Source organism: Roseivivax sp. THAF30, from assembly GCF_009363575.1.
Classification (GTDB): domain Bacteria; phylum Pseudomonadota; class Alphaproteobacteria; order Rhodobacterales; family Rhodobacteraceae; genus Roseivivax; species Roseivivax halotolerans.
In genome coordinates, this window is the sequence record NZ_CP045389.1 from 2,643,354 (window position 1) to 3,082,952 (window position 439,599).

At 65.0% G+C, this 439,599-nt stretch carries 452 protein-coding genes, 6 tRNA genes, 1 pseudogene and 1 riboswitch (2 of these 460 running past the window's edge); of the genes and pseudogenes, 200 read left to right on the top strand and 259 right to left on the bottom strand.

All coding sequences use genetic code 11. From position 1 onward, the window contains the following. The 6 genes from murF to mraZ form a co-directional block, all read right to left on the bottom strand. A protein-coding gene (murF, locus tag FIU91_RS12745) for a UDP-N-acetylmuramoyl-tripeptide--D-alanyl-D-alanine ligase (protein WP_152462744.1) crosses the window boundary here: on the bottom strand, nt 1-1,334 show its 5' portion. Its footprint begins 97 nt before the window's first position; 1,334 of the gene's 1,431 nt are visible here — the first part of the coding sequence; its start codon is at nt 1,332-1,334; its stop codon lies off the left edge, out of view. Continuing rightward, entirely contained in the window at nt 1,331-2,815 is a 1,485-nt protein-coding gene (locus tag FIU91_RS12750) for a UDP-N-acetylmuramoyl-L-alanyl-D-glutamate--2,6-diaminopimelate ligase (RefSeq protein WP_152462745.1), read from the bottom strand. The genes murF and FIU91_RS12750 overlap by 4 nt, the downstream gene beginning before the upstream one ends. Nucleotides 2,816-2,918: 103 nt before the next feature. Continuing rightward, nucleotides 2,919-4,700, bottom strand: coding sequence for a penicillin-binding protein 2 (locus FIU91_RS12755; protein WP_152462746.1), 1,782 nt, complete (start codon nt 4,698-4,700; stop codon nt 2,919-2,921). Continuing rightward, the gene (locus FIU91_RS12760; RefSeq protein ID WP_093010755.1) at nt 4,697-5,044 is read right to left on the bottom strand and encodes a cell division protein FtsL; all 348 of its coding nucleotides are present in this window, start codon (nt 5,042-5,044) and stop codon (nt 4,697-4,699) included. Before FIU91_RS12760 ends, FIU91_RS12755 begins: the two co-directional genes overlap by 4 nt. Continuing rightward, nucleotides 5,044-6,039, bottom strand: coding sequence for a 16S rRNA (cytosine(1402)-N(4))-methyltransferase RsmH (rsmH, locus tag FIU91_RS12765; RefSeq protein ID WP_152462747.1), 996 nt, complete (start codon nt 6,037-6,039; stop codon nt 5,044-5,046). The genes FIU91_RS12760 and rsmH overlap by 1 nt, the downstream gene beginning before the upstream one ends. A 3-nt stretch (nt 6,040-6,042) precedes the next feature. After that, nucleotides 6,043-6,522, bottom strand: coding sequence for a division/cell wall cluster transcriptional repressor MraZ (gene mraZ / locus FIU91_RS12770; protein ID WP_245760221.1), 480 nt, complete (start codon nt 6,520-6,522; stop codon nt 6,043-6,045). A gap of 1,035 nt (nt 6,523-7,557) precedes the next feature. Between mraZ and FIU91_RS12775 the strand changes: the two genes are divergently transcribed. The 5 genes from FIU91_RS12775 (at nt 7,558) to FIU91_RS12795 (ending at nt 15,118) form a co-directional block, all read left to right on the top strand. Then, complete coding sequence (locus FIU91_RS12775; protein ID WP_093010749.1) at nt 7,558-7,767, top strand: DUF1127 domain-containing protein; 210 nt, start codon at nt 7,558-7,560, stop codon at nt 7,765-7,767. A 630-nt stretch (nt 7,768-8,397) separates the two neighbouring features. Then, the gene (locus FIU91_RS12780; RefSeq protein WP_152462748.1) at nt 8,398-11,478 is read left to right on the top strand and encodes a valine--tRNA ligase; all 3,081 of its coding nucleotides are present in this window, start codon (nt 8,398-8,400) and stop codon (nt 11,476-11,478) included. A 294-nt stretch (nt 11,479-11,772) separates the two neighbouring features. Next, nucleotides 11,773-12,168 carry a hypothetical protein gene (locus FIU91_RS12785; protein ID WP_152462749.1) on the top strand — a complete coding sequence of 132 codons (396 nt, stop codon included), beginning with the start codon at nt 11,773-11,775 and terminating at the stop codon, nt 12,166-12,168. After that, nucleotides 12,168-14,735, top strand: a complete 2,568-nt coding sequence (locus FIU91_RS12790; RefSeq protein ID WP_152462750.1) for an HWE histidine kinase domain-containing protein — start codon at nt 12,168-12,170, stop codon at nt 14,733-14,735. The genes FIU91_RS12785 and FIU91_RS12790 overlap by 1 nt, the downstream gene beginning before the upstream one ends. 80 nt (nt 14,736-14,815) lie before the next feature. After that, a complete protein-coding gene (locus FIU91_RS12795; RefSeq protein ID WP_152462751.1) occupies nt 14,816-15,118 on the top strand; it encodes an SH3 domain-containing protein in 303 nt (100 codons plus the stop codon). A 48-nt stretch (nt 15,119-15,166) separates the two neighbouring features. Here the strand turns inward: FIU91_RS12795 and FIU91_RS12800 are convergent, their stop codons facing one another. From FIU91_RS12800 to FIU91_RS12825, 6 genes are all read right to left on the bottom strand, one after another. Next, complete coding sequence (locus FIU91_RS12800) at nt 15,167-15,901, bottom strand: GNAT family N-acetyltransferase (RefSeq protein ID WP_152462752.1); 735 nt, start codon at nt 15,899-15,901, stop codon at nt 15,167-15,169. A 150-nt stretch (nt 15,902-16,051) separates the two neighbouring features. Then, a tRNA-Thr gene (locus FIU91_RS12805) sits at nt 16,052-16,127 on the bottom strand. A gap of 45 nt (nt 16,128-16,172) precedes the next feature. Further along, entirely contained in the window at nt 16,173-17,903 is a 1,731-nt protein-coding gene (locus FIU91_RS12810) for a SulP family inorganic anion transporter (RefSeq protein WP_152462753.1), read from the bottom strand. A 74-nt stretch (nt 17,904-17,977) separates the two neighbouring features. Next, nucleotides 17,978-18,862, bottom strand: a complete 885-nt coding sequence (locus tag FIU91_RS12815) for an MBL fold metallo-hydrolase (protein WP_152462754.1) — start codon at nt 18,860-18,862, stop codon at nt 17,978-17,980. A gap of 26 nt (nt 18,863-18,888) precedes the next feature. Further along, nucleotides 18,889-19,098, bottom strand: coding sequence for a DUF2892 domain-containing protein (locus FIU91_RS12820; protein WP_093010735.1), 210 nt, complete (start codon nt 19,096-19,098; stop codon nt 18,889-18,891). 66 nt (nt 19,099-19,164) lie between these two features. Continuing rightward, on the bottom strand, nt 19,165-19,863 hold the full coding sequence (locus FIU91_RS12825) for a Crp/Fnr family transcriptional regulator (protein ID WP_152462755.1): 699 nt from the start codon (nt 19,861-19,863) through the stop codon (nt 19,165-19,167). Between the two features lie 186 nt (nt 19,864-20,049). Between FIU91_RS12825 and FIU91_RS12830 the strand changes: the two genes are divergently transcribed. The 3 genes from FIU91_RS12830 (at nt 20,050) to FIU91_RS12840 (ending at nt 22,340) form a co-directional block, all read left to right on the top strand. Next, complete coding sequence (locus tag FIU91_RS12830) at nt 20,050-20,601, top strand: hypothetical protein (RefSeq protein WP_152462756.1); 552 nt, start codon at nt 20,050-20,052, stop codon at nt 20,599-20,601. A gap of 234 nt (nt 20,602-20,835) precedes the next feature. Further along, a tRNA-Ser gene (locus FIU91_RS12835) sits at nt 20,836-20,925 on the top strand. Nucleotides 20,926-21,068: 143 nt separating this feature from the next. Next, nucleotides 21,069-22,340, top strand: a complete 1,272-nt coding sequence (locus tag FIU91_RS12840) for a tyrosine-type recombinase/integrase (RefSeq protein WP_152462757.1) — start codon at nt 21,069-21,071, stop codon at nt 22,338-22,340. Here FIU91_RS12840 and FIU91_RS19455 read toward each other — a convergent pair. The 7 genes from FIU91_RS19455 to FIU91_RS12870 form a co-directional block, all read right to left on the bottom strand. Next, a complete protein-coding gene (locus FIU91_RS19455) occupies nt 22,322-22,492 on the bottom strand; it encodes a hypothetical protein (RefSeq protein ID WP_172975006.1) in 171 nt (56 codons plus the stop codon). The two genes, FIU91_RS12840 and FIU91_RS19455, sit on opposite strands and share 19 nt — an antisense overlap. A 120-nt stretch (nt 22,493-22,612) precedes the next feature. Continuing rightward, a complete protein-coding gene (locus FIU91_RS12845; protein ID WP_152462758.1) occupies nt 22,613-22,942 on the bottom strand; it encodes a DUF2190 family protein in 330 nt (109 codons plus the stop codon). A gap of 1 nt (nt 22,943) precedes the next feature. Continuing rightward, nucleotides 22,944-23,165 (bottom strand): phage head-tail joining protein, encoded by a 222-nt coding sequence (locus FIU91_RS12850; protein WP_005978338.1) that lies wholly within the window; start codon nt 23,163-23,165, stop codon nt 22,944-22,946. Continuing rightward, nucleotides 23,165-24,928 carry a prohead protease/major capsid protein fusion protein gene (locus FIU91_RS12855; RefSeq protein ID WP_152462759.1) on the bottom strand — a complete coding sequence of 588 codons (1,764 nt, stop codon included), beginning with the start codon at nt 24,926-24,928 and terminating at the stop codon, nt 23,165-23,167. The genes FIU91_RS12850 and FIU91_RS12855 overlap by 1 nt, the downstream gene beginning before the upstream one ends. Next, nucleotides 24,915-25,100 carry a hypothetical protein gene (locus FIU91_RS12860; protein ID WP_152462760.1) on the bottom strand — a complete coding sequence of 62 codons (186 nt, stop codon included), beginning with the start codon at nt 25,098-25,100 and terminating at the stop codon, nt 24,915-24,917. Before FIU91_RS12860 ends, FIU91_RS12855 begins: the two co-directional genes overlap by 14 nt. Then, nucleotides 25,090-26,466: a phage portal protein gene (locus tag FIU91_RS12865; protein ID WP_152462761.1), complete on the bottom strand. Its 1,377-nt coding sequence runs from the start codon at nt 26,464-26,466 to the stop codon at nt 25,090-25,092. Before FIU91_RS12865 ends, FIU91_RS12860 begins: the two co-directional genes overlap by 11 nt. A gap of 3 nt (nt 26,467-26,469) precedes the next feature. Then, nucleotides 26,470-27,024, bottom strand: a complete 555-nt coding sequence (locus tag FIU91_RS12870) for a hypothetical protein (RefSeq protein ID WP_152462762.1) — start codon at nt 27,022-27,024, stop codon at nt 26,470-26,472. 828 nt (nt 27,025-27,852) lie between these two features. Here FIU91_RS12870 and FIU91_RS19460 point away from each other — a divergent pair. Then, nucleotides 27,853-28,014: a hypothetical protein gene (locus tag FIU91_RS19460; protein ID WP_172975007.1), complete on the top strand. Its 162-nt coding sequence runs from the start codon at nt 27,853-27,855 to the stop codon at nt 28,012-28,014. On the opposite strand, the gene FIU91_RS12875 is transcribed toward FIU91_RS19460, so the two are convergent. From FIU91_RS12875 to FIU91_RS12885, 3 genes are read right to left on the bottom strand one after another with little or no spacing between them, the layout of a single operon-like run. Then, entirely contained in the window at nt 28,011-28,541 is a 531-nt protein-coding gene (locus FIU91_RS12875; RefSeq protein WP_152462763.1) for a hypothetical protein, read from the bottom strand. The genes FIU91_RS19460 and FIU91_RS12875 overlap by 4 nt on opposite strands. Next, nucleotides 28,541-30,313 carry a phage terminase large subunit family protein gene (locus tag FIU91_RS12880; RefSeq protein WP_152462764.1) on the bottom strand — a complete coding sequence of 591 codons (1,773 nt, stop codon included), beginning with the start codon at nt 30,311-30,313 and terminating at the stop codon, nt 28,541-28,543. The genes FIU91_RS12875 and FIU91_RS12880 overlap by 1 nt, the downstream gene beginning before the upstream one ends. Next, nucleotides 30,306-30,806 (bottom strand): hypothetical protein, encoded by a 501-nt coding sequence (locus FIU91_RS12885; RefSeq protein WP_152462765.1) that lies wholly within the window; start codon nt 30,804-30,806, stop codon nt 30,306-30,308. The genes FIU91_RS12880 and FIU91_RS12885 overlap by 8 nt, the downstream gene beginning before the upstream one ends. A 207-nt stretch (nt 30,807-31,013) precedes the next feature. On the opposite strand from FIU91_RS12885, the gene FIU91_RS12890 reads away from it, so the two are divergent. Continuing rightward, entirely contained in the window at nt 31,014-31,484 is a 471-nt protein-coding gene (locus FIU91_RS12890) for a DpnI domain-containing protein (protein ID WP_152462766.1), read from the top strand. A 118-nt stretch (nt 31,485-31,602) separates the two neighbouring features. Here FIU91_RS12890 and FIU91_RS12895 read toward each other — a convergent pair whose 3' ends face one another. Beyond that, a complete protein-coding gene (locus FIU91_RS12895) occupies nt 31,603-33,585 on the bottom strand; it encodes an AAA family ATPase (protein ID WP_152462767.1) in 1,983 nt (660 codons plus the stop codon). A 502-nt stretch (nt 33,586-34,087) separates the two neighbouring features. Here FIU91_RS12895 and FIU91_RS12900 point away from each other — a divergent pair. The 10 genes from FIU91_RS12900 to FIU91_RS12945 all read left to right on the top strand — a co-directional run bounded on the left by FIU91_RS12900 (nt 34,088) and on the right by FIU91_RS12945 (nt 44,495). Continuing rightward, nucleotides 34,088-34,684, top strand: a complete 597-nt coding sequence (locus FIU91_RS12900) for a TetR/AcrR family transcriptional regulator (protein WP_152462768.1) — start codon at nt 34,088-34,090, stop codon at nt 34,682-34,684. After that, the gene (locus FIU91_RS12905) at nt 34,681-35,766 is read left to right on the top strand and encodes an efflux RND transporter periplasmic adaptor subunit (protein ID WP_152462769.1); all 1,086 of its coding nucleotides are present in this window, start codon (nt 34,681-34,683) and stop codon (nt 35,764-35,766) included. Before FIU91_RS12900 ends, FIU91_RS12905 begins: the two co-directional genes overlap by 4 nt. A 5-nt stretch (nt 35,767-35,771) precedes the next feature. Continuing rightward, nucleotides 35,772-38,825 (top strand): efflux RND transporter permease subunit, encoded by a 3,054-nt coding sequence (locus FIU91_RS12910; RefSeq protein WP_152462770.1) that lies wholly within the window; start codon nt 35,772-35,774, stop codon nt 38,823-38,825. 131 nt (nt 38,826-38,956) lie between these two features. Further along, nucleotides 38,957-39,664 (top strand): ABC transporter permease, encoded by a 708-nt coding sequence (locus FIU91_RS12915; RefSeq protein WP_152462771.1) that lies wholly within the window; start codon nt 38,957-38,959, stop codon nt 39,662-39,664. Beyond that, entirely contained in the window at nt 39,657-40,418 is a 762-nt protein-coding gene (locus tag FIU91_RS12920) for an ATP-binding cassette domain-containing protein (RefSeq protein ID WP_152462772.1), read from the top strand. The genes FIU91_RS12915 and FIU91_RS12920 overlap by 8 nt, the downstream gene beginning before the upstream one ends. Nucleotides 40,419-40,445: 27 nt before the next feature. Then, nucleotides 40,446-41,264, top strand: coding sequence for a substrate-binding domain-containing protein (locus FIU91_RS12925; protein ID WP_152462773.1), 819 nt, complete (start codon nt 40,446-40,448; stop codon nt 41,262-41,264). A 78-nt stretch (nt 41,265-41,342) separates the two neighbouring features. Beyond that, nucleotides 41,343-41,792, top strand: a complete 450-nt coding sequence (gene paaI / locus FIU91_RS12930; RefSeq protein ID WP_152462774.1) for a hydroxyphenylacetyl-CoA thioesterase PaaI — start codon at nt 41,343-41,345, stop codon at nt 41,790-41,792. 154 nt (nt 41,793-41,946) lie between these two features. Then, nucleotides 41,947-43,359: a cytochrome ubiquinol oxidase subunit I gene (locus FIU91_RS12935; RefSeq protein ID WP_093010715.1), complete on the top strand. Its 1,413-nt coding sequence runs from the start codon at nt 41,947-41,949 to the stop codon at nt 43,357-43,359. A gap of 12 nt (nt 43,360-43,371) precedes the next feature. Then, a complete protein-coding gene (cydB, locus tag FIU91_RS12940; protein WP_152462775.1) occupies nt 43,372-44,379 on the top strand; it encodes a cytochrome d ubiquinol oxidase subunit II in 1,008 nt (335 codons plus the stop codon). Further along, on the top strand, nt 44,379-44,495 hold the full coding sequence (locus FIU91_RS12945; RefSeq protein WP_152462776.1) for a DUF2474 family protein: 117 nt from the start codon (nt 44,379-44,381) through the stop codon (nt 44,493-44,495). The genes cydB and FIU91_RS12945 overlap by 1 nt, the downstream gene beginning before the upstream one ends. A gap of 7 nt (nt 44,496-44,502) precedes the next feature. On the opposite strand, the gene FIU91_RS12950 is transcribed toward FIU91_RS12945, so the two are convergent. Beyond that, nucleotides 44,503-45,102 (bottom strand): gamma-glutamyl kinase, encoded by a 600-nt coding sequence (locus FIU91_RS12950; protein WP_152462777.1) that lies wholly within the window; start codon nt 45,100-45,102, stop codon nt 44,503-44,505. Nucleotides 45,103-45,284: 182 nt separating this feature from the next. Between FIU91_RS12950 and recA the strand changes: the two genes are divergently transcribed. The 3 genes from recA (at nt 45,285) to FIU91_RS12965 (ending at nt 49,476) form a co-directional block, all read left to right on the top strand. Then, nucleotides 45,285-46,349: a recombinase RecA gene (gene recA / locus FIU91_RS12955; protein ID WP_093010707.1), complete on the top strand. Its 1,065-nt coding sequence runs from the start codon at nt 45,285-45,287 to the stop codon at nt 46,347-46,349. A 165-nt stretch (nt 46,350-46,514) separates the two neighbouring features. Further along, nucleotides 46,515-49,169 carry an alanine--tRNA ligase gene (gene alaS, locus FIU91_RS12960; protein ID WP_152462778.1) on the top strand — a complete coding sequence of 885 codons (2,655 nt, stop codon included), beginning with the start codon at nt 46,515-46,517 and terminating at the stop codon, nt 49,167-49,169. 1 nt (nt 49,170) lies between these two features. After that, nucleotides 49,171-49,476 carry a DUF1330 domain-containing protein gene (locus FIU91_RS12965; protein WP_093010703.1) on the top strand — a complete coding sequence of 102 codons (306 nt, stop codon included), beginning with the start codon at nt 49,171-49,173 and terminating at the stop codon, nt 49,474-49,476. Nucleotides 49,477-49,480: 4 nt separating this feature from the next. Here FIU91_RS12965 and FIU91_RS12970 read toward each other — a convergent pair whose 3' ends face one another. From FIU91_RS12970 to FIU91_RS13010, 9 genes are all read right to left on the bottom strand, one after another. After that, entirely contained in the window at nt 49,481-49,801 is a 321-nt protein-coding gene (locus FIU91_RS12970) for a cupin domain-containing protein (RefSeq protein ID WP_093010701.1), read from the bottom strand. Then, nucleotides 49,798-51,615 (bottom strand): translational GTPase TypA, encoded by a 1,818-nt coding sequence (gene typA / locus FIU91_RS12975; protein WP_152462779.1) that lies wholly within the window; start codon nt 51,613-51,615, stop codon nt 49,798-49,800. Before typA ends, FIU91_RS12970 begins: the two co-directional genes overlap by 4 nt. A 137-nt stretch (nt 51,616-51,752) precedes the next feature. Continuing rightward, nucleotides 51,753-53,198, bottom strand: a complete 1,446-nt coding sequence (locus FIU91_RS12980; RefSeq protein WP_152462780.1) for a UdgX family uracil-DNA binding protein — start codon at nt 53,196-53,198, stop codon at nt 51,753-51,755. After that, a complete protein-coding gene (locus FIU91_RS12985; RefSeq protein WP_152462781.1) occupies nt 53,198-54,430 on the bottom strand; it encodes a putative DNA modification/repair radical SAM protein in 1,233 nt (410 codons plus the stop codon). Before FIU91_RS12985 ends, FIU91_RS12980 begins: the two co-directional genes overlap by 1 nt. 63 nt (nt 54,431-54,493) lie before the next feature. Continuing rightward, nucleotides 54,494-55,159, bottom strand: coding sequence for a DUF1045 domain-containing protein (locus FIU91_RS12990; protein WP_152462782.1), 666 nt, complete (start codon nt 55,157-55,159; stop codon nt 54,494-54,496). An 85-nt stretch (nt 55,160-55,244) separates the two neighbouring features. After that, the gene (locus FIU91_RS12995) at nt 55,245-56,078 is read right to left on the bottom strand and encodes a metal ABC transporter permease (protein WP_152462783.1); all 834 of its coding nucleotides are present in this window, start codon (nt 56,076-56,078) and stop codon (nt 55,245-55,247) included. Beyond that, nucleotides 56,075-56,938, bottom strand: coding sequence for a metal ABC transporter permease (locus tag FIU91_RS13000; RefSeq protein WP_305793828.1), 864 nt, complete (start codon nt 56,936-56,938; stop codon nt 56,075-56,077). Before FIU91_RS13000 ends, FIU91_RS12995 begins: the two co-directional genes overlap by 4 nt. Beyond that, nucleotides 56,935-57,828, bottom strand: coding sequence for a manganese/iron ABC transporter ATP-binding protein (locus tag FIU91_RS13005; RefSeq protein ID WP_093010689.1), 894 nt, complete (start codon nt 57,826-57,828; stop codon nt 56,935-56,937). Before FIU91_RS13005 ends, FIU91_RS13000 begins: the two co-directional genes overlap by 4 nt. Nucleotides 57,829-57,883: 55 nt before the next feature. Then, nucleotides 57,884-58,774: a metal ABC transporter substrate-binding protein gene (locus tag FIU91_RS13010; RefSeq protein WP_152462784.1), complete on the bottom strand. Its 891-nt coding sequence runs from the start codon at nt 58,772-58,774 to the stop codon at nt 57,884-57,886. Nucleotides 58,775-58,904: 130 nt separating this feature from the next. Between FIU91_RS13010 and FIU91_RS13015 the strand changes: the two genes are divergently transcribed. Next, on the top strand, nt 58,905-59,330 hold the full coding sequence (locus FIU91_RS13015; protein WP_152462785.1) for a Fur family transcriptional regulator: 426 nt from the start codon (nt 58,905-58,907) through the stop codon (nt 59,328-59,330). Here FIU91_RS13015 and FIU91_RS13020 read toward each other — a convergent pair. From FIU91_RS13020 to FIU91_RS13060, 9 genes are all read right to left on the bottom strand, one after another. After that, entirely contained in the window at nt 59,327-60,652 is a 1,326-nt protein-coding gene (locus tag FIU91_RS13020) for an aspartate aminotransferase family protein (protein WP_152462786.1), read from the bottom strand. The genes FIU91_RS13015 and FIU91_RS13020 overlap by 4 nt on opposite strands. Before the next feature lie 2 nt (nt 60,653-60,654). Beyond that, entirely contained in the window at nt 60,655-61,083 is a 429-nt protein-coding gene (locus FIU91_RS13025) for a universal stress protein (RefSeq protein ID WP_093010682.1), read from the bottom strand. 11 nt (nt 61,084-61,094) lie between these two features. Next, complete coding sequence (locus FIU91_RS13030; protein ID WP_152462787.1) at nt 61,095-63,731, bottom strand: TRAP transporter permease; 2,637 nt, start codon at nt 63,729-63,731, stop codon at nt 61,095-61,097. Nucleotides 63,732-63,855: 124 nt separating this feature from the next. After that, nucleotides 63,856-64,827, bottom strand: coding sequence for a TAXI family TRAP transporter solute-binding subunit (locus tag FIU91_RS13035; protein ID WP_093010678.1), 972 nt, complete (start codon nt 64,825-64,827; stop codon nt 63,856-63,858). Nucleotides 64,828-65,025: 198 nt separating this feature from the next. Further along, nucleotides 65,026-65,955, bottom strand: coding sequence for a hypothetical protein (locus FIU91_RS13040; RefSeq protein WP_152462788.1), 930 nt, complete (start codon nt 65,953-65,955; stop codon nt 65,026-65,028). Between the two features lie 2 nt (nt 65,956-65,957). After that, nucleotides 65,958-66,485 carry a winged helix DNA-binding protein gene (locus FIU91_RS13045; protein ID WP_093010675.1) on the bottom strand — a complete coding sequence of 176 codons (528 nt, stop codon included), beginning with the start codon at nt 66,483-66,485 and terminating at the stop codon, nt 65,958-65,960. Beyond that, the gene (locus FIU91_RS13050; RefSeq protein WP_152462789.1) at nt 66,482-67,786 is read right to left on the bottom strand and encodes a TRAP transporter large permease; all 1,305 of its coding nucleotides are present in this window, start codon (nt 67,784-67,786) and stop codon (nt 66,482-66,484) included. Before FIU91_RS13050 ends, FIU91_RS13045 begins: the two co-directional genes overlap by 4 nt. Further along, entirely contained in the window at nt 67,786-68,337 is a 552-nt protein-coding gene (locus FIU91_RS13055; protein ID WP_152462790.1) for a TRAP transporter small permease, read from the bottom strand. The genes FIU91_RS13050 and FIU91_RS13055 overlap by 1 nt, the downstream gene beginning before the upstream one ends. 67 nt (nt 68,338-68,404) lie before the next feature. Further along, nucleotides 68,405-69,388, bottom strand: coding sequence for a TRAP transporter substrate-binding protein (locus FIU91_RS13060; RefSeq protein WP_254701958.1), 984 nt, complete (start codon nt 69,386-69,388; stop codon nt 68,405-68,407). A gap of 140 nt (nt 69,389-69,528) precedes the next feature. Between FIU91_RS13060 and FIU91_RS13065 the strand changes: the two genes are divergently transcribed. Further along, complete coding sequence (locus FIU91_RS13065) at nt 69,529-73,155, top strand: hydantoinase B/oxoprolinase family protein (protein WP_152462791.1); 3,627 nt, start codon at nt 69,529-69,531, stop codon at nt 73,153-73,155. On the opposite strand, the gene FIU91_RS13070 is transcribed toward FIU91_RS13065, so the two are convergent. From FIU91_RS13070 to FIU91_RS13105, 8 genes are all read right to left on the bottom strand, one after another. Then, nucleotides 73,152-74,198, bottom strand: a complete 1,047-nt coding sequence (locus tag FIU91_RS13070; protein WP_152462792.1) for a glycosyltransferase family 4 protein — start codon at nt 74,196-74,198, stop codon at nt 73,152-73,154. The genes FIU91_RS13065 and FIU91_RS13070 overlap by 4 nt on opposite strands. Then, complete coding sequence (locus tag FIU91_RS13075) at nt 74,195-75,778, bottom strand: ABC transporter permease (RefSeq protein ID WP_152462793.1); 1,584 nt, start codon at nt 75,776-75,778, stop codon at nt 74,195-74,197. The genes FIU91_RS13070 and FIU91_RS13075 overlap by 4 nt, the downstream gene beginning before the upstream one ends. A 2-nt stretch (nt 75,779-75,780) precedes the next feature. Next, on the bottom strand, nt 75,781-76,578 hold the full coding sequence (locus tag FIU91_RS13080; protein ID WP_152462794.1) for an ABC transporter ATP-binding protein: 798 nt from the start codon (nt 76,576-76,578) through the stop codon (nt 75,781-75,783). Continuing rightward, nucleotides 76,568-77,563: an ABC transporter substrate-binding protein gene (locus tag FIU91_RS13085; RefSeq protein ID WP_152462795.1), complete on the bottom strand. Its 996-nt coding sequence runs from the start codon at nt 77,561-77,563 to the stop codon at nt 76,568-76,570. Before FIU91_RS13085 ends, FIU91_RS13080 begins: the two co-directional genes overlap by 11 nt. Beyond that, a complete protein-coding gene (locus FIU91_RS13090) occupies nt 77,560-78,603 on the bottom strand; it encodes a lysylphosphatidylglycerol synthase transmembrane domain-containing protein (protein ID WP_254701959.1) in 1,044 nt (347 codons plus the stop codon). Before FIU91_RS13090 ends, FIU91_RS13085 begins: the two co-directional genes overlap by 4 nt. Next, nucleotides 78,600-80,228 (bottom strand): sulfatase-like hydrolase/transferase, encoded by a 1,629-nt coding sequence (locus tag FIU91_RS13095; protein WP_254701960.1) that lies wholly within the window; start codon nt 80,226-80,228, stop codon nt 78,600-78,602. Before FIU91_RS13095 ends, FIU91_RS13090 begins: the two co-directional genes overlap by 4 nt. Continuing rightward, nucleotides 80,225-80,962 (bottom strand): CDP-alcohol phosphatidyltransferase family protein, encoded by a 738-nt coding sequence (locus FIU91_RS13100; RefSeq protein ID WP_152462796.1) that lies wholly within the window; start codon nt 80,960-80,962, stop codon nt 80,225-80,227. The genes FIU91_RS13095 and FIU91_RS13100 overlap by 4 nt, the downstream gene beginning before the upstream one ends. A 107-nt stretch (nt 80,963-81,069) precedes the next feature. Then, on the bottom strand, nt 81,070-81,825 hold the full coding sequence (locus tag FIU91_RS13105; protein WP_254701961.1) for an endonuclease/exonuclease/phosphatase family protein: 756 nt from the start codon (nt 81,823-81,825) through the stop codon (nt 81,070-81,072). A gap of 225 nt (nt 81,826-82,050) precedes the next feature. Between FIU91_RS13105 and FIU91_RS13110 the strand changes: the two genes are divergently transcribed. Beyond that, the gene (locus FIU91_RS13110) at nt 82,051-83,106 is read left to right on the top strand and encodes an efflux RND transporter periplasmic adaptor subunit (protein ID WP_172975008.1); all 1,056 of its coding nucleotides are present in this window, start codon (nt 82,051-82,053) and stop codon (nt 83,104-83,106) included. Continuing rightward, the gene (locus FIU91_RS13115; RefSeq protein ID WP_152462798.1) at nt 83,103-86,192 is read left to right on the top strand and encodes an efflux RND transporter permease subunit; all 3,090 of its coding nucleotides are present in this window, start codon (nt 83,103-83,105) and stop codon (nt 86,190-86,192) included. The genes FIU91_RS13110 and FIU91_RS13115 overlap by 4 nt, the downstream gene beginning before the upstream one ends. Nucleotides 86,193-86,266: 74 nt before the next feature. On the opposite strand, the gene FIU91_RS13120 is transcribed toward FIU91_RS13115, so the two are convergent. Genes FIU91_RS13120 through FIU91_RS13145 form a run of 6 tightly spaced genes read right to left on the bottom strand, consistent with a single transcriptional unit; the run spans nt 86,267 to nt 93,408 of the window. Beyond that, nucleotides 86,267-87,631 carry an FAD-dependent oxidoreductase gene (locus FIU91_RS13120; RefSeq protein ID WP_152462799.1) on the bottom strand — a complete coding sequence of 455 codons (1,365 nt, stop codon included), beginning with the start codon at nt 87,629-87,631 and terminating at the stop codon, nt 86,267-86,269. Beyond that, nucleotides 87,624-88,490 carry an oxaloacetate decarboxylase gene (locus FIU91_RS13125; protein ID WP_152462800.1) on the bottom strand — a complete coding sequence of 289 codons (867 nt, stop codon included), beginning with the start codon at nt 88,488-88,490 and terminating at the stop codon, nt 87,624-87,626. Before FIU91_RS13125 ends, FIU91_RS13120 begins: the two co-directional genes overlap by 8 nt. Then, nucleotides 88,487-89,104, bottom strand: coding sequence for a cysteine hydrolase family protein (locus FIU91_RS13130; protein ID WP_152462801.1), 618 nt, complete (start codon nt 89,102-89,104; stop codon nt 88,487-88,489). Before FIU91_RS13130 ends, FIU91_RS13125 begins: the two co-directional genes overlap by 4 nt. Further along, entirely contained in the window at nt 89,097-91,166 is a 2,070-nt protein-coding gene (locus FIU91_RS13135) for a hydantoinase/oxoprolinase family protein (protein WP_152462802.1), read from the bottom strand. Before FIU91_RS13135 ends, FIU91_RS13130 begins: the two co-directional genes overlap by 8 nt. Then, a complete protein-coding gene (locus FIU91_RS13140) occupies nt 91,163-92,854 on the bottom strand; it encodes a hydantoinase B/oxoprolinase family protein (protein WP_152462803.1) in 1,692 nt (563 codons plus the stop codon). Before FIU91_RS13140 ends, FIU91_RS13135 begins: the two co-directional genes overlap by 4 nt. Then, entirely contained in the window at nt 92,851-93,408 is a 558-nt protein-coding gene (locus FIU91_RS13145; RefSeq protein WP_152462804.1) for a nuclear transport factor 2 family protein, read from the bottom strand. The genes FIU91_RS13140 and FIU91_RS13145 overlap by 4 nt, the downstream gene beginning before the upstream one ends. Nucleotides 93,409-93,532: 124 nt before the next feature. Between FIU91_RS13145 and FIU91_RS13150 the strand changes: the two genes are divergently transcribed. From FIU91_RS13150 to FIU91_RS13175, 6 genes are all read left to right on the top strand, one after another. After that, nucleotides 93,533-94,333 carry a GntR family transcriptional regulator gene (locus tag FIU91_RS13150; RefSeq protein WP_152462805.1) on the top strand — a complete coding sequence of 267 codons (801 nt, stop codon included), beginning with the start codon at nt 93,533-93,535 and terminating at the stop codon, nt 94,331-94,333. Continuing rightward, entirely contained in the window at nt 94,330-95,727 is a 1,398-nt protein-coding gene (leuC, locus tag FIU91_RS13155) for a 3-isopropylmalate dehydratase large subunit (RefSeq protein ID WP_152462806.1), read from the top strand. The genes FIU91_RS13150 and leuC overlap by 4 nt, the downstream gene beginning before the upstream one ends. Then, nucleotides 95,727-96,335: a 3-isopropylmalate dehydratase small subunit gene (leuD, locus tag FIU91_RS13160; RefSeq protein ID WP_152462807.1), complete on the top strand. Its 609-nt coding sequence runs from the start codon at nt 95,727-95,729 to the stop codon at nt 96,333-96,335. The genes leuC and leuD overlap by 1 nt, the downstream gene beginning before the upstream one ends. 76 nt (nt 96,336-96,411) lie before the next feature. Continuing rightward, nucleotides 96,412-97,425 carry a TRAP transporter substrate-binding protein DctP gene (gene dctP / locus FIU91_RS13165; protein WP_152462808.1) on the top strand — a complete coding sequence of 338 codons (1,014 nt, stop codon included), beginning with the start codon at nt 96,412-96,414 and terminating at the stop codon, nt 97,423-97,425. A gap of 63 nt (nt 97,426-97,488) precedes the next feature. Next, nucleotides 97,489-97,995 (top strand): TRAP transporter small permease, encoded by a 507-nt coding sequence (locus tag FIU91_RS13170; RefSeq protein ID WP_093011069.1) that lies wholly within the window; start codon nt 97,489-97,491, stop codon nt 97,993-97,995. Then, the gene (locus FIU91_RS13175; protein ID WP_152462809.1) at nt 97,995-99,302 is read left to right on the top strand and encodes a TRAP transporter large permease subunit; all 1,308 of its coding nucleotides are present in this window, start codon (nt 97,995-97,997) and stop codon (nt 99,300-99,302) included. Before FIU91_RS13170 ends, FIU91_RS13175 begins: the two co-directional genes overlap by 1 nt. Before the next feature lie 15 nt (nt 99,303-99,317). Here the strand turns inward: FIU91_RS13175 and ychF are convergent, their stop codons facing one another. The 4 genes from ychF to FIU91_RS13195 form a co-directional block, all read right to left on the bottom strand. Beyond that, on the bottom strand, nt 99,318-100,415 hold the full coding sequence (gene ychF, locus FIU91_RS13180) for a redox-regulated ATPase YchF (RefSeq protein WP_152462810.1): 1,098 nt from the start codon (nt 100,413-100,415) through the stop codon (nt 99,318-99,320). Between the two features lie 39 nt (nt 100,416-100,454). Further along, nucleotides 100,455-101,849, bottom strand: a complete 1,395-nt coding sequence (locus FIU91_RS13185; RefSeq protein ID WP_152462811.1) for an MATE family efflux transporter — start codon at nt 101,847-101,849, stop codon at nt 100,455-100,457. A 78-nt stretch (nt 101,850-101,927) separates the two neighbouring features. Beyond that, on the bottom strand, nt 101,928-102,830 hold the full coding sequence (ppk2, locus tag FIU91_RS13190; protein WP_093010627.1) for a polyphosphate kinase 2: 903 nt from the start codon (nt 102,828-102,830) through the stop codon (nt 101,928-101,930). Between the two features lie 62 nt (nt 102,831-102,892). Then, nucleotides 102,893-103,783, bottom strand: a complete 891-nt coding sequence (locus FIU91_RS13195) for an NAD(P)-dependent oxidoreductase (protein WP_152462812.1) — start codon at nt 103,781-103,783, stop codon at nt 102,893-102,895. Between the two features lie 122 nt (nt 103,784-103,905). On the opposite strand from FIU91_RS13195, the gene trpA reads away from it, so the two are divergent. From trpA to FIU91_RS13225, 6 genes are all read left to right on the top strand, one after another. Next, the gene (trpA, locus tag FIU91_RS13200) at nt 103,906-104,697 is read left to right on the top strand and encodes a tryptophan synthase subunit alpha (RefSeq protein WP_152462813.1); all 792 of its coding nucleotides are present in this window, start codon (nt 103,906-103,908) and stop codon (nt 104,695-104,697) included. 99 nt (nt 104,698-104,796) lie between these two features. Continuing rightward, nucleotides 104,797-106,107 (top strand): NAD(P)/FAD-dependent oxidoreductase, encoded by a 1,311-nt coding sequence (locus FIU91_RS13205; protein ID WP_152462814.1) that lies wholly within the window; start codon nt 104,797-104,799, stop codon nt 106,105-106,107. Between the two features lie 70 nt (nt 106,108-106,177). Beyond that, nucleotides 106,178-107,398, top strand: coding sequence for a tryptophan synthase subunit beta (gene trpB / locus FIU91_RS13210; RefSeq protein WP_093010619.1), 1,221 nt, complete (start codon nt 106,178-106,180; stop codon nt 107,396-107,398). 136 nt (nt 107,399-107,534) lie between these two features. Then, the gene (locus FIU91_RS13215) at nt 107,535-108,023 is read left to right on the top strand and encodes a PepSY domain-containing protein (protein ID WP_152462815.1); all 489 of its coding nucleotides are present in this window, start codon (nt 107,535-107,537) and stop codon (nt 108,021-108,023) included. A gap of 54 nt (nt 108,024-108,077) precedes the next feature. Beyond that, the gene (locus FIU91_RS19465; RefSeq protein WP_216651609.1) at nt 108,078-108,461 is read left to right on the top strand and encodes a hypothetical protein; all 384 of its coding nucleotides are present in this window, start codon (nt 108,078-108,080) and stop codon (nt 108,459-108,461) included. Nucleotides 108,462-108,485: 24 nt separating this feature from the next. Then, nucleotides 108,486-109,061: a LuxR C-terminal-related transcriptional regulator gene (locus FIU91_RS13225; protein WP_152462817.1), complete on the top strand. Its 576-nt coding sequence runs from the start codon at nt 108,486-108,488 to the stop codon at nt 109,059-109,061. Here the strand turns inward: FIU91_RS13225 and FIU91_RS13230 are convergent. The 3 genes from FIU91_RS13230 to FIU91_RS13240 form a co-directional block, all read right to left on the bottom strand. Next, the gene (locus FIU91_RS13230) at nt 109,055-109,432 is read right to left on the bottom strand and encodes a DUF2237 family protein (RefSeq protein WP_093010613.1); all 378 of its coding nucleotides are present in this window, start codon (nt 109,430-109,432) and stop codon (nt 109,055-109,057) included. The two genes, FIU91_RS13225 and FIU91_RS13230, sit on opposite strands and share 7 nt — an antisense overlap. 18 nt (nt 109,433-109,450) lie before the next feature. Further along, on the bottom strand, nt 109,451-110,155 hold the full coding sequence (pth, locus tag FIU91_RS13235) for an aminoacyl-tRNA hydrolase (protein WP_152462818.1): 705 nt from the start codon (nt 110,153-110,155) through the stop codon (nt 109,451-109,453). 121 nt (nt 110,156-110,276) lie between these two features. Beyond that, nucleotides 110,277-110,954, bottom strand: coding sequence for a 50S ribosomal protein L25/general stress protein Ctc (locus FIU91_RS13240; protein ID WP_093010609.1), 678 nt, complete (start codon nt 110,952-110,954; stop codon nt 110,277-110,279). Nucleotides 110,955-111,127: 173 nt separating this feature from the next. Here FIU91_RS13240 and FIU91_RS13245 point away from each other — a divergent pair, with 173 nt between their 5' ends. Next, nucleotides 111,128-112,294, top strand: coding sequence for an MFS transporter (locus tag FIU91_RS13245; RefSeq protein ID WP_093010606.1), 1,167 nt, complete (start codon nt 111,128-111,130; stop codon nt 112,292-112,294). On the opposite strand, the gene FIU91_RS13250 is transcribed toward FIU91_RS13245, so the two are convergent. Further along, nucleotides 112,257-113,438: an alpha-hydroxy acid oxidase gene (locus FIU91_RS13250; RefSeq protein WP_152462819.1), complete on the bottom strand. Its 1,182-nt coding sequence runs from the start codon at nt 113,436-113,438 to the stop codon at nt 112,257-112,259. The two genes, FIU91_RS13245 and FIU91_RS13250, sit on opposite strands and share 38 nt — an antisense overlap. A 164-nt stretch (nt 113,439-113,602) precedes the next feature. On the opposite strand from FIU91_RS13250, the gene pcaD reads away from it, so the two are divergent. Genes pcaD through FIU91_RS13275 form a run of 5 tightly spaced genes read left to right on the top strand, consistent with a single transcriptional unit; the run spans nt 113,603 to nt 118,707 of the window. Further along, nucleotides 113,603-114,388, top strand: coding sequence for a 3-oxoadipate enol-lactonase (gene pcaD / locus FIU91_RS13255; protein ID WP_152462820.1), 786 nt, complete (start codon nt 113,603-113,605; stop codon nt 114,386-114,388). A gap of 1 nt (nt 114,389) precedes the next feature. Then, complete coding sequence (locus FIU91_RS13260; protein ID WP_152462821.1) at nt 114,390-115,100, top strand: alpha/beta fold hydrolase; 711 nt, start codon at nt 114,390-114,392, stop codon at nt 115,098-115,100. Further along, a complete protein-coding gene (locus tag FIU91_RS13265; protein ID WP_152462822.1) occupies nt 115,097-116,413 on the top strand; it encodes a lyase family protein in 1,317 nt (438 codons plus the stop codon). Before FIU91_RS13260 ends, FIU91_RS13265 begins: the two co-directional genes overlap by 4 nt. Before the next feature lie 6 nt (nt 116,414-116,419). Beyond that, nucleotides 116,420-117,631 (top strand): MFS transporter, encoded by a 1,212-nt coding sequence (locus FIU91_RS13270; protein WP_093010596.1) that lies wholly within the window; start codon nt 116,420-116,422, stop codon nt 117,629-117,631. Next, nucleotides 117,628-118,707, top strand: coding sequence for an alcohol dehydrogenase catalytic domain-containing protein (locus FIU91_RS13275; RefSeq protein WP_152462823.1), 1,080 nt, complete (start codon nt 117,628-117,630; stop codon nt 118,705-118,707). Before FIU91_RS13270 ends, FIU91_RS13275 begins: the two co-directional genes overlap by 4 nt. Before the next feature lie 90 nt (nt 118,708-118,797). Here the strand turns inward: FIU91_RS13275 and FIU91_RS13280 are convergent, their stop codons facing one another. Together FIU91_RS13280 and FIU91_RS13285 are read right to left on the bottom strand one after the other, a co-directional pair. Then, nucleotides 118,798-120,699: an acyl-CoA synthetase gene (locus FIU91_RS13280; RefSeq protein WP_152462824.1), complete on the bottom strand. Its 1,902-nt coding sequence runs from the start codon at nt 120,697-120,699 to the stop codon at nt 118,798-118,800. A gap of 110 nt (nt 120,700-120,809) precedes the next feature. Continuing rightward, nucleotides 120,810-122,795, bottom strand: a complete 1,986-nt coding sequence (locus FIU91_RS13285; RefSeq protein ID WP_152462825.1) for an enoyl-CoA hydratase-related protein — start codon at nt 122,793-122,795, stop codon at nt 120,810-120,812. 201 nt (nt 122,796-122,996) lie between these two features. On the opposite strand from FIU91_RS13285, the gene FIU91_RS13290 reads away from it, so the two are divergent. The 3 genes from FIU91_RS13290 to FIU91_RS13300 are packed head-to-tail and all read left to right on the top strand — an operon-like array spanning nt 122,997 to nt 124,294. Then, the gene (locus tag FIU91_RS13290; RefSeq protein WP_152462826.1) at nt 122,997-123,422 is read left to right on the top strand and encodes a YeeE/YedE family protein; all 426 of its coding nucleotides are present in this window, start codon (nt 122,997-122,999) and stop codon (nt 123,420-123,422) included. Then, on the top strand, nt 123,422-123,856 hold the full coding sequence (locus FIU91_RS13295) for a DUF6691 family protein (RefSeq protein ID WP_152462827.1): 435 nt from the start codon (nt 123,422-123,424) through the stop codon (nt 123,854-123,856). Before FIU91_RS13290 ends, FIU91_RS13295 begins: the two co-directional genes overlap by 1 nt. Before the next feature lie 9 nt (nt 123,857-123,865). Further along, nucleotides 123,866-124,294, top strand: coding sequence for a TIGR01244 family sulfur transferase (locus FIU91_RS13300; protein ID WP_152462828.1), 429 nt, complete (start codon nt 123,866-123,868; stop codon nt 124,292-124,294). A 13-nt stretch (nt 124,295-124,307) separates the two neighbouring features. Here FIU91_RS13300 and FIU91_RS13305 read toward each other — a convergent pair whose 3' ends face one another. The 5 genes from FIU91_RS13305 to FIU91_RS13325 form a co-directional block, all read right to left on the bottom strand. Continuing rightward, complete coding sequence (locus FIU91_RS13305; RefSeq protein ID WP_152462829.1) at nt 124,308-125,342, bottom strand: FliM/FliN family flagellar motor C-terminal domain-containing protein; 1,035 nt, start codon at nt 125,340-125,342, stop codon at nt 124,308-124,310. A 71-nt stretch (nt 125,343-125,413) separates the two neighbouring features. Further along, complete coding sequence (locus FIU91_RS13310) at nt 125,414-128,104, bottom strand: ATP-binding protein (protein WP_152462830.1); 2,691 nt, start codon at nt 128,102-128,104, stop codon at nt 125,414-125,416. After that, nucleotides 128,101-128,391: a hypothetical protein gene (locus tag FIU91_RS13315; protein WP_093010578.1), complete on the bottom strand. Its 291-nt coding sequence runs from the start codon at nt 128,389-128,391 to the stop codon at nt 128,101-128,103. Before FIU91_RS13315 ends, FIU91_RS13310 begins: the two co-directional genes overlap by 4 nt. Then, the gene (locus tag FIU91_RS13320) at nt 128,388-128,759 is read right to left on the bottom strand and encodes a response regulator transcription factor (RefSeq protein ID WP_152462831.1); all 372 of its coding nucleotides are present in this window, start codon (nt 128,757-128,759) and stop codon (nt 128,388-128,390) included. Before FIU91_RS13320 ends, FIU91_RS13315 begins: the two co-directional genes overlap by 4 nt. 89 nt (nt 128,760-128,848) lie before the next feature. Then, the gene (locus FIU91_RS13325; RefSeq protein ID WP_152462832.1) at nt 128,849-130,162 is read right to left on the bottom strand and encodes a helix-turn-helix transcriptional regulator; all 1,314 of its coding nucleotides are present in this window, start codon (nt 130,160-130,162) and stop codon (nt 128,849-128,851) included. A 223-nt stretch (nt 130,163-130,385) separates the two neighbouring features. Between FIU91_RS13325 and FIU91_RS13330 the strand changes: the two genes are divergently transcribed. From FIU91_RS13330 to aat, 10 genes are all read left to right on the top strand, one after another. Beyond that, entirely contained in the window at nt 130,386-131,747 is a 1,362-nt protein-coding gene (locus FIU91_RS13330; RefSeq protein WP_152462833.1) for a substrate-binding protein, read from the top strand. Nucleotides 131,748-131,871: 124 nt separating this feature from the next. Further along, nucleotides 131,872-132,903 carry a branched-chain amino acid ABC transporter permease gene (locus FIU91_RS13335; protein ID WP_093010570.1) on the top strand — a complete coding sequence of 344 codons (1,032 nt, stop codon included), beginning with the start codon at nt 131,872-131,874 and terminating at the stop codon, nt 132,901-132,903. A 4-nt stretch (nt 132,904-132,907) separates the two neighbouring features. Continuing rightward, nucleotides 132,908-134,104 (top strand): branched-chain amino acid ABC transporter permease, encoded by a 1,197-nt coding sequence (locus FIU91_RS13340; RefSeq protein WP_152462834.1) that lies wholly within the window; start codon nt 132,908-132,910, stop codon nt 134,102-134,104. 12 nt (nt 134,105-134,116) lie between these two features. Continuing rightward, nucleotides 134,117-134,872: an ABC transporter ATP-binding protein gene (locus FIU91_RS13345; protein ID WP_093010566.1), complete on the top strand. Its 756-nt coding sequence runs from the start codon at nt 134,117-134,119 to the stop codon at nt 134,870-134,872. A gap of 14 nt (nt 134,873-134,886) precedes the next feature. Continuing rightward, nucleotides 134,887-135,642: an ABC transporter ATP-binding protein gene (locus tag FIU91_RS13350; RefSeq protein WP_093010564.1), complete on the top strand. Its 756-nt coding sequence runs from the start codon at nt 134,887-134,889 to the stop codon at nt 135,640-135,642. 143 nt (nt 135,643-135,785) lie between these two features. Beyond that, nucleotides 135,786-137,735: an acetate--CoA ligase gene (gene acs, locus FIU91_RS13355; protein WP_152462835.1), complete on the top strand. Its 1,950-nt coding sequence runs from the start codon at nt 135,786-135,788 to the stop codon at nt 137,733-137,735. Between the two features lie 137 nt (nt 137,736-137,872). Then, nucleotides 137,873-138,187 (top strand): hypothetical protein, encoded by a 315-nt coding sequence (locus FIU91_RS13360; protein WP_152462836.1) that lies wholly within the window; start codon nt 137,873-137,875, stop codon nt 138,185-138,187. A 182-nt stretch (nt 138,188-138,369) separates the two neighbouring features. Continuing rightward, nucleotides 138,370-138,867 (top strand): acetyl-CoA carboxylase biotin carboxyl carrier protein, encoded by a 498-nt coding sequence (gene accB / locus FIU91_RS13365; protein WP_093009296.1) that lies wholly within the window; start codon nt 138,370-138,372, stop codon nt 138,865-138,867. 10 nt (nt 138,868-138,877) lie between these two features. Next, a complete protein-coding gene (gene accC / locus FIU91_RS13370; RefSeq protein ID WP_093009297.1) occupies nt 138,878-140,230 on the top strand; it encodes an acetyl-CoA carboxylase biotin carboxylase subunit in 1,353 nt (450 codons plus the stop codon). Further along, nucleotides 140,227-140,862: a leucyl/phenylalanyl-tRNA--protein transferase gene (gene aat, locus FIU91_RS13375; protein ID WP_216651610.1), complete on the top strand. Its 636-nt coding sequence runs from the start codon at nt 140,227-140,229 to the stop codon at nt 140,860-140,862. The genes accC and aat overlap by 4 nt, the downstream gene beginning before the upstream one ends. Here aat and FIU91_RS13380 read toward each other — a convergent pair. Then, nucleotides 140,826-141,188 carry a DUF2155 domain-containing protein gene (locus tag FIU91_RS13380; RefSeq protein ID WP_254701962.1) on the bottom strand — a complete coding sequence of 121 codons (363 nt, stop codon included), beginning with the start codon at nt 141,186-141,188 and terminating at the stop codon, nt 140,826-140,828. The two genes, aat and FIU91_RS13380, sit on opposite strands and share 37 nt — an antisense overlap. Beyond that, entirely contained in the window at nt 141,185-141,568 is a 384-nt protein-coding gene (locus FIU91_RS13385; protein WP_152462838.1) for an NADH:ubiquinone oxidoreductase subunit NDUFA12, read from the bottom strand. The genes FIU91_RS13380 and FIU91_RS13385 overlap by 4 nt, the downstream gene beginning before the upstream one ends. Before the next feature lie 203 nt (nt 141,569-141,771). Here FIU91_RS13385 and FIU91_RS13390 point away from each other — a divergent pair, with 203 nt between their 5' ends. Next, entirely contained in the window at nt 141,772-142,458 is a 687-nt protein-coding gene (locus tag FIU91_RS13390; protein ID WP_254701963.1) for an FkbM family methyltransferase, read from the top strand. Nucleotide 142,459: 1 nt separating this feature from the next. Beyond that, nucleotides 142,460-143,545: a DUF563 domain-containing protein gene (locus FIU91_RS13395; RefSeq protein WP_254701964.1), complete on the top strand. Its 1,086-nt coding sequence runs from the start codon at nt 142,460-142,462 to the stop codon at nt 143,543-143,545. Between the two features lie 68 nt (nt 143,546-143,613). On the opposite strand, the gene clpX is transcribed toward FIU91_RS13395, so the two are convergent. Next, nucleotides 143,614-144,879, bottom strand: coding sequence for an ATP-dependent Clp protease ATP-binding subunit ClpX (clpX, locus tag FIU91_RS13400; protein WP_093009302.1), 1,266 nt, complete (start codon nt 144,877-144,879; stop codon nt 143,614-143,616). Nucleotides 144,880-145,040: 161 nt separating this feature from the next. Continuing rightward, nucleotides 145,041-145,673, bottom strand: a complete 633-nt coding sequence (locus tag FIU91_RS13405; RefSeq protein ID WP_152462841.1) for an ATP-dependent Clp protease proteolytic subunit — start codon at nt 145,671-145,673, stop codon at nt 145,041-145,043. A gap of 182 nt (nt 145,674-145,855) precedes the next feature. On the opposite strand from FIU91_RS13405, the gene FIU91_RS13410 reads away from it, so the two are divergent. The 3 genes from FIU91_RS13410 to FIU91_RS13420 all read left to right on the top strand — a co-directional run bounded on the left by FIU91_RS13410 (nt 145,856) and on the right by FIU91_RS13420 (nt 148,860). After that, a complete protein-coding gene (locus FIU91_RS13410) occupies nt 145,856-147,076 on the top strand; it encodes an FAD-binding domain-containing protein (protein WP_152462842.1) in 1,221 nt (406 codons plus the stop codon). Nucleotides 147,077-147,299: 223 nt separating this feature from the next. Then, nucleotides 147,300-147,617: a metalloregulator ArsR/SmtB family transcription factor gene (locus FIU91_RS13415; protein ID WP_152463736.1), complete on the top strand. Its 318-nt coding sequence runs from the start codon at nt 147,300-147,302 to the stop codon at nt 147,615-147,617. A 76-nt stretch (nt 147,618-147,693) separates the two neighbouring features. Next, a complete protein-coding gene (locus FIU91_RS13420; RefSeq protein WP_152462843.1) occupies nt 147,694-148,860 on the top strand; it encodes an MFS transporter in 1,167 nt (388 codons plus the stop codon). Here FIU91_RS13420 and FIU91_RS13425 read toward each other — a convergent pair. After that, nucleotides 148,830-149,417, bottom strand: a complete 588-nt coding sequence (locus FIU91_RS13425) for a riboflavin synthase (protein ID WP_093009307.1) — start codon at nt 149,415-149,417, stop codon at nt 148,830-148,832. The two genes, FIU91_RS13420 and FIU91_RS13425, sit on opposite strands and share 31 nt — an antisense overlap. A 117-nt stretch (nt 149,418-149,534) precedes the next feature. On the opposite strand from FIU91_RS13425, the gene FIU91_RS13430 reads away from it, so the two are divergent. From FIU91_RS13430 to FIU91_RS13440, 3 genes are all read left to right on the top strand, one after another. Further along, nucleotides 149,535-150,827: a capsule biosynthesis protein gene (locus tag FIU91_RS13430; RefSeq protein WP_254701966.1), complete on the top strand. Its 1,293-nt coding sequence runs from the start codon at nt 149,535-149,537 to the stop codon at nt 150,825-150,827. 98 nt (nt 150,828-150,925) lie between these two features. Beyond that, nucleotides 150,926-152,086: a polysaccharide biosynthesis/export family protein gene (locus FIU91_RS13435; RefSeq protein ID WP_093009308.1), complete on the top strand. Its 1,161-nt coding sequence runs from the start codon at nt 150,926-150,928 to the stop codon at nt 152,084-152,086. A 5-nt stretch (nt 152,087-152,091) separates the two neighbouring features. Next, on the top strand, nt 152,092-154,125 hold the full coding sequence (locus FIU91_RS13440) for a capsular polysaccharide biosynthesis protein (protein WP_152462845.1): 2,034 nt from the start codon (nt 152,092-152,094) through the stop codon (nt 154,123-154,125). 45 nt (nt 154,126-154,170) lie between these two features. Here FIU91_RS13440 and ribD read toward each other — a convergent pair whose 3' ends face one another. From ribD to FIU91_RS13460, 4 genes are all read right to left on the bottom strand, one after another. Then, a complete protein-coding gene (gene ribD, locus FIU91_RS13445) occupies nt 154,171-155,241 on the bottom strand; it encodes a bifunctional diaminohydroxyphosphoribosylaminopyrimidine deaminase/5-amino-6-(5-phosphoribosylamino)uracil reductase RibD (RefSeq protein WP_152462846.1) in 1,071 nt (356 codons plus the stop codon). A 20-nt stretch (nt 155,242-155,261) separates the two neighbouring features. After that, nucleotides 155,262-155,720, bottom strand: a complete 459-nt coding sequence (nrdR, locus tag FIU91_RS13450) for a transcriptional regulator NrdR (protein WP_093009311.1) — start codon at nt 155,718-155,720, stop codon at nt 155,262-155,264. Nucleotides 155,721-155,828: 108 nt separating this feature from the next. Beyond that, nucleotides 155,829-156,251: a secondary thiamine-phosphate synthase enzyme YjbQ gene (locus tag FIU91_RS13455; RefSeq protein WP_152462848.1), complete on the bottom strand. Its 423-nt coding sequence runs from the start codon at nt 156,249-156,251 to the stop codon at nt 155,829-155,831. A 35-nt stretch (nt 156,252-156,286) separates the two neighbouring features. Further along, nucleotides 156,287-156,544: a hypothetical protein gene (locus FIU91_RS13460; protein ID WP_093009312.1), complete on the bottom strand. Its 258-nt coding sequence runs from the start codon at nt 156,542-156,544 to the stop codon at nt 156,287-156,289. A gap of 177 nt (nt 156,545-156,721) precedes the next feature. Here FIU91_RS13460 and FIU91_RS13465 point away from each other — a divergent pair, with 177 nt between their 5' ends. Beyond that, nucleotides 156,722-157,396, top strand: coding sequence for an SDR family oxidoreductase (locus tag FIU91_RS13465; protein WP_093009313.1), 675 nt, complete (start codon nt 156,722-156,724; stop codon nt 157,394-157,396). A gap of 40 nt (nt 157,397-157,436) precedes the next feature. On the opposite strand, the gene FIU91_RS19470 is transcribed toward FIU91_RS13465, so the two are convergent. The 6 genes from FIU91_RS19470 to FIU91_RS13490 all read right to left on the bottom strand — a co-directional run bounded on the left by FIU91_RS19470 (nt 157,437) and on the right by FIU91_RS13490 (nt 163,980). Next, a complete protein-coding gene (locus FIU91_RS19470; protein ID WP_172975010.1) occupies nt 157,437-157,595 on the bottom strand; it encodes a hypothetical protein in 159 nt (52 codons plus the stop codon). A gap of 98 nt (nt 157,596-157,693) precedes the next feature. Then, nucleotides 157,694-157,987 (bottom strand): HlyU family transcriptional regulator, encoded by a 294-nt coding sequence (locus FIU91_RS13470; protein WP_152462850.1) that lies wholly within the window; start codon nt 157,985-157,987, stop codon nt 157,694-157,696. Between the two features lie 10 nt (nt 157,988-157,997). Continuing rightward, the gene (rpoD, locus tag FIU91_RS13475) at nt 157,998-160,025 is read right to left on the bottom strand and encodes an RNA polymerase sigma factor RpoD (RefSeq protein ID WP_152462852.1); all 2,028 of its coding nucleotides are present in this window, start codon (nt 160,023-160,025) and stop codon (nt 157,998-158,000) included. A 119-nt stretch (nt 160,026-160,144) separates the two neighbouring features. Further along, nucleotides 160,145-162,097, bottom strand: coding sequence for a DNA primase (dnaG, locus tag FIU91_RS13480; protein WP_152462853.1), 1,953 nt, complete (start codon nt 162,095-162,097; stop codon nt 160,145-160,147). A 78-nt stretch (nt 162,098-162,175) separates the two neighbouring features. Further along, nucleotides 162,176-162,472 carry a hypothetical protein gene (locus FIU91_RS13485; RefSeq protein ID WP_152462855.1) on the bottom strand — a complete coding sequence of 99 codons (297 nt, stop codon included), beginning with the start codon at nt 162,470-162,472 and terminating at the stop codon, nt 162,176-162,178. Nucleotides 162,473-162,594: 122 nt separating this feature from the next. Continuing rightward, nucleotides 162,595-163,980, bottom strand: coding sequence for a Glu/Leu/Phe/Val dehydrogenase (locus FIU91_RS13490; protein ID WP_152463738.1), 1,386 nt, complete (start codon nt 163,978-163,980; stop codon nt 162,595-162,597). A 510-nt stretch (nt 163,981-164,490) separates the two neighbouring features. Here FIU91_RS13490 and FIU91_RS13495 point away from each other — a divergent pair. The 3 genes from FIU91_RS13495 to FIU91_RS13505 are packed head-to-tail and all read left to right on the top strand — an operon-like array spanning nt 164,491 to nt 167,132. After that, entirely contained in the window at nt 164,491-165,834 is a 1,344-nt protein-coding gene (locus FIU91_RS13495) for a Tad domain-containing protein (RefSeq protein WP_254701967.1), read from the top strand. Continuing rightward, nucleotides 165,831-166,388 carry a TadE/TadG family type IV pilus assembly protein gene (locus FIU91_RS13500; RefSeq protein ID WP_152462859.1) on the top strand — a complete coding sequence of 186 codons (558 nt, stop codon included), beginning with the start codon at nt 165,831-165,833 and terminating at the stop codon, nt 166,386-166,388. Before FIU91_RS13495 ends, FIU91_RS13500 begins: the two co-directional genes overlap by 4 nt. Nucleotides 166,389-166,397: 9 nt before the next feature. Then, a complete protein-coding gene (locus tag FIU91_RS13505; protein WP_152462860.1) occupies nt 166,398-167,132 on the top strand; it encodes a TadE/TadG family type IV pilus assembly protein in 735 nt (244 codons plus the stop codon). 3 nt (nt 167,133-167,135) lie between these two features. On the opposite strand, the gene FIU91_RS13510 is transcribed toward FIU91_RS13505, so the two are convergent. Continuing rightward, nucleotides 167,136-167,612 (bottom strand): hypothetical protein, encoded by a 477-nt coding sequence (locus FIU91_RS13510; protein ID WP_152462862.1) that lies wholly within the window; start codon nt 167,610-167,612, stop codon nt 167,136-167,138. Between the two features lie 123 nt (nt 167,613-167,735). Here FIU91_RS13510 and FIU91_RS13515 point away from each other — a divergent pair, with 123 nt between their 5' ends. Genes FIU91_RS13515 through FIU91_RS13525 form a run of 3 tightly spaced genes read left to right on the top strand, consistent with a single transcriptional unit; the run spans nt 167,736 to nt 170,220 of the window. Next, nucleotides 167,736-168,419 (top strand): haloacid dehalogenase type II, encoded by a 684-nt coding sequence (locus FIU91_RS13515; RefSeq protein ID WP_152462863.1) that lies wholly within the window; start codon nt 167,736-167,738, stop codon nt 168,417-168,419. Beyond that, nucleotides 168,419-169,240, top strand: a complete 822-nt coding sequence (locus FIU91_RS13520) for an alpha/beta fold hydrolase (RefSeq protein ID WP_152462865.1) — start codon at nt 168,419-168,421, stop codon at nt 169,238-169,240. The genes FIU91_RS13515 and FIU91_RS13520 overlap by 1 nt, the downstream gene beginning before the upstream one ends. Next, on the top strand, nt 169,240-170,220 hold the full coding sequence (locus tag FIU91_RS13525; RefSeq protein ID WP_152462866.1) for a threonine/serine dehydratase: 981 nt from the start codon (nt 169,240-169,242) through the stop codon (nt 170,218-170,220). The genes FIU91_RS13520 and FIU91_RS13525 overlap by 1 nt, the downstream gene beginning before the upstream one ends. On the opposite strand, the gene FIU91_RS13530 is transcribed toward FIU91_RS13525, so the two are convergent. From FIU91_RS13530 to FIU91_RS13540, 3 genes are read right to left on the bottom strand one after another with little or no spacing between them, the layout of a single operon-like run. After that, nucleotides 170,187-171,524 carry an MATE family efflux transporter gene (locus FIU91_RS13530; protein ID WP_152462868.1) on the bottom strand — a complete coding sequence of 446 codons (1,338 nt, stop codon included), beginning with the start codon at nt 171,522-171,524 and terminating at the stop codon, nt 170,187-170,189. The genes FIU91_RS13525 and FIU91_RS13530 overlap by 34 nt on opposite strands. Next, a complete protein-coding gene (locus FIU91_RS13535) occupies nt 171,517-172,032 on the bottom strand; it encodes a PaaI family thioesterase (protein ID WP_371418175.1) in 516 nt (171 codons plus the stop codon). Before FIU91_RS13535 ends, FIU91_RS13530 begins: the two co-directional genes overlap by 8 nt. Beyond that, nucleotides 172,029-172,391: a PaaI family thioesterase gene (locus tag FIU91_RS13540; RefSeq protein WP_093009712.1), complete on the bottom strand. Its 363-nt coding sequence runs from the start codon at nt 172,389-172,391 to the stop codon at nt 172,029-172,031. The genes FIU91_RS13535 and FIU91_RS13540 overlap by 4 nt, the downstream gene beginning before the upstream one ends. A 226-nt stretch (nt 172,392-172,617) precedes the next feature. Here FIU91_RS13540 and FIU91_RS13545 point away from each other — a divergent pair, with 226 nt between their 5' ends. The 8 genes from FIU91_RS13545 (at nt 172,618) to FIU91_RS13580 (ending at nt 180,391) form a co-directional block, all read left to right on the top strand. After that, nucleotides 172,618-172,992, top strand: coding sequence for a MerR family DNA-binding transcriptional regulator (locus FIU91_RS13545; protein WP_093009327.1), 375 nt, complete (start codon nt 172,618-172,620; stop codon nt 172,990-172,992). Between the two features lie 207 nt (nt 172,993-173,199). Next, nucleotides 173,200-173,604 carry a MerR family DNA-binding transcriptional regulator gene (locus tag FIU91_RS13550; protein WP_152462869.1) on the top strand — a complete coding sequence of 135 codons (405 nt, stop codon included), beginning with the start codon at nt 173,200-173,202 and terminating at the stop codon, nt 173,602-173,604. Between the two features lie 26 nt (nt 173,605-173,630). Beyond that, complete coding sequence (locus FIU91_RS13555) at nt 173,631-175,409, top strand: acyl-CoA dehydrogenase (RefSeq protein WP_152462871.1); 1,779 nt, start codon at nt 173,631-173,633, stop codon at nt 175,407-175,409. Nucleotides 175,410-175,456: 47 nt separating this feature from the next. Continuing rightward, the gene (locus FIU91_RS13560) at nt 175,457-175,669 is read left to right on the top strand and encodes a hypothetical protein (RefSeq protein WP_093009329.1); all 213 of its coding nucleotides are present in this window, start codon (nt 175,457-175,459) and stop codon (nt 175,667-175,669) included. Between the two features lie 34 nt (nt 175,670-175,703). Next, nucleotides 175,704-176,339, top strand: a complete 636-nt coding sequence (locus FIU91_RS13565; RefSeq protein WP_152462873.1) for a glutathione S-transferase family protein — start codon at nt 175,704-175,706, stop codon at nt 176,337-176,339. 14 nt (nt 176,340-176,353) lie between these two features. Continuing rightward, nucleotides 176,354-177,565: an acetyl-CoA C-acetyltransferase gene (locus FIU91_RS13570; RefSeq protein ID WP_093009331.1), complete on the top strand. Its 1,212-nt coding sequence runs from the start codon at nt 176,354-176,356 to the stop codon at nt 177,563-177,565. Nucleotides 177,566-177,569: 4 nt separating this feature from the next. After that, nucleotides 177,570-178,049 (top strand): hypothetical protein, encoded by a 480-nt coding sequence (locus tag FIU91_RS13575; RefSeq protein WP_152462874.1) that lies wholly within the window; start codon nt 177,570-177,572, stop codon nt 178,047-178,049. 140 nt (nt 178,050-178,189) lie between these two features. Further along, nucleotides 178,190-180,391, top strand: a complete 2,202-nt coding sequence (locus FIU91_RS13580) for a 3-hydroxyacyl-CoA dehydrogenase NAD-binding domain-containing protein (protein WP_152462876.1) — start codon at nt 178,190-178,192, stop codon at nt 180,389-180,391. A 21-nt stretch (nt 180,392-180,412) separates the two neighbouring features. Here FIU91_RS13580 and xseA read toward each other — a convergent pair whose 3' ends face one another. After that, nucleotides 180,413-181,966 (bottom strand): exodeoxyribonuclease VII large subunit, encoded by a 1,554-nt coding sequence (gene xseA / locus FIU91_RS13585; protein WP_152462878.1) that lies wholly within the window; start codon nt 181,964-181,966, stop codon nt 180,413-180,415. A 79-nt stretch (nt 181,967-182,045) separates the two neighbouring features. Here xseA and purD point away from each other — a divergent pair, with 79 nt between their 5' ends. After that, nucleotides 182,046-183,308, top strand: coding sequence for a phosphoribosylamine--glycine ligase (gene purD / locus FIU91_RS13590; RefSeq protein WP_152462880.1), 1,263 nt, complete (start codon nt 182,046-182,048; stop codon nt 183,306-183,308). A 17-nt stretch (nt 183,309-183,325) separates the two neighbouring features. On the opposite strand, the gene FIU91_RS13595 is transcribed toward purD, so the two are convergent. Genes FIU91_RS13595 through FIU91_RS13605 form a run of 3 tightly spaced genes read right to left on the bottom strand, consistent with a single transcriptional unit; the run spans nt 183,326 to nt 185,953 of the window. After that, complete coding sequence (locus FIU91_RS13595) at nt 183,326-184,300, bottom strand: quinone oxidoreductase (protein ID WP_152462881.1); 975 nt, start codon at nt 184,298-184,300, stop codon at nt 183,326-183,328. An 11-nt stretch (nt 184,301-184,311) separates the two neighbouring features. Then, nucleotides 184,312-184,965, bottom strand: a complete 654-nt coding sequence (locus FIU91_RS13600; protein WP_172975011.1) for a class I SAM-dependent methyltransferase — start codon at nt 184,963-184,965, stop codon at nt 184,312-184,314. Nucleotide 184,966: 1 nt separating this feature from the next. Further along, nucleotides 184,967-185,953 carry an NAD(P)H-quinone oxidoreductase gene (locus FIU91_RS13605; RefSeq protein WP_152462885.1) on the bottom strand — a complete coding sequence of 329 codons (987 nt, stop codon included), beginning with the start codon at nt 185,951-185,953 and terminating at the stop codon, nt 184,967-184,969. Between the two features lie 97 nt (nt 185,954-186,050). Here FIU91_RS13605 and FIU91_RS13610 point away from each other — a divergent pair, with 97 nt between their 5' ends. After that, nucleotides 186,051-186,383: a hypothetical protein gene (locus FIU91_RS13610; RefSeq protein WP_152462886.1), complete on the top strand. Its 333-nt coding sequence runs from the start codon at nt 186,051-186,053 to the stop codon at nt 186,381-186,383. Here the strand turns inward: FIU91_RS13610 and FIU91_RS13615 are convergent. Further along, nucleotides 186,374-187,057 carry a COQ9 family protein gene (locus FIU91_RS13615; RefSeq protein WP_093009340.1) on the bottom strand — a complete coding sequence of 228 codons (684 nt, stop codon included), beginning with the start codon at nt 187,055-187,057 and terminating at the stop codon, nt 186,374-186,376. The genes FIU91_RS13610 and FIU91_RS13615 overlap by 10 nt on opposite strands. A gap of 115 nt (nt 187,058-187,172) precedes the next feature. Here FIU91_RS13615 and rpsU point away from each other — a divergent pair, with 115 nt between their 5' ends. Then, complete coding sequence (gene rpsU, locus FIU91_RS13620) at nt 187,173-187,379, top strand: 30S ribosomal protein S21 (protein ID WP_036556662.1); 207 nt, start codon at nt 187,173-187,175, stop codon at nt 187,377-187,379. 119 nt (nt 187,380-187,498) lie between these two features. Here the strand turns inward: rpsU and FIU91_RS13625 are convergent, their stop codons facing one another. Next, nucleotides 187,499-189,091, bottom strand: coding sequence for a GMC family oxidoreductase (locus FIU91_RS13625; RefSeq protein ID WP_152463739.1), 1,593 nt, complete (start codon nt 189,089-189,091; stop codon nt 187,499-187,501). A 58-nt stretch (nt 189,092-189,149) separates the two neighbouring features. Beyond that, on the bottom strand, nt 189,150-189,608 hold the full coding sequence (locus tag FIU91_RS13630) for an Lrp/AsnC family transcriptional regulator (protein ID WP_152462888.1): 459 nt from the start codon (nt 189,606-189,608) through the stop codon (nt 189,150-189,152). Nucleotides 189,609-189,745: 137 nt separating this feature from the next. On the opposite strand from FIU91_RS13630, the gene ald reads away from it, so the two are divergent. Further along, nucleotides 189,746-190,870 (top strand): alanine dehydrogenase, encoded by a 1,125-nt coding sequence (gene ald / locus FIU91_RS13635; protein ID WP_152462890.1) that lies wholly within the window; start codon nt 189,746-189,748, stop codon nt 190,868-190,870. Nucleotides 190,871-190,933: 63 nt separating this feature from the next. On the opposite strand, the gene FIU91_RS13640 is transcribed toward ald, so the two are convergent. From FIU91_RS13640 to FIU91_RS13650, 3 genes are read right to left on the bottom strand one after another with little or no spacing between them, the layout of a single operon-like run. Beyond that, the gene (locus FIU91_RS13640; RefSeq protein ID WP_152462891.1) at nt 190,934-191,332 is read right to left on the bottom strand and encodes a hypothetical protein; all 399 of its coding nucleotides are present in this window, start codon (nt 191,330-191,332) and stop codon (nt 190,934-190,936) included. Then, nucleotides 191,329-191,964, bottom strand: coding sequence for a DUF5671 domain-containing protein (locus tag FIU91_RS13645; protein WP_152462892.1), 636 nt, complete (start codon nt 191,962-191,964; stop codon nt 191,329-191,331). The genes FIU91_RS13640 and FIU91_RS13645 overlap by 4 nt, the downstream gene beginning before the upstream one ends. A gap of 6 nt (nt 191,965-191,970) precedes the next feature. Then, nucleotides 191,971-192,285 carry a DUF1244 domain-containing protein gene (locus tag FIU91_RS13650; protein ID WP_152462893.1) on the bottom strand — a complete coding sequence of 105 codons (315 nt, stop codon included), beginning with the start codon at nt 192,283-192,285 and terminating at the stop codon, nt 191,971-191,973. A 224-nt stretch (nt 192,286-192,509) separates the two neighbouring features. Between FIU91_RS13650 and pyk the strand changes: the two genes are divergently transcribed. The 4 genes from pyk (at nt 192,510) to rplT (ending at nt 194,925) form a co-directional block, all read left to right on the top strand. Next, a complete protein-coding gene (pyk, locus tag FIU91_RS13655; protein ID WP_093009346.1) occupies nt 192,510-193,955 on the top strand; it encodes a pyruvate kinase in 1,446 nt (481 codons plus the stop codon). A 32-nt stretch (nt 193,956-193,987) separates the two neighbouring features. Next, nucleotides 193,988-194,209 carry a hypothetical protein gene (locus FIU91_RS13660; RefSeq protein ID WP_152462894.1) on the top strand — a complete coding sequence of 74 codons (222 nt, stop codon included), beginning with the start codon at nt 193,988-193,990 and terminating at the stop codon, nt 194,207-194,209. Nucleotides 194,210-194,330: 121 nt separating this feature from the next. Then, nucleotides 194,331-194,531 carry a 50S ribosomal protein L35 gene (rpmI, locus tag FIU91_RS13665; RefSeq protein ID WP_093009715.1) on the top strand — a complete coding sequence of 67 codons (201 nt, stop codon included), beginning with the start codon at nt 194,331-194,333 and terminating at the stop codon, nt 194,529-194,531. Between the two features lie 28 nt (nt 194,532-194,559). After that, a complete protein-coding gene (gene rplT, locus FIU91_RS13670; RefSeq protein WP_093009348.1) occupies nt 194,560-194,925 on the top strand; it encodes a 50S ribosomal protein L20 in 366 nt (121 codons plus the stop codon). Between the two features lie 72 nt (nt 194,926-194,997). Here the strand turns inward: rplT and FIU91_RS13675 are convergent, their stop codons facing one another. Both FIU91_RS13675 and FIU91_RS13680 read right to left on the bottom strand, forming a co-directional pair. Next, entirely contained in the window at nt 194,998-195,672 is a 675-nt protein-coding gene (locus FIU91_RS13675; protein WP_152462895.1) for an SGNH/GDSL hydrolase family protein, read from the bottom strand. 138 nt (nt 195,673-195,810) lie between these two features. Beyond that, nucleotides 195,811-196,650, bottom strand: a complete 840-nt coding sequence (locus tag FIU91_RS13680) for a DUF4394 domain-containing protein (protein ID WP_152462896.1) — start codon at nt 196,648-196,650, stop codon at nt 195,811-195,813. Nucleotides 196,651-196,839: 189 nt separating this feature from the next. On the opposite strand from FIU91_RS13680, the gene pheS reads away from it, so the two are divergent. The 6 genes from pheS (at nt 196,840) to FIU91_RS13710 (ending at nt 202,895) form a co-directional block, all read left to right on the top strand. Continuing rightward, on the top strand, nt 196,840-197,913 hold the full coding sequence (pheS, locus tag FIU91_RS13685; RefSeq protein WP_152462897.1) for a phenylalanine--tRNA ligase subunit alpha: 1,074 nt from the start codon (nt 196,840-196,842) through the stop codon (nt 197,911-197,913). A gap of 178 nt (nt 197,914-198,091) precedes the next feature. Continuing rightward, complete coding sequence (locus tag FIU91_RS13690) at nt 198,092-198,376, top strand: YrhK family protein (protein ID WP_093009352.1); 285 nt, start codon at nt 198,092-198,094, stop codon at nt 198,374-198,376. 69 nt (nt 198,377-198,445) lie between these two features. Further along, nucleotides 198,446-200,842, top strand: coding sequence for a phenylalanine--tRNA ligase subunit beta (gene pheT, locus FIU91_RS13695; protein WP_152462898.1), 2,397 nt, complete (start codon nt 198,446-198,448; stop codon nt 200,840-200,842). A 65-nt stretch (nt 200,843-200,907) separates the two neighbouring features. After that, nucleotides 200,908-201,357 (top strand): YtoQ family protein, encoded by a 450-nt coding sequence (locus FIU91_RS13700; protein ID WP_093009354.1) that lies wholly within the window; start codon nt 200,908-200,910, stop codon nt 201,355-201,357. 107 nt (nt 201,358-201,464) lie between these two features. Beyond that, entirely contained in the window at nt 201,465-201,887 is a 423-nt protein-coding gene (mscL, locus tag FIU91_RS13705) for a large conductance mechanosensitive channel protein MscL (protein WP_093009411.1), read from the top strand. Between the two features lie 120 nt (nt 201,888-202,007). Beyond that, nucleotides 202,008-202,895: a cation diffusion facilitator family transporter gene (locus tag FIU91_RS13710; protein WP_152462899.1), complete on the top strand. Its 888-nt coding sequence runs from the start codon at nt 202,008-202,010 to the stop codon at nt 202,893-202,895. A gap of 2 nt (nt 202,896-202,897) precedes the next feature. Here FIU91_RS13710 and FIU91_RS13715 read toward each other — a convergent pair whose 3' ends face one another. Together FIU91_RS13715 and FIU91_RS13720 are read right to left on the bottom strand one after the other, a co-directional pair. Beyond that, complete coding sequence (locus tag FIU91_RS13715) at nt 202,898-203,620, bottom strand: VCBS repeat-containing protein (RefSeq protein WP_152462900.1); 723 nt, start codon at nt 203,618-203,620, stop codon at nt 202,898-202,900. Continuing rightward, entirely contained in the window at nt 203,620-203,943 is a 324-nt protein-coding gene (locus FIU91_RS13720; protein ID WP_093009413.1) for a 2Fe-2S iron-sulfur cluster-binding protein, read from the bottom strand. The genes FIU91_RS13715 and FIU91_RS13720 overlap by 1 nt, the downstream gene beginning before the upstream one ends. 112 nt (nt 203,944-204,055) lie before the next feature. Between FIU91_RS13720 and FIU91_RS13725 the strand changes: the two genes are divergently transcribed. Together FIU91_RS13725 and FIU91_RS13730 are read left to right on the top strand one after the other, a co-directional pair. Further along, nucleotides 204,056-204,445: an OB-fold nucleic acid binding domain-containing protein gene (locus FIU91_RS13725; RefSeq protein WP_093009414.1), complete on the top strand. Its 390-nt coding sequence runs from the start codon at nt 204,056-204,058 to the stop codon at nt 204,443-204,445. Nucleotides 204,446-204,484: 39 nt separating this feature from the next. After that, the gene (locus tag FIU91_RS13730) at nt 204,485-205,030 is read left to right on the top strand and encodes a peptidoglycan-binding domain-containing protein (protein WP_254701968.1); all 546 of its coding nucleotides are present in this window, start codon (nt 204,485-204,487) and stop codon (nt 205,028-205,030) included. A gap of 61 nt (nt 205,031-205,091) precedes the next feature. Here FIU91_RS13730 and FIU91_RS13735 read toward each other — a convergent pair whose 3' ends face one another. The 6 genes from FIU91_RS13735 to rpiA form a co-directional block, all read right to left on the bottom strand. Next, nucleotides 205,092-206,495: a Do family serine endopeptidase gene (locus FIU91_RS13735; protein ID WP_254702112.1), complete on the bottom strand. Its 1,404-nt coding sequence runs from the start codon at nt 206,493-206,495 to the stop codon at nt 205,092-205,094. Between the two features lie 224 nt (nt 206,496-206,719). Next, the gene (locus FIU91_RS13740) at nt 206,720-206,908 is read right to left on the bottom strand and encodes a DUF2065 domain-containing protein (RefSeq protein WP_152462902.1); all 189 of its coding nucleotides are present in this window, start codon (nt 206,906-206,908) and stop codon (nt 206,720-206,722) included. A gap of 10 nt (nt 206,909-206,918) precedes the next feature. Further along, nucleotides 206,919-208,064 (bottom strand): protease modulator HflC, encoded by a 1,146-nt coding sequence (hflC, locus tag FIU91_RS13745; RefSeq protein ID WP_152462903.1) that lies wholly within the window; start codon nt 208,062-208,064, stop codon nt 206,919-206,921. Beyond that, complete coding sequence (gene hflK, locus FIU91_RS13750; RefSeq protein ID WP_152462904.1) at nt 208,064-209,227, bottom strand: FtsH protease activity modulator HflK; 1,164 nt, start codon at nt 209,225-209,227, stop codon at nt 208,064-208,066. The genes hflC and hflK overlap by 1 nt, the downstream gene beginning before the upstream one ends. A gap of 63 nt (nt 209,228-209,290) precedes the next feature. Beyond that, nucleotides 209,291-210,772, bottom strand: coding sequence for an FAD-dependent oxidoreductase (locus FIU91_RS13755; protein ID WP_152462905.1), 1,482 nt, complete (start codon nt 210,770-210,772; stop codon nt 209,291-209,293). Between the two features lie 193 nt (nt 210,773-210,965). Beyond that, nucleotides 210,966-211,754, bottom strand: a complete 789-nt coding sequence (rpiA, locus tag FIU91_RS13760) for a ribose-5-phosphate isomerase RpiA (RefSeq protein ID WP_093009420.1) — start codon at nt 211,752-211,754, stop codon at nt 210,966-210,968. Nucleotides 211,755-211,937: 183 nt separating this feature from the next. Between rpiA and FIU91_RS13765 the strand changes: the two genes are divergently transcribed. From FIU91_RS13765 to FIU91_RS19800, 5 genes are read left to right on the top strand one after another with little or no spacing between them, the layout of a single operon-like run. Beyond that, complete coding sequence (locus FIU91_RS13765; protein WP_152462906.1) at nt 211,938-213,311, top strand: L-serine ammonia-lyase; 1,374 nt, start codon at nt 211,938-211,940, stop codon at nt 213,309-213,311. Nucleotides 213,312-213,371: 60 nt separating this feature from the next. Beyond that, complete coding sequence (locus tag FIU91_RS13770) at nt 213,372-214,328, top strand: thiamine pyrophosphate-dependent enzyme (RefSeq protein WP_152462907.1); 957 nt, start codon at nt 213,372-213,374, stop codon at nt 214,326-214,328. Then, on the top strand, nt 214,318-215,610 hold the full coding sequence (locus tag FIU91_RS13775) for a pyruvate dehydrogenase complex E1 component subunit beta (RefSeq protein ID WP_152462908.1): 1,293 nt from the start codon (nt 214,318-214,320) through the stop codon (nt 215,608-215,610). The genes FIU91_RS13770 and FIU91_RS13775 overlap by 11 nt, the downstream gene beginning before the upstream one ends. Continuing rightward, the gene (locus FIU91_RS13780) at nt 215,607-215,861 is read left to right on the top strand and encodes a hypothetical protein (RefSeq protein WP_093009718.1); all 255 of its coding nucleotides are present in this window, start codon (nt 215,607-215,609) and stop codon (nt 215,859-215,861) included. Before FIU91_RS13775 ends, FIU91_RS13780 begins: the two co-directional genes overlap by 4 nt. Further along, nucleotides 215,858-216,352: an E3 binding domain-containing protein gene (locus tag FIU91_RS19800; protein WP_371418178.1), complete on the top strand. Its 495-nt coding sequence runs from the start codon at nt 215,858-215,860 to the stop codon at nt 216,350-216,352. The genes FIU91_RS13780 and FIU91_RS19800 overlap by 4 nt, the downstream gene beginning before the upstream one ends. Before the next feature lie 69 nt (nt 216,353-216,421). On the opposite strand, the gene FIU91_RS13790 is transcribed toward FIU91_RS19800, so the two are convergent. Together FIU91_RS13790 and cysE are read right to left on the bottom strand one after the other, a co-directional pair. Further along, complete coding sequence (locus tag FIU91_RS13790; protein WP_172975012.1) at nt 216,422-217,579, bottom strand: DcaP family trimeric outer membrane transporter; 1,158 nt, start codon at nt 217,577-217,579, stop codon at nt 216,422-216,424. Between the two features lie 101 nt (nt 217,580-217,680). After that, nucleotides 217,681-218,499 (bottom strand): serine O-acetyltransferase, encoded by an 819-nt coding sequence (cysE, locus tag FIU91_RS13795; RefSeq protein ID WP_152462911.1) that lies wholly within the window; start codon nt 218,497-218,499, stop codon nt 217,681-217,683. 81 nt (nt 218,500-218,580) lie between these two features. Between cysE and FIU91_RS13800 the strand changes: the two genes are divergently transcribed. Continuing rightward, a complete protein-coding gene (locus FIU91_RS13800) occupies nt 218,581-218,916 on the top strand; it encodes a TraR/DksA C4-type zinc finger protein (RefSeq protein WP_152462912.1) in 336 nt (111 codons plus the stop codon). Here the strand turns inward: FIU91_RS13800 and FIU91_RS19805 are convergent. The 20 genes and pseudogenes from FIU91_RS19805 to FIU91_RS13895 all read right to left on the bottom strand — a co-directional run bounded on the left by FIU91_RS19805 (nt 218,913) and on the right by FIU91_RS13895 (nt 237,172). Beyond that, nucleotides 218,913-220,676 (bottom strand): phage tail protein, encoded by a 1,764-nt coding sequence (locus FIU91_RS19805; protein WP_371418289.1) that lies wholly within the window; start codon nt 220,674-220,676, stop codon nt 218,913-218,915. The two genes, FIU91_RS13800 and FIU91_RS19805, sit on opposite strands and share 4 nt — an antisense overlap. Continuing rightward, a pseudogene (locus tag FIU91_RS19810) lies at nt 220,674-222,818 on the bottom strand (glycoside hydrolase TIM-barrel-like domain-containing protein); the annotation flags it as partial. The gene FIU91_RS19805 and the pseudogene FIU91_RS19810, both read right to left, overlap by 3 nt. Continuing rightward, complete coding sequence (locus tag FIU91_RS13810) at nt 222,818-223,285, bottom strand: NlpC/P60 family protein (protein WP_152462913.1); 468 nt, start codon at nt 223,283-223,285, stop codon at nt 222,818-222,820. The gene FIU91_RS13810 and the pseudogene FIU91_RS19810, both read right to left, overlap by 1 nt. Further along, entirely contained in the window at nt 223,282-224,169 is an 888-nt protein-coding gene (locus FIU91_RS13815) for a DUF2163 domain-containing protein (protein ID WP_152462914.1), read from the bottom strand. Before FIU91_RS13815 ends, FIU91_RS13810 begins: the two co-directional genes overlap by 4 nt. Then, complete coding sequence (locus tag FIU91_RS13820; protein WP_152462915.1) at nt 224,166-224,798, bottom strand: DUF2460 domain-containing protein; 633 nt, start codon at nt 224,796-224,798, stop codon at nt 224,166-224,168. The genes FIU91_RS13815 and FIU91_RS13820 overlap by 4 nt, the downstream gene beginning before the upstream one ends. A gap of 10 nt (nt 224,799-224,808) precedes the next feature. Beyond that, nucleotides 224,809-225,462 (bottom strand): phage tail tape measure protein, encoded by a 654-nt coding sequence (locus FIU91_RS13825; RefSeq protein ID WP_152462916.1) that lies wholly within the window; start codon nt 225,460-225,462, stop codon nt 224,809-224,811. Next, nucleotides 225,459-225,653: a rcc01693 family protein gene (locus FIU91_RS13830; protein ID WP_152462917.1), complete on the bottom strand. Its 195-nt coding sequence runs from the start codon at nt 225,651-225,653 to the stop codon at nt 225,459-225,461. Before FIU91_RS13830 ends, FIU91_RS13825 begins: the two co-directional genes overlap by 4 nt. Beyond that, nucleotides 225,643-225,972, bottom strand: coding sequence for a gene transfer agent family protein (locus tag FIU91_RS13835; RefSeq protein WP_152462918.1), 330 nt, complete (start codon nt 225,970-225,972; stop codon nt 225,643-225,645). Before FIU91_RS13835 ends, FIU91_RS13830 begins: the two co-directional genes overlap by 11 nt. A gap of 3 nt (nt 225,973-225,975) precedes the next feature. Then, a complete protein-coding gene (locus tag FIU91_RS13840; RefSeq protein WP_093009435.1) occupies nt 225,976-226,395 on the bottom strand; it encodes a phage major tail protein, TP901-1 family in 420 nt (139 codons plus the stop codon). 14 nt (nt 226,396-226,409) lie between these two features. After that, nucleotides 226,410-226,826, bottom strand: coding sequence for a DUF3168 domain-containing protein (locus FIU91_RS13845; protein ID WP_152462919.1), 417 nt, complete (start codon nt 226,824-226,826; stop codon nt 226,410-226,412). Then, nucleotides 226,823-227,161, bottom strand: a complete 339-nt coding sequence (locus FIU91_RS13850) for a head-tail adaptor protein (RefSeq protein ID WP_152462920.1) — start codon at nt 227,159-227,161, stop codon at nt 226,823-226,825. Before FIU91_RS13850 ends, FIU91_RS13845 begins: the two co-directional genes overlap by 4 nt. Next, the gene (locus FIU91_RS13855; protein ID WP_152462921.1) at nt 227,158-227,751 is read right to left on the bottom strand and encodes a head-tail connector protein; all 594 of its coding nucleotides are present in this window, start codon (nt 227,749-227,751) and stop codon (nt 227,158-227,160) included. The genes FIU91_RS13850 and FIU91_RS13855 overlap by 4 nt, the downstream gene beginning before the upstream one ends. A 79-nt stretch (nt 227,752-227,830) precedes the next feature. Further along, nucleotides 227,831-229,015, bottom strand: coding sequence for a phage major capsid protein (locus tag FIU91_RS13860; protein WP_152462922.1), 1,185 nt, complete (start codon nt 229,013-229,015; stop codon nt 227,831-227,833). 29 nt (nt 229,016-229,044) lie between these two features. Next, entirely contained in the window at nt 229,045-229,590 is a 546-nt protein-coding gene (locus tag FIU91_RS13865; protein WP_152462923.1) for an HK97 family phage prohead protease, read from the bottom strand. Nucleotides 229,591-229,613: 23 nt separating this feature from the next. Beyond that, nucleotides 229,614-229,841, bottom strand: coding sequence for a hypothetical protein (locus FIU91_RS13870; RefSeq protein WP_152462924.1), 228 nt, complete (start codon nt 229,839-229,841; stop codon nt 229,614-229,616). Beyond that, complete coding sequence (locus FIU91_RS13875; RefSeq protein WP_152462925.1) at nt 229,834-231,018, bottom strand: phage portal protein; 1,185 nt, start codon at nt 231,016-231,018, stop codon at nt 229,834-229,836. The genes FIU91_RS13870 and FIU91_RS13875 overlap by 8 nt, the downstream gene beginning before the upstream one ends. A 150-nt stretch (nt 231,019-231,168) precedes the next feature. Further along, complete coding sequence (locus tag FIU91_RS13880) at nt 231,169-232,410, bottom strand: DNA-packaging protein (RefSeq protein WP_152463741.1); 1,242 nt, start codon at nt 232,408-232,410, stop codon at nt 231,169-231,171. 22 nt (nt 232,411-232,432) lie between these two features. Further along, complete coding sequence (locus FIU91_RS13885) at nt 232,433-232,777, bottom strand: hypothetical protein (RefSeq protein WP_152462926.1); 345 nt, start codon at nt 232,775-232,777, stop codon at nt 232,433-232,435. Between the two features lie 139 nt (nt 232,778-232,916). Beyond that, complete coding sequence (locus FIU91_RS13890; protein ID WP_152462927.1) at nt 232,917-234,701, bottom strand: SLC13 family permease; 1,785 nt, start codon at nt 234,699-234,701, stop codon at nt 232,917-232,919. Between the two features lie 92 nt (nt 234,702-234,793). Beyond that, nucleotides 234,794-237,172, bottom strand: a complete 2,379-nt coding sequence (locus FIU91_RS13895; protein ID WP_152462928.1) for an ATP-dependent helicase — start codon at nt 237,170-237,172, stop codon at nt 234,794-234,796. A gap of 193 nt (nt 237,173-237,365) precedes the next feature. On the opposite strand from FIU91_RS13895, the gene FIU91_RS13900 reads away from it, so the two are divergent. The 6 genes from FIU91_RS13900 to FIU91_RS13925 all read left to right on the top strand — a co-directional run bounded on the left by FIU91_RS13900 (nt 237,366) and on the right by FIU91_RS13925 (nt 243,107). After that, nucleotides 237,366-238,514, top strand: a complete 1,149-nt coding sequence (locus FIU91_RS13900) for an alpha-hydroxy acid oxidase (RefSeq protein ID WP_172975013.1) — start codon at nt 237,366-237,368, stop codon at nt 238,512-238,514. Nucleotides 238,515-238,572: 58 nt separating this feature from the next. Continuing rightward, nucleotides 238,573-242,016, top strand: a complete 3,444-nt coding sequence (locus tag FIU91_RS13905; RefSeq protein WP_152462930.1) for a pyruvate carboxylase — start codon at nt 238,573-238,575, stop codon at nt 242,014-242,016. A 32-nt stretch (nt 242,017-242,048) separates the two neighbouring features. Continuing rightward, a complete protein-coding gene (locus FIU91_RS13910; RefSeq protein ID WP_152462931.1) occupies nt 242,049-242,453 on the top strand; it encodes a rhodanese-like domain-containing protein in 405 nt (134 codons plus the stop codon). Further along, nucleotides 242,450-242,839: an MAPEG family protein gene (locus FIU91_RS13915; RefSeq protein ID WP_152462932.1), complete on the top strand. Its 390-nt coding sequence runs from the start codon at nt 242,450-242,452 to the stop codon at nt 242,837-242,839. Before FIU91_RS13910 ends, FIU91_RS13915 begins: the two co-directional genes overlap by 4 nt. Before the next feature lie 96 nt (nt 242,840-242,935). After that, a tRNA-Gly gene (locus FIU91_RS13920) sits at nt 242,936-243,010 on the top strand. 22 nt (nt 243,011-243,032) lie between these two features. Then, nucleotides 243,033-243,107 (top strand) — tRNA-Gly (locus FIU91_RS13925). Nucleotides 243,108-243,154: 47 nt separating this feature from the next. Here FIU91_RS13925 and FIU91_RS13930 read toward each other — a convergent pair. After that, entirely contained in the window at nt 243,155-243,394 is a 240-nt protein-coding gene (locus tag FIU91_RS13930) for an Lrp/AsnC ligand binding domain-containing protein (protein ID WP_093009449.1), read from the bottom strand. A gap of 139 nt (nt 243,395-243,533) precedes the next feature. On the opposite strand from FIU91_RS13930, the gene hisB reads away from it, so the two are divergent. Further along, nucleotides 243,534-244,121 carry an imidazoleglycerol-phosphate dehydratase HisB gene (gene hisB, locus FIU91_RS13935; RefSeq protein WP_093009450.1) on the top strand — a complete coding sequence of 196 codons (588 nt, stop codon included), beginning with the start codon at nt 243,534-243,536 and terminating at the stop codon, nt 244,119-244,121. A 2-nt stretch (nt 244,122-244,123) separates the two neighbouring features. Continuing rightward, a complete protein-coding gene (gene hisH, locus FIU91_RS13940) occupies nt 244,124-244,762 on the top strand; it encodes an imidazole glycerol phosphate synthase subunit HisH (RefSeq protein ID WP_093009451.1) in 639 nt (212 codons plus the stop codon). Nucleotides 244,763-244,820: 58 nt separating this feature from the next. Here the strand turns inward: hisH and FIU91_RS13945 are convergent, their stop codons facing one another. Further along, a complete protein-coding gene (locus tag FIU91_RS13945; protein WP_093009452.1) occupies nt 244,821-245,210 on the bottom strand; it encodes a DUF2147 domain-containing protein in 390 nt (129 codons plus the stop codon). A gap of 137 nt (nt 245,211-245,347) precedes the next feature. Here FIU91_RS13945 and hisA point away from each other — a divergent pair, with 137 nt between their 5' ends. Then, complete coding sequence (gene hisA, locus FIU91_RS13950; protein ID WP_152462933.1) at nt 245,348-246,067, top strand: 1-(5-phosphoribosyl)-5-[(5-phosphoribosylamino)methylideneamino]imidazole-4-carboxamide isomerase; 720 nt, start codon at nt 245,348-245,350, stop codon at nt 246,065-246,067. Nucleotides 246,068-246,071: 4 nt separating this feature from the next. On the opposite strand, the gene FIU91_RS13955 is transcribed toward hisA, so the two are convergent. Then, nucleotides 246,072-246,536, bottom strand: a complete 465-nt coding sequence (locus FIU91_RS13955; RefSeq protein ID WP_152462934.1) for a DUF302 domain-containing protein — start codon at nt 246,534-246,536, stop codon at nt 246,072-246,074. Between the two features lie 125 nt (nt 246,537-246,661). Here FIU91_RS13955 and hisF point away from each other — a divergent pair, with 125 nt between their 5' ends. Then, nucleotides 246,662-247,420: an imidazole glycerol phosphate synthase subunit HisF gene (gene hisF, locus FIU91_RS13960; protein WP_093009455.1), complete on the top strand. Its 759-nt coding sequence runs from the start codon at nt 246,662-246,664 to the stop codon at nt 247,418-247,420. Beyond that, entirely contained in the window at nt 247,417-247,728 is a 312-nt protein-coding gene (locus tag FIU91_RS13965; RefSeq protein WP_152462935.1) for a phosphoribosyl-ATP diphosphatase, read from the top strand. The genes hisF and FIU91_RS13965 overlap by 4 nt, the downstream gene beginning before the upstream one ends. Nucleotides 247,729-247,802: 74 nt before the next feature. Here FIU91_RS13965 and FIU91_RS13970 read toward each other — a convergent pair whose 3' ends face one another. Together FIU91_RS13970 and FIU91_RS13975 are read right to left on the bottom strand one after the other, a co-directional pair. Then, nucleotides 247,803-248,426 (bottom strand): SOS response-associated peptidase, encoded by a 624-nt coding sequence (locus tag FIU91_RS13970; protein WP_152462936.1) that lies wholly within the window; start codon nt 248,424-248,426, stop codon nt 247,803-247,805. Then, a complete protein-coding gene (locus tag FIU91_RS13975) occupies nt 248,426-249,631 on the bottom strand; it encodes a bifunctional 2-polyprenyl-6-hydroxyphenol methylase/3-demethylubiquinol 3-O-methyltransferase UbiG (RefSeq protein ID WP_152462937.1) in 1,206 nt (401 codons plus the stop codon). The genes FIU91_RS13970 and FIU91_RS13975 overlap by 1 nt, the downstream gene beginning before the upstream one ends. Nucleotides 249,632-249,781: 150 nt before the next feature. Between FIU91_RS13975 and FIU91_RS13980 the strand changes: the two genes are divergently transcribed. Beyond that, on the top strand, nt 249,782-250,117 hold the full coding sequence (locus tag FIU91_RS13980; protein WP_152462938.1) for a DUF952 domain-containing protein: 336 nt from the start codon (nt 249,782-249,784) through the stop codon (nt 250,115-250,117). Beyond that, nucleotides 250,114-251,172, top strand: coding sequence for a quinone-dependent dihydroorotate dehydrogenase (locus FIU91_RS13985; RefSeq protein WP_152462939.1), 1,059 nt, complete (start codon nt 250,114-250,116; stop codon nt 251,170-251,172). The genes FIU91_RS13980 and FIU91_RS13985 overlap by 4 nt, the downstream gene beginning before the upstream one ends. Here FIU91_RS13985 and FIU91_RS13990 read toward each other — a convergent pair. The 38 genes from FIU91_RS13990 to FIU91_RS14175 all read right to left on the bottom strand — a co-directional run bounded on the left by FIU91_RS13990 (nt 251,169) and on the right by FIU91_RS14175 (nt 286,188). Next, the gene (locus FIU91_RS13990; protein WP_152462940.1) at nt 251,169-251,831 is read right to left on the bottom strand and encodes a phosphoribosylanthranilate isomerase; all 663 of its coding nucleotides are present in this window, start codon (nt 251,829-251,831) and stop codon (nt 251,169-251,171) included. The genes FIU91_RS13985 and FIU91_RS13990 overlap by 4 nt on opposite strands. Before the next feature lie 47 nt (nt 251,832-251,878). After that, a complete protein-coding gene (locus FIU91_RS13995; protein WP_245760176.1) occupies nt 251,879-252,232 on the bottom strand; it encodes a LapA family protein in 354 nt (117 codons plus the stop codon). Between the two features lie 4 nt (nt 252,233-252,236). After that, nucleotides 252,237-252,521, bottom strand: a complete 285-nt coding sequence (gene ihfB / locus FIU91_RS14000) for an integration host factor subunit beta (protein ID WP_093009462.1) — start codon at nt 252,519-252,521, stop codon at nt 252,237-252,239. Nucleotides 252,522-252,777: 256 nt separating this feature from the next. Next, a complete protein-coding gene (gene rpsA, locus FIU91_RS14005) occupies nt 252,778-254,460 on the bottom strand; it encodes a 30S ribosomal protein S1 (protein WP_093009463.1) in 1,683 nt (560 codons plus the stop codon). A 196-nt stretch (nt 254,461-254,656) separates the two neighbouring features. Then, on the bottom strand, nt 254,657-255,037 hold the full coding sequence (locus FIU91_RS14010) for a DUF4168 domain-containing protein (RefSeq protein WP_152462941.1): 381 nt from the start codon (nt 255,035-255,037) through the stop codon (nt 254,657-254,659). A gap of 70 nt (nt 255,038-255,107) precedes the next feature. After that, on the bottom strand, nt 255,108-256,184 hold the full coding sequence (locus tag FIU91_RS14015; RefSeq protein ID WP_152462942.1) for a hypothetical protein: 1,077 nt from the start codon (nt 256,182-256,184) through the stop codon (nt 255,108-255,110). Continuing rightward, nucleotides 256,184-256,804 carry a d(CMP) kinase gene (locus FIU91_RS14020; RefSeq protein WP_152462943.1) on the bottom strand — a complete coding sequence of 207 codons (621 nt, stop codon included), beginning with the start codon at nt 256,802-256,804 and terminating at the stop codon, nt 256,184-256,186. The genes FIU91_RS14015 and FIU91_RS14020 overlap by 1 nt, the downstream gene beginning before the upstream one ends. A gap of 9 nt (nt 256,805-256,813) precedes the next feature. Further along, nucleotides 256,814-257,227 carry a GFA family protein gene (locus FIU91_RS14025; RefSeq protein ID WP_152462944.1) on the bottom strand — a complete coding sequence of 138 codons (414 nt, stop codon included), beginning with the start codon at nt 257,225-257,227 and terminating at the stop codon, nt 256,814-256,816. After that, nucleotides 257,224-258,573 carry a 3-phosphoshikimate 1-carboxyvinyltransferase gene (aroA, locus tag FIU91_RS14030; protein WP_152462945.1) on the bottom strand — a complete coding sequence of 450 codons (1,350 nt, stop codon included), beginning with the start codon at nt 258,571-258,573 and terminating at the stop codon, nt 257,224-257,226. Before aroA ends, FIU91_RS14025 begins: the two co-directional genes overlap by 4 nt. Nucleotides 258,574-258,733: 160 nt before the next feature. Next, complete coding sequence (gene nuoN, locus FIU91_RS14035; RefSeq protein ID WP_152462946.1) at nt 258,734-260,176, bottom strand: NADH-quinone oxidoreductase subunit NuoN; 1,443 nt, start codon at nt 260,174-260,176, stop codon at nt 258,734-258,736. 10 nt (nt 260,177-260,186) lie between these two features. Then, nucleotides 260,187-261,734, bottom strand: coding sequence for an NADH-quinone oxidoreductase subunit M (locus tag FIU91_RS14040; RefSeq protein WP_152462947.1), 1,548 nt, complete (start codon nt 261,732-261,734; stop codon nt 260,187-260,189). Between the two features lies 1 nt (nt 261,735). After that, nucleotides 261,736-263,808 (bottom strand): NADH-quinone oxidoreductase subunit L, encoded by a 2,073-nt coding sequence (nuoL, locus tag FIU91_RS14045; RefSeq protein WP_152462948.1) that lies wholly within the window; start codon nt 263,806-263,808, stop codon nt 261,736-261,738. Nucleotides 263,809-263,812: 4 nt separating this feature from the next. Continuing rightward, the gene (gene nuoK, locus FIU91_RS14050; RefSeq protein ID WP_048532290.1) at nt 263,813-264,118 is read right to left on the bottom strand and encodes an NADH-quinone oxidoreductase subunit NuoK; all 306 of its coding nucleotides are present in this window, start codon (nt 264,116-264,118) and stop codon (nt 263,813-263,815) included. 172 nt (nt 264,119-264,290) lie between these two features. Then, the gene (locus FIU91_RS14055; protein ID WP_093009472.1) at nt 264,291-264,893 is read right to left on the bottom strand and encodes an NADH-quinone oxidoreductase subunit J; all 603 of its coding nucleotides are present in this window, start codon (nt 264,891-264,893) and stop codon (nt 264,291-264,293) included. Beyond that, nucleotides 264,890-265,300 carry a carboxymuconolactone decarboxylase family protein gene (locus FIU91_RS14060; RefSeq protein WP_093009473.1) on the bottom strand — a complete coding sequence of 137 codons (411 nt, stop codon included), beginning with the start codon at nt 265,298-265,300 and terminating at the stop codon, nt 264,890-264,892. The genes FIU91_RS14055 and FIU91_RS14060 overlap by 4 nt, the downstream gene beginning before the upstream one ends. Then, nucleotides 265,297-265,791, bottom strand: a complete 495-nt coding sequence (gene nuoI, locus FIU91_RS14065) for an NADH-quinone oxidoreductase subunit NuoI (protein ID WP_093009474.1) — start codon at nt 265,789-265,791, stop codon at nt 265,297-265,299. Before nuoI ends, FIU91_RS14060 begins: the two co-directional genes overlap by 4 nt. A gap of 31 nt (nt 265,792-265,822) precedes the next feature. Next, nucleotides 265,823-266,860 (bottom strand): NADH-quinone oxidoreductase subunit NuoH, encoded by a 1,038-nt coding sequence (gene nuoH / locus FIU91_RS14070; protein ID WP_093009475.1) that lies wholly within the window; start codon nt 266,858-266,860, stop codon nt 265,823-265,825. A 7-nt stretch (nt 266,861-266,867) separates the two neighbouring features. Next, nucleotides 266,868-267,266 carry a hypothetical protein gene (locus FIU91_RS14075; RefSeq protein WP_172975014.1) on the bottom strand — a complete coding sequence of 133 codons (399 nt, stop codon included), beginning with the start codon at nt 267,264-267,266 and terminating at the stop codon, nt 266,868-266,870. A 5-nt stretch (nt 267,267-267,271) separates the two neighbouring features. After that, nucleotides 267,272-269,302, bottom strand: coding sequence for an NADH-quinone oxidoreductase subunit NuoG (gene nuoG, locus FIU91_RS14080; protein WP_152462949.1), 2,031 nt, complete (start codon nt 269,300-269,302; stop codon nt 267,272-267,274). Nucleotides 269,303-269,311: 9 nt separating this feature from the next. Further along, nucleotides 269,312-269,722, bottom strand: a complete 411-nt coding sequence (locus tag FIU91_RS14085; RefSeq protein ID WP_152462950.1) for a DUF5333 domain-containing protein — start codon at nt 269,720-269,722, stop codon at nt 269,312-269,314. Between the two features lie 126 nt (nt 269,723-269,848). Beyond that, nucleotides 269,849-270,175: a hypothetical protein gene (locus FIU91_RS14090; RefSeq protein ID WP_152462951.1), complete on the bottom strand. Its 327-nt coding sequence runs from the start codon at nt 270,173-270,175 to the stop codon at nt 269,849-269,851. A gap of 29 nt (nt 270,176-270,204) precedes the next feature. Next, complete coding sequence (gene nuoF / locus FIU91_RS14095; RefSeq protein ID WP_093009479.1) at nt 270,205-271,506, bottom strand: NADH-quinone oxidoreductase subunit NuoF; 1,302 nt, start codon at nt 271,504-271,506, stop codon at nt 270,205-270,207. 3 nt (nt 271,507-271,509) lie between these two features. Beyond that, complete coding sequence (locus tag FIU91_RS14100; protein ID WP_093009480.1) at nt 271,510-271,725, bottom strand: DUF5337 domain-containing protein; 216 nt, start codon at nt 271,723-271,725, stop codon at nt 271,510-271,512. Between the two features lie 17 nt (nt 271,726-271,742). Beyond that, nucleotides 271,743-272,630 (bottom strand): endonuclease, encoded by an 888-nt coding sequence (locus tag FIU91_RS14105; RefSeq protein WP_152462952.1) that lies wholly within the window; start codon nt 272,628-272,630, stop codon nt 271,743-271,745. Between the two features lie 71 nt (nt 272,631-272,701). Then, complete coding sequence (locus tag FIU91_RS14110) at nt 272,702-273,826, bottom strand: NADH-quinone oxidoreductase subunit E (RefSeq protein ID WP_152462953.1); 1,125 nt, start codon at nt 273,824-273,826, stop codon at nt 272,702-272,704. A 45-nt stretch (nt 273,827-273,871) separates the two neighbouring features. After that, the gene (locus tag FIU91_RS14115; RefSeq protein WP_152462954.1) at nt 273,872-274,192 is read right to left on the bottom strand and encodes a hypothetical protein; all 321 of its coding nucleotides are present in this window, start codon (nt 274,190-274,192) and stop codon (nt 273,872-273,874) included. A 37-nt stretch (nt 274,193-274,229) separates the two neighbouring features. Continuing rightward, a complete protein-coding gene (locus tag FIU91_RS14120; protein ID WP_093009722.1) occupies nt 274,230-275,450 on the bottom strand; it encodes an NADH-quinone oxidoreductase subunit D in 1,221 nt (406 codons plus the stop codon). Further along, a complete protein-coding gene (locus FIU91_RS14125; protein ID WP_093009484.1) occupies nt 275,450-276,061 on the bottom strand; it encodes an NADH-quinone oxidoreductase subunit C in 612 nt (203 codons plus the stop codon). Before FIU91_RS14125 ends, FIU91_RS14120 begins: the two co-directional genes overlap by 1 nt. Nucleotides 276,062-276,074: 13 nt before the next feature. After that, the gene (locus FIU91_RS14130) at nt 276,075-276,608 is read right to left on the bottom strand and encodes an NADH-quinone oxidoreductase subunit B family protein (protein WP_172975015.1); all 534 of its coding nucleotides are present in this window, start codon (nt 276,606-276,608) and stop codon (nt 276,075-276,077) included. Further along, complete coding sequence (locus FIU91_RS14135; protein ID WP_093009485.1) at nt 276,599-276,964, bottom strand: NADH-quinone oxidoreductase subunit A; 366 nt, start codon at nt 276,962-276,964, stop codon at nt 276,599-276,601. The genes FIU91_RS14130 and FIU91_RS14135 overlap by 10 nt, the downstream gene beginning before the upstream one ends. Nucleotides 276,965-277,160: 196 nt before the next feature. Continuing rightward, nucleotides 277,161-277,946 (bottom strand): crotonase/enoyl-CoA hydratase family protein, encoded by a 786-nt coding sequence (locus FIU91_RS14140; protein WP_152462955.1) that lies wholly within the window; start codon nt 277,944-277,946, stop codon nt 277,161-277,163. Then, nucleotides 277,939-278,808 (bottom strand): hydroxymethylglutaryl-CoA lyase, encoded by an 870-nt coding sequence (locus FIU91_RS14145; protein WP_152462956.1) that lies wholly within the window; start codon nt 278,806-278,808, stop codon nt 277,939-277,941. The genes FIU91_RS14140 and FIU91_RS14145 overlap by 8 nt, the downstream gene beginning before the upstream one ends. Then, complete coding sequence (locus tag FIU91_RS14150) at nt 278,805-279,467, bottom strand: glutathione S-transferase family protein (protein WP_152462957.1); 663 nt, start codon at nt 279,465-279,467, stop codon at nt 278,805-278,807. Before FIU91_RS14150 ends, FIU91_RS14145 begins: the two co-directional genes overlap by 4 nt. Continuing rightward, nucleotides 279,464-281,404, bottom strand: a complete 1,941-nt coding sequence (locus FIU91_RS14155) for an acetyl/propionyl/methylcrotonyl-CoA carboxylase subunit alpha (protein ID WP_152462958.1) — start codon at nt 281,402-281,404, stop codon at nt 279,464-279,466. Before FIU91_RS14155 ends, FIU91_RS14150 begins: the two co-directional genes overlap by 4 nt. Nucleotides 281,405-281,539: 135 nt before the next feature. Continuing rightward, nucleotides 281,540-283,144, bottom strand: coding sequence for a carboxyl transferase domain-containing protein (locus tag FIU91_RS14160; protein WP_152462959.1), 1,605 nt, complete (start codon nt 283,142-283,144; stop codon nt 281,540-281,542). Continuing rightward, entirely contained in the window at nt 283,141-284,700 is a 1,560-nt protein-coding gene (locus FIU91_RS14165) for an AMP-binding protein (RefSeq protein WP_152462960.1), read from the bottom strand. Before FIU91_RS14165 ends, FIU91_RS14160 begins: the two co-directional genes overlap by 4 nt. A 4-nt stretch (nt 284,701-284,704) precedes the next feature. Then, nucleotides 284,705-285,025, bottom strand: coding sequence for a hypothetical protein (locus tag FIU91_RS14170; RefSeq protein ID WP_152462961.1), 321 nt, complete (start codon nt 285,023-285,025; stop codon nt 284,705-284,707). Then, nucleotides 285,025-286,188, bottom strand: a complete 1,164-nt coding sequence (locus tag FIU91_RS14175; RefSeq protein WP_152462962.1) for an isovaleryl-CoA dehydrogenase — start codon at nt 286,186-286,188, stop codon at nt 285,025-285,027. The genes FIU91_RS14170 and FIU91_RS14175 overlap by 1 nt, the downstream gene beginning before the upstream one ends. Before the next feature lie 138 nt (nt 286,189-286,326). Here FIU91_RS14175 and FIU91_RS14180 point away from each other — a divergent pair, with 138 nt between their 5' ends. Continuing rightward, complete coding sequence (locus FIU91_RS14180) at nt 286,327-286,797, top strand: pyridoxamine 5'-phosphate oxidase family protein (RefSeq protein ID WP_093009493.1); 471 nt, start codon at nt 286,327-286,329, stop codon at nt 286,795-286,797. A gap of 14 nt (nt 286,798-286,811) precedes the next feature. Further along, the gene (locus FIU91_RS14185) at nt 286,812-287,264 is read left to right on the top strand and encodes a CreA family protein (RefSeq protein ID WP_152462963.1); all 453 of its coding nucleotides are present in this window, start codon (nt 286,812-286,814) and stop codon (nt 287,262-287,264) included. 9 nt (nt 287,265-287,273) lie between these two features. Here FIU91_RS14185 and FIU91_RS14190 read toward each other — a convergent pair whose 3' ends face one another. Together FIU91_RS14190 and FIU91_RS14195 are read right to left on the bottom strand one after the other, a co-directional pair. Continuing rightward, a complete protein-coding gene (locus FIU91_RS14190) occupies nt 287,274-288,470 on the bottom strand; it encodes a DegT/DnrJ/EryC1/StrS aminotransferase family protein (protein ID WP_152462964.1) in 1,197 nt (398 codons plus the stop codon). 32 nt (nt 288,471-288,502) lie between these two features. Continuing rightward, the gene (locus FIU91_RS14195; protein ID WP_152462965.1) at nt 288,503-289,168 is read right to left on the bottom strand and encodes an HAD-IA family hydrolase; all 666 of its coding nucleotides are present in this window, start codon (nt 289,166-289,168) and stop codon (nt 288,503-288,505) included. 106 nt (nt 289,169-289,274) lie between these two features. Between FIU91_RS14195 and glmU the strand changes: the two genes are divergently transcribed. Beyond that, the gene (gene glmU / locus FIU91_RS14200) at nt 289,275-290,630 is read left to right on the top strand and encodes a bifunctional UDP-N-acetylglucosamine diphosphorylase/glucosamine-1-phosphate N-acetyltransferase GlmU (protein WP_152462966.1); all 1,356 of its coding nucleotides are present in this window, start codon (nt 289,275-289,277) and stop codon (nt 290,628-290,630) included. Further along, on the top strand, nt 290,630-292,447 hold the full coding sequence (gene glmS, locus FIU91_RS14205; RefSeq protein WP_152462967.1) for a glutamine--fructose-6-phosphate transaminase (isomerizing): 1,818 nt from the start codon (nt 290,630-290,632) through the stop codon (nt 292,445-292,447). The genes glmU and glmS overlap by 1 nt, the downstream gene beginning before the upstream one ends. A gap of 9 nt (nt 292,448-292,456) precedes the next feature. Here the strand turns inward: glmS and FIU91_RS14210 are convergent, their stop codons facing one another. The 14 genes from FIU91_RS14210 to tldD all read right to left on the bottom strand — a co-directional run bounded on the left by FIU91_RS14210 (nt 292,457) and on the right by tldD (nt 305,305). Next, the gene (locus FIU91_RS14210) at nt 292,457-293,704 is read right to left on the bottom strand and encodes an aminotransferase class V-fold PLP-dependent enzyme (protein ID WP_254702113.1); all 1,248 of its coding nucleotides are present in this window, start codon (nt 293,702-293,704) and stop codon (nt 292,457-292,459) included. After that, nucleotides 293,704-293,904, bottom strand: a complete 201-nt coding sequence (locus tag FIU91_RS14215) for a DNA gyrase inhibitor YacG (protein WP_093009500.1) — start codon at nt 293,902-293,904, stop codon at nt 293,704-293,706. Before FIU91_RS14215 ends, FIU91_RS14210 begins: the two co-directional genes overlap by 1 nt. Further along, nucleotides 293,901-294,923 (bottom strand): ribonuclease E/G, encoded by a 1,023-nt coding sequence (locus FIU91_RS14220; RefSeq protein WP_152462969.1) that lies wholly within the window; start codon nt 294,921-294,923, stop codon nt 293,901-293,903. The genes FIU91_RS14215 and FIU91_RS14220 overlap by 4 nt, the downstream gene beginning before the upstream one ends. Beyond that, entirely contained in the window at nt 294,920-295,501 is a 582-nt protein-coding gene (locus FIU91_RS14225) for a nucleoside triphosphate pyrophosphatase (protein WP_152462970.1), read from the bottom strand. Before FIU91_RS14225 ends, FIU91_RS14220 begins: the two co-directional genes overlap by 4 nt. A gap of 62 nt (nt 295,502-295,563) precedes the next feature. Further along, entirely contained in the window at nt 295,564-295,782 is a 219-nt protein-coding gene (gene infA, locus FIU91_RS14230; RefSeq protein ID WP_005978431.1) for a translation initiation factor IF-1, read from the bottom strand. 84 nt (nt 295,783-295,866) lie between these two features. Continuing rightward, on the bottom strand, nt 295,867-296,769 hold the full coding sequence (locus FIU91_RS14235; protein ID WP_152462971.1) for a carbon-nitrogen hydrolase family protein: 903 nt from the start codon (nt 296,767-296,769) through the stop codon (nt 295,867-295,869). 4 nt (nt 296,770-296,773) lie between these two features. Beyond that, entirely contained in the window at nt 296,774-297,067 is a 294-nt protein-coding gene (locus tag FIU91_RS14240) for a GNAT family N-acetyltransferase (protein WP_254701969.1), read from the bottom strand. After that, nucleotides 297,057-297,686, bottom strand: a complete 630-nt coding sequence (locus FIU91_RS14245; RefSeq protein ID WP_093009505.1) for a 3-oxoacid CoA-transferase subunit B — start codon at nt 297,684-297,686, stop codon at nt 297,057-297,059. The genes FIU91_RS14240 and FIU91_RS14245 overlap by 11 nt, the downstream gene beginning before the upstream one ends. Nucleotides 297,687-297,689: 3 nt before the next feature. Further along, nucleotides 297,690-298,748 (bottom strand): PAS domain-containing protein, encoded by a 1,059-nt coding sequence (locus FIU91_RS14250; protein WP_245760178.1) that lies wholly within the window; start codon nt 298,746-298,748, stop codon nt 297,690-297,692. Between the two features lie 4 nt (nt 298,749-298,752). Continuing rightward, complete coding sequence (locus tag FIU91_RS14255) at nt 298,753-299,451, bottom strand: CoA transferase subunit A (protein ID WP_093009506.1); 699 nt, start codon at nt 299,449-299,451, stop codon at nt 298,753-298,755. Between the two features lie 147 nt (nt 299,452-299,598). Continuing rightward, nucleotides 299,599-302,169 carry a type I DNA topoisomerase gene (topA, locus tag FIU91_RS14260; RefSeq protein WP_152462973.1) on the bottom strand — a complete coding sequence of 857 codons (2,571 nt, stop codon included), beginning with the start codon at nt 302,167-302,169 and terminating at the stop codon, nt 299,599-299,601. A 199-nt stretch (nt 302,170-302,368) separates the two neighbouring features. Next, on the bottom strand, nt 302,369-302,542 hold the full coding sequence (locus tag FIU91_RS19475; protein WP_172975016.1) for a hypothetical protein: 174 nt from the start codon (nt 302,540-302,542) through the stop codon (nt 302,369-302,371). 120 nt (nt 302,543-302,662) lie between these two features. Further along, nucleotides 302,663-303,817, bottom strand: coding sequence for a DNA-processing protein DprA (gene dprA / locus FIU91_RS14265; protein WP_152462974.1), 1,155 nt, complete (start codon nt 303,815-303,817; stop codon nt 302,663-302,665). 66 nt (nt 303,818-303,883) lie between these two features. Further along, entirely contained in the window at nt 303,884-305,305 is a 1,422-nt protein-coding gene (gene tldD, locus FIU91_RS14270; RefSeq protein ID WP_152462975.1) for a metalloprotease TldD, read from the bottom strand. 183 nt (nt 305,306-305,488) lie between these two features. Between tldD and coxB the strand changes: the two genes are divergently transcribed. The 11 genes from coxB to FIU91_RS14325 all read left to right on the top strand — a co-directional run bounded on the left by coxB (nt 305,489) and on the right by FIU91_RS14325 (nt 315,610). Then, complete coding sequence (gene coxB, locus FIU91_RS14275) at nt 305,489-306,376, top strand: cytochrome c oxidase subunit II (RefSeq protein WP_152462976.1); 888 nt, start codon at nt 305,489-305,491, stop codon at nt 306,374-306,376. 66 nt (nt 306,377-306,442) lie between these two features. Then, entirely contained in the window at nt 306,443-307,387 is a 945-nt protein-coding gene (gene cyoE / locus FIU91_RS14280) for a heme o synthase (protein WP_152462977.1), read from the top strand. Next, entirely contained in the window at nt 307,384-307,563 is a 180-nt protein-coding gene (locus FIU91_RS14285; RefSeq protein ID WP_093009513.1) for a hypothetical protein, read from the top strand. The genes cyoE and FIU91_RS14285 overlap by 4 nt, the downstream gene beginning before the upstream one ends. Next, nucleotides 307,563-308,147: a cytochrome c oxidase assembly protein gene (locus FIU91_RS14290; protein WP_152462978.1), complete on the top strand. Its 585-nt coding sequence runs from the start codon at nt 307,563-307,565 to the stop codon at nt 308,145-308,147. Before FIU91_RS14285 ends, FIU91_RS14290 begins: the two co-directional genes overlap by 1 nt. 24 nt (nt 308,148-308,171) lie before the next feature. Further along, nucleotides 308,172-308,972, top strand: coding sequence for a cytochrome c oxidase subunit 3 (locus FIU91_RS14295; RefSeq protein WP_093009515.1), 801 nt, complete (start codon nt 308,172-308,174; stop codon nt 308,970-308,972). Nucleotides 308,973-309,216: 244 nt separating this feature from the next. Continuing rightward, a complete protein-coding gene (locus FIU91_RS14300) occupies nt 309,217-309,903 on the top strand; it encodes an SURF1 family protein (protein ID WP_152462979.1) in 687 nt (228 codons plus the stop codon). Beyond that, the gene (thrC, locus tag FIU91_RS14305; protein WP_152462980.1) at nt 309,900-311,288 is read left to right on the top strand and encodes a threonine synthase; all 1,389 of its coding nucleotides are present in this window, start codon (nt 309,900-309,902) and stop codon (nt 311,286-311,288) included. The genes FIU91_RS14300 and thrC overlap by 4 nt, the downstream gene beginning before the upstream one ends. After that, nucleotides 311,285-312,547 (top strand): pitrilysin family protein, encoded by a 1,263-nt coding sequence (locus FIU91_RS14310; protein WP_152462981.1) that lies wholly within the window; start codon nt 311,285-311,287, stop codon nt 312,545-312,547. Before thrC ends, FIU91_RS14310 begins: the two co-directional genes overlap by 4 nt. Further along, a complete protein-coding gene (locus FIU91_RS14315; protein WP_093009518.1) occupies nt 312,547-313,131 on the top strand; it encodes a GNAT family N-acetyltransferase in 585 nt (194 codons plus the stop codon). The genes FIU91_RS14310 and FIU91_RS14315 overlap by 1 nt, the downstream gene beginning before the upstream one ends. Nucleotides 313,132-313,282: 151 nt before the next feature. Beyond that, nucleotides 313,283-314,122: an MBL fold metallo-hydrolase gene (locus FIU91_RS14320; protein WP_152462982.1), complete on the top strand. Its 840-nt coding sequence runs from the start codon at nt 313,283-313,285 to the stop codon at nt 314,120-314,122. 63 nt (nt 314,123-314,185) lie between these two features. Continuing rightward, nucleotides 314,186-315,610 (top strand): FAD-binding oxidoreductase, encoded by a 1,425-nt coding sequence (locus FIU91_RS14325; protein WP_152462983.1) that lies wholly within the window; start codon nt 314,186-314,188, stop codon nt 315,608-315,610. Here the strand turns inward: FIU91_RS14325 and FIU91_RS14330 are convergent. Beyond that, entirely contained in the window at nt 315,594-316,442 is an 849-nt protein-coding gene (locus FIU91_RS14330) for a lytic transglycosylase domain-containing protein (protein WP_152462984.1), read from the bottom strand. The two genes, FIU91_RS14325 and FIU91_RS14330, sit on opposite strands and share 17 nt — an antisense overlap. A 340-nt stretch (nt 316,443-316,782) precedes the next feature. Between FIU91_RS14330 and FIU91_RS14335 the strand changes: the two genes are divergently transcribed. From FIU91_RS14335 to FIU91_RS14400, 14 genes are all read left to right on the top strand, one after another. Further along, nucleotides 316,783-316,977 (top strand): Flp family type IVb pilin, encoded by a 195-nt coding sequence (locus FIU91_RS14335; RefSeq protein ID WP_152462985.1) that lies wholly within the window; start codon nt 316,783-316,785, stop codon nt 316,975-316,977. A gap of 169 nt (nt 316,978-317,146) precedes the next feature. Beyond that, complete coding sequence (locus tag FIU91_RS14340) at nt 317,147-317,326, top strand: hypothetical protein (protein WP_152462986.1); 180 nt, start codon at nt 317,147-317,149, stop codon at nt 317,324-317,326. Between the two features lie 70 nt (nt 317,327-317,396). Further along, nucleotides 317,397-318,257 (top strand): Flp pilus assembly protein CpaB, encoded by an 861-nt coding sequence (cpaB, locus tag FIU91_RS14345; protein WP_152462987.1) that lies wholly within the window; start codon nt 317,397-317,399, stop codon nt 318,255-318,257. 205 nt (nt 318,258-318,462) lie between these two features. Next, a complete protein-coding gene (locus FIU91_RS14350) occupies nt 318,463-319,878 on the top strand; it encodes a type II and III secretion system protein family protein (protein ID WP_172975017.1) in 1,416 nt (471 codons plus the stop codon). Nucleotides 319,879-319,888: 10 nt separating this feature from the next. Continuing rightward, the gene (locus FIU91_RS14355) at nt 319,889-320,599 is read left to right on the top strand and encodes an OmpA family protein (protein ID WP_172975018.1); all 711 of its coding nucleotides are present in this window, start codon (nt 319,889-319,891) and stop codon (nt 320,597-320,599) included. 196 nt (nt 320,600-320,795) lie between these two features. Then, the gene (locus FIU91_RS14360; protein WP_152462989.1) at nt 320,796-322,058 is read left to right on the top strand and encodes an AAA family ATPase; all 1,263 of its coding nucleotides are present in this window, start codon (nt 320,796-320,798) and stop codon (nt 322,056-322,058) included. Between the two features lie 13 nt (nt 322,059-322,071). After that, nucleotides 322,072-323,505 carry a CpaF family protein gene (locus tag FIU91_RS14365; protein WP_152462990.1) on the top strand — a complete coding sequence of 478 codons (1,434 nt, stop codon included), beginning with the start codon at nt 322,072-322,074 and terminating at the stop codon, nt 323,503-323,505. Nucleotides 323,506-323,511: 6 nt separating this feature from the next. Continuing rightward, nucleotides 323,512-324,477: a type II secretion system F family protein gene (locus FIU91_RS14370; RefSeq protein ID WP_093009528.1), complete on the top strand. Its 966-nt coding sequence runs from the start codon at nt 323,512-323,514 to the stop codon at nt 324,475-324,477. Nucleotides 324,478-324,487: 10 nt separating this feature from the next. Next, a complete protein-coding gene (locus FIU91_RS14375) occupies nt 324,488-325,453 on the top strand; it encodes a type II secretion system F family protein (protein ID WP_093009529.1) in 966 nt (321 codons plus the stop codon). A gap of 3 nt (nt 325,454-325,456) precedes the next feature. Then, a complete protein-coding gene (locus FIU91_RS14380; RefSeq protein WP_152462991.1) occupies nt 325,457-326,023 on the top strand; it encodes a tetratricopeptide repeat protein in 567 nt (188 codons plus the stop codon). Nucleotides 326,024-326,050: 27 nt separating this feature from the next. Next, nucleotides 326,051-326,899, top strand: coding sequence for a lipopolysaccharide assembly protein LapB (locus tag FIU91_RS14385; RefSeq protein ID WP_093009531.1), 849 nt, complete (start codon nt 326,051-326,053; stop codon nt 326,897-326,899). A gap of 18 nt (nt 326,900-326,917) precedes the next feature. Next, nucleotides 326,918-327,412 carry a prepilin peptidase gene (locus FIU91_RS14390; protein ID WP_152462992.1) on the top strand — a complete coding sequence of 165 codons (495 nt, stop codon included), beginning with the start codon at nt 326,918-326,920 and terminating at the stop codon, nt 327,410-327,412. Nucleotides 327,413-327,508: 96 nt separating this feature from the next. Next, on the top strand, nt 327,509-328,816 hold the full coding sequence (locus FIU91_RS14395; protein WP_093009533.1) for an ATPase: 1,308 nt from the start codon (nt 327,509-327,511) through the stop codon (nt 328,814-328,816). 78 nt (nt 328,817-328,894) lie between these two features. After that, nucleotides 328,895-328,971 (top strand) — tRNA-Met (locus FIU91_RS14400). On the opposite strand, the gene FIU91_RS19815 is transcribed toward FIU91_RS14400, so the two are convergent. Next, on the bottom strand, nt 328,928-329,677 hold the full coding sequence (locus tag FIU91_RS19815) for a zinc ribbon domain-containing protein (RefSeq protein WP_152463743.1): 750 nt from the start codon (nt 329,675-329,677) through the stop codon (nt 328,928-328,930). The two genes, FIU91_RS14400 and FIU91_RS19815, sit on opposite strands and share 44 nt — an antisense overlap. Before the next feature lie 46 nt (nt 329,678-329,723). Further along, nucleotides 329,724-330,865, bottom strand: a protein-coding gene (locus FIU91_RS14410) for an IS3 family transposase (RefSeq protein ID WP_172974915.1) whose coding sequence is annotated in 2 segments (ribosomal slippage) — nt 329,724-330,625 and nt 330,625-330,865 — 1,143 coding nt in all. Because the reading frame shifts where the segments join, the coding sequence is not laid out codon by codon here. 535 nt (nt 330,866-331,400) lie between these two features. On the opposite strand from FIU91_RS14410, the gene FIU91_RS14415 reads away from it, so the two are divergent. From FIU91_RS14415 to FIU91_RS14435, 5 genes are all read left to right on the top strand, one after another. Beyond that, complete coding sequence (locus FIU91_RS14415; RefSeq protein WP_152462993.1) at nt 331,401-332,000, top strand: hypothetical protein; 600 nt, start codon at nt 331,401-331,403, stop codon at nt 331,998-332,000. Between the two features lie 348 nt (nt 332,001-332,348). After that, nucleotides 332,349-333,629, top strand: coding sequence for a glycosyltransferase family 4 protein (locus tag FIU91_RS14420; RefSeq protein WP_152462994.1), 1,281 nt, complete (start codon nt 332,349-332,351; stop codon nt 333,627-333,629). Between the two features lie 450 nt (nt 333,630-334,079). After that, a complete protein-coding gene (locus FIU91_RS14425) occupies nt 334,080-334,598 on the top strand; it encodes a hypothetical protein (protein ID WP_152462995.1) in 519 nt (172 codons plus the stop codon). Nucleotides 334,599-334,746: 148 nt separating this feature from the next. After that, on the top strand, nt 334,747-336,297 hold the full coding sequence (murJ, locus tag FIU91_RS14430) for a murein biosynthesis integral membrane protein MurJ (protein ID WP_152462996.1): 1,551 nt from the start codon (nt 334,747-334,749) through the stop codon (nt 336,295-336,297). Nucleotides 336,298-336,300: 3 nt separating this feature from the next. After that, on the top strand, nt 336,301-337,788 hold the full coding sequence (locus tag FIU91_RS14435) for a phosphatidylserine/phosphatidylglycerophosphate/cardiolipin synthase family protein (protein WP_152462997.1): 1,488 nt from the start codon (nt 336,301-336,303) through the stop codon (nt 337,786-337,788). Between the two features lie 3 nt (nt 337,789-337,791). Here the strand turns inward: FIU91_RS14435 and FIU91_RS14440 are convergent, their stop codons facing one another. After that, nucleotides 337,792-338,475, bottom strand: a complete 684-nt coding sequence (locus FIU91_RS14440) for a rhomboid family intramembrane serine protease (RefSeq protein WP_152462998.1) — start codon at nt 338,473-338,475, stop codon at nt 337,792-337,794. An 80-nt stretch (nt 338,476-338,555) separates the two neighbouring features. Here FIU91_RS14440 and trpS point away from each other — a divergent pair, with 80 nt between their 5' ends. The 5 genes from trpS (at nt 338,556) to FIU91_RS14465 (ending at nt 342,974) form a co-directional block, all read left to right on the top strand. After that, nucleotides 338,556-339,587: a tryptophan--tRNA ligase gene (gene trpS, locus FIU91_RS14445; RefSeq protein ID WP_152462999.1), complete on the top strand. Its 1,032-nt coding sequence runs from the start codon at nt 338,556-338,558 to the stop codon at nt 339,585-339,587. A gap of 42 nt (nt 339,588-339,629) precedes the next feature. Then, a complete protein-coding gene (locus FIU91_RS14450; protein WP_152463000.1) occupies nt 339,630-340,976 on the top strand; it encodes an AarF/ABC1/UbiB kinase family protein in 1,347 nt (448 codons plus the stop codon). A gap of 62 nt (nt 340,977-341,038) precedes the next feature. Beyond that, nucleotides 341,039-341,521: a VOC family protein gene (locus FIU91_RS14455; protein ID WP_152463001.1), complete on the top strand. Its 483-nt coding sequence runs from the start codon at nt 341,039-341,041 to the stop codon at nt 341,519-341,521. Between the two features lie 72 nt (nt 341,522-341,593). Then, the gene (locus FIU91_RS14460; RefSeq protein WP_152463002.1) at nt 341,594-342,463 is read left to right on the top strand and encodes a branched-chain amino acid aminotransferase; all 870 of its coding nucleotides are present in this window, start codon (nt 341,594-341,596) and stop codon (nt 342,461-342,463) included. 55 nt (nt 342,464-342,518) lie between these two features. Next, nucleotides 342,519-342,974 carry a universal stress protein gene (locus tag FIU91_RS14465; RefSeq protein WP_093009542.1) on the top strand — a complete coding sequence of 152 codons (456 nt, stop codon included), beginning with the start codon at nt 342,519-342,521 and terminating at the stop codon, nt 342,972-342,974. Nucleotides 342,975-342,977: 3 nt separating this feature from the next. On the opposite strand, the gene gdhA is transcribed toward FIU91_RS14465, so the two are convergent. Beyond that, the gene (gene gdhA / locus FIU91_RS14470; RefSeq protein WP_152463003.1) at nt 342,978-344,324 is read right to left on the bottom strand and encodes an NADP-specific glutamate dehydrogenase; all 1,347 of its coding nucleotides are present in this window, start codon (nt 344,322-344,324) and stop codon (nt 342,978-342,980) included. 157 nt (nt 344,325-344,481) lie between these two features. Between gdhA and FIU91_RS14475 the strand changes: the two genes are divergently transcribed. The 11 genes from FIU91_RS14475 (at nt 344,482) to FIU91_RS14525 (ending at nt 353,503) form a co-directional block, all read left to right on the top strand. After that, a complete protein-coding gene (locus tag FIU91_RS14475; RefSeq protein ID WP_093009544.1) occupies nt 344,482-345,048 on the top strand; it encodes a NifU family protein in 567 nt (188 codons plus the stop codon). Continuing rightward, nucleotides 345,038-345,607, top strand: a complete 570-nt coding sequence (tsaB, locus tag FIU91_RS14480) for a tRNA (adenosine(37)-N6)-threonylcarbamoyltransferase complex dimerization subunit type 1 TsaB (RefSeq protein WP_152463004.1) — start codon at nt 345,038-345,040, stop codon at nt 345,605-345,607. Before FIU91_RS14475 ends, tsaB begins: the two co-directional genes overlap by 11 nt. After that, complete coding sequence (locus tag FIU91_RS14485; protein WP_152463005.1) at nt 345,604-346,023, top strand: GNAT family N-acetyltransferase; 420 nt, start codon at nt 345,604-345,606, stop codon at nt 346,021-346,023. The genes tsaB and FIU91_RS14485 overlap by 4 nt, the downstream gene beginning before the upstream one ends. Before the next feature lie 154 nt (nt 346,024-346,177). Next, the gene (locus FIU91_RS14490; protein WP_152463006.1) at nt 346,178-347,182 is read left to right on the top strand and encodes a BMP family protein; all 1,005 of its coding nucleotides are present in this window, start codon (nt 346,178-346,180) and stop codon (nt 347,180-347,182) included. Nucleotides 347,183-347,287: 105 nt separating this feature from the next. Beyond that, nucleotides 347,288-348,886, top strand: coding sequence for an ABC transporter ATP-binding protein (locus tag FIU91_RS14495; protein ID WP_152463007.1), 1,599 nt, complete (start codon nt 347,288-347,290; stop codon nt 348,884-348,886). Between the two features lie 82 nt (nt 348,887-348,968). Beyond that, nucleotides 348,969-349,154, top strand: coding sequence for a hypothetical protein (locus FIU91_RS14500; RefSeq protein ID WP_152463008.1), 186 nt, complete (start codon nt 348,969-348,971; stop codon nt 349,152-349,154). A gap of 24 nt (nt 349,155-349,178) precedes the next feature. Further along, nucleotides 349,179-350,273: an ABC transporter permease gene (locus FIU91_RS14505; RefSeq protein ID WP_152463009.1), complete on the top strand. Its 1,095-nt coding sequence runs from the start codon at nt 349,179-349,181 to the stop codon at nt 350,271-350,273. Continuing rightward, nucleotides 350,273-351,238, top strand: coding sequence for an ABC transporter permease (locus FIU91_RS14510; RefSeq protein ID WP_152463010.1), 966 nt, complete (start codon nt 350,273-350,275; stop codon nt 351,236-351,238). The genes FIU91_RS14505 and FIU91_RS14510 overlap by 1 nt, the downstream gene beginning before the upstream one ends. Nucleotides 351,239-351,396: 158 nt before the next feature. Then, entirely contained in the window at nt 351,397-352,305 is a 909-nt protein-coding gene (locus FIU91_RS14515; protein ID WP_093009551.1) for a sulfite exporter TauE/SafE family protein, read from the top strand. Further along, nucleotides 352,302-353,069, top strand: coding sequence for a TIGR02186 family protein (locus FIU91_RS14520; protein WP_093009552.1), 768 nt, complete (start codon nt 352,302-352,304; stop codon nt 353,067-353,069). The genes FIU91_RS14515 and FIU91_RS14520 overlap by 4 nt, the downstream gene beginning before the upstream one ends. Beyond that, a complete protein-coding gene (locus tag FIU91_RS14525; protein ID WP_152463011.1) occupies nt 353,069-353,503 on the top strand; it encodes a thioesterase family protein in 435 nt (144 codons plus the stop codon). The genes FIU91_RS14520 and FIU91_RS14525 overlap by 1 nt, the downstream gene beginning before the upstream one ends. Nucleotides 353,504-353,643: 140 nt before the next feature. On the opposite strand, the gene uvrC is transcribed toward FIU91_RS14525, so the two are convergent. The 8 genes from uvrC to petA all read right to left on the bottom strand — a co-directional run bounded on the left by uvrC (nt 353,644) and on the right by petA (nt 361,446). Then, nucleotides 353,644-355,518, bottom strand: a complete 1,875-nt coding sequence (gene uvrC, locus FIU91_RS14530) for an excinuclease ABC subunit UvrC (protein WP_152463012.1) — start codon at nt 355,516-355,518, stop codon at nt 353,644-353,646. Between the two features lie 319 nt (nt 355,519-355,837). Then, nucleotides 355,838-356,626, bottom strand: coding sequence for an SDR family oxidoreductase (locus FIU91_RS14535; RefSeq protein ID WP_152463013.1), 789 nt, complete (start codon nt 356,624-356,626; stop codon nt 355,838-355,840). A gap of 16 nt (nt 356,627-356,642) precedes the next feature. Further along, nucleotides 356,643-357,590 carry a calcium/sodium antiporter gene (locus FIU91_RS14540; RefSeq protein WP_093009557.1) on the bottom strand — a complete coding sequence of 316 codons (948 nt, stop codon included), beginning with the start codon at nt 357,588-357,590 and terminating at the stop codon, nt 356,643-356,645. A 3-nt stretch (nt 357,591-357,593) separates the two neighbouring features. After that, nucleotides 357,594-357,764: a hypothetical protein gene (locus tag FIU91_RS14545; protein ID WP_172975019.1), complete on the bottom strand. Its 171-nt coding sequence runs from the start codon at nt 357,762-357,764 to the stop codon at nt 357,594-357,596. 1 nt (nt 357,765) lies between these two features. Then, nucleotides 357,766-358,560 carry a S49 family peptidase gene (locus FIU91_RS14550; RefSeq protein WP_152463015.1) on the bottom strand — a complete coding sequence of 265 codons (795 nt, stop codon included), beginning with the start codon at nt 358,558-358,560 and terminating at the stop codon, nt 357,766-357,768. Between the two features lie 150 nt (nt 358,561-358,710). Beyond that, nucleotides 358,711-359,505, bottom strand: coding sequence for a cytochrome c1 (locus FIU91_RS14555; protein WP_093009559.1), 795 nt, complete (start codon nt 359,503-359,505; stop codon nt 358,711-358,713). A 19-nt stretch (nt 359,506-359,524) separates the two neighbouring features. Further along, nucleotides 359,525-360,871, bottom strand: a complete 1,347-nt coding sequence (gene petB / locus FIU91_RS14560; protein WP_093009560.1) for a cytochrome b — start codon at nt 360,869-360,871, stop codon at nt 359,525-359,527. 11 nt (nt 360,872-360,882) lie between these two features. Next, on the bottom strand, nt 360,883-361,446 hold the full coding sequence (gene petA / locus FIU91_RS14565) for a ubiquinol-cytochrome c reductase iron-sulfur subunit (protein ID WP_093009561.1): 564 nt from the start codon (nt 361,444-361,446) through the stop codon (nt 360,883-360,885). Nucleotides 361,447-361,710: 264 nt separating this feature from the next. On the opposite strand from petA, the gene FIU91_RS14570 reads away from it, so the two are divergent. Further along, a complete protein-coding gene (locus FIU91_RS14570; protein ID WP_254701970.1) occupies nt 361,711-362,319 on the top strand; it encodes an outer membrane protein in 609 nt (202 codons plus the stop codon). Here FIU91_RS14570 and pssA read toward each other — a convergent pair. From pssA to FIU91_RS14610, 8 genes are all read right to left on the bottom strand, one after another. Further along, nucleotides 362,309-363,064, bottom strand: a complete 756-nt coding sequence (gene pssA / locus FIU91_RS14575; RefSeq protein ID WP_152463017.1) for a CDP-diacylglycerol--serine O-phosphatidyltransferase — start codon at nt 363,062-363,064, stop codon at nt 362,309-362,311. The genes FIU91_RS14570 and pssA overlap by 11 nt on opposite strands. Next, nucleotides 363,061-363,732 (bottom strand): phosphatidylserine decarboxylase, encoded by a 672-nt coding sequence (locus FIU91_RS14580; protein ID WP_152463018.1) that lies wholly within the window; start codon nt 363,730-363,732, stop codon nt 363,061-363,063. Before FIU91_RS14580 ends, pssA begins: the two co-directional genes overlap by 4 nt. 80 nt (nt 363,733-363,812) lie before the next feature. Beyond that, the gene (locus FIU91_RS14585) at nt 363,813-364,418 is read right to left on the bottom strand and encodes a glutathione S-transferase (protein WP_152463019.1); all 606 of its coding nucleotides are present in this window, start codon (nt 364,416-364,418) and stop codon (nt 363,813-363,815) included. 59 nt (nt 364,419-364,477) lie between these two features. After that, nucleotides 364,478-365,404 (bottom strand): tyrosine recombinase XerC, encoded by a 927-nt coding sequence (locus FIU91_RS14590; protein ID WP_152463020.1) that lies wholly within the window; start codon nt 365,402-365,404, stop codon nt 364,478-364,480. Then, entirely contained in the window at nt 365,401-366,111 is a 711-nt protein-coding gene (locus FIU91_RS14595; RefSeq protein ID WP_093009567.1) for a DUF484 family protein, read from the bottom strand. Before FIU91_RS14595 ends, FIU91_RS14590 begins: the two co-directional genes overlap by 4 nt. A gap of 126 nt (nt 366,112-366,237) precedes the next feature. Next, entirely contained in the window at nt 366,238-366,939 is a 702-nt protein-coding gene (locus tag FIU91_RS14600; protein ID WP_152463021.1) for an ATP-binding cassette domain-containing protein, read from the bottom strand. Beyond that, a complete protein-coding gene (locus tag FIU91_RS14605; RefSeq protein ID WP_152463022.1) occupies nt 366,932-368,443 on the bottom strand; it encodes a thiamine/thiamine pyrophosphate ABC transporter permease ThiP in 1,512 nt (503 codons plus the stop codon). Before FIU91_RS14605 ends, FIU91_RS14600 begins: the two co-directional genes overlap by 8 nt. Continuing rightward, entirely contained in the window at nt 368,419-369,402 is a 984-nt protein-coding gene (locus FIU91_RS14610) for a thiamine ABC transporter substrate binding subunit (RefSeq protein WP_152463023.1), read from the bottom strand. Before FIU91_RS14610 ends, FIU91_RS14605 begins: the two co-directional genes overlap by 25 nt. A 43-nt stretch (nt 369,403-369,445) precedes the next feature. Continuing rightward, nucleotides 369,446-369,547: riboswitch (TPP riboswitch) on the bottom strand. A gap of 100 nt (nt 369,548-369,647) precedes the next feature. Between FIU91_RS14610 and aroC the strand changes: the two genes are divergently transcribed. Continuing rightward, nucleotides 369,648-370,751, top strand: coding sequence for a chorismate synthase (gene aroC, locus FIU91_RS14615; RefSeq protein WP_152463024.1), 1,104 nt, complete (start codon nt 369,648-369,650; stop codon nt 370,749-370,751). 157 nt (nt 370,752-370,908) lie between these two features. Here aroC and ureG read toward each other — a convergent pair whose 3' ends face one another. The 13 genes from ureG to tsaA form a co-directional block, all read right to left on the bottom strand. After that, the gene (ureG, locus tag FIU91_RS14620) at nt 370,909-371,544 is read right to left on the bottom strand and encodes an urease accessory protein UreG (RefSeq protein ID WP_152463025.1); all 636 of its coding nucleotides are present in this window, start codon (nt 371,542-371,544) and stop codon (nt 370,909-370,911) included. A gap of 14 nt (nt 371,545-371,558) precedes the next feature. Next, entirely contained in the window at nt 371,559-372,191 is a 633-nt protein-coding gene (locus tag FIU91_RS14625) for an urease accessory protein UreF (protein WP_254701971.1), read from the bottom strand. Then, the gene (locus tag FIU91_RS14630; protein ID WP_152463027.1) at nt 372,184-372,663 is read right to left on the bottom strand and encodes an urease accessory protein UreE; all 480 of its coding nucleotides are present in this window, start codon (nt 372,661-372,663) and stop codon (nt 372,184-372,186) included. Before FIU91_RS14630 ends, FIU91_RS14625 begins: the two co-directional genes overlap by 8 nt. A gap of 3 nt (nt 372,664-372,666) precedes the next feature. Beyond that, nucleotides 372,667-374,406, bottom strand: a complete 1,740-nt coding sequence (gene ureC / locus FIU91_RS14635; RefSeq protein ID WP_152463028.1) for an urease subunit alpha — start codon at nt 374,404-374,406, stop codon at nt 372,667-372,669. Between the two features lie 152 nt (nt 374,407-374,558). After that, nucleotides 374,559-374,957, bottom strand: a complete 399-nt coding sequence (locus FIU91_RS14640; protein WP_152463029.1) for a carboxymuconolactone decarboxylase family protein — start codon at nt 374,955-374,957, stop codon at nt 374,559-374,561. Then, a complete protein-coding gene (locus FIU91_RS14645; RefSeq protein WP_152463030.1) occupies nt 374,957-375,778 on the bottom strand; it encodes a cyclase family protein in 822 nt (273 codons plus the stop codon). Before FIU91_RS14645 ends, FIU91_RS14640 begins: the two co-directional genes overlap by 1 nt. An 87-nt stretch (nt 375,779-375,865) precedes the next feature. Next, complete coding sequence (locus FIU91_RS14650; RefSeq protein ID WP_093009578.1) at nt 375,866-376,171, bottom strand: hypothetical protein; 306 nt, start codon at nt 376,169-376,171, stop codon at nt 375,866-375,868. Nucleotides 376,172-376,259: 88 nt separating this feature from the next. Beyond that, nucleotides 376,260-376,655 (bottom strand): lysozyme inhibitor LprI family protein, encoded by a 396-nt coding sequence (locus tag FIU91_RS14655; RefSeq protein WP_152463031.1) that lies wholly within the window; start codon nt 376,653-376,655, stop codon nt 376,260-376,262. Further along, a complete protein-coding gene (locus tag FIU91_RS14660) occupies nt 376,655-376,960 on the bottom strand; it encodes an urease subunit beta (protein WP_152463032.1) in 306 nt (101 codons plus the stop codon). Before FIU91_RS14660 ends, FIU91_RS14655 begins: the two co-directional genes overlap by 1 nt. Then, a complete protein-coding gene (locus FIU91_RS14665) occupies nt 376,957-377,142 on the bottom strand; it encodes a hypothetical protein (RefSeq protein ID WP_152463033.1) in 186 nt (61 codons plus the stop codon). Before FIU91_RS14665 ends, FIU91_RS14660 begins: the two co-directional genes overlap by 4 nt. 9 nt (nt 377,143-377,151) lie before the next feature. After that, nucleotides 377,152-377,454, bottom strand: coding sequence for an urease subunit gamma (locus tag FIU91_RS14670; protein ID WP_093009582.1), 303 nt, complete (start codon nt 377,452-377,454; stop codon nt 377,152-377,154). Continuing rightward, nucleotides 377,454-378,311, bottom strand: a complete 858-nt coding sequence (locus tag FIU91_RS14675; RefSeq protein WP_152463034.1) for an urease accessory protein UreD — start codon at nt 378,309-378,311, stop codon at nt 377,454-377,456. The genes FIU91_RS14670 and FIU91_RS14675 overlap by 1 nt, the downstream gene beginning before the upstream one ends. Before the next feature lie 132 nt (nt 378,312-378,443). Then, a complete protein-coding gene (gene tsaA / locus FIU91_RS14680) occupies nt 378,444-378,920 on the bottom strand; it encodes a tRNA (N6-threonylcarbamoyladenosine(37)-N6)-methyltransferase TrmO (protein WP_152463035.1) in 477 nt (158 codons plus the stop codon). 134 nt (nt 378,921-379,054) lie between these two features. On the opposite strand from tsaA, the gene FIU91_RS14685 reads away from it, so the two are divergent. Then, a complete protein-coding gene (locus FIU91_RS14685) occupies nt 379,055-379,921 on the top strand; it encodes a helix-turn-helix transcriptional regulator (RefSeq protein WP_152463036.1) in 867 nt (288 codons plus the stop codon). 102 nt (nt 379,922-380,023) lie between these two features. Here the strand turns inward: FIU91_RS14685 and FIU91_RS14690 are convergent, their stop codons facing one another. Together FIU91_RS14690 and FIU91_RS14695 are read right to left on the bottom strand one after the other, a co-directional pair. Next, nucleotides 380,024-380,416 carry a hypothetical protein gene (locus FIU91_RS14690; protein ID WP_152463037.1) on the bottom strand — a complete coding sequence of 131 codons (393 nt, stop codon included), beginning with the start codon at nt 380,414-380,416 and terminating at the stop codon, nt 380,024-380,026. Between the two features lie 5 nt (nt 380,417-380,421). After that, nucleotides 380,422-381,465: an alkane 1-monooxygenase gene (locus FIU91_RS14695; RefSeq protein WP_152463038.1), complete on the bottom strand. Its 1,044-nt coding sequence runs from the start codon at nt 381,463-381,465 to the stop codon at nt 380,422-380,424. A gap of 184 nt (nt 381,466-381,649) precedes the next feature. Here FIU91_RS14695 and FIU91_RS14700 point away from each other — a divergent pair, with 184 nt between their 5' ends. Beyond that, nucleotides 381,650-383,335 carry an NAD(P)H-dependent oxidoreductase subunit E gene (locus FIU91_RS14700; RefSeq protein ID WP_152463039.1) on the top strand — a complete coding sequence of 562 codons (1,686 nt, stop codon included), beginning with the start codon at nt 381,650-381,652 and terminating at the stop codon, nt 383,333-383,335. A gap of 120 nt (nt 383,336-383,455) precedes the next feature. On the opposite strand, the gene FIU91_RS14705 is transcribed toward FIU91_RS14700, so the two are convergent. Together FIU91_RS14705 and FIU91_RS14710 are read right to left on the bottom strand one after the other, a co-directional pair. Next, nucleotides 383,456-385,735, bottom strand: a complete 2,280-nt coding sequence (locus FIU91_RS14705; protein WP_152463040.1) for an NADP-dependent malic enzyme — start codon at nt 385,733-385,735, stop codon at nt 383,456-383,458. Between the two features lie 69 nt (nt 385,736-385,804). Further along, nucleotides 385,805-385,993 carry a DUF3072 domain-containing protein gene (locus FIU91_RS14710; protein WP_093009590.1) on the bottom strand — a complete coding sequence of 63 codons (189 nt, stop codon included), beginning with the start codon at nt 385,991-385,993 and terminating at the stop codon, nt 385,805-385,807. A gap of 112 nt (nt 385,994-386,105) precedes the next feature. Between FIU91_RS14710 and FIU91_RS14715 the strand changes: the two genes are divergently transcribed. From FIU91_RS14715 to FIU91_RS14740, 6 genes are all read left to right on the top strand, one after another. Beyond that, nucleotides 386,106-386,498: a cytidine deaminase gene (locus tag FIU91_RS14715; RefSeq protein WP_093009591.1), complete on the top strand. Its 393-nt coding sequence runs from the start codon at nt 386,106-386,108 to the stop codon at nt 386,496-386,498. Next, entirely contained in the window at nt 386,498-387,808 is a 1,311-nt protein-coding gene (locus FIU91_RS14720; protein WP_152463041.1) for a thymidine phosphorylase, read from the top strand. The genes FIU91_RS14715 and FIU91_RS14720 overlap by 1 nt, the downstream gene beginning before the upstream one ends. 72 nt (nt 387,809-387,880) lie before the next feature. Further along, nucleotides 387,881-389,092: a phosphopentomutase gene (locus FIU91_RS14725; protein WP_152463042.1), complete on the top strand. Its 1,212-nt coding sequence runs from the start codon at nt 387,881-387,883 to the stop codon at nt 389,090-389,092. Beyond that, the gene (locus FIU91_RS14730) at nt 389,092-390,114 is read left to right on the top strand and encodes an adenosine deaminase (RefSeq protein ID WP_152463744.1); all 1,023 of its coding nucleotides are present in this window, start codon (nt 389,092-389,094) and stop codon (nt 390,112-390,114) included. The genes FIU91_RS14725 and FIU91_RS14730 overlap by 1 nt, the downstream gene beginning before the upstream one ends. Continuing rightward, nucleotides 390,111-390,746 (top strand): uracil phosphoribosyltransferase, encoded by a 636-nt coding sequence (gene upp, locus FIU91_RS14735; protein ID WP_093009594.1) that lies wholly within the window; start codon nt 390,111-390,113, stop codon nt 390,744-390,746. Before FIU91_RS14730 ends, upp begins: the two co-directional genes overlap by 4 nt. Before the next feature lie 72 nt (nt 390,747-390,818). Then, nucleotides 390,819-391,799 (top strand): hypothetical protein, encoded by a 981-nt coding sequence (locus FIU91_RS14740; RefSeq protein WP_152463043.1) that lies wholly within the window; start codon nt 390,819-390,821, stop codon nt 391,797-391,799. A gap of 13 nt (nt 391,800-391,812) precedes the next feature. On the opposite strand, the gene FIU91_RS14745 is transcribed toward FIU91_RS14740, so the two are convergent. Together FIU91_RS14745 and FIU91_RS14750 are read right to left on the bottom strand one after the other, a co-directional pair. After that, nucleotides 391,813-392,841 carry a hypothetical protein gene (locus FIU91_RS14745; protein WP_152463044.1) on the bottom strand — a complete coding sequence of 343 codons (1,029 nt, stop codon included), beginning with the start codon at nt 392,839-392,841 and terminating at the stop codon, nt 391,813-391,815. An 85-nt stretch (nt 392,842-392,926) separates the two neighbouring features. Next, nucleotides 392,927-394,552, bottom strand: coding sequence for an AMP-binding protein (locus FIU91_RS14750; RefSeq protein ID WP_152463045.1), 1,626 nt, complete (start codon nt 394,550-394,552; stop codon nt 392,927-392,929). Nucleotides 394,553-394,837: 285 nt separating this feature from the next. On the opposite strand from FIU91_RS14750, the gene FIU91_RS14755 reads away from it, so the two are divergent. Together FIU91_RS14755 and FIU91_RS14760 are read left to right on the top strand one after the other, a co-directional pair. Continuing rightward, nucleotides 394,838-395,494, top strand: a complete 657-nt coding sequence (locus tag FIU91_RS14755; RefSeq protein WP_152463046.1) for a sulfotransferase family 2 domain-containing protein — start codon at nt 394,838-394,840, stop codon at nt 395,492-395,494. Nucleotides 395,495-395,710: 216 nt separating this feature from the next. Next, nucleotides 395,711-397,603, top strand: coding sequence for a propionyl-CoA synthetase (locus FIU91_RS14760; protein WP_152463047.1), 1,893 nt, complete (start codon nt 395,711-395,713; stop codon nt 397,601-397,603). Nucleotides 397,604-397,624: 21 nt separating this feature from the next. On the opposite strand, the gene FIU91_RS14765 is transcribed toward FIU91_RS14760, so the two are convergent. After that, the gene (locus tag FIU91_RS14765; protein WP_152463048.1) at nt 397,625-398,152 is read right to left on the bottom strand and encodes a DUF421 domain-containing protein; all 528 of its coding nucleotides are present in this window, start codon (nt 398,150-398,152) and stop codon (nt 397,625-397,627) included. A 78-nt stretch (nt 398,153-398,230) separates the two neighbouring features. Then, nucleotides 398,231-398,887, bottom strand: coding sequence for a DUF4396 domain-containing protein (locus tag FIU91_RS14770; RefSeq protein WP_152463049.1), 657 nt, complete (start codon nt 398,885-398,887; stop codon nt 398,231-398,233). A 472-nt stretch (nt 398,888-399,359) separates the two neighbouring features. On the opposite strand from FIU91_RS14770, the gene FIU91_RS14775 reads away from it, so the two are divergent. Continuing rightward, complete coding sequence (locus tag FIU91_RS14775) at nt 399,360-399,863, top strand: serine O-acetyltransferase (RefSeq protein WP_152463050.1); 504 nt, start codon at nt 399,360-399,362, stop codon at nt 399,861-399,863. Nucleotides 399,864-399,952: 89 nt separating this feature from the next. Here the strand turns inward: FIU91_RS14775 and FIU91_RS14780 are convergent, their stop codons facing one another. After that, entirely contained in the window at nt 399,953-400,453 is a 501-nt protein-coding gene (locus FIU91_RS14780) for a hypothetical protein (protein WP_254701972.1), read from the bottom strand. A gap of 77 nt (nt 400,454-400,530) precedes the next feature. Between FIU91_RS14780 and moaA the strand changes: the two genes are divergently transcribed. Further along, on the top strand, nt 400,531-401,538 hold the full coding sequence (moaA, locus tag FIU91_RS14785) for a GTP 3',8-cyclase MoaA (protein ID WP_152463051.1): 1,008 nt from the start codon (nt 400,531-400,533) through the stop codon (nt 401,536-401,538). Nucleotides 401,539-401,653: 115 nt separating this feature from the next. On the opposite strand, the gene FIU91_RS14790 is transcribed toward moaA, so the two are convergent. The 6 genes from FIU91_RS14790 to FIU91_RS14815 all read right to left on the bottom strand — a co-directional run bounded on the left by FIU91_RS14790 (nt 401,654) and on the right by FIU91_RS14815 (nt 409,174). After that, entirely contained in the window at nt 401,654-402,901 is a 1,248-nt protein-coding gene (locus FIU91_RS14790) for a saccharopine dehydrogenase family protein (protein ID WP_152463052.1), read from the bottom strand. A gap of 38 nt (nt 402,902-402,939) precedes the next feature. Next, nucleotides 402,940-404,034: a carboxynorspermidine decarboxylase gene (locus FIU91_RS14795; RefSeq protein ID WP_152463053.1), complete on the bottom strand. Its 1,095-nt coding sequence runs from the start codon at nt 404,032-404,034 to the stop codon at nt 402,940-402,942. Nucleotides 404,035-404,272: 238 nt separating this feature from the next. Further along, nucleotides 404,273-405,436 (bottom strand): M20 aminoacylase family protein, encoded by a 1,164-nt coding sequence (locus FIU91_RS14800; RefSeq protein ID WP_152463054.1) that lies wholly within the window; start codon nt 405,434-405,436, stop codon nt 404,273-404,275. Nucleotides 405,437-405,520: 84 nt separating this feature from the next. Continuing rightward, entirely contained in the window at nt 405,521-406,864 is a 1,344-nt protein-coding gene (locus FIU91_RS14805) for an FAD-binding oxidoreductase (protein ID WP_152463055.1), read from the bottom strand. Beyond that, on the bottom strand, nt 406,861-408,024 hold the full coding sequence (gene argE / locus FIU91_RS14810) for an acetylornithine deacetylase (protein WP_152463056.1): 1,164 nt from the start codon (nt 408,022-408,024) through the stop codon (nt 406,861-406,863). Before argE ends, FIU91_RS14805 begins: the two co-directional genes overlap by 4 nt. 85 nt (nt 408,025-408,109) lie before the next feature. Next, nucleotides 408,110-409,174, bottom strand: coding sequence for an anhydro-N-acetylmuramic acid kinase (locus tag FIU91_RS14815; RefSeq protein WP_152463746.1), 1,065 nt, complete (start codon nt 409,172-409,174; stop codon nt 408,110-408,112). Between the two features lie 118 nt (nt 409,175-409,292). Here FIU91_RS14815 and tyrS point away from each other — a divergent pair, with 118 nt between their 5' ends. Next, on the top strand, nt 409,293-410,546 hold the full coding sequence (tyrS, locus tag FIU91_RS14820) for a tyrosine--tRNA ligase (protein WP_093009610.1): 1,254 nt from the start codon (nt 409,293-409,295) through the stop codon (nt 410,544-410,546). A 35-nt stretch (nt 410,547-410,581) separates the two neighbouring features. Further along, nucleotides 410,582-411,430 (top strand): GNAT family N-acetyltransferase, encoded by an 849-nt coding sequence (locus tag FIU91_RS14825; protein ID WP_172975020.1) that lies wholly within the window; start codon nt 410,582-410,584, stop codon nt 411,428-411,430. A gap of 118 nt (nt 411,431-411,548) precedes the next feature. Here the strand turns inward: FIU91_RS14825 and FIU91_RS14830 are convergent, their stop codons facing one another. Both FIU91_RS14830 and FIU91_RS14835 read right to left on the bottom strand, forming a co-directional pair. After that, on the bottom strand, nt 411,549-412,100 hold the full coding sequence (locus FIU91_RS14830) for a peptidylprolyl isomerase (protein WP_152463058.1): 552 nt from the start codon (nt 412,098-412,100) through the stop codon (nt 411,549-411,551). Next, complete coding sequence (locus FIU91_RS14835) at nt 412,093-412,599, bottom strand: peptidylprolyl isomerase (protein WP_152463059.1); 507 nt, start codon at nt 412,597-412,599, stop codon at nt 412,093-412,095. Before FIU91_RS14835 ends, FIU91_RS14830 begins: the two co-directional genes overlap by 8 nt. A gap of 128 nt (nt 412,600-412,727) precedes the next feature. Between FIU91_RS14835 and pgk the strand changes: the two genes are divergently transcribed. The 4 genes from pgk (at nt 412,728) to FIU91_RS14855 (ending at nt 416,025) form a co-directional block, all read left to right on the top strand. After that, nucleotides 412,728-413,915 carry a phosphoglycerate kinase gene (gene pgk, locus FIU91_RS14840; protein ID WP_152463060.1) on the top strand — a complete coding sequence of 396 codons (1,188 nt, stop codon included), beginning with the start codon at nt 412,728-412,730 and terminating at the stop codon, nt 413,913-413,915. 90 nt (nt 413,916-414,005) lie between these two features. Next, entirely contained in the window at nt 414,006-414,305 is a 300-nt protein-coding gene (locus FIU91_RS14845) for a septum formation initiator family protein (protein ID WP_093009615.1), read from the top strand. A gap of 95 nt (nt 414,306-414,400) precedes the next feature. Beyond that, nucleotides 414,401-415,282 (top strand): hypothetical protein, encoded by an 882-nt coding sequence (locus FIU91_RS14850; RefSeq protein WP_093009616.1) that lies wholly within the window; start codon nt 414,401-414,403, stop codon nt 415,280-415,282. Beyond that, nucleotides 415,279-416,025, top strand: coding sequence for a YkgJ family cysteine cluster protein (locus FIU91_RS14855; protein ID WP_172975021.1), 747 nt, complete (start codon nt 415,279-415,281; stop codon nt 416,023-416,025). The genes FIU91_RS14850 and FIU91_RS14855 overlap by 4 nt, the downstream gene beginning before the upstream one ends. A gap of 2 nt (nt 416,026-416,027) precedes the next feature. Here the strand turns inward: FIU91_RS14855 and FIU91_RS14860 are convergent, their stop codons facing one another. Together FIU91_RS14860 and FIU91_RS14865 are read right to left on the bottom strand one after the other, a co-directional pair. Next, the gene (locus FIU91_RS14860) at nt 416,028-416,402 is read right to left on the bottom strand and encodes an META domain-containing protein (protein WP_216651611.1); all 375 of its coding nucleotides are present in this window, start codon (nt 416,400-416,402) and stop codon (nt 416,028-416,030) included. Nucleotides 416,403-416,424: 22 nt separating this feature from the next. Beyond that, nucleotides 416,425-416,685, bottom strand: coding sequence for a DUF2312 domain-containing protein (locus FIU91_RS14865; protein WP_093009619.1), 261 nt, complete (start codon nt 416,683-416,685; stop codon nt 416,425-416,427). A 122-nt stretch (nt 416,686-416,807) separates the two neighbouring features. Between FIU91_RS14865 and FIU91_RS14870 the strand changes: the two genes are divergently transcribed. Then, complete coding sequence (locus FIU91_RS14870; protein WP_093009620.1) at nt 416,808-417,023, top strand: hypothetical protein; 216 nt, start codon at nt 416,808-416,810, stop codon at nt 417,021-417,023. A gap of 93 nt (nt 417,024-417,116) precedes the next feature. On the opposite strand, the gene FIU91_RS14875 is transcribed toward FIU91_RS14870, so the two are convergent. Next, nucleotides 417,117-418,916 carry an ABC transporter transmembrane domain-containing protein gene (locus FIU91_RS14875; protein ID WP_152463063.1) on the bottom strand — a complete coding sequence of 600 codons (1,800 nt, stop codon included), beginning with the start codon at nt 418,914-418,916 and terminating at the stop codon, nt 417,117-417,119. 102 nt (nt 418,917-419,018) lie between these two features. After that, nucleotides 419,019-419,092: transfer RNA gene (locus FIU91_RS14880), tRNA-Gly, on the bottom strand. A 201-nt stretch (nt 419,093-419,293) separates the two neighbouring features. Between FIU91_RS14880 and FIU91_RS14885 the strand changes: the two genes are divergently transcribed. Then, a complete protein-coding gene (locus tag FIU91_RS14885) occupies nt 419,294-420,370 on the top strand; it encodes a hypothetical protein (protein ID WP_152463064.1) in 1,077 nt (358 codons plus the stop codon). A 116-nt stretch (nt 420,371-420,486) separates the two neighbouring features. Further along, on the top strand, nt 420,487-421,098 hold the full coding sequence (locus tag FIU91_RS14890) for a hypothetical protein (protein WP_152463065.1): 612 nt from the start codon (nt 420,487-420,489) through the stop codon (nt 421,096-421,098). Between the two features lie 153 nt (nt 421,099-421,251). Here FIU91_RS14890 and FIU91_RS14895 read toward each other — a convergent pair whose 3' ends face one another. Then, nucleotides 421,252-422,007: an NAD kinase gene (locus tag FIU91_RS14895; protein WP_093009624.1), complete on the bottom strand. Its 756-nt coding sequence runs from the start codon at nt 422,005-422,007 to the stop codon at nt 421,252-421,254. A 197-nt stretch (nt 422,008-422,204) separates the two neighbouring features. Here FIU91_RS14895 and glyA point away from each other — a divergent pair, with 197 nt between their 5' ends. Together glyA and FIU91_RS14905 are read left to right on the top strand one after the other, a co-directional pair. After that, nucleotides 422,205-423,500 carry a serine hydroxymethyltransferase gene (gene glyA / locus FIU91_RS14900; RefSeq protein WP_093009625.1) on the top strand — a complete coding sequence of 432 codons (1,296 nt, stop codon included), beginning with the start codon at nt 422,205-422,207 and terminating at the stop codon, nt 423,498-423,500. A gap of 113 nt (nt 423,501-423,613) precedes the next feature. Further along, on the top strand, nt 423,614-424,021 hold the full coding sequence (locus FIU91_RS14905; RefSeq protein ID WP_152463066.1) for a cupin domain-containing protein: 408 nt from the start codon (nt 423,614-423,616) through the stop codon (nt 424,019-424,021). On the opposite strand, the gene FIU91_RS14910 is transcribed toward FIU91_RS14905, so the two are convergent. Then, nucleotides 424,018-424,392 carry a hypothetical protein gene (locus tag FIU91_RS14910; RefSeq protein WP_152463067.1) on the bottom strand — a complete coding sequence of 125 codons (375 nt, stop codon included), beginning with the start codon at nt 424,390-424,392 and terminating at the stop codon, nt 424,018-424,020. The genes FIU91_RS14905 and FIU91_RS14910 overlap by 4 nt on opposite strands. Before the next feature lie 77 nt (nt 424,393-424,469). Between FIU91_RS14910 and FIU91_RS14915 the strand changes: the two genes are divergently transcribed. Then, nucleotides 424,470-425,234 (top strand): alpha/beta fold hydrolase, encoded by a 765-nt coding sequence (locus FIU91_RS14915; protein ID WP_093009628.1) that lies wholly within the window; start codon nt 424,470-424,472, stop codon nt 425,232-425,234. On the opposite strand, the gene FIU91_RS14920 is transcribed toward FIU91_RS14915, so the two are convergent. Together FIU91_RS14920 and FIU91_RS14925 are read right to left on the bottom strand one after the other, a co-directional pair. After that, entirely contained in the window at nt 425,231-425,554 is a 324-nt protein-coding gene (locus FIU91_RS14920; protein ID WP_245760181.1) for a hypothetical protein, read from the bottom strand. The two genes, FIU91_RS14915 and FIU91_RS14920, sit on opposite strands and share 4 nt — an antisense overlap. 129 nt (nt 425,555-425,683) lie before the next feature. Continuing rightward, a complete protein-coding gene (locus FIU91_RS14925; protein ID WP_152463068.1) occupies nt 425,684-425,959 on the bottom strand; it encodes an acylphosphatase in 276 nt (91 codons plus the stop codon). 159 nt (nt 425,960-426,118) lie between these two features. On the opposite strand from FIU91_RS14925, the gene FIU91_RS14930 reads away from it, so the two are divergent. The 5 genes from FIU91_RS14930 (at nt 426,119) to FIU91_RS14950 (ending at nt 432,606) form a co-directional block, all read left to right on the top strand. Then, nucleotides 426,119-426,622: a (2Fe-2S)-binding protein gene (locus FIU91_RS14930; protein WP_152463069.1), complete on the top strand. Its 504-nt coding sequence runs from the start codon at nt 426,119-426,121 to the stop codon at nt 426,620-426,622. Further along, a complete protein-coding gene (locus FIU91_RS14935; protein ID WP_152463070.1) occupies nt 426,619-427,623 on the top strand; it encodes a xanthine dehydrogenase family protein subunit M in 1,005 nt (334 codons plus the stop codon). Before FIU91_RS14930 ends, FIU91_RS14935 begins: the two co-directional genes overlap by 4 nt. Then, a complete protein-coding gene (locus FIU91_RS14940) occupies nt 427,620-429,803 on the top strand; it encodes a xanthine dehydrogenase family protein molybdopterin-binding subunit (RefSeq protein ID WP_152463071.1) in 2,184 nt (727 codons plus the stop codon). Before FIU91_RS14935 ends, FIU91_RS14940 begins: the two co-directional genes overlap by 4 nt. A gap of 156 nt (nt 429,804-429,959) precedes the next feature. After that, nucleotides 429,960-431,765 (top strand): translation elongation factor 4, encoded by a 1,806-nt coding sequence (gene lepA / locus FIU91_RS14945; RefSeq protein WP_093009634.1) that lies wholly within the window; start codon nt 429,960-429,962, stop codon nt 431,763-431,765. 235 nt (nt 431,766-432,000) lie between these two features. After that, the gene (locus FIU91_RS14950; RefSeq protein WP_152463072.1) at nt 432,001-432,606 is read left to right on the top strand and encodes a hypothetical protein; all 606 of its coding nucleotides are present in this window, start codon (nt 432,001-432,003) and stop codon (nt 432,604-432,606) included. Here FIU91_RS14950 and FIU91_RS19480 read toward each other — a convergent pair. Further along, nucleotides 432,591-432,890 (bottom strand): hypothetical protein, encoded by a 300-nt coding sequence (locus FIU91_RS19480; RefSeq protein ID WP_172975022.1) that lies wholly within the window; start codon nt 432,888-432,890, stop codon nt 432,591-432,593. The two genes, FIU91_RS14950 and FIU91_RS19480, sit on opposite strands and share 16 nt — an antisense overlap. A 192-nt stretch (nt 432,891-433,082) precedes the next feature. Between FIU91_RS19480 and FIU91_RS14955 the strand changes: the two genes are divergently transcribed. Beyond that, a complete protein-coding gene (locus tag FIU91_RS14955) occupies nt 433,083-433,418 on the top strand; it encodes a hypothetical protein (RefSeq protein ID WP_152463073.1) in 336 nt (111 codons plus the stop codon). Here FIU91_RS14955 and FIU91_RS14960 read toward each other — a convergent pair. Then, nucleotides 433,408-433,875, bottom strand: a complete 468-nt coding sequence (locus tag FIU91_RS14960; protein ID WP_152463074.1) for a low molecular weight protein-tyrosine-phosphatase — start codon at nt 433,873-433,875, stop codon at nt 433,408-433,410. The two genes, FIU91_RS14955 and FIU91_RS14960, sit on opposite strands and share 11 nt — an antisense overlap. Before the next feature lie 55 nt (nt 433,876-433,930). Between FIU91_RS14960 and FIU91_RS14965 the strand changes: the two genes are divergently transcribed. Then, on the top strand, nt 433,931-434,620 hold the full coding sequence (locus tag FIU91_RS14965; protein ID WP_152463075.1) for an NAD-dependent deacylase: 690 nt from the start codon (nt 433,931-433,933) through the stop codon (nt 434,618-434,620). Nucleotides 434,621-434,629: 9 nt separating this feature from the next. Here FIU91_RS14965 and FIU91_RS14970 read toward each other — a convergent pair whose 3' ends face one another. Both FIU91_RS14970 and FIU91_RS14975 read right to left on the bottom strand, forming a co-directional pair. Then, the gene (locus FIU91_RS14970) at nt 434,630-435,133 is read right to left on the bottom strand and encodes a copper chaperone PCu(A)C (RefSeq protein ID WP_152463076.1); all 504 of its coding nucleotides are present in this window, start codon (nt 435,131-435,133) and stop codon (nt 434,630-434,632) included. 48 nt (nt 435,134-435,181) lie between these two features. Then, nucleotides 435,182-435,526, bottom strand: a complete 345-nt coding sequence (locus FIU91_RS14975; protein WP_152463077.1) for a hypothetical protein — start codon at nt 435,524-435,526, stop codon at nt 435,182-435,184. Between the two features lie 123 nt (nt 435,527-435,649). On the opposite strand from FIU91_RS14975, the gene FIU91_RS14980 reads away from it, so the two are divergent. Next, on the top strand, nt 435,650-436,423 hold the full coding sequence (locus tag FIU91_RS14980; RefSeq protein WP_152463078.1) for a DUF2189 domain-containing protein: 774 nt from the start codon (nt 435,650-435,652) through the stop codon (nt 436,421-436,423). A 62-nt stretch (nt 436,424-436,485) separates the two neighbouring features. On the opposite strand, the gene rpmB is transcribed toward FIU91_RS14980, so the two are convergent. The 5 genes from rpmB to coaBC form a co-directional block, all read right to left on the bottom strand. Continuing rightward, a complete protein-coding gene (rpmB, locus tag FIU91_RS14985) occupies nt 436,486-436,779 on the bottom strand; it encodes a 50S ribosomal protein L28 (RefSeq protein WP_093009640.1) in 294 nt (97 codons plus the stop codon). A 124-nt stretch (nt 436,780-436,903) separates the two neighbouring features. Further along, entirely contained in the window at nt 436,904-437,902 is a 999-nt protein-coding gene (gene meaB / locus FIU91_RS14990; RefSeq protein ID WP_152463079.1) for a methylmalonyl Co-A mutase-associated GTPase MeaB, read from the bottom strand. Between the two features lie 36 nt (nt 437,903-437,938). Next, nucleotides 437,939-439,000, bottom strand: a complete 1,062-nt coding sequence (locus tag FIU91_RS14995; RefSeq protein WP_152463080.1) for a molybdopterin-synthase adenylyltransferase MoeB — start codon at nt 438,998-439,000, stop codon at nt 437,939-437,941. Further along, entirely contained in the window at nt 439,000-439,461 is a 462-nt protein-coding gene (gene dut / locus FIU91_RS15000; RefSeq protein WP_172975023.1) for a dUTP diphosphatase, read from the bottom strand. The genes FIU91_RS14995 and dut overlap by 1 nt, the downstream gene beginning before the upstream one ends. A 38-nt stretch (nt 439,462-439,499) precedes the next feature. Beyond that, nucleotides 439,500-439,599: the final stretch of a bifunctional phosphopantothenoylcysteine decarboxylase/phosphopantothenate--cysteine ligase CoaBC gene (coaBC, locus tag FIU91_RS15005; RefSeq protein ID WP_152463081.1), read on the bottom strand. The gene runs 1,100 nt beyond the window's last position; the window shows 100 of its 1,200 coding nt (coding positions 1,101-1,200); its start codon lies off the right edge, out of view; its stop codon occupies nt 439,500-439,502.

The window sequence follows — 439,599 nt, forward strand, 5'->3', positions numbered from 1 at the left end:
GCGTCGAGATCGCGGGCGAGCCGCGCTTGCATCGACTGCACGTCCTCGGCCCAATGTCCCTGTTTTTCCCGCGGCAACGCTTTCCAGAGCGCGTGCATGAGAGGCCCGACGCAATGAACGCGGTCGATCCGCGCCATCGCGGGCAGATCCGCCAGCCCGGCATGGAGCGCCTGCGCCGTGGGTCCGAGCTCTTTCATGTCGCCAAGATAGGCGATCCGGCGCCCCTTCCCGACACGGCCGACGTCATGGCGCGGCTCGGCCCCGGCCAGAACTTCGAGCGCCGCCCCCATCGAGGCGGGGTTGGCGTTGTAGCTGTCGTCGATCAGCTCGATCCAGGCATCGGTCTGCGCGATATCGAGCGAGATCCGCTCGCGGTGGCCGCGGCCTGCGCCGGGGGACCAGGCTCCAAGATCGCAGAGCGCCCGGGCGCGGTCGAGACCAAGTGCCCAAACCGTGGCCAACACCGCCGCGGCATTGACCGCGAAGTGCCGGCCCGGCACGGCGACCTTGTAAAGGACAGGCTGCCGCCAGGCACGCAGATGCGCGACGGTCGCAGCATCCTTGACCTGAACGTCGGTGACGCGGTGATGGTTTGGCGCCGCTTCGCCGAAACTGATGCTGCGCTTTGCGTAGCGCGCCGCTGTCTCGGAGAGGATCGGAGAGGTCGGAAGATCGCCGTTGTAGATCGCGGTCCCGCGCGGCTCCAGCCCCTCGAAGATCGACGCTTTTTCGCGCGCGATGCCCTCGATGCTCTCGAACGCCTCGAGGTGGGCGGGGGCGACGATGGTGACCATCGCTACATGCGGGCGCGCCATGCGGGCCAGGGGCGCGATCTCTCCGGGATGGTTCATGCCGATCTCGATCACCGCGAAATCGGCATCTCGCGGCATCCGCGCCAGCGTCAGCGGCACACCCCAATGGTTGTTGTAGGAGGCCTCGGCTGCATGGGTCTTGCCTTGTCCGCCCAGGACCTGGCGCAGCATTTCCTTGGTGGAGGTCTTACCGACCGAGCCCGTGACCGCGACGACCTTGGCTTTCGTGCGCGCCCGTCCCGCATGCCCCAGCGCCTCGAGGCCCGCCTGCACATCCTCGACGATCAGGAGCGGCGCATCTTCGGGCAGGCCCTCGGGCACCCGGCTCACGAGCGCCGCCGCTGCTCCCTTTGCCAATGCATCTGCTACAAAATCATGCCCGTCGCGCGCCGCCTGCAAGGCGACGAAAAGGTCGCCGGACTTCAGCGTCCGAGTATCGATGGAGACGCCGCGTGCCTCCCAGTTCGCAGTGGTCCGCCCGCCTGTGGCGACCACCGCTTCGGCGCTCGTCCAGAGGCTCACGGCTGCCCTCCGTCAAGCGCGGTCACGGCGACGCTCGCCTGCTCGGCGTCATCGAAGGGGTAGACGGTGTCGCCGACGATCTGGCCCGTCTCGTGGCCCTTGCCGCAGATCAGAAGCGCATCACCCGGCGCGAGCGCATCAACGCCGCGCAGGATCGCCTCGGCCCTGTCGCCGATCTCGATCGCCTCGGGCGCGCCGGCCATCACGGCAGCGCGGATCGCCGCCGGATCTTCGGAGCGCGGGTTGTCATCTGTTACGATCACGAGATCCGCGTGATCCGCCGCCGCCTGCCCCATCAGCGGCCGCTTCCCGGCGTCGCGATCCCCGCCCGCGCCGACAATAGCGACGAGCCGGCCCATCACGTGCGGGCGCAGCGCCTGGATCGCGGTTTCAACAGCGCCTGGCGTATGGGCGTAATCGACGAAGACCGCCGCGCCGTTCTCGCGCTTGGCCGCAAGCTGCATCCGCCCGCGCACCGTCGAGAGGCGCGGCAAGGTATCCAGAACCGCCTCGGCATCCTCTCCGCAGGCGATGACGAGACCGGCGGCGACAAGCGCATTCTCTGCCTGGAAGCCGCCGATGAGACTGAGTTCGAGCTGCTTGATCGCGCCGCGATAGCGCAGGCGCACATCCTGTCCGGTGGCGTTGAACCGCTGCGCCATCATGCACAGATCGGCGCCCTCGGCGCGACCGACCGTGATAAGATCCTGACCGCGCGCATGGGCGATGGCCGCCATGTCGACCCCGCGCGCATCTTCGATGTTTATGACGGCCGTTCCTTCTTCGGGCAGAACACGGGCGAAAAGCCCCGCCTTGGCCGCGAAGTAATCGTCGAAGCTCTTGTGATAATCGAGGTGGTCCTGGCTGAAATTGGTGAAGCCTGCCGCGCGCAGCTGCACGCCGTCGAGCCGGCGCTGCTCGAGCCCGTGCGAGGAGGCTTCCATCGCCGCGAAATCGACGCCGGAGGCCGCGGCCTCGGCGAGCGCGCGATGCAGCGTGATGGGTTCGGGCGTCGTGTGCTTGAGCGGCGCATGCCAGTCGCCCTCGACCCCGGTCGTGCCGAGATTGATCGCGCGGTGCCCGAGCTCTTGCCAGATCATCCGGGTGAACGCCGCGACCGAAGTCTTGCCATTGGTCCCGGTCACCGCGACCATCGTCTCGGGCTGCGCGCCGAACCAGAGCGCTGCACTGTAGGACAGCGCTTGGCGAGGATCGGCGGCGACGACGAGCGCGGCATCTGAGGCTGACAGCTCCGTGCTCGCGATCTCCGCACCCTCGGCATCGGTCAGGATCGCACCCGCGCCCTGCCTCAGGGCGTATTGGATGAAGTCCGCGCCATGCACCCGCGTGCCGGGGAGTGCCGCGAAAAGGTAGCCGTCGCGCACGTCGCGGCTGTCCACCGCCAGCCCGGTGATTTTCGCATCGCGCCCCGACCGGGCCGTCAGCCCGAGCTCGCCGAGCGTCTTGGTGGTCTCGCTCACGGACAAATCTCCCTCCTGCGGACGCGATGGCCGATACAAGGGGCTGTTGCCCCCGCGATGTTGTTGGCCCGGAACGCCGCCCCTGTTCAAGGGGCCGCTTACGTCAGTTGGCCGTCAATTGCAGCAGATCCGGCTCATCGTAGTCGGGCCGAAGCCCGAGAAGCGGCGCAATCCTGCCGATCATCTCGGCGGCGACCGGCACGGCGGTCCAGCCAGCGGTGCGCCGAGGTTTTTCGCCCATCGTCTCCACCGGCTCGTCGAGCGTCACGATCAGCACGTATTCGGGCGCATGGGCCGGGAACATCGTCGCAAACGTCGCGATGACCTTGTCATCATAGTAGCCGCCCCCGCGCTCCTTCGGCTTGTCGGCCGTGCCCGTTTTGCCGCCGACGTGATAGCCTGGCACTTCGCCGAAGCTTGCCGTGCCTTCGGTCACGACAGCGCGGAGCATGGCGCGCGAGCGCTCGGCCGAGCGGTCCGACATGACGCGCGGCCCGTATTTGGGGCCCGTTTGCTTCAGCAGCGTCGGCTTCACGGCAAATCCGCCATTCGCGATGGCCGAGTAACCGGCAGCCAGATGCAACGGCGAGGCCGATAGGCCATGGCCATAGGAAATCGTCACGCTCGAAAGATCGGTCCATTTCGACGGCAGGAGCGGTTTGCCGCCCTCCGCCTCCGCGATCTCAAGCGGCGCCGGATCGAAGAAACCGAGCGACTTCAGGAACTCCTGCTGGCGATCGATGCCGATCTGCAGCGCCATCTTCGCGGTGCCCCGGTTGGAGCTTTTCACGATGACGTCCGAAACCGTCAGATCGCCGTAATTCTTGCCCTGGAATTCGCCAATCCGGTGACCGCCGACCCGCATGGGCGGCTTGGTATCGATCACCGTGTCCGGCGCGACGAGGCCAAGCTCCATCGCCTGCGCCGCCGCGAAAATCTTGAAGGTCGAGCCAAGCTCGTAGACCCCCTGCACGGAGCGGTTGAAGAGCGGGCTGTCCGCCGGGGAGCCCTGCGTCGGCGGCATCGGCCGGTCGTTCGGATCGAAGCTCGGAAGCGAGGCGATGGAGACCACTTCGCCGGTATGTACATCCATCAGCACCGCCGCCGCGCCCTTGGCGTTCATCAGCATCATGCCGCCCGACAGAACGCGCTCCATCGCGGCCTGAACGGTCAGGTCGATCGACAGCTCCAGAGGCGCGCCCTTGCGCGCGGGATCGCGGAGTTCCTTGTCGAAGAAGCGCTCGATCCCTGCCGTTCCCACGACCTCGGCGGAATGCACCCCTTCCTGCCCGAAGCGCGCGCCGCCCAGGACATGCGCGGCAAGCGTGCCGTTGGGATAAAGCCGCATCTCGCGCGGGCCGAAGAGAAGGCCGGGCTCGCCGATGTCATGCACCGCCTGCTTCTGCTCGGGGCTGAGCTTCTTGCGGACCCAGACGAATTTCCGCTTACCGGTGAAGTCCTTGAGAAGACGCTCTTCTTTGAGCTCGGGGAAGATAGCGGCCAGCTCCTTGGCAGCGCGCTCGGGCTCGATCATCTGCTGCGGATGCGCGTAGAGCGAATGCGTCTCCATGTTGGTCGCGAGGATCCGTCCGCGCCGGTCGACGATGTCCGCGCGCTGCGAGACGATCGAGGCCCCTTGCGTATAGGCGCGCGGCTCTGCCGGCTCGGAGGCGGCCAGCATCGCCATGCGCGCACCAGTGACGGCAAAGACGCAGAAGAAGGCGACGCCGAGGACAAGCAGGCGCCCCTCGGCGCGGGTGCGGGCCTGGTCGCGCATCTGCTCGTGGCGGATACGCAGGTTCTCCCGCTCGATGGCATCGGGATTCTCGCCTTTCTGGCGGGCTTCGAGAATGCGGGCGAGCGGGCGCAGGGGCGTGCGGATCATGGCTCTTGCCCTCCATCGCTGGACAGCTCCACCGGATCGCTCAGCTCCATGATCGGCGGCGCGGGATAGACGATCTGGTCGACGCGGCCGAACTGCTCGGGACGAAACTCCAGAAGGCCGAGGCGTTCGAAATTGACCTGGGCGAGATCGGCAAGCCGGTCTGGCCGGTTGAGATAGGCCCATTCGGCCTTCAGGACCGAGAGCCGTTCCCGGTTGGCCCCGATGGCGCCGCGCAGCTGTTGCACCTCGGACAGCGCTTCCTGCGTGCGGTAATTCTCGCGATAGGCCCAGAAGGCGAGCCCGATCACGGACATGAAGGTCAGAATATAGAGAAACGTGCGCATCAGCGTCCGCCTTTCCTGAGTTCCGGCATGGCCAGGGATTTCGCGTCTATCTCGCCCGATGGGGCTTCGGTGCGGCGCGCAAGGCGCAGCTTGGCCGAGCGCGCCCGCGGGTTGGCCTCGAGCTCTGCCGCATCGGGGCCGATGGCCTTCTTGGAGACAAGTGTGAATTGCGGATCGGGCTCTTCGACAAGCGGCTGGAAGCGGTTGGCACGGCCGGTTTGTCCCGCCCGCATCTGCAGGAACCGCTTCACCATCCGGTCTTCCACCGAGTGGAACGTGACGACCGCCAGAAGACCGCCCGGCGCGAGCGCGCGCTCGGCGGCCATGAGCCCCTCGTAAAGCGCCTCATATTCGTTGTTCACCGCGATCCGAAGCGCCTGGAAAGAGCGTGTCGCGGGATGGGACTGGCCGGGCTTGGCGCGCGGCAGGCAGCCTTCGACAATGCCGGCGAGCCGGCCGGTCGTGGTGATCGGCTCTTCGGCGCGCTCGCGCAGGATCGCCCGCGCGATGCGGCGCGAGGCGCGCTCTTCGCCAAAGACAAAAAGGATCTCGGCGAGTTCCGCCTCGCCCGCCTCGTTGACGATATCGGCGGCTGAAGGCCCATCCTGCGACATCCGCATGTCGAGCGGCCCGTCCTTCATGAAGGAAAAGCCGCGCTCGGCGCGATCGAGCTGCATGGACGAAACGCCAAGATCCAGAACGACCCCGTCGACATCCCGCGCGACCTCGTCCATCTGAGCGAAATTCGCGCGCTCCAGCCGGATTTTACCCTTGTAATCAGGCACCCAGCTTTCGGCGAGCTCATGGGCGAGAGGATCGCGATCGATCCCGATGACCTCATCCGCGCCAGCCGCGACGAGCCCCTTGGCATAGCCACCCGCGCCGAAGGTTCCATCGATCCAACGGCCCGATACGGGCGCGGCAGCCTTGAGAATAGGCGCAAGCAGAACCGGAACATGCGGGCTTTCAGGCGTGGCAGCATCGCCCTGGCTCATCGCTTATTCCTCCCGCTTTCGCTTTTCGGGCAAGAGGGTCAGCGGATCGACATCGGCGGGCAGCGCGTCGAGATATTCGTCGACACGGGCGCGCTCGACCTCGTTGTAGGTCTCGGGATTCCAGACCTGGAACGTGTCGCCGGAGGCGATGAAGAATGCCTCGGAATCAAGCGGCACGCCGATCTTGTCGCGCAAAAGCTGCGTCAGGACGATGCGCCCCGTCTCGTCAACCGTCGCGGTCACGCTCAGGCCGGTGAAGATGTTCTCGAGGATGCGACGCTCGGGCGAGCCGCGCGGCATGTCATCGATCTGGTCCTCGACCTCCTCGATCGCGACCATCGTGTAACATTCGAGAAAATTGCGCCGGTGATCGCCGTAAACGATGACGAATTCGGGGTTCTGGCCGGGCTCCCAGGCGGGATCGCCCGCCTCGAGGACACGGCGAAAAGAGGCCGGGATAGACACCCGCCCCTTCTTGTCCACCTTCTGGTGGCCCGATCCTCTGAACCTCAGCCTGCGGCCCACTGCCCGGCCCTTTCACTGTCCGACCCCCGAAAAGAGAAACGGCGAGTTGATCCGCTGCCATCGATCAACCCGCCGCCCTTGTCCCGCTTGGGCGGGAGGATCCCGATCGCGCGCGCCACCTGGGGGGGGGATGTCTGCTCGCCCGCACGCCGGAATTCCGTTTTGGTCGACGAGAGCGAGGTGCCTGTATGAAACCCGCTCTGTTTTGTTTTTTCGGGGAAGTGTGTCGCGGTTGATTTTTTTATCCGCTGTCTTCCTGCCCTCGTCGATGAACAATGGATTACATGGGATTTTATGGAACGCAATAACTTTTTTCGCATTGCAGTACCGAATATTGTCCACAGCCCCTGTGGAAAACTAAATGTAGTGGCGCAGAATCACGAAAATTTTAGCTTATATCGGCGAAACTGCGCCCAAAGTAACTACATGTAGCGCCTCAAGCGGCACGCTCGATGCGCCCCACGAAATCCCAAAAATGTTCTGCACGCAGCCCGAAATCTCGAAAATCCCGCACGGTGCGTCTCGGCTGCCATTCCGAAATGCGAGGAATCGCCCGGAAAGACTGCCCGAGATACGCCTGACTCGCCTCTCGCCGCCTCGCGCCCATGCTTTCCCACGTGGGCGCCCATGAAATCCCAAGACTGCGCGCGAGGACGTCCGGCCGCTCCAAACCGGGCACATATTAATACGGACCACGTACGCCCTCGCGCGCGTGAAAGCGCGCCGCGAGCGCTCATCGAACACCCACACGCCAATGCCGCGCCGCAGCACAATCTGGGGCGTCCGAAGGTATGTTAGCGCTCCCGATTAAGTAGATCGGACGTGTGGTAAAGGGGATGGAACCAAAATGACAATCAGGTAAGCTGCTGTTTATAGGCCCCTTTATCCATGCGAAAGATGCATAGCAGCGTTGCCGATAAGTCCATTGTGCAACTGCAGCATCGAGGCCATCTTGAGGTCAACAACGCACTCAAGCCGATGGAAAGCTAAGCCATGGCCTACACGAACACACAGACGCAGAGCCGCTTCTCCGGCCTCCTCGCAACGATCTCCGAAGATCTCCGTGCTCGCATGGAGCGGCGCCGGGTCTTCAACCAGACGGTGTCCGAGCTGTCGCAGCTCAGCAACCGCGAACTGGCCGATCTCGGGCTGAACCGCTCGATGATCCGCACGATCGCCTGGCAGGCCGCGCAGGAGCGCTGACGCCCTGGCATCGGACGCAAACCCGGTGCCGGCACGCAACACACGTCAGTCCGTGACTAGACTGGCGGAACCAATACGGGGGGCGCTCGTTCCCCGGAAGCTTTGAGGGCCTTCCTCCTCCCTTTAGGGCCCTCATTCGACCGCGGCGACACCCTCCTCCTCCCTGGTGTCGCCGCACGATATACCGGAGATCGGGCCAAGCGCCCCCTCTCCAACCGAGCTGAAGGTCCTTCTCCTCCTCCCTTGGGGCCTTCGGATCAGGCGGCGGCTCTCTTCTCCTCCTCCCTAGGGGGTCGTCGCCACCGAAATTCGCGGACCGGCCCAAGCGCCACGTCCGCACCCGAGCTGAAGGCCCTTCTCCTCCTCCCTTGGGGTCTTCGGATCAGGCGGTGATCCTCCTCTCCTCCTCCCTGGGGGATCGCCGCCACCGACATTCCGGGCCAACAGGCCCGAACGGAACACAAAGGTCTCTCCTCCTCCCTGACCTTTGTGATAAGCGGCGGTGTCCCTCTCCTCCTCCCTGGGGCACCGCCGCATTTCATTGCACAGCCGGAATTCCCAGCTTCGCGCTTTTCCTCCCCGCCTGCCCGCGCTACAGCGGCAGCGCACGACGAAGGAGCCGCGAGACCGATGGCGATGGACAAGACGTTCGACGCGAAATCCGCTGAAACCCGTATTTACGACGCCTGGGAGACCTCGGGCGCGTTCCGCGCAGGCGCGAATGCCAAACCTAATGCAGAGTCCTTCTCGGTCGTGATCCCGCCGCCGAACGTCACCGGTTCCCTGCATATGGGGCATGCCTTCAATAACACGCTGCAGGACATCCTCGTGCGCTGGCACCGGATGCGCGGGCACGACACGCTCTGGCAGCCCGGCACCGATCATGCGGGCATCGCAACCCAGATGGTTACGGAGCGCGAAATGGCCGCCAATGGCGAGCCGTCGCGCCGCGATATGGGCCGCGACGCCTTCCTCGAGCGCGTCTGGCAACAGAAGATCAAGTCGCGCGGCACGATCATCGGACAGCTCAAGCGCCTGGGTGCTTCCTGCGACTGGTCGCGCGAGGCCTTCACCATGTCGGGCGCCCCGAACGCCCCCGAGGGCGAGGACGGCAACTTCCACGACGCGGTCATCCGAGTCTTCGTCGACATGTACGACAAGGGCCTGATCTACCGCGGCAAGCGTCTGGTGAACTGGGATCCGAATTTCGAGACCGCGATCTCCGATCTCGAGGTCGAGAACGTCGAGACGAACGGCCATATGTGGCACTTCAAGTATCCGCTCGCGGGCGGACGCACCTATACCTATGTCGAGAAGGACGAGGACGGAAACGTGCTCTTCGAGGAAGAGCGCGACTACATCTCCATCGCGACCACTCGCCCCGAGACCATGCTCGGCGACGGCGCGGTCGCGGTGCACCCCTCGGATGAGCGCTATGCGCCCATCGTCGGCGCGCTCTGCGAGATCCCGGTCGGCCCGAAAGAGCATCGCCGCTTGATCCCCATCATCACCGACGAATATCCCGATCCCGATTTCGGCTCGGGCGCGGTGAAGATTACCGGCGCCCATGATTTCAACGACTACGCGGTCGCCAAGCGAGGCGGCATCCCCTGCTACAGGCTGATGGACACGTCCGCCCGGATGCGCGGGGATGGCGCCCCTTACGCGGAGGCCGCCGAGATCGCCATGGCCGTCGCACGCGGCGAGCGCACGCTGGACGAGGCCGAAACCGACGCGGTCAACCTTGTCCCCGACGATCTGCGCGGGATGGACCGCTTCGAGGCACGGCGCGCCGTTGTCGATCAGATCACCGAGGAAGGCCTCGCGGTCATGGTTCCCGGCCACGATCCGCGCCTCGGCACGAAAGCGGCCAAGCCCGTCGCGCCCGAGGAAGGTGGCGAGGCCCGCGCCGAAGAGCTGGTCCCGCTCGTCGAGGAAAAGCTCATCATGCAGCCTTTCGGCGACCGCTCGAAGGTCGTGATCGAGCCCATGCTCACAGACCAGTGGTTCGTCGATGCCGAGGCCGTGGTTGGCCCGGCGCTCGACGCGGTGAGAGACGGCACGGTCCAGATCCTGCCGGAGCGTGACAAGAAGGTGTATTTCCACTGGCTCGAGAATATCGAGCCCTGGTGTATCTCGCGCCAACTCTGGTGGGGCCACCAGATCCCAGTCTGGTATGCGCCGAATCCGGCCGGCGGGACCGACTGGCATCATGTCTGCGCCGCGACCGAGGCCGAGGCGCTCGAGAAGCTGCGCGTCCTTTGGGGCGATGACGCCGAATTCCGAGTGCTTCAGGACGAGCAAGCCGCGCTGGAGCATTTCCGTGTCTATCTCGACAACTGGACCGACGAAGGCGCGATCCGGCAGGCGCAGGGCCCGAAGACGATCCCGGTCTTCCGCGATCCCGACGTGCTCGACACCTGGTTCTCCTCGGGGCTCTGGCCGATCGGCACGCTCGGCTGGCCCGAGGAAACGGAAGAGCTGAAGCGCTACTTCCCGACCTCTGTCCTGATCACCGGCTTCGACATCATTTTCTTCTGGGTCGCCCGAATGATGATGATGCAATACGCCGTTGTCGGCGAGCGTCCCTTCGACACTGTCTATGTCCATGCGCTGGTGCGCGACGAGAAGGGCAAGAAGATGTCGAAATCGCTCGGCAACGTGCTCGACCCGCTCGATCTGATCGAGGAATACGGCGCGGACGCGGTGCGTTTCACGCTGTCTTCGATGGCGGCAATGGGGCGCGATCTGAAGCTCTCGAAGGACCGGATCGCGGGCTACCGCAATTTCGGCACCAAGCTCTGGAATGCCTGCCGCTTCGCCGAGATGAACGGCGTCTTCGAGAACCGCACCGCGACGGCCACCCCGCCCGAGGCGACCGAGACCGTCAACCGCTGGATCATCGGAGAGACCGCCCGCATCCGCGAGACCGTGGACGAGGCCCTTGCAGCCTACCGCTTCGACGATGCCGCGAACGCGCTTTACCGCTTCGTCTGGGGCGTGGTCTGCGACTGGTATGTCGAATTCTCTAAACCGCTATTTGACAAGGACGAGGCGATCGTCGCTGAGACCCGCGCCACGATGGGCTGGGTGCTCGATCAATGCATGGTGCTGCTGCATCCGTTCATGCCCTTCGTCACCGAAGAGCTTTGGGACCTGTCAGCCAAGCGTGACGGCATGCTTGTCCACGCGGACTGGCCGGAATACCGCGCCGAGATGCTTGTCGACACCGCCGCTGAGCAGGAAATGCGCTGGGTCATCGCGGTGATCGAGGGCACGCGGTCCGCGCGCGCGCAGATGCGCGTGCCGGTCGGGCTCTATGCGCCGATGCTCGTAACCGGCTTCGGACCGGACGAGCAGGCCGCATGGGACCGCAACGCCGACCTCATCAAACGCCTTGCCCGAATCGAGAGCCTTGAGGAAACCGAGAGTTTCCCGCGCGGCACAATCACGATTCCCGTCGGCACATCGACATTCGGCCTCCCGCTTGAGGGACTTGTCGATATCGCCGAGGAGATCGCGCGTCTCGAGAAGGCGCTCGGCAAGCTCGAGAAAGAGGCTGGCGGTCTGCGCGGACGTCTCGGCAATCCCAAATTCGCCGAAAGCGCTCCCGAAGACGTGGTCGAGGAGACCAAGAGCAACCTTGTTGCCCGTGAAGAGGATATCGCCGCGATCAAGGCTGCGCTCGCCCGATTGCGAGAACTCGGTTAATGTAAAGTCGGCTTTGCTGAGAGCCTGATTGCGTCAAAAGATATATTCGCGTTACATCGTTCTGTATTCTTGGTCTGACATACGACCTGTCACGGAAGGACGTCACGCTTGATGCAATCTGGCCGCCTCGCTGAGTGCGGGCGCTCGCAAACCATCCCTGCGAGCATGCACTTGCGTTATGCGACCGCGGCAGCCCACGCAGAAGTCGAAACCGCCTTCGCCGCCTTCATGGCGGCCCCCGCACGGCACTTGACCGAATTCTTGAGCGCCCAACACGCTGCCGCATGCGCCTTGATGAGGGCGCGCTCGGGGCCTGTGCTGCCCGAAGAGGGTGATCTGCTTGAAGAATTTGCACGTGAGCTTGAGGCGGAGATCCCGGCAGGCCGCATATTAACTGTGACAAGTCCTCGCCCGCTCTGCGCCGAGGCGACCGCCTATCTCGCACTCGGGTCGCGTCTTGGCGCCGAGGTTATCAAACGCCGGCTCGCGGAGGCGGGCCTTCCCTGCCCACGCGCCTTCGAGCCGACGCCGCCCTCGCTCGAATGGCGTGCCTTTCGAGCGCGAATCGATCGGCTCGACCCCGATAGCCGTGCCTTCCATCGCATCGTGCGTGATGCGAATGCCGGTTTCAGTGTTTTCGCGACGGCCGCACATGCTGCGTTCCGCGCCCCGATGAAGGAGGCCGTGTGATGGCCCAATCGCAGACAGATCCCCGCGTCAGCTCCGACAATGTCGACCTGACCAATTGCGACCGTGAGGCGATCCATCTTCTCGGGCGGGTGCAATCCTACGGCGCGCTCGTCGCCGTGTCGGCCGATTGGATCGTGCAGCATGCCTCGGAGAACCTTGTCGAGGTGCTTGGCACTTCGGCGCGCGATGCGCTCGGTCAGCCGCTCACCGAGCTTCTGGACGACGACGCGCTTCAGCTCATCCGCCGACGGCTGCGTGGGCTGGAGACCGGGCCGGTCTCTACGCGGATCTTCGCGCTGCGCCTGCAAGAGCGAGCCTTCGACGTGTCCGTTCACCAAAGCGGGCGGCATCTCATCTTCGAATTCGAGCCAAGCGAGACACGGCCGCAAGGCGACGCTCTGTCCCGGACCTATCCGATGATCCAGCAGGTGCGCGACGCGGCCAGCTTCGACAACATGTGCCAGGAAGCCGCACGCGCGGTTCAGGCCTTGTCGGGCTTCGACTCGGTGATGGTCTATCGCTTCGCCGCCGATCATTCGGGAGAGGTGGTCGCCGAGGCGAAGGTGGATGCCGGCCCGAGTTATCTCGGGCTGCGCTTCCCGGCCTCCGACATCCCCAAACAGGCCCGCGCGCTCTACAAGCGCTCACTGCTGCGGCTGATCGCAGACGTCGCGGACGAAGGCAGCCCCATCGTGCCCGACCATTCGCCCGAGGGAGAGCCGCTCGACCTTTCGCTCGCGGTGACGCGCGCTGTCTCGCCGATCCATATCGAGTATCTCAAGAACATGGGCGTTAAGGCGTCGATGTCCGTCTCGATCATCAAGGATGGTGAGCTCTGGGGCATGTTCGCCTGCCACAACCCGACGCCGCGCTACGTCTCTTTCGAGACACGCACCACGATAGAGCTCTTCGCGCATCTGTTTTCCTACGAGCTTGTGCGCGTGACCGAGCAGGCTCGCACCAAAGCGCAGAAGCGCACGCAGGATTTGCACAGCAAACTCCTGATGAAGATGGCGAACGGCACCGAGCTGTCGCAAAGCCTAAAGGTGCTTTCGGACGAGCTTGAGAACGTCATCGACCACGACGGCGTCGCACTCATCAGTGACGGAAACGTCGATGCCTGGGGCATGACGCCCTCCGAAGAAGAGCTTGAGGATCTCGCGCGCTATCTCAACACGACCGACGTCACGCAGATCTTCGCGACACGCGAGTTGGGCGCGAGTTTCTCCGACGCGCGAGATTACGCGCAGCGCTGCGCTGGTATCATGGCCATCCCGATCTCCCGCACGCCCCGCGACTACCTGATTTTCTGCCGCCGCGAAGTGCTGCGGACGGTCAGCTGGGCCGGAAACCCCGAGAAACCCGCGACGCTCGGCCCGAACGGCGTTCGGTTGACGCCTCGAAAAAGCTTTGAGGCATGGCGGAAGACGATGCATGGCCAATCGGCGGCCTGGACCCCCGACGATCTTCGCACCGCCGACCATCTGCGGACCCTCCTGCTCGAGATATTCCTGCGGCTCAGCGATCAGACCGCCGCAGAGCGCGAACGTGCTCATGAACGCCAAGAGCTCCTGATCGCGGAACTGAACCACCGCGTCCGAAATATCCTGAACCTGATGCGCGGCCTCGTTTCGCAATCGAGCCAGGACGACCTCAGCGTTGCCGACTTCGCCAAGAGCCTCGATGCGCGCATCCACTCTCTTGCGCGGGCCCATGACCAGCTGACGCGGCAGGATTGGGCACCAGTCGCCCTCTCGGAGCTTCTGAGCCACGAATTCGCAGCCTATCTCGGCGATCAGTCCGAGCGGGTGCGGATCGCCGGCCCGGACGTCCTCTTGGCATCGGAAGCCTATACCGGCCTTGCGCTGGTGGTCCACGAGATGGTGACCAACTCGGTGAAATACGGCGCGCTGTCGGGCAAGACGGGTCTTGTCGACGTAAAGCTGGCGCGCTCGGCCTCGGGGGCCCTGACGATCGACTGGCTGGAAAGTGGCGGTCCCGCCGTGCAGCCACCCGAACGGCGCGGCTTCGGCTCCGCGATCATCGAGCGCTCGATCCCGTTCGAACTCGGCGGCGAGGCGGAGATCGACTACCCGGAGACTGGCGTCGTCGCGCGGTTCATGATCCCGGAACGTCATCTGACCGATCCCGGCAGCGTTGTGTCGCTGCAATCGCACCGCGCACCGACCGAAAGCGCCGCGCCCGGCCTTTCCGGCCGCGCCCTTGTCGTCGAGGATTCGATGATCGTCGCGATGGATGCGAGCGACATCCTGTCCGATTTCGGGGCGACCGAGGTCGAGGTCGCCGGAAACGTGAAGCAGGCGCTCGATCTTCTCGATCGCGAAAGCTTCGAAACCGTGTTGCTCGACGTCAATCTCGGCAAGGAGCAGTCGATCCCGGTGGCTGCGCGGCTGGCCGAGCTCGGTATCCCCTTCGTTCTGACCACCGGCTACAGCGAAAGCGGGCGTCTGCGCGAAGACTACCCTGATTGCGTGATCGTACAGAAGCCGTTTTCCAACGAGACGATCGGGGCCGCCCTTGTCGAACTGGGGCTGACCCGCGACTGACACGCTTCCCTCACGGACGGCGTTTTCTTTGCCGCCGCTCCCGGCTAGCCTGCTCCTGAGGCAGATAACAGGAGAAGCTCATGCGCGGTGCACTTCCGCTCACGCTGGTATTCGGCGTTCTGGCAGGCTGCGGTGGCCCGGTGACCGAGGCTGTCGATTTTCGGGAAAGGTTCGAAGTCTACGGCGTCGAAGAGGACGACATGCTGAAGCTGCGCGGCGGTCCCGGCATCGGCTTCGATGTCTATGCGGGTCTTCCGAACGGCACGATCCTGCGTGTCGACAGCTGCCAGCAAACCGGCGGCACGCGCTGGTGCAAGGTCGCGCTCGATCGCGCGCCGGGGCTGACCGGCCATGTCTCGGCGGCGTATCTGCGAGAGTTGTAGATCGGGCGACGACCGCCATGCGCCACGGCGATCGGAACCGGGCGAGGCTCAACTGTCGTCTCGCACCTTTCGCAGAAGCGTCCAGCCCGGCCTTTGATCCGGCCGCTCGATCACGAAGCCCGCCTTGCCCAGGACACGCAAGGACGCCGTATTTTCGTCCTTCGCACGGGCAATCAGGGATGTAAGGCCGGGATGATCCTTCAGGCACCGCGCCGCGAACGAGGGCACCGCGACGCTGGCCAAACCCTGCTTCCAGTAGTCCCGGCCGATCCAGTAGCTGATTTCGGCGGTCTGCGGATCATCCGGGTCGACCTCGAAGAGCACCCTGAGTTGCCCGACGGGTCTCCCGTCCTTCAGAAGCGCGAACACCCTATGATGGTTGCTGCTGTTCGAGACCTCGATCAGAGCCGATGCCATCTCTTCCGTGAGCGGGTCCGGGTAGGGTTCGGTCATGTTCTCCCAGATCAGCGGATCGTCAAGAAGCTCCCGGTAGCGGGGGAGATCGGTTTGCGACCAGCTTCGGAGTTGCAGACGATCCGCGACACTCGGCTTGCTCCCGGCACGGATGTCGTTTTGCAGAACGGGTTTCGCGACGTGAAGATCGTCCTCGACACCGGCGGGAACCCATCCGCCCTGAAGCGGGTCAAAGGCCATTGCCGCGCCTTCATGTTTGCACAGCGCGACATCTTCGAAGGTCAGAATTCCGTCCGACCGGCGTCGGTCGAGCCGTACGCCCGTACCATCGGAACGCGCAATCCAGCTTCGATCTGCTGATCGTGTCATCGGTCTGAACCCAACTCCTTTTACCGGTGAGCAAACGGTAAACCGATTTTCAGGGCTGCCAATCAAACAATCTGGTTATCTCGGCGTGAGCAATCGGCGCTCCGTCAGGGCGCGACAAGGCAACCTTGGATTTTCGGGAAAAGCGAGTCCTGGTGCCGGCAGAGGGACTCGAACCCCCGACCCACTGATTACAAATCAGTTGCTCTACCAGCTGAGCTATGCCGGCACCGTGGCGGCGGTTTAACCGCCGCCGGTTGCGCGCGCAATAGGGCTATTGGGCTGCGCGCGGTGGCTTTTGGCGGGTCAGCGCGTCCCAGGCATCGTGCTGCGACAGGAACACCTCGCCGTTCAACTCCGCGAGGAAGTGCGTGGCTTTCAAACGATCCATGACCGGCCCCTTCACCTCGGAGAGGTGCAAGCCGATTCCGAGCGCCAGCAGCATCTCGTTGATCGCCTCTAGGCTTTCGAGCGCCGAGTAATCCACATTGTTCACCGCCGAGAACATCAAAATCACGTCGCGGACGCTCTCATCGGCCACAACCCGGTCTTGGATCAGGTCTTCGAGAAAACGGGCGTTCACGAAATAAAGGCTCTCGTCGATACGCAGCGTGACGACGCGGGCATCGGTCTCGACGTTGTGGCGGTTGATGTTGCGGAAATGCTGGGTGCCCGGCACCCGGCCCACCTCGGCGACGTGCGGCTTCGCGGTGTTGTAGAGGTGGAGCGCGATGGACAGCAGAACGCCCGAGGCGACCCCGATCTCCACCCCGAGCCCGAGCGTCAGCACGATGGTCGTGGCGACGGCGGCGAAATCGCGGGGCGAATAGCCCCAGGTGCGTTGGAGAATCGATAGATCGACAAGGCTGAGCACCGCGACGATGATCGTCGCCGCAAGCGTCGCTTTCGGCAGGAAGAACACGAGGGGCGTGAGGGCAAGCGCGGCGATGGCGAGGCCAATTGCGGTGAAGGCGCCTGCGGCGGGGGTCGCCGCGCCAGCGTCGAAATTCACGACAGAGCGCGCGAAACCACCCGTCACCGGATAGCCGCCGGTAAAGGCCGCGCCGATGTTCGCCGCGCCGAGGCCGATCAGCTCTTGGTCGGGCTGGATGCGCTGCCGACGCTTGGCCGCGAGCGTCTGCGCGACCGACACGGATTCCACAAAGCCGATGATCGAGATCAGGATAGCCGGCACGGCGAGGTCGCGCAGCAGCGCGGGCGAGAGGTCGGGCATGGTCAGCGGCGGCAGGCTTTGCGGCACTTCGCCGACGATGGCGACACCGCGATCCGCGAGACCGAGCGCCCAGACCGCGAAGGTCGTCGCCACCACCGCAAGAACAGGACCGGCCTTGGTCGCTATGTCAGCAGCTCGGTTCGGCACGCCGAGGCCCCGCAACGCTGGTTTCAGACCGCGCCGCACCCAGAAAAGAAAGCCCGTCGCCGCCACGCCGATGACGAGCGTCGCCAGATGCGTGTCGCCGAGATTGGCCCAGAGCGATCCCAGCATTTCCGGCAGCGTATGCCCTTGACCTTCAATCCCAAGAATGTGCCTGAGCTGGCTCGTCGCGATCAGAATGCCCGACGCAGTGATGAAGCCCGCGATCACCGGATGGCTCAGGAAGTTGGCGAAAAAGCCAAGCTTGAACACTCCCATGAGAAGCAGGAACCCGCCCGAGAGAAGCGCGAGCGTCAATGCCGCTGCGACGTATCCTGCAGTGCCTGCCTCGGCCACCTGCCCCACCGCCGACGCCGTCAGCAAAGAGACGACCGCGACAGGCCCCACCGCCAGCGCGTTCGACGTGCCGAAAAGCGCGTAAAGCAGGATTGGAGCAATCGACGCATAGATCCCTGCTTCGGGCGGCAATCCCGCCAGAAGCGCATAGGCCAGCGATTGCGGGATCAGCATGATCGTGACGATCACCGCCGCGATCATATCGTTCGACAGCGCATCGCGATCGTAGCGGCGGCCCCAATCCAGGATCGGCAGGTATCTCGACAGGCGCATTCCGCCCCCTCAATTCAGTTTATTGGGCGGGCGGACCGAAGCCCACCCGCCATACATAGCTCAAAGAACCCGCATCAAAGCGTGTTGATCGGCACCTTCAGGAACCGCTTGCCGTCCGCATCTGCGGGAGGCAGCTCGCCGGCACGCATGTTGACCTGCAGCGACGGGATGATGAGCTTCGGCATCTCGAGCCCTGCATCCCGTTCGGTGCGGAATTTGACGAACTCCTCTTTCGTCTTGCCGCCGCCGACATGGATGTTGTGCGCCTTCTCCTCGGCGACACTCGTCTCCCACAGGATCTCGCGACCGCCCGGCCCGTAATCGTGACACATGAAGAGCCGCGTCTCGTCCGGCAGGGCCAGAACCTTCTGGATCGAATCGAAAAGCTCGCCAGCATCGCCACCGGGAAAGTCCGCCCGTGCCGAGCCTCCATCGGGCATGAAAAGCGTATCCCCGACAAAGGCGGCATCGCCCATGACGTGGGTCATGCAGGCTGGCGTATGGCCGGGCGTGTGGATCGCGCGGCAGGTCATCCCGCCGACCTCGTAGGTGTCTCCATCCTCGAAGAGCCGGTCGAATTGCGAGCCGTCGCGCTGGAACTCCGTGCCTTCATTGAAGACTTTGCCGAAGGTGTCTTGCACGACCGTGATCTTTGCCCCGATCCCGAGTTTGCCGCCGAGCTGCGCCTGGATATAGGGCGCGGCAGACAGGTGATCGGCGTGAACATGCGTCTCGATCAGCCAGTCGACCGACAGATCGTTCTGCCGCACAAAGGCGATGATCTCGTCGGCATGGTCATAGCTGATCCGGCCCGCCGCGTAGTCGATATCCATAACGGAATCGACGATGGCGCAGGCATTCGAGCCGGGATCCTTCACGACATAGGAAATCGTGTTCGTCGCCGGATCGAAAAAGCCGGTCACCTCGGGGTGCAGCAGAGTGTCGGTCTGGTCCTTCATATCGTTCTCCATACTTTCACACAGCTTCAGCAATCGCGGCAGGTCTTGATGCCGACGAGGCTGTAGAGCGGACAATTCCCGACAAGCGTCGTCAGCACGAATACGGCCGCGACGCCGATCGCGAGCCAATGCAGGAGGCCGGTCGCCGCGAAGGACGTGCCGAACGCAACGTAGAGAAGAATAAGCGCCACGACGATACGCGCGGCCCGGTCGAAAGTGCCCATGTTCTTGGTCATCTTGGTCTCCTTGGACTCACCATGACCCCTGATTGCACGGAACGCGTCCGCGCGACGGTGACTTCGTCACAGACCCGACACGGAGGCATGGTCGGAGCGGGCAAGCCGGCTCAGCGCTGATCTGTCCCGAAGCTGCACCTTGCCCCTCGCCTGCTCGATCCAGCCGCGACGATGAAATTCACCCAGAGTGCGCGAGATCACCTCACGTGCAGTGCCCAGCTCGGTTGCGAGAACCTGGTGCGTGGCGTGGATCGCGCCTTGCGCGTCGGCAAGCTCCAGAAGTCGCGCGGCAAGGCGCACGTCCATCCGCTGGAAGACGATGTCGTCGATCAGCGCGAAAAGATCGGTGATCCGCCGCGAATAGGCGGTGAAGACGAACTCGCGAAAGACCGGCGAGCGTGCCACGAGATCGTCGAAGGTCGCGCGCGGAATGGCGACGGCGGTCACATCGGTCTCGGCGACACCATCGGCGGCGTAATCCTCGAAGGCCAGCATGCAAGCCGTCGTCAGAACGCAGCTCTCGCCGGCATGAACGCGGTAAAGAAACACCTCGCGGCCCGTCTCCGAGGCTTGCGAGACACGCACCGTTCCTTCGAGCAAAAGCAAAAGGTTGTCCGCTGACTGGCCCGGCCCGAAAACCGCGGCTCCGCTCGGCAGGGTCACGATGGCACTGCCCGAGGCGAGCGTCTGGCGCAGATCGGGAGGCAGACGCCGCAACCCGTCGAAACGGTCGATCCAAGTTGTCTCGGCAGCGGGGGTGTTCATCTTCGGGCCTTTCGAGTCACGGCGACATATTCATGTTTTCAAATACGATTTGCAATTGGCCGATCGACGCACCGTCGGACTTCCGTGACGCGTCGCCTCAAACCGCATCCGGCTTATATCGGCTCGACAAAGCCGTGCCATGCAGGCACCAATTCCCGGACGCGGGATTGCGACAAGGAACGGTCGATGCGACGATTTCTGACAGGGCTTCTTTGGCTTGCCGGTCTTCTGGCACTCACCGCCTGCGCGGGCACGCCGACGACAGAACCTGCCGATACCCGTGCCTTGGCGGCCGAGATCGCGGCGCTTGGACCCGATGTCGACCCTGCCGAAGCCGCGCGTGCGGCCGAGATCGCCTCCTCCTACGCATTGCAACTCGCCGCCGAATGGCAAGTGACCGACCCGCCGCTCGTCCATAACGCGAAAGTGCTGCACGGTCTGCGTGACAAGGGGCTCTGCAACGATTGGGCCGAAGCGATGATCACGCGTCTGCGGCAAGAGCGCTTCGAGACGTTGGAGATGCATTGGGCGACCTCACCGCCCGAAGGCTTCCGGGTCATCCATCATTCGGCGGTCATCAGCGCCCGCGGCGCAGAGCTCGACGACGGTGTGTTGCTGGACCCCTGGCGCGGCGGCGGGACGCTTTTCTGGGCCCCGCCCCCGGAAGACACTCGTTACGATTGGTATCCGCGCATGGAGGTTCGTGCCGCCCGCGAGGCTGCGCGCGCCTCGCGCTGACGGTAAAGGGTGACCGATCTCTCAGGACGTCGCACGACCCGGCGACGGAAAAACGCGTCCCTCGCCCGAAAGCACGTGGGCCGCGACGATATCTGACAAGATCCTCTCCATTTTCGCTCACCCGCCCTTTCCTTTCCGCGCTATTTCAAGGGCTTGGCAGTGTCCGGGACCAGTCCTCCAAAGATTGAAGTTTTGCCTTGTAAATCCAACGCTTGGACCGCTATACGCGTCGGCGGAGACGTGGCCGAGTGGTCGAAGGCGCTCCCCTGCTAAGGGAGTAGGCGGGAAACCGTCTCGAGGGTTCGAATCCCTTCGTCTCCGCCACCAAAACCCGCCTTGTTTTGGATATTTACCCAATAAAAACAAGATGTTAACCCTCCACGCCCTGCGCGCGGTCCGTCGTTTTGCCTTGTTTTGCAACACCTTTCGCCGCACAATCCGCGCACACTACCAGCGGGGAAACGGCCATGACCATCATGAAGCGGGGCAGCACTTACCACCTGCGCAAGCGCGTGCCGCGCCGCTATGAGGGCGTGGAAGAGCGCAAGAGTATTTGGGTCAGTCTGCACACGGACTCCCTTACCGTCGCGCAACAGAAAGCCCCTATCGCGTGGCAGCACATTGTCGAAGGCTGGGAAGCCCGGCTTGCCGGTGACACCAGCGACGCGGAAAAGCGTTTTGAGGCGGCCAAGAATCTCGCCGCCGTTCGAGGTTTCCGCTACCTGCCCGTTGCGCGCGTGGCCGAGCTGCCCCGCAAAGAGCTGGTGCAGCGCATGGAAGCCGTGATCGGCAAAGACGGCGAACCGGACATGCGCGAAGCGGCTGCCCTTCTGGGCGGCGTGAGCGAACCGCCGATCACTGTGACTCGGGCGCTGGAACTCTATTGGGGCTTGGTCGCGGACAAGACGCTTGGCAAAAGCCCCGACCAGCTCCGCCGCTGGGAAAACCCACGCAAGAAAGCCGTGAAGAACTTCGTGGACGTGGTAGGCGACAAGGCCATTGGCGAGATTACCGGCGACGATATGCTGGAATTTCGCGACTGGTGGTTTGATCGGATGCGCGAACAAGGACTCACGCCCAACTCTGGCAACAAAGACCTTATCCACCTTGGCGACGTGCTGAAGACCGTGAACCGCATGAAGCGGCTCGGGCTGGTGCTGCCCCTCTCCGATCTCAGCTTCAAGGAAGGTGAGGCACAGCAGCGCCCGCCCTTCTCCGAAAGCTGGATACGCGACAAGCTCTTGGCCGCCGGGGCGCTGGACGGGCTCAACAAAGAAGCCCGCTGCATCCTTCTGGCAATGGTCAACACAGGGGCGCGGCCGAGCGAGCTGGCGGCCCTCACAAGCGATCAGATCCGGCTTGGCGCGGCCACACCGCACATTTCGATTGAGCCCGTCGGACGCCAACTCAAGACGCGTAACGCGCGCCGCGTCATCCCCCTGACAGGCGTGAGTCTCAAGGCTATGGCGCAATGCCCCGACGGCTTCCCCAAATATCGCACCAGCTCCGCCAGCCTCTCGGCCACGGTCAACAAGTATCTCCGGGCCAACAGGCTCTTGGAGACGCCGGGACATTCTCTTTACGGATTGAGGCATAGCTTTGAAGATCGAATGTTGGCGGCGGGGATTGATGAACGGATCAGGCGTGACCTTTTCGGCCACGCCCTTGACCGCGAACGGTATGGCAAGGGGGCGTCCCTTGCAGACTTGCAGAGGTTGATTCAGCGCGTCGCGCTTTGAATGAGGGCGCGTGCCCGGGCCACCACGTCATTGGCGGCGATAGCTTCCAGCTCGGCAATGTCGGACTCTATGCGCTCGAAGATCGGGGCATAGACAGGATCGGCCACCACCAGCTTTGCAGCGACTTCACGAAGCCGCTTCAGTTCTTCCAACTCCATCTGTTGATACCAAGGGCAAGCGCATTGCGTGGAGAGTAGACGCGCCGCACATGGCTGGCGGGATGGTCAGTCCCGCGTTGAGAGGCCGAGCGGTCCCAACACCCGGCCCCTTGCTCAGAACGTGCCGTTGAGGCGGACGCGGACGGTCCCGGACGGGTTGCCCGCTGCCGAGACGGCCACGCCGATCTTGGTGTTGCCGCTGGCGGTGCTGGTCACAGCCCCGTCGGACGTGCGGAAATAGACCGCATCGCCCACCGCCAGTTCGTCGGTGGAGACCTTGGGCATCTCGAAGACGCCTTCCGTCACCAGCACCAGCGGCTCGCCAATGGCGGCGTCCCCCGATGCAATGCCGAAGAGATTGCCGAGCTTCACGCCATCGCCAGAGCTGGCGGCGGCCACGGCGGTGACGGTCAGGTTGTCACCGGGTTGCACAAAGTTGCGCATTTCAGGTTCCTTTCGAGGTTCGGAAATGAAGGGTGGTCGGCGTCCGACGCCCGGCCAGCTCGGCAATTTGCCGGTCCAGCGATGCAAGAGCGGCGGCCATCTGGGCGTCGGACTTGTATTCGACTTCCTCGCCATTCTGGTCGCGGAAGCGCCGCACGCCGCCCGCACGCGCCGTCAGAAGCGCGTCACGGGCTTGCGTGAGCTGGTCGAGCGTCAGGGCCATCAGGAAGTCGCCACGCGCTGTGCGCCGCGCCAGTCGAGCCAGCCCGCGCCGAAGTCGAGGAAGCCCCGGAAGGACAGCCCCAGCGTGTCCCAGCTTTCGCGGCGCTGGACTTGCACGCCCTCGGCCCCACTCAGGTAGGCGTAGCGCAGGCAGGCCAGACGGGCCGGGTCCGCGAAAAGATACCACGTGCCCGTCGGTAGACGCGGTTCCACCAGCAGCTTCAGCTTGCCCGCGAAGGGGTTCACGTCCGCCGTGGTGCCGGGCTGGATCGCGGCAAGGATTTCCTCGGCCTCGGTTTCCAGATCGGCGGGCACCAGCAGGTAGCGCGGCGGCGCGTCGATGATGGTCTTGCCATCGGTGCCGGTGCGCAGGCGCATGGCTTCGCGGTTCTCGGTCAAGGTCGCTTTGGACGGCAGCCCGGCGGTGTCCGCGATGTTGCCCCGGCTGGCGTCGAAGACGGGCGTGCCGTCGCGCATGTCCGGGTTGCCGGTCAGCATCGCCACCACGATCGCCGCTTCCGTCTGGGCAGCCGCTTCGCCAAAGGCGCGCACGGTGTCAGACAGAAGATTCAGGTCATCATTGATGATGAGGTTGCGGGTCAGGTCGATCCGGCGGCCAAAGGTCTTGAGGTTGATGGACTCGCCCTCTTCGGCCCGGCTGGTGGCGGTGAACTCGCCATTCTCGGCCATCTCTTCCAGTTCGCCCATTTCGCCAAGGCGGATTGCCGTGCTGGTCTTGAAGTCCCGGAGCGTCTGCTTGCGGCAAAGCGCCTTCAAGTGGCTTTCGGCGGCTCGGTAGGACGCCATCGCGGTCTTGCCCGTCGCGTCCATGACGGTCAGGGCGAAGTCGCTGGTGCCGTGCGCGGCGGCGCGGTGCAGCACTTCGTCCCGGCTCATGCCGCGCGTGCTGGTGCCCATGCGCTCCACGGCTTCGCGGGCCATGTCCATCAGGCTCACGTCGGCATAGGTGCGCGATGCCTCGGGCAGCTCTTCCAGCCCGCCCATGCGATAGGCCAGCGCCTCGGCCTGCCGGGTGCGGATGGTGGCCGGGTCTTCGTTCGAGCCATGCACGCGGACCACGGGGGCCGAGCGACGGGTTTGCTGGGCGTCGAAGACGGCAGCCTTGGCGGCGGTCATGTCGGCTTCGTCGTCAATGAGCTGGTCGGCCAGCTCCGGGCCAAGCCCGGCAGCGCGGACAAGCCCCCGGATGTCGCTCCGGCGTTGCGCTTCCGCCTCTTGCGGCGAAAGGGTTTCGATAGTCTCGGGCATGGGTTCCTCTTTCTGCCGTAGACGGGCGGACGGGTCCGCCGGGTTGGAGGTCAACGTGACCTCAGTGAGACGCCACCCGGTCGGGCTCTTCACCCGGCCTTGCGGCGTATTCCGTTCGGTCCAGCCCGAGACGCGGTAGCCGATACTGACTCCGCTCACGGTGCCGTCCGCGATCCGCTGGACCACGGGGGCCGCGTCTTCGGCGCTGGTGATTTCGAGCACGGCCACCACGGCGTCGCCTTCCACGGCGATGGACCGGACGCGGCCAAGCTGGTCGCGGACAGAGGCGGTGCGGTGCGAGTCCAGGACGGGCAGCCCGTCAGCGCCCGACAGGTCCAGCGTGTCAGCGGTCAGCACTTCCAGAAACGGCCCCCGGGCGTCGCGCCGGATCACGGGCGACGGCGTGGCGATCACGGCGGACACGGTGCGCGTCTCCGGGTCATAGCTGTTGGGGCGGGTCGTGGTGCCCCGCGTCAGGGCGTTATCGAGGGGCAAGGCGGGCCTCCGTGCGTTTGAAGGTGTCGGTGTCGCGGGTCATGAGCTTGCCCGAGCGGGGGCAGCGCACGGCACTGGCGCGGGCGAGGTTCATGGTCAGCTTCGGGCCGTAGCGGTCAGTGCGCGCGCCGGTCTCAGTCACCAGCTTTCGCCACGTGAGGTCATTGGTCACTGGCTGCCCCCTTGGTGCTGAAGGACAGGCCAAGGTCGGCTTCCCGGGCGCGGTCAGTCGCAATTTCCCGGTCCAGCGCGGCGGCGTCCCAACCAAGTTCGTTGACCGCTTGCGAGCGGCTGGTGAGCCCAAGGCGCAATGCGGTTTCGACAGCCTCCAAGTCCTTTGCTGGATCAACCCACGGCTGGCGAGGCATTATCCATTCGGCCCGAAGGTCGGCGGGGACGTCCAATCGCCCCGCGACCACTTCGCCCACCAGCCAGCGCCGCCAGATCGGGCGCAAGAGCTGGGGCGCGAGGGTGGCATATTGCACCTGTTCAACGCGCTGGCGGAACGTCACAAGCGCAGCGCGCAGGCTCGAATAGTTGGCGTTCGACACGTCACCGCTCACAAGGTGCTCGGGCAGCCCGAGCGCAGCGGATAGCGCCAAGAGATATTGCCGAGTGAACGCCGGGGCGTCTTTCATTGCTTCCGGGCTAGTAAAGCGTATGTCCGTGCCCCCCGGCAGGACGCGGACAGTCCCCGGCTCAAGGGAAATATCGCCCCCGGAGTCGGGGAAGGCTTCGCCCGCACCACCCATGTTCGTGGTGTCAGTAACGAAGCCCGCAAAGAGCGCGGAAACCTTGGCAGAGACCAGTTGCGCGTCGGTAAGCTGGTCCAGTTCGGAAGCGGTCAACACTGCGGGGGCAAGCCAGCTCAGGCCCCGCACCTGTCCAGCAGCATCAGGTTGGAAGACGTGCATCACATCGGCAGCGTCCACGCGGACGGAAGGGGTGTAGGCCGCAAAGTCGCCCGACGGGCGGTCGGGCAGTATCCAATAGGCGAGCCGCCGCCCGTCGGCGTCCATCTCCACGCCCTGATAGATTTCCCGGCCATCGCTCAAGCGGACCGATTTTGCGCGATCCAGATGCGCCGGGGGCACCACTTGCAGGCGCAGGCCGTCTGCTTCGTCGCGCAACAGGACCAGTGCTTCGCCATCAACGACAAGATGCCGGACAATCCCACGTTGCAGGCCCCAGAGGTCTGTCCGCCCCGCGTGGTCGGCTTCATCTGCCCACGCCTCAAAACTGGCAGCGACGCGCGCGTTTTCATCGGCATCTTCGGAAACAGGAGTCGGGCGGATACCTGTTCCCACCAATGCCGTGACCCAATTGGATACGCCATTCGCGCACCACGGGTTATTCGAGGCTAGGTAGTTGGCGCGGCGCGCGGTGATCTCGCCCCCCGCGCCCACTTCCAAATTGATCGGCCCCATTTGCCCCATACCAGAGGCACGACGCGGCGAGCCAGTTGCAGCGTCAAGCGACCGGACGGCCACCGAAGCGGCTTCGCGCTTGAAGGGATTGAGGCGGGACAGCAGGGACATGGCTTAGTGCGCCTTCCCCATGCGGTCGATACGCGCCGCCAGCTCCGGGAAGAGCGGATCGACGGCTACCAGAAGACTCGCCAGCGGGACAGCATCGGCGGCAAGGGTCATGCCCTCGCCAAGCTCGCCGTGGTCGCCATGCGAAAGCGCGGCGCGGCAATTGACGGTGCCGGAGGGCTTCTGTTGCCAAGCCACGTGCAAGGTGAAGCCGGGCGGCGTCTGAGGGGCCGTCGCGTATTCGCTCCACATCCATTCGGCGGGGCTCTCCGGCGGGTTCTCGCCCTCGCCCGGACGCCACGTCTGAAGGCGCGTCGCAGCGGCCTGCATGGCCTCTTTGGAAAGGCCGCCAAGGTCCACCATGCGGGACAGGACAGCGGCGGTCACAGCGTCGCCAGTCGAGAAAAGCAGCGTGCCCCGGCCATCGCTATCGGAGCGGTGGCGGGTGACGATGTAGCCCTTGGCGACAAAATTCTTGATGCGCAGGCGGGCGGAGTCAGGAGACAGGGCTTCGCTTGCGATGAGTTGCCCGAGCTGGGCGGCGGTAAAAGTCTGGGTCACGGAAACCTCCATAGGTTGCCCCGCGACCATGCTGCCGAGTCGTTCGGAAGTCAAGGATTCGGTTTTTTTGGAATCTGATATTGTGGAATCAGTCTTTGCCCGCTATTGTTAGGGCGTCAGTTATTCGAGTGGCTGACAATCGAGAGCCGTAGTGCCCGGGCGGGGGCTCATCCTCACCCGTCCGGGCACGCAAGGAATTTGCCGGACCTCGCCCGTGGTCTGGCAGATACGGGGGGCGCGGTAGTCCCATGCTAGTCAAGCGCCCCCCACTTTCACAGAGAGAGAGCCGATGCACACGAAGCGCCAAAAAGAAGAAGCGGTGACTCTTCGGGATGTTTATCGCGCAACCCCGAGCGCACGAGCGCGACTAGTTGGGAAGATGTATGAAGACGGGTGCGACGTTGCCGAGTTTCGCGAGGCTCTGGAGTTGATACTCGGACAATCGAAAGATTACCTAAGCGCGATAGAAGTTGCAGGTGGTTTCCCGGGCTTAGTGCTGTGGTGCCTTTACGCAGAATTTCCGACTGCGCACCTTCCAGAGGAACCCACGATATATCGTGGCGGGCGTTGCTCAGCCGAAGAGCTGCAAGACGGCCTCTCTTGGACGACGCGCTTCGATTGCGCTGCATGGTTCGCCATGAGGAAGACCGGAATTGATCGAGCTCCGACTGTAATCTCTATGACTGTCTTTCGAGAAGATATAATCGCCGTCTTGGATGGGCGTGGCGAACATGAAGTAATCCCACAAAACATTTACGATGTTCGGCTTGCTGCTCTGCGAGAAATAGAAATAGGTGCCATGCGTTGGCAAAATCGCGAGTAGAGCATATGCCCACAAAGCGCCAAAAAGAGAAAGCCGAACGGAACGCCCAGCGTTTCATTCGGCTTGTCCTTCGCGGCTGGCGGGTGGAGACAATCGAGGAATTGCCCGAAGCCGCCCGCAAGTCGCTCATGCAGCAAGTGGAGTGGAAGCGGAATCGCTTCGATTAGTGCATGGCAAACCCGAATTTAGAAAAGCCGTGACCATCGCCCGGGCGATGTTGAAGCCATTCCATGACCTGACCAAAGATCAGTTCGTGGACTTTCTCGATTTCTGGGCAGTTCTTCCCGTCAAAAGTCGCGTCCAGAGTTTTGCCCGAAACGTCGATATTCACCTTTTCCCCGCGCCGCTTGCATTCAACATGCAAAATCAGATTGTGCTTCGGGAACGCCCCTTCGGACCTTTCCAGAATAACGCCAAAGGCAAACTTGAATGAGCCGTCTGATAGGTGCGACAGCGCGTCCATGAAAAACTTCTCTTCCTCGGTATTGCCGTCTTCATCCACGCTGAAGAACGGGGTGTAGGACTGGCTATAGGTCGTGTTGCCCTCTTTCCGGGAGAAGCTCTTCGGCATTTCCAGATAGTCGCGCAAGCCATTCACAATAAGGAGCGCGAGCGCCTGATTTTCTTCTACATATTTCCGCTCCGCTTCTTTGTAGGTCGAAAACGCGGCGCGCAGTTCGTCGTATTTGCTCATTAGTTCGCCTCAAGCCATTTACTTTTTGCCACGGTAGCGCGGCGCTTGGGCATTGTCACCGCCTGAACCTCTTCGGCGCGGCGGTCCACGCTGGCGTTGACCAGATTGCGCACGGCCATTGCGTAGATGACGCAATCGAGGGATTCAGCCCGGCGGCCCGGGGTGCGTTCCCATTGCCGGATCGGTGCGCCTTTCCGGTAGTGGACCACCAGCCGTTCGGACGCCAGCTCTTCATAGAAGCGCCCTTCCAGCGTGTCAGAGAAGCGGACAGAGCGGCCACGGGTCAGCCGGTTGATTAGCTGCCCCTTGAGCCCGTCCACGCCCACAATGAAGAGCCGCGCGCCCCGGGTGTCGCTGGCCTTGATCGCCTGCCGGTCGCCCGATGCGCCCTTCACGGCATAGATGCGGCGGGCCATGCGGGGGCGGCAGAAGTCAAGCACGCGGGTCATCGTCAGGCCGTCCCCTGCGTCAATTCCCGTGGCGTCCACGCGCAGGAAGCCGCCCTTGGGGTGTTTCCAAACGGTGCGCAGGGCGTCGTCCAGCTCGGCCCACACGTCGTCCCCAAACGGGTCGCCATAGATCACGTCTTGCGCCAAGATGAAGACTTCATCCCGGCCCCAGCCCACGAAGACCATTTCCAGCCGGTCGCGCTGCACGTCCACGCCACAGGTGACAAAGAGCACGTCCCCCGGGATCGCGTCGGGCAGACCGAAAGGCTCGGCCCGGGCGGCCAATGCCGCGTCGTCGATCTCTTCGGCGGCCTCACGCCAGCCTTGGCCCATGAGGGTGTTGGTCCAGACTTGCAGCTTGTCGGGATGCGCCTTCGATTCAAGGAACTCTTGGGCGATCTTGCCCCAAGAGGCGTTCGCTAGCGTGGACACAAGCGCGTTGAGCCGGAAACCGGCGTGGCCCTCCACCTCGGGCCGCGTGATCCGCCAGCGCCCGGCGGCCACCATCGCGGGCTTGTGCCGCTCTTCGGTCACGGCCCCGCAGCTCGGGCAGACATAGGCGGCCTTCAGGGGCTCGCCCTCGGGCCATTGAATGTCCGCCCACATGATTTCGTGGAAGTCGCCGCAGTGCGGGCACGGGCACTCATAGACGCGGGAGTCGCTGTTGGCGTAGCTCCGCAGCACGTTGGACGTGGCCTCAAGCGTCGGGGTGCTGCCCAGCACGATCTTGCGATTAGGGAAGCTCAGTGTGCGGCGCTCGGCCAGCGTGAGGGGCGAGCCCTCGGCCCCCGGCTCCATAGCATCGGCCTCGTCGATCGCCAGAATCCTAATATTGTGCCTTCTAAGATTCCGGGGGCTCTTGGCTGCCACCACCTTGAGGCTGCCACCGGGGAAGCGGCGGGACAGCAGCGTGTTGCGCCCGGCTTCGTCGGTCTCGGCAGACATAAGCCCCTTCAGCTCCGGCGTGGCCGAGAAGATCGGTTCCAGATCGCTCACAACGTAGTCGCGGGCGTCCGCCTCGGTCGGCTGCAAGACCATGATCGGCGCGGGCTCATTGGCGATGTATGCGGCCACGGTGCCCGAAAGCAGCGTGGTCAGCCCGACGCGCACCGGCTTCACCACGGTCACGCGCTCAATGAGCGGGTCGGAAATGGCTTCCGCGATGCCCCGTTGATAAGGCCAGAGCGTGACACGCCCGGGGGTGGCCGAGACGCCTTCAGGCAGCCGCATGGTGCCTTCGATCCAATCGGGCAGGCTCAGGCGCGGCGGCGGCTTCAGCGCGGCCATAGCGTTGCGGCGGGTTCGGGTCAGGGTGTCACTCATGTTCGGCCAGCTCCATCAGCACGTCGCGGACTTCGGCGTCCAGCGCGGCAAGGTCATGCGGGGTCAGGTGGCCGAGCTTGCCAGCGGCCCGGCTCGGCAGGGCGAGGAAGGCGGCGCGCACGTCCCGCAGCACGCCAGCCCATTCGCGTTCCACCTCGGCGGCGGCGATCAGCTCGCCACGGGCTCGGGCGTTCTGGAAGGCGAGCTTGTCCGCGTTCTCTTTCGCCAGCCGGAGCTTTTCGGCGGCCAGCTCGGCGTCGGCCCGGCGGCCCGTAGCCCCCGCTCTGGTGTGGTCACAGTATGCGCGGATCGCGGCCCGGAGCGGGAACCGCTTGTCGGCGTCCCGGGGGATCACGCCTTCCCGGGCGAGGGCCGAAACGCGGTTCCCGGTAAGGCCGACCCATTCCGCCAGCTCGCCAGCGGTGACGGTTTCCGGGTCGGGTGCGAAAACCAGCGCGTCAATCTCGGCCAGCTCAGTTGCGGTAATCGTCATTGCTCAGGGCCTCTCGGTAACGCCGGTAATCTCGGGAACGGCGGGAACGCCGGTAAACTCGGGAATCGGGTTTCCCGTGTGAAATTTTTTCTGAAGAGGGAAACGCCGGGGCTCCGCGTCACCCGCGCTGCGCACCATCAGGAAAGGACCCGTGCCGGAAGTAGGATTATGGTGTAGAGCAGCAGGACAACTGATGAAGGATGAGACATGGCGACAGCACGTCAGCAGCTCGGCACATGGGGAGAAAAACTCGTCGCCAAGGCGTGCGCTTGCCCATCTTGCAAAAAGTCTGGAACGCTTAAGCAGTTGCCGACCAACTTCAAGTGCGCCGATCTCATATGCGACTTTTGTGGTTACCTTGCCCGAGTTAAATCGGCCAACGCAGCAGATGAAACCAGTCTGCCCAAATCGATCTTGGGCGCTGCTTGGGGGCCGCAATCCGAGAGGATGAAGGCGGGGATTTACTTCCCCCTTTTTGTCGTCTTGAGGCGCAAGGGGACGCAAGACTGGGCGATCTACTTCTTGTCGGCTGACCTGCAAATCCCTGAAATGTTCGCGCCACGGAAGCCGCTTTCTCCAAACGCCCGGCGCGCTGGGTGGCAAGGCTACCTGATTGATTGCCATGTCATTCGGGATCGTTTTGTAGTGCTGCATCGTTCTTCGCTGTCCGGGGCGTGAACGGACCGGACACCCGGACACCCCTAAGGGGGTGTGTCCGTGTCTGTCCGGCCTCGCGCCCATTTCTGCCCGGCGGACAAGTCTGGACATGTCCGGAAATGTCCGAGTCTGTCCGGCCCTATACATCGTCAAAGTCCTCGGTGAATTGTTCGTTGTCGCTTTTCCGCTCCACGAATCTGCCGTCTGCGAAAATGACCACTCCTTCCCGGGTCAGGCTTTCTACGGCCCGCTTGAAGGCTTTGCGTCGCGAATCCACATTGTCAGAAGCAGATACTTCGCGCCCGCCAATGCAGGCGTCCCGCCAAGACTCTTCCGGCACGCGCATTGTGCCTCTTCCCAGATCGCGAAGAACGGAAAGAGCCGCGCGGGCACTGGCGGTAAGTTGCGGACTACGAGCACGGCTGGCATTGTCTGCCTCTTCACAGATCGCCGCCGTGATCGCGTCCCCGTCTTCATCGGTGCCGATTTCCCGGACACCCACGGTAAAGGCCAGCTCTTGCTCGGTCGTGCCGTTGCGGTTCTTGGACGGCTTCACGCTCACCACGCCGTGTTCCCGCTTCAGGTAAAGCGCCACGTCCAGCGCGCCGTTCAAGAGGCTATGTCCACGGGGCAGCCCGTCGCCCGCTTTGGTGTCGTGGTGAATCAGCACGACAGCCGCGCCCCACTTGGTCAGGGATCGGGCAGCCGCCACGACTTGCCCCATGCCTTTTGCGTCGTTTTCTTCCAGCCCCGGGAACGCCACGGCCAATGTGTCGATCACGACAAGTGCGGGGCGCCGCTCCTTGACCGCCCGTTGCAGGGCCTTGAGCTGGCCTTGCTTGCTCAGAAGATCGGAGACGTTCGGGATCACTGCGAAATCGGGGGCGTCGCCATGCTCTGCCCTCAATGCGGTCACACGGCCCTGCATCCCGTGTCCGTCTTCCGCTGCCACGTAGAAGACGCCACCAGCCGTCACACGCCGCCCGAAGACTTTGCGCCCCTGCGCGACGGCATAGCAGAGATAAGGGATTAAGAGGCTTTTGCCCGCGCCCGGTGCGCCTACAGCGGCCACCACGTCACCTTGAGCGATGAGTCCCTTTATGATGTAGGCACGGGCGGGGGTGGCGGCACAATCGCCCGGACTAAGGAACACCAAACTATCGCCGCTCTCTGCCCCCGCCCCGGGCACGGGCAGGTCGTCGAAGTCGTCAGCAATCTGCAAAGCATTGAAGGCTTCGCTGTTCCACCCATTGCGCTGCGCCACCCGGATCAGCCCCATGACGCTAGCCTTGGCCCCGGTGTGCGTATCGGGGCGAATCCACTTGCCTTCGGTCTCTTCAAAGCTGTAGCCGCCCCAGCCTTCAGAAAACTTATGGGCCAGCTCGCGCCCGTCTTCACTGCCTCCGGTTTCATCGTGAATCGCACGAATGGCGGCGAACCATGCGCCCTCCGTGCCGTAGAGCTGTTCACGCACCTTTCTAGGGATGGACAGCACGGCGTCGGAGAGGATTTCAAAGGGGATGCCCACCGGCTCGAAGGCGGTCCCCTCGGGTCGCGTCTGAGGCTCAAGCCCTTCGGGCCATTTTGGCGCGAAGCCGATGTTCTGAAGTGTGGCCCACAGGTCCACGTCGCCCGAAACGAAGCGATAGCCATCCGAGCCCGGCGCAGCTGCCCAGCCGCTATTTGCGCGCACGTCCACACCGTCCAGAAGGTCTTGGGCGCTGCATTGTCCCGGCACGTGGGCGCACCAGTGATGCAAGCCGCCGGTGCTGGTCTCTACCACGACGGGAGAGTCCACTTTGATGCCAGCGGCGTCGCAAGCCGCCACGCCGTCTTTCCCATGCTTCCGGTCTAGGTCCACTACGTCGATGCCCGAACGCTCGCCCGTGACAAAGCCAACTTGAGCGTCGGGCCACTTGGTGAACCAGCGTTCAATTCTCCGGGCGTCAGTCGTCGCCTTGTTCGGCCAGTCAGTGATGCGTGGCACCTTCTGCCGCTTCCCGCCCCGATCCACCCAATGCCAAGGCAGAACGGGGATACCTTTCGCGGCCAGATCAAGGGCGGCCTGAAGGTTGTCGTAGACTTGGCGCTTGGGGGCTTTCGGGTTATATTCTTTGTGCATCGTTCAGCCTTTCTTAGATGCCACGGCGCGGGGGCTTGCAGGCCCTGCACGCCAAATTTCAGGTAGCCCGTCCCTTTCGCAGAGGGGGCGGGTTACTCATTTCAGGATAGCGGGAAAGCGGGTTACGTGTCATCGTGACACGGAAGGTGACAATCAGATTTTGCAACACACACTGCAACACATTTTGGGGCGCGCTAGTTTTGCAAGTATTTGATTTTAAACCGTTATTTTCGAAAGCATCAGGATCAGAGCGGACTTCGTATCCGCCATCACGCTTTTCAGCCCGTTTGTATCAGGCGCAACACCGCTCCGAAGGGTCGGGCATGGTGCGTGAAGTCGATGATTTGCTCCAATTCTAGAGTGAGAAAAGCAGCGATGTCCGAGTGGCTCAAAGATCTCTTCACCACCCCCTGACGCGATCCGGACGGGCGCACAGCGGCTGTGCGTTGTTCCGAACGATCCCTTTCTTGACGTCTGTCAAAAAAAGGCAAAGTCATGGCCTATGGATCCCCGACGACACCGCACCCGACTGCGCCTCGAAGCCGCCTTGCGTACGCTCCTTGCAGAGAAGCCGCTCGCCGAAATCTCGGTGGAGGAGCTTTCGCGGCGCGCCGGCACCACGCGGCAGACCTTCTACGGTCATTTCGTCGGGCTTCCCGACATGCTGGAAGCTTATCTCGATGCCCTTCTGGCCGAGATCGAGCGACGCAACGCTGAAATCAGATGCGCGCCCGCGGACGAGGCCGATTTGCAGGAGCTTCACCGGCGGAAGTTCGAGCGTGTCTTTCGCGACCTGCCTCGGGACGATCCGCGCCTGCGCGCGCTTCTTGACGGAGTGCCCGGGCTCGCTCCCGAGGACCGCTTCGCCGAACTTGTCGAGAAGCTGATCGGCGCAACGCCGGAAAACCCTTATTCCTCCGACCCATTGATGCGCCGCATCGCCGCGCGTTTCTATACCGGCGCCTTCGTCTCGGTCGTGCGCCACTGGATCGGCTCGGCCGATCCCCTTCCGCCCGAAGCGATGGCACGGGCCTTCACTACCCTTATCTTTCGCGGCTGGCCCGACATGGCCGGCGCTCACGAACGGACAACCGCATGACACACCTCGTATCCGCCCGGCCCGCCCTTCTTGCTCTCGCCTTGATCCTCGCCCCCGTCCTCGCCCTGGCACAGTCCGAGGAGACAGGCGCCGAACCGCCCGCGATCCGGCCCGCCAAGATGATGACGCTCACGACGGGTGACGTGGCGCTTGAACGCGAATTCTTCGGGCGGGTCGCCGCGAAGGAAACGGTGGACCTCGCTTTCCAGGTCGGCGGTCAGATCGCCGAGTTGCCGGTCAGCGAAGGCACGACCTATCCGGCCGGAACGCTTCTGGCCGAGCTCGATCTCGATCCGTTCGAGCGCAGCGTCCGGCAAGCCGAGGTGCAGCTCAACAAGGCCGAGCGCGATCTGCAGCGCCTCGAGAACCTCTCCAGCGCGACCGTCTCGGAGGTGCAGATCGAGGATGCGCGCACGCAGCGCGACCTTGCGCGGATCGAGCTCGAGAACGCGCAGGAGCGGCTCGACGATGCCACGCTCGAGGCGCCTTATGACGCGCTGGTGGTGCGCCGCGTGGCGGGGCTCTTCTCGACAGTCTCGGCCGGACAGGCCGTGCTGCGCGTATCCGATATGTCCGAGATCCGTGTGAACATCGACGTGCCGGAGATCCTGTTCCGCCGCGCGCAGGATCGCTCCGACGTGGAATTCACCGCCACCCTGCCCGGCCGCGATCAGCGCTTCACGCTCGCACCACGCGAATTCGAGGCCGAGACCGCCGAGGTGGGCCAGACCTACCGCACCACCCTCGCCTTCACCGAGGATCCAGGCGATTACGTCCTGCCCGGCTCTTCGGTGACCGTGACGGCGCGGGCCGCGATGGGCGATCAGAGCCAGATCTCCATTCCCGAGACCGCGCTCGTCTACACGCCCGATCGAACTCCGACCGTCATGGTGTTCACCCCTTCCGAGGAGGACGAAAACCGCGGTCAGGTTCGGCAAGTCACGGTCGAGATCGAGATCGCCGATGACGGCACGGTCGTGATGACCGACGGGCCCGAGCCCGGCACCGAGATCGTCGTGGCCGGGGCGTCAATGATCGAGGACGGCCAGACCGTCCGCCGCTTCACCGCTGTCGGGGAGTGAAGTCCATGTCCATCGCTCGCGGAGCTATCGACCGCTCACTTCTGACATGGATGCTGATGATCGGCTGCATTCTGGGCGGCCTCTGGGGCTTTGCCACGATGGGCCGGCTCGAGGATCCGGCCTTCACGATCAAGTCGGCGGTGGTCTTCACGCAATATCCCGGCGCATCGGCCGATCAGGTCGCGACAGAGGTCAGCGAACCTCTGGAATCGGCAATCCAGCAGATGTCCGAGATCGACTACATCACCTCTTCCAACAAGCCGGGCACAAGCCGGATCACGGTGCAGATCCAGTCGACCTATGACGGCTCGGAATTGCCGCAGATCTGGGACAAGCTGCGAAAGGAGGTCTCTGACGCCCAGAACCAGTTGCCCTCGGGCGCGGGTCCGAGCCAGGTCAACGACAGTTTCGGAGACGTCTACGGCATCTTCTACGCGGTGACCGCGCCCGGATTTTCCGATGCCGAGATACACGAGCTTGGCGAATATCTCAGGCGCGAGCTGCTAACGGTCGAGGGCGTTGCCGATGTCGCGCTGGACGGGCTGCCCGAAGAGCGCATCTTCGTGGAGCCCGACAAGGCTCTCATCAAGAACCTGGGCATCTCTCCCGGCGCCATCGCGCAGGCCATCTCCAATTCGAACGCGGTGTCGGATGCAGGCTCAGTCAGCCAATCGGGCCAGGAAATCCGTATCGACGCGCCAGAAGGCTCGGGCACGGTGGATGACATCCGCGGCCTCACGATAGGCGTTCAGGGCGAGGTGATCGAGATCACGGATTTCGCGCGCGTCTACCGCGAGCGCGTCGCAGATCCGTCGACGATCATTCGCTTCGATGGAGAGGAAGCCTTCACGCTTGGCGTCTCCGGCCGGCAGGGCGAGAACATCGTCGACGTGGGGCGCGCCGTCGATGCCCAGCTCGATGCGTTGCAGCCGGACATCCCCCTCGGCGTCGAGCTGCATCCGATCTACCAGCAGCATGTCGTGGTCGATGAGGCCTCGACGAGCTTCCTCATCAACCTTGCCATGTCCGTCGGCATCGTGGTGCTGGTGCTCGCGGTCTTCATGGGCTGGCGATCTGCCGTGGTGGTTGGATCGACATTGCTTCTGACCGTCGTCGGCACGCTCTTCTTCATGGCGCTCGGCGATCTGCAGATGCAACGGATCTCGCTCGGCGCGCTCATCATCGCGATGGGGATGCTGGTGGATAACGCCATCGTTGTCGCCGAGGGGATGCAGGGCGACATGGACCAGGGCAAATCCTCACGCGAGGCGGCGGAGGACGTCGCGGGCAAGACCCAGATCCCCCTTCTTGGCGCGACGGTGATCGGCATCATGGCCTTCGCGGGGATCGGCCTCTCGCCCGATGCGACGGGCGAGTTCCTCTTCTCGCTATTTGCCGTCATCGGCATCTCGCTTCTGTTGTCCTGGGTGCTCGCGATTACCGCGACACCGCTTCTGGCGCATTACGTCTTCCGCCAGGGATCGGGTGAGGCAGGTGATCCTTATGGCGGGCCAGTGTTCCGGGCCTACGGCGCGGTCCTGCGCGGCGCGCTGCGCGTGCGCTGGCTCGTGATCGCGGCGCTGCTCGCCCTGACGGTGGTCTGCTATTGGGGCTTCGGCCAGGTGAAGCAGCAATTCTTCCCGGACAGCAACACGCCGATCTTCTACGTCCATTACAAGCTGCCCCAGGGTGCCAGCATCAATGCCACCGCCGAGGATATGGCGCTCGTGGAGGACTGGCTTTCGGAGCGCGACGAGATCGTCTCGGTGGCGACCTTCGTCGGCGGCGGCGCCACGCGCTTCATGCTCACCTACTCGCCCGAGGAAGCACTTCCGACCTACGGGCATCTGGTGATCCGCACCGAAACGCTGGAGGACATCCCGCCCCTTCGCGACGATCTGGAGCGCTTCGGACGCACGCAGCTGCCAGAAGGCGAGTTTCGCACCGAACGTCTGGCCTTCGGGCCGGGCGGCGGTTCTCCGATCGCGGTGCGGTTTTCGGGCTCGGACGCCGATGTCCTTCGCGCGCTCGCCAAGGAAGCGGCCGACCGGATGCAGGCCGCGACGGACGACGTACAGGATCTGCGGACCGATTGGCGCGAGCGCGAGCTTGTCCTCAAGCCCGATTATGCCGATGAGCGCGCGCAGACCGCGGGCGTCGCCCGCGAGGATCTGGCCAACGCGCTCCTGACCGCGACGGACGGTGCGCGCGCCGGGGTCTATCGCGAGAATGACCGGCTCATCCCGATCCTCGTTCGGATGCCCGGCGCGACCAAGCCGGGCGCGGCGCACCTGATCGACCAGGTCGTCTATTCCGATGCCGCGCAGGCGTTCATTCCCGTGGAGCAGATCATCAACGGGTTCGATTTCGGCATCGAGGACACCCTGATCCAGCGCCGTGACCGCGTATCGACGATCACCGTCGAAGCGGGCATTCCGGCAGACATGAACGCCTCTGCCGTGTTCAACACGCTCCGCGCCGATATCGAGGCGATGGAACTGCCGGACGGCTATACGATGGAATGGGGCGGCGAATACGAAAGCTCGACCGAAGCGCAGGAGAGCCTCGGAAAGCAGCTTCCCCTGTCGCTCATCATCATGGTGGTGATCTCGGTCCTGCTCTTCGGGCGACTGCGCCAACCGCTGATCGTCTGGCTGCTCGTGCCAATGGCGGTGAACGGCGTGGCGATCGGCCTTCTGGGCACCGGGCTGCCGTTCAGCTTCACCGCGCTCCTGGGCCTGCTGTCGCTGTCGGGGATGCTGATCAAGAACGGCATCGTGCTGGTCGAGGAGATCGACCTCACCCGCGCCGAGGGCGTCGCCTTCAGGGAGGCCATCGTGCGCGCCTCCACCTCGCGTCTGCGGCCGGTCGTGCTGGCAGCGGTGACGACGATCCTCGGGATGATCCCGCTGCTGTGGGATGCGTTCTTCGCGTCGATGGCGGTGACGATCATGGGAGGGCTCGGATTTGCCTCGATCCTGACGTTGATCGCGGCGCCGGTCTTTTACTCGCTCATGTTCCCGAAAGCCGATCGGGAAGCCCGCGAAGCCGCCGCCTGAGGGCGGCGGCGAGAGGCGCTGCCTCTCGCGCTCTCCGCGGTATTTGCCCCAACCCAAAGACAGGGCCGCTGCTTGACGGCAGGCGTCTTCGCACATAGCGTCGCTGCATAGATTCCGTGGGGCCGGAAATTATGCAAAACATGACAGAGGCAACGTGGCTCGCGCTGCAGCTCGTTCTGAGCGGGGATGCCGATCTACTGGAGATCGTCGCGCTGTCGTTGCAGGTCAGCCTCAGCGCGACCTTTCTTGCCTGCCTGATCGGTCTGCCGCTGGGCGCGCTCGTCGCCATCAGCCGCTTTCCGGGACGGGGCGCAGTGCTCGTCGTAATGAATGCGCTGATGGGCCTGCCGCCGGTCGTCGTGGGGCTGATCGTCTACCTCCACCTGTCGCGCTCTGGCCCCTTGGGCTTTCTCGGCCTTCTCTACACCCCGACCGCGATGATCATCGCGCAGACGATCCTGATCGCGCCCATCGTCGCGGCTCTGTCACGCCAGGTGCTCGAGGACATGCATGCCGAATATGCCGAGCAATTCCGCTCCCTGTGTCTCGGACGCTGGCAAGCGATGCAGGCGCTGATCTGGGATGCCCGCTACGCGCTGCTGACCGTGGGTCTTGCAGGGTTCGGCCGTGCGGTCGCCGAGGTCGGCGCAGTCATCATCGTCGGCGGCAATATCGACCACCTCACGCGCGTGATGACGACAGCCATCGCGCTCGAGACATCGAAGGGGGCCTTGTCGCTCGCCCTGGCGCTCGGCATCGTGCTTCTGGTGATCGCGCTCGGCGTGAATGCCGCGGTTCAGGGCGTGCGGATGAGCGCCGCACGGCACGCCTATGTCTGACGCTGCCTTCCCTTTCGCCGTCCGGGCAAGTGCCCGCGAGACCTCAAGCCGCGCGCCGCTATTCCCGCTGCGCGCCGCCGATGTGCGGCTGACCCTTGGCGGGACGGCCGCGATCGACGGGCTGAACCTGACGCTCTCGGGCGACGGCATCACCACGGTGATCGGCCCGAACGGCGCCGGAAAGAGCCTTCTTCTCAAGATGTTGCATGGTTTGATCCGCCCCGATGCGGGCGAGGTGACCTGGGGCGGCGCACCGGCGGAGAGCGTGACGCAGTGGCAGGCGCTCGTGTTCCAGACACCGGTCCTCCTCAGACGGTCCGTCGCGGCGAACCTCGAGTTCGTGCTGAAGAACCGGGGCGGCGATCCGGCGCGGCGCGATGCGCTCCTGACCCATGTCGGTCTTGCCCACAAGGCGCGTCAGCCTGCGCGGCGACTTTCCGGCGGCGAGGCGCAGCGCCTCGCCCTCGCCCGTGCGCTCGCGACCGACCCGGAGGTGCTGTTCCTCGACGAGCCGACCGCGAGCCTCGATCCCGCATCAACCCTCGCCATCGAGGAAATCGTCCGCGAGGCGCGCGATGCCGGCATGCGGATCGTCTTCGTGACGCACGATATCGGCCAGGCGCGGCGGCTGGCCGACGAGGTCGTGTTCCTCCACCAGGGGCGCGTTCTCGAACAGACACAAGCGGACGCGTTTTTCGACGGACCCGCAACCGACGCTGCGCGCGCTTTCATAAGCGGTCGCATCGTCGTCTGATTTTCAACCAGGAAAGGAAGCTCCCACATGTTCCAGCGCACTCTCTATGTCTCCTTCGCGGCGATTGTCGCGGCCAGCGCCCTGCCCGCGCAGGAGCAGTCGATCATCGTGCAATCCACGACATCGACAGCGAATTCGGGACTTTACGATCACCTCCTGCCGATCTTCGAGGAAGAGACCGGTATCGAGGTCAACGTCGTGGCCGTCGGCACGGGCCAGGCCATCACCAATGCCGAGAATTGCGATGGCGATCTCCTGCTCGTGCACGCCAAGCCCGCCGAGGAAGCCTTCGTCGAAGCCGGCTACGGCACAAGCCGCACCGACCTGATGTACAACGATTTCGTCATCGTCGGCCCGGATGGCGATCCGGCCGGCGTGGGCGGCATGAGCGATGTCGAGGCGGCCCTGTCCCAGATCGCCGAGAGCGGAAGCCTGTTCGCCTCGCGCGGCGATGACAGCGGCACCCACAAGAAGGAATTGTCGCTCTGGGAGGCAAGCGGCGTCGATCCGTCCACCGGGTCGGGCGAATGGTACCGCGAAACGGGCTCCGGCATGGGCGCCACGTTGAATGCCGGGATCGGCATGGGCGCCTACGTGATGACCGACCGCGCGACCTGGATCAGCTTCGAGAACAAGCAGGATTACGAGATCGCGGTCGAGGGCGACGAGGATCTCTTCAATCAGTACGGCGTCATCCCCGTGAGCCCCGATCATTGCCCGAGCGTGAATGCCGAGGCCGCGCAGAGCTTTGCCGACTGGCTCCTGTCTGAAGAAGGCCAGACGGCGATCGGTGACTACGCGGTCAACGGGCAGCAGCTCTTTTTCCCGAACGCGCCGGAAAGCTGAGACGAACGGGCATTGAGGCCCGGACCCTAGCTCCTGTAGCCTTCCCTCGCCGGGTTTGACCGGCTTGGGGAGGCGATCATGCCGAACAGCGATGCGGATATTCTGGCGTGGGCCTGCGCCGAGGCGATGTGGGCCGAGGATCACGCGAGCCGGGGCCTTGGCATGGAGCTTCTCGACGTCGCGCCGGGCCAAGCGAGGCTTGCGATGACGATCCGGCACGAGATGGTGAACGGACACGGGATCGCGCATGGCGGCTTAATCTTTACACTGGCCGACAGCGCCTTCGCCTTTGCCTGCAACACCTATGATGTCGTGACCGTCGCCCAATCGAACAGCATTACCTACCTCGCGCCCGGCAAGCTTGGCGACCGGCTGATCGCAGAGGCGCGCGAGATCGCCCGCCCAGGGCGCTCGGGACTTTATGACGTCACGGTTTCGCGCGAGGCGGACGGCACGCATATCGCGGAATTCCGCGGCCAATCGCGCAGCACCGGAAAGCCGCTCCGTTCCGCATCCGGGCAAAGCTGACAGGCGCGCTTGAAACGCAAGATGCCGCATCTCAGGGGTCTTGGCACCACCTTGGATTGCAAGATGTCGCACCGCAAAGCTGGCGCACCACGCTTTCCTTGACCGATCACCTGCCTAGTTCTGACCTATAAGTGCTACGAAACGGGAAGAACATATGCTCGAAAGCTTCAGCGCAGAGACTTTGGCGCGGATCCAGTTCGCCTTTACCGTCTCGTTTCACATCATCTTCCCGGCTTTCTCTATCGGCCTTGCGAGCTTTCTCGCCGTCCTGAACGGGCTTTGGCTCTGGAAGCGAAACCCGGTCTATATCAACCTCTTCAACTACTGGAAAAAGATCTTCGCGGTTGCCTTCGGCATGGGCGTCGTCTCGGGCATCGTGATGTCCTACCAGTTCGGCACCAACTGGTCGGTCTTCTCTGACCGGACCGGCCCGATCCTGGGCCCGCTCATGGCCTACGAGGTGCTGTCGGCTTTCTTTCTCGAGGCAGGCTTTCTCGGGATCATGCTCTTTGGACGCGAGAAGGTGGGCGAGAAGCTGCATTTCTTCGCAACGCTCATGGTCGCCTTCGGCACGCTGATGTCGGCCACCTGGATCCTCTCTGTGAATTCGTGGATGCAGACACCCGCCGGCTTCTCGATCGCCGAGAACGGGCAATTCGTGCCTGAAAGCTGGCTCGAGATCGTCTTCAATCCCTCCTTCCCCTACCGGCTGACGCACATGGTTCTCGCCGCCTACCTGACCACGGCTTTCGTCGTCGGCGGTACGGGCGCGCTGCATCTTCTGCGCGAGAAGACCGACCCCGAAGCGCGCAAGATGTTCTCGATGGCGATGTGGATGGCGGTCTGCGTGACCCCGATTCAGATCGTCGCTGGCGATTTCCATGGCCTGAACACGCTCGAGCATCAGCCGCAGAAGGTCATGGCGATGGAAGGGCATTACGACAGCCATCCAGACGGCGCGCCGCTGATCCTCTTCGGGATCGTCAACGCGGAAGAGAAAAGGATCGACTACTCGATCGAGATCCCGCAGCTCTCCTCGCTCGTGCTGAAGCACGAATGGGGCGCGCCGATGGACGGGCTCGACACGATTCCAGACGATCAGGAGCCGCCGGTCGCGATCGTCTTCTATTCCTTCCGCGTCATGGTCGGCATCGGCTTCCTTATGCTCGGCGTCGGGCTTTGGAGCCTTCTCAGCCGGTACCGGGGCAAGCTCTACGATGACCGGGCTCTACAACGGGTGATGACGGTGATGGCGCCTTCGGGCTTTGTCGCGGTGCTGGCAGGCTGGATCACGACGGAAGTCGGACGTCAGCCCTACACTGTCTACGGCCTCATGCGAACCTCGGACAGCCTCTCGCCGGTCGAGGCCCCCGCGGTGGCCACATCCCTCATCGCGTTCATCGTGGTCTATTTCTTCGTCTTCGGGGCGGGCACGTTCTACCTGCTCCGCTTGATGAGCAAGGAGGTGAAGGACACCGCGCCAGAGATCGACGACGGTCCGATCCGGACCGCGGGCATCACTCCGGCCAACCAGCTCAAGCCCGATGCCTGGGTTCCGGGCGAGTAAAGGAGGCGGCACATGGAATTCTTCGATCTCGCCTTCATCTGGGCTGGCCTCATCGCCTTCGCGGTGCTCGTCTATGTGATCCTCGACGGCTTCGATCTGGGTATCGGGATCCTGTTCCCTCTCGCCAAATCCGAGAAGGAACGGGACATCATGATGAACTCGGTCGCGCCCGTCTGGGACGGCAACGAGACCTGGCTGATCCTCGGCGGCGGCGGGCTCTTCGCCGTCTTCCCGCTCGCCTATGCCGTCGTGATGCCGGCCCTCTACATGCCGATCACCCTGATGCTGCTTGCCCTCGTCTTTCGCGGCGTGGCCTTCGAGTACCGTTGGAAGACCAAGCGCTGGAAAGGCTTCTGGTCGGCCGCTTTCTTCGGCGGATCGCTCGTCGCCACCTTCTGCCAGGGGATCGCGCTTGGCGCGCTGGTCCAAGGGATCGAGATCGAGCAGCGCTCCTATGCGGGGGGCTGGTTCGACTGGCTGACCTTGTTCTCGCTCTTTTGCGGCGCGGCGCTGGTCGTCGGTTACGCGCTGTTGGGCGCGACATGGATCAACATGAAGACCGAAGGTCCGCTACAGGAGCGCAATCGCAAGCTCGCAGGGCCGCTCGGTGTCGCGACGCTTGCCCTGATCGGCGTCGTCTCGACGCTGACCCCGTTTCAGGATCCGGTCTATTACGAGCGCTGGTTCACCCTGCCGGCAGCGTTCTGGAGCTATCTCGTCCCGGTCTTCCTGATCCTCATAAGCTACTTCCTTTTTTCGGGCTTGGCCAAGAACAAGGATTATCAGCCTTTCTTCATGGCCAACGCGCTCTTCATCGTCTGCTTTGTCGGTATCGGGATCAGCTTCTACCCCCATATCGTGCCGCCCTCCTTGACGATCGACGCGGCCGCCGCTCCGGATTCGAGCCTCCTGTTCGCCTTGGTTGGCGCGGGGATCCTGATCCCGATCATCCTGATCTACACCGCCTATGCCTATTGGGTGTTCCGCGGAAAAATCGACGAGAATGCAGGGTATCATTGATGGCTCAAGACCCGCGCCCGACCAAGGTCAAGCTTGCCTGGTTCGTCGTGATCTGGGCGGCATCAATCACCACGCTCGGCATCGTGGCCTGGCTCATCCGGCTGGTCGCGGTCTAGACGAGACTCATTCCGCGCCGACCCCTTCCCAGAGCGCAAACTCGGCAGCACATTTGCGGCGGAGCTTTGCCTCGATCTCGGGGCTGAGCGTCAGATCGCGGCGGGGCGAGACGTTCTCTCGCGGCAGGTCGATCTCGACGCCGAGCCGCTCTTCCAGGAAGGACACGATCCGCCCCTGATCCTCGTAGCGGAAGAAATGCGTGACCTCCGTGCCGTTCGGCCGGGGTTCGACGAATTTCGACTGGTCGCCGATATTGGCGAAAGGCGGACGATCGCCCCGGCAATAGGCGTCGACGAAGGCGTCGAAGGACAGATCCTTCGTGGAGACCCGCTTGCCGTCGAGAAACGGCCGCTGGCGATACCTGTACCATGAGCCGAGCCAGGAAATCGGCTCGCGGATGACGGCCATCACATCCATCTCCTCGGCGCCCATTTTCTCGAACATCGGGCGGAAGAAGCGGTTGTAACGATAGACCGGCGCGTGCTTCAGTTCCGGTGGGTCGTTCACCACCATCCCCGCATGCGGCGCGAGTGCCTTGGCGTAAGCCGATGTGCCCGTCTTCGGCACCGCCAGCATGACCAGCCGCGCCTTCCAGAATACCAGCATGCCCGCCCCTCTCTGCCTCGCGCTTCGTAACTACTTGTTTACGCTCCTCGCGCAAAGATCGCTTGGTTGATTTCTCTTGAAATGTTCCCCTTTTGCCCTCATACATCACGAGAACAAGAGGTGAACGACGCAGTCATTGCCGCGTGCTTTGCGGTATGGAATAAGGACGGAAAGGCAAGCAGATGGCAGACCTACTCTCCATGGACAGCAAGCGTACGGCAGACAAGCAGAAGGCGTTGGATTCGGCTCTGGCGCAGATCGAACGGCAGTTCGGCAAGGGCTCCATCATGAAGATGGGCGGCGACAACGCGATGCGGGATATCGAGGCGACCTCGACCGGCTCGCTCGGGCTCGACATCGCGCTCGGGATCGGCGGGCTGCCGATGGGCCGCATCGTGGAGATTTACGGCCCCGAATCCTCGGGCAAGACGACGCTCACGCTGCATTGCGTGGCCGAGCAGCAGAAAAAGGGCGGCGTCTGCGCCTTCGTCGACGCCGAACACGCGCTCGACCCCCAATATGCCAAGAAACTGGGCGTCGATCTGGACGAGCTTCTGATCTCGCAGCCTGACACCGGCGAGCAGGCGCTCGAGATCACCGACACGCTGGTGCGGTCGGGCGCGGTGAACATGGTCGTGGTCGATTCGGTCGCGGCGCTGACGCCCAAGGCCGAGCTCGAAGGCGACATGGGCGATTCAAGCGTCGGTGTGCAGGCCCGCCTGATGTCGCAGGCGATGCGTAAGCTCACCGGCTCGATTAGCCGCTCCAACTGCATGGTCGTCTTCATCAACCAGATCCGGATGAAGATCGGCGTCATGTTCGGCTCGCCCGAGACGACGACGGGCGGCAATGCGCTGAAGTTCTACTCTTCCGTCCGGCTCGACATCCGCCGCATCGGCGCGGTCAAGGATCGCGACGAGGTCGTCGGCAACGCCACCCGCGTGAAGGTCGTGAAGAACAAGGTCGCCCCGCCGTTCAAGCAGGTCGAGTTCGACATCATGTATGGCGAGGGCATCTCCAAGACGGGAGAGCTGATCGACCTCGGCGTCAAAGCCGGCGTGGTGGAGAAATCGGGCGCCTGGTATTCCTACGGGGATGAGCGCATCGGTCAGGGCCGCGAGAACGCCAAGACCTTCCTCAAGGAAAACACCGCCGTCGCGCTCGAGATCGAGGACAAGATCCGCGCGGCGCACGGGCTCGAATTCGACATGGGCCAAGAAGAACAGGACGACGTGGTCGAGGGCTGAGCCCCGGCGCGCAGCTTTAACGCCCTGATAAGCCCGTCATCGCCCCGGCCCGAGTGGCCGGGGCGTTCGCATTTGCGCCCTGCCCCCTCTGCCGCCCGTGGACACCCGGCGCGCCCGGCGCTACACCTCCGATCGATCAGATCCACGGACAGACAAGAGCCGAGAATGCCCAGCCTCAACGACATCCGCTCCACCTTCCTCGGCTATTTCGAGAAGCAGGGACACGAGGTCGTGCCCTCCTCCCCGCTCGTGCCTCGGAACGACCCCACGCTCATGTTCGCAAATTCCGGCATGGTGCAGTTCAAGAATCTCTTCACCGGGCTCGAACACCGCGACTATACACGCGCCACCACTTCGCAGAAATGCGTGCGCGCCGGCGGCAAGCACAACGATCTCGACAATGTGGGCTACACCGCCCGGCACCACACCTTCTTCGAGATGCTCGGCAATTTCTCCTTCGGCGACTATTTCAAGCCCGAGGCGATCCCCTTCGCCTACGAGCTCATCACCCGCGAATTCGGCATCGATCCGACCCGGCTTCTGGCTACCGTCTATCACACCGATGACGACGCCGCCGCGATCTGGAAGAAGGTGGGCATCCCCGAAGACCGGATCATCCGCATCGCGACCTCGGACAATTTCTGGCAGATGGGCTCCACCGGCCCCTGCGGGCCCTGCACCGAGATCTTCTACGATCATGGCGATCACATCTGGGGCGGCCCGCCGGGATCGCCCGAAGAGGATGGCGACCGGTTCATCGAGATCTGGAACATCGTCTTCATGCAGAACGAGCTCTTCGAGGATGGCTCGATGCGCGAGCTCGACATGCAGTCGATCGACACCGGCATGGGGCTGGAGCGGATCGGCGCGCTCTTGCAGGGCAAACACGACAATTACGACACCGACCTGATGCGGAGCCTGATCGTGGCATCCGCCGAGGCCACATCGACCGATCCCGACGGACCCGGCAATGTGCATCACAGGGTGATCGCGGACCATTTGCGCTCCACCTCCTTCCTGATCGCGGACGGCGTCATGCCGTCGAATGATGGGCGGGGCTATGTCCTGCGGCGGATCATGCGCCGTGCGATGCGCCACGCGCATCTTCTGGGCGCGAAAGATCCGCTGATGCACCGGCTCGTGCCCGCGCTCGTGCGCCAGATGGGCGCGGCCTATCCCGAGCTTCCCCGCGCGCAGGCGCTGATCGAGGAGACGCTCAAGCTCGAGGAGACGCGGTTCCAGCAAACGCTGGATCGCGGTCTCAAGCTGCTCGACGACGAGCTCGGCAAGCTGCCCGAAGGCGCGGAGTTGCCCGGCGAGGCGGCGTTCAAGCTCTACGACACCTACGGCTTTCCGCTCGACCTCACGCAGGATGCGCTTCGCGAAAAGGATCGCACGGTCGATACCGAAGGCTTCGACGCCGCAATGGCCGAGCAGAAGGCCAAGGCGCGTGCCGCATGGTCGGGCTCGGGGGAAGCCGCCGATGCTGCGATCTGGTACGATCTGGCGGACACGCATGGGGCGACCGACTTCCTCGGCTACGACACCGAAACCGCCGAAGCGATCGTGCTCGACATCGTCGAGGATGGTGCCGCGACCGGATCCGCCGCGAAGGGCGCGAAGGTACAATTCGTGCTCAACCAGACCCCCTTCTACGCGGAAGCTGGCGGCCAAGTTGGCGATACCGGCGAGATCGCGACCGATCAGGGCCGCGCGAAGATCACCGACACGCGCAAAGTGGCGGGCGTCTTCATACATTTCGGCGAGGTGACGGACGGTACGATCACGAAGGGCGAGGCCGCGCGGCTCGAGGTCGACCAAGATCGCCGCCGCAAGATCCGCGCCAACCACTCCGCCACGCACCTTCTCAACGAGGCGCTGCGGCGGACACTCGGCGATCACGTCGCGCAGCGCGGCTCGCTCAATGCACCCGACCGCCTGCGCTTCGACTTCAGCCACGCCAAGGGTCTGTCGCTGACCGAGATCGAGACCATCGAACGCGAGGTCAACGACTACATCCGCCAAAACGCGGCGGTCGAGACCCGGATCATGACGCCGGACGATGCCCGCGCGATGGGCGCACAGGCGCTCTTCGGCGAGAAATACGGTGATGAAGTGCGCGTTGTCTCGATGGGCCAGCAGCCGGGCTCTGGCAAAGGTACGGACGGGACGACCTATTCCATCGAGCTGTGCGGCGGCACTCATGTGACCCGTACCGGCGAGATCGGTCTTTTCGTGACGCTTGGCGACAGTGCATCCTCCTCCGGTGTGCGCCGGATCGAGGCGCTGACGGGCCAGGCGGCGCTCGACTATCTGCGCGGCCAGGATCACCTCGTCGCGAACCTCGCACTCGATCTGAAGACGTCTCCCGCCGACCTGCCCGGTCGCGTCCGCGCGCTGATGGATGAGCGCCGCGCGCTGCAAAACGAGGTCGCGCAGCTCAAGCGCGAGATCGCAATGGGCGGTGGCGATGCCGGCGGCGCGGAGCCCAAGGATATCGGAGGCACACCCTTCCTCGCGCAGACGCTTTCCGGCGTCTCGGGCAAGGATTTGCGCCCGCTTCTCGATGAGCACAAACGCCGTATCGGCTCTGGTGTGATCCTTCTGGTCGCCGAGGCGGACGGCAAGGCCGCCGTCGCGGCGGGGGTGACCGACGATCTTACGAACAAGGTCTCTGCGGTCGATATCGTGAAAGCGGCGGTCGAGGCGCTCGGCGGCAAGGGCGGCGGTGGCCGCCCCGACATGGCACAAGGCGGCGCAGCCTCGGCCGAGAACGCGGAACACGCCATCAAGGCGGCGGAAGCCGTGATCGGAGGATAACATGCCCGCACTTTGGATCGCCCACGTCCATGTCACCGACGCGGACGCCTATGGCGAGTATGCCAAGCTCGCCGGGCCGGCGATTGCCGCGCATGGCGGCGAATTCGTCGCCCGCGGCGGCCGCTATGTCGTGCTTGAAGGAAACAAGACCGCGACCGGAAACGAGCGCGAGCGCCACGTCGTCGCGCGCTTCCCGTCGGTCGAGGATGCGGAGGCCTGCTACCGCTCGGACGCCTACCAGGAGGCCCTGAGCCATGCGACCGGCGCGTCGGAGCGGGATCTTCTGATCGTCGAGACGACCGAGTAACGGTCTATTCGAGGTCCGTCTGGATCCATTCGGGCGCAAGATGGAGGTCTTGCGCCTCGTACGGAACCTCGAGCACCTCGAACTTGTGCGGCACTTCAGCGGGCCCCCGGATGACGTCGCCGGGGCCGCCTTCGATCACCTCGTCCCCGACGAAGAACCGCGCCCGGCCCCGCCGGATCACGAAAAGCTCGTCATAGGGGTGCCAGTGTAGCTTCGGCCCGCTGCCCACTGTGTCGGACGTCACGAAAAGCACCGTCACGCCGACGCCGAGATCGGCGCCGGTGACATGGCCCTTCAGGCCCGGAGAGCGCTTCAGCTCGCTCACGAGGCTTTGGACATCCGCTTGCGCTCATGCGGATCAAGATAGCGCTTACGCAGACGGATCGCGTTCGGTGTGACCTCGACGAGTTCGTCGTCGTTGATATAGGCGATGGCCTCTTCCAGCGACATGATCGTCGGCGGTGTCAGGCGCACAGCGTCATCCGTGCCGGAGGCGCGCACGTTGGTCAGCTTCTTGCCCTTGAGCGGATTGACCTCAAGGTCGTTCTCGCGGCTGTGCTCGCCGATGATCATGCCCTCGTAGACTTTCGCCTGCGGACCGATGAACATCCGGCCGCGCTCTTCGAGGTTCCACAGCGCGAAGGCGACGGACTCGCCCGATTCCATCGAGATCAGCACGCCTGCGCGCCGCCCCTCGATCTTGCCCTTGTAGGGGGCCCAGCCGTGGAAGACGCGGTTCATCACGCCGGTGCCGCGGGTATCCGTCAGGAACTCGCCCTGGTAGCCGATGAGGCCCCGCGCCGGAACGTGCGCGATGATACGCGTCTTGCCGGTGCCAGCGGGTTTCATCTCGACGAGCTCACCCTTCCGCACGCCAGTCAGCTTCTCGATCACGGCGCCGGAATAATCGTCATCGACATCGATGGTGACTTCCTCGATCGGCTCCTCGCGGCCGGTCTCGCCGTCGCGCATGATGACCTGCGGGCGCGCGATGGACAGCTCGAAGCCCTCGCGGCGCATGTTCTCGATCAGAACGCCCATCTGCAACTCGCCCCGGCCCGAGACCTCGAAGGCATCGCCGCTCGGCGTCTCGGCGATCTTGATGGCGATGTTGGACTCGCCCTCCTTCATCAGCCGGTCTCGGATCACGCGCGACTGCACCTTCTTGCCGTCACGGCCCGCAAGCGGGCTGTCGTTGATCCCGAAGGTCACGGTGATCGTCGGCGGATCGATCGGCTGGGCGTCGAGCGGCTCATCGACGGCGAGCGCGCAGATCGTGTCCGCGACGGTCGCCTTCTGCATTCCCGCAAGCGTGACGATGTCACCCGCCCGCGCTTCCTCGATGTCCTGGTAGGAGAGACCCCGGAACGCCTGAATGCGGCTGACGCGGAATTGCTCGATCTTCTGGCCGATGCGGCTGAGCGCCTGCACCGTCGCGCCGACCTTGAGCTTGCCCGACTCGACCCGGCCCGTGAGGATCCGGCCGAGGAACGGGTCCGAGGAGAGCGTCGTCGCGAGCATCCGGAAGTCTTCGTCTTCGCGCTTCACCTGCTTCGGCGCGGGCACGTGATCGACGATCAGCTTGAAAAGCGCCGAGAGATCCTTGCGCGGGCCGTCAAGCTCGTGATCGGCCCAGCCCGACCGGCCCGAGGCATACATGTGCGGAAAGTCGAGCTGATCCTCGTCCGCGCCGAGATTGGCGAAGAGGTCGAAGCATTCGTCGAGCGCGCGGTCGGGCTCGGCATCGGGCTTGTCGACCTTGTTCAGAACGACGATGGGGCGCAGGCCAAGCGCGAGCGCCTTCGAGGTCACGAACTTCGTCTGGGGCATCGGCCCCTCGGCGGCATCCACGAGCAGAACGACACCGTCTACCATCGACAGGATGCGCTCCACCTCGCCGCCGAAATCGGCGTGGCCCGGCGTGTCGACGATGTTGATCCGCGTCGACTTCCACTCGACCGAGGTCGCCTTGGCGAGAATGGTGATCCCCCGCTCGCGTTCGAGGTCGTTGGAATCCATCGCCCGCTCGGCCACCTGCTGGTTTTCGCGGAACGCGCCCGATTGCTTCAGCAATTCGTCCACCAGCGTCGTTTTGCCGTGGTCCACGTGAGCGATGATTGCGACGTTGCGCAGGTCCATGAGGGAATCTTTCTCGATGTCTTGGGTCGCGGGCGGGGTATCGCCGGAACGGCGAAAAGGCCAGCCCTAAACGGGGTGAGAGGCTTTTGGGCACATCCTGGCGCAGTTTGCCGCCTCCAGAGATAGCACCAAACGCGCTAGCGCCCCGCCTCGGAGAGCGACCGGGCGAGCGCAAGGTCGGACACCAGCTCCGCCTCGGCGCGCGCCTGCGCCGCCTCGTCCTGAAGGCGCAGGATATAGGACGGATGCCAAGTCAGGAGCATCTCGGTCCCATCCTCGAGCAGCTCAGCGCGCCCGCGCCGGCGCGCAATGTTCTTGCCCGAGCCCGTCAGCGCCTCCGCCGCCGTTGCCCCCATCGCGAGGATGACGCGGGGCTTCACCAATTCGCGCTCGAGATCGAGCCACCAACGGCACGCTTCCACCTCGCCGGCATCGGGGCGCTGGTGAATTCGGCGACGGCCGCGCGCCGAAAACTTGAAGTGTTTCACGGCGTTGGTCACGAAAGCCGCGCTCCGTTCAACGCCCGCCAAGGTAGCGGCGCGGTCGAAGACTTGCCCTGCCGGCCCGACGAAGGGGCGCCCCTTGAGATCCTCGTGGTCGCCCGGCTGCTCTCCGACGATCATCAGCGCGGCCTCTTTCGGCCCCTCGCCCGGTACGACCTGCGTCGCATGGCGGCAGAGATCGCAGCGCGTGCAGCCCTGCAGATCTGCGGCCAGCGCCGCGACCGGCCCATCCGCGCCAGGTTTCGCAAGCACCCGCGCGGCGTGATCGCGCAAGGCCAGCGCGCGGCGGTCCGGCACCATCGCGGGCTGTGCTTCGGCCATTGCACGCACCCGCGCCTCCGCCCCGTCGATGAGCGAGGGGATCAGTTCTGCCTCGGGCAGGTTCTTCCAGTACTTCCGCGGCATCTCGGCGCACATCGCCTTCACCATGACCCGCGCGGGATTGAAGATGGAGGCGTAATAGGTCCGCCAAAGCTCCTCGGTCGCGTCTTCAGGCGGACGCTCGGGCGCTTTCGTCTCCTCGAAACGAAGCGTGCCGTCCGTGAACCGTGCCGTCAGATCCGGGGTGGCGATGACCCAATCCATATCGCCGAAGCGTTTGGCGAAGAACGGCGCGCCGCGCTCGAGGCAGGGGTGATCGTGCTCGAACCATGCCGCGAAGGCGCGGCGCTCGCCTTCGCCCTCGACCTCGCGGAACCGCACGAAAGCATGCATCTTGTGGATGTCGCGGCCGACGGCCTTGGCGTGTTCCAGTAGCGTGCGAACATCGCGATCCGCGCGGTCGCCCCACATCACCTCGCGGGCCGAAAGCCGCAGGATCAGCCGGTAGGCGCGCGCGAAACGTTCGGGATCGGAATGGAAGAGCGCGGTCTCGATGGTCTGGATCGCGGCTTTCGGCAGGGACAGGCGGCGAGCCTCGCGCGGCGCAGCCACCGGCTCGGCCCCGGCGAACAAATCCTGCGCGCCCTCCCCGCGCGACCAGAGCACCGCCTCTGCGGGCACGCCGTCCTGCGCGAGCGCACGCGCCTCGCGCCGCCAGGCGGCCACCGTGCCCACGCGCGGCAGCACCACCTCCCGCATCAGAAGAGTGCCATCTGCTCGGGTGGCGGCGCGAACCTCGCGCGCAGATGTTCGGTCTCGAGCATACCGCGCGGGCTCCACCCGCCTGCCACGATGAAGGGCTGCGCGTTCTTCATGACCGCGCCCATCGCCTTGAGATGCTCATAGCGCACAAGGCCACGCCGCCGCGCCGCGATGAGCCGGCCTACAGTCTTCGTCCCGAAGCCCGGCACGCGCAGCAATGCCTCGCGCGGCGCGCGGTTCACATCGACCGGAAAGAATTCCCGATGCTCCAGCGCCCAGGCAGTCTTGGGATCGACATCGAGATCGAGCATCCCGCTCGTGCCGCCAATCTCCTCGACCCCGAAATCGTAGAATCGCAAGAGCCAGTCGGCCTGATAAAGCCGATGCTCCCGCTTGAGAGGCGCGGGCTTCAACGGCAGCGCGCGCGCGGGGTCCGGGATCGGCGAGAAGGCCGAGTAATAGACGCGGCTCAGCCCGTAGCTCGCATACAGATCGGAGCTTTGCGTGAGAATCGTCCGGTCATTGGCCGTGTCCGCCCCGACGATCACCTGCGTCGATTGCCCGGCAGGCGCAAACCGCGCGGGCCGTTTGCCTCGCCAGCTTTTGCCGGTGCGGCTCTCCTCTCGCCTCAGGCGAACATCGGCCATCGACTTGCGGATACCCACCACGTTCTTTTCTGGCGCAAGTTCTTTCAGCGACGTCTCCGTCGGCATCTCGATATTGATCGACAACCGGTCGGCATATTTGCCCGCCTCGTCGATCAGCTCCTGGCTCGCGTCGGGAATGGTCTTGAGGTGAATGTAGCCGCGAAAGCCTTCCTCTTGCCGCAGCTTCCTGGCGATCCGCACCATGTCGGCCATCGTATCGTCTGGTGAGCGGATGATGCCCGAGGACAGGAACAGCCCTTCGATATAGTTGCGGCGATAGAACTCCACCGTCAGGTGCACGACCTCCTCGACCGAGAAACGCGCCCGCTCCACCCGGCTCGAGGCGCGGTTGATGCAATAGGCGCAATCGTAGATGCAGAAGTTCGTCATCAGGATCTTCAGAAGGCTGATGCAACGGCCATCCGGCGCATAGGCGTGGCAGATGCCCGAGCCCCCCGAAGAGCCAAGCCCCTTGCCGTCGCGGGAATCCCGCCGCTCCCCGCCCGACGAGGCGCAGGAGGCATCGTATTTCGCCGCATCCGACAGGATCGCGAGCTTTTCAGAGAGAGTTCGCTTGGCCATATGTTCTTATATTGTTCTTGCCCACCCCCTGGCAAGAACAGCCTGCTCACGAGAGCGATAGCGTCAGCAGGCTTTGGACATCCGTGCCCGAGAAAGCGTGAAGCTTTCGATCGCATGAAACCGCCCGAGGGCATCCTCGCCCATCAGCGTCACGTCCTGCATCACCATCGGCCGGTCGAGAACCGGGGCGAAAAAGGACCGGGCCTGTGCCTCGACATCCTCGGGCACCCGCGCATCGCTGAGCGTCAGATGCGGATGGAATTCCGACAGCACATAGGGATACCCCCAGGTTTTCAGGTTCTCTTCCTGCACAGTCGTCAGGCCCCGGCCACGCCGCCGCGCCAATTCCACCTCATCGGGCGGCGCGCGGAAGGCATCGAGCTCCCGCACGAGCCGTCCCGCGATCTCCGAAATGCCGGAGGTGTCGCTCGGCGCCATGACCCAGATCTTCCCCATCTGCCGCAGCTCCAATCGGCCGAGCGACTGCGGCTCTGCACCGGCGGCGATGTCGGCCAGCGCCTGCGACAACGCCGCCTCGCTGCACCCTTCGGCAAGCGCGAAGGGAGGCTTAAGCGTTGCGTGAAAACCGTAGCGCCGCGCTTTCGGTGCTTCGATCTCGGGCGTGGCGATCCTGCGGGCATTGTGGATGTCCCAGCCCAGCCACGATGCCCCGAGTTCGCCCAGGTGCCCCTCGGGTGCCCAATATACCGCGTAGCGTGTCCAGCTCATCGCGCATCCCCCTGCATTAACCACTCGCGAGTCGCGCCGACGTTAACACCATTCGGGCGAAACGCGTCACGCCTCTCCTTGAGCCTTACGCCGCACCGGTTATCCGCCGCGTGACGATTTGGCGATAGATGAATGCGAGAATGAAGAAGACCGTCAGGATCAGAACGACCGTGGGCGCTGGCGCACTATCGAGAAAGAAGCTCGCATAAGCGCCCGCGAGCATTGAGACAACGTTGACGATTACGGCCACGGCGAGCATCGCCCGGAAGGTCCTCACCAGAAGGAACGCGATAGCGCCGGGCGCGATCAGAAGACCGATCGCGAGGATGAGTCCCGCCGCCGAAAGCGTCGCGACAATGGTCAAGGACAAGGCAGCCAGAAGTCCGTAATGCAGAAAATCGACCGGAAGGCCCGAAGCACGCGCCTGCGCCGGATCGAAGGCGTGCAGGACGAGATCCTTCCAGCGCAAGAGAAGCGCGGCCGAGACGATTGCCGAGATGATCGCAGCGGTCCAGAGCTCCGAGGGCTCCACCCCGAGCATGTTGCCGAACAGGATGTGATCGAGATGCATGTTCGTGTCGACAGCGACGTACAGCACGATCCCGAGCCCGAACATGCCCGAGAAGACCACGCCCATCACCGTGTCTTCCTTCACCCGGCTGTTGCCCGAGAGGTACCCGGTGGCCAGCGCGCAGATCATGCCCGCGACGAATGCACCGAGGATGAGCGGCGCGCCGATCATGTAGGCCAGCACGATGCCCGGCAGGATAGCGTGACTGACCGCATCGCCCATCAGTGCCCAGCCCTTGAGCACGAGGAAACAGGACAGGAGCGCCGTGGGCACGGCGACGAGCGCCCCGATCAAGAACGCGTTCTGCATGAACGGAAATTGCAAAGGCAGCAGAAGCTCATCGATCATGCCTCCACCTCCTGCAGGGCCGCGCGCGCCTTCGCCCGCGCCGCGAGCCGGCCATGTTTCGGCGCGAAGACGAACGCGGTCAGGAAAATGAGCGTCTGCAGGACGACGATGATGCCGCCCGTCGCCCCGTCGAGGAAATAACTGGCATAGGCGCCGAGAAAGCTTGTCACCGTGCCGATTGCGACCGAAGTCGCGATGAGCCGCGGAAAGCGGTCGCAGAGAAGGTAAGCGGTTGCCCCCGGCGTGACGACGAGCGCGATGACGAGGAACGCGCCGACCGTCTGCATCGCCGCCACGACCGATGCCGCGAGAAGCGCGAAGAACACGACCTTGAGCGCGCGCGTCGGCAGCCCGATCGTCCGGGCATGCGTCTCATCGAAAAAGGTCACGAGCAGGTCTTTCCACTTGGCCAGAAGGATCGCCAGCGTGACGATCCCGATCAGTGCCAGCTGCACCGTGTCCGACGGCGTGATGGCAAGGATATTGCCCATCGTGATGGTCTGCACCGAGACCGAGACCGGGTTGATCGACACCATGAAGAGGCCGAGCCCGAAAAAGGAGGTGAAGATCAGCCCGATGATGACATCGACCTTGAGGCCCGAGCGATCCGAGAGAAACAGCATCGCGCCCGCCGCAAGACCGCCCGCGATGAACGCGCCGAGCGCGAAAGGCAGCCCCAGCATGTAAGCCCCGGCAACTCCCGGCACCACCGAATGGGACAGCGCGTCGCCGATCAACGACCAGCCTTTCAGCATCAGGAAGGAGGACAGGAAGGCGCAGACCGCGCCAACGAGCGCCGAGACCCACATCGCGTTGGTCATGTACCCGTAGGAAAACGGCTCGGCGAGGGTCGCGATCATTCTCGCGGCTCCGCCGTGTGCGTGCGCTCGCCGTATTGCACGAGCGGACGTTCGTCGTCGGTGAAGATGCTGACGCTGCGCGCGTCCTCGTCGTCATGCAGCGTATCGCCGCCGAGCGTGAAGTGGCGCAAAACGCCGCCGAACGCCGCCTCAAGGTTCTCGTGCGTGAAGACATCCTCGGTCAGCCCGTAGGCAAGGACCGTGCCCTTCACCAAAACGGTGCGGTCGCAGAATTCCGGGACAGAGCCGAGATTGTGCGTCGAGACCAGCATCACCCGGCCCTCGTCCCGAAGATCCCGCAAGAGCGCAACGATCTGTTCTTCGGTCTTGACGTCGACCCCGGTGAACGGCTCGTCGAGGAGGATCACCTGACCTTCCTGTGCCAGCGCACGCGCCAGGAAGACACGTTTGCGCTGACCGCCAGACAGCTCCCCGATCTGGCGATGGCGCAGGTCTGTCAGGTTCACGCGGGCAAGCGCGTCGTCCACCGCCTGTCGGTCGGCAGCACGCGGGCGGCGCAGGAAGCCCATATGCCCGTAGCGGCCCATCATCACGACATCCTCGACGAGGACCGGAAAGCTCCAATCCACCTCTTCTGCCTGCGGGACATATGCGACGAGGTTGCGTTTCAAAGCCTCGCGCACGTTCCGGCCCAGCACGCTGATCTCGCCTGCCGAGGCAGGCACGAAGCCCATGATCGCCTTGAAGAGCGTAGATTTCCCCGCACCGTTCACGCCGACAAGCGCCGCGATGGTGCCGCGCGGGATGTCGAAGCTCGCATCGCGGAGCGCGGTATGGCCGTTCCGATAGGTGACGGTCGCACCCGATACGCGCAGCCCCTCTTCTGGCTGCGCTGCGGTCGTCGTTTCGATCTCGGTCGCGTCTCGCATCAAAGCTCGCCTTTCCGGCATCGATCTAGATTGCCAGAGCGTTCCGGCGACTGCCTCATTCCGATGCCCCGGTCAGCCCGTCCACGATCGTGCGCGACGTCACTTCCAGAAGGTCGAGATAGGTCGGCACCGGACCGTCCGCCTCGGAGAGCGAGTCCACGTAGAGGACGCCCCCGAACTCCGCGCCCGTCTCGCGCGCCACCTGCTCCGCGGGCCGTGTGCTGACGGTGCTCTCGCAAAAGACGACCGGAATATCGTTCTCTCGGACACCGTCGATCACGGCCCGGACCTGCTGCGGCGTGCCGACCTGGTCGGCGTTCATCGGCCAGAGATAAAGCTCCTGAAGACCGAAATCCCTTGCGAGGTAGCTGAACGCGCCCTCGCAGGTGACGAGCCAGCGATCGTCCTCTGGCAGATCGGCGAGCGCGTCGCGCAAGGGCCCTATCCGGTCCCGCAGCTCGGCCTTGTAGGCGTCGGCATTGGCGGCATAGGTCTCGGCGTTGTCCGGATCCTGCTCCGACAGCGCCTCGCGGATGTTGTCGATATAGACCATCGCGTTATCGAGCCCCATCCAGGCATGCGGATTGGACTGACCCTCATACGACCCACTGGCAATCGGAATGGGGTCGATGCCTTCGGACAAGGTCACGGACGGCACATCGCCGAGATTGCGCAGGAATTGCTCGAACCAGAGCTCGAGGTTGAGGCCATTCCACAGCAGAAGATCCGCATCGGAGGCCCGCACGATATCCTGCGGTGTCGGCTCGTAGCCGTGTATCTCCGCGCCGGGTTTCGTGACCGACACGACCTCCGCCGCATCGCCCGCGACGTTCCGGGCCATGTCCGCCAGCACCGTGAATGTCGTCGCTACCTTGAGCCGCTCCTGTGCGGCAGCCGCCTGGGCAAGCCCCAGAGCGAGAGCGGATAAGAGCAGCGTCCTACGCATGTTGCACCTTTCAGAAATCCAAAAGTCCGATTGCCTCTCAGTTGATGCAAATGGTTCGCAAAGTCAAATTAATTGCGAACCGTTCGCATAAAATCTTGAGCCGGATCGCAGCTTGGGTCATGGTCCGGGCATGGCAGGTGATTTCTACAGCAGTGAGGGCGACGCGGTCCTCCGCGAAGCCGGGCTCCGGGTGACGCGCCAGCGGCAAGCCATCGTGCGCGTGCTCTTCGAGGCCGAAGATCACCCGGATGCCGAGCAGGTTCTCTCCCGCGCGCGCGACAAGGACGCAAGCGTGAGCCAGGCGACCGCCTACCGGACCCTCGGCGCGCTGGCCGACAAGGGGCTTTTGCATCGCCACATGTTCGACGGCGGCGTGACCCGGTTCGAGCTTGCCACGCGGCCGCACCACGATCATCTGATCGACGTGGAAAGCGGCGAAGTCATGGAGTTCGTCTCGGACGAGATCGAGCGTCTGCAACGCCGGATCGCGGCGGAATATGGCTACGACATCGTCGCGCACCGGCTGGAGCTTTATTGCAAGAAGCGTCGTTCCTAGGCGGCGAGCGCCGCGTCGATCGCGCGCGACAGCTTGTCAGTCAACTCGCCGATCTGGTCTTCGGAGATGATGAAAGGCGGGGCGAGCAGAATGTGATCGCCATGCTTGCCGTCGATCGTGCCGCCCGCGGGATAGCAGATCAGCCCTTCGGCGAGCGCGGCCTTCTTGACCTTGGCGTGAAGCTTCAGCTCAGGGTCGAAGGGCGCTTTCGTGCCGCGATCCGCGACAAGCTCGACCCCCCGAAAGAGGCCCCTCCCCCTGATGTCGCCGACATGCGGGTGCTGGCCGAAGGTGGCTTGCAACCGATCCGTCAACGCCTGGCCCCGGTGCCTGACCTGAGGCAAGAGCTCCCGCCCAAGGATCGCGGAAAGAACTGCGTGCCCGGCCGCCGCCGCCAGCGGGTGCCCGTGATAGGTATGCCCATGCTGAAAGCTGCCCGAGCCGCCCTCGATAGCACCGAAGATCCGGCCCGAGCAAAGCATTGCGCCGATTGGCATGTAACCGGCTCCGAGTCCCTTGGCGACGGTCACGATATCGGGTGAGATCCCGTCCTGTTCGCAGGCAAAGAGCGTGCCCGTGCGCCCCATCCCGCACATGACCTCGTCGAGGATCAGCAGGATGCCGTGGCGGTCGCAGATCTCGCGGATGCGCTTGAAATAGCCCCGCACGGCGGGCACCGCGCCCGCGGTCGCACCCACGACTGGCTCCGCGATGAAGGCCATGACCGTCTCCGGGCCGAGCCGCGCGATCTCGTCCTCAAGCTCGTTGGCGGCGCGCAAGCCATAGTCCTCGGCGCTCTCGCCGTCCTCGCGCAAACGGTATTCGTAGCAAGGCGCGATATGCGAGGTCTCGACCAGAAGCGGCGCGTATTTCTCGCGCCTCCAGGCATTGCCGCCTGCTGCAAGCGCGCCAAGCGTGTTGCCGTGATAGCTTTGCCTTCTTGCGATCACGCGGTGACGCTCTGGCTCTCCCGTTTCCAGAAAATACTGGCGCGCAAGCTTGATCGCGGCTTCGACCGCCTCTGACCCGCCGGACAGAAGGTAGACCTTTTCGATCCCCTCGGGCGCGTTGGCGATCAGCAGATCGGCAAGTCCCTCGGCCGCTTCGGACGTGAAGAAGCCGGTATGCGCGAAGGCGATCCGGTCGAGCTGGTCATGGATCGCCGCACGCACATCCTGGTCGGAATGCCCAAGGCAGGACACGGCCGCACCGCCCGATCCGTCGAGATAGCTCCGTCCCTCGGCATCCCGGATGTAGCACCCTTCGCCCGAGACAGCCGTCGGCATCGCCGCGGAAGACCGTCCGAAAACATGACCGGCCATGCTCAGCTTCCCCTGACCACGTAGACCGACCGTTTTGCGTGCCGCACGACCCGGGCGGTGTTCGGCCCGAGAAGGTAATCTGCGACATCCGGCGTCTGCGCGGCCATGACGATATCGCTCACGTCGAGCCGCTCGGAGGCGCGCAGGATCTCGTCGTAGACCCGACCATGCGTGACATGCGGATGCACCTCGATCTCGGGCGGGATGTTCGTGTTCACCCAGAGCGTGAGTTTCTCGCCGACCTCGTGCAGGGCGCGCTTTTCGAACTCGGCGTCGAAGAAGCCGCCGACCACGGACATACCGAAATCGGGGATTACCGTCAGGACATGCAGAACCATGTCCGGCCCGCCGAGATGCAGCGCGGCTGGCAAGGCGCGGGCCCAACTGGCTTCGGTGGATAGGTCGATGGGCAGAAGAACGGATTGGGACATGGGCGCGCTCCTCAGAAAGCCGGCTTGGTCTGGCGGCGGCGCTGCATCAGGATCACGAGACCCAAAAGCAGAAGCGCCGGGATGTAGAACACCTGCGCCGGGATGCGGTCGCGCGGGATCTGCACCTGGGCCAGTCGCACCGGATCTTCGGCGTAGAAGTCGAAGCTCGACAGTTTCTCTGCCGTCGCGGTGCCGAACATCGGCTCGTCGAGCCGGACGCTGTCGCCTTCGGGGAAAAGGAGCAGACCGGAATTCTGGATCCGTTCCTGCGCGCTCGCGCCTTCGGCGTTCATCACGAGCGTCGTTTCTGCGGTGTCACCCGTGTTGAAATCAGGGCCCTCGACGCGCAGTCGCATCCGCGTGCCCTCCTCGACCTCGCCGAGCACCTCCTCGAACTGCGCGGGCGGGATTTCGCGGAACGGGCTCTGCACCATGTCCAGCCAGACATTGGGGACAAAGAGCGTGAAAGCCACGAGCAGGAGCGCCGCGCTTTCGTAGATCCGGCTGCGCGCAAGGAAATAGCCCTGCGTCGCCGCCGCGAAAAGCAGCATCGCGAACGTCGCGATCACGAAGACGAAGACCGCTTGGAAGATCCCCGGCCACGTCCCCAGATCGACCCCGTAGAGGATGAGCGTCGGATTGAAGATGAAAAGGAACGGCAGCGCGACGGTCCTGAGGGAATAGAAGAACGCCGTGAAACCCGTTCGTATCGGATCCCCTCCCGACACCGCCGCCGCGGCAAAGGACGCAAGGCCCACAGGAGGCGTCACGTCCGCCATGATCCCGAAATAGAAGACGAAGAGGTGCGCTGCGATCAGCGGCACGATCAACCCCTCCTGCGCGCCGAGCGAGACGACGACCGACGCCATCAGCGATGAGACGACGATATAGTTCGCCGTCGTCGGCAGCCCCATCCCGAGAATCAGAGAGAACAGACCGACCAGCACCAGCATGATGATGAGCACCCCGCCCGAGAGCTGTTCGACAAGCGCCGCAAGCTCGGTGCCGATCGGCGTTTTCGTAACCGTGGCGACGATGATGCCCGCCGCCGCCGTGGCGACGCCGATGCCGATCATGTTGCGCGCGCCCGCGATCAGACCCTCGCGAAGATCGCCGAGCCCGGCCTTGAACTGGGCGGCAAGCTCGCCCCCCTGCCCCCGGAACATCGCCTTCAGCGGCCGCTGCGTCACGATGATCGCGAGCATCAGCGAGGTCGCGTAGAAGGCCGATTTCGCGGGGCTCTGCCGCTCCACCATAAGGAACCAGACGAGCACGATGATCGGCAGCACGTAGTGCAGACCGGTCGCGTAGACCTCGCCCACCGTGGGCAGCTTGATCTCGGGATCGTTGGGATCGTCCTCCTTGAGATCGGGCTGCCGCGCGGCGATGGCGACGAGACCCAGATAGACCAGGCCGAGCACGGTCATCATGATCGGCCCGGTCAGCCCCGGCAGGACCGAACGCAGCCCGCCCACGAGATAGATAAGCGCGGTGAAGGCGACGCCAGCGATGGCGAAGCCCACGAAGAACTTGACCAGCATCCCGACAAAGGACTTCGCCTCTCCGAGGGCCGGCATGTCCTTCTTCAGCGCCTCGAGATGCACGATGTAAATCAGCGCGATGTAGGAGATCACCGCCGGGATGAAGGCGTGCTTGATGACCTCGACATAGGAAATGCCGATGAACTCCACCATCAGGAAGGCCGCGGCCCCCATGACGGGCGGCATGATCTGCCCGTTGACCGACGAGGCGACCTCGACCGAACCGGCTTGTTCATTGGTGAAACCGACCCGCTTCATCAGCGGAATGGTGAACGTGCCTGTCGTCACGACGTTGGCGATGGAGGAGCCCGAGATGAGACCCGTCATCGCCGATCCGACGACCGCCGCCTTGGCGGGCCCGCCGCGCAGATGCCCGAGCCCGGCAAAGGCAAGCTTGATGAAATAATTGCCCGCGCCCGCCTTATCGAGGAGCGAGCCGAACAGCACGAACAGGAACACGAATGCCGTAGAGACCCCGAGCGGGATACCGAAGACACCGGCCGTATCGAGCCATTGCGCGTTGATGAGCGCGGTGAAGCTGAGGCCCTCATGCTCGATGAGATCCGGGATCAGCCAGCCCGTGCCCATATAGGCGTAGAGCAGGAACAGCGACCCCACGATCGTCAGAGCCGGCCCAAGCGCCCGGCGCGAGGCTTCGAGAAGCACAAGAAGGCCGGTCGCACCGATCACGACCTGCGTGGTCGTTGGCAGACCCGACCGCGCGGTGGTCGCCAGATGGTCCGAGAAGAGGAAGATGTAGAAGGCGCAGAAGCCGCCGATCGCGGCGAGCAGCCAGTCTGCCAAGGGTATGTGCCCGCGCGGCGAGGACTTGAAGGCGGGATAGGCCAGGAAGGCCAGCACGATGGCGAAGGTCAGGTGGATGGGCCGCGTCTCGGACGAATTGAAGACCGGGGCATATTGCGCGAACCAAAGCATAGGCTGCGCGATCCAGAGCTGGAACAGCGACCAGGCCAGCGCCAGACCGGAAATCAGCAACGCCACGTTCCGGTTGGTCGGCGCACGCGCCCCGCTGTCGGAGCTGGCGACGAGATCCTGAAGCTCTTCGTCGCTGAACTGGCGGTTTCCGCCCTGATCCTTGTCGGCCATTTGCGTTTCCCTGTCCCGAAGGCGCATCCAGCCATCGCACGGGCCGGTTTTGCGAGAATATCCCGGGCCGAACATACGGCCCGGGATCTTGTGCAGAGCGCGCCCTAGACGGCGCGCGCCGGGATCATTCCATCAGGCCGGCTTCCTGGAAATACCGCTCCGCGCCAGCATGCAGCGGTGCCGACAGACCGTCATTGGCCATTTCTGCCGGATCGAGGTTGGCGAAAGCCGGATGCAGACCCTTGAACTGGTCGATATTCTCGAAGACCGCCTTCACGACCTCGTAGACGACATCCTCGGAGACGTCCGACGAGGTGACGAAGGTCGCGCCGACACCGAAGGTCGTGACGTCCTCGTCGGTGCCGCGATACATACCGCCCGGAATAGTGGCCTGACGGTAATAGGGATTCTCTTCGATCAGCGCTGCGGTCGCGTCGTTGTTGACGTTCACGAGGACCGAGTCGCAGGCCGTCGTCGCTTCCTGGATGGAGCCGGACGGGTGGCCGACCGTGTAGACCATCGCGTCGATGTTGTTGTCGCAAAGCGCCTGGGACTGCTCTGCCGCCTGCAGTTCGGAGGCGACGGCGAAATCGTCCATCGACCAGCCCATCTCTTCCATCAGCACTTCCATCGTGCCGCGCTGGCCGGAGCCGGGGTTGCCGACATTCACGCGCTTGCCCTGCAGATCCTCGAACGAGGTGATCCCGGCATCGGCACGCGCCACGACGGTGAAGGGCTCGGGATGGACCGAGAACACCGCGCGCAGGTTCTCCATCGCGCCCTGCTCTTCGAACTGCGAGGAGCCGTTATAGGCATGGAACTGCCAGTCCGACTGCGCGACGCCGAATTCCAGTTCGCCCGAACGGATCGCGTTGATGTTGTAGACCGAACCGCCCGTGGATTCGACGCCGCAGCGGATGCCATGCTCGGCGCGGTTGCGGTTCACCAGCCGGCAGATCGCGCCACCGGTCGGGTAATACACGCCGGTCACGCCGCCGGTCCCGATCGAGATGAACGTCTCTTCCTGCGCCATCGCGCCCGAGGCTCCGAGCGCAGTGGACACGGCGAATGCGGCGCAAATGATTGATTTCGACATGGATCTTTCTCCCAGATGGTTTTCGAACACGTGCGTCGTGATCGCTTGGCGAGGTGCGATGCCTCGCTCTTCAGCAAGTCTAGCGCTGCGAAAACAAAAAGCGCAACTCGATGGCGGCTTAAATAATCGCGAATTTGCGGCCGCACGAAACGATGCGTTGATCGCTAACACTACCGAACATGCGGTCGTCAACCCGGTTCAGGCGCGCGCGGCGCGGCCGTCTGTCAGCCACGGCAGCGCGAGTGGGGTCAGGTACATCGGGATCTGGTAGCACCCGATGAACACCATCAGCGGAAGCGTAGTCTCTGCGGGCACCGCTGCGAGGAAGAGCGCGAGGTTGCGATTGCCCCCGGCAATCGCGATGGCGCGGGATTTCTCGGCGGTCAGCCCCGACCGACGCGCACAGCTCCACGCGATGCGGACCTGGACCGCGTAGATCACGAGCGCGGCAGTCAGGCTGGCGATCAGCACTCCGGGCGTCTCGCGCGCCGCGGGAAGCAGCGCCGACATGAGCGCCACGACGATGACTGCCATCGCCAAGGCCATCGCGCCGTCGAACGCCGTCCGGTGATGAGGCGCGCGCAGGCGCGGGAACAGGCGGCGCAAGAGGACGGCGAGCGCAACGGCAGCCGCAATCACCACCAGAAGCCGCAGTGCCCCGGCCGCAACGGCGACAGGTCCGGGAAAGCTCGGCAACAGCGCGAAAACCGGCGCGGCCGTTAGCGGCAAGAGCGCCGTTCCAAGCGTCAGAAGCCGCAGCGCCAGCCCCGCATCCGCGCCAGACATCACCGCAAGACCCGGCGCGCCCGTGATCGGCGAGGCCGCGAGCACCAGGACCAGCGCCACGCCGAGCGGCGTCTCGAGACCGCCCAGCGCCCAAAGCAAAGCGCCCGCGACAAGCGGCGGCGCGGCCTGCAGCGCGAGCGTCAGAAGCACGGCCCGCCGCCCCGTGCCCGCACCCGGCAGAAGCGCGCGAGGCCCTTCGCGCAGAACGGCAAGGCAGAGCAGCACACCCAGAAGCGGAACGATCAGTGGCTCGGCGGCGCGGGCGAACCCCGGCAGCGCGATCCCGACGAGAAGTCCCGAGACCAGCAACCACCTTGCATGCCGCGCGCAGAAAAGGAGCATCCTCACAACGTGGTGGCCGCCCGCGCGGCATGATCGTAGCTGCCTGAAATCGCGCGCAGAAGCGCCGCAAGCCGAGACATGTCTTCCGGCGGAAAGCCCATCTCCCGCGCAAGCTCGATCAAGAGCCCCTCGCGGACCTTGGCGTACCGCGTGCAAAGCGCCGCCCCCGCCTCCGTGATGGTGACGGATTTCTCCTTGCCCTTGCGCGCGGTCGTGACGAACCCCGCCTCGGTCAGCTTGCGCACGGCGTAGCTGACCAGATGCGCGTCCTCGACATGCAGGACGAGCCGGATATCCCCCAGGGTCTTCGGCCGGTCACGATGGTTGACGAGATGCAGGATCAACACCTCGAGCGGGGCCATCCCCGGCGCCCCTGCCGCATCCATGCAGCGCACGATCCAGCGGTGAAACGCGTTGTTCGCCATCGTGAGGGCGTATTCGACCTCGGAGAGCTCCGGCAGCCCCGACGCGGCCAGATGCGCGGAGCTGACGACCGGGCCGATGCCGGTTTTTTCGGGCCGATCACTCATCGCGACAACATCGTTCCGGGAAGCCAGAGCGCGAGCTCGGGGAAAACCGACAGGATCGCGACCGCCAGGACCAGAAGCCCGAAGAACGGCGCGGCGTAGCGCGCGACGGTGAACATGTCACGCCCGGTGATGGTCTGGATCACGAAGAGGTTGAAGCCGACGGGCGGCGTGATCTGGCTCATCTCCACCACGAGGACGAGGAAAATGCCGAACCAGATCGGATCGATACCCGCCGCCGTGACCATCGGCAGGATGATCGAGACGGTCAGGACGACGATGGAGATCCCGTCGAGAAACATGCCCATGATGATGAAGAACACCGTCAGCATAGCCAGAAGCGCATAGGGCGAGAGGCCCATCTCGCCGAGGAGCCGCGCAAGATCACGCGGAATGCCGGTATAGCCCATTGCCACGGTCAGGAACGACGCGCCCGCGAGGATAAACGCGATCATGCAGGTCGTGACGGTGGCGGCGCGCAACGAGTCGAAGAGGCCCGCGAGGCCGAGCGCACCCGTCATCTGCGCCAGCACCAGCGCGCCGATCACCCCGATCACGGCCGCCTCTGTCGGGCTCGCGATGCCAAGGTAGATCGAGCCGATCACGGCGACGATCAGACCGACGACCGGCAGAAGCCGCGCCGCCGCCGACATCGCTTCGCCCCGGCTCACCCGAGGCTCAGCCTCCGGCATCCGGTCTCGATGCATGAGCGACCAGAGCATGATGTAGCCGCCGAACAGCATCGCCAGCATCAGCCCCGGTATCACGCCCGCCAGAAACAGCCGCGCAATGGATTGCTCGGTCGCCGCGCCATAGACGATGAGGATGATCGAGGGCGGAATGAGAAAGCCGAACGTGCCCGACCCGGCCAGCGTGCCGATCGCCATGCGGTCGTCGTAGCCGCGCGATTTCAGCTCCGGCAGGGACATCCGGCCTATCGTCGCCGTCGTTGCCGCCGATGAGCCCGACACCGCCGCGAAAAGCGCGCAGCCGAGGACGTTCACGTGCAAAAGCCGCCCCGGCAGCCGCGCGGTGAATGGCGCGAGGCCCGAGAACATGTCCGAGGATAGGCGAGAGCGGACCAGCACTTCCCCCATCCAGATGAACATCGGCAGCGCGGTCAGGTCCCAGACCGACATGCCGCCCCAGACCTTGGTGGCGAAGACGAGCTCGGGCGGCGCAGGAGCTGCGGCATACATCGCGACCATGCCGACCGCGATCAGAGCGAAGCCGACCCAGAGGCCAAGCGCCAGCGCACCGAACAGGACGACCACGAGAAGCGGAGCAAGGGTCGCGATCTCCATCAGTTGGCCTCCTCGGTGGCGGCTTCCGCCGCGAGATGGCCGGGCGTGCCGCCGCGTGCCAGGGTCACCGCCGCATCGACCAGCGCAACCGCGAAGAGCGCCAGGCCCAGCGTCATGACGCCTTGCGGTATGGCGAGCGGAATCGGGATGACGCCGTAGCTGACGGAATCGAATTGGTAGCTGTCGAGGGCCTGCAGCGCGCTCGACCAGGTGGCGAAAACCGCCAGCGCCGCGGCCGCGAGGGCCACGAGCGCGCCAAGCCAGCGCGCCACGCGCTCGGGCAGCGCTTGCGTGACAAGCTTGACGCGCACATGGCCCCCCGCCTGAAGCGTGCCCGCGAGGCCGAGAAACACCGCGGCGGCGAAGAAGAACGCGCCGAATTCGGCAAGCGAGGGGATCGTCAGTCCCGGCGGGGACAGCGAGAGCGCCAGCGCCGCGCGATCAAGCAGACGGCCCGCGATCTGCAAGGCGACGAGCACGGCGATGAGCCCGAAAGTGATCGCACTCAGCCAGAGGCCGGCATCGTAGAGACGGTCGAGAAAACGGCGCATCGGCGCACTCCGGGATCTGAGTTGGAAAATGGGTGGCGGGGCCGCGCGGGCCCCGCCTGGGGCAGGCTCAGGTGCCCGAGTTCCGGTAGGCGTCGATCACGGCCTGACCCGCGTCGCCGGCCTCTTCGAGCCATTCTTGCGTCATGGTCTCGCCGATTTCCGACATCTCGTTCGACAGCGTCTCGGAGGGCTGCGAGATCGTCATGCCATTCTCCTCGAGGGTCGCGATCCCGCTCTCGGTCTCGGCTTCGGACATTTCCCAGCCGCGGGTCTCGGCGGCCTCGGCGGCGTCCATGATGGCGGTCTGCTGCTCTTCGGGCAGCCCCTCGAAGGCCTTGGTGTTCACCATGACCATGTTCTTGGGCAGCCAAGCCTGCGTGTCGGTATAATGCGAGGTGAAGTCCCACGCCTGGCTCGACACTCCGGTCGAGGGCGAGGTGATCATCGCATCGACACGACCCGTCGCGAAGGCAGTCGGAATGTCACCCGTCTCGATCTGCGTCGGCACCGCGCCCATGAGCTGTGCGAGCCGCTCGGTTGCGGCATTGTAGGCACGGAAGGATGCCCCTTCGAGATCGGCAGCGCTTTCCACGGGTTCCTGCGTGTAAAGGCTCTGCCCCGGCCACGGCACCGCGAACAGAAGCGTCAGACCCTGCTCGGCCAGTTTTTCTTCGACGGCGGATCGCGAAGCTTCCCAGAGTGCGCGGCCTTCATCGTAGCTCGAGGCAAGGAACGGGATCGAATCGACGCCGAAGACCGGATCTTCGTTCGCGAGACGCGACATCAGCACCTCGCCGATGGGCGCAAGGCCCCGGCGCACCGAATCCTTGATCTCGGGATGCGCGAAGAGCGAGCCAGCAGAATGCACGGTGATCTCGACACCGCCATCGGTGGCCGAGGAGACATCTTCGGCGAATTGCATGATGTTCTGCGTATGGAACACGCTGTCGCCATAGGGCGTCGGCATATCCCATTCGGCGGCGAAAGCGGGCAGCGCGAGGCCGGCGGAGAGCACCGCGGCCGAAACGCTTCTCAGAAGTGTGCTGGTCATGTGTATCATCCCTGTTGTCTCGGCACGGCTTTGTTCGAGCGGCCGGATCGCCGCACCTGGATCCGGATATGTCGAGGTTGACCAGACAGTGATAATTTGTCAACGATTTGTCACTGAACTGGAGATGAGAGGGATCGGCCATGCCGTCGGATGCAGCAAACAGATGGGATTTCTGGATCGACCGGGGTGGCACCTTCACCGATGTGATCGGGCGCGCGCCCTCGGGAGAGCTTTCCGCGCTGAAGCTGCTGTCCGAGAACCCAGAGGCCTACGAGGATGCCGCGATCGAGGGGATTCGGCGCTTCCTCGACGTGGCCCCGGGCCAGATCCCTCCTGAGCGTGTCGGCACCGTCCGCATGGGCACGACGGTCGCGACCAACGCCCTTCTGGAGCGTAAAGGCGACCGGACGCTCCTTCTCATCACCAAGGGCTTTCGCGACGCGCTCCGCATTGCCTACCAGGACCGGCCCGACATCTTCGCGAAAGAGATCGTTCTGCCCGAGATGCTCTACGACCGCGTTGTCGAGGTCGAGGAGCGCGTGCGCGCGGACGGTACGGTCGAGACGGAACTCGATCTCGATGGCGCAAAAGACGCGCTCGCGGCTGCCAAGGCTGACGGTATCGACGCGGTGGCCATCGCGCTGATGCATGCCTGGACCGCACCTCAGCACGAAGAGCAGCTCGCCGAGGCCGCGCGCGAGGCCGGCATGGGCCAGGTCTCGGTCAGCCACGAGGTCTCTCCGCTCATCAAGCTGGTGGGGCGCGGCGACACGACTGTCGTCGACGCCTACCTCACCCCGATCCTGTCCCGCTACGTGGAGCAGGTGGCGAACGCGCTCGGCGCGACACCGCCTGACGAGGACGGCCCGACCCTGCAATTCATGATGTCCTCGGGCGGATTGACCGCTGCCGACCGGTTCAAGGGACGCGATGCGATCCTGTCCGGCCCGGCGGGCGGCGTCGTCGGCATGGCGCGCACCGGGCAGATCGCGGGCGAGGAGCGGGTGATCGGGTTCGATATGGGCGGCACGTCAACCGATGTCGCGCATTTCGACGGCTCGTTCGAACGCACCTTCGAGACGCAGGTCGCGGGCGTCCGAATGCGCGCGCCGATGCTGCGCGTCCATACCGTCGCGGCGGGCGGCGGATCCATTCTTCATGCCGATCCGGGCCGCTTCCGCGTCGGCCCCGACAGCGCGGGCGCCGACCCCGGCCCCGCCTGCTACCGCCGCGGCGGTCCGCTCACCGTGACCGACGCGAATGTCATGCTGGGCAAGCTCAATCCCGACTTCTTCCCGGCGATTTTCGGCGAGGGGCAGGACCAGACGCTCGACCGCGACGCCGTCGCCGCGAAATTCGCAGAGATCGCGGAGGCCGAGGGCAAGTCCAGCGAAGAGGTCGCCGAAGGCTTCCTGCGCATCGCCGTCGAGAACATGGCCAACGCGATCAAGAAGATCTCGGTCCAGCGCGGCTACGACGTGACGCGCTATCTGCTCAATGCCTTCGGCGGCGCCGGCGGGCAACATGCCTGTCTCGTGGCCGATGCGCTTGGAATGACGAAGGTTCTGGTGCATCCGCTCTCGGGGCTCCTGTCGGCCTACGGAATTGGCCTCGCCCGCGTCACCGAACAACGCCAACGCGCGCTCGAGGTCGATCTTGGCGCAGACGCGGCCGGCCGGATCGCCGACACGCTTGGCGGGCTCGAGCGGGAAGTCAGGGACGAGCTTGCCCAGCAGGGCGTGCCGGACGAGGGGCTTACCCTGACGCCGCGCCTGCATCTGCGCTACGCTGGCACGGACACGGCGATCCCGATTGCCTGGGATGGCGACATGACCCGCGCGCGCCAGGCGTTCGAGGCCGCACACGAGGCCGAGTTCGGCTTCACCGACCCCGATGCGACTCTCGTGGTCGAGGCCGCCGAGATCGAAGGCCAGGCCGCAGAGCCTGCCGCCGATCCCGAACCCTCGGACACGCCGGACCCCGGCGAAGCGGAATCCGAAACCGAGGTTCCAGTCTATTCGGGCGGCACCACCCACGATGCCCGCATCGTCCGCCGCGAGGCCCTCACGCCGGGCCGGCATGTCGATGGCCCTGCCCTCATCATCGAGCCGAACCAGACCATCGTCGTGGAGCCTGGCTGGCGCGCCGAGGTGACCGCGCGCGATCACGTGATAATGACGCGCCGGGAGAAAGCCAATCGCGCGGACGCCATCGGCACCGAGGCCGATCCGGTGCTGCTCGAGGTCTTCAACAACCTCTTCATGAACATCGCCGAACAGATGGGCGTCGCGCTGCAAAAGACCTCGCGATCGGTCAACATCAAGGAACGGCTCGACTTTTCCTGCGCGGTCTTCGACGCCTCGGGGGCGCTCGTCGCCAATGCGCCGCACATGCCGGTGCATCTGGGCTCGATGGACCGCTCGGTCGAGACGGTCATTCGCCTCAACGAAGGCAAGGTACGGCCGGGCGACGTCTTCGCGCTCAACGCGCCCTATAACGGCGGCACGCACCTCCCGGACATCACTGTCGTCACACCGGTCTTCGACGAGGCCGGGGAGCGCATCCAGTTCTGGGTCGCCTCGCGCGGGCACCACGCCGATGTCGGCGGCGTCGCACCCGGCTCGATGACGCCGCTGGCGACCAGCGTCGACGAGGAAGGCGTCCTGATCGACAATTTCCGGCTCGTGGAAGCCGGGCGCTTCCGCGATGCGGAGATCCGCGAGGTGCTGACCTCCCATGCCTACCCCGCGCGCAACCCCGATCAGAACGTCGCCGATCTCAAGGCGCAGGTCGCGGCCAATGCCCGTGGCGCGGCAGAGCTGCGCGCGATGATCGACCAGTTCGGGCTCGACGTGGTCGAGGCCTATATGGGTCACGTCCAGGACAACGCCGCGGCGGAAGTCGCCCGCGTGATCGGGCGTCTGTCCGACGGGGAATACGAATACCCCACCGATACCGGCCAGGTGATCCGCGTGAAGATCAGCGTCGATCGCGACAAGGGCGAAGCGACAGTCGATTTCACCGGCACGTCCGAGGCGCGAAAGAACAACTTCAACGCGCCCGAGCCGGTCACACGGGCGGCGGTCCTCTACGTCTTCCGGGTGATGGTCGAGAGCCCCATCCCGATGAATGCGGGCTGCCTGCGGCCGGTGAAGATCGTGATCCCCGAGGGCTGCATGCTCTCCCCCGCCTACCCCGCCGCGGTCGTCGCGGGCAACGTGGAGACGAGCCAGCATGTCACCAACGCGCTCTTCGGTGCGCTTGGCGCGATGTCCAACTCCGAAGGCACGATGAACAACCTCACCTTCGGCAATGACCGGCACCAGTATTACGAAACCCTCTGTTCGGGCAGCCCGGCGGGTCGGCGCAACGACGGCACCGGCTTTCACGGGACGAGCGGTGTGCATGTCCACATGACCAATTCGCGTCTGACCGATCCCGAGATTCTCGAGCTGCGCTATCCCGTTCTGCTGGAAGAATTCCGGATCGACGAAGGCTCGGGCGGCAAGGGAGAGTTCAATGCGGGCGACGGCACGACGCGTCGCATCCGGTTCCTCGAGGATATGGAGCTCGCCATCCTGTCGTCTCACCGGGAGCGCCCGCCGCAGGGAATCGCGGGCGGCCAGCCGGGACGCGTGGGGCGGACGGAGATCCACCGCGCGGATGGCCGCGTCGAGACGCTGCGCGCCGCCGATCAGACCGAAGTATCGGAAGGAGATGCGGTGGTCGTCGTGACCCCCACGGCGGGCGGCTACGGCGCGGCCTAGATTGCAAGACCGTCGAGAACGCGTGACGCGATCCGGCAGGTCTCGGTCCAGTCGGGCAGTGCAGCGCCGTACCGTCGGGCGGCGGCGGCACGAGCTTCGCGTTCGGCCGCATCGGTGAGAAGCGCGCGCAGCGCCGTGGCGAATGCTTCGGAATTGTCGGGCGGCACGAGGCGTCCGGCCTCGGACGGCACGGTGTCCGGCACTGCCCCCGTGTCGCAGCTGACAATGGGCAGGCCATGGGCCAGCGCCTCGTCGAAGACGATGCCGTAGCCCTCGTAGCGCGTGGCGAGCGCGAAAATCGACGCCTGCGCGTAGAGCCGGGTCAAAGGCTCCTGCTCCACCCGTCCGGCAAGGCGCACGCGTCCACCGAGGCCCAGATCTCGGTGAAGCTGCGCGAGGTATTCGGCATGGGCCGGATCATGCGCGCCGCCCACGATCACGGCCTGCCAGTCGAGATCCGTCACCTCGGCCAGTGCCCGCAGCAGGATGTCGTTCCCCTTGCGCGCATGCTGGATGCCCACCGACAGGATCAGTGGCGGAAAGACGGGTGCAGCGGGGTGCCTCGGCGGCTCGGTCCCGGGCCGCGCGATGGTAATGCGCTCGGGCGGGACGACATATTCCTCGATCAGGATGCGCCTCGTATGAGGGCTCGGGACGAGCACATGCGCCGCCAGCGCGAGGTTGTCCCGCTCGGTTCGGAAGAGATGATCCCGCCGCGCCGGCTCGAGCCCACTCTCGTGAGCGAGCGGATGATGAATCATCCCGACAATCGGCGCGCGCACCCGCGCCAACCCCTCCGTCGCAATGGAGCCGTAGACAAGTCCGTCGAGGATCAGCGGGCATTCGGACGACAGGCCGCATAGCTGCGCGATCGCGTCATCCATGTCCTGCGCGCTCGGATCGGGGAAGGATGCGCCAAGCTCGATATGCGTGACGTCGCGGCCGAGCGCGCGCAGCCCCTCGAGAAGGCGGCGCTCGTAGATGTAGCCGCCCGTCAGCGTGGTGATGTCGCCCGGAATGGCAAAAGCTGCGGGTGCGCTCATGCCAGTTGCTCCGGCGCATAGATCCCGAGGATGCGCCGCTCCACCGCACCGACAGCGGCATATCCGAGCGCGGACAGGACAGAGACCAGCACCACCGAAGACCAGAGCATGTCGTAATCCGACAGCGAGGCCGAGATCGCCATGAGCGAGCCGATTCCGTTGCCCGTGGCAAGCCATTCGACCACGGTCACGGCAAGGACCGATGCAGGGACCGCCATGCGCGCGGCGGCGAAGAAGGCCGGCAGCATGGCCGGGATACGCACCCGCAAAAGCCGCGTCACCGGCCCCGCCGCATAGCTGTCGAACACGTCCATGATCTGCCCCGGCGCTTGTCTCAGCCCATGCAGCGAGGCAACGAACGTGGGAAAAAAGACCATCACCGCGACCAGAACGATGGTCCCGACCGCGCCCCGTCCGAGAAGCAGCACGACAAGCGGCGCGGTGGTGACGATGGGCACGGAGCGGAGCGCGATCGCCAGCGGCATGGCGGAGCTTGCGATCATCGGCACGAGGATCAGAAGAACCGCGAGGCCCGCCCCAGCCAAGAGACCCGCGAGGTATCCCGGGATGAGGAACAGCGCGGTCTCGCCCAGCGCGGCGGCAAGTGCCGTGCGCGTCTCCGCCGCGTCATCGTCGAGGAAGAGCGCGGCAAAGACATCGTCCGGCCCCTTGGCGAAGAACGGGTTGAGCCCGAAGGCCCAGAGCGCAAGCCACCATGCACCCAAGGCAATGAGCGTGACGAGACCCGCATCGACCCAAGCGGCAAGACGGCCACGGCTCGCGCCTGCCGGGGCCGCCAGGATCACCGGCGGCGCGTCGAGTAGAACCCGCCGTCCAAGCGCTCCGATCGCGATATAGGCGAGGATCGACACCGCCGTCGCGACGGTGGCAAGTCCCCAGGTCATCTCCACGTCGAGCGCGCGGATCGCCTGGACGGTCAGCACGCCCATGCCCCGCTCGGCGCCCGTGAATTCCCCCACCATCGCACCGAGGAATGCGGCCGGGGCGGCGATCTGCAGACCGGCGAAGAAGTAGGGCAAGGACGCCATCGCGCGGACATGCACCAGCGTCGCGAACCGCCCGCGCCCGTAACTGCGAACGAGATCGAACCAGCTTGACGGCGCGGCCCGCAACCCCACGAGAAGCGGGATCAGCGTCGTGTAATAGACCGCAAGCGCGGCGAGCGTGACCTGCGGCCCCGCGCCCGGCCCGTAGAGCACACGCAGGATGGGGCCGGTGGCCACGAGCGGCAGGCAGAAGACCAGCAGGGCAAGGCCGGTTACCACCCGTTCCGCGCGGGGCCAGGCGAGTGCGACAGCGGCGAGCGCGATTGCCGCGACATTGCCGATGACAAACCCGAACGCGGCATTGGTCAGCGTCTCGCCAAGCGCGCGGGCCATGAGCGCGCGATCCTCGACGAGGTAGGCCAGAACCTCGGTCGGCCCCGCGAGAACGAAAGCGTCGGTCAAAAGCCGGGCGGCAAGTTCCCAACCGATCAAGAGGACCACAAGCCCCGGCAAGGCGCGCGCGCGGCTCGCCTGTATCCGCCAAAGGCTCGTGCCCGTCCAGCTTGCCGCCATGCTCATTGCGCCGCGATGCCCCGGTCCGGCAGCGCCATCCCTTCGCTGAGTGCCGCGACGACCCGGTCGATCAGCGCCGCCGCGTCGGGGGCACGCAGCCCGTCGGGATCGCGCGGGCGCGGCAGGTCGATGGCGATGTCGGCAACGATCTCGGCAGGTCGCGGCGTGAGCACGATCACCCGGTCCGATAACAGCACCGCCTCACTCACCGAATGGGTGACGAGGAGGGTGGTCGTGCCCCGCGCCTCCCAGAGCTTCGGCAGATCGCGCGCAAGCTGCTGCCGGGTCAGCTCGTCCACCGCGCCGAAGGGCTCGTCGAGGAGCAGAAGACCCGGCCGCGTCGCCAGGGCCCGCGCGATCGCCGCGCGTTGGCGCATACCACCGGAGAGCGCTGCCGGACGCGCCTCGGCAAACCCGCCAAGGCCCACGAGATCGATGAGGTCCTCAACCTCGCGATCCGCCGCTTTCTGACGCGCGAGCTGGAGCGCCAGCTCGATATTGCCGCGCACGCTGCGCCACGGAAGCAGCGAGGGATCCTGGAAGGCCACGGAAAGCCCGGCATGGCGCAAGGTCTCGGATGGCGGCGCACCCGCGATGTCGATCCGGCCCGAGGTCGGCGTCTCAAGCCCCGCGATCATGCGCAGAAGCGTCGACTTCCCGCAGCCCGACGGCCCGACAAGCGCGGTCGTGCGACCCGGCTCGAAAGTCAGATTCACGTCGCGCACGGCTTCCGTGCCGCCTGCGAAGATCTTCGTCACACCCTCGCAGGCAATGCGGGGTGGCGGCGTCTCAGGAGCCATGAACCTCTTCGAGAATGGAGCGATCCCAAAGATCGGGTGACACGTCACGTCCCAAAAGCGCCAGTGTCTCGATATTCGCGGCCACGGTCTCATCGGTCCACCAGCCGAAGCCGTTGGCTTCCGTAAGCTCCGAGAACATCAGCGGCACCTGTCGTTCGGCCTGCATCCGCTGCGCCTCGATATCGAGCCCGGCATCGGGATATATCTCGAGGGTCAGCTCGGCCGCCGCGTCGGTATCGGCGCGGTAGGCGTCCCAGCCCATCACCTCGCCGCGCATGAGCGCGACCAGCTCTTCGCGGCGATTGGCAAGGCTGTCCTCTGTCGCGATGTAGGTCTGCGAGTGCACGGCATATCCGTAATCGGCGAGCAGCATGGTGATGCTCTCGACGCCCTCTACAGCCATTGCGACAGGCAGATCGGTCTCCCAGCAAAGAAGGCAATCGACCTCTCCCGCTAGAAGCGGCTGGGCGGAATATTGCGTCGGCACGATCTCGATATCGTTGATGTCGACGTCGTTGAGCGTGCAGAGCGCCTCGAGGATCGGGGTATTGGCCAGCGCCATGCCGATCCGCTTGCCGACGAGATCGGCCGGCTTGTTCACGGGATTCTCGGGGAGCGAGGCGACGACGAACGGATTCTTCTGCATCGCGACGCCGAGGATCTTGAAGGGCGCGCCCTCCTCGACGGCGGCTGCGGTGTAGTCCGCCGCCGAAATCCCGACGAGCGCCGTGCCCGAAACGACCGGCGGCTCCACCGGTGCGTTGGGGCCCCCCGGCAGGAGCGAGACCTCGAGCCCGTTATCCGACCAGAATCCCCGGTTCTGCGCGATGTAACTGCCGCCGAACTGCACCGAATGCAGCCAGGACAGTTGCAGGCTCACCGCCGATTGCGCCCAGAGGCGCGAGGGTGCGAAGACGGATGCTGCCCCGAGTGCAGCCGCGCCGGTGCCGAGAAGACGTCTTCGTGTCAGAGGAAATGAGGTCATGATACTCTCTCCGTTGGTGACCCGAGCCTAGGCCGGGAGCCGCGTCTGGCAAGACCCGAAGCTGCGTGCCTTGGTCCTGTCTCTGCCTCGGCGGGCGCTTGGCCGGTCCGCGAGGGGCTGAGCCACAGCACGGCGAGACCCGGCAACGCGGTCGCGATGAAGACAAGACCAAAGGCGACGGAGGCGGCGAGCGCGGCGCTTGTCGCAACGCCCGCAAGCGGCAGAAGCACCGCGGCCGTGCCTTCGCGAACGCCCCAGCCGCTCACGGACAGCGGGATCAACATCGACAGAAGGATCAGCGGCACCAGCGCCGCGACCGCTCCGAGGCCGAGCGTGATACCGACCGCCTTCGCCGCAAAGGCGAAGCCGGCGAGATTGAATAGCGCCGTTCCCAGACTGAGGCCGATCTGGGCCGGCAGGATGTCGCGGTCCAGCAGCGCCCTGTGCACCGAGCCGGCGAAAACGCGCGCGCCCTGCCCCGCCGAGCCGGGCAACCGGCGCGCGCCCAAAAGCGCCAGCGGCGAAAGCAAGGCGAGCGCCAACGCCGTCAGCGTCGGCCAGAGGAGCCATGCCGGCCAGTCGAGACCACCCGGAATGGCAAGCGTTGCCAGAACGCCCGGCGCCAGAAAGAAGACCATCGCGACCTGCCCGGCGAGCCGTTCGAAGATCACCGCCTGGCCCGACGCCCAAAGTCCGGCCTGTCCTCGCGCGCGCACTGCCCGGCCGGCATCGCCGATCATGCCGCCCGGCAGCGACTGGTTCACAAGCTGCGCCATGTAATATTCGCCAAGCGCATGCAGCCGTCCCAGCCGTATCCCCAGTTGCGCGGCGGTCAGGCGCCAGCGCAGGGCCGACAGGATGGTCTGAACCGAGAGCGCGGCGAAAGCGGCGATCAGCCAGACCGGATCAGCCCCGGCAAGGCTTTCCAGTGCCGCGCGCCCATCGGCAGCTTGCCAAAGAAGCACCAGCAGCGCGCCGCCTATCGCGATCTGCATCGCGCGCGGCAGCCAAGACGGCATTTTTTCGGTCACGCGCCTCATGAGCCCGTCCCTGCATCCGCACCGTTGGTGAAGGCTTCGAGGATCAGATTACGCATCTCGCCCATCGGCCGTACGGGCAACGCGGCATCGGGAACGAGGCCATCCGAAAAGCCCCAGCTCTCAATCCGCGCGACAAGCTCCGGCGGGCCGACGACGTGCATCGGCACGTCGTAGCTTTCGTCGAGCGCGACAAACCCCGCCGCCTGATGGTCCCCGATCACGAAGATCAGCGGCGGATCATCGGCATGGAGGGCGGCATAGTCGAAGGTGACACGCAGCGCATAGTCGATTGCCTTGCGGTACTGATCGCGCACGCGGTCCCGGTCGAGCCAGACCTCTTTCGGCGTATCGCCGGATAAGGCCATCTCGTTGAAAACCTGTCCGTCCCCGACCTCGTCCCAGCCGATGAGATCCGGGATCGGCACCCAGGGCGCATGGGATGTGCCGGTCGCGAACTGTGCGAAGACCGGACGGTCGGACGTATCGTTCCGCAGCATCCGGTCGAGCGCGGAGTACGTATACTGGTCGGGCATCGTCACCCAATTGAAGGGTAGACCCTTATAGCCAAGATCGGACGAGGCCAGCACGGTCTCGAAGCCCATGCGCGAGGATTCGGGCCAATCGAGCGTGATCTGCGGCATGACGGCGGCGGTGTGGAATCCCGACCGCCCGGCGATGTGAAAGAGCGTCTCGCGCGGGCTCGCCAGCATCGCACGGTAGCTGATCTGGTCGGCGACGCGCAAACCGTTGGCGAAGGTCGCATGCGAAAGCCAGCTCTGCCCGCCACGCGTCGGCGCCTCGAGCCAGCCTGAACGCATCGCCAGCCCTTCTTGCCCCAGCGTCTCCTGCGCGGCCCGAAGCGTGGGAACATGCGTTTCGGCATAGAGTTCGGTGTCGAAACTCGCCCGGCCGTAGCTTTCGACGAAAACGATCAAGACGTCGCGGTCGATGGCATCGAGAAGTCCTTGCCGGTCGGCGAAAGCATCCTCGGCGGCCAGCCGCGCAAACCCGCGCAATTCGCGGATCGTGCGGCTCGCGAGTTCCGTCTGCTTGACCGCGAATTCCGCGTTCCGCATGGAGGAGCCGGGCAACTGCCACGGAAGGCTCCACCTGCCGAGTGCTTGACCGGCATCCGCCACGATCAGCGCCGCACCGACAATCGACAGGCAGGCCGCGCCAAGCGTTACGGGGCGTTTCGCCTTGATCCGGGACCAGACCCCGCTTGCCCACCAAAGACCCATCGCGGCGAGGATCATGGCGACGAACGCCCCAAATGCGCTGAGTGTCGCGAGAATGGGACCGATCGCTCCAACCAAGAGCCGGAACCCCGCTTCAATCAGCGGGAAGTCCGCGACGAGATTGAAGCCGCGCCCCAAGGCTGAAACCATTGCGATATTGCCGATCTTGAGGAGCACGAGCAGCGTCAAGGCGAGAACGATCGCACCGCGCAAAGCCCATGCTGCCCGACCGGGCGGAACGAAGAGGAGCGCCGCCAGGATGACCGGAAGTTCGAGCGGCGCGCGCAACAGCGTGACCCAGCTCAGCCCGGCAGGATGGCTCGGCAGGATCAGCGCAAGGTGAATGAGGAGCGCCGCGAGCCCCGCGCGCATAATCCGTCCGCTCACCGTTGCGTCCGCCAGAGCCAGATGATGTCGCGACCGAAGGACAGTGCCAGCGCCAAGAGCGCAAAGCCGACCAGCGGCGCGGCAAGCACATCCGGCAGGATCGGAGCCTGCAACGCGATGAGCGCGCCGAGTTGCAGAACGCAGACGGCTTTGCGGCTGAACCGGTCAGGCAGATCGCGCATCAGCCAAGGGTAGAAATAGCCTGCGATGAGGAAGGCATATCTTGGAAGGCCGAGGATGATCGCCGCAGCAGGACCGGTCATCGCCGCGTTGAGCGCGAGCACCAGCCCCAGCGCGGAATCGACCTCCATGTCGAACCGCGCGCCGAAAGCTGAACTCAGGCCCTGACGCCGTGCGGCCCAGCCATCCACGCCGTCGAGCGCCAGCGCGACGCAGGCGGTGGCAAACAGCGTCCAAGAGATCGCGCCACCCGCCAGGACGACCGAAACCAGCGCGGCAACGAGCACCAGACGGACGAGCGTCACGAAGTTGCAGATCCCGAGTTGCGAGTGAGGATAACTCCGCATCAATGCGCGAAAGACGATCGCGGCCGCGAGGAGGTAGGCCAGAATGGCCGCGCCCGACGCGGCGGAACCCGAGTCCAGAACGAAGCTTGACACCGCAGCGACGCCGCCCGCGCCAAGAAGCGCGGTGGCGATAAACGCGGCAACCGGTCCGCTCGGTGCGCGAAGCGGCCTCGGGTCTTGTGTAACAGTCTGATGAACGTCGACCATGTTGGCATGAATTAGTGCATCAGTACTTGCGTCAAGCGGGATGCGTGCCAGCTGCCACCTTCGCCGCGCAAGTCTGCGTGATTGTGCATGAAAAGCCGCTCCGGCCGTCAGCCGCCGATGACGACCTGTCCCAGCAGGGGGCGGTGATCGGAGGCGATGCGAATGCCGGGCCCGTCGAGCGCCCGCGCGTCCGCCACCCGCGCACCCTCGCCCGCAAGAATTCGATCAAGCGGCAGGATCGGCCAGCCGACCGGAAAAGTCCGGACCGCAGGTCCGCGGAGCGAAAGTCCCAATACCTTATGCGAAAACGCCATCCCGCCCCAGGGCCGCCACTCGTTCAGATCCCCGCACACAATGAGAGGCCGGCTCTGCCGTCGCGCGAGATGCTGCCCAAGCGTTCGCATCTGAACGATCCGCAACGGCTGGGACAGCGACAGATGCGTTCCGACAAGACGCAGTGCCACGCCGCCGCGCCTTGCATCGACGATCACCGCGCCGCGATGACACTGCCCCGGCAGATCGAGAAGCGTCACCTCTTCGACCTCGAAATCCGGGGTCATCAGGACAATCACACCTAGAAACCCGTGACTTTCCCCGCTCCAGCGCCGCACAGGCAAGGTGTGCACGCTCCGAAGGCCCGTTTCCTGTTCCAGCCGGGCCATGTCGAGAATGCCGCGATGCGGCCGCGCCTCTTCATCGGCTTCTTCCAGCACGAGAATGTCCGGGCGTTGCGCGCAGACCTCGTCGCACAAGACACGCAAGCATCGCTCGGGATCGACCACGCGATCCTGACCGCGACCGCGATGGATATTCCATCCAGCGACACGAAGCTCGGACGTTCGGATGTCGTGCGTCTGTTTCATAGTCACCACGAGAGAAATCGGGCGCGCGGGGAGGTGCAATACCGCAAGGCGCGTAAAAGTTCCCTCTCCGGGCGGCCTCCTCACGTTTACGCCAGATCAAGGCCAATCGTTTGATCGGACACGCCCTCGCCTCACCTTACACGATCAACGCGGCGGATTTCCGCCTGAACAAATCAAGGAGGCCGGATCGTGAAACGGCTGTTCAAGATAATCGGAGGTTTGTGCGTGGCAGGCCTATGCGCCGCGGCGGGTATCTTCGGAACGGAATATTTCCTGTCCTCGCAGAGCTCCGCCAGCCAGTCTTCTCAGCAAGGCGGCCAGAGCGCGACACCGGTCGGCGTCGCGCAGCCCGAGCGGCGCGAGCTTGAAACGGCGGTCTCTGCGGTTGGCACGATCATGCCGCTGCGTGACGTCGAGCTGACCCCAGCTGCCGCGGGACGCGTGACGGAAGTCGCCGCCGGCTCGGGCGCGCAGCTCCAGGAAGGGGATCTGGTTCTGCAACTCGATGATCGCGCCCAACAGGCCGCGGTCAGCAGCGCCGAGGCAACCTTCGACGAGGCCAGTCAGAACCTCGCCCGCGTCGAGGAGCTGGCAGAAGCCAATACCGCCGCCGAACGGCAGCTCGAACAGGCGCGCGCCACGTTCGCCCGCGCCGAGGGCGAGCTCATGTCGGCCCGTGCCGCGCTCGAGGATCGCCGTATCACCGCGCCGTTCTCGGGAACGCTCGGCCTCATGGATGTGGATGAGGGCGCATACCTGTCGACCTCGTCGGTCGTCGCGCGGCTTTCGGACCTGTCGGTCGTTCAGGTCGATATCTCTCTTCCCGAACGGTATTTCGAGCGCGTCGCGCCGGGCCAGATGATCGAGGCGACGGTTCCCGCCTATCCCGATTCCGTCTTTGAGGGCGAGGTCGTGGTGCGCGACAGCACCGTGCAGCCCGGCTCGCGCAGCTTCGATGTGCGCGCCGAGATCACGAATACAGACCGCCGGCTCGTAGGTGGCATGTTCGCCGAGACCCGGCTCGTTTTCGACACCTACGAGGGTCTCGCCTTGCCCGACGATGCGATCATCAGCGAGGGATCGTCCACATACGTCTTCACCGTCGCGGACGGCACCGCAACGCGCACCGATATCTCGCTCGGAGGTTCGGTCGGCTCACTCACCGAAGTGACCGACGGCATCGAGGAAAACGACCAGGTCGTGGTGGCCGGCTGGGGCAACCTGCGCGACGGGGCCTCGGTGACCATCTCTGAGGACGTACCCGAGGAGGCGCTCGAATGACGCTGCCCGATCTTTGCCTGCGCCGTCCCGTGCTCGCCACGGTGATGTCGATCCTCATCATCGTTCTGGGCATCGCGGGCCTGACGCGGATGCCTGTCCGCGAATTGCCGGACACGTCCACCGCGCAGGTCACGGTCAGCGTGCAATATACCGGCGCGAGTCCCGGCGTTGTCGATTCCGAGATCACCTCGGTCGTCGAAGGCGCGATCTCGACGGTCGCGGGGATCGACCGGATCTCCACCAACGCCGAACTCGGCGGCTCGCGCACGGTCATTACCTTCCGCCAAGGCCGCGACATCGACCAGGCGGCATCGGATGTTCGGGCGGCTGTGCAAGCGGTGTCCGGCGATCTGCCGGAAGAGGCCAACGAACCCGAGATCGAGAAGAATGATAGCCAGGGCGATCCGATCATCTGGATGACGATGACGTCGGACCGGATGGATGCGACGGAGCTGACCGATTACGCGGACCGCTTCATCACCGACCGGCTGGAGACATTGTCGGGCGTCGCTGCCGTCAACATCTACGGCGATCGCCCTTACGCGATGCGCGTCTGGCTCGATCCCAACGGCATGGCTGCGCGCGGCATCACCGTGAACGAGATCAGCGAGGCCCTTCGGAACAACAATCTCGAATTGCCTGCGGGGCAGATCGAAAGCGCCTCACGGACCTATCTTCTCCGCACTCAGACGCGCCTCGCGAGCGTCGAGGACTTCGAGGATCTCATTGTGCGCGAGACGGAGGGCTTCCAGACCCGGCTCGGCGACGTGGCCCGCGTCGAGATCGGCACGGAGAGCGACGATTCCTACTTCCGCGCGAACGGCGAGACGGCCATCGGCCTCGGCGTTCTGCGGCAATCCTCGGCCAATACGCTCTCGATCTCGCAGGCGATCAACGCAGAGGTCGAGGCGATCCAGCCCGACCTTCCGAACGGCACATCGCTCGAGATCTCGAGCGACGATGCGGATTTCATCAACAACTCGATCCGGCAGGTTCTCTCGACGCTCGCCATCGCGGTCGGTGTCGTGGTCGCTGTGATCTACGTCTTCCTGACCTCCATCCGCGCGACCATCGTGCCGGCCGTAACCATCCCGATCGCGCTTTTGGGCGCTTGCGCGGGCATCGCCATCGCCGGGTTCTCGATCAACATCCTGACGCTCTTCGCGCTCATCCTCGCCATCGGGCTCGTCGTCGACGACGCCATCGTCGTGCTCGAGAATATCGAGCGCCGCGTCGAGGAAGGCGATCCGCCCGGAGAGGCGGCGCGGGAAGGCGCAAACCAGGTCTTCTTCGCAGTCGTCTCGACCTCCGCCACGCTGATCGCCGTTTTCGTGCCTCTGTCCTTCCTGCAGGGCGAAATCGGCAAGCTCTTCTCCGAGTTCGGGATCACCCTCGCCATCGCGGTGGCGGTGTCGTCTTTCGTGGCGCTCTCACTGTGTCCTGTGATCGCGGAGCGCGTTCTGAAACCGGGGATGAACAAGAGCCGCTTCGCCCGGATCGTCCACTCGGCGAACACGCGCCTCTCGAACGGGTACAAAAGTCTGCTGACCCGCGCGATCCGCGCGCCACTCGTCATCATCGGCATTGCCGCGGTGATGACCGGCGCGTCCTGGACGCTCTATCAGAACCTTCCCTCGCAGCTTACGCCGGAAGAGGATCGTGGCATCTTCTTCGTGAGCATCTCGGCTCCCGCAGGCTCCGCGCTCGGGTTGACCGACGAGGCGGTGCGACAGGTGGAGGATCTGATCGCTCCCTATCGTGAGGAGGGCATTGTCGAGGATTCGATCTCGATCGTCGGCCAATACGGCGAGACGGGCCGGGCTTTCGTCGTCGCGACGATGGCCCCGTGGGGCGAGCGCGACATGGGGCCGCGCGACGTCGTCAACGAGCTCCGTCCGAAGTTCGGCGAGATCACCCTGGCCAGCGTCCGCTCTTTCGCGCCCTCCGGGCTTAGCGCCGGATCCGGCTCGGGCCTCGAAGTCATCGTGACCGCACCGAGCTTCGAGCAGGCGGCGGAATATTCCGCGCAGCTGGAACAGGCGATGCGCGAGGATGGCGACATCGTCGGCGTGCGCCGCGCCTACGAGGTCAACACGCCCGGGTTCGACATCCGCGTGAACCGCGAACTGGCCCGCTCCATCGGGGTCGATGCGCGCACCATCTCGGATTCGGTCCGGACCTTTTTCGCCTCGGCGGACGTGACCGAGTACATCCAGCAGGACAGGCAATACCCCGTCATCCTGCAAGCTCCCGAAGAACTGCGCGCGACAACCGACAACCTGCGCGGGCTCAACATCCGCACCGCTGCGGGCGACCTTGTGCCTCTCGACGGCCTCGTGGAGCTTGAACGCCGCGCCTCGGTGGCGGCCTTCAACCGCTTCAACCGCCAGCCTTCGGTGGAAATCAGTGCCTCGCTCGCGGAAGGCGTCGATCTTGGCGCGGCTGTCTCGAAGGTCGAGGCAATGGCGGAAGAGCTTCCGTCGCAGATGTCCATCGCCTTCTCCGGTCAGGCCGAACAATTCCAGGAAACCTCGGGCGGCGTCCTCGTCACCTTCGCGCTGGCATTGCTGGTGGTCTTCCTCGTTCTCTCGGCCCAGTTCGAGAGCTTCGTGCAGCCGGTTATCATTCTACTGTCCGTGCCGCTCGCGGTCGCCGGGGCACTGACGACGCTCTTCGTGCTTGGCGAAGCAATAAACATCTACAGCCAGGTCGGGATGATCATGCTGATCGGCCTCATGGCCAAGAACGGCATCCTGATCGTCGAGTTCGCCAATCAGCTGCGGGAACAAGGCCGATCCGTGCGCGACGCGGTGATCGAAGCCTCCGCCGTGCGCCTGCGCCCGATCCTCATGACCGTGCTGTCCACGGTCCTGGGCGCGGTGCCGCTCGTCTTCTCGTCCGGGGCGGGGGCGGAGAGCCGGTTCTCCATCGGTATCGTCATCATCGGCGGCTTCGCCGTCGCCTCCGCGCTGACGTTGTTCCTGACGCCGGTTCTCTATGATCTTCTTCAGTCAGACCGGCAGAAGGAGCGCGACACGATAGAGAGCGACACGACGGAGAGCGGCGCGGCGCAGCCGGCGGAGTGATGCGCGCGCGACATCGAGAAGCTTGGCGATGCTTGTCGCGAAGCTATTTGCTCGCCCGGACCTCCTACCCGCGCTCAGGTCGGCGCCTGCCCCGCCGCGCGGCCGAGCACCACGGCGGCCAGAAGCCCGTTGCCCGAAAGGTATCCGCTGTCGCCTGAGCCCGAGACGCCGCAAGCCGCGCCACCGGCTGCAAAGAGGTTCGGGAATACGCTGCCGTCTTCGGCCAGCACGCGCCCCGCGCCATCTGTCGCGAGCCCGCCTTGCGTATGGAACAGCGCGCCCGTCACGCGCACACCGCAGAATGGAGCCTTGAGCCGTTGACCGGACCACATGCGCCCGAACGCGTCCTCACCCGTCTCGGGAATACCGGCGAGTTCGGTCTCGAGCGCTCCCTCGGGCAGATCGAGAATCGCGGCAAGCTCTGAAAGGCTACCTGCAGATTTCACAGCACCCTGTGCCTCGGCATTGCGGAAATCCTCGAACTGCCGCGCGATTGCCGCGATCCGCTCATCGAAAATGGTGAATGCTTCGCCGTTCGGCTGGGCCAATACGGCCCGTGCCGCCTCCGAATAACCCTGCGCCTCGTTCCAGAAGCGCCGTCCCTCCCGGTTGACCTGCACGCCGCCTTCGCCAATCACTGCCCAGGTGATGAGGATTCCGTGCGGATGCGCGACATTGCCGTGACCCTGATAGGCTGCGAGATGCCGGGTCGCCGCGCCGAGCGCCTCGCCCCAGATCACGGCCTCGCCGCGATTGCCGTCATGCCCGAACCAGAGCGCATCGCCGATGGCGGGCATGTGCGCGGCGACCATCTCACGGTTGCCGCCAAACCCGTTACAGGCAAGGATCAGCTTCCGGCAGCCGACCGTTTCCCGGCCCCCGTCAGGGCGTTCCATCGCAAGTCCTGCGATGCGTCGGCCTTCGTGAAAGATCGTGATGGCGCGGCGATCGCAGATCACGTCGATCCCCTCCGCCTCCACCGTGGCGCGCAGCCGGTCGATCAGCTCGCGCCCGGCCCGCGAGGGCAAACCGTGCATCCGGCGGCGCGAATGGCCCGGATAGTCGAAATCCGTCACCACCGAGAACGGCAGATCGAAGCGGTCGGCCAGCCACTCGATCGCCGGAGCGGAGCCGTCCGCCAAGGCGCCGACGAGCGCCTCGTCGTTCTCGCCCTTGGCTTTGCGCTGGATGTCGGCTGCGAACCGCGCGGCATCGTCCTCGATCTCGGCCTCTCGCTGAAACCGCGTTCCCGCCGCCGGTATCAGACCCGCCGACAGGGAGGTCGAGCCTTGCGGCACCGGATCGGCTTCGATGACCAGAACCTCCTGCCCCGCCTCGGCGGCCGAGAGCGCGGCGATCATGCCGCAGGCACCGCCGCCGACGATCAGCGTTTCGACCTCGAAGTCGAACGCCTCGGGCACGGGGGCGATGTCAGCCATCGCCGCCTTCCCAGCGCTGCCCTTCGCGCAGCATCGCCTCGGTGCCGATCACGTCGTTGAGCCCGCCGAAGTCGAACATCCGCTCCCCGAATGGGCGGTTCGAGCCATGCGCGGCGAGGCTCGCGTAATAGTCCTGCGCGGTCTTGGCGAGCGCGCGGACGATGCCGCCTGGGAAGATCACGATGGAAAAGCCCATTGCCTCGAGATCGGACGCCGAGGAGATCGGTGTCGCGCCCCCTTCGACCATGTTGGCAAGAAGCGGGATGCGCGCACCAAAGGTCTTTGCGACACGCGTAAGCTCGTCGCCAGAGCGCGGTGCCTCGATGAAGAGCGCGTCCGCCCCGGCGGCGAGATACGCCTCGGCCCGGTCGAACGCGGCCTCGACCCCCTCGACCCCGATCGCATCGGTTCGCGCGATGATGAGCGTTTCGTCACTGGCCCGCGTATCGGCCATCGCCGCGATCTTCCCAGCCATCTCGGCCTTCGGGATCAATGACTTGTCCGAGAGGTGCCCGCACCGCTTGGGATAGCTCTGATCCTCCACCTGGAGCGCCGCCGCGCCTGCGCGTTCGTACATCCGCATCGTGCGCTGCGCGTTAAGCGCGTTGCCGAAACCGGTATCGGCATCGACGATGACCGGGAGGCCGACGCGATCCGCGATAAGCGCCATCGTGTCCGCCATTTCCGTCGCGGAGGTCAGCCCGATATCCGGTCGTCCGAGCCGCGTATAAGCCACGGCCGCGCCCGACAGATACAACGCCTCGAACCCTGCCTCGGCGGCGAGCGCGGCGGTCAGCCCGTCATAGACCCCGGGCGCGACGAGGATCGGATCGGCCGCGAGCCGTGCGCGCAGGCTCATCTGGCCGCCTCCTCTGCGACCGCGATCGCCCCGGCGCAGGTCATCTGCGTGCCGAGCGAGCCAAGCGACGTGAGTGTCGCCTCGTGCACCTCCGGTTTGAAAGCCGCGCTGCCGTCCGACAGAAGAACCGTGTCGATGTCGCGCAGGTGTGCATCCCGCACGGTGGAGGCGACGCCACCATTCGTCACGATTCCGCCGATGACCAGCGTATCGATGCCGAGCTTGCGAAGGATGAATTCGAGCCGCGTCTGGTAGAAGGCGGAGTAGGCGACTTTCTCGACCGTGTAATCGGCGGGCGCGAGCGTCTCGACAAGGTCGTGCCCGAACGCGCCCGGCGCGAAATCACCCGTGCCTAGAAAGGGGCGCAGTTTCTTCAGATGCGGCGCGATCAAGGGCTCGCCGCCCGGGCCGGGCACCAGGGTGAATTGCGCCGAGATATAGGTGCCGCCCGCCGCACGCATCGCGTCGCGCAACGGAGCGATACGCTCTGGCAAAGCCTTGATACTGTCAGCGCCCTGCCCCGCGCGGCCATAGGCGCCTTCAGGGTGCAGGAAGTCATTCTGCAGATCGATGGTCAGCAGCGCCGTGCGCCGGGGATCGAATGTCTCAGCCATGATCGGAGCTCCGCGTGATGAGGGTATTGCCATAAGGATCGACCTCGGCCCTGAGATCGGGCTCCACGAGGACGGTCGTATCCGCCTGTTCCAGGATCGCCGGGCCGTCGATCACCGCACCAACCGGCAAGGCCAGGCGGTCGTAGATCGCGGTGTCGTGCCACTCGCTTCCGAAATGCACCCGCCTTGTGCCTTTCCGCGCGGCCTCTACGCTGCCGCCTTTCGGCGCGAGCGTCGAGAGATCGAATTTGGGACGCTTGCCGATCACCGCCGAGCGCAGGTTCATCACTCGCCGCGTGCCGGTCTTCAGAAGCCGTCCATACGCCGCGTGATAGGCCGTATCGAACGCCTCGCGCACCGCGTCATGCGTCGGCGGCGTCACGCGGCCGCTCTCGACCGTGACCGGGATCGGGACGGAGACCGTGTGGGTCTGGCCGACATAGGCCATGTCGAGCTCGAATACTGTTTCGCGCGCCTCGAACCGCGTCTCAGTGGCGTCGAGCATGGCAAGCCCTGCATCCACATGCTCTTGCATGAACCGGCCCAGCGCGGCCGTGTCCAGCGCGTCGACCGCAGCGTTGATCGTCTGCACGAAATCCTGCCGCATATCCGCGATCACGCAGCCCATCGCCGAGGTGACGCCCGGATAGCGCGGCACGATGGCCCGCCCGATCCCGACCTCGGCCAGCATCGCGCCGGTATGCAGCGCGCCGCCCCCGCCGAAGGGCATGAAGGCGAAGCGTTTGGGATCAAAGCCGCGCTCGATGGAAACGAGCCGGATCGCTCCGGCCATGCGGCTGTTGGCGACCCGCAGGATGGCCTCGGCAGCTTCCGTGACGGACAGACCGAGCTTGTCTCCGACATGGGCGTCTATAGCAGCCTCGGCCGCCGCTACGTCGAGCTGGTCGAGCTTGCCGCCGATCGGGTTCTCCGCGTCGATCCGGCCCAGCACCACGTTGGCATCCGTCACCGTTGGACGGTCATTTCCCTGCCCATAAGCCACCGGCCCCGGTGTCGACCCCGCGCTCTCGGGGCCGATATTCAGAAGACCGCCCTTGTCGACCCAGGCGATCGAGCCGCCGCCGGCGCCGATCGTGGTGATCTCGATCATCGGCGTTCTGACGACCATTCCGAAATCGATTGAGGTCTGGGGGCTCAGCATCGACTGCCCGCCCGAGACCAGCGAGACATCGAAGCTCGTTCCGCCCATATCGCCGGTGATAACATCCGGGTATCCCGCCTCGCCCGCGATATAGGCCGCGGCGATCACGCCAGCCGCGGGGCCCGAGAGCGCCGTACGCACGGGCAGACGGCAGGCCGTCTCCACGGCCATCACCCCGCCATTCGACTGCACGATCATGAACTCCGACCCGAAGCCGCCGTCGCGCAGCGCCGCGTCGAGCCGGTTCAGGTAGCCCGAGACCTCAGGCTGGAGGTAGGCATTGAGCGCGGTGGTCGAGAACCGCTCGAACTCGCGGATCTCGGGCAGGATCTCGGAGGAGGCGGAGACATGCGCGTTCGGCCACATCTCTCGCAGGGCCGCGACGGCTTGGGCCTCGTTCTCGGGGTTGGCATAGGCGTTGGCGAACAGGACCGCGACCGCCTCGCAGCCGGCACCGAGGAGCGCCTGTCCCGCCGCCCTGACCGCGCCGAGATCGACGGGCGTTCGGATCGTACCGTCCGCGAGCGTGCGCTCCGGCACCTCGAGGCGCAGATCCCGCGGCACGACCGGCTCGAAATCACCGCGCAGCCCCCAGGTCCGGGGCCGGTCGCGACGGCGCATCTCCAGAACGTCGCGCAGACCTTCGGTCGTGATGACCCCGATCCGCGCGCCCTTGCGTTCCAGAAGCGCGTTGGTGCCGGCCGTCGTGCCGTGAATGACCGCCGAGATCCCCGAAAGATCCTCGGCCTCGGCGCGGATGCCTGCCAGAAAGCCACCCGACTGGTCGGGACGCGTCGTCGGCACCTTTGCGACGCGCGCCGTGCCCGCCGCTTCGTCGAGAAAGAAGACATCCGTGAAGGTGCCGCCGACATCGACGCCGATCATCCGCTTGCCGCTCATGAGCGCGTCTCCTGCCAGCCGTAGTCGCGGGCCGCGTCGTTCTGCGAGACCAATCCGCGCGATATGTCCCGTGCGATGGCCTCGCGGGCTCGGTCCCCGGGTGCGCCGTAGCCGCCCCCGCCCGGCGTCTCGAGCCGCACCGCCTGCCCTTGAGCCAGCGTGATGCCCCGCATCTTGGAGACCATCGGCGGACGGGCCCATCCCTCGCCGGTTTCATAAGTGAACACGTTCCGCGCGCCTTCACCGCCGCCGTTCACGCCTTTGGGGGCGTGCTTGCCGCGCTCGCCGAAGAGGAACACCTCGGCTCCGTTCTCCTCCAGCACCTCGATCTCGTAGATCGCGCCCATGCCGCCGCGATGCGCGCCCGCGCCGCCCGATCCCGGCCGCAGCGCCCAGCTGCGGAACATCACCGGGTACGCGGCTTCGAGGATCTCCATCGGCGGGATCGTCGCGGTCGAGATCGGTGCGCTTCCGTGGCTGAGCCCGTCCGAGGTGGAGGAGCCCCCATGCCCGCCGCCATAGAAGGAGAACATCACCCAGGGGCTGCCGTCAGACTTGCGCCCCGCGATGGAAAGCGCGTTGATCGTCCCATAGGCATTCGCGACCACCATGCCGGGCGCGGCCTGCGCGGCGGCGGCGAAGATGACGTCGGTCATCCGCAGGATCGTCTCGGTGTAGCCGCCCACCGGCGCGGGGAACTCCGCTGCCAGGAGCGAGCCCTCCGGGATCTTTACCTCGATGGGCCGCATCACGCCGGCATTGGCGGGCAGCATCGGAAAGATGTGCTTGATCGCGACATAGGCTGTCGCGACGGCGGTCGGCAGGGCGATGTTCACCGGCCCGGCGCAACGCGGCGCGGTGCCCTCGAAATCCAGCACCGCCGTGTCGCCCCGGATCTCGAGCGCGACGCGGATCGGCAGGTCGACATCGGTGATGCCGTCATTGTCGAGGAAATCCTCAGCCTCCCAACGCCCGTCCGGCAGCGCCTCGAGTTCGGCGCGCATCAGCGTCTCGGCCCGTCCGCTCAGCGCATCGAGCGCCGCACCGACCGTTTCCGCCCCGTATTCGTCAAACAGGGCCGCCATCCGTTTCTGCCCAAGATCGAGCGCGCCGAGCTGTCCGTTGAGATCCCCTTCCGCCGATTGCGGCAGGCGCGTGTTGCGAAGGATGATGTCGATCACGCCCTGGTCGATCTCGCCCGCGCGGGCGAGCTTCACGGGCGGCAGAACGAAGGCCTCCTGGAAGACATCCTTTGCCGCCGGATTGTAATTGCCCGGCGCCCCGCCGCCGAGATCGTGCCAATGGCCCACCGAGGCGAGCCAGCAGAAGAGCGCGCCGTCGCGGAAACAGGGCGTCACGAGGCGCATGTCATTCAGATGCGTGCCGCCGAGATGGGCATCGTTGAAGATCCAGATGTCGCCCGACTGCGGTGTCTCACCACGCTCGCGCACCTTGTCGATCACCGCGCGCACGGCGAAGGACATCACGCCCACGAAGATCGGCAGACCCGACTTGCCCTGCACGAGCGTGTCGCCGGTCTCCGCGTGGTAGAGCCCGTGGCTCGCGTCGTGCGCCTCGGCGATGATCGGATTGAAGGCCGATCGGAAGAGCGTTGCGTCCATCTCATCCGCGATCTGCTCCATCCGGGCGGCAAGGACAGCCAGGGTAATCGGGTCGATCTCGCTCATGGGCGCACCTCCGCAATGTCGTTCCAGACGTCCTGCCGGACGATGAGACCGCCCGCGACTTCGAACCTGTCGATGAAGCGGATGCCCTCGAAGGGCGTGCCGTCCGGCCATTCGCCCGAAAGCGTGCCGCGCGTATAAACGATTGCCGGGCCGGGCGTGGCGCAGGTGTCCATGCCTTCGTAGCTTTTGCGGACGAACCGGTAGCGCGGCTTGGCCCAGTCGATGAGCTCCTGCAGCCGGTGCATCGGGGCGGCACCGGGAAAGGTCATCGCAAACCCATCGGCCAGATACGCCTCTGCCGCCGCGAGGTCGCGCGCCTCCATCGCATCGAGATAGGCTCGCACGACCGAGGCCGGATCGGGCAGCGCTGCCGCGCCCTGGCGATGGCGACGGCCGCGCATGTACTGCGTCGGCTGGCGCTCATGGATCATGACCGTGACCGCGTCGGGCTCCGCGGGCACCACGAGCCGGACCGCGTCGGTCAGCGCCTCGCCCATGCGGGTCCGGGCCGCGTCATCATAGCCCTCCAGCAGATGCACTTCGATGATCGGCACGACATCTCCGCCCAGCTCTTAGCAACCTGTATCTTTGGTAATACAGATTTTACGGTTTAGAAAGTACAATTATCTTGCATTTCAACGCGCGGCCTGTAGCGTCGGAGCTCGAAAGGGGTGGTCCATGCGCGAACATGTGCGGACAAGTCTGCCGGAAGGGGGAAAGGCCCGCAGGGTCTATCTGCTTCTGCGCGACGACATCCTGTCCGGCCTCCGCGCGCCCGGCGACCGCCTGCCCGGCGAGAACCGCCTCGCAGAAGAATTCGACGTCAGCCGCGTCACCATTCGCCGCGCGCTCGACGCGCTCGAGGCGAACGGCCTGATCGAACGACGCGCCGGTCACGGCACGCGTATCGTCGAAGGGGCCCAGACCCGGACGATGGCCGCGGATGTCGCCTCCCTGATCCCGCAGATCGTCGAATTGGGCCGTCACTCGGCGCGGCTCCTGTCCTTCTCATACGAAGTACCCCCGGCCCCTGTCGCAAAGGCGATGGCGCTGCCAGAGACTGCCAGGGTCCAGACGGCGGTTCGCGTGCGCCTCGCAGACGGAGAGCCTTTCTCGCACCTGACGACCCATGTGCCCGAGGATATCGCACGGCATTATTCCGAAGCCGATCTCGCGAGCACGCCGCTGTATCAGCTTCTCGAACGCTCCGGCGTGACGATCACCTCCGCGCACCAGGAAGTCAGCGCGACCCTCGCTTCCCCGGACGTGGCCGAGGCGCTGGACGTGTCGACCGGCACCGCCCTGATGGCCCTCAGGCGCATCGTTCGGGACGAAAGCGATCGAGCGGTCGAATACCTCTCCGCGCTCTACCGGCCCGACCGTTTCAAGCTGGAAATGTCGCTGACCCGCGTCGGAACAGGCGGCGCGCGTCACTGGGAGCCGGTGGTCGGCGACACCACGCCCGAGGAAAGCCCATGAGCCGCACGCTTCTGGACAAGCTCTGGGACGCGCACGAGGTCCGCCGCGATCCCGACGGAACCTCGCTTCTCTGGGTGGACAGGCATCTCGTCCACGAAGGCTCGCACCATGCCTTCGCAAAGCTCGCCGAACGTGGGCTGGATGTCGCCGAACCGGGCCTCACCTTCGGCGTCGCCGATCACTACGCTCCGACCCGGCGGCGCGACAGGATCGAGGATCCCGCCATTGCAAAGATGCTGGAGCGGCTCGAGACGAATACGGCGCGGCATGGGATTCGGCTCTTCGGCCTGAACGACCCCCGCCAGGGCATCGTGCACGTGCTCGGCCCAGAACAGGGGCTGACCCTGCCGGGCCTCTCGATCAATTGCGGCGACAGCCACACCTCGACGCACGGCGCGTTCGGCGCGCTCGCCTTCGGGATCGGCGCGACGGAAGTGGCCCACGTGCTGGCGACACAGACGGTGCGCGCGCAGAAGCCGAAATCCATGCGAATCCGCGTGAAAGGAGCGCTCGGCGCAGGGGTGAGCGCCAAGGACATCGCGCTGCACTGGATCGCCGAGCTTGGCACCTCCGGGGCGACGGGACATGCGGTCGAATATGCGGGCGACGCGATCGAAGCTCTGTCGATGGAAGGGCGGATGACCCTCTGCAATCTCTCTATCGAAGGCGGCGCGCGGTTCGGCATGGTCGCGCCCGACGACACGACGCTGGCCTACGTGAAAGGGCGACCCTTCGCCCCGAAAGGCGCGGCGTGGGATCGCGCGGTCGAGGCGTGGCGCGCGCTGCCGAGCGATCCCGATGCCACCTTCGACAAGGAGGTGACGATCGACGTCGCGAGGATCGCTCCGACCGTCACATGGGGCACGACTCCCGAACAAGCCGCACCGATCACGGGGACGGTGCCCGATCCGGACGCGCTGCCCGGCGGCAAGGCCGAGGCGGCCCGCTCCGCCCTCGACTACATGGGCCTGACAGCGGGCCAGCCGCTTCAGGACGTGGCCATCGATCAGGTCTTTCTTGGCTCCTGCACCAATGCGCGGATCGAGGATCTGCGCGCGGCCGCCACCATCCTGCGCGGACGCCGCGCGCGGGTGCCGGGCGTCGTCTCTCCGGGCTCGATGCTGGTCCGCGCCGCGGCAGAGGCCGAAGGGCTCGACCGGGTCTTCACCGAGGCCGGGCTCGACTGGGTCGGCGCGGGCTGCTCGATGTGCGTCGGAATGAATGGCGACATCGTCGCGCCGGGCAAGCGCTGCGCCTCCTCGACCAACCGCAACTTCCGGGGGCGCCAGGGGAAGGGCGCGCGCACGCATCTGATGTCGCCCGTCATGGTCGCCGCCGCGGCCGTCACGGGCCGGCTGACCGATGCGCGCGAGCTGATGGAGGCAAAAGCCTGATGGCGGGATGGAGCGTAAATGAAGGCCGTGCCGTCGCCCTGCCCCGGCGAGATGTCGATACCGACCAGATCATCCCCGCGCGCTTCATGTCGGCGAGCCGGGCGGACGGCTACGGGCAATACCTCTTTGCCGATCTGCGCGAAGGCGACGACGGCTTCCCGCTGGACAGGCACAGGGGGGCGAGCGTGCTGATCGCGGGCGCGAATTTCGGCTGCGGCTCCTCGCGGGAAGCCGCGGTCTATGCGCTGGTCGATGCCGGCATCCGGGCGGTCATCGCACCGAGCTTTGCCGATATCTTCGCGGGCAACGCGGTGAATAACGGGCTCTTGCCCGCGGCGCTGCCGGACGCAGAGGCGCTGATGGACGAGCTGGGCGCGAACGCGGCGGAGGCCAGGATCGACCTCGAAACCGCGACGCTGACGATTGCGGGGCAAAGCCACGAGTTCCGCCTGCCGGATGTCTGGCGGCACAAGCTTACGAACGGATGGGACGATATCGACCTCACTCGCGCGCATCTGGATGAAATCGCGGCCTTCCGCGAGGCGCGACACGCAAACGCCCCCTGGGTCTGGGCCGAACAGGATGACGAGCAGGCCACGGCGGGCTGAACCCGCCGGGCGACACGGGAAAACCAAGGTGAACGACCGTGCGGAACACGCATGGCGCATGACAAGGAGAGAGAAGATGAAGATGACGACCTACGGAGGCGCCTTCGCGAGCCTCCTCGCCCTCGCAGGAACGGCGCAGGCGCAAGACACGCTGACAGCGGTTCATGCCTTCCCCGAGACCCTGATCTACACGCAGAGCTTCCTCGAATTCGTCGACAAGGTGAACGCGCGCGGCGAAGGCGTGATCCAGATCGAAGTGCGCGGCGGCCCCGAGGCCATCGGCATGTTCCAGCAGCCCGACGCCGTGCGCAACGGCGTGGTGGACATGGTCTATACACCCGGCTCCTTCTACGCGGGCGCCCTGCCCGAGAAGGATGCGCTCGTCGCGTCCAACCTCACCGCCGTCGAGACCCGCGAGAATGGCGGGATCGAGCTCATCGACCAGATCCACCAGGAAAAGATGGGCGTGAAATATCTCGGCTGGTTCGACAGCGGCGTTTGCTACAACCTCTGGACACGGAATGAGCCGGAGCTTGACGAGGACGGCAATCTCGACGTCTCGGGCCTCAAGTTGCGCGGCAACGCCGTCTACAACGCCTTCTTCACCGAATATCTCGGCGCGCAGGTGATCGATCTGCCGACGACCGACGTCTATTCCGCGCTCGAGCGCGGCGTCGTGGACGCAACCGGCTGGACGCAGATCGGCCTCATCGACCTCAAATGGAACGAGTTCCTGAACTACCGAATCGAGCCGTGCTTCTTCTCGACCGACCTTGGCGTGATCGTGAACCAGGACAGCTGGGAGGGTCTTTCCGAAGAGGCGCAGACGATCCTGCAGGACGTCGCGATCGAGCACGAGGCAAGCTCTGCGGCCGCGCTAGAGGAAAAGCGTGACGAGGATTTCGCAGCGCTCGAGGAAGACGGCATGCAGGTCGTCACGCTCGAAGGGCAGGCCGCGGCCGACTACCTTGCCGCCGCGCGCGAGAAAACCTGGGAGCGGATGCGCGGTCTCATGGAAGAGCAAGGCGGCACCGAGAATTACGACCGCCTGATCGAGCTCTTCTACGATGAAAGCGCCGATCCGCAGTAATGGCACCCCGGGGGCGGCGCGGACCCCGCGCCGCCCTTCCCTATCTCCGAGCAGGCAAGCAACATGCAGAGCGTCAGGCGCATCTATGACGGATTTCTCACGCTGATGGCGGTGATCGCGGGCGCGATGCTGCTCTGGCTCATGATCTCCGTCGTGGTCTCGGTCACGATGCGGAATCTCGGCATCCAGCCCTTCGCCTGGCTCTTCACCTCCTCCGAATACGCCCTTCTCTACATGACGATGCTCGGCGCGCCCTGGCTCGTGCGGGAGAAGGGGCATGTGCATATCGAGCTTCTGACCGCCACCCTGCCCGAGCGCGGACAGGCCGTCATGAGCCGCTTCGTCGCGGCGCTCTGCGTGATCGTGTCGGTCATCCTGGCCTGGAAAGGCGGCGAGTTGTTCCTGACCAATATCGAGCGCGGCGACTACGACGTGCGCGCCTATTTCACCCCGAAATGGATCCTGACCATCGCCTTTCCGATCAGCTTCACGCTGATGGCGGTGGAATTCGCGCGCTTCGTTTTCGGGCCGGAGCTGATGCATTCCGGCGAGGCGGGGTTGCACGAGTGATGGAATGGTACGGAGCACTCGGCGTCCTGCTGGGCGCGATCATGTTTCTCATGGCGCTCGGAATGCCCGTGGCGCTTGCCTTCCTGGCCGCGAACATCGTCGGTGCCTGGATCTTCATGGGCGGCCCGGCAGGCATCACCCAGCTTCTCAACAATGGCTTCGGCGCGTTGACGAGCTTCGCGCTCGTGCCGATCCCGCTCTTTCTTCTGATGGGAGAGCTTTTCTTCTTCACCGGCCTTGGCAGCCGGATGTTCACGGCCATCGACAAGCTGCTCGGCCGGGTGCCCGGGCGGCTCTCCTATGTCACGGTGATCGGCGGGACGGGGTTTTCGACGCTGTCGGGCTCGTCGATGGGATCGACGGCACTTCTCGGCGCGCTGATGGTGCCCGAGATGAATGCGCGCGGCTACAAGAAGCACATGTCCATCGGACCGATCCTTGGCACCGGAGGCCTTGCGATCATCATCCCGCCCTCGGCGCTGGCCGTGCTTCTGGCGACGCTCGCGCGGATCGACGTGGGCGCGCTCCTGATCGCGGGCGTCATTCCGGGCCTCATTCTCGCGGGTCTCTATATCGCGACGATCTGGCTGCAGGTGAAGATCGACCCCGAGGCCGCGCCCGCCTACGACGTGCCCCCCATGTCGGCGGGAGAGAAAGCCTGGCTGCTCCTGCGCGACGTGGTGCCGATGATCGCTGTGATGGTGCTGACCGTCGCGGGCATGATCGGCGGGCTGTTCACCCCGTCCGAGGCGGCGGCCTTCGGCGCGCTTGGCGTCCTGATCCTCGCGATCCTCTATCGCGGACTGACCTGGAGCACCCTCAAGGCCTCTATCGTCGGCGCGCTGAAGGTGACACTGATGGCCTACCTGATCGTCTTCGGCTCCGCGACGTTCAGCCAGCTTCTGGCCTTCTCGGGCGCATCGAGCGGGCTGATCGACTGGGCAACGGGGTTCGATCTCGCGCCGCTCGTCATGCTTCTGGTGATGTTCGGCGTGCTGCTGCTTCTGGGCATGTTCATGGAGCAGATCTCCATCATGCTGCTGACCGTTCCGATCTTCTTCCCGCTGGCGCAGACCCTCGGTTTCGAGCCGGTCTGGTTCGCGCTGGTGATGTTGCTGGCGCTCGAGATCAGCTTCACGACGCCGCCGTTCGGACTTCTGCTCTTCGTAATGAAAGGCGTGGCGCCTGCGGGCACGACCATGCGCGACATCTACACGGCGGCATTCCCCTTTATCGGATGCTCGCTGCTGCTGGTCGTGCTTCTGATCCTGTTCCCGGATCTGGCGCTATGGCTGCCGAGACGATAGCGCCCCGGACCAACCTTAATTGTTGAACAGGAAATGCATCACGTCGCCATCCTTGACGACGTAGCCCTTGCCTTCGGCACGCATCTTGCCGGCATCCTTGGCCGCCTGCTCCCCTCCGAGGCCGACGAAATCGTCGTAGGCGATGGTCTCGGCGCGGATGAAGCCCTTCTCGAAATCACCGTGAATGATGCCCGCGGCTTTTGGCGCGGAGGTGCCCACGGGAATCGTCCAGGCGCGCGCCTCTTTCGGACCGACGGTGAAATAGGTCTCGAGCTTCAGAAGGTTGTAGCCCGCCTTGATGAGCCGATCGAGCCCCGCCTCGTCGAGCCCCATCTCGGAAAGGAACATCTCGGCTTCCTCGGCGTCGAGCTGGCTGATCTCCTCCTCGATCCGGGCGGAGATGACCACATGCGCGTTGCCCTGCTCGGCGGCCATTTTCGCCACGGCCTCGGAATGGGCGTTGCCGGTCGCCGCTTCGTCCTCGGCGACGTTGCAGACGTAGAGCACGGGCTTCGAGGTCAGAAGCTGGAGCATCCGCCAGGCCTTGAGATCATCTTCGGCGACCTCGACGACGCGGGCCGGCTTGCCCTCGTTCAGCGCTTCGAGCGCCATCTTCATCAGGCGCTCTTGCTGGATCGCCTCCTTGTCGCCGCCGCGCACCTTGCGGACGATGTTCTGGAGCCGCTTCTCGAGGCTTTCCATGTCCGAGATGATGAGCTCGGTCTCGATGGTCTCCGCGTCGGATACCGGGTCGACCCGGCCATCGACATGCACCACGTCCCCGTCCTCGAAGCAACGCAGCACATGGGCGATGGCGTCCACCTCGCGGATATTGGCGAGGAACTGGTTGCCGAGGCCCTCGCCCTTGGACGCGCCCTTCACGAGCCCCGCAATGTCCACGAAGGTCATGCGCGTCGGAATGATCTGCTTGGACTTGGCGATGTCCGCGAGCGCGTAGAGACGCGGATCGGGCACGGCGACCTCACCGACATTCGGCTCGATCGTGCAGAAGGGAAAATTCTCCGCCTGTGCCGAAGCGGTCCGCGTCAGCGCGTTGAAAAGGGTAGATTTACCGACATTCGGCAGACCGACGATACCCATGCGAAAGCCCATGTGAGACCTGTTCCCGTCCTTGGATTACGAGCGCGGTGTCTAGTGAGATGCGGGCGCGGGCGCAAGGCTTTGCCCGGTCGCCTCGAAGGTCGGCAGTGCCCGTGCCCAGAACCGGAAGAGAAGCATGATCGCCGCCGCGCCGAGCCCCGTCACGAGACCAAGCCAGACGCCGACGCCGCCCCAGCCCAGGACAAACCCGCCGATCCAGGCCGCCGGGAGGCCGAGCGCCCAATAGGCGACCGCCGCCATCCACATCGGCACGCGCGTGTCCTGCACGCCGCGCAACAGGCCGAGCGTGATGACCTGAGCCCCGTCGACAAGCTGAAACAGCGCCGCGGTGATGAGTAGCCCGGTACCCGCCACGATGATCGCCGCCCGGTCGGGTTCCGCGGGGTCGAGAAAGAGCGAGATCAAGGGCTCGGGTGCTGCCACCATCACCACCATCGCAACGAGCGAGACCGCCGCTGACAGGCCAAGCGCCGCCACGGCCCCGCGTGCGAGTCGCAACGGATCGCCCGCGCCGAACGCATTGCCCGCGCGCACCGTGGCCGCGTTCGACAGACCCAAGTGGATCATGAAGGCGGCGGTCGCCAGTTGCAGCGCGATGCCGTGCGCTGCGAGAGGCACCGTGCCGAGCCAGCCCATGAAGATCGAGGAGACCGCGAAAAGGCCGACCTCGGAGAGATTGGTCACGCCGATGGGCCACCCGAGGCGGAAGACCTCGCGCAGGCTCTCGGGATCGGAAACCCAGAATCGGCCGAAAAGGTCATGCTGCGGCAGCTTGCGGTCCGAGAAGACCATCGCCCCCGCGAGCGCCACGCAATGGGTCAGCACCGACGCGATGGCCGCGCCCGCGATGCCAAGCTCTGGAAAGCCGAAATTGCCGAAGATCAGCACGTAGTTGAACGGCACGTTCAGAAGCGCCGCGAGCGCCGTCAGCAGGAAGACCGCCCGCGTCTCCTCCAATGCGGCGAGATAGCTCTTGAGCACCATCACCCCAAGTGCGGGCAGCATGCCGAGCCCCGCGATCCTGAGATAGGTCTGCGCCATTGCCGCAAGCTCTGCATCCTGGCCAAGCGCGCGCAAGATCGGGCCGGAAAACCAGAAGACCGGCATCGACAGCGCGAAAAAGCCGATGGAGAGCCAGAGCCCCATCCGGGTTACCCGGCGGATGCGCGTCTCATCGCCCTGCGCGGCGTAGCTCGCCACCATCGGCATCACGGCAAAGGCAAAGCCCGAGCCGAAAAGGAAGAAGACCATGAAGACCGTATGAGCGAGCGTCAGCGCCGCGAGTTCCGCCACCCCGTACCAGCCGACCATGACCGTGTCGGTGAGCCCGATGGCAAACTGCGCCAGATGCCCTCCGACAAGCGGCAGGCCAAGCACGAACACCGCGTGCAGATGCTGGGGATATGAAAGCGGAGCCGATGCCATGACCCCGCTCTAGGCCGCTCCGTTCAGGCAGGCAAGAGGCGCAGCCCCCGCATCACGGCAGGGGCGTTATTGCACGGACTAAGCGTCACCCTTGCGGGTGTCGGGATGCAGCGCCGCCCCCAGGATATGGTCGGCCCGATGGATCACATGGCCCGCATGGCCGACGATCAGCGGATCGGGCGCCTTGGCAACACGGCGGTCCTTGCCCGGATAATCGAGCGTCGACAGGAAATGGCGCATGCAGTCGAGCCGCGCGCGCTTTTTGTCGTCGGACTTGATGACCGTCCACGGCGCATCTGCGGTATCGGTGTAGAAGAACATCGCTTCCTTCGCCTCGGTGTAGTCGGACCAGCGGTCGAGACTCGCCTTGTCGATGGGCGAGAGCTTCCATTGCTTCAGAGGATCGGTGGCGCGGCTTGCGAACCGGGTCTTCTGTTCATCCTGCGTGACCGAAAACCAGTACTTGTAGAGCCGTATCCCCGAGCGCACGAGCATTCGCTCCAGCTCGGGCGTCTGACGCATGAATTCGAGATACTCGTTCGGCGCACAGAACCCCATCACCCGCTCGACACCGGCGCGGTTGTACCAGGACCGGTCATAGAGGACGATCTCGCCCGAGGTCGGCAGATGCTCGACATATCGCTGGAAATACCATTGCCCGCGCTCCTCTTCGGTCGGCTTGTTGAGCGCGACGACCCGCGCGCCGCGCGGATTGAGATGCTCTGTGAAGCGCTTGATCGTGCCGCCCTTCCCGGCCGCGTCGCGACCTTCGAAGAGCAGCACGAATTTCTGCCCGGTTTCCTGCGCCCAAAGCTGCACCTTGAGAAGTTCGGCCTGGAGCCGCGCTTTCTCGCGCTCGTAGCTTCGGCGCGAGAGCCGCACCTGATACGGGTATGTCCCGGTCTCGAAGCCGCGCACCGGATCGGGCACGGCCGGCGCGATTTCGGTGGCGGATCCGGCAAGCGGCGTCTGGTCGTTCATGATCGTCCCTCCGTCAGTCGAGGAACGCTACCGCGCCGCGCGGAGACGCGCCTTGACCAAGGTCAAGACGTGCCGATTTCGTCCCGCCACCGCTCCGGCGGCTCGAAGCCCAGAAGTCGGCGCGCCTTCTCGATCGAGTAGAACGTCTCGTATTCGCCCATCTCGCCGCGCATCTCGACGCCCGGATAGAAGCGCTCGGCGACCTTTGCCGAAGGCAGATCGACCGAGGTGTCGGGGTTCGCGACATTGAAGACCTCGTATCCGAGCCCGTCCGTCTGCAAGCAGCGTTCGACCATCAGCCCCAGATCGCGCGCGTCGATATAGGCAAAGATATTCCGGCGGCGCAGATCGGGGTTCTTCACGAAGGCGGAGAAAAGCTCCACGTATTCATGCGGCTCGATCACGTTGTTGATCCTGAGGCCGTAGATGTCGAGCCCCGAGCGCACCTGGAAGCTGCGTGCCGTGACCTCGTTCGCGACCTTGGCCATCGCGTAGCTGTCATGCGGCACGGTCGGATGATCCTCGTCCACCGGCACATAGTCCGGCAGCACCTCGCCTTGCGCGAAGCAGATGCCGTAGGTCGTCTCGGACGAGGCGAAGAGGATCTTCGGAATGCCGAGCTTCACCGCCGCCTCGATCACGTTGTAGGTCGAGATCACGTTGTTCTCGAAGGTCACGTTATCTGCGGTCAGCCCGATCCGGGGCACGGCGGCGAAATGCACGACCGCGTCCGGGCGGCCTGGCGCGGTGCCGTCGAGCTCGGACAGATCGAAGATTTGCGTCATCGCGTTCCAGACCTGCCCACTGTCGGTCAGATCGACGTCGAGATCGTTGATGCCCTCGGCTCCGAGGGGCACCCGATCGAGATTGAGGATCTCGTGCCCCTGGTCCCTGAGAAAGGGCAGCACATGCCGTCCGGCCTTGCCGCTGCCTCCGGTAAAGACGATCCGCATCCGCTCTCTCCTCTGTCACGCTCTTCTTGAGCTCTTGCCGTGCAAGGCCCGGAACGCGGGCCATTGATTTTCTCGATGCCTTCCGGCACTTCACGCCGGACCATATCAGGGGAAGGTGTAGGATGACACGGATCGACGCCAAGTTCAGCGCGCTGAAGGATGACGGCAAGAAGGCCTTCGTCGCCTATATCATGGCCGGCGATCCCTCGGTTGAAACCTCGCTGGAGCTGATGAAGGGCCTGCCGGGCGCAGGCGTCGACGTGATCGAGCTGGGCCTGCCCTTCACCGACCCGATGGCGGACGGACCGACCATCCAGGAAGCCGGGCAGCGGGCGCTCGCGGGCGGCATGACGCTCGACAAGACGCTGGATATGGTGCGCGAGTTCCGCAAGGACGACGCCGAAACGCCGATCGTGCTCATGGGCTATTACAACCCGATCTATTCGCGCGGCGTCTCCCGGTTCCTCAACGAAGCCAGGGAGGCCGGGATCGACGGGCTCATCATCGTCGATCTGCCCCCTGAGGAAGATGACGAGCTCTGCATCCCCGCGCAGAAAGCTGGGCTGAACTTCATACGGCTCGCCACCCCCACGACCGACGACAAGCGCCTGCCCAAGGTGCTCGAGAACACGTCCGGCTTCGTGTATTACGTCTCGATCACCGGCATCACCGGCGCGGCGGCCGCCGAGGCGCAGGAGGTCGCGCCCGAGGTCAAGCGGATCAAGTCGCAGACCGATCTGCCGGTCATCGTCGGCTTCGGCATCCGCACGCCCGAAAGCGCTGAAAGCATCGCGGGCATCGCCGATGGCTGCGTCGTCGGCTCGGCGATCGTGGGCGAGCTGGCCTCGGGCCGGAAGGTCGAGGATGTGCTGGCCTTCGTGAAGACGCTGTCGGACGGTGCCCACAGGGCTTGAGACCCGCGCTCCGGGCCGCCGGCCCGCCGCGAAAGCTTGCCTCGCGCGCGTTCCGCCCGACATTGTGATCCGAGTTCAACGCAACGAACCGGAACCGATATGTCAGAACGCAAGACGCAGATCGTCGTCGTCGGAGGCGGCGCGGCGGGGCTCGAACTCGTCCGCAAGCTCGGTGCGAAATACGGACGCGAGAAGCACGACATCATCCTTGTCGACCGCGACCGCACCCATGTCTGGAAGCCGCTCCTGCACGAGGTCGCGGCAGGCTCGCTCGATCCCAACATGGACGAGGTCGGCTATGGCGGGCACGCTGCGCGCTGGGGTTATCGCTTCTTCAACGGCGCGCTCGAACGGATCGACCGCGAGCGGCAGAAGATCATCACGGCACCGCTTCTCGACGAGGATGGCGAGGTCATCATCGACCGTCACGAGATCCGCTACGACTACCTCGTTCTCGCCTTCGGCGGCGTGTCGAACGATTTCGGCATCCCGGGCGTGCGCGAGCACGCGCTCTTTCTCGAACATCGCCGGCAGGCCGACGATTTCCGCAAGCGGCTCCTCAATGCCTGCCTGCGCGTGAACGAACGTCGCCAGCGGGGCGAAGAGGCACAGCTCGACATCTGCATCGTCGGCGGCGGCGCGACGGGTGTGGAACTCGCAGCGGAGCTTTTCAACGCCGCCAAGGGTCTGCGCGATTACGGTCTTGAGGTCTTCGACGAGGCCGCCCTGAACGTGACGCTTCTCGAGGCGGGTCCGCGCATCCTGCCCGCGCTGCGCGAGGATCTCTCTGACACCGCGCTCCAGGAGCTGCGCGCGCTCGGCATTCGGGTCGAGACCGGCGCGATGGTGTCCAGTATCGAGACGGGCCATGTCCATGTGAAGGAGGGCGAGACGATCCATGCCGACATGATCCTTTGGGCCGCCGGCGTGCGCGGCGATCATGGCGTCGCGGAGATGAGCGATCTCGAGCTCGACAAGATCGACCGCATCGTTGTGCGCCCCACCCTGCAGACAACGACCGACGAAAGAATCTTCGCGATCGGCGATTGCGCGCATTGCGAATTGCCCGGCCGCGACGGGCCGGTTCCGCCTCGCGCTCAAGCCGCACACCAGATGGCGACCTGCACCTTCCACAATCTCGGGCGGCTGATGGACGGCCAGGCACCCAGGGATTTCGTCTATCAGGACCACGGAGCGCTGGTGAATCTGAGCCGCTTCGACACGATCGGATCGCTTATGGGCAACCTGATGGGCGGCTCGATGGCGGTCGAGGGCCGGATCGCGCGGTTCGCTTACAATTCCCTCTACCGGATGCACCTTCTGGCCGTGCATGGATGGCTGCAGGGCACGTTCATGATTGCGGCCGGACGCGTCAACAAGGTGCTGCGTCCGAAGCTGAAACTGCACTGATTCCGCTGGTATCGCGCGCGGCGGTCTTTTAGGACATGCGGCCAGACCCCGCGCCAAGAGGAGCCGCAAGATGAACGAACTGGTCAATTCCTTCATGACCGGCCCCGACGAGAAGGGCCGTTTCGGCGATTTCGGCGGGCGTTTCGTCTCCGAGACGCTAATGCCGCTGATCCTCGAACTCGAGGAGCAATACGAGCACGCCAAGACCGACCAGAGCTTCTGGGACGAGATGGACTTTCTCTGGAAGCATTATGTCGGCCGCCCCTCCCCGCTCTACTTCGCCGAACGGCTGACCGAGCGGCTGGGCGGCGCCAAGGTCTACATGAAGCGCGACGAGCTGAACCATACCGGCGCGCACAAGATCAACAACGTGCTCGGCCAGATCATCCTCGCCCGCCGCATGGGCAAGTCCCGCATCATCGCCGAGACGGGCGCGGGCCAGCACGGCGTGGCCACCGCGACCGTCTGCGCCAAGTTCGGGCTTAAATGCGTCGTCTACATGGGCGCGCATGACGTGGAGCGTCAGCAGCCCAACGTCTTCCGCATGAAGCTTTTGGGCGCGGAAGTCGTCCCCGTCACCTCCGGGCGCGGCACGCTCAAGGACGCGATGAACGACGCGCTGCGGGATTGGGTGACCAATGTGCGCGATACGTTCTATTGCATCGGCACCGTGGCGGGCCCGCACCCCTACCCGGCGATGGTGCGCGACTTCCAGTCGATCATCGGCAAGGAAGTGCGCGAGCAGATGCACGAGGCCGAAGGACGGCTGCCGGATACGATCATCGCGGCCATCGGCGGCGGCTCGAACGCAATGGGCCTCTTCTATCCGTTTCTCGACGACAAGGAGGTCGCGATCATCGGCGTCGAGGCCGGCGGCAAGGGCGTGAACGCGAAGATGGAGCATTGCGCCTCCCTCACAGGCGGCCGTCCGGGCGTCCTGCACGGTAATCGCACCTATCTGCTCCAGGACGATGACGGGCAGATCCTCGAGGGCTTCTCGATCTCGGCCGGGCTCGACTATCCCGGCATCGGGCCCGAGCATTCCTGGCTGCACGATGTCGGGCGCGCGCAATATGTCTCGATCACCGACAAGGAGGCCCTGGAGGCGTTCCAGCTCTGCTGTGAGACCGAAGGCATCATTCCCGCGCTCGAGCCGAGCCACGCGCTGGCCCATGTCACCAAGATCGCGCCTGACCTGCCGGAAGATCACATCATCTGCATGAACATGTGCGGACGGGGCGACAAGGATATCTTCACCGTCGCCAAGGCTCTGGGCCGCGATATCTCATAAACTTGGGTTTATACGCATAGAACCGGGGATTATGCCGCTTGCCATAAACCCCGGTTGAATGGCGGAATGGCTAAGATCCCTTCCTTGATCGAGGCGAGGCCCACCGGGTCTCGCAATCGAAAAAAGGAGACTTGCCATGACCATTCGCACCATCTTGCTCGGAACCGTGGGCGCGCTCGCGCTGAGCGCCGCGTCCGCGCAGGCGCAATCCGCGACCGACCAGATCATTGCAGACCTGCAATCGCAGGGCTTCACCGCCATCGAGATCAAGACCGGCCCCAGCCAGATCAAGGCCGAGGCCGTGCGTGGCGACACGAAGCTTGAAGTTGTCTATGACAGCGCGACCGGCCAGATCCTCAAGCAGGAAACCGAAAGCGCAGCGGGCGAACGGATCTCGCAAGGCGTCAGCATCGACACCGAGGATGACGACTTCGTCGACGGGCGCTACGACGACGATGACGATTATGATGACGACGACGATGACCGGTATGATGATAGCGACGACCGGGATGATGACCGCGATGACGACAGAGACGACCGCGACGATGATCGGGACGATGACAGAGATGATCGGGACGACGACAGGGATGATGACCGGGACGACGACCGCGATGACGACGACTGACGCGTTGCGTCCACATGCGGCCTCGACGCTACGGCGTCGGGGCAATGGACGGCCATGATGCGCCGTCGTAGCTTTCTGCTATCCGCAGGGGCGATGGTGCTCTTTCCGAGCCTTACCCGCGCCCAAACCGCACGCGACCAGGTGATCGATCAGCTCAGACGTCAGGGCTACCGCCGCTTCAGGGTCAACGAAACCTGGCTCGGACGGCTTAGGATCGTTGCGGAAGGTCCTGCCGGAACACGAGAAATCATCCTCAATCCGTCAAACGGCGTGATCCTGCGCGACTATATCGACCGTGATGACGACGATGACGATCGCGATGACGACCGGGACGACCGGGACGATGATCGGGATGACCGCGATGACGACCGGGACGATGATCGGGACGACCGAGATGACGACCGGGACGATGACGATGATGACGATGACGACGACTGACCGTCCGGGACAGCCTGCGCGCTGATGCGGCTGCGTACGCGCATATCCCTCGCCCTGCTTTTGGGCTTTCAGCTCGTCACGGCGATCTTTTTCCAGTGGGAACTCCTCGGCTCGGTCTTTGGCTTCAGCCAGCAACCGATCGCCTGGGCGCTGTACGAACTGATCGAGGTTGCCGCTGCGCTCGGACTTGTGGCGGGGGTCTGCGTCACGGCTATCCTGCTGTACCGAAGTCAAAAAGCCCGCGCCGCGGCTGAGGCGAACCTGCGTCTTGCCTCGGGCGCTTTTCATAAGGTGCTCGAAGAGCGCTTCGATGAATGGAAGCTGACGCCTGCGGAGAGGGATGTCGCTCTGTTCTCGATCAAGGGCCTCACGACCGCCGAGATGGCGGCGCTGCGTGGCGCGTCGGAAGGCACGATCAAGGCACAGACGAACGCCATCTATCGCAAGGCACAGGTGTCCGGGCGAAGTCAGCTCATGTCGCTCTTTATCGATGAGTTGATGGGCGATGGGCTTCCCGGCGTCGTAGCGGTATCACCTCCGCCAAAATTGATCGAAAATAGCAATCCAGACACCCCAGACAGGCATATTCCAGCTCAATGATGTTCGATTTTGCATAGTTCCAGAACATCCATCGGCACGATCTCAAGCGCCTTTTGATGCGTCGCGGCGAGCGAAACCTTGGGCGCGCAGCCCTCCTGATGGGCCTGCAGGAAGCGGCTGGCACAGAGGCACCACTTGTCGCCCGGCTTGAGACCGGGGAAGTGAAACTCCGGGCGGGGCGTCGAGAGGTCGTTGCCGACATACTTGGAGAACGCCAGGAATTCGTCGGTCATCACCGCGCAGACCGTGTGGCTGCCCCGGTCCTCGGCGCATGTATTGCACGAGCCATCCCGGAAGAACCCGGTCAAGGGATCGTTCGAGCACGGTTGAAGATCTTCTCCGAGTACATTGATTTCAGGATCTTTCTGCATCTCGCGGGCTCCCTTCGATCAGCGGAATCTGTCCACCAGTTTCTGTAGTGGCGAACGGTCGTCCTCGACGGCTTGTTCCGGCTCGGGCCGTTCGGTCTTTGCTGGTTCCGGCGCGGGTTTAGCATTGGTTCCCTCGCTGCCCCCGCCGCTTCGCGGTGGATTAAGACGCAGCGCGACCTTGTTCATGAACGCGGCCTTGTCGCCTTCGGCCAGTGCCGGCGCGCCGTCGGCGATCCCGCGCATCATGTCGTCGAGCCAGTCCTGATCGGCCTTGGCGAAATCGTGCAGCACGTAATGCGAGACCAGGTCCTTGTGGCCAGGATGCCCGATACCGAGGCGCACGCGGCGGTAGGCCTCACCGATATGTCCGTGGATCGAACGCAGCCCGTTATGGCCCGCATGCCCGCCGCCATCCTTGACCTTGAGCTTGCCCGGCGCGAGGTCGAGCTCATCGTGGAAGACGATCACGTCGGCAGGCTCCAGCTTGTAGAAACGCAAAGCGTCACCAACGGCTTGGCCGGATCTGTTCATGTAGGTTCCGGGCTTTAGCAGAAGCACTTTCTCGCTGCCGAGACGCCCCTCCGCGGCCTCGCCCTGGAACTTCTGTTTCCACGGGCCGAGCCCGTGATCGGCAGCGATCGCATCGAGCGCCATGAACCCGATATTGTGCCGGTGACCCGCATAATCGCGGCCGGGATTTCCAAGACCGACGAAGAGTTTCATGCCGCGGCTCCTTCGCACTTTCTGTCGTTCGAGAGATAGACCAGCCTCGCGCACCTTACAAACCCGCAGACGAAAACGGCCCCGCCCGAAGGCGAGGCCGCTTTGCGACACGAGCCAAAGATCACTCTTCGGCGTGTTCCTTCTCGCCTTCGACGGTCTCGGCGTTCTGCTCGATGACCTCGGTCTCTTCGACCTCGTCGCCGTCCATCTCGTCTTCCGCGGAAGCCAGAGCCGAGGGTGCGGAGATCGAGCAGATCGCGAAATCGCGGTCGATGGTCGGCTTGGCGCCGGCGGGCAGCGTCACGTCCGAGATGGATACGCCTTCGCCGATGTCGAGCTTCGACAGATCGACGGTGACCTTCTCGGGGATATCGCCCGCGGTCACGATCAGTTCGATCTCGGGGCGGATCACGGTCAGAACGCCGCCGCGATCAAGGCCGGGGGAGTCTTCCTCACCGACGAATTCGACGGGGATGAAGATGTTGATCTTCGACGTGCGGCGCAGACGCATCAGGTCGAAATGGGTCGGCAGATCCTTCACGACATCGCGCTGAACGTCGCGGCAGATGACCCGGACATCGTCGTGGCCGTCAACCTTGAGGTTGAACAGCGTCGACTTGAACCGGCCCTTGTGCAGGCGCTTCAGCAGATCGTTGAACTTGATCTGGATCGGCAGCGGATCGACGTCGCCACCAAAAACGATACCCGGAACCATGCCATCGCGGCGTGCCTGACGAGCGGCGCCCTTGCCTGTCCCCGTCCGTTCCTGGGCGTGAAGATCAGGAATTTCTCCAGCCATGTCTCTCATACTCCAAAGTGTGAACGGGGATCCTCCAAGGCTGTATCCCCGCATGAAGCGTGGCCGTTACAAGGGATACCCCGCTTTGACAAGGGCAAAGCCGCGCGGGCAGCGTGGAAATACGCGCACGTCGGCATCTGGCCTTTTCTCCGCGGCCATGATTGGTCGGCGTCATGGGATTTCTCGCCGATCTTCGCATCGCCCGCGCGCCCGCGGCATCGTTCATGGCGCTCGGCCTGTTCTGGGGCTCCTTCGCGGCCTCCGTTCCGGACGTCAAGGCGACGGCCGGGCTGACGGATGCCGGTCTGGGGCTGGCGCTGCTTTGTGCGACGCTGGGCGCGGTCGCGGCGATGTGGCTTGCGCCGGTGCTGGAGCGGCGTCTCGGCGCGAAGGCGCTTGGCGTCATCACCGGGATCGCCGCCCTCGGCGCGCTATTGCCGGGGCTTGCGGGCTCGCCGCTCGCCTTCACCGCGGCGATGGTCGCGGCCTGCGCGGGCTACGGGCTTCTGGATGTCGCGATGAATGCACGGGTCAGCGCGCTCGAGGCCGATGCGGACCGCTCGCTGATGAACCTCGCCCATGCGAGCTATTCGCTGATCTATGCCTGCGCGGCCATTGCGGCAGGGATCGCGCGGCAGGCCGGGGCCGAGCCCTTCGCGATCTTCGCCACCGTCGCGGTGCTGACCCTTCTTGCCGCGATCTATGTCACGCGTCAGCCGGCGCCCGCACCGGCTGAAGACACCGGCGAGACCGGCAATGAAAGCGCGCTGCCCCTGCCCCTCATCCTCACGGGCGGCGCGATCATCTGCCTTGCGTTCCTGGCCGAGCAAGGCACTGAAGGCTGGTCCGCCCTGCATCTTGAGCGCAGCCACGGCGCAGGTGCGGCCGCGGGCGCGCTTGGCCCCGCGCTTCTCGGGTTGACGATGGGGATCGGGCGGCTCTTCGGGCAGGCGGCGACGCGCTTTGTCCGCGAGGCTGTCCTCATTCGCGCCGCCGCCATTCTCGCGGCCCTGGGCGCGGCTCTCGCTGCGAACGCGCCGAGCCTTGCGCTCTCTTATGTCGGCTTCACCGCGATGGGGCTTGGCCTGTCGCTTATCGTGCCGACCGTCTTCGCCTGGGCAGGGCGGCGCATCCGGGCGCGCGACCGGGCACTCATGGTCTCGCGCCTGTCGGTCGTCGGCTATGCCGGGTTCTTTGCGGGTCCGCCGCTCATGGGGTTCCTGGCGCAAGCCTACGGGCTGCAAGTCTCCTTCAGCGCGCTGGCGCTTCTGATCCTTGCGATCCCGCTCGTGCTCCTTCCGGTCATGCGGCGGGCGGCTCCTGATCCCATCCGTCGCTGAAGCCCTTGGGCACCATCAGGATGTCGCGGTCCACGCCCTTGATGTCGCGGTGTCCGCAGAGCGCCATCGACATGTCGAGTTCCTTCTCGATCACCTGAAGCGAGCGGGTCACGCCCTCCTGCCCCATCGCGCCCAGGCCGTAGACATAGGCGCGACCGATATAGGTGCCCTTCGCCCCAAGGGCGAGCGCCTTCAGCACGTCCTGACCCGACCGGATGCCACTGTCGAAATGCACCTCGATCTTGTCGCCCACCGCCTCCACGATGGGTTCGAGCGCGCGGATCGCCGAAAGCGCCCCGTCGAGCTGCCGCCCGCCGTGGTTCGACACGACGATGGCATCCGCGCCGACGTTCAGCGCCTGCCGCGCATCGCGCGGATCCATGATCCCCTTGATGATGAGCGGGCCGTCCCACATCTTGCGGAACTCGCGAATCCGGTCCCAGTCGAGCGACTGATCGAAGGCCTGCGCCGTCCAGGTCGAAAGCGAGGACGGGTCGGAGACGCCCTTCGCATGACCGACGATATTGCCGAAGAAGCGTCGCTTCGTGGACAGCATTCCCATGCCCCACTGCACCTTCGTCATCATGTTGGCGACCGATTTCGGAGTAAGCTTCGGCGGCGCGGAGAGCCCGTTCTTCAAATCGCGGTGCCGCTGGCCCAGAAGCTGCAGATCGACGGTAATGATCGCAGCCGAACACTTGGCCTCCTTCGCGCGATCGAAGAGCCGCTGCATGAAATCGTCGTCCTTGAGCGTGTAGACCTGCATCCAGAACGGCTTCGAGGTGTTGGCCGCCACATCCTCGATGGAGCAGATCGACATGGTCGAAAGGCTGTAGGGCACACCGAATTTTTCCGCCGCCTTGGCCGCTTTGATCTCTCCGTCCCAATGCTGCATCCCCGTCAGTCCGACAGGCGCGAGCGCGACCGGCATGGAGACATCCTGCCCGATCATCTGCGAGTTCAGCGACCGATCCGCCATGTCCACGGCCACGCGCTGGCGGAAGTAGAGATCGTCGAAATCCGAGGAGTTCTCGCGGAAGGTCTGCTCGGTCCAGCTGCCCGACTCGGTATAGTCGTAGAACATCTTGGGGACGCGGCGGCGGTAGATGCGGCGCAGATCCTCGATCTCGGTGATGACGGGCATGGGCTCCTCCTCGGCCTGAAGCTGTTCTGAACTACCAAGACCGCCATCCGCCCACAATGTCCGAGCCAAATCAATGGCAAGAGGTCGCACTTGGCTGTGGCCGGGGCGTTCCCATTCGGCGCGCGCCGCGCTAGGCTCCAGCCAAACGGCCTTCGGAGGGGCAAATGAAGATCGCAGAGCTCGACGGCATCCGGCTGCATTACCGCGAAGACGGCGATCCGGGCGGCGTGCCGGTCGTCTTCGGCAATTCGCTCGGCACCGACCTGAGGCTCTGGGATCAGGTTCTGCCGCTCCTGCCTGCCGGTTTTCGCTACATCCGCTATGACAAGCGCGGACACGGCCTGTCGCAATGCACCAAGCCGCCTTACCCGATGGGCACGCTGGTGCGGGACGCGGAAATGCTGATCGACCACCTGGAACTCACCGGCGTGATCTTCGTCGGTCTCTCCATCGGCGGCCTCATAGCGCAAGGTCTCGCCGCGAAACGGCCCGAGCTTCTGCGCGGGATCGTGCTGTCCAATACCGGCGCGAAGATCGGCACGCGCGAGATGTGGGATGAGCGGATCGCGGGCGTCGAGGCGGACGGCATCGAAGCGCTCGCCGATGCCACGATGCAGCGTTGGTTCTCTGAGACCTTCCGGCAGACGCCGCCTTTCCTCGCCTGGCGCAACATGCTCGTCCGCCAGCCGCAGGACGGCTATGTCGGCTGTTCGGCAGCCATCGCGGGCACGGATTTCTACACGACGACCGCGGCGATCACGCTGCCCACGCTCGGGATCGCGGGCTCCGAGGACGGTTCCACCCCGCCCGATCTCGTGCGAGAGACGGCGGATCTGATCGCGGGCTCCAAGTTCAAGCTGATCCGCGGTGCGGGTCATCTGCCTTGCGTCGAGAAGCCGGAGGAATACGCCGCCATCCTGTCGGAATTCCTGCACGAGGTCCGGGGCTGACATGGCGCATTTCCTGCTCGTTCACGGCTCCTGTCACGGGGCCTGGTGCTGGCGCGATGTCGTGCCCGCGCTTGCCGCGAAGGGCCATACCGCCACGGCCATCGATCTGCCCTCGCACGGGATCGACCCGACCGCGCCCGAAGATGTCACGCTCGACGGCTACGCCGCCGCGATCCACACCGCGCTCGACCGGCCCTCCTTCGTTGTCGGCCATTCGATGGGCGGCTATCCGATCAGCCGCGCTGCCGACCTTGATCCGGCGAACATCGAGCGGCTCGTCTATCTCTGCGCCTACGTGCCCTGGGACGATCATTCGCTCGTGGACATGCGCCTGCGCGCTCCCCGCCAGCCGATCATGAAGGCAATTGCCAAGGCTGAGGATGGCGTGACCTTCTCGGTGATCCCCGAGCACGCGCGGGAGGTTTTCTACCATGACTGCCCTGACGAGGCCGTGGACTTCGCGCTCGAGAATCTCTGCCCCCAGGCGATCCTGCCGCAAGCGACGAAAGTGACGCTGGGGGAACGCTATCGCTCGGTGCCGCGCTCCTACATCCTTTGCCAACAGGACAGCGCCATTCCGCCAGAATTCCAGGAGGAGATGGCCGCCGATTTCCCGCCCGAGGACGTCATCCGCATGAACACATCCCATTCACCCTTCTTCTCGGAGCCCGAGGGGCTCGCCCGTCATCTGGACAGGATCGCGGCGGCATGAGCGCGACCCTGTTCGGCAGCCAGCTCTACGGCAAGCTCGTCCCCACCGGGGAAGTCGCGCGGCTTTTCACGGATAGCGCCGAGATCCGCGCCATGCTGATCGTGCTCGGTGCTCTGGCAAAGGCGGAGGGCGCGGCAGGGATCATCCCCGAGATCAGCGCCAAGGCGATCCACCGCGCGTCACTGGAGCTGCAGGTCGATCCTGGCGGCCTCGCGGAGGCGACGGGCGCGAACGGCGTACCGGTCCCGGCCCTCGTCGCGGCCTTCCGCGATCTGATGCAGGCGCCCGAACACGCGCAATATATCCATTGGGGTGCGACGTCGCAGGACATCATGGACACCGGCCTGATGCTGCGGCTGCGGCAGGTGCTGAGCCATTACGAGGCCGGTCTCGACCGCGTTCTGACGCGGCTTGCCGATCTGGCCGAGGTCCATGCAGAGCTTCCGATGGCCGCGCGCACCTACGGTCAGCAGGCAACGCCGACGAGCTTCGGAGCGGTTGTCGCGAGCTGGGGCTGGCCGCTTCTGGACCTGCGCGCCGAGACGGCCGGCTTGCGCGACCGCCTCTGCGTGTCGCTCTCGGGTGCGGCGGGCACGGCCTCGATGCTGGGGCCCGATCCAGAGGCCCTCCGGGCCGAGCTTGCCGAGGCGCTCGGCCTCGTTGACCCCAAGCGGAGCTGGCACACCGACCGCGCCCCCGTGACGAAGCTTGCCGGCTGGGTCGCGCGGCTCGTGACGGCAATTGGCAAGATCGGCGAGGATCTGACCGCGCTCGCCGCGACCGAGGTCGCCGAGGTCACGCTTGGGGAAGCGGGCGCCTCCTCGACCATGCCGCAGAAGCAGAACCCGGTCGCACCCTCGGTCCTGTCGATGCTGGCCCATCACGGCACGGGGCTTCAGACGACGCTGATGCAGGCCGCGCGTCACCGCCACCAGCGCGACGGCGCGACCTGGTTCACCGAATGGATGGTGCTGCCGCAACTCTGCCTGACCGGGGCCGCCGCGATAGAGACATGCGCGCCGCTTCTGGACGGCCTCGCCCCCCGTCCCGAAGCGATGGCGCGAAACATGAGCGGTGCGCTTGCCGCTGAAGCGCTGTCCTTCGCGCTCGCCCGCGAGATGCCGCGCCCAGAGGCGCAAGCCGCAATGAAAGCGCTCGCCCGCGAAAGCGCCGAGACTGGCTCCGATCTCATCGCGCTGGCCGCCGAGCGGCATCCGTCGATTGCACCCGTCGACTTTGCTCCATCGCGGCTTCTGGGCACGGCCCCGGCCGAAGCCCGCGACTTCGCGCGCGCCGTCCGGATGCAGGCCTGAGCCGCGATGCGCGCGGCCAAGCTCTTTCTGGTCTCGACCGTGGTGATCGACGCGATGGGCATCGGGCTCATCATGCCGGTGATGCCGGACCTTCTGCGCGAGATCACCGGCAGCGATATTGGCAACGCGGCGCTCTGGGGCGGGCTCCTGGCGACCGCCTTCGCGTTGATGCAGTTCCTCTGCGCGCCGGCGCTCGGCGCGTTGTCGGACCGCTTCGGGCGGCGCCCGGTCCTTTTCGGCGCGCTCGGCGGGATGGCGGTCGACTACGTGGTCATGGGCTTTGCGGGTACGATCTGGCTTCTGCTTCTTGGCCGCATCGTCGCCGGAATCACGGCGGCGACGCAGGCGGTCGCCTCGGCGGCGATGTCCGACCTCTCGCGTCCCGAAGAGAAGGCGCAGAATTTCGGACTGATCGGCGCGGGTTTCGGCATCGGCTTCGTGATCGGCCCGCTTCTGGGCGGTCTCCTGGGCGAATTCGGCACCCGCGCACCTTTCTTCGCTGCCGCCGCGCTTGCCGCGCTGAACCTCCTGATCGGCTATCTCGCCCTGCCCGAGACCGTCACCGAGGAGCGCCGCCGCCCCGTGGATGTCCGCCGCCTCGACCCGCTTGGCGCGTTCCGTGCGTTGCGGCGCATTCCCGGAACGTCGCGGGCGCTGGCGGTGTTCTTCCTCCTGCAGATGGCCTTCTTCGTCTATCCCTCGATCTGGTCCTATTACGGCGTCGCCCGCTTCGGCTGGGACCCCGGCTTGATCGGCTTTTCACTCGGCATATTCGGCATCACCGCCGCGATCATGCAGGGCGGTCTCATCCGGGTCTTCCTGCGCCATCTCGGCGAGCGCGGTACGGTGATCTATGGCCTCACGATGAATTCGCTCGTCTTCATCCTTCTGGCCTTCCTGCAATCGGGCACGCTGGTGCTGATCCTCGTGCCGCTTGCGGGCTTTGCCGCGGTCACGAGCCCGGCGATCCAGGGTCTTGTCGCCCGCGTGGTCCCGGATGACGAACAAGGCGCGCTGCAGGGTCTCTTCAGCGCGACCGGCGCGATGGCGGCGATCCTGTCGCCGCCCGTGATGACGACCACGTTTTTCTGGTTCACCCGAGGCGAAGACGGCTTTGCCGGTGCGCCGTTTCTGCTCTCCGTCGGCCTCCTCGGCATTGCGCTTGCGCTGATGCTCGGACCGGGCGGCGTGGGAAAACCATCAAGGAGCCTCGCATGAGTGCCATTACCGCCGCCGTACTGACCGAATTCGGCCAGCCGATGCAGATCGAAACGCTGAAGATCTTGGAGCCCCGCTCAGGCGAGATCGCTGTCGAGGTGGAGGCCGTCGCGGTCTGCCATTCGGACATCGCCTATGCCGATGGCGGGTTCGGCGGCAAGGTGCCGCTGGTGCTGGGCCACGAAGCGGCCGGCCGCGTGACGGCGCTCGGGTCGGGCGTTGCGGATCTCGAGATCGGGCAGCGCGTGGTGATGACGCTGATCCGGTCCTGCGGCGCCTGCGCCACGTGCACGGGCGGCAAGCCGACGCTGTGCCAGTCGCGACCCGTGCATCCGACCCCGCTGGCGCGCGCCGACGGCACGCCGGTCTCCGCCGAGATGGATTGCGGCGCCTTCGCAAGCCAGGTGGTGATCCAGCGCAATCAATGCGTGGCGGTGCCGGAAGCGATGCCTGGGGAGGTCGCGGCGCTTCTGGGCTGCGGGGTCATCACCGGGGTCGGCGGCGTGGTCAATGCAGGCGCGCTTCGCCCCGGTGAGGATGTTGTGGTGATCGGCGCGGGCGGCGTCGGCCTCAACGCGATCCAAGGCGCGCGGCTTGCAGGCGCCCGGCGGATCGTGGCGGTCGACATGAACGAGGAAAAGCTCGAGATCGCCCGGGAATTCGGCGCGACGGACGGGGTGCTCGCCTCGGGCGGCAAGCCCTGGCGCGAGGCGATGCGCACGCTCGGCAAGGGTGCCGACCTCGTCGCCGTCGCGGTCGGAGCCGCGGCCGCTTACGAGGCCGCGCCGAGATATCTCGGCTGGGGCGGGCGGATCGTCATGCTGGGCTTGCCGCATGTGGGCCAGAGCGCCAGCTACGAGCCGTTCAAGACCGCCTATACCGGCCAGAGCTTCCTCGGCTCCAAGATGGGAGACGTGGTGATCGCGCGGGACATCCCCTGGATGGCGGATCTCTGGGCGCAGGGACGGCTGAAGCTCGAGGAGCTGATCTCGGGCCGGTGGGAGCTCGGTCAGATCAACGAGGCGATCACCGACACGCGCAGCGGCGCGGCGCGGCGCAACGTCATCGTGATGTAAAAAAGCGCCGCGCCCCTTGAGGGGGCGCGGCGGCGAGGGCTCTGCCCTCGCGCTCCCGCGGTATTTTCGCCAACCCAAAAGAGGGAGCGATCACTCTGCGGCGACGCTGGCTTCCTCGGTCCATTCCCAGGGGCGCGTGAAAGCGGCAAGCGCGCTGTTCACATCCGCCTCGGACGCGCCGTTGGCGGTGACCTGCGCGACGAGGCCGCGCTTCTTGTCGTCGATCACCGATGTCACGCGCGCCGGCACGCCCTTTTCCTCGAGCGCGGCATTGTAGACGCGGGTGATCGCGCGCTTGCGCAGATCCGGCTTGAAGACCTTGCCGACCGCGGTCTTCGGCAGCTCGTCGAGGATGCCGAGATACTTGGGCTGCGCGGCGCGTTCATGCACATGCGTCTTGCAATGCTCGATGAGCGCGTCCTCGGTTACCTCGCCGCCATCGACGAGTTCGACATAGGCGCAAGGCACCTCGCCCGAATGCGCGTCGGGCTGACCGATCGCGCCGGCGAACGCCACGGCGGGATGGGTGAGCAGCGCCTCCTCGATATCGGCGGGGTCGATATTGTGGCCGCCGCGAATGATGAGATCCTTGGCACGGCCGGTGATCCAGAGATAGCCGTCCGCGTCGATCCGGCCGAGATCGCCGGTACGCAGGTACCGGCCCTCGTGGAAGAGATCGCGGTTCTTGTCTTCCTCGGTATAGGTCGAGCCGGCATAGACGCCGGGGCTGGAGATGCAGATCTCGCCGATCTCGTCGGTGGCGCATTGCGTCGGCCCGTCGCCAGTCTGCTTGACGATCTTCACTTCTGTATACGGGAAGGGAATGCCGATCGAGCCGACCTTCTTCTCGCCGTCGGGCGGATTGCAGGAGACGAGGCAGGTCGCCTCGGTCAACCCGTAGCCTTCGACGACGGTCACGCCAGAGGCCGCTTCGAACCGCTTGAACAATTCCAGCGGCATCGGCGCCGAGCCCGAGAAGGCGGTTTTCACGGTGGAGACATCCGCATCGACCTTGCGCTGCATCAGTGCTGAGACGGCGGTCGGCACGGTGATGACGAAGGAGATCTTCCAGCGCTCCACCAGCTTCCAGAAATTGTCGAAGACGCCTTCGCCGCGATAGCCCTGCGGCGTCGGGAAGACCACATGCGCGCCCGAGGCCACCGCCGCCATAAGGATCACGTGACAGGCGAAAACGTGGAACAAGGGCAGCGGGCAGATGATGTTGTCCTCCTCGGTGAAGAGGAGCCGGTGCCCAAGCCAGCCGTTATAGATCATGCCCGAATAAAGGTGCTGCGCGACTTTCGGCATGCCGGTCGTGCCGCCGGTGTGGAAATAGGCCGCCACGCGGTCGCCATCGCTGTCCTTGAAGGTCAGCTCGGTCGATTGCTTGGCCATCTCCTTGGTGAAGCTTTTGACATCCGCATGGCTCTTGCCCGCCAGTTTCGGGCGCACGAGCGGGACGATCCAGCTCTTGGGCGGCGTGAGGTAGCGGTTGAGGTCGACCTCGAGCACCGTGGAGACCTTGGGCGCATGGCGCACCGCTTCTTGCACCTTCTGGGCGACATCGGTCTTGGGGAAGGGCTTCAGCGTGACGACGACCTTGGCGCCTGTCTCGCGGAGGATCGCGGCGATCTGCTCGGGCTCGAGCAAGGGATTGATCGGGTTGACGATCCCGGTCACCGCCCCGCCGAGCAGCGCATAGATCGTCTCGTTCGCATTGGGCAGAATGTAGGCGACGACATCGTTCTCGCCGACACCGAGCGAGCGGAAGAGGTTCGCCGATTGCGCCGTCTTCTCGCGAAGCTCGCGCCAGCCGACGGTTTCCGCCTTGTCGGTCGGGCCCGAAAAGATCTGGTAGCTGACCGCCGGACGATCCGGGAACTTCCCCGCGGTGCGCGACAGAAGTCCGTACAGCGTCTCCGGCAGATCCCGGTCTGCCCACGGCATCTCGTTTTCTATCGCATCGCGATCCGCAAAGGATGCAAAGGTCATGGTCGTCCTCCCAATTCTCCCGTTGCGAAGTGTGTTTGGCTTTCCGCGCCCATGCAAGCGTCCGGACGCAGCGGCACGAGGTGGATGACGCGACGTCCTGCCGCCGCGGCTCAGCCGTTCAGATCTGCGAAACGCCGGCCGTTCTTGACTAGATCCGCCCAAAGGGGATCAGGCGTCCAGAAAGCGCGGTCGGGATGGTCGGCCGCATCCAGCGCCTGCTTCAGCCGGAAAAGGCCCGCCGTATCGGCGGCCTGCATCGGGCCTCCGAGAGCGCGCGGGAAAGCCTGTCCGAGGACCAGCGCGACATCGATCGCTTCGGGACGCGCGACCATGCCCTCTTGCAGCATCCGTGCGCCCTCGTTGGCGAGGGCCGCCAGCAGCAGCACACGAAGCTTCTCGGCATCGCGCGGCGGATCGGCGCGGGGCCTGTGATCGTCGATGAGGGCGGTGACGGCGGCGTCGGGCCGAGGCCCGCTTGTGCCATGAAGGTAGAAGCCGCGCCCGCAATTGCGCCCGGTCCGTCCCGACTGGACCAGCGCCGCCGACCAGTTGCGCGCGCCATCGCCGCGCTCGGCACCCGCGAATTCGGCAAGCCCGCGCACGTCGCGCAGCTCGAATGGCGGGCGTGGCCAACCCCAGTCGCGGATCGCGGCATCGATGTCGAACGGATCCTCTCCCATATCGACGAGCGCATCGGCCGCGCGGTGCAGCGCCGCCATGATCCGGCCACCGACGCTCGGCCCGGTCGAGCTCGCACGCAGGAACCGTTTCCCCATACGGCGCAGAAGCGCGGCAGCGCGGGCGACATCGCCGGGTCCGGCGGCCGGTCCCGTGAGGATCTCCGCAAGCGGCGAGGTCGAGAGCGGCGCGCCGAAGCGTATGCCGAGCCCGTCGACGGCGTCGGGAAAGACCTTGACGCGCGGCACGCCGTCCGGGAGCTCGATCGCGCCCTGCCCGCGCGCGGCGATGAGCGCGATGTCCACGCTCAGCGCCATCGCCCTGCTCTCACCGAGATCGAGCTTGTCGAGCCTTTGTGTCAGCGTCGCCTCGTCGAGGCGCAGCCGTTCCTTGGCGGCGCGCATGAGACGCGTGACCTCCCCCATCCCGTCGCGGAGCATGCCCGGATCGCGCGTACCCCAATTGACTCCCATGTTGCGCTCCAGAAGTGCGACGACGAGCTGCGTGGCAAGCGGGCCGCCGCCCAGAACCGCGACGCGGTTGATCTCGGCGGGCTGAGCGCGTTCCTCGGGCGTCAGGCGGCCGACACGGCGCTCGGCATTGTAGAGATGCCGAAGCGCGCGCGAGCGATCGGAGGCGGCAAGCTCGGCAAAGGCGTCGCCCTCGCGCGCGATCCCGGCCTCGAAGGGCAAGAGCTGCGCCGCCTCGACACAGGCGATGATCTCCTCCGCAGCCGGGTCAGGCCCCGCGCGGGTCTCGCTCCGGGCCTTGGCGATGGCGGCCTGGTAGGCCATGGGATCTCGGAAGCCTTGGGTCATGGCGGCGGTCGCGCGCGGCTGCGGGGTATCGCCAAGCTCGCTCGCGAGAACCAAGGCCGCGCGCGGCAGATCGCCGTCGACGATCCGGTCCGCCACGCCGCGCAGACGCGGATCGGAAAAGGATACCGGCCGCCCCGACAAGAGCAGCTCGAGCGCCGGGCCTGCCCCGACGAGACGCGGCAGACGCTGGGTCGCGCCGCCACGCGGCACGAGACCGAGCTGGATTTCCGGGAAGGCGAGCCGTGCCTCGGCATGGGCAACGCGGTGATGGGCGGCGAGCGCGATCTCTGCCCCTCCAGCCAGAACCAACCCGTGCAGGGCGGCGATGACTGGCTTGGGGCTGTCCTCGATCCGCGCCGCGAGACCGGCTAGAGGCAGGCCGGCATCCTTGCCCTCGATTTCCGTCAGGTCCATGCCGCCGCAGAACATCTGTCCGCGCCCCGCGATCACGATCTTCGCCACGGCGGGATCGGCGATCGCGGCATCGAGCGCCGCCGCGAGGGCAAGGCGAACCGGCCCTGTCAACGCGTTGACCGGAGGATGCGCGATCTGCAGAATCGCGACGTCTTCGCGTTGGCTGCGCTCGACGAGGTCCGCCATGACGACTTCCTTTGACAGCGCCGAGGTCGTTCCTCGCGCAAGGGCCTGAAATCCTGTCTGAAGCAGGACTTATCCACAATATGGCGGAAAGCCCCCGCCCCCTGCAAGCAGCGCACCGGACAGCAGGTCGCAGCGAGTCCCCCTTGCAATACATTCGAAAATACGCATGTGTCTTTCTGAAACGGGCAGAGCGAGGGCGACATGCCAACAGACTGGATCATGGGACTGATCGGCGGGCTGCTGATCGGCACGGGCGGGGCGGTGTTCCTGCTTGGAAACGGACGGATCATGGGCGCATCCGGCCTGATCGGAGGGCTTGTCGACGGCACCGGCCGTGGCAATGCCGGAGAGCGGATCGCGTTCCTCGCCGGGACAGCGCTGCTGCCGCTGCTTTTGGTCCTGACCCTCGGGCCTGTGGACAATCACCTGACAGGGAACCTGGTTCTGCTGGTCGCCGGCGGGCTTCTCGTCGGGATTGGCACGCGGATCGCAAACGGCTGCACCTCCGGGCACGGCGTCTGCGGGATCTCGCGGCTGTCGCTGCGCGGGATCGTGGCGACCTGTTTCTACATCCTGGCAGGCGGTCTGACGATCACGCTGTTCCGGCACGTTCTGGGGGTGGTGTGATGCGTAACGCTCTGGCTTTCCTCGCAGGCGCGCTGTTCGGCGGCGGCCTTTACCTTTCGGGCATGACGGACACGGCGAAAGTCCAAGGGTGGCTCGATGTCTTCGGCGACTGGGATCCGACCCTTGCCTTCGTGATGGGCGGTGCGATGATCCCGATGGCCATCGCCTGGCAGGTCAGCGCGCGCCGAGCGGCCCCGCTTGCGGGCGGCAGCTTTCCCGTTCCGCCCAAAGCCGAAGTCGGGCGCAAGCTCGTGATCGGGTCGGTCCTTTTCGGGATGGGCTGGGGTCTTGTCGGGCTCTGCCCCGGGCCGGTTATCGCCTCGTTGGGCTATGGCGATCCGGGAGTGTGGATCTTCGCGGCGGCGATGCTGGCCGGCATGGGCGCGGCCCCTGTCCTATCGCGCCGTCTGGACAGCGCCGTTCCTGCGGAGTAAGGCCGGGACATGGACGCAAGACGCATCACCGACCGCTATTTCGTCTCTCCGCAGATCGATCCGGAGGACTTGCCGGGTATCGCGGAGGCTGGCTTCACCCGCGTGATCTGCAATCGCCCAGACGCCGAAGTGCCGCCGTCGCACCAGGCGGTGTCTATCGCCGAGGCGGCCAAGGCGGCGGGTGTCGACTTCGAGGTGCTGCCGCTGACGCATCAGACGATGACGCCGGAGAACGTTGCGCGGCAAGCGACCCTCGTGGAAGATGGCGGCGAGAAAGTCCTGGCCTATTGCGCCTCGGGCACGCGCTGCACGGTGGTCTGGGCCCTGTCCCGCGCAGGCCAAGAGCCGGTCGGCGACATCCTGTCCCGCGCTGCCGAGGCGGGATACGATCTCGGCGGGCTCGCCCCGACGCTCGAAGCGCTCGCCGCCCAGCGCTGACGCGCGCCACGTCTCACGACAGGTTCGGCAATTCCGCCATCGCCGCTCCGAAATCCAGCGGCGGTAACTCCGCGAGAGGATCAGCGCGACCCGGATCTCCCGGCGCTGGAAGCTCGGTATCTTCGACACGCTCGGGCTGGCTGGCCACTGGCGCCTCAGCGGATGCGCGGTTCCCCGGCTCGTCCGATCCGCCGACCCGAAAGGCGCGTTGACCATTGAGGCGGCCAAGATTCCCGCGGGCCACCAGCGCCCCGCCCGGACTACGCAGCTCCGCCGCGCCAAGCGCCGTGACCGGCAGTGGCAAGGAATCGCCGGGTTTGAGGCTCTGAAGAGACGCAAGCGAGATATTCAACCTGCAGAGCACCGCCTCGAGCGGCGCGTGCAGCAGATGCGCGTGCGCCCCGAGAGGCCCTTTCATAGCCAGATCTGGCGCTGAGGCCGCCGCGCCATTCGCGGCTTCAGGAAGAATGAGTGCGAGCCGGCCAATGCGTCGCCCGCCGGCCAGTTCCACCTGCGCGCGCAGCACCACGTAGCTCTCCGCATCGAGAAGCGTGCCCGCGATGCGCGCCGTCTCGATCCGCGCGGCGTATCGGAATCCGCGCAGCGCCGCACCCATCTTCTGCCCTTCCAGCATTGCTTCCATCCGCATCATGGCGGGGTCGAGAAGCGCCGCCGTCATGGCCGCGTCGGTATCTGTAAAGGCCCGCTCTTCGGGCGATTGGGGCGTGACGATCCCGAACGTCTGAATCTCCGTCAGGCCCGCGACAAGGGCGCGGTCGAACAATGCGAAACCGAGCTCGCCCTCGGGCGCGTCCATCCCGAGAATGAGCCCGCCCTCCTCCATAAGTGCTTCCGCCCCGGCCTGATCAAGCCGCACCTTCCGCACGTCCCGGCAGACGAGCGCGAGGTTCCATTGCGTCTCGGCCGCGCGGGCAAAGGCGCGCGCCAGCGCCTTTTCAGGCGGCATGCCTGCAGAGGCGGCGGCGCGGCGTCCGGCCTCTACCTTGCGTCTGAGTACATCGCTGTTCGCCGCATTCTGCGCGTTCATTCCGTTCCCCGGGGCCCGCACCTCTCGAACGGGTATGAAAGGCGATGGTTACAATTCCGTTGAGGCGCAGACTATTCGGCCGCGAGCGCCGCCTTGCGGGGCAAGAGAACGCGGAAGCCCGCGCCACCTTGTCCTGGCAGGTAGGTGATCGTGCCGCCCAGTCGCTCCATCACCTGCCGGCAGATCGCCAGCCCGAGCCCTGCGCCCCCGGCGCGCTGGTCCGAGATCCGGGCGAATTTCTCGAAGATCACATCACGGGAGTCGCGCGGAATACCCTGTCCGTTGTCGATGAAGTCGATGGCGAGCGCCCTGTTCTGATCCTGGACACGAATGGTCAGGCGCGGTTTGGCGGTCTCGCAATATTTCCGCGCGTTCGAGATGATGTTGATGAACACCTGCGAAAGCCGGTCGAGATCGGTGTAGAGGACAATGTCCTCCGTCGAGCGGTCGCGCCGCACCTCGAGCGAGACCTCGTCGCTCTCTCCGACCGATCCGGCCGCGACCGCGCGGTCGAGCACATCGCAGAGCCGACCCTCCCGCATGTTCAACGAGACGCGCCCGTTCTCCATCACCGACAAGTCGAGGATATCGTCGAGAAGCCGGGTCAGGCGGATCGTCTCATCATGGATGATAGAGGCGAATTTCGACTGCTCTTCGGCAGAAAGTCCGCCCGAATCGCGCAGGATTTCCGAGAAGGCGCGGATCGACGACATCGGCGTCCGAAGCTCATGGCTGATCTGGCTGAGAAAGGCGTCCTTCTGCACCGAGAGGCGCGTGAGCTTGTCATTGGCCTCGCGAAGCTGCCGCGCGGTGCTGGACAGCTCCGCCGATTGCGCTTCGAGACGGGCGGAATATTCCATGAGCTGCGCCGATTCGTCGGCGACCGCGATGAGATCCTGCACGGAGACGGACGTGCCGCCCACGATCTGTCCGACCATTGCATGGGCGGTGGCCGCACCGACCGAGCCTGCCAGCTCACGCTCTAGCGTTTCGAGGAAGTCCGGGCGCGGCTCGGGAAGATCGCCGCGGACGCCCTGCCGCTCGGCCTCGCGCCGGAAGAGCGCGATCGCCTCTCCCGGCCCGAGAATCCGCTGCGCCATGATGAGCAGATCCTCGGTCTGAGCGACGCCCGACGACCAGCTGCGCGGCCCGCCCGAATGCTGGAAGATGTTGACGAACTGTGCGCCTTGCAGCCGCTCCACCGGAGTGGGGAAGCTCAGGACCGAGCCGCCGAAGAATGCCAGCGCGTTGAGCGCCAGCGACCACAGAAGCGCATGCAAAAACGGATCAAGCCCCGCGATGCCAAAGAGCGCTTGCGGGCGCAGCCATCCAAGGCCCCACGGTCCTTCGGCCAGCGTCCGCTCCGAGAAGACCTCGATCCCGATAGAGGGCAGGAAGAACGTGTAGAGCCAGATCACGGAGCCGATCACCAACCCCGCGACAGCGCCCGTGCGGGTCGCGCCGCGCCAGAAGATGCCACCGATCATGGATGGCAGAACCTGCACAACCCCGACGAAGGAAATAAGCCCGATCGCCGCGAGCGCCGAGCCGCCCCCCGAGACCGCGTAGTACATGTAGCCAAGCAGCACGATGGAGACGATGGATACCCGGCGCGCCGTCAGCACCACGTTACGCACATCGCCCGAGATCGTTGCGCGCCCGCCCGCGAGCCGCAGCCAGATCGGCATGACGATATGGTTCGACACCATCGTCGAAAGCGCGATCGCCGCCACGATCACCATCGAGGTCGCCGAGGAGAAGCCGCCGAGGAACGACAGGACCGCAACGCCCTCGGCCCCTTGCGACAAGGGCAGCGTCAGCACGAAGAGGTCGGGATTGGCGTCGGACGGCAGAACCGCGAGGCCGACCGCCGCGATCGGCACGACGAAGATCGACATCGCCATCAGGTAGGCCGGAAAGGCCCAGCTCGCCGTGCGAAGGTGATCCTCGTCCGCCGCTTCGACCACCAGAACCTGGAACATGCGCGGCAGACAAAGAAAGGCCGCGCCCGAGATGAAGATGAGCCCCGCCCAGCGCCCGCCATGCACTTGCCACTGGCCGAGCTCGCTGGCCTCGATGACCTCGAGCGTCTGCGACACCCCGCCGGCAAGCCCCCAGACGACGAAGATGCCCACGGCCAGAAGCGCAGTCAGCTTGACCACCGCCTCCACCGCGATGGCCATGACGACACCGTGGTGGCGCTCGTTTGCATCGAGGTTCCGCGTGCCGAAAATGACGGTGAAGATCGCCAGACCGATCGCGACCCAGAAGGCGGTATTTCGTCCGACAACCTCGCCGGTATCGGTGTCGCCACCATTGGCGAAGACTTCGAAGGAGACCGTCACGGATTGCAGCTGGAGAGCGATGTAAGGCGTCGCTGCGATGACCGACAGGATCGTGACGAGCACCGCCAGAAGGTTCGACTTACCGAAGCGCGAGGAGATGAGGTCCGCCACGGAGGTGATGCGTTGTGAGCGGCCGATGCGGACGAGTTTTCGCAATAGCCACCACCAGCCGAACATCACGAGGCTCGGTCCGAGATAGATCGTGATGTATTCGAGCCCGCTTCGCGCCGCGGAGCCGACCGCGCCGTAGAACGTCCAGGCCGTCGCATAGATCGACAGGGACAGGGTATAGACGATGGGAGAGCGCAGCCACCGGCTGTGCCCCTTCCGCGCGAAGCGGTCGGCGGTGAAGGCCACCGCGAAGAGCATGGCGACATAGGCCAGGCAGATCACGACGAGCCCGTTGAAGGAGATCATTCCTCCGCGCTCCGGACCGGCTCGGGCGGCTCGCGCCGGCCAAGCCGCTGCGACAGGATCGCGCCGATGAGAGCCAGCACGATCCACACGCCGAAGATGTAGATCAGTGCATTGCCCATGCCCGGCGCCTCCGGGCCCTGACGCGGCCAGAGGAGCGGCACCAGCCAGGCAAAGGCCCCTATCACGGGCAGGAGCCGCGCCGCATCCTCGAGCCGCCGCCGCCGGTAAGTCTGCCTCTCGAGAAAGTAGACCGGCGGCCCGCTATGCGTCTCGCGCGGCTCGCTCATGTGGCGGGCACCAGGGCACGCACGGCCTCCAGAACCTCGGTATTGGAGAACGGCTTGGTCATGAACAGATCCGCGCCGGCCCGTTCGGCCAATTCGCGATCCTTGGTCTGGCCGCGCGCGGTCAGCATGAGCACGGGGATCTTTGCGAGCGACGGGTCGTCGCGAATGTCGCGAAGCACCTCGTAGCCGCTGCGGCCCGGCAGCATGACATCGAGGATCACCACATCCGGCGGCTCGGCACGCAGCCGCTCCATCGCAGTGGTGCCCGAAGAGTGCGAGGCCACGTGCCAGCCATCGCGCGACAGGATAAAACTGATCGCCTCGATGATGTTGGGCTCATCTTCGATCAGCAGAAGTCGTTTGGACATGCAAGGCGGCCTCCCCTCCCCCGTTGCACCGGAACCCCGCATCGAATTCTCTGGCGGCTCGTACTGTATGAAGAAGCGCAGGCCGCCTGTCAAAACGCCGCAGACACATCATGTCCGAGAATGCTGGGCTCGCGTCTGCCCGGACACGCCTCGCGCGGACAGATCCGGCAGTTGACGCCCACCTCGAGCGCCGGACCGCCATCGTCGTCGCGCCCCGGCACGATGAGCATCGTCGCCTCGCAGAGAGCCGGCCGGTCGAGGCGCGGCGGCTCGATCGGTTCGGCGATGGCGAAGGCCCGCACCGGGTGCGGCGGCCGCCCCGGCTGCACGATCCGCGCGGAGATCGGCTCTCCGGGACGGGTCAGCGCGGCATAGAGCGGCCAGAGCGGACAGCCCGAGCCGAACCGCGGCAAGGGGAAGACCGGGACTGGCTGTCGGCAGGTCAGCACCCCCGAAGCATCGCAGATCGCAAGACCGAGCCCGCTGCTCGCCTCCGTCCCGAGCGCCGCGATCCGGCGCATCGTGCGCGCCACGGGCTGACCGATCGCGGCAGCCACCGAGACAGGGTCCGGTCCCTTTTCGGACAAAACGGGCGCGAGATCGCGCATCGGCAAAGCGGCGGCATCCTCGGCGTAACGCACAAGATATTCAGTCAGCATGGTTCGCGCGGTGGCCGAGATATCCCCGCCGAGCCGATCCGCCATCTCTTCAGGGCTCGCATGGCCGAGGTCGAGCGCCGGAAAGGCGTAGTTTTCCGCCTCCAGCACCTTGTCGAGCTCCTCCTGGGGCGCGGTCGCCTGGGCGGCCGAATGCGCGTCGGCCGCTTCGAGATAAGCGACAAGCCCGCGCGAGGTCTCGGCAAGCTGGCCGCTATCCTCGTAGATATTCCGGTGAAAGCGCCCCTGCCATTCCGGAGAAATCTCACCGGGCTCGGCGAGGATCGACGCCGCGGAGCGGATCGCCGTCACCCGGCTCAGCATTTCGTGCAGGGAGGCGGCGAGTTGAGGGTCATGCGTGACGCGGTCCGACAACGTGTCTACCGCCTGCTCGAGCGCCGCGATCCGCCGCTGCATTGCCGCCAGAAGCCCGGCCCAGCCCGGAAAGCGGCCGGCGAATTCGTCCACCCGATCAAGCTCCGCCCCGGAGCCGGAAACCCCCGTCGCAGCCTCGCGCAAGGTCTGTATCAGCGTCGCCTCCGCGCCTTCGCTCAGGAGCGCGGGCTCGACTTCGAGGATGCGCGCAATCTCTAGAAGAAGCTTTCCGCCGATTCTGCGGCGATTATGCTCGATCAGGTTGAGATAGGATGGCGAGATACCCGACGCCTTGGCGAGCTCGGCCTGTTTCATGCCCGCGATAATGCGCCTTTCGCGGATGCGGCTGCCAGTCAACGTGTCTCGTGCCATCGCGAATTATCCTGCCAAGCCAACGCCTTTCTGCGGCGCAACATAAATCAATTTACAGATCGAAGCATCATCTAGTTGATTAATTCACAAATAAAGCGTTGCAGCGAAAGGATTTGTTGAACACTTTTCCGATCCCTCCCCATACTGCGTTTGCACGCAAGGGTACCTTTGCGCGTCCGGCAGGAGGAGTGCCGGCCTGAACGAACCATAAAGGGAGGAATTGATGTCCAGATTCAATCTGACACGTCGCGGCCTGATCAAGACCAGCGCCGGCGCGGCCGCCGGCCTGTCGCTGCCGACATATCTGCGCGCGCAGGACAGCGGGTTCACCAACGCGCCCACGGGCGACACGGTGACGCTCGGCTTCAACGTGCCGCAATCGGGGCCTTACGCCGATGAGGGCGCAGACGAGCTGCGCGCATTCGAACTCGCCGTCGAGCACCTGAACGGCGAAGGCGATGGCGGCATGCTGCAGACCTTCTCGAGCCAGGCGCTCGAGGGCAACGGCATCCTCGGCAAGCGCGTCGAGTTCGTGACCGGCGACACCCAGACCAAGTCCGACGCGGCTCGTGCCTCCGCCCGCTCGATGATCGAGAAGGACGGCGCGATCATGGTCTCCGGCGGTTCGTCCTCCGGCGTGGCCGTGGCTGTGCAGGCGCTCTGCCAGGAGGCGGGCATCATCTTCATGGCCGGCCTGACCCACTCCAACGACACGACGGGCAAGGACCGGAAAGCCAACGGTTTCCGTCACTTCTTCAACTCGTACATGTCGGGTGCCGCACTCGCGCCGATCCTCATCGATCAATATGGCGCTGACCGCAAAGCCTATCACCTGACCGCCGACTACAACTGGGGCTACACGACCGAGGAGGCGATGGTGTCCTCGACCGAGGCGCTTGGCTGGGAGACCGTCAACTCGGTCAAGACCCCGCTCACCCAGACCGACTTCTCGTCCTATATCGCGCCGGTCCTGAACTCGGGCGCAGACGTGCTCGTGCTCAACCACTACGGCGGCAACATGGTCAACTCGCTGACCAACGCCGTTCAGTTCGGACTGCGCGAGGCGGAAGCCAACGGCAAGCAGTTCGAGATCGTCGTGCCGCTCTACTCCGAGCTGATGGCACGCGGTGCGGGCGAGAACATCGCCGGCATCCTCGGCTCGCAGAACTGGGACTGGAAACTCGAGAACCAGCTCGGTGAGCGCTACATCGGCACGAACGCCTTCGTTCAGTCCTTCGGTGAGAAATACGGCTTCCCGCCGAGCCAGGCGGCGCATACCTGCTACGTGCAGACGCTGCTCTATGCGGATGCGGTCGCGCGCGCCGGCTCGTTCCAGCCCTGCGCCGTGGTCGAAGCCCTCGAAGGCTTCGAGTTCGACGGTCTGGGCAACGGCCCGACCCTCTACCGCGCCGAAGACCACCAGTGCTTCAAGGACGTCGTGGTCGTGCGTGGCAAGGAAAACCCCGAGAACGAGTTCGATCTCGTGGAGATCGTCGAGGTCACGCCGACCGACCAGGTCACCTACGAGCCCGATCACCCGCAATTCGCGGGCGGCTCGCTCGGTTCCTGCAACAACGGCGCATAAGCGTCTCGCGGCGGGGCGGCTCCAAGAGCCGCCCCGGACAACCGGCCCCGCCCCTCCGGCCCGTCCGGCACGCCGAGGCGCCTGCCGCTGAAGCCCCCGCTTTCCAAAGAAGGTCGCACTCGCCATGGACCAGGTAATCGTTCAAATTCTCAACGGGCTCGACAAGGGATCCGCCTATGCGCTGATCGCCCTCGGCCTGACCCTGATCTTCGGCACGCTGGGCGTTGTGAACTTCGCCCACGGCGCGCTGTTCATGATCGGCGCGTTCTGTGCGGTGACGTTGCAGCGCATCCTGACGCTCAGCTCCGTCACCGAAGACCCCACCCGCACCGACTTCCTCGGCAATCCGATGAAGATCGAGACACCTTACGTGGAATCCTGGTTCGGCGAAGCCATAGGCGCGGGGATCATCGACTGGTCGGTGCCGCTCGCGATCTTCTTCGCCATCCCGATCATGATGCTGGTGGGCTACCTGATGGAGCACGGTCTCATCCGGCACTTCTACAAGCGCCCCCATGCGGACCAGATCCTCGTGACGTTCGGCCTCGCCATCGTGCTGCAGGAGATCGTCAAGTATTTCTACGGCGCTAACCCGATCCAGACGCCGGCGCCCGATGCGTTCACCGGCAGCTTCGACTTCGGCGTCCTTCTGGGCTTCGATCCCTTGACGATCATGTATCCCTATTGGCGCCTCGTCTATTTCGCCTTCGCAGCCCTCGTGATCGGCGCGGTCTTCGCCTTCCTGCAATTCACGACCTTCGGGATGGTGGTGCGCGCAGGCATGGCCGACCGCGAAACGGTGGGCCTTCTCGGCATCGATATCGACAAGCGCTTCACGCTGATGTTCGCACTGGCGGCCTGCGTCGCGGGCGTGGCCGGCGTGATGTACGCGCCGATCGTCGCGCCGAACTACCACATGGGCATGGACTTCCTTGTCCTCAGTTTCGTTGTCGTGGTGGTCGGCGGCATGGGCAGCCTGCCCGGTGCGGTCTTCGCGGGCTTCCTTCTGGGAATCCTCGAGAGCTTCGCCTCGATGCCGTTCATGGTCGACGCCATTCCGGGCATCAACCAGATCATCATCTACCTCGTCGCCATCATCATTCTGCTGACCCGTCCGCGTGGCCTCATGGGCCGCAAGGGCGTCATGGAGGAATAATCCTATGCTCGGTCTTCGCAAAAAGGACGCTGGCCTCCTGCTTCTCGTGACGGTGCTGACAGTCATGGCGCCGGTCCTTCTGAACCCCTTCCCCGTCGACAGCGCCATGGCGCAGTTCAACGCGGGCTATCCCGACCTGATGCAGCGTTTCGTGATCTTCGGGATCTTCGCCATCGGCTTCAACATCCTGTTCGGCCTGACCGGGTATCTCTCTTTCGGTCACGCGGCCTTCCTCGGTGTCGGATCCTATGCCGCGATCTGGATGATGAAGCTGCTGACGCTGAACATCCTGCCGGGCATCTTCATGGCGATCGTCTTCGCCGCGCTCTTCGCGGTGATGGTGGGCTACATCTCGCTCCGCCGCTCGGGCATCTACTTCTCGATCCTGACGCTGGCTTTCGCGCAGATGTCCTACGCGCTGGCCTATTCGGTGCTGACGCCGATCACCGGCGGTGAGACCGGCCTGCAGATCAAACCCACCGACACTCCGCTCCTGGCAAATCTCGAACCCGGAGAGATCGGCCGCGCCAGCCTCTTCGGCCTCGAGATGAGCCAGAGCTCGATCATCCGCATGGGCGGCTGGGAATTCACGCTGAACGTCGGCTACTACGTCTGCGCCGTGGCGATGATCCTGGCCTTCTACATGGCGATCCGCATCTTCCGCTCGCCGTTCGGCATGATGCTGCGGGCGGTGAAGTCGAACCAGAACCGCATGTATTACACCGGCCTCAACGCGCGCCCCTACACGCTGGCGGCCTTCGTGATCTCTGGCATGTATGCCGGTCTTGCCGGCGGCCTCATGGTCGCGATGGACACCCAGGTCGGCCCGGAGCGGATGTTCTGGACCGCCTCGGGCGAGGTCGTGCTGATGACGATCCTCGGCGGGGCGGGCACGCTGATCGGACCGGTCCTCGGCGCCGGCATGATCAAGTACATGGAAAACATCGTCTCCAAGATCAACGATCAGATCCTGCACACCTGGTTCGCCTTCCTGCCCGACGGGCTCGAGGATGCCGTAGTCGCGATGATCTATCCCTTCGTCGGCAAGGGCTGGCACCTCACGCTGGGGCTCATGTTCATGGCCGTCGTGATCTTCCTGCCCGGCGGGCTTCTCGAAGGCGGCGACCGTATCCGGAACGCCTTCCGCCGCAAGCGGACCGGCAAGGAAGACACCGCCAAGCAACGAACCCCCGCCGAATAAGGAGAGCGCGTCATGGGAATTCTTGAAGTCAAGGACGTGAACAAGCGCTTCGGCGGACTGCAGGCGCTTGGCGACGTGAACCTCTCGGTCAAGGAGAACACGGTTCATGCGATCATCGGGCCGAACGGCGCCGGCAAGTCCACGCTCCTAAATTGTCTTGTCGGCAAGCTGATGCCCGATACCGGCTCGGTGATGTTCGCAGGTCAGTCGGTCCTGGGACGCAAGCCCTACGAGATCAACCAGATGGGCATCTCCCGCGTGTTCCAGACGCCTGAGATCTTCGGCGATCTCACGGTCATGGAAAACATGATGATCCCGCTCCTGGCCAAGCGCGACGGCTCCTTCCGGATGCATGCCTATGAATCCGTCGAGGATGAAAAGGACCTTCGCGGCGAGGCGGAGACCATGCTGACCGAGGTCAAGCTGCTCGACAAGCAGGACATGCTCGGCTCCTCGATGTCGCGCGGCGACAAGCGGCGGCTCGAGATGGCAATGTGCCTGATCCAGCGTCCCAAGCTCCTCTTGCTCGATGAGCCGACCGCCGGCATGGCCCGGGCGGACACCAACAACACGATCGACCTTCTGAAAGAGATCAAGGAAAAGCGCGACATCACCATGTGCATCATCGAGCACGATATGCATGTCGTCTTCTCCCTCGCCGACCGGATCACCGTTCTCGCGCAGGGCACGCCCCTCGTCGAGGACACGCCCGAGAACATCAAGGGCCATCCGAAGGTGAAGGAAGCCTATCTCGGCGAAGCGGCGTAAAGGAGAGCCGACCCATGAACGTCCGTCCCGATTTTTCCAAGAACGCCAACCAGGCGGAGACGGCTCCGGCCTTCCTGTCGGTCTGGGACATGCACGCCTATTACGGCGAGAGCTACATCGTGCAGGGCATCTCCTTCAACGTGCATGAAGGCGAGATCCTGGCCCTTCTCGGCCGCAACGGCGCGGGCAAGACGACGACGCTGCGCTCGATCGCGCGGCTCGGCAGTCCGCAGGTTCATAAGGGCGAGATCTGGCTCGACCATCAGCCGCTGCACCGGATGGCCTCGCACGAGGCGGCGGTGGCGGGGCTGGGGCTCGTGCCCGAGGACCGGCGCATCATCCCTGGCCTCACCGTCGAGGAAAACCTGGAGCTGGCGCAGATCCAGCCGCCGATCGGCTGGTCGCTGGAGCGGCTCTACGAGCTCTTTCCGCGCCTCGGCGAGCGCCGCAAACAGGAGGGCGTGACCCTGTCGGGCGGCGAGCAGCAGATGCTTTCCATTGCCCGGGCGCTTGCGCGCGACATCAAGGTGCTGCTTCTGGACGAGCCCTACGAGGGTCTCGCCCCGGTGATCGTCGACGAGATCGAGAAGACGCTCCGCCACGTCAAGGAGCAGGGCATGACCACGATCCTCGTGGAGCAGAACGCGGTCCGCGCGTTGCAACTGGCCGACCGGGCGATCATCCTCGACACTGGCTCCATCGTTTATGACGGCTCCGCCGCCGAGGTCCTCGAGAACGAGGAGCTGCGTCACGAATATCTCGCGATCTGAGCCCCGGCGCATACTGCAATTGGCACCCGCGAAGTGCCGGAAGGTCGGGGCTGTCTGCACCCGGCCTTTTTCCTACCCATGAATTCGGCGGAACGCAGCCAAGGGGTCGCGGCGTTTCGGTAAGACACGCAGGAGGAGGCGATATGAGTGATGTGAAGATCTACGCGCCGAGCGACGAGATGGTGTCGAAGGCGCATGTGGATGCGGCGCGGTACCGGGAGATGTATGCGCGCTCGATCGAGGATCCCGAGGGGTTCTGGGGCGAGCAGGCAAAGCGGCTCGACTGGGCCAAGGCGCCGACGAAGATCAAGGATGTGAATTTCGACTACGGCTCGGTCTCGATCAAGTGGTACGAGGACGGCAAGCTGAACGTCGCCGAGAACTGCATCGACCGGCATCTGGAGACCCGCGGCGACCGGACCGCGATCATCTGGGAGCCGGACGAGCCCGGCGAGGACGCCCAGCACATCACCTACCGCCAGCTCCACGAGCAGGTCTGCCGCATGGCGAACGTGCTCAAGGACCAGGGCGTCGGGCGCGGCGACCGGGTGGTGCTCTACCTGCCGATGATCCCCGAGGCGGCCTACGCGATGCTCGCCTGCGCGCGGATCGGCGCGATCCATTCGGTGGTCTTCGCGGGCTTCTCGCCCGATGCGCTCGGCCAGCGGGTCAATGGCTGCGATGCCAAGGTGGTGATCACCGCCGACGAGGCCCCGCGCGGCGGACGCAAGACCGCGCTCAAGTCGAACGCGGACAAGGCGCTTCTGCATTGCAAGGACAGCGTCAAATGCCTCGTCGTGAAGCGCACCGGCGGGCAGACCACCTGGACCGAGGGGCGCGATGTCGACCTCAGCGCGGCGATGGCCGAGGCGGGCACCGACTGCCCGGCCGAAGAGATGGGGGCCGAGGATCCGCTCTTCATCCTCTACACGAGCGGCTCGACCGGCCAGCCCAAGGGCGTCGTGCACACCACCGGCGGCTATCTCGTCTTCGCCAGCCTCACCCACGAGGTCACCTTCGACTACCATGACGGCGACATCTACTGGTGCACCGCCGATGTCGGCTGGGTGACGGGGCACAGCTACATCGTCTACGGGCCCCTCGCCAACGGCGCGACGACGCTGATGTTCGAGGGCGTGCCGACCTATCCCGATGCGGGCCGCTTCTGGCAGGTCTGCGAGAAGCACGGGGTGAACCAGTTCTACACCGCGCCGACGGCGATCCGCGCGCTGATGGGCCAGGGCGAGGAGCACGTGACGGGCTCGGACCTGTCGTCCCTGCGCATCCTCGGCACGGTCGGCGAGCCGATCAACCCCGAGGCCTGGGACTGGTATCACCGCGTCGTCGGCCAGGAGCGCTGCCCGATCGTCGACACCTGGTGGCAGACCGAGACGGGCGGCCACCTGATGACCCCCCTGCCCGGCGCCCATGCGACCAAGCCCGGCGCGGCGATGAAGCCGTTCTTCGGCGTGAAGCCCGTCGTGCTCGAGACCGAATCGGGCAAGGTGATCGAGGACAGCCCCGCCGAGGGAGTTCTGGCCATCGCGGATAGCTGGCCCGGCCAGATGCGCACGGTCTGGGGCGATCACGAGCGCTTCGAGAACACCTATTTCCAGCAATACAAGGGCTATTACTTCTCGGGCGACGGCTGCCGGCGCGACGCGGACGGCGATTACTGGATCACCGGCCGGGTCGACGACGTGATCAACGTCTCCGGTCACCGGATGGGCACGGCAGAGGTCGAGTCGGCGCTCGTCGCGCACGAGAAGGTCGCCGAGGCCGCGGTCGTCGGCTACCCGCATGACGTCAAGGGCCAGGGGATCTACTGCTACGTGACGCTGATGAAGGGTCAGGAGCCCTCGGACGATCTCAAGAAGGAGCTCAGGAACTGGGTCCGCCAGGAGATCGGCCCCATCGCCTCGCCGGACCTCATCCAATGGGCCCCCGGCCTGCCCAAGACCCGCTCGGGCAAGATCATGCGCCGCATCCTGCGCAAGATCGCAGAGAACGACTACGGATCCCTCGGCGACACCTCCACCCTCGCCGAACCCGAAGTCGTCGACGACCTCATCGAGAACAGGATGAATCGCTAGCGGCGGCAGCGCGCCCGGTCTTCCGCCGGGCGCGCGTCTTTACCCGACCTTAACCAGGTCGACAGAATTCGGCCTGGACCCTGAATTATCAATGGTACTCTTCGGCGCTTCTTAATGTTCTTGCCGGAGCGCTCACCATGTATCTGCCCGTCATGCCCTATCACCTCGCCCCGATCGCAACAGGCCATCCGCTGAGCCCGCCGCCCGACCGCTGCCCGCCAATGATCGCCCCGCGCGCCCCCGACGAAAGCGGCGCATCCGGTCTTGGCGACCGCCGCGGACAGCCGCCCAGCCTTCCGACCGATCCCGAGGCCCTTCTCGACAATCCCGAAGACATCGTCGCGCCGCCTTCCCTGATGCAGCTGCGGATCATGTCGCTTCTGGATGCGGGCGCGGGATTGCGTCCAGGCGGCGACACACCAGAGGACACCGCGCAAAGACCCGCCGGCTGACCGGCCGCCCGGACGCGACAAGACGGCTTGTTCCTCGGCGCGGCGCGCTCTATCTGCCCTGTGCAATTCGCCCGGAACCCTCCGGGCCGCGTCGCTTTTCTCTTGAGTCCGCTTGGCCTATAAGCGACGCAGCGTTACAGGACATACTGCCGCAGGCGGCAGGAGCATGCGTTGAGGACGGTATGAGCAAGAACACCCACGATTCCGACGTCGCCTTCATTCAGGCGCTGGCAGAGCTTCTGCGCGAGAACGACCTGACCGAATTGCAGGTCAAACGGGAATACGCGGATAATGACAGCCTGAACGTGCGTGTGAGCCGCATGCAGCCGCAGGCGCAACCTCAGCAAATGCACGTGCCCGCCGCTCCGGCCCCTGCCGCCGCATCCGCCCCGGCGCAAGGCTCCGCTCCTGCCGCGCAAGAAGCGCCGGAAGATCCCGCCGCGCATCCCGGCGCCGTGCTCTCGCCCATGGTCGGCACGGTCTACCTGCAGCCCGAGCCCGGCGCGGGCGCCTTCATCAAGGTGGGCGATGCGGTCTCCGAAGGCGACACGCTCCTCATCGTCGAGGCGATGAAGACCATGAACCATATCCCCGCGCCCGCCTCGGGCACCGTCAAGCGCATCCTCGTCGAGGATGGCGCGCCCGTGGAATACGGCGCTCCGCTCGTTATCGTCGAGTGAGAGGCATCCCATGTTCGACAAGATCCTGATCGCCAACAGAGGCGAGATCGCGCTTCGCGTCATCCGCGCCTGCCGCGAGATGGGCATCGCATCGGTCGCCGTGCATTCGACCGCCGATGCGGACGCGATGCATGTCCGCATGGCCGACGAGACCATCTGCATCGGCCCGGCCTCCTCGACCGACAGCTACCTGTCCTTCCCGGCGATCATCTCGGCCTGTGAGGTCACCGGCGCACAGGCGATCCATCCCGGCTACGGCTTCCTGTCGGAGAATGCGCGTTTCGTGCAGATCGTGGAGGATCACGGGCTGACCTTCATCGGCCCGAAGGCCGAGCATATCCGCGTCATGGGCGACAAGATCACCGCCAAGGAGACGATGAAGAACCTCGGCGTGCCTTGCGTTCCCGGCTCCGAAGGCGGCGTGCCCGATCTCGAAACCGCGCAGAAGCTCGGCGAGGAGATGGGCTATCCAGTCATCATCAAGGCCACCGCCGGCGGCGGCGGGCGCGGCATGAAGGTCGCCAATTCGGCCGCCGAGATGGAGCGCGCTTTCCAGACCGCGCGGTCCGAGGGCAAGGCCGCTTTCGGCAACGACGAAGTCTATATCGAGAAATATCTGACCACCCCGCGCCATATCGAGATCCAGGTCTTCGGTGACGGCAAGGGCAACGCGGTGCATCTCGGAGAGCGGGATTGCTCGCTCCAGCGGCGCCATCAGAAGGTGCTCGAAGAGGCGCCCGGCCCAATCATCACCGAGGAAGAGCGCGCGCGGATCGGCAAGATCTGCGCCGATGCGGTGGCCGAGATCGGCTATGCCGGCGCGGGCACGATCGAGTTCCTTTATGAGAACGGCGAGTTCTACTTCATCGAGATGAACACCCGTTTGCAGGTGGAACACCCGGTGACCGAGGCGATCTTCGGCGTGGACCTCGTGCGCGAACAGATTCGCGTCGCCGCGGGCCAGCCCTTGTCCTTCTCTCAGGACGACCTGACCATCCAGGGTCACGCCATCGAAGCGCGGATCAACGCCGAGAAGCTGCCGAATTTCGCGCCCTCGCCCGGCAAGATCACGCAGTATCACGCGCCTGGCGGCCTCGGGGTGCGGATGGATAGCGCGCTCTATCAGGGCTACAAGATCCCGCCCTATTACGACAGCCTGATCGGCAAGCTCATCGTGCATGGCCGCGACCGCGAGGAAGCGCTCGCGCGTCTCGACCGGGCGCTCGGCGAGCTGATCGTGGACGGTGTCGATACGACGATCCCGCTCTTCCGGATGCTGCTCGAGAACGAGGACGTTCGGCGCGGCGATTACAACATTCACTGGCTCGAACACTGGCTCGAAGCCACGTTCGGGCAGGCGTGAGTGTCTCCCCTGAGCTGATTCTACAGGCGTACCGCGTCGGGGTATTCCCGATGGCGGAAAGTCGGGACGACCCCGATATCTTCTGGGTCGATCCCAAGCTTCGCGGCATCTTCCCGCTGGACGGTTTCCACATCTCGCGGAGCCTCCGCCGGGTCATCCGGCAGGACCGGTTCGACGTGACCCTTGACCGTGACTTTTCGGGGGTCATGACCGGCTGTGCCGATCGCGACGAGACCTGGATCAACGAGGAGATCACGCGGGTCTACGAGGCGCTGCATTCTTCTGGCGATGCCCATTCCCTCGAGGTCTGGCGCGGTGACGCGCTGGTGGGCGGGGTCTACGGCGTCGTGATCGGGGGGGCATTCTGCGGCGAGAGCATGTTCTCGCGCCAGCGTGACGCGTCGAAAGTGGCGCTGGCCTGGCTGGTCGATCACTTGCGGCGGACGGGCTTCGTGCTCTTTGACACGCAATTTCTGACCCATCACCTCGCCTCGCTCGGCGCGGTGGAGATTCCCCGCGCCGAGTATCACAAGCGGCTGCGCGCGGCTTTGCAGCTAAATCCCGATTTCCTTTCCCTGCCGCTGGCAGGCTCGGGTCACGAGGTGGTGCAGCGCAGCACCCAGACGTCGTAGCGCGGATGATCCATCGGATTGAGAGCCGGGGCAGAGGCGATCATCCAGCCTGAAAACACCGGATCCGCCACACCGACCTCACGAACCGTCAGGTAGGCATAGGCATCGCGCGCCGGATCACCGGCAGGATAGCGGCAATCCTCAAGCACGACCTCGATCCGCCCAGACGCCTGGGTCGCGCCCGCGGATACCGTGATGTCCTCGGTTGTGCCGTTCAGCTTGTCGAGCGTTCGGAGCACCGCCCCGCTCCCGGATTGCGCCTCTTGCCCAAGCGCGGGTGCCGCGGCGAGGATGAGCGCGGCCGCGAGCCTCAATTGCCGCGTCACTCCGGGCTCCACGCCTCGTAATCAGAGCGTTCGGCCGGTTGGGCCTGACGGATCGAGCCTTTCGGGGCATAGGCCAGCGCCGTGCCCGTCAGGTTTTCGATATGCGGCTTCTCCCACGATTTATGCGGCAACGGATTGTCGGTGGGCGGCTCCTTGTACGTGTGGTGGAGCCAGCCGTGCCAGTTCGGGTCGATGCGGGTGGCTTCGGCCTCACCGTTGTAGATCACCCAACGCCGCTTGCCGTCGCGGGTCCGGTAGAACACGTTGCCCTGCGCGTCCTCGCCCACCTTCACGCCGTGACGCCAGGTCCAGAGCTGGGTGTTGAGAGTTTGGCCGTTCCACCAGGTCACGGCGCGCAGAAGGGTATTCATGATCCCCATGGAAGGAACCTCATTGCATGGCTTCGTGGCCGGGTATGCACCATCCCCCGCCATGCGTCCAGTGATCGGCTGACGCAGGTCACGACAATGCGCGGCAAAAGGCCCGCAGGAGCCTGAAAAACGACAAGGGCTCGCCCTCGAATGACTATGGCGACAGCTTGCGCTCTGCTATCGTGGCGCAAAACGAGGCCATGAGCAGAGCCATGAAAGATATCGCGATCGCCACAACCTGCCTCGGCGTGCAGGTGCCGCATTCCCCATTTCTGAACGAAACCCGGATCGAGCGGATCGCCGCCGCGCGCTACGAGGGCGATGAGATCAAGGGAGCGCTGCACGTGGTGCGGCCCGAGGATCGCATCGTCGAAATGGGTGCCGGGATCGGGGTCGTAGGCGCGGTCGCCGCGCATCAGGGCAAGCCGGAACGCATCGTCTCTTTCGAGGCGAACCCTGCCCTCATCGAGCATATCGAGGCGCTCTATGCGCTGAACGGGCTCGAAGATCGGATCTGCGTGCGCAATTGCGTCGTGCTGTCCGATCCCGACGCACCCGAAACCGTCACCTTCCACGTTCACGCCTCCTATCTCGGCTCGTCGCTGATCGAACCCGAAGCACGCCGCTCCACGGCGGTGGAAGTGCCTTCGACCAGCTGGGACAGCGTCCGCGAAGAGATCGCGCCGACGATCCTGATCTGCGATATCGAGGGCGGCGAGCTCGACTTCTTGCGCCATGCCGACCTTTCGGGCCTGCGGGCCGTCGTCATGGAGTTTCATCCCGGTGTCTATGGCCGCGAGGGCATGCGCGAATGCAAGCGCATCCTCGAGGCGGCGGGCTTTGCCAAGGTTCAAGAGGTATCGACCCGGCTCGTCTGGACCGCGACCCGCGAGGTCTGAGATGGACGGAACGGGCATCACGCAGGAAAAGCCGCGGCCCGATGGCGGCTGGTCGCACGAGATCGAAGAAGTGCCGGGCGCATTGGTCGTGCCGCCCACCGAGAGCGCCTTCCGGCAGGCGGCGGGTGTTTTGCGTGCCGACGGATCCCATTGCGAGACAGGTGCGTTCTGGCGGAACCACCGCTCGCTGACACTGACGCCCGACGCGCCCGCCGGTGAGGTGGAGACGCTTGAGGGGCGCTGGCTCTGGGCCGGCGTGCTCTGGGTGCATTTCGGCCATTTCCTCGTGGAAAGCACCGGTCGCCTCTGGGGTCTCGACGCGGCACACCAGGAATTCGACGGCATCCTCTACATCCCGAAGCGCCCCGCCCGCGGCGAAGAGATCGCCGGCTGGCAGCGCGCTTTCTGGGAGCTTGCGGGGATCGATCTGCCCGTCCATGTCGCGACCGCCCCGACGCGGGTCGAAACCCTCGTCGTGCCCGGCCAGGGCTTCGGGCTCGGCGAGATCATCAGCGGCACGCCAGCCTTCCGATCCTTCATGACGCGTTTTGCCGAGGATGTCGCGCCCGACGGTCCGGAGCGGCTGTATATCTCGCGCTCGAAGCTCGGGCTCTCCAAGGGCGGGCTTATCGGCGAGGAGCGCCTCGAACACGAGCTTGCCGCGCAGGGCTACGAGATCTTCCATCCGCAGGATCACGACCTGCCGACGCAGATCGCGCGTTACAAGGCCGCGAAGCAGATCCTGGCGGCGGAAGGCTCGGCCTTGCATCTTTTCGGCTTTGTGGGCCGCTCCGATCAGAAAGTTGCCATGGTCCTGCGCCGCCAATCGGGCGCGACGGACATGATCGCCGAGCATCTGCGCAGCTTCTGCGGGATCGAGACGGTTCAGATCGAGACATTGCAGCGCATCTTGAAGAAGAAGGGCGGCTACAAGAAGCGCCACGACCTTGGCGTGATTCATATGGAGCAGCTGCGCCAAGCGCTCGTCGCCAACGGTTTCATCGAGGACAGAGCGCCATGGAAAACGCTCCGGTGGGGCGATGTGCGGCGCGTGATCGGCGACAAATACGAGCCGAGAAAGCGCTAGAGCCGCTCAGGCGAACAAAAAAGGCGGCCCCATCGGGCCGCCTTTTCCTTATCTGATCTCTGGCTTGCTCAGCTCGCCGAGGTGGCTTCCTTCTTCTGATCGGCGTAGATCATCAGGGGTTTCGCCTCGGAGGTCACGGCCTCCTCGTTGACGACGACCTCGACCACCTCGTCCATGCCCGGCAATTCGAACATCGTGTCCAGCAGGATGTCCTCGAGAATGGAGCGCAGGCCGCGCGCACCCGTCTTGCGGGCGATGGCTTTCAGCGCGATGGCCTTCAGCGCATCGTCGGTGAAGGTCAGGACCGTGTCCTCGATCTCGAACAGGCGCTGGTACTGCTTCACGAGCGCGTTCTTCGGCTGCGTCAGGATCGTGACCAGCGCGTCCTCGTCGAGATCCTCGAGCGTCGCCAGAACCGGAAGCCGGCCGACGAATTCCGGGATCAGCCCGAATTTCAGAAGGTCCTCTGGTTCGAGATCCTGGAAGATCTCGCCGACATTGCGATCCTCGACACCGCGGACATCCGCACCGAAGCCCATGGCCGAGCCCTTGCCGCGCTGCGCGATGATCTTGTCGAGCCCGGCGAACGCACCACCGCAGATGAACAGGATGTTGGTGGTGTCCACCTGCAGGAATTCCTGCTGCGGATGCTTGCGCCCGCCCTGCGGCGGAACCGAGGCGACAGTGCCTTCCATCAGCTTCAGAAGCGCCTGCTGCACGCCCTCGCCCGACACGTCGCGCGTGATCGACGGGTTCTCGGACTTACGGGTGATCTTGTCGACCTCGTCGATATAGACGATGCCGCGCTGCGCCCGCTCCACGTTGTATTCGGAGGATTGCAGCAGCTTGAGGATGATGTTCTCCACATCCTCGCCCACGTATCCGGCTTCGGTCAGCGTTGTGGCATCGGCCATCGTGAAGGGCACATCGAGAATGCGCGCCAGCGTCTGCGCGAGCAGCGTCTTGCCGCAGCCCGTGGGGCCGATCAGCAGGATGTTCGACTTGTTCAACTCGATATCCGAGCTCTTGGCCGAATGATTCAGACGCTTGTAGTGGTTGTGCACCGCCACCGAGAGAACGCGCTTGGCCTTGATCTGGCCGATCACGTAATCGTCGAGGATCTGGCAGATCTCCATCGGGGTGGGCACGCCATCCGTGGATTTCAGGCCGGTGCCTTTCGTCTCTTCGCGGATGATGTCCATGCACAGCTCGACGCATTCGTCGCAGATGAACACCGTCGGACCGGCGATGAGCTTGCGAACCTCGTGCTGGCTCTTGCCGCAGAAGCTGCAATAGAGGGTATTCTTGCTGTCGCCGCCGTTATTCGTCGCCATCACAAACCTTTCTCGGCCGTTTTGAGCTTGGGGCGGTGGCGCTTGGGCCTCTCGGCCACCCCGTTTCGCCAAGTCCCGGAAGATTAGGATAGCCTTGCCGGGCCTACAATCGCAAATTCGTCGCGGGGGGCCCAGGATAGCCCCCCGCCGTTAAGCGGAGGTTAAGACTTGGCGTCTTCCAGCGCCGCGCGGCTCTGAACGATCTCGTCGATCAGGCCCCATTCCTTCGCGGATTCGGGCGACATGAAATTGTCGCGCTCGAGCGCCTTTTCCACCGTCTCGTAATCCTGGCCGGTATGGTGGACGTAGATCTCGTTCAGCCGCTTTTTCAGCTTCAGCGTCTCTTCGGCGTGGATCATGATATCCGTCGCCTGGCCCTGGTAGCCGCCTGACGGCTGGTGCACCATGACGCGGCTGTTGGGCAGCGAGAAGCGCATGTCCTTCTCACCTGCGGTCAGCAGGAGCGAGCCCATCGAGGCCGCCTGGCCGATCACCAGAGTGGACACCGCCGGCTTGATGTACTGCATCGTGTCGTAGATCGACAGCCCCGAGGTCACGACCCCGCCCGGGCTGTTGATATACATGGAGATTTCCTTGTTCGGGTTCTCCGCCTCGAGGTGCAGAAGCTGCGCCACGATCAGGCTCGACATACCGTCATGCACTGGCCCCGAGAGGAAGATGATCCGTTCCTTCAGAAGGCGAGAGAAGATGTCATAGGCTCGCTCCCCGCGGCTGGTCTGTTCGACCACCATGGGAACGAGTGTGTTCATGTATGTCTCGAAAGGATCGGTCATCGCGCCTGCCTCGGTCGGTGTTGGGAAATCCGGTCGGAAAACCTTGGTCGCAAGAGTCTTAGTGGTCGCCTCGGGGGGCTGCAAGGGGACGGCTTTGTCGAATTGTCGATGTCGCAGCCTTGGCGCGTTGAAGCGTCCCGCCCCGCCCCTACCCTTCCCGGCAGACAAGCCAGGAGCCAGAAATGACGACGCAGACGGCACTCGCCGCCTTCCCGCCGAGCCGCGAGGATGGCCTCGCACGCCTGAAAGACTTCGTGCCGCAGGCAGGCCGCGACTATGCGACACGGCGGAACTTCGATCTCGGGCAAGGCGCGCATGACAACGTCTCCTGCCTCTCGCCCTACTTGCGACACCGGCTCGTGACCGAGGAAGAAGTCCTGAACGCCGTCCTTTCGAAGCATTCGCGCAGCGAAGCCGAAAAGTTCATTCAGGAGGTTTTCTGGCGCACCTATTTCAAGGGTTGGCTCGAGATGCGACCGCCGGTCTGGGGTGGATACTGGTCGGAACTGACCTTTGCCTGGGATCAGGTGCAGACGCAGTCGGGCCTGCGCCGCGCCTGGGAAGAGGCCTGCCGCGGCGAGACGGGCATCGAGTGTTTCGACGCCTGGGCGCATGAGCTTGTCGAGACCGGCTACCTGCACAATCACGCCCGGATGTGGTTCGCCTCGATCTGGATCTTCACGCTGAAACTGCCCTGGGCCCTGGGCGCGGATTTCTTCCTGCGCCATCTCTGCGACGGCGATCCGGCGTCCAATACGCTCGGCTGGCGCTGGGTCGCGGGGCTGCAGACGCCGGGCAAGACCTATCTTGCCCGTGCCTCCAACATTCGCAAATACACCGAAGACCGCTTTCATCCCAAATGGCAGCTGGCCGGTGAGGCTCCCGCGGTCAGCGGCTCGGAGAACCCGCCGCCGATGGCCGCGCCAGATGGTGACAGGCTCGATCCCGCAGGCCCTTGCGTCTTCCTTTTGCACGAGGACGACCTCTCGCCCGGCTGGCTGTTCGATCTCGGCCTTGAGCCGGAGGCCAGCGCGACGCTCGATACGACCGGGCGAATGAGCATCCTGACCCCCGCCGAACATGTGAGCGCGTTCAAGAGCCGCGCCATCGCTGATGCCGTCGCGCGACACGACGATCGGCTCGGCCCGGTGACATCTGGCCTTTCGGACGCAAAAGCGATCGTCGACTGGGCCCGCGACCACGGCGCGTCGCGCATCGTGACGTCCTATGCGCCGGTCGGCCCGACAGCCGATCTCTTGCGCGAGATCGAAGGCATCGAGGTTGTCCGCCCGCTCCGCGCTTTCGATGCCCGCGCATGGCCTTACGCTACGAAGGGGTTCTTCAAGTTCAAGGACAAGATCCCGGAACTCTTGGGCGAGTTGCGGGGGCTGCGCGTCGCCTGAGTGCGCCGTTTGGCAACGGTTTCCGGCTGGAACACCTCCAGCTTCCCGACTGCGCCCAAAAAAGATGTCTTCTATCTAAATGTATTACCGATGCGGTCCGGCTCGAAATCGGTTATACTCTTGGCGCGGCGCACGGCGTACCTTAGGTCACCTTCGGGCGATGCGCCCGAGGCAAGGCCGGCAGAGGCCAAGGATTGCGACGATGGAACCCGAACAAGACGTGATGGACGTAAGCGATGGCGACATCGCCCAGATGCGCGAAAGCGCGGGCGAAGCGGCACGTTTTCTCAAGGCGATCGGCCATGAAGGGCGGCTCATGCTGCTCTGTCATCTCGTCGAGGGCGAGAAAAGCGTGACCGAGCTCGAACATCTTCTCGGCTCGCGGCAGGCGGCGGTGAGCCAGCAGCTTGCGCGGCTGCGCGCGGAGAACCTCGTTGCGCCGCGCCGCGACGGGAAGACGATCTATTACCGGCTCGCGGACCGCAAGGTGCAGACCATGCTGGACTGCGTGCACGGGCTGTTCTGCAAGACGCATACCTGACGCCCCGGCCGCTTCGGCCTTTTCATCCGAGCCGCCCTGAGGCAGAGCGGGCGCGCAGCCGATACGGATCCGTCCCATGCGCGTCACTCTCGTCATCTTCACGATCTGGCTCGCCGGCCTCGGCGGCGCGGGGCAATATGCCAAGCTCGCGGCAGGGTTCGGTGCGCTGAGCGAGGCTTATCCCGGCGCGGGTGCGGCACTCGGTTTCGCAGTGTCGCTGCTGAGTTTCCTCGGACTTCTCTTCGGCCTCTATGCCGGGCGGCTCGTGGCACGGTTCGGAGCCAAGCGCGCCCTGATCGGAGGTCTTGTCCTCGGCGCGGCCATGTCGGGGATCGAGGCGCTTTCGCCGGCATTGCCGATCTTCCTTGCCGCACGCCTGATCGAAGGACTGTCGCACCTCGCGATCGTTGTCGCCGCGCCGACCCTGATCGCGGAGACCGCGCCCGAGCGGATGCGTCCGGCGGCGATGACGCTCTGGAGCACGTTTTTCAGCGTCGCTTTCGCGCTCGCGGCCTTCGCTGGACCTGCCGTCATCGAGGCATACGGGCTGAGCGGCCTTCTTTTCGGTCATGCCGCCTATCTTCTGGCGATGGCGGCTATCCTCGCGCCGGTTCTGCCCCGCCCCGAAAGATCCGAGCCCGCAGGCGAAAGCGATGGCATCATCCGGCGTCACGTCCGGCTCTATGGCAATCCGTGGCTTTCGGCTCCGGGCTGGGGATGGCTGTTCTACACCTTCACCTTCGTCGCGGTGCTGACGCTGCTGCCCGAGGTCGCGCCGGGCGCGCCGCTTTGGCTTGCCACCGCGCTGCCGCTCGCCGCGATCATGACGTCGCTCACTCTGGGCGTCGTGCTGCTGTCGCGCTTCAGCGCGGTGCAGATCTCAGTCGCCGGGTTCGGATTGTCGGCCATTCTGACGCTTGCCCTGCTCGCCACCGGCGGGGCGACCTGGGCACTGCTGGGTCTGTTCCTCTGCCTCGGGCTGGTGCAGGCGGCAGGCTTTGCGGCGGTGCCGCAGCTGGCCCATACGGCAAGTGACAGGGCGATGGCCAACGGCGCGATCGCGCAGATGGGGAACCTTGGAAACCTGACCGGCACACCGGTCCTGCTGGCACTGCTGTCGGTCGCGGGGCGCGACGCGGCGCTCCTGACGCTGGTGGCCTGCTACGTTGCAGGGGCGGGCGCCCATGCTGTCCTTGGAGCGCGCCGCGCGGCTCAGGAGGCCTCGGCCAGCCGCGCCACGTAACGCGCCAGCGTGTCGATCTCGAGATTGACGCGGTCGCCAAGCTCGGTCGCACCCCAGGTGGTCGCCTCTTTGGTATGCGGAATGAAATTCACCCAGAAATCGCGCCCGTCGACATCGTTCACGGTCAGCGACGTGCCGTTGAGCGCAACCGATCCTTTCGGCGCGATGAAGCGCGCCAGATGTTCAGGTGCGCGGAAGGTGATGCGCGTGCTGTCGCCGTCGTTTTCCATCTTCACGACCTCGGCGACACCGTCGACATGGCCCGAGACGATATGCCCGCCAAGCTCATCGCCGACGCGGAGCGCGCGCTCGAGGTTCACGCGGTAGCCCACGGACCACGCGCCGATATTGGTCTTGGAGACGCTTTCGGCGCTGATCTCCACGTCGAACCAATCGGCCCCGACCGCGATGGCCGTCAGGCACACCCCGTCGCAGGCGATGGAGGCGCCGATCTCGATTGTGCTGGTGTCGTAGCCGGTGGTGAGCCGTGCGCGCAGGTCGCCGCGCTGCTCGAGCTCGCGCACCTCTCCGACATCGGTGATCAATCCGGTGAACATGGCTTTGCGTCCCTTCGCCTTGGCGGCCCAAGCGGACAGGTGCCGCAAGGGGCCATATTTTCGCCCATCTCAAGGGGTAGTAAGGTGCGTCGACACGGCTGGAGATAAACTGCCCCAATGCCTTACGCAACCGGAGACAAACGGGTCTTCCTCTTTCTGCAGGGCCCGCACGGACCGTTCTTCCATCGCCTCGGCGCGATGCTGCGAAAGACCGGCGCCGAGGTCTGGCGCGTGGGCTTCAATGCGGGCGACCGCGCCTTCTGGTTCCACCCCCGGAGCTACCTGCCCTATCGCGGAACCGCAGAGGATTGGCCGGCCGAGTTCATCGCTCTCGTCGAGGAAAAAGGCGTCACCGACATCGTGCTTTACGGCGATGTCCGCAGCATTCACGCCAATGCCGTCGAGGAGGCGCGGGCGCGCGGCCTGACCGTCCACGTCTTCGAGGAAGGCTACATGCGGCCCTATTGGGTCACTTACGAGCGCGGCGGATCGAACGGACATTCGCGGCTGATGCAGATGTCGGTCGAGGACATGCAGGCGGCGCTCGCCCTGTCGGACATGGAAGCGCCGCTGCCGCCCGCCCATTGGGGCGACATGCGCCAGCACATTTTCTACGGCGCGCTCTACCATTGGTTCGTGATGTTCCGGAACGGCGATTATCGCAGCTTCCGCCCGCACCGGTCGCTTCCCGTGACCAAGGAGTTCCAGCTCTACCTCAAGCGGCTTCTCCTGATGCCGTTCGGATGGGCCGAGCGTGTGCTCGAGACCGCGCGCATCCGCTATGGCGGCTTTCCCTATCACCTTGTCCTGCTGCAACTCGAACACGATTCCAGTTTCCAGCAGCACTCGCCATTCGACACGATGCCGGACTTCCTCAAACTGGTGATCGAAGGCTTCGTCAAGGGCGCGGCGGGGCACCACCACCTCGTCTTCAAAGCGCACCCCCTCGAGGATGGCCGCGTGCCGGTGCGCCGCACGATCCGGGATCTGGCTCGCGCCCACGGCGTGTCGGACCGCGTGCATTACGTGCGCGGCGGCAAGCTCGCGCAGCTTCTGAACGATGCGCGCACGGCGGTGACGGTGAACTCGACCGCGGCGCAGCAGGTGCTATGGCGCGGCATACCTCTCAAGGTCTTCGGCGAGGCAGTCTATGCCAAGCCGGAATTCGTCTCCACCCAGCCCTTGCCTGAATTCTTCGCGCAGCCCACCCGGCCCGACAACCGCGCCTACAAGGATTACCGGCGATATCTGCTCGAGACGAGCCAGCTTCCGGGCGGCTTTTACTCGGCGCGCGGGCGCCGCCAGCTTCTGCGGCAGGTGGTCGACATGATGCTCTCGCCCGACGACCCCTATGAAGCGCTCTCGCGCGGCACCGCGGCCCCACGGCAACAGTTGCGCGCGGTGACCTGAGGCCCGGAACGCTCAACGCTTTCTTTTCCCGACCTTTCTGGCTACGGTTTTTCAAAAAAGCACCGAGGCAGAGAAAAACAGGTCGAGGAGACCGAGCAGTGGCAGCCGTAAAATCCCGGTGGGCGCGGGGCGTCGCCCTTTTAGTCGCGACGTCTATCCTGGCGTCCTGCGGCCTACCTCGCGTGGGCCCGAACAAACGTGAAATCTACGCAGGCTCCGTTCAGCGCGAAGGCGACGCCTTCATCGTGTCGGTCAACGACCGCGTGACGCGGGCAACCGCCCTGGTCCCCTCCTTCGGCTTTACAGAACAATTCCAGAATGCCGGCGTTCTTGGCTCCGACGTGATCTCACCGGGCGACATCCTTGGCCTGACGATCTGGGAGAACGTCGATGATGGCCTTCTCGCGGGGGAAGGCGTGAACGCCACCGCGCTCGAAGAGGTGCAGGTCGACGGCGCGGGCTTCATCTTCGTGCCGTATGCAGGACGGATCCGCGCGGCGGGCAACACGCCGGAGGCCGTCCGCCAGATCATCACCGACCGTCTCTCCGACCAGACCCCGGACCCGCAGGTGCAGGTACGCCGCGTGGCGGGCGACGGCTCCACGGTGACGGTCATCAGCGAAGCGGGCACGTCAGGTGTCTTCGCCATCGAGCGTCCGACGCGGACCTTGTCGGCGATGCTGGCCCAGGCCGGCGGGATCGCCATTCCTCCAGAGATCGCGCAGATCACAGTGCAGCGCGGCGGCCATACCGGGAAGATCTGGTTCCAGGATCTCTATGAGAACCCGCACATGGACATTGCGCTCCGCGGCGGCGACAAGATCCTGATTTCCGAAGATACCCGCGCCTTTACCGCGCTCGGCGCGACGGGCAGCCAGGCGCGCGTGCCCTTCGAGACGCAGACCCTGTCGGCAGTCGAGGCGCTGGCGACCGTGGGCGGCCTTGTTGCGACCGCGTCCGATCCGACCGGCGTCTTCATCTTCCGCAACGAGCCTGCCGAGATCGCAAACCAGGTGCTCGGACGCACGGATCTGCAAGGCGCGCAGCGGATGGTTTACGTGCTCGACCTGACGCAGCCGAACGGAATGTTCACCGCGCGCGACTTCGTGGTGAGGGACGACGATACGCTCTATGTCACCGAAGCCCCGTTCGTACAGTGGGACAAGACGATCTCCGCCCTGACCGGCTCGCTGGGCTCGGTCACCGCGATCGGCGATCTTGCGACATCGGTCGACGACCTCGCTACGGGCGGGCTCTGACAGGCATGACCGGCACAGGGCCGGAACCGAACGCCGGGGGCGAAGGCCCCCGGCGTCTTTGCGTCTATACGCGGAAACTCCGTTTCGATTCCCGGCTGGTCCGCATCCTGATGCTCGCGGGTTGGCAGGTCTCGCTCGGCACGCCCCGCGACGGCGATGCTGTCGGCGTATGGGGTGCCTCCCCCCTGGCCCGTCGCGGCGAACGCGTGGCCGAGGCGAAGGACGCGCCGCTCGTCCGGATCGAAGACGCCTTCCTGCGATCGCTCTTTCCCGGCCGTGCGGGTGAGCCGCCGCTCGGCCTTCTGATCGATACCAGCGGAGCGCATTTCGATCCCTCGACACCATCCGATCTGGAGCGATTGCTGGCGGAACATCCGATCGACGACGCGCAGCTTCTGGCGCGAGCCCGCGCAGCGATCGCCCGCCTTCGCGCGAGCCATCTGACGAAATACGCTGCGACGCGCACCGATCTCGCCCCGCCAGAGCCAGGCTACGTTCTTGTCATCGACCAGACCCGTGGCGATGCCTCGGTGACGGCCTCGGGCGGCGACCGGATGCGGTTTCTCGAAATGCTCTTTCACGCGCGGGAGGCCCATCCCGGCGCCCGCATCCTCATCCGCACTCATCCCGAGACGACAGCAGGCCACAGGCCCGGCCATTTCGAGGAAAGCGACCTTGGGCAAGGACTCGCCTTTCACGACGGGAATATCTCGCCCTGGATGCTCCTCGACGGGGCAGTCGCGGTCTACACCGTGTCGTCGCAGCTGGGCTTCGAGGCGATCCTCGCGGGGCACCGCCCGCATGTCTTCGGCCAGCCCTTCTATGCTGGCTGGGGCCTGACCGAGGACGCCTTTCCAATCGACCGCCGCCAGCGCAAGCTCACCCGCGCACAGCTCTTCGCGGCGGCGATGATCCTCTATCCAGTCTGGTACGACCCCTATCGCGACCGCCGCGCCGACCTCGAAGACGTGATCGCGACGCTCGAGGCCGAGGCGCGTGCCTGGCGCGAGGACTGCACAGGCTGGGTCGCTCGCGGCATGCGGCTCTGGAAGCGAAGCGCGCTGCAAGATTTCTTTGGCGGCACCAAGCGGCTGATCTTCGAGGACAACAGCTCCAAGGCGAGGCAGCGCGCCGAAGCGGATGGACGCCGCCTCATGGCATGGGCTGGCAAGACCGAGCCGGACGAAGACATCGTCCGCGTGGAGGACGGGTTTCTGCGTTCGCGCGGGCTTGGCGCGGAGCTGATCCCGCCGCTGTCGCTCGCCCTTGACGATTTGGGGATCTACTACGATCCGCAGCGTCCCTCGCGCCTCGAAACGCTGATTGCCGAGAGCCCGTCCCTGCCCGCCGATGCGCTCGACCGCGCGCGGCGGCTGATCCGGTTTCTCACGCGCGAGGGGCTGTCGAAATACAATCTCGCGGGGGACCTGCCGAAATTGCCGCCGGGCTATCGCATCCTCGTGCCCGGCCAGGTGGAAGACGACGCCTCGATCCTGAGGGGCGCGGACGAGGTCGGCACCAACGCGGAGCTCTTGCGGCGCGCGCGCGCGAGCAATCCGGGCGCAAAGATCCTTTGGAAGCCGCACCCGGACGTCCTGGCGGGCTTGCGGACCGGAGAGGTCAAGAACCCCGAAGCCTATGCGGACCTGACGCTTGGCGGTGTCGATATCGGCGAGGCGCTGAACGCTGTGGACGAGGTCTGGACCATCACATCCCTCACCGGCTTCGAGGCACTCATTCGGGGCTGCCGCGTCGTGACGCTCGGCACGCCTTTCTATGCAGGATGGGGTCTGACGCGCGATCTCGGGCGCGTGCCGGCGCGGCGGCGGGGTGGGCCGGAGATCTCGCTCGAGGGCTTGGTGCACGCAACGCTCATTGCCTATCCGCGCTACCGCGATCCGGTCACAGGCCGCCCCTGCCCGGTCGAAGTCGTGGCGGAGCGGCTCGCGGCGGGCGATCTGCCCAAGATAGGGCCGTTTCATCGCGGGCTGTCGAAACTGCAAGGGTTGTTCGCGAGCCAATCGCGGCTCTGGCGCTAGGAAACCGCGGAAACGCGCGGTTTTCCCGGCGCGGAAACAACCCGGTCAGACCGGCCGCCAGACATGCAGGACATCCGCGCCCACCGCACGGCTCTCGATCAGCTCGAAACGCGGCGCATCCGCGAGCCGTCCGACGCCAAGCGCGCCGAGCCCCGGACGCCCCTCTGCGCCAAGCACAACGCCTGCGGTGAAGCCGACCAATTCGTCGACGAGCCCCGCACCGAGTAGCGTCGCGGCAAGAGCCCCGCCGCCTTCGCAGAATACGCGGGTCAAGCCGCGCTCCCCGAGCGCCTCCAGCGCCGAAAGCGGATCGATCTGGCGTCCTGCAAGCCGGCACGGCAAGAGCGTCGCACCCAGACCTTCCCATGCCTCGCGGATCTCGGGCCGGATGTCGGGCCCATGACAGATCCAGACCGGCACCTCCTGCGCTGTGCGGGCGAGCTGACCCATCAGCGGCAGATCAAGGAGCCGCGAGACCACCACGCGCACCGGCTGACGACGCGCGCCGAAGCCGCGCACGGTCAGCGCCGGATCGTCCGCCCGCGCGGTGCCCGCACCCACCATGACTGCGTCCGAGCGCGCCCGCGCGCCGTGAACCCAGACACGTGCCTCGGGGTCCGTGATCCATTGGCTCTCGCCGCTGGCAGTCGCGATGCGTCCATCGAACGAACTGGCAAGCTTCAATGTCACGCGGGGCCGACCGCGCTGAATGCGGGCGAGGAAGCCCGCGTGATCCTCAGCCGCCTCCGCGGCCAGAACGCCGGTCGTCACCTCGATCCCCGCCGCACGGAGCGACGCGAAGCCTCGACCGGAAACGCGCGGATCGCTGTCAGCGAAAGGAGAGACGACGCGGGCGACCCCGGCCGCGATCAGTGCCTCGGTACAAGGAGGGGTCAGACCGTGATGGGCACAGGGTTCAAGGGTGACATAGGCCGTCGCGCCCCGCGCGGCCTCGCCGGCCCCGCGCAGCGCCTCGGTCTCGGCATGGGGTCGTCCGCCAGCTTGCGTCCAGCCGCGCCCGACGATGCGCCCGTCCCGCACGATCACGCAACCGACGGCCGGGTTGGGCCAGGTCTGCCCCACACACCGGCGGCCCAGGCTCAGGGCATGGGCCATATGGCGCTCGTCTTCCCCGGTCACTTGTCGGGCGGTCTGAGCTCGCTCACGAACTTGTCGAAATCGTCCGCGGCCTGGAAATTTTTGTAGACGCTTGCGAAGCGGACATAGGCCACGGTGTCGATCCGCGCGAGCGCCTCCATGACGATCTCGCCGATCTGCTTGGAGGGAATGTCCGTCTCGCCCATGCTTTCGAGCCGCCGCACGATACCCGATATCATCTGGTCGATGCGTTCGGGCTCCACGGGCCGCTTCTGCATTGCGATCCGGATCGAGCGTTCGAGCTTGTCACGGTCGAAATCCTCGCGCCGCCCGTTGGTCTTGATGACCACGAGATCGCGCAGCTGAACCCGCTCATAGGTCGTGAAACGCCCGCCACAGGCCGGACAGAACCGCCGACGCCTGATCGAGACATGATCCTCGGCAGGCCGCGAATCCTTTACCTGTGTGTCGATATTTCCGCAAAACGGGCAGCGCATGCACCGTCCCCCTTGGTCTTTTCTGCCTCAAAAATGGGGTTGGCCCCCACTTATCCACAGTCACTATAGGAGCTTGGCCATAATTTGGGTAGAGGGGATTTTCACCCCCTATATGGAGGGTTGGTCATGCAACAGATGGGCCGCGACCTGCCGCGTATGCGGCGCATCGCGATGCTCGAAGAGATAAATTCCTTGCCAGGTGCCAAGCGCCAGCCGCCCGGCCTTGACGGGAACGGACAGCGAGACGGGCAACATCGCGGCCTTGATATGCCCCGGCATATCGTCGGGGCCCTCATAGGTGTGCGTGAGGTAGGACATCGACGGATCGCTCGTCGGCGGCACGAGCCGCTGCATATAGGCCAGAAGATCGTGACGAACTTCCGGATCGGCGTTTTCCTGGATCAGCAAGCTGGCCGATGTGTGGCGAATAAAAAGGGTGAGCAGACCATCGCCTGTCACCCAAGAGGCCACCTCGTCGGTGAACTCGTAGAGGCCCTGCCCGCGCGTCGCGATCGTGAAGGTCGTTTGCATGAGGCGACGTTAGCGAAGCTTGAGCCGGCCCGGCATCACACCTCGGAGACGACGCAGCGCACCTCTGGCAGGTCACTTTGCCCCCAATTGAAGAGGACGGGCGTGCCGTTGTCATGCACTGCGGGCATGGAGGCGACCTGCGCCAGTGTCTCGCGGCACTCAGCGAGCTCGTCGGCGGTCACGTCGATTTCGATCACCTCGCGCGTGTCGCGGTCGAGGACGTCTGTCGCGCCGAGCGCTGCTGCGGCGATGAAGGTGAAGCCGGCGGCGGCGGCGAGTACGATACGGTTCATGGGACTTTCCCCCGTGTTGCTTGGCGGAAAAACGCCTATCTGCGGCAAAGGTTTCACTTCGGCCGGTGAACGCTACGTCACGAAAACGTCGACAATCCCCGCGTCCTCCTTCGAAACCCCCGAGGGTCACGGTGCGTTGTCGCGGGTAATTTCACTGATGAACAAAGGAGTTGGATCATGGCCGGAAAGACGATTTTCATCACCGGGGCATCCTCTGGCATTGGTGCCGAGAGCGCCCGTGCCGCCGTTCAAGCCGGTTGGAACGTGGGGCTTTTCGCGCGTTCCGAGGACAAGATCGCGGAGCTGGCCTCTGAACTGGGCGACAAGGCGATGGCCCTGCCGGGCGATGTGACCGACATGTCCTCGCAGGTGGAGGCGCTCGACAAGCTGGCAGATCAGTTCGGCTCGGTTGATGCGGCCTTTGCCAATGCCGGCACAGGGCTCAGCGCAGCGGGCACCGAGGCGGGCGATCCCGAGGAATGGGAAAAGCTGGTGCAGATCAACATTCTCGGCCTGCTCTGGACGACGAAAGCCGCGATGCCGCACCTGAAGAAAAGCAAGGGCCAGTTGCTTCTGACCGGCTCGGCCGCCGGTCGGCGGCACATCAAGGGGTCCGTCTACGGGGCCTCTAAGTGGTTCGTGCACGGATACGGCGGCAATCTGGCCGAGGAGATGCGCGAATTCGGCGGTCGCTGCACGGTGATCGCGCCGGGCATGGTCGACACGCCCTTCTTCGACAGCCCCAAGCCCGACAAGCTGCATCCCGAGGATATCGCACGCTCTGTGGTCTTCGCGCTCGAGGCCGACCCGCGGGCTAATGTGCAGGAAGTCTTCGTGATGCCGGTCAATTGATGCGGCCCTCGGGCGGGCAGACGATGCCCGCCCGTATCATCTATTGCTGAACTATCGGATCGGGTTCGGGCAGGTAGACGGTGCCGGGAGCCTTGAGATCGCTGGCTTGAACGAAGCCGGCAGGCAGCGATGCTGCCGCCAAGGGAAAGCTGGCAATCGCGACAAGCGTGGTGGTCAGGATCAGGGAGGAAAGGCGCATGACGGGTCTCCTGTCTGGATCTCCTCCATATCGTCACCGACGATGCCGCCTGACAGGCCAAGCCGCGCAGGGCCGCTGTGCGCCCAGCGCGGAACGGATCAGCCGAAGAGGCGCGCGCCCTGCTCGTCGATCATCTGCTTGGCCTTGCGAACCGCGGCGTCCATCGCCTCGTCGCGATCGCGGATCACATCCGCGCGAACGAGGCGATGGCTCTTCGTCTCGCCGCCAATCTCCTTCTCGATCCGGGCGGCCAGCCGAAACTGGCCATCCTCGGGGATTGGCTCGGGAATGATGGTGAACCCCTGATAGTCCACCGCGGTCCCTGCAACGGGCGACGCACTGCCCTCGCTCTTGCTGCCACCGCCGCCAAAGAGACGTTTCAGGATCGACATTCGCGCATCCTCACTGGTCGAGGAACGACCGCAACTTGCGCGACCGGCTCGGATGCTTGAGCTTTCTCAGCGCCTTCGCCTCGATCTGGCGGATCCGTTCGCGTGTCACGCTGAACTGCTGGCCAACCTCTTCGAGAGTGTGGTCGGTGTTCATGCCGATGCCGAAGCGCATCCGCAAAACCCGTTCCTCGCGCGGAGTGAGCGAGGATAGAACCCGCGTCGTGGTTTCCTTGAGGTTGTCCTGGATCGCGGCATCGAGCGGCAGAACCGCGTTCTTGTCCTCGATGAAGTCGCCGAGCTGGCTGTCTTCCTCGTCGCCGATGGGCGTTTCGAGGCTGATCGGCTCCTTGGCGATCTTCATCACCTTGCGGACCTTCTCGAGCGGCATCTGCAGCTTCTCGGCCAGCTCTTCCGGCGTCGGCTCGCGGCCGATCTCGTGGAGCATCTGGCGGCCGGTCCGCACGAGTTTGTTGATCGTCTCGATCATGTGGACAGGGATGCGGATCGTGCGCGCCTGGTCCGCGATGGAGCGCGTGATCGCCTGGCGGATCCACCACGTCGCGTAGGTCGAGAACTTGTAGCCGCGCCGATACTCAAACTTGTCCACGGCCTTCATCAGGCCGATATTGCCCTCCTGGATGAGGTCCAGGAACTGCAACCCGCGGTTCGTGTATTTCTTGGCGATGGAGATGACGAGCCGCAGGTTCGCCTCGACCATTTCCTTCTTGGCCTGCCTGGCTTCCTTCTCGCCTTTCTGGACCTGCTGAACGATGCGGCGGAACTCGGAAATGTCGAGACCGACATACTGGCCGACCTGCGCCATGTCCGAGCGCAACTCCTCGACCTTGTCGGTGGATTTCTCGATGAAGGTCTGCCAGCCCCGTCCCGGCTTTTCGGACATACGCTCCATCCAGTTCGGATCGAGCTCGTAGCCGCGATAGGCGTCGATGAATTCACGGCGGTTGATGCGGGCCTGGTCGGCGAGCTTCACCATCGCGCTGTCGATCGACATGATCCGGCGGTTGATGCCGTAAAGCTGGTCGACCAGCGCCTCGATACGGTTGTTGTGCAGATGCAGGCCGTTCACCAGTTCCACGATCTCGGATCGGAGTTTCTGGTAGGTCGCCTCGTCCGCCTCGGAGAAGGAGCCGTCCTCGTTCAGCGTGGCGGAGATGCGGTTGTCCTGCATCGCGGCGAGCTGTTCGTAATCCTGCGCGATCCGGTCGAGGGTCTCGAGGACACGCGGCTTGAGCGCGGCCTCCATCGCGGCGAGCGACATGTTCGCCTGCTCGTCCTCTTCCTCGTCGTCATCGTCGTTGTTGCGGATCGGGTTGCCGTCGGCGTCGAGCTCGGGCTCGTCGGATTTCTTCTCCGGCTTGCGGGCCTCGGAGGCCTGATGCTTCTCGGATGCCAGATCGTCCTGAGCCACGGCGGCGGCCAGCTCCTGGCCGTCCTCGCCCATCTGCCCCGAGAACGTCGTCTCGAGGTCGATCACGTCGCGCAGAAGAATGTCTTCGCTCAGAAGTTCCTCGCGCCAGATCGTGATGGCCTGGAAGGTCAGCGGGCTTTCGCACAGCCCCGCGATCATCGTGTTGCGGCCGGCCTCGATGCGCTTGGCGATGGCGATCTCGCCTTCGCGGGACAGCAGCTCCACCGAGCCCATCTCGCGCAGGTACATCCGCACCGGATCGTCGGTCCGGTCGAGCTTTTCCTGCCCGCCCGAGGACACCGCGACGTCCTTGCCCTTGGAGGCGTCGACGACTTCGGTCGAGGTCGACTTGCCGTCATCCTCGTCCTCGGCCTCTTCATCCTCTTCGGTCACCTGGATGCCCATCTCCGAGAGCATCGACATCACGTCCTCGATCTGGTCCGAAGAGACCTGATCCTGAGGCAACACCTCGTTCAGCTGATCGTAGGTGATGTAGCCGCGTTCCTTCGCCTCGGCGATCATCCGTTTGACCGCGGCCTGGCTCATGTCGAAAGAGACGTCCTCTTCCTGCGTGTCCGGCTTGGCGTCGTCATTGTCTTTGGCGGCCATCAATTGCTCCTTCGAAGCGGGAGAATCCGTGGGCAGGTGATTCGTTGGTCCGAATCAATAGCGCGATCACCTGATTCGCACACCCGTCTGCCCATGATTCTTTGTCACTTTCTTGCGTCTCAGCCGCGGTTTCGGCCCTTCTCGAACGAGATCGTGTCGAGAAGCGCGGCAAAGGATTGTCGTTCTGCCTTGTCCACCAGGGCACCATTCGCCCCCGTATCGTATTCCGTATCGTCCTCCCGTTGCGCGCGTGCGGCGCGCGCGCGGGCCTCTGCAGCCTGGCCGAGACGCCATGTCAGCGCCTCGTCTGCGCCCTCGCCCATGTCCTCGACCGCCTCGGCGATCTCGGCCTCGAGTCCGTGGACTGCGCCCAGCTTGGCAAGTTCCTCGGCAATCGTCAGCCGCGCCAATTCCATATCGTCGGGATGGCGCAAACACGGCGTGATGGCGAGATGGCGCGCTCCAAGGAAAGATTCAAGAGGCTCCGCACCGATCGCCGACCGGGCAAGCTCCATCGCGGCCTCTCGGGTCTGGGGCGCGCCGCGCAGAAGGGCATCGCGCACGGCCCGGTGCTCCGGCGTCTCGCATCGCATCTCCTCGAGCGCCGCGTCGAACTCATCGACAAGGCCGGGCGCGTTCAGGAGCGTCGCGAGGATCACTTGCTCACGCAGATGCCGCTCGCCGGCCGCGCCACCCGAAACCAGAAGCGACGCCTTCGCCGCCTCGGTGGGCTGCGGCGGCGCATCGCGCCCCCGCCAGGTCGTCCGGCCTGCCGAAGGCGTCCGCTTCGGTCGGAAGAGCTGCCAGCGCAGCTCCTTGATCTCCTGACCGTAGTGATGGCGCAGGGACGGATCGCGGATCATCTGCACCTTCTCGCGCAGCGCCCGGTCGAGCGCTGCCTTGCGCTCCGGGCTGTCGAACACGCGGCCTTCGGTCTCGCGCTGCCACAAGAGCTGAACCATCGGCAACGCGTTCGCCAGAACCTTCGAGACACCGTCTGCGCCTTCGCTGCGAATGAGATCGTCGGGATCGAGCCCTTCGGGCATCAAGGCAAACCGCAAGGACTTGCCCGCCTCGAGGAGCGGCAATGCGAGGTCGATCACCCGGTAGGCCGCGCGCACGCCCGCCGTGTCGCCGTCGAGCGCGATGATCGGCTCGTCCGCGACGCGCCAGAGGAGATGCAGCTGGTTTTCCGTGATCGCCGTACCGAGCGGCGCGACGGACGCCTCGAACCCCGCCCGGGAAAGCGCGATCACGTCCATGTAGCCTTCAGCCACGATGAGCTGCTGTCCCTTGCCCGCAGCTTCCCGCGCGGGACCGAGATTGTAGAGATTGCGCCCCTTGTCGAAGAGCTCGGTCTCGGAGGAATTGAGGTACTTCGCCTTGTCCGCCGGGTCCATCGCCCGGCCGCCGAAGGCGATGGCGCGCCCGCGCCCGTCGCGGATCGGGAAGAGGATGCGGTTGCGGAATACATCGTATGGCTTACCGCCCTTCGACGATGGCCGCGCGAGGCCAGCCTGAAGGATCAGGTCCGCCGCGATCCCCTTGCCGGTCAGATGATCCCAAAGCGTCTGCCAGCCTTCGGGCGCAAAGCCGATCTCGAACCGTTCGAGGGCCGCCGCATCGAGGCCGCGGCGCTTGAGATAGTCGCGCGCCTCTCCCGCAGCCATGGTATTGAGCTGCATCCGGTAGAAGCGGACCGCATCTTCCATGACGCGGGCAAGCTCGGTGCGGTGGTCCGCCTTTTCCTGCGCCTTGGGATCTCGCGCCGGCATCGTCAGCCCGGCTTCGCCTGCAAGGATCTCGACGGCTTCCATGAAGCCGACATTCTCCGTGTCCTTCACGAAAGAGATCGCGTCGCCTTTCGCATGGCAGCCGAAGCAGTAGTAAAAGCCCTTCTTGTCGTCGACATGGAAGGAGGCGGTCTTTTCGTGGTGGAACGGACAGGGTGCCCAGAGGTCGCCCTTGGCCTGGTTGGACTTGTGCTTGTCCCACATGACCTTCCGTCCCACGACCTGGCTCAGGCTCGTGCGGCTGCGGAGTTCATCCAGGAAACCGGGGGGCAGACTCATGGGTAGAATATCGGGCCTCGCGCGGGCCGAGTCCAGAAGCCGCGCGCGAGGCCGATCATGCGACCGGAATTGAGATGATCACATATTCTCACATTGGGCAGCCCAGCTCTCCCCAACTTCGGGGCCGAGCTGGTCCTCGGGCAGCGAGTAGATCCATTCGGAAATCTGCGGCACGACGGATACGTACTTCTCGGCCGAGCCGGTCAGCTCGCCCGACACCTTGGCTTGCGCGGCCTGCCGGCTGTCGCCGGATTGGCGTGCTTCCACCACCTGCATGACGATATCCGACTGGACCCCACATTCAGATCCGGTGTCCTGCGCGAGGATCGGAGTTGCGAGTGAGGAGAGCGCGATGGCTGCAATTGCTGTTCTCATTGGGTCGTCCTCTCGAAAGGTGCGAATTGCCGTATAAACGCCTCGCGTCAGAAAGAGTTGCGGACGCGATGGAGCGTTGGCTCCGCTGACGGCGGAAAAAAGCCGAAAGGCGCACGGCCGTGTCAGAGTCCCTTGGCACGATAGCTCTGCGCCACGCGGTCGATCGCGACCATGTAGGCCGACGTGCGGAGATCGGTCACGTCCTCCCGCTCGATCCACGGCTCGCGCATGGACTGGTAGGCCACGCGCATCGTGTCATCGAGCCCCGAGCGGACGAGTTCCAGCTCGTCGGCGCCATGCAGGTAGCGCTGCTTGAAATCGTCCGACAGGCTCCACGTCCCGCCAAGCGCAGAGGACAGCCGGTCGAGCTCGTTCACGATCAGCTCCTGCCGCCCCTCATCGAGACGCCGCTGCATCCGGCCGAAGCGGATATGGCTGAGATTCTTGACCCATTCGAAATAGGACACCGTCACACCGCCAGCATTGGCGTAGAGGTCGGGAATGACCACGGTGCCCCGCATCCGCAGACGCTCGTCGGCCCCGGCGGTGATCGGTCCGTTCGCCGCCTCGATGATGAGGGGGGCCTTGATCCGGTCGACATTACCGAGATGAACCACGCCTTCGAGCGCCGCCGGGATCAGGATGTCGCATTCGGCTTCGAGCAGCGACGCACCGTCGGTGATGTATTCCGCCTCGGGAAATCCTTTCAATCCGCCGGTCTCGTTCATGTATTCGCGGACGTGATCCACCGCGATCCCGGCCTCGTTCCACAGCCCGCCATCGCGCTCGGCGATGCCGACGATCCGGACGCCATCCTCCTGCGCGAGGAACTTCGCCGCGTGGTAGCCCACGTTGCCGAGGCCCTGAACCACGACCCGTTTTCCGTCGAGCTTGCCCTCGAATCCGGCACGGCGGACGTCCTCGGGATGCCTGAAATACTCCCTCAGCGCGTATTGCACGCCGCGCCCCGTCGCCTCGACGCGGCCGTGAATGCCGCCCGCGTTGAGCGGCTTGCCGGTCACGCAGGCACGCGCGTTGATGTCGGTGGTGGCCATGCGCGCATATTGGTCCGCCATCCACGCCATCTCACGCTCGGACGTGCCCATGTCGGGCGCGGGCACGTTCTGGGACGGATTGATCAGGTCGCGCTTGATCAGCTCATAGGCGAAGCGGCGGGTGATCAGTTCCATCTCGTGCTCGTCGTATTCGCGCGGATCGACGCAAAGCCCGCCCTTCGAGCCGCCGAACGGCGCTTCGACGAGCGCGCATTTGAAGGTCATCAGCGCCGCCAGCGCCTCGACCTCGTCCTGGCTGACCGACATGTCGAAGCGGATACCGCCCTTTACCGGCTCCATATGCTCCGAATGGACGGAGCGGTAACCGACGAATGTCTGGATCTCGCCGCGCAGCCGCACCCCGAACCGCACCGTGTAGGTGGAATTGCAGACCTGGATCTTCTTTCGAAGGCCGGGGCTGATCTCCATCAGGTCTGCCGCGCGGTTATACATGATGTTCACGCTGTCGCGGAACGACGGCTCGGTCGGTCTGGTGCCTTGGATCGTCACTGTCGCACTCCCTGCCCCGCGCCGCGGGAAGATCAGGCGTCGCCGCCGGCGCGGGCGCGCGGCGACACGCCCCGAGCTTCGCGCACCTGAGCCGCGGCGTCCATGCGAAAGCCTCAAGGTTAACAATTACGGCGAAATCATGGCGATCGGTTTCGAGCGCGGAGACAGATCGGAACGCCGCACATGATTGTCGGCCCGGCGTCACCAAATGCCCAAATCCATTGGGAAAACGGTCTTATTTTAGCCCATTTGCCAGTGCAAGAACCTCCGGTGCGGGACCGATCCGGTCTCAAAAAAGACGGTTAATGCCGCAGGCCCCATCAGGGGCGGGAAAGGTACGGAATGTGCAAGACCAGTGAAAAGGGACGAGCCCTTCGTCACCAGGGCATCGCGAAGCTCTCTCACAGAGCGTCGACTGCGGTCGCGCGGTTCTTCCACTCCGAAGATGGCAACATGTCGATCTTCGCTGTGTTCGGATCGCTCAGCCTGATCGCAATCGGCGGTGTGGGCATCGACATGATGCACGCGGAGATGAAGCGCACCAAATTGCAGAACACGCTCGACCGCGCGGTGCTCGCCGCGGCCGACCTCGACCAGACACTCGATGCCGAGAGCGTGGTGCGCGATTACTTCGACAAGTCGCGTATGCCCGACGCGCTCACCTTCGTCGATCCCGACGAGGGGCTGAACTATCGCCGCGTGACGGCCAAGGCCGAAGAAGCGCTCGACGCGAACTTCACCAAGATCCTCGGGATCGACCGGTTCAACGCCAAGGCGACGGCGGTCGCTCAGGAACATATCCAAAACGTCGAGATCTCGCTTGTGCTCGACATCTCGGGCTCGATGGCCGACCCGGCAAGCGGAACCACAGACGACAAGATCGACCTGCTGCAGGACGCGGCGGACACCTTCATCGAAACCGTGCTCGGCGAGGATAACGAAGGCCTCGTGTCCGTGTCTCTGGTTCCCTATTCCGAGCACGTGAATGCTGGCCCCGACATCGCCAACCAGCTGAACGTGGACTGGCGGCACGGATATTCCCACTGCCTCGAGTTCCCCGACTCCGCGTTCACCTCCGCTGCGCTGAACACGCATACGACGTACGAGCAGATGCAGCATTTCCAGTGGAACTACTTCGGATTTAACGAGGTCGTCGACACGATCTGCCCGCAATACAGCTACGAGCGGATCCAGGCGTTCTCCAACAACGAGACATCGCTGAAGAACCAGATCGACAAACTCGAGCCGCGCGCCGGCACGTCGATCTTCCTCGGCATGAAATGGGGCACGGCGCTGCTCGATCCCTCGACGCGCGGCATCGCGACCAACATCAACTCCAGCGCGGCCGACGACTCGCCGCTCAAGGGGCGCCCGTTCGATTACGGACGCGAGGACGTGCTCAAGACAATCGTTCTGATGACGGATGGTCAGCACGACAAGTCATACCGGCTGTCCAACTGGGTGTATGACCACCGTGACGAGGTCGCGCACTGGGCGCGCTACAACCTCTGGTATTACCTGAACCGGAACGTCCATTCATACAACCGCTCGTCTTTCTACTACCAGAAGTACAACGCCGAACTCGGTGACAGGCTTCTCGACGACATCTGCGATGCCGCCAAGGCGAAGGACATCGTGATCTGGGCCGTCGGCTTCGAAGTGGAGGATCACGGCCGGTCCGTGATGCAGAACTGCGCCTCGTCGCCCTCCCATTACTTCGACGTGGACGGCGTGGAAATCGAAGACGCGTTCCGCTCCATCGCTCGCTCGATCAACCAGCTGAGGCTCACCCAATGATGCGCTCACTTCTCAACTCTACCCGCGGCTTCTGGCGCGACGAAGACGGATCGTCCGTCGTGCCATTCGCCCTCTGGGCACCGGTCTTCGTGGCCGTGATCCTCTCGGGCGTCGAGCTTGCGACCCTGACCGCACGCCACACCTCGCTGGAGCAGGCGCTCGACCTGACAGTGCGCGACGTGCGCCTCGGCACCGGGACGACCTACACGCGTGCCAGCCTGAAGGAAGCGATCTGCGACCGGGCCAGCATCCTGCCCGATTGCATCGAGAACCTTCAGCTCGAGATGGTCAGCCTCGACCTGCGCGACTGGACGGACCCGCCGAGCCAGGCCGCCTGCGCCGACACGAGCGGCGGCGGTGGCAGCAACGTGGGCGAAGCGACCCCGGTCGTGAAATTCGAATACGGGCGTGACAACGAAATGATGTTCCTGCGCGCCTGCTACATATTCGATCCGATCGCGCCGACATCCGATTTCAGTCAGGCGCTCGTCAAGGACGCCAATGGCTACTCGGCCATCGTCTCCAGCGCTGCCTTCGTGCACGAACCGAGCTGAGGTGAGACCATGCTGACACGTTTCAAATCCGCACTGGCCCGGTTCCGCGAGGACACCGCTGGCACGGTAACCGTCGAGGCGGTGATCGTCTTCCCGCTCCTGCTGTGGCTTTTCGGAGCGACATGGGTCTGGTTCGACGTCTCGCGCCAGCAGGCCGTGAACCAGAAGGCCAACTTCACCATCGCCGATGCGATCTCTCGCGAGACCGATCCGCTGACGCAAGACTACATCGACAACGCCTACAAGCTCATGAAGCACATGACTAAGGCCGGCAACGACGACCTCGACATGCGTATCAGCGTCGTTCAGTATACCAGTAACAACGACAGGTACGATGTGCTCTGGTCGGAGGCGCGTGGCGAGTATTCCGCGCTGCAAACGAACGACGCGAACACGTTTCGCAGCCGACTGCCGGTCATGGCGAACAACGACCAGCTGATCCTCGTCGAGACCTGGGACGACTACGCCCCCGTTCTGGAAGCTGGATTGTCGCCCTTCGAGATCGAGACCTTCTCCTTCACCCGTCCGCGTTTCGCGCCGCAAGTGCTGTTCGAAGGCAAGACCTACAACGCGAATAACGGTCACGGGAACGGCGATCAGAATGCGTCCGGCGGGTCGCTCTGCAACAACAATGCAGAGAATGCCGACGAAGGCGATGCCGCCAACGAGTGCAACGAGAATATCGATGGCTCGGAGAACCAGGGCACCGGCGAATCGAAGAAAAAGAAATGGTGGTGGTGGTAATCGTCACCCCATCTCACGCTCGGCGAGCATGATGGAGATCGCATCGGCCATCGGCCGGGTCTGGGACGCGGGCGTCACGCCCCCCACGGCCACCCGCCGCCCCAGCGACCAATAAAGACCGGGCCGCCAGCTTCGCGCTTGGCGGCCCGTCATCTTCAGAACGAAGCCGTTCGACGGCTTCATCGCGAACATTCCCCGGTCCACTGCCACAACGTCGTCGAGCCGTGCCAGCACTCGGCCCGTGCTGTCTCTGAGCTCATGCCGCGTCAGCTCCAGCCGCAACGCCGTGGCCTTGTGCATCGCCTGCGCCATCCAGAGCGCGCCGAGCCCGATCACGACCAGAACGATCATCCAGCCCGGCGGCGGTGGCGAGGCTGCTGCAACGTAGAGCGAAAACGCGCCCACGATCGCGAGGCTCAGGATCCCGAACCAGCGGCGGCCCTGCGAGGCACGGATTTCGGCGAGGATTTCGTCGGACATGGGGTGGCCTTCGATCTTGATCTCGTCCCGCCTTTAGGCGCTCGGCCCGGTGAAGGGAAGCCGGGGCCTTTCCCTTGCCCGCGCCCCATGCCACCTTCGCTTACGAAACGGAGGCACACCCGCATGGCCATCACCACCTGCATCTTCGACGCCTATGGCACGCTCTTCGACGTCGCTGCCGCTGCCCGCACCGCCGCCGAAGAGCCTGGCCGCGACGCGCTCAAGGCCGTCTGGACGGAGATCGCGGAGGATTGGCGGCTGAAGCAACTGCAATACACATGGCTTCGGACCATCACCGGAGAGCACGTGCCCTTCTGGGACGTCACGAAGGACGGGCTCGACTGGGCGCTGGAGCGGCAAGGGCTGAGCGAGGATCTGGAGCTGCGCGAGCGCCTTCTCGCGCTCTACTGGGAACTCGCGCCGTTCCCCGAAGTCCCGAAGATGCTGGCGCAGCTGAAGGCCGCCGGCAAGACCTGCGCGATCCTCTCGAACGGCAGCCCGGACATGCTGGAAGGTGCTGTCGACAGCGCCGGGATCGAGGAATATCTCGACGCGGTTCTTTCGGTCGAGGAGGTGGGCATCTTCAAGCCGGCCCGCGCCGTCTACGACATGGTCGGCGCGCGGTTCGGCACGACGCCGGACGAGGTGCTGTTCGTGTCCTCCAATGGCTGGGATGCCGCCGGAGCGGCGGGATACGGGTTCCAGACGGTCTGGGTGAACCGCAAAGGCGAGCCCACCGACCGCTTGCCCGGCCGTCCCCATCACAACCTGCCCGACCTTTCGGGCCTGCCGGAGCTTGTGTCCTGATGCCCCGTTTCACCACCTCGGACGGTCTGTCGCTGCATTATACCGACGATGGCGCGGGCCTGCCGCTGCTTTGTCTTGCCGGGCTTACCCGCGACGGGCACGATTTCGACTACGTCGCTCCGCATCTCGAAGGCGTGCGGCTGATCCGGCTCGATTATCGCGGGCGCGGGCAATCCGATTGGGGCGATCCCGAGACCTACACGATCCCGGTCGAAGCGCGTGACGCGGTGGAGCTGCTGGATCATCTCGAGATCGACAAGACGGCGATCCTCGGCACGTCGCGCGGCGGGCTCATCGCGATGATGCTGGCCGCGACCTCGAAGGACCGCCTCTCGGCTGTCGCGCTCAACGATATCGGGCCGGAAATCGCACCCGAGGGCCTCGAGGTCATCAAGGATTACCTGGGCCGCAACCCGGTCTGGAAGAGCTACGAGGAAGCCGCCGACGTGATCGGTGCCCGGATGGCGGGATTCGACAACGTGCCGCCGGAACGCTGGGCGCAGGAGGTGCGGACGCTGTTCCGCGAAGGGCCGGACGGGCTCGTCATCCCCTACGATCCGAAACTGCGCGAGGCGGTTCTCGGCACCGGCGCGCAGCCCGCGCCCGACCTCTGGCCGCTCTTCGAAGCGCTCTCGGGCCTGCCGCTTTGTACGATCCGGGGCGCGAACTCGAACCTGTTGTCGCCCAAGACCTTCGCCGAGATGCGCAAGCGCCGTCCCGACATGGTCGCGACCGAAGTGCCCGACCGGGGGCATATCCCCTTCCTCGACGAGCCGGAAGCGCTCGACGCGCTGTCGCGCTGGCTGAAGATGGTGCGCTGATGGACATCGATCGCATCCGGGCCGCGAAAGCCCGCCTCGACGGACATGCGCGCGTCACGCCGCTTCTGTCGTCGCCCTTCCTAGACGAGATCGCGGGACGGCGCGTCCTGGTCAAACCGGAGTGCCTGCAAGTCACCGGCAGCTTCAAGTTTCGCGGTGCGTGGTCGGCGCTCTCGGCGCTCGAGCCCGCCGCGCGCTCGAAGGGCGTGATTGCCTTCTCCTCGGGAAACCACGCGCAGGGCGTGGCTCATGCGGCGCGCCTCCACGAGGTGCCGTCCGTCATCGTGATGCCGGCGGATGCGCCGAAGCTGAAGATCGACAACACGCGCGCGCTTGGGGCCGAGGTGGTGCTATACGACCGCGCGACCGAAGACCGGGACGCCATCGGCGCAGAGCTTGCCGAGGAGCGCGGTCTGACTCTGGTCAAACCCTTCGACGAGCCGGAAGTGATCGCCGGACAAGGCATCTGCGGGCTCGAAATCGCGGAGCAGGCGCGTGCGCTCGGCATCGAGGAGGCAGACCTCCTTGTCTGCTGCGGTGGCGGCGGCTTCACGTCCGGCATCGCGCTGGCCTGCGAGGCCGATGCGCCGGGCCTCCGGGTGCGCCCGGTCGAGCCCGAGGGGTTCGACGATGTCACCCGCTCCCTTGAAGCAGGCACGCCGCAGCGCAACGCGGCTCTCTCCGGCGGCCTGTGCGATGCGATCGTGACGCCTGAGCCCGGCAAGCTGACCTTCCCGATCATGCAGCGGCTCTGCGGGCCTGGCGTCGTGGTCAGCGAGGCGGAGGCGCTTGCCGCGATGCGCGAGGCGTTCCTGCGCCTGAAGCTCGTGGCGGAACCTGGCGGCGCGGTGGCGTTGGCCGCGGCGCTCTACCATTCAGAGAAGATCGCGGGGGATGCGGTGATCGTTACGATCTCCGGCGGCAATGTCGATCCGGAAATCTTCGCTCAGGCGCTCGCAGCGCGCTCGAGCGCCGGATAACGCCAGGCCATCGTCAGCCCGCGGAAGACGAAGGACAGGATCAGCGCCGCCCAGAGCCCGTGATTGCCGTAGGCCGGGATCAACAGCGCCGCGACCACGAAATAGCCCGCCGCGGAAATGACCATCAGGTTCCGCATGTCCGCCGTCCGCGTCGCGCCGATATAGATGCCGTCGAGCATCCAGGCGGCGAGCCCGAGTACTGGCGCCGCAACCATCCACGGCAGGTAGCGACGGGCCTCGTCGACGACCTCGGGCGCATCGGCCATGATCTCGATGATCGCACTGCCGAAGAGCGCGAAGGCGAGCGCCAGAAGGACGGTCGAGACCAGCCCCCAGAAGGAAGCGATAAGGCTGCCGCGCCGCACGGTGGCGACGGCGCGCGCTCCGAAAGCCTGTCCGACGATGGCTTCCGCCGCGAAGGCGAACCCGTCGAGGGCATAGGCCGTGATGTGCAGGAATTGCAAAAGCACCTGGTTGGCCGCGAGCGTGACATCGCCAAGGCCCGAGCCCATGAACATGAAGGAGGTGAAGATCGCCGTCAGCAGGGCGGAGCGGATCAGGATATCTCCGTTCACCCGAGCCATGTTCGCAAGTTTCACCCGGTCGAAGACCCGCGCCCAGTCGCGCCAATCTGGCACGCGGAACGCCGCGCGGCAGAGCCAGAGCCCGAGCGCCAGGCCCGCCCATTCGGCGATGAACGTGCCCCATGCCGCGCCTTCGACGCCGAAACCGAGGCCCAGGACGAGCCAGATCGACAGCGCGGCATTAAGAAGGTTCATGCCCACTTGCAGAACGAGAACGGCGCGGGTGCGCTCCGCCGCGATCAGCCAGCCGACGATGCCGTAGATCGCAATCGCCGCCGGGGCGGACCAGACGCGGATCCCCATGTAGTCGCGCGCGAGGTCTTCGACTTCGGCACTGGCGGGGGCAAGCTGGAACGCGCCCCAGAACAGAAGGCTTTGTGCGGCGATGAAGACCGTGCCCGCCGCAAGGCCGATCATCAGAACCCGCGTCAGGAGCGCGGCGACCTCGGCACGGTTGCCCTGCCCCGCTGCCTGGGCGGCAAGTCCCGTCGTGCCCATCCGCAGAAAGCCGAAGATCCAGTAGATCGATTGCAGGATGATCGCGCCGAGCCCCACGGCGCCGATGGGCGCGGCAGCCCCAAGCTGGCCGACGACGCCCGTGTCGACCGCGCCGAGGATCGGGATCGTGGCGTTCGACAGAACGATCGGCAGCGCGATCTTCAGAACGCGCGCATGGGTGACATCCTCGGGACGGGTGAGCCCCTCGGCGGTCTCAGACATCGCCGCGCGGCATCAGGAAATGCGCCGTGCCCATCGCGAAGGGCCGGTCGCGGTTGTCCTGCCAGGCCTCGGCCATCACGCTGGCGTAACGGCGGCCCGAACGGGTGACGCGGGCACGCGCATAGGCGTCGCGCGGCAGGCCCGAGCGCAGATAATCGACCGTGAAATCGATGGTCTTCGGCAGCCGCGGCAGTTCTCCGGCCTCGAGCTCGTCGACGCGAATCTCTCCGGATTCGACGTCCTCCCAGAGCCATTGATAGCTGAGCGTGATGATCGCGGTCATCTCCAGGAAGGCCGCGGTCACCCCCCCGTGGATCGCCGGCAAGAACGGGTTGCCGATCAGATCGTCCTTGAACGGCAGGATCGCGGTCAGTTCGTCCCCCCGCCGGTCGAAGACAATGCCGAGCGTCTGAATATACGGAACGCCCCCTGCCAGCGCATGAAGCGCGGCATCGCGGCGTTGCTTGACGACCTGCACGGGTTCGGGGCGGCGTCTGTCGGCCATCATTTGCCCTCCACGGTGAAGGCGCCCGTCGCGGTGGCGACCGGGTTGTCGCTGTCCGCGTCGGTCGCGGTGGCGCGCACGAAGGCGACGTTGCGCGTGATATGGGTGCAGCGTGCCTCGGCGGTGATCGTATCACCGGGCTTGGCCGCGCGCATGTAGTCGATTCTGAGATCGATCGTTGCGGTGCCGCCGGGCGCGGTCGGATGGCTCATCACCGCCGCTCCGCCGCAGGTATCCATCAGTGCTGAAACCGCCCCGCCATGAATTACGCCGGTCTTCGGATCGCCGACGATCCGCTCGCTATAGGGCATGGTAATGCGGGCATAGCCATCGCCGATCTCCTCGATCTGCATTCCGAGCATCTTGGAATGCGGAATTGCGGCGATGAATTCCCGTGCGATCCGCGCCTTGTCTGCTGCCACCTCGAAACCCCTCTTTGACCGTCTTCGGTCCGTTCGGTTCGGGTTATCGACCCTTGGACCGGCGGGAACAAGCCCCGAGGCTGCCGGGTTGCTCCTCTTGCTGTGGCATCGTGATTGGCATTACGTGTCGGGGCACGGTGCGGCGGAGAAGCGTGAGGAGAGACGCATGACAGACGAGACCCGCCTGAGCTTCAAGGAAATGTGCGCGAAGTTCGAGGTCACGCCGCGCACCCTGCGATATTACGAATATATCGAGCTTCTTCAGCCCGAACGGGAGGGCCGTTCGCGATTCTACGGGCCTAGGGAAATCGCGCGGATGACGCTGATCCTGCGGGGCCGCCGGTTCGGCTTCCAGCTCGAGGACATCCGCCAGTGGCTCCTGATCTATGAGAAGGAAGGCACCGAGGCGCAGATGCGGGCCTGGATCGAGATGGCCGACCGGCAGATGGAAGAGCTGGCCGAACAGCGCGCGCAGCTCGACGAGGCGATGGCCGAACTTGGCGCCTTGCGGGACGAAACCGCGCGCTCGCTCAAGGGCTGAAACGCGCCAGCGCGATCACCGCCGCCGCCCCTGCGCGGATCTTTACCTTACGAAAATTACGCTGACCCAGGGTCAATATTTTCTGATCTTACGTCACCGGCAAAGTGACGTGACGTTGAGATTACGTAAACGTCACCCTTCATTGTATGAGACCCCCGAAGCGCATTAATCCATCGCGATCGGACCACGGCTCAAATGAAAGACATCATGACCGACGACCGCACAATGAGCATCCGCGAGATGTGTGACGCCTTTGACGTCACTCCGCGAACGCTGCGCTTTTACGAATCGAAAGAACTTCTGTTTCCCCATCGGGAAGGCCAGAAACGTCTCTTCACCCGGCGCGATCGCGCCCGTCTGAAGCTGATCCTGCGCGGCAAGCGCTTCGGCTTCAGCCTCGAGGAAATCCGCCAGCTTCTGGACCTCTACGACATGGGCGACCAGCAGCGCACCCAGCTCGCGCGCACCTACGAGATCGCGCAGGAGCGGCTGGATGCGATGATCGCCCAGCGGGACGAGCTGAACGAGGCCATCGCGGATCTCGAAGAACAGATGCGTTGGGGCGAGAGGATCCTCGCCTCGATGGAGCACAACCACAAAGCCGCAGAGTAACATTCCGCACGATCTGGGAGGATTCCATGCCCGTCTATCACGCCCCTACCAAGGACATGCTCTTCGTTCTGGACGAAGTGCTGAAGATCTCCGAAGCCGATATTCCGGGCTACGACGATCTCGACCGGGAAACCGTTCAGGCCATTCTCGATGAGGCAGGCAAACTGTCCGAGAACGTCCTCGCGCCACTGAACCCGGTGGGCGACAGCCAGGGCTGCGCGCTCGAGAACGGCGTCGTGCGCACACCCGAGGGCTTCAAGGATGCTTATGAGCAGATGCGCGCCGGTGGCTGGATGGGCCTTGATGCCGATCCCGAATATGGCGGCCAGGGCATGCCTTACGTGCTGAACTGCGCGGTGGGCGAGATGTTCGTCTCCTCCAACATGGCGTTCAACATGTACCAGGGCCTGACGCATGGCGCCTACTCGGCGATCCACGCGCACGGCTCGGACGAGCAGAAGGCCACGTACCTTCCGAAGATGATCGACGGCGAATGGTCGGGTACAATGAACCTGACCGAGCCTCATTGCGGCACCGATCTCGGCCTCATCCGCACCAAGGCTGAGCCGCAGGACGATGGCAGCTATGCGATCTCGGGCCAGAAGATCTGGATTTCCGCGGGCGAGCATGACCTCTCGGAGAACATCATCCACCTCGTTCTTGCCAAGATCCCCGGCGGCCCGGACGGCATCAAGGGCATCTCGCTCTTCATCGTGCCGAAGTTCCTGGTGAACGAGGATGGCAGCCTCGGCGAGCGCAACAGCCTTTCCTGCGGTGGCCTCGAAGAGAAGATGGGCATCCACGGCAACGCCACCTGCGTGATGAACTACGATGGCGCGAAGGGCTTCCTGATCGGCGAGATGCACAAGGGCATGCGCGCGATGTTCACCATGATGAACGAAGCGCGGCTCGGCGTCGGCCTTCAGGGCTACGCGCAAGGCGTTGTCGCCTACCAGAACGCGCTGGCCTTCGCGCAGGACCGTCTGCAGGGCCGTGACGTGACCGGCGTGAAGAACCCCGATGGTCCGGCCGATCCGATCATCGTGCACCCCGACGTGCGCCGGAACCTGATGCACCAGAAGAGCTTCGTCGAGGGCGCGCGCGCCTTCACCTTCTGGGGGGCGCAGATGATCGACCGGGCGCATCGCAACGAGGATGCGGCGGCCGAGGGCATGATCTCGCTCCTGACACCGGTCATCAAAGGCTTCCTGACCGACAAGGGCTTCGATACGACCGTTCTGGCGCAGCAGACGCTTGGCGGGTCGGGCTTCACCAAGGAATGGGGCCTCGAGCAGTTTGTCCGCGATGCCCGGATCACGATGATCTACGAAGGCACGAACGGCATCCAGTCGCTCGACCTCGTGGGCCGCAAACTGGGCGTCGATGGCGGCAAGCACGTCATGGCCTTCTTCGACATGGTCAAGGACTTCATCAAGGAGAACAAAGGCCAGGACGAGGCGTTCGACCGCGACTTCCTCGAGCCGCTCAAGGCCGTGTCGAAGGATCTTCAGACCGCCGGCATGTACTTCATGCAGAACGGCATGAAGAACCCCAACAACGCGCTCTCGGGCAGTTACGACTTCATGCACCTCTTCGGGCATGTCTGCCTCGGCCTGATGTGGGCGAAGATGGGCCTTGCCGCGAAAGCCGCGATGGATGCGGGCGCGAGTGATGACTTCTATGCAACCAAGCTGGCGACGGGGCGCTACTACATGGCCCGCCAGCTTCCCGCGACGGGGATGCACCTCAAGCGCATCGAAAGCGGCGCCGAGACGGTCATGGAACTGGACGCCGCGAACTTCTGAGGCGACGGTGGGCGGGTGACCGCCCACCTCACCCGCCAGGAGGCCTCATGCCGAAACGCTTTCGCCTGACCAGACGTTTTCCCGTCGCAATGACCGAAGACGGATATCGCAGGCTCAAACGCTTCGCGGCAGAGGCCGGCCTCGACGAGGGGGAGGCTCTGAGTTTCCTCTTCGAGAATTTCGACAGCGTCACGGATGACGAGGCGCTGCCCGCCCGGCTCAGGCTCTTCAATGCCGAGCTCGAGGCGCGGAAACGCTGAACGTCAAAGCGACCCTTTGGGAGGAGGGCAGAGAATGATCCAGCTTCACTGCTTCGGCGAGAGCGGCAATGCCTACAAGGCCGCGCTGGCGCTCCAGCTCTCCGGCCTCGAATGGGAGCCTGTCTTCATCGATTTCTTCGGCGGCGCGACCCGCAGCGAGGAATACCGCCGCGATCTCAACCCTATGGGCGAAGCGCCCGTGATGGTCGACGGCGAGGTCAAGCTTACGCAGTCCGGCGTCATCCAGATGTATGTCACCGAGAAGAGCGGTAAGTTCGGCGGCGCAAGCCCCGAAGACGCGCGCGAAGTCATGCGCTGGGTTTTCTGGGACAATCACAAGCTGTCGTCCCAGGCGGGCATGACGCGGTTCCTGATGAACTTCCTGCCTGAAGAGAAACGGCCGGCCGAAGTGATCGGCTTCATGCAGGGACGTCTCAAATCCGCCTACCAGGTGCTCGATGCCCATCTTTCGGGCCGCGACTGGATCGTCGGAGACGGCGTCACCAATGCCGATCTCTCCTGCTGCGGCTACCTCTATTACCCCGAACCTTTCGGTTTCGACCGCAAGGACTGGCCCAATATCGATGCCTGGCTGACGCGCCTGTCGCAGCAACCCGGCTGGAAACACCCCTACGAGCTGATGCCCGGCAATCCTTCCGACCGGGCATGAAAGGAGATCACAGGATGACCGAAGCTTATATCTACGACGCGATCCGCACACCGCGCGGCAAGGGCCGCAAGGACGGCGCGCTGCACGAGGTCACGAGCGTGCGCCTGTCCTCGCATGTGCTGAACAGCCTCAAGGAGCGCAACAACCTCGAAGGTCACGCGGTCGAGGACGTGATCTGGGGCAACGTGACCCAGGTCGGCGAACAGGGCGGCTGCCTTGCGCGGACCTCGGTCCTGGCCTCCGATCTCGACGAGTCGATCCCCGGCCTCTCGATCAACCGGTTCTGCGCCTCCGGCATGGAGGCCGTGAACCTTGCGGCCAACCAGGTCCGCGGCGGCGCGGGCGAAGCCTATATTGCCGGCGGCGTGGAGATGATGGGCCGCGTCGCGATGGGCTCCGACGGTGCCGCGATCGCGGTCGACCCGTCCGTCGCGATGGACAGCTATTTCGTGCCGCAGGGCATCTCGGCGGACATCATCGCCACCGAATACGGGTTCTCGCGCGATGACGCGGATGCCTTCGCGGTGGAAAGCCAGCGGCGCGCAGCGGCGGCTTGGGAAGACAAGCGCTTCGAGAAATCCATCGTCGCGGTCCGCGACCAGAACGGTCTGCCGATCCTCGATCACGACGAATACATGCGTCCCGGCACCGACATGCAATCTCTGGGCGGGCTCAACCCCTCCTTCAAGGAGATGGGCGAGACGATGCCCGGCTTCGACAAGGTCGCGCTTCTGAAATACCCCCATCTCGAGCGGATCAACCACATCCACCACGCGGGCAATTCCTCGGGCATCGTCGATGGTGCGGCGGGCGTTCTGATCGCGTCGAAGGAATGGGGCGAAAAGCACGGGCTGAAGCCCCGCGCGCGTATCAAAGCGACCGCGAAGATCGGCACCGACCCGACGATCATGCTCACGGGCCCCGTGCCGGTGACCGAGAAGATCCTCGCCGACAACGGCATGAACATCTCCGACATCGACCTCTTCGAGGTGAACGAGGCGTTCTCGTCGGTCGTGCTGCGCTTCATGCAGGCATTCGACGTCGACCACGGCAAGCTCAACGTCAATGGCGGCGCGATCGCGATGGGCCATCCCCTGGGTGCGACAGGCGCCATCATCATCGGCACGTTGCTCGACGAGATGGAGCGGTCCGACAAACAAACCGGCCTCGCCACGCTTTGTATCGCCTCGGGTATGGGGGCGGCCACGATCATCGAGCGGGTGTGACGTCATGAGCGGCGTTCAGGACGATGACCCACTCGCATGGGAGATCGCGAAAGAACTGCTTCAGCGCACGGGGCGGGCTCTCGAAAGCCGGGATTTCCCGCTCATGCTGAGTGCGTTTCATCTGCCCTACACGCATGTGACAACCGAAGGGGTCGTGGTCCTGAACAGCGAAGACGACTTTCGCACATTGTTCGCGAATGTCCGGGCGCATTTCGAAGGGCTCGGAATGACCCATCTCGATCGCGAGGTCATCAGCGCGAGTTTCGTCAGCACGTATTGCATCCGCACCACACACCGTTCGCGGATCATGAAAGGCGAGACCTTGCTGAACGAGCCTTACGAGACGATGGCCGAGATCGTGCGGCGCAATCATCGCTGGGGCATCGCGTGCAGCAATTACGGCGTCCAGAACGACAAGGCGCACCAGGACGCGCTTCTTTCCGTCCGGTTTCCCGACGAGAAGCCGTTTCGCCTGATGAACTAGGCCGGCTCCGCTCCAGCGGGCAGGCGCACAATTGAGACACGAGCGACCGGGCTGCGGCCCTGTCGCGCACCGAAATTCGAGGCGGCACGCGTGAGGGTCATTCCCCGCACGATCCAACCGCAAACCAGAGGAACGACACCATGACCGATTTCACGATGGAGAAAGGCGCCGACGGCGTCGCGATCATCACCTGGGATTGCCCGGGCAAGTCCATGAACGTCTTGTCCATCGACGCAGCCCTGCATCTTGAGAGCCTCGTCGACGACGCGCTCGCCGATGAGGCTGTGAAAGGCATCGTCATCACCTCCGGCAAGGACAGCTTCGCCGCGGGCATGGATCTCAACGTCATCGCCGGTATGAAGGCCGAGGCGGGCGAGAACGCCGCCGAAGGTCTCTTCGAGGGGATCATGTCGCTCCACAAGGCGCTTCGGAAAATCGAACTTGCCGGCATGGACCCCAAGACCCAGAAGGGCGGCAAGCCGATCGCCGCGGCGCTGCCCGGTACCGCGCTCGGCATCGGGCTCGAATTGCCCCTCGCCTGCCACCGCATCTTCGTGACCCCGAACCCCAAGGCCAAGATCGGCCTGCCCGAGATCATGGTCGGCATCTTCCCGGGCGGCGGCGGCACGACCCGGCTTGTCCGCAAGCTCGGCGCGATGACCGCCTCGCCCTTCCTGCTCGAAGGCAAACTGTCCGATCCGATGAAGGCGAAATCGGCGGGGCTCGTCGATGAGGTCGTCGCCGATCCGGTCGAGGCGGCGAAGGAATGGGTGCTGCAGGCGGGCGACAAGGACATCGTGAAGCCTTGGGATGCCAAGGGCTACAAGATGCCCGGCGGCGCACCCTATCACCCGGCAGGCTTCATGACTTTCGTCGGTGCCTCGGCAATGGTGCACGGCAAGACCAAGGGCGTCTATCCTGCGGCGAAGGCGCTTCTCTCGGCGGTCTATGAGGGCGCGCTCGTGCCCTTCGACACCGCGCTCAAGATCGAGGCGCGCTGGTTCACCAACGTTCTGATGAACCCGTCCTCGTCCGCGATGATCCGCTCGCTCTTCATCAACAAGGGCGCGCTCGAGAAAGGCGCGGTCCGCCCCGCAGGCATCGACGACCAGTCGGTCAAGAGGGTCGGCGTTCTTGGTGCGGGCATGATGGGCGCGGGCATCAGTCTCGTCTCGGCAATGGCCGGGATCGAGGTCGTCCTGATCGACCAGAAGCAGGAAGCCGCGGACAAGGGCAAGTCCTATACCGAGTCCTATCTCGACCAAGGCATCAAGAAGAAGAAGGTCGACGAGGCCAAGAAAGAGAAAGTGCTCGGCCTCATCACCGCGACCACGGATTACGCGGCGCTCGACGGCTGCGACCTCATCATCGAGGCGGTTTTCGAAGATCCCAAGATCAAGGCCGAGGTGACCGCCAAGGTTGAAGAGGTCATCGGTGACGACTGCATCTTCGCGACCAACACCTCCACCCTGCCGATTTCGGACCTTGCCAAGGCCTCGAAGCGTGCCGATCAGTTCATCGGCATCCACTTCTTCTCACCCGTGGAGAAGATGAACCTCGTGGAGATCATCCGCGGCAAGGAAACCGGCGACCGCGCGGTTGCGAAGGCGCTCGATTACGTCCGCCAGATCCGCAAGACGCCGATCGTGGTGAACGATGCGCGCTTCTTCTACGCCAATCGCTGCATCATCCCCTACATCAACGAAGGCATCCGCATGGTGGCCGAGGGTGTGAACCCCGCGCTCATCGAGAATGCCGCGAAGATGGTGGGCATGCCGCTCGGGCCGCTGCAGCTCGTGGACGAGACCTCCATCGATCTCGGTGCCAAGATCGCTCGCGCGACCAAGGCCGCGATGGGCGACGAATATCCCGACGAGGCCGTGGATGAGGTGATCTTCTGGATGGAAGGCGAAGGCCGCCTTGGCCGGAAGTCCAACGCGGGCTTCTATGCCTATGACGAGAAGGGCAAGCGCCAGGGTATCTGGGACGGACTCGCCGCGCGTTATCCCGAGGCCGAGACGCAGCCCGAGCTGACCGACGTGCAGCACCGCCTCCTCTTCGCACAGGCTCTCGAAGCGGTGCGCGCGCTTGAGGAAGGCGTGCTCATGGACATCCGCGAAGGCGATGTCGGCGCGATCCTCGGCTGGGGCTTTGCCCCTTGGTCGGGCGGCCCGCTCTCCTGGCTCGACATTCTCGGCGCACCCTATGCGGCAGAGCGCTGCGATGCGCTTGAAGCCAAGTTCGGGGAGCGGTTCTCCTGCCCGGCGCTTCTGCGCGAGATGGCCGAGAAGAACCAGAGCTTCTACGGGCGCTTCGGCCCCTCCGAGGCGGAAGCGGCGTAAGGCCTCCCCAGCTTGCGGAAACTAGAAGAGAGAGCCCTGTTCGGGGCTCTCTTTTTTCTTGGCGGAGGAGGATTTCGCGCTGCCACCGATCTTGAGGCGGCCGTCCTTGAACTCGATCTCGAGCCCCCCCGCCGCTTCGGCAGCGGCCTTCGTCGTCACGACGCCGCTTTCTGCGCGCACCACCGCGTAGCCGCGCTCCAGTGTCGCCTTGTAGCCCAGTGTCTCGTGCAATCGGCCGAGCGCGTCGAGCTTGCGGCGGCTTGCCTCTGCCGTATCCCCGAACGCCCGGTCGAGCCGGCGAGAGAGGTCGGCGACACGCTCGCCGCCCTGAGTGATGCGCGCCGTGATGGGGCGGATGTCGAGACGGTCGGCCTGTCGCCCAAGGCTCTGGCCCCGCGCCTCTGTTAGCCGCAGCAGCGCGGGCGCAAGGCGTGCACCCCATTGCGCGACACCGCGCTGCCCTTCGGAGAGGCGCCCGCGCAGCATCGACGGCCGCAGGCTCCCCGCGCTTTCAGACAGGCTCACGCGGCGGCTTTGAACGCCCCGGATCAGGGCCGCGGGCAGACGCTCACCGCTGGTGTCGAGCCGCTGGCGCGCAGTGTCGAGCAGCGTCTCGGGCCGGGGAAGCGCGCGCGACAGATCGCCAAGCCGCTGGCCGCGATACTCGATCCGCTGCGACACCGCCCGGCCCAGCCGCGCCTGCATCTCGCCGGTCCAGGCCAGAAGGTCGCGCCTGACCGGCACGGCAAGCTCCGCCGCCGCCGTCGGTGTCGGCGCCCGCAGATCGGCGGCGAAGTCGATCAGGGTCGTGTCCGTCTCGTGGCCCACGGCGGAAATCAGCGGAATCTCGGACGCCGCCGCCGCGCGCACGACGATTTCCTCGTTGAAGCCCCAAAGATCCTCGATCGACCCGCCGCCCCGCGCGACGATCAGAAGGTCGGGCCGGGGCAGCGCGCCGCCCGGCGTCAGCGCGTTGAATCCTTCGATCGCGCGGGCGACCTCGGGGGCGCATTTCTGCCCTTGCACCGCGACCGGCCAGATCAACACCTTGCGCGGAAAGCGTTCGCGCAGACGGTGCAGGATATCGCGGATCACCGCGCCCGAGGGCGAGGTCACGACGCCGATGATCTCGGGCAGGAAAGGCGGCTTGCGCTTGCGCCCTGCATCGAAGAGCCCCTCGGCGGCGAGCGCCGCGCGGCGCTTTTCCAGCATCGCCATGAGGGCGCCCTGCCCGGCTGGGCGGATATCCTCGATCACCACTTGGTACTTGGACTGGCCGGGGAAAGTGGTGATGCGCCCGGTGGCGATCACCTCCATTCCCTCTTCGGGCTGCGTCTCGATGCGTGCGGCGACGCCTTTCCACATCACGCCCGAGATGACCGAGCGGTCATCCTTCAGATCGAGATAGACATGCCCCGAACGCGGCCGCGAGACGCGTCCCACCTCGCCGCGAATACGGACATGGCCGAACGCCCCCTCGATCGTGCGCTTCACCGCGCCCGAGATTTCGGAGACCGTGAATTCGGGGGTATTGCCGCTTTCCGCGCCCTCGCCGTCGTCGTCGATGAGATCCATCAGCCTGCCGCTTGTCCTTTGCGTGACCGCACCCTAGAACGCCGGCCCGAGAGGGACAACGCGAGAGGACGCCCGCGCCATGAACATTCTCATCCTCGGAGGCGGCGGACGCGAGCACGCGCTCGCTTGGGCGGCGATGCAGAACCCCAAATGCGACAAGCTGATCGTCGCGCCGGGAAATGCCGGGATCGCAGAGATCGCGACCTGCGCGCGCCTCGACATCGAGGATGGTTCAGCCGTGGCGGAGTTTGCAGGCGACAACGCCATCGACCTCGTGATCATCGGACCCGAAGCGCCGCTTGTCTCGGGCGTCGCCGATACGCTGCGCGCGGCGGGCATCCTCGTCTTCGGACCCTCGCAGGAGGCCGCGCGGCTCGAAGCGTCCAAAGCCTTCACGAAAGAGATCTGCGACGCTGCCGGCGCGCCGACCGCAGGCTACGCCCATATCACCGATCTCGACGCCGCACGCGACCATGTTCGGCAAGGCCCCTTCCCGGTCGTCATCAAGGCCGATGGGTTGGCGGCCGGAAAGGGCGTCATCATCGCCGAGACGCTGGAAGAGGCCGAGGCCGCGCTTGAAGACATGTTCGGAGGCACGTTCGGCGCGGCAGGGGCTGAAGTCGTCATCGAGGAGTTCATGACTGGCGAGGAAGCGTCCTTCTTCGTCCTCTGCGATGGCGAGACGGTTCTGCCCATCGGCACCGCGCAGGACCACAAGCGCGTCGGCGAGGGCGATACCGGCCCGAATACCGGCGGCATGGGAGCCTATTCGCCAGCGCCCATCATGGACGACGCGGTCACGGAGGCCGCGCTGGAACAAATCGTAAAGCCGACAATGGCGGAGATGGCGCGGCGCGGGCATCCCTATCAAGGTGTCCTCTACGCGGGGTTGATGATCGAGGACGGCGCGCCCCGGCTCGTTGAATACAACGTCCGTTTCGGCGATCCCGAATGCCAGGTGTTGATGATGCGGCTCGGCGGACAGGCGCTCGACCTCATCCATGCCTGCGCCGAAGGCCGGCTGGCGGAGGCGCAGGTGAACTGGGCAGACGATCATGCCATGACGGTGGTTCTGGCCGCCAAGGGCTATCCCGGTAGCTACGAGAAAGGCAGCGTCATCGGCGGATTGGACAATCTGCCCGAGGACAGCTTCCACATGACCTTTCACGCTGGCACGGCCGAGGTGGATGGCCGGATCGTCGCGACAGGCGGGCGCGTCCTCAATGCGACGGGCCGCGGTTCGAGCCTTGTCGAGGCGAAAGCCCGCGCCTACGCGCAAGTCGACGCGATCGACTGGCCAGAAGGGTTCTGTCGCCGGGACATCGGCTGGCGCGCGCTCTGAGGCGCGCGCCGCGCGGGTCACATCGTCAGAACGGTCGAACCCGTCGTCTTGCGTGCCTCGAGCGTGCGATGGGCCTCCGCCACATCCGTCAACGGGAAGCGCTGATCTATGCGGATCTTCACCGCGCCGCTTTCCACCTTGGACATCAGCATCCCCGCCATCTCCTGGCAGGTCGCGTGATCGGCGATATGCGTGAACAGCGTCGGCCGCGTGATCTTGAGCGAGCCCTTTCCGCCTAACTCCGCGATGTTGAACGGCGGCACCGGCCCCGAGGCATTGCCGAAGGAAATCATCATGCCAAGCGGGCGTAGCGAATTGAGCGAGCCCTCGAACGTATCCTTGCCCACCGCGTCCATCACGACGTGCACGCCCTTGCCATCGGTCAATTCCCGGACGCGGGCCGGCCAGTCCTCGTCGCGGTAATTGATACAGGTCTCCGCACCATGCTCTTCGGCGAGACGGCATTTCTCGTCCGTCCCGGCCGTGCCGATAAGGCGGATGCCTTCGTCCCGCGCCCATTGGCAGGCGATGAGCCCCACGCCCCCGGCGGCGGCATGAAACAGCACCGTGTCGCCTTTCGAGATCGGCGTCGTGCGGTGGAAAAGATACTGCACGGTCAGACCCTTGAGCATCATTGCCGCGCCTTCCTCGAAGGAGATCGCATCCGGCAGCTTGCAGACTTGCGCCGCGGGCATCACCCGCGCTTCGCAATAGGCGCCCGGCGGTGCGCTGGCATAAGCGGCGCGGTCGCCTTCCTTCAGATGCGTGACGCCCTCACCCACGGCTTCCACGACCCCCGCAGCCTCCATGCCGAGCGCATGGGGCAGCTCCATCGGGTAGAGCCCCGTGCGTTGGTAGACGTCGATGAAGTTGAGCCCCGCCGCCTCGTGGCGGATGCGGATCTCTCCCGCGCCGGGCTCGCCGATCTCGCGGTCCTCCGGCTTGAACATCTCGGGTCCGCCATGTTCGGCGATAATCATCGTTGTGGCCATGTCCCTCTCCCTCAGAGAATTTCGATCCCCACCGCCTGCTCCGAGAAGGCGATGAAGCGGTATTGATCGGCAGTTAGCACCTCCGACAGCGCCTTCCACTCGTGATGACGCCAGCCGGGATAGCCGCAAAGCTCGTCAAACAGCAGCACGCTGCCCCGGGCGAGGCGCGCGGCGATGGCGTCGAGGACGAAGCGCGTCGGCGTGTAGGTATCGAGATCGAGATGCGCGAAATGGATCGGCATGCCCTCGTGATCCGAAAGCCAGCCCGGCACGGTGTCTTGCACCCAGCCTTTGACGAGCCGGACGTTCGGCGCGACCTCGGGCAGCGTCCCGTCCAGCGAAAAGCGGCCCGCCTGTCCGCCCTTGGCATGGCCGGTCCAGTCTTCTTCGAGGCCCTCGAAACTGTCGAAGCCCCAGATCGTCGCATCCGGGAGCTGCTTGGCGAAAAGGTTCACCCCATGACCGCGCCAGACACCGAACTCAGCGAATAGCCCGCCCTGGCCGCAACTTTCGACAGCGCGCGACAGGCAGTATTTGCGGATCTGGCGCTTCTCGGGAAACAGCATCGCGCCGGACATCTCGACGCGGAACGCCTCGAAACTGTCCTTCACCGCCCAATCGTAGAGGTGGTCGAGCGGGCTTTTGCGCGGGCTCTCCTCGCCCATGTCACCCGGCGACCTTGAGAACGATCTTGCCGATATGGGTCGAGCCTTCCATCCTCCGATGCGCCTCTGCCGCCTCTTCGAGCGGGAATTCGGAATCCATGATCGGTCCGATCCGCCCGGCATCGAGAAGCGGCCAGACATGCTGTTTCAGCGCCTCCGCGATGCGCGCCTTCGCGAGATCCGATTGCGGACGCAAGGTCGAGCCGGTGATCGTCAGGCGGCGCACCATGAGCGGCGCGAAATTGACCTCGGCCTTTGGCCCGCCCAGGAACGCGATCTGCACGAGCCGGCCGTCATCGGCGAGCGCCTTGAGGTTGCGCGGGATGTAATCGCCCCCCACCATGTCGAGGATGAGGTTCGCGCCGCCCTCGGCCTTCAGGATCTCGACGAAATCCTCCTCTCGGTAATTGATCGCGCGCTCCGCGCCGAGTTTTTCGCATGCCGCGCACTTGTCTGCGGAGCCGGCTGTCGCGAAGACGCGCGCGCCGAAATGATGCGCGAGCTGGATCGCGGTTGTGCCGATCCCGGAGGAGCCGCCATGCACGAGAAAAACTTCGCCGCCTTCGAGCCCGCCCCGCTGGAACACGTTCGACCAAACGGTGAAATAGGTCTCGGGCAGGCAGGCCGCTTCCTTCATGCCCATGCCAGCGGGCACGGGCAGGCAATGATCGGCCGGCGTGACCGCATATTCCGCGTATCCCCCGCCCGGCAGCAGCGCACAGACGGTGTCTCCGATGGAGAGCCCGGTCGCGCCGGGCCCTAGCGCGACGACCTCGCCGGAGGCTTCGAGCCCCGGCAGATCGGACGCTTCGGGGGGCGGTGCGTAATTGCCCGCACGCTGGAGCGCATCGGGACGGTTCACACCCGCATAGGCGATCTTGAGAAGAACCTGTCCGTGGCCGGGTTCGGGCCTCTCGCGCGTGACGGGGACCAGAACCTCGGGCCCGCCGCTTTCAGAAATCTCCACCGCGCGCATCGTCTCAGACATCGTCTCGCTCCTCTATCGCTTGGCGCGGAGACTGGCCAATCGCCGCAGCGGGGGCAACCGGATTGCGCGCGCCCGAACCAGCGCTAGAGTGGCGCGCATGATCTGGGTGTCTTTCCTCGTGAATATCGCCGTGCTGGTGCCGGTCCTCGTCGGGCTCGTGCGCGGCACCAAGGGCATGGAAGGTGCTTTCGGCCCCGACACGCCGTCGCGGCGCATCCTCGCCTGCGTCTACGCCACGATCCTTCTGGCCTCGCTCGCCGCTTTGGTGTTTCCCGACAAGGCCGCAGAGATCGCGCATACGCTGTTTCCGCTGCAGATCCTCTACAAGATCCTGACCCTGCCCGTGCTCGGCCTCCGCCATCCCGTGGCCCGTGCGAATGCCGCCATCGCGGTGCTTCACACGGTCACGATGGTCACGCTTTACACCTGATCGGAGCGCATCTGGCCGGGCAGATCATCCCGCTTTCGGGGCGGCTTGATCGCAGCGCCGAGCCGGTTCGGCACGGCCATAAGGCGCGACAGGACGGGGTTCTTGTTGATCCGCGCCTTGGCATCTTCGATCTTCATCACATCGTCGATGCGGCGGTCGAGGAAATCCCAGGTCGCCTGACTGTCAATCGAATCGTCACCTAGCCAATAGAGCACGGTCGAGGAATACACGCCCGAAAGCGTCGCGCGCTTGGTGTACCAGTTCACATCGTCAGACGTGTCGCCGAGCGTGGTCCAGATCGCGTCCGCCGTGCCCCAGATCGCCTTCGCGCCATCGGGCGCATAGGGCGGCAGCGAAAAGAGCGTCGTGCCCCGCCGCACCGCCTCGCGATCCTCCGCGGCCTTGATCCGCGTCCGCACGGCGAAAGCAACCTTGTCGCGAAAGCGCATGCCCGAGAGGTCAGCCTCCTTGAGCTTGGCGATCATCGCCTCGTCGCCCCGCTTGTGAAAGGCAAGCGCGAGGTCGACGGCGCCGCGCGGAAACAGCGCCTTCGCGACGGTCGGATCGACCTCGGAATCCTCGATGGCGGCGCGGAAGCTCGTCTCCGTCCAGCCATCGAACGGGACATGCATCAAGGCGGCATCGATGAGCTTGTCGCGGGTATCGTCGGTCATGGCGCCTCTCCGGCTGGTTGTCTGCGGTACCCTAGACAAGCTAGCGAGCCTTTGCTATACGGCCACCTCCTGCAAATTTCATTGCAACTCAACTTAGGAAGGTGGTGACAACCACATGCAGGTAAGTGTTCGCGACAACAACGTCGATCAGGCACTTCGCGCGCTGAAGAAGAAACTCCAGCGTGAGGGCGTGTTTCGGGAAATGAAGCTTCGGCAACATTTCGAGAAACCCTCCGAGAAGAAAGCCCGAGAGAAGGCCGAAGCGATCCGCCGTGCGCGCAAGCTGGCGCGCAAGAAGGCACAGCGCGAAGGCATGCTCTGAGCTGCCAGATTGAACACTGAGGGCGCTTAGCCCGAGTGAGACGACCCCCGCCGGTGGAAACCGCGGGGGTTTGTCGCTTTTTGGGGGCTTCTCCGGTTTCGGCCCGACGTTTTCCCCGCTCACCCGCCCCGCGCAGCTTGCAAGATCATGTCGCTCGCCTTTTCGGCAATCATCACCGTCGGCGCGTTCGTGTTGCCCGATGTGATGGTGGGCATCACGCTCGCATCGACAACCCGCAGACCCTCCGTGCCCCGTAGCCGCAACGCCCCGTCGAGCGGCGCGGCCTCGTCCGTACCCATCCGCACCGTTCCCACCGGATGGAAGATCGTCGTGCCGATATCACCTGCCGCGCGCGCCAGGTCGGCGTCGCTTTCGATCTGCGCGCCCGGTTTCATCTCTTCCGGCGCATAGCTGGCCATCGGGCCCTCCGCCATGATCCGCCGCGTCAGCCGGATCGCGTCGATCGCAACCCGGCGGTCGCCTTCGGTCGACAGGTAATTCGGCGCGATCTCCGGCGCGTCCCGGAAATCGTTGGACGTCAGCCGCACATGCCCACGGCTCTCTGGGCGCAGGTTGCACACGCTTGCGGTGATCGCTGGGAACGGATCGAGCGGCTCGCCGAACGCGGGCAGCGACAGGGGCTGCACGTGGTATTCGAGGTCCGGCGTTTCGAGCCCGGCGCGCGATTTGGCGAACGCGCCGAGTTGCGACGGCGCCATGGACATCGGCCCGGATCGGCTCACAAGGTATTCCAGCCCGATCCGCGCCTTGCCCCAGAGCGAATTGGCGAGCGTATTCAGCGTCTTCGCACCTGTCAGCCGCCAGGAACAGCGCAGTTGCAGATGGTCCTGAAGATTGCCGCCGATCGCGGAAATGTCGCGCCGCACCTCGATACCGTGCGCTGCCAGATGATCGGCGGGCCCGAGCCCCGACAGCATCAGGATCTGCGGCGAGCCGATCGCGCCTGCCGAAAGGATCACCTCGGCACGCGCGCGCGCCTCGCGCCGCACGCCGCCTTGCTCGAAGCCGAGGCCCGTGACGCGGGCGCCGTCGAAGGTCAGCCCCGTCACCTGGGCCCCTGTCTCTATCCTGAGCCGTGCCTTGTCCGCGCCCTTGAGAAAGGCCGAGGCCATCGAGACCCGCCATCCGCGCTTCTGGCTGACACGGAAATAGCCGACGCCCTCGTTGTTGCCGGTGTTGAAATCCCGCGTCTTCGGCAGGCCGGCCGCGTGGGCCGCTTCCATCCAGTCGTCGAGCACTTTCCAGCTCAGCCGCTGATCCTCGATCCTCCAAGGCCCGCCCGCGCCGTGCATGTCGCTGGACCCGTCGACGTAATCCTCGCTCTTGAGAAAATAGGGCAGCACGTCGTCCCAGCCCCAACCGGCCAGGCCGCTCTGCCGCCAGCCGTCATAATCCGCCGCCTGCCCGCGCAGGTAGAGCATCCCGTTGATCGCCGAGCAGCCCCCGAGGATGCGCCCGCGCGGATAAAGGAGCGAGCGTCCGTTGAGGCCCGGCTCCGCCCGCGTGCGAAACATCCAGTCGGTGCGCGGATTGCCGATGCAGTAAAGATACCCCATCGGGATATGCACCCAATGGTAATTGTCGCGCCCGCCCGCCTCCAGGAGCAGGACGGAATGGCCCGCATCGGACAAGCGGCGCGCCAGAACGCAGCCTGCGCTGCCCGCGCCCACGACGATGTAGTCGGTTTCGATCACGGCTCTCCTCCCCCGAGCTGCAGGCTCGCCCATGCCGCGGCCGGGCGCAAGACGATCAGAGCGGCAGCGCGGTCGTCTGCGAGACCCCCCGCAGCGAAAACGACGAATGCATCTGCGCGACGCCCGGCAAGCGCGTCAGGTACTGCCGGTGAATGCGCGCGAAATCCTCCGTATCCTCGGCCACGATCTTCACGAGGTAATCCGCCGTCCCCGCCATCAGGTGACACTCGAGCACGTTCGGGATGCGCCGGATCGCGGTCTCGAACGCATCGAGCGTCTCGTCCGATTGGTGGGTCAGCGTGATCTCGACGAAGATCGTCGCCGAGAGGCGCACCTTGCGCGGATCGACCAGCGCGACATAGCCCGCCACGTAGCCTTCGGCCTCGAGCCGCGCGACACGGCGATGACAGGCCGAGGGCGACAGGCCCGCCGCCTCCGCGAGATCGGCGTTCGAGATCCGCCCGCGCTTCTGCAGAAGCCGCAACAGCCGACCGTCCATCGTATCGAGTGACATGATGCGCGAAGATCCTTCGACCAAACCAGGTTTTCGCGCATGAATATTGCCCGTTCCACCCCTGAAGACCAGAGGATTGCCGAGGACATTGCGCGTGCCCTCTGCGAGCCTCGTGGCAAATCAGAGGAGGATTTGCCATGAAGATCGGATGTCCCAAGGAAATCAAGGCGCAGGAATTCCGCGTCGGCCTCACGCCGGAAGCGGCGGGCGAGGCCATCGCGCATGGCCACGAGGTGCTGATCGAGACCGGTGCGGGCGCAGGCGCGGGCTTCGAGGACGACGCCTATACGAGCCTTGGCGCGCGGATCGTGCAAACCGCCGAGGAGATCTTCGCCGAAGCCGAGATGGTGGTGAAGGTGAAAGAGCCCCAGCCCGCAGAGCGGCGCATGCTGCGCGAAGGCCAGGTGCTCTTTACCTATCTCCACCTTGCGCCGGACCCCGAACAGACGCGCGAGCTGATGGAAAGCGGCGCGACCTGCATCGCCTACGAGACCGTGACTGACGGCAAGGGAGGCTTGCCGCTTCTCGCGCCGATGTCCGAGGTCGCGGGCAAGCTCGCACCGCAAATGGGCGCCTGGACCTTGCAGAAGGCCAATGGCGGACGCGGCGTGCTGATGGGCGGCGTGCCGGGGGTGATGCCTGCGAACGTCGTGGTGATCGGCGGCGGCATCGTCGGCACAAATGCGGCGCGGGTTGCCGCGGGCATGGGCGCGGATGTGACGGTGCTCGACCGCTCCCTGCCCCGGCTGCGGCACCTCGACGAAGCCTTCCGCGGGGTGTTCAAGACCGCCTATGCCAGCCGCGCCGCCACGGCCGAGCTGGTGGCCGAGGCCGACATGGTCATCGGCGCGGTGCTCATCCCCGGCGCCGCCGCGCCGAAGCTCGTCACCCGCGATCAGCTCTCCGAGATGAAGCCCGGCGCGGCGCTCGTCGATGTTGCGATCGACCAGGGCGGGTGTTTCGAGACCTCGCAGGCCACGACGCACCAGGATCCGGTCTACGAGGTGGACGGGATCATGCATTACTGCGTCGCCAACATGCCGGGCGCGGTCGCGCGCTCCTCCACGATGGCACTCGGCAATGCGACCATGCCGCATATGCTGGCGCTGGCCGACAAGGGTTGGCGGCAGGCGATGATCGACGATCCCAATCTCATGGAAGGGCTCAACGTTCACGCGGGCAAGCTGACCTATTACGCGGTCGGCCGGGCGCTCGGCCTCGACGTCACCTCACCGCAGCTCATCCTGAAGGGCGGCGACTGACCCCTTCTTCGGGTTGGTCCAAATACCCGGGGAGCGCGAGGGGCTGGCCCCTCGCATCCGCCATCAGGGGTCGAGAGCCACCTGCTGGTAGAGGCATCCCTCCTCGGCATCGAAACTCTGCGCGCGGCCCGTCAGACGCTCGGGCCGCTCGAAATCGGCGCAGATCCGGTATTCTTCCGTGTCCACGATCTCGTAGCGATAGGGCGCATCCGTATAGGGATCGTTGAGGCGCACGTCGTATCGGCACGACGCGCTTTCGGTCAGATCCTGCGGCAGGACATTGCCCTCCGTCGTCGCCTTGCAGGTGACGAGCGATGTCAGCGACAGAAGATCGGAGAAGCGGGTATCGTCGCGCGCTTCCATCCGCCCGGCCTGCGGACCGCCGACTTGCCAGAGCGCGGCCACGACCAGGAGCACGGCCAACCCGGTGACGCCCGCCACGGCGATACGATCGGGCGTCATGCGCGCGCTCCTTCGGCCATGAGGCCCCTGAGATAGAGGAAGACCAGCCCGGCCGCGGCAGCGACCAGCGCCGCCTTGGCTACGAAGCGGATCGTCAGATCCCCCGACAGGAACGCGTAAAGGACCGCCACGGCATCGCAGATGAGCGCCGCCGCCGCGAGAAACAGCAGGACATGGCCGAGCCAGGCCCGCGTCGAGGACCGTCCTCCCGCCGGATCGCTCTGCCGGTTCACAACCATTCTGCGGTCAAGCAGCAGGAATAGCGGCACGAAGATCACGAGGTTCGCGATCGACCATCGCATCGTCCACGAGAAGCCGGACCGCCAGGGACGATCGGCGGCATCAGGAAACCACACGTTTATGAGCGAGAAGCCGAGCGAGATGATATAGCCGATACTGGCTCCGAGGGCGAGGAACAGGACGCCGTAGAGAAAGGCGTCGCGCGCGCCGAGCGCGGGCTGCGGACGCGGCACCGGCATTCCGCCCGGACCGTCAGCCCATTGACCGAGCGCGCGAGCGATCTCGGCCTCGGACCATCCGACATCCGCGAGGGCGGCGCTGATTTCCGCGCGCGCCGTGCCGCGCGCCAGGGCATCGCGCACGAAGGCGTCCCGGCGTTCCTCCGGCCGCACCGGGCGCTACTCCTTCGAACCCACGTTCTGCGCGAAGGCGGTCTCGAAGGCGGCCTGTTTGTCGGCCCCGGCTTCTGTCTGGTACTTCGCCTTCCACTCGGACATCGGCATTCCGTAAAAGATCTCGCGCGCCTCTTCCTTGTCCATCTCGATGCCGCGCGCGTTTGCGGCCTCCTGGTACCAGCGCGACAGGCAGTTCCGGCAGAAGCCCGCAAGGTTCATCATGTCGATGTTCTGCACATCCGTACGCTCCTCCATCAGGTGCTGTCGCAGGCGGCGGAAGGCGGCGGCTTCGAGCTCGAGGCGGGTCTGATCGTCCATCTGAGGTCTCCTGATGATCGCTTAAGTTAAAAAATCGTGTCTCTCTGCGGCATGTGCAAGGCCCCGCTTGCGCGATGCGTCCCAAGACTTGCGCCGCGCGTCCCTGTTCGGTTGAAGTTGAGCCGGGCGCGACCTTGCGTCATAAGGCGGTCAACCGATAGCGGTAACAGCTGCAAGAGAGACCCCAAGCGGACGCCCCAAGGCGCGTCGAGGAGCAGAACGATATGAGACGGATGCGAAACGTGAAGATCGTGGCCACGCTGGGCCCGGCCTCCTCGGATTACGAGATGATCCGCAAGCTGCACGAGGCGGGCGCGGATGTGTTCCGGCTCAACATGAGCCACGGCACCCATGACGAGATTCGCGAGCGTCACAGGATCATTCGCCAGGTCGAGACCGATCTCGATTCGACGATCGGCATTCTCGCCGACCTGCAGGGGCCGAAACTGCGCGTCGGAGCTTTCGCCAATGGCGAGGAAGAACTCGAGGAAGGCCAGGACTTCCGGCTCGACCTCACGGATGCGCCCGGCGACAAGTCCCGCGTGACGCTGCCGCACCCGGAGATTTTCCAGGTGCTCGAACCCGGCGCGTCGCTTCTCGTCAATGACGGCAAGATCCGGCTGCAAGTGAAGGAATGCGGAGAAGATTTCGCCAATTGCACGGTCACGGTCGGCGGCACGATCTCCAACCGAAAGGGCGTGAACGTCCCGGACGTGGTGTTGCCGCTGGCGGCGCTCTCCGAGAAGGATCGCGAAGATCTCGAATTCGTGGCCGATCTTGGCGTCGATTGGCTGGCCCTGTCCTTCGTGCAGCGCGCCGCCGACGTCGAGGAGGCGCGCCGCCTTGCCAAGGGACGCGCCGCGATCCTTTCGAAGATCGAGAAACCGGCGGCGGTCAAAGCATTCGACGAGATTCTCTACGCCTCCGATGGCATCATGGTCGCGCGCGGCGATCTCGGCGTCGAGTTGCCGGTCCAGAACGTGCCGCCGATCCAGAAGCGGCTCATCCGCAAATGTCGCGCCGCCGCCAAGCCGGTGATCGTGGCGACGCAGATGCTCGAATCGATGATCGAGAGCCCGATGCCGACCCGCGCCGAAGTCTCGGACGTGGCAACGGCGATCTACGAAGGCTCGGACGCGATCATGCTGTCGGCGGAATCGGCGGCGGGCGACTACCCGATCGAAGCCGTGACGACGATGAACAACGTCGCCGAAGAGGTCGAGAACGACCCCACTTATACCGAGATCATCGAAGCCTCGCGCATCACCGACAAGAAGAGCGTCGCCGACGGTATCGTCGCCGCCGCGCGCGAGATCGCCGAGAGCGCCAAGGTCAAGGCGATCTGCTGCTATACGCAATCGGGCACGACCGCGCTTCTGGTGGCGCGCGAGCGTCCGCGCGTGCCGATCCTCGCGCTGTCCTCCTCGATCTCGACGGCGCGGCGCCTCGCACTCACCTGGGGGACGCAATGCGTGACGACAGGAGATCTCGACCGTTTCAAATCGGCGGTGGTCGATGCGGCCAAGGCCGCCCGCAAGCTCGATTATGCAACGTCCGAAGATCTGATCGTCGTGACCGCGGGTGTGCCCTTCAACACGACCGGCACGACGAACATTCTGCGCGTCGCGCCCTGCGATGAGCGTTTGATCTACGCCACCGACCCGGAATAACCTTTCCGAGGTGATTTGGGTTTGGGGGTGGCATGTCGCCCGACATCGCTTTGGCGTTCGGTGTTCTTCTTGTCGCGTTGGCGATCACGTCGATCCTGGCGGCTCTTGCCGAAGGTCGCCGGCCCTTGGTGGGCGGCCTCCTCGTCCTAGGGGGCGCCGCGTCGATATGGCTCGCCTGGCAGCAAAGCGGCGGCACCCTGACATTTGAGGATATCCCGATGTCCTTCGTGCGCCTGATCGCCGAATTCCGCTAAGGAACGCGGCGCTTGCAATTGGACGCGGCAGCCCTTAGAGGGACCGCTCACGCCTCGTGCGGCCGGCCAGGTGGCATTGCCGAGTCGCATGGAACGACACTCAAAGTCTGAGGAGATGGAAATGCCCAAGATGAAGACGAAGTCGAGCGCGAAGAAGCGCTTCAAGATCTCGGCAAGCGGCAAGGTGATCGCGGGCCAGGCCGGCAAACGCCACGGCATGATCAAACGCACGAAGAAGTTTATCCGCGACGCGCGCGGCACGACCACGCTGTCGGAGCCCGATGCGAAGATCATCAAGGGCTATATGCCCTACGATCGCTGATCCCACGGATACGAGAAGGAGCTAGATCATGTCTCGAGTCAAAGGTGGGACCACGACCCACGCCCGTCACAAGAAAATCACCAAGGCCGCAAAAGGCTATTACGGCCGTCGCAAGAACACCTTCAAGGTGGCGACGCAGGCCGTCGACAAGGCCAACCAGTACGCGACCCGCGACCGGAAGAACCGCAAGCGCAATTTCCGCGCGCTCTGGATCCAGCGGATCAACGCCGCTGTCCGCGCGCATGACGAAGCGCTGACCTATTCGCGGTTCGTCAACGGCCTGACGCTGGCCGGTATCGAGGTGGACCGCAAGGTTCTCGCCGATCTCGCCGTGCACGAGCCCGAAGCTTTCGGTGCGATCGTCGAGAAGGCGAAAGGCGCGCTGGCCGCCTGAGCCGGACGCCCGTCACCAAAAGAAAGCCCCGGCGCACCAAATGCGGCCGGGGCTTTTTTCTTTGTCCACGTGTCATCGCGTCAGGGCCGGATCCGCAGCCCTCAGCGCCTCCGCGATCTGCCGGGCGATCCGCGCGGAGCCCTCGACCGAAGGGTGGATCTGATCGCGCGCGAAAAGCGCTCCGTTCGAGAAGGGCACCACGTCTCCCATATCGACGAAGACGATACCGGGATCGGCGGCGGCCATGCGTTCGGTGCGCGCCGCCATCTCGTCGTAGATGCGCCCGCATGTGGTGCCGGCGAATCTTGGCGACGTGTAGTAATCGGCCCAAAGGACGCTACTGCCCCGCGCCCGCAATCCCGAGACCATGCGAGGGATAGCGCCGGAGCGTCCATCCTCCGAGACAAGCGTGTCGAGCGTGCCGCGCGTATCGGGCCCCGAGCAGCCGACCCGCAGATCGTTCGCGCCGCCATTCATCACGACCCAGCGGGGGCTCAGATCCGAAACCTGCTCGGTGATGTTGAGCGCGCCGCGCCCCGTCGAGCCGGTGACGCTGGCGAAGGGCAAGGATACATCGCCCACAGGCTGCCCGAGAAGGCGCGAGAGGTTCCGCGCGACAGATGCGTCCTGCGTCCGGTTCCAGGCCATGACGGAATCGCCCGCCACGACGAGACGCGCGCCCTCCGGCACGCCGCGCCCGCAGGCCGCGACGAGGCCGATGAGGAGAAATGCGAATGCGAGGCGCATGTGTCGTCCTTTCCGTGCAGTCCGGGAACAGCCTAGCGGCGCTTGCGCGACAGGCAACGCGGCGCCCGGTGTGTTGTGCGAAAAAGAAAGGGCGGCCGAACCCGGCCGCCCCCTTACTTTAAACAGCGCAGCTGCGCGTCACTCGCGGATGCCGGTCGCGAAACCGGTGAAGCCGCCCATGCCAAGATCGGCCTGCATGGTCGCTTCGCCAGTCTCGAGGTTGATCTCGTAAAGACCAGCGCTCTCCGCGCCTTCCATCTGCAGGATCGCCAGCCCCCGGTTTTCACCCTCGGACGGCGAGAGGATGTCGAATCCGCCCATCGCCGAGAGATCGACCTCTTCACCGTCGACCATGATCGGCGCGATTGTCTCGAGAGTGCCTTCGTTGTTCGCAACGCTCACCAGTGCGTCGGTCTCGGCGTCGAGGCCATACTGGAATGTCTCGGACGCAGTCTCGCCGTTAATCGCGTTGGTGTAGGCATTGGCAAAGACCATCGGCGTGGTACCTGCATTGTCATCGCCTTCCGCATACGCGAGGTCGGTCATGCGCACGACGGTGTTGGCGCGATCGTCATTGTCGCCAAAGCCTTCGGGGAAGTAGACGAGATTGTCGCCCGTGGTGGTCACGGCGCGCACGGCGTCGATGGCATTGTTGAAGTCGAAGGCCACCATTGCGCCGTCGCCGATCGTAGCGTCCTCGCCAAAGCTCGCGTTCAGATCGGTCAATTCCCCTGAGCTCGTGTCGATCGTGTAGATCGCGTCCGCGGAGAAGCCGAGGATATCGCCGGTAACGGGCCGATAAGCGATGGCCGAGAGGGCCGAGTCCAGATCATAGGTCTCGACATTTTCCGGTGCGCCGAGATCGGACATCACAACAAGCGTACTTCCGTCTTCTGCGAGCGCATACCCGGAATGAGCGGCGTGAGCCGCGCCGGCGGTGAGGGCAAGAATGGACGTGGCTGCAATAGTGCGGATCATCTTACATACTTCCGTTCTGTTCATCTGTTCGCGGCAGGGCTCACCCCTGACGCTCGGCCCAATCCACGAAAGCCGCCGGGAATAAGTTTCGCGCGATCTGCACAGGAAGCCGCGCGGTCCAGTTGCGCGCCTCGCAGCCCGCATGTAGCAAGGCGCGCAAGAGCGAAGGGCCGAGCCTGCGAGGACGAGATGGACGATCTGCGCGACAAGTACATTCAGGCGATTGCCGGGGCCGAGGACGAGGCCGCGCTAGAGGCGTTGCGCCTCGAGGCGGTCGGCAAGAAGGGCGAGATCAGCCTGAAGATGCGCGAACTCGGCAAGATGAGCGCCGAGGAGCGGCAGATCGCGGGCCCGAAGCTCAACGCGCTCAAGGACGAGATCAACGCCGCGCTCGCCGCCAAGAAAGCCGCGCTCGGCGATGCGGCGCTTGATGCGCGGCTTCGCGAGGAATGGCTCGACGTGACGCTGCCGGGCCGGCCGATGCGGACGGGCTCGATCCACCCGATCAGCCAGGTCACCGAAGAGCTGACGGCGATCTTCGCCGATATGGGCTTTTCGGTCGCCGAAGGGCCGCAGATCGACACCGACTGGTACAATTTCGACGCGCTGAACATTCCCGGCCATCACCCCGCCCGCGCGGAGATGGACACGTTCTACATGCACCGCGACGACGGCGACAATCGCCCGCCACATGTTCTGCGGACCCATACCTCGCCGGTGCAGATCCGGCACATGGAAAAGTATGGCGCGCCCTGCCGGATCATCGCGCCGGGCCGGGTCTACAGGGCCGATTACGACCAGACGCACACGCCGATGTTCCACCAGGTCGAGGGGCTCGCGATCGACCGCGACATCTCGATGGCGAACCTCAAATGGGTGCTGGAGGAGTTTTTCGCGGCCTTCTTCGAAGTGGACGGGATCAAGACGCGGTTCCGCGCCTCGCATTTCCCATTCACCGAACCCTCCGCCGAGGTGGATATCCAGTGTTCCTGGGAAGACGGCCAGCTCAAGATCGGCGAAGGGGATGGCTGGCTCGAAGTTCTGGGCTCCGGCATGGTGCATCCCAAGGTGTTGCAGGCGGCCGGAGTAGATCCGTCCGAATGGCAGGGCTTTGCCTTCGGCATGGGGATCGACCGGATCGCGATGCTGAAATACGGGATCCCGGATCTCAGGGCGTTTTTCGACAGCGATCTGCGCTGGCTGAAGCATTACGGCTTTTCGAGCCTCGGCGTTCCGACGCTGCATGGGGGTCTTTCGGCCTGACGCACTCCGCACGCGGAGTGCGGGCCGGTTTTCGACGCGAAAACCGGAGCCTAGCGGATCGCGCGACCGCTTCTTGCGGCGAAAATCGGAACCCCAACCGGACGGGCACGCTTTTCGCGTCGAAAAGCGCGCGCTCTTTGCGACAAAGAGCGCGTGACCACTGCCGAAAGGAAACCCCATGCGTCTCTTCCGCCATGAAAACCGCCAGCAGACCGACCAGACCCGCCGTCTCTATGCCCGCTACGAGCTTGCCCATACCGCCGTCGATTTCGCGGCCGCGTTTCTCTTTCTCGTGGGCTCGGTCCTGTTCTTCTGGCAGTCGCTCGAAACCGCGGCGATCTGGTGCTTCGTCCTCGGCTCGGTGTTCTTTTGCGTGAAGCCGACACTGCGCCTGATCCGCGAAATCCACCTTTACCGCATCGGAGAGACCGACGCGCTCGCCAAGGCCGACCAGATCGGCTGAGCCCTTTCCGTCCCGTCTGCGATCCGCTAGGAGATCCCCGACCCGATCCACGACCCCGAGGCGCATGCGATGAAGTTCACCCTCTCCTGGCTCAAGCACCATCTCGACACCACGGCCTCCGTCTCGGAGATCGCCGAGACGCTGACCGATCTCGGCCTCGAGGTGGAAGCTGTGGAAGATCCCGCGGAGCGCCTCGGCGACTTCACCCTCGGGCGCGTCATCGCCGCCGAGAAGCATCCCGATGCGGACAAGCTGAAGGTCTGCCGGGTCGAGACCGACGAGGGCGAGCGCCAGATCATTTGCGGCGCACCGAATGCCCGCGAGGGTATCACCGTCGTCCTCGCCAAGCCCGGCACCTATGTGCCCGGCATCGACACCACGATCCAGGTCGGCAAGATCCGTGGCGTCGAAAGCTTCGGCATGATGTGTTCCGAACGCGAAATGGAACTGTCGGACGAGCATTCGGGCATCATCGAGCTGCCCTCGGGCGAGGTCGGCCAACGCTTCGTCGACTGGCTCGCCGCGAACGACCCTGCCAAGATCGACCCCGTGATCGAGATCGCGATCACCCCCAACCGGCCCGATGCACTCGGTGTCAGGGGCGTGGCGCGCGACCTTGCGGCACGTGGCCTCGGCACGCTGATCGCGCGGGACACGGACCCGGTCCCGGGCACGTTCGAAAGCCCGATCAAGGTCACGATCGACGACGAGGCCCGCGAGGCCTGTCCGGTTTTCTATGGCCGTCTCATTCGCGGCTTGAAGAACGGCCCCTCCCCCGATTGGCTGAAACAGAGCCTCAAGGCGATCGGTCTTCGCCCGATTTCCTTCCTCGTGGATGTGACGAACTTCTTCACCTATGACCGCAACCGCCCGCTGCATGTCTTCGACGCGGCCAAGGTCAAAGGCGATCTGCGCGTGCACCTGTCGAAAGGCGGAGAAGAGCTTCTCGCGCTCGATGAGAAAACCTACCGCCTCGCGCCCGGCATGACGGTGATCTCGGACGACACCGGCGTCGAGAGCCTGGGCGGCATCATGGGCGGCGAGGCGTCGGGCGTGACCGAGGCGACGACGGATGTCTTTCTCGAGGCAGCCTTCTTCGACCCGATCCGCACCGCCTATACGGGCCGCTCGCTCAAGATCAATTCCGATGCGCGCTACCGCTTCGAGCGCGGTATCGACCCCGAGTGGACGCCGCACGGCATCGAGCACGCGACGCGGATGATCCTCGATCACGCAGGCGGCGAGGCGTCCGAAGTGGTGGTCGCGGGCGAGATCCCGGACCATGCGCGCGCCTACCGGCTCGACACGGAGCGCTGCTCCCGGCTCGTCGGAATGGATATTCCGGCCGAGACGCAGCGCGCGACGCTGGAGGCGCTCGGCTTCGTCATGGACGGCGACATGGCGCATGTGCCGTCCTGGCGGCCCGACGTGATGGGCCAGGCGGATCTCGTGGAAGAGGTCGCGCGGATCGCCTCGCTCACCAAGCTCGAGGGCAAGCCCCTGCCCCGGATGTATTCGGGCGTCCCGCGCCCGATCCTGAAGCCGCTTCAGAAGCGCGAGCAGGCAGGACGGCGCACGGCCGCGAGCCTTGGCTACAATGAATGCGTCACCTACAGCTTCATCGACCGCACCACGGCAGAGCTTTTCGGCGGTGGACAGGACGCGAGCATGCTCGCCAACCCGATCTCCTCGGAGATGAGCCACATGCGCCCGGCGCTGCTGCCGGGTCTGCTGCAGGCGGCGGCGCGCAACCAGGCGCGCGGCATGTCCGACCTTGCATTGTTCGAGATGGGTCATGTTTTCGAAGGCGGCGAGCCGGGCGAGCAGAACCTGTGCCTCGCGGGTATTCTCGTCGGCCGCACCGGGCCGAAGGATGTGCATGGCGCCTCGCGTGCGGTCGATCTTTACGATGCCAAGACCGACGCGGAGGCGCTTCTGTCCGCGATGGGCGCGCCCGCGAAGATGCAGATCCTGCGGAGCGGCGATGCATGGTGGCACCCGGGCCGCCACGGCGTGCTGTGCCTCGGCCCCAAGAAAGTGCTCGGAGTCTTCGGCGAGATCCATCCGCGCATTCTGCAAGCGCTCGACGTGAAAGGCCCTGTCGTCGGCTTCACGATCTGGCCCGAGGCGATCCCGATGCCGAAAAAGGCGGTGTCGACCCGCCCCGCTCTGGCGCAGAGCGACCTGCAACCCGTGGAGCGCGATTTCGCCTTCGTGGTGGACAGGGATGTCGCCGCGCTCGATCTCGTGAATGCCGCCGCAGGCGCCGATAAGGCTCTGATAGAAGAGGTGCGCGTCTTCGACGAATTCGTCGGCGGCAGCCTTGGCGAAGGCAAGAAATCCCTCGCGATCACCGTCCGAATGCAGCCGAAAGAGGCGACGCTGAAGGAAAAGGACATCGAGGCCGTGGGCGCGAAGATCGTCGAGAAGGTCGGCAAGGCGACGGGCGGCACGCTCCGGGGCTGACCCCCTCACCTTGTCCGGCCTCTGCGGCGGGATAGCTGAAGACGGGTGCAACAAGGGAGAGCGACATGGGCCTCAACGTCTACCTCGCGGGCGAGATTCACACCGACTGGCGCGACCAGATCATCGACGGGGCGCAAGGGCTCGACGTCACCTTCTCGGGCCCCGTCACCGACCATGCGGCCTCGGACGATTGCGGCGTGGCGATCCTCGGCGCGGAAGAGAACAAGTTCTGGCATGACCGCAAAGGCGCGCTTCTGAACGGCATCCGCACGCGCAAGGCGCTGGACGATGCCGACATCGTGGTGGTGCGCTTCGGCGACAAGTACAAGCAGTGGAACGCCGCGTTCGATGCGGGCTATGCGGCCGCCCTCGGCAAGAGCCTCGTCATCCTGCAGCCCGAGGATCACGACCATGCGCTGAAGGAAGTCGACGCCGCCGCGTCCGCGGTTGCCCGTGATCCTTCCGAGGTGGTGGAGATCCTGCGCTACGTACTGACGGGCCAACTTCCCGGCTGACGGTTTTCGCGAAACGCTCCACGAATTTACATCTCGCGCGACATATTGCTTCGGGGTAATCCTGTGCGCGGTCACGAAAAGGGCCGCAGCTACTGGGAGCATGGGACATGATTAACGAATTCAAGGATTTCATCGCCAAGGGCAATGTTATGGACATGGCCGTCGGCATCATCATCGGCGCGGCCTTCACCGCGATCGTCACCTCGCTTGTCGGCGATCTGATCAACCCGATCATCGCGCTCTTTACCGGCGGGATCGATTTCTCCGGGTGGTTCTACACGCTCGACGGCTCGGACCAGAGCTCGCTCGACGCCGCGCGCGAAGCCGGAGTGCCGGTCTTCGCCATCGGCTCCTTCCTGATGGCCGTCATCAACTTCCTCATCATCGCCTTCGTCGTCTTCATGCTGGTCAAGATGGTGAACCGCGTGAAAGCCGCGGCGGAAAGACCCGACGAGGTCGTCCCGGAAGTGAAGAGCGGCCCGTCCGAGCTCGATATCCTGATCGAGATCCGCGACGCGCTGAAGCGCTGACCACAAGACGCACCTCTCGAGCGGCCCGCCCCGGTGGCGGGCCGTTTTTTATGCGTGGGGCGTTGTGCGCGCGGCATGGCTTGCGTATCAGCCTCGCAGGACATGCCGCAGGAGGCCGCCATGACCGAGACGACACGGATCGCCGCCTTCTCCGTCCTCGTGGGCATCGCCGTGCTCGCGATGAAAACGCTGGCCTGGTGGGTCACCGGATCGGTCGCGCTTCTCTCCGACGCACTCGAAAGCATCGTGAACGTCGCAACTGCGCTTGCGGCGCTCCTGGCGGTCCGCATCGCCGAGCGCCCCGCCGATGACGGTCATCCTTACGGCCACCACAAGGCGGAGCTGTTTTCCGCGACGCTCGAAGGCGTCCTCATTATCCTCGCCGCCCTGTTCATTTTGCGTGAAGCCTGGGCCGCCTGGGCGGAGCCGCGTGCCATCGCCGCACCGGCTCTCGGAATTGCGATCACTGGCATCGCCAGCGTCGTCAACGGCCTTTGGGCGGCGTATCTCGTGCGCGCCGGGCGGCGGCTTTCCTCTCCGGCGCTCGGGGCGGATGGGCGGCATCTCTGGACCGATGTGATCTCGTCGGCGGGCGTGATCCTCGGGATCGGCCTTGCGCTTGCCACTGGCTGGCTCTGGCTCGATCCGCTCCTGGCGGCGCTTGTGGCGGTCAACATCCTCTGGTCCGGCGCGAAGGTGATCCGCGGCTCGGCGGGCGAGCTCATGGACGCCGCGGTGCCCGCGGCCGACCTTGCACGGTTGCGAGAGATCATCCACGAGAACGCGGACGGCGCGCTCGAGGCGCATGACCTGCGGACCCGCAATGCCGGGCGCGCGACCTTCGTCGAATTTCACCTGATCGTCCCCGGAGAGATGAGCGTCCTCGACGCCCACGCGATCTGCGACCGGATCGAAGCCGCGCTCAAGGCCGAGATCAGCGAATGCACCGTGACCATCCATGTCGAGCCCGAGCATAAAGCGAAGGCGAGCGGGATCGTGATGACCTGATCTCAGCGGGCAGGCAGAGCGTCGCAGCTTTCGGGCAGCGCCGCGTTCGGACCTTGAAACGCACCGATGCGGCCCGTCGAGAGCGCGTTACCGTCAAAGCTCACCGCCAGCACATCGCGCCAATCCGCATCCGAAAGGACCAGCGCCGGGCGTCCATCGCAGAGCGCCGCACCGCCGAAGATCGTGTCCCACCCGATCCGGTGATTGCTGAGACCCGAGAGCGCCGCGACTTCGCGGAGGCCGCCACGTTCGAGGCGCAGGAGGCGCAAGACGCGCGCAAGGTGCGGTCGGTCCACGTAAGCGATCTCGATCCGCCCGTCACCGTCAAGATCGGCCACACCGGCAGGTGCAAGCCAGCGGTTCGTCTGTCCGATGAAAGGCGTGCGCGCGAGTGGCGAAAGACGTCCCTCCGAGACCTGCCAGATGGCAAGCCGCGCTCCGCGCTCTGCATGAGTCTCGACCGTGATGATCTCCGGCGTGCCGTCGCCGGTCACATCGGCGAGCCGGGGCGCGGTATCCTCGAAGACCATCGGCGCCTCCCAATGCACGCGAAGAGACGTGCCGCCGGACAGCGTGACGACCAAATCTTCGTATTCCACCGCGTCGCCCAGAACACCATGTGCGTAGCGCGTCGTCGGGCTGTCGTAGCGCGCTGAAACGATTGTCTCCGCGGCAGCCGGACCCGCGAGCGTCGCAAGGACCAGGGCCGCCGCGAGAGGCCGCATCAGATCTGCTTTTCAGGCATCTGCACGCGCAGCCCGTCAAGCGCGTCGCTCACCTTGAGCTGGCAGGTCAGGCGCGAGCGCTCGGGATCGGGCTCGTAGGCGAAATCGAGCATGTCTTCTTCCATGTCCTCGCGCGGCGGCAGCTTGTCCACCCAGGCGGGGTCGACATAGACGTGGCAGGTCGAGCAGGCGCAGGCCCCGCCGCAATCGGCCTCGATGCCAGGGATGCCGTTGTCGCGGGCGCCTTCCATGACCGTGAGGCCGTTCTTCACGTCGACGACGTGCTCTTTTCCGTTGTGCTCGACATAGGTGATCGTCGCCATGATCCTGTCTCCTCAAAATTCATCCGGTCTTTCCTAGCAAGACTGCGCGCGGGATAAAGACCTTATCGTGCGCGGGATTGCGTCGGTCGATATTAGTTCTATATTTGTTCCCATGCAGATCGTCGCGCCCCGCACCGAGGCCGGATGGCCCCGCCCGCCCTCCTGCCTTGTCGCCAGCCGCCTCGAGGAGCCGCCCCAGGGTGCGCGTATCGCCGTGGCGGGGCTCGTGATCCTGCGGCAGCGTCCGGGAACGGCGAAAGGCGTGATTTTCCTTACGCTGGAGGACGAGACCGGCGTCGTGAACGTCATCGTCTGGCGCGCGATGTACGAGAAGTTCCGCCGCGCGGTGATCTCGGGGCGGATGCTGCGGGTCACCGGCCGGCTTCAGCGGGAATCGAGCGTGACGCATGTCATCGCCGAGGAGATCGAGGATATCTCGTCCCTGCTCGACCGCCTGCTCGATCCGCCCGAGGCGCTTTCACGGAGCGGCGAAACCGGGTAGGCTTGCGCGCAAGCGACAAACCGAGGCCCGAGCAGCCCGATGACACCGATCCTTCTGCGGACATTCTGTCTTGCCGCCGCCCTTGGGGCGGCCGGGTGCACTCCGCTCGATACGGGCGAGGACGAACAGCGTCCGGATTTCAACACGATGGGCCTTGGCGACGACGATTCCCGGCCCGCTCCGGGCGGCGGCTGCGTTGCGACCGAACGCACCGATCCCACCTACAAGGAGGTGCCGCGCCAGGTCGAGGTGATCCCGGCCGAATACGGAGCGGACGGCGTCCTGGTGAACCCGCCGGTCTATCGCAATACGAGCGTGCGCCAGATCGACCAGGAGGGAACGGTCCTCCGCTTTCCGGCACCCTGCCCGCCGGTCTACACCCCCGAATTCATCGCCTCGGTGCAGCGGGCGCTCGCCGCGCGCGGGCTCTATTCCGGGGCGATCACCAGTCAGCTCGACCAGGGAACCCGCGCCGCGATCCGCACATATCAAAGCGCGCGCGGGCTCGACAGCGACAAGCTCGCGCTGGAGACGGCGCGAGACCTCGGGCTTGTCGCGGTCGAGCTTGAGGACGCAGACACCTGAAACGAAAGAGAGCGGCGCAGATCGCGCCGCCCCCTCTTAAGCAGACATATATTGCCTGCGATCAGTCCTCTTCGTCGATGCTGAGCGCAACGAAGCGTGGATCGCCCGAGCGGCGCACCAGCAGAAGGAGTGACGTGCGTCCCGCGTCGCGCGCCTCGTCGATCCGGTCCTCGAGATCGGCGATCTCCGCCACCGGCGACTGACCCGCCTCGGTGATGACATCGCCTTCGCGAAGTCCCTTTTCCCAGGCTTCCGACGTATCGTCGACGCCCGTCACCACCAGCCCCTCGGTGCCTTCGTCGAAGCTGTATTCCTCAGCCAGATCTGGCGAGGTCGGCGTCAGCGTCAGGCCGAGCACATCGGCAGAGGAGGGCTCTTCGGGCTCTGCCTCGGGCGCGCTCTCGGTTTCTGCGCTTTCAGCTTCCTCGCGGCGGCCAAGCGTAACCATCAACGTCTCGGTGGCGCCTTCGCGGTTGACGACCACACGCACGGTCTTGCCAACCGCCGTGTTGCCGACCTGACGCACGAGGCTGCGCGTGTCTTCGACATCCGTTCCGTCGAACCGCACGATCACATCGCCCGAGAGCATCCCGGCTTCCATCGCCGGTCCTTCGGGAACGTCCGTCACCAGCGCGCCGGCGGTGCTGTCGAGGTCCATCGCCTCTGCCACGTCTTCGGTCACGTCCTGAATACGCACGCCGAGCCAGCCGCGGCGCGTCTCACCGAACTCCCGGAGCTGGTCGACGACCCGCGTGACCACGTTCGAGGCCATCGAAAAGCCGATGCCGATGGAGCCGCCGGTGGGCGACAGGATCGCCGTGTTCACCCCGATCACGTCGCCCGAAAGATTGAAGAGCGGGCCGCCGGAATTGCCGCGGTTAATGGCGGCGTCCGTCTGGATGTAATCGTCATAGGTGCCTGAGAGCGCTCGGTTGCGCGCGGAAACAATGCCCGCCGAGACCGAGAACCCCTGCCCGAGCGGGTTGCCCATCGCGACGACCCAGTCGCCAACGCGGGCCGCATCGCTGTCGCCGAACGTCACGAACGGCAGCGGCGCATCGGCCTCGACCTTCAGCAGCGCGATATCGGTGTTCGGGTCGGTGCCCACGACCTCGGCGGCCAGCTCCTCGCCGGAGAAGAACTCGACGAGGATCTCGTCGGCGCCCTCGATGACGTGGTTGTTCGTCACCACATAGCCGTCTTCAGAGATCACGAAGCCGGAGCCCAGAGCAGAGGACCGGCGCGGCCGGTCGCCCGGACCGTTGCGGTCCTGGAACTCGCGGAAAAAGTCCTCGAACGGGGAGCCCTCGGGCACGATGCCTTCCGGCACGGTGCGCCCTTCGACCATCGTTTCGGTGGTGATGTTCACCACGGCCGGGCTCACCCGGTCGGCAAGGTCGGCGAAGCTGCGCGGCGCGTTGCCTTGCGCGGCGGCGAAAACCGACTGCGCGAGGATAAGCACCATCGACAGGCTTGCGAGCCAGAAATAGCGCAGCGCGGGTTGGGGCCGCGCGTCTTCCCTACGGGCGATGGCATGGGCGTGAGAGGTCAAGGCAGTCTCCCTTTTGTGATCCGGTCCGAGGGCGGCCTCTGCCGGGCAGCGCGCCTCCATTGTCGCAAAGATAGGCCCTTTCGCGGCGGGCTCAAAGGCCCATCCGCAGGGTCAAGAGGTTGTGAGGGATACGCCCGCTAGAGCGCGGCCCAGAGAATGACGATTCCCGTCGCTACGGTCACGAGACCGAGCGTTCGCCGGGTCTCGATCGGCATGGCGGCCAGTGCTTCGAGCAGGCGCTCCACAAGCGAAGGGGCCAGCGCATAGGCCAGCCCCTCCACGATCAGTGCGCCTGCGAGCATCACCAGGATGATGTTCGCGTCCATATTCGCCGGCTCAGTTCGTCGGCTGCGGATCGCTTTCCTGCGTATCCGTCGCTTCCGGTGTCGCCTCGCCATCGTCCGGCTCGGCACCGAGCGGCACGTCGGTCGTCTCGTCCATGGGCTCCTCAAGCGAGCCGTCGTCCCGAACCGGGCCCTGACCGTCCCCGTCCGGGTCGATCTGGTCGCGGGCGCTGTCCGGCAGATCCGGCGAGATCTCGGTTTCGGGGGCCAGCTCGCGCAGGCGCTCGATATCGGTATCCGAGATTTCCACCGCCGAAAGACCATCGGCGCGGATCGCATCGAAGAGAGGACCGACGAAGGCGCTGTCGGACGAGATTACCAACGTCGAGTTGTCCCGCTGAAGCGAGCGCTCAAGCGCCGAGAGAGAGCGATAGAAGGAGAAGAACTCGGGGTTGTCGCCGAAGGCCTCGGCATAGACCCGGTTTCTCTCCGCATCGGCTTCACCGCGAACAATCTCGGCTTCGCGTGTCGCGTTCGACGTGGTCTCGACGACGGTCCGGTCGGCTGCTGCTCGAACGCGCTGCGCTGCCTCGTTACCACGCGCGATCTCGTCCGCCGCCTCACGTTCACGCTCTGCCCGCATCCGCGAGAAGGTCGCATCGAGGTTCTGCTGCGGCAGGTTCGTCTGCTTGAGCCGGACGTCGACGATCTGCAGACCAAGACTATTGGCTTCGTTGCGAGCCTGCTCGCGAATGCGGAGGGCAAGGCTCCGGCGCTCTTCGGAGAGGATCGTGTCGGAGGTGACCTGGTCTGCACCCAGAACCTCGCGGATCTGTGCGTTCAGGATCGAGGACAGACGGTCCTCGGCGGCACGGATACCGCCGACGCCCGTCGCCTGACGGAAGCGCACGACATCCGCGATGCGGTAGCGCGCGAAGGCGTCGACGACGAGACGGCGGTCATCGGACGGCGTGACCTCGATGGTCTCTGTATCCAGCGACAGGATCCGGTCGTCGTATTTCACGACTTCCTGGATGAAGGGGATCTTGAAGCCGATCCCCGGCTCTTCGCGAACCTGCTTGATCTGACCGAATTGCAGAACCAGCGCCTTTTCGCGCTCGTCGACGATGAAGATCGCCGACAAGATGCCGACCAGAGCCAGAATGACGACACCGATGAAAAGATTGAGTTTTGTCATCAGTTCGACCCTCCACCGCTTTGGGTCTGGCTGCCGCGGTTGCGCGACAATTCATTGAGCGGCAGGTAGGGAAGCACGCCCTGCCCGTTGCCGCCGGCTTCCTGGTCGAGCACGATTTTGTCGATATCACCGAGTGTCCGTTCGATCGTCTCGAGATACAGGCGGCGCTGCGTCACTTCCGGCGCTTCATTGAACTCCTGCGCAACCGAGATGAAGCGCGAGGCTTCACCGATGGCCTCGTTCACGACCTGCGCGCGGTACGCTTCCGCCTGTTCGAGCGTCTGCGCCGCTTCACCGCGGGCCTCTGCGAGAACGCGGTTGGCATAGGCGTCGGCCTGACGCTGCAGCCGGTCGCGCTCCTGTTCGGCCGCCTGAACCTCGCGGAAGGCGTCGATCACCTCGGCTGGCGGGTCCGCCTGGTCGAGGTTCACACGAACGACATTGATGCCGGATTCGTATTCGTCGAGCGTCTCCTGAATATTCTGAAGCGCCGTATCGGCGATCAGACCCCGGTCCCGGTTGAGGATCGGCGCAAGGTTCGACGCGGCGATGATCTCGCGCATGACCGACTCGGAGACCGCCTCGACGGTCAGTTGCGGATCGCGGATATTGAACAGCAGCATCGCCGGATCCTTGATGTTCCAGACGACCTGGAATTCGATATCCACGATGTTGGCATCCGTCGTCAGCATCAGCCCGTCGTCGTTCGCGCCTTGGCGCTCACCGATATTCTCGGTCCGCTCGGAGGTGACATTGATCACCTCGTAGGTGACGAGCGGCCACGGCGCGAAGTTCAGACCCGGATTGCCTGTCGACGAATATTCGCCGAGGAACAACTCGACCGACTGTTCTTCGGGCCGGACGGTATAGAAACTGGAAAAGAGCCAGACCCCCAGCACGATGGCGCCGCCGATCATCAGCGTGCTGCGGCTGAAGCCGCCGCCACCGCCGCCGGAGCCGCCACCGTTGTCGGAGCCGCCTTTGCCGCCCATCAGCACACGAAGGCGCTCCTGACCCTTGCGGACCAGTTCGTCGATCTCGGGCATCTGGTTATTGTCCGGGCGACGTCCGCCGCCGCCACCGCCTTGAGGGCGCTCGGGGCCGTTGTTGCCGCCTCCCGAGCTGCCGCCGCCGCCCCATGGGCCGCCGCTATTCCCTGCCATCTGCTTCCTTCCCTTTGGACACAGTATTTCTCTTCACTGTAGCTGTGCAGCTTGAGCCATATTTCAAGCTGTTCTGACCGGTTGGCGCATCGTCACCATCTCTTCGGCCATCGTCGGATGCACCGCGCATGTGCGGTCGAAATCCTCTTTGGTCGCGCCCATCTTCACCGCGATGCCGGCGAGCTGGATCATCTCGCCCGCATGCGGTGCGACGATGTGACAGCCCAGAACGCGCCGCGTCTCCTTGGAGACGATGAGCTTCATGAGCACCCGGTCGGGCTTTCCGGCGAAGGCCGAATGCATCGGGCGGAAGGAGGTGCAATAGACTTCGATCTCCTCCTGCTCGGCCGCCTGCGCCTCAGTCATCCCGACCGAGCCGTATTCAGGCTGCGTGAAGACCGCCGAGGGGATCAGGGCATGATCGACCGGCGTCTTGTTGCCTTTGAACACGGTCTCGACGAACGCCATCCCCTCGCGGATCGCAACGGGCGTGAGGTTCACCCGGTCTGTCACGTCGCCGATGGCGTAGATCGAGGGCACCGAGGTCTGGCTGTATTCGTCAACCTCGACCTTGCCACCGCGACCCAGTTTCACGCCAACCTCCTCGAGGCCCATGCCATCCGTATTGGGCTTGCGCCCCGTCGCGAACAGCACCGCATCGAAGATTTTTTCCCGGCCATTGGTGGACTTGACCCAGATCGGTCCTTTCTTCGATGTCTCCGAAGGCTTGCCGGTCGACCGCATGCCGCTGTCGCCCACCAGCGCGCCCGCGTCCTCGACCGGAGCGCCCATATGCGCTTCATCGGCGTCGGTGTAATCGGCATCCTCGGCGCAGCGCATCTCGACGATGTTGGTGCCAGTATGAATGTCGATCCCGCGCGTTTCCATCGCATCCGCGATCAGCCCGCGCGCCTCGTCATCGAAGCCGTTCAGGATCTGCGCGCCGCGAATGTATTGCGAGACATCGACGCCGAGCCCGTGCAGGATACAGGCCATCTCGCAGGCGATATAACCACCGCCGATGATGAGGATGGATTTCGGCAGGTTCTCGAGGAGGAAGATATCGTCCGAGACTATGCCAAGATCGGAATTCACCATGTCAGGCCGCACGGGGTGGCCGCCATTGGCGAGCAGAATGTGCTTGGCGGTCTTGGTGGTGCCGTCCGCCAGCTCGACCGTGTGAGCGTCGCGCAGCTTGGCACGCATATCGAACCGCTCCACGTTGGAGCCATCGAGAAGCTTCTTGTAGACGCCTTCGAGGCGGTCCAGCTCCTCGCGCAACTGTGACGAGAACTGTTGCCAGGAGAAGGTCCCCTCCTGCATCGACCAACCGTATCCCTGCGCCTCTTCGGCAATCCCGTGGAATTCGGAGGCGAAGACCATGAGCTTCTTGGGCACGCAGCCCCGGATCACGCAGGTGCCGCCGTAGCGGCTCTCTTCGGCCAGCGCCACGCGGGCCCCGGCTTCACCGGCCGCCACGCGCGCCGCGCGCACACCGCCCGAACCGCCGCCGATCACGAAGAGGTCGTAGTCGAATTCGCTCATGCATCACCCCTATTGCCGTCGCGCCCGAGGGTAGATCACAGGCCGACCGGGAAGGCCAGACGCAAGGGGTGCGGCGCGGGGTCCGGGCCGCGGTGTCGGATGCCCTACCGCTGGAGCGTGCGGGAAGACCTGCGCGGCGCGCAAATCACGGCGCGATCCTCGGTGACGCGGGCGGGTTGTCCGCCCGATGCCCTCAATCGCCGAGGTCGCTGAAGAGGTTGTCGTCCTCGACGAAATCGAGCCGGTCCGTCTCGACCGTGCCTTCGTTGATGTCGCGCGTCTCAACGCGGCCATCGCCGTAGCCGATGATGACCTTGTCGCAGATGTCGATGAAGAGCCCGTTCTCCACCACGCCTGGCATCTGGTTCAGCACCAGCGCCATCTGGCGGGGATTGCCGATCCGCCCGAGATACAGGTCGATGATGTAATTGCCCTCGTCGGTGATGAAGGGGCGCTGTCCGCTCATGCGGAGCGAGCTTTGCCGGCCCATCACATCCATCGAGATCAGCGTCTCTTCCAGAAGCGCCTGGGTTGTCTGCCAGCCGAAGGGCACGACCTCGACGGGCAGCGGGAAGTGCCCCAGCGACGAGACTTCCTTGGCGGCATCGGCGATCACGACCATCTGGTCGGACGCGGTTGCGACGATCTTTTCCTGCAAAAGCGCGCCGCCGCCGCCCTTGATGAGGTTCAGCTCGGGGTCGAACTCGTCCGCTCCGTCGATGGTGAGGTCCAGCCACCGCGCCTCGTCAAGCGAGATCACTTCGATCCCGACTTCGCGAGCCAGCTCTGCGGTGCGGGTCGATGTCGGCACGCCCCGGATCTCGAGCCCGTCCTCGCGCACCATCTCTCCGAGGCAGCGGACAAGCCAGGCGGCGGTGGAGCCGGTTCCGAGGCCGACGCGCATTCCGTCCTCGACCAGGTCGGCGGCGGTCTTGGCGGCCACGTACTTGGCCTTGTCGATGGGGGAGAGCTCTCCGGTCATGGGGCGTTCCTTCTTAGCAGCGTCGCCCTTATAGGCTGCGGGCGCGCATGGTGCGAGAGGCAATCACCCATTGCGCCCGCATGTTTCAAATCATCGACAATGTGCCGCTTTTCGTCAGGCCCCCTTGCACCTGTCCGGCTATCCGTGCCGGGATGTACGTTCACGAGGCAGGAGCCGACGTCGATGTTTCTATCCGTCTTCGAGATGTTCAAGGTCGGGATCGGTCCGTCCTCGTCCCACACGATGGGTCCGATGGTGGCGGCAGCGCGGTTTCTGGACGCCATGCGGGCCTCCGAATACCGTTTCGCCGGGGTCCGCGCTTCCTTGCACGGCTCCCTCGCCTTCACCGGCGTCGGTCATGCCACGGATCGCGCGGTCATCCTGGGTCTCGCCGGCTTTGCGCCCGACACCTATGATGCGGTTGAGGCCGAGGCGGCGCTGGCCCGGATCGGCGAGGAAAAGACCGTCACGCCCGAGGGTCTGCCGACACTCGCCTTCGACCCCAAATCGGATCTCGTCTTCGACTACGACGAGGCCCTGCCCGGTCACGCCAACGGAATGCGGATCGCGGCGACCGACGCGCAGGGCGATACGCTCCTGCAGGAAACCTACTACTCGGTGGGCGGCGGTTTCGTTCTGACCGAGGCGGAGCTTGCCGCCGGGAAGGATACCGATCACGGCCCGGCCGTTCCCTACCCATTCAAATCCGCCGCCGAGATGCTGGACATGGCGCGCGCCTCGGGCCTGTCCGTGGCGCAGATGAAACGCGCCAACGAGCTGTCGCGCCGTCCGCAGGCGGCGCTCGATACCGGCGTGGCCCGCATCTGGGAAGTCATGGAAGGCTGCATCGACCGCGGGCTCGAAGGCACCGGCCATTTGCCGGGCGGTCTCAACGTGCGCCGCCGCGCGGGCGCGATCCGCGAGTCCCTCGAGGCCGAACGCGGGCTGAACCTCACCGCGCCGCACACGATCAACGACTGGATTTCGACCTTCGCGATGGCGGTCAACGAAGAAAACGCCGCGGGCGGACAAGTCGTGACCGCGCCGACCAATGGCGCCGCGGGCGTGGTGCCCGCAACCATCCGCTACTGGCTCGATTTCGTGCCGGGTGCGAGCCGCGAGAAGCTGCCCGACTTCCTTCTGACCGCGGCCGCGATCGGCGGGCTTGTCAAATACAACGCCTCCATCTCGGGCGCGGAAGCGGGTTGCCAGGCCGAGGTCGGATCGGCCTCGGCGATGGCGGCGGCCGGGCTCTGCGCCGTGATGGGCGGCACGCCCGAGCAGGTGGAGAACGCGGCCGAGATCGCGCTCGAGCATCATCTCGGCATGACCTGCGATCCGGTGAAGGGCCTTGTCCAGGTGCCCTGCATCGAGCGCAACGGGCTCGGCGCGATCAAGGCGGTCTCTGCGGCCTCGCTGGCGCTGCGCGGGGACGGGCAGCATTTCGTGCCGCTCGACGCCTGCATCGAAACGATGCGCCAGGTCGGCGCGGACATGTCCGAGAAATACAAGGAGACCGCGCTCGGCGGGCTCGCGGTGAACGTGCCCAATTGCTGATTGCCCCCGTATCGCCGCGCTCGTAACCTCGCCTTGGTTCAGTGAGGCGAAAGGCGACGCATGACCTCCGAGACGGATGTGTCCGGCTACCGGCAGATGCTGATGATCCGCCGCTTCGAGGAGAAGGCGGGCCAGCTCTTTGGCATGGGCCTGATCGAGGGTTATTGCCATCTCTGCATCGGTCAGGAAGCCGTGGTTGCCGGACTCGAGGCGGCGCTCCGCAAGGGTGATCGCCGCACCGCCTCCTATCGCAGTCATGGCCATATGCTGGCCTCCGGCATGGACCCCGCCCGGATCATGGCCGAGCTACTGGGGCGGACGGAGGGATATTCGCGTGGCCGCGGCGGCTCGATGCACATGTTCAGCCCCGACGACGGCTTTTTCGGCGGCCACGGCATGCTGGGCGCACAGGTGCCTGTGGGTGCGGGACTGGCTTTCGCCGATCGTTACCGCAAGACCAACGCGATCACCGTCGTCAGCTATGGCGATGTCGCCGCCGATCTGGGGCACGTGGCCGAAACCTACCGCCTTGCCGCGATGTGGTCGTTGCCGCTGCTCTTCGTGATCGAGAACAATGCCGAGGCAAGCGCGCCCAAGGGCATGCGTCTTTCGGACCGGGCGGCAGCTTACGGCATCCCGATCTCGCGGGTGGACGGCATGGACCTGCGCGCGGTGCGAGAGGTCGCGCTCGATGCGGCCTTGCATGTGCGCGCCGGCAAGGGGCCGTGGCTGATCGAGGCCGCGACCTTCCGCTACCGGGGGCACTCGATGGCCGATCCCGCGAAGTACCGCACCCTCGACGAGATGCAGCGCGTGCGCGCCGAGCGCGACCCCATCGCCCGCGAACGCGAGAAACTTCTCGAAGAGGGCGCCACGGAGGCCGAGCTGCGCGAGATCGACGCCGAGGTGAAGGCGCTGGTGAACGAGGCCGCAGACCGCGCCCGTGCGAGCGACAGCCCCACGCTTGGCGACCTTGCCCCACACATCGCTGCGGAGGTCCGGCACGATGGCACATGAGATCCGCATGCCGGCGATCTCGCCAACGATGGAGGAAGGCCGGCTCGCCCGCTGGCTGATCTCCGAGGGCGACCACGTGGAGGAGGGCGATGTCATCGCCGAGATCGAGACCGACAAGGCAGTGATGGAGTTCGAAGCACCGCAAAGCGGCGTGATCGAGCGGTTTCTCGTGGCCGAGGGCGGCGCGCCGGTGGCCGTCGAAACCCCGATCGCCGTGTTGGCAGAGAACGCAGATGCCGCGCGGGAGCCCGTACCGGATGCGCCCGCTCCCCGATCTCAGCGCAAGACGCCGCGCAGCGGGGCGCCGCGCCAGACTGTGCGGGAAGCACTGCGCCGGGCGCTCGCGGACGAGATGGAGCGGGATGCCGACGTCTTCCTCATCGGCGAGGAAGTCGGCGCGGCGCAGGGAGCCTACAAGGTCAGCCAAGGCCTCATCGAGCGCTTCGGCGCGGCGCGCGTCGTCGATGCGCCGCCGACCCATTCCGCGCTGATGGGGCTTGCGGCGGGCGCGGCATTCGCCGGGCTGAGGCCAGTGGTGGAAGTGCTGAACGTCTCCTACGCGCTGCAGGCGCTCGACCAGATCGTCAACACCGCTGCAATGAGCGAGGCGATGTCGGGCGGGGCTGTGATCTGCCCGCTCGTTCTGCGCGGACCGCAGGGCGGCGGCGAGCGCATGGGCGCGCAGCATTCGCATGACCTTGCCGCATGGCTGGCGCATGTTCCGGGTCTCAAGGTCGTCGTGCCCTATGCCGCCGAGGACGCCCATGCCCTTCTTGTCGCAGCGATCCGCGATCCGGGCCCGGTCGTTCTTCTGGAAAGCGAGCGGCTCTATGGCCAGAACTTTCCGCTGCCCGATGACGAAGCGGAGCCCGCGCGGCTCGGTGCAGCCCGGATCTGGCGCGAGGGCGCCGATGTCACGCTGATCTCCTGGGGCGTCGCAATGGCCGCGACGTTGAAGGCGGCGGACACGCTTTCGGGCGAGGGTGTCGAGGCCGAGGTGATCGACCTGCGCTCCCTGAGTCCGTGGGATCGCGAGACCGTGCTGGCAAGTGTTCGCAAGACCAACCGCGCGGTGATCGTCGAGGAAGGCTGGCCGGTCGCTTCCTTCAGCAAGGAGATCGCGACGACGATCATGCAGGAGGCGTTCGACGATCTCGACGCACCCGTTGCAACCGTCGCGGCAGCCGACACGCCCCTGCCCTATGCCGGTGCGCTCGAGGATGCGGCGCTGCCCGGGGCCGAGGCGGTGCTGCAAGCCGCACGCGCGGTGCTCTACACATGAGCGTCGTGGAGGTTCTGGGCCGCGATGCGGGGGCCGAGGCCTATCGCGTGCGCGCCGAGGGCTGCGTTGCGCTTGTCCCCGAATTCCTGATGGAGAGCCTGCGTCCCGGCGCGCGGCCAAGCCACCAGGACGCTTATGAATGGATCGCCGCGCATCGCAGGGCGATTGCGCGCGCCGTGGCCGAGCTGTCGCGCGGGGAGACACCGAACGCACCGTTCGACGTCGTGACCTTGACCGAGGGAGGGTCGTGACGGTGCGTGTTGCCGCCTCTCCCCTCGCGCGGCGGCTTGCGAGCGAGCGCGGTCTCGATCTCGCCGAAATGAAAGGCAGCGGGCCGGGTGGCAGGGTCGTCGCGGCGGACCTAGGAAGGCGGGTCGCTGCGACCGAGACGGGGCCCTTCGGCACCGCTCACGCCATCATCCTGCGCGTCACCGTCCCGGCCGATGCAGTCGCGGCGCACGAGGTCGCGCGGGATGTCTCGCGCCGGGACCTGTTGGAGGCCCTCATCCAAGACGCGGCCCCGCCAACGCGACGCCCTGTCCAGGTGATCGACTTGAGCTCCTACGGGATCGAAAGCCTTGATCCGCCGGTGCCTGCCGGACAAGACGCCGCGCTCGGCGTCGGAGAAAGCCACGATGCGCGCGTCACGCTGACCCTGTCGGTCGCGCCCGGCGCGATAGGAATCGAGGATGCGGCGGCGTTTCTCGGCCGGATCGCCGGCTTTCTTGGCGATCCGGCCTGAGACTGGCCGGGCCTTGCCGACCCGACACGATCAAGCCCCGGAGCGCGACGCGCCCCGAGGCTGCGAGGATCAGAAGTTGATCTGGAACGAGGTCTGGATGCGGTCGGTGTCGTAGGTGTCGCCGCCGAATTCCTCGCGCTCCCCGTTGAAGTACTCGACGCCCAGCGTCGCGTTCTCGAGAAGCTGGTATTCCGCGTTGAGGTGAACCGAGCGCAGGCGTTCGGTACCGTTCGGCGCGCCGCTCTTGTTCTCGCGAACGCCGTAGATGCCACGGAAGGTCCACTTCTCGCCGACTTCCTGAGTGAGGCCCGCATAGGCGGATTCCACCTCGATCAGATCGCCGTTGGCGTCCACGTCGTCACCGAGGAACACCAAATAGGACGCGATGCCTTCGCCATAGGTATAGGCCGCATCGAACGTCGCGCCCTGCCAGAGCTGCGCCGAGGTCGAGACGTTGACGCCGTAGAAGTTCTCGTCATCGTCCGTCTCGTCGTCGATAGTGCCGGTGATGCCCGAGAGGCGCAGCAGCAGGGGGTCGGTGTCGTAGGCCATCGCGGCCACGAAGACCGGATCTTCGCTGCCGGTGTTGTGATCCTCGATCGCGACCTCGCCGACGAAGCCGTTTCCGAACTCGTGAGTATAGCGCAGCTGTTCCTGCCGGGCGAAAGGGATGCCGACGACGCCCTGGAAATCGAGCGTGGACGGGTAGGACGAGAGCGGCATGAAGGTCGTCCAGTACTTGCCGACCCGGAAGCCGCCGAGTGTCGCGGTCGCATGGCGCAGGCGCGGCTCGGCCTCGCCATCGGAAAATGCCGTTTCCGCGCCGTAGAAGTCGAGTTCAACTTGCGTGCCGAGTTCGCCCAGCGCGGTCTGCGTCGTGGTGCGGAAGCCGAGGCGCGTCTGGTTCACGGTGCCGGTGAAGCCACCGTCATCCGAACCGCCCGGCCCGATGCTCACCAGACCGAACGTCGTGTTCCCGAGATCATAGTCGAAATCGTAGATGAAATCGGTCTTGAAGTAGCCGTAGAATTCGAGCGTCGTGTTCGGCCCGAGACCGAAAGACAAAGGCTCGTTCCCGCTTTCTTCGAGGGCCGCCACGCGGGCTTCAAGCTCGGCGATCCGCTGGGCGTCGGTGGTTTGCGCGAAGGCCGGCGCGCCGAGGCCGGCAGTCAGGGCGATAACCGCGGTCGCGGCCGGGAAGGTCTTGCGGGAATTGGAATATGTCACGTCGTCTCCACTGTCATTTCGTTTCGGACAGCGGGTGACGTGGCGCGGCTCACGGCCGCGCACAGACCTTTCAAGAAAACGTGACTATTGGTGGCGTATTTTTATGGATCCGGCGCTGTTCCGCCGAACAGATGATCCATGCTCACCGACGGCTGGTCGCACCCGGCCTCGCCGACGATGCGCGCGGGCACGCCCGCGACGGTCTTGCAGGGCGGCACCTCGTCGAGCACCACGGAGCCGGCCGCGATCCGCGAGCAGGAGCCCACTCGGATATTACCGAGCACCTTCGCCCCAGCACCGATCAGGACGCCGTCGCCAATCTTGGGGTGGCGGTCTTCTTCCTCCTTGCCGGTCCCGCCCAGCGTGACGGAATGCAGCATGGAGACGTTGTTGCCGACGCGCGCGGTCTCGCCGATGACGATGGAGTGGGCGTGGTCGATCATGATGCCTCGCCCGATATGCGCCGCAGGATGGATGTCGACGCCGAACACCTCAGAGCAGCGCATCTGGAACAAGAACGCCAGATCGCGCCGACCTTGCCGGAAGAGCCAGTTCGCCACCCGGTAGGATTGCAGCGCCTGGAAGCCCTTGAAGAACAAAAGCGGCTGCAGAAAACGATGGCAGGCCGGATCGCGCTCATAGACAGCGACGATATCGGCCCGCGCAGCCAGTGCCAGCTCGGGATCGGACGCATAGGCCTCATCACAAATCTCGCGCAGGATCTGCTCCGAGATCTCGCCCGACGTCAGTTTCACGGCGATCCGGTAACTCAGAGCGCGCTCGATTGTCGGGTGATGCAGGACCGAATAATGGACCATGCCGCCCAGCAGCGGCTCCTCCTGCACGGCATCCTCTGCCTCGTCCATGATCCGGCTCCAGACCGGATCGAATTCGCTGAGGTTGGTCTTGGTCTCGGCCATCGCGGTCTCCTTTGCGGGCACGAGATTAGCAGATAGTCTCGAGAAGGAGAAACGCCAAGCGCTTCGAGGAGGAACATCGCCGTGACCGAAGCTGATCCCGAACGGTTCCGCGCCTTGATCGAGACGCGCCTCGCGGCTCTCGACGAGGAGGACCGGCTCGGCCGCGACGGGCAGAGGGCGGTCGAGCTCGACCAGCAGGCGGTCGGTCGGCTCAGCAGACAGGATGCGTTGCAATCGCAGGCGATGGCCAAGGCGACGCAGGCCCGGCGCGATATCGCCAAGCGCGGCCTCAAGGATGCGCTCGCCCGGATCGACGAAGGCGAGTTCGGGTATTGCGAGGATTGCGGCGAAGAGATTGCGGTCAAGCGGCTCGAGCTCGACCCGACCGCGCGGCGTTGCATCTCCTGTGCGCGCTAGCCGGCGATCTCGATCCGAGCCGCGGGCCCCGGCCCGAAGCGCGCCGAAAGCTGCGCGACCGAGACGATCACCGGACCGCCTGCGAGATCGGCAGCGCGTGCGGCGGCATCATAAGCCCAGCGCGGCGTCGCGGTCTCGGCCTCCCGTAGGATTTGCTGTCCGCGCGTGACCATGACGCGGTAGGCCTCTCGCTCCTCACCGAGAGGCACTTCGGGCACCGACCAGTCGTCACCGTCGATGCGCGTGCGCCGGATCCAGCTGAGAGTGATCGCGTCACCGGTCTCTTCCGCGCGAAGATGCACCGGCGCGTAAGGGCGCAGACCGATCCCCTCGAACGCATGAACGGCGTAAGTATAGGTTGGATCGTCGACGGGTCGGGAGGCCGGGCCGACCCGCAAATGCATCTCCTGACGCCGCTGCGCCGACGTCATCGCGATCTGCTCGGGCGCGGAATCGAGCCGCACGATGTAGGAGCCCTCCGGCCAGAGATCCGGCATCACGCCGTCGCTGCCCGCCTGCCCGCGAAGCCGCGCGGAGAGAAGCCAGCGACCTGCGGACAACATCTGCACGTCGCGCGCCTGGAAGACTTCCCAGTTTCCCGGCGATCCGTCGCCGATGGCAAATGCGTTCGCGCCCGCGAAGAGCGCGGTATCCGAGACCGATTGCAAGGCTCCGGACCAGAGCCGTACCTGCAATGCGGGGCCGTGATCGAACCGACCCACGGGCGCGCGAAGTAGCGGGCTTTCGGTCACGCCCATGATCGCGCGGCGCGGGAAGACGCCGTTCACGCGGTAATCGGAATCGCTCGGGGCCGCGTAGATCGCGACGGGGCCCGGCCAGGGCGCGGCGTGTGCGGCGAAGTGCGGCGCGTGGGGCACCTCGTCGCCGGTCAGCAGGGGCAGGTCCATGAAGAGCGACGTCACAGGCGTCGCGGCCACGTAGGGGGACAGGGATGCAGGGCTATCCTCCATAGCGGAAGCGGCATAGATGTCGTCCTCGATCCGCACCGCTTCGACAAGCTGGCGATCGGTGATCTCCACCCGGTCGATGCGCGCGCGTATCTCGCCGCCCGCCCCGGGTAGCGTCACCACGTCGCCTGCCCTCACCGAAAGCGCCGATGGCGGCAGCGCGAAACTCAGTGTGTCGCGGGCGAGCCGCGCCTCGGCGAGCCAACGCTCCACGATCTGACACCCTTCGGCGCGGGTGAGGCTCAGCGCGACCTCGCTCGCGGCGACAGCATGGGTACGGTCATCCGGCAGGACTGCCTCTTCGGAAACGGTGTCATGATCCCCCTCGGCTTCATGGAAGGAAAGACGCACGCGCCCCGACATCGCCGCCTCGGACGCGCGGGTCTGCGCGAGCGTGCCCTCGATCTCGTCGTGTTCAGCCAGCGCTTCGGGGTCGAGCGGCACCGCCCGGCGCCCCTCGCGCATGAGGAAGACGAGAGTGCCTTCGCGCTCTACCGCATCGAACCCGTAGGTCAGCATCAGGGGCTGGAGCGCTTGCCGCGCATCGCCCACATCGGGAATGACATAGCCCCGCACCATGCCGACGAGATCGCTCACGTCGAATGCCGTCACGCCTGACCGCGTGCAAATATCGGCCACGACGCATCCGAGCCGCTGCGAGGAAAGCCGCCCGGTGATCCAGTGTCCGCGCCGGTAGTTCGGCCCGTCCGACCAGACCTCGGTAAGCGACGGGAACCACGGGAAGGGCCGAGCGTCCCAGGCCCAGACGAAGGCGTGATCCATATCGACCATCGGCCCCTCGTAGATGGCCGAGACAGGGTTGTGTCTTGGATCCGTCCAATGAAGGTGCATCGCGCGCAGATATTGCCGCTGGATATCCTCGTCGGGCGCACCGGACGATGCCCGCGGCAAGGCGCTTTCGGAGGATTTCGCGTCGAGGAACACGTTCGGCTGATTGGTGCCTTTGTCGACGGCCGGGCATCCGAGCTCCGTGAACCAGATCGGCTTCGATTACGCGATCCATTCGGTGGGCTGGTCCTGCCGGATACCGCCGATGCGGTTGTGGTGGCTCTGGCCCCACCAATTCGCGAGATCCTTGTAGCGGAAGACCCAATCCTCGCCGTAGGCGGTGTCGCGGATCGGCGTGCGGCGCTGCGCGGCGATGGCTTCGGGACTGGAGTAATACCAGTCGAATCCTTCCCCGCCTTCGATATTGGCGTCGAGGTAGCTGAGGTGATGGACCCGGCCCGCGCCGGCATCGGCGTGGTCCACGCCGTCCCGCCAATCGGAGAGCGGCATGTAATTGTCGATCCCGACGAAGTCGATCTCGGGCGCGGCCCAAAGCGGATCGAGATGGAAGTAGTGATCGCCTGAGCCGTCGTCGGGGCGATAGCCGAAATATTCCGACCAGTCGGCGGCATAACCGAGCTTCACCTCCGACCCGAGGATCGTTCGCACCTCGCCCGCGAGATCGCGCAGTGCTTCGACAAATGGAAAACCGGCGTTGTCGCGGATCTGCGTCAGCCCGCGCAGCTCCGAGCCGATACAGAAGGATTCGACCCCTCCAGCCGCTTTGCAGAGCGCGGCATAGTGCAGGATGAAGCGCGAAAAGCTCCACTCCGCTGGGCCGGAATAGCTGACGCTCTGCCCCGAGACGTGGAAATCGGCGGCGCGGGCGGTGCCGACGAACGCGGCGACCTCGGCCCGCGCGGCAAGTGTGCCGTCATGGCTTCCGTTCTGACCCGGCGCGCGGTTCAAGGTGATCCGGCCCCGCCACGGCAATGGCGGCTGCTCGTCGCGGCCGTACGGGTCGGCTTTGCCGTTCCCGGCGAGCTGCTCCATCAGGATGAACGGGTAGAACATCACGCGCTTGCCGCTCTCGCGCATCCGCATGATCGCCTCGATCACGGAACGGTCGGCGGGCGTGCCGCCGTAGACCGGCTTTTCCTCTATGCGCGGCACCGGGACGGCGCTGGCGCGGTTCAGCCCCGACACGCTCCAGGCCATGCCGCCCGCGTCATGCTCTTTCTGTTCGACCTTGGGGCGCAATTGGCATTGCCCGCAGCGCAGATCGTCGCCGAACCAGCTCACCACCAATGAGACCGCGTCGCAATTGGGGGCCTGATCCTCGAGCGCGGTCAGCGATTGGACAATATCTGCGACCTCGGATGCCGTATTGACGTTGATCGCCGAGGATGAACCGCCGCCCGATCCACCGTAATATTGCTTGCTCGTCGCGAGCGTGTATTCGCCCGATCCCGGCAGCAAGGCGACGCCGCGCAAAAGCTGCGGCATGTCATCGGCTGCAAGGTTCGGTTTCAGAACTTCGAACGACAATTGCGGGACACGGTTTCCGAAATCCTCGAGCTTGAAGTCCTCGATCACGACATAGGCCGTGCCGCGATAGGCGGGCACCGCGCCCGTGCCTTCGATCGCTTCCATCTTGGGGTCGGGCATCTGATCCTGTGAGCCGGGATAGACCCGGATCTGCAGATCGTTCATCGATATCTCGACACCGTCCGCCCAGATCCGCGTGACGCCCGCGATCTCGCCTTCGCAAAGCGCCAGGGCAAGGTTCACCGAGTAATGGTAGGTCGTGATCTCGGGCGTCGCGGGCGCACCCTTTCCCCCGTCCCCGCCCTCGTTCGTCGTGGTTTCCGTGAAATGGCTCGCCCAGATCACCTGTCCGCCGAGCCGCGCCCTGCCATAAAGCCGGGGGATCGCGCGACCCTCGCCGGAATTGGCAAGATGGAAGCGTTCGATCCGGCCGGTCTCTACGGCCTCGGCGCCCTTGCCCATCAGGCTCTGATCGATAGCGCGCCCGAGCGCGGCGCCGGCAAACCGGCCCCATGCAACCATCGAGAGCCCGAGCAAGGATCCTCCGACAGAGCCGCCAAACGCGGCACCGGCAGCGGAGAGAAGGATCGTGGCCATCAGGAGATCTCCTCATCTGTGGTCGGGAAGGCGAAAGGAAAGGCGAAGCGCGCGACGATGCGGCGCGACCACGGCCGCGTGAGCTGCGACTCGATCACGCCGTGCCCGGAATAGGCGTGGATGAAGCGTGGGGCGGAACCGGCTACGGAGAGAATGCCGAGATGCTTGGCAACCGCGCCCTCGCGCATCCGGAAAAGCAGGATCTCGCCCGGCCGAAGCGCGGCATGAAAATGGCGCGCGATCAGATGCCGCCGCGCCGCCTCCCAGAGGGCCTCCTGCCCCTGAGGCTCTGCCCAATCGCGGCTATAGGCCGGCGCGACTTCCGGCTCGGCTCCTGCGATCTCGCGCCAGACACCGCGCACAAGCCCGAGGCAATCGCAGCCCGCGCCCGGATGTGACGCCTGGTGGCGATAGGGGGTGCCGATCCAGCCCCGCGCTGCGGCAACGATCCTGTCCGCGCCGCTCATCTCCGGCTGCCCCCAGAGGTATCCGATGCGTTGGCAGGGTGCACGATCAGCCAATCGTCTCCGGGAATATCCAGAAATCCCTGGTAATTTAGGAGGTTATCGAACTTGCCCTTGCAGGTCTCCATCCTCTTGTCGCATCCCGCCGTCACGCGCAGCGCGTCACCCGGCGCGATCTCGGCGCGCAAAGGTTCCCAAAGCGAGATCTCACGGCCGGCCTCGGTGATCGCGTCGCGCTTGATCCAGCCGGAAAGCCCCGCGCCGCTGCCGGAAAGAACGTCGAGCCGTCCGCGCGAGAACCAGCCCTCAGGCACGCCCGTTAGCTCAGGGAGCGAGAATTGCCGCGCCTCGACAACGGCCAGCGCGGTGCCATCCCAGAACAGCCCCGGCGCAGAGAGATCCACACCGCAGGTCCGGTCGCCGAGTACCGCCGTGCAGGGCCGCTGGAAGATGCGTCCGATCGGACGGTTGAGCAGGTCCGACAGGCCGCGAAGCTCCGCGCGGAACGCGCCTTTGCCGCGCTGGATCTCACCGATATGGCCGCGGAACAGGATCTGCCGCGCGGCCACGTCCTGCCAATTGACAAGCCAGGCCACGACCTCTGCGCCGTCATAGCGTCCCGCCTCGATATCCGCGTCCGAGATGGCGGCGCTCGACAGCGCGCCCATCGCCTCGGAATTGTCGACGGCGAGCCCCGTGCCCTGTTCGAGCGCCCGCGCGGTCAGCCCGCTTTCGGCGCGGAACGTCAGCCCGTCGAAGACCAGATCGAGGTCATGGTCGGTGAAACCAAGGCGCACTCCGTCCGTGCGGATCACTTCCCAGCAGCGCACGACGCTGGTGGAACCCGTTGACAGATGAGCGTGCAGGGCCTCCGCCTCAGCGCTCATATCCGGACCTCAACCACTGGCACGTCCGGCACCTCACCTGCCTGGACACTCGCGACGCTGGTCACGATCCGCGAGGTGGCAAAGCGCACCGGCACGTCGAACTCGAACCCCGCTGTAACGGCGATGCCGTCCACAGGCGGCTCGGCGAATGTGACGCGCCCCGCCGCAAGATCGATCTCGTAATCGGTGCCCTGAACCTGCTCGGTATCGTGCAGCCCGATCCGCACGCTGCCCGCAACAGGTTTCGCGATGGGGCGATGATACTCCGCCCCGCCCGAGCGATAGGTCTTCACGAGGTGAAACAGCGTCGTCTCGCCATCTCCGATGCCGATCACCTGGTCCTCGAAATGCACCTCGCGGGATGGGACGCAGGATTTGAAATCCGCCCAGTCCTTCCAGCGAAATCCGAACATCTCGCCGCGCCGGGCCTCGTAGAAGGCGACGAGTTCCGCGATATCGTCGAGCGATCTGAGGCCGACGCCCGCATCGTAGCGCCTGCGCGAATGCGCCCAGGGCGTGTTGCGCTCTTCATGCCCGTTCGCGAGCGCGACGATCTCGGTGCGACGCTCCGGCCCGCCCATCGAGCCGAAGCTCAGCCGGGCGGGAAATCTGACATCGTGAAAATCCATGCCTGTCTCCTCAGCGGTTGCGGCCGCCCTGCCCGATCATCCGCGCCATGCGCGCGGCGATCTGGCTCTGGCTGCGTTCGAAGCCCTGCACATCGGGCGTCGTGATGTTCATGGTGATGTTGACGGCTTGCCCGCCGCCTCCCGCCCTCACCCCGAGTTTGCCGTCAGGTCCGCGTGCGAGCGGCATGATTGCTTCTGGCCCGGCCTCACCCATGAGCCCGGTGCCGCCCCGCATCGGAAAGGTCGTGGGTCCGGTGACGATGCCGCCCGTGGCGAAAGGCATCACCCGGCCCTGCGCGAAGCCAGCCCCCTTTTCGAACGGGGAGTATTGACCGAAGACGGAATTCACGCCGGCAGACACCAGCCCGCCCAGATAGTCGGCGACCGGATCGATCGCTGCCTTGTAGGCGGTGTCGATCATCGCCTGCGCGACCTCGTTTAGCGCCTGTGTCAGGCTCATCCCGTCGAGGATCACGCCGTCGATGGCCGAGGACAGCCCCGTGGACAGCGCCTTCTGGAGCCGCCGCACGCCGCCGCCCGTCTCCGAGAACGTCTCGTGGATGCGCTTCATCTCGGCGTTGAAGCTCGCGGCCATGCCGGTCGCGCCCGAGAGCGCGGCATCGAGCGCGTCGATCTCGGCCTCGAGCTTTTCTGGATCTGTCATCTCTTGGCCCCTTCATCGTCGGGAAAGTTCGCCATCAATTCATCGAGCCGCGCGCGCCCCATCGGGCGCGGCCCCCGGCCCTCGCCCAGCATCAGCCGAAGCTCGGCCGGTGTGAGCGACCAGAACGCCTCGGGCGGCAGCCGCAGACCCTGGAAGCCCGCGCGCATGAGGCCCGGCCAGTCAAACCGCATCGGCGGCCTCCACCGGGCCGAACGCCCGTGCCAGAAGAAGCGCCGCCGCTTTGGCGGCTGCCACCGGCCCGCCCGCGATCTCGGCCTGCATCAGATCGCCCGCGCGTCCTTGCCAGCCCCCGCCACGGAGCCCCGCGACGATCAGCGCCAGCACGTCGCGCGAGGAAAAGCGCCCTGTCTCGAACCGCTCCACAAGCGCGACGAGCGTGTCTTCGCCAAGGCTCGCCTCGAGCTCCGCGAGCGCGCCCAGGGTCAGCCGCATCGCTCGCGGCGCCCCGTCGATCACGATCTCCACTTCACCGCGCCAGGGATTCGTCATGGATCAGCTCGCTTGCGCGACGAACGAGAGCGCACCCGCCGAAGCCATCGAGACCTCGTAGGTCGCCTCGCCGTCATGGGTGCCGGCATATTCAAGGCCGGTGACCTGGAACGGGCCGGTGACTGTCCCGAAATCGGGGATCACCACTTGGAATGCCGGCGTTTCGGAGCCGAAGAAAATCTGTCGCGCGCGCTCGTCGGTATCGGCATCGCGAAAGACACCCGAGCCCGAGATCGCCGCGCTGCGGACGCCTGCGCCTGCCAGAAGCTCGCGCCATCCCCCTTCGCTTTCGAGCGAGGTCACGTCCACCTGCTCGGCGTTGAAGGCGATCCGCGTCGCGCGCAGGCCCGCCATTGTATGGAACTGCCCGTCCCCGGTCAGGTCGAGCTTGATGAGAAGGTCCTTGCCGTTCTGAGCGGTCATGTCGCTACACTCCGTTACTGGGATTGGTCGTCGTCGACGCGGGCACGGAAGATCATCTCGATCCGCCGGAGCCCGCCGCTTCGGTGCCGGGCCTCGGCCCGCAGGAACCTGAGGCTGGTGAGGCGCCCCCGCGCGAGCGTCAGGTCCGCTCCTTCGAGCGCATCGGACAGCGCCACCGCGGCGCGTTTCGCTTGGCGGAACCCGCCCGCATCGGTCACGACGATCACCGAGATGTCGTGCCAGGCTCCATCCGCGCTGGCATCCGATGCCGCGCGAACTTTCTCGGGCCCGAGCGAGACGTAGAGGCCCGGTATCGGCCCCGCCGGCAGCGCGTCGTAGATATGGCTTCCGACCTCGGCGGTGAGCGCGGGATCGGCGGCTAGGCGCGTAAAGATCGCCTCTTGCAGCGCTTCGGAAATGGCGTAGCTCATGCGCTTGCCCTCTCTTCGGCGGTACAGATCAAGTACCGCGCAGCAGGCCCGTCCTCTTGCACGGCGAGGATGTCGAACCGGCGCGTACCGCTCGCGAACCGGTCCCGGACGCGCGGACGGCCGGGAGATCCGTTAGGCGCCGCGCGTACGATGATGCGGATGCCCGACCGCGTCAGCGCGCCGCCCTCCCCCTGGACCTCGCGGCCGGCGCGGGGCGTCATCTCGCCCCAGAGCGTGCCGACCGCATGCCACGCCTCCGACCGCCCGCCCGCGCCGTCGGGCAGCTCGGTCTTGCGCTCCAGAACGAGCTTTCTATTGAGACGCGGGGCCGTCATGCGGAAAATCCCATTCGCATCGGGCGGTAGCGGCTGAGAAGGCTGGTGACGCCAAAGGGCATGCATCCCGCCGCGAGTCCGGTGTCTTCACGGTGATCGTAGAAATGCGCGGCAAGCATCAGCACGGCTTGCGACAGGTCCGGCGGCAGGTCATCGAAGGCCTCTGCGAAGCCCGCGACGAACCTCAGCTCGGCCGCACCACCTTCGGGTATGGCGGGCAGGCTTGTGGCGAGCGCACGAAGGGTCGGCGCCTGGGCATCGCGGACGAGCCGATACGCCGAGGGCGCAACCGGGCTGGCCGCCCCGAAGCGGTCGACCAGCGACACGCTCTCGACGGAGCGGACGGGCGCGATTGCGAAGGTCTGGGCATCGGGTCGCGTCCATCCCTGCACGATCTGCAGGAACTGACGCGCGATCAGCGCTTTCGCCGTCCGCCCCTCGATGGCGGCGATGGCTGCGCGCAAGAACGATCCGAGAACCGCATCCTGCAGATCGTCTTCGCCAAAGCCCGACCCCATTCGGAGGTGCTGTTTCAGCGAGTCGACGGGCAAGGCCGCCTCGGGCACGAGTGTCTCTTCGGTCAGCATCATCGGTCTTCTTCTCATTGGCGCGGGAAGCCGCGCTTTGGGGTCGGGCGGCGGCACGTCCCGCCGCCCGCACGTCTCTGGGTCAGCTCGCCGCGCAGCGCAGGAGTTTGATCGCCGCGAAGTCCGACACGTCGCCGCCGACGCGCTTGGTCGCGTAGAACAGGACATGCGGCTTGGCGCTGAACGGATCGCGCAGAACGCGCAGGTCCGGGCGCTCGGCGATCGTATAACCTGCGCCGAAATCACCGAAAGCGATGGGGGTCGCATCCGCGCCGATATCGGGCATGTCCTCGGCGATCACGACGCGGTAGCCCAAAAGGCGCGCAGGCTCGGCGCTGGCGAACCCGTCCGACCAAAGGTGCCGTCCGTCCGCATCCTTGAGCTTTCGCAGAGCGCCTGCGGTCTTGGAGTTCATCACGAACGCCGCCTTCGCGCGGTAGTCCGCGCCAAGGGCGTAGACCAGCTCGATCAGCGCATCGCCGTCTCCGATATCGCCCGCAATGCCGCTTGCGACATAGCCGAGGCTGCCCCAGGCCCATGTCTCGTTTTCAACCTGCGGATGGCCAAGAAAGCCCTTGGGCTTGTCCACGCCGTCGCCGGAGACGAAGGCCGCGGCCTCGGCACGGGAGAACTTGTCGGCGATCCGGCCTGCGAGCCAGGTCTCCACGTCGAAGGCCGCATCGTCGAGAAGCCGCTGTGACGCTTTCGGCATCGCGTTCAGTTCGAAAAGAGGGATGGAGATCCGCTCGATCGTCGGCGTGCCGGTCTCGCTGGTGGCGCTCGTCTCGTTGGCCCAGCCCGCGCCCACATCGTTACGGTCGATGAGCACGTCGAAGGAGGTCGCCTCCACATTCACGACATTGGCGACCGAGCGGATCGACCCCGCCCCCGCCAGCACCGAGGCGATCGTTTCGGAAGTCTGCGGATCGACGAGATAGCCGCCATCCGAATTGACCGCCGTCGACAGCGCCTTGCCTTCAAGCTCGAGTCCCCGGAGCGCATCGTCGTCGCCGCTGCGAAGATAGGCGGTGAACGCCTTCTGATGCGGGGCTCCGGTCTCGGTCGTGGCGGCCAGAGCCGGCCGTGCGGCGCGGATGGCGGATTTTCTGTCCAGCATGGTCAATCGCTCTTCCTGTGCGTCTAGTTTCTGGTGCAGTTCGGCCTGCATGGCCCTGATGTCCCCCACGAGGCCCGCCATCGCGGCCCCGACCCGGGCGACCGGAGACACATCTTCTCCGGCCCGAGAGGTCGTCTCGGTTGTCGTCATCACTCTGATCCCGTTCAGTGAAGCGCGCGTCAGCCGCCCGCCATGTCGCAACGAAGCCGCGTCAACGTCTCCGCCAATTCGCGCCAATCCGCGGCGAGGGGATCATCCCCCTTGCCCGCGATCCGCGCACTGGGAAGCATCGGGAAGGTGACAAGCGACACCTCCCAGAGCTCCAGTTCGGTAAGGACCCGCTGGCCCTTGTCGTTCTTGGTGGCCCGGAGCGTGCGGTAGCCGATCGACAGCCCGTCGATCGCGCCCGCCCGCAGCAGCTCCGCCGCCTCCTCGGCGCGCGCCACTCCGCGCAGAAGGCGGCCTTTCACGTGAAGGCCGATCCCGTCTTCCCGCACCTCGCTCCAGATCCCGATGGGCTGAGCGGGGTCGTGCTGCCAAAGCATCTTCACCGCCCGTCCTTCCCGCGCCATGCGCGCCAGCGAGGCAGCGTAGGCCCCTTTCGCGACGATATCGCCGCCCTGGTCGCAGGCCCCGAAGCGCGAGGCATAGCCCTCGATCTCGAGCCCGTCATCGACGGTCACGCTCGTCGAGAAGCGGCAAAGTTTGTGTTCCAGCTCGATCATCGGGCTTCCTTTCGTTCGGTGCATCACGGCACCAGGTTCATCAGGTCGACCGCGCCTTGCAGCAGGATCGCGGCCACGACCCCATAGACGGCAAGCCAGAGTCGGCGTTCGAGCCGCTCGATCAGGCTCTCGATCCGGTCGAGCCGCTGGGTCAGCGTGTCGACCTGCAGCTTCGAGAGCCGCTCATGGGCCGCTAGCTTCAGCCCAGGCGCACATTCGAAGCTCTCGGGCGCGATCCGTCCCTCAATCATCCCCCGCCTCCGCAAGCGGCGGCAGGCCCAGCAGGCGGCGCTTTTCGGCGGGCGACAGGAAATCCGCCGCGGCCACGCGCTGCCATTGCTGGTCGCGCTCGGCAGCAAGGGCGGGCACCTGGTCGAGATCGGGTTTGAGCACGAAGTCCTGCCCGGCGAAGCCCGACAGCCACGCTCCGAGGCTGGCCGCGACGCGGGTCGCAAGCGGCAGTACCGTCAGGCGATAAAACGCGCGGTGCGCCTCCTGGTAATTGGCGAACGTGGCCTCGCCGGGGATGCCTAGCAGCATTGGCGGCACTCCGAAGGCAACAGCGATCTCGCGCGCAGCCGCTTCTTTGGATTTGTGGAATTCCATATCCGACGGCGAAAAGCCCATTGGCTTCCAGTCGAGCCCGCCCTCGAGCAGCATCGGCCGTCCGGCATTGCGCGCGCCCATGTGATAGCTCTCCATTTCGGAGACGAGCCGGTCATATTGCTCGGGGCTGAGCGTGCCCGCCCCGTCGCCACCCGAGAAGACGATGGCGCCCGAGGGCCGCGCGGCATTGTCGAGCAGCCCCTTCGACCAGCGCGAGGCGGCGTTGTGCACATCCATCGCCTGAGCCGCCGCCTGCATGGGCGAAAGTCCGTAGTGATCGTCCTGCGGATGAAAGGATTTCAGATGACAGATCGGGCTTGGACCGGCGCCGACCGCGAACCGGTGGGTCCTGGCCCCGACCGTGTAGTCGTAGGCGACCGGCCAGCCATCGGCACCGGGTAGGAGCCGCATCCGGTCAGAGCGCAGCACATGCAACTCGAACGGCAGCCCTTCTTCGTCCGCGACCGCCTCGACATAGGCATCCCCTGCGAGAAGCAGCTGGCCGAAGAGGGCCTCGAAGAGTTCCGCCCGCCCCTGCGCCGGGTTCGGACGAGCCAGGAGGGTGAGCGCGGGATGCGACTCGTAGCGCATCTCGGCATCCTGCAACACGAGGGGCAGAGCGGCGGCCGCCTCGGCGATGAGTTTGACTGCGCGGAAGCCGATGGGATTGCCCGCAAAGCCGGTCTTGGTGAGCGAGACGGTGTCGCGCGGCGACCAGGCGATCCGTCCAGAAGTCGCATAGGCGACGACCGGTCCTGTGGCCGACGCCTTCGCCTCGATCGCGGGCGTCTCGTTTTTCCTGCGGAAGATGCTGACGACCATTTCGCCCGACCTCGTGTCCCGTTTCCATTCCTGCCGCTGCGAGCGGTGCTCTCTCGGCGTGGAAACAGATTGGTCGCCAAACGGTTAACGCGGATTGACGGTGCCGCGCGGTTCAGGGGAAACCGCGCAACACCGCCCTCTCTCAGTCAGTTAGAGGCATCGCAGAGCCGGCCGCGCGCGCCCGGTTTTCTGCAGGCAGAGCTCCGTCAGCGCCCAGACCAGCGCATCGATCCGGTCCGGTGAACCCTGCCCCGCATAGCCCGACAACGTCATGCGGCACATCTCGTCTTCCAGCAGATCGAGCCCCTTGAGATGCCGCACCCGACCCTGCTCATAGAGCGCCGCCACAGGTTCGGCCCTTGCGGATTTGCCCCGCGAGGCGTGAACCTTCCGGAGCGGAAGATCCGGATCGACGGAGCGCAGCACTGCCTCGACCATGTCACCGCCCTGGTTCACCTCCGCCACCATGCGCTCCGCACCCCAACGCGTCATCGCCGCGATGGCGGCCTCGGCCCAGCCCGTCGGGCTGACGCCCTGGACGCTGGCATCCTCCAGCACCACCGCCCGCCCGTCGGCAGTGAGACCGGCTGCGACGATGCCGCAAGCATCCGAGGTCTTGGACCCCGTCGCGGGCGGATCGACCGCCACGACGACGCGTACCATCGAGGGCGCCTCCTCCTGCCGTCCAGCCTCCAGCATTGCCGGGTTCCAGAGCGCGCCGGGCACATCCTCCATCAGCACCCCGTCAAGTTCCTGCCTGCCAAGGCGCGTGCCCGCGTAGCGCGCGGACATCTCCTCGAGAAAGGAGGCGGCAAGGTTCGCCCGGTTCGCCTCCGTCGCGGCATGGGTGACGACCGTGGAGGGCCGCGCCAGAAGCGCCTTCAACGTCGGCTGGTTGCGCGGGGTCGTGGTCACGCAGACCTGCGGCAGGTCGCCAAGGCGCAGGCCGAATTGCAGCATGTCCCAGACATCCTGCGCCTTCGCCCATTTTGCGAGCTCATCCGCCCAGGCTCCGTCGAATTGCGGCCCGCGCAGCGCCTCGGGCGATTGCGCCGAGAAGGCCATTGCCTCTGCGCCATTCGGCCAGACGAGGCAGGACCGCGTGGCTTGCCAGACGGGTCGCCGGTCGGGCGGGCAGCAGGCCATGATCCCGCTGTCACCGAAGACCATCACCTCGCGCACCTGATCGAAGGTCTCACCCAGAAGCGCGATGCGCCGGCAGCGCCCCGTATCTTTGGGCCGAGCGCCCTCGACCTGACCGCGCACCCACTCAGCCCCGGCGCGGGTCTTTCCCGCGCCACGGCCGCCCAGAATGACCCAGGATCGCCAGTGACCCTCGGGCGGCAGCTGATGCGGCAGCGCCCAGAGATCGAAGAGATACGGCAACGCGATCTCGGAACCGGGATCGAGCCCTTCAAGTGCCGCCGCCCGCGCATCCGCATCTCGGCAGTTTCGCCAACCGGCAGCGAACGGCCTCGCGGCTCTGGTCGAGATCGAGCCCCCAGGCCCCTGAAATTCCTGCTTTCTCGCGTTCGATCCTGACAAGTTCCGCCTCCGTTTCTCTGAGTGCCTTCAGCCAGTAGCGGGCCTCGTCCAGAAGCCGCTTGCCGTTCGTCTTGTCCTCCTTGGTCATCTCTCCGGCCCGGACCTTTTCCTTCAGGTCTCTGAGCGCCAGTCGCAGCTCGGCGAGCGTCTCCCGGAACTCTTCGCGTTCCTCCTCGAGCGCCGCGTCTCGCAGCGTCGGTTCGATAAGGCTCATGCGTGTCTCTGCCTCGTCTTGTTGCACGGTATCGCTCGGAGGCCGGTCACAAGAAGCGCCCCCGAGACTGGCAAAATTCACGAGAATCCTTCAGCACGCGGTAAGACCGCCGCGCTTTACCGGCTGGCAACAGAGGTTGTCAGGGTGTCAACGGCCAGATCAGAGGGATCAGAAGCGACGAGACGATCGCCATGAGAGCGTTCATCGGAACACCGATCTTGATGAAATCCGTGAACTGGTAGCCGCCCGGACCATAGACCAGCGTATTCGTCTGATAGCCGATCGGGGTCGCGAACGCGCAGGAGGCCGCCACCATGACCGCCACGACCAGCGGGCGCGGGTCGATGCCGAGCGCCGAGGCCAGCGAGATCGCGATCGGCGTCATCACCACCGCGACCGCGTTGTTGGAGACAAGCTCGGTGAGGATGGACGTCAGCAGGAAGACCGCGAGTATGATCCACATCCCGCTCAGGTCCGACATCCATGGCGCGACCCAGCCCGCCACCATTTCGACAGCCCCGGTCTCATCGAGTGCGGCACCGACAGCCAGCATGGCGAAGATCAGAGCGAGGAGCTGTCCTTCGACGAAGGAGAACGCCTCGTCCGCATCGATACAGCGCGTCAGAAGCACGACGGCGACCGCGATCACTGCAAGCGCGAGGATCGGTGCGATGCCAAGCGCGGCAAGTATGACGATCCCGGCCAGCGACGCAAGCGCGATCGGTGCATGGCCGCGCCGGAACGCCCGCGCCGAGGGCTGCGCGACATCAACGAGCGCCATCTCGTCAGCCAGCCGCTTGATGTCTTCAGGCGTCCCTTCGAGCAGAAGCGTGTCCCCGACCCGCACGACGAGATCGTCGAGCTGCCGCCCGATATTCTGGTTCCGCCGATGCACTGCCAGCGGATAGACCCCGAAGCGCCGACGAAGACGCAATGCCCCGAGGGAACGTCCGACCATCTTGCAGCCCGGCGTGATCAGAACCTCGACGGTGGTGGTCTCGACTGAGGACACCTGATCCACCCGTTTCAGCGACTTGTTGCGCTGCAGGCTCAAAAGCTCGGTCATCTGGGTTCGCAGCACCACCCGGTCACCAAGCTGCAATTGCACGTCGTCCAGGTTGCGCCGCAGCGACTGATCGCCCCGGATGACGTCGATGAGCCGCACGCCTTCGCGTTTGAAGAGCTGCACACTGAGCACATCCCGACCGATCAGGTTCGAATCCGGCGGGATCACGGCCTCGGTAAAGAATTTCATGCGGCTGCGATCCTGCAGCATCCCCGCCATACTCGACCGTTCGGGTAGCAGCACCGGCCCGAAGAAGTAGAGGAAGACCATCCCGACCACGACAAGGACCGCCGCGAGCGGCGTGATTTCGAAGATCGAGAACGGCTCGAGCCCGCGACTGCGCGCGACGCCATCGACAAGAAGGTTCGTGGATGTGCCGATCAGGGTCAGCGTGCCGCCAAGGATCGCAGCATAGCTGAGCGGGATCAAAAGCCGCGACGGCGCCTGCCCCAGGGTACGCGAGAGCTGCACGAAGATCGGCAGCATGACCACCACGACCGGCGTGTTGTTCATGACGGCCGAGGCGAGGACAACGACCGTCATGATCGCCAGGAACGCGACTTTCGGGCGTTTCTCCGCCTTGGCCTGCGCGAAGTTCGTGAAGGCTTCGAGTGCCCCCGTCCGCACGAGCGCCCCCATCACGACGAACATCGCGGCGATGGTCCAGGGCGCAGGGTTCGACAGCACTTCGAGCGCCGAGTCGTACGGCAGCGCACCCAACACCAGAAGAACCGCGACGCCGCCCAGCGCCACCACCTCCACCGGATAAAGCTCGGTCACGAAGAGCACGAACATGCCGGCAATCACGGCGAGCGTGATATAGGCCGCAACATCCTGGCTGAAGGTGAAAATTTCCATTGCGGCTCGCTGCTGGTTCGTGGGGGCGTCGGCGCATATTGCAGAGGCCCGCTTAGCGCCACAAGCGCTACCTCCGCCGCGGGCAGCTGCGCCTAGAAGGGCACGTCGTCGGCGGCGCAGACGAAACGGGAGACGACCTTCTTGGTGCCCGCCTTCTCGAAGGCCACTTCCAACTTGTCCCCTTCAATGCCGGTGATCTCGCCGTAGCCGAATTTCTGATGAAAGACGCGCTCGCCCATGACGTAGGACGAGGTTGCATCGAGGTCGATCACCTGGTTCCGGCTTTCCCGCGGTTGGCTCAGGGGCCGTTCCTGCGAGCGCGATTGCAACCGCCTCCAGCCGGGGCTGTTATAAACGTCGGCACGGCTCGCGCGTTCGTGCAGATCGCTCTGCGCGTTCGCCATGATCTCGGGCGAGGCGCTGGCCGCCATCCCCGCGGCGCCGTAGCCGCCCCCGTAAAGGCCCGGCGGCGTCAGCACCTCCACATGCGCTTCGGGCAGCTCATCGATGAAACGCGAGGGCATCTGGCTCTGCCATTGGCCAAAGACACGACGGTTGCCCGCGAAGGAGATCGTGCAAACCTCCTCGGACCGCGTGATGCCGACATAGGCGAGCCGCCGCTCCTCCTCGAGCCCTTTTAAGCCCGACTCGTCCATCGAGCGCTGCGAGGGGAACAGACCATCTTCCCAGCCTGGAAGGAAGACGGCGGGAAATTCGAGGCCCTTCGCCGCGTGCAGTGTCATGATCGAGATTTTCGCGCCGCCATCATCGGATTCGTTGTCCATCACGAGGCTGACATGCTCGAGAAATCCTTGCAGATTCTCGAAGCCTTCAAGCGCCTTGACGAGTTCCTTGAGGTTCTCGAGCCGTCCCGGAGCTTCGGGCGTCTTGTCGTTTTGCCACATGCCCGTGTAGCCCGATTCGTCGAGCACGATCTCGGCCAGTTCCATGTGGCTCAGATCCGCATCTCCGGTCATCCGGCTCCAGCGCGCCAGATCCTCGACCAGCACTTTCAGGGCCGCGCCGCCCTTGCCCTTGATCGCGCCATCCTCGACCGCAAGGCGCGCGCCTTCGATGAGCGGCACGCCGTGGCTGCGCGCGATCTGCTGGATCGTCTGCTGCGCCTTGTCGCCGAGCCCGCGCTTGGGCGTGTTCACGATCCGCTCGAACGCGAGATCGTCCTCGGGGCTGGTGACGAGGCGGAAATAGGCCATCGCGTCGCGGATCTCCATCCGCTCGTAGAAGCGCGGCCCGCCGATGACGCGATAGGGCAGCCCGATCGTCAGGAAGCGGTCTTCGAAGGCACGCATCTGGTGGGAGGCCCGCACGAGGATCGCCATATCGTCGAGGGAGAAGGCACGCATCCCGCGCGTGCCCTTCTGCATCGCCTCGACTTCCTCGCCGACCCAGCGCGCCTCTTCGTCGCCGTCCCAATGACCGATGAGGCGCACCTTCTCGCCGTCCTCCGCCTCGGTCCAGAGCTCCTTACCGAGCCGTCCCTGGTTGCCCGCGATCACCCCCGAGGCGGCGGCCAGGATATGCGGTGTCGAGCGGTAGTTCTGTTCGAGCCGGACCACATGCGCGCCCGGAAAGTCCTTCTCGAAGCGCAGGATGTTACCGACCTCCGCGCCGCGCCAGCCATAGATCGACTGGTCGTCATCGCCGACGCAGCAGATGTTCTTGTGCCCCCCCGCCAGCAGCCTGAGCCAGAGATACTGCGCAACGTTCGTATCTTGGTATTCGTCCACGAGGATGTAACGGAACCAGCGTTGATACTGCGCGAGCACGTCCTCGTGGGTCTGGAAGATCGTGACCATATGCAAAAGAAGATCGCCGAAATCGACAGCGTTCAGCTCGCGCAGGCGCGCCTCGTATTCCGCGTAGAGCGCGGGGCCTTCGTGGTTGAACGCGCCGGCATCGCCCGCCGGCACCTTGTCCGGAGAGATCGCGCGGTTCTTCCATCCATCGATGATTCCGGCGAGTTGCCGGGCGGGCCAGCGCTTCTCGTCGATGTTCCGCGCAAGGATGAGCTGTTTCATCAGCCGCACCTGGTCATCGGTGTCGAGAATGGTGAAGTTCGACTTCAGATCCACCAGTTCCGCATGCCGGCGCAAAAGCTTCACGCAGATCGAATGGAAGGTGCCAAGCCACGGCATCCCTTCGATCGCCTGACCCAGCATACCGCCGACCCGGCTCTTCATTTCGCGCGCGGCCTTGTTCGTGAAGGTGACGGCGAGGATCTCGTTCGGGCGCGCGCGGCCAGTGTTCAGAAGATGCACGATCCGCGCCGTGAGCGCCCGCGTCTTCCCGGTACCGGCGCCAGCCAGCATCAGAACGGGGCCGTCCAGCGTCTCCACGGCTTCGCGCTGCGCGGGGTTCAGCCCGTCGAGATAGGGCGCGCCGCGCGATTGCATGGCCCGTGCCGACAGCGAGGCCCCTTCGAAGGCATCCATTTCGTCAAAACTGCTCATGTGTGAGAAAATAGCGGACGACGCAGCGGAGATAAAGCGGCGTTCGCAAAATGTTCTTCACACCAATCCGCGACCCTTCCCTGATTTGGGTTGGCACAAATACCCGCGGGGGTCCGGGGGCAGCGCCCCCGGCTTTCGTTGAAGCTCGCAAGGCGGCTGGACAATCCTGCCCTCGCACCTTCTTATCTGGCCCATGTCGCTCGACGCCCGTTACCCCGCCATCTCCGACCTGCGTGACCGCGCGAAACGCCGGCTGCCGCGCTTTGTCTGGGATTATCTCGACAGCGCCACGGGGCGCGAAATAACCCAAGCCGCCAATCGCCGCGCGCTCGACGATATCCGCTTCCTGCCCTCGATCCTGCACGGCGAGATCGAGACCGACCTCTCCACCACCTTTCTCGGCGAAGACTGGAGCGCGCCGTTCGGCATCTCGCCCCTGGGTATGTCCGGACTTTTCTGGCCGCATGCGGAACGGCTCCTTGCCGCGCACGGGCACAAGGCGGGCATCCCCTATGGCCTGTCCAGCGTCGCGGCGACGACGCCCGAAGCCGTCGGCCCCGAGACGGGCGGGCGCGGATGGTACCAGCTTTACCCCCCGCGCGATCCCGAGATTCGCAAGGATCTCCTCGCCCGCGTGAAGGAGTCCGGCTTCTCGACGCTCGTTCTGACGGCCGACGTGCCTGTCGCCTCGCGCCGAGAACGCCAGCTCAAGGGCGGGCTGACGCAGCCGCCGCGGCTGACGCCACGCCTTCTGGCGCAAACCGCGCTGCGCCCGGCCTGGGCACTCGCGATGGCCCGCCGCGGCTCCCTGCCCCGGATGGAGACGCTCGACCGCTATACCAGCTCAAGCCAGAACCTCTCGTCGACCGCGCATGTGGGCTACCTTCTGCGGACCTCGCCAGGCTGGGACTATCTGAAATGGCTGCGTGAACATTGGCAGGGGCCGCTCATCGTGAAGGGCGTTCTGCGCCAAGAGGATGCGAGCCGGCTCGAAGCTGAAGGTGTCGATGCGATCTGGGTGTCGAATCACGCGGGCCGCCAGTTCGACGCCGCCCCGCCGACGATCGAGGTCTTACCGGGCATTCGCGCCGCCACCGATCTGCCGCTGATCTTCGACAGCGGCATCGAGGGCGGGCTCGATATCCTGCGGGCCATCGCGCTCGGCGCGGATTTCGTCATGCTTGGCCGCGCATGGCATTATGCGCTTGCGGCTCTCGGCGCGGAGGGCCCTGCCCATCTTCATCACATCCTCACGGCGGACCTTGCCGCAAATCTGGGCCAACTGGGCGTTTCGCGCCCTCTGGACCTTCGCGGCGGCAGCTTACCTATCGCTACACGTTGAGGATGTTCCTCGACTTGCCTAACACATAGACAACACACTCTCGGACCGAGGACCTTTCATGCCCGATTTCCAGAAAATCCTCATCGCGAACCGCGGCGAGATCGCCATTCGGATCATGCGCGCCGCCAACGAGATGGGCAAACGCACCGTCGCGATCTTCGCCGAGGAGGACAAGCTGGGCCTGCACCGTTTCAAGGCCGACGAGGCCTATCGTATCGGTGAAGGGCTTGGACCCGTCCAAGCCTATCTCTCGATAGAAGAGATCATCCGCGTCGCGAAGGAATCGGGCGCGGACGCTATTCACCCAGGTTACGGCCTCCTGTCCGAGAACCCCGATTTCGTCGACGCCTGCGACGAGGCGGGCATCACCTTCATCGGACCGCGCGCGGAGACGATGCGAGCGCTCGGCGACAAGGCCTCTGCGCGCCGCGTTGCGATCGAGGCGGGCGTTCCGGTGATCCCCGCGTCGGACGTGCTCGACGACGATATGAAGAAAACCCGCGCTCAGGCCGACGAGATCGGCTATCCGCTGATGCTCAAGGCCTCCTGGGGCGGCGGCGGGCGCGGGATGCGTCCGATCCTCTCGGCCGACGAGCTCGAGGACAAGGTCAAGGAAGGCCGCCGCGAGGCCGAAGCCGCCTTCGGCAATGGCGAGGGATATCTCGAGAAGATGATCACCCGCGCCCGCCACGTCGAGGTGCAGATCCTCGGCGACAAGGAAGGCAACATCTACCACCTCTTCGAGCGGGATTGCTCGGTCCAGCGCCGCAACCAGAAGGTCGTCGAACGCGCGCCCGCTCCGTATCTCTCGGACGCGCAACGCGAAGAGCTCTGCGAGCTTGGCCGCAAGATCTGCGCCCATGTGAATTACGAATGCGCCGGCACCGTCGAGTTCCTGATGGATATGGAAACCGGCAATTTCTACTTCATCGAGGTGAACCCGCGCGTTCAGGTGGAGCACACGGTGACCGAGGAAGTCACCGGCATCGACATCGTGCAGGCGCAGATCATGATCGCCGAGGGCAAGAGCCTCTCCGAAGCGACCGGAAAGGCCAGCCAGTATGACATCTCCCTGAACGGCCACGCCTTGCAGACGCGGATCACGACCGAGGATCCGACGAACAACTTCATCCCCGATTACGGCCGCATCTCCGCCTATCGTTCGGCCACGGGCATGGGCATCCGTCTCGATGGCGGCACCGCTTACGCCGGCGGGGTCATCACCCGCTATTACGACTCGCTTCTCGTGAAGGTCACGGCCTGGGCTCCGACCCCCGAGAAGGCGATCAAACGGATGGACCGGGCGCTGCGCGAGTTCCGCATCCGGGGCGTCAGCACGAATATCGACTTCGTGCAGAACCTGCTCAAGCATCCGACCTTCCTGAACAACCGCTACACGACCAAGTTCATCGACGAGACGCCGGACCTCTTCGATTTCAAACCGCGCAAGGACCGTGGCACGAAGGTGCTGACCTACATCGCGGACATCACGGTGAACGGGCACCCCGAGACCGAAGGCCGCGTGCGCCCGGCCGCCGACCTCAAGCCCGCCAAACCGCCGAAGCCACGCCTCGAGACGCCTCCGCCCGGCACGCGCAACCTGCTCGACGAGAAGGGCCCGCAAGCCGTCGCCGACTGGATGGCCGAGCAGAAACAGCTTCTGATCACCGACACGACGATGCGCGACGGGCACCAGTCGCTGCTGGCGACGCGGATGCGCTCTCTCGACATGATCAAGGTGGCACCCTCCTATGCCGCCAACCTGCCGCAGCTCTTCTCGGTCGAATGCTGGGGCGGCGCGACCTTCGACGTCGCCTACCGGTTCCTGCAGGAATGCCCGTGGCAGCGCCTGCGCGACATTCGCGCAAAGATGCCGAACCTGATGACGCAGATGCTGCTGCGTGCCTCGAACGGCGTGGGCTACACCAATTATCCCGACAACGTGGTTGAGTTCTTCGTCAAACAGGCCGCAACATCGGGCGTCGATGTCTTCCGCGTCTTCGACAGCCTGAACTGGGTTGAGAACATGCGTGTCGCGATGGATGCGGTGATCGAGTCCGGGAAGGTCTGCGAAGGCACGATCTGCTATACCGGGGACATCAACGATCCCGACCGCGCGAAATACGATCTCAAGTATTACGTTGCGATGGGCAAGGAACTGAAGGACGCCGGCGCGCATGTCCTCGGCCTCAAGGACATGGCCGGCCTTCTGAAACCTGCCGCAGCCGGGCCGCTCATCACCGCCCTCAAGGAAGAGGTCGGCTTGCCGATCCATTTCCACACCCACGACACCTCCGGCGCGGCGATAGCGACGGTCATGGCCGCGGCCAACGCCGGCGTTGACGCGGTCGATGCGGCAATGGACGCATTGTCCGGCAATACCTCGCAGCCGACGCTCGGCTCCATCGTCGAGGCCACGCGCTTCACAGATCGTGAAACCGGCCTCGATATCGATGCGATCCGCGAGATCTCGAACTACTGGGAAGGGGTGCGCGGCCAGTACGCCGCCTTCGAAACCGGCCAGCAGGCCCCGGCCTCCGAGGTCTACCTGCACGAGATGCCCGGCGGGCAGTTCACCAACCTCAAGGCGCAGGCGCGCTCGATGGGTCTGGAAGAACGTTGGCACGAGGTCGCAAAGACCTATGCCGACGTGAACCAGATGTTCGGCGATATCGTGAAGGTGACGCCCTCCTCGAAGGTCGTTGGCGACATGGCCCTGATGATGGTCAGCCAGGGCCTCAGCCGTGCCGATGTCGAGGATCCGAAGAAGGATATCTCCTTCCCCGACTCGGTGATCGACATGATGAAGGGCAATCTCGGCCAGCCTCCGGGCGGCTTCCCGGACAAGATCCAGAAGAAGGTTCTGAAGGGCGAGAAGCCGCTGAAGGATCGTCCTGGCAAGCATCTCAAGCCGGTGGACCTCCAGAAAAAGCGCGAAGAGCTCGCCGAGAAGTTCGAGGATGTCGAATTCGACGACGAGGATCTCGGCGGCTACCTGATGTATCCCAAGGTCTTCACCGACTATATCGCCCGTCACGAGACCTACGGCCCCGTCCGCACCCTGCCGACGCGCACCTTCTTCTACGGCATGGAGCCGGGCGAGGAGATCACGGCGGAAATCGATCCGGGCAAGACGCTCGAGATCCGGCTCATCACCGTCGGCGAGACGCAGGAAAACGGCGAGGCCCGCGTCTTCTTCGAATTGAATGGCCAGCCCCGCTCCGTTCGCGTGACCGACCGCAAGGCCACGGGCGGCAAGGCAGCCGCGCCCAAGGCGGAAATGGGCAATCCAAAGCATGTCGGCGCTCCGATGCCGGGCGTTGTGGCCTCGGTCGCGGTCGAGGCGGGCAAGGAGGTCAAGAAAGGCGATCTGCTCCTCACCATCGAGGCAATGAAGATGGAAACGGGCCTCCACGCCGAGCAGGACGGCAAGATCAAGGCCGTCAACGCGACCCCCGGCGCCCAGATCGACGCCAAGGATCTCTTGGTCGAGTACGAGTGATGCAGGACCGGTTCGAAGGCGGAGACACGTAGATGTCACAACTCAAACTCTCGGCCGCCGACCTCGTGGCGGAGGCACGCAGCCAGGTCGCTGAGGTCTGCACGGACGAGGCGCTGACGATGTTCTCCGAAACGGACGTGGTCGTCGTCGATATCCGCGATGTGCGCGAGCGGACGAAGACGGGCTACATTCCTGGCTCGGTTCACGCACCGCGCGGCATGCTCGAATTCTGGATCGACCCGGACAGCCCCTATTACCGCGAGGTCTTCGGGCAGGAAGACAAGCGCTATGTTCTGCATTGCGCCTCGGGATGGCGCTCGGCGCTTGCCGCGTTCCAGTTGCAGAAGATGGGCTTCGAAGCGGCGCATCTGCGCGACGGGTTCAATGACTGGGTCGCCAAGGGCGGCGCGGTTGAAAAGGACGAGGCCAAGTCATGAGCGTCGCGATCTCGGCAACCTATGCGGCTCTTCTGACCCTCATTTTCATCGTCCTTTCCGTTCGCGTGATCCAACGGCGGGGCGAAACGAAGACATCGCTTGGCGCAGGAGACGACGTCGCGCTGGAGCGGCGGATCCGCGCGCATGGCAACTTCGCCGAATTCGCGCCGCTCGGGATCGTCCTGCTGCTCCTGACCAAACTCATAGGCGCCCCGGCCATCGCGGTGCACGCGGCGGGCCTGACGCTGCTCATCGGGCGTGGCATGCACGCGCTGGCCTTGTCGCGTGTGACGCCCTCGATGCCGCTCCGCGCGGGCGGCATGGTGCTGACATTCGCGATGCTCGGCCTCACGGCGCTCGGGCTGCTGACCCACGCAATCTGGTGATCGCGGTCTTCGGGCGCGAAAATCCGTAGGGTCGGCGACATTTTCCCCTTGCAGCGCGCGCAGCGATTTTCTACATCCCCGCTACTCGATTGGTAAGCGGGCGTAGCTCAGGGGTAGAGCATTACCTTGCCAAGGTAAGGGTCGGGCGTTCGAATCGCCTCGCCCGCTCCAAATCGAGCCAGACGATGGATTCGCGGGCGTAGCTCAGGGGTAGAGCATTACCTTGCCAAGGTAAGGGTCGGGCGTTCGAATCGCCTCGCCCGCTCCATCGGTCTCTTTCCAGGCAGAGAACCAGGCGCCATTGACCGCCGCCCCTCAGAACGCCTTAAAGGTCAGCGTCGTCAGCGATCGCTCGATCCCCGGGATCACCAGCAAATGCTCGTTGATGAATTTCCCGATATCCTGATCCTCCGGCACGTACATTTTCAAAAGAAGATCGTATTCTCCCGACGTCGAATAGAGCTCCGAATGGATCTCCCTGAGGGCGATCTCCTCGGCGACCTGATAGGTCTTGCCGGGCGTGCAGCGGATCTGGATGAAGACGCAGGCGCTCATGAGGGGTCCCTTTCTCTTGCGGCGTCAAGCTGGCACGGAAGTCACGGGCGCACAATGGGCCCTGCCCCACCCTTTTCCTCGCCGTGCGCTGACCCTATAACCCGCCCGAACCGCCCGAACCGCCCGAAGGACGAACCCGATGCGTAAGGCCGACATCACCCGCAAGACCGCCGAGACCGACATCACCGTGTCGCTCGATCTCGACGGCACGGGCAGCTACGACAACCAGACCGGCGTCGGCTTTTTCGACCACATGCTCGATCAGCTCGCCCGGCATGCGCTCATCGACATGAAGGTGCGCTGCGAGGGCGACCGGCATATCGACGACCACCACAGCGTCGAGGATGTCGGCATCGCGCTCGGCCAGGCGCTGCGCGAGGCGCTTGGCGACAAGCGCGGCATCCGCCGCTACGGCGCGTGCCTTCTGCCGATGGACGATGCGCTCGTGCGCGCCGCGCTCGACCTTTCGGGCCGGCCCTACCTCGTCTGGAACGTCGAGATGCCGACCGCGCAGATCGGCACGTTCGACACCGAACTCGTTCGCGAATTTTTCCAGGCTTTCGCCACCCACGGCGGCATCACGCTGCATGTCGATAGGCTGCACGGCCTCAACAGCCATCACATCGCGGAGGCCGCGTTCAAGGCCGTCGCCCGGGCATTGCGCGAGGCCATCGAGCCCGATCCGCGCAAATCCGATGCCATCCCATCCACGAAGGGAACGCTCTGACCATGCTGACCGCGATCATCGATTACGAAAGCGGCAATCTGCACTCGGCCGACAAGGCCTTCCAGAAAATGGCCCGCGAGGTGGATGGCGGCGACGTCGTCGTCACCAACTCGGCCGATGTCGTTGCCAAGGCCGACCGGCTCGTTCTGCCCGGCGACGGGGCCTTTCCCGCCTGTGCCGCGGCTTTGCGCGGCCAGGGCGGCGTCTACGAGGCACTGGTCGAGGCCGTCGAAGAGAAGGGCCGCCCGTTCATGGGCATCTGCGTCGGCATGCAGCTCATGGCGCGTAAGGGCCACGAATACGAAGAGGCCGATGGGCTCGGCTGGGTCGACGGCGAAGTCCTGAAGATCGTGCCCTCCGATCCTTCGCTGAAAGTCCCGCATATGGGCTGGAACGATCTGGTCATCGAGCAGCCTCACCCGGTTCTCGAGGGCATCGAGACTGGCGATCACGCCTATTTCGTGCATTCCTACCAGATCCGCATGGCCGATCCCGGACAGCGCATCGCCTATGTCGATTACGGCGAGCACGTCACCGCCATCGTGGGCTCCGAGAACCGCATCGGCTTGCAGTTCCATCCCGAGAAGAGCGCGGAAAGCGGCCTGCGAATGATTGCCAACTTCCTGACCTGGCGGCCCTGACGGCGCGCAAAAAAGGGGTCTAGAGCCCCCTTTTTCGTCACCGGCGTCAGGGTGAAGATCAGTTCACCCGCGCCCAGGTCTGGCTCGAGCAGAGCAGGCCGCCCGCCACGCATCCCTGAAGCTGCAGCGTGTTGCCGTTGAGGTTCATCTTTCCGAGATAGACCTTGTTGTTCGACGGTCGCCACACGCGGCCCTCGTAGCGGCCATTTCCTTGCGGAACCATGTTCCGGACAAGCACTTCGCCCTTGTTCGGCGAATTGTATTCGCCCTGCGCGTTGAAGGTGCGGTCGATCGTGCCGCAGATCTTGCCGCCGTTGCAGGGCTTGAGGCCCACATAAGCGTAGGAGCCGTCATCGACCTCGGTTTTCCAGGTTCCGAGAATCGGGTCGGCGAAGGCGGCGGTTGCGCTCAGTGCGAGGCCCGCAATGGCTGTCAGAATGGTTTTCATGGCTCTCCTCCCTTGAATGGGATACAGCCTGACGCCCAATCCCCGCACCGATCAAGCTTGACGCAAGGTCGCGTTGCATGTGCCGTTCCGTCATGTCATCTGGCTCGGCGACGCAAATCTCCGGGGTATGCCGCCAGATGATCCTCTTTCCCGCCATCGACCTCAAGGACGGCCAGGCCGTCCGCCTCCTGCGCGGCGACATGGAAAAATCCACTGTCTTCAACGACGATCCAGCGGCGCAGGCACGCGCCTTCGTGGATGCCGGGTGCGAATGGCTGCACCTCGTGGACCTCAACGGCGCGTTTGCGGGAACGCCGGTGAACGCCTCGGCGGTCGAGGCGATCCTCGCCGCCTGCCCCGGCACTCCGGCGCAGCTTGGCGGCGGCATCCGCGACATGGCCACGATCGAAACCTGGCTCGACAAGGGCCTCGCCCGCGTCATTCTGGGCACCGTCGCGGTCGAGAACCCGGACCTCGTTCGGCAAGCCGCGCACGCCTTTCCGGGCCGGGTCGCAGTCGGGATCGACGCGCGCGGCGGCAAGGTCGCGACCAAGGGCTGGGCCGAAGAGACGGATGTCGACGCGACCGAGCTTGCAAAAAGCTTCGAGGACGCCGGTGTCGCGGCGATCATCTATACCGACATCAACCGTGACGGCGCGATGGGCGGCCCGAATATCGAGGCGACCGAGGCACTGGCCCGTGCCGTCTCGATCCCGGTCATAGCCTCGGGCGGCGTATCCTCTCTCGCGGATCTGACAGCCCTTCGCGATACCGGAATCATCTCGGGAGCGATCTCGGGCCGTGCCCTTTATGACGGCGCGCTCGACCTTCGCGAGGCCCTGAGCGCGCTCGCCTGATCCGCTACTCGGCGACGGCCGCGCTCGTCAGATTGTCGAGCGCGCCTTCCATCTGCCTGATGTACTCCGCATCGTCGTCGATCTCGAACTCGTCGAAGGTTTCTTCGGGCTCGACATAGGCGACGCGCACCTGGCCAGTCGCATCCTCGTAAGACAGAACCTTCAGCGGCAATACAAGCCCCGCCAGCGGATCATCCTGCATCGCGGGCGTGCCGATCTGAGGATTGCCGAAAATGAGCAGTTCGCTCGCGCCGAGATCCATATCGACACTCTGGGCGCCGCTGCCGTGATCGACACGGGCGAAGATCGTTGCGCCCGCATTTTTCACGGCGGCCTCGAGCTTGTCGATCGTCTCGGCCACGGTATGCGGGCTGTCCTTGGTGATGACATGATCGTCCGCCAAGGCGGGCGCACCGACGCCAAGTGCGAGGACGAGAGGGGCGGCAGTACGGATCAGAACGCGAAACATCGAAACCTCCTGTTGGTTAACAGAGGCGCAACTCGCAGCAGGGCTCTCCGGGTTCCCTGACTGGCCGACTTGTGATCCGCGCCAGCCTTCGGCATATCCGGGAGTGAGCCAACGAGAGCGAGCCCATGCTGAAGACCCGCATCATTCCCTGCCTCGACGTGGCCGATGGCCGCGTCGTCAAGGGCGTCAACTTCGTCGATCTGCGCGATGCAGGCGATCCGGTGGATGCCGCGCGCGCCTACGACGCCGCCGGCGCGGACGAGATCTGCTTTCTCGACATCACCGCGAGCCACGAGGATCGCGACACCATGCTCGACGTGGTGACGCGCACCGCCGAGCAATGCTTCATCCCCCTTACCGTGGGCGGCGGCGTTCGCAGCGTCGAGGATGTTCGCAAGCTGCTTCTCGCGGGCGCGGACAAGGTCAGCTTCAACTCCGCCGCCGTCGCCGACCCGGACGTCGTTTCTCGCGCCTCCGACCAGTTCGGCAGCCAATGCATCGTTGTCGCCATCGACGCAAAGTCCGTGGGCGAGAACAAATGGGAGATCTTCACCCATGGCGGCCGCCGCGAGACCGGGATCGACGCCATCGACTTCGCGCTGACCATGCAGGCCAAGGGCGCGGGCGAGATCCTGCTGACCTCGATGGACAAGGATGGCACCCGCTCGGGCTTCAACATCCCGCTGACCCGCGCGATTTCGAACGCGGTGACAATTCCCGTCATCGCCTCCGGCGGTGTCGGCACGCTCGATCACCTCGTGGAAGGCGTGACCGAAGGCGGAGCTTCTGCCGTCCTCGCGGCCTCGATCTTTCACTTCGGAGAATTCACCATCGCCGAGGCGAAGGATCACATGGCCGCGCACGGTATCCCGGTGCGCCGATGACCCTCGAGGAACTTGCCCGGATCATCGACGCGCGAGCCGAAGCCGCGCCGGACGAGAGCTGGACTGCGAAGCTCCTGGCAAAGGGCCCCGAGAAATGCGCTGAGAAATTCGGCGAGGAAGCGATTGAGGCGATCATCGAGGCCGCGCGCGGCGACCGCGCCCGCCTGACCTCGGAGGCTGCCGACGTGCTTTTCCATTTCCTCGTGATGCTGAAATCGCAAGGCGTTCCGCTTGCCGACGTCATGGCCGAACTCGAGGCCCGGCAAAGCCGTTCAGGTCTCGCGGAAAAGGCCGCACGAGAGCACTGACGAGGCCCGTCCTGTCGGGCGGCATAGCCTGAAGCAGCACCGCTCTTTCGCGTTCGAACGTTCGCCGCGTTCCTTCAAAGTGGGCCCGTCACAGGTTTGAAGTTCAAGGGCGCAGGCTGCGCTCTCAGCTTGGGCAGCTCCGCTTTACCGTCCTCGCCCAGCCAAAGTGCCCATTCTTCCGGCTCGACGATCACGGGCATCCGGTGATGCAAGTCCGCCATCTCCGCGTTGGCCGCGCAGGTGACGATGGCAGCAGTCCTGCAGGCGACGCCGTTGCGTTCCCAATCCTGCCAAAGACCGGCGAAGGCGATGGGGGCTTCGTCCGTTCGCGTGATGTACCAGGGCTGCTTCGCGCCACTTTCGTCCTTGGTCCATTCATAAAAGCCTGAGGCAGGGATCAGACACCGCCGATGACGCGCCGCGTCGCGGAAGGCCGGTTTCTCTGCCACGGTTTCCGCCCGGGCATTGATGAGAAGCGGTCCGTCTTTCAGCGTCTTGTACCAACGCGGCAGGAACCCCCACCGCATCGCCTCCAACGATCGCGGAGCATCATCCTCTCCGCCTCGCCGGATGACGTGAATATCGTCCGTGGGACAGACGTTTGAATTCGGCACGACCGGCAGGTCGTTCGCCGGACGCGCGTTGAAAAGTTGCGCCATCGCATCCTGCGGCAGCGTAACGGCGAAACGCCCACACATCAGCGCACCCTCCTGAAAAGTGAGGAATAGAGCAGGATGCCCCACGGCGCGAGCGCCGCCTCGAGCGGCTGCCAGAGCCGCCAGAATGCCAGCGGGTCCAGCCCCGCCATCGCCGCGATCTCGTTCAAGTTTCGCGTCCCGTCGATCGACCCGATAAGTGGCGCTGTGCGCTTGTCGAGCGAAAGCGGAACCGACACGCCGCCCGCTTTGAGGCTCGGTCGTTTGCCAGCGCCGATTGCCTGCGCCAGCGCGCGTGGATCGAGCCCCCGCAGATGCGGCACGTTCGCCCTTCGGTGCCCGCTGGCAGGCTGGGGCCGCTGCGCTCCTGCCGGGACGAGATAGGCATTGTGGACCTTGATCGTGCCACGCAGCTTTTCGGCGAGCGCCATGCGCCTGTGCTCGGGCAAATCCGCGCCCTGCCCCGTGATCCGGCTGAGATCGTATAGCCCGGGCGTTGCGAAACTGGCCAATTGCCACCCGGTGGCATCCAGCGTCTCGCCGAGTTCCGACACGCTGTAGGCTCGGTCCTGCGAATGCAGGAGCAGATCGTAGAACCCGGCATCGCTTTGTTCGTGATCTACGAGGTTGGTATTGGCGCGGAACGGATGCCCGGCGGGCAGCTCCGCAACGATCTTCCGGGCCTCGGCAAGCCGCACCTCCGGGCTTGCGCCGTCGAAGAGCGCGCCAAAGGCCTCCTGCAGCGGATAGACACCGGACCGACCGTAAGGCGCATACACCATGACCCCGGCCGCGCCTCCCGGTGCCAATGCCTCGCGCAGGGCCTGGAAGCCAGCCTCTGGCTCAGGCAAGTGATGCAGCACTCCGCAGCAATCCACGTAGTCGAAACGCCCGAATTCCGGCGCATCCAGAAGGCTCGCGGTGTGAAAGGTGATCGAGGTGAGCCCGCGCGCGGAGGCACGCGCCTCCGCGATCTCGCGCGCCCGGCGCGACAGGTCGAGATAGGTGATCTCGCACTCCCGTCCCGCCCAGGCCAGGATCTGCGCGAGCTGGATCGTGCCATCGCCGGTGCCACCCCCTGCCACCAGGATGCGTAGGGGCTTGGACCAGTCCCGCGCGCCGCCCCAGAGGAAGTGATCCATCTCGAGGGGATGCGAGGGCGAGCCCGTCACCAGCCGCGTCTTTTCCTCCGCGGGATCGCGGTCGGGATAAGGATACGCTTCGTATTGTTCGGCTACGCTGACCATGCCGGCTCCGTTCACAAGGGCCCTCCCCCTGATCGCACAGCCCGCGCCGAGGCGCGAGTACCTCTGTCGCCGGCAATGGACGCGAACTCGGCCCCGGCCGGCCTGTGATCGGACTTGACCGACGCTCGGCAAGGCGGCATCCCAACGCCCATGATCATTTACAAGATTTTACGCGCGGACGAATGGGCCGAACTCGATGCGAAGGGCGAGAGCTTGGGCGCGCCGATCGATGTCGAAGATGGCTACATCCATTTCTCGACTGCCGAGCAAGCGCCCGAGACGGCGGCGAAACACTTCGCGGGCGAAACCGGGCTGAAGCTCCTGGCCTACGACAGCGACATGCTCACGCCGCTCCGTTGGGAGGCCTCACGGGGCGGTCAGCTGTTCCCACATCTTTATGCCCGTCTCCGGCGGGACCAGGCACTCTGGGTCGCGGATCTGCCACTCGGCCCGGACGGGCATATTTTTCCGGACGGAATGGCATGAGAATCGCCGAACGCGCGGGGCTCGCGCTGATGCACCGCGTCGAGCCCGAGCGCGCACATGGTTTGGCCTTGGCCGCATTGAAGGCCGGGATCGCGCCAGCGCCGGGCCTTGTCACCACCGAGCGCCTCGAAACCGAGGTCGCCGGGCTGCGCCTGCCAAACCCGCTGGGCCTCGCCGCAGGCTTTGACAAGAACGCCGAAGCGATGCGGGGTCTCTCCCGCGCGGGGTTCGGCTTCCTCGAAGTCGGAGCCGCGACGCCCCGCCCGCAGCCGGGCAACCCGCGCCCGCGCCTTTTCCGCTTGAGCCAGGACCGCGCCGCGATCAATCGCTTCGGCTTCAACAATGACGGGATGGAGGCGATTGCCGCGCGGCTCGAGACCCGCCTGCGCGATAGCGTGATCGGGCTCAATCTTGGTGCCAACAAGGATAGTGACGACCGCGCGTCCGACTATGTCACGGTGCTGCGCCGAACCGCGCCTCTGATCGACTTCGCGACGGTCAACGTCTCGTCTCCGAATACCGAGAAGCTGCGCGATCTGCAGGGGCGCGCGGCGCTCGAGGCGCTGCTTGGAAACGTGATCGAGACGCGGGACGAGCTGGGCGCGCGGCTGCCTGTTTTCCTGAAAATCGCGCCCGATCTCGACGCGGATGCGCTGCGCGACGTGGCCGAGGTCGCGCGAGCGGTGAAGGTCGACGGGATCATCGCGACCAACACAACGCTCGCCCGCGATGGGCTGACCTCGCCACATGCTGGCGAGGCTGGCGGTCTCTCGGGGCGCCCGCTGTTCGAGCGTTCGACCCGGATCCTGGCGAAGCTCTCCGAGCTGACAGGCAGCGAGATCCCGATCATCGGCGTTGGCGGCGTCGAGAACGCCGAGACCGCTTATCAGAAGATCCGCGCAGGCGCGTCGGCGCTGCAACTCTATACCGCGCTTGTCTATGGCGGGCTCGGTCTCGTGCGCGAAATTCTCGAGGGGCTCGATCGCCGTCTAGCCGCGGACGGCTTCAGCAACGTGGCCGAAGCCGTGGGATCAGGTCGGAAAAGCTGGCTTTAAAGGCGCGGCGCGGCCTCGCCATCCCTCGCGGCCGCGATGAAAGCGCGGATTTTCCCGGCATCCTTGATCCCCGGCGCCTCCTCGACGCCTGAAGAGACATCGAGCTGCTGCGCGCCGGTCATCGCGACCGCGCGGCGCGCATTTTCGGGCGTGAGTCCCCCTGCCAGCATCCAAGGCACTGGCCAGCGGCGACCCTGCACGAGCCGCCAGTCGAAGGCCAGCCCGTTGCCGCCCGGCAGTTCCGCCCCTTCCGGCGCTTTCGCGTCGATGAGGAGCTGGTCCGCGACGCGCCCGTAAGCGGCGACCTTGGCGAGGTCGTCTTCGCTCGAGACACCGAGCGCCTTCATCACGGGCAGCCCCATGCGCGTTCGCACCTCGGCCACACGTTCGGGCGTCTCGCGGCCGTGAAGTTGGATCATGTCGAGAGGCACCGCCGCGTCGATCTCATCGAGAAGCGCGTCGCTCGGATCGACCAGCAACCCGACCTTGGCGATGCCGGGAGGCACCTCTAGAGCAAGTTCCCGCGCGGCCCCGACCGAGACATTCCGCGGCGATTTGGGAAAGAACACGAAGCCGGCATAGGCAGCCCCCGCCTCCGCGGCGGCGCGCACGTCTTCTACGCGGGTCAGGCCGCAAATTTTGACGCGCACGGACTCCATGACACTCTTTGTCCCGGTATTGAAATGCGGAGCGTGGCGTGGCCCGATCAGCCCGCGCGGTCCAGAAGCGCGAGAACCTCGTCCTTGTCCTTGTCCCGCTCGTCGCGGGTGCGGCGCAGCTCGCGCTCGAGCTGTCGTACTTCGCGATCCTTGCGCGCAGCCTCGGCGCGGTGCTTGTGCTCGCGCAGCCATTCCCACACGAAGCCGAGGATCAGACCGACGACGATGCCGCCGAAGATCACGATGAACAGCGGCAGGGAGACGTCTCTCTGAATGCCGAGAAGCTCCGCCATCTCCGTTGGCAAGAGTTGCAACGTCACCATGCCCCGGTTGGCAAGCGCCACCGCGATGAGCACGACGGCCACGGCGGCAAGAAAGAAGTAACGGAGATATCGTGTCACGAAGTCAGGCCTTTCCGTTCAGTCGGTCGCGCAGGAGCTTGCCGGTCTTGAAGAAGGGAACATGCTTTTCCTCGACCTCGACCGCCTCGCCGGTCCGCGGATTACGCCCGGTCCGCGCGTCGCGCTTCTTGACCGAGAACGCTCCGAAGCCGCGAAGCTCCACGCGATCGCCACGCGCCATCGCGTTGGTGATCTCCTCGAAGATCGTGTTCACGATCCTCTCAACGTCGCGTTGGTAGAGATGCGGGTTCTCGTCCGCGATCTTCTGGATCAATTCCGATCGGATCATCTTCACCCCTCCCGGCACGATTTCGCCCGCACCGTTAAACGAGAGTATAGGGCGCAAACGTCTGTGTTGAAACCAATTCTTGCGCTGATCCCTGGCCCGAACATGGCCGAGATGATGATTTTTCGGTCCCCTGCCCGCTTCTGCGCCGGCCTCGACCCGGTCAAATCGCCGAAAGACGCGAAGCCCGATTCGCGCAATGAAAAGGCCCCGGCCATGAAGACCGGGGCCCGTGCCGACGCCCGAAGGCGGCGACAGATTACTCGTCGTTCTTGTTCAGCGCTGCGCCGAGAATGTCGCCAAGCGATGCACCGGAATCGGAGGAGCCATACTGCTCGACCGCTTCCTTCTCTTCGGCGATCTCGCGCGCCTTGATCGACAGACCGAGACGACGGGACTTGCTGTCGACGTTGGTGACACGCACGTCGACCTTGTCGCCGACCGAGAAGCGCTCGGGGCGCTGCTCGGCACGGTCACGCGACAGGTCGGAGCGGCGGATGAAGGATTTCATGCCTTCGTATTCCACCTCGATGCCGCCGTCCTCGATCGCCGTCACTTCGACGGTGATGATCGAGCCGCGCTTCACGCCGCCAACCGCGTCGGCGAACTTGTCACCGCCAAGCGCCTTGATGGAGAGCGAGATGCGCTCCTTCTCGACGTCGGTCTCCTGAACGACCGCCTGGACGACATCGCCCTTGCGGTAGCTCTGGATGGCGTCTTCGCCGCGCTCGTCCCAGCTGAGATCCGACAGGTGGACCATGCCGTCGATGTCGCCGTCGAGGCCGATGAACAGACCGAATTCGGTGATGTTCTTGACTTCGCCTTCGACCTCGGTCCCGGACGGATGCGTCTCTGCGAAGACTTCCCACGGATTGCGCATGGTCTGCTTGAGACCGAGCGACACGCGGCGCTTGGCCGGGTCGATCTCGAGCACCATCACCTCGACCTCCTGAGAGGTGGAGACGATCTTGCCCGGATGCACGTTCTTCTTGGTCCAGGACATCTCGGAGACGTGGACGAGGCCCTCGACACCCGGCTCAAGCTCAACGAACGCACCGTAATCGGTGATGTTCGTCACGCGGCCCGTATGGACCGAGCTCAGCGGGTATTTCGCGCCGACGAGATCCCACGGGTCTTCCTGCAGCTGCTTCATGCCGAGGGAGATGCGGTGCGTCTCGCGGTTGATCTTGATGACCTGCACCTTGACCGTCTCGCCGATGGCGAGGATCTCGGAGGGGTGGTTCACACGGCGCCATGCCATGTCAGTGACGTGCAGCAGGCCGTCGACACCGCCCAGGTCCACGAAGGCCCCGTATTCGGTGATGTTCTTGACCACGCCGTCGACCGCCTGACCTTCTTCGAGGTTGGCGATGACTTCCGCGCGCTGCTCGGCACGGCTCTCCTCGAGGATGGCGCGGCGCGAGACGACGATGTTGCCCCGGCGGCGATCCATCTTGAGGATCTGGAACGGCTGCTTGAGGCCCATGAGCGGGCCCGCGTCGCGCACGGGGCGCACATCGACCTGGGAGCCGGGCAGGAAGGCCACGGCGCCGCCGAGATCGACGGTGAAGCCGCCTTTGACGCGGCCGAAGATCGCGCCTTCGACGCGCGCATCGTCTGCATATGCCTTCTCGAGACGGTCCCACGCCTCTTCGCGGCGCGCCATCTCGCGGGAGATGACAGCCTCGCCGCGCGCGTTCTCGGCCGCGCGGAGATAGACTTCGACCTCATCGCCGACCGAGATGTCGGGCGTCTCGCCCGGATTTGCGAATTCCTTGAGATCGACGCGGCCTTCCATCTTGTAGCCGACATCGATGATGGCCTGGCCCGCCTCGACGGCGATGACCTTGCCCTTGACGACAGTGCCCTCGTCGGGCGTGTCCATTTCGAGGCTTTCATTAAGGAGGGCCTCGAATTCCTCCATGCTTGCGTTCTGAGCCATGTGGCGTCTTTTTCCTTTACTTCACGCTATTCCGGCCGCGCGGTTGTCTCCGCCGGTCTTGAGTTGGTCCTGGGCCCGCAAAACAAAGAGGGCCGGACGGGACCGACCCTGCTCGCCTCTTTGCTTCGCGGCGTTTATCGCCGTTTCGACGGGGCGGGACATACCGCCCCATCGGGCTTTTGGCAAGCCCTGAGCGCTATTGGTCGGTTCCAAGATGCGCCTTCAAGGCGCGCGCGATCCGCGCATTGAGCACCGGATCCTCCTGCGCGTCGCGATTGATCCGCTGGTATTCCGAAAAGCTGAGCCCCGGCGTCGCCACGACATGCGCCGACAGACGCGCATTCGCCTCCGCGATCAGGCTCGCGCGGTCCGCGTCATTGTCGACCTCGTAGTAGCGCATCATGTAATCTTTGCGGATCTTGGAGACCGCGATCGCCGTTTCGGCAAACCGCTCGATCGTGGCATCGCTGATGGCCGGGACATAGCGCACCGTCTCCGGGTGCGGCTCAGGCCCCGCCACGGCAGCCCCGCCGAACACCAATGCAAAAGCCACCGCTGACACGATACGGTGTTTCATATCGTCACCTCTGGTCTTTCCCTGTGCGGGCAAAGGCTTCCAGAGAGATCGATTCGGGTAAAGCGACGCGTCAGGTTTTTGCGGTTAATCGCGCAAAGGCGGCCTCGGCCTCCCGGTCAGGCGCGGTGTTTTCAGGCGTCTTCAAGCGGCCCTTGTTCTTCCAGTTCGTATTTACGCCGCGGCAATGCAGGAACCGGAAGCCTTTCGCGGCAAAGCGATGCAGGAAGGGCAACCGTTCAAGGCCGTGTATGTCCCAGCTGAAGCCGCCCAAGGGCCCCGAAGGATCGAGGCACCATTTCGGAGGCGACGGCCGCGGCGGGTCGAAACGATGGATATGGTCCTCATGGCGAAACGGCGGCTCGGCACCGGGCGGCGGAGACATCCATTCGCCCGCGATCTGCACGAAACCCAGCTTCGATGCGCGCGCTGCGTCGAAGAGGCTTCCCTGCCCGATCGCGATCTCGTCGATATCAAGGTTCAGAATGCCGCCCGCCCGGTCCAGGCCGCGGAGCCGCAACGCGTTGAATAGCGCGGTCTGAAGGTATTTCTCGGTCCGGCGATAAGGCTTCAGGCCGACCGGGCCGTAGCGATATGGCGCATCGAAGACGTAAGGCTCGACGCCAACCGCCCGAAGCGTCTCGGCAATCTCGCCGATGCCGTAGCGCGTCGAGCCGTTGTCGATCACCGCGACCGCGTCGAGCCCGTGTCCGGCCTTCGTCAGCCGCGCGTGTTCGGCGATCCAGTCCAGATCGTTGTCCTTGTTGATGCAGAAATGCACCCTTTTGCCATCGAGACCCGGCAGACCTGACTCGTGCACAAGCGTTTCGCCGGTCCAGCCCGCCAGCGTGACATCGATGCGGTCGGGCGCACGCGGCGCGGCCAGCTCGAGAACCGTATGGCGCTTGTAGCGCCGCTCGCGCGCGATCTGGGCGGGCTCGCCGTCAAGGCGGAACTCGCCCCCCAGCACCAAGGCGCGCAGGTTGTTGAGCGGTGGGCAGACGAGATGCACAACACCCTTCCGCCAGATCGCGTCATACCAGAACGTGTCCGCATCGAAGCCGTCCGCGTAGGTCTCGGGGCGATAGGCCTCGGGCAGTTTCGAGTGGCGGCGAAGATGTTCGGGAAAAGCGAGCCAGTGGAACTGCATTACGCCGTCCGCGTGCCTCCAGCCGCCTCGATGGCGGCGATGGCGGCGGCGACGGCCTCCTCGATGGACAGGTGCGTCGTGTCGATCTCGGTCGCGTCCTCGGCGGGACGCAGCGGCGCATCGGCGCGGCCCATATCGCGGGCGTCGCGCGCGCGCACATCTTCGAGCACGCGGGAATAATCGACATCTTCCCCCGCCGCGACGAATTCCTGGAAGCGGCGGCGTGCGCGGGTCTCCGGCGAGGCGATCACGAACAGCTTGGCCTCGGCCTCCGGGCAGATCACCGTACCGATATCCCGGCCGTCGAGCACCGCGCCCCCGTCGCGCCGCGCGAAGGCGCGCTGGAAATCGACAAGCGCTGCCCGCACTTCGGGGATCGCCGCGACCTTGGACGCCGCCTCGCCGACCGCTCCGGTCCTGAGCCCGTCTTTTTCGAGATCGGCGGGCATCAACGCCCTCGCCGCCTCCAGCGGCTCTTCGCCCTCGAGCATCCGCAGGCCGACAGCGCGATACAGAAGCCCGGTGTCGAGATGCGCGCAGCCGAAGACGCGCGCCACTTCGCGCGAGATCGTGCCCTTGCCCGAGGCTGCGGGTCCGTCGATGGCGATCGTAAAGGCCATGAGATCTTCCTATCCCGGACGCGTTGCCAATGCGAGGGCCGGATCGTCCTGAGCGGACTGTGGCAGACCGTCGGCTATCTCGTAGTACCGCCCCTTGTCGGCACAGAAAATATGGCTGGCGAGCTTCAGATCGTCCGGATGCGTGTCGAGCGTGCCCGCCCAGATCGAGAGATGCCCAGGCCGCCGCCAGAACAGGTTCGACCCGCAGGTCGGGCAGAACCCACGCTCGGCGCTGTCCGAAGAGCGGTACCATCGGGGTTCACCCTCGATCGTGACGCAGTCTGCCGGGGCCGAGGTCGCGGCGACGTGATGGCCGGTCGTCTTTCGGCATTGGCTGCAATGGCAGGCGACAACCGGACGGAGCGGGCCGTCCACCCGGTAGCGGATCGCGCCGCAAAGGCAGGATCCCGTCGCGGTGCTCATGTCTCGTCCCGTGCGATGGCAGCGCCGAGCCCCTGCATCAGCGGCTCGAAGATCGGGAAGGAGGTCGCGATCGGGCTGCCGTCATCGACGCGCACGCCGTCCCGCGCGGCAAGGCCAAATACAAGGAACGACATGGCGATGCGGTGGTCGAGCCGGCTTTCCACCGTCCCGCCCCCGGTGACATTGCCGAAGCCGCGCCCCTGCACGCGCCACCAATCCTCGCCCTCCTCGACCTCGATGCCGTTCGCGCGCAGCCCCTGCGCCATCGCATCGATCCGGTCGCTTTCCTTGACCCGCAACTCCTTGACGCCGGGCATGTAGGTCGGCCCCTCCGCAAAGGCCGCGACCGCCGCGAGGACGGGATATTCGTCGATCATCGAGGCCGCGCGCTCGGGCGGCACCTCGATGCCCTTCAGGTCGGGCGAGAAGCGCGCGCGCAGGTCGGCAACCGGCTCGCCCCCCTCTTCGCGCTCGTTCTCGTAGGTCAGATCCGCGCCCATATCGCGCAGGGTCGTGAAAAGGCCCGCCCGCGTCGGGTTCAGCCCGATATTCGGCACCAGCACGTCCGAGCCTTCGGTGATGAGCGCCGCGCAAACGGGGAAGGCCGCCGACGACGGGTCGCGCGGCACGGCGATGGTCTGGGGCCTGAGCTCGGGCTGGCCCTTCAACGTGATGATGCGGCCCTCGGGGCTGTCCTCGACCAAGACATCCGCACCGAAGCCAGTCAGCATCCGCTCGGAATGATCGCGTGTCGCCTCCCGCTCTATCACCACGGTCTCGCCGGGCGCGTTGAGACCCGCGAGAAGCACCGCCGATTTGACCTGCGCCGATGGTACGGGCGTGGCATAGCGCACGGGCACAGGCATCTGAGCACCGACAATGGTCATGGGCAGACGGCCACCCGCGCGACCGTATGCGCGCGCGCCGAACAGCGCGAGCGGATCGGTCACGCGCGCCATTGGCCGGCCGTTGAGGCTCGCATCGCCGGTGAAGGTCGCGGTGATCGGCGAGGTTGCCATCACCCCCATGATGAGCCGCACGCCGGTGCCCGAATTCCCGCAATCGATGACCTGCTCGGGCTCGGCAAGCCCGCCGACGCCGAAGCCGTGCACGACCCACGCATCGCCGTCCTTCCAGACCTCGGCTCCGAAGGCGCGCATGGCCGCTCCGGTGTCGAGCACATCCTGCCCTTCCAGCAGCCCCGTCACACGAGTTTCCCCAACCGACAGCGCGCCGAGAATGAGCGCGCGGTGAGAGATCGACTTGTCGCCGGGCACATGCGCCTCTCCCGACAGCGGGCCCGAGGGCTTGGAGATCATGGGAATCGCGCGGCCATGGGCTGACATGTGACATCCTTCACGTGGTATCTGCGGCGCTTTAGCAATCCCGCTCGTCGGGGTCTATCCGGCGCGTGAGAAAACCCCGCATCCTGCACTTCAAAACGACAAACGCGGGCCCGAAGGCCCGCGTCGTCGTGTCGTGTCACTTGGTCTTGGCCGTATCGGTTTATTGCACCAGCGTCGCGGCAGCGGCGGCGGCGGCCGCTTCGATCCCGAAGAGGTTCACGACACCCGCGACCATCGCGAAAGCCGACAGAGCGAGGAAGCCCCACAGCACCGGTGAGACACCCCGATCGAGTGTGTCGTCCCGCTCTTCGCCGAAATACATGAAGTACACGATCCGAAGGTAATAGAAGGCGCCGATCACGCTCGCGATCACACCGGCGATCGCAAGCCAGACAAGCCCGCCATCATAGGCCGCGCGCAGCACGTAGAGCTTGCCGAAGAAGCCGACCAGTGGCGGCACGCCCGCGAGGCTGAAGAGCAGGATCAGCATCGCGAAGGCCCGGCCCGGCTCGACCCGGCTGAACATGTTGAGCGATGCGATATCGGTGACAGGCTGGCCGTCCCTCTCCATCGACAGGATGAAGGCGAAGGTGCCGACGTTCATTGTGACGTAAATCGCCATGTAGATCAGCATCGCCTGCACGCCGAACTGGGTGCCCGCTGCGAGCCCCATGAGCGCATAGCCCATATGCGCGATCGAGGAATAGGCCATCAGGCGCTTGATATTGGTCTGACCGATCGCCGCGATACCGCCGAGGAACATCGACAGGACCGACAGGAAGGCGAGGATCTGCTGCCAGTCGCCCGTGACGCCGCCGAAGGCCTCGAACAGAAGACGCGCGAAAAGGCCCATCGCCGCGACCTTCGGGGCTGTCGCGAAAAAGGCGGTGACCGGCGTCGGAGAACCTTCATAGACGTCCGGCGTCCACATGTGGAACGGAACGGCCGAGACCTTGAAGGCAAGCCCGGCCGACAGGAAGACGAGGCCGAAGAGGAGTCCGAGCGAGGTTTGCCCCTCGCCCGCTGCCTCGATGATGCCAGAGAACAGAGTGGTGCCCGCAAAGCCGTAGGTCAGCGAGGCACCATAGAGCAGCAGACCCGAGGAGAGGGCGCCGAGGACGAAATACTTGAGGCCCGCCTCGGTCGAGACCGCGCTGTCGCGGCGCAGCGACGCCACGACATAGAGCGCCAGCGATTGCAGCTCGAGCCCCATGTAGAGCGCCATCAGGTCGCCCGCGGAGACCATCACCATCATGCCGACCGCGGCAAGCGCGATCAGGATCGGGTATTCGAACTTCAGGATGCCCCGGCGCTGCATGTAATCCTGGCTCATCACCAGAACCGCCGCGGCCGAGACCAGGAGCATCACCTTCGCAAACCGCGCAAAGCCGTCGTCGATGAACATGCCGCCAAAGGCCGTCGCAGTGCCGCCGCCGCTCGTGGCGATCCAGATCGCAACGAGCGCGAAGAGGCCCGCGGTCAGCCAGACGAGCGAGGGGGCAAGCGCGTCCTTGCCCGTATAAACGCAGCCGACGAGGGCGAGCATCGCGTAGATCGCGATGACGATCTCGGGCAGGATGATGGCGAGGTCAGAGGAAATCATGTCTCGGTCCTCAATTGCTGTGGCTCGCGACCTGCGTCGCGTGCGGCATGTTGGCGATTTCGGTCTCGTAATCCGAAACCAGTGCCTCCACCGAGGGCCCGATCCGGTCGAGGATCGGCGCGGGATAGACCCCGAGCCAGATCGTCATGAAGACGAGCGGGGCGAAGATGGCCTTCTCTCGGCGAGTCATGTCCGTGATTGTCTTGAGGCTTTCCTTGATCAGGTCGCCCATGACCACCCGGCGATAAAGCCAGAGCGCGTAGGCCGCCGACAGGATCACCCCCGTCGTGGCGAACATCGCGACCCAGGTGTTGACCTGGAAGACACCCATCAGCGTCAGGAATTCGCCGATGAAGCCCGACGTTCCGGGCAGGCCGACATTGGCCATCGTGAAGAGCATGAAGATCAGCGCATAGGCCGGCATCCGGTTCACGAGCCCGCCATAGGCATCGATCTCGCGGGTATGCATCCGGTCGTAGATCACGCCCACGCACAGGAAGAGCGCGCCGGAGATGAAGCCGTGGCCCAGCATCTGGAAGATCGCGCCGTCGATGCCTTGCTGGTTCGCCGCGAAGATCCCCATCGTCACGTAGCCCATATGCGCGACCGACGAATAGGCGATCAGCTTCTTCATGTCCTCCTGCACGAGCGCGACAAGGCTCGTATAGACGATCGCGATGACCGAGAGCCAGAGAACGAAGGGCCCGATCACCTCGGAGCCGACGGGGAACATCGGCAGGTTGAAGCGCAGGAAGCCGTAGCCGCCGAGTTTCAGAAGGATCGAGGCCAGCACCACAGAGCCCGCCGTCGGCGCCTGAACGTGCGCGTCTGGCAGCCAGGTATGGACGGGCCACATCGGCATCTTCACCGCGAACGAGGCGAAGAACGCCAGGAACAGGAGCGTCTGCATCCCTCCCAGAACCTGGATGCCGAGCACGTTCATGCCGGCGGCGGAGAATTGGTGGTTCAGAAGCGTCGGAATGTCCGTCGTGCCCGCATCGGCATACATCGCCACCATCGCGACCAGCATCAGCACCGAGCCGAGGAAGGTGTAGAGGAAGAACTTGAACGCCGCGTAGATCCGGTTCTTGCCGCCCCAGATCCCGATGATGAGGAACATCGGGATTAGGCCCCCCTCGAAGAAGAGGTAGAAGAGAACGAGGTCGAGCGCCATGAACACGCCGAGCATCAGCGTCTCGAGGACGAGGAAGGCGATCATGTATTCCTTGACCCGCGTCTTCACGTCCCAGGAAGCGGCGATCACGAGCGGCATGATGAACGTCGTCAGCATTACGAACAGGACCGAAATCCCGTCGACGCCCATCTTGTAGCTGAGCCCGAGAAGCCACTGCCCCTCTTCCACCATCTGGAAGCCCGTATCCTCCGGGTCGAACTGCGCCAAGATGAAGAGCGAGATCAGGAAGGTCGCCGAGGTGGCGATCAGGGCGAGCCACTTGGCATTTCGGTCTGCCGCCGCGCTGTCGCCGCGCAGGAACACACCGAGGATCAGAGCGGCAAGCGCCGGCAGGAAAGTGACGATGGAAAGCAGGTTGTCCATGTTACTGCGCTCCTCCGGAGAGCGACATCCAGGTGATCAGCGCGGCAATGCCGATCACCATCCAGAAGGCATAGGTGAAGATGTAGCCGGACTGAGCGCGGCCCGCGAGGCGCGTGAAATACGGGATCACGCCCATTGAGAGTCCGTTGATCGCCCCGTCGATCGTGCCGCCATCCCCGCGCTTCCACAGGAATCGGCCAAGCGACTTGGCGGGACGGACGAAGAGGAAGTCGTAGATCTCGTCGAAATACCACTTGTTGAGGAGGAACAGGTAGAGGGGCCGCTGGTTCTCCGCGAGACGCTTCGGCAGCGCCGGGTTCACGATGTAGAACAGGTAGGCCGTGCCAAGCCCGATGAGCATAGCGACGAAGGGCGATAGCTTGACCCAGGTCGGCACGTAATGCGCCTCGTGCAGGATCGTGTTCTCGGGCGCGATATAGATCGCCGCCTCGCCCGGCGCGCTTTCCATCACGTAGTGCAATTCGGACGCTTTCGGGCTGCGCTCGGCCACCTGCTCGACGAGTTCCTCGGACGGTTCGGTATATTCGCCACCGAAGAAGCGGACGACCTCGTTCGTATGGCCGAAGAAGCTCGAATACCAGATCGCGCCCGCGAACACCGCGCCGAGCGCCAGAACGCCGAGCGGGATCAGCATGACCTTCGGGCTCTCATGAGCGTGCTCGTGGGTGTGCTTGTCGCCCCGCGCCTCGCCGAAGAAGGTCAGGAAGATGAGACGCCAGGAATAGAAGCTCGTGAAGAGCGCCGCGATCACCAGCATCCAGAAGGCATAGCCCATCGGCCCGGCCGCATAGGCACTCTCGATCACGGCATCCTTCGATGCGAAGCCTGCGAAACCGATCCAGCCCGTCAGCGGAATGCCGACGCCGGTGATCGCGAGCGTGCCGATCATCATCGCCCAGAACGTGTAGGGCAGCTTGTGGCGGAGACCGCCGTAATTCCGCATGTCCTGCTCGTGGTGCATTCCGTGGATGACCGAGCCCGCGCCGAGGAACAGCATCGCCTTGAAGAAGGCGTGCGTGAAGAGGTGGAACATCGCCACCGAATAGACGCCGACGCCCGCGGCCACGAACATGTAACCGAGCTGCGAACAGGTCGAATAGGCAATGACGCGCTTGATGTCGTTCTGAACGAGACCCACCGTCGCCGCGAAAAAGGCGGTAGTCGCGCCGAGGAAGGTCACGAAGGCCATCGCTTCGGGCGCGAATTCCATCAGCGGCGACATCCGGCAAACGAGGAAGACACCTGCCGTCACCATCGTTGCGGCGTGGATCAGCGCCGACACCGGGGTCGGGCCTTCCATCGCGTCGGGCAGCCAGGTGTGCAGGATGAGCTGCGCCGACTTGCCCATCGCGCCAACGAAGAGGAGGAAGGCAATGAGGTTCGCCGCGTTCCACTCCGTCCAAAGGAAGGTGAGCTGGGTCTCCGCGATCTCGGGCGCGGCGGCGAAAATGTCGTCGAACCGCACGCTGTCCACAAGGAAGAAGAGCGCGAAGATACCGAGCGCGAAGCCGAAATCGCCGACGCGGTTCACGATGAAGGCTTTCATCGCCGCAGCGTTGGCCGACGGTTTCTTGTAGTAGAAGCCGATCAGAAGATAGGACGCGACCCCAACGCCCTCCCAACCGAAGAACATCTGTACGAGGTTGTCCGACGTCACCAGCATCAGCATCGCGAAGGTGAAGAAGGACAGGTAGGCGAAGAAGCGGGGCTTGTAGACCTCGCCTTCCTTGAAGTTCTCGTCATGGGCCATGTAGCCCATCGAATAGAGGTGCACGAGAGCGGAGACGGTCGTGACGACGATCAGCATGATCGCCGTCAGCCGGTCGAGCCGGATCGACCAATCGGTCGAGAGCGTGCCGCTCTCGATCCATCGCAGGATCTGGACCTTCTCGGTCACGCCGTCATGGGCAAGGAATACGATCCAGGACAGAAGGCAGGCAAGGAACAGAAGGCCCGTGGTGAGCCACATCGCGCCCTTTTCGCCGATGATGCGCCAGCCGAACCCTGCGAGAATCGCGCCCACGAGCGGGGCGAAGAGGATGATCGTTTCCATCGGCTCAGCCTTTCATCACGTTGATGTCTTCCACCGCGATTGTGCCGCGGTTGCGGAAGAAGCAGACGAGGATCGCAAGGCCGATGGCCGCCTCGGCGGCAGCGACGGTCAGCACGAAAAGCGTGAAGACCTGCCCCACCAGATCGCCCAGATGCGCCGAGAAGGCCACGAGGTTGATGTTGACCGCCAGCAGCATGAGCTCGATCGACATCAGAAGGATGATCACGTTCTTCCGGTTCAGAAAAAGCCCGAAGATGCCGATGACGAACAGCACGGCCGCCACCGTCAGGTAATGTTCCAGTCCGATCATTCTCGGTCCCTCATCCGTCCTGAGCGCGGAAAATCCCGGATTTTCCGGCCCGTTTTCTTGGCGAAGAAAACGGCCAGCGCCGCTTCCCGCGTCTTGCTCCGGCCCGGGCTTGTCACCCGTGGCCGGAAAACTCGTCAATGCTCCCGCGCGATCTTCACGCCGGATATGTTTGTCAGAGCCCTTGGCCGGGCTTCACGTCCTTCAGCTCCATCGAGGTCTTCGGGTCGCGGTAGATCTGCGCGAGGATGTCCTGCCGCTTGACGTCCGAGCGATGGCGCAGCGTCAACACGATCGCCCCGATCATCGCGACGAGAAGGATGAGCCCTGCCAGCTGGAACAGCAGGAAGTACTGATCGTAAAGGATCAGACCCAGGGCCTCCGTGTTGTGACGGTCGACCGGGATGGCCTGCGCGACATTGGACGCCGCCACTTCCGAGCTCTCCCAGGCCCCGAAGACGATCGCGAATTGCATTAGGATCACGATCCCGATCAACAGCGCCACCGGCACGTAGCGCGCCATCTCGGCCTTGAGGGCGGCGAAGTCGATATCGAGCATCATCACCACGAACAGAAAGAGCACCGCGACCGCGCCGACATAGACGATGATCAGCAGCATCGCCACGAATTCCGCGCCCATCAGGACAAAGAGCCCGGCCGAGCTCAGAAACGCCAGGATCAGCCAGAGCACCGAATGCACGGGGTTGCGGCTGATGACGGTGAAGAGCCCGCCCGCCAGCGTGGAAATCGCGAAGAGATAGAAGGCAAAGGCGCTCATGTGGTCTCGTCCTTTCCGTCCGCCTCCATGACTTCGCGCGCCAGGTCCATGGCGCGGGTCATGGCGGGAATGCCGGCGAACATCGACATCTGTGCGATGGTCTCGGCGATCTCGTCCTTGGTCGCTCCGGCTTCACGCGCATGGCGCACATTCATCCGGAACGGGGTTTCTGCCTGCGCGCCTTGCATCGTCAGACCTGCCAAGGTCAAGAGCAGCCGCGTCTTTGCATCGAGCCCATCCTTCGACAGGCCCTTGCCGAAGGACATTTCCATGAACTCTTTCGGCATGGTCGGCCAGTACTGCTCGAACTCGCGGACGTTGAACGTCTCGAGCGCCGGATTCCAGGCTTTCGCCATCTCCTGCGCCTGCCGCATGAACAGCTCGAAAGGGTTCTGGGTGTCGCTCATCTGTAGGGCGCGTCCAGCTCGAGATTGCGCGCGATCTCGGCTTCCCAGCGTTCACCGTTCTCGAGGAGCTTCTGCTTGTCGTAGTAGAGCTCTTCGCGGGTCTCCGTGGAAAACTCGAAATTCGGGCCTTCGACGATGGCATCGACCGGACAGGCCTCCTGGCAGAAACCGCAATAGATGCATTTCGTCATGTCGATGTCGTAGCGCGTGGTGCGGCGCGAACCGTCCTCGCGGGGCTCGGCGTCGATGGTGATCGCCTGGGCGGGGCAGATCGCCTCGCAGAGTTTGCAGGCGATGCAGCGCTCTTCGCCGTTGGGATAGCGACGCAGCGCATGCTCCCCGCGAAACCGCGGGCTCAGCGGCCCTTTTTCGTGCGGATAATTGACCGTCGCCTTCGGGCCGAAGAAGTATTTCACCCCGAGTTTCAGCCCCTTCCACACATCCGAGAGAAGGAAGTAGCTGGCGGCCCGGGAATAGTCAGTCTGGGCCATGATTAACCCCCAATCGTTTGCAAGTGGCGCATCATGCGCCGACGCTCCAGCGCGCGAAGACGCCCCAGAACCATCCGAATTTCGCGGCGAAGGCCACGAAGACCACCCAGACGAGGCTGAAAGGCAGGAACACTTTCCACCCCAGCCGCATCAGCTGGTCGTAGCGATAGCGCGGCGTGATCGCCTTCACCATCGCGAAGAGGAAGAAGAAGAAGGCCATCTTCGCGACCATCCAGAGCGGCCCATCGGGCAGGAACGGGATGGGCGACAGCCAGCCACCGAAGAACAAGAGCGAGGTCAGCGCACACATCAGGAAGATGGCGATGTATTCCCCGGCCATGAACAGAAGGAACGGCGTGGAGGAATACTCGACCTGGTAGCCCGCCACGAGCTCCGATTCCGCCTCCGGCAGATCGAAGGGCGGGCGGTTCGTCTCGGCAAGCGCCGAGATGAAGAACAAAAAGACCATCGGCAGGTGCGGCAGCCAGTACCAGTTGAAGAACCCAAGATCCCCTTCCTGCGCGCGGACGATGTCACCGAAATTCATCGAGCCGGTCGAGAGGATCACCCCGATGATGATAAGACCGATCGAGACTTCGTAGGAGATCATCTGCGCCGCGGAGCGCAAGCTGCCGAGGAACGGGTATTTCGAGTTCGACGCCCAGCCGCCCATGATGACCCCGTAGACCTCAAGCGAGGAGATCGCGAAGACATAGAGAATGGCGACGTTGATGTCGGACAGCACCCACGTGTCGTTGAACGGAATCACCGCCCAGGCGACCATGGCGAGCACGAAGGACGTCAGCGGCGCGAGGATGAAGACCGTCCGGTCCGAACCCGCCGGAACCACGACCTCTTTCACCACGTATTTCAGTGCATCGGCCACCGTCTGCAGAAGGCCGAACACGCCCACGACGTTCGGGCCGCGCCGCAACTGGACGGCGGCCCAGATCTTGCGGTCGCCATAGACGAGAAACAGCAGCGAGATCATCACGAAGCTCACCACGGCAAGGCACTGGGCGACGATGATCAGGGCTGTACCGCCGGTGGACATCATGAAGTCAGACATCGGGTCCTCATACCATCGGTATTCCGTTTTCCCTGCAGGCGGCGGCGACGACTTCGGCGTCGATCGTCCTCAGCCCACGGGGGAGCGCTGGCGAAATGGTGTAAACCGCATCTGCGCGCCAGAGGCCACCCTCTTCCTCGACATTTGTGCGTAAATGCCGCGCGAATCCGTAGCCCCTGATCAATGTGTACTGCGCCACGGCGCATTCGACATAGTCTTCGAGGTCTCCGGCGTCGCGTGCGCCGCGCATTTCGACCAGGAACTGCACCAGGTCGCCGTCGAGAAGCCGCGTTTCGATTCCCTGGTACTCCGGGGTGAACGGCAACTCGTCACGGGTTTCACCAGAATCGGCGCAGGCCGCCACGAGGGCGGCCAGCGATATCAGGGCCAGGCGCAAGCCTGTCATCGGCGTCACTCCGCGGCGATCTTGGTCTCGCGACGCGCCTTGGCATTGGCGCTGAGCTCCGCCATCAGGCTCGAGGCCCGTGCGATCGGGTTGGTCAGGTAGAAATCCCGGATGGGCAGGTCGAACGCGCCCTCGCCAAGTCTGGCATCGGTCTTGTGAACCAGCCAGTCATTGCCCGGCACCGTGTCGATCTCTGCAAGATGGGGCGTGCCCTTGACCATGTCCGAGCGCAGCTCTGCGATGCTGTCGAAAGGAAGCTGCTTGCCCGCCTCGGCCGACAGCGCCCGCAGGATCGCCCAGTTCTCCTTGGCCTCGCCCGGCGCGAAACCGGCGCGGAGCGCAAGCTGCGGGCGGCCTTCGGTGTTCACGAAAAGACCCTGCTCCTCGGTATAGGCCGCGCCCGGCAAGATCACGTCGGCCCGGTGCGCTCCGCGATCGCCGTGGCTGCCCTGGTAGATGACGAAGGGCCCCTGCTCGATGTCGATCTCGTCGGCACCGAGGTTGTAGACCACATCCGCGCCATCCATCGCAGCCGGAAGACCACCGTCCGTCACCGCGCCCAGATCGAGGGCACCGACCCGCGACGCGGCGGTGTGCAGGACCATGAACTTGGCATCCGCGCTCTCGGCAAAGGACATGAGCTCGGATAGCACAGCCTCACCGTCTTCGCCGCGAAGCGCGCCCTGACCGACGATGACCACGAGGCGCTCGCGCTCCTTCATCGCGTCCGAGACGCCACGCTCCAGCACCTTCTTGAGCGCCGCGCGGTCGGATCCGAGGTGTTCGTATTCGTAGGTCAGCTCGACCGGCTCGCCGATCAGCGCCACATCGCCGCCCGCGGCCCATGCCTTGCGGATGCGCGCGTTGAGCACCGGGGCTTCAACCGCCGGGTTCGTGCCGACGAGGAGGACCATCTCGGCGGTATCGAGATCCTCGACCGCCGCTGTGCCCACATAGGCCGAGCGGTTGCCAGCCGGCAGCTTCGCGCCATCCGTGCGGCATTCCACCGAACCGCCGAAGCTCTCCACCAGCTCTTTGAGCGCATAGGTCGCCTCGACCGGGGCAAGATCGCCGACGAGGCCGGTAAGCTTCTTGGCACCCTTGATCGCCGATGCCGCCTTTTCGAGGGCTTCGGGCCAGGTCGCCGGACGCAGCTTGCCGTTTTCGCGGATGAACGGCTTGTCGAGGCGCTGGCGCTTGAGACCATCCCAGACGAACCGCGTCTTGTCGGAGATCCATTCCTCGTTCGTGCCGTCATGATTCCGGGGCAGGAAGCGCATGACTTCGCGGCCTTTCGTGTCGACGCGGATCGAGGAGCCGAGCGCGTCCATAACGTCGATGCTCTCGGTCTTGGTCAGCTCCCACGGACGGGCGGTGAAGGCATAAGGACGCGACACAAGCGCGCCCACAGGGCAAAGGTCGATGATGTTGCCCTGCAAGTTCGAATCCAGCGTCTCGCCCAGATACGCGGTAATCTCGGCATCCTCGCCGCGGCCGGTCTGGCCCATCGTGTTGATGCCAGCGACCTCGGTCGTGAACCGCACGCAGCGCGTGCAGGAGATGCAGCGCGTCATATGCGTCTCGACGAGCGGGCCGAGATCGAGATCGTCCACCGCGCGCTTGGGCTCGCGGTAGCGCGAGAAATCGACGCCATACGCCATCGCCTGGTCTTGCAGGTCGCATTCCCCGCCCTGGTCGCAGATCGGGCAATCGAGCGGGTGGTTGATGAGCAGGAATTCCATCACCCCCTCACGGGCCTTCTTGACCATCGGAGAGTTGGTCCGCACGACCGGCGGCTGGCCCTCGGGTCCGGGACGCAAGTCGCGGACCTGCATCGCGCAGGAGGCGGCCGGCTTCGGCGGACCGCCCACGACCTCGACAAGGCACATCCGGCAATTGCCGGCGATCGACAGGCGCTCGTGGTAGCAGAAGCGCGGAATCTCCTTGCCCGCCTCTTCGCAGGCCTGGAGCAGCGTCATCGCGCCGTCCACTTCGATATCCTTGCCGTCGATATTGATCTTGCGGAGGTCTGACATCGTCTCGTCTCACCTTTCCCTGAGAAGGACGCCGATCTGGCTGCCCCTCGCTATTTCCTCGCGCCCGAAGGTGCAATAGTCGCCTGTGCTGGCCGGATCGAAACCGCGTTGGCGCAAAAGCGCCTCGCCGCGCCGACGCATCCGGGCCTTTTCCTCGTCCGAGGTCAAGTAATCCTCGATCTCTTCGGCGGTGTAGCCGAGGCTCTTGGCCCGGCTCTCGAGGCCCCGGATCCGGGACCAGGCATTGATCATGCGCGCGTCGATATTGTCACAGCGCTTGCGGATCTCGTCAGCGATGCCAACCATCAGAAGCCCGTCGTCGATCTCGCGCACCTGGTTCAGCGGCGGTTTCGACTGAGCGGCGGCCCCGTTCGCCCCAAGGACCAACGCAATCGACAGGATCAGGTTCACACTCCGCATGGTCTTTCTCCTCTTGACCGGTGGCCGCGTTAGAAAAGCGGCGCTTACGACAAGAGATGGGGCCGTCGGGCCGGGCTATCCAATATCAGACGCGGTTTCGGCAACCTGTCGCCGCGTCAATCGCAGTCAACTTTCCTCGATGCAGGTGCCACGCAGGACCACGCGGTCGCCGTCGCGCGGCAAGGCCTGCGGCGGAGTGCCCTCGGGCACGGTGTAGTCGATGACGGAGGTGCCGAGGAAGCGGATGCAGTGCTGCACCGCCTCGTATTGCGCGGCGGCGGCGGCACCCTCGATCCCCTTGGAGATCGGCCCCGCGCTCGCCACGAAATTTGCGCGGTCGCGCGCCGGTGCGCTGGCATTGGCGCGGTAGAACTCACCCCCGAAGGCGACGCGGTTCTCGCCGCAGGAGGCGAGCGCCATCGCCGCGCCGGCAATGATCACGACAGACCGCATCCGCATCGCCCCTTTTTCCGACACCACGCTCATTCCGCGGCCATGACGGTGGCTTCGCGGTTGGTTCGCTTATGCTTGATGCGGTCCTCGATCTCATCCCGGAAATTGCGGATGAGGCCTTGGATGGGCCACGCCGCTGCATCGCCGAGCGCGCAGATCGTGTGACCCTCGACCTGCTTGGTCACGTCGAGCAGCATGTCGATCTCGTCGACTTCCGCCTCGCCTTTCACCAGCCGATCCATGACGCGCATCATCCAGCCGGTGCCCTCGCGGCACGGCGTGCACTGTCCGCAGCTTTCATGCTTGTAGAATTTCGACAGCCGCCAGATCGCCTTGATGATGTCGGTGTCCTTGTCCATCACGATCACCGCCGCAGTGCCGAGACCCGATTGCAGCTCGGAGCGGAGATAGTCGAAATCCATCACCGCATCCTTCATCTTCTCGCCGCGCACGCAGGGCACGGAAGAGCCGCCCGGAATAACCGCCTTGAGGTTGTCCCAGCCGCCGCGGATGCCGCCGCAATGCGTCTCGATCAGTTCCTCGAACGAGATCGACATGCTCTCTTCGACGACGCACGGATTGTTGACGTGGCCGGAGACCGCAAAAAGCTTGGTGCCTGCGTTGTTCGGACGGCCGAAAGACGAGAACCAGCTCGCCCCGCGCCGCAGGATCGTCGGCACGACCGCGATGCTTTCGACGTTGTTCACAGTGGTCGGGCAGCCATACAGACCCGCGCCCGCCGGGAACGGCGGCTTCATGCGCGGCATGCCCTTCTTGCCCTCGAGGCTTTCGATCAGCGCCGTTTCCTCGCCGCAGATATAGGCCCCTGCCCCGTGCGTGAGGTAGATGTCGAAATCCCAGCCCGAACCCGCTGCGTTCTTGCCGACGAGACCCGCATCATAGGCTTCGTTGATCGCACGCTGCAGCGCTTCCTTCTCGCGGATGTATTCGCCGCGGATATAGATGTAGCAGGCATGGGCCTGCATCGCGAAAGAGGCGATCAGGCAGCCTTCGATCAGCGTGTGCGGATCGTGGCGCATGATTTCCCGGTCCTTGCAGGTGCCCGGCTCGGATTCGTCGGCATTGACCACGAGGTATGCCGGACGTCCGTCGCTTTCCTTCGGCATGAACGACCACTTGAGGCCGGTCGGGAAGCCCGCGCCGCCGCGCCCGCGCAGACCCGATTCCTTCATTTCCGAGACGATCCAGTCGCGCCCCTTCTTGATGATGTCGCCGGTCCCGTCCCAGTGGCCGCGCGCCTGCGCGCCTTTCAGCGAACGGTCGTGCATCCCGTAAAGGTTCGTGAAGATCCGGTCCTGGTCTTGCAGCATCGTTCAGTCCTTATCCTTCTGGCGGTCCCGCCAGAGCCCGTAGAGCATAAATATCGCGTATCCGAACGCGGCCAACGCGACGAGATCGCACAGCGCGCGAGTGCGCTGATCCCAGCCGAGATAGGCACCGAGCGCGGTTGCGGCGATCCAGAAGAGGCCGGTTCCGGCGATCAGGAGGGCAATCGCCCGTCCGCGCCGCGCCTGGCTGTCATCCTGCATCGCCGCCCCGCTTGACCTCAGTAAACGTCGCCCTTGTCGACGCGCTTGGAGAACTCCGTCTCACCGCCCGACGCAAGGACTTTCGCCTGTTCGACCCAGTTGTCCCGGGTGACCCGACCTCTGAAACCGGTGAGGTTCTGGTTCACCCAGTTCACCTCGTCATCGCTCCAGCCCGCGATCTGGTCGAAATGATAGAAGCCGAGCTCGTTCAGAACCTTCTCTAGCTTCGGCCCGACACCCTTGATTTCCTTCAGGTTATCGGCGCTGCCGCCACGAGGGCCGTCAAGCGCTTCGGGCTTTTTCTGCGGCGCGTCGGGATCGAGGCTCGCGGCCGTGCGCGCCTCGGCATCCGCGCCGGCACTCGCGCCCGTGGCCATCGCCTGCCCGTCAGACGCGGCGGTTGGCTTCTTGGTGTCCTCGTCGGCGCCGTATTTCCAGCTGCCCTTGCGATCGGAGAGCTCCTTCTGGCCCGGCAGATCCTTCGAAGGTTTGACCTTCACCCCGGCTTCGGCATCGGCGCTTGCGGGCGCGGCATGCACGTCAGGCTGCGAGGCCGCGGCCTTTGCTCCGACGGCAGAAGCGGGTGCAGCCGGCTGATCGTTGCCCGAGGCGCCCCCTGCGGCGGACGATGCCCCTGCGCTTCCGGGCGCGACACCCGCGGTGCCCGGCGTCTTCGGGCCGTTCGCGCTGCCGAGCTTGACTTCACCTGGCCGTGTCAGCGGCGTGCAGAACATCCAGCTGAACAGGAAGCCCAATACGATGAACGCTACGCCCGCGAGGAAAATCGATCCGATCCATCCCGTGCTGCCGACGACCAGCAGCATCAGAAATGTGATGAACCCGACGCCGGCGGCAAGCCCCCAGCACCCCGTTTGGCAAGAGATGCCGTTGCTCTGTCCACTCATTCTCTCACTCCCTCTCGCGTGTTTTTGGTCAGTGTGTCCCGTCGTACACCTGTTTTAACACGCGAATCTATCTACGTCTCGTCATCCGACGTCAGAGCTTTCGCCTGCGAGACCCAATCATCACGGCTGACACGGCCTTTGAAGCCCTCGAGATGGTGGTCGACCCAGGCAACCTCCGCCTCGGTCCAGCCGGCGATCTGGTCGAAGTGATAAAATCCGAGCGAGTTCAGCATCTTCTCGAGCTTCGGTCCGACACCCTTGATCTTCTTGAGATCGTCGGCGCCGCCACCGCGCGGACCGGACAGCTGTTCGGGCTTTTCGCCGATGTCTTCCTCGGCCTCTTCCGCCGCCTGTGCCGGCTCGTAGCTCTTGGGGTGCGCCTTGCCCCTTGCAACCGCTTCGCGCTTGTCAACACCGGTCTCGTCGATCGGGTGATCCGGCGCTTTTTCGACACCGCGGGACGGCTCCGCCTCCCCGACCTCTTGGCTGAAATCGTGCCAGGGCGCTTCAAGCTCGACTTCACTTCCGTCGATCCGCTTGATCGTGTCGCCGATAGTGGTGGCCAGTTCAACCGATGCATTTTCAGGATGCCGGTCGGCCTCGTAGTCCTTGAGCGAGGTCAAACCCATCGCGGGCTCGGAGGCGTAGCGGCCGTTCTGCGGACCCGGTGTCGGCACCTTGCCGGCGAGGATCTCGTCCAGAATTTCCCCCAGACGTTCGGCGGTCAGATCCTCGTAATAATCCTTGCCGATCTGCGCCATCGGCGCGTTCGCGCAGGCGCCGAGGCACTCGACCTCCTCCCAGGAGAGCTTGCCGTCCGCAGAGGTTTCGAAGGGTTTCTGAGCAATCTTTTCCTTGCAGACCGCCACAAGATCTTCGGCGCCGCAGATCATGCAGGAGGTCGTGCCGCAGATCTGGATATGCGCGACAGAGCCGACGGGCTGGAGCTGGAACATGAAGTAGAAGGTCGCGACCTCGAGCGCGCGCATATACGCCATGTCGAGCATCTCGGCGATATGCTCGATCGCGGGGCGCGAGAGCCAGCCTTCTTGTTCCTGCGCCCGCCAGAGAAGCGGAATGATCGCCGAAGCCTGACGGCCCTTCGGGAACTTCGTGATCTGCGTCCGCGCCCATGCGAGGTTGTCGGGCGTGAAGGCGAAGCTCTCGGGTTGCTCTTTATGCAGTCGTCTCAGCATGGCGTTCTTTCCGTTGCGCACTCGGCGCGCATGTCAGTCTCTGGCTCAGGCCGTCTCATCGTCCGCAGGTTCAGCGGCGGGCTCGGCCGGCGCGCAGCTGCCCGTCACGAGGCGCATTCCGCCATTCGACAGGCGCACGGCCGCATCCGTTTCAACGCGGAAGGAAGCCATTTCCTGCGTCTGGGGGCGCGACAGGCCGGTCTGGATCTCGACCGCCTGGTAATCGCCCTCATCAATAAGATCGCAGCCAATCGAGGCAACAGCCCTGTCGAAGCTCGCGACATCGGCTTCGTCGGTGCCTTCGGGCGGCATCGCACAACCCGCGACCAGACCCAGCCCCAAAAGGCTCACAAAAATTCGGCGCATCCCCCGCACTCCTGTTTTTATTGGCGGACCGCTTCGCTCAGCGGTCCACTTCCCCGAACACGATATCCATCGAGCCCAGAATGGCGGCCACATCGGCCAGCTGGTGGCCCTTGGCCATGAAATCCATCGCCTGAAGGTGGGCGTAGCCGGGCGCACGGATCTTGGCGCGGTACGGCCGGTTCGTGCCATCCGCCACCAGGTAGACGCCAAACTCGCCCTTCGGAGCCTCGACGCAGGCATACACCTCGCCCTCGGGCACGTGGAACCCTTCGGTATAGAGTTTGAAGTGATGGATGAGCGCCTCCATCGAGGTTTTCATCTCGCTCCGCTTCGGCGGTGTGACCTTGCCGCGCGCAAGGATGTCGCCCTTGTTCTCGGGCATCCGAAGCTTCTCGATGGCTTGCAGCATGATATGGATCGACTGGCGCATCTCTTCCATGCGGACGAGATAGCGATCGTAGCAATCGCCGTTCTTGCCCACGGGAATGCGGAACTCGAACTCGTCGTAGCATTCATACGGCTGCGCCCGCCGCAGATCCCACGCCATGCCAGAGCCGCGCACCATGACGCCGGAGAAGCCCCATTCCTGCGCGTCGGCTTGCGTGATGACGCCAATATCGACGTTACGCTGCTTGAAGATGCGGTTCTCGGTCAGAAGCCCGTCGATATCGTCGAGCACCTTCGGGAACTCGCGGCACCATTCCTCCATATCCGCCAGGAGCTCGTCCGGCAGATCCTGGTGCACGCCGCCGGGACGGAAATAGCTGGCGTGCAGGCGGGCCCCCGAGGCACGCTCGTAGAAGACCATGAGCTTCTCACGTTCCTCGAAGCCCCAGAGCGGCGGCGTGAGCGCGCCCACGTCCATCGCCTGCGTGGTGACGTTGAGAAGGTGATTCAGGATCCGGCCGACTTCGCAGAAAAGCACCCGGATCAGCTGCGCGCGACGCGGCACGGGCGTGTCGGTCAGTTTCTCGATGGCGAGGCACCAGCCGTGCTCCTGGTTCATCGTGCCGACATAGTCGAGACGATCGAAATAAGGCAGGTTCTGCAGGTAGGTGCGGCTTTCCATCAGCTTCTCGGTGCCGCGATGGAGGAGGCCGATATGCGGATCGCACCGCTCCACGATCTCGCCGTCAAGCTCCAGCACGAGACGAAGCACGCCATGCGCCGCCGGGTGCTGCGGCCCGAAGTTAATGTTGAAGTTGCGGATCCGCTGTTCCTGCGTCTGCGCGTCGTCGAACTGATTGGTGCCGTCCATCATTTCGCGCCCTCCTCGGCCTTCTCGTCGCCCGGCAGCACGTATTCCGCGCCTTCCCAGGGGCTCATGAAGTCGAACTGGCGATATTCCTGCACAAGGCTCACGGGCTCATAGATCACCCGCTTCTGCTCTTCGTCGTAGCGCACCTCAACATAGCCGGTCGTCGGGAAATCCTTGCGCAGGGGATGCCCGCGGAAGCCGTAATCGGTGAGGATGCGGCGCAGGTCCGGGTGACCGGAGAACAGGAGGCCGAACATGTCGAACACCTCGCGCTCGAACCAGTCGGCGGACGGATGCACGGAGGTGATCGAGGGCACGATGTCCTCCTCGCGCGCCGCGACCTTGAGCCGGATACGGTGGTTCTGGTGCATCGAGAGGAAGTGGTAGACCACGTCGAACCGCTTTGCGCGCTGCGGGTAATCCACTGCCGTGATGTCGATCAGGGTCGTGAACCGGCAGGTCGGCTCGTCCCGCAACCATTCCACGAGACCGCGGATGTTGGCGGGCGCGACCTGCATGGTCAGCTCGCCCTGCGTGACCTCCCAGGTGACGATGCATTCGGGGCGCTTGGCCTCGATGTAACCGCCGAGTTCCTGCATTTCGCTGCTCATGAGCGGGTCTCCTTCAGCGCGTCAGCGTGCCGGTGCGCCGGATCTTCCGTTGCAGGGCCATGACCCCGTAAACGAGCGCCTCGGCGGTCGGCGGGCAGCCGGGCACGTAGATGTCCACCGGCACGACACGGTCGCAGCCGCGCACGACACTGTAGCTGTAATGGTAATAGCCGCCGCCATTGGCGCACGATCCCATCGAGATCACGTAGCGCGGCTCCGGCATCTGGTCGTAGACCTTACGCAGCGCGGGGGCCATCTTGTTGGTCAGCGTGCCCGCGACGATCATGAGGTCTGACTGGCGCGGGCTGGCGCGCGGCGCGACGCCGAAGCGCTCGAGATCGTAGCGCGGCATCGAGGAATGCATCATCTCGACCGCGCAGCAAGCGAGCCCGAACGTCATCCAGTGCAGCGAGCCGGTGCGCGCCCAGTTGATGATGTCCTCGGTCGAGGTCAGCAGGAAGCCCTTGTCGGTGAGCTCCCGGTTGAGGTTCTGCGTGGCCACCTCGCGGTCGGGACCGGCGGTGTTCGCGCCTGTCATCACTCCCATTCGAGCGCCCCTTTCTTCCATTCATAGGCAAAGCCGATGGTCAGAACTCCGAGAAAGACCATCATCGACCAGAAACCGACCATCGAGACATCCTGGAACGCGACGGCCCAGGGAAACAGGAAGGCGATTTCAAGATCGAAGATGATGAAAAGGATCGAGACCAGGTAGAAGCGCACGTCGAACTTCATCCGCGCGTCATCGAAAGCGTTGAACCCGCATTCATAGGCCGACACCTTCTCGGGGTCGGGATTGCGGACCGCCAGCACGACAGCGGCGAGGATGAGCACGAGGCCGAGCCCGATGGCAATGGCCAGGAACACGAGAATCGGGAGGTATTCCCTCAGCATCTCTTCCACGGAGATCTTTCCTTTCCCTGTTTCTGCGCGCCGCAATCATGACAGATCAACGGGCGCACGTCCTCCGGTAGCGGAGTTGGCTAGGGCTCATCTATCCCTCGCCCTTCTGGGGGTCAACGGCCCGGGTGCCCCTTACGGTCCATAGAGAGCGCCTTTTCCGGCCTCTGCGCGAAGAGGACGCAGGATCGGTCGCGCGTCATTCGGCCCAGCGCGGCTTTCGCTTGTCGAAAAAGGCCGTGAGCCCCTCGCTCGCCTCCTCGGTCTCCCAACGGGTGGCGAGCGCATCGATCGCCATGTCGACATCGTCCTGCGTCACGCGGCCTGCAAGAGCGTTGAGAAGAGCCTTGGCCTCCGCGACGGCGCCCGGCGCGCAGGTCAGGTAGGGCGCGATCTCTGCCTCGACGGCAGCGTCCAGTGCCTCCTCGTCCGCCGCGACCCGCGCCAGGAGGTTCAGCCGAACTGCCTCCTCAGCCTCGAAGATGCGCGCGTTCATGAAGACCTCGCGCGCCCGCGCCCCGCCCATCCGAGCGATCACGTAAGGCCCGATATTGGCGGGAAGCAGCCCCAGCCGCACCTCGGTGAAGCCCATCTTCACGCCGGCAAGGCCGATCGCCACGTCGCACACCGAGATGAGCCCGACCCCGCCGCCGAACGCATTGCCGTGAACGCGTCCGATCAGGGGCTGTGGCAACGCGGCCAGTGCGCCCAAAGCCTCCGCGATCCGGCGGCTTTCACGCTTGCGGGTTTCTGCGTCCATCTCGCGCTGCTCGCGCATCCAGGCCAGATCACCCCCGGCCGAGAAGGTCTTGCCCTCCGCGGCCAGCACGACGACGCGCACCTCGATGTCACGCGCCAGCGCCTCGGCCGCGTCCACGAGCTCGGTCATCATCTGCGCCGAAAGCGCGTTGTGCTTGTCCGCCCGCGCAAGCCAGAGCGTCGCCACGCCGCGCGCATCCGTTTCGGTCCGTATCAGATCAGCCATGCTGCGCCCCTCCTGTTCTCAGCGATTGCGCGATGACCTCGCCCTCCTCAAGTACGGCCATGTCGAGCCCGGTCTCGTAGCCGAGCGCTTTTAGCCGCGCCGCGACCTTGCCAGTCGCCACATTGCCCTTCGCGCCGGGCGCATAGGGACAGCCGCCAAGCCCGCCGATCGCCGTGTCGAAGACCCGAAGCCCCCGTCCGAGCGCAACCTCGATATTCTCAAGAGCCCGTCCCGAGGTGTCGTGAAAATGCCCCGCAAGCTTCGGCGCGGGCATCTCCTCCAGCACCGCGCTCAGCATCGCGTCCACCGCCTCGGGTGTCCCCTGCCCGATCGTATCCCCGAGGCTGACCTCGTAGACGCCCATATCCCGAAGCGCCGCGACAACCCGCGCGGTCTCGCTCGGTGCGACCGGCCCGTCATAGGGGCATTCGACGACGCAGGAGACATAGCCTCTGACTGGCAAGCTGGCCGCGCGCGCGGCCTCGGCCACGGGCGCGAACCGCTCGAGGCTCTCTGCGATGCTTGCGTTGATGTTGGCCTTGGAAAACCCCTCCGAGGCCGAGCCGAAGATCGCGACCTCGTCTGCTCCCGCCTCGAGCGCCGCCTCGAGGCCGCGCATATTCGGCGTCAACGCCGCGTAAGAGATGCCCGGTACCCGCGTGATCCCGGCCAGCACCTCCCCGGAATTTGCCATCTGCGGTACCCATTTCGGGCTCACGAAAGAGGCCACCTCGATCCGCCGGAACCCCACGCGGCTGAGGCAATCTATCAGTCGCACCTTGCCCGCGACCGAGATCTCACCCGGCTCGTTCTGAAGCCCGTCGCGCGGCCCCACCTCGAAAAGCTCGACCGGCCCGCTCATGTCTCTTCTCCAGGCAAGGGATAGAAGTCGCAGTCATAGAGATCCTGCTCCCCGTCGCGTGCCTTCGCGGCGATGTATGCCGGGCGCGCCTTGAGCCGCTCCCAATAGGCCATCAGCGCCGGAAACTCCTCCATCCGCACGTAATAGCGCGCAAGCTCGAACCCGTAGGAGAGCATGATATCAGCCGCAGAAAAGCCGCTCGGAAGAACATAATCGCCCGATAACAGCGCCTCGGCCCCTCGCAGCGCGCCGCGGAGGCGCGCGGTCAGAAGCTTGATGACCACGGGCGAGGCATCCTCGGGATTACGCAGGAAAACGCGATTGAGGTTCAGATTCTCGACAAGACAGCCGATCGTCTCGGAATAGGCCAGCGTCTCGAGATACCGCGCGCGCCCGTCCTCGCCGGGTGCCGGTTGCAAGCGCGGCTCGGGATGGCGCTCGCACAGGATCTGCAGGATCGCGCCGCTCTCGACCATCGTCTCGCCATGGTAGTCGAGCGCAGGCACACGTCCCGCGGGAGAGAGCGCCAGAAAGTCGGGGCTCCGCATGGAGCCGTCGCGGATCGAGAAATAGGCCACCTCGTATTCGAGACCGAGTTCTTCCATCAGCCACATGACCCGGAAGGACCGCCCGAGCGGCACATGGTGCAGCCGGATCATGCCTCGTCCTCGGGCTCGAGCCGCAGAAGCGCCGCGCCTGCCTCGACCTGGTCGCCTTCCGCGACCAGAACCTCCGCCACACGTCCGCTGCGCCCGGCCTTGAGCCCATGTTCCATCTTCATCGCCTCGAGCACCGCAAGGCGCGCACCCGCCTCGACCGCGTCGCCTGCGCTGACAAGGATCTGGGCGACACGGCCCGGCATCGGTGCCTCGATCGCATCGCTCGAATGCGCCGCCGCTGCGCGTGCCAGGGGATCGACGATATCGAAGCCCTGCCCGTGATGGGCGAAGACGGTGACGCGCCCGCCATGCCGCACCGCGCCGCAGGCGGGCATCCCGTCAAAGCGCCAATGTCCTGCCTCGCGCTCGGCAAGAACGGTATCGCCCGGCAACCGAAACTCGATCCGGTCGGGCCCGAGCACGGCCAGTCGCACCACGAGCTCCTCGCCGCCCCGGACCAGCACGACGCGCTGCATGAGCGGCTGCCAGAGCGAGAACCCCTGGTGCGCCGCCGCCGGTCCGTCGAGGCCGAGCGCGGTCAGCGCCGCCTCGGCCACGACGTGCGGCGCCGTCTCCGGCTCCGCCGTCAACATCTCGAGGTCGCGACCGATGAGCCCGGTATCGACATCGCCCGCGGCGAATCCCGGATGCCGCGTCAGCGCGCCAAGAAAGGCAAGGTTGGTCACCGTTCCGGCAACCTCGGCCTCTTCGAGCGCGCGGCTCATTCGCGCCAGGGCGATCTCGCGCGTCGCCCCGTGGGTGACGAGCTTCGCGATCATCGGATCGTAATGCGGGCTGATCGTGTCGCCCGCGCGCACGCCGGTATCCGCCCTCACTCCTTCAGGAAAGCGCAGGTGATCGAGCCGCCCCGTTGCCGGCAGGAATCCCTTGGGCACGTCCTCGGCGTAAAGCCGCGCCTCAAAAGCGTGGCCCACAAGCGGGATCTCCTCCTGCAAAAGCGGCAGATCCTCCCCGGCGGCCACGCGTAGCTGCCATTCCACGAGGTCGATCCCCGTCACCGCCTCGGTCACCGGATGCTCGACCTGGAGGCGTGTGTTCATCTCCATGAAGAAGAAGCCGTCGGGCGAAAGCCCACCCTCTCCGTCCACGATGAACTCGACCGTGCCCGCGCCCTTGTAGCCGATGGCCTCGGCGGCCCGGACCGCTGCCTCTCCCATCGCGGCGCGCATCTCGGGGGTCATGCCGGGCGCCGGCGCTTCCTCGATCACCTTCTGGTGCCGCCGCTGAAGCGAGCAGTCGCGCTCGTAAAGATGCACCGCCCGCGTCCCGTCGCCGAAGACCTGCACCTCGATATGCCGCGGCTTGGTGACGAATTTCTCCACGAGCACGGCCTCGTTGCCGAAAGCGCCCCTCGCCTCCGCGCGTGCAGAGGCCAGCGCTTCGGCAAAATCCGCCTCCTCCTCGACGAGCCGCATGCCCTTGCCGCCGCCGCCCGCGACCGCCTTGATGAGCACCGGATACCCGATCCGCCCGGCCGCCTCCGCCAGATGCGCGTCGCTCTGCTCTGCGCCATGATAGCCAGGCACGACCGGAACGCCGGCCTCTTCCATAAGAGCCTTGGCGGCATCCTTGAGTCCCATCGCCCGGATCGCCTTGGCGGACGGGCCTATGAAGACGAGCCCCGCCGCTTCGACCGCTTCCACGAAATCGGGATTTTCCGACAGAAAGCCGTAGCCCGGATGGATCGCCTCCGCCCCGCGCTCGAGCGCCGCCTCGATGATCGCCTCGCCGCGCAGGTAGCTCTCCGCAGGCGCAGGTCCGCCGATATGCGCCGCCTCGTCCGCCAGGGCGACATGCCGGGCGGTGCGGTCCGCATCGGAATAGACGGCGACTGTGCGGACACCCAAGGATCGCGCCGTCTCCATCACCCGGCAGGCGATCTCGCCCCTGTTGGCGATCAGGATCTTCTCAAACATCGCCGCTCCTTGCATCGCTCGTCATGCGCGCTCTACCCCCTCCTTGGGTTGGCCCAAATACCGCGGGGAGCGCGAGGGGCTGGCCCCTCGCTCCCGCGCTATCCGCCGGAACCCGGTCTGTCTCAAGCGCCGCCATCACATCCGGAACACGCCGAAGCGCGTCTCCTCGATCGGCGCACAAAGCGCCGCGCTCAGCGACAGGGCGAGCACGTCGCGGGTCTTGCGCGGATCGACGATGCCGTCATCCCAAAGGCGCGCAGAGGCATAAAGCGGATGCGATTGCCGCTCGAACATCTCGACCGTTGGCCGCTTGAAGGCGGCCTCCTCTTCTTCGGACCAGGTCTCGCCGGCTTTCTCCATCGCCGCGCGCTTGACGGTGGCCAGAACACCTGCCGCCTGCTCGCCGCCCATCACCGAGATCCGGCTGTTGGGCCAGGTCCAGAGAAACCGCGGCGAGTAGGCCCGCCCTGCCATGCCGTAATTGCCCGCGCCGAAAGAGCCCCCGACAAGCATGGTGATCTTCGGCACCGAGGTCGTCGCAACCGCCGTGACCATCTTTGCCCCGTGCCGGGCGATGCCTTCGTTCTCGTAGCGCCGCCCGACCATGAAGCCGGTGATGTTCTGCAGGAACACGAGCGGGATCTTCCGCTGCGAGCAAAGCTCCACGAAATGCGCGCCTTTCTGCGCGGCTTCGGAGAACAGCACGCCGTTATTCGCCACGATCCCGACAGGGCAGCCCTTCACCTGCGCGAAGCCCGTGACCAGCGTATCGCCGAAGCGGGGCTTGAACTCGTCGAACCGTGAGCCGTCAACGACTCGCGCGATGACCTCGCGGATGTCGTAGGGCGTCCGCAAATCCGCCGGCACCGCGCCGAGGATCTCCTCGGGATCGTAGGCGGGCTCTTCCGGGCTCTGCCAGACCACGCTGCCCGGCTTGGTGCGGTTGAAGCCAGCCACGGCCCGCCGTGCCAGTTCCAGCGCGTGATAATCGTCTTCGGCCAGATAATCGGCGACGCCCGAGAGCCGGGTATGCACGTCGCCGCCACCAAGGTCTTCAGCCGTGACCTCCTCGCCGGTCGCGGCTTTCACGAGCGGCGGCCCCGCGAGGAAGATCGTCCCCTGGTCCTTCACGATGATCGTCACATCCGACATCGCGGGCACATAGGCCCCGCCCGCGGTACATGACCCCATGACCACGGCCACTTGCGGGATATTCTTCGCGCTCATCCGCGCCTGGTTGTAGAAGATCCGCCCGAAATGATCGCGGTCGGGAAAGACCTCGTCCTGGTTTGGCAGGTTCGCGCCACCACTATCCACAAGGTAGATGCAGGGCAGATGGTTTTCCTCCGCGATTTCCTGGGCGCGCAGATGCTTTTTCACGGTCATCGGGTAATAGGTGCCGCCCTTCACCGTCGCGTCGTTCGCAAGCACCATGCATTCCTGGCCCGCAACGCGCCCGATCCCGGCAATGGCGCCAGCGGCCGGCGCGGCCCCGTCATAGAGTCCGTGCGCTGCCGTCGCTCCGACTTCGAGGAAGGGCGAGCCTGGGTCGAGCAGCGTCGCCACCCGCTCGCGCGGCAGGATCTTGCCACGATCGATATGGCGTTGCCGGGCCTTTGCACCGCCACCTTCCGCGGCCTGCGCGGCAGCCTCCTCGACGACGTGCAGCGCGTCGAGATGCGCCTGCCGGTTCGCCTTGAATTCAGCCGATCCGGCCATGACCTGGGATTGCAGTTTCATGACGCGTCTCCTTCGCGCGCGGCCCGCGCTTTCAGCTCCTTGCGGATCACCTTGCCGGTCACGGTCATCGGCAGCGCCTCCACGAAGGTGATTTCCCTTGGGTAGGAATGGCTTGCGAGCCGCTCCTTCACCCATGTCTTAAGTTCGGCGACAAGGGAGTCCGTCTCTTCGCGATCACGAAGGACCACGTAGGCTTTCACCGCCTCGCCGCGCACGGGATCGGGTTTGCCAACCACGCCGACCGTGGCCACGGCGGGGTGCATCATCAGGCAATCCTCGATCTCGCCCGGTCCGATCCGGTAGCCCGAGGAAGTGATGACATCGTCCTCGCGGCCCACGAACCGCACGAAGCCATCCTCAATCACGCCGCGATCCCCGGTCAGCAGCCACCGGCCGCGGAACTTCGCTTCGGTCGCCCGCGGATTTCGCCAGTATTCCAGCATCATGGACGCTGATCCTCGCTTTACCGCGATGTCGCCCTCACCCTCGCAAGGCTCGCCACTTTCGTCGATCACCGCAAGCCGATGGCCCGGAACAGCGCGGCCGATGAAGCCCGGTTTCGGGCTGAAAAGGCTGCTCGCGGAGGCGGCCACCATGTTGCATTCGGTCTGGCCGTAAAACTCGTTGATGCTCACGCCCAGCGCCTCGCGCCCCCAGGCCAGCATCTCCGCGCCAAGAGGTTCCCCGCCGCTCGCAACCGAGCGCAGGCCCTCGATCCGCGCGCCCTCGGACTTCAATATCCTCAACACGGTCGGCGGAAAGAAGACGCAACGGACCGCCGCGTTTTTACAAATTCGAACGCATTCTTCCGCCGAGAACTTCTCCATTCGCGCTGCGACGACCGGAACGCCCAAGGCGAGCCCCGGCATCAGCACGTCGAAGAGCCCGCCGATCCAGGCCCAATCCGCAGGCGTCCAAAGCACATCACCCCGCTGACCGAGGAAATCATGGCTCATCTCGACGCCCGGAAGGTGCCCCGTCAGGATACGGTGACCGTGCAGCGCGCCCTTGGGCCGCCCCGTCGTGCCGCTCGTATAGATCAGGACCGCCGCATCGTCCGGCCCCGTCGCCACGCCCGCCTGCGTGCCTTTCGGCTCGCGCGGCAGAGACGCTCGGGTGACGATGCCCAGACCGAAGCCCTTCAGGCGCTCCTGCCCCTCTTCATCGGTCACGACCACGCCAAGCCCGCTATCGTCGATCCGGGTCTCGAGCGCGTCGCGGCGGAACAGCGTGAACAGCGGCACCGAAATCGCGCCAAGCCGCCAGGCCGCGATATGCGCCGCGGCGCAGAGCGGGCGTTGCGACAGAAGCACGCCGACCCGGTCACCGCGCATCACGCCCTTCTCGATCAGCGCCGCTTCGACACGCCGGGACAAATCCCAGAGTTCGCCATAGGTGATGCCGCGCCGCGCGCCGCCCGAGAGATCGATGATCGCGATCCGGTCGGGCTCCGTCGCCGCCCAGCCATCGCACACCTGGTGCGCGAGGTTCAGCTCGTCCGGCAGATCCCACCGAAAGCGGGCATAGAGCTCGTCATAAGGGCGGCGACGCAGCATCATTTCACTCGGGCCCCACCAGCCGTTCGAGCCCGCCCGAGCGGTTCACATAGTAGGTGTAGTGCCGCGCCGGATCGTGCGGGCTCGGCCCGCAGATCACGACGAGCCACCCGGCCCCTTCGGGCGCAGGTCGCGCCCGGCAGTCCGATCGCGCGGCACCCTCTCCGGTGCCCGCCGCCTGCCGGTCGGCCATGTACCGCTCCGCGTAGGCTTCGATCACTTGGGTCTCGGTTACGTTGGCCACGATCCATCCCTGCCGCCACCCGACGAGTGCGGCCATCGCGACCAGAAGCGCGAAGGGAAGAAAACGCAGCCATCCCGGCATCACCCCATCGCGGCCATGAGCTCGCGTCCGACCAGCATACGCCGGATCTCGGACGTGCCCGCGCCGATCTCCATCAGCTTGGCATCGCGGAAAAGGCGGCTGACGGGCGTCTCGTTCATGAAGCCGGCGCCCCCCATCGCCTGGACCGCCTGATGCGCCTGCACCATCGCCTGCTCGGAGGCGTAAAGACAGCAAGCGGCCGCGTCCTGGCGCGTCACGCGCCCCGCATCGCAAGCCTTCGCGACCTCGTAGACATAAGCGCGGGCGGAATTCATGGCGGTGTACATGTCGGCGATCTTCCCCTGCATCAGCTGGAACGAACCGATCGGCTTTCCGAACTGCTTCCTCTCCGCGAGATAGGGCATGATCTCGTCGAGGCAGGCCGCCATGATGCCGAGCCCGATCCCGGCGAGTACGACACGCTCGTAGTCGAGGCCCGACATCAGCACCTGCACGCCGCGCCCTTCCTCGCCGAGCACGTTCTCGAACGGCACTTCCACGTCCTCGAAGATCAGCTCCGCCGTGTTCGACCCGCGCATGCCGAGCTTGTCGAAATGCGGCGAGGTGGAGAAGCCTTTCATCTCCTTCTGGACAAGAAACGCCGTGATCCCCTTGGAGCCGGCGTCCGGGTCGGTCTTGGCATAGACGACCAGCGTATCGGCATCGGGGCCGTTGGTGATCCAGTACTTGTTGCCGTTCAGCACGAAGCGGTCATTGCGCTTGTCGGCCTTGAGGCTCATCGATACCACGTCCGAGCCGGATCCCGCCTCGGACATGGCAAGCGCGCCCACATGCTCGCCCGAGACGAGACGCGGCAGGTATTCGGCGCGCTGTTCGGCCGTGCCGTTGAGGCGGATCTGGTTCACGCAGAGATTGGAATGCGCGCCATAGGACAGTGACACGGAGGCCGAGGCGCGGGCGACTTCCTCGATCGCGACGGTATGGGCCAGGTAGCCCATGCCCGCGCCGCCATATTCCTCCTCGACGGTGACACCCAGAAGACCAAGGTCACCCATCTCGCGCCACAGCTCGTTCGGAAAGGCGTTCTCCCGGTCGATCGCGGCGGCCATCGGTTTCACACGCTCCTGCGCCCAGCCGTGAACGGTCTCGCGCAGCGCGTCGACATCCTCACCAAGATCGAACCGCATGACAGCGTTGAACATGAGGACGGCCCTCCCAAGCCATTATTGAACACTTGTTCAAATCTATAGGGCCAGAGATCCCCTTCCGTCAATCGGTCTGGAACCCGGCCGCTCCGCGCAGGGTTGCATGGGAAACCTCACTCGAAAAGGATTCTTCAAATGAGCACCGAGCTGAAACAGACCTTCTGGAAACGCATGGACGATGTGACCGCGGGCCTTCTGTCCGCCGCGGGCGAGCGCCCCGTGCCGATGGCGCCCCATGCCGACAAGGATGCCGAAGTCATCTGGTTTGTCTGCCCACGCGGCTCCGCCGCCGACCGCGCCGCGCATGGCGGTGACGTCGCGACCTTCCAGGTGGCCGATCCCAAGGCGAACCTCTTTGCCAATCTCGACGGCAAGCTTTCCATCGTCGACGACAGCGACAAGCTCGACGAGATCTGGGACGCGACCGTCGCAGCCTGGTTCCCCGACGGCCGCGACGACGATTCGATCCGTCTCATCAGCTTTTCCCCCGATGACGGAGAAATCTGGGCCACCGCAAAAAGCATGGGCTTCCTTTACGAAGTTGCAAAGGCCAACGTGACGAAGGATACCCCTGACGCCGGTCAGCATGGCCGGGTCGCGTTCTGATCGGAGCTTGTCGCATGTTCACCCGGCTTGCCGCCTTATCCCTCTCCCTGGCGGCAACTCCGCTCGCTGCCGAGGAGATCGGCGAGATCGGCGTCGACTGGGTGGGCAACGATATCATCGTCGAGGCAATCTCGGACCCAGATGTGGCAGGCGTGACCTGCCACATCGCCTATTTCGACCGAGGGCTGATCGACCGGCTGTCCAAGGGCAACTGGTTCGAGGATCCGTCGAACGCATCCATCGCCTGCCGCCAGACCGGACCCATCGAGATCGGCGAGATCGACCGCAGCCCGAGCGGAGAGGACGTCTTCCGCACCTCGCGGTCCATCATTCTGAAATCATTGCGCGTCAAACGTATCTGGGACGAAGCCAACCAGACCCTAGTTTACGTCGCACATGCGGCGGAACTGACCGATGGCTCGGCGAAAGTCGCAATCTCCACCGTGCCTCTCTACTCGCCGGAATGAAGCGGCGGGTCAGGCGGCCCGATCCGCGAGCGCCTCTATCTCTTCGCGCAGGATACGCGCGATAAGGCGGCAATCCTCTTCTGAAAAGGTCAGTGGCAGACGCAAATCGAACAGACCCGCAAGCACCCTGTCCGTGCGTGGCAGCGCCATCGGGGCCGCATAGCGCCAGTGCGCGTAGCGCGACGTGAAGGCGACGGGATCCTCCGCGCCGAACCACTTCATCTCGACACCGCGCGCACCGGCACGCGCGACGAGCTCCGCCGCCTTCTCTGGTGGCCAGTCAAGCGCGAGAAACTGGAAGGACGACGCGACGAACCCCTCAGCGTCGGGCCGGTGCGGCAGCGATATGCCTGGCGCGCCCCAGATCCCCGCCTCGAGCGCCCGGTACCTTGCGTTCCATGCCTCGGCCCGCTCCGCCAGCCGCGAGAGCTGCGGGCGCAGGATCGCCGCCCGCAGGTTGTCCATCCGGCCCGAGACGTTCGGCACGTCGAGACGCAGCTCCTCGAACACCTCCTTCGGCGGCGCGGCGAGATGCCGCTCATAAAGCATGTACGAGCCCGACAGGAGAATCATCCGCGCTGCGAGGTCCGCGTCGTCCGTCACCAAAAGACCACCTTCGCCGGAATTCACGTGCTTGTAGGTCTGGGTGGAATAGCAGCCGATCGCTCCGTGCCGTCCAGAGGGCACCCCGTTCCAATGGGCCCCCATCGTGTGCGCGCAATCCTCGATGAGTGTCAGACCCTTGGTGCGGCAGAGCTCGGTCACGCGGTCCATATCGGCGATATGTCCGCGCATATGCGACAGCATCAAGACCCGCGCATCGGCGGCCTTGGCCTCGAGATCGTCAAGGTCGATGACCAGATCCTCGGTCGTCTCAACGAAAACCGGGCGCGCACCGAGCGCCGCGATGGCTCCGGGTACGGGCGCAAGCGTGAAGGCGTTGGTCAGGACCGCATCGCCGGGCCCGACGCCTGTCGCCCGCAGCGCCGCGCCCAAACCGTAGCCGCCAGAGGCAACCGCGAGACAATAGCGCGCGCCCGTCAGGGCCGCGAAATCCTGCTCGAGAAGCGCGGTCTCGCCCAGCTCTCCCTCGGCCAGGTTGTAGCGGTGCAGCCGCCCGTGGCGAAGAACGTCGAGTGCGGCGGCGATTCCCTCTTCCGGGATCGCTTCCTGCTGGGTGAAATTGCCGTGGAAAGTCTCGCTCATGGCGCTCAGAACACGCGGAAACGCGCGCCCCGTCAATCGCCGAGAAGCCGCAGAGCGACGCCGTGCAATTCGTCGTAATGGCCGATGATCGCCTCAGGCTTGAGTCGCGCGATCCCCGAACCTTCCGGCCCGAAGCCCACGAGAACAGAGGCAAGGCCCGCGGCGCGCGCGGTTTCGCGGTCTGTCTCGGTGTCACCGACCAATACCGCGCGGGTCTCAGTGCCGCCCGCGCGCCGGATCGCTTCGCGCAAGGGCTCGGGATCGGGCTTGCGGACCGGCAGCGTGTCCGCGCCGATCATGGAGGCAAAAGCGTCGCGGATCCCGAGATCGGCAAGAAGCTGCTCGGCCAACCCCTCGGGCTTGTTCGTGCAGATGCCCACGCGAAACCCGCTCGCAGATAGCGCCGCCACTGCCTCCATCGCGCCGGGATAGAGCGTGGTGTGCCGTGAAATATCCGCCCCATACGCCTCGAGGAGCCGGGGATACCATGTCTCGACCGTGTCCGGGGAATATGCGCCTTCGCGTTCGAGCCCGAGCTTCAGCATGGCGCGCGCCCCGCGAAACGCCGTGCGCGCGTCCATCTGCGGATCGAGCCGCGTCGTCGCCCCCATCTCGGAGAGGCACAGATTGGCCGCCGCGATGAGATCGCCGCTGGTATCGGCCAGCGTTCCGTCGAGATCGAATATCACGCTTCGCATTGCCCTGCTCCTTGTCACAGCCGGACACATGCCGTGATCCGTATCGCCTTGCTACCTTGGCATGAGCGGTTAAAACGGGCCCGACGTTAAAGCAAAGAGATTTTCAATGAGCATTGCCCTGGTCATTCTCGCCGCCGGGAAAGGCACGCGGATGGAATCGGACCTGCCGAAAGTGCTGCACAAGATCGGCGGCGCGCCGATGCTGCACCATGCCATGCAAGCCGGATCGAGCCTCTCGCCGGAGCGGATCATCGTCGTCGCAGGCCACGGCGCCGAAGCGGTGACGAAGGCGGCGCAGGATTACGACCCGGATTGCACCGCCGTAATCCAGTCCGAGCAGAACGGCACGGGCCATGCGGTCGATCAGGCGCGGGAGGCACTGGCCGATTTCGAGGGCGACGTGATCGTTCTCTACGGCGACACGCCCTTCATCAGCCATGAGACGTTGGAAGACATGGCGGTCGCCCGCAGCCGCGCTGATATCGTGGTTCTGGGCTTCGAAGCTGCGGACCCCGCGCGCTACGGCCGGCTCGTGGCCGAAGGGGATCGGCTCGACAAGATCGTCGAGTACAAGGATGCCAGCGAGGCCGAGCGCGCCATCACCTTGTGCAATTCGGGCGTGATCGCCGCGGATCGCAAGACCCTGTTCGAGCTGATCGGCAAGATCGGCAACGACAACGCGTCGGGCGAATATTACCTCACCGACATCGTCGGTCTCGCACGCGAGGATGGGCTGACGGCGACGGTCGTGACCTGCCCGGAGGCGGAAACGCTGGGTATCAATTCCCGCGCCGAGCTGGCCCGCGCCGAGGCGATCTTCCAGACCCGCGCCCGTGCCGAGCTGACCGGCAACGGCGTGACCATGCAGGCCCCAAACACCGTCTTCCTGAGCTTTGACACGACGATTGGGCGCGACGCGGAGATCGAGCCCAACGTCGTCTTCGGACCGGGCGTCACAGTCGAATCCGGGGCGCGCATCCGTGCCTTCAGCCATCTCGAAGGCGCGCATGTCTCGCGCGGGGCCGTGGTCGGCCCCTATGCCCGCCTGCGCCCGGGAGCGGAACTCGCCGAGGACGTGCATGTCGGCAATTTCGTCGAGATCAAGAACGCGTATCTTGGCGAGGGCGCCAAGGCCAATCACCTGAGCTACATCGGCGACGCCGATATCGGCGAGGCGGCCAATATCGGCGCGGGCACGATCACCTGCAATTACGATGGCGTATTCAAGCACCGCACCGAGATCGGCGCGCGGGCCTTCATTGGATCGAACACGATGCTGGTCGCGCCCGTGCGCGTCGGCGACGAGGCGCTGACGGGCTCGGGGTCGGTCATCACCGCCGACGTGCCCGATGGCGCTCTCGCGCTGGGCCGTGCGCGGCAGGAGACGAAGACAGGATATGGCCGCAAGCTGATGGACATGCTGCGCGCCAAGAAACGCAAATTGACAGAAGGTGCATCCTGATGTGCGGGATTGTTGGCGTACTCGGCAAGCACGAGGTCGCGCCGGTTCTGGTCGAGGCGCTACGCCGACTCGAATATCGCGGCTATGACAGCGCGGGCATTGCAACCGTGCATGACGGCCATCTTGACCGCCGCCGCGCCGTGGGCAAGCTTGTGAACCTTTCGGACCTTCTGGTCCACAACCCCCTGCCCGGCAAGTCCGGCATCGGACATACACGCTGGGCGACGCATGGCTCTCCCACCGAAGTCAACGCGCATCCCCACAAGGCCGGCCCCGTCGCGGTCGTGCATAACGGCATCATCGAGAATTACCGAGAACTGCGCGAAGAGCTGACCGGCGCGGGATACGAATTCTCGACCGAGACGGACACTGAAACCGTCGCGCATCTCTGCCAGAGTTACATCGCCGCGGGCCTCAATCACGTCGAAGCCGCCGAGAAGACGCTGTCGCGGCTCGAAGGGGCGTTCGCCCTCGTGTTCCTCTTTGACGGTCAGGAAGATCTGATGATCGCAGCCCGCAAAGGAAGCCCGCTCGCCATCGGGCATGGCGACGGCGAGGTCTTCGTGGGGTCCGACGCGATCGCGCTGGCCTCGCTGACCGATCAGATCACTTATCTTGACGAGGGCGACCGCGCGATCCTGACCCGCACCACTTGTGAGATCCGGGACGAAGCGGGCAACCTCGCCAATCGCCCGGTCAAGAAGGTCAATATCGCCGCCACACGGGTCGACAAGGCGGGCTACCGGCACTTCATGGCGAAGGAGATCGCCGAGCAGCCGACCGTCCTCGCCGGAGCCCTCAGCGCCTATCTCGACGGCGACGACATCGATTTCGGCGAGGCCGGGCTCGATTTCACGGGCACCGAGCGCCTGACGATGGTGGCCTGCGGCACGGCCTATTACGCGTGCCTTACGGCGAAATACTGGTTCGAGCGCCTCGCCGGGTTGCCCGTCGAGGTCGATATCGCCTCCGAGTTCCGGTACCGCGAGCCTCCGATCACGAGCGGTACCACGGCCCTCTTCGTCAGCCAGTCCGGAGAGACCGCGGACACGCTGGCCGCGCTGCGCTATTGCCGGGACAAGGCCGATCGCATCTTGTCGGTGGTTAACGTCGATGAAAGCTCCATCGCGCGGGAAAGCGATCTGGCGCTGCCGATCCATGCGGGCGTCGAGGTCGGTGTCGCATCGACCAAGGCGTTCACCTCTCAGCTCAACGTCCTCCTGCTCATGGCGATCGAGGCGGCCTTCCAGCGTGGTCGGATCACCGCCAAAGAAAAAGCCCAACATCTTGCGGACCTGCGCAGCCTGCCCGGCATCTTCAATGTCGCTCTCGAGCGCGACGAGATCATCGCCGACGCCGCCCGCGACATGGTCGAGGCGCGCGATGTGCTCTTTCTCGGGCGCGGACTGATGTATCCGCTTGCGCTCGAGGGTGCGCTGAAGCTCAAGGAAATCAGCTATGTCCACGCTGAGGCCTACGCGTCGGGCGAACTCAAGCACGGCCCCATCGCGCTGATCGACGCAAGCGTGCCCGTTGTGGTCATGGCTCCGCGCGACTCGCTTTTCGACAAGACGGTGTCGAACATGCAGGAAGTGATGGCGCGCGGCGGGAACGTTCTTCTCGTGACCGATGCAGCAGGTGCCGCGGCAGCGGGCTCCGAGGTCTGGCGCACGATCATCCTGCCGGAAGTGCCCGAGATGCTCGCGCCCCTTCTCTACGCCCTGCCCGCACAGCTTCTAGCCTATCACGGCGCTGTGGCGAAGGGCACGGATGTGGATCAGCCGCGCAACCTCGCCAAGTCGGTGACGGTCGAGTAGACCGCGCGGTCAGAGAATACGGGTCAGGGCCGACAGGAACGCGGCCACTTCGGCGCGGGTGTTGTAGTGACAGAACGACACCCGCACCGCCGCCTCGATACCGAGCGGATCGAGGATGTTCCCCGAGTAATGGTCGGCCTTGCGGATATGCGTCCGGATGCCTTCGGCATTCAACGCATCGACAATATCGGCAGCCGGAACGGTCGCATGAGCGAAGGTCACAAGTCCCTCGCGTCGGGCATTCTCCGGCCCGCCGATCACCGTGACCCCCTCCATCTCGGCAAGACCGCGCAGGTTGTCGGTCCCGTAAAGCGCCGCGTTGCAGAGCATCTGCTCCTGCCCCCGGATCGCCTCTGCCGCAGCTTCGAGCCGGGCACGGGGATCGATGTAGTCTGAAACCTCGCCGCCGAGCCAGTCGAAATAGGAAACGACATCGGACATCGTCGCATAAGCCCCGGTGTCGCGGGTGCCCAACTCCCAACCGCCCGGACCGCCGATCAGTGTGTCATGGCCGAGAGCGGCCAGCCGGTCCGACGCCCAGGCGACGCCATAACCGTGCCGCGAGAACACCTTGTAGGGCGAGATCACGTAGCCATCGACGTCCGCCGCCGACAGGTCGATGCCGCCGTGGCAGGCGTGCTGGATCCCGTCTACGATGATGAAAGCCTCGGGCGCGGTTTTGCGGATCGCCGCCGCGATGGACGCGATATCGTTGCCGATCCCCGTCACGGGCGACGTATGCAGGATGGTCGCAACACGCGTCTCGGGGGTCACGAGCCGGGCATAATCGTCCGCAGAGACACCGCCAGTATCGCTGTCATGCGGCACCTCGACATAGGGCCTCCCAGTCTCGGAGGCCCATCGGCGCAGGGCAGACCGTGACGCCGGATGCTCGACCGACGATCCGATCACCGAGCCGCCTTCGGGTGCCCCGAGACAGGTCTCGCGAACGAGCCGGAAGAGAAGCTCGGTGCCGCTTTCGCCGACGATCACCGCGCCGCCGGCCGCGTTGAACAAGCGCCGCACATCGGCGCGGGCCTTGTCGATCACCGCCTGAAGAGCAGCGCTTGCCGGGTTCGCGCGGCCCTGGTTGTCGGGAATCGCGGCATAGGCGCCGGACGTTTCCACGACGCTTTTCAAGGTCAGCGCCCCGCCCGCATTCTCGAAAAAGATGCGCGGGCCGGTGAAAGGACAGGTGTCGACATGAGCAAACCGTTCGCGCACCTGCGCGATAAGCTGGTCGTTGGTTTCCAAGATCAATGCGTGCTCTCCCCGTCCTCGCCCGTCGCGCGGGCCCGAAGCGCCTGATCGACCGCTTCTTCGATATCTTCGGGATTGTCCGACGGAACCGCGTAGCTGCCGGAGAACCATTTGGACAGATCCACATCCGCGCAGCGCCGCGAACAGAACGGGCGGTATTTCGGATCCGTCTCGTTTTTGCAGATCGGACAGCTCATCGCAGGATCTCCGTCAGCGCGATCCGGTCGCGCTTGCGTTGCAGCTCGATATTCCCCATCGGCGTCCAGCCGACGAAATTCGTCTCTACCGGATCAGCCCGGAGCGCGGCGCGCAAGACCTGCTCGATTTGCCGGCGCTCTTTCTTGGGGAAGGGCGCAGGGTCGATGACGATCACGCCGCCCAGACCGCGAACGCGCAGCTGACGCGGCAGGTCACGCAGCGCGGCGATCGTGGCTTTGAGCCCGGCTGCGGGGGAGGTATCCCCGCCGGTATTCACGTCGACCGCGACGAGCGCCCGCGTCTCCTCGACTGCCATGCTCGCACCGCCGCCCAAGGGCACGATGGGCGAGGACAGCGCCTCGATCGCCTCGAGCGCGCCCGTTGCTTCCAGAGGTTCGGACCCGCGCTCAACACTCGCTGGCACCGTCCATTCCCGCCACGCCCGCGCTTCCGGGCCGTCGCCTTCGACCAGAAGCTCGGCCCCCCGGCTCTTGTCCGCCATCACGCTCTCGGCCAGCGTACGCATCTCTGCGATATCCTCCGCGATGGCGGCCTCATCTGCACCGTCGCACGACGAGCGCAGGATCAGCCCGTATTCCGAGCCCTCCATCAATTCGTGCGCGATCTCGAGAAGCGCATCGCGCAGATCGTCGTCCTTGATCTGCCGCGAGACATTGAGCCCCGGCGCTTCCGGCGTCACGATGGCATAACGGCTCTTGAAAAGGATCTTGTGCGTCACCGGAACCGCCTTGCCCGGCTCGGCATGGCTCGTGACCTGCACAAGGAGTGTCTCGCCGGGAGAGATGCCCTTGATCTGGCGCAGATAGACCGGTCCGTCCGGCGTCTCGAGGAAGATGCCGCCCTGCCCTTTCATCGGCCGTCCCGCCACGGCGCGGTAGATCGCGCCCGGCACCGGGCCGTCATGGGCCACGAACAGATCGTCGAGCTTTCCGTCCTTCATCAGCGCGGCCGTCTCGCGGCCCGCGATCTCGCCCAGAACGATGGTTGCGCCTTTCATGATCTGCGTCCTTTCCAGACGGGTATGCCCGCGGCTGCCAGAAGTTGCGCGGTCTCGGCAAGCGGCAGCCCCACGACCGCTGTGAATGAGCCGGAGATCCACGGGATCAACGCCCCCGCCGGCCCCTGGATGCCATATCCGCCCGCTTTTCCCTGCCAATCGCCGGTTGCGAGATAGCCCTGAATTTCCTCTTCGGAGAGCCGCTTCATCTTCACTTGCGTGATCACGTCCCGCTCCCAAAGCTCCGTCCCGCGCCGCACGGCGACAGCGGTAATGACGCGGTGTCGGCGTCCGGACATGGCTCTGAGGAAGGCCTCGGCCTCGCCGGCATCTTCGGGCTTGCCGAGGATTCGCCGCCCAATCGCGACGGTGGTATCGGCGGAGAGCACCACGTCCTCCGCCTCGGCCGTCACAGCCTCGGCCTTTTCGCGCGCCATGCGAATACAGTAAGGACGCGGCAACTCACCCTTGCGGGGCGTTTCGTCGATATCGGGCGGGCGCACGTCGTCGGCCACGAGCCCCAGCTCGGCCAGCAGATCGCGCCGGCGCGGGCTTCCCGATCCCAGAATGAGTGCCATATCCCTGCTCCCGACATGAAAGAGGGGCCCGAAGGCCCCCGTTTCGCCTGCGTCGCCGCAGCTTACTTGAAGCGGTAGTTGATCCGGCCCTTCGTCAGATCGTAGGGCGTCATTTCTACCTGAACCTTGTCGCCAGCCAGAACGCGGATGCGGTTCTTGCGCATCTTGCCTGCCGTGTGTGCGATGATCTCATGGCCGTTTTCAAGCTCGACCCGGAACGTCGCATTCGGCAGGAGTTCCTTCACGACACCGGGAAATTCGAGCGTATCTTCCTTGGCCATGGTCTCTCCTGAATTGCGTCTTTGCACGAAAGAGGCTGCCCCCGGTCATGCGATGCATGTAAATGGTCCGGTTCGGGCGCTTTTTCAAGGGCCAATATGGCGCAGGTCAATCCGGGCGGGCGCGCCGTCGCGTCCTGCCTGGTCATTCCAATGGGCCCGGTTGAGAACTCCGCCATCGGCCCGGACATGAGTGATCGCGTCCACGTCGATCTCCGCGAAGGTCCAACCGGCCGCGTCGAGCGTGCCTTCGGCCAGAACGCCTGTCGCCGGAAAGCCGGTATCGGGCGGACCGAAGACGCCGCCCGCCCCGCAATTGGTATCCACCGCCTCCGACCAGGCCGCATCGCCCACCGTCGAGGACATCACGCTCACGCATTGCGCCTCGAGCGCGCGCGCCATCGCACCGATACGGACCCGCGAATACCCGGCCCGCGCCTCGGTGCAGGAGGGCACGAGCAGGATCTCGGCCTCCGACAACGCCCGGCCCAGAAGGGGATATTCGCTGTCATAGCAGATGAGGATACCGATCTTGCCCAGCGCTGTCTCGAAGAGCCGCAGCGGCCCGCCGCCCACGACGCCCCAATCCTCGCGCTCGAAGCGCGTCATGATCTGCTTGTCCTGGTGCCCCGACATGTCATCGGGCGTGAAGAGCCATGCGCGGTTGACCGGGCGCTTCCCGATCTCGGTATCGAACACCGTCGCGGAAGCGCCAAGAATGTGGACCCCGTGGCGAGCCGCCAGTTCGGCGTGCAGGGCATTCGCCTCGGGCATCCGGTCCGAGACGGCGTGAAGCGACTTCTCGAGATCGCCCGCAACATCGAGCCCCGCCAGCGTTGCAAGCTCCATCGCGCCGTATTCGGGAAAGACAAGCAGGTCCGCGCCTTGCCCGGCTGCGTCCGCCACCCAGGACGAGAGCTTGGCCTCGTATGCCGCCCAGTTCGGCAGGATATCGAGCGGATAGGCGGCGGTGGCGACTTTGAATGTCATTTCGTCAGACCTGGAAGGCGTCCGCCCAGTCGGGATGGCGGCGACGCTGCGCGTTCACGAACGGACAAAGGGGCACGATCTTCACGCCCTCGGCGCGCGCATCCGCGACGAGCCGTTCGACCAGCGCCTGCCCTGCCCCGGTCCCGCGCATCGCGTCCGGCACTCCCGTGTGGTCGGCGATGATGAGCGTCGGCGAGGAGATCGAATAGGTCAGCTCCGCCTCCGCGCCGTTCCGGCGGATCACGTAGCGGCCGCGGCTGCCCTCGACCTCGCGGGTGATGTCGAACTCAGTTGACAATGGTGGCTTCGGTTGCGGCGCGGATATCGTCCTCGCTGACGCCATCCGCGGTCTCGACGATCTTCAGCCCGCCCTCGACCACGTCCAGAACACCGAGATTGGTGATGACGCGATTGACGACGCCGGTACCGGTCAGCGGCAGCGTGCATTCCTTCAGCAGCTTGGACTCGCCGGCCTTGTTCTGGTGATCCATCACCACGACGACCCGCTGCACTCCCGCAACGAGGTCCATCGCGCCGCCCATGCCCTTCACGAGCTTGCCCGGGATCATCCAGTTCGCGAGATCGCCGTTCTCGGCGACTTCCATCGCGCCGAGGATCGCCATCGCGATCTTGCCGCCCCGGATCATGCCGAAGGAGGTCGCGCTGTCGAAATAGGAGGTGTGCGGCAGCTCGGTGATCGTCTGCTTGCCGGCGTTGATAAGGTCGGGATCGGCTTCTCCCTCAACCGGGAAAGGCCCCATCCCGAGCATGCCGTTCTCCGATTGCAGGGTGACGTTAACGCCTTCGGGGATGTAATTCGGCACGAGCGTCGGGATGCCGATGCCGAGATTGACATAGGTGCCGTCTTCCAGCTCCTGCGCGGCGCGGGCCGCCATCTGCTCACGATCCCAAGGCATGTGTCACTTTCCTTCCTGAAGCGTATCGTAGGGGTCCATCGGCACGTCGATCATGACGATCGTTCCAGCCGCGCCCCGCACGACGTTGATGGTTGCATCGAGGCCGTCCAAGAGGGACGAAATCAGCCGTCCGCCCACCGTCGTCGTCGAGGGCCAGTTGATATTCTGCGGGATGCCGACGCCGTCATCGGCGATCAGGAACCGCAAGCCGCCCGCCGCAAGCTGCGTCGCCCGGAGTTCGATATACCCGCTGTCGAGCCCGTCAAAGGCATGGCTGAACGCGTTCGAGAGCGCCTCGGAGAGAACGAGGCTCAGCCGCACGGAAGCATCGAGGCTGACATGCAATCTCTCGAGTTGTTGGGAAAACCGGATGCCGGGGCGGCTTTCGTTATAGGTCACGTTCGCGGCGACCCGCGTCATCAGCGAGCCGAAATCGATCTGGCTGTCACCGCCCGACAATTCGGAAGCCTGCAGCTCCTCGTAGACGAGTTGCAGGCAGTCGAGCCGGCGCGGCAAGGCCTCGATCTCATGCACCGGGTCGACCTGGCTGCGGCCCGGATTGGGATGCGAGATCGACGCGAGGATCAAAGACAGGTCTTCCTGAACGCGCGAGCGGATCACCTCGAAGGACCGGTCCAGATGCTCGTGCGAATGCGCGGGATCGCGCAGCTCTTTCTGAAGACCGAGGAAATAGAGCGGCTTGCCGTCGTCATTGGTGATCGGCGCGATCACCAGACGGTTCGTGAAAGGCTCTCCGGACGCGCGGTAGTTCAGAATGTCGACCGAGACGTCGCGACCATTCTCCACGGCGGCCCGGACCCGATCCACGTCTTCCTTGCGGGTGCGTTGACCCTGCAGGAAGCGGCAGTTCCGCCCGATCACCGAAGAGCGGTTGTAGCCCGTGACACGCTCGAACGCCTCGTTCACGTAGACGATCGGATTGTCGGGCGCATTGGGGTTGGTGATGACCATTGCGACCGAAAGGCGCGCGAATCCCGCCAGGGCGGCCCTGTCGTCCAGAACCGCGCTGAGGTTGCGAGACGTGGTCTGGGCCCCGCTCACCAAATCAGGCTGCCGACCGCGTGGTCAGCTTCTCGATGCGCTTTTCATGCTCGCCCTGGATGATGCGATGCACGTAGACGCCCGGCAGATGAATGTGATCGGGGTCGAGTTCGCCCGGCTCGACGATCTCTTCGACTTCCATGACGCAGACCTTGCCGCACATGGCCGCCGGCGGATTGAAATTGCGCGCGGTCTTGCGAAAAATACAATTGCCGGTCGTGTCGGCCTTCCAAGCCTTCACGATAGACAGATCGGCGAAGATCCCACGCTCGAGAATGTAGGTCTCGCCGTCGAATTCCTTGTGTTCCTTGCCCTCGGCGATCTGGGTGCCGACACCGGTCTTGGTGTAGAAGCCCGGAATCCCCGCGCCGCCTGCGCGCATCCGCTCGGCGAGCGTGCCTTGCGGGTTGAATTCGAGCTCGAGTTCCTCGGAGAGATACTGGCGCATAAATTCGGCATTCTCGCCAACATAAGACGACATCATCTTTCTGACCTGCTTGGTCTGCAAAAGGATGCCGATGCCGAAATCGTCAACGCCCGCATTGTTCGAGGCGAAGGTCAGATCCTTCACGCCCGCATCGCGGATCGCCGAGAGAAGCAGCTCGGGAATGCCGCAGAGACCGAAACCGCCGGCCGCGATCAGCATGCCGTCATGCAATAGCCCATCAAGCGCTTCCGCCGCGGATCCGTAGATTTTCTGCATCTCTGTCATCCCTCCGAGCCGTGTTGTGTGGGAGTTTTGGCGCTCCACCGAAAGAGAGTCAATGCGAGCAGGCCCGCCGCCGCTCGGCCAAGGCGCGCTGCATTATCGAATGCTGTGAACCCTCGGCCATGACCGTGGGCATGAGCATTATTTCTTCGCGGCGGACTTCGCGGTCGATTTCTTGGCGGCGGGTTTCTTGGTCGCCGGCTTTTTCGCGGCAGCCTTCTTGGGAGCGGCTTTCTTCTTGCCGCCCTTCTTGGCCTGCTTCTCCGCGATAAGCTCGACCGCCATCTCCATCGTCACGGCGTCAGGTTCGACATCCTTGGGCAGGGTCGCGTTGACCTTTTCCCATTTGATGTAGGGGCCGTAGCGCCCGTCCATGACGTTGACCGGACCGCCGTCCTCGGGATGCTCGCCAAGCTCTTTCAGCGGCTTGGCTGCTGCCCGACCGCCGCCGCGCTTGGCAGCCTTTTCGGCCAGCACATCGACCGCCCGGTTGATGCCGATCTCGAAGACCTCGTCGACCTCCTTGAGGTTCGCGTAGAGCTTGTTGTGCTTCACGAACGGGCCATACCGCCCGATCCCGGCTTCGATGGGCTCGCCATCCTCGGGATGCTTGCCGACCTCGCGCGGTAGCGACAGAAGCGTCAGCGCCTTTTCGAGATCCATGTCGTCCGGCGACCATCCCTTCGGCAGGGAGGCGCGCGGCGGCTTCTTGTTCTCTTCGGTCACCTCGCCGCGCTGGACGTAAGGTCCGAACCGGCCCGAGCGCAAGGAAATCTCGTCGCCGTTATCCTCGCCGAGAATGCGGTCGCCTTGCTCCGCCGCGTCACCGCCGATGGGGCGCGTATAGCGGCATTCGGGATAGCGCGAGCAGCCCACGAAGCCGCCCGAACGCGATGTCTTGAGATGCAGCTGCCCCTCGCCGCAGAGCGGGCAGATGCGCGGATCAGAGCCACCCTCTTTCGGGGGATAAAGCTGCGGCGCCAGCGCGTCGTCGAGCACGTCCAGCACCTCGGCGATGCGAAGCTCGGACGTCTCCGCGATCGCGGCGGAGAAATCGCGCCAGAACTTCGACAGAAGCTCCTTGTAGTCGCGCTGTCCGGCGGAGACGTCATCCAGCTCTTCCTCGAGCGCGGCGGTGAAATCGTATTCCACGTATCGCTTGAAGAAGTTCAGAAGGAAGATCGTCACGATCCGGCCCTTGTCCTCGGGAAAGAGCCGATTCTTGTCCTTGCGGACATATTCTCGGTCCTGGATCGTCGAGATCACGGAGGCATAGGTCGAAGGCCGGCCGATCCCGAGCTCTTCCATCTTCTTGACGAGCGTCGCCTCGGTATAGCGCGGCGGCGGCTGGGTGAAGTGCTGCTCGGGGGTGACGCCGCGCTTCTCGGCGGTCTCGCCTTCGGAAATCTGCGGCAGGCGCTTGTCGTCGTCATCGACGACATCGTCCCGGCCCTCTTCGTAGACGCGCAGGAAGCCGTCGAACAGGACGACCTGTCCGGTGGCGCGCAGGCCCACCTGCTGGTCCTGGCTGCCGATCTCGACCGTGGTGCGTTCGAGCCGTGCAGCCTCCATCTGACAGGCGAGCGTGCGCTTCCAGATCAGGTCGTAGAGCTTCTTCTGATCCGCGTCGCGAAGGCCAAGACTGCCGGCGTCCTTGGTCATGTCGGTCGGTCGGATGCACTCGTGCGCTTCCTGGGCGTTCTTTGCCTTGTTCTTGTACATGCGCGGGCTGGAGGGGACGTATTCCGCGCCGTAGCGATCCTTGATCGCATCCCGCGCCGAGTGAACGGCTTCGGCGGCCATGTCGATCCCGTCGGTCCGCATGTAGGTGATGTGACCGGCCTCGTAGAGCCGCTGCGCGGTCGACATGCACATCTTCGCGCCCATGCCGAATTTGCGGCTCGCCTCCTGCTGGAGCGTCGAAGTCATGAAGGGCGCGGAGGGGTTGCGGCTTGCGGGTTTCGCTTCGACCGAAGTGATCTTCAGATCGCGCGACGTGATCGCCTGAACGGCCATCTCGGCCTGCGTCTCGTTCTCGAGATCGTAGCGGTCGAGCTTCTTGCCGGCGAGCGTGGTCAGCCGCGCCTCATATTCCTGGCCGCGCGGTGTCGCGAGCAGAGCCTTGACCGACCAGTATTCACGGGCGCGGAATGCCTCGATCTCCATTTCGCGCTCGACGACGAGACGCAGGCAGACCGACTGAACGCGGCCAGCCGAGCGCGCGCCCGGCAGTTTCCGCCAGAGCACCGGAGAGAGATTGAACCCCACGAGATAATCGAGCGCCCGGCGCGCGAGATACGCCTCGACGAGCGGCGCGTCGATCTCGCGCGGGTTCTGCATCGCCTCGGTCACCGCTTGCTTGGTGATCGCGTTGAAGGTCACGCGGCTAACCGCCGTGTCCTTCTTGATCGAGCGGCGTTTGGTCAGCGCCTCCTTGAGATGCCACGAGATCGCCTCGCCTTCTCGATCGGGGTCAGTGGCGAGGATGAGGGAATTGTCGGTCGCCAGCGCGTCCGCGATGGCCTTCACGTGCTTCTTGGAATCGCTCGCGACTTCCCAGGTCATGTCGAAATCGTGCTCGGTATCGACCGAGCCGTCTTTCGGAGGCAGGTCTCGCACGTGTCCGTAAGAGGCGAGCACCGTGTAGTCGGATCCCAGGTACTTGTTGATCGTCTTGGCTTTGGCCGGGGACTCGACAACGACAACAGGCATCTGGAACGGACCTTCTTTAAAACTGCAGGCGATATGGCCGGGCAGCATGTGTGGTGCAAGATGTGATTGTCAATCAAGCCGGGAAATCGGCGACGTCTCGGACCCGCGCTCTCAGAACCTGCCGCGTTGCACGAAAAAAGGCCCGACGCCGCGACGGCACCGGACCTTTCCTCGCGTCGGGATGCGACGCGATTGGAGTTCAGTCTTCCTCGACCGGATAGGTGTTCACCACGGTCCAGTCGGGCTCGACCACGGTGCCGTCCTTGGCGAGGATCGGATCGTAGGCGAGTTCGACGGCATAGAATTCTCCGCCGCCGCAAGCAGCCAGAAGCGTCAGCGGGAGCGCCAGAAGCGCGATACGGGGCAGTCTCATGATAAAATCCTTATCGTTTAGGCAAAGGTTGACCGTCATTCTCACCTGAAAAACCTAGCCAATGAACACAACCGATCAAGAAGATTCACGATTTCGCTGTTGCGCCTTTGTAACGTCGGCCTACCCGACAAGCGCCAGGAACCCGCCTGGCGCGCGCCTGACCCGGCCCTCCAGTTCGAGATCTGTGAGGATCGGTGCGACCTGACCGGCGGGGCGCGCGAGATCCCTCAATAGCTGATCCTCGGTAACAGGAGAGGGGCCAAGCCGGGACAGGATCTGCCGGTGGAGATCCAAGGTGCCGGGATCGAGCTGGGCCGGCTTCATTTGCCGTGGCGCAGACTGCCGTTCCTGCGCGGCGGGCGCTCTCTCGCCGGTCGGCATCGCCGAGATCGCCTCGATCACATCCTCCGGCCCGCGTACCAGGGCCGCGCCGTCCCGGATAAGCATGTTGCATCCCGCGGCCCGCGCATCGAACGGATGGCCCGGAACAGCCAGCACCTCGCGCCCTTGGTCGAGCGCGGTGCGCGCGGTGATCAGGGAGCCCGACTTCGCCGCCGCTTCCACCACGACGACAGCGCGGGCAAGGCCCGAGATGAGGCGGTTGCGCGCGGGAAAGTGCCGCGCCTGCGGCGCCAGCCCCATCGCCTGCTCGCTGATCCGCAAGCCGCCCGCGCTGGGTATGTCCTGCGCGAGTTGGGCGTTCTCCTGCGGGTAAAGCACATCGACGCCGCCGCCCATCACGCCGATCGTGCCGGTTTTCAGCGTCGCCTTGTGGGCCTCCGCATCGATGCCGCGCGCAAGACCGGAGACCATGACGTAGCCCGCCTCGCCCAGCCCCGCGGCAAGCGCGCGCGCCATACGCAGACCAAGCGACGAGGCGTTGCGTGCACCGACCACGGCGATCATCGGACGTGCGAGGCAAGCCGGATCGCCCACCGCCCAGAAAAGCGGCGGTGCGTCGGAAAGATCGCAGAGCGCTTCGGGATACTCGGCCTCGCCCCGGCAGATGAGCCGGGCGCGATGAGTGCGGGCCAGCTTCATTTCAGCGGCGACGATACGTTCGGGGCAGACCTCGTAGCCGGAGACCCCGGCCTTGGCGGCGATCTCGGGCAATGCGCCCAGTGCGGCGCGTGCAGTCCCGTGTTCGGCCATGAGGCGGTAGAAGGTCGCCACCCCGACACGCCGCGAGCGCAAGAGACGGAGCCAGTCGAAACGGTCGTCTTCCGTCCTGGGTGGGAGTAGGGGGTGAGTGGAAGAAGGTGATTCCTCGGCCATTCGCCAACCCCGTCTGCTTGCTGAGCAAGGAGTAGCGCGCCGAGGGTTAAAAGCTGGTTAAGACGCTCAAGATCCCGAGCCGCCGACGGTCAGCCCGCCGATCAGAACGCTCGGCTGACCGACGCCTACGGGCACCCACTGCCCCTGCTTGCCGCAATTGCCCATGCCGGGATCGAGCGCCATGTCGTCGGCCAGCCCGCGAATCTGCTGGAGCGCCGTCGCGCCGTCGCCGATCAGCGTCGCGCCTTTGACCGGCGCGCCGACCTTGCCGTCCTTCACCCGGTAAGCCTCGGTGCAGGAGAAGACGAACTTGCCGCTCGTGATGTCCACCTGTCCGCCGCCGAACCCGGTTGCGTAGACGCCATCCTTCAACTCCGCCACGAGATCGTCTTTCGTAGCCGAGCCGCCGAGCATGTAGGTATTGGTCATCCGTGGCATAGGGATATGCGCGTAGCTCTCGCGTCGGCCGTTGCCGGTAGGCTCCACACCCATGAGCCGCGCATTCTGGCGGTCCTGCATGTAGCCCACCAGGATCCCGTCCTCGATGAGCACGTTCCGCGCCGAAGGCGTGCCCTCGTCGTCGATGGTGATCGAGCCGCGCCTGTCGGGCATCGTGCCGTCGTCGAGCACGGTCACGCCGGGTGCCGCAACTCGCTGACCCATCAGGCCCGCGAAAGCGGAAGAGCCCTTACGATTGAAATCCCCCTCAAGCCCGTGACCGACGGCCTCATGCAGAAGAATACCCGGCCAACCGGGGCCAAGCACGATATCGAAGGTTCCCGCGGGCGCGGCCTCGGCCGAGAGATTGACGAGCGCGATCCGAAGCGCCTCCCGCGCCTTGGCTTCCCAATCCTCGCGCGCGACGAGGCCATCCAGAAGAACACGTCCGCCGCCGCCTGCGGTGCCGCTCTCGCGGCGGCCGTTCTCTTCGACGATCACGGAGACGTTGAGCCGCGTCATGGGCCGCGTGTCGGAGACGAGGCTGCCATCGGCCCTCATGATCGTAACCTCCTGCAGCGACGCCGCGAGGCTCGCGGAGACCTGCACGACACGGGCATCGAGATCCCGCAGGAAGGCGTCGATCTCGCGCAGCGTGTCGAGCTTGGCCGCGAAGGGCAGGCCAGCGATCGGATCGGCATCCGTATAAAGACGGCGATTCGTTTGCACCGGCCCGGGCGACATGACGCCGCCGCCATCGCCCACGGCGAGCCGCGCGGTCTCGCTCGCGCGGCGCAGCGCCGCCTCGGAAATTTCGGTTGAATGGGCGTAGCCGGCCACCTCGCCATTCACCGCGCGCAGGCCAAATCCCTCGGACGCATCGTAATTGGCGGTCTTCACCCGGCCATCGTCGAAGAGCACGCTTTCACTGCGCTTGCGCTCGAAAAACAGCTCTCCGTCCTCGGCCCCGTCGAGCGTGTGGCGCAGAATATCCCGCGCGGTGTCGGCGTCCATGTGGTTTTCGAGGGGGCGAAAAGGCGCGTCGGTCATGAAGGCTCCGGTCGTAAGGTCGGGGACAAGCGGCTGTTTGCCGCAAGGATGCGGCTTTACTCCGTGTGCAAGAATATGGTTTTAACCGGCCTCGAAACAACGGGGGAATCCGTGCGGCGCCCTTCATAGCCGCCTTGCCCTCGACCCGGCCTTACGCGAACGACGACAACCACCAGGTGTTACATGCGACTCAAGACGATGATTGCGGGCATGATCCCGGCATTTCTCTCGGCTCCGGCCTTCGCCCAGAGCGATGAGGTGATCGGCGCTCCCGTCAATGGCGGCATGGGCTTTCAGCCTGCGGCGACGGAACTGGCCCGCGACCTGCAATGGCTCGACGGGATGATCACGGTCATCATCGCAGCCATAACGCTGTTCGTCCTTGGCCTCATGATCTGGTGCATCGTGCGCTACAATCAGCGGTCCAATCCCAAGGCGGCCAGCTTCACCCACAACACACCCGTGGAGATTGCCTGGACGATCGTACCGATCCTGATCCTGGTGTTCATCGGCTCCTTCTCACTGCCGACGCTGTTCAAACAGCAGGAAATCCCGGAAGGCGACGTCGTTATCAAGGCCACGGGTTACCAGTGGTACTGGGGCTATGAATATATCGGCGAGGACTTTTCCTTCGACAGCTACATGATCGGCTCCCCCGCGACCGGCGGTGACAACCGCTACACCGACGAAGTCGAGGCACAGCTGACCGAAGCGGGCTACGAGCCCGAGCATTTCCGCCTCGCCACCGACACTCAGGTGGTCGTGCCCGTGGGCCAGACCATCGTTATGCAGGTGACCGCCGGCGACGTGATCCACTCCTGGACGATTCCGGCCTTCGGCGTGAAGCAGGACGGCGTTCCGGGCCGCCTCGCGGAGTTGTGGTTCACTCCCGAGCAGGAAGGCATCTACTTTGGCCAGTGCTCGGAGCTTTGCGGCATCGCGCATGCCTACATGCCGATCACCGTCAAAGTGGTCAGCGAGGAAGAATACGCCGAATGGCTGACCCAGATGAAAGAGGAATACGCCTCGAACGACGCGCCTCGCGCCGTCGAAGTCGCCTCGGCCGAGTGATTCCCGTACCGGGCGGCCGGATGACGGCCGCCTGCCCTTGCCCAAGCTAACTCCCGTGATGCCTGCATGACCGATGTCAGCCTCCAGACCTTCGACGAGCACGAGCCGCAATTCGGCGATTATTTCGCGCTGCTGAAGCCGCGCGTGATGACGCTTGTCGTGTTCACGGCATTTGTCGGGCTTCTGGCCGCGCCGGTCGCGCTGCACCCCTTCGTCGCCTTCTGCGCGATCCTGTTCATCGCCATCGGGGGCGGCGCGTCGGGGGCGCTCAACATGTGGTGGGACGCGGATATCGACGCGGTGATGCGCCGGACCGCAAAGCGCCCCGTTCCCTCGGGCCGGGTCACGGGCGATGAGGCTCTGGCCATAGGGCTTGCCCTCTCGGCCTTCTCGGTCGTCTTCCTCGGCCTTGCGACCAATTGGTTCGCAGCGGGCCTCCTGGCGTTCACGATCTTCTTCTACGCCGTCATCTACACCATGTGGCTCAAGCGCACGACACCGCAGAACATCGTCATCGGCGGCGCGGCCGGCGCATTCCCTCCGATGATCGGCTGGGCCGCTGCGACCGGCGGCGTGTCCGTCGAAAGCGTCCTGATGTTCGCGCTCATCTTCATGTGGACACCCCCGCATTTCTGGGCGCTCGCGCTCTTCATGCGCTCCGACTACGACGATGCCGGCGTTCCGATGCTGACCGTGACGCATGGCCGCCCGGCAACGCGCCGCCACATCCTTGTCTACACCATTCTCCTGGCGGCTCTTGCGCTCGCGATGGGCCTGACATCTGCCGGCGGTCCGATCTACCTCGCAACGGCACTGGTGCTGAACGCGATGTTCCTGAAGGGCGCGGTCGAGATCTGGCGCCGCGACGAGGTCATGGCCGAGGCGGACAATTACGGCGTCGAGAAGCGCTTCTTCAAGCTCTCGCTTCTCTACCTCTTCGCCCATTTCGGCGCGATCCTCGCCGACCGGGCGCTCGAGGCGCTGGGCTTTGGCTTCGGAGGTCTGATATGAGCCTGATCCGCAAGCACGAAATGCATGAGCGCCGCTTCAGCCGGAACCTTGGCGTCGGCCTGACGCTGACCGCGCTCATCGCGATCATCTTCGGCCTCACGATGGTGAAGGTGACCAACGACGATTTCTCGCTGAGCGGAAGTGGCGTGCCCACGCAGACAGAGGAGGCGAACTGATGGCGATGGACCAAAAGAACAAGACCCTCTTGCAGCTTGTGGGTGTCGTGACCTTCATGGGCGCGATGGCCTGGGCCTCGGTGCCTCTTTACAACTGGTTCTGCGCCGTCACCGGCTATGGCGGCACGACCGGTGTCGCGGAAGCCGGGAGCGACCGTGTTCTCGACCAAGAGATCACCGTGCGCTTCGATGCCAATACCGAGGCGGGCATGGGCTGGGAATTCAAGCCCATGCAGACCGAAATGAAGGTCAAGATCGGCGAAGACGGGCTTGCCTTCTACGAGGCCTACAATCCGACCGACAAACCGATTGCCGGCCAGGCAGGCTACAACGTGGCGCCCTTTATCGCGGGCGGCTTTTTCGAAAAGGTGCAGTGCTTCTGCTTCACCGAGCAGGTCCTGTTGCCCGGCGAGCGGGTCGAGATGCCGGTGAACTTCTTCGTCGATCCCGATATCGCCGAGGACGCGGATGCGAAGCACCTCAAGCACATCACGTTGTCCTACACGTTCTACGAGATCGATATGCCCGAAGAGGTGCAGGCCGAGCTCGATGCCGGTACGGACACCACAACCACAGTCAACTAAGCGGGAGCGAGCGAGGGAACCGAAATGGCGCACGCAAAGAACCACGATTACCACATCCTGTCGCCCTCGATCTGGCCGTTCCTCGGCGCGGTCGCGGGCTTCATCATGCTGTTCGGCGCTGTCCTCTGGATGAAGGACATGGGCCCTTGGGCATTCCTCATCGGCTTCGTCGGCGTGCTGTACGTCATGTTCGGCTGGTGGTCGGACGTCGTCGCCGAAAGCCAAGTCGGCGATCACACGCCGGTCGTGCAGATCGGCCTGCGCTACGGCTTCATCCTCTTCATCATGTCCGAGGTGATGTTCTTCTTCGCCTGGTTCTGGTCCTTCTTCAAACACGCGATGTACCCGATGGGCCCGAACTCGCCCGCCGAGGACGGCGTCTGGCCGCCAGCGGGAATCGAGACCTTCGACCCCTGGCATCTGCCGCTCATCAACACGCTGATCCTGCTCTGCTCCGGTGCGGCGGCGACCTGGGCGCACCATGCCCTCGTGCATGAGAACAACCGCCAGGACATGAAGAACGGCCTCATCCTCGCAGTGGTGCTCGGCCTGATTTTCACGGTGTTCCAGGCTTATGAGTACAGCCACGCGGCCTTCGGCTTCTCTGGCAACATCTATGGCGCGAACTTCTTCATGGCGACGGGCTTTCACGGCGCGCACGTGATCATCGGCACGATCTTCCTGTTCATCTGCCTCCTGCGGCTGATGCGCGGACATTTCACCCAGAACAAGCATGTCGGCTTCGAAGCCGCTGCCTGGTACTGGCACTTCGTCGACGTGGTCTGGCTCTTCCTCTTCGCAGCCGTCTACGTCTGGGGTGGCTGACAACGCCTGCATAGAAACTGGACAACGCCCGCCGGACCTTCGGCGGGCGTTTTTCATTGGAGCGACGCAACCGAACGGCGAGCGATCGCAGACCCTCGGAACCATCATGGACCATGGTCCGAGGGCGGAAATCACCGGCGACACCTGCACGCTGCGACGCCAAGCCATACGCGGGCGGATTGAACCCGGCCGCGTCACCGGCTAGAGCAACGCGGACCAAACCGACCGGAGCCTCGTGCCGCCCGTGAAACGACTTCTCGCCCCGCTGATCTTTGGCCTCGCCGGATGCGCGATCCTGATCGCGCTTGGCGTATGGCAGGTGCAGCGTCTGGCCTGGAAGGAAGGGATCCTCGCCGAGATCGAGGCGAAGATCGACGGCGCAGCCGAGCCCCTTCCCGACGTAGTCTCGCCATCCGAGCAAAGGTACCAGCCCGTCGCCTTGTCAGGCGAGATCGGCGCAGGCGAGTTGCACGTGCTCGTCTCCGTGAAACAGCGCGGTGCGGGCTATCGGATCATTGCGCCCTTCACGACCGATGCGGGACGGCAGATTCTGCTGGATCGGGGCTACGTCGAGAACGAGGCCAAGACGTCCGAGCGGCGGATCGGCGAGACGGAGGTGACCGGCAACCTGCATTGGCCGGACGACCGCACCTCGTCGACGCCTCAGAATGATGTTGAGGGCAATACATGGTTCGCCCGCGATATCGGCCCGATGGCCGAGGCGCTCGGGACAGAGCCCCTCCTCGTGATCGCGCGAAGCGAGACGCCGCCCGCGCCCGGCATCACGCCGCTTCCGGTCTCGACAGAGGGTATTCCGAACAACCATCTGCAATACGCGATCACCTGGTTTTCGCTTGCCGCCATCTGGGCGGTGATGACCGGGCTCTACATCCGCCGCAGCCGTGCGGCCGAGAAAGGCACAGTGACATGAACTACGTCTCGACACGGGGGAAGGCCCCGGTTCTTGGCTTCGAGGAGACGATGCTGTCCGGTCTCGCGCGCGACGGCGGCCTCTACGTGCCCGAGACCGTGCCGCAAATGTCCGCCGGAGACATCCGAGCGTTGCACGGCCTGCCCTATGAAGAGGTCGCCTTCCGCGTGATGCGTCCCTTCGTGGCGGACGCGTTCGACGACGACACGTTCGGAAGCCTCATCGAGAACGCTTATCGCCACTTCGGCCATGTCGCCCGCGCGCCGCTGGTGCAACTCGCCCCGGGGCATTTCCTCGCCGAGCTCTTCCACGGGCCGACGCTCGCCTTCAAGGACTTCGCGATGCAGCTCATCGGGCAGATGTTCGAGGAGGCGCTGAAGCGGCGGGGCGACCGCGTGACCATCGTGGGCGCGACCTCGGGCGATACCGGCTCCGCCGCGATCGAGGCGTTCCGGGGGCTCGATGCGGTCGACGTCTTCATCCTCTATCCGCACGGGCGCGTCTCCGAAGTGCAGCGGCGGCAGATGACGACGCCGGTCGAAGAGAACGTTCACGCCATCGCGCTCGACGGGCATTTCGACGATTGCCAGGCACTTCTGAAGGACATGTTCAACCATTTCGAGTTCCGCGACGAGGTTCGGCTCGCGGGTGTCAATTCGATCAACTGGGGCCGGGTGCTGGCGCAGGTTGTCTACTACTTCTCCTCGGCCGTGGCGCTCGGCGCGCCGGAGCGCCGCGTCAGTTTCACCGTGCCAACCGGCAATTTCGGCGACATTTTCGCAGGCTACATCGCCAAGCGCATGGGCCTGCCGATCGACAAGCTGGTCGTGGCCACGAACCAGAATGACATTCTCGACCGCTGCCTGCGCTCGGGCGCCTACGAGACGGCGGGCGTCGCGCCGTCGATCTCGCCGTCGATGGACATCCAGGTCAGCTCCAACTTCGAGCGCGCGCTCTTCGACGCCTATGGTCGGGACGGCGCGGCGGTGGCGCAGCTCATGGACGAGTTGAAGGCGGGCGGCTTCCATGTGAGCCAGGGCGCGCTGGAAAAGCTGCGCGAGGATTTCACCTCGGGCCGCGCCTCGGAGGAGGAAACGCTCGCGACGATCGCCCGCGCGCACCAGACGATGGGCGAGCTCCTCTGCCCGCACTCGGCGGTGGGCGTGAAGGTCGCCGAAGAACATCTCGACCCCGCGGTGCCGATGGTCACGCTCGCGACAGCGCATCCGGCGAAATTCCCCGACGCGGTCGAGCGGGCGACGGGCATCCGCCCGCCCCTGCCCGAGCGCATGGCCGACCTCTTCGAGCGGCCCGAACGCATGACGCGCGCCGAGAACGACCTTGGCGCCCTCGAAACCCTGATCAAGGATCGCATCCCCCTTTGACCTGCCAGATCACAACGCTCCCCAACGGCTTTCGCATCGTCACCGAACACATGCCGCATCTGAAATCCGCCGCGCTCGGCATCTGGGTCGGCGCGGGCGGGCGACATGAACGCGAGGCCGAGAACGGGATCGCGCATTTCCTCGAGCACATGGCCTTCAAGGGCACGGCCTCGCGCTCAGCCCTGAAGATCGCCGAGGAGATCGAGGATGTGGGCGGCTACATCAACGCTTACACCTCGCGCGAGACCACGGCGTTTTTCGCGGGCGTGCTGGAGCCGGACGTGCCGCTGGCGCTCGATCTTATCGCGGACATCCTGCGCGCCCCCGCCTTCGAGCAACGGGAGATCGAGACCGAGCGCGGCGTGATCCTGCAAGAGATCGGCCAGGTACGCGACACGCCCGACGACATCATCTTCGATTGGCTGCAGGAGACAGCCTATCCCGGCCAGGCCATCGGACGGTCTATCCTCGGCCCCTCTGCCAATGTCTCGCGCTTCGGCAAGGACGACCTCGCGCGCTTTGTCTCGGAGCATTACGGACCCGACCGGCTGATCCTCTCGGCGGCGGGCGCGGTCAATCACGACGCGCTCGTGCGACAGGCGGAGAAGCTGTTCGGCGATCTTGCCCCGCGTGATGCCCGCGATGCCGATCCTGCCCGCTTCGGGGGCGGCGAGATCCGCGAGAGCCGCCAGCTCGAACAGGCGCATTTCGCGCTCGCCTTCGAAAGTCCGGGCTACCGCGATCCCGCGTTCTACGCGGCGCAGATCTATTCGACCGCGCTTGGCGGCGGCATGTCCTCGCGCCTTTTCCAGGAAGCGCGGGAGCGGCGCGGTCTCTGCTACACGATCTTCGCCAATTCGGGCGCCTACGCCGATACGGGCACGACCACGATCTATGCGGGCACCTCGGGCGAGGAGCTGGACGGACTGGCGCGGCTGACCATCGACGAGATGAAGCGCGCCGCCTCGGATCTGCGCCCCGAGGAGATCGACCGGGCCCGCGCTCAGTTGAAAGCCGGGCTCCTGATGGGCCTCGAATCGGCGTCAGCGCGGGCGGAGCGGCATGCCCGCATGATCCAGATCTGGGGCCGCGTGCCCGAGATCGAGAGAACCATCGCGCGCATCGACGCGGTTACGCTCGAAGATGTCCGCACCTTCGCCGAAGACCTCGCGACCAAGGCACCGGCGGCGATGGCGCTTTATGGCCCCGTGGACAGCGCGCCGACGCTCGAGGCACTGAACGAGGCCCGCGCCGCCTGATGCTGACCCGCCGCAGGAAATTGCGCATCGAGACCGAGCGGCTGACCCTGCGCCCGCCGGTTCATGGCGATTTCAGCGCCTGGTCGGCGCTCCGGCAGGACAGCCGCGATTTCCTTGTGCCGTGGGAGCCGACCTGGGCGTCGGATCATCTGACGCGGCGGGCCTTCACCAACCGCGTCTACTGGGCCAACCGCTCGATCTCGGGCGGCACGGCGGTGCCGCTCTTTCTCATACGCCGCGAGGACCAGATGCTGATGGGCGCGCTGACCCTCGACAATATCCGCCGCGGACCGGCGCAGTCGGGCACGTTCGGCTACTGGACCGGGCAGCCCTTCGCGCGGCAGGGCTACATGCAGGAAGCGATCGAGGCGATGGTCCATTACGCCTTCGGCAAGCTGGATCTATCACGGCTCGAAGCCGCGTGCCTGCCAGAGAACGTCGCCTCGCGCGGCCTTCTGGAGCGGTCAGGCTTCAAATACGAGGGCGTCGCGCAGAGCTATCTGCAGATCAACGGCCGCTGGCGCACCCATGTGCTTTATGCGAGCCTCAGGAGCGATCGGCGCGGACGCACCCAGGTCGGGTAGCATCGCGCGATCGGCCAGGGCCGAGTGGGGTCGCTGCCCCCACACCCCCGCGGTATTTCCGCCAACCCAAATCAGGAGCGCGGCGCCTCGCGCGGACGTGAAGCGCGGGGGCGCGAAGGCTTGGTAGCCTGACCCCAAAGGGAGGTTTCTCATGCCGCGCGGTCTCATTGCTCTTCTGGCGCTTGTCCTGCTCGGAGCGCTGCCCCAGGCGGGCGCCGCGCAGGATCGGCGTGCCTCGCATTGCATCGCCATCGCCGATGCCGCGCCCGAGATGAAATACCTGCACAAGGCATCCTGGCAGGAGCCCGTGGCGGAATATTCCGTGCGGATCCACTACATCGCCCATGCCTCCTTCCTGATCCAGACGCGCGGCGGACTTGATGTCGTCACCGACTACACGGGCTTCATCGGCAATACGGATCTCATTCCGGATGTCGTGACGATGAATCATGCCCATGACACCCATTGGACGGCGAACCCCGATCCCGCGATCGGGCACGTCCTGCAAGGTTGGGGCGAGGAATTCGGCGCGGGTATCGACCATCACGTCGATCTCGGCGAGATGCTGGTGCGGAACGTCTCGACCGATATCCGCTCGCAATTCGGCGGGCGCGAGGACAACGGCAATTCGATTTTCGTCTTCGAGGTCGAGGGGCTTTGCATCGGCCATCTGGGGCATCTGCACCACGAGCCGAACGAGGCGCAATACGCCGCGCTCGGGCGGCTCGATGTCGTCATGGTGCCTGTGGATGGCGGCTATACGATGGCGCGCACCAACATGATCAACGTGCTGGACCGGCTGAAGAGCCGCGTCATCATCCCGATGCACTGGTTCAGCGGCCTGGCACTCGAGAATTTCATCGAGGAGATCCGCGAGGACGTCATTGTCGAGCGGCTCGGCGTGCCGAGTCTGGAGATCTCGCTTGCCACGCTGCCCGAGCGACCGACGGTGATGGTGCTCGATCCCGAATGGCTGACCGATCCGCGCTGATGACCCCTTTCGCTGGACGGGACAGGCAGGCTAAGCCTGAGGCGTAGCGCTGCAGGACGACCCATGCCCCTGAATTCCATCGACGAGACGTTTCTTGATCGCCTCACGGCTCACTTGCCCGAGGATACGATCCGGCCCGCCGAGGCCCGCTTTGCCGAAGAGCCGCGCGGACGCTGGAAGGGCGCGGCGCGCCATGTCGCCCTGCCCCGGAGCGCCGAGGAGGTCGCGATCATCGTGCGGCACGCCGCAGAGGCGCAGGTGCCGCTTGTTCCCTATGGTGGCGGCACTGGGCTCGTAGGCGGCCAGATCGCCCCCGAGGGCGGCACCGAGCCGTTGCTCATCAGCCTCGAGCGTATGAACCGCATCCGCAGTCTCCACCCGCGCGAGAACGTCGCGATCGTAGAAGCGGGCGCGATCCTTCAGGATGTGCAGGACGCGGCGCGGGCGGCGGATCGCCTGTTTCCGCTCTCGCTTGCTTCGGAGGGATCGGCACGGATCGGCGGGCTGCTGGCGACCAATGCCGGCGGTGTGAACGTCCTGCGCTACGGCAATGCGCGCGATCTCTGCCTCGGGCTCGAAGCTGTGCTGCCGTCGGGTGAGATCTGGCACGGGCTGCGGCGGCTTCGGAAGGACAATACCGGCTACGATCTGCGCAATCTGTTGGTCGGCGCGGAAGGCACGCTTGGAATCATTACCGCGGCGTCGCTCAAACTGTCGCCGATCCCGGCAGGCACGGGCACGGCGCTGCTGGCCGTCGCCTCGCCGGCTGCGGCGCTCGATCTTCTGGCACTGGCGCGGAGCCGCCTTGGCGACGGTGTCTCCGCCTTCGAGCTGATGAGCCGGGCCGGTTACGACTTTCTGTCCGAGGTGATTCCCGAGCTGCGCCAGCCCTTCGAGACGCCGCCGGACTGGAGCGTTCTGATCGAGGTCGGTCTGCCCGAGGGCCTCGATCCTGCGGAGGCGCTCGAAGCTGTCTTTGCCGAGGCGTTCGAGGAGGGCCTCGTCCGTGACGGGCTGATCGCGCAATCGCAGGCGCAGGCCGATGATTTCTGGCAGATCCGCGAGCGCATCCCCGAGGCGAACCGGAAGATCGGCGCGGTGTCCTCGCACGACATCTCCGTGCCCATCTCCGCGATCCCGGATTTCATTCCCGAGGGCATCGCGCGGCTTGCGCGTATCGACAGCTTCCGCGTGAATTGCTTCGGCCATCTGGGCGACGGCAACCTGCACTACAACGTCTTTCCCATGCCGGGCCGCAGCCGGGCCGATCACGACCATCAGCGGAGCGAGATCAAGCGCGTGATCCACGATCTGGTGCATGAGATGGAGGGGTCGATCAGCGCCGAACACGGGATCGGGCGGCTGAAGGTCAATGATCTCGAACGCTACCAGGATCCCGCGAAGATGGCGGCGATGCGCGCGATCAAGGCGGCGCTCGATCCGCTTGGCATCATGAATCCGGGCGCGATCCTCAGGGAGAGACGTTGAACACGCAGCCATCCGACAGAAGCATCGGCGGCGTCTTGCAAAGCGCACGCGCTACCTCGAACGCCGCGAGGACCTTGGGCACGTAATCGCGCGTCTCCGCGAAATCGGGCACGCCACCGGCATCGGCAATGGCGGTCTCGCCGGCATTGTAGCCTGCAAGGACCAGGATCGGATCGCCCTGGTAGGCGCGCATCAGCGCGTCGAGGAAGGCGATACCGCCCTTGATGTTCTGATCGGGATCGAAGCTGTCCTCGACATCGAACATCTCGGCGGTCTTGGGCATCAGCTGCATGAGCCCTTCGGCCCCGGTTCGGCTGACGGCGTCGGGCTTGCCGCCCGATTCCACCGACATCACCGCAAGCGCGAGCGCGGGAGAGACGTCGGTGCCGACCGAGTGTCGCAGAAGGTGCGTCCCGTAGCGGGCGGCCAGGTCCTGAACATGCTGCATGCGCGGCGCAGGCACGCGTCCGGTCTCTGGCGCGGACTTGAGCACGGCGAGCGAGGGTTCGAGCCGTCCCGGCCCCGTGGCCGACGCACGATCCGGTGCGATCTCGTCCCAGAACCACGCGAAGCGAGCGGAAGGGGTCTTGGGCGCAATCGCTGCCGATGTCTCGATCACCTCGGGGGCGTCCTCGTCGCTCGGCGCTTTCTCCGGCGGTGGCAGAACGGCCGGGTTCGCCCGAGGGGCGATCTGGACGGTCACACGGCGCGACTCCCCGGGCTTCGGCGGCTTCACGAAGCGCGCGGAAAAATCCGTGGAGGATGTCTGTGCATGAAGCGGCATCGCGATCGCAAGGGCCGCGAGCACGCTCAGGGCGCGAAATGGGTGCATGCTGCTCTGTCTGCCTCTGGTCTTCTTTTGCAGGAAGTCTCGCATATTCCGCGCCGCGGCCCAATACGGCGGGCCCAAACCGGGCGAAATTGACAGATTGGCGTGGCTTTCAGTCCAGAAAAACACTGGTTCCAAACTTTGTTTCATTTAAAATCAGATATTTATGTGGAATAGAGAAGTTTTCTAAAGGTTAACGGAAATCGATCCATTGCGGTCAAAATCGTGCCCCAATCAGACAGCTATATGTGTTCATACCGAGACGGACACGGGATGGATGAGAGACCCCCGACACGGACCGGAACGGTGGAAAAGAGCAAACTTGAACCCTACGGAGACGAACATGTTTAACTTCATCAAGAACTTCCGCAACGACGAAGACGGCGCAGTCACGGTTGACTGGGTTGTGCTCACCGCAGCCGTTGTCGGCCTCGCGATCGCAGCTTACGGCACCATCTCGACCAACGCTCAGGGCCTGATTGGTGCCGCGGCGAGCGAAGTCGCGACCGAGCAAACCAACCTCGAAGCAATCCGCTAACGCGAATCAGCTTTGACAGTCGTGGGAAGGCCGCTCGGCCTTCCCGCATACCTTCGGCCAGAACAGGCGTCGGCCCGGGTGGGGTCAGTACAGAAAACACATGCCCCATCATACTGGAACGGCTTCTGCGCATGACGCGCGAGCGCCCCATTGATGCGAGTAGTGTGACATGATCTGTCAATTCAAGAGTTTTGTCCGAGAGGAAACCGGCGCCGTTACCGTCGACTGGGTCGTCCTCACGGCGGCCGCTGTCGGGCTTGCCATCGCAGCTTTCACTGTGATCGGCACTCAGAGCCGGGCTTTGGCGACGACCACAGCAAATGTGATTCAAGATCGCGCGGACGACTGATCCGTAAATCGACACAAGCGCGCCCGGCCTTATCGCCAGACGCGCCTAAACCCTTTCGGAGGCCAAGCAGATGCGACTGATTTTCGGACTGGTGCTGATTGCAGGAATCGGCCTGGCAGGCTTTGCCGTTTACCTCGCACAAAGTTACATCGGCGCGTATGAAAGCGCACTCCAGAAGGAACGCGCAAAACAGGCCGAAGTGATCGAAACGCAGCCGATCTTCGTCTCTGCCGCCCAATTGTCATACGGTCAGCGGATCACCGAAGACGACGTGAAGCTGGTCGACTGGCCGAAAAACGCTCTCCCCGAAGATTATTTCGACGAGGAAACGCCGCTTTTCGGTGAAGACGGTCTGACCCGCGTCGTGCTGCGCCAGATCGAGGCGAACGAGCCTTTCATGGCTGCAAAAGTGTCAGAGCCCGGCGGCGATGCCGGCATCACCTCGCGCCTTGGCCGGGGCATGCGCGCCTTCGCGATCCGTGTCGACGTGGCCTCGGGCGTCTCGGGCTTTCTGCGCCCCGGCGACCGCGTGGATGTCTACTGGACCGGCCGCATCAGCAGCAACGATCCGTCCCTGCCGAGCGGCGATGTGACCAAGCTGATCCAGACAGGCATCGAGCTGATCGCAATCGACCAATCGGCGAATGCGGACAGTGCGGACAATGCCACCATCGCGCGGACTGTCACGGTGCAGGCGACTCCACAGCAGGTCGCGGCGCTCGCGCAGGCGCAATCCACCGGCGATCTGTCGCTGTCGCTGATGGCGTCGAACGATGACACCATCGCCGAAGCGATCGAAGTCGATCAGCGCTCGCTCCTCGGCCTCGAGAAGGCAGAAGCGCCGTCAATCAAGAAAGCGCGCGAGGTCTGCACGATCAAGACGCGGAAGGGCTCCGAAGTCGTCGAGATCCCTATCCCGTGCACAAACTGACCTGATTTCAGATGGTTACGAAGGGCGCCCCTGCAGGCGCCCTTTCTCGTTCGAACATCGCTTCGGACAGCATGTTGCGGCATATCCACATGAACGCTGACCGCAAAGCCATTGATTCTTGCAAAAAAATGAAAACTCTCGCAGGCTTCCGCCAACACTGGGCAGAAGACCCGGGCAAAGAGGCGTGATCGGAAAGGCAGGTCACATGAAAGTCGAAGGTTTTTTGCGGGCGGCCCTCTTGGGTATCGTCCTTGGCAGCGCACCTGCCCTGACCCCGCAGGCCGATGCGGAAACGTTGCGGGTGGTGCGCGGCAGCACCAGTGCGCCCTTGTCCGTGGCGATGAACCGCGCGGTCGTGGTCGAAAGCGACATTGCTTTCGCGGAACTCTCGATCGCAAACCCGGCCATCGCCGATATCTCCTCGCTTTCGGACCGCACGATCTATGTTCTGGGCAAGGCGCCCGGCACGACGACGCTCTCGATGTTCGATGCCGAAGGACGCCTGATCACCAATGTCGACGTGCGCGTCGCGGCGGACGTGTCGGAATTCAAGGAACGTCTGCGGCAGATCCTGCCCGGCGAGCCCATCGAGGTTCGCACCGCGAATGACGGCGTGGTCATGTCCGGCACGGTCGGATCGATCCAGGCGCTCGATCGCGCGCTGAGCCTCGCCGAACGCTATGCGCCGGGTCGCGTGTCGAACCTCATGCAGGTTGGCGGCGTGCAGCAGGTCATGCTGAAAGTGCGTTTTGCGGAAATGCAGCGCTCGGTCTCGAAGGCCCTGCGCTCCTCGGTCGGGATCGCAGGCCAGCTCTTCGGCGACGAGGTCGGACTTGTGAGCGAGACCGGCAGCTTCCTCGACGGCGACAATTCGATCAGCGGGGCACAGATCAGCCCGGACACCGAAGGCGGCGCGCTGATCGGCTTCGATGCGGGCGGTCTCGAGGTGGGCATCCTTCTCGAGGCGCTCGAGTCGAAGGGCATGGTCCGGATGCTGGCCGAGCCGAACCTCACCGCGCTGTCGGGCCAGGAGGCATCCTTCCTCGCGGGTGGCGAATACCCCGTTCCGGTCGGTGGCGGGGACGGCCAAATCACCATTGAATTCAAACCTTTCGGCATTCAGCTCGACTTCGTCCCGCGTGTCGTTGACGGCGATTTGATCAATCTAGAATTGTCGACCGAGGTCTCCTCCATCGACAGCACATCGGGGATCGACCTCGAATTCGTGCGTGTCGACGGCTTCTCGACCCGCAGTGCGAAGACGACGGTTGAGCTGCGCGACGGCGAGAGCTTCGCCATCGCGGGCCTTCTGCAGGACGATTTCCGCGACTCGAGCAGCCAGCTTCCCTGGATCGGTGATGTGCCGGTGCTGGGCTCGCTGTTCCGCAGCGTCGACTACACACGCGAGCAATCCGAGCTTGTCATCATTGTCACCCCGCACCTCGTCACGCCGACGCGCGGCGAGGCCCTCGCCTTGCCGACCGACCGGGTGCGTCCGCCCTCAGAGCGCGATCTCTTCCTCTTCGGCAAGACCCAAGCCGGGCAGCGCCCCGCACGCGGCGCGGCCGGAGACGTGGCGACGCAGGATTTCAACGGCTCCTACGGCTACGTGATGGATTGAGGCGATGGTGATGCGAGGCTTTCCCAACCGACATAAACGACGCGCGGCGGCCTGTGCTCTTCTGGCCTCGGCCAGTATCCTGACCGCCTGTGCACGGGAAGCCGGCACCTCCCCCAACGCCACCTATTTCCACCGTGAGGCCGGCTCCGTTCTCGGAACCGGGGATTTCGGCGCCGCGACGAAGAACAATGTCGCCGTCATGTCCGGCGAGAAGCGTTACACCTTCGACCTGGCCAACCGTTTCGCCTCCGAAGTGATGACGACGGTCAACTTCGCCTTCAATTCGTCTGTTCTCGACGAGGGCGCACGCGACACGCTCCGCGAACAGGCCGCGTGGATTCGTCAGTTCCCCGAACTGAGCTTCCGGGTCTACGGCCATACCGATCTCGTCGGGAACGATGCCTACAACAAGCGCCTTGGCCTCGCGCGGGCGCAGGCGGTCGTGCATTTCCTTGCGAGCCAGGGCGTGAATCTCGGCCGGCTCGAAGCGGTGGTGTCCTACGGCGAAACGCAGCCTCTGATCGTCACCCAGGGACGCGAACGCCGCAATCGGCGCACCGTGACCGAGGTGTCAGGTTTCGTTCAGAGCCATCAGAACGTTCTCGATGGCAAATACGCCCAGATCGTCTACCGCGAATACGTGAACTCCGCGTCGCCCTCGTCCAGTTTAGGCGGCGGAGGCGGTGATGGCGGGCTCGGAGCGGGCGGCGGCGGAGAGTAAAAACACCGTCAGCGAATACCGTACAATTACGGTTTTTTCGTCCAAATGTTGCCGCCTTTGGTTGCGACTTTCCCAATGTACCGAAGTGAGTATCCGGGGCTGAACGCCCTGCGGTTCTGGTGTCGGCACAGGGGGCGCATCCTTGGTAATTTTGCGTCGCCTGTCCGACCTACGACAGGCAAAGGACGCAACGCAGATGAGCACAGGGACACACGGCGAGGCAGAAGTCGCTCCGATCCGGGCCTGCACCATCAGCAGGGACGTGCAAATCTTCGATCTCCTCATCGAAGACATGGAAACCATGCTTGGTGAAGCATGGGGAGACCTCGGCTTTGCCGAGGCGCTGGCGTTTCTCGGCCAACCCGACGCGCAGAGTCTCGATTTCGTTGCGCTTGCCATCGATGAAACCGACGAGGAAGACATCGATCAGCTCCTGTCGATCATCGCCACCGCCAAGGCCAGGCGGATCAAGGTCGTTCTCATCGCCGAAGACGTCTCGCCCGCGGCATTGCACCGGCTGTTGAAAAGCGGCGCGGACGAGTTCGTCCCCTACCCGCTCCCCGAGGGTGAACTGGCCGCGGCCGTCGAAAGACTGCATCACGCGCCTGCGCCGCCAGTCGCCGATGCATCGTCCGAGCGCGTGAAGCTGGAAACCGGGTGCGACGGGGTGCTCATCGCAGTGCAGGGACTTGCCGGCGGGGTCGGATCGACAACGTTCGCGGTAAATCTCGCCTGGGAACTCGCGAGCCTCGGCTCCGAGAAGAAGAAAAAGGACAAAACGCCGGTCGCACCGCGCGTCTGCCTGATCGATCTCGGCCTGCAATTCGGGTCAGTTGCGACCTATCTCGACCTTCCGCGCAAGGAAACGGTGGTGGAATTCCTCGCCGACATGAGCGCCATCGACCAAGACACCTTCGCGCAGGCACTGCAAAGCTATGACGGGCGTCTCGATGTCTTCACCGCGCCGTCCGACCTGTTGCCGCTCGACATGATCTCGCAGGAAGATGTGACCAAGCTCCTCGATCTGGCGCGGGAGCATTACGATTACGTCGTTGTCGACATGCCGAACGCCGTGACGATGTGGACGGAGACGGTCCTCAACGCGGCGCAAGTCTATTTCGCGCTGACCGAGCTCGACATGCGGTCGGCCCAGAACACCCTGCGCCTGAAGCGCGCGCTGCAATCGGAGGAACTGCCCTTCGAGAAGATGCGCTTCGTGCTGAATCGCGCTCCGAAATTCACTGATCTGCAAGGCAAGGCGCGCGCGAAGCGGATGTCCGAAAGCCTCGAGATCTCGCTCGACCTGCATCTGCCCGATGGCGGCAGGCAGGTTCTCAATTGCTGCGATCACGGGGTTCCGCTGGGCTTGCAGGCTGCCAAGAACCCACTCCGCCGCGAAATCGCGAAGGTCGCCCAATCGCTTCACGCGATCGGCCAGACCGACGCAGAAGCTGCCTGAGGTCTGACCCGACATGTTCTCACGCTACAAGAAGCCCGACCCCAAATCCGCACAGGCCGAGGCCGTCGCAGCCCCGAGGGTGGACGCCGAGGCCACGTCGCGGCCAAGCGTCGCCATGCGCAAGCCGTCCAAGCGGCCGGCCGAAGCCGTGGCGTCCGACAAGGACAAGAAGCGCAAGGAACGGCTCAGCGACATCAAGCTGGAGCTACACCGCGCGCTGCTCGACAACCTCAACCTCGCGGCGCTCGACCAGGCCACGGAAGCCGACCTGCGCGCAGAGATCCAGGCGATTACCACCGAAAGCCTGCAGGAACGCTCCATCGTTCTGAACCGCGAGGAACGCCAGCAGCTCAACCAGGAACTTTATGACGAAGTGAAGGGCCTCGGCCCGCTTCAGACGCTCCTGAACGACGACTCGGTGTCGGATATCCTGGTGAACGGCCCGCAGCAGATCTTTATCGAACGCAACGGCAAGCTGCAGCTCTCGGACGTGACTTTCAAGGATGAGCGGCACCTGATGCGGATCATCGACAAGATCGTCTCGGCCGTGGGACGTCGCGTCGATGAATCGAACCCATATGTCGACGCGCGCCTTCAGGACGGCTCGCGTTTCAACGCGATGGTCCCGCCTATCGCCATCGACGGCTCCCTCGTCTCGATCCGTAAGTTCAAGAAGGACAAGCTCGGCATCGACGACCTGGTGCGGTTCGGCGCCTTTTCCGAAGAGATGGCCGTCTACTTGCAGGCCGCTGTCGCAACGCGCCTCAACGTGATCGTCTCGGGCGGCACCGGTTCGGGCAAGACCACGACCCTGAACGCGCTCTCGTCCTTCATCGATGACAGTGAGCGCATCCTGACGATCGAGGATACCGCCGAACTTCAGCTCCAGCAAAGCCATGTCGGCCGGATGGAAAGCCGCCCGCCCAACGTCGAGGGCAAGGGCGCGGTGACGCCGCGCGACTGCCTCAAGAACGCGCTGCGGATGCGCCCCGACCGCATCATCGTCGGCGAGACGCGTGGCGAAGAAGTCATCGACATGCTTCAGGCCATGAATACCGGCCATGACGGCTCGATGACCACGATCCACGCCAACTCTGCGCGCGATGGCGTGGCACGTCTCGAGAACATGATCGCGATGGCCGGGATCGAGATGCCGCTCAAGGCCATGCGCAGCCAGATTTCCTCGGCTGTGAACCTCATTGTGCAGGCCTCGCGCCTTCAGGACGGCTCACGCCGGATGACCTCGATCACCGAGGTGACCGGGATGGAAGGCGAAGTGATCTCCATGCAGGAGATCTTCCGCTTCCAGCGCGTGGGCCTCACGCCCGAGAACAAGATCATCGGCCATTTCACTGCGACCGGTGTCCGCAGCCATTTCTCGGAGCGCTTCAAGATGTGGGGCTACGATCTGCCGCCCTCGATCTACGAGCCCTTCAGACCGGAGTAAGGTCCTATGCTGAACGTCGAATTCATCATCTATGGCGCGATTTTCCTCGGCGTGGTGATCCTCGTCGAGGGCGTCTATCTCGTCGCCTTCGGCAAATCGATCCGCCTGAACAGCCGGGTCAATCGCCGGCTGCAAATGCTCGACAAGGGCCAGCGGCGCGAAGAGGTGCTCGCCAAGCTCCGCAAGGAGATGGACCAGCACATGGAAGGGGCGGGCATCCCGCTCTACTCGATGCTGGCCGACCGCGCACAGAAAGCGGCCATCGCCTTCACGCCCAACCAGCTCATCCTCTTGATGGTCGGCGTGACGATCGCAGCCTTTCTCGGACTTTCCGCGATGACGGAGACCGGCCTGCCGGTGCGGATCGTGCTCGCCGTCGGTTTCGGCGTCGGCGGTGTGTTCTTCTGGATCAACTCCAAGGCCAAGAAGCGCCTCGCCATGATCGAAGAGCAGCTTCCCGACGCGGTCGAACTGATGGTACGCAGCCTGCGCGTGGGGCACCCTTTCTCCTCGGCGATCTCCATCGTATCCAAAGAGATCCAGGATCCGCTGGCGACGGAGTTCGGCATCATCGCGGACGAATCGGCCTATGGCCGGGAGATCGGCGAAGCGCTCAAGCACATGGCGGAACGACTCGATATGCAGGATTTGCGCTTCCTCGCGGTCGCGGTGACGATCCAGCAGCAATCGGGCGGCAACCTTGCGGAGATCCTCGAAGGTCTTGCCAAGGTGATCCGCGCACGGTTCCGGCTCTTCCGGCGCGTCAAGGCGATCACCGCCGAGGCGCAATGGTCGGGCAAGTTCCTGTCGGGCTTCCCTGTCATGGCGCTGATCTTCATCCAGGTCACCAAACCCGACTACTACGACCCGGTCATCGACCACCCGCTCTTCATTCCGGCATGTTTCGCAGTGGCGATTTTCCTCGTCTTGAACCTCTTCGTCATGCGGATGCTCGTGAACATCAAGGTCTGAGGCACAGCCAATGGAACTCTTCGAAAGCCTGAACGCGCGCGCCACCGACCTGCTCGGCCCCGCGGCACCGCTGTTCATCGTGGCGGGCCTCGGCCTTTTGCTCCTGCTCATCGCGATCCCGCTGATGCTGTCGCAAAAGCCGGACCCGATGGAAAAGCTCAAGCAGCAGGGCACGCGAAAGACAGAGAACAACGCCAAGGCGGTCCTGCGGGAGCGGGCGAAGAACGACAAGCTCAACCGATACGCACAGTTCCTTGAGCCGCAGAACGAGAAAGAGCTCGGGACGGTCCGGCTGAAGCTGATGCAGGCGGGCTATGCTTCCAAGGAAGCGGTCCGGTACTACTATTTCCTGCAAGCCGCGCTCGGCCTTCTGGGTCTCGGCCTCGGCACGCTCTACTACTCGCTGGCTCTTGGCGACGACAAGACCACGACGGACATGCTGCTCTACGTGCTGGGCCCCGGCGCGGCGGGCTACTACTTCCCGAAATACTGGGTCACGCGCCGCGCCGAAGAGCGCAAGCAGCAGATCCAGGACGGCTTTCCTGACGCGCTCGACATGATGCTGGTCTGCGTCGAGGCCGGCCAGTCGATGGACCAGTCCATCATCCGCATCGCCAAGGAACTGCGCCCGTCTTTCCCCTTCCTCGCCGAGGAGTTCCAGATCGTGAGCCACGAGATGAAGGCGGGCAAGGACAAGGCCGCGGTGCTGTCGGACATGTCGGAGCGCTGCGACGTGCAGGACATCTCCTCTTTCGTAACGGTTTTGAACCAGTCGGCCACCTTCGGCACCTCGATCGCCGATGCGCTGCGCGTCTACGCCTCCGAGATGCGTGACAAGCGCGTGATGCGCGCAGAGGAGAAGGCAAACAAGTTGCCTACGAAGATGACTTTGACCACAATGATGCTGACGGTGCCGCCGCTCCTCATCATTCTCGTGGGGCCTTCCGTGGTGGGCATCATGAACCTAGGGAACTGATCCATGCGACTTCCCCGCCGGGGAACGCCGATACTTCTGATCCTTTTCATGGCCGCCTGTTCATCGGGCGGCCAAACGCTGCCGGAGGGTCAGCTTTTCGCACCCGATATCGACCCGCGCGGGGAGGCTGTCGATGGACTTCTGGTCGGGCACCGCCTGATGGACAGCGGCGAGCCGGAGCTTGCACTCGAAGTCTATATCCGCGCCGCAGCCGAGCGCGGCCTGACGATCGAGGTGCTCTCGGCCCTCGGTGCCGCCAATCTGGAACTGGGCCGCCTCAACCAGGCCGAAGACCTTCTGCGCGAAGCGGTGAAGCTCGACGGTGCCGCGCCGGAGGTCTGGAACAACCTCGGCGTCGTGCTCATGGAACTGGGCGAGACCGCGGAGGCGTCCGAAGTCTTCCGCAGGGCTTACGCACTCGATAATGGCCAGAATGACTCAATTCGCGACAATCTGCGCTTGGCGCTCGCAAAAATCGAAAATCCGTTTTATGCTGAGGCCAATGAAGAAGAATTTGAGCTCGTGCGACGGGGACAGGGCGATTATCTGATCACCGCGTCCGAGCCTTGAGGCAGAAGCAGGACAAGGACGCAGCAAATGCGCCAATTCCCCCAGGCTATCCTCTGCATTGCAGGGGCCGTCGCGCTGTCCGCATGCGATGCGGATGAAGGTCAGCGCGTCGACCGGAACTTCCAGGGCGTCAATGCCATCGACGGCACCGGGCTGAACGACGTCATGCTGACGGTGGCCGACCCCAACGAGTCGGTCGATTACTTTCGCCGCGCGCTGAAAAGCGACCCCGACAATATCGAGCATCGCCGCGGTCTCGCGAAATCCCTCGTCCGCGCCAAGCGTGCCTCCGAGGCGGTCGCCGCCTGGCAGCGCGTGGTCGCCCACGAAGAGGTCACCAATGCCGACCGGGTCGAACTTGCCGACGCGATGATCCGCACCGGCGACTGGGACCGCGCCGAGGCGACGCTCAACGAGATCCCGCCCACCTACGAGACGTTCGAGCGCTACAAGCTCGAGGCGATGGTCGCCGACGTCAACCAGGAGTGGCAGAAGGCCGACAGCTTCTACGAGATCGCGCTCGGTCTGACCACCAAACCCGCCAGCGTCATGAACAATTGGGGCTATTCCAAGCTGACGCGCGGCGAGTACCGGGATGCCGAACGGCTGTTCTCCGATGCTCTCCGTCAGGACACGACCCTTTTCACCGCCAAGAACAACCTGATGTTGGCCCGCGCGGCGCAAGGCGACTATACTATCCCCGCTATCCCGATGAGCCAGATCGAACGCGCGGAGCTCCTGCACACGCTCGCGCTCGCTGCGATCAAGAAAGGCGAGATCGAGACCGGCAAATCGCTTCTGCGAGACGCGATAGAGACCCATCCGCAGCATTTCGAGGCCGCATCGTCGAGTCTCGAGGCGCTCGAACGCGGCTGACGACCGGGACAACGGCTCATGGATATTCTCTCGAGCGCCGCGTGGTGGTTTCTGCCCTTCGCGCTGCCGATCTGTCTTTATGTCTGCTATACGGACCTGTCGCGGATGAAGATCACGAACGTGGCCGTCCTCGCGCTCGCACTGGTCTTCGCGCTGGTCGGGCTCATCGCCCTGCCCTTCGAGAGCTACCTCTGGCGCTACACGCATCTTCTGTCGGTGCTTGCGGCGGGTATCGCGCTCAATGCAGCCGGGGCGCTCGGCGCGGGAGATGCGAAATTCGCAGCGGCCGCCGCGCCCTTCATCCATATCGGCGATTTGCAGATCGTGCTGGCCATCTTCGCGGTGATGATGCTTGCCGCGTTTGTCGCCCACAGGATCGCGCGGGCGACAGCGCTGCGCCGCCTGGCCCCTCACTGGGAGAGCTGGTCCTCCGGGTCGCGCTTCCCGATGGGGCTCGCCCTCGGGCCGACGCTCGCGGTCTATCTCGGTCTCGGCGCGCTCTACGGCGCGTGAGCCCGGACCTCAAAACTCCAAGAGGCGGCCCAACACTCGCCACAAATCTCTGGTGTCCTCAGGTCTGATAACCGGGGCACGAGGATCGATTTCGCGATGAACATGCAGGCCACCAACGTCATGGCGCCGCCACCGCCGAAGCAGCTCGAGGACATGAAGCTGCCGATGGTGATGATGCGCGACATCGTCATCAAGACCATGTTCCGCAAGAACGTCAGCACCGTGATGGACCTCGCGAACGCGATCTGCCTGCCAGTGCCGATCACGCAGGAGCTCGTGGATTACGCGCGCAGCCATCAGCTTCTCGAAGCGATGGGCACGATGTCGGCCTCGCGCGGCAACGAGATGGGGTACCAGCTTACCGAAGCCGGCAAGGCCCGCGCCCTCGATGCGCTAGCCCAATCCGAATATTATGGCGCGATGCCGGTTCCGCTGGACGTTTACCGCGAACAGGTAAAACGACAGTCGATCCGCAACATCCAGATCACGCGCGAGCAGCTCACCAACGCGATGGGCCATCTGGTCCTGCCCGACAACCTCCTCGACAACCTCGGTCCCGCTGTGACCTCAGGCCGGTCGATCCTGATGTACGGCCCGCCGGGCAACGGCAAATCCTCGATCTCGAACGGCATTCGCGACGCGATGGGCGACAAGATCTATGTTCCCCGCGCGATCGAATATTCGGGCTCGGTCATCACGGTCTACGATCCGATCGTGCATTCCAAGGCCGAGAGCCTCCGGGACGATCCCACGCAGCTGCGCCGCCGGATCCTCTACGACACCCGCTACGTTCTATGCGAGCGGCCCACCGTCATCACCGGCGGCGAATTGTCCCTCAACATGCTGGACCTGGTCTTCAACCCGACCGCGCGCACCTACCAGGCGCCGCTGCAGCTCAAATCCACCGGCGGCATCTTCATCGTCGACGACCTTGGCCGCCAGGCCGAGCCACCCCAGAAGCTGGTGAACCGCTGGATCGTGCCGCTCGAGGAGAGCAAGGACATCCTCGCCCTGCAATCGGGCGAGAAGTTTGAAGTCCCCTTCGACACGCTGGTGATCTTCTCCACCAACTTTCACCCGAACGAGATCTTCGACCAGGCCGCGCTCCGGCGGATCTTCTTCAAGATCAAGATCGACGGGCCCAACCAGGAAGACTTCCTCAAGATCTTCGCGCTGGTGGCCCGCAAGAAGCGGATGCAGCTTTGCGAGAAGAGCCTCGTGCACCTGCTCAAGACCAAGTATCCGACGATCGACAACATCTACGCGAACTACCAGCCGGTGTACCTGATCGACCAGATGATCTCGGTCTGCGACTTCGAGGGCCTGCCCTACAAGATGACGCCGGAGCTCGTGGATCGGGCCTGGGCGAACATGTTCGTGAAGGACGAGAAGATCGTGAAATAGGCCGCGCGTCGGGCCGGTTTTTTTCCGCCAAAACCGGCTTGACCCGCCGAGGGGCCTCCTCTAATCAGCGCGCACTCTGGCGGAGTAGCTCAGTTGGTTAGAGCAGTGGAATCATAATCCATGTGTCGGGGGTTCAAATCCCTCCTCCGCTACCATCGCACCCCCCACCCGACGCGACGATGACGATCGGGTGACGAGGGCACTGATCTTTCCTTTGACCTCCACTGGAATGCCATCAGCCTCCGCGGGGGAAACTATCACTTCTGAAATCAACGATCTCACTGTGTCGCGGATCCGTGGCTCGATGTTCCCAGCATCTTGCCCCATGGAGACCATCAGCTCGCCAATGGCAGCAACATAGTCAGACGCAGTTACAGGATCGAAGCTGAGTTCAGCTTCGGTCTCATCCAGAGCCGCTAAGGCTGCTTCCGCGTCTTTAATGTCTTGTTTTGCCTCTGCCAGCTTCGCTTCGCCAGCAATACCATCGAGAATGCCTTTCTCAAAAAGCGCCAACCTACGCTCGAACAGCATACTTGCCTCCCCTAACGCGCGCTGAAGCTCAGCTCTGTCTGTCTTTGGCGAAGATGCCAATCGGCGGCGTTCTTCTTCGTAAGTTCGCACGAACTCCTCGATGTACGCAGGGTCCGACAGAAGTTCTTCCAATTTCGAGAAGATCGCCTGCTCGATCTTGTCCAACCTGAACTTACCCTTGTTTTTGCAGGAACCGCTTTCTCGTGCCGTTGAACAGCGCAAACGAATCGCACTTCCTTTTCGGTCATGGATAGCCATACCGCCGTCACAGCAAGAGCACCGGATGAGTCCGGAGAGAGGTCTTGCCGGTTGACGGGTGGATTTTCCCATGTCGCGCGCCTGCGACTGCGCAGCCAATTGAATAGCCCCGAATTTCTTAGACGCCCTCGTTCCTCAGTTTCTGCTGCCGCTCGAACTCGAGGGGCGACAGCATTGCGTTCCGCGCGTGCTTGCGCTTCGGGTTGTAGAACATCTCGATGTAGTCGAACACGTCTCGCCTGGCTTCCTCTCGGGTGCGGTAGCTGCGCCGCCTGATCCTCTCGCGCTTGAGCAGGTTGAAGAAGCTTTCGGCGACGGCGTTATCGTGGCAGTTGCCTCGACGGCTCATGGAGTGCTCGAGGTCATGGGCTTTCAGGAAAGCGGCCCAGTCCATGCTGGTGAACTGACTTCCCTGATCGGAGTGGATCAGCACCTTAGCCTTCGGCTTCCTCCGCCATGTGGCCATGAGCAGAGCCTGGAGCACGACGTCGGTCGTCTGGCGCGACTGCATGGACCATCCGACCACGCGCCGAGAGAACAGGTCTATTACGACAGCGAGGTAGGCGAAGCCTTCCTGGGTGCGGATGTAGGTGATGTCGGTCACCCAGACCTTATCCGGCGCCTCCACGTCGAATTGCCGATCCAGAGTGTTGTCGACCACGACCGAGGGTTTGCCACCATACTTCCCGGGTCGGCGCTTGTAGCCGATCTGTGCTGTGATCCCGGCCAGCCCGGTCAGGCGCGCGACGCGGTTCAGGCAGACGTCTTCGCCCTGTTCGAGAAGATCGTCGTGAAGTTTGCGGTGCCCATAGACCTTGCCGCTTTCGACCCAGGCCTCCTTCAGCAGTTCGGTCTGGCGGGCGTCTTCCTGGGCACGCTTGCGGGGCGGCGCCTTCAACCACGCATAGAAGCCGCTCGGCTGGATGCGCAGGCAACGGCACATGGCCCGGACGGAGAACTGCCCGCGATGCTCGGCCACGAACGCGTATCTCACTTTGCATCCCTGGCGAAATACGCGGTCGCCTTTTTTAGGATATCCCGCTCCTCCGTCACTCTCACGAGTTCACGCTTGAGCCGACGGATCTCCGTGTCCTTCTCCGCCTCTCCCGATGACGCCTTCGCGAACTTCTTCTTCCAAGCGTAGAGCGAATACGGGCTGACCCCGAGACGCTCCGATACTTCCCTAACCGGGTAGCCCCGCTCGGTGATCTGCGCGACCGCGTCCCGCTTGAACTCATCGCTGAACTTGCTGCTGCTCATCATGGCCTCCTTGCCTCAAAATTAGCGAAGAAGGCGTCCACGATACACGGGGCTATTCAGTTAATAGCCTGCATTGTTCCGCTTTTTGGCGCTTTTCTCGTCACGCCCCGGAACTTGCCGGGACCAAAGAACGCCGCCTCCCGCGTGGCGCCTACATAGTCCGTTTGGCTCATACAGACGTCTCCGCGCCGTGCAGGAGGTCGTCCCAGACCTGGCTGTCTTGCAGCTTTGCCGTCGTCTTCTCCAACCCGCCCAGCTCACAGCCACTGGCGCAACCGCAGACGACCCTCTGGGCAGACAATGCTTGTTCCGCGAGCAGCTTTGACAGAGCATCACGCCCACCGGCAGACGACGTGGGATTGCTTTTTGATAAATTATATTCTAACACTCATGGCCAATTTCGAGTGATTTTTGTGAACCGGCAGAAATAGGTAGATACTTGAGCGCTGCAAAGTCAGATATCTCTTTTTTTAGATTAGGGCTACCCCTCATTATCATAGATTTAGTTATTATAACTATAAGCCTTGGATTCGGCTTGGCAATCATGATTGGTGCCATTGAATTTTGGCCTGACTTCTTTAACATTGGACGGGACTGGAGTTTGGGTGAAATCTTTAACTATTTGAAGTGGGCGGCACTGATCTTTTTGCTGTTCAGAGCATGGCTTCGAGAGAAAGATCTTCTGCTGTTGATGATGTGTATCTTTTTCATGATCGTATTCGCTGACGATATGCTCATGGTGCACGAGAGGGTCGGCGCCTTTTTGATTATTAACTCTGGCTTGCACCTGAAATTCGACGCATTTCAATTGGGAGAAATAGCGATTTGGGCTGTTATGGGAGGGTGCGGCCTGATCCTGATTTACACAGGATGGCGGAAAGCGGATCAAAACCTGCGCGCGCGGACTATGCCAATGGGCTGGCTGTTTTGCGGAGTGCTCTTCTGCGCGGTCGTGATTGACACACTCCATAGTCTAATTCCGGAAAGAACGTTGCTGGGAGGTATTTTTCTAATCCTTGAAGACGGTGGAGAAATGCTCTTCATAAGCGCCTTGCTAAGTTATGCTGTCGGCGCATTCTGGGCCGCTCGCCATCAGAATTTTGCGGTAGAGAGTGAGAGCCGCAAACGGCGTTGAGGTATGAGCGCCCACTTTCGAACGATAATTATCGTCAGGAGGTGCCACGGAGCCCGATCTCAGATCGCTGCCTTAGGGCTGGGACTGATAGCCATTAGACGAGCGTGGCTACGAGCAACGATGGCCGAGAGGAGATTTAGGGACAACGCCGTCTTCGAACATTTTCTCGACGATCAGAAGGTTCTTAAAGGAGGTCCATTTGCGCTCTCCGTGTGTACATGTTATTGCGAGTTAAATTTGATAGTCGTGGGCAATACGGTTTCTGGTTGTGATTTGGCGTCCCTCAATATCAATCAGCTACTATTAAAAATGCCAACACTTTGACCCGATAAATGGAAAATTTTCCATATGGCCTTTCCTCGTGTCCTCATCCTTGCCGAGACGTGCAACCCGCAATGGCCATCGCTACCCATCGTGGGGTACAAATATGCCCGAGCGTTAATGGGTGTTTGTAACGCCACGCTCGCTACCCATCCTCGGAATCGTGAAAATATTGAAGCTGCGGGAGACATTCCTGCAGACAGAATTCGATATATTGATACCGAGTGGCTCGCAGGGCCCATGTATCGGCTTGCTCGCATTTTGCGGGGTGGTGACGAGGTTGCTTGGTCCACCAACCAGATGATGTCCTACCCTCCCTACATCGCCTTCGAGAAACAGGCTCGCAAAGTATTGCGAGAGGAGCACTTTGATCTCGTGCACCGCATCACGCCGATGTCGCCAACGCTGCCCAGCTATCTTTCCGGCCGAGCGGGGGTGCCAATGATTTTGGGGCCCCTAAATGGTAATCTTGATTGGCCTGCCGCCTTCAAAGCTGAGCAGAGGCGTGAGCGCGAAATGCTGCGAAAGCTACGCGGCCTCTATCGTTATCTGCCCTACTCCCGCTCTTCCGCCCAAAAGGCTGCAGCTATACTCGCTGCGTTCCAGCACACCATGAACGACCTGAATACTGTAGATCCAAGTCGTGTTGTACCGATGCCAGAGATTGGTTTTGATCCATCTCTGTTTCACTCTGGCACCCGCGCTCCTGCATTTTCGGGCGAGGGACCTTATACGTTCCTGTTTGCTGGCCGCCTGGTCCCCTACAAGGTCCCTGAAGTGGTGATCCGCGCTTTCTTAAGTTCTGACACATTGCGTGCGCACCGGTTGCGAATTCTGGGGGACGGACCTGAAATGTCTCGACTTCAAGCGATGGTTGTCGACGCCAATGCAGAAGACCGTATTTCCTTTGAGGGTAACAAGAGCCAAGCCGAGGTAGCTGAAGTAATGCGTCAAGCAGATGCGTTCGTCTTTCCTTCGATCCGCGAGTTAGGGGCAGGCGTGGTGATCGAGGCGATGGCCTCTGGTGCCTTATGCATTGTTACGGATTACGGCGCACCGGGTGATCTGGCTGCCAATGGTCGTGGCATTCGGGTGCCGCTTGCTACGCTTGAAGAAATGGTGGGCTCTTACCGTGCGGCTCTCGAACATTGTCTAAACCAGTCTGAGAAAGCTCAGGCGAGGGCTGCCCGCGCCCGGGAATACGCTTTGAAATTTTACACTTGGGAAGCCAAAGCAAGCTACACGGCGCGTGTCTATGAAGCTGTGCTGAGCGGTGACACGCTCGATGGATTTACCGATTATCTTTAACATACGCCCTACCGTGTTGGTTTTGATCACACAGAGCGAACCTGCGCGGTGCTGCAACCGACCGCTTTCATGAAAATGTTTGAGTTTTTTGCTGCATTCGACGGAGAAGCAACCTCCTATTGCGATTGGAAGCGCCCGACGCGGAAAGAATTTCTCGAAGCGGCATGATGGCGTCAGCCGACCTTGATTTTACAGAGAGTTATAAGGTGGGGTTTCTGTCCGAGACGGACCTCCGCTACCAGAGGCCCCGTCGGGCGCCTCCCGGATCTCAGAAAATTCAGACCCTTTTGCGCCTCGACACCGGATCGTGCCACCGAACCGCGTCTCGCGTCTCGGCAAGGCTCCGCTGAAATCATGCAAACTGCAGGAACATTATCCCGGCCTCGTGCCGTTGGGCACGCGAATGTCCGCAGACGGGCATTGCAGTTCAACGTGACAAAAGGATCAGAGATGACCCATTCCAAGCTCACCGCGACGACCGCAGCGATTGCCATGATGATGGCCGGAGCCGTTTCCGCTCAGACGACCGAGGACGACGACAATGTCGCCGCGCAAGCGGGCGATGTCGCCGAGGAAGTCGGCGAGACGATCTATGCCGTCGGCGAGACCGCGACCGATACCGCCCAGGCGGGCGTTGATGCGGTTGGCGATGTCGCAGAAGAGCCCTATGGCGGCGCGGCCAACATCTCGGCCCAGCTCGATGCGGCGATCACCGGCGATGCGGTGGTGCGCTCCAGCGACGGCGAGATCCTCGGCACCGTGTACCGCACCATCAACGATGGCGCGCGCGTGCTGATCGACCTCGACGGCGAGATGGAAGGCGCGGACGAGCGCGCGATCGAGAACGCGGCTGTCCGCGTCAGCTCGCTCTCCGCGACCGAGAACGGCCTCGTTCTCGACATGACGCGCGCCGAGTTCTCGACCGCGCTGCAGACCGCCCAGCAGCAATCGCTGCAAGAGCAGATGTAAGCGCGACCTCTGAACCGATCACGAGAAACGGCCGCCTGCGGGCGGCCGTTTTGCGTTCCGCGGCATCATACCCGGGCCTTCCCGCGCTCCCGGCAATGGGTTAGACCCGGCGCAAGACCGGAAACGGCAGCGCAGGCAGGCCCCAGACATGAAACCGATCCGCCTTCTCTCCGGCATGATGACCGTGGGCTTCTGGACCCTGGCGAGCCGGGTTCTGGGCGTCGTGCGCGAGGTGGTAATCCTGGCATTGATCGGGCCGGGGCCGGTGCTCGATGCGTTCGTCGCGGCCTTTCGCCTGCCCAACATGTTCCGCCGCTTCTTTGCAGAGGGCGCGTTCAACGCGGCCTTCGTGCCGATGTTCTCCAAGCGGCTGGAGGCGGGGGACGATCCGCTCGACTTCGCCCGCGACGCGCTGTCGGGTCTTGCCACGGTGCTCGTGGTCCTGAGCGCGCTCGCCATGATCTTCATGCCCGCGCTCGTGGTCGCGACAGCGGGCGGCTTCGTCGGCGACGAGCGTTTCGACATGACGATCGCATATGGACGGATCTGCTTTCCCTATATCCTGTTGATCTCGCTGGCCGCGCTCTTTTCGGGCGCGCTCAACGCGGGCGGGCACTTCGCCGCCGCCGCAGCCGCGCCGGTCTTTCTCAACATCACCGTGGTCGCCGCGATGCTGGTCGGCCAGCAGATGGGCGGCGACGTCGTGCTGTGGCTCGTCTGGGCGGTGCCCGTCGCGGGCGTCATCCAGCTTGCGCTCGTCTGGATCGCGGCGGAGCGGTCTGGCCTGAAGGTCCGTCCCGGACGTCCGGTCTGGAACGACGAGATGAAAACGCTCGTCCGCGTCGCCGTGCCCGCGGCGCTTGCGGGAGGTGTCATGCAGATCAACCTTCTGGTCGGGCAGCAGGTCGCGTCCCAGTTCGAGAACGCGGTCGGCTGGCTCTACGCGGCCGACAGGCTCTACCAACTGCCGCTTGGCGTGGTCGGCATCGCCGTGGGTATCGTGCTTCTGCCCGACCTCTCGCGACGTCTGAAGGCCGGGGACGAGACCGGCGGACGCGATGCGCTCAGCCGCGCCGGGGAATACGCACTCGCGCTCACCCTGCCCTCGGCCGTGGCGCTTCTGGTGATCCCGCTGCCGCTCGTCTCCGTGCTGTTCCAGCGCGGCGCGACGGGTGCAGACGATGCCGCCGCCATCGCGGTCGCCGTCGCCATCTACGGGCTCGGCCTACCGGCCTTCGTGCTGCAAAAGGTTCTGCAGCCTTTGTTCTTCGCACGGGAGAACACGAAAGCGCCGTTCCACTACGCGCTCATCTCAATGGTCGTGAATGCGGTCATCGCCATCGGGCTTGCGCCGTTCATCGGCTGGATCGCACCGGCAATCGCAACCAGCGCGGCCGCATGGTCGATGGTCTGGTTCCTGTCGCGCGGCACGCGCGGGATGGGCGAGGTTGCCTCGTTCGATGCGCGGTTCAAGACGCGGATCTGGCGGATCGCGGTCGCCTCGATCCTGATGGGTGTCGTGCTCTGGGGAACCCAAGTGGTCATCGGACCGTTTCTCGCCAGTCCGGGATGGAGGTATCTGGCACTTCTGGTTCTGATTCTTGTGGGTATGATGTCATACGGCATTCTGGGACAATTGCTGGGCGCGTTCCGTCTCAGTGAATTCGTCGGCGCATTCCGCCGCAGAAAGGACCGCTGAGCCATGACGCCAAAGCCGCTGATCACCGCAAAGGAGATCTTCCCCGCGCTGGAACGCATGGTGGCGGCCGCCGAAGAAGAGGTCTTCCTCTCTTTCCGCATTCTCGACCCCGACACGCGCCTGCGCGCGCGCGAGCTGACCGAACGCGGCCTCGAAACCTGGGCCGATCTGCTGGCTTGGCTGTCTGCCAAGGGAATCTCGATCCGCCTCATCCTGACCGACTTCGACCCGCTCTTCGCCGAGAGCCTGCATCGCGGTGCCTGGGCTTCGGGCTCTAAATTCGCGGATCGGCTGGAAGGCGACACTCAGATCCTCGTCGCGCCCCACGCGCAGGAGGTGGGCTGGCTCTGGCGCTCGATCCTCTGGCGCAAGATCGCTCAGAAGCTTCAGGGGTTGCGAAACCAGGAGGCGGAAAAACTCACCCCGGTGCAGCGCGCCTTCCTCAAGCTGCGCCCGAAGCTGCGGCCCGTCTCGATCCACCAGAAAGTCGCCGTGGTGGACAATCGCCACTGCATCATCGGCGGTCTCGACGTGAACGAGCGGCGCTGGGATACGAACGCGCATCGCGGTGAGGGCGACAAGACCTGGCACGACGTCTCAGTCGAGATCGAAGGCGATTTCGCCGAGCAGGCCCGCGCGCACCTGGTCGAGACCTGGAATGCCTCGCTCGAATACGGTGCGGCCGATGTCGGCACCAAGGCGATGCCGATGAAGGTGGGCCCCCGCCCGCAAGGCACTTCTGACCTGCGGCTGGTGCGGACCGTTTCTGCACCGCTGCGCGGTCCCTTCGCCTTCGGTCCCCACCCGCGTCACCCGGAGCACGAAAAAACCCTGAAGCATGCTTTCGGCTCGGCCAAGCGGCACATCTACCTCGAAACGCAGTTCCTGCGGCACCGTCCGCTGGTCCGCGCGCTCATCGACGCGAAGAAGGCTCGCCCCGAGCTGCAACTCGTCATCCTGCTCCCGACAGAGCCCGAGCGCGTGCTCTATGATGGCGACCGCTCGCTCAACGCGCGCCACGCCCATGCTCTGCAGACCAACGCGCTCAACGATCTCGTTAAAGCCTACGGCGACGACGTCGCCGTCGTTGCCCCGGCGCAGAAGATCGCGACCGATGCGGAGCCGCCCGAGAGCCTGCACGGCGCGGCCCCGATCTACGTGCACGCGAAGGTCGTCATCATCGATGGCGATTTCGGGCTCGTGGGCTCGGCCAACCTCAACGGGCGCTCGCTGAGATGGGATACAGAAGCCTCGATCCTGTTCCGCGACAAAGCGGTGGTCCGCGATCTCCACGAACGGCTGGCGAAGAAATGGCTGGGGCCGATGGGGGAGGACCGCGACATCAGCGATGCGCGCGTCTGGAACGAGATCGCCAAGTCGAACCGCAAGCTGGAGCCGACCGAGCGCTCCGGCTTCGTGCTGCCCTACCCGCTCGGCCGCGCGCGGCGGTTCGCGCGGTATCTGCCGCTTTTGCCCGCCGACATGTTCTGAACGTCAGCGTTCGCGCAGACGCTCAACCAGCCGCGCAAATCCGCCCGGCACCAGAACGATCGTCGCGGTGAACCCCACGACGAAGCCCGCGATCTCCGCGATCCAGTACGGCCCGCCGCCGAACAATAGCCCGAAGACGAGCTGCAGGCCGAGCAGAACACCAATCAGCGTGAAGGCCCGGATCTGCGCCTCGCCCATCTCGCCAAGCTTCGTCCAGAGAAGGTAGGTGAACGCCCCGATCAACCCGTAGATCGCGGGAAACGCGCCGTAGAGCGGCACGTTCGGCACGATCAGCCCGTAGACGAGCGCCCCCAGAACGGAGCTTGCCACGAAGACCGCGAGCATCCGCACCGGCCCCATCGCCTCGCCGACGATCTTCCCGAGCGCCAGAAGCATCACGCAGGCAAAGAGCCCCATCGTGAAACTGCCGTGCACGAAGGGGTAGCTCAGGAAGCGCAGAAGATGTTCTGCCGGCCAGCGCCCGCTCTCGGCCATCCAGTAGGTGATTTCTCCGAGGTAGCCGTAGGTCTCGATCCCCCCGATCCGCCACCCCACGGCCCCGGGGCCACCGAGAAGACCCCGCGCGCCGAGAGAGAAGGCGATCTCGATCCCGGCCATGAGAAGCACCAGCGCCGTCGTCACCGGCGGAATGGCGTTGAACGGGCTTTCGTTGTGATCGGAATGCATGGGCCAGCCTGCTCTTCTTGACGCCTCTTGGGGGCATGGGTAAGCCACCGGGACGCGAATTGCCACATGCGAGTGCCTTCATGACAGAGCCCGTCTCCAACCTCGACAAGTTCGCCCCGCGGGTCTTTTCGGGGATCCAGCCCTCGGGCGGACTGACGCTCGGCAATTATCTGGGTGCGATCAAACGCTTCGTGGACATGCAGGGCGAGGATTACGAGACGATTTACTGCATGGTCGACATGCACGCGATCACCGTATGGCAGGAGCCGAAGGCGCTTCGCCGCAACACCCGCGAGCTTTGCGCGGGTTTCATCGCCAGCGGCATCGATCCGGAACGCTCGATCCTCTTCAACCAGTCGCAGGTGCCCGAGCACGCCCAGCTCGGCTGGATCTTCAACTGCGTCGCGCGCATGGGCTGGATGAAGCGCATGACCCAGTTCAAGGACAAGGCAGGCAAGAACGCGGAAGCGGCCTCGCTCGGCCTGTTCGGCTATCCCGCGCTGATGGCGGCCGATATCCTTGTCTATCATGCAACGCATGTGCCCGTCGGCGAAGACCAGAAACAGCATCTGGAGCTGACCCGCGATATCGCGGCGAAATTCAATCACGACTACGAGGTCGACTTCTTCCCGCTCACCGAGCCGGTGATCGAAGGCGCGGCAACCCGTGTGATGAGCCTGCGCGACGGATCGAAGAAAATGTCCAAGAGCGATCCTTCGGACATGAGCCGGATCAACATGACCGACGATGCCGACGCGATCGCATCCAAGATCCGCAAGGCCCGCACCGATCCCGAGGCGCTGCCCTCCGAAGCGGCGGGCCTCAGCGACCGGCCCGAGGCGCGCAACCTCGTCAACATCTACGCCGCGCTCGCGGATACGAGCGTGGACGGCGTGTTGGCGGAGATGGGCGGCAAGCAATTCTCCGAGTTCAAGCCAGCCCTCGCCGAGCTTGCGGTCGAGAAGATGGCCCCGATCTCCACCGAGATGGCGCGGCTGATGCAGGAGCCCGCAGAGATCGACGCGATCCTGGCCCGCGGGGCCGAGCGCGCGCGTGAGTTGGCCGAGCCGATCCTGAAGCAGACCTACGAAATCGTCGGAATGGTGCGTTAACGCGCCGTTCCCCCCTCGCTCTGCCGCCCTATCTTCGGGCGCATGAGTGACGACGAAAACCGCTACGCCCCCGTTCCCACGGGCCGCGCCGCCCGCATCGGGCGGATGGGGCGCTTCGGCACCGGCCTTCTGGGCCGTGCGGCGCTCGACGGCGCGCGTGCCGTCGCAAGCGGCAAGCGACCCCGCTTCAATGATCTGGTGATGACCCCCGCCAATGCCGCCCGCTTCGCCGAGGAGCTGTCGCAGATGCGCGGCGCGGCGATGAAGATGGGCCAGCTCATCTCGATGGAGGCTGGCGAGGTCATGCCGGCCGAACTCGCCCGGATCATGGAGCGGCTGCGCTCCGAGGCGCATTACATGCCTCCCGGCCAGCTTAAGGGCGTGCTCGAGGCAAATTGGGGCAAAGGTTTCCAACGCCGCTTCAAAAGCTTCGACGTGCGGCCCATCGCGGCGGCGTCCATCGGGCAGGTGCACCGCGCTGTCACTAAGGAGGGCCGCGCGCTCGCGATCAAGGTGCAATATCCCGGCATCCGCGCCTCCATCGACAGCGATATCCGCAATCTCGGAGGGCTTTTGCGCTGGTCGGGTCTTCTGCCGCGCGGGCTCGATCTCGGACCGCTGCTCGAAGAGGCCCGCCAGCAGCTGCACGAGGAAGCCGATTACGAGCGCGAGGCGACCGCGCTCAGGCGGTTCGGCGACTGGCTGGCGGATGATCCCGATTTCCTCGTGCCCGGCGTCGCGGAGGACTTCACTACGCGCGACATCCTGGCGATGGATTTCGTAGATGGCCGCCCCATCGAGAGCGCCGAGGCCGAAGATCAGGACACGCGCGACGTTTTCGCGGCGCGGCTCATCACGCTCGTCCTGCGCGAACTCTTCGATCTCGGTGCGATGCAGACCGACCCGAACTTCGCCAATTTTCGCTGGCAGCCCGAGACCGGGCGGATCGTGCTTCTCGATTTCGGCGCGGTGCGTGACTTCGCACCGGATCGCGTGGCGATTTTCCGGGACCTCCTCGGAGCGACGCTTGCAGGCGATCGCGAGTGGATGCACCGCGCGGCCATCGCGGTCGGCTACATGACCCAGGACACCGAGCCACGTCACGCGGATGCGATCCTCGACATGATGGAGATCGCAGCCAGCCCGCTCAGGTCCGACGCGCCCTTTGATTTCCGCGCCGAACGGCTGGCGACACGGTTCGCCGAAGCCGGTCAGCATTTCGCCGAAGAGCGTGACTTCGCCGTGATCCCGCCCGTCGATGCCCTTTTCCTGCAGCGCAAGGTCGGCGGTCTCTACCTTCTCTGCGCGCGGCTCGGGGCGCGGGTCGAGGTCCGGCCGCTGCTGGAGCCCTTTGCTCGGCCCGCAAATTCGCACAGCGCCCCTGCCTGAAGCGATCTTTTCGCACATAGGCGACGTGGATAGATTGCGCCTGATACCGCAGGAGAGCGATCATGTCCAAAGCACCCGACGCCATGACCATCGGCCATGTCCATCTGAAAGTCTCCGATCTCGAACGGTCGGTCGCGTTCTATCGTGATGTGATCGGGCTGACCGTCACCCAGCGCTACGGCACCGACGCCGCGTTCCTCTCCGCGGGCGGCTACCACCATCACGTCGGCCTCAATACCTGGATGAGCAAGGGCGCAGCGCCAGGGCCGAAACGCCATCCGGGGCTTTTTCATACCGCGTTTCTGTTCCCGGACCGCGCCAGTCTCGGTGCGGCGCTGAAGCGCGCGATCTCGCTCGGCGTCGAGATCGAAGGCGCGGCCGATCACGGCGTCTCCGAAGCCATCTACTTCTCGGACCCGGACGGAAACGGGATCGAGATCTACCGCGACCGTGCGGAACAGGACTGGCCGCGGAACGCCGAAGGCGGGCTCGATATGATCAATGCGCCGCTCGATCTCGATGCGCTTCTGGCCGAGGCCGAATGAGAAGATCGCGCGTCTAGCCTTTCCGCGCCCACGGCGTTATCCCGCACGCGAAGCGACGAGAGGGACAGCGCCATGGCGACGGGACGCAATATTCGCACCTATTTCAACGGCACCTGGCATGAAGGCGACGTGCCGGTGATGCGCGCGGCCGATCACGGCTCCTGGCTGGGCTCCACGGTCTTTGATGGCGCGCGGTTCGTCGACGGCATGGCTCCCGATCTCGATCTGCATTGCGCGCGGGTGAACCATTCGGCGCGCGCGCTGATGATCGAGCCCACGCATTCGGATGTCGAGATCCTCGATATCGCCCGCGAAGGTCTCGCCGCCTACCCCAAGGACGCGCAGGTTTATATCCGCCCGATGTATTGGGCGCTCAATTCCGAACCCTCCGCGATCATGCCAAAGATCGGTCCCTCCGAGACCGGCTTCGCGATCTGCCTCGAGGAATTCCCGATGCTCGCAGCCGACGATACCGTCACGCTCGGCCGGACGCGGTTTCGCCGCCCGGTGCTCGAGGACAACGTGGTCAACGCCAAGGCTGGCTGCCTTTACGCCAACAATTCGCGGATGCTGGCCGAAGTGAACGCGCGCGGCTTCGGCAATGCGCTCGTCGCCGATGCGATGGGAAATGTCGCCGAGACCGCGACCTCGAACGTGTTCATGGTCAAGGATGGCGTCGTGTTCACGCCGATCCCGAACGGCACGTTTCTTGCTGGCATCACCCGCGCACGTCATATCGCGAACCTGCGCGCGGACGGGTTCGACGTGGTCGAGGCGGTTCTCTCCTTCGCGGATTTCGAAGCGGCCGACGAGGTGTTCTTGACAGGCAATCTCAACAAGGTGACGCCCGTCTCCGCCTTCGAGGACGTGAGCTACGCCACCGGCCCCGTCACCCGCCGCGCCCGCGAGATCTACTGGGACTGGGCAGCTTCGACCGGCTGAGCTTGCCCTGCCTCCGCCCCGCTGCCATGATCCGGCGCTATAGGAGGCGGGGATCATGCGTAAGTTCTTGGTCGTGCTCGACGACAGCCGCGAATGTCTGAACGCGATGCGCTTTGCCGCGATGCGCGCGGCGAAGACCGGCGGCGGCGTGACGATCCTGTCCGTGATCCGTCCCGAGGAATTCTCGCATTGGGTCGGGGTCGGCGACATCATGCGCGAAGAGGCCCGCGAGCGGATCGAGGCGCATTACGAGGTCTTCGCCAAGTGGATGCGTGACCGGCAGGGGGTGAACCCCGAACTTGTCATCCGCGAAGGCGAGCCGGTGCCACAGATCATCGAACAGGTAAAAGACGATCCCGAGATTGGCGTTCTCGTCCTTGGCGCGGGCGCGGAGAAGGGCGGGCCCGGCCCTCTCGTCACGCAATTGACGAAGAACGCGGGCAGCCTTCCCGTGCCGATCACCATTGTGCCCGGCGAGCTCTCCAAGGAAGAGCTCGAAGGAATCACCTGACCCTCAGATCGCGCCCATCGCACTGATCGCGCGCGCCACCTTGCGGTAGCCCGCGACATTGGCTCCGCGGCGATAGTCGATCCACTCGCCCTTGCCAGCCTCTTCGACGACGCGCCCGTGAATGCCGGTCATGATGTCCCGCAGCGCCTCGTCTACAGTGGCCGGGTCGAGCTGACGGCCATGCGCGTTCTGGCTCATCTCGAGCCCCGAGATCGCGACGCCGCCAGCATTGGCCGCCTTGCCCGGTGCGTGAAGAAGGCGCTTCTTGCGGGCAACCTCCACGGCATCGGCGGTCAGCGGCATGTTCGCGCCCTCCGCCACAAGCCGGGCGCCGGCATCGATTGCCGCCCTCATCGCATCCGCATCCAATTCGTTCTGCGTGGCGCATGGCAGCAGCACATCCGCCTCGACATTGCCCCAGGGGGCCGCACCCTCGCGGTAGTCGAGACCGAGCTTGGCGGGCGGACCGGACAGGTTGCCGCCCTTCCCCTTGACCTCGCGCACCCAGTCGATCGCCTCCTGTCCGAGGCCATCCTTGGCAACGAGCGCGCCGGAACTGTCCGACAGGCTCACCACCGTCGCGCCGTTCTGGAGCGCCTTTTCGGCTGCATGCGTTGCCACGTTCCCCGCGCCCGAAATCGCGACGCGCGCGCCGTCGATCTCGCGGTTCTGCGTCGCGAGCATGCACATGACGAAATACACAACGCCGTAGCCCGTGGCCTCGACCCGCATCGCCGAGCCACCGAAGCTCTCGCCCTTGCCGGTGATCGAGCCGTGAAACTGGCCGCGATGCTTCTTGTACGCACCGAAGAGCCAGCCGATCTCGCGCTGGCCGACATTGATGTCCCCGGCGGGCACGTCGTGATCGGGGCCGATATACTTGCAGAGCTCGGCCATGAAGGCCTGGCAGAAGCGCATGACCTCCGCCTCGCTGCGGCCTTTCGGATCGAAATCGGCACCGCCCTTGCCACCGCCCAGCGGAAGCCCCGTAAGCGCGTTCTTCAACACCTGCTCGAAACCGAGGAACTTGAGAACCGACTGCGAGACGGTGGGATGAAAGCGCAAGCCCCCCTTGTAGGGGCCGATCGCGTTCGACGTCTGAACACGCCAGCCGCGATTGATCTCGATCCCGCCATCGTCGCGCTGCCAGACGACCCGGAAGCTGACGATCCGGTCCGGTTCGGACAGCTGCTCCAGAACGCGCGCCTGCGTGAACGCGGCCGAATCCTTCTCGATGGTGATCACATCGTGCACGACCTCTTCCACCGCCTGATGGAAGTCGTTTTCGCCGGGGCTGCGCTCGCGGAGGCGCTGCATGAAGCTTTCGGTCAGATCGGCACGATCGGGCATGAGAGGCGGTCCTTGTCATTACATCCCCTTATGAACAACGCCGGGGCGGATACGTTCCTCGCCGCCGCGCATCACACTTAGAACGGTTCCAAACCTTGACCCGCAGCGGCGCAATCCGCATATAGGGAGAAACCCGAACGAAAGGCTCAGGTCCGCCATGTTCATCCAGACCGAATCGACTCCGAATCCCGCGACGCTCAAGTTTCTGCCCGGTCAGACCGTGCTCGAAGCGGGGACCGCCGACTTTCCCTCGCCCGAGGGCGCAGGCGACAGCCCGCTCGCAACGCGACTTTTCGAGGTCGAGGGTGTGAAGGGCGTCTTCTTCGGCAATGACTTCGTGACGGTCACCAAGGCCGACGCGACCGAATGGGACCATGTGAAGCCCGCCATCCTCGGCGCGATCATGGAGCATTATCAATCCGGTCAGCCCGTCATGCGCGATGAGGCGATGCAGGCCGGATCGGGCCATGCGGAGCATACCGGCGAAGATGGCGAGATCGTCGGCCAGATCAAGGAACTGCTCGACACCCGCGTGCGCCCTGCCGTGGCGCAGGACGGTGGCGACATCACCTTCCACGGCTTTGAACGCGGTGTCGTCTACCTGCATATGCAGGGCGCCTGTGCAGGCTGCCCATCTTCGACGCTGACGCTGAAGATGGGGATCGAGAACCTCTTGCGGCATTACATTCCCGAGGTGACCGAGGTGCGTCCGGTTGGCATCTGAGCCGCTCATCCTCGCATTTGACACATCGGCCGCGCATTGCGCGGCCGCTTTGCTATCGGGAGACCGGGTTCTGGCGATGCGCGGCGAAGAGATGTCGCGCGGCCAGGCCGAACGGCTGATGCCGCTCCTCGAAGAGCTTCTCGCCGAGACTGGCGCCGAGTGGGCGGATCTGAGCCGGATCGGCGTCGGCACCGGCCCCGGCAATTTCACCGGAATTCGCATCTCGGTCTCCGCCGCGCGCGGCCTTGCGCTGGCGCTCGAAATTCCAGCCATCGGCGTGACGAGCTTCGAGGCAACGCCTGTTTCGGCGGGTCATCTCCCAGCCGTCCGCGCGCCCCGCGATCAGGTCTATCTCGCCCGCCCCGGTGAAGCGCCGGCGCTCTTCGCCGCGGCCTCGGTGGCAGATCCGCTGACCTTTCCGCCCGATCCTGCCGATTTCGCCGTGGAGATCGCGCGTGTCGCAGCGCGCAAAGCGCCCGGTGACGCGCCTGCGCCCCTTTATATCAGGCCCGCAGATGCTGCCCCCTCGCGGGAGGCGGCACCGAGGATTCTGTCGTGACCCCCGACGAGATCGCCCGCATCCTCGAGGCCGCCTACCGCCATCAGCGCCCCTGGAGCGCGAAGGATATCGCCGAGACTCTCGAAAGCCCCGGCGCGCGGCTCTTCGCACGAGAGGGCGGCGTCCTGATCGCGCGGCTTTCGGAAGGCGAAGCCGAGATCCTCGCCCTTGCCACCCGGCCCGGTGAACAGCGACGGGGCATTGCCCGCCGGCTGATCGAGGATCTGCACAAGACCGCGTCCCGTGCGGGCTGCGAGCGCATCTTTCTGGAAGTGGCAGACACCAACGCCCCGGCCCGCGCATTCTACGACAGCGAGGGCTATCGGGAGGCCGGACGCCGCCGGGGGTATTACCGGCAGGCAGATGGCAGCCGAGACGACGCATTGATCCTGTCGCTCAGCCTTTCGGCATCGTGATGGCTGACGTTGCGAACCGCAGGCCCTGACAGCCGGAAAACCGGTTGACGCCCGTTCCGACGTTGGGCCTACTTGCTGCGATCATCTCGATCCAAGCGGAGGGCGGCATGACGATATGCCGGAACCCGCACCGCATCACAGCTGGGAGACCCAAATGACCCTGATGAAATCCTTCCTCGGCAGCGCCGCCGCACTGGCTCTGTCCGCGGGTGCCGCGCTCGCCGATCCGGCGCTGATCTACGATCTCGGCGGCAAGTTCGACAAGAGCTTCAACGAAGCTGCATTCAACGGTGCGGAGCGTTGGGCCGAAGAGACCGGCGGCTCCTACCGCGATATCGAGCTGCAATCCGAGGCCCAGCGCGAACAGGCGCTGCGCCGCTTTGCCGAAAACGGCTTCAACCCGATCATCACCACCGGCTTCTCGATGTCGACGCCGATCTCGAACGTCGCGGGCGACTATCCCGACACCAAGTTCGTGACCATCGACGGCTTCGTGGACCCCGAAGAGTTCCCGAACGTCAAATCCATCCTCTTCGCCGAGCACCAGGGCTCCTATCTTGTCGGCATGATGGCTGCGATGGCCTCCGAGACGGGCACTGTCAGCTTCGTTGGCGGGATGGACATTCCGCTCATCCGCACCTTCGCTTGCGGCTACGCGCAGGGCGCCAAGGCGGTGAATTCCGACATCGAGGTCATCGCCAACATGACCGGCACGACGCCCGCGGCATGGAACGACCCGGTGAAGGGGTCCGAGCTGACGCAGGCGCAGATCAGCCAGGGCTCCGACGTTGTGTTCGCGGCAGCGGGCGGCACCGGCATCGGCGTTCTGCAGACCGCCGCCGACGAGGGCATCCTGTCCATCGGCGTCGACAGCAACCAGAACTACCTGCATCCGGGCCAGGTCCTGACTTCGATGCTCAAGCGCGTGGACGTAGCCGTCTACGATGCCATGACGGCCGGCGAAGACCTCGAGACCGGCGTCTCGACCCTCACGCTCGAAGACAACGGCGTCGGCTACGCGCTCGACGAGAACAACGAGGAACTCGTCACCGAAGAGATGAAGACCGCCGTTGACCAGGCACGCGAGGAGATCATCGCGGGCAATACCGAGGTCCACGATTACCGCGAAGACGACAGCTGCCCGGTGCTCGACTTCTGATCGACCCGGCATCCGATCTTCCGGGCAGCCCACGCGCTGCCCGCGACCAGGGGCCGCCCCGCGCGGCCCCTGCCCCGTCCTAGACAAGAGTCAGGCCAGACATTCATGACCGACACCGCCCCCGCCATCGAGCTGAAAGGCATCTCCAAGGCCTTCGGACCCGTCCAGGCCAACAAGGATATCTCGATCCGCGTGATGCCCGGCACGATCCACGGCATCATCGGCGAGAACGGCGCGGGCAAATCGACCCTGATGTCGATCCTCTACGGCTTCTACAAGGCCGATAGGGGAGAGATCTACGTCAAGGGACAACGAACCGAGATCCCCGACAGCCAGGCCGCCATCGCCGCCGGTATCGGCATGGTCTTCCAGCACTTCAAGCTGGTGCAGAATTTCACCGTCCTCGAGAACGTGATCCTCGGGGCGGAAGATGGCGGGCTCCTGAAGCCCTCGCTCGCCAAGGCACGGGGCGTTCTCAAGCAGCTCTCGGAGGAATACGGCCTCTCCGTCGATCCCGACACGCCCGTCGAGGCGCTTTCCGTCGGGCACCAGCAGCGCGTCGAGATCCTGAAGGCGCTCTACCGGCAGGCCGATATCCTCATTCTCGACGAGCCGACCGGCGTGCTGACCCCCGCCGAGGCCGACCACCTCTTTCGTATCCTCGACAACCTGAGGGCAGAGGGAAAGACCATCATCCTCATCACCCACAAGCTGCGCGAGATCATGGACATCACCGACACGGTGAGCGTGATGCGTCGCGGGGAGATGACGGCGACCGTCAAGACCGCCGAGACGAGCCCGCAGGAGCTGGCCGAACTCATGGTCGGGCGCCAGGTGCTGCTGCGCGTCGACAAGGAGCCCGCGAAGCCGAAGGACGCGGTGTTGTCGGTCCGCAATCTGCGCCACGTGGACGGTGACGGGGTCGAACGGCTGCGCGGCATCTCCTTCGATCTGCGCGCGGGCGAGATCCTCGGGCTCGCGGGCGTCGCGGGCAACGGACAATCCGAACTTCTGGAGGTCCTGGGCGGCTACCGCGACGGCGAGGGCGAAGTCTTGCTGAACGGCGCAACGCTGCCGCTCTCAGGTCCCGGCTCCGACGGGCAGGCCCGCCGCACGGCCGGCATCGGCCACGTGCCCGAGGATCGCCAGCGCGAGGGCCTCATCATGCCCTATACCGCGTGGGAGAACACGGTCTTCGGCTATCACCACGACCCCGCGATCCAGCGTGGCGCGTTCATGAACAACGCCGCGATCAAGACCGAAGCAGCCGCGAAGATGGAGCGGTTCGACGTCCGCCCCCCCGATCCGAACCTCGCGGCTAAGAATTTCTCCGGCGGCAACCAGCAAAAGATCGTTCTGGCCCGCGAGATCGAGCGGAACCCCGACGTCCTTCTGATCGGCCAGCCTACGCGCGGCGTCGATATCGGCGCGATTGAGTTCATCCACCAGGAGATCGTGCGGCTGCGCGATCTCGGCAAGGCGATCCTGCTGGTCTCGGTCGAGCTCGACGAGATCTTCGCCCTGTCGGACCGCATCGCCGTGATGTTCGACGGCCGCATCATGGGCGAGCGCGACCCGAATGAAACCGACCAGCGCGAACTTGGTCTCTTGATGGCCGGCGTGACCGGCGACGCAGGCGAGGATCCGATCAAGACGGTGGATCAGAGCCTCGACGAGAAAGAACATCGCGCGGCGGGAAGGTAAGCCCGGCCGGCGAGGTTTAATTGAGTGGTGATGGCAATGACCTTAAATTTATGTCCAGAGACCCGAATGCAGGCCATTCAGGATGACCGATCTGGAACGCGAACAACATCATCGCCGGATCGACGCGGAGATCGTGAAGCTTTTCGCCGAAACATCGAAGCTGAACGCCGAAACCGCGAAACTGACGAGCGAAAACCGTTGCTACCTTCTCGTTGTGGGCTCCGGCGCGACGCCCGCAATTGCGGCCTTCGCGACGCTCTTCCTCTGATCCAAACGGGCGGGGTCGCCGCTCATGGATAAGATGCCTGCCTGGGCCGACGCGGTCCTCGTTCCCCTGATCTCCCTCCTCCTTGCCGCCATCCTCTCGGCGCTGGTCATCCTTGCCATTGGTGAGAACCCGATCGAGGCATTCAACCTCATGGTCGAAGGCGCGCTGATGCGCTCCGCCGGTTGGGGCTACACGCTCTACTATGCGACCAATTTCATCTTCACTGGCCTCGCGGTCTCCGTCGCTTTCCACGCCAAGCTTTTCAACATCGGCGGTGAAGGCCAGGCGACCATTGGCGGCCTCGGCGTTGCGCTCATCTGCCTCTACATCCCCTGGCCTCATTGGTCGCTGGCCCTCTTTGGCGCGGCGCTCGGCGCGGCGGCCTTCGGTGCGCTCTGGGCGCTGATCCCGGCCTATCTGCAGGCCAAGCGCGGCAGCCATATCGTCATCACGACGATCATGTTCAACTTCATAGCGGCGGCGCTTCTGAACTACGTGCTCGTGAACCTACTGAAGCCCGCGGGCCAGATGGACCCGGCCTCGCCGATCTTCCCCGCTGCGACGCACCTGCCGACCTTTCAGGACATGTTCGCCACGGATGCGATGCCTCTCTTCCGCGGCTCGCCCGGCAACGTGACCTTCTTCCTCGCGATCCTCGCCTGCTTCGCGGTCTGGCTGCTGATCTGGCGCACCCGGCTCGGCTATGAGATCCGCGCGCTTGGCCATTCCGAAAGCGCCGCGCGTTATGCGGGGATCTCACCGGTCCGCACCATCGTGATCGCCATGCTGATCTCGGGCGGCCTCGCGGGCCTCATGGCGACCAATACCGCGATGGGAGAGGCCGAGCGTCTCGTGATGAATGCGACCGAAGGCGCGGGCTTCATCGGCATCGCCGTGGCGCTGATGGGCCGCAATCACCCGATAGGCGTGTTCCTCGCCGCGATCCTCTTCGGCTTTCTTTACCAGGGCGGCGCTGAGCTGGCGCTATGGACCAACATCCCGCGCGAGCTGATCGTGGTGATCCAGGCGCTCGTGATCCTCTTCACCGGCGCGCTCGACAACATGGTCCGCACGCCTCTGGAACGGGTCTTCGTCGCCATGCGAAAGGAGCGTGCCTGATGGATTTCGCAACTCTCCTGCAGGTGCTCGACTCCACTGTCCGCCTCGCAACGCCGCTGCTGCTTGCGTGCCTCGCAGGTCTCTTCTCGGAACGCTCCGGCGTGATCGACATCGGGCTTGAAGGCAAGATGCTGATCGCGGCCTTCTTCTCGGCGGCGATCGCGGCGCTCACGGGCTCGGTCTGGTTGGGACTGCTCGCGGGTATCGTCTCGGCGATGCTGCTCTCGGGGCTGCACGGCCTCGCCTCGATCACCTTCCGCGGCAACCAGCTCATTTCGGGCGTCGCGCTCAACTTCCTCGCGGCGGGCCTGACCGTGCTCATCGCGCAGGACTGGTTCAGCCAGGGGGGCCGCACGCCGTCCCTTCTCGAAGGCGGGCGCTGGGCCGCGCTCACGCTGCCGCTGGCCGAGACCCTGCGCCCCGTGCCGATCCTGGGCCCGATCTATTACGAGCTGATCTCCGGCCACTCGATCCTCGTCTACGTCGCCTTCCTATGCGTGCCCGCGACCTGGTGGATCCTCTTCCGCACTCGGTTCGGCCTGCGCCTCCGCGCCGTGGGTGAAGCACCCGAAGCGGTCGACACGGCCGGTGTCTCGGTCGTGGCGCTGCGCTACGCCGCCATCGCCATCTGCGGTCTTCTGTGCGGTCTCGCAGGGTCGTACCTTGCGACGGGCCTGCAGGCGGGCTTCGTGAAGGACATGACGGCGGGCCGGGGGTACATCGCCCTCGCCGCGCTGATCTTCGCCAAGTGGCGGCCGTGGTACGCGCTCTGGGCGTGCCTTCTCTTCGGGCTTCTGCAGGCGGTGGCGCTGCGCTACCAGAATATCGACCTCGGCGGCTTCACCATCCCGGTGCAGTTCATGGACGCGCTGCCCTACATCCTGACCGTGGTGATCCTCGCGGGCTTCGTGGGCCGGGCAATCCCGCCCCGCGCGGGCGGCCAGCCTTACGTAAAGGAGCGGTGAGCGCCGCCCCCTTTTTGGATTGGTAAAAATACCTCGGGGAGCGCGAGGGGCTGGCCCCTCGCTCCCCCGGCCCGTGTCACGAAAAGGCCGGGCCAATAAGACCGCCCTTCGCCTCCATCCCCGTTGCCTTTCGCCGCAACGCCGCACATGCTGAACCCATGCAACTCTACCTCCCCATCGCCGAGGTCTCGGTCAACCTGATCCTGCTTCTGGGCGTGGGCACGATTGTCGGTATCCTTTCGGGCATGTTCGGCGTGGGTGGCGGGTTTCTGATCACACCGCTTCTGTTCTTCATGGGCATCCCGCCGGCCGTGGCGGTCGCGACCGGCGCGAACCAGATCGTCGCCTCCTCGGTTTCGGGTGTGATGGCGCATCTCAAGCGCCGCACCGTGGATCTGAAAATGGGAACGGTGCTGCTCGCGGGCGGGCTCGTGGGGTCGGCGCTGGGTGTCTGGCTCTTCAATTATCTCAAGGAGCAAGGCCAGGTCGATCTGCTCGTCCGCCTCGCCTACGTGATCTTCCTCGGCATTATCGGCGGGCTGATGTTCTTCGAGAGCCTCCGCGCGCTCCGCCGGTCCAAATCCGGCGCGCGGCCGAAGCGGCGCGCGCATGTCTGGGTGCACGGTCTGCCCTTCAAGATGCGCTTCCGCGCCTCGGGTCTCTACATCTCGGCGATCCCGCCGCTGCTCGTCGGGGCCTCGGTCGGGGTGCTGGCGGCGATCATGGGCGTTGGCGGCGGGTTCATCATGGTCCCAGCGATGATCTACCTCCTGGGCATGCCCACAAAGGTCGTTGTCGGCACGTCGCTCTTCCAGATCATCTTCGTCACCGGCTTCACCACGGTTCTGCACGCCACGACCACGCGGACGGTCGATATCGTCCTGGCGCTCGCGCTCATCCTCGGCGGCGTGGTCGGAGCGCAGATCGGCGCGACGCTCGGATCACGGCTCAAGGCAGAGCAACTCAGGATCCTGCTGGCGAGCCTCGTCCTCGCGGTCTGCTTCAAGCTGGCGCTCGATTTGCTTCTGACGCCGGACGAGCTGTTCGTGATCGAGCAGACCTCATGATCCGTCGTCTCGCAGCCCTTCTCCTCGCTTTGCTTGGCGCAACACCCCTTGCAGCCCAGGAAGACGTCGTTCTCGGCCTCAGCCGCAACGTGATCTCGATCTCGGCGAATTTCGACGGATCGGATATCCTGATTTACGGCGCGGTGAAGCGCGAAACGCCGATCCCGCCAGAGACGGAGCTCGGCGTCGTCATCACCGTCGAAGGACCATACGTACCGCTCACCGTCTGGCGAAAGGAGCGCCGCTTCGGGATCTGGGTAAATACCGAGGCCGTCGAGGTGGATCTCGCACCATCCTTCTACGCGGTGGCGACCTCGGCTCCGTTCACCAGCGTCATGAGCCATGTCGAGGACCTGCGCCACCGGGTCTCGGTCCCGCGCGCGATCCGGTCGGTGGGCGCACCGATCTCGGTCGAGGACACGCAGGCGTTTTCCGAGGCGGTAATCCGCATCCGGGATGCGGATGGGCGCTACCAGCTTCTCGAGGATTCAGTGGCGGTTCGTGAACAGACCCTCTTTTCGACCTCTGTCCGCTTGCCCGCGAACCTGACCGAAGGCACCTATCGCACCCGCATCTTCCTCACGCGCGACGGCAGCGTCGTCAGCGAGTATGATCGCGATATCGAGGTCCAGAAGGTCGGCATCGAGCGTTGGCTCTACAACCTTTCTCAGAGCCAGCCCTTCCTCTACGGGCTGCTCGCGCTGGTCCTCGCCTTGGCCGCCGGCTGGACAGCATCTGCCGTAACACGTCTGATAAGGTCCTGATGTCCCGAACACCGCCTCCCCTTCGTGCCGATTTCCCCGCCTTCCTGCCGATGCAGACGCGCTGGAACGACAATGACGAATACGGCCACCTGAACAACGCGACGTACCTGGAGCTATTCGACACCGCCATCACCTATTGGCAGATGGAGAACGGGATCGAGGTGCGCGGCCCCGATGCCTGGCGCTTCGTCGTGGTCGAGAACGGCTGTATCTATTTCCGCGAAGTGGGTTTTCCGGACAAGCTCGAGGCGGGCCTTCGTATCACGCGCATGGGCTCGTCCTCCTACCGGATCGAGGTCGCTCTGTTCCGCGACGGAGAGGACGAGGCGGCAAGCCTCGGCTTCTTCGTGAACGTCCTCACAGGCAATGATGCCCGTCCGCGCCCCATGCCCGATGACCTGCGCGGGCGCCTCGCCCGGATCGCGGTCGGCTGACATATCCAGGATCGGGGTTGCGTTTTCGTGCTTGGCTGATCTTCTCGCTGACGATGCGCGGGCTCGCAGCTTTTGCCATCAAACACTTTTCCGCGCTCAACGCCGCACCGCCTGACCAAATGCAGAAGAGCAGCGTCGCCCTACCCTTTCTCGTGGAAATGGCCGTAGATCTTTTCGGCCAGGGCCTCGCTCACGCCCTCGACGGCCTTCAGGTCGGCGAGGTTCGCGCGGCTGACCGCCTTGGCCGAGCCGAAATGTGACAGCAGCGCCCGCTTGCGGGAGGCGCCGACACCGGCAATCTCGTCCAGTGGATTCTTCCCCATCGACTTGGCGCGCTTGGCGCGATGCGTGCCGATGGCAAAGCGGTGCGCCTCGTCGCGCATCCGCTGCACGAAATAGAGCACCGGATCATTGTGCCTAAGCGCGAAAGGCCGCTGCCCGACGCGGTGGAACTCCTCCTTGCCGGCGTCCCGGTCGATGCCCTTGGCAACGCCGACCATCGGAATGTCCTCGACCCCGTATTCAGCCATGATCTCGTGCACGGCTGAGACCTGGCCCGCGCCGCCGTCGATCAGCAAGAGGTCCGGCCACATGCCCTTCTCGCGGTTCGGATCTTCCTTCTGGAGCCGCTTGAACCGCCGGGTCAGCACCTCCTTCATCATGCCGAAATCGTCGCCCGGCACGAGCTCTTCGCCCTTGATGTTGAACTTGCGATACTGGCTCTTGAGGAACCCCTCCGCCCCCGCGACGATCATCGCGCCGACGGCGTTCGTCCCCTGGATATGGGAGTTGTCGTAGACCTCGATCCGCTCTGGCACGGTCTCGAGTCCCAGCGCTTCGGCAAGCCCGGTCAGAAGCTTCGTCTGCGTCGCGGTCTCGGACATCTTGCGCGCAAGGCTCTCGCGCGCGTTGCGGGTCGCGCCCTCGATCAGCTCCGCCTTCTCGCCACGGCGCGGCACCGCGATCTCGACCTTGCGGCAAAGCTTGCCCGTCAGCAGCTCTTGCATGAGGTCCGGGCTTTCGATGTCATGCGACAGAAGGATGAGGCGTGGTGGCTCTTTCGTATCGTAGAACTGGCCGAGAAAGGCTTCGAGCACCTCTGCCTCGTCCACGTCCTCGCCCACGCGCGGATAAAAATCCCGGTTCCCCCAGTTCTGGTTCGCGCGGATGAAGAAGACCTGCACGCAGGCCTGCCCATGCTCCATGTGCAATGCGATGATGTCGGCTTCGGTCACGCCCTTTGGATTGATGCCCTGCACCGACTGGACCTGTGTCAGCGCACGGATCCGGTCGCGGAGCGCGGCGGCGCGCTCGAATTCCATCGCCTCGGAGGCTTCCTGCATCTCGGATGCCAGCGTCTCCTGGATCTGCGTCGTCCGGCCCGAGAGGAACCTCTCCGCATCGCGCACGCTCTCGGCATAATCCGTCTCCGAGATCCGCCCGACGCACGGCGCGCTGCATCGTTTGATCTGGTACAAGAGGCACGGCCGGGTGCGCGTCTCGAACACCGAGTCCGAACAATTTCGCAGAAGAAAGACCTTCTGGAGCTGGTTCAGCGTGCGGTTCACCGCGCCTGCGCTCGCGAAAGGGCCATAGTAGGAGCCCTTTTCGCGCTTCGCCCCACGGTGTTTCTTGATCATCGGATAGGGATGATCGCCGGTCACCAGGATGTTCGGAAACGACTTGTCATCGCGCAGGAGCACGTTGAACTTCGGCTTGAGCTGCTTGATCAGGTTCTGCTCGAGCAGCAGCGCCTCGGTCTCGGTCCGGGTCGTGAGGAACATCATAGACGCGGTCTCGGAGATCATCCGGGCAATCCGCCGCGAATGTCCCGAAGGCCGCGCGTAGTTCGACACCCGCGCCTTCAGGTTCCGCGCCTTGCCGACGTAAAGGACACGGCTCTGGTCATCGAGCATCCGGTAAACGCCGGGCGAAGAATCCAACGTCTTCAAGTAGCTCTGTATGCAATCGTGCCCGGTGAGGCCCTGGTTCGTGGTCTGCTCGTTTTCCGACATCGTTTACCGATTCTTAACTCGATTCGGATCTGCGTCGAATCGCCGTTTCCGGCAGGCATTGTAACAGCATTGTTTCAAGGTTTTTTGCATCCACGGAACCTGTGGACAACACGCGGGACAAATCTTGGGCCATCGGGAATTTTCCTTTGTTTATGAAGACTTCGTTAAAGCGCCCAATTTTTAATCACAAATTTAACCACCTGATAACAAACGAAACTTTTCTTAACACGCGTCAAAAGCCTGCAATGTGGCGTGTTTTCAGAACACTCGTCCAATTCATGACCCGCCGGTGCACAACTGGCTTTGCGACTATGCCGCCCTACTCCGTTCCGACCACGTCCGGGGTCTTCCAGGCAAGGTGTTGTCCGCCGTCGATGCACAGAAGCTGGCCCGTCACCGCGGGCGCATTCATGAAATATCCCAGCGCGCCGGTGATGTCCGACGGGTTGGAGCCGCGCTCCATGATCGTCGCGGCGCGCTGCTTGGCGAAATGCTCGTCGCTCTGCCGCCCGCCCTTCAGCGTCGGTCCGGGACCGATCGCGTTGACCCGCACGCGCGGGGCGAGCGCCATCGCCGCCGTCTGCGTGAAGGTCCACAGGCCCATCTTCGCCAGCGTGTAGGTCATGAATTCCGGTGTCAGCTTGCGAACGCGCTGATCGACCATGTTGATTACAAGGCCCTGCGCCCGCGGCTCACCGTTCTCGTCCTCGAGCGGGTCCGGCACTTGGGCTGCCAGCGCTTGCGTCAACGCGAAGGGCGCGCGCAGGTTGCTCTCCATGTGGCGGTCCCAACTCTCGCGGGTCGCGCTGTCGATATCGTCATGCTCGAAGATCGAGGCATTGTTCACGAGAATGGTGATCGGGCCGCCAAGCGCTTCGGCCGCCTTGGGAAGAAGCTCCTGCACCTCGTCTTCGTTCAGAAGGTCCGCCTGCACGGAAGCGGCGCTGCGGCCCATCTTGCGGATCTCTCCGGCGACCTCGTCGGCGGCATCGGAGGATGAATTGTAATGCACCGCCACGTCGACGCCCTGCTCCGCAAGATAAAGCGCCATCGCGCGTCCAAGGCGATGTCCGGCTCCGGTGACAAGGGCGCGGGGCTGGTCGGTCATAGGGTCTCCTTCGATGTCAGATCAGCACGTAGGCCACATAGCCCACATAGAGCGCCGACAAGATCACGCCCCAGGTCCGCGTGAGATCGCGTCCGAAAAGAACGAAGGGCATGAGCAGGAGCGACGCACCCAGCATCACCCACAGATCGAAGGTCAGGAATTCGCGGTCCACCTCCATCGGCGCGATCAGGCTCGCGATGCCGATAATGGCGAGGAGGTTGAACATGTTCGAGCCGATGACGTTGCCAATCGCCACATCCGCCTGCTTGCGGATGGCGGCCGAGACTGTCGTCGCAAGCTCTGGCAGCGATGTGCCGAGCGCGACGAGCGTCAGGCCGATCACCGTATCGGAAACGCCGAACCGCGTCGCGATCACCCGTGCGCTGTCGACCAAAAGGTCCGCGCCGAGCGGCAGACCGATGAGGCCGAGCGCCAGGTAGAGGATGATCTTCCACCAGGGCATATCGGGATCGGCGCCCTCTACATCTTCTTCCGGATCTTCGGCTTTCATCGAGTTGCGGTGCTTGAGGCTGTCGCGAAGATTGTCACCGAGGATCACCGCGAGCACTGCCAGCAACACCAGGCCCGAGATCCAATCGAAGACGCCACGGAACGCCAGCGCGATGAAGATCACTGTCGCGCCCAGCATGATCACGTAGCTTTTGCGGCTGTCGCATTGCGACGTGTGCATCACGGCGATGATCGCCGGGATGCCGAGCACAAGCAGGATATTCGCCGTGTTCGACCCTACGACGTTGCCCAGGGCGATGCCGGGCACCCCGTCGAGAGCAGCGTTGATCGAGATGAGAAGCTCGGGCGCCGAGGTTCCGAAAGCGACGATGGTCAGGCTGACGATCAGAGCCGGAATCCCGACGCGCAACGCGAGATTCACAGCACCTTTCACCAGCGCGTCGCCTGCCAGAAGCAGGATCGCAAGACCCAAGATCGCGGTGAGATAGACCATGCGTTAGCCCCGCTTTTCGCCGCCGCAGGGACATGGCCCCTTGCCGATGCGATACCGCCCGCAATCTCGGCATTTGCGGTTGCTCAATGGTTTCATGCCCGGCACGCGCAGCTTGCCGAACATCGCCATCACGCCCATGGCGATCAGGAAGAGAAAGACGATCTTGACGATCACGTCACAGGCCAAAGCGCGCGTAGGCGGCACGCTCCTCGATCTGGGTGAAGGCCTGGTCGGTCATCTCGGCGCCGAAGCGGCTTAGAAGACCTTTCTTCTGACCGTAACGGCGGAAATTCACGTCATCACCGAACCGCTCTTTCATGACCTTTTCAAGATGCCCGATCCCATCTGCGAGGCCCACATCCACGGCGCTCTGTCCGAGCCAGACCTCGCCGGTGAAGAGATCGGGATCGTCGGCGAGCTTGTCGCCGCGCCGTGTCTTGACCTGGTCGATGAAATTGCCGTGCAGCTGCTCCAGCAGGCGGTTCAGCCGTTCGACATCTTCTTCCTGCTCGGGCCGGAAGGGATCGAGCATGCTCTTGGACTTGCCCGCCGTATAGACCCGGCGCTCGAAGCCTTGGCGCTGCAGGAAGACATGTGCGCCGAACCCAGCGGAGATGACGCCGATGGAGCCGAGGATCGAGCTCGGGTCGGCGTAGATCTCGTCGGCTGCGCTGGCGATCCAGTAGCCGCCAGACGCGGCCACGTCCTCGACGAATGCGATGACCGGCACGTCCTTCTCTTCGGAGAGCCGCCGGATGCGCGCGCCGATGAGCGAGGATTGCACCGGTGAGCCGCCGGGAGAGTTGATCTCGAGCGCGACCGCCTTGGGCTTGCCGCGCTTGAACGCCTTGTTCAGCATGTCAGTGACGTTTCGATCAGAGATGCCCGACCGGCCCATACCGATCGCGCCTTGCAGACGCACAACCGACACGGTCGGCTTGCGTTTGAAAACGGTAGACAACTTGCTCATGCCTCTGGACTTAGAGGCGGTGTCACTTACAAACAAGAGCCGCTCCCGCAGGATCGCCCCTTTCCTTCGACCAGAGTGGTCGGCCCGCCGCGCGGGCAAAGAAAAACCCCGCCGAAGCGGGGTTCTTCGAAGCTTGGAAAGGCGGCTGCCTCACTCTTTCGCGCGGGCCTTGATCGGCTTCCAGATGCGCTTGTTGGTGAGATAGAGCAGGACCGACAGGATGGTGAGGAACACCACACCCACGAAGCCCGCCTGCTTGCGCGCCATCATCTTGGGCTCGGCCGTCCACATCAGGAAAGCCGCAACGTCTTTCGATTGCTGTTCGATCGTCGTCTCGATGTCGGGGTTGGCGTATTCGACATCATCACCGTAAAGCGGCGGCGCCATCGAGATATAGCCGCCCGGGAAGGCGGTGTTCTCGTAAAGGATCGTGCCCGCCTGCTCGATCTGCTCGCCCGTGTAGCCGGTCAGGAGCGAGGCGATGTATTCCGCGCCGCCCATGCCCTTCACGAGCTGGTTGATGCCCGTGCCGTAGGGGCCGTGGAAGCCTGCACGCGCCTTCGCCATGAGAGACAGGTCGGGTGCGCCGACGGCGTTGTTCTCGGGGAAGTGGTCGGTCGGCCGTGCGGGACGGTAGTCGTCGAGTTCCTCGTCGAAGACCTCGAAGTTCTGTTCCGCATAGGCACGCACTTCGGCCTCGGAATAGCCCGGGCCGCTCTCATCCTGAAGCGAGCGGATCGGGACGTATTTCAGGCCGTGGCAGGCCGCGCAGACCTGCGTGTAGACCTGCAGGCCCCGCTGGAGCTGCGCCTGGTCATAGGTGCCGAAGGGACCCTCGAAGGAGAAGTCGTAGTCTTCGACATGTCCCTCGGAGCCGGCGGCGAATGCGCCGCCGACGGGAAGAGCCAGTGCCAGGAGGGCGGTGATGGCGAGTTTCTTGATCATCACTTTGTCCGATCCTTTCTTATTCGGCCGGAGCGACGTTGGGTTCGGTCTTGGTACCGCCCGTCGCCGAGGCATGCGCCTCGAAATCAGCTTCGATCGTGTCGGGCCGCTTGAGCGGCTTCTCGATCACGCCGAGCAGCGGCAGGATCACCAGGAAGTAGGCGAACCAGTAGGCCGACGCGATCAGCGACAGCGAGGAATAGGGCTCCTCGGCGGGCATTGCCCCGAGCCACATCAGCGCAAAGAAGTCGACGATCAGCAGCGCGAACCACCACTTGAACTGCGGACGGTAGCGGCCCGAGCGAACGCTCGACGTGTCGAGCCAGGGCGCCAGCGCCATGACCGCGATCGCGCCGAACATCGCAAGCACACCGAAGAACTTCGCATCGATGATGCCGCCGGTCACGAAGGAGGCGATCTGAACGACCCACACCTCGGAGGTGAAGGCGCGCAGGATCGCGTAGAACGGCAGGAAGTACCATTCGGGAACGATGTGCGCGGGCGTCGCGAGCGGGTTCGCCTCGATGTAGTTGTCGGGGTGGCCGAGATAGTTCGGCATGAACCCGACGATCGCGAAGAACACCGCGAGGATGATCGCCAGCGCGAAGAGGTCCTTGATCACGTAGTAGGGCCAGAACGGAACCGTGTCCTTCTCGGCCTCGGCCTTGGAGCCGCGACGAACCTCGACACCCGTGGGGTTGTTGTTGCCCGTGGAATGGAAGGCCCAGATGTGCACGATCACGAGACCCGCGATGACGAACGGGAAGAGATAGTGCAGCGAGAAGAAGCGCGTGAGCGTGTAGTTGCCAACCGCGGGCCCGCCAAGAAGCCAGGTCTGCAGCGTCTCGCCAATGAACGGGATCGCGCCGAAGAGGCCGGTGATCACGGTCGCGCCCCAGAAGGACATCTGACCCCAGGGCAGAACGTAGCCCATGAAGGCGGTGCCCATCATCAGAAGGTAGATCAGGATACCGATGATCCAGGTGACCTCGCGCGGCGCCTTGTAGGAGCCGTAATAGAGGCCGCGGAAGATATGTGCGTAGACCGCAACGAAGAACAGCGACGCGCCGTTCTGGTGCATGTAGCGCAGCGCCCAGCCACCATTCACGTCACGCATGATATGCTCGACGCTGGCGAACGCCATATCCGCGTCCGGCGTGTAGTGCATGACCAGCGTGATGCCGGTGATGATCTGCAGCGCAAGGGTGAAGGTCAGGACGATGCCCCAGATCCACATCCAGTTGAGGTTCTTGGGGGTGGGGATCATCAGCGTGTCGTAGAGAAGCCCGACGATCGGAAGGCGCTTGTGCAGCCACTTCTCGCCCGAGGACTTCGGTTCGTAATGGTCGTGCGGGATACCAGCCATGTCTCTCTCCCTTAACCCAGAAGGATCGTCGTTTCGTCGACGAACTCAGCCAGCGGAACCGGCAGGTTGGTCGGCGCGGGGCCGCGGCGGATGCGGCCGGCCGTGTCGTAGTGCGAGCCGTGGCAGGGGCAGAACCAGCCGTTGTAATCGCCCGCACCGTTGCCGAGCGGCACGCAGCCGAGATGCGTACAGACGCCCATCATCACGAGCCAGCGACCCTCTTCGTCGAGGGCGCGGTTCTCGTCCGTGGCGGGCTGCTCGCCCTGGAGATTCTCGTTGCGCGCGATCGGGTCGACCAGTTCGGACACGTCGACCGAGCGGGCCTCTTCGATCTCGGCCTGGCCGCGGTTGCGGATGAAGACCGGTTTGCCGAGCCATTGCACGGTGATCTGCGAACCCTCGTTGACGCCGCCGACATCGACCCGGATGGTCGAGAGCGCGCGCACATCCGCGGAGGGGTTCATTTGATTGATAAGCGGCCAGACGGCTGCGCCCGCCGCGACCGCACCCGCGCCTGCCGTGGCGTAGTAGAGAAAGTCTCTCCGGGTGCCTGTGTGATCTTCTGCGTTCGACACGAGGTTGTCTCCGTTCCCTGCACCGGCATACCGGCAAATCTCGGAATGCGCCGCGGACGGATCCGCAGCGTTCTGCGGGGCTAATTAGCGAACAGAGTTTAAGGCGTCCAGAACACAAAGACAGGAGAATCGAAAAAGCGCCGTTGTGTCGCGGTTGGAACCAAACCGCTCAGATGCCACTTAGCCCTCATAGGCAGCTAGAAACGGCAGACAATTATGAATTTGAACCTTTGTTGTGTCCCGCTGACGGTTTTGGCCGTCTCGGTGGCCAGTGCGGCAACGGCGGACGTCGAACTTTCCATTTATTCAGGCAAGCAAGGCGCTCCCGACAGCCAGTTCGAGGGGGATTATCCCGGCGGCGGCTCGTTCGATCGTGACGTGTCCTGGGACGGCAAATCGTTCTCCGCGCCGCCTTATTATGGCGTGCGTGGCACTTGGTGGCAGGACAGCGGCCTCGGCTTCGGCGCAGAGTTCACGCACAGCAAGGTCTATCTCGACGGCTCCGACCAGGACGCGCTCGGCTTCGACGATTTCCAGCTGACCGACGGTCTCAACGTCATCACGGCGAACGCGATGTATCGCTGGCAGAACACGGCGGGGCCCGTGACACCCTATGTCGGTGCGGGTCTCGGCTTCACCTTGCCCCATGTCGATGCCGAGGTCGGCGGCGAGAAAACCTACGGATACCAGTTCGGCGGCCCGGCCATGCGCCTGATGGCAGGGGCCAGCTACGACGTGACCGAGCGGGTGGCCGTGTTCGGGGAATATCAGTTCACCGCGTCTCGGAACGATCTCGACCTCGATGGCGGCGGCGATGTGCAGACCGACATCACCACCAACGCGGTCAATATCGGCGTCTCCCTCAAGTTTTAGGGAGCCGCCGCCTCAGCGTCGTCAGCTTGAACGCGACGATCACGACATAGGCGACGCACAGGGCGACAAGACTGATCCAGGCGTAGATGAACAGCAGCGCCCCAACGGTCACGAAAGCCACCAGGAAAACCTTGGCGTTGCGGCGCGGCACCTTCGTCGTCTTGAAGGACCAGGTCGGAACGCGGCTGACCATCATCAGCCCCACCCCCATCACGTAAAGCGCCAGCAAAAGATCCGGCAGCACCGGCTGCAGGCCGAAGGCGAAGGACACGAACATCGGCAGCATCGCAAGCATGGCCCCCGCCGGTGACGGAACGCCCGTGAAGTAGGCCTCCTCTCCGCCTTTGCCGCCTGCCTCTTCCTTCCGCGCCACGTTGAACCGCGCAAGGCGCATCACGCAGCAGATCGCGTAGACGACCACCGCCAGCCAGCCGAAACCGCGCAAATCCTCGAGCGCCCAGAGATAGAGCAGGAAGCCCGGCGCGACCCCGAAATTGAGAAAATCGGCGAGACTGTCGAGTTCCGCCCCCATCTTGCTATCCGAGCCCAGCGCCCGCGCCAGCCGTCCGTCGAGCCCATCGAGCACGGCCGCGAGCAAAATCATTTGCACCGCGAGTTCCCAGCGCGCATCGAGCCCGTAGCGCAGCGACGTCAGCCCGAGCCCGATCGCCGTCAGCGTCAGCATGTTCGGAATGAGCTGAACGAGCGTCAGCTTGTCGCTGCGGGGAGGCTCGGCATCTTTCATGACGCGGGACCGTCCAGCCGGGCGATCACGCTCTCGCCCGCGATCATCGTCTGACCGAGGGCGACCTCTGGCTCCACGCCTTCGGGCAGGTAGACATCGAGCCGTGAGCCAAAGCGAATGAGACCGAACCGCTCGCCCCGGCGCAGCGGCGCGCCGTCCTCGGTGAAGCAGAGAATGCGCCGCGCCACGAGGCCCGCAATCTGCGTGACGCCAAGCGTGCGCCCGTCCTCCATCTCGAGGATCAATGAATTGCGCTCATTGTCCTCTGAGGCCTTGTCGAGCGAGGCGTTCAGGAACTTGCCCGGCTTGTAGGCGACGCGCGTCACGCGGCCTGCGACCGGCGCGCGGTTGATGTGGCAGTTGAACACCGACATGAAGACCGACACACGCATGAGCGGCGTATCGGACAGGCCAAGCTCGGGCGGCGGCACGGCGCGCTCGATCAGCGAGACCACGCCATCGGCGGGAGATACGACGAGGCCCGGCGCATCCGGCACGACCCGTTCGGGATCGCGGAAGAAATAGTAGCACCAGATCGTGAGACCGACGCCGATCCAGCCCAGCGGCTCCCAGATCACGAAAAGGATGAGCGCGACCACCGCGAAGGCCGCGACAAAGCGCTTTCCCTCGGGGTGCATGGGCTTGATGAAAGTATCGCGCATCTGCATGAGTGCAGGCCTCTGGCAAGTGAACTCTGCGCGGGTCGGTACTCTTGACCGCCTGAACGCGCAAGGGCGCGGCGTCTGCCTCAGCCTTGCGGCGCGGTCTCCTGCATCGACGCGCGATCGGCGAACCGCGCATACCAGTCGGACAGTTCGGGATGGCCGTTCCGCCAGCCACGCGCCTCGTGCCTGAGGTCGAGATAGCCAAGCGCGCAGCCAAGCGCGATCTGCCCGGCATCGACCGGCCCGGCGAGATGGCTCATCCAGCGCGCCTCGAGCGCATCGAGCGCGCGGGCCACTTTCAGCCATTGCGCCTCGACCCAGTCCTCCGATTGCTTCTCGGGCTCGCGGAAGCGACCTTCATAGACCATGGCAAGTGCTGCATCGAGCATCCCGTCCGCCGTCGCCTCCAGCGTCAGAACCTCCCAGATCCGGCTTTCAGGATAGAAGCCGGCGCCGGCCTTGGCGTCGAGATAGCGGCAGATGACCCGGCTGTCATAGAGCGTCCCGCCATCGTCCCGCACGAGCGCCGGTATCTTGCCGAGCGGATTGAGCGCGGTCAGTTCGGGATCGGGGTCCATCGGCGAATTCGCACCGGAGATCAGCTCGACCCCGTCGATCAGACCGGTCTCGATCAGCATCACGTGGACCTTGCGGACATAGGGCGACGGGCTGAGCTTGTAGAGTTTCATCGGGCGGCCTCCTTTGGCTGACGCCCGGACTATCGAAGCTTGCCGCGGCAAGCACAAGCCTAGCGCGCCTTTGGGTGCGCCGCCTCGTAAACCTTCATCAAGTGCACCTCGTCGACCGAGGTATAGGCCTGTGTCGTCGAAAGCGAGGCGTGGCCCAGAAGCTCCTGAATCGCCCGCAGATCGCCGCCTGCAGCCAGAAGATGCGTCGCGAAGGAATGCCGCATCGCGTGCGGTGTCGCGGTCGCGGGCAGCCCGAGCTGCATGCGCGCCGCCTCCGTCACCTTCTGCACCGCGCGCGGCGACAGCGCTCCGCCCCGGAGGCCGCGAAAGACCGGCGCATCCGCAGTCATCTCGTGCGGGCAGAGCCGGATATACCGCTCCACCGCATCCCGCGCGACTGGCAGCACCGGCACCACGCGCTCTTTACCGCCCTTGCCGAGAATACGCAGGCTGGCCCCGAGCGGCAGATCTGTGCCGGTCAGCCCAAGCGCCTCGGAGATCCGCAGTCCCGAGCCGTAGAGCAGCGTCACCACCGCCGCGTCCCGCGCGCCGATCCAGCCTGCGCGGCCCTGATCTCCGACGCTATCGATCATCGCGCGCGCGGCGTCCTCGTTGAGGGGACGGGGCAGCTTCTTCTCGAATTTCGGGGCACGGGCCGACAGGACGGCTGTCGGCTCAAACCCTTCACGCTCGGAAAGCCAGCGATAGAACGACTTCACCGACGAGAGTTTGCGCGCCATGCTCCGGGGGCTGGCCCCGCCCTGGCGCAAGGACGCCATCCAGGCGCGCATATCCGTCACGCTGATCCGAGACAGCGCGCCAAGGCCCTTGGGCTCGCCGTGATATGTCACCATGAAGGCGATGAACTCGATGACGTCGGCGCGATAGGCTTTCTCGGTATTCTCGGACTGCCCTTTCAACGCGCGGGCAGTCTCGAGCCAGGCCCCGAGCGCGTCGCGCGCTTGCGGCGAGAGCTCGAGGCTCACTGCAACCAGCGCCGCATCGACCGTTCGAACACTCCGGCGAAGAAGGCGAGAAGGTCGGTGCCGTGCTGCGGCGTGAACTGGTGGGGGTCTTCGGCGCCCATGACGAGCATGCCCGGCAGGCGCCCCTCGCCGAAATCGAGCTTGAGGCACGCTTCCGAACGCACCCAATCGGCGATCTCACCATAGAATTCGGGATCTCCGCCTTCCATCTGGCGCAGTGTGACCTGACGGATCGGGGCGGAACGGCCGTTCGCGATATAGCTGTCGATGAAGCCGGGGCGCACGACGCTCAGCACGCCGCCAAGCCGCGCGACCGCCGGATCGTCCTGAGCGGAATCGGTGCTCTCCAGCACGAGTTTCACGCAATCGACGCGCAGGATATCCGCAACTTCACCACCGAGATCGCGCAGGAACGGCTCGAATTCGGTCGGGTCGAGAAGCCGCAGGATCGCGCGGTGAATCTGGTTGGTGCCGGCGAGGTTTTCATAGGCGGCCGCGATGACCGAACGGTGCGTTTCCTCGAGCCGGTCGAGCCGCGCCTCGAGGCGCTCCATCGCGATTCCGCGCAGATCGACGATGTTCGAGCCCATGGATCGCTCGTTCGCCGCCACGAGCGCGCGCATCAGATCCTGATCTTCGAGAAGAAGGTCCGGCCGTTCCATCAACGCGCTACGCAGGGACGGATCGATCTTGGGCTGGCTGGTCATCGTGCCTCATCCATGTTGGAGCTCCTTGTGCCCGGAGCTTGGACCGATCTTTTCCCGTCTGGGCCACGTTCTGTCAACGCGCACGCAATGCAAGAGCGGGCTTCGACAATCGGGGTGCCTTTGAGGTCACGCCTGGCCGAGATAGGCACGCAGGCTGTCGGGCGGGTCGGAAAAGAGCGCCTCCGTCTCCCGCGGCGGCTCCGCGACGCCGTCCGCCACGAGCACCGTCTGGCTGGCAAAGCGGCGCGCATCGGCGGGATCGTGGCTGACCATCAGCGCCAGCGCGCCGAGCTTGTCCGCAAGCTCGGCCACGCGGCTCAGCATCTCGGCCTTGAGCGCCGGACCAAGCGCCGCGAAGGGCTCGTCGAGCAGGATCACTGGCCGGTTCTGCAAGAGCACCCGCGCCAGGGCCGCCCGACTCGCCTGCCCGCCCGACAGCTCCGCCGGTTTGCGCGCGCCGAACCCGGCGAGCCCGACCTCGGCCAGCGCCTCTTCGATCTGCTGGTTTTCGTGCGCGCTCACCCGCCCGCCACCCGGCCGCAAGGCAAGTCCGAGATTCCGCGCAAGGCTCAGGTGCGGAAAGAGGTTTTGGTCCTGGAACAGCGAGGCGACCGGCCGCGTGCCAGGGGCATCGGCGGTAATGTCCCGTCCTTGCCAGAGAATCCGCCCCGCCTCGGGCCGCCGAAATCCGGCGATCGCATCGAGGAGCGTCGACTTGCCTGCCCCCGATGGTCCGACCACCGCAACGCGGCTCCGAGGCTGCAGCGTCATCTCGGCGCGCAGCGTGAAGTCGCCTGCGCGCATCACGAGCCCATCGAGTTCAAGCACCGACGCGCCCTCCCCTGTCAAAGAGCCAGAACAGCGCGAGACTCGCCATCAGGAGAAGCAGCGCCGCGCCCTGCGCCGCCTCCATCTGGTAGCTGCCCATGAGGCGATATACCTGCAGCGGCAAGGTCGCGCGGTCGGGATCGGCGAAGAGTGCAATGACGCCCAGATCGCCCATTGACAGCGCCGCTGTCAGCCCCGCCGCGAAGCCCAAGGGCCGCTTCAAGCGCGGCAGCAGCACCCAGCGCGTCCAGGCCCACCCGCTGAGGCCGAGCGATCCGGCGAGCCGCCCGAAATCATCGCGGATCGCCTCGGCCTCGGGCCGGAGGATACGCAGCGCAAAGGGCAGGCTCACCAGCGCGTTCACGAGCGCCGTGACCGGCAGCGCCAGCGCGAACGGGTTCATGACGGGCCGGACCAGCAGGAACAGCCCGGTGCCAAGGACGAGCGGCGAGATGGCGATGCCGAGAAGGCCCAGAAGCTCTCCGCGCCGGGTCGCGAGCGGCAGCGCCCAGAGAAGGCAGAGCGCGGTCGAGGCGAGCGCAACGCTGAGCGAGTGCCACGCGGCCTCCAGCGTTCCGGCACCCTGCTGCAAGAGCCCCGGCGCGCCGCGCAAGGCCACGAGCGTCAGCGGCGTCAGCAGGAAAAGCGCAACGATCAGGATCGCGCCTCCATCGAGAAGCCGTGCCACGAGCCCCCGCCCGTCCCAGCGCGCCACGCGCCGATCGAGCCCCGCGCCGAAGCTTGCCCCGCCCGAGAGCCGCAGCGCCACGAGCCCCGCAGCGACCGCGAGCGCCAGTTGCAGAAGCGAGAGCGAGGCCGCGCGCCCCAGATCGAAGTCGAACCGCATCGCCTGGTAGATGGCGAGTTCCACCGTCGTGGCGCGCGGGCCGCCCCCGAGCGTCAGCGCGACGGCGAAGGACGACAGGCAGATCACGAAGATCACCGCGAAGGCTCCAGGCAGGATACGCGCCAACATAGGCGCTTCGAGCGTGCGGAACATCGCCCAGGGGCTGAGCCCGAGCGAGGCGGCAAGCCGCAACCGCTCCCCCGGCATGGCAAGCCAGCCTTGCAGGACGAGCCGCGTCGCAAGCGGCAGGTTGAAGAAGACATGCGCGATGACCACCCCGTGCAATCCGTAGATCGTCATTTCCGGCAGGCCCAGCGCTGCGAGGCCCCGATTGACGATGCCGTTCGATCCGAACGTCGCGATCAGCCCCAGAACGGCCACGATCACGGGGAGGATGAACGGCGCGCCCAGAAGCGCAACGAGGAGCCCGCGCCCCGGAAAGTTGCGCCGGGCGAGCGCCCGCGCGACGGGCACGGCGAAAAGCACGCTGAACCCCGCCGAGAGCGTCGCCTGAACAAGCGTGAAGCGCAGCGCCTGCCCGTCACCGGGCGCGAAGGCCGACAGCCCTCCCGCCCGGATCAGCACCGCGGCGACCGGCACCAGCGTCAGCGCCAGCACCGCCGCGGCGGCGATCAGCGCGAGAGACCGGCGCGCCATGCCTCGATCGCCTGATCCTTGAGTTCAGCTGCCTCGTCTTCGGAGTAGAACAGCACTTCATCCGGCAAGTCGAGCTGCCGGAACCCGTCCGGCCAGCGCTCCTGCGGCAATGCCGCCGGGAAAGACCAGTTGCCCGTCGCGATCATCTCCTGGAACTCCTCCGAGAGGATGAAGGCCATGAAGTCCTGCGCAAGCTCCGGCACATCTGTCGTCGATGTCACCGCGGCCAGCTCGACCATGAAGTAATGCCCCTCGGGGAAGATCGCCGCCTTCACCGTGTCGTCGTCCTCGGCGATGATGTGGTAGGCGGGCGAGGTCGTGTAGGACAGAACCATGTCCGCCTCGCCATCGGTGAAGAGCCCGTAGCTCTCGGACCAGCCCTTGGTCACGGTCAGCACGTTGTCCGAGAGGTCCGCCCAGGCGGCCTCTGCCTCCTCGCCATAGACCGACTGCACCCAGAGCGCGAGCGCGAGGCCCGAGATCGATGTGCGCGGATCCTGGATGACGAGGCTCAGATCATCACCCGCCTCACGAAGCGCGTCGAAGCTCTGCGGCGGCTCGGCCAGACGCTCGGTGTCGTAGACGAAGGCGGTATGCCCGTAATTGAAGGGCAGGAAGATGTCGTCGTTCCAGTCGATCGGCAGCGTCAGCGCATCCGTGTCCTGCCCGTGGGGCGCGAAGAGACCGCTTTCGCGGGCGCGCTTGGTCACGTCGGTGTTGAGCCCGAACACCACGTCCGCCTCGGTCGCCTGCCCTTCGAGCAGAAGCCGCGGCAAGAGATCGCCCGGCTTGAACTGAAGATCGCAGTCGCAGCGCGCCTCGAACAGCTCTTCGATCTTGGGGCCCGGTCCCCATTCGGAGACGATGTAATCGCCAGCATAAACAGTGAGCACGTTCTCCTGGGCGAGCGCGGTGCCCGCGGTGAGCGTGGCCGCTGCAAAAGTCGTGAGGGCTTTCATGGTGCCATCCTTCCATTTGCGGCGGATGGGCAAGATACTGCGGGCGCTGCCGGCAAACCTTCCCTCCGCCGGTGTTAACCGGTTCAGGTTCAACGGGTTCGCGGCATCACCGCATCTCAGCCTTCCGGCACCCCGAGGTACGCAGAGACGTAATCCTGCCCGGTGCCGCTGACAAGGCGAAACGGCTTGAGGGGGGCGCGGGCCTTCTTTAGGACAAGCGCGACCAGCTATTTCGGAGCGGCGAGATGAGTTTCAACACGTTCGGCCACCTGTTTCGCGTGACGACCTGGGGCGAAAGCCACGGTCCCGCGCTCGGCTGCACGGTGGATGGCTGCCCGCCCGGGATCGCCATCGACGAGGCCGCGATCCAGCACTGGCTCGACCGCCGCAAACCGGGGCAGAACAAGTTCACGACCCAGCGGCGCGAGGCCGACGCGGTTCGCATCCTCTCGGGCGTCTACGAAGGCCGCACCACAGGGACGCCGGTGCAGCTGATGATCGAGAACACCGATCAGCGCTCCAAGGATTACGGCGATATCGCGGAGACCTTCCGCCCAGGCCATGCGGACATCACCTATTGGCAGAAATACGGTCATCGCGATCCGCGGGGCGGCGGGCGTTCCTCGGCGCGTGAGACCGCGGCGCGGGTGGCTGCCGGAGGATTGGCGCGTGCGGTTCTCGCCGAGCTGGCCCCCGGCCTCGCGATCACCGGCTACATGGTGCAGATGGGTCCGCATTCCATCGGCGAGACCCGCGAGATGGACGAGATCGAGAAGAACCCGTTCTGGGTGCCCTCGGCAAAAGCCGCCGAGGACTGGGCCACATATCTCGATGGCCTGCGCAAATCCGGCAATTCCTGCGGCGCGATGATCGAAGTTGCGGCCTCCGGCGTGCCCGCCGGCCTCGGCGCGCCGGTCTATGCCAAGCTCGATACCGAGATCGCCGCGGCGATGATGTCGATCAACGCGGTGAAAGGCGTGGAGATCGGCGAGGGCATGGCAGCGGCCGCACTCACCGGCGAGGCCAATGCCGACGAGATCTTCCTCGGCAATGACGGCGCGCCGAGCTATTCCTCGAACCACGCAGGCGGCATCCTCGGAGGCATCTCCACCGGCCAGGACATCGTCGCACGCTTCGCGGTCAAGCCGACCTCCTCGATCCTCAAGTCCCGCGCCTCGATCACCAAGTCGGGCCAGCCGACCGAGGTCGTCACGAAAGGCCGCCACGATCCTTGCGTCGGCATCCGCGCGGTGCCGGTCGGCGAGGCGATGATGGCTTGCGTGCTGCTCGACCACCTGCTTCTCGACCGCGCCCAGACCGGCGGCACCCGCGGGCTGATCGGGGCGTGAGGGGGCTTGCTGCCCCCTCTTCGGGGCGTGCCGCCCCGAATTCACCCCCGCCGGTATTTGGGCCAACCCAAAGACAGGGGGCGCGCTTTTGGTTTTGGGTTGGTGAAAATACCGAAAATGCGCCCTTTCCGCAGGCACGGCGACCTGGGCGACGACGCTACTCCGCCGCCTGCTGGGTCAGATCGAGGCCACCGATCTCCGACAAGGCGGCGATGACCGCCTCCACCCCTTCGCCCTTGCGAAGCGCGGTGAAGAAGAAGGGTCGCCCGGCGCGCATGCGGGCCGCGTCCCGCTCCATCACCTCGAGCGACGCACCTACATGCGGGGCGAGATCGGTCTTGTTGATGACAAGGATGTCAGAGCGGCAGATCGCGGGGCCACCTTTCCGCGGTATTTCTTCGCCCGCCGCGACATCGATCACGTAGATCGTCACGTCGGCAAGCTCGGGCGAGAAGGTCGCCGAAAGGTTGTCGCCACCGGACTCGATCAGGATGAGATCGAGATCCGGGATCGCCACGTTGAGCTCGGCGATGGCGGCGAGGTTGATCGAGGCGTCCTCGCGAATCGCGGTATGCGGGCAGCCGCCCGTCTCTACGCCGCGAATGCGTTCGAGGGGCAGGACCTGCCGTCGCATCAGCTCCTCTGCATCCTCCTGCGTATAGATGTCGTTCGTGATCACGGCCATCGAGAGGCGCGGGCCGAGCGCGGCGCAGAGCGCGGCGGTCAGCGTCGTCTTGCCGGCGCCGACCGGGCCGCCGATGCCGACGCGCAAGGGACCGTTGGGAGAGGACATTGGGCGGGCTCCTTTCAGGATCGGAAGAGTTTCGTCTGAAGCGTCTCGTGGCGCATCGCCGCGATGTCCATCAATGGCGAGAAGGTGCCGAGATCATCGAGTTCGGCGCGCATCGCGTCATCCGACACCTCGGCCACGACCGGCACCAGTGACGCGATCGCGCGCTGCCCGTCGCTCTGGCCGAGCGGCACGAGGCGCATCGCCGCGCCCCCATAGGTCGACACCGCGTTCAGCAGGAATGTCTCGAGCGCCGCACGAGGCTCGAGCGACAACAGATGCACAGCGCGGCCTGCGGCGACCGGATAGGCCATGTCTGGCAGATCGAGCCCCCAGACGGCGCGGACCGTGGCCGCGAAGGCCGCGCCCGTAAGCGCCGTCTCGCGCCGCCGATGCGCGGCGCCAGCGAGCGCTGAGGCCAATTCGTCGAGCGCCGCGACGTCGTCACCGCGCGCGGCATGGGCGAAGAGAACCGCGTCCTGCCAGCCCGCGCCGTGTCGTGCCCAGGTCTCGAGCCATGCCTCCAGATCCTCGCCAGTCGCAAGGCCACCCTCGGCGACCAGCGTCTCGATCCCGTGCGAATAAGCGAAGCCGCCTGTCGGAAAGGCGGGTGAGAAGAGCTGATGAAGGGTCAGCCCGGCCTCAGCCATGGCTATGCTCGTGCGGACCGTGGCCGTGCGAATAGTCGTGCCCATGGGTGCGGCCGTGGCCGTAGGCCCCTCCCTCTGGAGTGAAGGGCTCCACCACCTCGCGCGTCTCCGCGCCGAGCCTACTCAGAAGATCGGCCATGACGTGATCGCGCTGGATCAGAAGGCGAGATGCCTCGATCTGGCAGGGGGTGTGGCGGTTGCCGATATGCCAGGCGAGACGCACGAGATCGCCGCCCCTTATCTCAAGCAGCTCCTCGGGCGCGGCGGCGATGGCGATCTCGCCCGCCTCGGTGACCAGCACCCCGCCAGGATCGAGCGAGGTGGTCTGCGGCAGATCCACGAGGCAGCGCCGTCCGTCCTCGAGCGCGATCACCCGGCGGCGCAGGAAGCGGCCTTCGTAATCCAGCACCGCGCATCCGATCGGCGCGGCATGGGCGTGTCCATGGTAGGTGCGTGCGATAAAATCGGTCATGTCTCAGAACAGGAAATAGCGCTGCGCCATCGGCAGCTCGGTTGCAGGTTCGCAAGTCAGAAGCTCGCCATCGGCGCGCACTTCGTAGGTCTCGGGATCGACCTCCATCTTCGGCGTCGCGTTGTTGAGCTTGAGGTCGCGCTTGCCGATGCCGCGCGTGCCGCGCACGGCGATCGTCTCTTTCGCGAGACCCAGTTCCGAACCGATGCCGGCCGCCTGCGCGGCTTCCGACACGAAGGTCACGGCAGAGCGCTCCACGGACCGCCCGTAGGCTCCGAACATGGGGCGCGAATAGACCGGCTGCGGCGTCGGAATCGAGGCGTTGGGGTCGCCCATCTGCGCCATCGCGATGGTGCCGCCCAGAAGCACCATGTCCGGCTTCACCCCGAAGAAGGCGGGCGACCAGAGGCAGAGATCGGCGCGCTTGCCCACCTCGATCGAGCCGATCTCATGCGCGAGTCCATGCGCGATGGCCGGGTTGATCGTGTATTTCGCGATGTAGCGGCGCACGCGCATGTTGTCGTTCTCGCCGGCCTCCTCGGGCAGGCGTCCGCGTTGTTTCTTCATCTTGTCAGCGGTCTGCCAGGTGCGGATCAGCACCTCGCCGACGCGGCCCATCGCCTGGCTGTCGGAGGCGATGATCGAGAACGCGCCCATGTCGTGCAGGATGTCCTCGGCGGCGATGGTCTCGCGCCGGATACGGCTTTCGGCAAAGGCCACGTCCTCAGGCACGCGCTTGTCGAGGTGATGGCAGACCATGAGCATGTCGAGATGCTCTTCCAGCGTGTTCACGGTGAAGGGCCGCGTCGGGTTCGTGGAGGAGGGCAACACGAACTCCTCCCCGCAGATCTTGATGATGTCGGGCGCATGGCCCCCGCCCGCCCCCTCGGTGTGGAAGGCGTGGATCGTGCGGCCCTTCATGGCCGCGACCGTGTTCTCCACGAAGCCGCTCTCGTTCAGCGTGTCGGTGTGGATCATCACCTGCACGTCGTAATCGTCCGCGACCGACAGGCAATTGTCGATGGATCCGGGTGTCGTGCCCCAATCCTCGTGCAGCTTGAGCGCGCAGGCCCCCGCGCGCACCTGCTCCTCGAGCGCGCCGGGCAGAGAGGCATTGCCCTTGCCAGCGAAGGCGAGGTTCATCGGAAAGGCGTCCGCCGCCTGAAGCATACGCCCGATATGCCAGGGCCCGGGCGTGCAGGTCGTCGCCAGCGTGCCATGCGCGGGGCCTGTGCCGCCGCCGAGCATCGTCGTCAGCCCCGAATGCAGCGCGTCCTCGATCTGCTGGGGGCAGATGAAATGGATATGCGAATCGAACCCGCCCGCGGTCAGGATACGGCCCTCGCCCGCGATGGCCTCTGTGCCGGGGCCGACGATGATATCGACGCCGGGCTGTGTGTCCGGGTTGCCCGCCTTGCCGATCTTGTGGATGCGCCCGTCCCGGAGGCCCACATCCGCCTTGTAGATGCCCGTATAATCGACGATCAGCGCATTGGTGATGACTGTGTCGACCGCGCCAGCTTCGCGGGTCGCCTGGCTTTGGCCCATGCCGTCGCGAATCACCTTGCCGCCGCCGAACTTCACCTCCTCCCCATAGACGGGCGCGTTGCCGGTGCCGGAGGCTTCGGCGATGAGATCGCGCTCCACCTCGATGATGAGATCGGTATCGGCGAGCCGGAGCCTGTCGCCGGTCGTCGGACCGAACATCGCGGCGTAATCCGCGCGAGAGATGGTGGCGGGCATGGGTCGCGGGCTCCTTGGATGCGTCGGATCAGAGCCTTGCCGGGGCGCGTGATCTTGTCAAATCCACTCGGAGCAGCGGCGCAGAAGCCCGCCTCGCGCGATAGATCCCGCAAGACGCTGACAAAATTATATAATTTTGTCAGCGCGCCCGATCACTCCACGCGAAACTCCTCATCCACCGGCACCTGCATCGCCGTGACGAGGCCGTTCGTCTGCATCGCCATCCCGATGACGCCTAAAAGTTCAGCATATTGCGCCTCGCTCATGCCCTTCGCCCGCGCCGCGGCGGTGTGGGAATGGATGCAATAGGTGCAGGAATTGGCCGTGGAGACGGCGAGATAGATCATCTCCTTCGTCAGAGGATCGAGCGCGCCTGGCGCCATCACCGTCTTCAACCGTGCCCAGGTTGCGGCCAGAAGCTGTGGATCATGCGCCAGCGCGCGCCAGAAATTATTGATGAAATCGGTGCCGCGGGTGGCACGGATATCCTCGAAGACGGCCAGCGCTTCGGCGCTGGCATCCTCGTCGCTCAAGAGCCTGACGGTCGCCATCAGACCAGCGCGAAAATGCGTGCGGGCCCGCCCGTGCCGCCGACGTGATTGGGCGCACCGACGACAAGCGTCGCCCCGGCAGCCGGCACGTTCTCAAGACCGGCAAGATTCTCGATCCCGTAGCGCCCCTCGGGCAGCCAGGCATAATGCGCCGCGAAATCCGCCGAGGGCCCGTGATCGAGCGAGAGCGTATCCACCGCGATCGCCCCTGCACCGGTTTCGAGCAGCATCTGCGTGGCCTCGACGTGAAAGCCCGGCCAATGACCGACACCGTCATCGTCCCGCCCCACGAATTGCTCCGCATTGCCGGACTTCGCGGCCCAGCCTGAATGCATCGCAACGCAAGCGCGATCGGGAATGTCGCCATTGGCGTCGATCCAGGCTTGCAGGTCGTCAGGCGTCACCTGCGCGTCAGGATTTTCGGCGGCCTTGGCGGCGATGTCGATCACGCACAGGGGCACAACGAGGTCCGTCACCGGGATCTCGTCCACCGACGCCCCGTCCGCCGAAAAGTGCAAAGGCGCGTCGATATGGGTCGCGGTGTGCTCGTTGATCGAGAGGTTGAAGAGGTTGAACCCGTCACTCTCGAAGGCGAATTCCTGCTCCATCGAGATGCCGGGCGGGCCGAAGAAGGTCGGGAAGTCAGGGCTGAGCTTGTGGCTCATGTCCACGACGCTGCCATGCCCCTGGGCCATCGCGGGCGGCGCGGCCACGACCCCGCCCAGGGCCGCACCGGCGGCAAGCCCCGCACTGGCGGAAAAGAATTGCCGGCGTGACAGCATCCGCTTCTTCACGCGGTTCATCACACAGATATCACACATCTTGACGCTCCCTGTCTGGTGGATGCTCGACAGGAGCCTGCGCTGCCTCTGAGGGTCAGCCTAGCACGGATCGCCTCCGCTGGAAGATCAGACCGGCGTTGCGTGCCCCTTGCGCGGCGGCAGGCCCGGCGGCACGGAAGGCTGCCGGCGCGCGCTGCGCCGCGGCTCGGCCGGCACCGCTTCGAGCTTGCGGCGCCCGGGTGCAGCGGCTTTGCGCGGCGCTGCGCCAGGCGTCACGCCGCAGGCGTTCATCGGCATCTTCACGCCCCAGAACGCCTCGGCGGAGCTTTGCGCCATCGCGCCCAGCAGGATCTGCGACATCTTGATCTGCTGCGCCCAGATCGCGCCTGTCCAGGCGCACCAGAGCTGCGTTGCGTGGATCGGTGTCAGCATATTTCTCACTCCCTTGTCGATCTGCGGCCGCAAACTGCGCCCGCACCGGTCGGAGGCGCGAACCCGCGAGGTCCAAGCCGTCCTCGCGTCACTCCAATCCGAGGTTTCGCAGATCCTCGGTCCGTACCTCCGTCAGCCGCGTGAGGCACATGTAGAACAGCATGTTCTGCATCGTGCCGCCCCGTGCGGCCAAGCTTTCCGCTTCGCAGGCCTGGTCGCGAAACGGGATCCAGGCGCGCTGTGCGTCGCGCAGAATATCGGCGGCGGGCACCTGATCCGCGGGCAGGCCCTCGTCCATCCGCCGGGCCCAGGCCATCGCTTCGCCCCAGGCGGCGTTCAGCTCCGCATCCGCGGCCTCGTAGTCGCGGGCCGCACAGCCTGTCATCTCCACCTGGGTTTGCGGATCCCGGCAATCAAGCTCCTGTGCGTGCCCCGGCATCGCATAGGCGGCGGTCAGCGCAATGATCCCGAGACCCGTTCGCATCAGAGCGCCCCCATGACCTTCTGGTTGAAGCCGAAAACCCGGCGGTCCCCCTGATACGGGATGAGCGAGACCTCTCGCCGCTGGCCCGGCTCGAACCTGACCGCGGTGCCCGCGGCGATGTCGAGACGCAGGCCCCGTGCCGCCTCCCGGTCGAAATCGAGCGCCGGGTTGGCTTCGGCGAAATGGTAATGCGAGCCCACCTGCACCGGCCGGTCGCCGGTATTGGCGACCATCAGCGTGATCGCCTCCCGGCCTTCGTTCAGCGTGAGGCCGCCCGGCGCGGGGAAAAGCTCGCCCGGGATCATCGTCGCCGGTCCTTGCGCGTCTCGGCCCGTCGACGCGCGACCATCAGCGTGCCCGCGAGCGCAATCACGGCAAGGGCGCCCGCGACGGCCAGCCAGCTTGCCCCGTCATGGGGGTGCAGGTGCGGGCCTGGATGCGCGGCAGCCGGACCGGCAAGGATCATCAGGGGAAGGGCATAGCGCATGAAGGTCTCCTATCGGATCGGGTTGTGAACGGTGACGAGCTTGGTGCCGTCGGGAAAGGTTGCCTCGACCTGGACCTCGTGGATCATCTCGGGCACGCCTTCCATGCATTGCTCGGCCGAGATCACCTCGGCTCCCGCCTGCATCATCTCGGCGACGCTGCGCCCGTCGCGCGCGCCTTCCACGACCGCGTCGGTGATGAGCGCGATCGCCTCGGGATGGTTGAGCTTCACGCCGCGCTCGAGACGGCGGCGGGCCACTTCGGCGGCCATGGCGACAAGCAGCTTGTCCTTTTCGCGCGGGGTCAGATTCATCAAATCATCCAGGGTCGGGGCAGTTCGCTGCCGGAAAGATATCGTAACAGAGGCACAAGTCTTTGACGGATGTCAAAACCGTCATCGGCGAGGATCCGCGCCACGACAAGTCCCGCGAGGGGCGCGGAGGCACCGCCGCGTGCGGGCAGGAAATCCCGGATCGCGGGCAGCCGCGCGTCGATCCCCGGCGCCGCGATCACCAGCGACGCCATCGCCCGAGCACCGCCCGCCACGTGAGCGCCTCCCAGCCGGGCCCGCGCATCGCCGCGAAGTGCAAGACGATCGGAATGGATAAGCCGGCCCGCGCGCCGCAATTCGATCCGGTCGCGCAAGTTCAGCTGCGTAACATCTTCCCCCATCGCGGCACGTCCGAAGATCAGCGTCTCGATCCCGAGAAAGGCCGCATCCTGAGCCATCTCCACCTGCAGATGCCGGTCGAGCGCCGCTCCCTGGAAGAAGATCGTCTCCTGCGGCAACCAGTGCAGGCGCGCGCCCGCGCCAAGGCTGAGCCGCGTCGTCATTCGCCCTGTCTCGGCGCCGCGCGCGCGGTAGATCCGCTCCGCCGCCTGGCTCGTCAGCGAGAGCGCGGCCCCGTCTTCCGCGCACGCATCCAGAGCGAACCGGTCACCCCCGGTAATCCCACCCGCGGTGTTGAGCCATGTCGCCTGCAACATCTCTCCGGCACCATGCGGAAAGAGAAGTTTCGCCGACCCCGATTGCCCCAACGCGCGGAGTCGACTAGCGCCCCGCGCATGCCGGACCGAGAGGCTGGCCCGCCCCCTCGCGCGGGTCAGCGCCGCGCCGTCATGTGATCTGTCGTAGGGGATCTCCACGCTCCCGGCCCTGTCCTCAGCCATACCGCCTCCTCGCGGCCGCCGCGTGCAATCCACCCGGCGCAAGGCCCCACGCAGGCCAGTTCCCTTCCGCCGCAGCGCTCAAAGAATGAGCAGTGCAAGAGCCTGATTGCCCGCTTTCCGTGCAGGCTGAGATCACGCCCGGTCTGCCGCCTTCTCGGGCGCGAGCGGCGTGTAGGCGCAACGCTCGGGCTTGATGTCGAGAAGCGGCGTGCCGTCGATGCAGTCAAGGCCGCGCACATGCAGAACCGCGTTTTCGCGCCTGATCAGCGCGACCCGCGCGAGACCGATCGGGTTTGGCCGCACCGGGGAGCGCAGCGAGAATGTGCCGCGCACCGCCCCATCCGATTTCGGGCTCTGCGTGACGAGATCCCTCCGCGACTGGTCGAGCCAGTATAGGACATCGAGTTCCGCGAATGCCTCGATCCCGTCGAGCGCCCCGGCCCAGCGCGGCAAAATCTCGAGCCTGCACACCGGCCCGTCACGCCGCCCCTGCCTCGGGCAATCCGCACGCGTGGCGAAGGGCGTCCGGCAGATCCCGATGAAATAGAGCCCCGCATCCGCCGCGTCGGGCAGATCCGTGCGCGTCTCGTTCTCTCGGATCCCGGTCATCCCGTCGCTCTCCCACCGTGGTATTCATCCGGCACTCTAGACCGGCCCGCATCGCTTGCGCCACATCCGCTTGCCGCGCGCCGCACCTGCCGCCATAGTCCGCCCGGCCCGCCACCCAATGCAAAGCTTGCCGCATGCCTGAATTCCTGACCGTGAAAGAGCTCGCCGAGCTTCTGCGTATCAAGGAGCGCAAGGTCTACGACCTCGCCGCTTCGGGGTCCGTTCCGGTCTCGCGCGTCACCGGCAAGCTGCTGTTTCCCGAAAACGAGATCCGCGCCTGGATCGCGGGCGAAAGCACCCGGCCCGAACCCGACCGCACGCCGCGTCCGCCCGTCTTCCTCGGAAGCCACGATCCGCTGCTCGAATGGGCCCTCCGGCAGGCGCGGCCCGGTCTTGCGACGCTGTTCGACGGCTCGGGCACGGGACTGGCCCGGTTCGCGCGCGGTGACGGGTCGGCGACGGGTCTGCATATCCCCGGCGCGGACGGCGATTGGAATATCGCCGCGGTCGAAGACGCGGCCGCCGGGTGCGATGCGGTGCTGATATCCTTCGCGCGCCGCCGCCGCGGTCTGATCCTGCGCCCTGACATGGCCGGCCGCGTGACATCGCTCGCGCATCTCAAGGATCTCTGGATCGCGCCGCGTCCCTCGGGCACCGGGACCGACACGCTCTTTCGCCAGACGGTCGAGGAGGCAGGCCTCGCCCATGACGCCCTCCTCTTCACCGGCGTCGCCCAAAGCGAGGAAGACGCGGTTTTCGCGGTCAAACACGAGGAAGCCGATACCGCATTCGGCCTCGAGGCGCTCGCCGCGACGCACGGGCTTGCCTTCCTGCCCATCGCCGAGGAACGCTTCGACATCCTCGTCGACCGGCGCGCGGCCTTCGAGCCACCGCTTCAGGCCCTCTTCGCGGTGATGCGGTCGGAGCCGTTCCGCGCCCATGCGGCGCAATTGGCCGGCTACGATGTCACCGGCGCCGGCGAGGTGCGCTGGAACGCCTGACAGGCGCGCGCCCGGGTCAGCAGACCCGCGATCCGCTCCTTGGGTTGGCGCAAATACCGCGGGGTGAATTGGCGGCTCTGCCGCCAAGAGGGGCAGCGCCCCTCAAACGCCGACATCGGGGCCGAGGCACACCATTTCCTGCGCCTCGTCCGCCTCGTAGAGCTCCGTTCCGAACTCACCACCCTCGAAGACGGCGCGCAGGCCAGATCCTTCCTCGAAGAAGCTCCAGCATTGCGGCGCGGGATCGTCCTCGTAGACAAAGCAGATCTGGTCGCCCTCGGGATACCAGATGCCGTCCTTGCAGCGCCCATCGAGGAAGGACCAGCGCACGCGGCGGCCGGGCATATAACGCTCGATCCCGTAGGGCACGCCCGCTTCCGAGAAGGTCAGCGTCTTGCCGGAGACGTAGTCCTGGAATTCTTGGGCGCTCATCGGGCTCTGGGCCGAGACCGGGCCAGAGAGGAGCAGTGCACAGAGGGTGGCGGCATATCTCATGGCCCTCATTCTGCCAGCACCGGCTCCGGCGCGAAAGACGCGGCGCGCGTCCAGGCCCGTGCCCGCCGGTCCATCACCCGCCGCCAGAGCGGCGGAACGAGCGCGAGGACCGCCATGACCGGCAGGGAATGCGGCAGGATGGGCATCGCCTCCCGGTCAAGGCGCAAACCGGGATAGGCCCGGCCCGGATTGGCGTGGTGATCCGAATGGCGCGGTGCGTTCAGCATGAGGCCCGAGGAAAAGCCCTGTCGCGCGTTCCACGAATGCCGAGCCCCCATCGGCTCGAGCCGCCCGCCCTCGCGCGGCGCACGCATCAGCCCGTAATGCTGCACGTAGTCGGACAAGAGGAGTTGCAGCTGCGCGTAGATGCAAAGAGCGACATAGGCGAGAAGGGCCGAAGGGCCGCCGAGCAGGCCCACCCCGACAAGCGCCGCCAAAGCCCCGCCTCCATAGATCGCGTAAGGATGCAGGCGGCGCTTGCGGGCCGACAATGCCTGCTCCGCCCGAAAGCCCTGCCGGAACGAGCCGGCCCAGGCCCGCGCCGCGTAGCGCCAGAACCCCTCCCCGAGACGCGCCGTGTTCGGATCGCGATCCGTGGCTGCGTGCACGTGATGCACGAGCCGGTGCGCCGAGGCGTGATGCCCGAATAGAAGGCTGGTATACACCGCAACCCCAAGCGCGCGCGGCGCGCGGGCGCCGCGATGAATGAGCTCATGAGCGTTCGAATTCGACACCTGCCCCAGAAAGAGCGCGAGCCCGAAAAAGAGCGCGACCCCCTCCCAAGCCTCGAGCCTGCCACTGCCAATCGTCAGCGCCCCGCCGAAAAGAAGGGGGAAATGCACAAGGCCCAAGACAACCGACAAGCCGAGGCCCGCGGGAAACTCCGCGCCCTCCGGCGCATCCGGCGCGGCAAGGCCCGCGATCTTGTCCATGAAGAACGTGAAGACGGTGATGTAGAAAAGCGCCGCCCCGGCATATCCCCCGCCCAGCACGAGACCGGCCGCGAGAAGCGCGACCAGCGTCAGCGTGATGATGGTGAACCGTGTCATGCCTCTGCCCTGCTGCCCCGGTATTCGCCTCGAACGTCCTCTATAGGAAAAATCCGCCGCCACTAAGACCGAATCAAGGCACCATGACGTCGCAACGGGACGGAAATTCGCCGCATCGCGCCTGACAGCCCCCACCCCGACCCTGTATTCGGGGCCGCGAGAGGCTCGTTCGAAGGACAGGTTCATGGCGCTCGATGACAGCAAGACACCGTGGAAATCCGGCCGCGGCAAGGGGCGCCCGATCCCCAAGGGCCGCGCGCTCGACGATACCGCCCATGACGAGGTCCGCGCGCTTCTCGGCGACCGGCCGCGGCGCCGCGACCTGCTGATCGAATTCCTGCATCTCGTCCAGGACACTTACGGTCATATCTCGGCGGCCCATGTCCGGGCTCTCGCCGAGAAGTTGAAGCTCGCGCAGGTCGAGGTCTACGAGGTCGCGACCTTCTACGCGCATTTCGACATCGTGAAAGAAGGCGAGACGCCGCCGCCCGCCCTGACCGTGCGTGTCTGCGATTCGCTCTCCTGCGAGCTGGCCGGGGCCGAGGCGCTGCGCGCGGCGCTCGAGGAAGGGCTCGATCCGTCGGAGGTCCGGGTTGTCCGCGCACCCTGCATGGGCCGCTGCGACACCGCGCCTGTCTGCGAGCTCGGGCACAACCATATCGATCATGCCACGCCCGAGCTTGTAGAGGCCGCCATCGCGGCGGGCGAGACCCATGTCCACCTTCCCGATTACGAGGCGCTCGACGCCTACCGCGCGGAGGGCGGCTATGCCGCGCTCGGCATGTTGCGGAAAAGCGGCGACTGGGAACAGGTTCAGGACATGATGCTCTCCGCCGGTCTGCGCGGCCTTGGCGGGGCGGGCTTTCCCTCGGGCAAGAAATGGGGCTTCGTGCGCGCCGAAGCGGGCCCGCGCTACCTTGCGGTCAATGGCGACGAGGGCGAACCTGGCACGTTCAAGGACCGCTACTATCTCGAGCGCGTCCCGCACCTCTTCCTCGAAGGCATGCTGATCGCCGCCTGGGCGGTCGAGGCCGATCGCGTCTATCTCTACATGCGCGACGAATATCCGGCCGTCCTCGAAATTCTGCGCCGCGAGATCGCCGCGCTGGAAGAAGCGGAGATCGTCGTTCCGGGATATATCGAGCTGCGCCGCGGCGCGGGCGCCTATATCTGCGGCGAGGAAAGCGCGATGATCGAATCGATCGAGGGCAAGCGCGGCCTGCCCCGGCACCGCCCGCCCTATGTCGCGCAGGTCGGCATCTTCAATCGCCCGACCCTCGTTCACAACGTGGAGACGCTCTATTGGGTCGCGCGAGTCTGCCGAGACGGCCCCGAGGTTCTCTCCGGCACCGAGAAGAACGGCCGCAAAGGACTGCGGAGCTACTCGGTCTCGGGCCGCGTCGCCAAGCCCGGCGTCTACCTTCTGCCGGCGGGTTCCACGATCCGCGACATCGTCGAGGCCGCGGGCGGCATGGCCGAGGGTCATGACCTCAAGGCCTATCAGCCGGGCGGGCCGTCTTCTGGCCTTCTGCCTGCGAAGCTCGATGACATCCCGCTCGATTTCGACGTGCTGCAAGAGCACGGCTCCTTCATCGGGTCGGCGGCGGTCGTGGTCCTGTCCGACAAGGACAGCGCCCGAGAGGCCGCGCTGAACATGCTGCGCTTCTTCGAAGATGAAAGCTGCGGGCAATGCACGCCCTGCCGGGTCGGGTGCGAGAAGGCCGTGAAGCTGATGCAGGCAGAACGCTGGGACCAGGGGCTGCTGGAAGAGCTGAGCCAGGCAATGGTCGACACCTCGATCTGCGGCCTCGGCCAGGCCGCGCCGAACCCGATCCGGCTGGTGATGAAGCACTTCCCAGACGAGATCTGATCCTCAGGTCGCCCGCATTGCGGGCGGCATGTCTGGCGCGATGAGCCCTTGGCTCATCGCGCGGTGCGAGGGCCCTGCCCTCGCGCTCCCGCGGTATTTGGGCCAACCCAAATTGTCAGATCAGCCGTATTTCGAGACCGGGGTTCCGGCCAGCGCGGCCATGTTGAGCAGCCCGCGCGTCGTGATCGAGGGAGTCACGATATGCGCGCGGTTGCCCATCCCCATGAGGATCGGACCGACCTCGAGCCCTTGCGCGGTCATCTTGAGAATGTTGCGCACGCCCGAGGCCGCATCGGCATTGGCGAAGATCAAGACGTTCGCCTTTCCGCTCATGCGGTTGCCGGGCAGGAGGCGCTGGCGCAGCTCGGGATCGAGGGCCGCCTCGACGCTCATCTCGCCTTCGTATTCGAATTCGCGCGGCGCGGCATCGAGCACGGCCAACCCCGCGCGAATTCGCTCCGCCGCCTCGCTGTTCTGGTTGCCGAATTGCGATTGCGAACACAGCGCGATCTTCGGCTCGAGGCCGAAGCGCCGCACGTGCCGCGCCGCACCGAGGGCCGCTTGCGCGATCTGATCGGCCGTCGGGATGAAATGCACATGGGTGTCGGCGATAAAGAGCGGCCCGTCCTCCAGAATCATCATCGAGAGCGCGCCGTGCGGGTACTGCGTCTCGCTGCCGAGAACCTGCGTGACGTAGTTGAGATGCCAGCGATATTCCCCGAACGTGCCGCAGATCAGGCTGTCGGCCTCGCCGCGATGCACCATCACCGCGCCGATCGCCGTCGAGTTCGTACGCATGATCGCGCGGGCAAGGTCGGGCGTGACGCCGCGCCGGGCCATGATCTCGTGATAAGTGTTCCAATAGTCGCGGTAGCGCGGATCGTTCTCCGGGTTCACGATGTTGAAGTCGCGCTCGGGCCGGATCTCGAGGCCGAGCCGCTCGCAGCGCATGTTGATGACCTCGGGCCGGCCGATCAGGATCGGCTGCTCCGGCGTCTCTTCCAGCACGGCCTGGGCGGCGCGAAGCACGCGCTCGTCCTCGCCTTCGGCAAAGACGATGCGGCGGGAGGCTTCGGCGGCGGCATCGAAGACCGGCCGCATCAGGAGCGCGGAGCGATAGACGCTCGCGCGCAGCTTGGCCTTGTAGGCATCCATGTCCTCGATCGGGCGCTCGGCGACGCCCGAGGCCATCGCGGCTTGGGCCACCGCGACCGAGACCGTGGCCGAGAGGCGCGGATCGAAGGGTTTGGGGATGAGATAGTCGCGCCCGAAGGTCAGGCTTTCGCCGCGATAGGCCGCCGCGGCCTCGGCGCTCGTGGTCGCACGGGCCAGCGCGGCGATACCCTCGACGCAGGCGATCTTCATCTCGTCGTTGATCGTCGTCGCGCCCACGTCGAGCGCGCCGCGGAAGATGAAGGGAAAGCAAAGCACGTTGTTCACCTGGTTCGGAAAGTCCGACCGACCCGTCGCGATGATCGCGTCGGGCGCCACCTGGCGCGCGAGATCGGGCATGATCTCGGGATTGGGATTGGCGAGCGCGAAGATGATCGGTGTCTGCGCCATCTTCTCGACCATCTCGGGCTTGAGGACATTCGGCCCCGACAGCCCGAGAAAGAGATCCGCGCCCTCGATCACGTCACCGAGGGTCTTGGCGGTGCTGCCCTGAGCATAGGCCGCCTTTTGCGGCGTCATCTCGGTCTCGCGGCCTTCATAAACGAGCCCGTCGATATCGCAAAGCCAGATGTTCTCGCGCTTGACGCCGAGCTTGACGAGCATGTTGAGGCACGCGATCCCGGCCGCGCCCCCGCCCGTCGAGACGACCTTCACGTCCTCCAACGTCTTTCCCGCGAGCTTCACCGCGTTCAAGGCCGCCGCCGAGACGACGATGGCGGTGCCGTGCTGGTCGTCGTGGAAGACGGGAATGTTCATCCTCTCGCGGCAGATCTCTTCGACCACGAAGCAATCGGGCGCCTTGATGTCCTCGAGGTTGATCGCGCCAAAAGACGGCTCAAGCGCGCAGACGATGTCGGCAAGCTTCTCGGGGTCGCTTTCGTTCACTTCGATGTCGAAGCAATCGATGCCGGCGAATTTCTTGAAGAGAACCGCCTTGCCTTCCATCACCGGCTTGGAGGCCAGCGCGCCGATATTGCCGAGGCCGAGGACTGCCGTCCCGTTGGACACGACCGCGACGAGATTGCCGCGCGACGTGTAATCGCGCGCGGCCTTCGGATCGCTTTTGATTTCGAGACAGGCTTCCGCGACGCCGGGCGAGTAGGCCCGTGCGAGATCGCGGCCATTGGCGAGCGGCTTGGTTGCGCGGATCTCCAGCTTTCCGGCCTTGGGAAAGCGGTGGTAGTCAAGCGCCTGCTGGCGCAGCGTGTCGCTGGTCTGGTCCGACATGAAAGCCCTCGTCCTCGTCGCCTGGGACGAGGGCTAGCTTAAATCCCCCGCGACGGGAAGGCGCCGGTGCTACTTCGCCAGTTCCTCGAGATAGGCGATGCGCCGTGCGGCTTCTCGCTTGGTCAGCGCCATGTCGAATTCCTCACCGGTTTCGTCGGTGAGCTGGCGCAGGGTCGCGGCCTGCTTGTCGGTCATGGGCTCGCGGGGATCGGCGGGAAGGTCCGCGCCGGGGTCGAGAACGAGATGGCTCTGGGTCATGCAAGCCTCCTTTCGATTGAAATGGAAACGCGCTTGCCGCGCGCCGGTTCCCCTTGCTCTTGCTTCGCGCCGCAGCCACGATGACCGTTACCCATAGCCCCCGGAGGACCCGATGACCCTACGCGATGATGCGCTTGCCGTCCGCGAAAACGCCTATGCCCCCTATTCGGACTTCAAGGTCGGCGCGGCGCTTCGGTCAGCATCGGGTGCGGTCTTCAGCGGCTGCAACGTCGAGAACGTGGCCTATCCCGAGGGCACCTGCGCCGAGGCCGGGGCCATCGCCGCGATGGTCGCAGCGGGCGAGACCGAGATCGCAGAGCTTTACGTCGTCGCGGGCAGCGCGGCCCCGGTGCCGCCCTGCGGCGGCTGCCGCCAGAAGATCGCGGAATTCGCGGCGCCCGCCACGATGGTAACGCTCGCCACGCTCGACGGAACCGAAACCCGCCTCTCCGTGGGCGAGCTTTTGCCGGGCGCCTTCACGCAGAGCCACATGGACGGCAGCTGATGGAGCCCGCGCGGCTCATCGCGGGTCTTCGGCGCGGACAAGAACCGGACGGTGCCGCGCTCGCCACGTTCGCAGCAGGTCTTGCGGACGGATCCGTCTCTGACGCGCAAGCCGGGGCCTTCGCGATGGCCGTCTGCCTGCGGGGCCTGAGCGAGGCAGGGCGCACCGCGCTCACCGAAGGCATGCGGGATTCGGGGCGGACGCTGAGATGGGATCTGCCGGGGCCCGTCCTCGACAAGCATTCCACGGGCGGGGTCGGCGATTGCGTGAGCCTCGTCCTCGCCCCGGCGCTCGCGGCGCTCGGCGTCTACGTTCCGATGATTTCGGGGCGCGGGCTCGGTCACACCGGCGGCACGCTCGACAAGCTCGAGGCGATCCCCGGCTTTCGCACCGCGCTTTGCGAAGCCGAGTTCGACCGCGCCGTGCGCGAGGCGGGCGCGGCCATTGTCGGCGCATCGGCCGACATCGCGCCGGCCGACCGGCGGCTCTACGCGGTGCGCGACGTGACCGGCACGGTGGAAAGCATCGACCTCATCACCGCGTCGATCCTGTCGAAGAAGCTGGCGGCAGGGCTCGAAGGGCTCGTGCTCGACGTGAAGGTCGGCAGCGGCGCCTTCATGAAGACCGAGGAGGCCGCGACGGAGCTCGCCGAGGCGCTGGCAGAGACGGCCAATGCCGCCGGCTGCCCGACCGTTGCATGTCTGACCGACATGAACGAGCCCGCCGCCCCGGCACTCGGCAATGCGCTCGAAGTGCTGGAGGCGGTGCATGTCCTGAAAGGCGGCGCGCCCGAGGGGCGTCTGGCTGGGCTTTCCGCGCTACTCGGCGGCGCGCTCCTGGCGCGCACGGGCCAGGCCGAAGACGCCGGGCAAGGTGCGGACAGGCTGCGCGCAACGCTTGCGGATGGCCGCGCGGCCGACGCCTTCCAGAAAATGGTCTACGCGCAGGGCGGACCGATCGGATTTGTCGAGACGCCTGCCCGTTTCTTGCCGGAAGCGCCGGTCATTCGCGAGCTTGCCGCGCCTGCCACGGGCCATATCGCGGCGATCGATGGCGAAGCGCTCGGCCACGTTGTCGTGCGGCTCGGCGGCGGGCGGCGGGTGGAGACCGACAGCGTCGACCCGGCTGTGGGCCTGTCGGATGTTCTCGGCCTTGGCGCGGAGGTGGCGCGGGGCCAGCCGCTTCTTCGCCTGCACGCGGCCCGGATCGAGGATGCCGACGCGGTCGAGGCAGCGCTCACCCAGGCATTCTCCATCGCCGACCATGCACCGACGCCGCGCTCTCTGGGCCGGATCGCGACCGGCCTCTGACGCCGGACCTGCCCTTGCCGTGACCCGCACACCGGGCTAGGCCCTCAGATCATTCGGTCCAGAGGAGCTGCCATGCCCCGCGCCTTTCTCGTCGTCATGGATTCCGTCGGCATCGGCGGCGCGCCCGATGCGGATCGGTTCTTCAACGACGGGCTTCCGGATACCGGCTCGAACACGCTCGGCCATATCGCGGAGGCCTGCGCGGCGGGCCAGGCCGAAGAGGGGCGGAGCGGCCCCCTGCATCTGCCCCATCTCGACACGCTGGGCCTGTCGCAGGCGGTGGCGCTCGCATCCGGGTTGACGCTGCCCGATCTCGGGGGCGGTGAGACCTCGGGCTACTGGGGCGCAGCTACCGAAACCTCTCCCGGGAAGGACACGCCGTCCGGCCATTGGGAACTCGCGGGCCTGCCCGTACCGTGGGACTGGCACTACTTCCCCGATACAAACCCTGCCTTCCCGGAGGATCTCGTTGCCGAGGTCTGCAAGATCGTCGGCACGGACGGCATCCTCGGGAATTGTCACGGCTCCGGCACCGTGATGCTGGACCGCTTCGGCGAAGAGCATATCCGCACGGGGCGGCCCATCTGCTACACCTCTGCCGACAGCGTCTTCCAGATTGCCGCCCATGAGGAACACTTCGGGCTCGAGCGGCTGCTCGATCTGTGTCAGCGCATCGCGCCGCGCCTCCATGAGATGCGCGTCGGCCGCGTCATCGCCAGGCCCTTCATCGGCGCTCCGGGCGCTTTCCAGCGGACAGCCAACCGCCGCGACTACGCGATCCGCCCGCCGCAGCCGGTCCTGACCAACTGGGCGCAAGATGCCGGACGCACCGTCCGCGCCATCGGCAAGATCGGTGACATCTTCTCGATGGAAGGGATCGACGAGCTGAGAAAGGGTGCGGATGCGGATCTCATGCGCCATCTCGGCGAGGCCATCGACGAGATGCCCGAAGACAGCCTGACCTTCGCCAATTTCGTCGAGTTCGACAGCCATTACGGCCATCGGCGAGATGTGCCCGGTTATGCGCGTGCGCTCGAGTGGTTCGATCGCGAACTCGGCGCGCTGCTGCGACGCCTCCGTCCCGGCGACATGCTGGTTCTCACCGCCGATCACGGCAACGATCCGACCTGGACCGGGACCGATCACACCCGCGAACGCGTTCCCGTGCTGATCGCGGGGCTCGGGACCGGCAGCCTCGGCCAGATCGCCTTCGCCGATGTCGCGGCCAGCATCGCCGCGCATCTCGACATCCCCTCTCAAGGCCCCGGAGCCTCCGCCCTATGATGAAAGACGACACACCCCATACCGAGGAAAGCCTCGCCGCCATCGCAGCGATGCCGAAGCTGGAACTGCACCTGCATCATGAGGGCGCAGCCCCGCCGAGTTTCATTCGCGGGCTCGCGAAGGAAAAGGGCCTGAATCTCGACGGTGTCTTCCGCTCCGATGGAAGCTACGCCTTCTCCGGATTCGAGCACTTCCTGAGCGTCTACGAGGCAGCCACCACCGTCCTCAAGACACCCGAGGATTACCATCGCCTGACCGTCGCCCTTCTGGAGGAGAGCGCCTCCAACGGCGTGATCTATACCGAGAGCTTCCTCTCGCCCGATTTCTGCGGCGGCGGCGATCTTGGCGCGTGGCGCGAATACCTCGCCGCGATCCGCGAGGCGGCGGAGCTGTGCGAGCGCGACATGGGCATCACGCTCAGGGGCATCGTCACCTGCGTACGCCATTTCGGGCCCGACCAGGCCAAGAAGGCCGCTCGCTGCGCCGCCGAGACGGCGGGCGACTTCATCACCGGCTATGGCATGGGCGGGGACGAGAACCGCGGTAGCCTGAAGGATTTCGCCTATTCCTTCGACATGGCGCGTGAGGCCGGACTGCAGCTCACCGTCCATGCGGGCGAATGGCGCGGGCCGCGCGAGGTGGCCGAGGCGGTCGACGATCTGCGCGTCTCGCGCATCGGACACGGCGTGCGCGCGGCAGAAGATCCCGCGCTGATGGACCGGCTCGCCGAGAACGGCATCTGCCTCGAGGTCTGCCCCGGCTCCAACGTGGCGCTCGGTGTCTATCACCGGCTCGAGGCGCACCCGATCGAGACGCTGCGCGACCGCGGCGTGCCCATCACCGTCTCCACGGACGATCCGCCCTTCTTCCACACCACGATGCGCGACGAATACGTCTCTCTTGCCCGCACCTTCGGCTGGCAGGCCGAGGATTTCGCGCAGCTCAACGCAACCGCCCTCGCCCATGCCTTCTGCGACGAGGTCACCCGCGATGCCATCGCCAAGCGCCTGGAGGCCCAATGACACCCGATACGCTCAAGATCGTCGATCACCCGCTCGTCCAGCACAAGCTGACCATCATGCGCGAGAAAGAGACCTCGACCGCCGTGTTCCGGCAGCTCCTGCGCGAGATCTCCCAGCTGCTGGCCTACGAGATCACCACCGATCTGCCGATGACCACCAAGACCATCGACACGCCGCTGCAGCCGATGGAAGCGCCGACGCTTGACGGCAAGAAGCTCGCGCTCATCTCGATCCTGCGCGCGGGCAACGGCCTTCTGGACGGGGTGCTGGAGCTGATCCCCTCGGCGCGGGTCGGCTTTGTCGGCCTCTATCGCGACGAGGAAACGCTGGAGCCCGTGCAATACTACTTCAAGGTGCCCGAGGGCCTGTCGGACCGTGTGACCATCGCTGTCGATCCGATGCTCGCCACCGGCAACAGCTCGGTCGCGGCGATCGACCTTCTGAAACAGGCGGGCGCGACGAATATCCGCTTCCTCTGTCTTCTCGCCGCACCCGAAGGGGTGCGCCGCATGGCCGAAGCGCATCCCGATGTGCCCGTGGTGACCGCCGCACTGGACGAGCGGCTCAACGAAAAGGGCTATATCGTGCCCGGCCTCGGCGATGCCGGAGACCGCATGTTCGGAACTAAATAAGCGCATGCAGAGCTTTACAGGCGCAACTTGTTGCTGCATCGTCGGCCTAATACGCCTGTGGGGGGCTTTGAGATGAAGAAACTGACTTTCACCGCGATGGCCGCGATGGCCGCGTCCGTCGTCTTCGGAGATGCCGCTATCGCGCAGCAGCGCTCGACCGATGTGCCGCAGGAATTTCCGCCGGCCTCCTACCAGGGCCGTCAATACGTCGACAGCCGCGGATGCGTCTATATCCGGGCCGGTGTCGACGGCGCCGTGAGCTGGGTGCCGCGCGTGAATCGCGCGCGTCAGACGCTCTGCGGTCAGACGCCGACCTTAGGGGCGCAAGCGACGCGGACCGCCGCACCCGAGGCGCGCGGTGCCGAACAGATCACCATCGACAACGCGCCCACCCCCGCCCCGCAGCCCGCGCGCACCGCAGCGCCAGCCCCGCAGCCACAGCAACAACCAAAGCGCGTGGTCCGGCAAGCGCCGCCGCCAGAGCCACAGGCGACCAAGCCCGCGCCCAGGATCGTGCGGACCGCACCGGCCCCCGCCCCGACGCCTGCTCCGCAGCGCGTCGTCCGTCAGGCCGCGCCCGCGACGACCGCCGCAGCACCGACAACGGACGGATCACGCTGCCAGGGCGCATCGGCCATCTCGCAGCAATATATCGGCAACAACCGGGGCCTTGCGGTTCGATGCGGCCCGCAAGCGGCAAGCCCGGTGACGGTGATCCGCCGCGGCGAGGCTCCGACCGGCAAGAACGTCTACATTCGTGAGGGCTACGACGAAGGGAACCTTCGCATGGCCCCGGAGACGCCGCGCGGCCCGGGCCCGACGATCGTGCCCGACCAGGTCTTCGCGACGCTCTCGGCCGAGCAGGAGACCATCGTGCCCGCCGGCTACGAACGCGCCTGGGACGACGACCGCCTGAACCCGCGCCGCGCCTTCCAGACGCCCGACGGCTATTACGCCACCCAGCAGGTCTGGACCAACACGGTCCCGCGCCGGCTTGTCGCGACGGCGGACCGGCACCGGGTCAAAGACCCGATCATCGTCATCCCGCAATGATACAGCGGCAGCTCTAGCTGCCGCAAATCCCCTGAAGGCGGACCCATTCGGCATCCGTCAGCACCGGCGTGCTGCCTTCGTCGCGGCGTGGATCGGCCTCGATCAGGGGCAGAGTCGTCTCGCCCGTCATGTCGAGCGCATAGGCATAGGGGCTCGATCGCAGTTCCGCCGCCGCGAAGGCCGCGAGCAGCGCATCATTCGCAACAGGCGGCGGCGGCATGCTCATCAACGCCTCGGCATGATCGTCGAGCGCCCCCTCGGGAAGCTCCCCCGTGGTCAGCAGCTTCATCGTCGCGAAAAGCCCCGCCCGTTCGAGAAGATCGACCAGCGGATCACTGGCGCGGGCCCGGAGCGCCTCGGCCAGCACGTAGCCTGCGGTCACGTCCGGATCTTCCGGATCTTCGACGATCTGCGAGTTGATGAGAATGAGCCCGCCCGGCAAGTGGGCGGTGTCGGGCACGCCCCCGCGCAGAACGGTCAGGTCACCGCCGCGGCCCTCGCCCAGAACCCGGCGGCCAAGCGCGCGCAGCGGCTCTTCGGCCTCGGCGGAGCGGCAGGGCTGACCCGCGACCCGCTCGATCCGTTCGAGAAGGGCCGCACCGATCTCGTCGCGCTTCACATCGGGAACGACCTCGACCGAATAGGCCAGCAGCGCGCCCGGAAGCCAGAGCGCGCCCGCGAGGACCGCCGTCGCGGCGATACCGCCGCCGATCCAGAAGCGCAGCTTGCCGGGATGCGGCCGCCCGCGCTCGATCGCGCGCAACACGCGGTCGATGGCCTCGGCCATGTCGCGCGCATCCTCACCCAACTCGAGCGTCTCGCGCGGATCGCCGTCGGGATGATAGATCGCTGGGATCTCGCCGCGGGGCGTCGCGCGTTCGATGGCGGCAAGCGACCAATGCGCCAAGGCGCGCTCGGTGAAATCGGAGATCGTAACGCTCGCCTCGCCCATGGAGACCACGACCTCGCGCCGCTGCGCCTCATCGCTCTCGCGCCAGAGGCCCGTCGCCTCGAGACGCTGGTATTGGGTTAGGGCTGTCATGCGCTCCGGTGCTGCTCTGCCTGCTTGGCGCGACGCTACACTCAGGCAACGGGATCGGCAATCGACTGCGTGTCGCGGCGTCCGGCTACAGCTCTTTCGCCTGCGCCCGCAGCTGGAACTTCTGGATCTTGCCGGTCGAGGTCTTGGGCAGTTCCTCGAACACCACCTTCTTCGGTGTCTTGAAGCCCGCAAGCCGCTCGCGCGCGAAGGCGATCAGCGTGGCCTCGTCCACATCGGCCCCGGCTTTCAGTTCCACGAAGGCGCAGGGCACCTCGCCCCATTTCTCATCCGGCTTGGCGACTACCGCGCAAAGCGAGACCGCCTCGTGCTCCATCAGCACGCCCTCCACCTCCACCGAGGAGATGTTCTCGCCGCCCGAGATGATGATGTCCTTGGCGCGGTCCGCGATGCGGATATAGCCGTCCTCCTCGAGGATCGCGATGTCGCCGGAATGGAAATAGCCGCCCGCGAAACTCTCGCGCGTCGCTTCGGAGTTCTTGTAATACCCCTTCATGACGCCGTTGCCCCGGAACATGATCTCACCCTTGGTCTCGCCGTCGCGCGGCACCTCGGCCATCGCCTCGTCGGTCACGGTGACATGGTCGAGGAACGGCATCGCCACACCCTGCCGGGCCTTGAGATCGGCCCGCGCCGCGCCTTCGGTGCCATCCCATTTCCGCTGCCAGGTGCATTCGGTGCCGGGACCGTAGGTTTCCGTCAGCCCGTAGACATGGGTGACGTTGAAGCCCATCGGCTCGATCTTGGCGAGCGTCGAGGGCGCGGGCGGCGCACCGGCCGTGAAGACCTCCACAATCTGCGGGAAGTCGCGCCGCTCGTCCTCAGGCGCGTTGATGAGCGTGTTGAGCACGATGGGCGCGCCGCCGAAATGGGTGACGCCCTCCTCGGCGATGGCCTCGAAGATCGGCTTCGCGGCGATCTCGCGGCAACAGGCGAGCGTGCCGCCCACGGCGGGCATCATCCAGGTGTGACACCAGCCGTTGCAATGAAAGAGCGGCACGATCGTGAGGTAAACGGGGTGCAGCACCATCCGCCAGGAGAGAACCTGCCCCATCGCGTTCAGATACGCGCCGCGATGATGATAGACGACGCCTTTCGGCCGGCCGGTCGTGCCGGAAGTGTAATTGAGCGCAAGGCTCTCCCACTCATCGTCCGGCATGATCCAGCGTGCCTGCGGGTCGCCCGTCTCGAGCAGATCCTCGTAGGTCATGTGCCTGCCCGTGGCGCTGCGGCCCGCGACCTCGTCGACGATCTCGACGATCTCGGGCCCCTCGCCCTCCATCTCCTCCCGCGCGGCCTCGGCCAGCGGAACGAGGTCGCTGTCGACGAGCGCGATCTTCGCGCCGCCATGCTCGAAGATATAGGCGACCGTGCCGGTATCGAGCCGCGTGTTGATCGCGTTCAAAACCGCACCCGCCGCGGGCACGCCGAAATGCGCCTCCGCATGCTGTGGGATGTTCGGCAGAAGCGTAGCCACCACGTCGCCGGAACCGATCCCCTTGCCGGCGAGCGCCGAGGACAGCCGGGAGACGCGCGCGTGATACTCGGTGTAGCTCTTGCGCCAGGATTTGTAGACCACCGCCAGATGATCGGGGAAGACATCCGCCGCGCGCCTCAGGAAAGACAACGGCGTCAGTGGCGTGTAATTCGCCTCGCAGCGTTCAAGCCCCGTCTCGTCCGGCAACCAGCCCATATCTCTCTCCTCCCCTATCCAGTGCCGTGCAAGGTGACCAATCCCCGCGCGGCTGGCAAGGTCGCACAGACAGGGGCGCTGCCCCTCTTCGGGCCCTTGGCCCGAATTCACCCCGCGGTATTTGCGCCAACCCAAAGACCAAAGGCGCGCGTCCCTTCTTTGGATTGGTAAAAATACCGCGGGGAGCGCGAGGGGCTGGCCCCTCGCCGGCGCAACCTCGCCCAAAGGCGTCGGCCCCGGATCAGCGTCGTTGCGCGGCACCAAGCTTTGGCTATCAATGGTTCCATGATCATTTCGCCCGGGCGCGGCTACATCTTCGTGCATATCCCAAAGACCGGCGGCACGTCGTTGGCGCTGGCGCTCGAAGCGCGCGCCCATCGCGACGATATCCTGATCGGCGACACGCCAAAGGCGCAGGCCCGGCGCAACCGGGTCAAGACATTGGATGGCGCGCAGGGACGCATCTGGAAGCACAGCCGCCTTGCCGATATCGAAGGCGGGGTGCCGCAGGACACGCTCTCGCGGCTTCATGTGGTCACGCTCGTGCGCAACCCCTGGGACCGGATGGTGAGCTATTATCACTGGCTGCGGGCGCAGGATTTCGATCATCCGGCCGTCCATCTGGCCAAACGAACCGATTTCGAGGGGTTTCTCTCAGATGAGGCGAACGCGGCGGCGATCGCGGCGCAGCCCTATCCGTCCTATGTCACCTGGTCGAACGGCGCGGTCGCACCGGCGCTCTATCTGCGCCTCGAAGCCCTGGAGGAGGATCTGCCCGCCTTCGAAAAGGTGCTCGGCTTCAAGCTCGACATGCCGCATGTGAACCGCTCGACGCGAGAGGCGGAATGGCAAGGGTATTACACGCCGGAGCTGCGCGACCGGGTTGCAGAGCTCTGCGCGCCCGACATCACCCGATTTGGCTATAGCTTCGAGTCGACCTGACCGAGACGTTGCAAAGCGCGAATTTGCAAACTTCTCTGGATCAAGCACAAAACTTCGCAATCCGAGCGGCTTTGCAAAAATTTGCAAGCGCTAACAGGCGATTTCTGCAAACTTTTTGTCGCAGAGCGCCGCGAATGTTGCCGCGACGCTTGCCAGACCCTCCTGACGCTCCGTAACACGTGACCGCAGGGACCAAGGAGCGAGGGAGGCCATCACATGAGCTACGCCGAGGTATATGAAAGCTGGAAGCGTGATCCGGAGGCCTTCTGGCTCGAACAGGCCGGCGCCATCGACTGGGACGAAGCGCCGACCCGCGCGCTCTATGACCGGGGCGATCATCTCTACGAATGGTTCGCCGAGGCGAAGGTGAACACCTGCTACAACGCGGTCGACCGTCACGTGGAAAACGGACGCGGCGACCAGGCGGCGATCATCTATGACAGCCCGGTCACCGATACCAAATACGCAATCACCTTCGCCGAATTGCAGGAGCAGGTCGCGCGGCTTGCGGGCGCGCTTCGCGCCAAGGGCATCGAGAAGGGTGACCGCGTCATCATCTACATGCCGATGATTCCCGAGACCGCCGTTGCGATGCTGGCCTGCGCGCGGCTCGGCGCGATCCATTCGGTGGTCTTCGGCGGCTTTGCCAGCCATGAGCTGGCCGTGAGGATCGACGATGCCGAGCCGAAGGCGATCATCGCGGCCTCCTGCGGGATCGAGCCGGGGCGGACCGTCTCCTACAAGCCGCTGCTCGACGGGGCCATCGAGGAGGCAAAGCACAAACCCGACTTCACCGTGATCTTCCAGCGCGAGCGCGAGGAGGCCGCATTGATCGACGGCCGCGATCACGACTGGCACGCTTTCCAGGACGGGGTCGAGCCTGCGCCCTGCGTGCCCGTCGAGGGCAATCATCCCGCATACGTTCTCTACACCTCGGGCACGACCGGCGCGCCCAAAGGGGTCGTTCGTCCGACCGCAGGCCATCTCGTGGCGCTGCACTGGTCGATGAAGAACATCTACAACGTCGATCCGGGCGAGGTATTCTGGGCGGCGTCCGATGTCGGCTGGGTCGTCGGACACAGCTATATCGTTTACGCGCCGCTCATCGCCGGGAACACCACCGTCCTTTTCGAGGGCAAGCCGGTTGGTACGCCCGACGCCTCGACCTTCTGGCGCGTGATCTCGGAGCACAAGGTGCGCTCTTTCTTCACCGCGCCGACGGCGTTCCGGGCAGTGAAACGCGAGGATCCAGAGGCCAAGATGCTGGCCGATTGGGAAATCGGCCATCTCCGTGCGATCTACCTCGCGGGCGAGCGCGCCGATCCCGACACCATCGAGTGGGCGCAGCGCGTCACCGGAAAACCGATCTATGACCATTGGTGGCAGACCGAGACCGGCTGGACCATCGCGGGCATGCCCGCGGGCATCGAGACGATGCCGGTCAAGATCGGCTCGCCCTCGGTCGCGATGCCAGGCTACGATGTGCAGATCCTCGACGAGGGCGGCACCCCGGTCGCGCCCGGCAATCTCGGCGCGATCGCGATCAAGCTACCGCTGCCGCCGGGCACTCTGCCGACCCTCTGGAACGCGCCCGAGCGGTTCCGCAAGAGCTACCTCGCGCATTTCCCCGGCTATTACGAGACGGGCGACGCGGGCATGATCGACGAGGACGGGTATCTCTACATCATGGCGCGCACCGACGACGTCATCAACGTCGCGGGGCACCGCCTCTCGACCGGCGCGATGGAAGAGGTTCTGGCCGGCCACCCGGACGTTGCCGAATGCGCGGTGATCGGGGTCGCGGACGACTTCAAAGGGCAACTTCCCATGGGCTTCGTCTGCCTTACGAAGGGCGTGAACCGCCCGCATGACGAGATCGAGAAGGAATGCGTCAAACGCGTGCGGGACCAGATCGGTCCCGTCGCGGCCTTCAAGCTCTGCAAGGTGGTGGACCGCCTGCCGAAGACGCGATCCGGCAAGATCCTGCGGCGCACGATGGCGTCCATCGCCGATGGCGAGGACTTCAAGATGCCTGCCACCATAGACGATCCGGCCATCGTCGACGAGATCCGCGAGGCCGTCGGCACGATGGGCTATCCCAAGGGCTGAACGCGCACGAGATGCCGGGGCTCAATGCGCCCCGGCCAGGCGGCCGCGTTTCCCCTCTGTGCGGATATCCTGAAGGAGATAGTCGTCGATCTCAGCGTGGTCCGGGCCGGACATGACGCTGACGACACCCGTGCTTTCCATGATCACGGCGCGCACCTCCGCCATGTGATGCACGTTCGCCTGGCGCAGCTTTGCGAGCAAATCGTCATGGGTCATGTGCGCGGCTTTCATGTTGTCCCACAGCACCTCGCCGTCGCGCATCACGAGAAGCGGTGTCGTATCGACGAGACGACGCACCCAGTCGAAGCGCGTTCGCAGGGGCGCCATCGCCATCTTCCAAGCATAAAGTGCCGCAATGGCTCCGATCCCGATCCAGAAATTCTGATCGGGTGTGGTCAGCACGCTCGCCAGCACCGAGCCGATGGCAACCGTGACGGCGAAGTCGAAGGCCGACATCTTCGAAAATGAGCGCAGACCCAGAATGCGCGTGAGAAGGATGATCGTCGCCATGATCGCGACGACCTTGATCAGCATGTCCAGAAATTCCATGACCGCACACCTTTCGCCAATACGGTACAACGACGCTCGGACGCAGGTGTTCCTGCGGGCTTTGACCTCCGTCTCCGCTTAACCGTGATCGTGGCCGGTATTGCGCGGATCCATCATGCCTTCCTTCACGCCGAAACGGATGAGCGCCACATTCACGGGGTAGGCCGCCAAAAGACCGCAGGACAGGGACAGGATCAGGGCGGTCCAGAAGCGCACATCGCCCAGGCCCGCATCGCCACCGGCCCAGATGCTGACGCCGATGGCAGTGATCTCCATCACGGTGATCGAAGGCGTCTCGGCCAGCGCGGCATCCTTGAACGCCTGGCTCGCGGGCATACCGCCCTGCATCAAGGGGCCGACGGTCAGCGCAAACCCCGCCACGTAGGCGAGGCAGAAGGTGGTGACAGCCACCCAATGCGTCGCCAGAGACAACACGCCGGCGGCGAGGACGACGCCCGCGATCTCGCCCATCCCGCAGCCCGAATAACAATGCGCCACCGAGCGCGCCGCGCGGCGCCAGAGACCGTCGGAGGCGATCTCCTTCCTGCCCGACCAGCGATAGATCATCAGGCCGAACGGCCCCGAATAGAGGACGGTCAGTGCCCAGACCACCTTCATCAGCGGCATCAGATGCGCGTTTCGAACGCGCAGATCCCATACCGTCCATGCGAGGCAAGGCACCATCACGAGCAGCCAAAGGGTCAGAAGCAGTTGGGACTCAAGAAGCTCGGTCATGAACGCGAAACGAACGCCGCCTTTGCGTGTTCCTCATCGCTTGATGCGGTGACCTCTTCCAACGGACAGCGTTCTGGCCGGACCCGCGCCCGGCCAGCGCAATACCCACAGCTCGTCACCCTACAGCTCGCTCAAAAATGCCTGCATTGTCATCGCAGCCATTCAATGACAGCGTTGTCTTTTCGAGGACTGACTCCAAATACCGGAAATCCGGCGAGCCCTTTGCTTAAATTGTTCACTGAACGGATGCAGCGGCTCAGACTTATAACGAGTGTGACATGTATTCAGATTGGTCAGCCTGGCGCGATCTATATCCGGGTTTCTCCGGACCCGATCCCCGTCTTTAAATGCAAAGCGTGATATTAGTTCCTACGACCTCCGCTGCTATCATCGCAGTTGACATCGCGAGAGAACGGCCATCTTTTGGACGCCGGTGCAGCGGAAACCTGCGCGCCTCAGGGGGCAGGATATCGTGAAGAAAGAAGACTTTACTGGCGCCGTATCAGCGACAGAACCCGACTGGAGCCGAGAGCGCGCCGAAAGGCTCTGGTCACCGTCGCACCGTCTCTTGAAGTCCATCCGCCGTTACCAGGCAGCATCCGGCCCGTTCAAAAAGATCATTCAAGCCTATTGGGTGTTTCAGCATCGTTTCTGGTCCATCGTCACTGCAGCGGATATCCCGATCAACTCGCGCATTGGCGGAGGTCTTTTGCTGCCGCACCCTACAGGGGTCGTCGTGCATCCCGAGTCGATCATTGGGCCGAATTGCCTGCTGTTTCAGCAAGTCACCGTTTCAGGCGGGGTCGAAATTGGCGGTCATGTCGATATCGGGGCTGGCGCCAAGCTGATTGGGCCTCTCAAGATCGGGGACCATGTTCGGATAGGAGCCAACGCGGTCGTCACCTCTGACGTGGCATCCGGCACCACCGTCGCTGGCGTTCCTGCACGCGTTCTCAACACAGGCGCAATCGACTGACGATCGCGGCCGATTGGGCAATCATTCTCCGATCCGCACGAAGCACAGACGCAATTCACCCGCGCGCATCGCCCGTCCCTGGCCCCGCCTCAGGCGCTGCCTTCTGAGCGATAAACCGTCACCTCTGGCAGGTCAGTGAGCGGGATGTTCAGAAGCCGCATCGCCGGCAAGGATAGCCGGCTGCCGCTGCCTTCGGGCGCGGGGCGCAGCTCGACCTGCGCCGATTCGCCGTTTGCCAGTTCAACCCGCCCCGGCGTCACCGCATCGACGAGCGGCGTCTCGAGCCAGAAACCGGGCTCTGCCGCCGCGCCCAATGACACGACCACTCGCCCGAGTTCGGCATCACCGCCCTGCGCAGGCGCTGCCGCGGCCTGCCGCTCGGCATCCGTGGACGTATCGAAATCGTCCGCCGTCACCGCGTTTGCCGGAGGCCGCACCGGCGCGTTCGTCGCCGCCGGTGCGGCGCTCTCGGCAGGTGCAGCGGCGCTTGGCCCCGGATCCGACTGTCCGGCCCCGAAAAACCCTTCGACCTGGCTGCATCCGGCCATCAGGGCCGGAACGGCGAGGAGTGCGATGCGCGATAGCTGCATGTGTCGAGACCTTTGTCCTGTCTGTCTTTCGGCGCCGATACTTGCTGGCGACGCCGCGAATTACTAGACTCTGACACATGAATATGCCGCTTATCGACCCGTTCCAGCGCCCGATCTCGTATTTGCGCGTCTCCGTGACCGACCGATGCGATTTCCGCTGCGTTTATTGCATGTCCGAGAACATGCAGTTCCTTCCCAAGAAGGAGCTGCTGACGCTCGAAGAGCTTGACCGCATGTGCTCCACCTTCGTGCGACTCGGTGTCGAGAAGCTCCGCATCACCGGTGGGGAACCGCTGGTCCGGCGGGACATCATGACCTTTTTCCGGTCCATGACGCGCCATCTCGAGGCGGGCGATCTGAAAGAGCTCACGCTGACGACCAATGGCTCGCAGTTGGAGCGCTTCGCGGACGATCTCTACGCTGCGGGTGTGCGCCGCGTGAACATCTCGATGGACACGCTCGACGAGCAGAAATTCGCGGATGTCACCCGCTGGGGCCGCCTGCCCCAAGTCATCCGCGGCATCGATGCGGCCCAGCGAGCGGGCTTGCGGGTGAAGATCAACGCGGTCGCGCTCAAGGGCTTCAACGAGGACGAGCTCTTCACCATGACCGAATGGTGTGCGGCACGCGACATGGATCTGACCTGGATCGAGGTCATGCCGATGGGCGATATCGGCAACGAGGACCGGATCGGCCAGTACTGGAAGCTCACCGATCTGCGCGCGCGTCTCGCCGAGGAATACACGCTGACCGACTTGCCCGACCGCACGGGCGGCCCGGCCCGCTACGTGCGGATCGAGGAAACCGGGCAGAAGATCGGCTTCATCACGCCGCTCACTCATAATTTCTGCGAGAGCTGCAACCGCGTTCGCCTGACCTGCACCGGCGAGCTGTTCATGTGCCTCGGACAAGAGGACAACGCGGACCTGCGCTCGGCCCTCCGCAACCATCCCTCTACAGACGCGCCGCTCGAAGAGGCCATCCGCGCGGCCATCGCGCTCAAGCCCAAGGGCCACGATTTCGACTATTCCCGTCAAAGCGTGGATGGTCGGGTCTCGCGCCACATGAGCCATACCGGCGGGTAGAGCACGATCTAGGCATTGGTCCAAAGTCATCCTCGGGCATGTCCCGAGGGTCAACCACTCCACGCAAAAGGCCGGCCCCTCGGGACCGGCCATTTCACGTCGCGCGCCGAAAAGCTCAGCCGTTCCAGGCCTTGTCGGTTCCTCCAAGCCCACCTTCCAGAACCCGCGTCGGCAGTCCGATACGGTCGAGCACGGTAAAGAAGGGTTTGGGGTCCATCTCCTCGACGTTCTTCATCGTCTTGGCATCCCAATCGCCTTGCGAGATCAGGATCGCCGCGGCGACCGGCGGCACGCCCGCGGTATAAGAGATCCCCTGGCTGCCGACCTCCTCATAGGCCTCCTTGTGATCGGCCACGTTGTAGACGAAGACCTCGGCGGGCTTGCCGTCCTTGGTCCCCTTCACCAGATCGCCAATGCAGGTCTTGCCGGTATAGTTCGGCGCAAGGCTCGACGGGTCCGGGAGGCAGGCCTTCACGACCTTGAGCGGAACGACCTCCTGCCCTTCGGCCGTGGTGACCGGATGCTCCGACAAGAGCCCGAGGTTCTTCAGGACCGTGAAGACCGTGATGTAGCGCTCGCCGAAGCCCATCCAGAAGCGCACATCGGCCTCGGGGTAGTTCACCGCCAGCGAATGCACCTCGTCATGGCCCGACTGGTAGGCGCGCTGCGTGCCCACGACCGGAAGATCCCAGTCATGGCCCGAGGCGAACATCTCGGTCTCCTTCCACTGGCCGTCTTCCCAGTAATAGACCACCCCGGTGAATTCCCGGAAGTTGATCTCGGGGTCGAAATTCGTGGCGAAATATTTGCCGTGCGAGCCTGCGTTGATGTCCACGATGTCGATGGATGCGACCTCATCCATGTATTCGTCGATCGCGTAGCGCGCGAAGGCGTTCACCACGCCCGGATCGAAGCCCGCGCCAAGGATCGCGGTCACGCCTTTTTCGGCGCAGAGATCGCGCTTCTTCCACTCGTAATTGGCGTACCAGGGAGGCGTTTCGCAGATCTTGTCCGGCTCTTCGTGGATCGCCGTGTCGATATAGGCGGCACCCGTCTCGATGCAGGCGTCAAGCACGTACATGTTGACGAAGGCGGAGCCCACGTTGATGACGATGTCCGCCTTGGTCGCGCGGATGAGGTCCGCGACCGCCGCGCTGTCGCGCGCATCGACCTGGTGCGGCTGGATCCGGCGATCCTCTTTCATCGCGCCCTTCTCGCGGACGTGTTCGATGATCGCCTCGCATTTGGAGATCGTCCGCGAGGCGATATGAATATCGCCCAGGATATCGTTGTTCTGCGCGCATTTATGCGCCACGACCTGCGCGACACCGCCTGCGCCGATAATCAATGTGGATTGGGTCATCTCGAAACCCCCTTGGTCTTCCGGGTGGGTTTGGCCGCTCAGGAGAGCGCGGCGCGAAAATCGTCGTAGGTGAAATCACGGACCAGCCGCTCCGTGCCGTCCAGCTCACGGATCGCGATGGCGGGCATCTTCACCCCGTTGAACCAGTTCTTCTTGACCATCGTGTAACCGGCCGCGTCCTCCACGGACAGCCGGTCCCCCGCCTTCAGCGGTTTCGGAAACCGGAATTCGCCGAAGATATCGCCCGCAAGGCAGGACTTGCCGCAAATCATCCATTCCTCGGGGCCCTCGTCGGGGCTCATCTTCGCGCTCTCGCGATAGATCAGCAGATCGAGCATGTGCGCCTCGATGGAGCTGTCGACGATGGCGAGGTTCTTGCCGTTATGGAGGGTGTCGAGCACCGTCACCTCGAGCGTCGTCGATTCGGTGATCGCCGCCTCTCCCGGCTCGAGATAGACCTGCACCTCGTTTTGCCCGGCGAAGCGCTTCAGCCGCTCTGCGAACTTCTCGAGAGGGTAACCCTCTCCGGTAAAGTGGATGCCGCCGCCGAGGCTGATCCAGTCCATCCGGCGAATGAGATGGCCGAAGCGTTGCTCGATCATGCCGAGCATGGCGTCGAAGCGCTCGAAATTGGCATTCTCGCAATTGTTGTGGAACATGAAGCCCGAGACCATGTCCGCCACGGGCTCGATATCCTCGGGCGCGTGTTCTCCGAGCCGCGAGAAAGGCCGCGCGGGATCGGCGAGATCGAAATCGGAGGTAGACACGCCTGGATTGACGCGAAGGCCCCGCACATGGCCCGCGCTCTGGCTCTCGAAGCGCTTCAGCTGCGCGGCGGTGTTGAAGATCACCTTGTCGGAGACCTGCATCACCTCGTCGATCTCGTGATCGGCCCAGGCCACGGAATAGGCATGCGTTTCCTTGCCGAAGGTCTCGGCACCGAGCTTGACCTCGAAAAGCGATGACGAGGTCGTTCCGTCCATGTACTCGCGCATGAAGTCGAAGACGCCCCAACTTGCGAAACATTTCAGGGCCAGAAGCGATTTCGCGCCCGAAGTCTCGCGCAGCCAGGCGATTTTCGCCATGTTCGGCAAAAGCCGGGACTTGTCGATCAGATAATAGGGCGTCTGCATGGCGGGCGCTCCTCGAGGCCGGTCGGTCGCGTTCGGGGGCGATATAAAACCGCGACCCCCCCGGGGCAAGCCGACGGACCAAGGCCCGCCCCATCTCCTTGGGTTGGCGAAAATCCCGCGAGGGGTGAATTCGCGCCTCCCCGAGGCGCGAAGAGGGGGCTCGCAGCCCCCTCACCGCCCGATGATCGGCACGATCAGCGGGCCAGAGACGCGCGCGGCCCCGCCGCGCACCGAGGGGTCACGCGGCCGGCAAACGCCGCTCCACGATCTCGGCCCAGAACGAACAGCCCGCCGGGATCGCATCATCGTTGAAATTGTATTCGGGGTGATGCACCGCCGCGCTGTCGCCGTTGCCCACAAGGATATAGGCGCCCGGCCGCTCCTCCAGCATGAAGGCGAAATCCTCGCCGCCCATGACCAGCTCCGCATCCGCGCACTCGCCGGACACGGCCCGGCCCGCCTCGGCGGCATACCCCGTCTCACGCTCGGAATTGACCATCACGGGGTAATTGCGGTGATACTCCATCGCCGCCGTCGCGCCGAATGCCCGCGCGGTATGTTCAGCGATCTCCGTCAGGCGCGTCTCGGCCAGATCGCGCATCTCGGGGGCGAGCGTGCGAACGGTGCCTTTCATCGTCACCCGCTGCGGGATCACGTTGAACGCTTTCGACGAGGTCTCGAAGGAGGTGATGGATACGACGATCTGGCCCACCGGATCGGCGTTCCGCGCGGCGATGCTTTGCGTTGCCGTCACGATCTGCGCCGCCGTCACCGTGGGATCGATCGTCTCGTGCGGTTTGGCGGCATGACCGCCCCGCCCTTCGACAACGATCTCGAACACATCCGTTGCCGCGAAGAAGGCCCCGGGCCGGATCGCGAAGCTACCGACGGGCATCCCCGGCCAATTGTGCATGCCGTAGACCTCCTCGATCCCCCAGCGCGCCATCAGCCCGTCCTCGCACATCTCCCGGCCGCCGCCGCCACCTTCTTCGGCCGGCTGGAAGATCACCACGCAGGTGCCGTCGAAATTCCGCGTCTCTGCCAGATACCGTGCGGCCCCGAGCAGCATCGCCGTATGTCCGTCATGCCCGCAGGCATGCATCGCGCCATCGGTTTTCGAGGCATAATCGAGCCCCGTCGCCTCGTGGATGGGCAGGGCGTCCATGTCCGCGCGCAAGCCCACCGTGCGGCCCGACGCGGTGCTCCGGCCCCGGATCACGCCGACGACGCCGGTGCGCCCGATACCTTCGACCACCTCGTCGCAGCCGAGCTCGCGCAGCTTTTCGGCGACGAAGGCCGAGGTGCGATGCGTGTCGAACAGGATCTCTGGATGCTGATGCAGATCGCGCCGCCAGGCGGTGATCTCGTCATGCATCTCGGCAAAGCGGTTCTTGACCGGCATGGGGGCTCTCCTTGGGGTGAGGAAGTCGCCCGGAGAGTGCCGCAGCCTCACGGAAGCTGCAAGCACCTGCCACGTCGCACCCGGTCAGAGGTTCGGGCCAGGCACCATCTTCGATCCGTCCGAGAAACGCGCGAGCCGGAAGCGGGACATCTCGTGTCCGGTCTCCCCCCCCGTCGCCAAAGCGCCGGCGATGCGCCCGAAGGCAGGGCCGATGCCGAATCCGTGCCCGCACATGCCCGTGGCGACCGTGAGACCCGGCAGAGCGGCGACATTGTCCACTACCGGAACGACATCCGGCAGAACGTCGATCATGCCCGCCCAGGCGGTGCGAACGGTGACCTCGCCCGCCTCCGGAAAGGTCTTGGCAAAGGCGCGGGCGGCGTCTTCGGCCTTGGCGCGGTTCGGCTCGGGATTGAGGATCCGCATCGCCTCGAAAGGCGAGGCCGAATCTTCCGCCCAGTTTCGTGGCGTGAACCAGGCGTCGGGGAAGCCTTCGGGCGCGCGGACGCGCAGCTTCACCTCGAACCCGCCCTGGCGCAGCACGGGAATATATTTCAGCGCTGCGCGGATCGCGTCCGGCCCGACATGAAGCTCCGACAGGGTGGAGGGCGCGAGCGTGTAGCCACCATCCTCCCGCGGGCGAAAGGCAAGCCGGTCGTCGACCCCCGCGGTGCCCGTAACCTGAGGCAGCGGCCCGGTCTCGAGCGCGGTGGAACGCACGGAGAGTTGCGGAATCGAAATGCCGTGCCGCCGCAGCAAGAGCGAGGACCACGCACCTCCCGCGAGAATGACCGCATCCGCTTTCACGCGGCCACGTTCGGTCACGACGCCGGTGACGCGCCCGCCCTCGATCTCGAGCGCACGGGTCGCGCAACGCTCCACGATCCGTGCCCCGGCATCCCGCGCAAGCCGCGCCAATTCGGGCACGGCGACCCAAGGCTCGGCCTTCATGTCCGATGGCGTATAGAGCCCGCCGACCCAATCGCCTTGCGCGCCCGGCACCGTCTCGGAGATCTCCGCCCGGCTCAGCATCCGCGAGGAGACGCCATGCGCCTGCGCCTCGGCGAGCCAGCCTTCGTAATTCTTCAGGCTCTTCTCGCTGCGGGTGAGGTAATGCACCCCGATCTCCGCAAGGCCGAGCCGACCCTTGCAATCCTGGTCAAGCTCCTGCCAGATCCGCTGGGCTTCCTGCGCGATGGGGATCTCGGCCATGTCCCGGCCTTGCACGCGGATCCAGCCCCAATTGCGCGAGCTTTGCTCGGCCGCGATCCGCCCCTTTTCGAGAAGCGCCACGTCGTGACCCGCACGCGCCAGCGACAGCGCCGCCGAGACGCCGATCACGCCGCCGCCGATCACCACGATCCCGACGCGGCCCGGCGGCACGCCGCCATGTTCGGCAGGGGTCTGAAGCGTGAAAGGAAAGCTCATGCCGACAAGTTCTCCACGAGGCGGCGCATGAAGTGCCGCCCCTTCTCGAATTCCGCAACGGTGATGTATTCGTCGGGCTGGTGCGCCACGGCGATGTCGCCCGGGCCGCAGACAACCGCCTTGTAGCCGGTCGCCTGGAAATGGCTCGCCTCGGTGCCGTAGCTGACATGGTGCGATGCGTTGTCGCCGGTCAACTGGCGGACCAGGGCCTCGGCACTGTTGTCCTCTTCGGGCACGAAGGTCGGCAGCGAGAACGTATCGACCACTTCGATCGAGGCTTCGGGCCGTATGGCTTTCATCCCCGCCTCGATCTCGGCGACCTTGTCGAGCAGCCGCTCCCGCCAGGACAGCGGATCCTCCCCCGGAACCACGCGGAAGCCGAGGCCGAACTCGCAGTCCTTCGCTGTGATGTTATGCGCCGTTCCGCCGGAGATCTGACCGATATGCACGTTCGTGTAGGGCGGATCGAAGAGCGCGGCCAAATCGGACGGCTTCGCCGCCGCCTGTTCGGCGTTGACCTCGTTCGCCCAGGTGATGAGCTTGGCGCCCTCCATGATGGCCGAAACGCCTTTATAGAGGATCGAGGAATGCACTTCGAATCCGTGGACATGCACCCAGAAGCTGATCCCGCCTTTATGGCCGGTCACCGCCTGCATCGTCGTCGGCTCACCGACGATGACATCTCGCGCGCGCGGAACCACGCCCTGCATCGCCGCAATCAGCGGCGGCGCGCCGGTGCAGCCGACCTCCTCGTCATAGCTGAGCGCGATCTGCATCGGCCGGCGCACACCGGCATGATGCGCCTCCACGAGGGCCCAGATCGCCAGCGCGTCGAACCCTTTCATATCGGTCGTCCCGCGCCCGAAAAGCTTGCCGTCCGCTTCTGTGAGTTCGAAAGCGGGCCGCGTCCAGTCCTGCCCGTCCGTCGGCACGACGTCGGTGTGGCCCGAGAGAATGACGCCGCCCTCCTCGTCCGGCCCCACATGTGCGAAGAGCGCGGCCTTGCTGCGGTCCTCGTTCCAGTGTCGATGCGCCGCGATGCCGTGCGTGCCCAGATACTCCTCCACCCAGTCGATCAGCGGCAGGTTGCTGTCGCGCGAGACGGTCGGAAACTGGATAAGCGCCGCGAGGATCTCGCGGGCCGAAAGGCGGTCGGTCATGGGAGGGCAGCTCCTTTGCAGGCGAGCCTAGCGCAGGTCAGGGCTCCGGGCGAGCCCCGGACGCGGGGTCACGGCGCAGACAAGCTCAGCCCTGTGGCCGCGACACCTCACCACCGCCGACCGCCGCGCGCACGCCCGTCGTCGACGGCCCGCTCGTCGGCAAACCGCGCATGACGCGCACGGCGAGATAGGCGAAGGCTTGCGCCTCGAGCATGTCGCCATCGAGCCCGACGGCCTCTACGGGTTCCACCGGGCAATCGAGGCCGGCCCGCAGCATGCCCATCATCACGGGGTTCTTGCGCCCGCCGCCGGTCACGAGCAGCCGCTCGGGCGAGGACGGACAATGCTCCATCCCCTGCATGACCGCGGCAGCCGCCATCGCGGTCATCGTCGCGGCGGCATCCGCGTCATCGAGCTCGCGCACGAGATCCAGCATCAGCGAGAAATCGTCCCTGTCGAGCGATTTGGGCGGCATCTTGAGGAAATAGCCCTCTTCGAGAAAGAGCTCGAGCGCGCCATCGACGACCCGCCCGCCCGACGCAAGTGTGCCGTCCTCGTCGAAGGGCAGCCCGCGCCGCTCCATCATCAGATCGTTGAGCGGCGCATTCGCCGGCCCGGTGTCGAAGGCGAGACAGGCGCCGGGATCCTCGGGCGCGGCGCAGCGCGGATCGAGCCAGGTCAGGTTTCCGACACCACCAAGATTGAGGAAGGCCATCGGTCGCTCCGCCCCGATCCACTTGGCGCAGGCGAAATGGAAGAACGGCGCCAGTGGCGCGCCCTCCCCGCCGAGCCGCACATCGGCGGAGCGAAAATCCCAGACCACGGGCAAGCCCAGCGCCTCGGCGAGCGCCGCTCCGTCACCGACCTGGTGCGTTCCGCGTCCGCGCGGCTCATGGGCGAGCGTCTGACCGTGAAAGCCGACGATCTCGGCCCCCTCGAACCGGGACAGGAGCGCCTCGTGCGCCGCCTCGATGACGGCTTGCGCTTCGGCGACGCCCGCCTCGCCCGGCCAGCGCCCCAGAGCCGCGCGCAAGACGCGCGCCTCCTCCGCCGAATACACGCGATAATCACTGTCTCCGAACGCTTCGATGCCGATCCCGTCGGTCAGCAGCATCGCCGCATCCACCCCGTCGAGCGAAGTGCCCGACATCGCGCCCAATGCCCAGATCGGCTTGCCTGTGCCCCGTCTCACGCCCACCTCGAAAACCGGTTTTCAAACCCTGGTTGCGAGCCTTATATCGCACCGTCCCGTGCGGAAAGGAAAGACCATGGCATACCACCCGAAATCGGACTTCATGCGCGTCATGATGGAGCGAGGCTTTCTCGCCGATTGCACCGATTACCAGGGCCTCGACGAGGCGTTCATCGCAGGCGTGGTGCCAACCTATATCGGCTACGACGCCACGGCCAAGTCGCTGCATGTGGGGCATCTTCTGAACATCATGATGCTGCGCTGGCTGCAGCAGACCGGTCACAAGCCGATCACGCTGATGGGCGGCGGCACGACGAAAGTGGGCGATCCCAGTTTCCGCGCCGATGAGCGCCCCCTGCTCACACCCGAAGCGATCGACGCGAATATCGATGGCATGAAGCAGGTCTTCGCCAAGTACCTCACCTATGGCGACGGGCCGACCGATGCCTTGATGCTCAACAATGCCGAATGGCTCGACGGGCTCAATTACCTCGAGTTCCTGCGCGATATCGGCCGGCATTTCTCGGTAAACCGCATGCTGAGCTTCGAGAGCGTGAAGTCGCGCCTCGACCGCGAGCAATCGCTGTCCTTCCTCGAGTTCAACTACATGATCCTCCAGGCCTATGACTTCCTGGAGCTCAACCGTCGCTACGGCTGTCTTCTGCAAATGGGCGGCTCCGATCAATGGGGCAACATCGTCAACGGTATTGATCTGACGCGCCGCGTTCTCGACCATGAGATCTTCGGCCTGACCTCGCCGCTCCTGACCACCTCGGACGGGCGCAAGATGGGCAAGAGCCAGGGCGGCGCGATCTGGCTCAACTCGGATATGCTCAGCCCCTACGAATTCTGGCAATTCTGGCGCAACACCACCGATGCCGATGTCGGCCGGTTCCTCAAGCTTTACACCGAGATCCCCGTCGAGGAATGCGAACGCCTCGGCGCGCTCGGCGGGGCCGAGGTCAACGAGGCCAAGATCGTGCTGGCCGACGCGGTCACGACGCTCTGTCACGGGGCGGAGGCTGCCGAGACCGCAAAGGCGACCGCGCGCGAGGTTTTCGAGAAGGGCGGCGCGGGAGACGATCTACCGACGCTCGAACTCAGCCGCGCCGAGATGGCGGAGGGTATTTCCGTCGTGCAGCTCATCGTGCGCGCGGGCCTTGCCAAGTCGGGCAAGGACGCCAAGCGGCTGATTTCCGACAATGGCGCGCGGCTCGACGATGCGCCGCTGACCGATCCCGGCCTCGTCCTCGACGCGGGCGCGCTGGCATCGCCGGTCAAGCTGTCGGCGGGCAAAAAGCGGCATGCGCTGGTGAAACTCGGGGATTAACCGGCTCTTCATGGGCCGCGCTCAAGATGCGGCCCATGACGCACCTGCCTCTTCAGCAATCGCCGGAATTTCACAATGCCGCCCGCGCCCTCGGCTGGCCCGTCATGCGCCGGGTTCTGGGCGCCCGCGAGGTGAATCTGATCGGTCGCACCACCCCGTTCGGCCGGGTGACGCTTCTGTCTCGCGCCGATCCTCCCCTACCGGAGGAGCTGCGCACGATCGGCGGACTGATCCTCGTCAATGCCGAAACCGGTCCGTGCCACCCCGGTCTGATGGCCTTGCGCGCCCCGCGCCAGCACGCCCTTGTGGAGCTTGGGCCCAAGGGCGCGATGCGCGCGGGCCTCAGGCAGAAATGGCGCAATCGCCTGAGCGCGGCCGAACGCAGCCGTCTTTCCACGACGCATGGCGCGCTTCCTCCGAACCCGGACCATTGGCTTTTGAAGGCGGAGGCCGCGCAGGCGCGGCGGCTGCGCTATGCAGGCTGGCCCCCGGCACTCTCCTCGGCCTGGGCAAAGGTTAACCGCGGGGAGGCCCGCCTGTTCGAGGCGCAGCTCGGCGGACGCCCGATCGCGGGGCTGGTCCTTCTCCGGCACGGCCCTTCGGCCACCTACCAGATGTCCGTCACGACGCCCGAGGGGCAGCGCATGAATGCGATGACACTGCTTCTGTGGCGGGCGATGTGCTGGGCGTCGAAGGTTGGCTGCCACGATCTCGACCTCGGCCATATCGACCCCGCCAATGCCGGGCTGACGCGGTTCAAGATCGGGACGGGCGCGAGGATCCGCACGCTCGGCCCAACCTTGCTATGGCATCGCAGCCTGAGCGCCCTGCCCCTGGGCCGCTCACACGACACGCGGGGTCAGGCGGCATCGCCTCATGTATGAGCCGGCCGGAAATACTCGCGGGGGTGAATGCCGTGCCCCGCACGGCAGAGGGGGCCGCCAGCCCCCTCTCACTCAAGAACATGCGTGCAGGCGGCCTTGCTGCCTGCACTCCGCTGGATCACTCGATGAGGCGCGCTTCGGTGATGCGGTCGGGCTGGCCGATGACCGCACCGTTCGCGCCCTCGCCGCGCTTGATCGCGTCGACCACGTCCATGCCGTCGGTCACTTCGCCCACGACGGTGTATTGTCCGTTCAGAAACGGACCCGGCTCGAACATGATGAAGAACTGCGAATTGGCGCTGTCGGGCGATTGCGACCGGGCCATCCCCACGACCCCGCGCTCGAAGGCGATGTCGGAGAATTCCGCCTCAAGGTCGGGCATGTCCGAACCGCCGCGACCAGCCATACGCATATCGCCGCCCATCTTGCCGAATTCCACGTCGCCAGTCTGCGCCATGAACCCCTCGATCACGCGGTGAAAGACCACGTCATCATAGGCACCCTCTTCGGCGAGCGTGGCGATCCGCTCGGCGTGCTGGGGCGCCACATCCTCGAACAGGTCGATGGTGACCGTGCCATTGGCTCCTTCGCCCTCGATATCGAGAGCAAGGCTGGTGGCGAAAGCGGGCGTCGCGGCGACGAGCGCCAGGATCGAGACGAGTTTACGCATCTGCGGCCACCTTCACGCTGATCATCCGGTCGGGATTGGCAGGCGGCTCGCCGCGCGTGATCGCATCGACATGTTCCATGCCTTCGATCACCCGGCCATAGACCGTGTATTGCCGGTTGAGGAAGTGGTTGTCCTTGAAATTGATGAAGAACTGCGAGTTGGCGGAGTTCGGGTTCTGGCTGCGCGCCGCACCGATCGTGCCCCGGTCATGCGGGATGCCGCTGAACTCCGCGGGCAGATCCGGCAGCTCCGAGCCGCCCGTTCCAGCCATGCGGAGATTGAAATCCTTCTCCGCGTTGCCGTTCGACACATCGCCCGTCTGCGCCATGAAGCCGTCGATCACGCGATGGAAGACCACGTTGTCATAGGCCCCGGCGCGCGCCAGCTCCTTGATGCGCGCGACGTGCTGCGGCGCGATATCGGGCAGAAGCTCGACCGTGACGGTCCCGTCCTTGAGCTCGATGAGAATGGTGTTTTCCGGATCCTTGATCTCGGCCATGCGCCGTCTCCCTTTGGCATTGTCACGCACTAGGTAGCCTTGCAGGCGAGGCCTCGCAAGCGAGAGCCGTTGACGAATGGGCTCGTGCTTGCCATGCCTCGCGCAAGCGTCAGAACGAAAGGATCCGCATGGCCTGGAAAACGCTCGATCAGATGGACTTCGCCGGCAAGCGAGTCTTGACCCGCGTCGATATTAACGTGCCGCTCGAGGATGGCCGCGTCACCGACGCCACCCGGATCGAGCGTATCGTGCCCACCATCCGCGATATACTGGACAAGGGCGGCAAGCCGATCCTTCTGGCGCATTTCGGCCGCCCAAAGGGCCAGCGCGTGGACGACATGAGCCTTGCCCCGCTCGTTCCCGCACTTGAAGAGGCGTTCGGCACCAAGGTCGTCTTCGTCGCCGATTGCCGTGGCCCCGCCGCGAAGGCCGCCAGCGATGCACTCGCGGACGGCCAGGTCCTTTTGTGCGAGAACACCCGCTTCCATGCGGGCGAAGAGAAGAACGATCCAGCGCTCGCCGCCGAGATGGCCGAACTCGGCGATGTCTACGTGAACGATGCCTTTTCCGCCGCGCATCGCGCCCATGCCTCGACCGAGGGCGTCGCCCATCACCTGCCCTCTTGCGCGGGCCGATTGATGGAAGCCGAACTCTCCGCGCTCGAAGCCGCGCTCGGCGATCCGAAGCGTCCGGTGGCGGCGGTCGTCGGCGGGGCGAAGGTCTCGACCAAGCTGGAACTCCTGTCGAACCTCATCTCCCGCGTAGATATCCTCATCATCGGCGGCGGCATGGCCAACACGTTCCTCGCGGCCCAAGGTATCGATGTCGGCAAGTCGCTTTGCGAGCACGACATGGCAGACACGGCCCGCGAGATCGCCGAGAAGGCGGCGTCGGGCGGCTGCGAGATCCTCCTGCCGCGGGACGTCGTCGTCGCGCGCGAATTCAAGGCGGGCGCACCGAGCGAGACCGTAAAGGCCGAGAACTGCCCGCCCGACGCGATGATCCTCGATGCAGGCCCCGACAGCGTCGCGCATGTCAAGGAGGTGCTCGACCGTGCGAAGACGCTGATCTGGAACGGCCCGCTCGGCGCGTTCGAGATCGCGCCCTTCGATGCGGCCACGAATGCGGCCGCGGATTACGCCGCCGAGTTGACCGCGGCCGGCGATCTCGTTTCCGTCGCGGGCGGCGGCGATACCGTCGCGGCGCTCAACAAGGCCGGCGCGGCGGAGCGGTTTTCCTACATCTCAACCGCCGGCGGCGCGTTCCTCGAATGGATGGAAGGCAAGACCCTGCCCGGCGTTGCGGCATTGGAGTAACAGTCGGGAATATCGGGATTCCCTCAGCCCGGACGGCGTGTCATAGTCGTCCGGCAACGCGCCCGCCAGAGGCGCATTCGAGGCAGAGCGATGACCCAACGCACCCGTCCGGCCCTTGGCGGCCTTCTCATCTTCGCCTTCCTGATCTCCGTGGGCGCCTATTTCGCCTTCGCGGCGATCCAGGGCGATTACGGCATCTTCCGCCGCGCCGAGATCGAAGTGGAGGCGCAGGAACTCCGCACCGAACTGGCCGCGCTCGAGACCGAGGTCGCGCGGATGGAGAACCTCACCCGCCGCCTCTCGGACGATTATCTCGATCTCGACCTTCTCGATGAACGCGCCCGCGATGTGCTCGGCCTGCTGCGCTATGACGAGGTGGTGGTGCGCTAGGGGCGCGCCTCTGGCGTTTTTCGCGCCGGATCCGGTTTTCCTCCGCGCAGGCAGGCATATACTCGGTCAGCGAAGCGAAAGGCAGACGTCGAGCCATGCAGGTCATCCTCCATAGCGGTGTTCATTTTACCGACGAGGGCCGGTTCCTGAAGGCCATGCAGCGCAACGCGCCGCTCCTGCGCGAGGTTGGCGTCGCGATACCGGGGCCAAGCCGCTATCGCACGCTCCTCTCCGAAGCCGCCCATCGTCTTGCTGGCGGCACGCCCGCCCCCGAAGCGCGCGAGGTCTTGCTCGACGGGCTTCTCGACGAGGATTGGGGCGGGATCGACCGGATCATCCTCAGCCATCCCAATTTCTTTTCCGTGCCGCGCCTCGCCATGCAGGGCGGCGTTGTCTACCGCAAGGCAGAGGAACGCATCGACGTGATCAAGACGCTCTTTGCGGGCGACAGCGTCGAGGTGTTTCTCGGCCTCCGCGATCCCTCGGGCTTCCTGCATTCGGCCTATCGCGAGGGCGACTTTCCCGATTTCGCCACCTTCCTTGACGGCGCGGACCCCGATGCCTTTCGCTGGTCCGGCCTGATCCGCCGCCTGCGGACGGCGCATCCCGATGTGCCCTTGACGTGCTGGTGCAACGAGGACACGCCGATCATCTGGGGCCAGATCATCCGTGAGGCCGGCGGCTTTGAGTCCAACCGCAAGGTCAAGGGCGCCTTCGATCTTCTGCACGAGATCATGGATCCCGAGGGCATGAAGCGCTTCCGGGCCTATCTCCACCAGCACCCCACGATGACCGAGCGCCAGAAGCGCCGGGTAATGGTGGCCTTCCTCGACAAATACGCGATGGACGAGGAGATCGAGGAAGAACTCGATCTGCCCGGATGGGACGAGGCCCGCGTCGACCGGCTGAGCCAGGTCTACGAGGACGATGTCCAGGAGATCGAGCGCATGCCCGGCGTGACCTTTATCGCTCCATGAACGCCAAGGCCCGCCCTCCCCGCGACGTGCCCGCCTTGCGCGCAGCCCTCGCGCGCCTGCGCCTGCCTGGCGGGCAAGGCGGCGCGGTCGCTCGCGCCCGCGCTTTGCTCGACGTCTATCTCGAGACCGCCGAGGCTCACGGCGAGAGTTTCGAGGCCACGGCGCGGGCCCTCCGCGCCGGCGTTCCAGCCATCCGCCTTGGCGGCGCAGAATTGTCTGCCCAGACCTCCCAACCCGGAAACCCCGCGGAAACGGCCGCCTGCGCGCCCGGCTGCGCCTGGTGCTGCGTCCTCTCCGGCGCCGATGGCGGCGTCATCCTCGAGGCCGAGGCACGACGTGTCCATGCTGCGCTGACACCGCTCACAGGTCAGCGCGACGGGCGCGAATGGATGGAGGATGCCTGCCCCGCGCTCGACCCCGACACCCGCATGTGCCGGATCTACGAGGCACGCCCGATGATCTGCCGGACATACCTCTCGGACGATGCCGAGGCTTGCCGCGCGATCGCTCACGGCACACCCGCTTCGGGTCCGGGCGTTCTCGGTGCGCAGAGCGTCTATCTTGCAGCGCATTCCCTGGCCCGCGCGGCGCTCAAGGGGCTCGCACAGGTTCCGACCTACGCGCTGGCGAAGGTCGCGGCGGAAGCGCTCGCCGGGGCGGACGAAGAGGCCGCTTTGAAGGCCGCGCGGCACAAGCCCAAGGTTCTCGAAGACGAGCGCGCGCGGATGGGCGGCAGCCTCTGAGGTTACTCGGCGGGCACGAGCGTCACGTCATGCCCGGCCCCGGTCAGAACGACCACGCCACCGACCAGATCAGCGTCGAGCGTCACGGGCCCCGACAACATCTCGAAGATCGCGGTCTCCTGCGCGGCGCGCGGGCCCAGGCAGGCCATCTTCGTGGCGGCGAGCGCGGGGCCCGCTGTCAGAATGCCGTCCGCGACCTCCGCCTGCCCCGAGAACCGATTGCACCCCGTGTTGCCCGAGAGCCGCCCCTCGGCATCGAGCGACAGGGCCGCGCCTTCGCCAGCCGCGGCGCCATCCACCGCCTGGATGCGCCACTCCGCCGCCTGACCGAGCCCCGCGCAAAACATCAGCGCCGCTGCCACTCCGAGTATCCGCATCGCTCCGCCCTTCCCGCGCGGCTCAGCCCATGCCGAGCGCGGCCTTGTACATATCGAGGATCGCCTCTTCCTCGGCGATGTCATCGGGCTCGCGCTTGCGCAGCGCGATCACCTTGCGCATCACCTTGGTATCGTAGCCGCGCGCCTTTGCCTCGGCCATCACTTCCTTCTGCTGCTCGGCAACGTCCTTCTTTTCCTGCTCGAGCCGCTCGAACCGCTCGATGAATTGCCGCAGCTCACCCGCCGCGACGCCGTAGCCGTCAGATGCCTGAGAGTCGTCCATGAATGCCTCCTTGGGGAATTGCCGAACCGGGTAGCGCGCGGGCGCGAGGCGGGCAAGGGGTTGCCTGTGCAAGCAGGCTCCTTTACCGCGCGGTCCAGGTCGTATCGGCAAAGGATCGCGGAATGGATATCTTGATCTGGGTGGGCGTGATCGTCTCCGCCGCCGGGCTTGGCGGCCTTGTCTGGACCATTGTCCGCGTCGCCTCCGCGCGCCGCCGCAACCTGCCCGATGCCGAGCTGCGCGCAGAGCTTCAGAAGGCCCTGCCGCTCAATCTCGGCGCGCTGTTCCTGTCGGTCATCGGCCTGATGCTGGTCGTGGTCGGCATCTTCCTCGGCTGAGGCGCCCCTCTTTGGATTGGGATAAATACCGCGAGAGCGCGAGAGCTGGCTCTCGCCGGGGCGCACCGGGGCTCGATGCCCCGGCGCGACCCGTCACTCCGCAGCGATGCCGTCGGTGAATTGCAGCCGGGCGAGGCGCGCGTAAAGCCCGCCTTCTGCGACCAGCGCATCGTGACGGCCCGTCGCGACGATCCGGCCCTGATCCATCACCACGATCCGGTCGGCCTTCTTCACCGTCGCGAGGCGATGCGCGACGATGATCGTCGTGCGGCCCGTCGCCAGGTGATCGACGGCGTCCTGCACCGCGCGCTCGCTTTCGGCATCGAGCGCCGATGTCGCCTCATCCAGGAGCAGCACCGGCGCGTCGCGCAGGATCGCGCGCGCGATGGCGATGCGCTGCTTCTGGCCGCCCGACAGCATCACGCCCCGCTCGCCGAGATAGCTGTCATAGCCCTCGGGAAGCGCGGCGATGAAATCATGCGCCGCGGCGGCCCGCGCCGCCGCCTCGATCTCGGCCTCGCTCGCATCGGGCCGCCCGAAGCGGATATTGTCCCGCGCCGAGGCCGCGAAGATCACCGGATCCTGCGGGACGAGCGCGATATGCTTGCGAAACGCCTCGCGGCTCATCTCGTCAAGCGCAACCCCGTCGAGCCGCACACGGCCCGAAGCCGGATCGTAGAACCGCAAGAGAAGCTGGATGATCGTCGTTTTGCCCGCGCCGGACGGCCCCACGAGTGCCACGGTCTCGCCCGGCGCGACATCGAGGCTCACATGATCGATCGCGGCGATATCGGGCCGCGCGGGATAGGCGAATGTGACATCCTCGAACGAGATCGCGCCGCGCACCGGCTGGGGCAGCTGCACCGGGCTCTCGGGCTCGCTGATGGAATCTTCGCTGTCGAGCAGCTCCACCAGCCGCTCGGTCGCGCCTGCCGCGCGCTGCACCTCGCCAATCACTTCCGACAAGGCCGCGACGGAGCCTGCAACCATCACCGAATAGATCACGAACTGCACGAGCGCGCCGACGCTCATCTCGCCGCCCCGCACTTGTGCCGCCCCCATCCACAGGACACCGACGATGCCCGAGAAGACGAGGAAGATCACGATCGCGGTCATCAGCGCACGCGTCCAGATCCTGCGGCGCGCGGCATCGAAGCTCTCTTCGGTGACATCGGCGAAGGTGCGTTGCGAGATCGTCTCGTGCGTGAAGGCCTGCACCGCCTGTACCGACAACAGCGCCTCGGAGGCATTGCCGGACGACGCCGCGATCCAGTCCTGGTTCTCGCGGCTCAGGACGCGCAGACGCCGCCCCAGGACAAGGATCGGCACGATCACGGCCGGCACGATCAAGAGAACCATCAGCGTCAGCTTCCACGAGGTGAAGAGCATCAGCACGAGCCCGCCCACGAAGATCAGGATGTTCCTGAGCGCGATGGAGATCGACGAGCCGATGACCGACAGGATCAGCGTCGTGTCCGTGGTGATCCGGCTCAGCACCTCGCCGGTCATGATGCGTTCGTAGAAGGCAGGCGACAGGGTGATGACGCGATCGAAGACCGCCATACGGATATCCGCCACGACCCGCTCGCCGAGGCGCGTGACCAACGCATAGCGCAGCGCAGTGCCCACCGCGAGCAGCGCGGCGATCCCGAGCGCGGCCGCGAAATAGCGGTCGAGCAAAGCCGCCTCCCCGCCCTCGAAATTATCGACGACACGGCGCACGGCCATCGGAAGGATCAGGGAGACAGCGGCGGTCAGCACGAGCGCGAGGATCGCAGCGCTCATCAAGGCCCGGTAAGGCGACAGGAACGGCCACAGACGCGCCAGCGCGCCGATCTTGCGCGATTTCGCACGATCCTGCGCGCTATCGTCTTTTGCGAGCCCCCGCGCCATGCATCCTCCTCAGCCGGTGTCGGATCAGGTTTTGGCAGCTTGGCACGAGAGCCGCAAGCGCGACACGATTGCGCGGGCCCGGATCGGCTTTGGCGAGGAAGCTGGAGCGGGCAGCGGGAATCGAACCCGCACCAAGAGCTTGGAAGGCTCGTGTGATACCATTTCACCATGCCCGCCCAGTGACCTCAGCGTGTATGATACCGGGTTTGCGTGGTCAAGCATTCCGCGCCTCTTGTGGCATATCGGCGCCGGGCCCGGCCAGCCAAGGCGATGAAACCACGCCTCCTTTTCGTCAAGAGGTGGATAGAGCGGCGCTTGGTGACTACGTCTGCTCCAACCGCGACATAAAGACGAAACCGCAAGGATCCTTTCCAAAGATGCCTCCCGAGCTCGACAACAGCCTGATCGTCCACGTCTTCGGCGAGACCGATTTTACCTCGCTCAGCATAGACAAGAGCCGGTTCGAGGACCGCGAAACACCGGTGTTCGACAGTCCCGAGGGCGATGAATACGTGCAGGTTCTGGGCGCGCTCTTCGGCAACGAGCGCTGGGAAGAGCTGAAGGACAAGACGGCCGAGAACGGCATGAGCTATCACGACCTTGTCGCGGGCACTGTCGCGAGCCTTCTTTCCGGCACCGAAACCGTGAAATTCGCCCTGGCGCGAGGCTACAACCTCGTGGCGCTCGGCGTTTTCCGCGCGAACAAACGCAGTGGCGCACAGACCTATTCCGCGCGTTTTCTTGGCACTTCGATGACCAGCAGCCTCGAGCCGCGCGCGCATCTCGAGCTTGTGCGCGAAGGCAGCAAGGCGATGGCGCCCTTCGTGGTCGAGGATATCGACAACGGCAAGATTGCCGAGGACAGCATCCTCGCGCGCCTCATCACCGGCGAGGAGGATATCGGCATCGCCGAGGAGACCGAGGAAGAGTCGGAAGACGCCCTGCCCGTATCCACCTTCTTTCACGAGATGGTCACCGAGCGCGGGCTCGAGACCGTGATCGTCTGCGCCTGCGACAGCGCCGTTGCGGGCGATATCGCGCAGGTCGGGCAGATGTCCGTGGGGCTCGTCTCGGGCATCATTCCGACACCGCATGGCAGCGTCGGCTATTGGCTATGGCATGTCTGCCCGGACACGCCAGCAGGCTTTCTGCAGGAGCAATTCATCGATCTCGGCTCGCTGCCGAGCTCGCTTTACGACCGTATGAAACGATCCGAGACGATCCGCTTTCTCGTCGTCGACCGCGCCACCCAGGAAAACACCGGCGGGGTCTTTCTCGCGACGCGGAGCATCGGTCTCGAGGAATTCGAGGCAATGGCGGTCGAGATCGCCGCCTCCGAAGAGAATGCCGATTTCGAGGCCGCCTGCGAGCATGTCATGGCGACGGTGGAGCCCGAGGACTTCCTCCGCCAAGCCGAGAAGAACCAGGGCTCGGGCCACAGCAACCTGCACTGACCGGGCCAAAGAGCGGCGCTGCCGCTCCCACTGCCTCACTTTCGCCCCAATCACCCTCTATTAACACGACCAGCCAAGCGGTGGGGGCCCTTGTGCGAATGATAGGGAGCAGCCTCATGCTTCGCAGAACGCTGACCGCCGCAATTCTCATTGCGACGTCCGCGACCGGAACGGTCGCAACCGCCCAGGATGGCGTGAATACCGTGTTCGAGATCACCATGCTCGGCAGCGGATATTTCCCTGAAGTCGCTTACGTCGATCCGGACGATTCGATCCGCTTCTACAACGCATCCAACGTCGCGATGGCAGCCACCGCACTCGATCTGTCCTGGTCCACGGGTCTCGTCAGCCCCGGTGAAACGGTGACGCTGAGCGTGACAAACGAGGATGGCGAGATCATCAGCGCCGATTTCGACAACAGCGTGCCCGAAATGGGCGGCGACGGGCTGATCTCGGCCGTACTCGACCCGCTGGTCGACACGGTCTCTGCCGAGGGCCGGATCGAAACCTCCTCCGTCGTGCCGGATTTCCGCGACGCCTTCGGTCGCCCGATCAGCGACGAGGAAGCGGTCGAACTCTTCGGCGAGCCGACGGTCGATACGGACGGCGATGGCGATCCGGACGGGTATGACTGGTATGCCCTCCTCACGCCCGAGAAGACGACGGATCCCGCAACGACCTCCCTGCTCGGCGGGGAAGACGAGGCATCCGGCAGCGTCGAGCCGTAAGGCGCCCTTTCCTCCGCCCACAAGGTGGATCCGAGATGGCCAAAGGGGCTCGACGCGATCGGGCCCTTTTGCGCGATCCGTATTCCATTGCCGGAACGTGCGGTCGAACCCGCGTATTCTGACAAGCGCGGATTAACCTGCTGCTCCTCCGGATCAGACGAATTGCTCGCGGATGAGACGCTCTTCGAGGCCATGACCGGGATCAAAGAGCACCCGGTGCGAGATCTCGGGCGCGGAGCGGATCTTCACCTGAACCACGTTCCGTACGGAGCGGCTGTCCGCCTCTGCCATGACGGGACGTTTCTCAGGGTCGAGCACCTCGATCTCCACCATCGCGGTCTTGGGCAGGAGCGCGCCGCGCCAGCGCCGGGGGCGAAAGGCCGACATCGCAGTCAGGGCCAGAACATCCGCGCCGATCGGCAAGATCGGTCCGTGCGCCGAGTAATTGTAAGCGGTCGAGCCCGCCGGCGTCGCCACCAGCGCGCCATCGCAGACAAGCTCCGCCATCCTGAGCCGGCCATCGACCGAGATCTTGAGTCGTGCCGCTTGCGGGCCTGCGCGCAGCATGGACACCTCGTTGATCGCGAGCGCCTCGTAGATCTCGCCGTCCGTCTGTTCGGCCTCCATCGCGAGCGGGTTGATCTCCGCCTCCTCTGCGGCCGAAAGCCGGTCGATGAGGTTATGCTCGGAATATTCGTTCATCAGAAAGCCGACCGTGCCGCGATTCATGCCGTAGACGGGCGCGGGAATGTCCTGGGTGCGGTGCAGCGTCTGAAGCATGAACCCGTCGCCGCCGAGCGCGACGATGACATCCGCATGGGTCTCGGCATGGTCGCCATAGCGGCGGGAGAGCGCGGCCTTGGCCGATTGCGCAATCGGCGCATTGGAGGCGGCAAAGGCGATCCTCATGGGCGCGGCGCTCCTGTTTCCTGTCCGGCACGCAATACGCCGAAAGAAGCACAGGCTTTCCCGAAGCGCCAGCGGGGGACGTCATATTGTCCCGAAACGCCGCTTCCGGGCTTTGAGCGCGGCGGATTTGTCGATACATGAGCCGGAATACGGACACTGCGGCGGCTTCTGCCCGCCCCGACCCAGGAGATGCGCCCATGAACGCCCCCCATCGCGATGACGGCTTCTTCACCGAAACGCTTGAAAGCCGCGACGCAGAGCTTTTCGCCGCCATGAAAGGCGAGCTCGCCCGCCAGCGCGAAGAGATCGAACTCATCGCCTCCGAGAACATCGTCAGCCGTGCGGTGATGGAAGCCCAGGGCGGCGTGATGACCAACAAATACGCCGAGGGCTATCCCGGACGCCGCTACTACGGCGGCTGCGACTGGGTCGACATCGCCGAGAACCTCGCGATGGAGCGCGCCTGCAAGCTATTCGATTGCGCCTTCGCGAACGTGCAGCCCAACTCGGGCAGCCAGGCCAACCAGGGCGTGTTCACCGCGCTCCTCAAGCCCGGCGACACCATCCTCGGCATGAGCCTCGATGCAGGCGGGCACCTTACGCACGGCGCCAAGCCGAACCAGTCGGGCAAGTGGTTCAATGCCATCCAGTATGGCGTCCGCAAGCAGGACAACCTGATCGACTACGACCAGATCGCCGAGCTCGCGACCGAGCATCAGCCGAAAATGATCATCGCCGGCGGCTCGGCCATCCCGCGCCAGATCGACTTCGCGAAGATGCGCGAGATCGCCGACAGCGTCGGTGCCTACCTGCTCGTCGACATGGCCCATTTCGCGGGGCTGGTTGCAACGGGCGAATATCCCTCGCCTTTCCCCCATGCCCATATCGCCACCACCACGACCCACAAGACCCTGCGCGGCCCGCGCGGCGGCATGATCCTCACCAATGACGAGGATATCGCCAAGAAGGTGAATTCGGCGATCTTCCCCGGCATCCAGGGCGGCCCGCTGATGCATGTCATCGCCGCCAAGGCCGTTGCCTTCGGCGAGGCGCTGGAGCCCGGCTTCAAGACCTACCAGAAGCAGGTCATCGCCAACGCGCAGGCGCTATCGGACCAGCTCATCAAGGGCGGGCTCGACACCGTGACGCACGGAACCGATACCCATGTCGTGCTCGTGGATCTGCGACCCAAGGGCGTGAAAGGCAACGCGACCGAGAAGGCGCTCGGCCGCGCGCACATCACCTGCAACAAGAACGGCGTGCCGTTCGACCCCGAAAAGCCGACCGTGACCTCGGGCATCCGCCTCGGCTCGCCCGCGGGCACGACGCGCGGTTTCGGCGAGGCAGAGTTCCGCCAGATCGCGGACTGGATCATCGAGGTCGTCGACGGGCTCGCGGCCAATGGCGAGGACGGCAATGCCGCTGTCGAGGCCAAGGTGAAGGCTGAGGTCGAGGCGCTCTGCGCGCGCTTCCCGATCTATCCGCACCTTTGACGGCTCTAGAGGCCGGGCCGTCTGGCCCGGTCTCGCCATTTCCGGGCAGATGACTGCCCTTGCATGTTCCGCGCGCTATGGTCTTGTCTGACGACAGGAACAGGAGCCCGAAGATGCAGATTTCCCGCGCCGGATCACGCCCCTCCCAGACCCCCTCGCCCGAGTACTTCACCGGCCGCGTCCGCATGGATCCGATCGGCGCGGCGGATGAGCCGGGCCGTCATCGCGTCCTTCTCGTGACCTTCGAGCCCGGTGCCCGCACCAACTGGCACACGCATCCGCTGGGCCAGACGCTGCACATCGTCTCGGGCCTTTGCCTCGCCCAGATCGAGGGCGAGCCTGTCGAGGAACTGCGTCCGGGCGATTCCGTCTGGTTCCCGCAAGGCGTGCGTCACTGGCACGGGGCCGCGCCCGATGTCGCGATGAGCCATCTTGCGATCCAGGAAGCGCTGGACGGCGAGACCGCGGACTGGGCCGAGCCGGTCTCGGAGGCCGATTACGGTAGCCCCCGCGCGGGCTAGACGAACCCGCGCCAGCGCAGAACCGCGATCAGCGCGGCGAAGACCAGAAGCACGTTGAGCGCGATCGCCCCGGTCAGGTGCAGGATGCGAGTCTTGCGCCGCTCCGCCACGTCGACGGATTTCAGCCAGGAGGTCGCCCGCGTCGCCGCCTTTTCCGCAGCCGCAAGGTCGAGTTGCCGGCCGATCTTGGGATGCCCCATCAGCTTGCGCGTCTCAGCGACGGTCTTCAGGTCATGCCGCACCCAGCGCGGCAGCATCCGTCCGGGCTTCGCGATGCGTTTCTCGAACGGCCCGCGCGAGACGCCGAACTTCTCCTCGAGCAGCGTCTCGAGCTTGCGTACCTGCTTTTCCAATTGGTCACCGCGCGTCATGACGTTCTTGCTATCCCGCCTGCGCGCAAAGGAAAAGCCGCTGGAAGCCGCGCGCCGAGGGCGCTATCCCTCAGCTCATGTTGAACACGATCCGTCACGGCGATGCCGCCCTGCCTCCGCTCGTCATCGTGCATGGCCTCTATGGCCAGGCCCGCAACTGGACCCGGATCGCCAAGGACCTTTCCGACATTCGCCACGTCATCGCCGTCGATCAGCGCAATCACGGCGCATCCTTCCGGGCGGACAGCCATTCCTACGAAGACATGGCCGGAGATCTGGCGGAAGTGATCGAGAGCCTCGATCAACCGGCCGACGTCGTGGGACATTCGATGGGCGGGAAAGCCGCGATGCTGCTGGCACTGACGCGCGGCGATCTCGTGCGCCGTCTCGTCTCGGCGGACATGGCGCCCGTTGCCTACGATCACGACCACCAATCCGGGTATATCGATGCGATGCGCGCGGTGGACCTTTCGACTGTCACCAAGCGCTCCGATGCCGCCAAACAGCTGGCGGAGCACGTGGACGACCCCACCTTGCAAGGTTTCTTCACCCAATCGCTGGACGTCGCCGAGAAGCGCTGGCTGCTGAACCTCGACGTGCTCGCCCGCGATATGCCGAAGATCCTGGGATGGCCGGAGATCGAGGCGCAGTTTGAGGGGCCGACCTTGTTCCTATCGGGCGCGCAAAGCGACTATGTCACGCGCGAGATGCGCGACGCCATTCGCGCGCTGTTCCCGCGCGCCCGCTTCGCTAAGATCGCAGGGGCGGGGCACTGGCTCCATGCCGAGAAACCGGACGAGTTTGCGGCGACGCTGCGCGCGTTCCTGACCGCCGAGGGCTAAAGCCGCTGGCAGGAGCGTTCGGCGGTGTCCACGAAGCGCTCGTAGCGGTCCCAGAAATCGTCGTCCCGCTGAGTCTGGGAATATTTCACGTCATGCGCTTCCTGCGGATCCTTGAAGAACCTCGAGGCGCGCCGCGCATCTCCCCTATCGAGCGTCCGGTCCGCCGAGGCCTGCACGCAGCCGCAGAGCGCCCTGTTGCGTGCCTTCCGGTCCGAGCTCATGCAGGCCGAATAGATCGGTCCCGTGGCGAATTGGACCACCGGAGCCGACGGGCTGGTTCGCCCGCCACCGCATGCTGCAAGGAAAAGGGTTGCCGTCATCGCCCCAGCTAGGGCTTTGGAGATGCCCGTCATATCGTCCGCCTGCTCTGTTCTGCCTGCGGGTTCACCCCGCTTGGGCTGGATGATGCACGAAGCGGGGCGCGCGCGCAATTCACCACTCTGTAGGGGTCATCCGGTAATCTCGAATCCGGTTGGCGGCGGACCTTCTGCTTCGTTCACGTCGATCGCGGAGACCTGCGCCATGCGCGGCCCCTGCTTCAACCGTCCCAGCATTGTCTGGACCGCCTGGTCGGGCCCGGAGAAGACAGCTTCGACATCGCCGCCCGAGAGGTTTCTGACCCAGCCCGACAGCCCGAGCTCCTGCGCGTTCTCCTGCGTCCAGGCGCGATAGGACACGCCCTGCACGCGGCCGGAAATGCGTGTGCGGATATGGCGGTCGGGCATAGCGGCTCCAGTACTAGATTCAGACAGGACTCTGCGTGTCCGGCCCGCGCTCCGTCAACCACGCCATGTGCCGGCAGGAACAATGCCGCGCTGAAGCCGTTTGCCATGCAGCGATGGTGGTGCCGATGCCCCACCTGCCATTCTGCACCGGAGACACGGATGAAAACCACCCTCACCGTCAATGCGCGCGAATATGACGTGGATCACGATCCACGCCGCACGCTTCTTGATACCTTGCGCGACGATCTCGGCCTGCCCGGCACGAAGAAGGGCTGCGATCACGGCCAGTGCGGGGCCTGCACGGTTCTGCTTAACGGCGAGCGCGTCAATTCGTGCCTTTGCCTCACAGCGATGCATGACGGCGACGAGATCACCACGATCGAAGGCATCGGCTCGCCCGACAAACTCTCGGCACTTCAGGAAGCCTTCGTGAAGCATGACGGCTACCAGTGCGGCTATTGCACGCCGGGTCAGATCATGTCCGCGACCGCGATGCTTAAGGAGATCTCGGACGGTGCGCCCTCTTACGTGAGCGACGATCTTCAAACCGCATCCCTGAGTGATGCCGAGATGGCGGAGCGCATGTCCGGCAATCTTTGCCGCTGCTCGGCCTATCCGCTTATTCGCGAAGCCATCGCGATGGCGTCGGAGGTCAAGAAATGAAGCCATTCGATTACATTCGCGCGGGCGAGATCGAGGACGTCGCCGGCGGGCAGATCATCGCGGGCGGCACGAACCTTCTGGACTTGATGAAGATCCAGGTCGTCGCGCCCGATGCTCTCGTGGACATCACCCGGCTCGACGGTCTGTCGGACATTGCCGAACACGAAGGCGGCCTTCGTATCGGCGCGCTCGTGACCAATACGACGGTCGCGAACGATGCAAGGGTTCGTGCAGGCTGGCCGCTGTTGTCGCGGGCAATCCTCGCGGGCGCTTCGGCGCAGATCCGCAACAAGGCGACCACCGGCGGCAATCTCTTGCAGCGCACCCGTTGCCCCTATTTCTACGACACCTCGCAGGCCTGCAACAAACGCGCCCCAGGCTCGGGCTGCGCGGCGATGGGCGGCGCGGGACGGATGCTCGCAATCTTCGGCACGTCCGAGCATTGCCTCGCCGCGCACCCCTCCGACATGGCGGTCGCGATGGCCGCGCTTGAAGCGGAGGTGGAGATCACCAATGCCAGCGGAGAGACCCGCTGCGTGCCCATGAACGACTTCTATCGCGGCCCGGCGGATCGACCCGATGTCGAAACGGTGCTCGGGGACGGTGATCTCGTCACCGCCGTGATCCTGCCAACGCCGCGCGCCGGGGAACGCCAGACCTACCGCAAGGTGCGGGATCGCGCGTCCTACGCCTTCGCGCTCGTTTCCGTGGCAGGTTCGGTCCGTATGGAGGGTGACACGATCAAGGATGTGGCTCTCGCCTATGGCAGCGTCGCGCCGCATCCGTGGACGGATCAGAAGGTGGTGGAGATGCTCGAGGGCGAGACCGCTTCGAACGAGCTGTTCCAGCGCGCGGCAGAGGCCCTTGTGCCCGAGACCGCGCCGCATCCGGACACCGAATACAAGATCACCCTGCTGCGCCGCACCTTCATCGCCGCCATGCGGCAATTGACCGGGCTCGCGGACAGTGCCGGCACCGATATTTCGAGGGCTCACTCATGAAAGATCACTTCACGATGGACGCGCCGCAGCCGCGGCTGCTGGACGAAATGAAACAGGGTGTCATCGGCAAGCCGATGGACCGCCCGGACGGCCCGCAGAAGGTTTCAGGCACCGCCGGCTATGCCGCGGATCACACCACCGAGAACATGGTTCACGGCGTCCTGGTGCGCGCGACGATCACGCGCGGCCGCGTCAGGCAGATCGACAAGAGCAGCGTCGAAGCAATTGACGGCGTGATCGATGTCGTCACCGACGCGCGCATGATCCGCAATCCGGCGCAAGGCATGGCCGGGTCCGCGCCGGTGCAGCCCGGCGACGCGGTGCATTACCACGGCCAACCTATCGCGGTTGTCGTGGCGGAGACCTTCGAGGCCGCCCGCGATGCCGCGCAGCGTTTAGCCGTGCATTACGAGACCGAAGAGGCCGCCGTCACGCCTGACACCAGCACCGATGTCGAAACCGGCGAGCCGGAGACGGCGGGCAATTTCGAGGCGGCATGGTCGGGCTCGGAGGTCACCGTCGACCAGACCTACACGACCGGCGCTCATGCCGCTGCCGCGATGGAGCCGCACGCTGCCATCGCGGAATGGAAAGATGGTGCGGTGACGCTTCGGAGCGCGCTGCAGATGGTGCGCTTCAACAAGAAGGAGCTCGCGGACACACTCGGCATCGATCCCTCCAAAGTTCGCATCCTCGCGCCGTTCATCGGGGGCGGCTTCGGATCGAAGCTCGGCCTCGGCCCGGAAGCCGCCGCAGCGGCAATCGCCGCCGAGAAACTCGGTCGCCCCGTGCGCGTCGTGATGACCCGGCAAAACGTCTTCGACTCGGTGCTGCGCCGCTCCGAGACCTCTCAGCGCGTGCGCTTCGGCGCGACGAAGGCCGGCAAGATCACCGTGATCGCACATGATGACCGGGTGTCGAACATCGACGGCGAAGGCTTCGCCGAACCGGTCACGCAAGCCTCGCAGTTCCTTTACGGTGCCGATGGGCTGAGCTTCACCCAGACCCTTGCGCGGATCGCCACGACGCCCGCGGGCTCCGTGCGCGCACCGGGCGAGGCGGTGGGCATGCTGGCTTTCGAAGCCGCGCTCGACGAGTTGGCAGAAAAGCTCGGGATCGACCCCGTGCAGCTGCGCCTCGACAACCTGCCGGAGACACATCCGATGGACGGTCGGCCCTACAGCGCACGGCGTCTCGCCGATTGCCTGAAGGACGGGGCCGAGCGCTTCGGCTGGGCGGATCGCGGGGCACCCGGATCGCGCCGCGAAGGCGATTGGCAGATCGGCATGGGTGTCGCCTCGGCAGCACGGGCGAATATGCTCATCAAATCCTCGAGCCGCGTGCGCCTGACCGGCAATCGCGCCATCGTCGAGACCGACATGACCGACATCGGCACGGGCACCTACGCGATCCTCGCGCAGATCGCCGCCGAGGCGCTTGGCCTCGATCCCTCGCATGTCGAGGTGCGACTCGGCGATTCTGACCTGCCCGGCGCATCGGGATCTGGCGGCTCGTTCGGCGCCAACTCTGCCGGCTCCGCGACCTTCCTCGCCGCCAAGAAGATCCGCGCGCGCATCGCCGAGGCGCTTGGATGCGCCGAAGACAGTCTGACGCTGCAGAACGGTCTTGCCCGGGGCGACAACAAGGAAGCGGCGCTGACCGACCTCGTCACCGAAGAGTTTCTCGAAGAGGCGACGGTCAAGGCCGGCAAGACGTCCGAGAGCCATTTCTCCTCGGGTTTCGGCGCGCATTTCGCGGAAGTCGCGGTGCATGAATGGACCGGCGAGGTCCGTGTGCGCCGAATGCTGGGCGTGATGTCGATGGGCCGCATCCTCAACGAGAAGACAGCCCGCAGCCAGGCAATCGGCGGGATGATCTGGGGCATCGGCTCGGCGCTGACCGAGGAGATGCAGAGCGATCCGCGCGACGGTCATGTGGTGACGCGGGATCTCGCCAATTACCACGTTCCGGCCCATGCGGACGTGCCGGGCCAGATGGAGGTCGTCTTTCTTGAGGAACGCGACGACTACGCCAACCCGATCCAGACCAAGGGCATCGGCGAACTCGGCATCTCGGGTGCGGGCGGCGCGATCCTGAACGCCATCGCCCATGCGACGGGCCGCCGGGTCTACGACTACCCCGCGACGCCCGACCGGGTGCTGGCCGCGCTGGACGCGTAAGAGACGGAACTGGGGCCGCGGCAGCGCTGCGGCCCCCTCCTCCACCGATAGGGCCATCCGGGCCGTGAAAAACGTAGGCGGAGCGGCGTCGTGCCACCCTCGCGGGACGCCATCCCACCTTGACCGTCCCACGCTCCCGCGTCATATCGCCAAGCCATGAGCACACCCCTTTCGCGCATCCGCAACTTCTCCATCGTCGCCCATATCGACCACGGGAAATCCACCCTGGCCGACCGGCTGATCCAGCTCACCGGAACGGTGTCCGAGCGGGACATGAAGGACCAGTTGCTCGACGCGATGGATATCGAGCGCGAGCGCGGGATCACCATCAAGGCGAACACCGTCCGCATCGAATACCCCGCCAAGGACGGCGAAACCTACGTGCTGAACCTTATCGACACGCCGGGACACGTGGACTTCGCCTACGAGGTCGCGCGCTCGATGCAGGCGGTCGAAGGCTCGCTTCTGGTGGTGGACGCCACGCAAGGGGTCGAGGCGCAGACGCTCGCCAACGTGTATACCGCCATCGACGCCGACCACGAGATCGTGCCGGTCCTCAACAAGGTCGACCTGCCTGCCTCCGATCCCGACCGCGTGCGCGAGCAGATCGAGGACGTGATCGGCATCGACGCCTCCGAGGCATGCCTGATCTCGGCCAAGACGGGCGTGGGCATCCCGGACGTGCTCGAAGCCATCGTGCAGAAGCTGCCGCCGCCTGACGAGGGCGATGCGAACAAGCCGCTGAAGGCGATGCTCGTCGATTCGAAATACGACCAGTATCTCGGTGTCATCTGTATCGTCCGGGTGATCGACGGCACGCTCAAGAAGGGCGACCGCATCCGCATGATGAAGACGGGCGGCACCTACGACGTCGACGATGTGGGCGTCTACCGGCCTGTCATGACCAATGTCGACAGTCTCGGCCCCGGCGAGATCGGATATCTCAACGCCTCGATCAAGCAGGTGCGCGACACGCGCGTCGGCGACACGATCACCCACGAGAAAAAGCCCTGCGAGACGCCGCTTCCGGGCTTCAAACCCTCCGTGCCGGTGGTGTTCTGCGGGCTCTTCCCCGTCGATGCCAACGATTTTGAGGATATGCGCGACGCGATCGAGAAGCTCGCGCTGAACGACGCCTCCTTCACCTACGAGATGGAGACCTCCGCCGCGCTCGGCTTCGGCTTCCGCTGCGGGTTCCTGGGGCTTCTGCACCTCGAGGTGATCCGCGACCGGCTCGAGCGGGAATACGGCATCGAGCTCATCACGACCGCGCCCTCGGTGATTTATCACCTCTACAAGAAAGACGGCGAGCGGATCGACCTGCACAACCCCGCGGACATGCCGGACATGACATATGTCAGCCACATCGAGGAGCCGCGCATCAAGGCGACGATCATGGTGCCGGACGAGTATCTCGGCGACGTGCTCAAGCTCTGCCAGGAGCGGCGCGGCATTCAGCTCGATCTGACCTATGTGGGCGGAAGGGCGATGACGGTCTACGATCTGCCGCTGAACGAGGTGGTCTTCGACTTCTATGACCGGCTGAAATCCGTGACCAAGGGCTATGCCAGCTTCGATTATGAGCTGATCGGCTACCGCGAGGACAACCTCGTGAAGATGTCGATCCTGGTGAACGACGAGCCCGTCGACGCGCTCGCCATGATGGTCCACCGCGACCGGGCGGAGATGCGCGGCCGCGCCATGTGCGAGAAGCTCAAGGAGCTGATTCCGCGCCACATGTTCAAGATCCCGATCCAGGCCGCCATCGGCGCCAAGGTCATCGCCCGCGAGACCCTGTCCGCGATGCGGAAGGACGTGACCGCAAAATGCTATGGCGGCGATGCGAGCCGGAAGAAGAAGCTTCTGGAGAAGCAGAAGGCCGGCAAGAAGAAAATGCGTCAGTTCGGGAAGGTGGAGATCCCGCAGGAGGCGTTTATTTCAGCGCTGAAGATGGACAGCTAACGTTCATTGATCTGTGATGCTGTAGATCGGTTTTCTCGCTAAAGCATCTCAACGGGACGTGGTTTACACTTGTTGGACCTCAAACCCCGATCGACAATCAAATTAGTGGGTTTCTTCAGCTCCCAATAAGGGCGCGACTGATTTGACGCGTCTCAGATCGGCGATTCTGAGAACAGTTGCTGCGCGGCGATCATCATGCGAGTCTAAGAAATACAGGCGAGAATTGAGGTTTCCAATGACTGAGCAGTTCGTTCTATCTCCACAGCCGACCATGAAGAGAAGAGCCGACCTTGAAGGCCCAGATTTTTACCCGACGCCAGAGTGGGCGACCTTAGCCATTCTTGAGAATGAAAAATTCGGACCAGACGTTTGGGAGTCAGCATGTGGCGATGGGGCAATGTCAAAGGTGATCAAAGAATTCTATACAGGAGTTCACAGCTCAGATCTTTTTGATCGCGGCTTTGGCGAGGCTGGAGTTGACTTTACAGAAACTCGCCGCAGGCATGATTATGTGATTACCAATCCGCCCTTCCATAGCGCCGAAGACTTTGTGCAGGCTGGCATTAAATCGGCCAAAAAGAAATTTGCTCTACTTTTGAGGCTCGCATTTCTTGAAGGCGGACGTCGCCAAGAGAGTATATTCAATAAGACGCCTCCCGCGCGGGTCTGGGTTTTTAGTGAGCGTATCACTTTCTATCCGCGCGACGCGCAAAGAAAAGGTTCAGGAACCACAGCATACGCATGGTTTGTGTGGGATAATGACGCATTCGGCACAACTCAATTGAAGTGGTTGCCGACTGGCATCAAAAAGCGCCGAAAAGATCTTTATTCACCCAGGTGATCTATACCTTGCTGAGTGATCTGCCAGCTCTCATCCTCTGCGCTGTAGGTAGCAAGACCACGTTGCTCCAATCCAGTGCCACTACTGCGATGACTGACAAGGTTGCGTACTTTTTGAGAAAAATATGTATCGCCGCGGCCATTAATAATCTCGGCGTCGTGCCCTGTCGGGTTCATCCTTGTAGTAAGAACTTGTATCAACGCAGAAGTTGTAAGCCTTCCATTGGGTGAATTTGACAATTCAGCCAGCGCTGCCGCTCTTATCTCCGCTTCTCGTATCGGCACCTGAAGCCCCTTTTGAAATATGTGAAGTTCGTGATCCTAGCGATTCCTCTAATTCAACCTAGGCATGTGCATATCTAATGTCACTAATTTCTTCCACGCACTCTTAAAACGATACTGGGCTTCTTGGCCGCGCACCCATGTGCGAGGCACGCGCGTGTTGGTGATGCACGCCACCCCGGCTAGCCTCACACCATGCTGAGACCTCCACTCCTCCTGCCGCTCGCTCTGGCCGCCTGCTCCGAGGCCCCAAACCATCTCGGCAATCCGCTCCTTTTGCCGGTCTCGGCGCTCACGACCGGGGCGCAGAACGCCGCCTACGACCCCCGCCGCGCGGAGGTGAAGGCGATGTTGGCGGGAACAAGACCGGCGGTCCTGCATGATGAGGACGTCCAGGCGCGGCTCTGGCGCGTGGCTCCGGTGCCGGTGGGGGAGCGCAAGGATGTGTTGCGGGACATTGCCGACCTCCCCGATCCCGGCAGTGCCGAATGGACCGAGGCGGCGACGGTGGCGGTTATGGTCAGGCTTTGACCCCTGCCTGTTCGAGCCGGTCCAGAAGCGCCTCGGCGCAGCGCTCCACGAGGTCGAGCGCGCCGTCGAAATCGCGGGTGTGATACGGATCAGGCACCGCGTCCGTGCCCGGCTCCTCCAGAAGGTCGGTGAACAGAAGCAGCTCCGCGCCACCCTCGGCCCGCATCGCCTCGAGATCGGCGCGGTTCTGCGGGTCCATCGCGATCACAATGTCGAAGCGCTCGAAATCCGCCGCATTGGCCTGCCGTGCCCGCAGGCCCGACAGATCATAGCCCCGCGCCCGCGCCGCCTCCTGCATCGGTCCGTAGGGCGGATCGCCGATATGCCAGTCGCCGGTGCCCGCGCTGTCGAGCGTCAGATCCAGACCGCGCTCCGCCGCTTTCTGGCGCACGACCCCTTCCGCCGAGGGCGAGCGACAGATATTGCCAAGACAGACGAACAGGATGGATGTGGGCATTGGGCCTCCGGCATTTACCTTCAACAAGTGAGCCCGTGCCCCGCGAAAGGCAATGATGGACGGCAAGATCGTGATCCTGACCGGTGCGGGTATCTCCGCGGAAAGCGGGCTCGGCACGTTCCGCGACAAGGACGGCATCTGGACGAAGCATTCCATCGAGGATGTCGCGACGCCCGAGGCCTTCGCCCGCGATCCCGCGCGCGTTCAGGCGTTCTACAATGCCCGCCGCGCGCAGGCCGCGGAGGCGACACCCAACGCCGCCCATGTCGCGCTGGCGGAATTGCAGGCGGCGCGGCCGGACACGGTGATCGTCACGCAGAACGTCGACGGGCTGCACGAGGCGGCAGGGGCCAAGGTGATCCACATGCATGGTGAGTTGTCACGGGCGCTCTGCGCCGCGTGCAGGCACCGCTGGGACGCGCCGCTCGAGATGCGGGTGGGCGAGACCTGCCTGTTGTGTGGCGCGCCCGAGGCGCGGCCCGATATCGTCTGGTTCGGAGAGATGCCCTACCACATGGAGGAGATCCTCGATCACCTGCTCGATGCCGATCTGTTCGTCGCCATCGGCACGTCGGGGCTTGTCTACCCGGCGGCGGGTTTCGTCGAGGAAGCCCGGATCGCCGGGATCGACACGGTCGAGATCAATCTCGAGGCCACGGAAGCCTCGGCGCTGTTCGACCGAACGGTGACCGGCCCCGCGAGCGAGGCGGTGCCGGCCTGGGTCAAGGGGATGCTGGGGCGCTAGCCCAGCGCCTCAATTGCCCGACGCGCCGCGGTCCATGTCCCCGTGGTTCATATCCCCGTGGTCCATCGCGCCATGATCCATGTCCTGCCGCTCGCGGTCGACCATGATATCGAGCGAGACCTCTGTCCCATCCTCGAAGCCCAGCGTGACAGGCACGGTCTCGCCCTGGATCAGCGGATCGTTCAGCCCCATGAACATGACGTGATCGCCGCCGCGTGCGAGTTCGTGCGTTGCACCGGGCGCGATCTCGATGCCGTCTTCGATCTCCACCATCTGCATCATGCCATTCTCGGCTTCGTTATGGGTGTGAAGCTCGACCCGCGTGGCGATCTCGGAGGCGGCGGTGACAAGACGCATCGGTGCGTCACCGGTATTCTCGATCACCATGAAGGCTGCGCCGGTCGGGGCGGAGGGCGTGGCACTGCGGATATAGGCGTCGGAGACTGTGATCTCCGCGGCAGCGGCGGAAGCGAAGAGCGCGGCGGCGCTCGCGATGAGGGTCGTACGGAACATGAGCGGAATCCTTTCCCGGTCCGGATCTGATAGAATTGACGTAACGTATCAGGACAGGAACGGCGGCGCCCGCGCGTGAGGTCCGAGGATGGCGCGTCCCGCGCTTTGCCGGAACGCCACAGCATCGACATGCGCGCGAAGGTTCGCAGTGCGCAGAGACGATATCGGGGGCGCATCCGCGACGAACAGGAGCGCATCCCCGGCATCCGGGCAAAGCTGGCTCCGGCGGACCGGCTCGCCCTCGGTATTGAGCGTAAGCGTGACGCGCTCGAGACCCGAACATAGGATGACGTTTTCATGGGCCGGCGCCGCGCCGCGCGCCACGGCCATCTCGATGCTGGTTCCGGCAAGGACCAGCGCAAGCAGGCAAGACAGGAGGGCGCGCAGTATCATGCCTCCGTCATGCCGCCTCCCCCTTTCGCCGGCAAGGCGACAATTGAGCGCCGCGATCGAAAAGCTTCCCCAGAGCGCTGAGCCTTTGCTATTTTGGCAAAGAGGCCAGGAGGAGCCCCAGCCATGACAGCCCTTACCGATCCGCCTGTCGCGAAAGACGTGGCATTGGCGCGGCTTTCGTTCGGTGACCTTGCCGAGATCCTGCGGGCAGGCTGGCGCGACTTTAGGCGCGCGCCGCAATACGGGCTGTTCTTCTCGGGAGTCTACGTGGTCTCGGGACTTGCGCTCTGGGCGCTCGGCGCGGGTCTTTTCACCTGGACGCTGAGCTTCACGCTTGGCTTCCCACTGGTCGCGCCCTTCCTCGCCGTGGGGCTCTACGAGGTGAGTCGCCGGATCGAAGCGGGCGCGGAGCTGAGCTTTCCGGGCGTGCTTGGCATCGTCTGGCGAGAGCGCACGCGCCAGATTCCCTGGGCGGGCGCGGTGATCGTGATCTACTTCCTGTTCTGGTCGTTCTTCGCCCACATGCTTTTCGCGCTCATCATGGGACCCTCGGCGCTGATGGGACCGCCCGACGATCTCGCGACCTATCTGACCGGCGCAGGGCTTCGCATGCTCGCTGTCGAAGCGGCGTTCGGGGCGGCCTTCGCGCTTCTGCTCTTTGCGATGACAGCGATCAGCCTGCCGATGCTTCTCGACCGCGAAGTCGATTTCGTGACCGCGATGCGCCTGTCCATCCGCGCCACGCGCGAGAATTTCGCGGTCATGCTGGTCTGGGCGGCGCTGATCGCGGGGTTGACCTTCCTGGCACTGCTGCCGTGGTTCCTGGGCCTCTTCGTCGTGCTGCCCGTTCTGGGCCACGCAAGCTGGCACCTCTATCGCCGCGTGTTGCCGGTGTGACCGGCCAAACAAAAAGGCGCGCCCTGGGGCACGCCTTTGAGTTCGTCAAATGAAAGCTAGGCTCACGCCTCGGCGGAGGTGCGGGCTTTCATGATCTCTTTCTTGACCTTCAGCGCCGCGTCGGAGAGCTGGCTGTCCTTTGCCTTCTCCAGATAGCGGTCGAGACCGCCGCGGTGGTCGACCGTACGCAGAGCCGAGGACGAGATACGCAGCTTGATGCCACGGCCCAGCGTCTCGGATTGCAGGGTCACCTTGTTCAGGTTCGGCAGGTAGCGCCGCTTGGTCTTGTTGTTGGCGTGGCTGACATTGTTGCCAACCATCGGGCCTTTACCGGTCAGTTCGCACACGCGCGACATGGGTTCATCCTCGTCAATGTCAGGGCGAAAGAGCGGTGTTGCGACTTTCACCAAATGGAAAGGACGCCGCAGGGGCGGCGCCCGGAATCTTGTCGCGCTTCTCTAGGCAAGCGGAGAGGTGGCGTCAAGTCCCTCCGGGCCCGCGCTGCAGATAGGTCGTAAGCAAATCCTCTGCGGCCGCCGCCGCTGTCAGATCGCCTGCCTCGACCTGCCCTGCGAGCCGCTCCATCGCGCCCTTCACCGGCTCCCGGCGCAATGTCGACAGGAGCGCCTCACGCACTTCCGCCTCGAACCAGTAGCGCGCCTGCGCCCGTCGCCGCGCATCCCAGTGCCCGGCCTCGCGCCGCCATTCGGCAAGCGTTGTCATCTCGTCCCAGGCCGTGTCGAGCCCCGTCTCTTGCGCCGCTGAAACGGTCAGCGCCTTTGGGAACCCTTCGGGATCCTGCGGACGCTTGCGCAAAAGCCGGAGCGCCCCGGCATAATCGGCGCAGGTGCGGCTTGCCGTGGCCTTGAGATCGCCGTCCGCCTTGTTGATCAGGATGATGTCGGCCATCTCCATGATGCCGCGCTTGACACCTTGCAGCTCGTCTCCCCCCGCAGGGGCCAGCAGCAGCACGAAAAGGTCCGACAACTCGGCTACCACCGTCTCGGACTGGCCGACGCCGACCGTCTCGATCAGGATCACGTCGAAATCCGCCGCTTCGCAGAGCTCGATCGCCTCGCGCGTCCTCCGGGCGACGCCGCCGAGATGGCTCTGGCTGGGCGACGGGCGGATGAAGGCGTTCGGGTCACGCGACAGCTGCTCCATTCGGGTCTTGTCCCCCAGGATCGAGCCGCCCGAGCGCGCCGAGGACGGGTCCACCGCCAGCACGGCGACCTTGAGGCCCTGTGCGGTCAGCATCAAACCGAAAGCCTCGATGAAGGTCGATTTGCCGACACCGGGCGTACCGGAGAGCCCGACGCGCAAAGCCTGCCGTCCGTGATCGGCATCCTTCAACGCTTGCAGAAGCGCGATGGCGTCGGCCCGGTGATCCGCGCGGCCGCTTTCGACAAGGGTGATGGCGCGGGCCAAGGCCCGCCGTTTGGACGACAGGATATCAGTGCTGAGCTCGTCGATATCCATGCCGCCTCTCGTCTTGGAACCGGCCCCGTTCTGGCCTCAGCCCCGCGATTTGTCCAGATCGCCGCAGACGGGGCAATCGGCCCGGCGTCTCAGCGCGATCTTCCGCGTCTCGCCCCAGAGCGCGTCGTAGATCATCATCTCGCCTCGCAACGGCGCGCCTGCATCAGTGGCGATCTTCACGGCTTCGACGGCCATCATCGCGCCAACGACACCCGGCAGCGGGCCGAGCACCCCGGCCTCCGCGCAGGAGGGCGCAAGGCCCGGCGCGGGCGCTTCGGGGAAGATGCACTGGTAGCACGGCGCATAGTTTGCCGGGTCGAAGACAGAGAGCTGCCCTTCCCATTGCGACAGCGCGCCGGAGATCAGCGGCAGGCCAGCTTTCACGGCTGCGCGGTTCGCAAGATAGCGCGTCTCGAAATTGTCCGTCCCGTCGAGGATAACGTCATAGTCGGCGAACAGCTCGCTGGCGATGTCCCCGGTCAGACGCCTCTGATAGGGTTTCACCGTGATATGCGGGTTCTGGGCAAGCATCGCCGCCTCGGCCGAGAAGACCTTCGGCATCCCGATATCGGCGTCCCGGTGGATCACCTGCCGCTGCAGGTTCGCGTTCTCGACGCTGTCATCGTCGATCACGCCGATCGTGCCGACACCGGCCGCTGCGAGATATTGCAAGGCTGGCGCGCCGAGGCCGCCTGCCCCGATCACGAGGACGCGCGCCTCTTTCAGCGCCTTCTGCCCCGGACCGCCGATCTCGCGCAGCACGATATGGCGGGCATAGCGCTCAAGCTCGGTCGTGCTGAACGTGCCCTTGGGTTTCGCAGGCGCTTCCTCGGCCTCTTTCTCTTCGGCCTTCGCCCGCAAGCGTCCAAGCCCTTGGCGGTAGAGGAACACCAATACAGCCATGCCTCCGAGGATGAGCCAGGGCGCGGCAGAGCCACCGGTCGCTTCGCGCAAGGGATGGCCGTCCGGCAAGGCGACCTGCAGACCGAGCACGGCGACGTAGAGAAGGCCCAGCATGATGAGCCGCGCTTGCCGGGGCGTGCCCATGAGATGCCCAAGGCCCCATAGAGCGGCGGCTATGATCAGAACCAGCACCATCAGCCGCGCCCTGTCGAGCCGAAGCCGCCGTCACCGCGCGGTGTCTCGTCCAGCGTCTCGGTGAGAGCGAACGCGGCCTGCACCACCGGCGCGACGACAAGTTGCGCGATGCGGTCGCCGTGGCGGATCGTGTAGGGCTCGCGGCCGGCATTCATCACGATCACGCCGAGCGGCCCTCGATAATCGCAGTCGATCGTGCCGGGTGCGTTGGGCAGCGTGATCCCGTGCTTGAGCGCAAGTCCCGACCGGGGGCGGATCTGCGCCTCGTAGCCGTCCGGAAGCGCGAGGCGGAAGCCCGTTGGCACGAGAACACGCGCGCCGGGTGCAAGCTCGACGCTGCCCCTATCCGCGAGATTCGCGCGTAGATCCGCCCCGGCCGCGCCCGATGTCTCGTAGCGCGGCAGGCCCAGCGTCCGGTCCGCGCCCTCGTCCCACATGATGCTGACGCGCAACGGGCTCATGGCGTCGTCTCTCGGCAAATCCGCAAAACTCCTGCCCCTCAAACCGCGTCCAGCGCCTGCGCGATCCGCGCGGCCAATTGCATCGCCACCTGGTCCTTGCTCATGCGCGGCCAACTCTCCGCGCCATCCTCGGTGATG

Excerpts from the sequence above, each read along its gene's own strand:
- FIU91_RS12755 (WP_152462746.1), bottom strand. The coding sequence starts at position 4,700 with ATGATCCGCACGCCCCTGCGCCCGCTCGCCCGCATTCTCGAAGCCCGC.
- FIU91_RS12760 (WP_093010755.1), bottom strand. The coding sequence starts at position 5,044 with ATGCGCACGTTTCTCTATATTCTGACCTTCATGTCCGTGATCGGGCTC.
- rsmH (WP_152462747.1), bottom strand. The coding sequence starts at position 6,039 with ATGAGCCAGGGCGATGCTGCCACGCCTGAAAGCCCGCATGTTCCGGTT.
- FIU91_RS12775 (WP_093010749.1), top strand. The coding sequence starts at position 7,558 with ATGGCCTACACGAACACACAGACGCAGAGCCGCTTCTCCGGCCTCCTC.
- FIU91_RS12780 (WP_152462748.1), top strand. The coding sequence starts at position 8,398 with ATGGCGATGGACAAGACGTTCGACGCGAAATCCGCTGAAACCCGTATT.
- FIU91_RS12785 (WP_152462749.1), top strand. The coding sequence starts at position 11,773 with ATGAGGGCGCGCTCGGGGCCTGTGCTGCCCGAAGAGGGTGATCTGCTT.
- FIU91_RS12790 (WP_152462750.1), top strand. The coding sequence starts at position 12,168 with ATGGCCCAATCGCAGACAGATCCCCGCGTCAGCTCCGACAATGTCGAC.
- FIU91_RS12795 (WP_152462751.1), top strand. The coding sequence starts at position 14,816 with ATGCGCGGTGCACTTCCGCTCACGCTGGTATTCGGCGTTCTGGCAGGC.
- FIU91_RS12800 (WP_152462752.1), bottom strand. The coding sequence starts at position 15,901 with ATGACACGATCAGCAGATCGAAGCTGGATTGCGCGTTCCGATGGTACG.
- FIU91_RS12810 (WP_152462753.1), bottom strand. The coding sequence starts at position 17,903 with ATGCGCCTGTCGAGATACCTGCCGATCCTGGATTGGGGCCGCCGCTAC.
- FIU91_RS12815 (WP_152462754.1), bottom strand. The coding sequence starts at position 18,862 with ATGAAGGACCAGACCGACACTCTGCTGCACCCCGAGGTGACCGGCTTT.
- FIU91_RS12820 (WP_093010735.1), bottom strand. The coding sequence starts at position 19,098 with ATGACCAAGAACATGGGCACTTTCGACCGGGCCGCGCGTATCGTCGTG.
- FIU91_RS12825 (WP_152462755.1), bottom strand. The coding sequence starts at position 19,863 with ATGAACACCCCCGCTGCCGAGACAACTTGGATCGACCGTTTCGACGGG.
- FIU91_RS12830 (WP_152462756.1), top strand. The coding sequence starts at position 20,050 with ATGCGACGATTTCTGACAGGGCTTCTTTGGCTTGCCGGTCTTCTGGCA.
- FIU91_RS12840 (WP_152462757.1), top strand. The coding sequence starts at position 21,069 with ATGACCATCATGAAGCGGGGCAGCACTTACCACCTGCGCAAGCGCGTG.
- FIU91_RS12845 (WP_152462758.1), bottom strand. The coding sequence starts at position 22,942 with ATGCGCAACTTTGTGCAACCCGGTGACAACCTGACCGTCACCGCCGTG.
- FIU91_RS12850 (WP_005978338.1), bottom strand. The coding sequence starts at position 23,165 with ATGGCCCTGACGCTCGACCAGCTCACGCAAGCCCGTGACGCGCTTCTG.
- FIU91_RS12865 (WP_152462761.1), bottom strand. The coding sequence starts at position 26,466 with ATGTCCCTGCTGTCCCGCCTCAATCCCTTCAAGCGCGAAGCCGCTTCG.
- FIU91_RS19460 (WP_172975007.1), top strand. The coding sequence starts at position 27,853 with ATGCCCACAAAGCGCCAAAAAGAGAAAGCCGAACGGAACGCCCAGCGT.
- FIU91_RS12875 (WP_152462763.1), bottom strand. The coding sequence starts at position 28,541 with ATGAGCAAATACGACGAACTGCGCGCCGCGTTTTCGACCTACAAAGAA.
- FIU91_RS12880 (WP_152462764.1), bottom strand. The coding sequence starts at position 30,313 with ATGAGTGACACCCTGACCCGAACCCGCCGCAACGCTATGGCCGCGCTG.
- FIU91_RS12885 (WP_152462765.1), bottom strand. The coding sequence starts at position 30,806 with ATGACGATTACCGCAACTGAGCTGGCCGAGATTGACGCGCTGGTTTTC.
- FIU91_RS12890 (WP_152462766.1), top strand. The coding sequence starts at position 31,014 with ATGGCGACAGCACGTCAGCAGCTCGGCACATGGGGAGAAAAACTCGTC.
- FIU91_RS12895 (WP_152462767.1), bottom strand. The coding sequence starts at position 33,585 with ATGCACAAAGAATATAACCCGAAAGCCCCCAAGCGCCAAGTCTACGAC.
- FIU91_RS12900 (WP_152462768.1), top strand. The coding sequence starts at position 34,088 with ATGGATCCCCGACGACACCGCACCCGACTGCGCCTCGAAGCCGCCTTG.
- FIU91_RS12905 (WP_152462769.1), top strand. The coding sequence starts at position 34,681 with ATGACACACCTCGTATCCGCCCGGCCCGCCCTTCTTGCTCTCGCCTTG.
- FIU91_RS12910 (WP_152462770.1), top strand. The coding sequence starts at position 35,772 with ATGTCCATCGCTCGCGGAGCTATCGACCGCTCACTTCTGACATGGATG.
- FIU91_RS12915 (WP_152462771.1), top strand. The coding sequence starts at position 38,957 with ATGCAAAACATGACAGAGGCAACGTGGCTCGCGCTGCAGCTCGTTCTG.
- FIU91_RS12920 (WP_152462772.1), top strand. The coding sequence starts at position 39,657 with ATGTCTGACGCTGCCTTCCCTTTCGCCGTCCGGGCAAGTGCCCGCGAG.
- FIU91_RS12925 (WP_152462773.1), top strand. The coding sequence starts at position 40,446 with ATGTTCCAGCGCACTCTCTATGTCTCCTTCGCGGCGATTGTCGCGGCC.
- paaI (WP_152462774.1), top strand. The coding sequence starts at position 41,343 with ATGCCGAACAGCGATGCGGATATTCTGGCGTGGGCCTGCGCCGAGGCG.
- FIU91_RS12935 (WP_093010715.1), top strand. The coding sequence starts at position 41,947 with ATGCTCGAAAGCTTCAGCGCAGAGACTTTGGCGCGGATCCAGTTCGCC.
- cydB (WP_152462775.1), top strand. The coding sequence starts at position 43,372 with ATGGAATTCTTCGATCTCGCCTTCATCTGGGCTGGCCTCATCGCCTTC.
- FIU91_RS12945 (WP_152462776.1), top strand. The coding sequence starts at position 44,379 with ATGGCTCAAGACCCGCGCCCGACCAAGGTCAAGCTTGCCTGGTTCGTC.
- FIU91_RS12950 (WP_152462777.1), bottom strand. The coding sequence starts at position 45,102 with ATGCTGGTATTCTGGAAGGCGCGGCTGGTCATGCTGGCGGTGCCGAAG.
- recA (WP_093010707.1), top strand. The coding sequence starts at position 45,285 with ATGGCAGACCTACTCTCCATGGACAGCAAGCGTACGGCAGACAAGCAG.
- alaS (WP_152462778.1), top strand. The coding sequence starts at position 46,515 with ATGCCCAGCCTCAACGACATCCGCTCCACCTTCCTCGGCTATTTCGAG.
- FIU91_RS12965 (WP_093010703.1), top strand. The coding sequence starts at position 49,171 with ATGCCCGCACTTTGGATCGCCCACGTCCATGTCACCGACGCGGACGCC.
- typA (WP_152462779.1), bottom strand. The coding sequence starts at position 51,615 with ATGGACCTGCGCAACGTCGCAATCATCGCTCACGTGGACCACGGCAAA.
- FIU91_RS12980 (WP_152462780.1), bottom strand. The coding sequence starts at position 53,198 with ATGCGGGAGGTGGTGCTGCCGCGCGTGGGCACGGTGGCCGCCTGGCGG.
- FIU91_RS12985 (WP_152462781.1), bottom strand. The coding sequence starts at position 54,430 with ATGGCCAAGCGAACTCTCTCTGAAAAGCTCGCGATCCTGTCGGATGCG.
- FIU91_RS12990 (WP_152462782.1), bottom strand. The coding sequence starts at position 55,159 with ATGAGCTGGACACGCTACGCGGTATATTGGGCACCCGAGGGGCACCTG.
- FIU91_RS12995 (WP_152462783.1), bottom strand. The coding sequence starts at position 56,078 with ATGATCGATGAGCTTCTGCTGCCTTTGCAATTTCCGTTCATGCAGAAC.
- FIU91_RS13000 (WP_305793828.1), bottom strand. The coding sequence starts at position 56,938 with ATGATCGCGACCCTCGCCGAGCCGTTTTCCTACGGGTACATGACCAAC.
- FIU91_RS13005 (WP_093010689.1), bottom strand. The coding sequence starts at position 57,828 with ATGCGAGACGCGACCGAGATCGAAACGACGACCGCAGCGCAGCCAGAA.
- FIU91_RS13010 (WP_152462784.1), bottom strand. The coding sequence starts at position 58,774 with ATGCGTAGGACGCTGCTCTTATCCGCTCTCGCTCTGGGGCTTGCCCAG.
- FIU91_RS13015 (WP_152462785.1), top strand. The coding sequence starts at position 58,905 with ATGGCAGGTGATTTCTACAGCAGTGAGGGCGACGCGGTCCTCCGCGAA.
- FIU91_RS13020 (WP_152462786.1), bottom strand. The coding sequence starts at position 60,652 with ATGGCCGGTCATGTTTTCGGACGGTCTTCCGCGGCGATGCCGACGGCT.
- FIU91_RS13025 (WP_093010682.1), bottom strand. The coding sequence starts at position 61,083 with ATGTCCCAATCCGTTCTTCTGCCCATCGACCTATCCACCGAAGCCAGT.
- FIU91_RS13030 (WP_152462787.1), bottom strand. The coding sequence starts at position 63,731 with ATGGCCGACAAGGATCAGGGCGGAAACCGCCAGTTCAGCGACGAAGAG.
- FIU91_RS13035 (WP_093010678.1), bottom strand. The coding sequence starts at position 64,827 with ATGTCGAAATCAATCATTTGCGCCGCATTCGCCGTGTCCACTGCGCTC.
- FIU91_RS13040 (WP_152462788.1), bottom strand. The coding sequence starts at position 65,955 with ATGCTCCTTTTCTGCGCGCGGCATGCAAGGTGGTTGCTGGTCTCGGGA.
- FIU91_RS13045 (WP_093010675.1), bottom strand. The coding sequence starts at position 66,485 with ATGAGTGATCGGCCCGAAAAAACCGGCATCGGCCCGGTCGTCAGCTCC.
- FIU91_RS13050 (WP_152462789.1), bottom strand. The coding sequence starts at position 67,786 with ATGGAGATCGCGACCCTTGCTCCGCTTCTCGTGGTCGTCCTGTTCGGT.
- FIU91_RS13055 (WP_152462790.1), bottom strand. The coding sequence starts at position 68,337 with ATGCGCCGTTTTCTCGACCGTCTCTACGATGCCGGCCTCTGGCTGAGT.
- FIU91_RS13060 (WP_254701958.1), bottom strand. The coding sequence starts at position 69,388 with ATGACCAGCACACTTCTGAGAAGCGTTTCGGCCGCGGTGCTCTCCGCC.
- FIU91_RS13065 (WP_152462791.1), top strand. The coding sequence starts at position 69,529 with ATGCCGTCGGATGCAGCAAACAGATGGGATTTCTGGATCGACCGGGGT.
- FIU91_RS13070 (WP_152462792.1), bottom strand. The coding sequence starts at position 74,198 with ATGAGCGCACCCGCAGCTTTTGCCATTCCGGGCGACATCACCACGCTG.
- FIU91_RS13075 (WP_152462793.1), bottom strand. The coding sequence starts at position 75,778 with ATGGCGGCAAGCTGGACGGGCACGAGCCTTTGGCGGATACAGGCGAGC.
- FIU91_RS13080 (WP_152462794.1), bottom strand. The coding sequence starts at position 76,578 with ATGGCTCCTGAGACGCCGCCACCCCGCATTGCCTGCGAGGGTGTGACG.
- FIU91_RS13085 (WP_152462795.1), bottom strand. The coding sequence starts at position 77,563 with ATGACCTCATTTCCTCTGACACGAAGACGTCTTCTCGGCACCGGCGCG.
- FIU91_RS13090 (WP_254701959.1), bottom strand. The coding sequence starts at position 78,603 with ATGAGGCGCGTGACCGAAAAAATGCCGTCTTGGCTGCCGCGCGCGATG.
- FIU91_RS13100 (WP_152462796.1), bottom strand. The coding sequence starts at position 80,962 with ATGGTCGACGTTCATCAGACTGTTACACAAGACCCGAGGCCGCTTCGC.
- FIU91_RS13105 (WP_254701961.1), bottom strand. The coding sequence starts at position 81,825 with ATGAAACAGACGCACGACATCCGAACGTCCGAGCTTCGTGTCGCTGGA.
- FIU91_RS13115 (WP_152462798.1), top strand. The coding sequence starts at position 83,103 with ATGACGCTGCCCGATCTTTGCCTGCGCCGTCCCGTGCTCGCCACGGTG.
- FIU91_RS13120 (WP_152462799.1), bottom strand. The coding sequence starts at position 87,631 with ATGGCTGACATCGCCCCCGTGCCCGAGGCGTTCGACTTCGAGGTCGAA.
- FIU91_RS13125 (WP_152462800.1), bottom strand. The coding sequence starts at position 88,490 with ATGAGCCTGCGCGCACGGCTCGCGGCCGATCCGATCCTCGTCGCGCCC.
- FIU91_RS13130 (WP_152462801.1), bottom strand. The coding sequence starts at position 89,104 with ATGGCTGAGACATTCGATCCCCGGCGCACGGCGCTGCTGACCATCGAT.
- FIU91_RS13135 (WP_152462802.1), bottom strand. The coding sequence starts at position 91,166 with ATGAGCGGCAAGCGGATGATCGGCGTCGATGTCGGCGGCACCTTCACG.
- FIU91_RS13140 (WP_152462803.1), bottom strand. The coding sequence starts at position 92,854 with ATGAGCGAGATCGACCCGATTACCCTGGCTGTCCTTGCCGCCCGGATG.
- FIU91_RS13150 (WP_152462805.1), top strand. The coding sequence starts at position 93,533 with ATGCGCGAACATGTGCGGACAAGTCTGCCGGAAGGGGGAAAGGCCCGC.
- leuC (WP_152462806.1), top strand. The coding sequence starts at position 94,330 with ATGAGCCGCACGCTTCTGGACAAGCTCTGGGACGCGCACGAGGTCCGC.
- leuD (WP_152462807.1), top strand. The coding sequence starts at position 95,727 with ATGGCGGGATGGAGCGTAAATGAAGGCCGTGCCGTCGCCCTGCCCCGG.
- dctP (WP_152462808.1), top strand. The coding sequence starts at position 96,412 with ATGAAGATGACGACCTACGGAGGCGCCTTCGCGAGCCTCCTCGCCCTC.
- FIU91_RS13170 (WP_093011069.1), top strand. The coding sequence starts at position 97,489 with ATGCAGAGCGTCAGGCGCATCTATGACGGATTTCTCACGCTGATGGCG.
- FIU91_RS13175 (WP_152462809.1), top strand. The coding sequence starts at position 97,995 with ATGGAATGGTACGGAGCACTCGGCGTCCTGCTGGGCGCGATCATGTTT.
- ychF (WP_152462810.1), bottom strand. The coding sequence starts at position 100,415 with ATGGGCTTTCGCATGGGTATCGTCGGTCTGCCGAATGTCGGTAAATCT.
- FIU91_RS13185 (WP_152462811.1), bottom strand. The coding sequence starts at position 101,849 with ATGGCATCGGCTCCGCTTTCATATCCCCAGCATCTGCACGCGGTGTTC.
- ppk2 (WP_093010627.1), bottom strand. The coding sequence starts at position 102,830 with ATGAACGACCAGACGCCGCTTGCCGGATCCGCCACCGAAATCGCGCCG.
- FIU91_RS13195 (WP_152462812.1), bottom strand. The coding sequence starts at position 103,783 with ATGCGGATCGTCTTTACCGGAGGCAGCGGCAAGGCCGGACGGCATGTG.
- trpA (WP_152462813.1), top strand. The coding sequence starts at position 103,906 with ATGACACGGATCGACGCCAAGTTCAGCGCGCTGAAGGATGACGGCAAG.
- FIU91_RS13205 (WP_152462814.1), top strand. The coding sequence starts at position 104,797 with ATGTCAGAACGCAAGACGCAGATCGTCGTCGTCGGAGGCGGCGCGGCG.
- trpB (WP_093010619.1), top strand. The coding sequence starts at position 106,178 with ATGAACGAACTGGTCAATTCCTTCATGACCGGCCCCGACGAGAAGGGC.
- FIU91_RS13215 (WP_152462815.1), top strand. The coding sequence starts at position 107,535 with ATGACCATTCGCACCATCTTGCTCGGAACCGTGGGCGCGCTCGCGCTG.
- FIU91_RS19465 (WP_216651609.1), top strand. The coding sequence starts at position 108,078 with ATGATGCGCCGTCGTAGCTTTCTGCTATCCGCAGGGGCGATGGTGCTC.
- FIU91_RS13225 (WP_152462817.1), top strand. The coding sequence starts at position 108,486 with ATGCGGCTGCGTACGCGCATATCCCTCGCCCTGCTTTTGGGCTTTCAG.
- FIU91_RS13230 (WP_093010613.1), bottom strand. The coding sequence starts at position 109,432 with ATGCAGAAAGATCCTGAAATCAATGTACTCGGAGAAGATCTTCAACCG.
- pth (WP_152462818.1), bottom strand. The coding sequence starts at position 110,155 with ATGAAACTCTTCGTCGGTCTTGGAAATCCCGGCCGCGATTATGCGGGT.
- FIU91_RS13240 (WP_093010609.1), bottom strand. The coding sequence starts at position 110,954 with ATGGCTGGAGAAATTCCTGATCTTCACGCCCAGGAACGGACGGGGACA.
- FIU91_RS13245 (WP_093010606.1), top strand. The coding sequence starts at position 111,128 with ATGGGATTTCTCGCCGATCTTCGCATCGCCCGCGCGCCCGCGGCATCG.
- FIU91_RS13250 (WP_152462819.1), bottom strand. The coding sequence starts at position 113,438 with ATGCCCGTCATCACCGAGATCGAGGATCTGCGCCGCATCTACCGCCGC.
- pcaD (WP_152462820.1), top strand. The coding sequence starts at position 113,603 with ATGAAGATCGCAGAGCTCGACGGCATCCGGCTGCATTACCGCGAAGAC.
- FIU91_RS13260 (WP_152462821.1), top strand. The coding sequence starts at position 114,390 with ATGGCGCATTTCCTGCTCGTTCACGGCTCCTGTCACGGGGCCTGGTGC.
- FIU91_RS13265 (WP_152462822.1), top strand. The coding sequence starts at position 115,097 with ATGAGCGCGACCCTGTTCGGCAGCCAGCTCTACGGCAAGCTCGTCCCC.
- FIU91_RS13270 (WP_093010596.1), top strand. The coding sequence starts at position 116,420 with ATGCGCGCGGCCAAGCTCTTTCTGGTCTCGACCGTGGTGATCGACGCG.
- FIU91_RS13275 (WP_152462823.1), top strand. The coding sequence starts at position 117,628 with ATGAGTGCCATTACCGCCGCCGTACTGACCGAATTCGGCCAGCCGATG.
- FIU91_RS13280 (WP_152462824.1), bottom strand. The coding sequence starts at position 120,699 with ATGACCTTTGCATCCTTTGCGGATCGCGATGCGATAGAAAACGAGATG.
- FIU91_RS13285 (WP_152462825.1), bottom strand. The coding sequence starts at position 122,795 with ATGGCGGACCTCGTCGAGCGCAGCCAACGCGAAGACGTCGCGATTCTG.
- FIU91_RS13290 (WP_152462826.1), top strand. The coding sequence starts at position 122,997 with ATGCCAACAGACTGGATCATGGGACTGATCGGCGGGCTGCTGATCGGC.
- FIU91_RS13295 (WP_152462827.1), top strand. The coding sequence starts at position 123,422 with ATGCGTAACGCTCTGGCTTTCCTCGCAGGCGCGCTGTTCGGCGGCGGC.
- FIU91_RS13300 (WP_152462828.1), top strand. The coding sequence starts at position 123,866 with ATGGACGCAAGACGCATCACCGACCGCTATTTCGTCTCTCCGCAGATC.
- FIU91_RS13305 (WP_152462829.1), bottom strand. The coding sequence starts at position 125,342 with ATGAACGCGCAGAATGCGGCGAACAGCGATGTACTCAGACGCAAGGTA.
- FIU91_RS13310 (WP_152462830.1), bottom strand. The coding sequence starts at position 128,104 with ATGATCTCCTTCAACGGGCTCGTCGTGATCTGCCTGGCCTATGTCGCC.
- FIU91_RS13315 (WP_093010578.1), bottom strand. The coding sequence starts at position 128,391 with ATGAGCGAGCCGCGCGAGACGCATAGCGGGCCGCCGGTCTACTTTCTC.
- FIU91_RS13320 (WP_152462831.1), bottom strand. The coding sequence starts at position 128,759 with ATGTCCAAACGACTTCTGCTGATCGAAGATGAGCCCAACATCATCGAG.
- FIU91_RS13325 (WP_152462832.1), bottom strand. The coding sequence starts at position 130,162 with ATGGCACGAGACACGTTGACTGGCAGCCGCATCCGCGAAAGGCGCATT.
- FIU91_RS13330 (WP_152462833.1), top strand. The coding sequence starts at position 130,386 with ATGTCCAGATTCAATCTGACACGTCGCGGCCTGATCAAGACCAGCGCC.
- FIU91_RS13335 (WP_093010570.1), top strand. The coding sequence starts at position 131,872 with ATGGACCAGGTAATCGTTCAAATTCTCAACGGGCTCGACAAGGGATCC.
- FIU91_RS13340 (WP_152462834.1), top strand. The coding sequence starts at position 132,908 with ATGCTCGGTCTTCGCAAAAAGGACGCTGGCCTCCTGCTTCTCGTGACG.
- FIU91_RS13345 (WP_093010566.1), top strand. The coding sequence starts at position 134,117 with ATGGGAATTCTTGAAGTCAAGGACGTGAACAAGCGCTTCGGCGGACTG.
- FIU91_RS13350 (WP_093010564.1), top strand. The coding sequence starts at position 134,887 with ATGAACGTCCGTCCCGATTTTTCCAAGAACGCCAACCAGGCGGAGACG.
- acs (WP_152462835.1), top strand. The coding sequence starts at position 135,786 with ATGAGTGATGTGAAGATCTACGCGCCGAGCGACGAGATGGTGTCGAAG.
- FIU91_RS13360 (WP_152462836.1), top strand. The coding sequence starts at position 137,873 with ATGTATCTGCCCGTCATGCCCTATCACCTCGCCCCGATCGCAACAGGC.
- accB (WP_093009296.1), top strand. The coding sequence starts at position 138,370 with ATGAGCAAGAACACCCACGATTCCGACGTCGCCTTCATTCAGGCGCTG.
- accC (WP_093009297.1), top strand. The coding sequence starts at position 138,878 with ATGTTCGACAAGATCCTGATCGCCAACAGAGGCGAGATCGCGCTTCGC.
- FIU91_RS13385 (WP_152462838.1), bottom strand. The coding sequence starts at position 141,568 with ATGGGGATCATGAATACCCTTCTGCGCGCCGTGACCTGGTGGAACGGC.
- FIU91_RS13390 (WP_254701963.1), top strand. The coding sequence starts at position 141,772 with ATGAAAGATATCGCGATCGCCACAACCTGCCTCGGCGTGCAGGTGCCG.
- FIU91_RS13395 (WP_254701964.1), top strand. The coding sequence starts at position 142,460 with ATGGACGGAACGGGCATCACGCAGGAAAAGCCGCGGCCCGATGGCGGC.
- clpX (WP_093009302.1), bottom strand. The coding sequence starts at position 144,879 with ATGGCGACGAATAACGGCGGCGACAGCAAGAATACCCTCTATTGCAGC.
- FIU91_RS13405 (WP_152462841.1), bottom strand. The coding sequence starts at position 145,673 with ATGACCGATCCTTTCGAGACATACATGAACACACTCGTTCCCATGGTG.
- FIU91_RS13410 (WP_152462842.1), top strand. The coding sequence starts at position 145,856 with ATGACGACGCAGACGGCACTCGCCGCCTTCCCGCCGAGCCGCGAGGAT.
- FIU91_RS13415 (WP_152463736.1), top strand. The coding sequence starts at position 147,300 with ATGGACGTAAGCGATGGCGACATCGCCCAGATGCGCGAAAGCGCGGGC.
- FIU91_RS13420 (WP_152462843.1), top strand. The coding sequence starts at position 147,694 with ATGCGCGTCACTCTCGTCATCTTCACGATCTGGCTCGCCGGCCTCGGC.
- FIU91_RS13425 (WP_093009307.1), bottom strand. The coding sequence starts at position 149,417 with ATGTTCACCGGATTGATCACCGATGTCGGAGAGGTGCGCGAGCTCGAG.
- FIU91_RS13430 (WP_254701966.1), top strand. The coding sequence starts at position 149,535 with ATGCCTTACGCAACCGGAGACAAACGGGTCTTCCTCTTTCTGCAGGGC.
- FIU91_RS13440 (WP_152462845.1), top strand. The coding sequence starts at position 152,092 with ATGACCGGCACAGGGCCGGAACCGAACGCCGGGGGCGAAGGCCCCCGG.
- ribD (WP_152462846.1), bottom strand. The coding sequence starts at position 155,241 with ATGGCCCATGCCCTGAGCCTGGGCCGCCGGTGTGTGGGGCAGACCTGG.
- nrdR (WP_093009311.1), bottom strand. The coding sequence starts at position 155,720 with ATGCGCTGCCCGTTTTGCGGAAATATCGACACACAGGTAAAGGATTCG.
- FIU91_RS13455 (WP_152462848.1), bottom strand. The coding sequence starts at position 156,251 with ATGCAAACGACCTTCACGATCGCGACGCGCGGGCAGGGCCTCTACGAG.
- FIU91_RS13460 (WP_093009312.1), bottom strand. The coding sequence starts at position 156,544 with ATGAACCGTATCGTACTCGCCGCCGCCGCCGGCTTCACCTTCATCGCC.
- FIU91_RS13465 (WP_093009313.1), top strand. The coding sequence starts at position 156,722 with ATGGCCGGAAAGACGATTTTCATCACCGGGGCATCCTCTGGCATTGGT.
- FIU91_RS19470 (WP_172975010.1), bottom strand. The coding sequence starts at position 157,595 with ATGCGCCTTTCCTCCCTGATCCTGACCACCACGCTTGTCGCGATTGCC.
- FIU91_RS13470 (WP_152462850.1), bottom strand. The coding sequence starts at position 157,987 with ATGTCGATCCTGAAACGTCTCTTTGGCGGCGGTGGCAGCAAGAGCGAG.
- rpoD (WP_152462852.1), bottom strand. The coding sequence starts at position 160,025 with ATGGCCGCCAAAGACAATGACGACGCCAAGCCGGACACGCAGGAAGAG.
- dnaG (WP_152462853.1), bottom strand. The coding sequence starts at position 162,097 with ATGAGTCTGCCCCCCGGTTTCCTGGATGAACTCCGCAGCCGCACGAGC.
- FIU91_RS13485 (WP_152462855.1), bottom strand. The coding sequence starts at position 162,472 with ATGAGAACAGCAATTGCAGCCATCGCGCTCTCCTCACTCGCAACTCCG.
- FIU91_RS13490 (WP_152463738.1), bottom strand. The coding sequence starts at position 163,980 with ATGTATAACCGCGCGGCAGACCTGATGGAGATCAGCCCCGGCCTTCGA.
- FIU91_RS13495 (WP_254701967.1), top strand. The coding sequence starts at position 164,491 with ATGTCGATCTTCGCTGTGTTCGGATCGCTCAGCCTGATCGCAATCGGC.
- FIU91_RS13500 (WP_152462859.1), top strand. The coding sequence starts at position 165,831 with ATGATGCGCTCACTTCTCAACTCTACCCGCGGCTTCTGGCGCGACGAA.
- FIU91_RS13505 (WP_152462860.1), top strand. The coding sequence starts at position 166,398 with ATGCTGACACGTTTCAAATCCGCACTGGCCCGGTTCCGCGAGGACACC.
- FIU91_RS13510 (WP_152462862.1), bottom strand. The coding sequence starts at position 167,612 with ATGTCCGACGAAATCCTCGCCGAAATCCGTGCCTCGCAGGGCCGCCGC.
- FIU91_RS13515 (WP_152462863.1), top strand. The coding sequence starts at position 167,736 with ATGGCCATCACCACCTGCATCTTCGACGCCTATGGCACGCTCTTCGAC.
- FIU91_RS13520 (WP_152462865.1), top strand. The coding sequence starts at position 168,419 with ATGCCCCGTTTCACCACCTCGGACGGTCTGTCGCTGCATTATACCGAC.
- FIU91_RS13525 (WP_152462866.1), top strand. The coding sequence starts at position 169,240 with ATGGACATCGATCGCATCCGGGCCGCGAAAGCCCGCCTCGACGGACAT.
- FIU91_RS13530 (WP_152462868.1), bottom strand. The coding sequence starts at position 171,524 with ATGTCTGAGACCGCCGAGGGGCTCACCCGTCCCGAGGATGTCACCCAT.
- FIU91_RS13535 (WP_371418175.1), bottom strand. The coding sequence starts at position 172,032 with ATGATGGCCGACAGACGCCGCCCCGAACCCGTGCAGGTCGTCAAGCAA.
- FIU91_RS13540 (WP_093009712.1), bottom strand. The coding sequence starts at position 172,391 with ATGCTCGGAATGCAGATCGAGGAGATCGGCGATGGCTATGCCCGCATT.
- FIU91_RS13545 (WP_093009327.1), top strand. The coding sequence starts at position 172,618 with ATGACAGACGAGACCCGCCTGAGCTTCAAGGAAATGTGCGCGAAGTTC.
- FIU91_RS13550 (WP_152462869.1), top strand. The coding sequence starts at position 173,200 with ATGACCGACGACCGCACAATGAGCATCCGCGAGATGTGTGACGCCTTT.
- FIU91_RS13555 (WP_152462871.1), top strand. The coding sequence starts at position 173,631 with ATGCCCGTCTATCACGCCCCTACCAAGGACATGCTCTTCGTTCTGGAC.
- FIU91_RS13560 (WP_093009329.1), top strand. The coding sequence starts at position 175,457 with ATGCCGAAACGCTTTCGCCTGACCAGACGTTTTCCCGTCGCAATGACC.
- FIU91_RS13565 (WP_152462873.1), top strand. The coding sequence starts at position 175,704 with ATGATCCAGCTTCACTGCTTCGGCGAGAGCGGCAATGCCTACAAGGCC.
- FIU91_RS13570 (WP_093009331.1), top strand. The coding sequence starts at position 176,354 with ATGACCGAAGCTTATATCTACGACGCGATCCGCACACCGCGCGGCAAG.
- FIU91_RS13575 (WP_152462874.1), top strand. The coding sequence starts at position 177,570 with ATGAGCGGCGTTCAGGACGATGACCCACTCGCATGGGAGATCGCGAAA.
- FIU91_RS13580 (WP_152462876.1), top strand. The coding sequence starts at position 178,190 with ATGACCGATTTCACGATGGAGAAAGGCGCCGACGGCGTCGCGATCATC.
- xseA (WP_152462878.1), bottom strand. The coding sequence starts at position 181,966 with ATGGATCTCATCGACGACGACGGCGAGGGCGCGGAAAGCGGCAATACC.
- purD (WP_152462880.1), top strand. The coding sequence starts at position 182,046 with ATGAACATTCTCATCCTCGGAGGCGGCGGACGCGAGCACGCGCTCGCT.
- FIU91_RS13595 (WP_152462881.1), bottom strand. The coding sequence starts at position 184,300 with ATGGCCACAACGATGATTATCGCCGAACATGGCGGACCCGAGATGTTC.
- FIU91_RS13600 (WP_172975011.1), bottom strand. The coding sequence starts at position 184,965 with ATGGGCGAGGAGAGCCCGCGCAAAAGCCCGCTCGACCACCTCTACGAT.
- FIU91_RS13605 (WP_152462885.1), bottom strand. The coding sequence starts at position 185,953 with ATGTCTGAGACGATGCGCGCGGTGGAGATTTCTGAAAGCGGCGGGCCC.
- FIU91_RS13610 (WP_152462886.1), top strand. The coding sequence starts at position 186,051 with ATGATCTGGGTGTCTTTCCTCGTGAATATCGCCGTGCTGGTGCCGGTC.
- FIU91_RS13615 (WP_093009340.1), bottom strand. The coding sequence starts at position 187,057 with ATGACCGACGATACCCGCGACAAGCTCATCGATGCCGCCTTGATGCAT.
- rpsU (WP_036556662.1), top strand. The coding sequence starts at position 187,173 with ATGCAGGTAAGTGTTCGCGACAACAACGTCGATCAGGCACTTCGCGCG.
- FIU91_RS13630 (WP_152462888.1), bottom strand. The coding sequence starts at position 189,608 with ATGTCACTCGATACGATGGACGGTCGGCTGTTGCGGCTTCTGCAGAAG.
- ald (WP_152462890.1), top strand. The coding sequence starts at position 189,746 with ATGAAGATCGGATGTCCCAAGGAAATCAAGGCGCAGGAATTCCGCGTC.
- FIU91_RS13640 (WP_152462891.1), bottom strand. The coding sequence starts at position 191,332 with ATGACGCCCGATCGTATCGCCGTGGCGGGCGTCACCGGGTTGGCCGTG.
- FIU91_RS13650 (WP_152462893.1), bottom strand. The coding sequence starts at position 192,285 with ATGGACGATCAGACCCGCCTCGAGCTCGAAGCCGCCGCCTTCCGCCGC.
- pyk (WP_093009346.1), top strand. The coding sequence starts at position 192,510 with ATGAGACGGATGCGAAACGTGAAGATCGTGGCCACGCTGGGCCCGGCC.
- FIU91_RS13660 (WP_152462894.1), top strand. The coding sequence starts at position 193,988 with ATGTCGCCCGACATCGCTTTGGCGTTCGGTGTTCTTCTTGTCGCGTTG.
- rpmI (WP_093009715.1), top strand. The coding sequence starts at position 194,331 with ATGCCCAAGATGAAGACGAAGTCGAGCGCGAAGAAGCGCTTCAAGATC.
- rplT (WP_093009348.1), top strand. The coding sequence starts at position 194,560 with ATGTCTCGAGTCAAAGGTGGGACCACGACCCACGCCCGTCACAAGAAA.
- FIU91_RS13675 (WP_152462895.1), bottom strand. The coding sequence starts at position 195,672 with ATGCGCCTCGCATTCGCATTTCTCCTCATCGGCCTCGTCGCGGCCTGC.
- FIU91_RS13680 (WP_152462896.1), bottom strand. The coding sequence starts at position 196,650 with ATGATCCGCACTATTGCAGCCACGTCCATTCTTGCCCTCACCGCCGGC.
- pheS (WP_152462897.1), top strand. The coding sequence starts at position 196,840 with ATGGACGATCTGCGCGACAAGTACATTCAGGCGATTGCCGGGGCCGAG.
- FIU91_RS13690 (WP_093009352.1), top strand. The coding sequence starts at position 198,092 with ATGCGTCTCTTCCGCCATGAAAACCGCCAGCAGACCGACCAGACCCGC.
- pheT (WP_152462898.1), top strand. The coding sequence starts at position 198,446 with ATGAAGTTCACCCTCTCCTGGCTCAAGCACCATCTCGACACCACGGCC.
- FIU91_RS13700 (WP_093009354.1), top strand. The coding sequence starts at position 200,908 with ATGGGCCTCAACGTCTACCTCGCGGGCGAGATTCACACCGACTGGCGC.
- mscL (WP_093009411.1), top strand. The coding sequence starts at position 201,465 with ATGATTAACGAATTCAAGGATTTCATCGCCAAGGGCAATGTTATGGAC.
- FIU91_RS13710 (WP_152462899.1), top strand. The coding sequence starts at position 202,008 with ATGACCGAGACGACACGGATCGCCGCCTTCTCCGTCCTCGTGGGCATC.
- FIU91_RS13715 (WP_152462900.1), bottom strand. The coding sequence starts at position 203,620 with ATGCGGCCTCTCGCGGCGGCCCTGGTCCTTGCGACGCTCGCGGGTCCG.
- FIU91_RS13720 (WP_093009413.1), bottom strand. The coding sequence starts at position 203,943 with ATGGCGACGATCACCTATGTCGAGCACAACGGAAAAGAGCACGTCGTC.
- FIU91_RS13725 (WP_093009414.1), top strand. The coding sequence starts at position 204,056 with ATGCAGATCGTCGCGCCCCGCACCGAGGCCGGATGGCCCCGCCCGCCC.
- FIU91_RS13730 (WP_254701968.1), top strand. The coding sequence starts at position 204,485 with ATGACACCGATCCTTCTGCGGACATTCTGTCTTGCCGCCGCCCTTGGG.
- FIU91_RS13735 (WP_254702112.1), bottom strand. The coding sequence starts at position 206,495 with ATGGTGCTTATCCTCGCGCAGTCGGTTTTCGCCGCCGCGCAAGGCAAC.
- FIU91_RS13740 (WP_152462902.1), bottom strand. The coding sequence starts at position 206,908 with ATGGACGCGAACATCATCCTGGTGATGCTCGCAGGCGCACTGATCGTG.
- hflC (WP_152462903.1), bottom strand. The coding sequence starts at position 208,064 with ATGACAAAACTCAATCTTTTCATCGGTGTCGTCATTCTGGCTCTGGTC.
- hflK (WP_152462904.1), bottom strand. The coding sequence starts at position 209,227 with ATGGCAGGGAATAGCGGCGGCCCATGGGGCGGCGGCGGCAGCTCGGGA.
- FIU91_RS13755 (WP_152462905.1), bottom strand. The coding sequence starts at position 210,772 with ATGAGCGAATTCGACTACGACCTCTTCGTGATCGGCGGCGGTTCGGGC.
- rpiA (WP_093009420.1), bottom strand. The coding sequence starts at position 211,754 with ATGACCGGAGAGCTCTCCCCCATCGACAAGGCCAAGTACGTGGCCGCC.
- FIU91_RS13765 (WP_152462906.1), top strand. The coding sequence starts at position 211,938 with ATGTTTCTATCCGTCTTCGAGATGTTCAAGGTCGGGATCGGTCCGTCC.
- FIU91_RS13770 (WP_152462907.1), top strand. The coding sequence starts at position 213,372 with ATGACCTCCGAGACGGATGTGTCCGGCTACCGGCAGATGCTGATGATC.
- FIU91_RS13775 (WP_152462908.1), top strand. The coding sequence starts at position 214,318 with ATGGCACATGAGATCCGCATGCCGGCGATCTCGCCAACGATGGAGGAA.
- FIU91_RS13780 (WP_093009718.1), top strand. The coding sequence starts at position 215,607 with ATGAGCGTCGTGGAGGTTCTGGGCCGCGATGCGGGGGCCGAGGCCTAT.
- cysE (WP_152462911.1), bottom strand. The coding sequence starts at position 218,499 with ATGGCCGAGACCAAGACCAACCTCAGCGAATTCGATCCGGTCTGGAGC.
- FIU91_RS19805 (WP_371418289.1), bottom strand. The coding sequence starts at position 220,676 with ATGGTCGATATGGATCACGCCTTCGTCTGGGCCTGGGACGCTCGGCCC.
- FIU91_RS13810 (WP_152462913.1), bottom strand. The coding sequence starts at position 223,285 with ATGAGCGGCGCGGACAGGATCGTTGCCGCAGCGCGGGGCTGGATCGGC.
- FIU91_RS13815 (WP_152462914.1), bottom strand. The coding sequence starts at position 224,169 with ATGAGCGCTGAGGCGGAGGCCCTGCACGCTCATCTGTCAACGGGTTCC.
- FIU91_RS13820 (WP_152462915.1), bottom strand. The coding sequence starts at position 224,798 with ATGGATTTTCACGATGTCAGATTTCCCGCCCGGCTGAGCTTCGGCTCG.
- FIU91_RS13825 (WP_152462916.1), bottom strand. The coding sequence starts at position 225,462 with ATGACAGATCCAGAAAAGCTCGAGGCCGAGATCGACGCGCTCGATGCC.
- FIU91_RS13830 (WP_152462917.1), bottom strand. The coding sequence starts at position 225,653 with ATGCGGTTTGACTGGCCGGGCCTCATGCGCGCGGGCTTCCAGGGTCTG.
- FIU91_RS13835 (WP_152462918.1), bottom strand. The coding sequence starts at position 225,972 with ATGACGAATCCCTGGCGCGGTGAAGTGGAGATCGTGATCGACGGGGCG.
- FIU91_RS13840 (WP_093009435.1), bottom strand. The coding sequence starts at position 226,395 with ATGACCGCTCAGAACGGCAAGGACCTTCTCATCAAGCTCGACCTGACC.
- FIU91_RS13845 (WP_152462919.1), bottom strand. The coding sequence starts at position 226,826 with ATGAGCTACGCCATTTCCGAAGCGCTGCAAGAGGCGATCTTTACGCGC.
- FIU91_RS13850 (WP_152462920.1), bottom strand. The coding sequence starts at position 227,161 with ATGACGGCCCCGCGTCTCAATAGAAAGCTCGTTCTGGAGCGCAAGACC.
- FIU91_RS13855 (WP_152462921.1), bottom strand. The coding sequence starts at position 227,751 with ATGATGCTGACCGAAGAGACACTCGTGCCCGAGGCGGCCTTGCCCGTC.
- FIU91_RS13860 (WP_152462922.1), bottom strand. The coding sequence starts at position 229,015 with ATGACGACAACCGAGACGACCTCTCGGGCCGGAGAAGATGTGTCTCCG.
- FIU91_RS13865 (WP_152462923.1), bottom strand. The coding sequence starts at position 229,590 with ATGATCGAGCTGGAACACAAACTTTGCCGCTTCTCGACGAGCGTGACC.
- FIU91_RS13870 (WP_152462924.1), bottom strand. The coding sequence starts at position 229,841 with ATGATTGAGGGACGGATCGCGCCCGAGAGCTTCGAATGTGCGCCTGGG.
- FIU91_RS13875 (WP_152462925.1), bottom strand. The coding sequence starts at position 231,018 with ATGGTCGTCAGCATCTTCCGCAGGAAAAACGAGACGCCCGCGATCGAG.
- FIU91_RS13885 (WP_152462926.1), bottom strand. The coding sequence starts at position 232,777 with ATGAGCCTTATCGAACCGACGCTGCGAGACGCGGCGCTCGAGGAGGAA.
- FIU91_RS13890 (WP_152462927.1), bottom strand. The coding sequence starts at position 234,701 with ATGGAAATTTTCACCTTCAGCCAGGATGTTGCGGCCTATATCACGCTC.
- FIU91_RS13895 (WP_152462928.1), bottom strand. The coding sequence starts at position 237,172 with ATGAGCAGTTTTGACGAAATGGATGCCTTCGAAGGGGCCTCGCTGTCG.
- FIU91_RS13900 (WP_172975013.1), top strand. The coding sequence starts at position 237,366 with ATGTCGCTCGACGCCCGTTACCCCGCCATCTCCGACCTGCGTGACCGC.
- FIU91_RS13905 (WP_152462930.1), top strand. The coding sequence starts at position 238,573 with ATGCCCGATTTCCAGAAAATCCTCATCGCGAACCGCGGCGAGATCGCC.
- FIU91_RS13910 (WP_152462931.1), top strand. The coding sequence starts at position 242,049 with ATGTCACAACTCAAACTCTCGGCCGCCGACCTCGTGGCGGAGGCACGC.
- FIU91_RS13915 (WP_152462932.1), top strand. The coding sequence starts at position 242,450 with ATGAGCGTCGCGATCTCGGCAACCTATGCGGCTCTTCTGACCCTCATT.
- FIU91_RS13930 (WP_093009449.1), bottom strand. The coding sequence starts at position 243,394 with ATGAGCGCCTGCGTCTTCATCCAGATCCGCTGCACGCCCGGCAAGACC.
- hisB (WP_093009450.1), top strand. The coding sequence starts at position 243,534 with ATGCGTAAGGCCGACATCACCCGCAAGACCGCCGAGACCGACATCACC.
- hisH (WP_093009451.1), top strand. The coding sequence starts at position 244,124 with ATGCTGACCGCGATCATCGATTACGAAAGCGGCAATCTGCACTCGGCC.
- FIU91_RS13945 (WP_093009452.1), bottom strand. The coding sequence starts at position 245,210 with ATGAAAACCATTCTGACAGCCATTGCGGGCCTCGCACTGAGCGCAACC.
- hisA (WP_152462933.1), top strand. The coding sequence starts at position 245,348 with ATGATCCTCTTTCCCGCCATCGACCTCAAGGACGGCCAGGCCGTCCGC.
- FIU91_RS13955 (WP_152462934.1), bottom strand. The coding sequence starts at position 246,536 with ATGTTTCGCGTTCTGATCCGTACTGCCGCCCCTCTCGTCCTCGCACTT.
- hisF (WP_093009455.1), top strand. The coding sequence starts at position 246,662 with ATGCTGAAGACCCGCATCATTCCCTGCCTCGACGTGGCCGATGGCCGC.
- FIU91_RS13965 (WP_152462935.1), top strand. The coding sequence starts at position 247,417 with ATGACCCTCGAGGAACTTGCCCGGATCATCGACGCGCGAGCCGAAGCC.
- FIU91_RS13970 (WP_152462936.1), bottom strand. The coding sequence starts at position 248,426 with ATGTGTGGGCGTTTCGCCGTTACGCTGCCGCAGGATGCGATGGCGCAA.
- FIU91_RS13975 (WP_152462937.1), bottom strand. The coding sequence starts at position 249,631 with ATGGTCAGCGTAGCCGAACAATACGAAGCGTATCCTTATCCCGACCGC.
- FIU91_RS13980 (WP_152462938.1), top strand. The coding sequence starts at position 249,782 with ATGATCATTTACAAGATTTTACGCGCGGACGAATGGGCCGAACTCGAT.
- FIU91_RS13985 (WP_152462939.1), top strand. The coding sequence starts at position 250,114 with ATGAGAATCGCCGAACGCGCGGGGCTCGCGCTGATGCACCGCGTCGAG.
- FIU91_RS13990 (WP_152462940.1), bottom strand. The coding sequence starts at position 251,831 with ATGGAGTCCGTGCGCGTCAAAATTTGCGGCCTGACCCGCGTAGAAGAC.
- ihfB (WP_093009462.1), bottom strand. The coding sequence starts at position 252,521 with ATGATCCGATCGGAATTGATCCAGAAGATCGCGGACGAGAACCCGCAT.
- rpsA (WP_093009463.1), bottom strand. The coding sequence starts at position 254,460 with ATGGCTCAGAACGCAAGCATGGAGGAATTCGAGGCCCTCCTTAATGAA.
- FIU91_RS14010 (WP_152462941.1), bottom strand. The coding sequence starts at position 255,037 with ATGAAACACCGTATCGTGTCAGCGGTGGCTTTTGCATTGGTGTTCGGC.
- FIU91_RS14015 (WP_152462942.1), bottom strand. The coding sequence starts at position 256,184 with ATGCAGTTCCACTGGCTCGCTTTTCCCGAACATCTTCGCCGCCACTCG.
- FIU91_RS14020 (WP_152462943.1), bottom strand. The coding sequence starts at position 256,804 with ATGGCCTTTACGATCGCCATCGACGGACCCGCAGCCTCGGGCAAGGGC.
- FIU91_RS14025 (WP_152462944.1), bottom strand. The coding sequence starts at position 257,227 with ATGAGCACCGCGACGGGATCCTGCCTTTGCGGCGCGATCCGCTACCGG.
- aroA (WP_152462945.1), bottom strand. The coding sequence starts at position 258,573 with ATGTCAGCCCATGGCCGCGCGATTCCCATGATCTCCAAGCCCTCGGGC.
- nuoN (WP_152462946.1), bottom strand. The coding sequence starts at position 260,176 with ATGATTTCCTCTGACCTCGCCATCATCCTGCCCGAGATCGTCATCGCG.
- FIU91_RS14040 (WP_152462947.1), bottom strand. The coding sequence starts at position 261,734 with ATGGACAACCTGCTTTCCATCGTCACTTTCCTGCCGGCGCTTGCCGCT.
- nuoL (WP_152462948.1), bottom strand. The coding sequence starts at position 263,808 with ATGGAAACGATCATCCTCTTCGCCCCGCTCGTGGGCGCGATTCTCGCA.
- nuoK (WP_048532290.1), bottom strand. The coding sequence starts at position 264,118 with ATGATCGGACTGGAACATTACCTGACGGTGGCGGCCGTGCTGTTCGTC.
- FIU91_RS14055 (WP_093009472.1), bottom strand. The coding sequence starts at position 264,893 with ATGAGCGCCTTTGCCTTCTATCTCTTCGCGATTTCCACGCTGGCGGGC.
- FIU91_RS14060 (WP_093009473.1), bottom strand. The coding sequence starts at position 265,300 with ATGAGCGACACCCAGAACCCTTTCGAGCTGTTCATGCGGCAGGCGCAG.
- nuoI (WP_093009474.1), bottom strand. The coding sequence starts at position 265,791 with ATGGCCCAGACTGACTATTCCCGGGCCGCCAGCTACTTCCTTCTCTCG.
- nuoH (WP_093009475.1), bottom strand. The coding sequence starts at position 266,860 with ATGTCTGACTTCATGATGTCCACCGGCGGTACAGCCCTGATCATCGTC.
- FIU91_RS14075 (WP_172975014.1), bottom strand. The coding sequence starts at position 267,266 with ATGACAGGCTTGCGCCTGGCCCTGATATCGCTGGCCGCCCTCGTGGCG.
- nuoG (WP_152462949.1), bottom strand. The coding sequence starts at position 269,302 with ATGTCAGACCTCCGCAAGATCAATATCGACGGCAAGGATATCGAAGTG.
- FIU91_RS14085 (WP_152462950.1), bottom strand. The coding sequence starts at position 269,722 with ATGCGGAGTGTGAACCTGATCCTGTCGATTGCGTTGGTCCTTGGGGCG.
- FIU91_RS14090 (WP_152462951.1), bottom strand. The coding sequence starts at position 270,175 with ATGCGGTCTGTCGTGATCATTGCCGGCGCGGCGATGGCGCTCGCCTCC.
- nuoF (WP_093009479.1), bottom strand. The coding sequence starts at position 271,506 with ATGCTGCAAGACCAGGACCGGATCTTCACGAACCTTTACGGGATGCAC.
- FIU91_RS14100 (WP_093009480.1), bottom strand. The coding sequence starts at position 271,725 with ATGCAGGATGACAGCCAGGCGCGGCGCGGACGGGCGATTGCCCTCCTG.
- FIU91_RS14105 (WP_152462952.1), bottom strand. The coding sequence starts at position 272,630 with ATGAGTGGACAGAGCAACGGCATCTCTTGCCAAACGGGGTGCTGGGGG.
- FIU91_RS14110 (WP_152462953.1), bottom strand. The coding sequence starts at position 273,826 with ATGCTGAGACGACTGCATAAAGAGCAACCCGAGAGCTTCGCCTTCACG.
- FIU91_RS14115 (WP_152462954.1), bottom strand. The coding sequence starts at position 274,192 with ATGCGCCGAATTTTTGTGAGCCTTTTGGGGCTGGGTCTGGTCGCGGGT.
- FIU91_RS14120 (WP_093009722.1), bottom strand. The coding sequence starts at position 275,450 with ATGGACGGCACCAATCAGTTCGACGACGCGCAGACGCAGGAACAGCGG.
- FIU91_RS14125 (WP_093009484.1), bottom strand. The coding sequence starts at position 276,061 with ATGAGCAGCGAAATGCAGGAACTCGGCGGTTACATCGAGGCCAAGCGC.
- FIU91_RS14130 (WP_172975015.1), bottom strand. The coding sequence starts at position 276,608 with ATGGGAGTGATGACAGGCGCGAACACCGCCGGTCCCGACCGCGAGGTG.
- FIU91_RS14140 (WP_152462955.1), bottom strand. The coding sequence starts at position 277,946 with ATGGCTGATCTGATACGGACCGAAACGGATGCGCGCGGCGTGGCGACG.
- FIU91_RS14145 (WP_152462956.1), bottom strand. The coding sequence starts at position 278,808 with ATGAGCGGGCCGGTCGAGCTTTTCGAGGTGGGGCCGCGCGACGGGCTT.
- FIU91_RS14150 (WP_152462957.1), bottom strand. The coding sequence starts at position 279,467 with ATGATCCGGCTGCACCATGTGCCGCTCGGGCGGTCCTTCCGGGTCATG.
- FIU91_RS14155 (WP_152462958.1), bottom strand. The coding sequence starts at position 281,404 with ATGTTTGAGAAGATCCTGATCGCCAACAGGGGCGAGATCGCCTGCCGG.
- FIU91_RS14160 (WP_152462959.1), bottom strand. The coding sequence starts at position 283,144 with ATGAAACTGCAATCCCAGGTCATGGCCGGATCGGCTGAATTCAAGGCG.
- FIU91_RS14165 (WP_152462960.1), bottom strand. The coding sequence starts at position 284,700 with ATGCTGCGTCGCCGCCCTTATGACGAGCTCTATGCCCGCTTTCGGTGG.
- FIU91_RS14170 (WP_152462961.1), bottom strand. The coding sequence starts at position 285,025 with ATGCCGGGATGGCTGCGTTTTCTTCCCTTCGCGCTTCTGGTCGCGATG.
- FIU91_RS14175 (WP_152462962.1), bottom strand. The coding sequence starts at position 286,188 with ATGTTCAACGCTGTCATGCGGTTCGATCTTGGTGAGGATGTCGACGCG.
- FIU91_RS14180 (WP_093009493.1), top strand. The coding sequence starts at position 286,327 with ATGAGCACCGAGCTGAAACAGACCTTCTGGAAACGCATGGACGATGTG.
- FIU91_RS14185 (WP_152462963.1), top strand. The coding sequence starts at position 286,812 with ATGTTCACCCGGCTTGCCGCCTTATCCCTCTCCCTGGCGGCAACTCCG.
- FIU91_RS14190 (WP_152462964.1), bottom strand. The coding sequence starts at position 288,470 with ATGAGCGAGACTTTCCACGGCAATTTCACCCAGCAGGAAGCGATCCCG.
- FIU91_RS14195 (WP_152462965.1), bottom strand. The coding sequence starts at position 289,168 with ATGCGAAGCGTGATATTCGATCTCGACGGAACGCTGGCCGATACCAGC.
- glmU (WP_152462966.1), top strand. The coding sequence starts at position 289,275 with ATGAGCATTGCCCTGGTCATTCTCGCCGCCGGGAAAGGCACGCGGATG.
- glmS (WP_152462967.1), top strand. The coding sequence starts at position 290,630 with ATGTGCGGGATTGTTGGCGTACTCGGCAAGCACGAGGTCGCGCCGGTT.
- FIU91_RS14215 (WP_093009500.1), bottom strand. The coding sequence starts at position 293,904 with ATGAGCTGTCCGATCTGCAAAAACGAGACGGATCCGAAATACCGCCCG.
- FIU91_RS14220 (WP_152462969.1), bottom strand. The coding sequence starts at position 294,923 with ATGAAAGGCGCAACCATCGTTCTGGGCGAGATCGCGGGCCGCGAGACG.
- FIU91_RS14225 (WP_152462970.1), bottom strand. The coding sequence starts at position 295,501 with ATGGCACTCATTCTGGGATCGGGAAGCCCGCGCCGGCGCGATCTGCTG.
- infA (WP_005978431.1), bottom strand. The coding sequence starts at position 295,782 with ATGGCCAAGGAAGATACGCTCGAATTTCCCGGTGTCGTGAAGGAACTC.
- FIU91_RS14235 (WP_152462971.1), bottom strand. The coding sequence starts at position 296,769 with ATGACATTCAAAGTCGCCACCGCCGCCTATCCGCTCGATATCCTGCCG.
- FIU91_RS14245 (WP_093009505.1), bottom strand. The coding sequence starts at position 297,686 with ATGCCTTGGGATCGTGAGCAGATGGCGGCCCGCGCCGCGCAGGAGCTG.
- FIU91_RS14255 (WP_093009506.1), bottom strand. The coding sequence starts at position 299,451 with ATGCAGAAAATCTACGGATCCGCGGCGGAAGCGCTTGATGGGCTATTG.
- topA (WP_152462973.1), bottom strand. The coding sequence starts at position 302,169 with ATGCCTGTTGTCGTTGTCGAGTCCCCGGCCAAAGCCAAGACGATCAAC.
- FIU91_RS19475 (WP_172975016.1), bottom strand. The coding sequence starts at position 302,542 with ATGAGACTGCCCCGTATCGCGCTTCTGGCGCTCCCGCTGACGCTTCTG.
- dprA (WP_152462974.1), bottom strand. The coding sequence starts at position 303,817 with ATGGCCGAGGAATCACCTTCTTCCACTCACCCCCTACTCCCACCCAGG.
- tldD (WP_152462975.1), bottom strand. The coding sequence starts at position 305,305 with ATGACCGACGCGCCTTTTCGCCCCCTCGAAAACCACATGGACGCCGAC.
- coxB (WP_152462976.1), top strand. The coding sequence starts at position 305,489 with ATGCGACTCAAGACGATGATTGCGGGCATGATCCCGGCATTTCTCTCG.
- cyoE (WP_152462977.1), top strand. The coding sequence starts at position 306,443 with ATGACCGATGTCAGCCTCCAGACCTTCGACGAGCACGAGCCGCAATTC.
- FIU91_RS14285 (WP_093009513.1), top strand. The coding sequence starts at position 307,384 with ATGAGCCTGATCCGCAAGCACGAAATGCATGAGCGCCGCTTCAGCCGG.
- FIU91_RS14290 (WP_152462978.1), top strand. The coding sequence starts at position 307,563 with ATGGCGATGGACCAAAAGAACAAGACCCTCTTGCAGCTTGTGGGTGTC.
- FIU91_RS14295 (WP_093009515.1), top strand. The coding sequence starts at position 308,172 with ATGGCGCACGCAAAGAACCACGATTACCACATCCTGTCGCCCTCGATC.
- thrC (WP_152462980.1), top strand. The coding sequence starts at position 309,900 with ATGAACTACGTCTCGACACGGGGGAAGGCCCCGGTTCTTGGCTTCGAG.
- FIU91_RS14315 (WP_093009518.1), top strand. The coding sequence starts at position 312,547 with ATGCTGACCCGCCGCAGGAAATTGCGCATCGAGACCGAGCGGCTGACC.
- FIU91_RS14320 (WP_152462982.1), top strand. The coding sequence starts at position 313,283 with ATGCCGCGCGGTCTCATTGCTCTTCTGGCGCTTGTCCTGCTCGGAGCG.
- FIU91_RS14325 (WP_152462983.1), top strand. The coding sequence starts at position 314,186 with ATGCCCCTGAATTCCATCGACGAGACGTTTCTTGATCGCCTCACGGCT.
- FIU91_RS14330 (WP_152462984.1), bottom strand. The coding sequence starts at position 316,442 with ATGCACCCATTTCGCGCCCTGAGCGTGCTCGCGGCCCTTGCGATCGCG.
- FIU91_RS14335 (WP_152462985.1), top strand. The coding sequence starts at position 316,783 with ATGTTTAACTTCATCAAGAACTTCCGCAACGACGAAGACGGCGCAGTC.
- FIU91_RS14340 (WP_152462986.1), top strand. The coding sequence starts at position 317,147 with ATGATCTGTCAATTCAAGAGTTTTGTCCGAGAGGAAACCGGCGCCGTT.
- cpaB (WP_152462987.1), top strand. The coding sequence starts at position 317,397 with ATGCGACTGATTTTCGGACTGGTGCTGATTGCAGGAATCGGCCTGGCA.
- FIU91_RS14350 (WP_172975017.1), top strand. The coding sequence starts at position 318,463 with ATGAAAGTCGAAGGTTTTTTGCGGGCGGCCCTCTTGGGTATCGTCCTT.
- FIU91_RS14355 (WP_172975018.1), top strand. The coding sequence starts at position 319,889 with ATGCGAGGCTTTCCCAACCGACATAAACGACGCGCGGCGGCCTGTGCT.
- FIU91_RS14360 (WP_152462989.1), top strand. The coding sequence starts at position 320,796 with ATGAGCACAGGGACACACGGCGAGGCAGAAGTCGCTCCGATCCGGGCC.
- FIU91_RS14365 (WP_152462990.1), top strand. The coding sequence starts at position 322,072 with ATGTTCTCACGCTACAAGAAGCCCGACCCCAAATCCGCACAGGCCGAG.
- FIU91_RS14370 (WP_093009528.1), top strand. The coding sequence starts at position 323,512 with ATGCTGAACGTCGAATTCATCATCTATGGCGCGATTTTCCTCGGCGTG.
- FIU91_RS14375 (WP_093009529.1), top strand. The coding sequence starts at position 324,488 with ATGGAACTCTTCGAAAGCCTGAACGCGCGCGCCACCGACCTGCTCGGC.
- FIU91_RS14380 (WP_152462991.1), top strand. The coding sequence starts at position 325,457 with ATGCGACTTCCCCGCCGGGGAACGCCGATACTTCTGATCCTTTTCATG.
- FIU91_RS14385 (WP_093009531.1), top strand. The coding sequence starts at position 326,051 with ATGCGCCAATTCCCCCAGGCTATCCTCTGCATTGCAGGGGCCGTCGCG.
- FIU91_RS14390 (WP_152462992.1), top strand. The coding sequence starts at position 326,918 with ATGGATATTCTCTCGAGCGCCGCGTGGTGGTTTCTGCCCTTCGCGCTG.
- FIU91_RS14395 (WP_093009533.1), top strand. The coding sequence starts at position 327,509 with ATGAACATGCAGGCCACCAACGTCATGGCGCCGCCACCGCCGAAGCAG.
- FIU91_RS19815 (WP_152463743.1), bottom strand. The coding sequence starts at position 329,677 with ATGGGAAAATCCACCCGTCAACCGGCAAGACCTCTCTCCGGACTCATC.
- FIU91_RS14420 (WP_152462994.1), top strand. The coding sequence starts at position 332,349 with ATGGCCTTTCCTCGTGTCCTCATCCTTGCCGAGACGTGCAACCCGCAA.
- FIU91_RS14425 (WP_152462995.1), top strand. The coding sequence starts at position 334,080 with ATGACCCATTCCAAGCTCACCGCGACGACCGCAGCGATTGCCATGATG.
- murJ (WP_152462996.1), top strand. The coding sequence starts at position 334,747 with ATGAAACCGATCCGCCTTCTCTCCGGCATGATGACCGTGGGCTTCTGG.
- FIU91_RS14435 (WP_152462997.1), top strand. The coding sequence starts at position 336,301 with ATGACGCCAAAGCCGCTGATCACCGCAAAGGAGATCTTCCCCGCGCTG.
- FIU91_RS14440 (WP_152462998.1), bottom strand. The coding sequence starts at position 338,475 with ATGCATTCCGATCACAACGAAAGCCCGTTCAACGCCATTCCGCCGGTG.
- trpS (WP_152462999.1), top strand. The coding sequence starts at position 338,556 with ATGACAGAGCCCGTCTCCAACCTCGACAAGTTCGCCCCGCGGGTCTTT.
- FIU91_RS14450 (WP_152463000.1), top strand. The coding sequence starts at position 339,630 with ATGAGTGACGACGAAAACCGCTACGCCCCCGTTCCCACGGGCCGCGCC.
- FIU91_RS14455 (WP_152463001.1), top strand. The coding sequence starts at position 341,039 with ATGTCCAAAGCACCCGACGCCATGACCATCGGCCATGTCCATCTGAAA.
- FIU91_RS14460 (WP_152463002.1), top strand. The coding sequence starts at position 341,594 with ATGGCGACGGGACGCAATATTCGCACCTATTTCAACGGCACCTGGCAT.
- FIU91_RS14465 (WP_093009542.1), top strand. The coding sequence starts at position 342,519 with ATGCGTAAGTTCTTGGTCGTGCTCGACGACAGCCGCGAATGTCTGAAC.
- gdhA (WP_152463003.1), bottom strand. The coding sequence starts at position 344,324 with ATGCCCGATCGTGCCGATCTGACCGAAAGCTTCATGCAGCGCCTCCGC.
- FIU91_RS14475 (WP_093009544.1), top strand. The coding sequence starts at position 344,482 with ATGTTCATCCAGACCGAATCGACTCCGAATCCCGCGACGCTCAAGTTT.
- FIU91_RS14490 (WP_152463006.1), top strand. The coding sequence starts at position 346,178 with ATGACCCTGATGAAATCCTTCCTCGGCAGCGCCGCCGCACTGGCTCTG.
- FIU91_RS14495 (WP_152463007.1), top strand. The coding sequence starts at position 347,288 with ATGACCGACACCGCCCCCGCCATCGAGCTGAAAGGCATCTCCAAGGCC.
- FIU91_RS14500 (WP_152463008.1), top strand. The coding sequence starts at position 348,969 with ATGACCGATCTGGAACGCGAACAACATCATCGCCGGATCGACGCGGAG.
- FIU91_RS14505 (WP_152463009.1), top strand. The coding sequence starts at position 349,179 with ATGGATAAGATGCCTGCCTGGGCCGACGCGGTCCTCGTTCCCCTGATC.
- FIU91_RS14510 (WP_152463010.1), top strand. The coding sequence starts at position 350,273 with ATGGATTTCGCAACTCTCCTGCAGGTGCTCGACTCCACTGTCCGCCTC.
- FIU91_RS14515 (WP_093009551.1), top strand. The coding sequence starts at position 351,397 with ATGCAACTCTACCTCCCCATCGCCGAGGTCTCGGTCAACCTGATCCTG.
- FIU91_RS14520 (WP_093009552.1), top strand. The coding sequence starts at position 352,302 with ATGATCCGTCGTCTCGCAGCCCTTCTCCTCGCTTTGCTTGGCGCAACA.
- FIU91_RS14525 (WP_152463011.1), top strand. The coding sequence starts at position 353,069 with ATGTCCCGAACACCGCCTCCCCTTCGTGCCGATTTCCCCGCCTTCCTG.
- uvrC (WP_152463012.1), bottom strand. The coding sequence starts at position 355,518 with ATGTCGGAAAACGAGCAGACCACGAACCAGGGCCTCACCGGGCACGAT.
- FIU91_RS14535 (WP_152463013.1), bottom strand. The coding sequence starts at position 356,626 with ATGACCGACCAGCCCCGCGCCCTTGTCACCGGAGCCGGACATCGCCTT.
- FIU91_RS14540 (WP_093009557.1), bottom strand. The coding sequence starts at position 357,590 with ATGGTCTATCTCACCGCGATCTTGGGTCTTGCGATCCTGCTTCTGGCA.
- FIU91_RS14550 (WP_152463015.1), bottom strand. The coding sequence starts at position 358,560 with ATGAGCAAGTTGTCTACCGTTTTCAAACGCAAGCCGACCGTGTCGGTT.
- FIU91_RS14555 (WP_093009559.1), bottom strand. The coding sequence starts at position 359,505 with ATGATCAAGAAACTCGCCATCACCGCCCTCCTGGCACTGGCTCTTCCC.
- petB (WP_093009560.1), bottom strand. The coding sequence starts at position 360,871 with ATGGCTGGTATCCCGCACGACCATTACGAACCGAAGTCCTCGGGCGAG.
- pssA (WP_152463017.1), bottom strand. The coding sequence starts at position 363,064 with ATGAAAGATGCCGAGCCTCCCCGCAGCGACAAGCTGACGCTCGTTCAG.
- FIU91_RS14580 (WP_152463018.1), bottom strand. The coding sequence starts at position 363,732 with ATGCAGATGCGCGATACTTTCATCAAGCCCATGCACCCCGAGGGAAAG.
- FIU91_RS14585 (WP_152463019.1), bottom strand. The coding sequence starts at position 364,418 with ATGAAACTCTACAAGCTCAGCCCGTCGCCCTATGTCCGCAAGGTCCAC.
- FIU91_RS14595 (WP_093009567.1), bottom strand. The coding sequence starts at position 366,111 with ATGACCAGCCAGCCCAAGATCGATCCGTCCCTGCGTAGCGCGTTGATG.
- FIU91_RS14605 (WP_152463022.1), bottom strand. The coding sequence starts at position 368,443 with ATGGCGCGCCGGTCTCTCGCGCTGATCGCCGCCGCGGCGGTGCTGGCG.
- FIU91_RS14610 (WP_152463023.1), bottom strand. The coding sequence starts at position 369,402 with ATGAAAGCCCTCACGACTTTTGCAGCGGCCACGCTCACCGCGGGCACC.
- aroC (WP_152463024.1), top strand. The coding sequence starts at position 369,648 with ATGAGTTTCAACACGTTCGGCCACCTGTTTCGCGTGACGACCTGGGGC.
- ureG (WP_152463025.1), bottom strand. The coding sequence starts at position 371,544 with ATGTCCTCTCCCAACGGTCCCTTGCGCGTCGGCATCGGCGGCCCGGTC.
- FIU91_RS14625 (WP_254701971.1), bottom strand. The coding sequence starts at position 372,191 with ATGGCTGAGGCCGGGCTGACCCTTCATCAGCTCTTCTCACCCGCCTTT.
- FIU91_RS14630 (WP_152463027.1), bottom strand. The coding sequence starts at position 372,663 with ATGACCGATTTTATCGCACGCACCTACCATGGACACGCCCATGCCGCG.
- ureC (WP_152463028.1), bottom strand. The coding sequence starts at position 374,406 with ATGCCCGCCACCATCTCTCGCGCGGATTACGCCGCGATGTTCGGTCCG.
- FIU91_RS14640 (WP_152463029.1), bottom strand. The coding sequence starts at position 374,957 with ATGGCGACCGTCAGGCTCTTGAGCGACGAGGATGCCAGCGCCGAAGCG.
- FIU91_RS14645 (WP_152463030.1), bottom strand. The coding sequence starts at position 375,778 with ATGTGTGATATCTGTGTGATGAACCGCGTGAAGAAGCGGATGCTGTCA.
- FIU91_RS14650 (WP_093009578.1), bottom strand. The coding sequence starts at position 376,171 with ATGCTGACACCGATCCACGCAACGCAGCTCTGGTGCGCCTGGACAGGC.
- FIU91_RS14655 (WP_152463031.1), bottom strand. The coding sequence starts at position 376,655 with ATGCGAACGGGTCTCGGGATCATTGCGCTGACCGCCGCCTATGCGATG.
- FIU91_RS14660 (WP_152463032.1), bottom strand. The coding sequence starts at position 376,960 with ATGATCCCGGGCGAGCTTTTCCCCGCGCCGGGCGGCCTCACGCTGAAC.
- FIU91_RS14665 (WP_152463033.1), bottom strand. The coding sequence starts at position 377,142 with ATGCGCTATGCCCTTCCCCTGATGATCCTTGCCGGTCCGGCTGCCGCG.
- FIU91_RS14670 (WP_093009582.1), bottom strand. The coding sequence starts at position 377,454 with ATGAATCTGACCCCGCGCGAAAAGGACAAGCTGCTTGTCGCCATGGCC.
- FIU91_RS14675 (WP_152463034.1), bottom strand. The coding sequence starts at position 378,311 with ATGGCTGAGGACAGGGCCGGGAGCGTGGAGATCCCCTACGACAGATCA.
- tsaA (WP_152463035.1), bottom strand. The coding sequence starts at position 378,920 with ATGACCGGGATCCGAGAGAACGAGACGCGCACGGATCTGCCCGACGCG.
- FIU91_RS14685 (WP_152463036.1), top strand. The coding sequence starts at position 379,055 with ATGCCTGAATTCCTGACCGTGAAAGAGCTCGCCGAGCTTCTGCGTATC.
- FIU91_RS14690 (WP_152463037.1), bottom strand. The coding sequence starts at position 380,416 with ATGAGATATGCCGCCACCCTCTGTGCACTGCTCCTCTCTGGCCCGGTC.
- FIU91_RS14695 (WP_152463038.1), bottom strand. The coding sequence starts at position 381,465 with ATGACACGGTTCACCATCATCACGCTGACGCTGGTCGCGCTTCTCGCG.
- FIU91_RS14700 (WP_152463039.1), top strand. The coding sequence starts at position 381,650 with ATGGCGCTCGATGACAGCAAGACACCGTGGAAATCCGGCCGCGGCAAG.
- FIU91_RS14705 (WP_152463040.1), bottom strand. The coding sequence starts at position 385,735 with ATGTCGGACCAGACCAGCGACACGCTGCGCCAGCAGGCGCTTGACTAC.
- FIU91_RS14710 (WP_093009590.1), bottom strand. The coding sequence starts at position 385,993 with ATGACCCAGAGCCATCTCGTTCTCGACCCCGGCGCGGACCTTCCCGCC.
- FIU91_RS14715 (WP_093009591.1), top strand. The coding sequence starts at position 386,106 with ATGACCCTACGCGATGATGCGCTTGCCGTCCGCGAAAACGCCTATGCC.
- FIU91_RS14720 (WP_152463041.1), top strand. The coding sequence starts at position 386,498 with ATGGAGCCCGCGCGGCTCATCGCGGGTCTTCGGCGCGGACAAGAACCG.
- FIU91_RS14725 (WP_152463042.1), top strand. The coding sequence starts at position 387,881 with ATGCCCCGCGCCTTTCTCGTCGTCATGGATTCCGTCGGCATCGGCGGC.
- FIU91_RS14730 (WP_152463744.1), top strand. The coding sequence starts at position 389,092 with ATGAAAGACGACACACCCCATACCGAGGAAAGCCTCGCCGCCATCGCA.
- upp (WP_093009594.1), top strand. The coding sequence starts at position 390,111 with ATGACACCCGATACGCTCAAGATCGTCGATCACCCGCTCGTCCAGCAC.
- FIU91_RS14740 (WP_152463043.1), top strand. The coding sequence starts at position 390,819 with ATGAAGAAACTGACTTTCACCGCGATGGCCGCGATGGCCGCGTCCGTC.
- FIU91_RS14745 (WP_152463044.1), bottom strand. The coding sequence starts at position 392,841 with ATGACAGCCCTAACCCAATACCAGCGTCTCGAGGCGACGGGCCTCTGG.
- FIU91_RS14750 (WP_152463045.1), bottom strand. The coding sequence starts at position 394,552 with ATGGGCTGGTTGCCGGACGAGACGGGGCTTGAACGCTGCGAGGCGAAT.
- FIU91_RS14755 (WP_152463046.1), top strand. The coding sequence starts at position 394,838 with ATGATCATTTCGCCCGGGCGCGGCTACATCTTCGTGCATATCCCAAAG.
- FIU91_RS14760 (WP_152463047.1), top strand. The coding sequence starts at position 395,711 with ATGAGCTACGCCGAGGTATATGAAAGCTGGAAGCGTGATCCGGAGGCC.
- FIU91_RS14765 (WP_152463048.1), bottom strand. The coding sequence starts at position 398,152 with ATGGAATTTCTGGACATGCTGATCAAGGTCGTCGCGATCATGGCGACG.
- FIU91_RS14770 (WP_152463049.1), bottom strand. The coding sequence starts at position 398,887 with ATGACCGAGCTTCTTGAGTCCCAACTGCTTCTGACCCTTTGGCTGCTC.
- FIU91_RS14780 (WP_254701972.1), bottom strand. The coding sequence starts at position 400,453 with ATGCAGCTATCGCGCATCGCACTCCTCGCCGTTCCGGCCCTGATGGCC.
- moaA (WP_152463051.1), top strand. The coding sequence starts at position 400,531 with ATGAATATGCCGCTTATCGACCCGTTCCAGCGCCCGATCTCGTATTTG.
- FIU91_RS14790 (WP_152463052.1), bottom strand. The coding sequence starts at position 402,901 with ATGACCCAATCCACATTGATTATCGGCGCAGGCGGTGTCGCGCAGGTC.
- FIU91_RS14795 (WP_152463053.1), bottom strand. The coding sequence starts at position 404,034 with ATGCAGACGCCCTATTATCTGATCGACAAGTCCCGGCTTTTGCCGAAC.
- FIU91_RS14800 (WP_152463054.1), bottom strand. The coding sequence starts at position 405,436 with ATGCCGGTCAAGAACCGCTTTGCCGAGATGCATGACGAGATCACCGCC.
- FIU91_RS14805 (WP_152463055.1), bottom strand. The coding sequence starts at position 406,864 with ATGAGCTTTCCTTTCACGCTTCAGACCCCTGCCGAACATGGCGGCGTG.
- argE (WP_152463056.1), bottom strand. The coding sequence starts at position 408,024 with ATGACCGACCGCCTTTCGGCCCGCGAGATCCTCGCGGCGCTTATCCAG.
- FIU91_RS14815 (WP_152463746.1), bottom strand. The coding sequence starts at position 409,174 with ATGTCGGGCACTTCGCTCGACGGGGTGGATGCGGCGATGCTGCTGACC.
- tyrS (WP_093009610.1), top strand. The coding sequence starts at position 409,293 with ATGGCATACCACCCGAAATCGGACTTCATGCGCGTCATGATGGAGCGA.
- FIU91_RS14825 (WP_172975020.1), top strand. The coding sequence starts at position 410,582 with ATGACGCACCTGCCTCTTCAGCAATCGCCGGAATTTCACAATGCCGCC.
- FIU91_RS14830 (WP_152463058.1), bottom strand. The coding sequence starts at position 412,100 with ATGCGTAAACTCGTCTCGATCCTGGCGCTCGTCGCCGCGACGCCCGCT.
- FIU91_RS14835 (WP_152463059.1), bottom strand. The coding sequence starts at position 412,599 with ATGGCCGAGATCAAGGATCCGGAAAACACCATTCTCATCGAGCTCAAG.
- pgk (WP_152463060.1), top strand. The coding sequence starts at position 412,728 with ATGGCCTGGAAAACGCTCGATCAGATGGACTTCGCCGGCAAGCGAGTC.
- FIU91_RS14845 (WP_093009615.1), top strand. The coding sequence starts at position 414,006 with ATGACCCAACGCACCCGTCCGGCCCTTGGCGGCCTTCTCATCTTCGCC.
- FIU91_RS14850 (WP_093009616.1), top strand. The coding sequence starts at position 414,401 with ATGCAGGTCATCCTCCATAGCGGTGTTCATTTTACCGACGAGGGCCGG.
- FIU91_RS14855 (WP_172975021.1), top strand. The coding sequence starts at position 415,279 with ATGAACGCCAAGGCCCGCCCTCCCCGCGACGTGCCCGCCTTGCGCGCA.
- FIU91_RS14860 (WP_216651611.1), bottom strand. The coding sequence starts at position 416,402 with ATGCGGATACTCGGAGTGGCAGCGGCGCTGATGTTTTGCGCGGGGCTC.
- FIU91_RS14865 (WP_093009619.1), bottom strand. The coding sequence starts at position 416,685 with ATGGACGACTCTCAGGCATCTGACGGCTACGGCGTCGCGGCGGGTGAG.
- FIU91_RS14870 (WP_093009620.1), top strand. The coding sequence starts at position 416,808 with ATGGATATCTTGATCTGGGTGGGCGTGATCGTCTCCGCCGCCGGGCTT.
- FIU91_RS14875 (WP_152463063.1), bottom strand. The coding sequence starts at position 418,916 with ATGGCGCGGGGGCTCGCAAAAGACGATAGCGCGCAGGATCGTGCGAAA.
- FIU91_RS14885 (WP_152463064.1), top strand. The coding sequence starts at position 419,294 with ATGCCTCCCGAGCTCGACAACAGCCTGATCGTCCACGTCTTCGGCGAG.
- FIU91_RS14890 (WP_152463065.1), top strand. The coding sequence starts at position 420,487 with ATGCTTCGCAGAACGCTGACCGCCGCAATTCTCATTGCGACGTCCGCG.
- FIU91_RS14895 (WP_093009624.1), bottom strand. The coding sequence starts at position 422,007 with ATGAGGATCGCCTTTGCCGCCTCCAATGCGCCGATTGCGCAATCGGCC.
- glyA (WP_093009625.1), top strand. The coding sequence starts at position 422,205 with ATGAACGCCCCCCATCGCGATGACGGCTTCTTCACCGAAACGCTTGAA.
- FIU91_RS14905 (WP_152463066.1), top strand. The coding sequence starts at position 423,614 with ATGCAGATTTCCCGCGCCGGATCACGCCCCTCCCAGACCCCCTCGCCC.
- FIU91_RS14910 (WP_152463067.1), bottom strand. The coding sequence starts at position 424,392 with ATGACGCGCGGTGACCAATTGGAAAAGCAGGTACGCAAGCTCGAGACG.
- FIU91_RS14915 (WP_093009628.1), top strand. The coding sequence starts at position 424,470 with ATGTTGAACACGATCCGTCACGGCGATGCCGCCCTGCCTCCGCTCGTC.
- FIU91_RS14920 (WP_245760181.1), bottom strand. The coding sequence starts at position 425,554 with ATGACGGCAACCCTTTTCCTTGCAGCATGCGGTGGCGGGCGAACCAGC.
- FIU91_RS14925 (WP_152463068.1), bottom strand. The coding sequence starts at position 425,959 with ATGCCCGACCGCCATATCCGCACACGCATTTCCGGCCGCGTGCAGGGC.
- FIU91_RS14930 (WP_152463069.1), top strand. The coding sequence starts at position 426,119 with ATGAAAACCACCCTCACCGTCAATGCGCGCGAATATGACGTGGATCAC.
- FIU91_RS14935 (WP_152463070.1), top strand. The coding sequence starts at position 426,619 with ATGAAGCCATTCGATTACATTCGCGCGGGCGAGATCGAGGACGTCGCC.
- FIU91_RS14940 (WP_152463071.1), top strand. The coding sequence starts at position 427,620 with ATGAAAGATCACTTCACGATGGACGCGCCGCAGCCGCGGCTGCTGGAC.
- lepA (WP_093009634.1), top strand. The coding sequence starts at position 429,960 with ATGAGCACACCCCTTTCGCGCATCCGCAACTTCTCCATCGTCGCCCAT.
- FIU91_RS14950 (WP_152463072.1), top strand. The coding sequence starts at position 432,001 with ATGACTGAGCAGTTCGTTCTATCTCCACAGCCGACCATGAAGAGAAGA.
- FIU91_RS14955 (WP_152463073.1), top strand. The coding sequence starts at position 433,083 with ATGCTGAGACCTCCACTCCTCCTGCCGCTCGCTCTGGCCGCCTGCTCC.
- FIU91_RS14960 (WP_152463074.1), bottom strand. The coding sequence starts at position 433,875 with ATGCCCACATCCATCCTGTTCGTCTGTCTTGGCAATATCTGTCGCTCG.
- FIU91_RS14965 (WP_152463075.1), top strand. The coding sequence starts at position 433,931 with ATGGACGGCAAGATCGTGATCCTGACCGGTGCGGGTATCTCCGCGGAA.
- FIU91_RS14970 (WP_152463076.1), bottom strand. The coding sequence starts at position 435,133 with ATGTTCCGTACGACCCTCATCGCGAGCGCCGCCGCGCTCTTCGCTTCC.
- FIU91_RS14975 (WP_152463077.1), bottom strand. The coding sequence starts at position 435,526 with ATGATACTGCGCGCCCTCCTGTCTTGCCTGCTTGCGCTGGTCCTTGCC.
- FIU91_RS14980 (WP_152463078.1), top strand. The coding sequence starts at position 435,650 with ATGACAGCCCTTACCGATCCGCCTGTCGCGAAAGACGTGGCATTGGCG.
- rpmB (WP_093009640.1), bottom strand. The coding sequence starts at position 436,779 with ATGTCGCGCGTGTGCGAACTGACCGGTAAAGGCCCGATGGTTGGCAAC.
- meaB (WP_152463079.1), bottom strand. The coding sequence starts at position 437,902 with ATGGATATCGACGAGCTCAGCACTGATATCCTGTCGTCCAAACGGCGG.
- FIU91_RS14995 (WP_152463080.1), bottom strand. The coding sequence starts at position 439,000 with ATGGTGCTGGTTCTGATCATAGCCGCCGCTCTATGGGGCCTTGGGCAT.
- dut (WP_172975023.1), bottom strand. The coding sequence starts at position 439,461 with ATGAGCCCGTTGCGCGTCAGCATCATGTGGGACGAGGGCGCGGACCGG.